This is a genomic window from Polaromonas sp. CG_9.7 (assembly GCF_015752205.1).
In the GTDB taxonomy this organism is placed as follows: domain Bacteria; phylum Pseudomonadota; class Gammaproteobacteria; order Burkholderiales; family Burkholderiaceae_C; genus Polaromonas.
Genome location: NZ_JADOVG010000001.1, coordinates 1 through 432,341, shown reverse-complemented (window position 1 = coordinate 432,341; position 432,341 = coordinate 1). Strand labels below are relative to the sequence as shown.

The window sequence follows — 432,341 nt, the reverse complement described above, 5'->3', positions numbered from 1 at the left end:
TCTGGCGAAGTGACCTCCAGGACTTCGATCCCGGCAGCTTGAAGATGGCGCAGCAGACCAGCGCCATAAGTGCCGGTCGATTCAACCCCCACCCGCAAGACATCGCCCAATGAGCTCATCCATTGCACCATCTGCCGATAGCCTTGCCGCGTGGTGGCGAAACTCTGCGTCCCGAGGACCTGGTCACGCTCATCAACAACAGACGCGACATGAAGGTCCTTGTGGGTATCGACCCCGCCGACCACGCGCCTGCCAGTGTTTGACTTTTCTTCCATGGTTAACCTCCAGGCTTGAACAAGACAAAAAAAAACAGCTTGGCCACGACCGAATGCCTGGGAACAGGACAGTAAGGAGACAAAACCGTCAGGCCCTTCTTGGGTGACACGCATCAGCGAGGCAAAGCCCCGCTGCAAGATGCTCCTGGGCGGCCGACAGGTCCGGGGAAAGACACAGGCGGTCAGTCAGAGTGGGGGTCAAGCCACCCAGGCGCAATTCGCAGCACCAACCCCAGTTGGTCTATCGCTGTGTGAGTCAGACCGCCCAGGAACAACTGGCACTGATATTCTTACTGTCCGAGTGCACCGTCAGCTGGCCCGGAGCGATACTCTGGCGCGTGCAGATACTCCGTCGCGCGCGCCGGTATCGACTTCTACGCGCTTGATCCACTCATTGAGCGTGTGCGGCACGCAGCCAATCTTGGGGGCGATGGATTCAATGGCTGCCCACAAAGAGGGGTACTCCCCTCGATGCTCTTGCACCATCCTCACAGCACGCTCCCTGACTTCAGGTGAAAACTTGTTTGACTTCTTCATGGCTCAATCCTCTCAGAGATTTGAGCCTCCTCAAAACTCGGGGCGGTTCAATCCAGGGGCAAGGTCAAATAGGGGAACAACAACTCCCAAAACCCGATATACCCCCACTTGTTCCCCCGGACGTTCCCCTGCTTTGCTGTGCCTGTCAATGTCTTGCTTTGTACGCCGTTGCAACGTAAGACACTGATTTACCAATGAAAAAGGCCGCTAACTGTATGTCGTTAGCGGCCTCTGTCAGAATTAATGGTCAGTGTGAGAGGACTCGAACCTCCGACCCCTTGCACCCCATGCTAGAAAACTTGATTCCAGCCCCATCCAGCACGTTTTAAATAAACTAAAATTATCTTTATAAATCAATAGCTTGCAGATATTTTACATTTTCACGTAGTCCAACACAGTCCAGCAAGTTACACTGAAAGCCAGCCCTACGGTGTGGCTAAAAGTGTGGCTAAATTTGCAGGGTTTTTGATATGGCGGTGATTACGGTCAAAGAACTACAGGCTCTAGGCGCTGCCGACAACGGTCGGCGGGTCAGCATGGGGAATTCCCTTTACGGCACTGTCAGAGCCGTTTCTGATGGTGTCGTGAGTGTCTATGTCGTGTGGCGCTACAAGGTGGGGGGCAAAGTACGACAAATTCCTGTCGGCACCTGGAAAGACAAGGGTGGTCAATCCCTCCTGGCGCTGCGTGCCAAGCGGAACGAACTCGCTGCCGAACTGAAAAAAGGCTCAGACCCCATCGAGCGTAAAGCCGCCGACAAACTCAAGATCGAAATTGACAAGGTGGAAGCGCACCACCATCAGCTCGACCGGCTGGAAGAAATCGCAGAGAAAAAAGCCAGATTGACCGTCAGGGGCTTGTTTGACCTATGGCGAGGGCTATCCCTTAAACACCGCGTTGACGGCGGGACAGAAGCGCAACGGGCTTTTGAGCGTGATGTGTTTCCACTCATCGGTGATATGGCCGTGGCTGATGTGAAGAAAGCGCACGTTCAACAGATTGTTGATTCCATGATGGCGCGGGACATTGCTCGGATGACAAAACGAGTCCTGTCAGACCTGCGACAAATGTTCGGGTTCGCGCTCGACCGGGATTTTGTAGAGGCAGATCCGACCGCCCGAATCAAGAAAGCCAAGATCGGGCCGGACGGTGAACGCGACCGGGTTCTGAACGAAGCCGAATTAATTGACCTCTTTAAAAAACTGCCCTTGTCAGGGCTGGCAGCAACATCGCAATGCGCCCTCCTCCTTCAAATGGCGACCATTGCCCGCATCGGTGAAACAGTGGCCGCACGGTGGGAGAACGTAGATTTTGAGCGGCGGCTTTGGGTTCTGCCTGATACTAAAAACGGCAAGGCGCATCAAATCTGGCTCAGTGACTTTGCATTGCGTCAGTTTGAAATTCTGCGAGACATTACCGGCGCGACGGCGTGGGTTTTCCCCAACTCCAAGCTGAACGGGCCGCTTGACTCCAAGACCGTCACAAAACAGGTTGCAGACCGTCAGCGCACTGACGGGCCTATGTCGGGCCGCACAAAGCAGATTGACGCGCTACAGCTTGCAGGCGGTCACTGGCGGCCTCACGACCTGCGCCGGACGGGCGTAAGCACAATGGCCGAACTAGGCGCTTTGCCGGACGTTATCGAGAAGTGTCTGAACCACACCGAAGAAAACAAGATGAAGCGGATTTACCAGCGTGCAACCTATGAAGGGCCAATGCGTGACGCGTGGCGGCTCTGGGGAGAACGGCTCGATCTGCTGGCGAACAAGCCTGATAACGTCCGCGTACTGCGAGTAGCTTAAAAACACCATCAACTACAGTTAGGGTCTGCATTGGACAAATACGTGCTATAAAGTCGGCGCCTGGACCAACCGAACTGTATAAAAACCCATACTGGTTTTTTAGTGGTCCAGATGAAAGGCAAGAATGAAACGAGTTATTAACGTCAGGAATTTCGATAATCTGAGTATGGTTGAGCCGTTTGGTAACGGTTCTGTTCGGGAAACGTACAACGCATTGATGACCGGCACCCGTTCTGTGTATGTTGAAAGTAAAAAGTCAACGTTATCAATTACAAATGATTTGCCAGAATGCGGCGGCGGTGAATCATCGGCTGGTGTAACGGATGGTCCTGAAGTGGGAGCAAGTGATGACGATGACGGCGGCGACAGCGACGGCGAACCTGCCAGACGACTCCGAAAGGAATCAAAAAACAGAACCCTAAAAGCTGGCGCTAATTCGCGCAAGCCCCCTCACTCCTTAACGTCGGATGACGCCGGAAACAACATGACCAATTCAAATAGCGGTAAACACCGCATCGTCACCGTATCGGCTGGCGCTCTTTCAATTCTTCCCCAAAATCCAGACATAGCACTGTGGCGTCTGCCCACGGTTTTAGCGCATATCCCCGTCAGTCGGTCGGGATGGTGGCAAGGCGTCAAAACAGGCCGCTACCCTGCTCCAGTGAAGCTCTCGACTCGCTGCGTCGCATGGCGTTCTGCGGATATTCGCGCTCTTATCGCGTCCTTTTGATCGGTCAGCATCATGACCAATATCAAAAACGGCACGACGCCGGGAAAAGTCACGCCCAATAAAAAAGCCGCCGGGGGCATTCAATCCACCACGGCGACCAATTCAGTCTCGCACACTGATTCTACCGGCTCACACCCGGCGCAACTTCACCTCGACCTCGACGTTAGGCACGCAGCTGCTCCACCGACTGCTCGACAACCAGCACGCCGAATCTCGACCAGCGCGACCCTGCCAAACGACAAGCCAGTAACCAAGCTTGAAACCATACTGCTGCAATTCGTGATGGGTCGCAACATGAACAGGTTTGAGGCTGAACATCATCACGACCACTGCCTTCACTCGACAGTTAGCACGCTGCAAAACGATTACGGCATCCTAATCGCCCGCCAAAGCGAAACCGTCTCATGCTTGCGCGGTCGGTCAAAGGTGCGGTGTATGCGTTATTGGCTCGATACTACCCCCCCCAACATCACGGCGGCGCGGGCGCTGCTATCCATGTTGGAGACACGCGCATGAGCCGCCTAAATGCGCTTTTCTTGATGGCCTGGTGCGCTGCTCCGTCAACGTGGTTTAAATCGCTCTGGCGACGTTTAACGGGGTCGGCATGAGCGAAGAACTGTTCTTCGCCGTCAAGACCATCGGCCTTTCAAAACGCATGAAGCGCAAGCCGCAAACGTTGCTTCAGGCTGACAAACACAACCGGCGCGAAACCCAGAAGGAGCGCGGCTCTCGCAGCCACATCGACCCGGCGCGCAGCCATTTAAACCGGCGCATCGCTGGACCCGCGCTGTCGGCCGACGTGGTGGCGCTGGCGCAGGCGCGCATGGCGGGCGCGGGCTACAAACCCTTTCGCCACGACTACACGCAGGCGTATGAGGCGCTGTTCTCCCTGCCTGCCGGAACGAGCATCGACACCGCCGTTTATTTCGCACAGTGCCTGCAATGGGCAATTGCTCAGTTCGGACTCGACAACATCCTGAGCGCCGACGAGCACCACGACGAGGGTGCGCCGCATCTTCACATCCTGGTGCTGCCGATGGCTGGCGTTCGATACCTTGGAACCAAGCTGATTGACCGGGTTCGGCTGGCGGGCCTGCGCGATTCGTTCGCAGAGCTGGCGCTATCGTTCGGACTGAAAGAGCCGACCCGACGATTGCACGGCGCAATGAAGGAGGTGACGGCGCGCATGGTGCTGGCGCACCTTGAATCGACGCAGGACGCGATTTTGAAGAGCGTTATGTGGTTCACAGCCAAGCAGGACATTGAACGCAACCCAGGTCGATATGCGGCTGCGCTGGGTCTGGTGCTGCCTGTAGTGGCCGCACCAGTGAAGAAGGTCAAGACGCTGGCCGAACTGGTCGTAAGCAGGGGCAGGAGTCCACGGTACGAGCGCGCTGAGAAACCTATTGGTTTTGGTGGCGGCTCAGTGGCTGGGCTGGCTGACGACGTTGTGAAACCTATTGGTTTTGGAAACGACCTCGAAAAGATCGAAACCATAGCTCTGATGGTTTCCGCGCCAAAACCGCCTTCACCACCACCAGCTCGACCACCAGCGATTGAACTGCCTGATCCTCAAATGGAGGAGGAGCGTCAAGTGGAGCACGACCTGGACAACGTGAGCGAAGTGGAGCACTTCCTGGACGCGGTGCGGGACCGCGATGACGACCACGACCCGGCGCTGTACGACCCCGACACGGGCGAATTCTTCAAGCGACCACCTGCTGCTCGACGACGCCGGCAAGCGGCTGACGGCTGGGTGAAGTCGGCATTGATGACAAAGACGGCCGGCGCTGCTGCCGCACGACCATGAAAGACACGAACATGCCTCTCCTTCGCAGAACCTGCTCGACCTGCTGCGCGTTCAACCCTGCGCCGGAGGGTGACGACCCGGGCTGTTTGAACCTGACTTCAATCATCGAGCAATACCGCACGCCGAAAGAGTTTCACCGCGAGCCATTGCCGAACGACTACTGCGACAGCCACCAGACGCACGAGGAGGACAGCGCTGAAGATGCCGCCATTGCTGTGTTCTGGATGACGTTGGGCATCGAGCCGCGGCTGGGCCGGAGTGCCGACTAAGCCGGTTTCCACGAATGGTTTCCACGAATGGTTTCCACGATGGTTTCCACGATGGTTGCCAGCCAAACATGACTTTTCAGGGCGGTGGAAACCTGAGGTTGGACGCGAATTAATACAGCAGTACGCACACGCGCGAGGCTGGGCTGATGACGGGGCGGAAAACCTAACAAAACCTAACATTCGGCTGCTCGAAAAACTCACGTTGCAGGCCGGTTAAACAAACGAATTCGTTTTCTGTGAAGGACTGATTGATGGGAACAGGCGGCACACGGTGCGGGGCAGGACGGCCCGGGCAGCGACTGAAAGCAGAGCACACGCTGAAAGTGGATCTCCGGAGCTGGCGCAAGCTCGGCTATCTGGTCAACGGTCATTCATTCGCATGGCAATGGTCACGCGGCGGGGAGGTGACGGGCAATATCGGCGTATCGGTGCGCGCCGATTCCATCCGGCTGGGGTACGCTGCGAACGGCCAGGACGCATCGCAGACCATCCGGACGACCACGACACCCTGCCGCTACGGTGGCGCGAGAACGTGGTTTCAGTGCCCATGCTGCGGTGGGCGCTCCGTGGTGCTGTTCCTGCGCGTCGGGCGCTTTGCCTGCCGCCAGTGTCAGAAGGTCTCCTACTCATCGCAAAGCGGCTCGGCGCATGACCGGGCGCTTACCCGCTACCACCAACTCCACGCGCTGATCGAGGCCGGCAAACCGAAGTGGCAACGCTGGACGACCTTCGAGCGGCTGGAAGATCGTTTCGAGCGCGTCAATGAACAGGTCAACCGCTCGTTGATGACGTTCATTCAACGCTTGCAGGCGGGCCGGTGTTGACCCGGTAGGGGGTGAAAACTTCAGAGCCTGGGCGGAATGGGACACCCCAGTAGAAGCCACGCGCAGAAAATACCTCCCGTTTGAATCAATTCAAAATCCAGCAAAAGCCGATTCGATTCCTCGACAGGGAATTGAATAACGGCCTGCAACCCGCATGGATGCTGGATTTTTACAGATGAGCTTTGAAAAGTACCGCCAAAAGTACCGACAAAAAGAAAAGTGTTCTGTCTACTTGGTGGGCAAAGCAACTTCGGGATCGAGTACCCAAGGACCAGGAACCGGCGTCTCCTCGAATTCCAGTGGCCCCTCTTTTGGATCAAGCACCCCTAGAGCGACGACTTTTCCCTTTTCCAAGGTAAAGAAAAGCTGATATTTCAAATAGCTCAGAGTTCGTCGTGTTTTGTCTTTATTCACCGATACATGATCAGGGGCACCGAACTTATTTTCAATGTCTACTTGAGTTGAGTAGTAAGAAATTCCTTGAAGTGATGGAAGAGACGACATGTTGCCATCCCATGCTAAAGCTGTGACGCTCCTAACTTTTGAGTTTCTGAAGGCGACAACATGAAAAATTTCACCGCTATTACCGTAGAGCCAGTGCTCTCCTCCGTCACCACTTGGCTTGCCTTTGAGAAAAACCAACTCATCGACAGATATTCCCGGCTTAATTCCCCACAATGCTTGCTCGACTTGAGGTCTTTCAGATAGATAACTGAGCGCTGCCAGCCATAAGCCGAATCCAACAATTGGCACCACAACCACCACAACAGTCCATTTTGCAAGTCGCTTCCAATTCCACCGATCTTTTGTTACTGAGTACAGGCCAATTAGCCCAAGAACGAGAAAGCCATAAAAAATTCCTTCACCCGTAGTCATGCTGTCGTCCCTGATTTTTTGAACTCGCTGTACAGGCCAGCATCGCAAGCGGTGTGGCTAAAGGTGTGGCTAAATTTGCATTACACACCGCACAAAACAAAAAGACTTAGCCCCTTTCGAAGCTAAGTCTTTGATTCATATGGTCGGTGTGAAAGGATTCGAACCTTCGACCCCTTGCACCCCATGCAAGTGCGCTACCAGGCTGCGCCACACACCGATTAAGTAAAATTATACCCTTACAAATACTGCCATCAATTGATCGAATCAAGCAGATCGCGAATGCTGATCAACTCGTAACGAATCGAACAAAGGAATCTCTCCGTAACAGTTGAATCTGAAGGCATTGCGTTGTCAATCGGAATATTTTCAGCCTTGGCTGCATTTTGCGATAAGTTGCGAAGAGAACAGTTGTCATTTTTCTGCGCTAGCAACTTCAATGAAAGAGACCCTAAATCCTTGCCAAAATCCTGTCCAGATGCAGTCATCATCATTTCTTGCAGTTTGTTGCGGGCACCAACGATGGTGAATCCCTGCTCATATAACAACTGGCGTATTTGGCGAATCAATTCGACCTCATGAAGTTGGTAGTAACGGCGATTACCGCGTCTTTTCATAGGCCGCAATTGTGTAAATTCCTGCTCCCAATAACGAAGCACATGTGGCTTCACTCCGCACAGCTTACTGACTTCGCTGATCGTAAAATAGCGCTTTTCAGGAATAGGAAGAGAAGAATACTGCAATTAATTCAATGCCCTTCGAAAGATTCCTCGAATCTACCTCAACTTGCACAGCATGGCAAAGTGAATCAGATCACGCAATATTATCTGCAGCAAAAACGGTCTCAATTTCCGTGTCGCCGATAGCTATTTCCTGGATTTGGTCCTTGAGCTTGTGACTGGCGTGAAAGGTCACCACCCGCCTTGATGCAATGGGAATTGCTTCGCCCGTTCGCGGGTTACGCCCCGGCCTGGGCGCCTTGGTGCGTATTTGAAAGTTGCCAAAACCCGATATCTTCACATCATTGCCATCAATCAGACATTCTGAAATAAGTTCAAAAAATGCATCGATCATTTCCTTGGACTCGCGCTTGTTGAGCCCTATCTGCTCAAACAGCAACTCAGCCAGATGCGCTTTGGTCAGCGCTGGTGTCTCCAGGCTTTCAACAGAAAATTCCATGGGCATCTTTCTGGCTATTGTTGGCTTGAAATCGTTTTTATTGAAGACTTAAGCGCGCAGGCGGGCTTGGAACCGGGAATGCAGCATTGCCACAACGTTCTGAACCGCTGCATCAATCGACTCTTCAGTCAAAGTGGCCGCATCGCTTGAAAGGACTAAACGCACTGCCAGACTTTTTTCACCCAGTTGGACATTCAGGTTGGCTTGCTGCGGTCGGTACACATCAAACAAGGTCGCCTTCTTGAGTAAGCCTTGCGTTTCGGCATTATGAATTGCAGACATGAGCCCTTCATGGCTAACACTTTCCTGCACGATCACAGCAATATCCCGCTCGACAGGCTGAAACTTGCTGACAGCCTTGAAAACCGGCACATGACGCCGCAGAACAGCATCGAGTTCCAGTTCAAACAGCAGGGGCGCCTGTGAGAACTCGTAACCTTGTCGCCACTGCGGATGCAGTTCACCAACAAAGCCAATCTTTCTTCCAGCAACAGATACGCTGGCGCACCGTCCCGGATGCATGGCAGGATGGGATGCAGGTGTAAAAACAGGTTGAAGCGGTGCCAGCAAGGCTTCAACATCTCCCTTAACATCGAAAAAATCGACACTTTTATCAGCCTGTCTCCAATGCAGCGCAGCTCGTGGGCCATAGGACAGCCCCGCAACCCGCATGGGCTGGTTAAATCCAGAAACGGTTGTATCTGTATCTTGTCTTTGCGGGTCGCGCAGAAACACCCTGCCCACTTCAAAGACATTGACACGCGAGGCCTTACGGTCCAGGTTGAACTTGAGCACCTGCAGCAACGATCCCAACAGCGACGAGCGCATGACGCTCATGTGGCTGGCAATCGGGTTGAGCAGTTTGATGGGATTGAGATTGCCCGCCAGTTCGTTTTCCCAGCGCGTCTCGACAAAGCTGTAATTGATGGTTTCCTGGTAACCCAGCAAAGCTAGGGCACGTTGTACGGCAAACGGACTGCGTTCAGTTTCAGAACGAAGTCGAGGAGTGATAGGGGCGAGCGGCGGCGTTTGCGGCAACTGCTCATAACCAACAATGCGCACCACCTCTTCAATCAGGTCTTCCTCTATTTGCAGGTCGAAACGATAGCTTGGTGGCGTCACGGTCAACGTGCCATCGCCTGCTTTGACATCCAGTCCCAGGCGCACCAGTGCATCTTGACATTGCGCCTGCGTGAGCGGCATGCCAATGACCTTGGCTGCACGCGCCACGCGCATGGTGACCGGCACAGCCTTGGGAAGGTTGACCTTAAGGTCGTCAACCGGCCCGCAGACCGTCTCTGGCGTTCCGCAAATGTCGAGGATGAGTTTAGTGATGCGTTCTAAATGATCCACGGTTTTTCCGGCGTCGACGCCGCGCTCGAAACGGTGGCCGGCATCGGTGGAGAAGTTGTAGCGGCGTGATCGCCCTGCAATTGCCTTGGGCCACCAAAATGCAGCTTCAACATATACATTTTTCGTGTCATCAGACACTGCAGTGGCATCGCCTCCCATGATGCCAGCCAGCGATTCAACCTGATGGTCATCGGCAATTACGCCAACCCGTTCATCGACCGCGACGGTACTGCCGTTTAGCAGCGTGAGTGTCTCCCCTTGCTTTCCCCAGCGAACATCCAGCCCGCCTTGAATCTTGTCAAGGTCAAAGATATGGCTGGGTCGGCCCAATTCAAACATCACATAATTGGAAATGTCCACCAGCGCCGTCACGCTGCGCTGGCCGCAGCGCGCCAAGCGGTCAATCATCCATGATGGTGTCACCGCTTGCGGATTCACGTTGCGTACTATACGGCCTGAAAAGCGCCCACACAGGTCGGGCGCGCTTACCTTGACAGCCAATGTGTCTTGATTGCCAACCCGGACTGCAGGAAAAGACAGCGTTTTCAAGGCAGCACCCGTCAGTGCTGCAACTTCACGGGCCACCCCGTAGATGCTCAGGCAGTGCGCCAAATTGGGCGTTAGCTTGAGAGTGAACAAGGTGTCATCCAGCTTGAGATGCACTCGGATATCTTGCCCCACTGGCGCATAAGAGGCCAGTTCCAAAAGGCCGCCATGGTCCTCTGAAAGCTTTAGTTCCCGTGCCGAGCACAGCATGCCTTCGCTCTCCACACCTCGCAGTTTGCCAATTTTGATCGGGAAAGGTTTGCCATCTTCGCCAGGAGGCAATTCAGCCCCTACCAGTGCGCAAGGCACCTTGATACCGACTCGTGCATTGGGCGCTCCGCAGACGATGGTGAGCAATTTGTCTTGACCCACATCAACCTGACACACGCGCAGGCGGTCGGCATTGGGATGCTGCATAGCTTCCATGATTTCACCGACCACGATGAGATTGAACGGAGGTGCAAACGGCTTGAGCTCTTCAACTTCAAGTCCTGCCATGGTCAGGGTTTCAGCGAGTTGCTCAGTGCTGATGGGTGGGTTGCAAAATTCGCGTAACCAGGATTCTGGAAATTGCATGGTGTGGCCTTGTTCTTTCGTTTGCTGTTCTTGTTGTTATGACTGGAACTGCGACAGGAAGCGGATGTCGCCATCAAAGAAGAGGCGCAAGTCATTGACGCCGTAGCGCAGCATGGTCAACCTGTCCGGCCCCATGCCAAATGCAAAACCGATGTACTTTTCTGGATCGAGTCCCATGTTGCGCACCACATTTGGGTGCACCTGTCCCGAACCTGCCACTTCTAGCCATTGACCCGACAGCGGCCCCGACTGGAACTGAATGTCAATTTCTGCGCTTGGCTCGGTGAACGGGAAAAAACTGGGGCGAAAGCGGAGCACCAGATCGTTGCTCTCAAAAAAGGTGCGGCAAAAATACGTGAACACATACTTCAAGTCCTTGAAACTCACGTTCTCGCCAATCCACAGCCCTTCGCACTGGTGGAACATCGGCGAATGTGTCGCATCGCTGTCAACGCGGTAAGTACGGCCCGGGGCAATCACACGAATTTCAGGCATGCGGCCACCAGCGTCGATTAACGCCCGGTGTTTTTTGACATGCTGGACGGCATAGCGGATCTGCATTGGGCTGGTATGGGTACGCAGCAAATTAGGCGCATTTTCCGTACCGCCCTCGACATAAAAAGTGTCATGCATCGATCGCGCAGGATGGTCTTCTGGTGTGTTGAGCGCTGTAAAGTTAAACCAGTCGGTTTCAATCTCAGGGCCCTGCGCTACATCAAAACCCATGGAGCCGAAGATGTCTTCAATCCGCTCCAGCGTAAGCGATACAGGGTGCAAGCCGCCCTGCACACGCTGGCAGCCGGGTAGGGTTACATCAAGCGCTTCGGCTTTTAACTGCTTTTCGAGCTCTGCTTTCGCAAGCGCCTGGCGCCGCTCATTCAAAGCGGTTTCGATCGCTTGTTTGGCAAGATTGACGGCAGCACCGCGGGATTTTTTCTCTTCCACCGAAAGCTGCGCCATACCCTTCATGAATTCGGTGATGCGGCCTGATTTACCAAGAAATTGTGCTTTGGCATTTTCCAGATCCGCAGGCGTTGCAGACTGGGAAAAATTGGTTTTGGCAGTAGCGATCAGTTCATTGAGGATATCGGCGTCGTTCATAAGTTCTCTTGTACGGGTGCAGGAAGAAACACATCAGCGTTATTTTTGGTCATATGACCATGACGAAGACGCTACACAAAAGGCCATGAAAAAAGGGCCAGAGCCTTTTCAAGCTCCAGCCCTCTATTTTCCTACGCAAGTAGCTATTTATTTAATAGCGTACTTTCCTGAAAATCAGGCGGCCAGCTTGGCTTTGGCCTGCTCGACGATAGCGCCAAAAGCAGCACTGTCATGGATCGCCATGTCGGACAGAACCTTGCGGTCAATCTCGATGCCGGCTTTTTTCAGGCCATTGGCGAACTGGCTGTAAGTCAGTCCAAATGAACGACTTGCGGCATTAATACGGGCAATCCACAGACGGCGGAAAACACGTTTTTTGTTGCGACGGTCACGGTAGGCGTATTGCCCGGCCTTCATTACCGCTTCTTTAGCGATCCGGAAGACATTACCGCGGCGACCGCGAAAACCTTTTGCAAGGGCTAAAACTTTTTTGTGGCGGGCGCGAGCCGTTACACCACGTTTGACGCGAGGCATATATTACTCCTTGTTCGTCGTTAAATTAAATGCCACGGCCTGGCAGCATCTGTGCCATATGACCCATATTGGTCTCATGAACAGCTACCGAACCACGCAATTGGCGTTTGTTTTTGGTGGTCTTCTTGGTCAGAATGTGACGTTTGAAGGCTTGGCCACGCTTGACGGTACCACCTGGGCGAACGCGGAAACGCTTCTTAGCGCCGCTTTTGGTCTTCATTTTGGGCATGTATATGCTCCTTTTCGTTTGTGCTCGTGAGGCGCTGCGAAACTTTCGCAAACTTGATGGCCCCGAGCCACTTGTAATGGCAAGATTTGACAATTGCCATTGGCGCAACGGCTTTTGTTCCGTCACTTTCGAAAGCCCGGTTAAGACCTAAGCTCACAGGAACATCGTTCAGATGCACCTTTGTTATTTTTAGGAAGCCTTCTTACTGAAACCGGCAACCCTGCTTATCTGTCAGTACTCACGCGACCTCTGCCGATACCTTGGAAGCAACTTTTTTTCGTCCTGGGGCAATCATCATGACCATCTGCCGGCCTTCAAGCTTTGGAAACTGCTCCACCAAAATCAAATCCGCCAATTCGTCACGAATTCGTGCCAGCAAGGCCAAACCCAGTTCTTGGTGCGTAATTTCTCGACCACGAAAGCGCAGCGTAATCTTGCATTTATCGCCATCATCTAGAAAACGCTTGATGTTGCGTATCTTGATGTTGTAGTCGCCGTCATCGGTGCCTGGCCGGAACTTAACTTCCTTGACTTCGATGACTTTTTGTTTGGACTTGGCCTCTGCAGCTTTTTTCTGTTCAGCGTACTTGAATTTTCCGTAATCCATCAACCTACAAACAGGCGGCATGGCAGTAGGAGAAATCTCAACCAAATCCACGTCCGCTTCACCGGCCAGACGCAACGCCTCCATCAGACTCACGACGCCCAAAGGTTCGTTGTCTGGCCCGGAAAGGCGTACTTCAGGGGCCATGATTTCACGGTTCAAGCGGTGCTTGCGTTCTTCACGGTGACGGCGGTCACGAAATTCTGTAGCGATGGTGGGAATCCTTCAATATTTGCTATAAAAGCTATAGCTGCTTACATATACCCATCAAGGGAATTAGACTTTATTCAAAAAATTTATTAGGATCAGGCTTTTTGTGCAATGTCGGAGGCAATTTGTTGGACAAACGCATCGAGGGACATTACGCCAAGGTCTTTATTGCCCCGGGCACGCACTGAAACTGCGCCTACGGCCATTTCCTTGTCACCTATAACTAGGATGTAAGGCTGCTTCTGCAATGAATGTTCACGTATTTTATACGTAATTTTCTCATTACGTAAGTCAAGGTTGACCCTAGTACCATGATTTTGCAGCGTTTTAGCAACGTGTTTTGCATAATCAGCTTGGGAATCGGTAATGGTCAGCACAGAAACTTGCTCTGGCGCCAACCATGTGGGAAGTGCGCCGGCATGTTCTTCGATCAAAATTCCGATGAATCGCTCCAGGCTCCCAACAATCGCCCTGTGCAGCATGACAGGCCGATGGCGCGCACCATCTTCTCCGACATATTCTGCATCCAGCCGCTCGGGCATCGAGAAATCGACCTGGATCGTGCCGCACTGCCACTGCCGGCCAATGGCATCTTTCAGTGTGTATTCGATCTTTGGACCGTAAAACGCACCCTCGCCCGGCGAAACCTCAAACTCGCAGCCTGAGGCGCGCAGACTTTCGATCAGTGCGGCCTCGGCCTTGTCCCAGCTTTCATCGGAGCCAATACGGGCATCGGGCCGCGTTGCAACTTTATAAATAATGTTTTTGAAGCCAAAGTCGGTATAGACCTTTTGCAACAGCGTCGTGTAATCGACGCACTCTTTCAGAATCTGTTCTTCGGTGCAAAAGATGTGGCCGTCGTCCTGAGTGAAGCCGCGCACCCGCATGATGCCGTGCAGGCCACCGGTTGGCTCGTTGCGGTGGCACTGCCCAAATTCACCATAGCGCAATGGCAAATCGCGGTAGCTTTTGATGCCCTGCTTGAATATGAGAATGTGGCCAGGGCAGTTCATTGGCTTGAGAGCGAAATCACGCTTTTCGCTCTCGGTCGTGAACATGTTGTCGCGGTATTTGTCCCAGTGGCCAGTTTTTTCCCACAACGTCTTGTCCAGGAGTTGCGGCCCTTTAACCTCCTGGTAGCCGTTGTCCTGATAGACCTTGCGCATGTATTGCTCTACGCCCTGCCAAACCGTCCAGCCCTTGGGATGCCAGAACACCAAGCCTGGCGAATGGTCGTCAATATGGAACAGATCCAGTTCCTTGCCCAGTTTGCGGTGATCGCGCTTGTCTGCTTCTTCGAGCATCGTCAAATACTGTTGCAACTCGTCTTTGGTGGCCCAAGCCGTGCCATAAATACGTTGCAGCATCTCGTTGCGGTGATCGCCGCGCCAATAGGCACCGGCCACCTTCATGAGCTTGAAAAATTTGAGCTTGCCTGTGCTGGGCACGTGGGGACCGCGGCACAGGTCTTCAAACGCGCCTTCGCTGTAAAGCGACACATCCTGATCGGCCGGGATGCTGGCAATGATTTCGGCCTTGTAATGCTCACCCAGGCTTTTAAAATATTCCACCGCCTCATCGCGCGGCAACACGCGGCGCGTAATCGGCTCGTCAATAGCCGCCAGCGCTGTCATGCGCTTTTCAATCGCCAGCAAATCTTCGGGGGTAAATGGACGCTTGTAGGCAAAATCGTAGTAGAACCCGTTTTCAATTACCGGACCAATGGTGACCTGCGCTTCTGGAAACAAGTCCTTGACGGCATAAGCCAGCAAGTGAGCCGCGCTGTGGCGTATCAGTTCTAGGCCGTCAGCGTCTTTGGCGGTGACGATGGCCAGTGCGCTGTTTTTTTCAATCAGAAAACTGGTGTCGACCAACTTACCGTCAACCTTGCCGCCCAGGGCCGCTTTGGCCAAGCCGGTGCCGATAGACGCAGCCACGTCGGCCACGGTCAGTGCGTGGGCAAAGTCGCGGTGGGAACCATCGGGAAGCGTTATCTGGATCATGGCAAAGGGCAAAAAATGGGAGGGGAAAATGAGATGCAACGGATTTACGGCGATTGCAAATCGTTGCCGGATCGACAACACTGAATGATCGATTCTAACTGGCCGCCCTGATCTTCCGGCAATAACAAACGTCTTGTAAAACTCCGGTAAAGAAGCGCTGGCTGGTTTGCCGTGCGTCGGCCAGCCCACACAAAGGCGCGTTGATCAAAGCGCGCCTCAAGCGCTTTGAGTTGATCAAACCCAGGAAATACATGACGAATTCAAGACCGATTTTTCGTATCGTTGTCGTTTGCGCGATAGCCACACTGACACTGTCGGCGTGCGTGGTGGCGCCGCACCCTCGCACAGTTTACGTCCAGCCAGCGGCAGTGCAGCCCGAGATCGTGGTGGGCGTCGCACCGCCGCCGCCTTATGTCGAAATCATTCCAGTGGTGCCGTTTGCAGGCGCTGTCTGGATAGGTGGCTACTGGGGCTGGTCAGGCGGACGTCACCAATGGGTACCAGGGCGCTACGACTACGCACGGCCCGGTTATCGCTGGCAAGCCCACCAGTGGAGCCCGGGCTTGCACGGCAACTGGTACCTGCGAGGCGGCGGCTGGATTCGATAAACGTTAAAAAAGGCCAGGACGAAAGTCGCTGGCCTTTTTGAAGGGGATGACTTGGAAGCCCCGCTTGGGGTCTTCGTCTCAGACGATCAGTGGAACTGCTCTTCTTCGGTCGAGCCGGTCAGCGCGGTCACACTGGACTTGCCGCCCTGAATCACGGTGGTCACTTCGTCGAAATAGCCGGTGCCGACTTCCTGCTGGTGCGACACAAAAGTGTAGCCGCGGCTGCGGGCTGCGAATTCGGGCTCTTGCACCTTCTCGATATAAGCTGTCATTCCGCGCGCCACGTAGTCCTGCGCCAAGTCGAACATGTTGTACCACATGGAATGGATGCCAGCCAGCGTGATGAACTGGTACTTGTAGCCCATGGCGCCGAGTTCTTTCTGGAACTTGGCAATGGTCGCGTCGTCCAGGTTCTTCTTCCAGTTGAACGAAGGGGAGCAGTTGTAGGCCAGCATCTTGCCGGGGTGCACCGCATGCACGGCATCGGCGAATTTCTTGGCAAACTCGAGGTCGGGCGTACCGGTTTCGCACCACACCAGATCGGCGTAATGAGCGTAGGCCACAGCGCGGGAAATCGCCTGATCCATGCCTTTTTTGGTTTTGTAGAAACCTTCAGCGGTGCGCTCGCCGGTGATGAAGGGCTTGTCGTTTTCATCGTAGTCGCTGGTCAGCAAGTCGGCGGCTTCGGCATCGGTACGGGCAATCACCAAGGTAGGCACGCCGCAAACGTCAGCAGCCATGCGGGCAGCGATCAGCTTCTGACAGGCTTCTGCCGTAGGCACCAGCACTTTTCCGCCCATATGGCCACATTTCTTGACGGAAGCAAGTTGGTCTTCAAAGTGGACGCCGGCCGCACCGGAGTTGATCATGGCTTTCATCAGCTCGAACGCGTTCAGCACGCCACCGAAACCTGCTTCGGCATCGGCCACGATGGGCGCGAAGTTGTCGATGTAGCCGGCGTCGCCTGCGTCAATCCCCTTGGAATGCTGGATTTCGTCGGCACGGCGGAAGGTGTTGTTGATGCGCTCGACCACTTTTGGCACCGAGTCCACTGGGTACAGCGACTGGTCAGGGTACATGGCGGCATAACCGTTGTTGTCGGCGGCAACTTGCCAGCCTGACAAATAAATGGCTTTGACGCCGGCTTTCACCTGTTGCATCGCCTGACCGCCGGTCAGCGCGCCGAGGCAGTTAACGTAAGGCTCGTTGTTCACCAGACCCCAGAGCTTTTCAGCGCCACGGCGAGCCAGCGTATGCTCGATTGGGAATGAGCCGCGAAGGCGAACCACGTCGGCTGCGCTGTAGCCGCGCTTGATGCCTTTCCAGCGTGGATTGGTTGCCCAGTCTTTTTCAAGGGCGGCAATTTGCTGTTCGCGACTGAGTTGTTCGGTAAAGCTTTGTGGCATGGTGAACTCCATTAGTAGAAAAAAATAAGTGGGTTTATTCTAAGTCTTCTACAAGACTTAAACACAATCTTATGTCTTATATAAGACTATATATTTCTTTAAAAATCAACTACTTAGATTTGTATTTCACTATACGAAATTTAGTTCTTCATTGCGCAAATTAATCACAAGCAGCTTTTGCCTTTATTTCGTCTTGTGATAAAAACTTTTGCCTTGTGAAAAAATTAAACTCGGGTTGACGACATCCAAGCTATCAGTTGAGCCACGAATTAGACCTATGACAGGTCTAAACAGTATTTGACTCAATGAATTAGGTCCGGTTGGCAGCGGCAATTTCGCGTTCGCGCTGCCGGGTTTTCCGCGCCACCCAGACGCTGTAGCTGACGATGACCACTGTCACAGTGGCAATCAGCAGTGTCGCGGCCGCATAGATGGTCGGGTTAATGCCGCGTCGCGCATAGCCAAAGATCACTTGCGGCAGCGTGTTGACGCCGGGACCGGATAAAAATTCGGCAATCACCACATCATCGAAAGACAGGGTGAAAGACAGCAGAAAAGCCGCCAGCACGGCCTGGAAGATATTCGGCAGCGTGATGAGGAAAAAAACCTGATGCGGCCGTGCGCCCAGGTTCATGGCAGCTTCTTCAATCGAGCGGTCCATTTCCAGCAGTCTTGACTGGACGACCACCATGGCATACGCCATGCCCAGCAGCGTATGGCCCAGGACAATGGTGAGCATGCCGCGCTGCGGCCATCCCAGAAAATTTTGCGCACCGACCATCAACAGGAGCAGCGACAGGCCAATGACCACTTCCGGCATGACCAGCGGTGCGTTGACCATGCCGGAGAAGGTGGTACGGCCTGGAAAACGGCGATACCGCACCAGGACAAAAGCGCAAAACGTGCCCAGCGTGGCAGAAAGCAGGCCGGACACCAAGGCGATTTTCAGCGAAAGCCAGAAGCCGTCGACGATCTTGGTATCGCGCGTCAATGCCTCATACCAGCGCAGCGAAAACCCGGTGAATTCCGCATCTTGGCGGGTGCTGTTGAACGAAAAGACGACCATGAAAATCAGCGGCAGGTACAAGAACAGGTAAACCAGTGCCAGCCACAGCTTGCCGAAGTGCTTTTCCATCATGCTTTTCATGGCCGGGTTACTTCCCTGGCTCGGCCGCATCGCCGGTGTAATGGTAGTAAATCGCCAATGGCACGACGATCAGACCGATCATGACCACCGCGAGCGCCGTCGCCCGTGGCCAGTTGTTGCCGGTGAACATTTCATCCCAGACCACGCGTCCGATCATGATGTTTTCAGGCCCGCCCAGCAGCGAAGGAATCACGAACTCGCCCACGCATGGAATGAACACCAGCATAAAGCCGGCGACGATGCCAGCCCGAGACAGCGGCACAGTGACCAGCCAGAAGGACTTGAACGGCGAAGCGCCCAGGTCATAAGCCGCTTCCAGCAATCGGAAATCCATCTTCACCAGATTGGCATAAAGGGGCAGCACCATGAAAGGCAGGTAGACGTAGGTCATGCCTACCATCATGGACACATCGGTGTAGAGAAGCTGGAGGGGTTCAGCCGTCAATCCCAGCGCCATGAGCGCCCGGTTGAACACGCCCTGGTCAGCCAGGATGCCTTTCCAGGCATAGACGCGCAGCAGGAACGAGGTCCAGAATGGAAGCATCACCATCATCAACAAAGCAGGCCTCACGCTTGACGGCGATCGCGCAATGAAATAGGCGAACGGGTAGCCGATAACCAGGCACAGCACGGCGGTGCACAGCGCATACCAGAGCGATCGCAAATAAGCCTCGACGTAAAGCGTCTGGAACAGCGCGCCACCTTCGCTGCTGCGAAAAATCGACCCGTAGTTCTCGTACTTGAGCTTGAGCAGGCCGGATTGCGAATCCCACAGAGGCTTGAACGGATTGATGTCGTTGCCCATGTCGACAAAGCTGATGTACAGCAGGATGAGGAAGGGCAGGAAGAAAAAAACGATCAGCCACAGATAAGGCACGCCGATCACGAAGCGTTTGCCGGGCATGGGAAAGCGTGAAGCGGCCATGGCGTTGGTGGGCTCCTTTAATCGCGCAGCACAATGCCGGCGCGGTCGTCCCACCAGAAAAACACCTTGTCTTCCCATGTGATGTTGCTCAGGTCCTGCCGCGAGGTATTGGCTTCGGTGATGCGCACCCGGGAGCCGTCGACTGCCACGACGATGTAGGTGTTGTAAGAGCCAAAGTAGGCAATTTCCTGGACTTTTCCGGTGAAGACATTGCGGTCCACATCGGGGCGCTGCTTGCTGATTTCGATTTTCTCGGGCCGCACGGCAATGGCCAGTGGCATGTTCCATGAGCCGCTCACGCCGTGGCCGACCTGGATTTCACCGATACCGGTGATGGCGGCGCAGCGGTCTGTCTCGTCCACGCTGAGGCGGCCTTCAAACATATTCACATTGCCAATAAAGTCTGCAACAAAGCGGTTGGCCGGATGCTCGTACACCTCTTCGGGCGTGCCCACCTGCAACACCCTGCCCTTGCTCATGACGGCGATGCGGCCCGCCATGGTCATGGCTTCTTCCTGGTCGTGGGTCACCATCACGCAGGTCACGCCGACTTTCTCGATGATGTTGACGAGTTCGAACTGGGTCTGTTCGCGCAGCTTCTTGTCCAGCGCGCCCAGTGGTTCATCAAGCAACAAAAGCTTGGGCCGCTTGGCCAGGCTGCGGGCCAACGCCACCCGCTGCTGCTGGCCACCGGAGAGCTGGTGCGGCTTGCGTTTGGCAAACGCGCCAAGTTGCACCAGATCCAGCATTTCGCCTACCCGCTGCTGAATGTCGGCCTTGGGCAGGCCTTCGCGCTTGAGGCCGAAAGCAACGTTTTCCCAGGTATCGAGGTGCGGAAACAAGGCATACGACTGGAACATCATGTTGATGGGACGGTCATAGGGCTGCAGCCCGGCCACGTCCTCGCCACCCAACAGGATACGGCCCGAGGTGGGCTTCTCAAAGCCCGCCAGCATGCGAAGCAAAGTGGATTTACCGCAGCCTGAACTGCCCAGCAACGCGAAAATCTCGCCACGGTTCACCGACAGCGACACCTCGTCGACCGCCAGCGCCTCGTCAAAGCGCTTGACCAGTTTCTCGGTGACCAGGTAGCCCGCTTTTCCATCGTTTTCTGCCATGCATCCGTTCCTGCGTTTTTTTGTACTTCGGAATCCACAGCCTCATTGATCTGACTGAAAAACTCAATTTCATCATCAAAAAGGCTATTTCCGCAATACCAGCAAACCTAACCAGCTATTGATTCAGTAGCGTGATGCCGCTGGTTGCTTGCCGCACCACCATCAACACTGAAAGCAGGGCCAATGGCATGTCCCAAGTGCTGATGTCAGGCACGGGAAATTGACGTCACCGGCCTTTTTTGACGCTGTTGTAGGCGTTGGCCAGGGCTTCACGGGCTTCGTTGGTGAAACTGCTGGGCGCGATCATCTTGCTGAAGTACGCGGGCTCGACAAAGATGGTCTTGTTGCCTGAAATCTCCGGCTTGATCTGGGCAATCGCTGCCTTGTTGGCGGTGGGATAGTTCATCGTGTTGGTCACCGACGCAGCGTTTTCGGGACGCAGGTAGAAATTGATGAAAGCCTGGGCGTTGTTTGGATGCCTGGCGTCCTTGGTCAGGGCCATCGTGTCGGCGAAAAGCAATGCGCCGGTGCTCGGCAGCAGGGCTTCAATGACGTCCTTCGAGCCGTTTTCCCTGGCGCGGTTGGCGGCGATGTTGATGTCGCCCGACCAGCCGATGACCGCGCACGCTTTGGCGCCGGCCACATCATCGATCATGGTGGCGCTGAACAGGCGCACGTCCTTGCGAACCTTGAACAGCATTTCGGCGGCTGCCTTGAAGTCGGCAGGGTTGTTCGAATAGGCGTCCTTGCCGATGTAGTGCAGCGCCGCCGGAATGATTTCGGTGGGTGAATCCAGGTAGGCAATGCCGCAGGATTTGAGCTTGGCGGTGTATTTGGGGTCAAACACCAGGTCCCAGGCGTTTTCCGGCATGGGCATGCCGGCCAGCGCCTTGTCCACCCTGGTCTTGTTGATGCCCACGGTGGTGAAGCCCCAGGCCCAGGGCACCAGGTACTTGTTGCCTGGATCGGCCTTGGTCAGGGTGTCCATGATGGCCGGCTCCAGATTGGCAAGGTTGGGAATCTTGGCCTTGTCCAGCGGCTGCAGCAGCCCGCCTTCTATCTGCGACTTGGCAAACACGGTACCCGGCACAACGATGTCATAACCGGTGTTGCCAGCCACCAGCTTGGCATGCAGGGCTTCATTGGTTTCAAAGGTGTCGTAATTGACCTTGATGCCGGTTTCCTTTTCAAAGGCGGCTGTCATGCCTTCGGGAATGTAGTCAGGCCAGTTGTAGATATTGAGCACCTTCTCCTCGGCATTGACCGGTAGCGCCGGGGCTGCAGCCACAGCCGCAGGCGCGGGAACAACCGCCACCGGTTCTTCTTTTTTGCCGCAAGCGGCCAGCAAAAGCGCTGAAATGGCGGTCACCAGTACAAGTTTTTTCATGGGGGGGATGGGCTCCGGAGAAAGGTAAACAACGAACAAATTGCCAGTTCAAAAAATGGCCAGAATACACACCGTAGGCAATGCAATATCCGGACCTGCTGGAGCCCGACGAACTGCAGTATTTATTTTATTCAATCCATCTGGCCGGCAGCTTGTAAATCAACCAGGGTGGCGTCCAGGCAACGGCGGATCAGCGTCATCATCTCGTCGATTTGTTCGTGCGTCATCACCAGCGGCGGCGCAATGATCATGCGGTCGCCCACGGCGCGCATGATCAGCCCCAGCCGGAAGCAGTGGCCGCGGCACAGCATGCCCACGCCCAGTTCGGGGTCGAACGCTTCATGCATTGCCTTGTTTTTGCTCAACACCAGACCGCCCATGAAGCCGCACGTCTCGGCCAGCCCCACCAGCGGGTGCTCGCCCAGTTCGGCAAAGCGTTTGGCCAGGTAAGGCCCAATGTCGTCCTTCACGCGCCCGGGCAGGTTTTCCTTTTCCATGACGTCCAGGTTGGCCAGGGCCACGGCACAGGCCACCGGATGGCCGCTGTAGGTGTAGCCGTGGTTGAATTCTCCACCCTGCTCGATCAGCACCTCGGCGACCCGGTTGCCCACCATCACGCCGCCCAGCGGGATGTAGCCGCTGGTCACACCCTTGGCAAACGTCACCAGATCGGGCCGATAGCCGAATTTTTCGTAGGCAAACCAGTGGCCCACGCGGCCGAAAGCGCAGATCACCTCGTCGCTGATCAGCAAAATGCCGTACTTGTCAACAATGCGCTGGATCTCGGGCCAGTAGCTGTCGGGTGGAATGATCACGCCGCGGCACCCTGCACCGGCTCGGCGATGAACGCCGCCACCTTGTCCGCACCCAGCGCCAGGATTTTGTCTTCCAGCCAGCCGGCGGCGCGCAGGCCGAATTCGGCGGGGGTCTCGCCAGGCTGGCCCATCTCGTAAAAGTACGGCTGCCCGATGTGGGTGATGTTGGGAATCGGCAGGTCGCCTTGTGCATGCATGCTGGACATGCCGCCCAGCGAGGCACCGGCCATGGTGCTGCCGTGGTAGCCGTTGATCCGGCCAATAATGATTTTGCGCTCCGGCTGGCCCAGCAGATCCCAGTAACGGCGCACCATGCGCACGTTCGAGTCGTTGCTTTCAGAGCCGCTGCTGGAATAAAACACGTGCTTGAAGCTGCGGCCGCCCACCTCGGGCGCCAGCGCTGAAAGCCGGGCCGCCAGCTGCACGGCGGGCACATTGGTGGTCTGGAAAAAGCTGTTGTAGTAAGGCAGCGTCATCATCTGCCGGTAGGCGGCGGTTGCCAGTTCTTCGCGGCCATAGCCCACATTGACGCACCACAGGCCGCTCATGGCATCGAGTAGCTTGTGGCCATCGGAATCCCAGACGTAGATGTTCTCGGCCCGGGTAATGACCCGCGCGCCGTGCGCCGCCATGTCCTTGAAGTCGGTGAAGGGGTGCAGGAAATGTTCGCGGTCCAGGGACTGGATCAGGGCGGTGTCGACAGGCGTGTTCATGGTGGATACCTCTTGGTTGCGGTGGATCGGTTACGGCTTAGACCAGCAGCAGCAGGTGTTCACGCTCCCATGGCGAGATCACCTTCATGAACTCGGCAAACTCCATTTCCTTGATTTCGGAATACACCGTGACAAAATCTCGGCCCAGCACTTCATGCAGGTCCGACTCGCGGCGCAGCCAGTCCAGCGCCTCGCCCAGGCTGCGCGGCAGCGAATAAGGCGACAGGTAGGCATCGCCCTTCATCTCGGGCTTGGGCTTGATCTTGTTCTTGATGCCCAGATAACCGCAGGCCAGCGTCATGGCCAGGGCGATATACGGATTGGCGTCAGCACCGATCACCCGGTTTTCCACCCGGCGGGCTTGTGGCGTGGAAATCGGCGAGCGAATGCCGACAGTGCGGTTGTCGTGTCCCCAGGCGATGTTGATCGGTGCGGCCGTGTCGCGCGACAGCCGCCGGTAGCTGTTGACATAAGGCGCGACCAGCGCCATAGCCGCCGGAATGTAGCGCTGCAGCCCGCCGATGTAATGAAAGAAAGCCTCCGACTCGCTGCCATCCCGGTTGCTGAATATGTTCTGGCCGGTTTCGCGGTTCAGGATGCTCTGGTGCACATGCATGGCGCTGCCGGGCTCGGTTGCAATCGGCTTGGCCATGAAGGTGGCATACATGTTGTGGCGCAGGGCCGCTTCGCGCACTGTGCGCTTGAACAGGAACACCTCGTCGGCCAGGCCCAGCGGATGGGCATGGAAAAAATTGATCTCCATCTGCCCTGCGCCGACTTCATGAATCAGCGTGTCGACATTGAGCTCCATCTTTTCACAGTAGTCGTAGATGTCCTCGAACAGCGGGTCAAACTCGTTCACCGCGTCGATGCTGTAGGCCTGGCGCGAAGTTTCGGCGCGCCCGCTGCGGCCAACTGGCGGGCGCAGCAGCGTGTTGGGGTCGGTGTTGCGGGCCACCAGGTAAAACTCCAGCTCGGGCGCCACCACCGGCACCAGGCCTTCGGCTTCATACAGTTCGCACACCCGGCGCAGCACGCTTCTGGGCGCAAACGGCACCAGCTTGCCGGCCGGGTCGAAGCAGTCGTGGATCACCTGCGCCGTCGGGCTCGACGCCCACGGAACAATCCGTGCCGTGGACGGGTCGGGCCGCAGGTGCATGTCCTTGTCGGTCGGGCTGATCACATCGTAGTAAGGGCCGCTCTCGGGGAACTCGCCGGTCACGCCCATGGCCACCACCCCCTCGGGCAGGCGCATACCCCGGTCCTCGGTGAATTTTCCGCGCGGCAGGATCTTGCCCCGGGCCACGCCCGTCAGGTCAGGCACCAGGCATTCGACTTCGGTGATCCTGCGTTCATTCAGCCAGTTTTCCAGTTCCGTAAAGGTCGTTGCTTTTGTCATGCTCATGTTCAGACTCATCGCGCGCTCCTGTTTTTCGACGCCTGTCGGTGGATTGGAATAACCTGGGTTCAACTTGAGGGGGCAGCCCTTTCCAGCATGCGGCCGGCATGACGGCGTTCGCAAGCCTGGCCAAAGGCCGCAAAAATGGCTCGGTAGAAAGGATTTTCCTGGCAGTTCCACTCGGGGTGCCATTGCACGGCATAGGCAAACGCGGCAGCCCCCTTGATCTCGAAGGCCTCGACCAATCCGTCGGATGCATGGCCCAGCGCGTGCAATCCGTTGGCCAGCCGGCCAATGCCCTGACCATGCAGCGAATTGACCTGGGCCGTGCCGCCGCCGGCCCACTCTGCAAACGCACAGCCCGGCACAAAACGCACCGCATGTGCAGGTCCGTAGGCCTCTTCAAGGCTGACGCCTTCGGGATCGCGATGGTCGAAGTGCCCTTCCCGCGCATGCACACTTTGTTCCAGAGAGCCGCCCAAGGCCACGTTGATTTCCTGAAAACCACGGCAAATGCCCAGCAGCGGCACACCAGCGGACTGACATGCCCGTACCAGCGCCAGCGTGAGCGCATCGCGCTGCGGGTCGAGCGGCAAGCCGGTGTCCAGCACGTCCTGGTCAAAATGAGAGGGATGAACATTCGACGGCGAACCGGTCAGCATGACGCCGTCGACCAATTCCAAAAGCGCCGGTATCTGTGCCGCATCTGCCAAGGGAAACAGCACAGGCTGGGCACCAGCGCATTGCGTGACGGCACGGGCATATTTCTCTCCCAGTACCAGAAAAGGGAACTGGTGACCTTCCTCACCCAGAAGCCGATGGTCGGCAGGCAACCACACCAGCGGCAGGTGACGGTGCTGCGAAGAAATCAACAGGGTTTGCCGCATGAGTGATGGGTGTTGAGGGAGTTCCAGCCAGTGTAACCAGCCCCACCATGGCGCCGATTAAACGGTGGCGGCGTGCCTGCAAGTGTTTTGCGGTGCGAATTCTGATTCGGGCCAGGAAGGTACGAACTCGCCTGCCCAACAGTCGAACGCACGGTGCAGCAAGTTATGGGTCGACCATGGAGGCGAGAGGCGAGGTGTGAATGGATGGCCCGGCCGGCCGAACGCCTATCAATTCATTTGCAGCCGCCGGCATGCACATGATGACGGTGGATGGAAAAGGCACAGCGCCAACCGAATATGACGCGACGGAAGAGGCGCTTCATCCTGGAAGAAATTCAGGATTGGCAAGCAATTTTTCAAGTCGAAACAGCGCTTCCCGCTATATATACCGACACAAGCTGCTATCTTTTTTAAAAAATTATGGCAGGATTTTTCTGTTGGGCACAAGCCTGTCAGCCACCATGCTTCCTTCTGTCAAGCCATTTGCCTGAAGAATGGTGCCTTGGCTTGTCTACGCAAAGATTGATATATGCCGTATCAATCCAGCATGCCTCCTAACTTAACTTCAGGGTTTTTACCATCAACAAAAACGCTTCACATTGGTCCGTTTGGGGGGTTGCGGCATCAAAAATATCAAATTAACATTTGTTTTGTGAGGATAAGTTATTAACAGCGATATTTGTATGTTATTAGGCCCGGCCTAACAACTGAAAATCAACCAATCAGGACGTTATATATGGCAATTTTAATGGTGCCCAGTTCGCTGCGCCGTTACACCAACCAGCAGAGTCGTATCACCCTTGCTGTCAGTTCCATCGAGGAGGCACTCAAGCGCTTTTCCGAAGATTCAAGCGAGCTTCGCAATCACCTGTTTAGCGGTCAAGTCCTGCGCAAATTCATCGTCGTTTGCAAAAACGGCCAGGACATCAGGCTTCTGGACGGACTGCAGACATTGGTGAGCGATGCCGATGAAGTCCAGATCATTGCGAGCGTTGCCGGAGGATGAACGCGCTACTTCAACCCGACATACTGCCAGAACTCTCCAGCAGCGAACTTCGGCGTTTCAACCGCCAGATCATCCTGCCCGAATTTGGCATCGAAGCGCAGCGACGCCTCAAGGCGGGCAGCGTTCTACTGATTGGCCTGGGCGGCCTGGGCAGCCCGGCTTCGCTTTATTTGGCGGCTGCAGGGGTCGGGCGAATCGGCCTGGTGGACGGCGATGTGGTCGAAGAAACCAATCTTCAGCGCCAGATCGTGCACGGCCAGTCAGCGCTCGGGCGCTTGAAAAATGAAAGTGCCGAAGCACGCTTGCTGGACATCAACCCGAACGTCCAGATCGAACGTCACGATGTGCGGCTGAATATTGACAATGCGCTGGCGCTGATCTCCCAGTACGACGTGATCATTGACGGCTCCGACAATTTTCCGACGCGCTACCTGGTCAACGATGCCTGCGTAAAGCTTGGCAAGCCTGACGTTTATGGCGGCGTATTGCGTTTTGACGGCCAACTCAGCGTGTTCGATGCGCGCACGGGACCGTGCTATCGCTGCATGTTTCCCGAACCACCACCGCAGGAGTTCGCGCCCAATTGCTCAGAGGCTGGCGTGCTGGGTGTGCTGCCCGGTGTGATTGGGTCACTGCAGGCGACCGAGGCGCTCAAGTTGTTGAGCGGCGTCGGCTCGCCCATGATCGGCCGCATGCTGATCTATGACGGACTGGACCTTTCCTTCAACACGGTCCACATCGCCAAGGACCCCGACTGCCCGGTCTGCAGTCGTGCGCCGCAAGACATCGCGCTCAAAGAAACCGTCATGGTTTGCGCTGCGCCGGTTGGCCAGTCCATCTCGTCTGGTGGACTCCAGGCGAGGCTGCAGGCACAGGACGATTTGGTCATCGTCGATGTACGCAATCCGGCCGAATGGCTGCCCGGCCGAATTCCGGGCGCTATCGGATGGCCCAAGCCGGAACTCGAGCGCGCGCTGAATGAATCTGGCGCAAGCCAATTGCCCAGAGACCGCGACATCGTGCTGGTGTGCCAAAGCGGCATGCGGAGCAACAGCGTCATCAAATCGCTGGTCGCGGCAGGTTATGACCCGCTCCGGCTCTACAGCCTTGAACAAGGCATGGCGGCATGGCCGGGGGATGTTCAACTTGTCTGAAACGGTGGCAGCTTCCATACCCACGCGGCATGGGTTGCTGCACAACCGTTTATATGGGGCCCGGCGGATGGCCACACGCATCCGCAACGATTTTTTTGAAAGGATGGTTCTTCATGTCCATTAATGAAGCCCGCCCCGATGTATCCAGCGACGACCTGGTTCGCCAGATCATCACCCTCGCGCCCACCGGCGTCCCCATTACCCCTGCTATTGCAGAACAGCTTCAGGCGGCGACGCAAGCCCTTTTGGCACTGGCCAATGTTGACGGAAAGCTCGAACACAGTCCCATGAAACTGGCGATGGAGCGGACGGTAGACCTGCACCGTGAGTCCGCTGAAAAACGACTCACGGGTCAACGCGTGTTGGTCACCGGCGGCGCCGGCTGTGTCGGCTCGCATTTGATTCCCCTGCTCTTTGAACTCGGTGCAATGGAAATTATCATTGCAGACATTGCCGTCGAAAATGGCAGCATTGCCATGGAAGGCAACAGTGTCGGCTCGCCCACCCGGCAACTGATAAATTGCCAGGTCGACATCCGGGATGCGGCCCTGCTCGACGCGGTGTTCGCCCAGACCAAACCACATGTCGTTTTTCACCTGGCCAGCATCCGCGAGCCCGGCCGTGCCGAGGCGGTGATACGCGAAGCCATCGAAACCAATGTGTTTGGTACGCGCAATGTCATAAACGCCTGTCTTCGCCATGGCGTGGAGGATGCGATTTACTCTTCTACCGGCAAGTGTTTTGCCTATGTCTCCGATCACGTCTACACCGGCAGCAAAAAACTGGCCGAAGCGCAGTGGGCCGCTGTTGCACGCCGCAGCAACTCGACACGGTTTCGCTGCACTCGCTTTACCCATGTCATGGAAAACGGCGTGGTTACGCAGAACATCGTCGACGGCATTGCGAGCGGGCTGGTCGGCCTGCACGGCCCCGACCGTTATTTCAATATTCAGAATCTGCGACAGGCGGGCCATTTGCTGGTCAACGCCCTGGCGCTCGCTGAACAGACACCGGTGGATGGCTTCTGGGCTGCCGTTGATCTGGGCTGGCCTGTGAACACGCTGGAACTGGCCCTTTACCTTATCCAGCAAAGCGGCAAACCGGTGGCCTTGCATTTTCTGGGCGTGCCCAAGGGCTATGACGAGGTGTTCTTCCGTGGCCAGTTCTGCTGGAGCGGTGAAACCGCTTACCACCCGCTGGTCAATGCGCTTGAAGCGCCCAGCGGCTTTGGCGACCGGAGCGGCACCATGATCGGCGCACGCGTGCAACCCTTCAGCGAAGACGCGCTGGCTGTTGAATTGGAAACTCTCAAAATAGCGCTGGACGACCAAACGCTCGACGTTCTGGAAGTCAAGGCGGCACTGAACCAGGCAGTAGGCGGCCTGGCACGGTCCATCTTTGCTGCAACCGACCTGCCACGCCTCATCGATGTGCTCTGGTGGGGTGCAGCCCCGGCGTGGATCGGAACATCAACCAGGGAGGCCGGGCGTTTCGAAGTGGTCATTCAACTGCTGATCGACACCGTTTTGGCCGGGTTGCGCCAGACCAATGGACCGATGTTGATTGCAAACCGGCAAAAGCTGCAAGAGGTACACCAGACCCTTGTGCGTATTCCCGGCCTTGCGGCTCAGTCCAGCAGACTGGAAAGCCTGCTGGAAGATTCGGCTGTGACAGTAGCAACAAATTAGGCAGGCGGCTCAAGCGCCTGCCTACTGCGTGCTTTGCCACGAAACCGAGCCAGCCCATTTGCCAATGAAGGCTGAACGCCCATGGGCAGGCCGGTAAAACAGCGCACATCTTGATGCGATACTTTACGCAAGCCGGCTGTGCGCTGCCGCTATGGATGGCATGACCATTTTTCGCGTCGCAGGCGAACGGCTAAAGGCAAACTCTGCAGCGTTTTGATTCTGTGATCAGATCAATACGATCATGGGCGCGCTACTTACTGGGCAAGAGGCTCTTTATTGCTCCAGCAAAAAAGCCACTTCTTCCAGTATTTTCCTGTTCTCGTCCTGGAGTTTTCAACGTGTCGCACCGCCCCGCTTCCCCGTGGATTGCCTATGCCTGCCTGGCGCTCAGCATGTCACTCGTCGGCAGTTATGTTGCCTTGTCCAAGCCACTGGTGACCGCTTTGCCGGTGTTCTTGCTGGCCTGGCTGCGGTTTGGCATTGGTGGACTGGCAATGGCGCACTGGCTGAAAAAGCCGGCATCCGAAATGCCGATGAGCCCGCAAACCCGCCGGCTGGTGTTCCTGGAGTCCTTCCTGGGTAATTTCCTGTTTTCGATCTGCATGCTGTTCGGCGTGAGCCTGACCAGCGCGGTGGCCGCCGGTGTCATCATGGCAGCGATTCCGGCTACGGTGGCGCTGCTGAGCTGGACTTTTTTGCGCGAGCGGATCAGCGCCCGCGTCTGGGCCGCCGTGGCCTGCGCTGTTCTGGGCATCGCCCTGGTTTCGCTCTCAAAAAGTGAGCTGCCTGTGCAGATGGGTAATGCGCAAGAGGCCGATTTGGCATCAAAAAACGCTTGGCTGGGCAATCTGTTGCTGGTAGGTGCGGTGCTGTGCGAAGCGGCGTATGCGGTGATCGGCAAGAAGCTGACCGGCGTGCTCAGCCCCAAGCGCATCTCGGCGCTGATCAACCTGTGGGGTTTTGCGCTGGTCACGCCTTTCGGGCTGTGGATGGCCTGGGGCTTTGACTTTGCCGCCGTCGCGCCGGCCAGTTGGACGCTGCTGGTGTTTTATGCGCTGGCCGCGAGCGTCTGGACGGTGTGGCTGTGGATGACCGGCCTGAAAACCATTCCCGCCAACGAGGCTGGGGTGTTCACCGTGTTGCTGCCGGTGAGCGCGGCGGCAGTCGGCGTGGGGGTGCTCGGTGAAAGCCTGAACGGCACGCAAGTCGGCGCCTTTGCGATTGCGCTGGTGGGCGTGGTGCTGGCGACGCTGCCCCAGCGCAAGCCACGTGCAGGCACTTTGTTGCCTTAAGGCGGCTTTGGTGCAGCGGCGGCTGCGTTTAATAAGGCATTGAATTCGGGATAGATGGACCCCGGGTCAAGCCCGGGATGACAGGCCATACGACGGGGACAGATAAGCGAATGGACAGGTCACCGAATGGACGACTCACCGCACCTCAGGCGAACAGCGCCTTGTACTGCTCGCGCAAGACATTCTTTTGCACCTTGCCCATGGCGTTGCGCGGCAGTTCGCTAACCAGGAAACATTGTTTGGGCACCTTGAAGTTGGCCATTTTTGACTTCATCTCGGCCATGATCTGCAGACTGTCGGGTGTGGCACCGGGCTTGGCAATCACCACGGCCACGCCGACTTCGCCGAAGTCGGCATGCGGCACGCCGACCACGGCGCTTTCGGCCACGCCAGGCAACTCGTTGATAAAGCCTTCTATCTCGGCGGGATACACGTTGTAGCCGCCGCTGATGATCAGGTCCTTGCTGCGCCCGACGATGGTGATGTAGCCGTCCGTGTCGGTTTTTCCGACATCGCCAGTCTTGAAATAACCGTCAGCAGTGAATTCCTCGGCGGTTTTTTCAGGCATGCGCCAGTAACCTGAAAATACATTCGGGCCCTGGACCTGAATGTTGCCAATGTCGCCCACCGGCAGCGGCTGGCCGTCGTCGCCCTGCACCCGCAGGTGGACGCCCGGCAACGCAAAGCCGACCGTGCCGCCGCGCCGCTCGCCATTTTGGCAAGGGTTGGACGTCAGCATGGCGGTTTCGCTCATGCCGTAGCGCTCCAGGATGGTGTGTCCGGTGCGCGCCTGCCATTCGAGGAAGGTATCCAGCAGCAGCGGTGCCGACCCGGCGATGAACAGGCGCATGTTGCGGCACGCGTCCCGCGTCAAACCGGGCTCGGCGAGCAGGCGCACATATAAGGTCGGCACACCCATGAACACGGTCGCTTCAGGCAGTTTTTCAATCACCTTTTTCGGATCGAATTTGGACAGCCAGATCATCTTGCTGCCGTTGATCAGCGCGCCGTGAATGGCAACGAACAGGCCGTGGACATGAAAAATCGGCAAGGCATGGATCAGCACATCGCCGCCCTCCGCCCGCGTCCGCCAGCCCCAGTAGTCTTTCAGCACGCGCGCGTTGCTCAGCAGATTGCCATGCGACAGCATCGCGCCCTTGCTGCGCCCGGTCGTGCCGCTGGTGTAGAGGATGGCGGCCATGTCGTCCGGCTGCTTGAGCGCCGCTTCATGCCGGTCGCTGCAATGCGCGGCGCGGTCCAGGAGCGAGCCGCTGCGGTCATCGTCCAGCGTGAAGACGTTTTGCGTGCCAGCCTTGAAGGCGATTTTGCTGACCCAGCCAAAATTGGCGCTGCTGCAGACCACCACCGCCGGCTCGGCATTGCCGATGAAATACTCGATTTCGGCGCTCTGGTACGCGGTGTTCAGGGGCAAAAATACAAAGCCGGCCCGCAGCGTGGCCAGGTACAAGACCATCGCCTCGACCGATTTTTCGACCTGCACGGCAATCCGGGCGCCTTCGGGCAGGCTCAGGGATTGCAGCAGATTGGCCATCATGGCGCTGCCGTGGTCCAGGTCGCGCCATGAATACAGCAGGCCATTGCCGGTTTCAATGGCGACTTCGTCCAGGTCGGCGGGAAAGGCGGCTCGCAGCGCGGCAAAGAGGTTGTGGTTGTTCATGGAATGGATGATGTCAGGAGTAGAGGATGCAGCGATTCAGGCGCTGAACGCCGGCGGACGCTTTTCCATGAAAGCGGTAATGCCTTCACGGTGTTCTGGAGAAGCTGCGTAGTCATAAGCGATCGCTATTGTATTTATAGCTGCTTGCGTAGGCAGGATATGCGCCAGCACCCTAAATGATGCTTTATTCAGGCGTGCGGCCTGCGGCGCCAGTTGCCCGATGCGCTGGATGCGCTGCTGTACTGCAGTGTCCAGTGCGTCGGTCGCCAGAACCTCGTTCAAAAAGCCGCGCTGCTTCATCTCGGCCGCGTCCAGAACGGCGGCGGACAGCAGCATCTCGCGCGCCGTCAGCTCGCCCACGGCGCGCATCACCAGCGCCGCCTCGCGCGGCGCCATCGGAAAGCCGAGCTTCGCAATCGGTGCGCCGAACCGCGCGCTGCCGGTTGCCAGCCGGATATCGCAACAGCTGGCAATCTCCACCCCTGCGCCCATGCAATGGCCCTCGATCTGCGCGACGATGGGCACGTCGCAGTCAAGCATGGCCTGCAACCCGCCCCAGACGTCGTTTTCATGAAAGTCGCGCAGGCTGACCGTGTTGAAGCGGAAACCGGCATATTCTGAAATATCGCCGCCCGCGCAAAAGTGTCCGCCTTCGCCGCGAACCAGCACGCAGCGCACGTCGCTTCGCTGCTGGATCACTTCAAAAGCAGTGCGCAGTTCGCGCCACATCAGCCGCGACATGGCGTTGAACTTGCCGGGGTGCGACAGCGTGACCGTGGCCAGGGAAGCAGAAACCTCAAAAAGAACAGCACCGCTCATTGAATCAGTTTCTTCCAGTGAGTATCAGGCGTAAAAGCCAGCCCGCCAGCCAAAGCAGCGGTACCAGCCTGCCCACGCCATAGGCGCAGAGGCGGCCATCCCAGCCCAGCAGGGGCCGTGGAACCGGCATTGCCGGGCCGCAGGCGCAGTGGCCCCCTCGGGGGGCAGCGAACCACACACAGTGGGGAGCGTGGGGCCATGCCTAGTCCAGCTTGGCACCGGAGGCTTTGACCACGGCCGCCCAGCGTTTGACTTCGGCGCTGACAAACGTGCCGAACTGCGCCGGCGTCAGGTTGCCGAACTCGGCGCCGTTGCTGGCCCAGATGGTTTTCAGCTCGTCGGTGGCGGCCACCTTGCGCAAATCCTCGACGATGCGCGCCTGCACATCGGGCGGCGTCCCCTTGGGCGCCCACATTCCATACCACGTGGTGACGGTGTAATCGGGCAGGCCCAGTTCGGCGGCGCACGGCACATCGGGGAAAGCCGGGTTGCGTTTGGCGCCCGAGACCATCAGCGCCTTGATGCGGCCGCCCTTGATGTGGCCCGCCGATGAACCCAGGCCGTCGAACATCATGTCCACATTGCCAGAGATCAGATCCTGCAGCGCCGGGCCCGCGCCCCGGTAGGGAATGTGGGTGATGAAGGTATTGGTTTGCTGCTTGAACAGCTCGCCCGCCAAGTGGTGCGACGTGCCCGCGCCAGCGGAGCCGTAGTTGAACCTGGCCGGCTTGCTGCGCACCTGCGCCAAGAAATCTTTGAAGTCGCCCGGAATGTTCTTCGGATTGACAACCAGGACCTGCGGCACATTGGCCACCAGCGCCAATGGCACAAAATCTTTTTCAATGTCGTAGTCAAGCTTGGGGTACATCGACGGCGCAATCGCATGGTGCACGGCGCCCATGAAAAGCGTGTAGCCGTCGGGCTGCGCGCGCGCTGCAATGCCGGCGCCCAGCGTGCCGCCAGCCCCGCCCCGGTTGTCAATGATGAGCTGCTTGCCGGTCAGCTTGGCAAACTGCGCCGACAGCGGCCGGGCAAAGGCGTCGGTGCCGCCGCCGGCCGGAAACGGCACGATGACGGTAACCGGTTTGACCGGCCAGACCGACTGGGCATGGCTGCCCCAGGACAGCGCGGCCATGCTGGCAGCAGCAGTACGCAAAAGGCTGCGGCGGGTAGCGCCAGGCTCGAAGTTAAATGTCATGCAAGTCTCCTTTTTTAATTTTTTCTCGGGATCGATCAGTTCAAGTCGTCAAATATACAAATCATGGACCTCGGTGGATACCGGGACTTTCCCCTGCGCCAGCATGGCCCGGTGCTTGTCCAGACGCTTGAGGTCGTAAAGGTAGTTCACCATCAATCCGTACGATTGCTTGACGCCTTTGGGCGAAGGATCGGCGGCCCAGTTGAGCCGCTCGACCCGCGCACCGTTGCCCAGGTGGAACCGCGCCACCGGGTCGAGCGGCTGGCCGTTCTTCAGCCCCTGCCCGAGGTAGTGCGACGCGCACTGCAGCAGAAAGTGGCGCACCGGAGACTTTTCCTGCAGGTCTTGGGGATGCTCAATCGCCGCCAGAAAGCGGGCTGGCATGGGCGTGCCGCTGCCCAGCGCCTGTCCCAGCACGGCGCGTTCCTTGTCTGACAGCTTCTCAAGCAGCGCTGCGGCATTTTTGCCCAGCCAGTTCCTCAAGCCCGGAATCGGCGAGAGCGTGGCGAACACCTTGAGCTTGGGAAATTCGTCCTTGAGCGTTTCCACCACGCGCTTGATCAGAGAGTCGCCAAAACTCACGCCGCGCAAGCCGCGCTGGGTGTTGCTGATCGAATAGAAAATGGCGGTGGTCGCCTTGCCCAGGTCGGCCGCTGCCGCCTGCTCATCAAGCAGCGGCATGATGCCTTCGGTCATTTCATCAACCAGCGCAACCTCGACAAAAATCAAGGGCGTGCCGGGAAGGCGCGGATGAAAAAACCCGTAGCAACGGCGGTCGCTGTCCAGCCGGTTCTTCACATCGGCCCAGCTCTTGATGTCATGCACGGCTTCGTACTGGATCAGTTTTTCAATCAGCGATGCCGGCGAATCCCAGCTGATGCGGCGCAGTTCCAGAAAGCCTACGTCGAACCAGGTCGAGAACATGTACTCCATTTCCACATCCAGCGCCATCAGCCGCCCGTCGGCCTTGAGGAAAGGCAGCATTTCGGCACGCAGCTCGACCAGGAACTGAACGCCCTGCGGGTAGACGCTGAAGCGCTGCAGCAGGCGCCGACGCGGCGACACGGTGGCGCGGCGGTAATGCACCTCGGCCACGGCTTCGTCGGGGGTGCCGACGGCGGCGGCAAACCGCGCTTGGGCTTCCCTGGTTTTTTGCGCATCGGCAACAAACATCTCGCTCATCAGCAGCCACAGGTCGCAGCGCTGCGCCAGCGGGGCGGCAGCATGGCCGGCGGCCACTTCCATGGCACGCCGTCCGCCTTCAACCTCACTCACGCGCGGATCGATGATGGCCTGGAGCTCCTCGAAAGCCCGGCGCAGCAGGCGTGGCGAAAGTGCCTCGCCTTCCTGGCGCAGGGTGGCGTCCAGGCGCTCGGCAATGGACCGGGCAAGCGGACATTCCTTGGCAAGAGGTGTTTGCAGGGGTCCACTTTTATCCGGCGGGTCAGCTGCCGGTTTGGACGACGCAGCAGGCAGCAAGCGCGAAACGCGGCCAAGCCAGTTGGTGCTGCTCATGCCAGTTTGCTGTTACGGTTTGCAAACGCATTCACATCACTATCGGCAACGCAGAAAGGCAATGAATTGCAGACAAGACCCATGGCGTGAACTCCTTGTAAGGGTGGAATCCCGGTCCGCCGACACCCAAGAAAGGCAGACTGTCGCATCACTATTAAATAAATAGCGCACCGCGCCCGTGCTATTTGCGCAAATGGCGGTTTGATGCCCAAACCCACAACCAGATACCAGCGCCGATCATGGGAATGCACAGCCACTGGCCCATGCTCATGCCCAGCGCCAGAATGCCCAGAAAATCATCGGGCTCGCGGAAAAATTCGGCGATGAAACGGAACACCCCATAGCCGACCAGAAAGGCACCCGAGACCTGGCCCATTTTGCGCGGGCCTCTGGCGTACAGCCACAACAGCACGAACAGCAGCAGCCCTTCCAGCAAAAACTGATACACCTGCGACGGGTGGCGCGGCAACATCGAGCCGCTGTTTGCAAACACCATGCCCCACGGCAAATCAGGCGAACTGAAGCGGCCCCACAGTTCGCCGTTGATGAAGTTGCCCACGCGCCCGGCCGCCAGGCCCGTGGGCACGCAAGGCGCGATGAAGTCCATCACCTGCAGCCACGGCCGCTGGCGCGTGCGTGCAAACCAGAGCTGCGAGGCCAGCACGCCAAGCATGCCGCCATGAAAGCTCATGCCGCCCTGCCAGACGAAAAAGATTTCCAGAGGATGCGCAAGGTAATAACCCGGCTTGTAGAACAGGCAGTAACCCAGACGCCCGCCAATCACCACGCCCATCACGCCCAGAAAAAGTATGTCCTCGATGTCCCGACGCGACCAGGCGCCCGGCCCGGTGATGGACGCATACGGTTCATGGCGCAAGCGCAGGCTGGCAAGGAAAAAAAACAGGCCAAAAGCGGCCAGGTAGGTCAGGCCGTACCAGTGAATGGCCAGGGGGCCGAGTTGCAACGCAACAGGATTGATTTCGGGATGGATGAGCATGGGGTGCCATTGTGCATGCAAGCCACAGCATTACCAGCGTCGTGCACTTTCAGGCCAAAGGCCCTGCGGCTTGCGTCTGGCTGGCCTGCAACTCAAGTTGTTCGCCAACGGTTGCCAGTATTTCCTCGACCTCGCGCACTTTGGCCGGCTTGACCAGATGGTAGGAAAAACCGGAATTTCTGGAGCGCTGACGGTCTGACTCGCGTCCATAGCCAGTCAGGGCAACCAGCACCATAGCGTTCAGCGCAGCGTGCTGGCGCAACTGCTTTGCCACTTCGTAACCTGTGAGCCCCGGCAGGCCAATGTCGAGCAGCACCACATCGGGGCACATGGCCAGGGCAGTTTGTACGGCGCTGGAGCCGTCATGGGCAACCTCGACTTCATGCCCGGACAGCTTGAGCAGCTTGGCCAGGAACTCCGCCGCATCCACGCTGTCATCGACAACCAGCACCCGGCAACGCCTGCCAACGGACACGGACGGCGTTGCCGAAGGGGGCGGCAAGGACAGCGCCAGTGGCGCCGCGATGACCGGCAAGCGGACGATAAATTCGCTGCCTTGCCCCAGAATGCTCTGTACCTCGACGCTGCCACCGTGCAGTTCGAGCAGTTGCCGGACCAGGCGCAAGCCGATGCCCATGCCGCCTTGCGAGCGGTCAATGGCGCGTTCGGCTTGCGTGAACAACTCAAAGATGTGGGGCAGCAGTTCTGCAGCGATGCCCATGCCGGTATCGCGCACCTTGATGACGGCCAACGCGCCGTGAGCCGCTGATCCGGTATCGCCTTCCTGCACAACACTCAGCCACAGGTGGCCGCCCTCATCGGTGTACTTGGCGGCGTTGTTTAAAAGGTTGACCAACACCTGCTCAAGCCGGGTGGCATCGGCATTGAGCCAGACCGGTTCCGGCGGCAGCGAAAGCGACAGCTGTTGCCGGCGCCTGGCCATCAGTGGTTGGGCTGTTTCCAGCGCCCTTTCGACGATATCGCCCATGCGGACCGGCGCCTTGCGAAGCCGCACATTGCCGCTGGTTATACGGGAAACCTCGAGCAGGTCATCGATCAGGTGCTTCATCTGTCCCACCTGCCGTTCGATGACCTGGCAGGCCTTCTGGTACACCGGGCCTTGATTTTCTTGCCGTCCCAGCAGTTCTACTGCGCTGGTCAGCGGCGCCAGCGGGTTGCGCAGTTCATGGCTGAGCATTGCCAGGAATTCGTCCTTTCGCCGGTGCAGATCGGCCAGGGCCTGCGTTTGCGCCTGCATTTGCCGCTCCAGCCGGGTACGTTCAGTGATGTCGTAAAAGCAGTTGATGGCGCCGATGATTTTCCCTTGGCAGTCCTTGAGCGGCACAATACTGGCAATGACGCTAATGCGCGAGCCATCGGGCCGTTCCATCACAGCTTCGACCTCATCAACCTGCGGCATTACGCCCTTGAGCACTGCAATCATCGGATTCTGTTCTTCGCTCAATAACACGCCGTCAGGACGATACACCTTGGAAACGCCGCAAAAGCGCTCATCCACATCGCTGGGCTGGGGCTTGCGCCCCCACAACTTCACAGCACAGGCATTGAATTCCAGAATCATTCCGGAGGTGTCACACGAATAGGTTGCCACCGGCCCGCGGTCGAACAAGGCGCGGAACCGCTGTTCGCTTTGGCGCAGGGCTTCTGCTGCCTTGGCGCGTTCAGTGATGTTGTTGAAGACGACAGCAACTTTTCGACTGTCAGTGCTGCCCAGCCGTGCGACATACACATCAAACTGGCGATCTAGCGCTTTTGCGTGGTGTTTAAACCTGACCGGCGTGCCTGTCAGGACCACGCAGGCGCATGTTTGCAGCCATCCCGCTTCATGGCCAGATGAAAATTCAGACCAGCATTTTCCGGCAACGTCATGCATACCCGTCTGCAAAGCAAAAGCCGGATTGACTTCCACAAAGCGGCAATCCACCGCTAGCGCCCGATCGTCAAACACGATGTCGATGATGCAAAAACCCTCGTCCATCGAATTGAACAGGTTGCGATAACGCTCTTCGCTTTCGCGCAGAGCGTTTTCAGCCATTTTTTGCATGGTGCAGTCATCGTGCACGATGACAATTCGGGCCTGCCCGGCACTCTGGAATCGCGTGACCCGCATGACAAACCAGCGTTGCTCGGTCGGCGAGTGACAGGCGTATTCCATTTCGTAACGCGTGCGCCGTCCTGCGATGATGTCCTGGATAGCCAGCGCATAAGCCGGGGCATTACCCCCCTGCAGCAATGTCTGCTGGCAATGGCCGAGGTAGTTGACGCCGATTCCAATTCCGACACCCGGAGCCGACCCACCCGGTGGCTGATTTTCATCGGAGAATCTTTGCCAGGATTCGTTGATTTCCAGAATCGTTCCCGATGCATCGAGTACGACAATGTGGCCGGACAAGGCATCGAGTGATGAGCGCAAAAACTGTTGTGATTCGCGCAGGGCTTTTTCCACCTGCTTGCGTTTGGTGATGTCGCGAACAAGGACCGCAATCGTTGTGCCTTCCGGTCCGCCGATTCGGCTGGCATAGCCTTCAAGATAATGGTCCGCTGCTTTCGACTGATTCACAAAGCGCGTTGCCTCGCCTGTTTTAAGGACCTTGGCGCACATCCCGATAAAGTTTACGGTCTGATCCGGGACAATTTCGCTGATCCGACTTCCTGCAGCGCCGGTGATGCCGGTGTGACGCTCAAACGCTGGATTTTCCTCCAGACAGAGGCCATCAACCGGCTGTCGGTTTTCGTCGTAAATCAATTCAATAATGCAAAAGCCTTCGTCCATCGAATTGAACAAGCAGCCATAACGCACCTCACTGGCGTTCTGCAGCTTTTCAGCGCGGCGTCGGCTCGCTTGCTCCCATCGCAGGCAGACCAGCAACTTTATGAGGGCGAAACCGCCCAGCGTGCTGGCCAGAAAAAGAGATTGGGTTGCCTTGCTGCTGTCAGCCTGCCTTGCAATAACGCGGTCTCTCAAGAGTTGTGTTTCCTGCGCCTGCGACCGCGCCACCAGCAGGCTAATCTGGTCCATGGTCTTCTTGCCTGACTGCACCATCGCCGACGCGGTGGCCGCCTGCAAGCCTTGTGTCTCGCGCAGTGAAATAAGCGCTTTGATAGTGGCAAATTCAGATGCGGCCAAGGGTTCGAGCACGGCGAGCCGCTGCTGCTCCACTGGATTGTCTGCGGTCAGGCGACGCAACTCCGCCAATCGCATGGGAAAGGTTTTCAGACTTTCCTGGTACGCCACCAAGTGCTCAGGATTGCCCGTGATGACAAAGCCACGCTGCCCGATTTCTGCGTCCTTGAGGCTGGACAGCAGTTCACCGAGTTCCTGGATCACCGCACGAGAATGTGTTTCCCTGCGTTCCGACTCGGTTGCATTGTGCAGGTTTCGATACGCCAGACTGCCCACGCCCGCCAGGCAGGCAAGGACAAATACCAGCAGGACCTCAACCAGCAAGCGTTTATTGACGCACTGCATGGCTTTGCCAGAAAAGCTTGCAAAAATGCCAGCAATGCCTGGACCGCGCGAAGTCTTGTCCGTTTTGGGACCGGGCGCTGTCATGCCAGCATCCCTACCTTAATAAAAGCGTTCATCATGGCGCAAGATCTTTCAGAGAATGGGACAACTCCCCATCAAGTAACAAAAGTAATTTTTTGTCCTTATCTGGCCCAGATTACACCTTTTATCCTTCGCGCAGCTTGCAAACGTCAATTTGCGGCCAGCCCCAGTCAACCCGGCATTGCGCACTCCGTCTAACGAAACACTGTCAGCTTGGTGCAAATGCCATGAAGCGCTGCAGCGCAGGACTGGCAACTCCAGGACGCCACACCAAACTGGTCTCGCATCCGGGAATACCCTGACCTTTGGCTACTGATACGTTGCGATAAACGACGCCCGGCCGTTGAAACTGCCGCACGCTGTCAGGAACCCAGGCCACACCGATGCCAGCGGACACCAGGTTGACGATGGTCTGCATCTGGATGGCTTCCTGCGCCACGCCCGGCAGATAGCCCGCCGCGTGGTACATCGCAAAAATGGCGTCATGCAGCGAAGGCAGAATCCGACGTGGAAACATCACCAGCGGCTGGTCAAACAAGTTCTTCAGCGTTAGCGTGCCGCTGGTGGCCAGTTCGCTTTGCCCGGACACAGCCAGTACCAGAGATTCCCGGGCAATCAACTGGCAGGCCAGGCCGGGCGGTGAAAATCCTGGCGAATGCAGCATGAAGCCAGCGTCGATTTCACCGCGCCCGATGGCCTCTAACTGGACATCACCCGTCGCCTCAAGCAGTTCAAGCTGAACTTTGGGATGCTGCTCGCGAAAGGCACGAACCCAGCGCGGCAGCACATCAAACCCGACCGTCGAGACAAAAGCCAGCCGCAAGCGCCCTGCTTCGCCGTCAGCGCTGGCGCGTGCAAAAACCGGCAATGCACTGGCGCGGGCCAGCAGGTCGCGCGCTTCGGGCACCAGGGCGGCGCCCGCCGCCGTCAGTTGTACGCTGCGCTTGGTGCGGTCAAACAGCCTGAGACCCAATGCCGTCTCCAGTTGCGCAATGGCTTGGGTGAGTGGCGGCTGGGTCATGTTCAAACGTTGGGCAGCCCGGCTGAAATGAAGTTCTTCGGCCACCGCAATAAACTGACGCCATAGCCGAAGCTCGATTAAATGGGGTGTGCGCACGTCTTTGGATGGTTGTTCTTTCATATGCAAAACATATTAGTCCAGCTTGAAAAATGGATTGGAAAGAATCATTCAACGCACGGATACTTGGCGTTTCGCATTAATCCAGCAACATACCTAGGCCAAACCCATGGAAACCAAAGTCATCGCCATCAACCGCCGCTCGGCCAATATCACCGAAGGCAAGTCCCGTGCGCCCAACCGTTCCATGTACTACGCCATGGGCTACGAGGAAAGTGATTTCAAGAAACCCATGATTGGCGTGGCCAACGGCCACAGCACCATCACGCCGTGCAACAGTGGCCTGCAAAAGCTCGCCGATGCGGCTATTGCCGCAATTGAAGAAGCTGGCGGCAATGCGCAGGTATTCGGCACGCCGACGATTTCTGACGGTATGGCCATGGGCACCGAAGGCATGAAGTATTCGCTGGTAAGCCGAGAGGTCATTTCGGACTGCATCGAAACCTGCGTGCAGGGTCAGTGGATGGATGGCGTACTGGTGGTCGGCGGCTGCGACAAAAACATGCCCGGTGGCCTGATGGGCATGCTGCGCGCCAACGTGCCGGCCATCTATGTCTATGGCGGCACGATTCTGCCGGGCCACTACAAAGGCAAAGACCTGAACATCGTCAGCGTGTTTGAAGCCGTGGGCGAAAACGCCGCTGGCCGCCTGAGCGACGAAGACCTGCTGCAGATCGAGCGCCGCGCCATTCCCGGAACTGGCAGCTGCGGTGGCATGTACACCGCCAACACCATGTCCAGCGCATTCGAGGCCCTGGGCATCTCGCTGCCCTACTCCAGCACCATGGCCAATCCGCATGACGAGAAACTGAACTCGGCCAAGGAGTCGGCCAAGGTGCTGATCGAGGCGGTCAAGAAAGACATCAAGCCACGCGACATCGTGACCCGTAAATCGATCGAAAACGCTGTGGCGGTCATCATGGCCACAGGCGGCTCGACCAATGCGGTGCTGCATTTCCTGGCCATTGCCCATGCGGCCGACGTCGAATGGACGATTGACGACTTCGAGCGCGTGCGCCAGAAAACCCCGGTGCTGTGCAACCTCAAGCCATCGGGCGAATATCTGGCGGTCGACCTGCACCAGGCGGGCGGGATTCCACAGGTGATGAAAATGCTGCTGGTCGCCGGCTTGCTGCATGGCGACTGCATCACCATTTCAGGCCAGACGATTGCCGAAGTGCTGGCTGACGTCCCTGATGCGCCACGCTCAGATCAGGACGTGATCCGCCCTATCAACAAGCCGATGTATGCCCACGGCCACCTGGCGATTTTGAAAGGCAACCTGTCGCCCGAAGGCTGCGTGGCGAAAATTACCGGCCTGAAGAATCCGGTCATGACCGGACCTGCGCGCGTGTTTGAAGATGAGCAGTCGGGCCTGAAGGCGATTCTGGACGGCAAGATCGTGGCCGGCGACGTGATGGTGCTGCGCTACCTTGGCCCCAAGGGCGGCCCGGGCATGCCGGAAATGCTGGCACCGACTGGTGCACTGATTGGCGCCGGCCTCGGCGAAAGCGTCGGCTTGATCACCGACGGACGGTTCTCGGGGGGCACCTGGGGAATGGTGGTTGGCCATGTCGCGCCTGAAGCGGCGGCTGGCGGAAACATCGCATTCATCCGCGAGGGCGATTCAATCACGATTGATGCCAACCAGTTGCTGCTGCAACTCAACATCAGCGACGCTGAACTCGACAGCCGCAAGGTCGGCTGGACGGCACCTGCACCGCGTTACACGCGCGGCGTGCAGGCCAAGTTTGCGTTCAATGCATCAAGCGCCAGCAAAGGAGCCGTGCTGGACGACTATTGATGCATGAGCATTGAATTGCGACATTAAAAGCCTGTGAAATACCCACCTCACGGGCTTTTTACCTTTGTCAAGGCCGCCGCAGTCAGCGTGGGAGCAACAGCTTCAAGACCGTTTTTTGGAGATCAAGCCCATGGCCGCGCGCTGCTTGTCGATGCGTTTTTGCTTGCGGTCATCCATTTTTTTAATTTCCTTGCGCCTGGAGTAGCCCGAGGCATCAGCCCATGCCCACCATGCAGCAGCCAGCGCAAATGGCAACAAAATAAGCCACCAGCTCAAACCGGCCACCGGTTCAGTTTCCAGGTATTTCAGGGCCAGGCCCAAAACGCCGATCAACAAAAAATACATACTGAACTCCTGAAATCGGACAGATTACCTGGAAATTGTGGCCATGGTCCTTGGTCAACTCCCGCCTCTACAATCGCGTTAAATCACTGTAACCGAATCCATCACCCTTTACGAATGAGGCCAACATATGAAACTGAAACGCACTCTTTTGGCAATCGCTTCCATTGCGGCAGGTTTTGCAGTCTGCGCTCCGGCCATGGCTGACCTGCAATTGGCAACGGCCAAAAACTGCATGGCCTGCCACGCCGTTGACAAAAAACTGGTGGGACCATCTTATAAGGATGTGGCGGCCAAATATGCGGGCCAGGCAGACGCCGTCGCGAAACTGGAAGCCAAAGTTCTCAAGGGCGGTGGCGGTGTCTGGGGACCCGTTCCCATGCCAGCCAATTCGCAGGTCACGCCAGCAGAGGCCAAACAATTGGTGGCCTGGATCCTGACGCAAAAGTAATCATCCTGCGTGTGGTTGCCGCAGTGGCAACCCACAAACTCGAAGTCACAAAAAAGCCCGTCAATTGACGGGCTTTTTTGTAGGCAGACCCCATCGGCCCTGCAAAGACTTTACAGGTTCTGCATCAGTTGTTCCAGAATCGCCGGATTTTCAAGCGTCGAGGTGTCCTGTGGGGCTGTTTCGCCCTTGGCCACGCCGCGCAGCAGTCGGCGCATGATCTTGCCGCTGCGTGTCTTGGGCAGGTTGTCGCCAAAGCGGATGTCCTTCGGTTTGGCAATCGGGCCAATCTCTTTGCCCACCCAGTCGCGCAGTTCCTTGGCAATCGCCTTGGCTTCGTCACCTTCAGGACGTGAACGCTTGAGCACCACAAAAGCCACAATCGCTTCACCCGTCAGGTCGTCGGGACGGCCCACCACGGCGGCTTCAGCCACCAGCGGATGCGCCACCAGCGCCGACTCGATTTCCATCGTGCCCATACGATGACCCGACACGTTCAGCACGTCGTCAATGCGGCCGGTGATGCGGAAGTAACCGTTGTCGATATTGCGCACAGCGCCGTCGCCGGCCAGATAAATCTTGCCGCCCATTTCTTCGGGGAAATAGCTTTTCTTGAAACGCTCGGGATCATTCCAGATGGTGCGGATCATGGCTGGCCACGGACGCTTGAACACCAGCATGCCGCCCGAACCATTGGGCAGGTCCTTGCCGGTTTCGTCGACGATGGCGGCCATGATGCCCGGAAGCGGCAGCGTGCAGCTACCGGGAACCAGCGGTGTTGCGCCTGGCAGCGGCGTGATCATGTGGCCGCCGTTTTCGGTTTGCCAGAAGGTGTCGATCACCGGGCAGCGCTCATGGCCGATGTTTTTGTAGTACCACATCCAGGCTTCGGGATTGATCGGCTCGCCGACCGAGCCCAGGATGCGCAGGCTGCTCAGGTCTGACCGGTCCGGATGCACCGCTGCGTCTGCATCGGCGGCCTTGATCAGCGAACGAATGGCGGTGGGTGCGGTGTAGAAAATCGTGACCTTGTGTTTTTCGATCATCTGCCAGAAGCGCCCGGCGTTCGGGTAAGTCGGAACGCCTTCAAACACCACCTGCGTGGCGCCAGCAGCGAGCGGGCCATAAGCGATGTAGGTGTGCCCGGTGATCCAGCCAATATCTGCGGTGCACCAGAACACGTCCGACGGCTGCAGATCGAATGTCCAGTCCATGGTCAGCTTGGCCCACATCAGGTAGCCGCCCGTGCTGTGCTGCACGCCTTTGGGCTTGCCGGTCGAGCCGGACGTGTAAAGCACGAACAACGGATGCTCGGCACCCACGAATTCAGGATCGCAGACAGGGTTGGCCTTGGCCGTGACCTCATGCATCAGGCTGTCGCGGCCGGCCACCATGTTGCAGGCAGTCGGCGTGCGCTGGTAAACGATGACGTTCTTGATCGACTCGCAACCACCCATTGCAATGCCGTCATCGACGATGGCCTTGAGCGGCAACTCCTTGCCACCACGCAGCTGGAAGTTTGCGGTGATGACCGCAACGGCACCGGCGTCCTGAATGCGGTCTTGCAGGCTCTTGGCCGAAAAGCCGCCGAACACCACCGAATGCGTGGCGCCGATGCGGGCGCAGGCCTGCATGGCAACAATGCCTTCAACCGTCATCGGCATGTAGATGACAACGCGGTCGCCCTTTTGAATGCCCATGTCTTTCAACGCGCTGGCGAACTGGCTGACCCTGGCGTGCAGTTCCTTGTAGGTGACGTTGGTCACCTTGCCATCATCGCTCTCGAAAATGATGGCTTTCTTGTTTTCTGTTGGCGTGCCCAGGTGGCGGTCCAGACAGTTGTAGGAGGCATTCAACTCGCCATCGGCAAACCACTTGTAAAACGGGGCATTGGATTCATCCAGCACCTGCGTGAATGGCTTTTTCCAGCTCAGGTTTTCGCGTGCCAACCGGGCCCAGAAGCCTTCGAAGTCATTGGCAGCTTCTGCGCACAGGGCGTTGTAGCCCTCCATGCCGGAAATCCGGGCAGCCTTCACGGTGGCATCACTGGGTGGAAACACGCGGTTTTCAACCAACGTGGACTGGATGGAATTGTCAGGGGTGCTCATTAATCATGTCTCCTTGGGTCATTGAATCGGTCGTACTTTCGGGCCTCGCACTTACAGGCCACTGACGTGCTTCCAGCTTAATCCATGTGATTCGGCAGGTGTTCAGCGCATCCTACAATTCCCACCCTCTAGTAACGGTTTGTCCATGTCTCTACCTACTCCCCCAAAACTCACGCCGCTGCGTCCTTTGCCTAATCTGATCTTCGCCAGCCGCTGGTTGCAGGTGCCGCTGTATTTGGGACTGATCGCAGCCCAGGGCGTCTATGTCTTCCATTTCCTGGTGGAATTGATGCACCTGGTCGAGGCGGTCTTTGGCAGCCAGACAGCATTGCAGGCGCTGATCACGAGCATTGGCTACAAGACCAGCGCACCGGTGACCACGCTGAACGAGACCGTCATCATGCTGGTGGTGCTGGCACTGATTGACGTGGTCATGATTTCCAACCTGCTGATCATGGTGATCGTCGGAGGTTATGAAACCTTTGTCAGCCGCCTGAATCTTGAAGGCCACCGCGACCAGCCAGAGTGGCTCAGCCATGTGAACGCCTCGGTGCTCAAGGTCAAGCTGGCCACCGCCATCATCGGCATCAGCTCGATTCATCTGCTCAAGACATTCATCAATGCCGACAACTACACCGACCGGGTGCTGATTGCACAAACGGTGATCCACATCACGTTCCTGCTCAGCGCCCTGGCAATTGCCGCGACCGACCGGATGATGTCGCACAGCCAGAAACCCTACTGAATCCTTCAAAAGATTTTTCATGACCTTTTTGCTGTTCATAGGCGGCCTGATCGGCTTGGTTCTAGGGGCCGAGCTGCTGGTGCGTGGCGCGTCCAAACTGGCGCTGTCGTTCGGCATCTCGCCGCTGGTGGTGGGCCTGACCATCGTGGCTTTTGGCACGAGTGCGCCTGAAATGGCCGTCTCCACAGCTGCGGTGCTCAATGGCCAGACCGACATTGCCATTGGCAACGTGGTCGGCAGCAACATTTTCAACGTGCTGTTCGTGCTGGGCGTGTCGGCGCTGATCACGCCCTTGATCGTCAACATCCAGCTGATACGCCAGGAAGTGCCGATCATGATTGGCGCGTCGCTGCTGCTGCTGGCATTGGGCCTGGACGGCACGATCAGCCTGATGGATGGGGTACTTCTGTTTTGCCTGGCATTGGCCTACACGGTGTTTTTGATCGTGCAATCGCGCGCCGAAGGCAAGGCTGCGCAAGACCATTACTCGGCTGAAGCCACGCCTGCGCCGTCAGGCGGCTGGGACTCGAAACTTCCGGCTCAACTGCTGCTGATCGTTGCCGGCCTGGGCCTGCTGGTGCTCGGTTCGGACTGGCTGGTCACGGCATCGACCATTTTTGCCAAGGCACTGGGCGTGAGCGACCTGGTAATCGGATTGACCATCGTGGCTGCCGGAACGTCCATGCCCGAAGTGGCCACCTCGGTCATGGCAGCCATCAAGGGTGAGCGCGACATCGCGGTCGGCAACGTGGTCGGCAGTTGCACCTTCAACCTCTTGGGCTGCCTGGGCCTGGCGGGCCTCGTATCGGGCAACGCGGGTCTGGTCATGCCGGCGGCCATCCTCAATTTCGACATATGGGTCATGATTGCCGTTGCACTCGCCTGCCTGCCGATTTTCCTGACCGGGCGCGAGATTGCCCGTTGGGAAGGCGGTGTATTTGTTCTTTACTACGCAGCCTATGTCACCTACCTGATTTTGGCCACCCGGCAGCATGAAACGCTGGGCGTGTTCTCGATGGCGATGATGAGCTTCGTGATTCCGATCACGCTGATCACGCTCATCGTGATGTTGATAAAGCGAAAAAAGACCCCGGACCGTCCGGACTGAACAACGGCCAGTTCCACCTGCAGGCACGTAGCGTTTTGCCGGCGGATCAATTCCACATGCGCTGGCTTGAAAAACCAGCCAACTAGAATGACCGCTCCCTAAAGGACGACCCCCAACCTTGCTACTGCTGATCATCCTCCTGCCGCTGCTGGCTGGCACCCTCCTCACCGGCTGGTCCGGCGCCAAACTCTCTAAGAACCACCGTGGACGCACGGCCTGGCTGGCCGCTGCAGTCACGGCCGCCAGCCTTGCCTTACTCATGGTCCGCGCGCCCGCCGTGATGCGCGGCAAGGTGATCCACGACTTCATCCCCTGGGTGCCGGAAATCGGCCTGAACCTGGGCCTGCGGCTCGACGGCCTGTCACTGATGTTCGCGTTGCTGATCACCGGCATCGGCCTGCTGATCATCGTGTACGCGCATTTTTACCTTGGCAAGGACGATCCGGTCGGCAAGTTCTACAGCACGCTGATGCTGTTCATGGCGGCGATGCTGGGCATTGCCCTGTCGGACAACCTGCTGCTGCTGATCGTGTTCTGGGAACTCACCAGCATTTCGTCGTTCTTGCTGGTCGGCTATTGGCAGCACCGGGCCGACGCGCGCGACGGCGCGCGCATGGCGCTGGCCATCACCGGCGGCGGCGGCCTGGCGATGCTGGGCGGCTTTGTCCTGCTCGGCCAGATCGCCGGCACCTATGAGCTGAGCCAGATGCTGGGCCAGGGCGCGGCCATTCAGGCCGATCCTCTTTATCCCGCCGCGTTGCTGCTGATCCTGCTTGGCTGCTTCACCAAAAGCGCGCAGTTTCCGTTTCACTTCTGGCTGCCGCAGGCGATGGCGGCGCCGACCCCGGTATCGGCCTACCTGCATTCGGCCACCATGGTCAAGGCGGGAATTTTTTTGCTTGCCCGCCTGACGCCGGTGATTGGCGGCACTGACCTGTTTGCCGGGCTGGTCAGCACCACTGGCCTGGTGACGATGGCGTTTGCCGCCTTCATTGCGATTTTCAAGCACGACCTCAAGGGCCTGCTGGCCTATTCGACCATCAGCCACCTGGGGTTGATCACGTTTTTGATCGGCCTGGGCTCGCCGCTGGCGGCGGTGGCGGCGCTGTTCCACATCCTGAACCATGCCAGCTTCAAGGCTTCGCTGTTCATGATTGCCGGCATCATCGACCATGAAACCGGCACGCGCGACATGCGCCTGCTGGGCAACCTGGGGCGCCTCATGCCCTGGACAGCAACGCTGGCAATGGTCACAGCGGCGGCCATGGCGGGCGTGCCGCTGTTCAACGGCTTTGTGTCCAAGGAAATGTTCCTGACCGAGGCCGTGACGTTTGGCCAGGCCGGCGGCTGGCGCTGGCTGGTTCCCGCCCTGGCGACCCTGGCGGCGCTGTTCAGCGTGGCGTATTCGGTGCGGCTGGTGCACGACATTTTCTTCAACGGCCCGGCGCGCGATATGCCCAAGGCCCACCCGCACGAGCCGCCGCTGGGCATGAAGGTACCGGTCATACTGCTGGCGGTGGTCTGCATCGCGGTCGGCATCCTGCCGTCGCTGCTGCTCGGGCCCCTGGTGCTGGTGGCCGCCACGTCCATGCTGGGAACGGCGCCGCCGGCCTTTACCCTGGCGATCTGGCATGGATTCAACTTGCCACTGGTGCTCAGCGTGCTGGCGCTGGCCGGTGGTGCTGCGCTGTATTTCACGCTGGCGCGCGGTGGCCGGCTGCACCGCCTGAATTCCGAAAACTGGTTCGGCCTGCTGACCGGGCTGAAGCTGTTCACGCGGGGAAGCGACCGCCTGTTTGAAAGCGCCGGCCGGCTGACGGGGCTGCTCGAAACCGCGTCGCTGCAGCGCTACATCGCCTGGATGCTGATCGCCACCGTGGTCGTGGCCAGCACGCCCTTGCTGTTTGGCGACGCTCCGGGCACGGGCTCGCGCGTCCTGCTGCCGGTTAACCTGCCTGCCCTGGTGTTGTGGGGACTGGTGCTGATGTGCTGCGGATGGCTGGCGCTGCGCCACCACGACCGCTTCCAGTCGGTGGTGGTGGCCGGGGTGATCGGCCTGGTGACGGCCATGACCTTCGTCGGCTTCTCGGCTCCCGACCTGGCACTGACGCAACTGACGGTCGAGCTGGTCGCCACCGTGCTGCTGCTGATGGGGCTGGCGCTGCTGCCCCAGAAAACGCCGCGCGAATCGAGCGTGTCCCGCCGCTGGCGCGATGGTGTTCTGGCGCTGGCGGGCGGCTCGGGCATCGCCTGGCTGGCCTGGGTGATGTTGACGCGCGACCATGACTCGATTGCCTGGTATTTCTTGAACAACTCGGCCGTGGCCGGTGGCGGCACCAATGTGGTCAACGTCATTTTGGTGGACTTCCGGGGCTACGACACCTTCGGGGAAATCACCGTGCTGGCAATTGCCGCTGTCGGCGTGCTGGCGCTGATGGACGGCATGCGCGCACGCCGCCCGGCGACGGATGGCGGCGGCCTGCCATGGACCTTTGCCACGCAGCCGCTGATGCTGCGCGTGGCCGCGCGCATGCTGCTGCCACTGGCCCTGGTGGTGACGCTCTACATCTTCATGCGCGGCCACAACCAGCCAGGCGGCGGATTCATTGCCGGGCTGATCACTGCCGTGGCGCTGGTGCTGCAGTACATGGCCAGGGGCCAGTCGCGTGCTGAAGCGTTGCTGCGGGCCGATGGCGGCAACCGCTTCGTGCGCTGGATCGGCATCGGGCTGGGCATCGCCGGGCTGACGGGTATCGGCGCCTTCGTGCTGGGCCAGCCTTTTCTGACCAGTGCCCACGGCCACCCTGATGTGCCGCTGCTGGGCCAGTTGCCGCTGGCCACCGCCGCGCTGTTTGACCTGGGGGTTTACATCACCGTGGTCGGCGCGACGCTGCTGACGCTTTCCACCCTGGGCACCGTGTCCCGCGAAACCGGTACGCCAGTGCCGGCACGCCGTTCCAAAGAAGTCACACCATGAGCCTCGAATTCCTGGTTGCCAGCGGCATTGGCGCTGTCACCGCCACCGGCATCTACCTGATCCTGCGCGGGCGCACCTGGCCCGTCGTGCTGGGCATGAGCCTGCTGGGCTATGCGGTGAACGTGTTCATCTTTGCCATGGGCCGCCTCTGGCAGGATGCAGCGCCGATTCTTTCAGCCACCGGGCGCGTGGCCGACCCGCTGCCGCAAGCGCTGGTTCTGACCGCCATCGTCATCGGTTTTGCCACCACCGGCTTTGTGGTGGAACTGGCGCTGCGCAGCCGCCATGAATCGGGCAGCGACCATGTGGACGGGCATGAGCCCGGCCACCGCCCAGGCCCTGCCCGGAACGACGCCGCATGAGTGAACTCCTGAGCCTCTTTTTTCAAACGCATCTGCCGGTGCTGCCGGTGTTGCTGCCAATGTTCACCGCCGTTGCCCTGCTGCTGATGGGCGACAAGGGCGGCGAAGCCAACCACGGCGGACGGCTGCTGCAACGCCGGCGGCTGCTCAGCTTTTCTTCAGTGGCACTGGGGGCTGTACTGGCCTGGCGGCTGATGACCGAAGCCTCCATGGGGTCGCTCAATGTCTATCCCCTGGGCGGCTGGCCCGCGCCGTTTGGCATCGTGCTGGTGGTGGACCGCCTGAGCGCGATGATGCTGGCACTGACCTGGACCATTGCGGTGCCGGTGCTCTGGTATGCCGCTGGCGGCTGGGATGCGCGTGGACGGCACTTTCACACCATGTTCCACTTTTTGCTGATGGGCCTGTCGGGCGCCTTCGTCACCGGTGACCTGTTCAACCTGTTTGTGTTTTTCGAGGTGCTGCTGATCGCGTCGTATGTGCTGCTGGTGCATGGCCAGGGCCGCGAGCGCTTCAAGGCCGGCGTGCATTACGTGGTGCTCAACCTGGTGGCCTCGGCGCTGTTCCTGGTTGGGCTGGCGATCATTTACGGCGTGGCCGGCACGCTCAACATGGCCGACCTGGCATTGCGCGTCGGTCGGCTTGACCCCGAGCAGGCATCACTGTTCAAGGCGGGGGCCATGGTGCTGCTGGTGGTGTTTGGCCTGAAGGCCGCCATCGTGCCGCTTTACATGTGGCTGCCCAACACCTATGCCGCGGCCAGTGCGCCGGTCGCCGCCATGTTTGCCATCATGACCAAGGTCGGTGTGTACAGCATCATCCGGGTGCACGGCGTGATGCTGGGCGACGGCGCGGGACATGCCGCGCTGGCGGCCCAGCCGTGGCTGCTGCCGATGGCGCTGCTGACCATTGCACTGGGCGTGCTCGGCGCGCTCGCCGCGCACAGCCTGGCGCGGCTGGTGGCGTACCTGACCGTGGCCTCGGTGGGTACTGTGCTGGCCGGTGTCGGCCTGTACACGCCGGCCGCCTTGTCTGCGGCGCTTTACTACATGATGCACAGCACGCTGGTGGCAGCGGCGCTGTTCCTGCTGGTCGAACTGGTGGCCACCCAACGCGGCGACACCGGCGACCGGTTGCAACCTGCAGCGCCCGTGGCCCAGCCCATTTTGCTGGGCATGATGACCCTGCTGGGTGCAGCCTCTGTGGCGGGCCTGCCGCCGCTGCCCGGCTTTCTGGGCAAGCTGATGATTCTTGAAAGCTCGGCGCTGACACCTGCCCATGCCTGGGTTTGGAGCGTGGTGCTGGCCACCAGCGTCATGACGATGATCGGGCTGGCACGTGCCGGGTCCATACTTTTCTGGAACGTGCTGCCCGAAGGAAAACACACCATCCGCCCCGGCTCCAGCATGCGCCTGACCCGCGCCACGCTGGCTTTGCTGGCCTTGAGCCTGCTGCTGGCTGTGGCGGCTTCTCCGCTTAAACGCTACACCGATGCCGCAGCGTTGCAACTGGCCGACCGGGCCGCCTATGCGCAAGCGGTGCTGGGCCCCGTGGGGGGTGCCGCGGCCGACACGACCCGGCCTTACCGGGCCGGCGAAGGCGAAGTGGTGTTACCAGCACAGAAAGGAACACCATGAACAAGACACAAAAAGCAGGCTGGTTCGGTCACCCCTGGCTGTCGGCGCTTCTGGGTATCACCTGGCTGCTGCTGCAGCAGACGCTGGCGCCCTTTCACCTGATTTCAGCGGTGCTCATCGGTCTCATCGTGCCGCGACTGTTGCACGGTTTCTTGCACATTTCATCGCCCATGCGCATGTTGCCGGCCGTGCGGCTGCTGGGGGTCGTGCTGTGGGACATCGTGGTGTCCAACATCACAGTGGCGCGGCTGGTGCTGGGGCCAATGGCGCAGTTGCAACCCGCCTGGATCACGGTGCCGCTGGCGCTCAGCCATCCCACCGCCATTTCACTGCTGGCCAGCATCATCACCACCACACCTGGCACGGTGTCGTGCACCATTGACGAGCAGCGCCGCCATATTCTGGTTCACGCATTGGACTGCACCGATCCCGCGCAAATGGTGGCCGACATCCAGGCACGTTACGAGCGTCCACTGCAGATCATCTTTGAATCACGGTTGCAAAAGCCGCAGAACCCACAAGGCGCGCCCAAAGGAGAAAGCCCATGAACGTCAACTTCCTGGCGCTGGCGCTCGACATTGCCACAGGCGCCGTGTCGCTGGCCCTGCTGCTGTGCGCCTGGCGTCTGGCGCGCGGCCCCCACATCATGGACCGCGTGCTGGCCATCGACACGCTGTACATCAACGCCGTGGCGCTGGTGGTTTTGCTGGGCATCCGCCTGGACACGGCACTGCTTTTCGAAGCAGCCCTGATCATGGCCATGCTGGGTTTTGTTTCCACGGTGGCGCTGGCGCGTTACCTGACACGCGGCGACGTCATCGAATGAAGCAAAAGGCATCACCATGAACTTTCACACTGTTGTTGAAGGGCTGGCGGCCGCCCTGCTGCTGGTGGGCTCTTTTTTCCTGCTGGTGGGCGCCATCGGGCTGGCCCGGTTGCCGGATTTTTTCATGCGGCTGCATGCGCCCACCAAAGCCTCCACGCTGGGCATCGGCAGCCTGCTGGTGGCCAGCATGCTGCTGGCCGCCGACCAGGGGCGCGCCGGTTTTGCAGAACTGCTGATCACGCTGTTTGTATTTGTGACCGCCCCTGTGTCGGCCAACATGATGGCGCAGGCGGCGTTGCACCTGCTGGTGCCTGGCAAGGCAGCGCCGCCGAAAGATTCAGTGCCCGAACGCCGGCCTTCATGAACTGAAAAGCGTATGCCGTGCGGGTAGCCAGGCCTGTTTTCCATTTTCTCCTGTCCGAATCGGCTTCGATGGCTGTCCCATTGCCAAAGCAGTCAGATTTTTGAGTATTTTTAGCACTTTGCGCATGCCAGACATGCTTAAAGTGCTATTTTTTTGATAGTTAGAAAAGACGAAAGGTATTGACTGGGATACCGCCAAAACCCTTATTAATGGACTCAAAAGCCATGGCTATTGACTTTTAAATAGCCAATAGCTATAATACGCATCCGCTTTACTACTGGCAAGCATGTAGTCAAATTCCTACAAAAACCAAATGCCAGCACCGTATTCTGGATACTGTCTCGGCAACTGAATCTTTTTTCTTACAGCCAACGTTGTGCATCACACAACGCATGCGCCCTTAAAAGTGTTCTGAACAGGCCTTTTTAATCAAACGCCTTCCATGGCGTGAGCGCCATGAACGCCGACAGGTCACAGCAATGTGACCGCGCCTTTTTTGTAGCCCCTGTGTGCATGCACCCGGGCGTAACGATCAGATCAGGGACACATTTCCGGAGCTTCTTGCCTGGCATTCGTGCTGGCAAGTTGATTATTCCTTTCAACGTAAAAAAGAGAGTTCGCCTGCATGGCCAAACAAATCATCATCGATCATGTGTTCAAGGTTTTCGGCGACAGCCCGCAGGCCGCACTTGATCTCGTCAGCCAGGGCTGCACCAAAGAAGAAATTCTGGCCCAGACAGGCGCCACCATCGGCGTTTTCGACGCCAGCCTGACCATTGAAGCAGGCGAGATTTTCGTCGTCATGGGCCTGTCAGGTTCAGGCAAATCCACGCTGGTGCGCCTGCTCAACCTGCTGATCGAGCCCACATCGGGCCGCATCCTGGTGGATGGCGCCGACATCAGCAAATTGAAAGACAAGGAATTACGTGCCCTGCGCCGCAAGGACATCAGCATGGTGTTCCAGTCGTTTGCGCTGATGCCGCACATGACCGTGCGGGACAACACCGCGCTGGGTCTGGAACTGGCCGGCGTGAGCAGCGCCGAGCGCCACGCCGCAGCCGAGCAGGCCCTTGAACAGGTCGGCCTGGCCGGCTGGGGTGCCAGCTACCCGGACGAGCTTTCAGGCGGCATGCAGCAGCGCGTGGGCCTGGCCCGGGCCATGGCATCGGACCCTTCCATCTTGCTGATGGACGAGGCGTTTTCAGCACTGGACCCGATCATCCGCACTGAAATGCAGTCTGAGTTGCTGCGCCTGCAACAGGTCAAGCGCCGCACCATCGTTTTCATCTCGCATGACCTGGACGAAGCCATGCGCATCGGCGACCGCATTGCCATCATGAAAGATGGCCACGTGGTGCAGGTCGGCACGCCGGACGAGATTTTGCGCAACCCGGCTGACGCCTATGTGCGCAGCTTCACCCACGGGGTCGATGCCGCAGCGGTCTTCAAGGCCGCCGACATTGCCCGAAAGTCCCAGGTCGTGGTCGCCGAACATGCCAGCAGCGGCTCGCGCGCCGCACTCAAGATGCTGGAAGACCGTGACCGTGACTACGCCTATGTGGTCAGCACCAAAGAGCAGTACCTTGGCGTGGTCTCGGCAGAATCACTGCGCAAGGCGCTGCATGGCCATGTCGGGCCGCTGGGCCTGGCGCATGCTTATCTGCCGGATGTGCTGACGATTGCCGCTGACGATTCGGTCAACGGCCTGTATGGCCAGGTGGCGCAGTCCCCTTACCCGGTGCCGGTGACGGACGCCGACGGGAAGTTCCATGGGTCCATCAGCAAAACCACTTTGCTGAAATTCCTTGACCGCGACACCCCTTCCGTACCCGCACAGTGATCATGAAAGAACGCTTATGAACGAAACCAACACCCCCATCATCCTGGCCGCCGCTGACAGTGCAACGCCTGTGATGGCCGCCGCACCGCAGCAGCTCGATCCCTGGGGCATGCCGATACAGTCCACCCCCGCCATCAACAGCGCCAGCACGGCGCCTGCGCAGCTCGACGCCTGGGGCATGCCGATCGAAAGCGCACCGGCCGCTGCCTCTGGAGACGCGTGGCAAACCGCCACGCAACCGACAGAAGCCGTCAGCGGCGGTAGCGACTGGCTCGATGCGCCCGCCATGGACACCGACGTGGTCACCGGTTTTCAGATCCAGCAACTGTGGGACGGCTCGCTGCCCGTCGAGAGCTGGATCAACAGTGGCCTGGCCTGGGTGGTCGACAACTTCCGTCCCTTTTTCCAGACCGTACGTGGGCCGATCGACAGCACCCTGACCAGCGTTGAAGGCCTGCTGCAAAGCGTGCCTTCACTGGCAATGATTGCCTTCATTGGTTTGGTGGCCTGGCAGTTCACCGGCCGCGGGCTGGCGATTGGCGCCGTCGTGTCGCTGCTGCTGGTGGCGATGCTGGGCATCTGGCCCGAAGCCATGGTGACGCTGTCGCTGGTGCTGACCTCGCTGGCATTTTGCCTGGTCGTGGGCCTGCCGCTGGGCATCTTGCTGGCCAGCAGCGACCGCGCCATGCGTTTGATGCGCCCGATACTGGACGCGATGCAGACCACGCCTGCTTTCGTCTACCTGGTGCCGGTGGTGATGCTGTTCGGCATTGGCAACGTTCCTGGCGTGATTGTCACCATCGTCTTTGCGCTGCCGCCGCTGATCCGCCTGACCAACCTGGGCATTCGCCAGGTGCGGCCTGACCTGATCGAGGCCGCACGCGCCTATGGTGCTTCGCCGCTGCAGATGCTGGTGAAAGTCCAGCTGCCACTGGCCATGCCGTCCATCATGGCCGGTGTCAACCAGACGCTGATGCTGTCGCTGTCGATGGTGGTGATCGCCTCGATGATCGCCGTGGGCGGCCTCGGCCAGATGGTCTTGCGCGGCATTGGCCGGCTCGACATGGGCCTGGCCACCGTTGGCGGACTGGGCATTGTGCTGCTGGCCATCACGCTGGACCGCATCACCCAGTCCCTGGGTCAGCCACGCCGCGGTGTTCGCCATTGGTGGCAGACCGGCCCGTCCGGCCTGGTCTGGTCGCTGATGCACCGTGCTGACAAGTCCGAAGTCGCTGCCCAAGCCGGGGCCAAGGCCGACCCGGAATCCCAAACGGTGCAGGCCACGCCCGGCCTGACGCCAGCCGCGCATTGATGCTTCTGGCACCGCTGCACCCTCCGCTGAATTCACTCACTCAAAAGGAAACTTTCAAATGATGACAACCCTCCATTTCACACGCACCCTGCTCGCCACCGGACTTCTGAGCCTCGGTCTGGCCGCCACGACGGCCAGCGCCGCTGACTTGCCCGGCAAAGGCGTCAAGGTTCAACCCATTCAAAGCGCGATTGCCGAAGAAACCTTCCAGACGCTGCTGGTCAGCCGCGGGCTGGAAAAACTGGGTTTTGACGTGCAGCCGATCAAGGAAATCGAAGCGGCCACCGGCCATGTTGCGATTTCCAACGGGGATGCCACCTTTCTGGCCGACCACTGGGACCCGCTGCATGCCGACTTCTACAATAACGGTGGCGGTGACGCCAAGCTGTTTCGTAAGGGCGTGTACTCTAGCAATGCCGCGCAGGGCTACCTGATCGACAAAAAGACCGCTGACAAATACAAGATTACCCGCATCGACCAGCTGAAAGATCCCAAGCTGGCCAAGCTGTTTGACTCCACAGGTGACGGCAAGGCTGACATGACCGGCTGCAATCCCGGCTGGGGCTGCGAAGCCGTGATTGAGCACCAGCTCACCGCCTTCGGCTTGCGCGAGACCGTCTCGCATGCGCAGGGCACCTACTCGGCATTGATGGCAGACACCATCACCCGCTTCGAAAAAGGCCTGCCGGTTCTTTACTACACCTGGACCCCGTACTGGATCAGCGGCGTGCTGCGTCCCGGCAAGGATGTGGTCTGGCTCGAAGTGCCTTACTCGTCGCTGCCTGGCGCGCAATCCAAGCTCGACACCAAGTTGCCCAATGGCAAGAACTACGGCTTCACGCTGAACACCCAGCGCATCGTGGCCAACAAGGCCTTCACCGACCAGAACCCGTCGGCTGCCAAGTTGTTCGAAGTGATGAGGCTGCCCGTCGGCGATATCAACGCCCAGAACCAGCGCATGAAAAATGGCGAGAACTCGCAAAAAGACATTGAGCAGCACACCGATGCATGGATCAAGGGACACCAAAAGACCTTTGACAGCTGGATTGCACAATCCATGGCCGTCGCCAAGAAGTAAGAAAAATCAGACACGCACACTGATTCTCAAAGCACAAGCAGCTATATAAACCATAGCGCTTGTGCGCTGCGCAAATGGGCAGGTTGTGGGCGGTAACTCACGCGACGATGTCACCTTTGCACCCTCCGCTCAGTAAAAAAAGGATTCCCTTGGCAATGACGATCAAAACGCGCAACTTCACCCGACCCTTGCTCGCGGCATGCCTGCTGACGCTGACCTTGGGCGCACATGCCGCCGCCGACTTACCCGGCAAGGGCATCAAGGTGCAGCCACTCAAGAGCTCGCTGGCCGAAGAGACCTTCCAGACACTGCTGGTCAACCGCGCACTGGCAAAGCTTGGCTATGACGTTCAGCCCATCAAGGAGGTGGAGTACGCCACGGCGCATATCGCCATAGCCAACGGTGATGCGACTTTCATGGCCGACCACTGGAATCCACAACAGGACGACTATTTCAAGAACGCCGGCGGTAAAGACAAACTCTCGCGCCAGGGTGTGTACTCAAACAACGCTGCGCAGGGCTATGTGATCGACAAAAAAACTGCAGACGCTTACAAGATCACCAACATCGGGCAACTCAAGGACCCGAAGATTGCCAAGCTGTTTGACACCGACGGCGATGGCAAGGCCGACCTGACAGGCTGCACGCCCGGCTGGGCCTGCGAGAACATCATCGACCACCATATCGACGCCTACAAATTGCGTGACACCGTGTCGCACAAGCAAGGTACCTACGCAGCGCTGATTGCCGACACCATCACGCGCTTCAAACAGGGTGAACCTGTCATCTACTACACGTGGACGCCGTACTGGGTCAGCGCCGTGCTGCGCCCTGGAAAGGACGTGGTGTGGCTCGACGTGCCGTTTTCGTCACTGCCGGGCAAAGGGCCCCAAGTGGACACCAGGCAGCCTTCTGGCAAAAACTACGGCTTTGTCGTGAACACGCAGCACATCGTCGCCAGCAAGGATTTCGTGACCAAAAATCCGGCCGCAGGCAAGCTGTTCGAGATCATGAAGGTGTCGGTCAACGACATCAACGCGCAAAACCTGCGGATGAGCCAGGGCGAGAACACGCTGCAGGACATCGAACGGCATACCGACGGATGGATCAGGTCGCACCAAAAAACCTTTGACAGCTGGATATCCAAAGCCATGGACGCGGCTAAAAAATAAGCCAAATCAGCCTCTGGCGCACATCTATATTGCATAAGCAGCTATTCATTAAATAGCATATATGTCTGTGCGAGTGGTCCCGACTCAGGCAGGGACTGGCACCACCGGGCAGCCTGCCCGCGCTCACCTCACTTCACTTCACTTCAAAAGGAAACCCCCAACAGATGATGATCGACACCTGCCATTTCACCCGAACCCTGGTCGCTTCAAGCCTGCTGGCATTGGGCCTTTCTGCACAAGCCGCTGCCGACCTGCCTGGCAAGGGCGTCAAGGTGCAGCCGCTGCAAAGCTCCACCGCCGAAGAAACCTTCCAGACCCTGCTGGCCAGCCGCGCCATGCAAAAACTGGGCTTTGACGTGCAGCCCATCAAGGAAGTCGACTACCCGGCCGCCCATGTCGCGATTTCCAACGGCGACGCCACCTTCATGGCCACCCATTGGGACCCGCTGCACGCCGACTTCTACAAAAATGCCGGGGGTGACAGCAAGCTGGTGCGTCTGGGCAGCTATGTATCCAACGCCGCGCAGGGCTACCTGATCGACAAAAAGACCGCTGAAAAATACAACATCACCCGCATCGACCAGCTGCAGGACCCCAAGCTGGCCAAGCTGTTTGACACAACCGGCGACGGCAAGGCCAACATGACCGGCTGCAACCCCGGCTGGGGTTGCGAAGCCGTGGTGGAGTACCAGTTCACCGCGTACAAACTGCGCGACACCGTGACGCACATGCAGGGGAACTATGCCGCGCTGATCGCCGACACCCTGGCACGCTACAAAGAGGGCAAACCCGTTCTTTACTACACCTGGACGCCGTACTGGCTGAGCGGCGTACTGCGTCCCGGCAAGGAAGTCACCTGGCTCGAAGTGCCGTTCACGGCGCTGCCCGAGGACCAGGGCACGGTTGACACGAAACTGCCCAACGGCAAGAACTATGGATTTCCGCTGAACACCCACCGCATCGTGGCGACCAAGGCCTTTGTCGAAAAGTACCCTTCGGCCGGCAAACTGTTTGAAGTCATGGTCCTGCCCATCGGCGACGTCAATGCCCAGAACCAGCTGATGAACAGCGGCCAAGGCTCGCAGCAAGACATCGCACGCCATACCGACGGCTGGATCAAGGCACACCAGAAAACCTTCGACGGCTGGATCGCGCAAGCCCTGAAGCTCGCCCAGAAATAGTCGCTGCTGAACCAGTGACATGAAACAAGGCAACCCTGCCTTCACCCCCGCCGTGAATCCGCGGCCTTAAAGCGCCATCCGCTATCGAATAAAAAATAAATAGCAAGTGGCATCGCTTCGGCCTCATCCGGCGGCCTTTCCCCCGCTCCTGACTCAAAGGAAGATTCCGAATGATGAATACCCGCAATTTCACCCGCACCCTGCTGGCTGGCGGCCTGCTCGCCCTGGGCCTGGCGACGCCTGCCGTTGCCGCCGACCTGCCCGGCAAAGGCGTCAAGGTGCAGCCGCTGCAAAGCAATCTGGTCGAGGAAACCTTTCAAACGCTGCTGGTCAGCCGCGCCCTGACAAAGCTCGGTTACGACGTCAGCCCGATCAAGGAAGTCGCCTACCCCACGGCGCACATCGCCGTGGCCAACGGCGACGCCACCTTGATGGCCAACCACTGGAACCCGCACCATGCCGAGTTCTATAAAAACGCCGGTGGCGACGCCAAGCTGTCGCGCAAGGGCGTTTATTCGGCCGGTGCGGCACAGGGCTACATGATCGACAAGAAAACTGCCGACCAGTACAAGATCACCAGCATCGAACAGCTCACGGACCCAAAACTGGCCAAGCTGTTTGACACCACCGGCGATGGCAAGGCCAACCTGGTGGGCCCCAGTGCCGGTTGGGGCGGTGAAGCCGTCGTCGAGCACCAGCTCACCACCTTCAAGCTGCGCAACACCGTCACCTACACGCAGGGCAACTACCCCGCGCTGATCGCCGACACCGTGGCCCGCTTCAAGGCCGGCAAGCCTGTGCTGTACTACGCGTGGACGCCTTACTGGCTGAGCAATGTGCTGCGCCCCGGCCAGGAATCGGTGTGGCTGGAAGTGCCGTTTTCAGCCATGCCCGGCGTACAGGCTGGCATGGACACCAAGCAGGCCAATGGCAAGAACTACGGCTTTCCACTGAACAACGAGTACATCGTGGCCAACAAAGTGTTTGTCGAAAAAAACCCGGCAGCGGCCAAGCTGTTTGAAATCATGGTGCTGCCGATTGGCGACATCAGCTCGCAAAACAGGCGCCTGAATGATGGCGAGAACAGGCAGCAAGACATCGAGCGTCATACCGATGGCTGGATCAAGGGGCACCAGAAAACCTTTGACGGCTGGATCGCTCAAGCCATGGCTGCTGCCAAATAAGCATTAAAAATGCCTTCTGCGCAAGCGGGACGGGCGCTGCCAGCTATTTAAATAATAGCGGCAGCGCTTTTTTCATGACCGCTTCAAATTCTGTTCGGCAGTGCGATCCTTCACTGGCTTTTGGCTACCGGGCACCGCGCATCCCGCAGCCGGTTCAGCCAGGCCGGGCCTGACGCTCTGACAGCGCGGCTTCACGCAGGCACTCCAGATCGGGCTCGAACAGGCCGGCATGCTCGGCCCGCCGGATGGCATCCCGGGACAGCTGGTCAAGCATCGCGTTGAATGCCGTGTGGTTCAGCCGCCTGAGAGAGGCCAGCGCGTGCTGCAGCGCCACGCCCACATCCACCGCCAGCGCGCCATGCCGGGCCAGCGGATCAAACACATCGGTCAACATGCAGGCCTCATGCATATGAGGCGCGGACACATGGTCGAACTCGGGATGGTTTGCCTGTGCAGCTTCGGATTCCATGCAGTTGATTTGCGCCCGCTGTTCATCGACCCAGTAGATCATCGTCCTGACGGCGGTTGCCAGGACTTCAATCGCCGTGCCGGGGTCATTCACCGCAGGCGACAAGGCGCGCGCAGCAATCTCGCCCATCACCCGCAGCCCAAAACGCGGGTCGTGGTCAAAGGTTCTTGACGCACCAATCAACACGGCATCAGCCACCGCCTTGCAATCTTTCTGGTCAAGCACCCGCGTGCTGGTGGCAATCGCCATCGAGGTCTCGACAAAATCCCCTGGCTGGACATGCAGGTGAATCATGGCTCCGGTGCGCTGCGCGCATTCCTGCAAGATATCCATCGATACATGTTGCACAAAACCGGTGGCCGGCGCACGCAGGGTGTGCTCGCCACGGGCGCCTTCGGCTTGTTTCATGCCACCCATGAAAGGCTTTTTCAGGCGTTGCGCCATCGCCTTGGTGGTGGCCGCTTCGACCCGGCTGATGGTTTCGCCCAGACGCCCCAGCACCGACAGATAGTCTAGCCAGCGCAGCAGCACGATCACCACCACCAGCAAGACCAGAAGCGTGAAACCAAACAGCACCAGCCGCCCACCACCGGCATAAATCTGGGCATTGAGTCCGATCAGCGCGATCACGCTGTAGAGAAAAGCCCCGACAAACGTGGCCAGCGCATTCTGGATGGTGCTGTCTTCGATCAACAGCTGGGACGCGCGCGGCGTGGCCGTGCTGGCCACCGCCGAAAACGAGGCCACCATGGTGCTCGCAGAAAAAACTGACACGGTCAGCATGCTGGTGGCCAGAATGTTGAGCAGGCTACTGATGGAGTCAGACCCCAGCTTGAACGCAATGTCTTCGGGAATGAGCGGACCGAGGACCTTTGCCAGCGTTACGGCCAGCAGCGCCAACAGAGAAAACAGAGCGCACCGCACCCAGGTTTTGTGCAGCAGCCGCTGCAGCAGATAGAGAAGCTTTTCCGACATGACGAAAGTGTCGCTTTGAAGGCTATCGACCCACCATGCTGGCCGCATCGACCCAGGCGTCGAATTCCTCTGCCGTGACATGGCTTGATGCAATCGCCGCTTCGCGCAGGCTGACTCCTTCCTTGTGCGCCTTCTTGGCGATGAACGCCGCCTTGTCATAGCCAATGTGCGGGTTCAGCGCGGTCACCAGCATCAGCGAACGGCTCACCAGTTCAGCGATTCGCTCGTGGTTCGGTTCGATGCCCACGGCGCAATGGTCGTTGAAGCTGACCATGCCGTCGGCCAGAAGGCGAACGGATTGCAAAAAGTTGTACGCAATCATGGGCCGGAACACGTTCAACTCAAAATTGCCCGACGCACCACCAAAATTGATCGCCACATCGTTGCCGAACACCTGCGCGGCCAGCATGGTCAGCGCTTCACTCTGCGTCGGGTTGACCTTGCCCGGCATGATGGACGAGCCGGGCTCGTTTTCGGGAATGCTCAATTCGCCAATGCCGCTGCGTGGCCCGCTGGCCAGCCAGCGCACGTCATTGGCAATTTTCATCACGCTGGCCGCCAGGGTTTTCAGCGCGCCGTGGGCATGCACCAGCGCGTCGCACCCCGCCAGCGCCTCGAACTTGTTGGGCGCGGTGACAAACGGCAGCCCCGTCAGCAGCGCCAGCTCGGCCGCAACCTGCTCGGCATAGCCTTTCGGTGCGTTCAGCCCGGTGCCCACGGCGGTGCCGCCCAGCGCCAGTTCATGCAGGTGCGGCAATGCATCGCGCAGATGCTTTTCGCCATGCGCCAGCTGGGCGGCATAGCCCGAAAATTCCTGACCCAGCGTCAGCGGCGTGGCGTCCTGCAAGTGGGTACGGCCGATTTTCACGATGTCGTCGAAGTCCAGCGCTTTTTGCGCCAGCGTGCCGCGCAGTTTTTCCAGCGCCGGCAGCAGCCGGTTGGTGATGCCGATGACCGCCGACACATGCATCGCTGTAGGAAACACATCATTCGACGACTGGCTGCGGTTCACATCGTCATTCGGATGGATGAGCCGTGCATCGCCGCGCTCGCCGCCCAGCAATTCGCTGGCACGGTTGGCCAGCACTTCGTTCATGTTCATGTTGGTTTGCGTGCCCGAACCGGTCTGCCAGACCACCAGCGGGAACTCGTCCGGGTGGCGGCCGGCAATGACTTCATCGGCCGCATTCACGATGGCCCGGGTTTTCTTCTCGTCCTGCAGGCCCAGCGCCTGGTTGACCAGCGCCGAAGACCGCTTGACCTTGGCCAGCGCCCGGATCAACTCGACCGGCTGGCGTTCGCCCGAAATGTCGAAGTTCTGCAGGGAACGCTGGGTCTGCGCGCCCCACAGCCGGTCTGCAGGGACGTCAATGGGGCCAAAGGTGTCGCGCTCGCTGCGCGTGGTGGAGGGTGTACTCATGGTGTAAGGCCTGACCTGTCAAAATGGAGGGTGGTTTCAGCATAGCCGCTAATAAAAGTAAACAAAAGCAACCGCCATCACCGGGCGTTGCGTCACTTCATCGAAAAGCCATGACCACGATCAAACAAGCCGACCTCATCGAATCCGTTGCCGCTGCCCTGCAGTACATCAGCTACTACCACCCGGCCGACTACATTGCTCACCTGGCGCGTGCCTACGAACGCGAACAAAGCCCGGCGGCGAAGGATGCGATTGCCCAGATTCTGACCAACAGCAAGATGAGCGCCACCGGCCACCGCCCGATCTGCCAGGACACCGGCATCGTCAACGTGTTTTTAAAAGTCGGCATGGACGTTCGCTGGGACGGCTTCACCGGAAGCATAGACGACGCCATCAACGAAGGCGTTCGCCAAGGCTACAACCACCCGGACAACACGCTGCGCGCTTCGGTCGTGGCCGATCCGCAGTTTGACCGCAGAAACACCAAGGACAACACGCCGGCGGTGATCTCGACTGAAATCGTTCCCGGCAACATGCTGGAAGTGACCGTTGCGGCCAAGGGCGGCGGCTCCGAGAACAAAAGCAAGATGGCCATGCTCAACCCCGGCGACTCGGTGGTGGACTGGGTGCTCAAGACCGTTCCAACAATGGGTGCCGGCTGGTGCCCGCCCGGCATGCTCGGCATCGGCATTGGCGGCACCGCTGAAAAAGCCGTGCTGATGGCCAAAGAAAGCCTGATGGACGACCTGGACATGTATGAATTGCAAGCCAAGGCCGCCAGCGCCAAGACCGGCGGCGAAGCGCTGACCAAGGTCGAGGCCCTGCGGCTGGAATTGTTCGACAAAGTCAACGCCCTGGGCATTGGTGCGCAGGGCCTGGGCGGCCTGACCACCGTGCTCGACGTGAAAATCAAGATGTACCCGACGCACGCCGCCAGCAAGCCGGTCGCGATGATCCCGAACTGCGCCGCCACGCGCCACGCGCATTTCGTGATGGATGGCAGCGGCCCGGTCTACCTGACGCCACCATCGCTTGACACCTGGCCCGACGTGAACTGGGCGCCTGACTACGTCAAGAGCAAGAAGGTCGATCTGAACACCCTGACCAAGGAAGAAGTCGCCAGTTGGACACCCGGCCAGACGCTGCTGCTCAACGGCAAGATGCTGACCGGCCGCGACGCCGCGCACAAGCGCATTGCCGACATGCTGGCCAAGGGCGAAAAGTTGCCGGTCGATTTCACCAACCGCGTGATTTACTACGTTGGCCCGGTCGATCCGGTCAAGGGCGAAGCGGTCGGCCCGGCCGGCCCGACGACATCGACACGCATGGATGGCTTCACCGAAATGATGCTGGCGCAGACCGGCCTGATCTCGATGGTCGGCAAGGCCGAGCGCGGCCCGGTCGCCATCGAAGCCATCAAGAAGCACAAGAGCGCCTACCTGATGGCTGTCGGCGGCGCCGCTTACCTGGTGTCCAAGGCCATCAAGCATGCCGAAGTCGTCGGTTTTGCCGACCTGGGCATGGAAGCGATCTATGAATTTGACGTGGTCGACATGCCGGTGACCGTGGCGGTGGACTCGGGCGGGACCAGCGCCCATATCACCGGCCCGGCCGAATGGCAGAAAAAGATTGCGATGAACGAGTTCAAGGACATTGCTGTCACCAGCATTTGAACCGCAGCGGGATGCGTGAGGCCGCCATTTCAAACAAAAGTCGCCGATGCGGCTTTGCCAGCCGGCAGGTGGAGCCGCCCCGCTCGGGAGAAGAGAGCTGCTCGCAGTGAATGAACGCGGGGGCCAATCCATCGGTGTGTTTGACAGCGGCATCGGTGGCCTGAGCGTGCTGAGGGCGTTGCGCGCCGAGATGCCGCACGAGGACTTCATTTATATCGCCGACAGCGGCCACGGGCCCTACGGCGAGCGCGACACGGCGCATGTACTCGCGCGTTCACGCGCCATCGTTCATTATTTGGTCAGCCAAAACATCAAGGCGCTGGTGATGGCCTGCAACACGGCCACGGCCGCCGCCATTCATTGGCTGCGCGCCGAGCATCCGGGGATGGAACTGATCGGCGTCGAGCCGGCGCTGAAACCGGCCGTGGCGCTCAGCAACACCAGGCGTATTGGCGTTTTTGCAACCCGCAGCACGCTTTGCAGCGCCAAGTTCCAGGCACTGCTGGCGTCGCATGCCGCGCAAGCCGACTTTGTCATGCAACCCTGCGACGGACTGGCCCACGCCATCGAGCGCAGCGCGCAAACTGGCGACACTTCAGAAACCATAGCACTCTGCGCCCGCTACATAAGCGCAGCAGGGATTTTTGGCACTAAAAATGGCCAGATCGACACGCTGGTGCTGGGTTGCACGCATTACCCACTGGCCAGCGAGCAGTTGCGCGCATTGACAGGCCCCAGCGTGCGTCTGATTGACAACGGCGAAGCAGTCGCCCGGCAGACACGCCGGCGGCTGTCCGCCTGTTTGACGGCAGCGAATGCGCCGCCGGGCCGGGTCAGCCTGTTGACGACCGGCGATCCTCAGCTATTGCAGTCCGCCACCAGGCGCTGGCTGGATCTCTCGACATCTGTCGATTTGCTATTTATTTGATAGCTTCTTGCACATGCCGGATATGCGCAAACAGCCTTTTTCGAACTAAGGCTGAAGCGGCAGCGCTGCATTCGCCACGGGCACTGCCTCGCCCGGCTCCTTCCAGCCGCCTCCCAGCGTCTTGTACAGCGTGACCTGGCTTTGCAGTTGCGCCAGCCGGGTCTGCACCACCGCCTGCTGCGCAGCAAACAACGAGCGCTGCGCGTCCAGCAGGTCGAGCTGGCTGGCAATACCGTTCACGTAACGCAGATTGGACAGCTTGTAGCGAACGCCTTCGGCATTGGCCTGGGCCTGCTGCGCGCGCAACTGCTCGCCCAGCGTGGCGCGGCCGGCAAGCGCATCGGCCACTTCCCGAAACGCCGTCTGGATGGATTTTTCGTACTGCGCCACGGCAATATCACGCTGCACCCTGGACGACTCCAGACCGGCGCGGTTGCGTCCCGCGTCAAAAATTGGCAGGAACAACTGGGGGGCCAGCGTCCAGCCGAAGCTGCCGCTCTTGAACAGGTCGCCCAGGTGCGAACTGGCGCTGCCGGCGCTGGCCGTCAGCGAAATCCGCGGGAAAAATGCGGCCCGCGCCGCACCGATATTGGCGTTGGACGCCAGCAGCAACTGCTCGGCCTGGCGTACGTCGGGACGCCTGGTCAGCAAGTCGGACGGCAGGCCCGCCGGTACGTCCACCATCACCGGCATGTCCGCCAGGCCCTTGCCCGCCGGCAGGGCCACAGCCAGTTCGCCAGTGGCGGGCTGGCCCAGCAGCAGGACCAGCGCGTTCTGGTCAAGCGCGCGCTGACGCGTCAGCTGCGCCAGCGAGACGCGCGCCGCTTCAATCAGCGACTCGGACTGGCGAACGTCGAGTTCCGAGCTGACGCCGTTGTCAAAGCGCAGCTTGCTGAGGCGGAACGAGTCCTCACGTGTGGCCAGCGTCTGCCGGGTGATACTGATGAGTTGTTCATCGGCCAGCAGGCTGAGGTAGGTATTGGCAACCGCCGCGACCAGGCTGATCTGCGCGGACTTGCGACCTTCCTCGGAGGCCAGGTACTGGCCCAGTGCGGCTTCCTTCAGGCTGGCAACGCGGCCGAAAAAGTCGAACTCGTATGACGTCAGCGCCAGGCCGGCGGTGTAGACGCTGGTAATGCCTTGGTTGGCCGCAGGCTGGCGCGAGCCGGTCATGGCGGCGCCCACAGTCGGGAACTGGTCGGCCCGGCGAATCTGGAACTGCGCCCTGGCCTGCTCGATGTTGAGCACCGCGATGCGCAGGTCGCGGTTATTGCGCAGCGACGCGTCGATCAATTGGCGCAACCGGGCGTCGCTGAAAAACTCCTGCCACTCGATGTCGGCAGCTGCCACGTCGTTGCTTGTCGTTGCGGACGCGGCGGTCGTGGCGCTCAGCGCGGGCCAGTCGGTGGCGATGGGTGCCGCCGGACGCTCGTAGGTTGGAATCATCGAGCAGCCGGCCAGCAACACCGCAGCGCTCACGGCCAGGCGCTGGAAAATTTTCGTCTTATTCATGTGCTGGCTTTCCTTCTTGTCCGCCCATGCCTGCCGCCTTGGCATGCTCGTTGTAGATTTGCTGCTGCCGCGCGCTGCCCTTGAAAAAACCGCGCACCACGACAAAGAAAATCGGCACGAAGATCACGGCGAGTGCGGTGCCGGTGATCATGCCGCCAATCACGCCGGTGCCGATGGCCCGCTGGCTGGCCGAACTCGCGCCAGTGGCGATCGCCAGCGGCAGCACACCCAGCATGAAGGCCAGCGAGGTCATGATGATGGGCCGAAAGCGCAGGTGCGCAGCCGTCAGCGCCGCCTCAACCACACCCTTGCCCTGCGCCTGCAGGTCCTTGGCGAACTCAATGATCAAAATCGCGTTCTTCGCCGACAGGCCGATGATGGTGATCAGCCCCACCTGGAAGTACACGTCATTGGCATACCCTCGGAACAAGGTTGCCAGCAGCACACCAACCACACCCAGCGGCACGACCAGAATCACGGCCAGAGGAATCGACCAGCTTTCATAAAGCGCGGCCAGACACAAAAACACCGCCAGAATCGCAAAGCCGTACAGGATCATGGCCTGCGAGCCGGCGAGTTTTTCCTCGCGCGACTGCCCGCTCCATTCAAAGCCGAAGCCCTGTGGCAACCGGGCCGCCATCTTTTCCATCTCGGCCATGGCCGCGCCCGTGCTGTAGCCTGGCGCGGCGGCGCCGCTGATGCGCATCGCCGGATAGCCGTTGTAGCGAACCGTCTGCATGGGACCTTTGGCCCAGTGCGTGCTCGCAAAAGCCGACAGCGGAACCGATTCGCCCTTGCTGTTGCTGGCGTTGATCTTCAGCAGGTCGTCGGGCTGCATGCGGGCCGGCGCATCAGCCTGCACGATGACACGCTGCAAACGGCCCTGGTTAGGGAAGTCGTTCACATAGCTCGAACCCAGCGAGGTGGACAGTGCCGTATTGATGGCGTCAAAGCTCACGCCCAGGGCGTTGGCCTTGTCACGGTCAATGTCGAGCTGCAGCTGTGGCGCATCTTCCAGGCCATCGGGCCGTACCTGCGCGAGCACAGGATTTTTGCCCGCCATGCCGAGCAGCTGGTTGCGTGCTGCCAGCAGTGCCGCGCCACCCGCGCCCGAGCGGTCCTGCAGACGGAAAGTAAATCCGCTGGCAGAACCGAGTTCGGGAATCGGCGGCGGGCTGAGCGGAAACACGGACGCGTCGCGAATACCTGAGAGCGCGCCAAAAGCCCGTCCAGCCAGCGCATCGGCCTGCTGGCTGGCTTCCTTGCGCTCCGACCAGTCCTTGAGTGTCACGAAGGCCAGTCCGGCGTTTTGTCCCTGACCGGAAAAGCTGAAACCCATTACGCCGACCATACTCTCGACCTCGGGCTGCTTCAGCATGAATCCTTCGACCTGTTCCATCACGGCCTGGGTGCGTTCCCGCGTGGCGCCCGGCGGCAGTTGCACGTTGACCAGCAGCGTGCCCTGGTCTTCGGCCGGCAAAAACGATGTCGGCAGGCGCGTGTAGACCAGCGCCACCACGCCGATGATGGCCGCGTAGATGATCAGGTAACGGCCAGCGCGTTTAAGCAAGCGCGCGACCAGGCTTTCGTAGCCCTTGGCGGTGCGTGAAAAACCCCGGTTGAACCAGCCGAAGAACCCGGTTTTCTCATGGTGATGACCGGCTTCGACCGGCTTGAGCAGCGTGGCGCACAGCGCAGGCGTGAGCGACAGTGCCAGGAAGGCTGAAAAACCGATCGACGCGACCATGACGGCGGAAAACTGTCGGTAGATATTGCCCACTGAGCCGGCAAAAAACGCCAACGGCACAAACACCGAGATCAAGACCACCGTCACGCCAATGATGGCGCCCGAGATCTGGCCCATCGCCTTGCGCGTGGCTTCCAGCGGCGGCAAGCCTTCCTCGCTCATGATGCGCTCGACATTTTCGACCACGACAATCGCATCATCGACCACGATGCCGATCACCAGCACCATGCCGAACATCGTCAGCACGTTGATGGAAAAGCCCAGCGCCAGCAGCGTGGCGAAGGTTCCCAGCAAGGCAATCGGCACGACGATGGTCGGGATGATGGTGTAACGCCAGTTCTGCAAGAACAAAAACATCACCAAAAACACCAGCACGACCGCCTCGACCAGCGTGATGGCGACCTGCTTGATCGAGATGCTGACAAAACGCGAGCTGTCGTAGGGAATCGCATAGTTCACGCCCGGTGGGAAAAAGGGCTTGAGCTGCTCCATCTTGGCGCGCACGGCCTTGGCGGCTTCCAGCGCGTTGCCACCCACTGCCAACTGCAGGCCGATGCCGGTGGCAGGCTGGCCGTTCAGCCGCGCCGAGGTGGCATAGGTCTGGGCGCCAAGTTCGATGCGGGCCACGTCCTTCAGGCGCACGGTCGAGCCATTGGTGTTGGCCCGCAGCACGATGTTGCCGAACTGCTCAACATTGGAGAGCTGGCCGTTGACCACAACGGTGGCGGCGATGCCCTGGCCGGCCACATTGGGCAGGTCGCCAATCGTGCCGGAAGCGATCTGGGCATTCTGGGCGCGGATGGCGCTTGTCACATCGGCCGCAGACAGTGCAAAGCCGGTCAGCTTGGCCGGATCGATCCAGACGCGCATGGCGCGCTCGGTGCCGAACAGCTGGGCCTGGCCGATGCCGGTCAGGCGCTGGAGTTCGGGAATCACATTGCGCGAGGCATAGTCGCCCAGTGCCACCGGATCAATTTCCGGGTTCTCGGACGAGAGCATGGTGAACATCAGGAAGTTCGAGCGCGACTTGTCCACCCGCACGCCCTGCTGTGTCACCGCCTGGGGCAGGCGCGGTGCAGCGCGCGACAGGCGGTTTTGCACATCGACCTGGGCCAGGTCGGGATTCGTGCCGGTCTCGAAGGTCAGGGTCAGCGTGCCGCTGCCGTTGGCTTGGGCAACCGACTCCATGTAGATGAGGCCTGGCGAGCCGTTCATCTCGCGCTCAATCACGCTCAGCACACTGTCTTCAAGGATCTTGGCAGAAGCGCCAGGGTAGCCGGCCGTCACCACGATGGAAGGCGGCGCCACCGGCGGATACTGGGAAATCGGCAGTTGCGTGACAGCCACGCTGCCCAGCACCAGAATAAAGAGTGCGATCACCCATGCAAAGATGGGTCGATCAATAAAAAACTTGGCCATGCGGTGTGCTCCTTACTTCGCAGCGTCGGACGCGGCAGAAGCCGAAGGCGCAGCGCCGGCAGCCACCGGCGCCGAGGTGCCAGCGGCAGGCGCCGGAGCAGTGCCTGCCGGCTGCCATGGCACGGCCTTGACCAGCGTTCCGGGCGGCATCATCTGCAACTTCTGGAAGCCATCGACCATCACCTGCTCGCCGGCCTTGAGGCCGTCCAGAACCACCCATTTGGTGTCTTTGGCAGAGCCGATCTTGATCGTTCGCGGGGTCACTTTTCCATCGCTGCCCACCACCATAACCGTGTCGCCCTGCGCCGTGCGCGTGACGGCCTGCTGCGGCAAGGTGATGGCATTGGTGGCCTGAGCCTGCTCCAGCCGTACACGCACGTACAGGCCCGGCAACAGTTGCCCGCGCGGATTGGGCACTTCGGCCCGCAAGGTGATCTGCCCGGTCGTGGGGTCTACCGTCAGGTCTGAAAACAGCAGTTTTCCCGGTTGCGCGTACTCGGTACCATCCTCCAGGACGATACGAATACTGGCGGCATCGGCGCCGTTGGCCCGCTTGAACTGGCCGCTGGCCATCGCCGATCGCAGTTTCAACGCGTCGGAAGCCGACTGTGTGAAATTGACATACATCGGATTGATCTGCTGAATGACGGCCAATTGCGTCGCGTCGCCCTGCCCGACCAGCGCGCCTTCGGTCACCAGCGAACGACCGATACGGCCTGAAATTGGGGCCGTCACCGAGGCGTAGCCCAGCGTGATGTTGGCGGTCTGCACATTGGCCTTGCCCAAGGCCACATCGGCCGCTGCCTGCTTTTGCGAGGCGACGGCGTTGGCGTATTCCTGCTTGCTGATGGCATTGGCTTCGACCAGCGGCTTGTAGCGATCGGCCAAGGCAGTTGCCTGCGCTAGGTTGGCCTCGGCGCGTGCCTGGCCGGCCCGCGCACTGGCGGCCGCAGCAGCATACGGTGCAGCATCGATCGTAAACAACGGCTGGCCTGCCTTCACGTCACTGCCTTCGCGGAACAACCGCTTTTGCAGGATGCCTGCTGCCCGTGCCCGCACCTGAGCGACACGCGAGGCTTCCAGGCGACCGGGCAATTCGGTGACCAGGCCCACATCACCAGGCGTGACCGTCACCACCCCGACCTGAGGCGGTGGCGGACGCGGAGCAGCGCCTGCATCAGGCGCAGTGGCTTTGCCGCAGCCAGCAAGAAACAACGCAAGAACCGCAGCCAGTACAAGCGACTGCTGGCGCCCGAACCTGATGGGCAAAAAAGTAGGGGCGACGCTGGGCTTAGGCATATCTATTCCTCGTATTTTTAGCCAAAAAGGCAGAAAAAGTTTGGGTGTGAATTCGGAAGAAAAAAACAAATCGACTGAAAACCAAAAATCTGATGATAAGAGACTAAGGGTTTACGATGCTATAGTTTACATACGTTTTCGAATGTATGTAAAAACCCGATGAAATCGATTTCAGGAGATGCACATGGTCCGCCGAACCAAAGAGGAAGCGCTTGAAACACGCAACAAACTGCTGGATTCAGCAGAGGTTTTGTTTCAGTCCCAAGGCGTTTCACGCACCACGTTGCAAAATATTGCCCAGCATGCAGGTGTTACCCGGGGAGCCGTCTATTGGCACTTCAAGGACAAGGCAGACCTGTTTGACGCCATGATGGAGCGTGTCACGCTGCCGCTGGAAAGTTATTTCAGCCACGAACACAGCCCGGAGGAAACCAGCAGCGACTCAGGCACCCAGGCCCTCATGCACACGCGAAATGCCATCCTGAAGGCACTCCATCAAATCGTCAACGATCCGCAGACACGCAGCGTCCTCGAGATCGCCACCCAAAAGGTGGAATACATCGAAGGCATCCGGAACATTCGCCTGCGGCACCTGACCGCCTGCAACGGTTTCTTGTGCCGGGTCACCCAAGGCCTGGACACCGCTTCGAGACAGAAAAACCTGACGCTGCCGGTGCCAAGTGTTCTGGCGGCCAGGGGGTTACACGCCTTGATTGATGGATTGATACAAAACTGGCTGCTTGACCCACAAGCGTTTGAATTGACGAAAGCCGGTCAAAGCACAATGGACATTTACTTCAAGGGCCTGGGATTCACGGTCAGCTAGCAAAGCCTTAAACCCTGCAAGAGACCAAAAAAAACGCGCAATCAATAAAGATTGCGCGTCAGATTTGGCGGAAACGGAGAGATTCGAACTCTCGATGAGGCTCTACACCCCATACTCCCTTAGCAGGGGAGCACCTTCGGCCACTCGGTCACGTTTCCAATCGAAGCATTATCGCACGACTTCGGCGCTGATCAAGCTGACAGGCTGATCCAGATCAAAAGCCTTGTGCAGCGCGCGCACGGCAAGTTCCATGTATTTCTCGTCGATCACGACCGATGTCTTGATTTCGCTGGTGGAGATCATCTGGATGTTAATGCCCTCCTCGGCCAGCACGCCAAACATTTTGCTGGCAATGCCGACATGGCTGCGCATGCCGATGCCAACGATGCTGACCTTGCAGATTTTGGCGTCGCCGGTAACTTCTTGCGCGCCCAGTGCGGGTACCACCCTGGATTTGAGAAGGTCCAGGGTTTTGGCAAAGTCGTTGCGGTGCACGGTGAAGCTGAAGTCGGTCTTGCCGTCCTTGCTGATGTTCTGGATGATCACATCGACTTCAATGTTGGCCTCGGCCACGGCTCCCAGGATCTGGTAGGCAATACCCGGGGTGTCGGGCACGCCGAGAACCGAGATTTTGGCTTCGTCGCGGTTGAATGCGATGCCCGATACGATGGCTTGTTCCATGTTTTCGTCTTCCTCAAAACTGATCAATGTGCCTGATTTGGCTTCTTCGTCGATGTCGATATCCCAGTCAGTAAAGCTGGACAGCACGCGCAGCGGCACCTTGTACTTGCCCGCAAACTCGACCGAGCGGATTTGCAGCACCTTGGATCCCATCGAGGCCATTTCCAGCATTTCCTCGAAACTCACAGTTTGCAAGCGGCGCGCCTCGGGCACAACGCGCGGGTCGGTGGTGTACACGCCATCGACATCCGTGTAGATCAGGCACTCATGCGCCTTGAGCGCGGCAGCTATCGCCACGGCCGAGGTGTCGGAGCCCCCCCGTCCCAGCGTAGTGATGTTGCCGCCGGCGTCCATGCCCTGGAAACCGGTGATGATCACCACCTTGCCTGCATCCAGGTCGGCGCGTACTTTTTCGTCGTCGATCGACTCGATGCGCGCCTTGGTATAAGCACTGCTGGTCTTGATGGTGACTTGCCAGCCGGCGTAACTGACCGCCTGCATGCCCTCGGCTTGCAGTGCAATGGCCAACAGCGCGCTCGAAGCTTGCTCTCCCGTGGCGGCCAGAGCGTCGAGTTCGCGGCTGTAGGAATTATCGGATCGGGCAGGCTCCAACTCTTTGGCCAAGCCGAGCAGGCGGTTGGTTTCGCCGCTCATGGCGCTGGGGACCACGACCATCTGGTGGCCGGCGCGCGCCCATTTGGCAACGCGTTTGGCAACATTGCGGATACGCTCGGTCGAGCCCATCGAAGTGCCGCCGTATTTGTGAACGATCAAAGCCATTGCGGTTGGTCAATCAGGAGTTGGTGGTGAATTGATCTCTCCTGCTGGCGACCCATAAAAAGCTTTCAAAAAATCCCGCTTTTTCAGCTCGGCAGCAAAGCTCTCAATTATAGCCAGCGCAATTTTTGATCATGGTTCTGCGTAACTGGCGGTGTAATGCAGTGCGCCTCCCTGCCGCGTCACGTGACCATTGGCCACCTTGAGGTGAATCCGGTGGCCCCGGGTGGTGCAGGCGCTAACTTGATGCAGCAATTGATCCAACTGCGCCGCACTCGGCGTGGCCTGCTGTAGCAGCAGCCAGTGGCGCAGCAGATTGGCCTGGCGTGCCGTGGACAAAGCTTGCAAAGCCGTGATGACAGGCGGATTGCCGGCGGCAGCCAGATCCTGAATGGCGACTTCTATCAACACCGATTGCGCCTGCGCGGCATGGCGCGCACTGCGAGCGAAAGTCGACCGAAACTGCGGAAAAGCTTGCGCCAGTACGGGCAACAAGCGTGCACGGATACGGTTGCGGGTGTAGCGTTCGTCGGTGTTGGTCGGGTCGTCAACAAACTCAACCGGCTGACACATGAGCCACTCGCGCAGGACGGCGGAAGGAATCTGTAGCAGCGGCCGGTAAAACACCATGCCGCCGCGCTCGAATTGCGCCGGCATGGCCGACAAGCCAGGCAAACCAGCTCCTCGGCTAAGCGCCAACAGCAGCGTCTCGACCTGGTCGTCAGCATGCTGACCAAGCAAAACGCCCTTCATACCTTGTGACAATGCTGAAGTAGCCAGCGCGGCATAGCGTGCGCGCCGCGCTGCATCTTCAGGGCTTTCTCCGGCAGCATGCTTGGCATCGACATTCACCACATGTATAGGCACGCGGAATTTTGCACATACGGCAGTGCAGACGCGCACAAACTCATCGGCAGACCTTTGAAGTCCATGGTGAACATGAAAGGCTTCGATCTGGCCAGGCCAGCATTTGGTTGCAGCAATCAGTAACGCGCTCGAGTCCGCCCCCCCGCTGTAGGCCACACCGATGGGCAGGGGTGGATTTAATCCCGCAAGAGCTGCTGCGATAGGTGATGTGCTCACTGAAATTCGATTAATTGATTTCAGGTTGGCTTAATTAAAGGGATAAAAAAATTTAAATCCCCAAAATAGCTGAATTAGCCAGAGCAAATTATTTTCATCAAAGAAAAATTAAATTAGTGGGAATATCCTTGGCAATTTGATCCAGTACAGCACCGTATTTGATACCCAAGCCAATTCGCATTCTCAGAGGATAACTGTCTTCAGCACGAACCCACAAATCAAAAATCCCGACAGAAGTATGACCTGAAAATCGAATCGCATTAATTTCTTTACCCGCAACTTTGACAAGTTCAGCTTTTGGAGAAAGACTGATTTGACGAATTCCTTTTCCGTCACTCACAGCAAGAAAACTGGGTTTGTTAGGAGCCGGCTTACCGAGAAAAGCATAGGGCGCCATTAGTAAGTCACTTGCAGCCACGTTGAAAGGTTCTGTGCCATTGGGTTTACCCCCCTTGCTGAATTCATACCGTTTGGCTGTTAGATTGGTAACAGATGTCAGTTCGTCGCTGCTTCCACGTTTATCCGTATAGCGAACGGTCAATGCGACACCATTAATAAATCGACCGTTGGACTGTCGAATTACTTTTAGATCGGAAAGGACAGTGGTCAACAAGCGTGCCCCTTCAATCTGGGAACGTAATGCATATGTATTTTTATCAATAGTTCCGGTATCTTGGCCAGTGCCAATTCCAACCGAACCCAAAAACCCTGCTGCGCCAACAATCAGTTTGGCTGCGGCATCGGGAGTAGGTGCTCCCGAAACAACTGAAACATTATAAATCCAATTTGTTGAAATAGTCGCAGCACTTACATTTATCAAAACACCTGTCAGCATAAACACTATGATGAGATGCGTCCGTCCAATCATAAAAAATTGGGGGATTTTATGATTGGACATCTATGAAGTTTTCAATACAGGCGCAAGACCTGTCAATTTGTTCAAGCCCATCTCTCCGACACTAGATTGGCGGATCAGCATTTTGATAGACCCACTAAATTGCCACAGCAACGCAAGAAATCCACCCAAAGCCGCAAACAAAACAATTATTTTTAAAGGTGACCTGACAGGCATTACTGGGAGAGTAGGCGAAACAATAAATCGACTTGGCGAAAAAGCACCTGTGACCATTCTTGAGTATTTGTTTTCATACTCCAGCAGCGCAATCAGTTCATAGCCTTTCTGGGCGGTTGGCACACGTGTCTGAATATCCTTAATCAAAGCGAAAGCTAAATCTTTACCCGAATTGGTTTTTTGAGTAATTTTTCCATGCGCTACGAGCATGGATTCTTCGCTAGGAAGCCCTTCAACCTGCCTTTGGGTTTTCGCCAATTTCTCTTTGATATCGAACCGCTCTCTTTCAATTGCTATTATTTGCATTGGTAATGGCATATAACGTTCGCCATTTTTTTCTATGCTAAATATTTGCCTTTCCGATGCAGTAGCAACTATAGGATAACTTGCTGCCAAACGTTTAAGGTCGTTAAGACGATTTTCTAAAAGACTCAGGTTATAGGCTTCAATGTCTCTTTCCAAAAGAGCTGCAGTAAGCAGTAAATTTTTAGCCGCCAAAGTATCCGTAACAAAATTATCAATTTGAATTTTTAGAGAAGCATCAGAGACATAATCAGCCAGAAGATCGACTTTTTCGCGCGCAGTTTCCGGTTCTGACGAGGTGTAGCTGATTTCGTATCCAACAAGATCGGAAAGATTAGAGGGATCTTTCAAACCACTGAGTTCTTTGGCATCCTTCTTACTGAATCTAAAAATCGGAGAAATCCAGTCACCAGAACGTACGATTTGGTTTCGAAGTTCAGTCCCTCCCGAAATAATTTTAGCGTCACCCAAGTAACGATCAAAAACTCCTACGCTACTAACCTGCTCTTGCAGAGTTCTGAATTCAGAAATACTCCTGTCGAACAAAACGACTGAGCGCGACTTGAATGAAAGAAGCACGCCGTAAGAAATACCAGCACCTATCGCTGCAAAAGCCAAAATTGTTATACAAACCAGCGGTGACAGGATCTTATTTTTGATGTAACCAAAACTCATAAATTCTTTCAAATACAAAGTTGAAACAATTTGTATTTTACTTTCATTTAGTTACACTACTTGATCAATTCAGCTTTTGTGTCAATAAAACGCCCATAGCTTTGCAACCGGTCATAGCGACGGTCGAGCAATTCCTTGCCCTTTAAATCGCTGACCTGACGGAAGGCATCGTTCAGGGCGCGCTTGAGGAAAGCCGACATCTGCTTCGGGTCGCGGTGCGCGCCGCCGACCGGCTCGTTGACGATCTTGTCGATGACGCCCAGCGCCTTGAGCCGGTGCGCGGTGATGCCCAGCGCTTCGGCCGCGTCCTGCGCCTTTTCGGACGTTTTCCACAAAATCGACGCGCAGCCTTCGGGGCTGATGACCGAATAGATCGAATACTGCAGCATCACCACCTGGTCGGCCACCGAAATGGCCAGCGCGCCGCCGGAGCCACCCTCGCCGATGATGGTGGTGATGATCGGCACTTCAAGCTGCGCCATTTCGAAGATGTTGCGGCCGATAGCCTCGGACTGGCCGCGCTCCTCGGCTTCGATGCCCGGGTACGCGCCCGGCGTGTCGACAAAGGTGAACACCGGCAGCCTGAATTTTTCAGCCGTCTTCATCAGTCGCAGTGCCTTGCGGTAGCCCTCGGGCTTGCTCATGCCGAAGTTGCGCAAACCGCGCTCCTTGGTGTCGCGGCCTTTTTGATGGCCGAGCACCATGCAGGCATTGCCGTTGAAGCGGGCAAGGCCGCCGACGATGCTCAGGTCGTCGGCAAAATGGCGGTCGCCATGCAGTTCGACAAAATCCGTGAAGATGTCCCGGATGTAGTCCAGGGTGTAAGGCCGCTCGGCATGGCGGGCGATCTTGGTGATCTGCCAGGGCGTCAGGACGCTGTAGATGTCCTTGGTGAGTTGCTGGCTTTTTTTGGCCAGCTGCTCTATTTCATCCGAAATATCGACCGCCGACTCGGTTTGCACATAACGCAATTCTTCGATTTTTCCTTCAAGCTCCGCAATCGGCTGCTCGAAATCGAGAAAGGTCTTTTTTGCCATGGTAATCCTCAGACTTTCAATGCTTGGTCAGGCAGGTTGCGAAGCGCGCGGCACACCGGCCCTCAGGCGCCGGGCACAATTTTCGGGTCCAGCGAACGCCAAATATACCAAGTCGCCACGCTGCAGTACGGCGCCCAGGCGGCGGCGACTTCACGCGCATCGCTGCGGCTGACCGATTCGCCGGAAAAATAGTTGTGGCTGATGCCGTTGATCAGCCCGACATCGTCGAGCGGCAGCACGTTGGGCCGCGTCAAGTAGAACATCAAGAACATCTCGGCCGTCCAGCGGCCAATGCCGCGAATGGCAATCAACTCGGCAATGATGGTTTCATCGTCCATCGCCTGCCAGTCCTGCACATGGACGCGGCCGGCGTCGAAATGGATCGACAGGTCGACCAAGTATTCGACCTTGCGCGCGCTCAGGCCGGCTGCGCGCATGTCGTGAATCTTCAGGCGCAGCACATGCGCGGGTGTCATTTCAGCGGGCAAGGCGGCAAAGCGGTGCCAGACGGTCTGCGCGGCCTTCACCGAAATCTGCTGGCCGACAATGCTGCGCGCCAGCGTGCTGAAGGCGTCGCCGCGCGACTGCAGGCAGGTGTTGCCGAACTGCGGAATCAGGCGTTTCATGACCCGGTCCTTCTTGACCAGGTGCTTGCACGCGTCATGCCAGTACGGCGGCACAACGATGGCCGGTTGGGGCGCGCCGGCCTTGTCTGTCAGTTCAATGGGCACCGAGGTGGCGACCTCTGAATTTACTATGTTTTTCATAGCTTAAAACACTCGTCAGATATGCGGGAACGGCCTAAAAGGCTTGAAAATATTGAATGTTTCACGATGTCACCTCCCAGGTGGTTCCCTGGGACGTGTCCTTCAGCACGATGCCCTGGTCCAGCAGTTCGCTGCGGATGCGGTCGGCAGCCGCGAAGTCGCGGGCTTTCTTGGCATCGGCGCGTTGCATGATCAGCGCCTGGATGCTGGCGTCGTCCAGCGTGGAGCCGGCTTGCAGGTATGCCGCAGGCTGGCCCTGCAGCAGGCCCAGGCAGCCGCCCAGGCTTTTCAGCAGCCCCGCCAGTTCGGCCGAACCGGTCCGGTTCACCTCGCCCGCCAGGTCAAACAGCACGGCCATCGCTTCAGGCGTGCCAAAGTCTTCGTCCATGGCCGCCTTGAAGCGGGCGGCAAACGGCTTGGACCAATCAATCACCACATCGGCCGGAGTGACCAAGCCTAACGCGGTATACAAGCGCTTGAGGGAATTGCGCGCGTCGTCCAGGTGCGCGTCGCTGTAGTTCAGCGCGCTGCGGTAGTGCGCGCGAAGAATGAAAAAGCGAACCGTCTCGGCGTCGTACTTTTCCAGTACCTCGCGAATGGTGAAAAAATTGCCCAGCGACTTGGACATTTTTTCGTTGTCCACGCGCACAAAACCGTTGTGCACCCAGAAGCGCGCCAGCGGCTCGCCGTTGGCGCCTTCGCTCTGGGCAATCTCGTTCTCGTGGTGCGGAAACTGCAAATCAGCCCCGCCGCCGTGGATGTCGAACGTCTCGCCCAGCGTGGCGCAGCTCATGGCCGAGCACTCAATGTGCCAGCCGGGCCGGCCTTTTCCATAGTCATGGCCCAAGGCGGCGCTGTCCCACTTGGCGTCTTCCGGTTCGCTTTCTTTTGCCGATTTCCACAGCACGAAGTCCAGCGGGTCGTCCTTGCCTTCAAGCACCGCCACCCGCTCGCCGGCGCGCAGCTCGTCAAGCGACTTGCCCGACAGCTTGCCATAGCCGGGAAACTTGCGCACCGCATAGTTCATGTCGCCGCCCGAGCCACGGTAGGCCAGCCCTTTTTTCTCAAGGGTGCCGATCATCGCCAGCATTTGCGGCACGTAGTCGGTTGCGCGCGGCTCGAGTGTCGGCGGCTCGATGGCCAGGGCGCCAATGTCCTGGTGCATGGCCTGAATCATCTCGTCGGTCAGGGCGCGAATCGTGATGCCGCGTTCGACGGCGCGCTTGATGATCTTGTCGTCGATGTCGGTGATGTTGCGCACATAGGTGACCTGGTAGCCGCTGACCTTGAGCCAGCGCTGCACCACGTCAAAAGCCATCATCATGCGTGCATGGCCGATGTGGCAAAGATCGTAAATCGTCATGCCGCAAACATACATGCGGACCTGGCCGGGAACAATAGGGGAAAAATCTTCTGCGGCACGCGACAGCGTGTTGTAAATGCGAAGGCTCATGAAAATTGTCTGGATGCGTGGTCTGACGTGAAAATGCCAGAGGAAGGAAAAAGGAAAACCTGAATATCCGGGCGCCACCGGCGGCGATGGCGCTGAAACAGAAGCGAAATTCTTCGGCAAAAACCGGCAAGGAACAACAGGGCAAGGAGGGTGACTATACCCCCTCGGCTAGAATTAAACAGTCTATCGAGCCGGTTCGAATGCCTGTCAGGGTGCTGCCAATGCGGCTGTGGCCGGCTAGCCAGCCAGCCACATTGCGCCTTGGCGCGGTCCCCTGTTTGCCCAAAAACAACGAGAGTCCTATGCCCTTGCGAGCCGTTCTTTTCTGCAAACCCTTGTCATTCGTGCCGGCCAGCCTTTTGCTGCTCGCGCTGTTGGGAGCGCCGGCAGTCCACGCCGACGAGTACACCGATGTCAACCAGTTGATCAGCGCCGGACAGTTCCCGCAGGCTTTGGCCAGCGCCGATCGCTACCTGGCCGCCAAGCCGCGCGATCCGCAGATGCGTTTCCTCAAGGGCGTGATCCAGAGCGGATCTGCCCAGACCGCTGAAGCCATGGAAACCTTTGCCCAGCTCAACCGCGACTTTCCCGAACTGCCTGAGCCTTACAACAACCTGGCCGTGCTGTATGCCGGCCTGGGCCAGTTCAACAAGGCCCGGGAATCGCTGGACATGGCGATTCGGCTGAACCCGCGCTATGCCGTGGCCCATGAAAACATGGGCGACGTGTATGCGCGGCTGGCCAGCCAGTCTTATAGCCGTGCGCTGCAGCTCAATGCCGCGAACGCCGCGCTGCCCCCCAAACTGGCCCTGGTCAACCAGTTGCTGACACCTGCCGTAAAAGCTGCCGCACCTGCCAAGGCGCCTTGAAATCAACACTTAACTTTTGAAAAAGATTCACCCCATGAACATTTCACGCACCCTTTTCACCCGCCGCAGCGCAACGCTCCTGCTGGCCGCTCTTACTCTGAGCGCCGGCGTCGCGCTGGCGGCCGATCCGGCCGCGCCCAAGGTCAAATTTGCCACCAGCGAAGGCGATTTCGTGGTCGAGGTCTATCCCGACAAGGCGCCCAAGACAGTCGAGAATTTTCTCCAGTACGTCAAGGACAAGCACTACGACGGCACGATTTTTCACCGGGTGATCAACAACTTCATGGTGCAGGGCGGCGGCTACGATGGGGCTTACGCCGAAAAGAAAACCCGCGCCCCGGTGGTGCATGAAGGCCGCGAGGCGTTGGCCAAGGGTGGCCCGAAAAATGTCGTCGGCACGCTGGCAATGGCCCGCACAAATGACCCCAATTCCGCCACGTCGCAGTTTTTCATCAACGTGAAAGACAATGACTTCCTGAACCCGGGCACGCAAGCCCCCGGCTACACCGTGTTCGGCAAGGTTATCAGCGGCATGGACGTCGTGGGCAAGATCAAGTCTGTGCCTACCGGCAGCGGCGGCCCCTTCCCGTCGGACGTTCCCAAGACGCCGGTCATGATCAAATCCGCAACCCTCGTCAATTAACCCACTTTTAAAGGAAATTTCATGAGCAATCCAAAAGTCGAACTGCACATTGCCAAATACGGCGTCATCACCCTGGAACTTGACGCTGAAAAAGCACCCAAGTCGGTCGCCAACTTCCTGAACTATGTCAACAAGGGCCATTACGATGGCACCGTGTTCCACCGCGTGATTCCCGGCTTCATGGTCCAGGGCGGCGGCTTTGCGGTCGGCATGACGCAAAAGCCGACCGACGGCGAGATCGAGAACGAAGCCACCAACGGCCTGAAGAACGACATGTACACCGTCGCCATGGCGCGCACCAACGCGCCGCATTCGGCCAGTTCGCAGTTCTTCATCAACGTCGGCAACAACGGCTTTTTGAATCACACCGGCCAGAACGCTTCGGGTTGGGGTTACGCCGTGTTCGGCAAGGTCGTTTCCGGCACCGAGGTGGTGGACCAGATCAAGGCCGTCAAGACCGGTCGCAAGGGTTTTCATGACGACGTGCCAGTTGAAGACGTGATCATCGAAAAAGCCGTCGAGCTAGCTTGACCCGGCAGCCGGACTGAGCCTGACTGAGTCCTCCATGCCCTCGTTTGCGACCGTGCCCCCTTTCAGCGAGCTTGTGGCTCCATCATCGTGGCGCACGGTCGATTTCATTTCCGACCTGCATCTGAACGCCGACGAGCCCACCACCTTCATGGCCTGGCAGGCTTATTTAAGGGACACGCCAGCCGATGCGGTGTTCATACTGGGCGACCTGTTCGAAGTCTGGGTCGGCGACGATGCCGTCAGCGCTGATTTCCAAGACCACCCCGAATCCGGATTTGAAAACCGCTGCGCCAGCGTGCTGACCGAGACAGGCCGCCGGCTGGCACTTTTTTTCATGCATGGCAACCGTGACTTTTTGGTTGGCCCGGCCTTCATGGCGGCTTGCCACGCCCGCCTGCTGGACGACCCGACCGTACTGAGCTTTGCCGGACAGCGCTGGTTGCTGTCGCATGGCGATGCGCTGTGCCTGGATGACACCGATTACATGGCCTTCCGGCAGCAAGTGCGCAGCCCCGGCTGGCAGCAAGCCTTCCTGGCCCGGCCATTGGTTGAGCGCCAGGCCATGGCGCGCCAGATGCGCAGTCAGAGTGAAGCGCGCAAGCGCTCCGGCATGGACTATGGCGACGTGGACTCCAACGCTGCCCGCCAGTGGCTGGAGACAGCGCATGCGCGCACGCTGATTCACGGCCACACCCACAAGCCTGCGTTGCACGACCTGGGCAAGGCGCTGTCGCGCGTGGTGTTGAGCGACTGGGACGCCGGCGCCAGAGTGCCGCGCGCCGAGGTGCTTCGGCTGGACAGCAGCGGCCTGCAGCGCATCGCCCTGCCGGTTGGATGAGACCAGTGCAATGCTGAACTGGCTGAACAGTCTGGCAGGCGCCCTGGGCCTGCCCGGCGCGCGCCCCAAGGAAATTCCCGAAGCACTCTGGCAACGCACGCTGCAGCATTACCCTTTCCTGGCACGGCTTCCCGGTGCCGACCGGCAGTCACTTCGCCTGCTTGTGGGACGGTTCCTGTTGCACAAGGAATTCACCGGCGCACACGACCTGGAAGTGACCGACGACATGGCCGTGGCCATTGCTGCACAGGCCTGTTTGCCGGTGCTGCACCTGGGACTCGACTGGTATGACGATTTCGCTGGCATCGTCGTGCATTCCGGCGCCATGCTGGCGCGGCGCAAGGCCATCGACCCCGCCGGCGTGGTCCACGACTACCGCGAAGCGCTGCTGGGCGAAGCCATGCAGGGCGGTCCGGTCACCCTGAGCTGGCAGGACGTGGCCGCTTCAGGCGATTCGGCCGAGCGCGGCCACAACGTCGTCATCCACGAGTTCATCCACAAGATCGACATGCGGGACGGCGCAGCCGACGGCTGCCCGCCCCTGCCCTCGCGCGCGGCCCACGCCGCCTGGCACGACACGATGCAGGCCGCCTACGAGCGCTTTTGCGAGCAGGTCGCCATGGCCGAGCGCTTTGGCGCGGCGCCGCCCTGGCTCGACGCCTATGGCGCCAGCGCACCGGCGGAATTCTTTGCCGTCGCCTGCGAAGCGTACTTCGTGAACAGCGAACGCTTCACCCAGGACTTTGCTGCCCTGACCGCACTGTTTGACCAATTTTTCAAGAAAAAATAGGCTTTTGCGCAAGCAGATATTGTGTTCATAGCTATAGATTAAATAGCATATTAGATTGGATTGGCACAACCCGACCCGACAGGTCTTGCCAGCCCGTTGGCTCCGTGGATCCGTTCGGCTTGCCCGGTCTGCACGGATTTGTAGGCTTAAGGTTTCTTAAACATTAATCGTGTAGATTCCAGCCACGCCAGCGGGTCATCCGGCAAAACGCCGGCCAAAACAAAAAAATCCATGATCTTTTTCAATCAATTGTTTGGCCGCTTTCTCGAATCTCGGCACACCCGCCACCTGTTTAGCCGCCGGGTCATTCTGGAATCGCTGCCCAGGGAAGGCCGTGCCGCTGCCGTTCCTGACCAGCTGAACCAGCAACTGGTGCAAAGGGCCCGGCAAGACCTGCCCGACATACTGGCGCAACTCAATACCCGCAAGGAAGGCCTGAGCATTGCCGAAGCCGACGCCATACGCGCCCGGGTTGGCCCGAACGAGGTGGAACACGAAAAGCCCATGCCTTGGTGGCTGCACCTGTGGCTGAGCTACAAAAACCCGTTCAACCTGTTGCTGACCGTGCTGGCCGTCGTGTCTTATTTCACAGAAGACATCAAGGCGGCCATCGTGATCGGCAGCATGGTGACGCTCTCGACACTGATCCGCTTCATTCAGGAAAGGCGCTCCAACCACGCTGCCCTGGCGTTGAAAGAGCTGGTCAGCAACACCGCGACCGTGATCCGGCGTGTGGAACAAGCCGCTGACACAAGCCATCCACCCGAAAACGTACCGGGCATGCAGCCCGCCGGCCAGATCGAGTTGCACATCAAGCAACTGGTGCCGGGTGACATCGTGCTGTTGTCGGCCGGCGACATGATTCCGGCCGATAGCCGGGTGATGCTGGCCAAGGACCTGTTTGTCAGCCAGTCGGCCATGACCGGCGAATCGCTGCCGGTCGAAAAATTTCCGGATGCCAAGGGTTCAGTGGACAGCGCGTTGCAGATGGCCAATCTGGTGTTCATGGGCACCAACGTCGTGTCGGGATCGGCCACGGTGGTCATTCTGACCACCGGCAACAGCACTTATTTCGGCACGCTGGCCACCCGCGTCACCGCCAACACTTCCGAAGTCAATGCCTTTCAGGTCGGCGTCAACAAGGTCAGCTGGCTGCTGATCCGATTCGCCTTTGTCATGGTGCCCATCGTGCTGCTGATCAACGGCTTTACCAAGGGCAACTGGACCGAAGCGTTTTTGTTTGCGTTGTCGGTGGCAGTCGGCCTGACGCCTGAAATGCTGCCCATGATCGTCACTTCAACACTGGCCAAAGGCGCGGTGATCCTGTCGCGCAAAAAAGTCATCGTCAAGCGGCTGGATGCCATCCAGAACTTTGGCGCCATGAATGTGCTGTGCACCGACAAGACCGGCACGCTCACGCAGGACAAGATTGCGCTGGCCCGCCACACCGATGTGTTTGGCCACGAATCCGAAGAGGTGCTGGGGTTTGCCTACCTCAACAGCTACTACCAGACCGGCCTGAAAAACCTGCTGGACCGCGCCGTGCTGGAGCATGTCGAGGTGCTCACCGACCTGCAGCTGACCGAAAATTACAAAAAGATCGATGAAATCCCCTTTGATTTCCAGCGCCGCCGCATGTCGGTGGTGGTGTCGGAACGCGAGCATCACCATGAGCTGATCTGCAAGGGTGCGGTGGAAGAAGTCGTCGCCGCCTGCACCCATGTGCGCGACGGCGACCAGACAGTGCGGCTCGACGCCGCCATGCTGGCGCGGGTGCACCATGTCACCCGCGACCTGAACGAAGACGGCCTGCGTGTGGTGGCCGTCGCCATGAAGGAAATTCCGCCCGATCAGGTGGCTTACTCGGTGGCTGACGAGTCAGAATTGACCTTGATTGGCTACATCGCTTTTCTTGACCCGCCCAAGGAATCGACGGCGCCCGCCCTCAAGGCGCTGGCCGAGAACGGTATTACCGTGAAGGTGCTGACCGGCGACAACGAGCTGGTGACGGCCGAAGTCTGCCGTCAGGTTGGCCTGGTGGTCGAAGGCATCGTGCTGGGTCCGCAAATTGACACGATGAACGATCAGGCACTGGCCAAAGCGGTCGAGCAGCACACCATTTTTGCCAAGCTCTCGCCGCTGAACAAGGAGCGCATCGTGCGCAGCCTGCGCAGCAACGGCCACGTCGTCGGCTTCATGGGCGACGGCATCAACGACGCGCCGGCGCTGCGTGCCGCCGACATCGGCATTTCGGTCGATACCGCTGTCGATATTGCCAAGGAAGCGGCCGACATCATCCTGCTCGAACGCAGCCTGATGGTGCTCGAAGAAGGCGTGATCGAAGGCCGCAAGACCTTCAGCAACATGCTGAAATACATCCGCATGACAGCCAGCTCAAACTTTGGCAACGTGTTTTCAGTGCTGATCGCGAGTGTGTTTTTGCCATTTTTGCCGATGCTGCCACTGCAGCTGCTGGTGCAAAACCTGTTGTACGACGTGTCGCAAATCGCCATTCCGTTTGACAACGTCGATGCCGAACTGGTCAGCAAGCCCCTGAAATGGAACCCCGACGATATCCGCCGTTTCATGATTTTTTTCGGGCCGATCAGCTCGATTTTCGACATCACCACGTTTGTGGTGATGTGGTACGTGTTCAAGGCCAATTCACTCGACAACCAGACGCTGTTCCAGTCGGGCTGGTTTGTCGTCGGCCTCCTGACGCAAACACTGATCGTGCACATGATCCGCACGCCGAAAATCCCGTTCATTGAAAGCCGCGCGGCCTGGCCCCTGCTGGTCATGACGCTGCTCATCATGGTGGCGGGTATTTTTCTGCCGATGGGACCGCTGGCCAGCTATTTCAAGCTCGAAGCGCTGCCGATGGCCTACTTTGGCTGGCTGGTGGCGATATTGCTGGGCTACGCGGTGCTGACAACGCTGATGAAACGCTATTACATCCGGCGTTTTGGCTGGCAGTAGACAAAGTCGGAAAATTGGCAACGCGTGCAAAGCCGCGCGGCTTAATCTTCCTTTAAGACGGCGGTTTTACGATCCACATACAAATCTGGCGAAAGCTTCATCGGCTTTTATCAACTCATCCAAGCGCCTGATAACCACTCAAAAAAAGAAACTCGATGCGCGCACCCAGCTCTATTCCAGCGATCAGCAGCAAACCCTATGCACCCCTTGCCATATTGCTTCACTGGACGCTGGCCGTCCTGATCATCGGCATGGTTGCGCTGGGCTGGTACATGCTGGAGATTGAAGACGATCCGGGCAGCGCCTGGTTCTTCAACCTGCACAAATCCATTGGCCTGGTGATTGCCGGGCTGGTGCTTTTACGCCTGGTCTGGCGATTGAGTCATCCACCCCGGCCTTTGCCGGCCAGCGTGCCGTCCTGGCAGGTCAACGCATCACGGGCAACACACGGGCTGCTGTACGCCGCCATGATCGCCATGCCGACCTTCGGCATCATCGGGTCATTGCTGAGCAACAAAGGCATCGTGTTTTTCGGCACTGCCCTGCCCCGCGTGTTGGACGCCAACCACGACCTGGCAGAAACGTTCTTCGAGGCGCATTCGTTGACTGCCTGGATTCTGGTGGTGCTGGTGTCGCTGCATGTGCTGGCAGGGCTCAAGCATTTGGTGATTGACAAAGACGGCGTTTTCCAGCGGATGTGGTTTTCACGGTAGGGCAGGCGCTATGGCCATCGATCCACTTGAAACCCTTTCGTCACAGGAAGCGGATGAATCTGCTTTTTCAAAATTCCGCAAGCTGAACCAGTGCGTCGCCATCACGGTGGCGCTGTTGGCCACATTCATGGGCATCTGCAAGGTCAAGGACGACAACATTGTCCAATCCATGCAGCAGGCCCAGGCCAACAAGATTGACCACTGGAATTTCTACCAGGCGCGCAACATACGCGAAGAAGTTGCCAAGGGAACGTTGCTTCAACTGCGGCTCGCAGCGCCGTCTCAGCCTGCCTCTGAACGCGAAAATTACCAGCAAGCGATCGAGCAGTATGCGCAACTGGCCGCGGATCAGGCCAAAAAGAAAGATGCGCTGAAGGCTCAGGCCGAGCAAGACCAGAGGGACTACGACGCCGCCAACTTCCGGGATGACCAGTTTGACCTGGCCGATGCGCTGCTGGCCATTGCGATTTCATTGCTGGCGGTGACGGCGCTGACCCATTTATGGTGGTTGTACTTCGTGGCGCTGGTGCCCACAGGCTTTGGCGTACTGATGGGACTGTCAGGATTGGCGGGCTGGGGCATTCACCCGGATGCGCTGATCCGGCTGCTGTCGTGACCAGAGTTTTCTTTTCAACCCTGTCACCTTTACCCTTAATTGGCTCTACCGCTTTACTGACATTGGTTTACAGCTATTTTTTAAATAGCAACTTACTCAAGTCTGGGCGCGGTACCGTAAAGCCAGGGGATGTCGAGCAGCTTTTCTCCCAGCAGCTTCATTGAAGCATCGCGTGCCCAGCGCAGCGGACCCTGCGCATGGAATATCTGGCCGTTGCGCAATGACCGGGCCTGCACCCGGGCATTGCGCTCCCAGCGGTTCAGGGCATAGCGCTGCAGCACCGTCGGCACGTCGAAAGCCGGGTCTCGCGCCATAGCCAGTACCGAACCCAGCTCTGCCGCATCTTCAATCGCCATGCCCGCGCCCTGCGCCAGGTAGGGCCGCATCGGGTGCGCTGCATCGCCTAGCAGGGCCACGCGGCCTTGTGCCTGCTGGTACGCGCCAGTCATGGGGGGACGGTCGCTTAGTGGCCAGAGACGCCAGCTGGGTTCGGCCTGGTTGCCGCCATCGGTCACTGCCTGAATCAGGTCCTGCAACAGCTTGGCGGTTTGACCCATGGCTTGCTGCAGGTCGGCCCCGTTGGCATGGTGGTCCCAGCTTTGCAGGTCGCCCGCAATCTGCCCCTGCACGATGACCACCAAGTTCAGCCATTCACCGCTGCGAACCGGGTAATGCACCACATGCAGGCGCGGACCCAGCCAGACGGTGACCTGCTGGCTGCGCAGCCGCTCAGGCAGCCTGGCTTGCGACAGCATGGCGCGGTAAGCCAGGTGACCGGTGACACGCGGTGGCGCATCGTTCAGCATCTGCTGGCGCAGGCGGCTCCAGAGCCCGTCGGCGCCAATCAGCGCATCGCCTTCAACTTCCAGCAATGGCGCAGCTTGCACAGGATGCAGGCCAGGGGTGGCCACCGTTGCAGGCTGCATCTGCAGGATGACATCACGTCCACTGTCGGCATAACCCATCACGGAACTGTTCAGCTTGAGCCACACCTGATCCCGTGCCTGCACGGCCTGCAGAAGCAGCGCATGCAGGTCGGAGCGGTGAAGCGTCAGATAAGGCGCGCCGTATTTTTCCAGCGCCCGCTGGCCCAGCGGCATCGTGCCCAGTTCCTGACATGAAAGGGCGTCACGCACCACAAGGCGCTGGGGAAAGGCCGCCACCCGCTCCAGTGCGTCCTGCAGGCCCCAGCCATGCAGCAGCCTGACCACGTTCGGTCCCAGCTGGACCCCCGCGCCGACTTCGCTGAAGCCCGGAGCGCGCTCGTACAGCCGCACATCCCAACCCGCGCGCGAAGCGGCCAATGCCGCTGCCAGCCCGCCAATACCGCCGCCGGCAATCAAGGCCTGACGCGTCATGCGCGGCACGCTGCGCAGGTCATGACTTCAGCACCAGCCTTGTGTCTGCGCAAAGTATCAGCGCCCACCTTCATTGCGCGAGCAGCTGCCGCAGGACGTAAGGCAGGATGCCTCCATTGCGGTAGTAGTCCACCTCGATCGGCGTGTCAACGCGCAGGATCACCGTGACTTCCTGGTGCGAGCCATCGGCGCGGGTGATGCGCAGCTTGGCTTCGCTTTGCGGCTTCAGTTCAGGGTGCGGAATCACCTCGACGGTTTCAGAACCGACGAGCTTGAGCGACTCCCACGACTCGCCCGGCAAAAACTGCAGCGGCAATACACCCATGCCGACCAGGTTGCTGCGGTGAATGCGCTCGAAACTGCGCGCCACCACCGCCTTGATGCCCAGCAGCTGCGTGCCCTTGGCGGCCCAGTCGCGTGACGAGCCGGTGCCGTATTCCTCGCCGGCAAAAATCACCGTCGGCGTGTTTTCTGCCATGTACTTCATGGCGGCATCGTAGATCGGCATTTTCTCGATCGCGCTGTCCGGCGTGTCGTGCCCTGCGTGGAACAGCGTGACGCCGCCCTCCTCGCGCGAACCGTCCTTGTCGGCCGGAATCATCAAGTTCTTGATGCGCACGTTGGCAAAGGTGCCGCGCATCATCACGTCGTGGTTGCCACGGCGCGAACCGTAGCTGTTGAAGTCGGCCTTTTGCACGCCGTTGGCTTGCAACCACTGTCCGGCGGGCGAGCTGCCCTTGATCGAGCCGGCTGGCGAAATGTGGTCGGTGGTGATCGAGTCTCCAAACAGCGCCATGATGCGCGCACCCTTTACGGAAAACTCATTGTTTTGGCCTGTAGCGCCCGCTCCATCTGCGGAAGGCGCTTTCATTTCCATAGCAAAATCGTTAAAAAACGGTGGCTCTGCAATGTAAGTGCTGTCCGGCCAGGTGTAGGCGTTGCCGGTCACGCCATGAATACCCGCCCAGAGCTCACCGGGCTCGGTCTTGACCTTGGCGTAATTGGCGCGGAAAGCTTCGCCGTTCATGGCGAACTTCATCAGCGCATGAATCTCGTCACTGGACGGCCACACGTCGCGCAGGAACACCTCCTTGCCGTCCGTGCCCTTGCCCAGCGACTCGGTGGTCAGGTCGCGCAATACCGATCCGGCCAGCGCGTAGGCGACGACCAGTGGCGGGCTTGCCAGGAAGTTGGCCTTGATGTTCGGGTGAATGCGTGCCTCGAAATTGCGGTTGCCTGACAGCACGGCAGCGCAGACCAGGTCACTGTCGTTGATGGCCTCGTTCAGCTCGGCCGTCAGGTCGCCCGAGTTGCCGATGCAGGTGGTGCAACCGTAGCCGACCAGGTCAAACCCGAGCTGCTCCAGGTAAGGCATCAGCCCCGTTTCAGTCAGGTACTCGGTCACGATGCGCGAGCCGGGCGCCAGCGAGGTCTTGATATGCGGCTGTACGCGCAGACCCGCCTCGACCGCTTTCTTGGCCAAGAGTCCGGCGGCCAGCAGCACGCTGGGGTTGGACGTGTTGGTGCAGCTGGTGATGGCGGCAATCAGCACGTCGCCATTGCCCACGGTCAGGCCTTTTGAGTCTGCCCGCGCCGCTGGCGTGTCATTGCTGGATGCCTGGCCGCGGTCCCCATGCGCAATCGCCAGTGTCGGACGGTTAGCCTCCATTTCGACCACCGAGCGCTGGGCACCCATGGGCGTGGGTGGCGCACCCGGAAGCGTCTTGGCTCGCTCCGTGTCGGGGGGGCACACCAGGTGACGCGTATTGAGCGTGCTGGCGGGCTGGTTGAAACCATTTTCAGCATTCGACTTGCTGTAAAGCGAGCGGAACTGGTTGGCAACGTTGCCCAGTTCGATGCGGTCCTGCGGCCGTTTCGGGCCGGCCAGGCTGGGCGTGACGTCATCGAGGTTCAGCTTGACGACCTGCGAATAGTCGATGTCACCGGCGGCGGCCACGCCAAACAGGCCTTGCGCCTTGAAGTAAGCCTCGAAAGTTTCGATTTCCTCTTCGGTGCGGCCGGTACCCCGGAAGTAGTCGATGGTCTTTTCATCCACCGGGAAAAAGCCCATGGTGGCGCCGTATTCAGGCGCCATGTTGCCAATGGTGGCGCGGTCAGGCAAGGCCAGAGAGCGCGTGCCTTCGCCAAAGAATTCGACAAACTTGCCGACCACCTTTTCACGGCGCAGGGTTTCGGTCACGCGCAACACCAGGTCGGTGGCGGTCACGCCCTCGCGCAGCTTGCCGGTCAGCTCCATGCCGACCACGTCGGGCGTCAGCAAATACACCGGCTGGCCGAGCATGGCGGCTTCGGCCTCAATGCCGCCCACGCCCCAGCCGACCACGCCAATGCCGTTGATCATGGTGGTGTGGCTGTCGGTGCCAACCAGGGTGTCGGGGTAATACACGTCATCTTTTGTCTTGTGCACGCCGCGCGCCAGGAATTCGAGGTTGACCTGGTGCACGATGCCAAAGCCCGGCGGCACGACGCCAAAGGTGTCAAACGCCTGCATGCCCCATTTCATGAATTCGTAACGTTCGCGGTTGCGCTGGAATTCAAGCCTCATGTTCAGGTCGATGGCGTCCTTGGTACCAAAGTAATCGACCATGATCGAATGGTCGACCACCAGATCGACCGGCACCAGGGGCTCGATGGCTTTCGGGTCCTTGCCCAGCTTGACGGCAACACTGCGCATCGCGGCCAGGTCGGCCAGGAGCGGCACGCCGGTAAAGTCCTGCAGCACCACACGCGAGACGACAAACGGAATTTCTTCACTTCTGTCGGCCTGTGGCTGCCAATTGGCGAGTTGCTCGACATGCTCGGCCGTGACCTTCTTGCCGTCGCAGTTGCGCAGCACCGACTCCAGCACGATGCGCACCGACACCGGCAAACGCTTGACGCTGGGGTAGTGTTCAGCCAGAGCCGGCAGGGAGTGGAACTTTCCCGCCTTCCCAGAAGCAGTCTCAAAGCTCTGCAAGGTGGAGGCAAAGGCATGTGCAGCGTTTGAGGCAGGGATAGCGTGGGTGGGCGTATGGGCCATGGCAGTCTCCTTTGGGGTAAATCATCAAGTCACATTCTGGCAGGCAGCGGGCCAACCTGGAACAAAAATGCCAAACGACCCGTTGCAGCGCAAGCGCTTTAGGGTCGGCGGCTTTGACAGCGGTCAGATGACGTTGAAGTGATCCGAAATACACCAGGCCGCCGGCTTGCCTGGCAAAGTGTTGCCAGGCGCTGTACTGAACCCGTTCGATTGACACGTCAGCGTGATCGCGTAGCCACTAAGCCTCCAAGCTGAAAATATTTTTTAATAGCAGAAAATACACGATAGGCAAGCGCAAAAGCCTGTTCTCGTTGAAAAACAGCCGAATTCGACACAGCGTTGGCAACAGGCTGAAATCCACTGATCTCTTACACCTGGCTTATCGGCAAGTACCGACAGCCAGGCAAGCCAGCGGCTGATTCGTGTTTGGCATTCACTGGCCTAAATTGAATGCGCAACTCAACCACTTCACGGAGATTTCATGAGCACCACGTCAACCACCACGACAACAGAGCATCAAAAACTTTGGGATTTGATCAAGGACATCAAGTTCGGCATGTTCGTCCACCGCCACGCAAACGGCATGATGCACAGCCAGCCGTTGACGACACAAAACAAAAACATGGATGAAGGGAACCGCTTGTACTTCTTCGTTTCCCGCAGCGGCGAAATTGCTGAACATATTGCTCAGGACGACAACGTCAACGTGTCCTATGCCGACACCGGCGAAGACAGCTATGTTTCCGTGTCTGGCAAGGCGCTGATCGTAGAAGACATGGGCAAAAAAGAAACGCTGTGGACGCCGATGGCCAAGGCCTGGTTCCCGGGCGGCCCAACCGATCCAGACGTCGCGCTGCTGGAAGTCCTGATCGGCCATGCCGAATACTGGGATGTGAAGGAAAGCAAGATGGTCCAGCTGGTGCGCATGGCCAAGGCGGCTGTCACCGGCGAGCCACCGAAAAATTTTGGCGAGCACAAAGAGCTCAACCTGTCCTGAACGCTTACTTCACCGAGCCCCTGATTACGTCAACAAACCCGGGGCTCCAATAAATCCGGCAGTCATGCGCAAAAACCAGGCTTGTGCGCTGCATGCTTGAGCTTGAAAATCAAATTTTCCACGTCATACGTCGATTGACCTGATTGATCAGCGCATGAAAGCAAGGCCGTTGGCGGTTTGATTCAGCTGTGCTTTTACTACCTTCGCGTCACAGTTGAGCATGTCGCGAGCGGCGCGCATGTCTGTCCAGCCAAAAAGGCTTTATGTTGCCGAGCCTGGTGGCAAACAACGCAGCGTTCCTGTCCAGGAAGGCAATCAGCTGTTTTCAACGGGCTGATCAGCCAGTCGAAAATCAACATGCGTTGAACGGCTTTTCAGGGCCAAACGGACTGCTGGGGTACCTGCACTTACAATAAAGTACAAACCATCACCTCGCTTACAGACGTAAAAGTGTCGAGCAAGCTGGATTTTTCCATGGGTGATGGACAACACAGACCGCTTGCCCCAGACCGGCAACAAGGTCATCACCCCGACGCTGCGCCTGACGCACGCGCTCAAATCCCCGCAATCCGCTCGGCCAGGAACTGCCGACTCCCGTGACAGGCGCCAGGCGCTGGACGGGTCGCTGACAGCGCCATCGCATCAACAAGAATGCGGCGCCGTTCAAGATTCTCTTTACCTCTCGAGATGGGCCACGGCCATGCCGTGCGGCATCTCACGCATTCCTGAAAGGAAAACCATGCCCACTTATGACCCCGAAGATGTTGTCGCCGCCTTGCGAAAACGTGCCGCCGGGCTCGGCGGCAGATCGATTCGCATGATTGCCGCCGGGGTATTGCTTTTGTTCTTTTTCGCCACGAGCTGGTTCACGGTGCAACCCGAGGAAACCGGGATCGTCCAGCGTTTTGGCGCAGTGGACCGCACGGTCGGTCCCGGACTGCATTTCAAGTTCCCCAGCGGGATCGAGAAAGTCCGGATGGTGCCTACAGCCCGCGTGCTGAAAGAGGAGTTTGGCTTCGTCACGACCGATGCCGGCGGTCCAGGTGGTGCGCGAACCCAGTATGCCGCCAACAACAACCCTTACAAGGAAGTGTCGCTGATGTTGAGCGGCGACCTCAACGTGATCGATGTGCAGTGGATTGTCCAGTACCGGATTGAAGACCCGACCAGCTACCTTTTCGAGGTGCGGGAATCGCGACAGACGATACGGGACACAGCCGAGGCCGTCATGCGGCGGGTGGTTGGCAACCGTTTGGGCAGCGATGTACTGACTGTCGGCCGGGTCGGTATTTCCCTAAAGGTCAAAGAGGAGATGCAAAAAATCCTTACGGCCTATGGCACGGGAGTCCAGCTGGTGACGGTGGAGCTTCAAGATGTGACGCCGCCAGACAGCGTCAAGCCCGCGTTCAACGAAGTCAATGAGGCGCGCCAGGACAAAGAGCGAACCATCAATCAGGCGCAGGAACAAGCCAATCGCGAGATTCCCAAGGCGCGTGGAGAGGCGGTCCAGACGGTCACCGAAGCCGAAGGCTACGCCGTCGAGCGGGTCAACCGCGCCGAGGGCGAAGCAACGCGTTTCAAGGCCATTCTTGCCGATTACAAGAAGTCGCCTGAAGTCACCCGCAGCCGGCTTTATCTGGAAGCCATGGGCAGCATCCTGCCGGACGCGAAAGCCGTGTATATCGTCGATAGCGAGCAGCGTGCCATGCTGCCGCTGATTAGCATGGATGGGGGCCAGTTACCTGTGCCCACAAGCGGCGCAAGCAGGCTGCCAGAAGCCATCAAAGGAGCAAAACTGCCATGAAGAAATCAATCACCATCGGATTGGGGGCCTTGGTTCTGACGGCCATCATCGCCTTCTCGGGAACCTTTTATACCCTGGAAGAGGGCAAGCAGGCAGTGATCGTCCAGTTCGGGCGGCCTGTCGGAAAACCCGTCACCGAAGCCGGGCTGCACATCAAGATCCCCTTCATCCAGGACGTTCGACTTTTTGAAAAGCGCCTGTTGATCTGGGACGGTGCACCCAACCAGATTCCCACCAAAGGGCGAGAGTTCATCTGGATAGACACAACGGCACGCTGGCGCATTGCCGATGCCACGACCTTCCTCGAAAGCGTTGCCACAGAGACAGGCGCTCGCTCCCGCCTGGACGACATCATCGATTCAGTGGTGCGCGATCAGGTGTCGGGCAGCGAACTGGTGGAACTGGTCCGCAGCGCCTCATGGGAAGCGCCCGCTGGACAGGCGGTCGAAGAAGCACCGGCAGAGGTGCAGGAGCAGCTGAAACAGCAGGTCTCGCGTGGACGCGAGGAGATCACACGAACCATCCTGATGGAAGCCCGAAAAATCATGCCGCAGTATGGAATAGAGCTGGTGGATGTGCGCATCAAGCGCCTTGACTATGTGGAAAGCGTGCGTGAAAGAGTCTATTCACGGATGATCTCGGAACGCAAGCGCATTGCCGCGCAGTTCCGCTCGGAAGGTGAAGGTCAGAGCGCCGAGATTCTCGGTACCATGGGCAAAGAACTGAGTGAAATCCGGTCCAGCGCCTATCGCAAGGTCCAGGAAATCCGGGGCAAGGCGGATGCCGAGGCCGCCCGCGTCTATGGCGAGGCCTACAACGCCGATCCCGAGTTTTACGCGTTCTCCCGCACCCTGGAAGCCTACAAGGAAGGGCAAAACAAGAATTCCGTGATGATCATGACCACTGACAGCGACTATTACCGCTACCTGAAGCAGTCCGGAATGCCGGGCAATACCCGGTCGACGCGCTGAGTGTGTGCCTCAGGCGGGGTAGCCTGAACCGGACTTTGTTCTGATGTGCTCGGACCACAGACATAAAAAAGCCCCGTCACCTTCGTGACGGGGCTTTTTTTCGGCTGCCTGGCCCTGAAGGGCTTATGCCGGCACGCCATCCTTCACCGTATCTGCCATGTCGGTGTAGTCCTTGACCCGGTCAAAGTTCAGGTACTGGTACACCTGGGCGCTTGACGCTGTCAATACCTGCATGTCGGCCATGTACTCGGCCCGGGTCGGTATGCGGCCCAGCTTGGAGCAGATAGCGGCCAGTTCGGCGGAACCCAGGTAGACGTTGGAATTTTTGCCCAGACGGTTCGGAAAGTTGCGTGTCGAGGTCGAAAACACGGTAGCGCCCTCCTTCACCTGCGCCTGGTTGCCCATGCACAGCGAGCAGCCGGGCATTTCCATGCGCGCGCCAGCAGAACCCAGCACGCCGTAATGGCCTTCTTCGCTCAGTTGCTTGGCGTCCATCTTGGTCGGTGGCGCCATCCACAGCTTGACAGGAATGTCACGCTTGCCTTCGAGCAGCTTGGACGCGGCGCGGAAATGGCCGATGTTGGTCATGCAGCTGCCAATGAACACTTCGTCGATGACGCTGCCGGCGACATCAGCCAGGGTTTTTACATCGTCCGGATCGTTCGGGCAAGCCACGATGGGCTCGTGGATGTCAGCCAGGTCAATCTCGATAATGGCGGCGTATTCTGCGTCGTCATCGCCCTTGAGCAATTGCGGGTCGGCCAGCCAGGCTTCCATCGCGGTAATGCGGCGCTTGATGGTGCGCACATCCGAATAACCGGTGGCAATCATCCACTTCAGCATGGTGATGTTGCTGGTGATGTACTCAATGATCGGTTCCTTGTTCAGGTGCACCGTGCAGCCGCCGGCAGACCGCTCGGCCGACGCATCGCTCAATTCAAACGCCTGCTCGACCTTCAGGTTTGGCAACCCTTCGATTTCCAGGATGCGGCCCGAGAAAATGTTGACCTTGCCCTGCTTGGCCACGGTCAGCAAGCCGGCCTTGATGGCGTACAGCGGAATGGCGTTGACCAGATCACGAAGCGTGATGCCGGGCTGCATCTCGCCCTTGAAGCGCACCAGCACCGACTCGGGCATGTCCAGCGGCATGACGCCGGTAGCCGCGCCGAAAGCCACGAGGCCGGAGCCGGCCGGAAAGCTGATGCCGATGGGGAAACGCGTGTGGCTGTCGCCGCCGGTGCCGACGGTGTCGGGCAGCAGCATGCGGTTAAGCCAGCTGTGGATAATGCCGTCGCCCGGACGCAGCGGAATGCCGCCCCGGTCGCTCATGAAGTCAGGCAGTTCGTGGTGCATCTTCACATCGACCGGCTTGGGGTAGGCGGCGGTGTGGCAAAACGACTGCATGACCAGGTCAGCCGAGAAACCGAGGCAGGCCAGGTCTTTCAACTCATCGCGGGTCATCGGGCCGGTGGTGTCCTGCGAGCCGACCGAGGTCATCTTGGGTTCGCAATAGGTTCCGGGACGAACGCCCTGGCCTTCCGGCAAGCCGACCGCGCGGCCGACCATCTTTTGCGCCAGCGTGAAGCCACGCTCGGTGGCTTCAGGGTCTTGCGGCAAGCGGAACAGCGTTGACACAGGCAAGCCCAACGCGGCGCGGGCTTTGGCTGTCAGGCCACGACCGACGATCAGCGGAATGCGGCCGCCAGCGCGCACCTCGTCAAACAACACGTCGCTTTTGAGCTTGAATTCGGCGATCACTTCGCCGTTTTTCAGTGCTTTACCTTCGTAGGGGCGCAGTTCGACCACGTCGCCCATGTTCATTTGCGACACATCAAGTTCGATTGGCAATGCGCCCGAGTCTTCCATGGTGTTGTAGAAAATCGGGGCAATCTTGCTGCCCAGGCAGACGCCGCCAAAACGCTTGTTCGGCACAAAGGGAATGTCTTCGCCGGTGAACCACAACACCGAGTTGGTGGCGGACTTGCGCGAAGAACCGGTGCCGACCACGTCGCCCACATAGGCCACGAGATTGCCTTTGGCCTTGAGTTCCTCAATGAACTTGACCGGACCGCGCTTGCCGTCTTCTTCTGGCGTGACGCCGGGACGGGCATTCTTGTGCATGGCCAGTGCATGCAATGGAATGTCGGGGCGGCTCCAGGCGTCGGGTGCGGGCGACAGATCGTCGGTATTGATTTCGCCAGCGACCTTGAACACAGTCAGCTGGATCGATTCAGGCACTTCAGGGCGGCTGGTGAACCATTCGGCATCGGCCCAGCTTTGCAGCACAGCCTTGGCGAAGTGGTTGCCTTTTTCGGCCTTTTCCTGCACGTCATGAAACTGGTCGAACATCAACAAGGTATTTTTCAGGCCGCTGGCCGCTTGCGCTGCAACGCTGTCATCGGCGTCATCAAGCAGCGCAATCATGGGGCTGATGTTGTAGCCACCCAGCATGGTGCCCAGCAGTTGCGTGGCTTTTTCACGCGAAAGCAGTGAAGATTTTTCAGTGCCGTGCGCCACGGCAGCCAGGTAGCTGGCCTTGACCTTGGCGGCGGCATCGACGCCAGCCGGTACGCGGTGGGTGATCAGGTTGAGCAGAAAAACGTCCTCGCCTACGGGCGGGTTCTTCAGCAGTTCTATGACCTCGCCGGTTTGCTGGGCAGTCAAAGGCAACGGTGGAATACCCAAAACAGCACGTTCGGCAACATGGTTGCGGTAGGTTGGCAGAAACTCGGATGACATGGCTACCCTCAGATTGAAGTTATAAGAAATCGTGGCGACGAGAAGAAAAACGCTTTACTGGGCCGGGACCGGATTGGCCACCACTGGAGGCGCATCCAGAATACTGGCGGGCGGATGCAATTTAAGGTTCTGCGCCACGATCATTTGCTCAGGACTGACGCATTCGTCCGCCAGACGAATGCCCTGCTTTTGGCTCATCAGCATCGATTTATTGGCAAGTTGCAGCCAGACAGCGCCGGCATTCTGGTCTTCCAGACGAATGGCACCGGTGGAAGTGGCCACTGGAAACATGCGGTAACTGAAGTTCTTGCCTTGCATGTCGAAGTAACCGGGATTCTTGGCGTCGGCGGTCAGCGTGACCGAAGCGCCCAGTTCGCACGGCATCTTGCCCACTTGCACTCGTTCGGCAATTGCCAGTTCAGTTGGTGTCATGGCGGCCTCGGCAGCCTGGATTCCGGCCGCCACGTTGACGGCAGCACTCTTGAGGCTGGTACGGCTGGCAGAAACCTTCGGCTTCTTTTCAGCCTTCTTTTTAACCGCTGGCTTGTCGGCCTTGGCTGCTGCAGTTTTGCTGGCCGCAGGCTTGGTAGCGCTTGTCTTGCCGGGCGCCGCCTTGTCAGACGTCTTGTCAGTCTCTGCCTGTGCCATAGGCGCAGCGGCCAGAAGGAAAGCAGCAGCCAAAGCGGCGGCGAGGGTGGCGAAGGGTTGGGTTTTCATACGATTCCTCGTCATTGGGTTGGCGCTCATCCAGGAGCATCCGTAAAATAAGTTTGAGCGTCAGGCGGCAGGGTGCGGCCCGTCTGGTGGGCTCGCTCCAGCACCTGCCAAAAATAGCGATAACTCGCCCTGTCATGCAATTTACCATCAAAACTAATGGGAGCCCAATCCACAAGGGCAGCAGCAGCTATTATTTTTGTAGCATTTCCAATTTCATCCTCACTTGGGGCAAAAGCCGCCAAAATGAAGCGTATCTGATTTGGATGAATGCTCCACATTCGGGTGTAGCCCAGTTCACGCGAGGCTCGCCGCGCGGCGAGCGTCATGGCCGTGGCATCGTTGAATTCCGTCACCACGCAATGTGAAGGCACCTTGCCATAAGCATGACAGGCGGAAGCGATTTCAAGTTTGGCGCGCACGACCAGCGGATGGGTGAACTGGCCCTGGCTGTCCATGCCATCGGCAGGAATCGCGCCACCATGGCTGGAGACAAAGTCCATCAGGCCAAAGCTGAGCGACTGGACGCGGGGGTGTGCGGCAATGTCAAAGGCATTGCGAACGGCAAGGGGGGACTCGATCAGCACATGCAGGGGTAAATTCCCGGCCGATGCAGCCAGCAGCGCTTGCTCGGCCTTGATCACGTCATCGATGGATTCCACCTTGGGAACCATGATGTGTGAGAGCTGGTTGCCAAGTTTTCCGGCAATAACGGCCATGTCAGAGTCAAAAGCCGGGTGGCCAACTGCATGCACCCTAACGGCGACGCGGGCCTTGTCGCCAGCCAATGCGGCGAGCGACACCACCATGGCGGCATGGTCGGCTTCACCGCCGACCGGCGCGCCATCTTCACAGTCCAGTGTCACGTCGAACACGCAGGCGCCGAACTCCTCGATCATTTCTGCCTGCAACTGCAAGCTTTTGCGCATCCGCGCTTCCACACCGCTGTAATGGTCGCAAACGGGCAAAAAAGCCGCTGCGGCCTGAGCGCCGAGGAGAACTTCGCGCGGATGTGTCATTGAATAAACTTGGTTCTGGGGACGATGACCAATGGCTCGGGAGTTGGGTGGGCATCGCAACGATATTGACAACGCCCCCCGATTTTCCGGCTGGCTATTACAGAAGGTGTGCGACGCCGGCTTGTTCGCCCTGCAACTCTTCCAGCGTCTTGTTGATGCGTTCCTGGCTGAATGCATCAATTTCCAGGCCCTCAACAATCTTGTATTCACCGTTTTCGCAGGTCACGGGGAAACCGAACATCGTGTCCTTTGGAATACCGTATTGGCCATCGGATGGAATACCCATCGTGACCCACTTGCCATTGGTGCCGAGCGCCCAGTCCCGCATGTGGTCAATGGCGGCGTTGGCAGCCGATGCAGCCGATGAGGAACCGCGCGCTTCAATGATGGCAGCGCCGCGCTTGCCAACGGTCGGCAGGAAGGTATTGGCGTTCCATTCCTGGTCATTGACCATCTGGGCGACGCTTTCACCGTTGATGGTGGCAAATCGGTAGTCGGCGTACATGGTGGGCGAGTGGTTGCCCCAGACCGTCAATTTTTCGATGTCGGCCACGGCCTTGCCGGTCTTGGCAGCGATCTGGCTGGCAGCGCGGTTGTGGTCCAGGCGCAGCATGGCGGTGAAGTTCTTTCGTGGCAGGTCAGGCGCGCTCTTCATGGCGATATAGGCATTGGTGTTGGCGGGGTTGCCAACCACCAGCACACGCACGTCGCGGCTGGCAACGTCATTGAGTGCCTTGCCCTGTGCCGTGAAAATCGCGCCATTGACAGCCAACAGCTCGGCACGCTCCATGCCAGGGCCGCGCGGACGCGAGCCGACCAGCAAGGCGTAATCGGCATCCTTGAAGGCGGTCATCGGGTCGCTGTGGGCAGTCATCTCAACCAGCAGCGGGAACGCGCAATCGTCGATTTCCATCATCACGCCCTTAAGCGCTTTTTGCGGGCCTTCTACTGGCACTTCAAGCAATTGCAAAATCACCGGCTGGTCCTTGCCAAGCATTTCGCCCGAGGCAATGCGAAACAGCAGCGCATAACCGATTTGACCGGCAGCACCGGTAACTGCAACACGTACGGGTTTTTTGCTCATGACTGACAACTCCAAGGAAGGTTAAAAAATGATTGGACAGAAAATGACACAGGGTTTGCGTCGCAAATTCAAGCTTTGCCGGACCATGAGAGCAGCGTCTTTTCTAACAAAATCAACAAACAAGGTCCGTACGATGCACAACCCGGGATTTTACGCTTGAAAATCGCGTCAGGTCAACTTGTCTTATGTCTTATATAAGATATGATCAAGGCATATTTTCATGTCCGGCTCAGGCGCTGCGCCCCATGATCACAGGTCGCTGCGCAAATTTGCTGTATGACAAATACCAATTCTTCAATACCCGATACCTCAATGGCAGCTGCCGAGCAGGAGACCGTCGCGCCTGCGGGACAGACCCCGGCATTCAGCCCGCTGTACCAGCAGATAAAGGTACTGATCCTCAAAGGACTGCAAGCGGCTGAATGGAAGCCTGGCGCACTGATTCCAAGCGAGATGGAACTCGCTGCGCGCTTTCGCGTCAGTCAGGGAACCGTTCGAAAAGCCATTGACGAACTTGCCGCAGAAAACCTGGTGATCCGTCGCCAGGGCAAGGGAACCTTCGTTGCCACCCACGCCGAGCAGCAGGTGCAATACCGTTTCCTTCGGCTGATGCCGGACAACGGTGACACCAGCAGCGAAGGCCCGGCGGAACGCCAGATAGTTGACTGCAAGCGGATTCGGGCCACGGCTGACATCGCCCGCCCTTTGGCACTGCGAACCGGCGACGCCGTGCTTCAGTTGCGCCGGGTGCTGTCATTCCAGGGGACGCCCACGATTGTCGAGGACGTCTGGCTGCCGGGCGGCCCTTTCAAAGGTCTGACTGCCAGCCGCCTGGCGGTCTACGGCGGGCCCATGTATGCGTTATTCGAAACCGAGTTTGGCGTCCATATGGTCCGTGCCGAAGAAAAAATCCGTGCCATCGCAGCCGATACGGTGGCGGCAAGGCTGCTGGATGTGAAGCAGGGCGAACCGCTATTGAGCGTCGAACGCATTGCTTACACCTACAACGACATCCCGATGGAGTTGCGCCGGGGCCTGTACCGAACCGACACCCATCACTATAAAAATGTGCTCAGCTAGCAGCATTGCCCCAAAAAGGCAACGCTTTGCAAATAAATTTGCTGCATTGCAATAGAATTAAAATGATCGACGGACAGTCATGATCCGCTGAGTTACCAACCGGTTACCACCACGAAAGCCCATAAAAATGACAGAGCTGGCATCTACACCACGCCCCAAGCGGCCAGAGTTCCGCAACATCAATGCCTTTACTGACCTGCCAAGCTACCGACTGCCGCTGGCCGGAATTGTTTCGATCCTGCACCGTGTTAGCGGAGCCATTATGTTTCTGCTGATGCCTTTCATCATCTGGATGTTTGATACGTCGATTTCTTCAGACATCTCTTTTGACCGCTTCAAATCCACCTTCAATGCGGGCATGCTTGGTTTGCCAGGCGTGCTCTGGAAACTGGTGGCCCTGGCACTGATCTGGGCTTACCTGCACCATTTCCTGGCGGGTATCCGGCATTTGTGGATGGACAGCAGCCATGAAGCCGTCAGCAAGACTTTTGGCAAGCAATCAGCCGCCTTCACGCTGATCGTCAGCATTGGCCTCACGCTGGTGCTGGGTGCCAAGCTGTTCGGACTCTACTAAAAAGTGCGCGGGCTGGTTGCTGCGCTAGCAGAGCCAGCGTTGCCTCCATTCTGATCAAGGAAAAAAATCATGTCTGTCAATTACGGCTCAAAGCGCATCGTTGTCGGCGCTCATTACGGCACCCGCGACTGGCTGAGCCAACGCATCACTGCGGCTCTCATGGCCATTTTCACCCTGCTGCTGCTGGGGCAAGTCATTTTCAGCAAGGGACCTATGGGCTATGACCAGTGGGCCGGGATCTTTTCCCCCCAATGGATGAAGGTTCTTACCTTTGCGGTCATCATTGCCATGCTTCAGCATGTATGGGTAGGCATGCGCGACATCTGGATGGATTACATCAAACCGGTAGGCCTGCGCTTGCTGCTGCAGGTGTTCACCATCTTCTGGCTGATCGCCTGCGCAGGCTGGGGTATCCAGGTGCTGTGGCGCCTTTGATCCGCAGCCTTTCCCCAAGGTCAACGCTGGCATTTTCCAGCTTCCAAGATTTATAAGAATATGACTGCTACCTCCCAACTTCCCAAGCGTAAATTTGATGTTGTCATTGTCGGTGCCGGCGGCTCCGGCATGCGCGCTTCACTGCAACTGGCACGTGCTGGCTTGAACGTTGCCGTGCTGTCAAAAGTGTTCCCAACCCGTTCGCACACTGTGGCGGCGCAAGGCGGCATTGGCGCCTCGCTGGGCAACATGTCCGAAGACAACTGGCACTACCATTTTTACGACACCGTCAAGGGTGGCGACTGGCTGGGCGACCAGGATGCGATTGAATACATGTGCCGCGAAGCACCGAAGGTTGTCTATGACCTGGAGCACATGGGCATGCCGTTTGACCGCAATCCCGACGGAACGATTTATCAGCGTCCGTTCGGTGGCCACACCGCCAACTACGGCGAAAAGCCGGTTCAGCGCGCCTGCGCTGCCGCCGACCGCACTGGTCACGCCATGCTGCACACGCTATACCAGCAAAATGTCAAGGAAAAAACCAGCTTTTTTGTTGAATGGCTGGCAATGGACCTGATCCGCGATGCCGAGGGTGATGTCGTAGGCGTTACCGCCATCGAGATGGAAACCGGTGACGTGCATATTTTTGAAGCCAAGACCACGCTGCTTGCCACCGGCGGCGCTGGCCGAATTTTTGCAGCTTCCACCAACGCGTTTATCAATACTGGGGACGGTCTGGGCATGGCCGCACGCGCTGGCATTCCACTGGAAGATATGGAATTCTGGCAGTTCCATCCGACAGGCGTGCACGGTGCCGGTGTGCTGCTCACCGAAGGCTGCCGTGGTGAAGGCGCCATTTTGCGCAACAGCAACGGCGAGCGTTTCATGGAACGTTATGCGCCAGCCTACAAGGACTTGGCGCCGCGTGATTACGTGTCTCGCTGCATGGACCAGGAAATCAAGGAAGGCCGAGGTTGCGGCCCCAACAAAGACTACATCAACCTGGACATGACCCACCTGGGCGTAGAGACCATCATGAAGCGTCTGCCTTCGGTGTTCGAGATTGGCCACAACTTTGCCAACGTCGACATCACCAAGGAACCAATTCCGGTCGTGCCGACCATCCATTACCAGATGGGCGGCATCCCGACCAATATCCATGGTCAAGTCGTCACGCAGAACGCCGAGAACAAGAGCGTGGTGGTCAACGGCCTGTACGCTGTTGGCGAGTGCGCTTGCGCAAGCGTACACGGTGCCAATCGCCTGGGAACAAATTCATTGCTCGATTTGCTGGTCTTCGGCCGTGCTGCTGGCAACCACATCGTTGAATTCAACCAGGCCAATGCCGAGCACAAGCCCTTGCCTGCTGATGCTGCAGACAAAACCATGGCCCGCATTGAACGCCTGGACAATGCAACCACTGGCGAATACGCGCAGGACGTCGCCAACGACATCCGTGCAGCCATGCAGCAGCATGCCGGCGTGTTCCGAACCCAGGCCGTCATGGATGAAGGTGTGGCCAAAATTGCGGAACTGCGCAAGCGCGTCAATGCAATCGGCCTGAAAGACAAGTCCAAGATTTTCAATACCGCGCGCATTGAAGCACTGGAAGTCGAGAACCTGATCGAAGCCGCTGAAGCCACCATCATTTCTGCTGCAGCGCGCCACGAAAGCCGCGGCGCCCACTCCGTAGACGACTACGGAGACACACCGGCACATCCGAACGGCCGCAATGACACCGACTGGCACAAACACACTCTTTGGTACAGCGAAGACAACCGCTTGGCGTATAAGCCGGTGCAAATGAAACCCTTGACGGTTGAATCCATACCTTTGACAGTTCGCTCCTTCTAAAAATACAAGCAGGAATTCCCATGACCAAACGTACTTTTCAAATTTACCGCTACGACCCTGATACCGACGCCAAACCTTATATGCAGACCATCGAGGTCGAATTGGACGGCAGCGAGCGCATGCTGCTCGATGCGTTGATGAAGCTCAAGGCGCAGGACCCCACTATTTCCTTTCGCCGCTCCTGTCGCGAAGGTGTTTGCGGCTCTGATGCCATGAACATCAATGGCAAGAACGGCTTGGCCTGCCTGACCAACATGCTCACGCTGAAGGGCACCATCGTGCTCAAGCCGTTGCCTGGCTTGCCGGTAGTGCGCGACCTGTTTGTTGACATGACACAATTCTTCAAGCAGTACAACTCGATCAAGCCTTACCTCATCAATAACAACGTGCCGCCACAGACCGAGCGCCTGCAAAGCCCGGAAGAGCGCGACGAACTCAATGGCCTGTACGAATGTATTTTGTGCGCCAGTTGCTCCACGGCATGCCCCAGCTTTTGGTGGAATCCTGACAAGTTCGTAGGTCCGGCCGGCTTGTTGCAAGCTTATCGTTTCCTGGCCGACAGCCGTGATGAAGCTACCGCTGAACGGCTGGACAACCTTGAAGACCCATACCGCCTGTTCCGCTGCCACACCATCATGAATTGCGTTGATGTTTGCCCCAAAGGCCTTAATCCGGCCAAAGCCATCGGCAAGATCAAGGAAATGATGATTTTGCGCACGGTCTGACATTGAGTTGAATTACAGGCCGATGGAAATGACCGACGATCTGCTCGATGAGCGAAGCTTGAGCAAGCTGCGGTGGCGCTGCCGCCGGGGCCTGCTGGAGAACGACCTGCTGATTGAAAAATTCTTTCAGACTTTCGAAGTCACGCTCAATGTCAGGCAGGCTAAAGGCTTGAATGATCTAATGGATTTGTCTGACAACGACTTGCTTGACCTGTTGCTCAGACGTAAGGAGCCTGAGCAACTTTCAGAGGCACTTGCCAAGGCAAGTGCCTCCACTCCCGAAGCACTTGAAGTTATAAGCATGCTGCGGCCCCCTAACTCCTCCTCTGACAAGAGAGAAAGAAACGAACATGAAGTTAGCTGACAACAAAGCCACCCTGTCCTTCAGCAACGGCAGCCCCAACGTGGACCTGCCGGTTTACCAAGGTACCGTAGGTCCGGACGTTGTGGACATCCGCAAGCTGTATGCCCAGACCGGCATGTTCACCTATGACCCGGGCTTCCTGTCAACGGCTGCTTGCCAGTCGGGCATTACCTATATTGATGGTGACAAGGGTGAATTGTTGTACCGTGGTTACCCCATCGAACAGCTAGCGACCAATTGCGACTATTTGGAAACCTGCCATCTGTTGCTTTACGGCGAACTGCCGGATGCTGCACAGAAAAAGGTTTTTGTCGGCCGCGTGACCAACCACACCATGGTCAACGAGCAGATGCAGTTCTTCCTGCGGGGATTTCGTCGAGACGCACATCCAATGGCCATCATGACCGGCCTGGTTGGCGCGCTGTCTGCGTTCTACCATGACAGCACCGACATCACCAATCCGGAGCACCGCGACATTGCCGCGATTCGCCTGATTGCCAAGATGCCGACACTGGTGTCCATGGCGTACAAGTACACCGTTGGCCAGCCCTACATGTACCCGCGCAACGACCTGAGCTACGCCGGCAATTTCCTGCACATGATGTTTGCCACACCGTGCGAAGAGTACAAGGTCAACCCTGTGCTTGAGCGCGCGCTGGACCGCATCTTCATCCTGCATGCGGACCACGAACAAAACGCATCGACCTCCACGGTTCGCCTGTGCGGATCGTCGGGTACCAACCCGTTCGCGGCCATTGCCGCCGGCGTCGCCTGCCTTTGGGGGCCAGCGCACGGCGGTGCCAACGAAGCAGCGCTGAACATGCTGGGCGACATCCAGAAGAACGGCGGCGTCGAGAATATCGGCGAATTCATCAAACAGGTCAAGGACAAGAACTCTGGCGTCAAGCTCATGGGATTTGGCCACCGCGTCTACAAGAACTATGACCCGCGCGCCAAGCTGATGCAGGAAACCTGCAAGGAAGTGCTGCAGGAAATGGGTCTTGAAAACGATCCGTTGTTCAAGTTGGCCATGGCGTTGGAAAAAATTGCGCTGGAAGACGACTACTTTGTTTCCCGCAAGCTCTACCCCAACGTGGACTTCTACTCGGGTATCGTGCAGCGCGCCATCGGCATTCCCGTGCCGCTGTTCACCGCCGTTTTTGCACTGGCCCGCAATGTCGGCTGGATGGCCCAGTTGAACGAAATGATCGGCGATCCCGAGTACAAGATCGGCCGTCCACGTCAGCTCTTCGTTGGTTCCACGACGCGTGAAGTCAAGCCGATGGCACAGCGTTAATAACGGTTGTTAGTCAGGTTTTAGCAAAAGCCCGCCGAGGGTCACCTCGGCGGGCTTTTTTATAAAAAAATCTCTATTTTGATAGCAGACTATTCTTTACTGGTATGCGGTTACTGCCTGAATCATCATATTTTCAAGCTGTCCGACAGATTTTTAAAAAATCTCAGGTCGATAGGCTCCCCATCTTCAAAAGCGATGACAAAACCAATATCCTTGTAGCAAAATCGATATCCATCGCGATATGCGATGGAACCTATTTCCATGTCCATCAAAAGCTCTGAACGCAATTTTGCCCGCCGCATTGACCTGACCTCGCTTCAGCTCTTTGTTGCCGTGTGTGAGCTGGGCAGCATTGGCAAGGCAGCGGAACGTGAATTCATTGCTGCTTCTGCGGTTAGCAAACGACTGAGCGACCTTGAAGCCCTGCTGAGCACGCCGCTGCTCTACCGCCACACGCGGGGCGTCGACCTGACGCCGGCGGGGGAAAGTTTGTTGCACCATGCGCGCTCGGTGCTGTTCAGCCTGGAAAAAATGCAGGGTGAACTGAGTGAATATGCCGACGGCGTTCGCGGCCATGTGCGAGTCCATGCCAGCATCTCGGCCATCGTGCAATTCCTTCCCGAAGACCTGGGCGATTTCATACGCCATCACGCTGAAATCAAGATCGACCTTGAAGAGCACCTGAGCACGGAAGTAATCCGGGCGGTTCAGGAAGGCGCAGCTGATTTGGGCGTGTGCAATACCGCCAATGGCCTTGGAGCGTTGCAGGCGCGGCCCTACCGCCACGACAAGCTGGTGCTGATCGTTCCCAAGGGGCATGCGCTGCTGGCGCAAAAAGCGCTCCATTTCGAAGCGGCGCTGGACCATGACCAGGTTGGGCTGCATTCGAACAGTTCGATTTACCTGGCGATGCGCCAGGCAGCGGCGGCACTCGGCCGCACCATCAAGCTGCGCATCCATGTCACTGGCCTGGATGCAATGTGCCGCATGATCCACAACGGCTTGGGCGTCGGCGTGATGCCGCAGCGCGCCTTTGAACTGATGCATGGCGTGGGCGAACTGGAGTCCATAACCTTGCTGGACGACTGGGCAAACCGCCGGATCGAACTGGTGGCGCGAGATTTTTCAACCCTGCCGCTAACTGCTCGTTTGTTGGTCGACCACCTTTCGAGCCAAGCGTCCTGCCCCTAAAATCACCAAAAGACCACGAAGGAAAATCCATGGGACGCACACTCTACGACAAAATCTGGGACGAGCACGTCGTTCATACCGAAGAAGACGGCACCTCAATTCTCTACATTGACCGCCACCTGGTCCACGAAGTGACCAGTCCGCAAGCCTTTGAAGGGCTGCGCGAAGCCGGCCGCAAGGTCTGGCGCATCAGTTCCATCGTCGCCACCGCAGACCACAACACGCCGACCACCGGCTGGGAACTCGGCTACGACGGCATCACGGACCTGGTGAGCAAGGAGCAAATCCTCACACTGGACAGCAACATCAAGGAATTTGGCGCCGCGGCCTTTTTTCCCTTCATGTCCCGGCGCCAGGGCATCGTGCATGTCATCGGCCCCGAGAATGGCGCCACCCTGCCCGGCATGACCGTGGTTTGCGGTGACTCGCACACCTCAACTCACGGCGCATTCGGTGCGCTGGCCCACGGCATCGGCACCAGCGAGGTCGAACATGTGATGGCCACGCAAACCCTGCTGGCCAAGAAAGCCAGGAACATGCTGGTGAAGGTCGAAGGCAAGTGCGCGCCTGGCGTGACCGCCAAGGACATCGTGCTGGCCATCATCGGCAAAATCGGTACGGCGGGCGGTACCGGCTACACGATTGAGTTTGCCGGCTCGGCCATCCGCGACCTCAGCATGGAAGGGCGCATGACAGTCTGCAACATGGCGATTGAAGGCGGTGCCCGCGCCGGCCTGGTCGCCGTGGACACCAAAACGATCGAGTATCTCAAGGGCCGGTTGCTGTCCCCGGGCACCGACCCCAAGACCGGCCAGTTCGTCGGCGGCCCTGAATGGGAACTGGCCGCGCGCTACTGGAGCACGCTGCAGTCCGACGCGGACGCCACATTTGATGCCGTTGTCGAACTTGATGCCCGCCAGATCCTGCCTCAGGTGAGCTGGGGCACATCGCCCGAAATGGTGCTCTCGATAGAAGGCCGGGTACCCGACCCGGAAAAGGAAAAGGACGCCAACAAGCGCGGCGCCATCGAACGCGCCCTGGCTTATATGGGTCTGGAGCCTGGCAAGGCGCTGAACGATTTGTACATCGACAAGGTGTTCATCGGCTCATGCACCAACAGCCGCATCGAAGACATGCGCGAAGCCGCCGCCGTGGTGAAAAAAATTGGCCAGAAGGTCGCCAAGAACGTCAAATTGGCGATGGTGGTTCCGGGTTCGGGCCTGGTCAAGGAACAGGCCGAACGCGAAGGCCTGGACAAGATTTTCATCGCCGCCGGCTTTGAGTGGCGCGAACCCGGCTGCTCGATGTGCCTGGCCATGAACGCCGACCGGCTGGAGCCGGGCGAGCGCTGTGCATCCACCAGCAACCGCAACTTTGAAGGCCGACAAGGCGCCGGCGGCCGCACCCACCTGGTCAGCCCTGCCATGGCGGCGGCAGCAGCCGTGCATGGGCATTTTGTCGATATCCGCAAATTTGTCTGACGCTACCCCAAAGGAATACCCAATGAAAAAAATCACCGCAAGACTCCTGATTGCAGCCGCTTTGCTGTCCACCTTTGCACTGTCCGGCTGCAACACGGTTCGTGGCATTGGCCAGGACGTGCAGCGCGCCGGTTCAGCCGTTTCAAATGCGGCCAAATAACAGGCTGAAACACGTATGCAAAAATTCACCTTACACGAAGGCCTTGTGGCGCCGATGGACCGCGAGAACGTCGACACCGACGCCATCATCCCGAAGCAGTTCCTCAAATCGATTAAAAAAACCGGCTTCGGCCCCAATCTGTTTGACGAATGGCGTTACCTGGATGCTGGTTTTCCGGGCCAGGACCCGGACAGCCGCAAGCCCAATCCTGATTTTGTGTTGAACCAGTCGCGCTATGCCGGCGCCTCCATCCTGCTGGCGCGCAAGAACTTTGGCTGCGGATCGTCGCGCGAGCATGCGCCCTGGGCGCTGGACCAGTTTGGCTTTCGCGCCATCATCGCGCCAAGTTACGCCGACATTTTCTTCAACAACAGTTTCAAGAACGGCCTGCTGCCCATCGTGCTGCCCGAAGCACATGTGGCGCAGTTGTTTGACGAAGTGGCCGCTTTTCCCGGCTACCGGCTCACGATTGACCTGGAGCGCCAGGTCATCGTCAAGGCTCAGGGCGAGGAACTGCCTTTCGACGTTCAGGCTTTCCGTAAATATTGCCTGCTCAACGGCTTTGACGACATCAGCCTGACCCTGTTGCAGAGCGACAAGATCAAGGCCTTTGAAGCTGAACGGCTTGCGGCCAAGCCATGGCTGAGTCATACGGTTACCGTTTAAGAAAATAAACAGTGAAATCATGCTATTGCGCAATACTTACGGACGCAAGCAGCTATAAATAAGATAGTAAATAATGAAAATCGCAATTCTTCCTGGTGATGGTATTGGCACCGAAATCGTCGCTGAAGCAGTGAAGGTGCTCAAGGCCCTGGACCTGAAATTTGAAACTGAATCCGCGCTGGTGGGCGGTGCTGCTTTTGACGTTCACGGCCATCCACTGCCCGAAGCCACGCTCCAATTGGCCAAAGATGCAGACGCCATTTTGTTCGGCGCCGTCGGCGACTGGAAATACGACACGCTGGACAGACCCTTGCGTCCCGAGCAAGCCATTCTGGGCCTGCGCAAGAACCTCGGCCTTTTCGCCAACTTTCGCCCCGCCATCTGCTACCCGCAACTCGTCGATGCGTCGAGCCTGAAGCGCGAGCTGGTGTCGGGCCTGGACATCCTCATCATCCGCGAGCTGACCGGCGACATTTATTTTGGCCAGCCGCGTGGCCGGCGCATTGCAACTGATGGCCATTTCCCTGGCGCCGAGGAAGCATTCGACACCATGCGCTATTCGCGTCCGGAAATCGAACGCATCGCGCATGTCGCTTTCCAAGCAGCGCGCAAACGCAAAGCCGCTGGTGGCGAAGGACGCGTTACCAGCGTCGACAAGGCCAATGTATTGGAAACCTTCCAGCTGTGGAAAGACGTCGTCACCGAGATCGGCCTTCAGTACCCCGACGTGGCGCTGGACCACATGTATGTGGACAACGCGGCCATGCAGCTGGTCAAGGCGCCGAAAAAGTTCGACGTGGTGGTGACGGGCAACATGTTCGGCGATATTTTGAGTGACGCCGCCGCCATGCTGACCGGCTCCATCGGCATGCTGCCCTCGGCCAGTCTGAACGATAAAAACCAGGGCTTGTACGAGCCGAGCCACGGCAGCGCACCTGACATTGCAGGCAAAGGCGTGGCCAATCCGCTGGCCACCATTTTGAGCGCCGCCATGATGCTGCGCTTTAGCCTGAACCAGCCAGAAGCCGCCGCACGCATTGAAAAAGCCGTGGACTCCGTTCTTACCCAGGGGCTGCGAACACCGGATATTCACAGCAAAGGCACTACCCAAGTCGGCACCGTGGAAATGGGCGATGCGGTGGTCAAGGCCTTGGGCTGAAGTCTGCTATTTATTTCTGGCCACTTCTGCGCAACTGCGCCGTGTCAGCCAGGGAAAAGGCAGCCTTCGTTACAATAAGAAAATGTGTAAAGGCCTTGTCACCACCAACTTTTCCGCTGCTTTGTCAGCAGGCCATGGTGTGCCGGCTTTTGTACCAACCACCCCAACGACCACCATTAAAGGCTGACAAGCCCGGTTCGTCGTGCCCTCCGGCTCGATGAGCCGGGCCAAAAAGCCGATTTTTTCGTACTTTTTAAGGGCAACCCCATGAAACTCAAAGGCAATCTCACAGGACTCGTTGGCTGGCGCGGCATGGTCGGCTCGGTCCTGATCGACCGGATGCAGGCCGAAGGCGACTTCGAACTGATCGAACCGGTTTTCTTCTCGACTTCAAACGCTGGCGGCCAGGCTCCGGCGCAGGCCAGGAACGAAACCATCTTGCAAGACGCCTTTGATATCGAAGCGCTCAAGAAGTGCGACATCATCCTGAGCACACAAGGCGGCGACTACACCTCGGAAGTGTTCCCAAAACTGCGCGCGGCCGGCTGGACGGGTCACTGGATTGATGCCGCCTCAACGCTGCGCATGAACGATGACGCGGTTATCGTGCTGGACCCGGTCAATCTGCCTGTCATCCATAACGCGCTGGTCAAAGGCGGCAACAACTGGATAGGCGGCAACTGCACTGTCAGCTGCATGCTGATGGGCGTGGGCGCCCTGTACAAGGCCGGCCTGGTTGAATGGATGACCAGCATGACCTACCAGGCGGCTTCCGGCGGCGGCGCGCAGCACATGCGCGAACTGCTGACCCAATACGGCACACTCAACAGCGAAGTCAAGTCCTTGCTGGACGACCCCAAATCGGCCATCCTGGAAATCGACCGCCGCATCCTGGCCAAGCAACAGTCACTCAGCGCCAGCGAAACCGCCAACTTCGGCGTGCCGCTGGGCGGCAGCCTGATTCCCTGGATTGACAAGGACTTGGGCGACGGCATGAGCAAGGAAGAATGGAAAGGCAGTGCCGAAACCAACAAGATTCTGGGCCAGGGTGCCAGCTTCGGCACCGCTGAAACGCCAGTCGACGGTTTTTGCGTGCGCATTGGTGCAATGCGTTGCCACAGCCAGGCATTGACCTTCAAGCTCAGGAAAGACGTTCCGCTGGCCGACATCGAAGCCATGATTGCGACGGACAACGCCTGGGTCAAAGTGATACCCAATACACGGGAGTCATCCATCAAGGACCTGACCCCGGTGGCGGTGACGGGAACCATGCAGATTCCGGTTGGACGCCTGCGCAAACTGGCCATGGGACCGGAATACCTGGGTGCCTTTACAGTTGGCGACCAACTGCTTTGGGGCGCTGCAGAGCCGTTGCGGCGCATGCTGCGGATCCTGATCGAGGCATAAATCCTTTTTTTCAAGACAACTGAGCAACTACAATCATGAAGTGCGGCAGCCGGCTGTATATCGTTGTCTTGTAGCAACAGCATCAAAACGCATATCCATGCTGCATTAAAGTATCAATAATTAACAATTGTTATTATTTGTTAGCATTAGATCTTGCTGTTAAGGTTGTTTTCAAAATTAGCACCGGGGTTTTTGTGCGTACAAGCCTTAAAACTTTTCAATCAGACCGAGCTCCAGAAGCTCAGAACTCCATGAATCATCCTGGTCGCTGGCGCATTGGTGCCATGGCAAGCGCAATTGCATTGCTCGGCTGTCTGGCAAGTCTTGAAGCGCATGCTGTGGCCTTGGGCCGTGTCACGGTTCAATCCGCACTGGGCGAATCCTTGCGCGCAGAAATCGATATCTCTGATCTCAGCGCTGAAGAGGCCTCAAGCCTGCGGGTCGGAGTGGCAGGAGCCGACGTTTTCAGGGCGGCTGGACTGGAATATTCTTCTGCCGCTTCAGGGCTCGATGTCCGGCTGCAAAAACGCGCAGATGGCAGACCGTATCTACGCCTGACCAGCAATCGCGCTATCGGCGAGCCCTTCGTGGACCTGGTTCTTGAAGCCCGTTGGGCTTCCGGACGCGTTACTCGCGACTACACGATGCTGTTTGATCCCCCGAACCTGCGAAACACCAGTGCTCCACTGGTGTCGTCGGCACCGGTGCTGCCACGCGCGCCGGTGGTCGTATCCACTCTTCCTTCCAGGCAGGACACGCCATTTTCAAATGAACGGCCTGCTGCACGCAAGGCGTCGGCAGAGTCCAAACCGCAAGCTGTCAGAACACTTCCTGCCCAGAGCACATCAGGTGCCCGCCAGGTCACGGTCAGGCCTGGAGACAATGCCAGCAAGATTGCGGCTCAGAATAAGCCTGCCAGCGTGTCGCTGGACCAAATGCTGGTGGCCCTGCTCAGAAGAAATCCTGACGCATTCCCTGGCGGCAACATCAACCTGATCAAATCTGGCGCCGTGGTGGATATTCCAGACGAACAGGCAGCCAATGCAGTTTCACCGGGTGAAGCCAGGCAAACCCTTGTTGCCCAGAGTCGGGATTTCAACACCTTCCGCCGCAAGCTCGCCAGCGGCGTGCCGACAACCCAGCTTGACAGCACAGGCCGTCAGGCTGACGGAAAAGTCCAGGCCAGGGTCGAAGATCGCGCCCAGGCCAATGCCTCGCCCGACCGGCTGACGCTTTCAAAAGGTGCGGTTCAGGGCTTACAGTCCAACGAACAAATCGCCAGGGATGCAGCAAGCCGAACTGCAGATCAGCTAAAAAATAACACCTCTTCGAATCCACAACCCGTCATTGCCGGAGCAGGCAGCGCGGCGCCGGGACTCTCGGCTTCAAGCGCCAGCGACTCTCCTTCTTCTTCTGGTGCAATTGCCATCTCAGCAGCGCCAGCGCTAAATGCCTCCAGCGCCACAGTACCCGCAACTGACGCTTCGGCCCTGGCCCTGTCCGAGGCGCTGGCCCCAGAGTCGATGCCATCTGCAAGCGCACCTGTACCTCTCGAACCTGATACCGTCGGCCAGCAGCCTTCACTGACAGCCCCTCCCGTCGCACAGCCTGAGCCGGGTTTGACCACCTGGATCATGGACAACTCATTGCTACTGGGCGGCGGCGTACTGCTGGCATTGCTGGCGGGCTTGGGATTTGCACGCCACCGGAAAAATGCACGACCCAGCCTTGAGGACAGCTCATTTCTGGACAGCCGCCAGCAGCCTGATTCCTTCTTTGGCGCCAGTGGTGGAGAGCGTGTCGATACCAATGCAAGCCGTGCCCCAAAGTCTTCTTCGATCTCTTACTCACCCAGCCAGCTGGATACATCGGGCGATGTGGACCCAGTGGCTGAAGCCGATGTCTACATGGCCTATGGCCGCGACCAACAGGCGGAAGAAATCCTCAGGGAAGCGTTGCAGACCCACCCGGAGCGTTTGGCGGTTCACAGCAAGCTGCTTGAAATCTATGCCAAACGGCGCGATCATAAAGCCTTCGAAAATGCGGCACTGCCAGCATTCAAGCTTACGGGTGGTCAAGGCGAAGAGTGGTCTCATATCAGCCAGCTGGGCCGGGAACTGGAGCCAAGCAATTCCATGTACCAGTCTGGCGCCAGCTTTTCGCCCAGCTTGCCCGGAAGACGCAACTCTGGTTTGATGCCTTTGAGCAACACCCTTCCGCAGGCTCTGGCGGGATTGGCCCCGGTTGTCAAAAAGCCGCAGGCCTTCGATTTGGACCTGGATCTGGATTTTTCGGCAGGCGCAGCATCTACTGAATTGATGCCACCAGCGCCAATGGCAGCAGGTGCCCTCGCCTATTCAGAATCAAAAGTCGAACCGACACCCGACATTGCCATTCCGTCGGCTTTTCTGGATCTGGATTTGAATCTGGACAGTATCGCAGCCACTGCGCCAGCGACAGAACCTCTGCACATTTCAGTAGAACTGCCTGCTTCGGGGAACGACCTGACAGCCAATGGCCTGGACTTCACGACTGAGCCATTTAAACCGAAAGCAACCATTGCACCGATGACGCCTGTGGTGCACAGCGGCATGCTGGAGTTTGACCTGGATTCGCTTTCGCTGGACCTAGGCCCGGCCACCAAGCCTCCTGCAGCGGTCATGACCGACCTGGAAAAAGATCCCCTTGAAATCAAGTTTCTGTTGGCCGAGGAATTCCGTATTCTGGGCGATTCAGAAGGTGCCAGGTTACTGGCTGACGAGGTCGTGGCCCGAGCCAAAGGTCCTTTGAAGTTCAAGGCTCAAGCATTTCTCAATACTTTGCCGTGAACAACGCTTGAAGTACCCGCATTCAACAACGGGACAACGCCGGTGAGGATTGCCCTGGGTATCAGCTACAGCGGCAGCGCTTACGAAGGCTGGCAGAGCCAGCTGTCCGGCAGGACGGTTCAGGACCAGCTGGAAAAGGCCTTGAGCCGGTTTGCCGTTCAACCGGTTCGCGTGATGTGCGCCGGGCGCACCGATGCCGGCGTTCATGCACTGATGCAGGTTGCGCACTTCGACACTGCACTGCAGCGCGAAACCGCCTCCTGGGTGCGCGGCACCAATGCTTTTTTGCCCCGCGACATTGCGGTGCAGTGGGCGCAGCCAGTGCCCGATGAATTTCACTCGCGTGCCAGCGCCATTGCACGCCGATACGCCTACGTCGTGCTGGAGTCGCCGGTGCGCCCCAGCGTGGAAGCCGGGCGCGTCGGCTGGGTCTATCGTCCGCTTGATGGCGACGCCATGCGGCAAGCCGCCCTGCACTTGATGGGCGAGCACGACTTCAGTTCGTTCCGGGCTGCGCAATGCCAGGCAAAGTCCCCTGTCAAGACCATGAACCGCATCGAGATTTCGCAGCGCGCTGGGGCCGGGTCGCGGTATTGGCGCTTCGAGTTTGAGGCCAATGCTTTTCTGCACCATATGATCCGCAACATCATGGGCTGCCTGCTGGCTGTTGGCCAGGGCAGCCAACCGCCGGAGTGGCTGGCTGGCGTGGTGGCCGCCCGCCGGCGTGATGCCGCCGCCCCCACCTTTTCACCCGACGGTCTTTATTTTCTGGGTCCGGTGTATGAGGAGCGCCATGGCTTGCCGTCGCGCACGGCCGCTTATGATTGGCTGCCATGACCACTTATTTTCCCTCATCAAGCCGTACCCGTATCAAGATCTGCGGCCTGACCCGCGAGGAAGACGTCGATGCCGCCGTAGCTGCGGGCGCTGACGCCATCGGCTTGGTCATGTACGCACACAGCGCCCGCCATGTCACCCTGGAGCGCGCCGCAGAACTGGCCAGTCGACTGCCACCGTTTGTCACGCCAGTGCTGTTGTTTGTAAATGAAGAAACTACAAAAATAATAGCTGCGTGCGCCCGTATTCCGTGCGCTATAGTTCAATTTCATGGTGACGAGACGCCCGAAGAATGCCTGAGGGCCGGCAGACCCTTTTTGCGCGCTGCCCGCATCCCGCTGGACGAAAACCCCAACGCGGGCATCCTGCGCTTTGATCTTTTAAAATATGTTCAAGATTATTCATCAGCCCAAGCCATCTTGCTCGACGCCCATGTCGAAGGATACGGCGGCGGCGGAAAAACATTCAATTGGTCACTTCTTCCTCAAAGCGTCAACGCTCACCTCGTTTTGTCTGGTGGGTTGACGCCTGCAAACGTGACCGATGGCATTTTGCAAGTCAGGCCACGCTGTACCACGCTGGCCGTTGACGTGAGTTCAGGCGTCGAGGTGTCCAAGGGCATCAAGAGCTTTGAGAAAATTATCCAGTTTGTTGCAGCCGTTCGCGCTGCAGACGAACAATTCAAAAACCTTGCGGGACAGTCCAGGCGGCATGCGCATAGCGAATGAGCTGGCTGGTTCCCAACTGATCAAAGAGAATCATGTACGACTACCATCAACCTGACCTTGCCGGTCACTTCGGCCTGTATGGCGGCAGTTTCGTTTCCGAAACGTTGACGCATGCCATCAATGAGCTGAAAGCGGCCTACGCCAAATACCAGCACGACCCGGAATTTCTGGCCGAATTCAATTATGAGCTGAAACATTTCGTCGGTCGCCCATCCCCCATTTACCATGCTGCGCGCATGAGCCGCGAACAGGGCGGCGCGCAGATTTACCTCAAGCGTGAAGACCTGAACCACACTGGCGCGCACAAGATCAACAACACCATTGGCCAGGCGATGCTGGCGCGGCGCATGGGCAAGCCACGCATCATTGCCGAAACCGGCGCCGGCCAGCATGGCGTGGCCACCGCCACCATCTGCGCGCGCTACGGCCTGGAATGCGTGGTTTATATGGGCAGCGAGGATGTCAAGCGTCAAAGCCCCAACGTCTACCGCATGCACCTGCTGGGCGCCACGGTCGTACCCGTCGAAAGTGGCAGCAAGACGTTGAAGGATGCGCTGAACGAAGCCATGCGCGACTGGGTGGCGAATGTGGACAACACCTTCTACATCATCGGCACCGTGGCCGGCCCGCATCCCTACCCGATGATGGTGCGCGATTTCCAGAGCGTTATCGGCACCGAATGCCTGAGCCAGATGCCCGAAATGACCGGCGGCAAACAACCTGATGCCGTGGTGGCCTGCGTTGGCGGCGGCAGCAATGCCATGGGGATTTTCTACCCCTACATTTCGCATGAAACCACACGCCTGATTGGCGTGGAAGCCGCCGGCGAAGGCATGGACAGCGGCAAGCATTCGGCGTCGCTGCAACGCGGCATCCCCGGTGTGCTGCATGGCAACCGCACCTATGTGCTGCAGAACGAAGATGGCCAGGTTACCGAAACACACAGCATCAGCGCCGGCCTGGACTACCCCGGCGTCGGACCCGAGCATGCGTTCCTGAAAGACATTGGACGCGCTGAATATGTCGGCATCACCGACACCGAAGCGCTGGCCGCTTTTCACTACCTGTGCCGCACCGAAGGCATCATTCCGGCGCTCGAATCGGCCCATGCCATTGCCTACGCGATGAAACTGGCCAAAACCATGCGCAGCGACCAGAGCATTCTTGTCAACCTGTCAGGGCGGGGCGACAAGGATGTCGGCACCGTGGCCGACCTGTCGGGGGCAAACTTCTACTGCCGCCCTTCCTGCCACGGCCAAAGCATCAAGGGTGCCTCGCAAGTCGTGAAATTCAAGTCATGAGCCGCATCAAACCCACCCTCGACACACTGCTGTCCCAAGGCCGCAAAGCGCTGATTCCCTACGTCACGGCAGGTTTCCCCTACGCCGACGTCACGCCCGAACTGATGCACGCCATGGTGGCGGGTGGCGCCGACGTGATTGAACTGGGCGTGCCCTTTTCCGATCCCAGCGCCGACGGCCCGGTGATCCAGAAGGCCGGCGAAAAGGCCCTGGCCCAAGGGGTCGGCCTGCTCCAGGTGCTGGACATGGTCCGCGCCTTTCGCCGCCAGGACAACACGACGCCCGTGGTGTTGATGGGCTACGCGAATCCGGTCGAGCGCTATGACATCCGTCACGGCACAGGCACCACCGAAAGCGCCTTTATCCGGGACGCAGCCAAAGCCGGCGTGGACGGGATGCTGATCGTCGACTATCCGCCCGAGGAATGCGTGGAGTTTGCCGCGCGATTGAAGGCGCATGGCATGGACCTGATCTTTCTGCTGGCGCCTACCAGCACTGACGCGCGCATGGCGCAGGTCGCCAAGGTCGCCAGCGGCTATGTGTACTACGTTTCGCTCAAGGGCGTGACGGGGGCCGGAACGCTTGATGTGGAAGCGGTCGAAGCCATGCTGCCACGCATTCGCCAGCATGTCAGCGTGCCCGTGGGTGTGGGTTTTGGCATTCGCGACGCGGCAACCGCCAAGGCGATTGGCAAGGTGGCCGATGCCGTGGTCATTGGCAGCAAGATCATCCAGCTGATCGAAAATGAGCCGCGCGACCGGGTGGCTGCGGTGGCGCAAGATTTCCTGAACGAAATCCGCTTGGCGCTGGACTGAATTGCCTGGGGCCTTCCACCGCATAATGGCATTCGCCACCCTGCTCCGGGCGCTCGCCACGCCTTCTTTGTTTACTGTTTGAAAATGCTTGCGACTGCCGTATGCCTAAAAAAGCAGCGCCAGCCGCAAGCCTACAAGGACTGACACCATGTCTTGGCTCGAAAAACTCCTCCCGCCCAAAATCAGCCCCACCAACCCGACTGAACGCCGCAGCGTGCCCGAAGGCCTGTGGATCAAATGCCCCAGCTGCGAATCCGTGCTGTACAAGACCGACCTGGAAAAAAACCAGAACGTCTGCCCGCAGTGCAGCCACCACCACCGCATCGGCGCACGCGAGCGGCTTGATGCCTTTCTGGACGCCGAAGGCCGTTACGAAATCGGCCAGGAAGTGTTGCCGGTCGATGCGTTGAAGTTCAAGGACAGCCGCAAGTACCCCGAGCGGCTCAAGGAAGCGATGGAAAACACCGGCGAAACCGATGCGCTGGTGGTGATGGGCGGCGCGCTGCACAGCATTGGTGTGGTCGTGGCGTGTTTTGAATTTGATTTCATGGGCGGCAGCATGGGCAGCGTTGTCGGCGAGCGCTTCGTGCGCGGCGTGCACACCGCCATCGAGCAAAAAGTACCCTTCATCTGCTTCACCGCCACCGGCGGCGCGCGCATGCAGGAAGGCCTGCTGAGCCTGATGCAGATGGCCAAGACCAATGCATCGCTGACGCGCCTGGCCAAGAAAGGCCTGCCCTATGTCAGTGTGCTGACCGACCCAACCATGGGCGGCGTGAGTGCGGGCTTTGCCTTTCTCGGCGACATCGTGATTGCCGAGCCCAAGGCGCTGATCGGTTTTGCCGGACCACGGGTCATCGAATCGACCGTGCGCGTCACCCTGCCCGAAGGTTTTCAGCGGGCCGAGTTTTTGCAGACCAAAGGCGCGGTTGACTTCATTTGCGACCGCCGGGAATTGCGCAAGACCGTGGCGAGTTCACTGGCCATGCTGCTCAAGCAGCCGGCCGACGCGGTGAGCTGAGGCTGCACCGGGATAATACATTTTTCAGAAAAAAATCATGGTTGAACTCTGTTCCTCCTGAGAATGTTGTGACAAACCCCAGGCGCCCGATTCGCTTGAGGCGCACATCTCTTCATTTGAGTGCACCTTTCGCGTGGCCTGTGCCGAGCGCGTGCTGCAGGGCCAATGCCCGAATTGCAGCGGTGAAATGCAACCTCGGCCAAGGCGCCCGGCTGACAGGCTTGAAAAATATCCGGCATCAAGACTTCGCATTTACCGACCCCGGGATACGAGCAGCGTCACGAGCCACGCCACCTGAGAAAAATACAAGCCAAAAAGGCCTTATCCGCTGGTATTACGGGCATTTTATGCTATCGTTTTTATATACTGGTACACCTGTTTTGGCGGTGCCGGACTTGCGCCTGCCTTGTTCCAGCCGTTCTGCCTTCCCCACGGCAGCCCTGAAAAACGGCGTTCCAGCCAGCCGTGGTTACCCCAATCAACATGATCAGGCAAGCAAAATCAAAACGGGCATGGGATGATGTAGTCTGTCGCCATTCAACGCACGCCACCATGCCCGAAGCCTTGACCCTAACCTCCCTTCCGCTATTCCCGCTGGGCACTGTGCTCTACCCCGGCGGCCTGCTGCCGCTGCAGATTTTCGAAGTCCGCTACCTCGACATGATTGGCAAATGTCACAAGACCGGGGCGCCGTTTGGCGTGGTCTCGTTGACGCAAGGCTCGGAAGTGCGAAAGCCTGCCAATGCCAGCGTCAAAAATGCGGCGCCCAGCGGTGACGGTTTTGCCAATGAAGCCTTCCACACGGTCGGCACGCTGGCCAAGATCATTGAATACTCGGTCCCGCAAGCAGGACTGATGGTGGTGCAATGCCAGGGAATTCACCGTTTCAGCATCACCCGACGCGAAAAGCTCAAGCATGGCCTGTGGATTGCCGATGTGGTTCGCATGGAAGACGACCTGCCGGTCAAGATTCCGCACGATCTGCAAAAGGCTGCCGATGCGCTGGGCAAACTGATCAAAGGGCTGCTGAATGGCGATACCCCTGTTGAAACAATGCCCCTGCTGGCCCCCTACCAACTCGACGACTGCAGCTGGGTGGCCAACCGCTGGTGCGAATTGTTGCCACTTCCCCCCGCTGTCAAGCAGCAACTGATGGAACTGGACAACCCGCTGCTCAGGCTGGAACTGGTTTGCGACATCCTGGAACGCAACGGCATTTCACGCTGATTTGCCGCTGGCGCAGCGCAGGATTGCGCACAAAGAAGGCTCAAGGCCCAAGGCGCGCCAAAAAGCGTTCTTAAAAAACTAAAATCAACGATTCGGCGTTTTCTGCCGCTCTTTGAGCAGCAGCACGACGCCCCAGGTTTTCAGTTTTTTTCTTTCCCCGGAACACCGATCTATGTCCAGCCACCCGACTCCTCCCGCCACCGTCAGCACGGCCCCGGCCCACCACGACGAAAACCAGCTCATGGTCGAGCGCCGGGAAAAGCTCGCCGCCCTGCGCCAGCACCAGGCCGACGGCCGGGGCGTGGCTTTTCCCAACGACATCAAGCCGGAACACCGTGCCGAAGCGCTGTTTGCACAGTACAGCCATCTGAGCAATGAAGAACTCGAACCCATGGGGGTCAAGGTGACGGTGGCCGGCCGCATGATGCTCAAGCGCGTGATGGGCAAGGCCAGCTTTGCAACATTGCAGGACGCGTCGTTTGGCCCCACGGGCGGCCGCATCCAGCTCTACATCAACAATGCCGGCGTCGGCGAGGACGTGCATGCCGCATTCAAGCACTGGGACCTGGGCGACATCGTGTCGGCTGCCGGCACACTGTTTCGAACCAAGACGGGTGAATTGTCGATTCATGCCAACAGCATCCGGCTGGTCACCAAGAGCCTGCGGCCGTTGCCCGACAAATTCCATGGCATGGCCGACCAGGAAGTGAAGTACCGCCAACGTTATGTAGACCTGATCATGGACGAGGCCGCGCGCAAGCGTTTCATGGCGCGCAGCAAGGCGGTCAGCGGCATTCGCGACTTCATGGTGTCGCATGACTTTCTGGAAGTCGAAACGCCGATGCTGCACCCGATTCCGGGCGGCGCAAACGCCAAGCCGTTCAAGACGCACCACAACGCGCTGGACCAGGAAATGTTCCTGCGCATCGCGCCCGAGCTGTATTTGAAGCGTCTGATCGTCGGCGGTTTCGAGCGCGTGTTCGAGATCAACCGCAGTTACCGCAACGAAGGCATCAGCGTTCGCCACAACCCCGAGTTCACCATGATGGAGTTCTACGCGGCCTGGTGGAACTACACCGACCTGATGGCCTTCACCGAAGACCTGATCCGCGACATTGCGCAGAAGGTCTGTGGTTCGCTGCAACTGAGCTATGCCGACAAGCCGGTGGACCTGAGCCAGCCGTTTGAGCGCCTGACGATTCGCGAAGCCATCCTCAAGCACACCGACGCGGGCGACAACGTGGACAACGCCGAATGGCTGACCCACGCGCTGAAAAAGCTTGGCTTGAGTGAAGCCAAGAACCGCCTGGCTGGCCGCTCGCTGGCCAGCCTGCAGGTGCTGTATTTCGAGGAAACGGTGGAGGACAAGCTCTGGCAGCCGACCTTCATAATGGAGCATCCGACCGAAATCTCGCCACTGGCGCGGGCCAATGACGAGCGCCCGGAAGTCACTGAGCGTTTCGAGCTGTACATCACGGGCCGCGAGTTCGGCAATGGCTTCAGCGAGCTGAACGACGCCGAGGAACAGGCCGCGCGCTTCAATGCACAGGTCGATGCCAAGGACAGCGGCGACGACGAAGCCATGTTCTACGACCACGACTTCATCCGCGCGCTGGAATACGGCATGCCGCCAGCCGGTGGCTGCGGCATCGGCATCGACCGGCTGATGATGCTGCTGACCGACAGCCCGAGCATTCGCGACGTGATTTTGTTCCCGGCGCTGCGCCGCGAGGCTTAAGCACTGGCGTGGCTTCGCTCTCGTCAACGAAAAGCGTTTGCGCTTGGCGCTGCCGACTGAGTTGCAATGTCTCATCATAAAAAAAAGGCTTAACGCCCGAATCCGGGAGTTAAGCCAATCCAAATGGTTGGCCACGCATTGGCATGCGTGGCGGTAACCGCACAAGCAATTAATTCATGCGTTGTTCAATGGGCGGCCAGCGTTGCTTGCGCTGCGCCTGCCTTCATGGCTTTTGCCGATTTGTCGGAAAAAGCTATCCAATAACTGGACGTAGCCGCATATTGCACTCGTGGAGCGATGATGCCTAAAGTCGGTCTCAAGCTTGGGAAGAAGGGGATATTCACGTTATCCCACGACATGTTGACCTGAACTGAAGCCACGCCCATTCCAAAAAATTCAATAGTCGATGGTTGCGAACTGAATTCCCAGAAATTACGGTAGGTCGATTTACAGGCGGTATTGGCCGGCGTGTCATAGCGGCATGCAACTTCATTCACAAATGAGGTGTTGAACCATTTGACCCCCACTCCAGCCTCCAAAATAGTGTTCAGGAACCCCCCAACCAAGGCTGGTTTCTTGAAACTGGCTTTGTTGATTTCATTGATCACCGCCTGCATGACCAGAGGTTCTTGGCCAAGTTGGCTAATATTGACATCAACATGCAAAGGCGTGACACCGTCGGGCATGAAATAGAATTCCGATGCAAGAGAGTTACCCAGGACAACCGGCTGCAAATTGGCAGGACGGGTTTGCGCCAAACTATTGGGCCTGAGCCAGTCACTGAAGCTTGGGCCGCTGCTTGCCAACCCAGCGCTCCGTCCACCGGCCAATTGTGTTTCTGCTACAGTCATTGGCAACACTCTATTGCGGCTCATGAGCTGCAGGGTACGTGACCCAAGCCCCACTACACCGCCTTGAATACCGGCATCGGCTATTACATTGAACGAAATCGAATCAAGACGCAGGCGGTCTCCGGTACCTGCCGCCCGATAGCTGAACGCAAAGTGAAATTCCACACCTCCGCTCACCGAAGGCAAGACAGGATTCCAGGCTCTACTGGCTGCCCATAGTTCCTTGTCAACCTCAATCGTGGCGACAAAATTGAACACGCCATCGGCTTTGTTGGTTCGGAAGTCGCTGAAGCTGTGATTGACGTCTGGGCCGCCCGTGGCAACATTGGCTTTATGTCCCACAGCTGGGAAGCTGATTCGAAAGTTTCCGTTTGAAGGCAAATAGGGTAACTTCGCCACCCCCGGTGGCAGAGCCCAAGGCAAACGCAGTTGCACTCCCATCTGACCGCTCAGGTAGCCATCTGTTTCCAGCAAACTGCGGCCGCGTATGGGGTGCTGGGGCACGCTATCTACGCCTCGCAGCATGGCCTCCAGCGGGGCTTGCGATGCTGACAATACCGCATTTGCAAACGCGTCCCTGCTGCTGAAAGGAACCATGTCATTGAGCAATCGCTGGGCATGCGTGATTAGATGCGGTGCCCCGGCCTGCAAATACTTGATGGACAGATCCCCCTGGGTTTCGGCCGTGAAGTCGTAAAACTTCAGAGTGCGCGAACCCACATCCGGTGTGCTTGTAATATTTTGTATGACGGCATTGCGTTCAGCTGTGGTTAATGCAGATTGACTTAAATCGCGCAGGGTTCTTGCACTTTCCTGTTGGGCGTACTTGGCCGCCAGAATGTAGTTTTCGGTGAGCGACAAAGCGCTAAAGGCGGTAGAACGGTCAGAGTAGGTTGCGCAGGCGACACGGGCCGGGCGAGTCTCGTCCACGTCATACGGATAGGAGCTGGACAGCACGCGTCCTAAGGTTACGGTACTCACCGTGTTGTTTAGTGATTTTTTGATGTTGATACCCAAACTCTCTAAGTTCGGTGCGGTCAACGTCGTTGTTGGCAATGGCTTGTTGGGATTGTCAAACACGTCAACGACTGACTTGGGCGTCAGGGGATTGAGCTTGACATGGCTTGCCGCCCACTGTTTGATTATGTTGCCGCCGACTGCGTCCGTGATGCGGTAGTGCTGCTGCCGGTCGTTAGGGTCACATGCAATTGCGCCAGACTGACGTGAAAGACACATACCGTTAGTATTGTTTTGTACCAGGTAGACCTCGTCGAACTGCCGGGCGCCCCAGCCCAAACGATCTAAGGTGAAGGGTGTTGCAATGGCTTCATTTATAAAAGTTCGAAGATAACCTTGACCGTCCGAATAGCCGAACTGGTTTTCTGAAAATTTGCAATTCAAGGCGCCTTGCGTGACCTTGGCGCCATGGTCCCAAGTCTGGTATTGATTTGCAGCATTGCAGGACCCAAAGTATATGGAAGTGCCGTTGCCGTCCAGGCATTTACTGTACAAGGTATGGCGCAACAAACGGCCGTCGGCTGCCCATTGCTGCTGTGGACTGGTAGCCGAACAGGAACCCATGTAGATGTCGGTGCCATTGCCACTCAGACACATACCCGACTGGACATGCACCAGTAGATTACCCTGACGCCGCCACTGTTCAGAAGATTTAAAGGGCTCACATGCAGACATATAAAGACGGGTACCGATGTTCTCGATACATTTACCGCTCTGGTCATGGGCAAGAAGTCCATTAGGCGGCGTTTGGGCCTGGGCTCTGCCCACGCTGCCCAGAAGAAGAAAAACTACGAGCAGTAATAATTGTTGGGTCCACGGGGTAAGCCATTGACGTTGCCTAAGGCTCTGCGGATGGTTCATGGTTGTCTCTTTCGAAGACTAAATTTCAGGGAAATACCGCTACGGCACAGCGCCGGCACTTGTGCATCGATTTCTGATGTCTTGCAGGCAAGACTCAACCTATGCAACTGGAAGAGGCAACTTTTTTAGCCATGCCTGCAGATGACCTGAGTGATGTGATGGCGTCAATCAAAAAGTTGCAACTATTCACAATTATCATCAATTTATTAAAAATATTTACTTATGGTTACTACTAGTGTTCATGCCATTGCCGCATGACGGCATACACCGCTCCTTAATTGACAATGGGCAAGTTGTTGGCGCGGTGTTTTTCCAGCTCTAGCGGTATTTTGTTAAAGCCGAAGGCAGAGTTCATTCCTGTGGCCAGCGTTCAAGCCGTCGAGCAGCGCGGCGAGTCCGGCCGGGGGCGTGTCGGCAAATGCGCTCCAGTAGCTCGCCAGCAATTAGCCCGGGGACAGCCAAGCGCCCAGCAGGCGCGGCCAGCACACGGCAGTGCATTGCGACTGCCGGTTTTTTTCCCTGCCTCGGCCGGTGCTGAAGACTCACTGGCGCGGGCCTGGCTGGCATCGTTGCACCAGCAAAAGGCCACCGCGCAGCACACCAACGTCCAGTGAGGGCGGATCGCCCGGTCGCTTCGAACCATGAAGTCGGCGCAGCCGAGCTCGTCGTTCATTTGCTTGTAGCTTTGCTCCACCCAGTTGCGCAAGCCGTATATGCGCACGACCTCGTCCAGCGTCGCCTGCTCGCGCGACAAGTTGGTGATGAGGTGCCAAGTGGCAAGGACCTGCAGCGCACGCCGGTCGGTCGTGGCGCACACTGCGCGCACCTGCCTGTCAGGGCCATGACCGAACAGCGCGAGCATCCGCGATGTGATTTTTTTTCGGCTCTGCGCCGCGAAGCTAACGCGAAATCACCCTGACCTTCCGTCACCGCACTCAAAGCGCATGGCAACTATTGACTACTGAATTGATAGCTGCTTGCGCACACCAGATTTACGGAAATGGCCTATTTCATGCAAAAAATCGCTTAGGGCAGGACGTTTTTCTTGCGCTTGGGTGCGGCCGTCGCACGTTCCACCGGCAGGCGCAGATCGTCCAGATAGTCGCGTGCAATGTCAACGCTGCATTCGACACCCAGCATGGGGTAGCGCTGGGCCAGCCATTGGGCCGCGCACAGCCTGCCCAAGTCGCGCAAGGCATGGATCAGGCCGGCATCGATTGACGCATTGGTCGAGGCGCTGTAGGCGTCCAGCACTTCACCACCGTCGATGCGGTGCATCAGCACATCCTTGTATTGCGACGCTTCGAGCTTGCCTTCGGCCAGCAAGCGTTTGACGAAATCGATGGCGCGCATTTCGGCGACCAGCCCCGCATTGAAGGTGATTTCATTGACCCGGTCGGCAATCTCGCCTGGCTGGGTCGGCAGCTTGTCGCGCCGGATCGGGTTGATCTGGACCAGCATGATGTCCCGGCTCTGGCATTCGTAGAGCAGCGGGTGCAGCGCCGGGTTGCCGGTATAGCCGCCATCCCAGAAATGGTCGCCTTCAATCTCGACCGCCTGAAACACCATCGGCAGGCAGGCCGACGCCATGACCGCGTCAGCCGTCAGGCGCTTGCCTGAAAACACCTCGGCCTTGCCGGTGCTGACGCGCGTGGCCACCACGAACACCTTCGGCGTTGCCGGGAACGGGTGCGCAGCCAGCCGCTCGAAATCAACCTGGGACGCCAAAAAATCCTTCAGCGGGTTGATGTCAAACGGATTGCTCTGGTAAGGCGACACGCTGCCAGACCAGTAGCGGGTCAGTTCATCGGTCCAGCGCGAGGCCGACCAGATGCCGCCGCCCAGCTGGCCGAGCAGGATGTTGAACGGCGCACGCTGCCACAGAGAAAGTGACTTTGACAGCGAAGACGACACGGCGCTCAAGTCAATAATGCCGTTCCAGAACGTCGCCAGTGCCTTCCGGGCCACTTCATAGCGCGCGAGCCGGGACTGGTCCGGGGCGCTAACCAGCCCATGCGCCAGCACCACGGCATTCATGGCTCCTGCGCTGGTGCCGCTGATGCCTTCGATGTCAATGCGGCCGTCTTCCAGCAGTGCGTCGAGCACGCCCCAGGTGAAGGCGCCGTGCGAGCCACCGCCTTGCAACGCCAGATTGACCAGGCGATGGCCGCTGTCAGGAAGGGGGAGTACTGCATTATTGGAATTTTTCATCTTCGAAGGGTAACAAACCGCAAGTACCGCCGTTTACAGACCATGCCGCGCGGGCGCTGCCTGGAATCGCCTGCGCTTCGCCATTCAATGGCTTTGCGGTTTGCGCTACCATCCGGCAGCATTGCAGAACTGCCATTTTTTGAATAAAAATGGCCTTTTTCGCTTTACCCACCTGCAATTTTTGCTACAAAAAATAATACTAACTTCAATGAAATACCTTGCAGGCTACCCGGAGAGCCTTCAGACGCAGGTTCAGCAATTGCTGGCCAAAGGCAGCCTGGGCGAAACGCTGCTGGCCAAATACCGTCATACCCACGCGGTACGCACCGACAAGGCCTTGTATGACTATGTCATGGTGCTGAAAAATGAGTTTTTGCGCAATTCGGAGCCATTGAACAAGGTGATGTTCGACAGCAAGCTGCAAATCATCACCCACGCGCTGGGCACGCACACGACGATTTCGCGGGTGCAGGGCAACAAGCTCAAGTCCAAGCGTGAAATTCGGGTAGCGTCGCTATTCAAGGAAGTGCCGGAGGAGTTTTTACGGATGATTGCGGTGCATGAACTGGCGCACATCAAGGAAAAAGCGCACGACAAGGCGTTTTATAAACTCTGCACCTACATGGAGCCGCACTACCACCAGTACGAGTTTGACCTGCGCGTGTACCTGACGCACATTGACGCGGCGGGCAAGCTGGAGTGGTCGGGCGCGTAACTTGAAGTGGCCACTCCGGCAGATGTCAGGGAATTAGGCCCAGAGCATGCATGTAGGCCGGATGCACCATGAGTTCATCCCATTCCAGCGCGGGCGCCTGCGGCAGCAGCGCCTCACGGCGCAATTCGCTGGCTTCCAGCGCTTCCCAACGGCCTTTCAGCAGCGCTTCGGCCATGCCATCGAGCAATTCATCGACCGGCTTGCCATCGCCCACCGACTGGTTGCACAGCAAAACCATGTCGCAGCCGGCGTTCAGCGCGGCAATGGCTGCCTCGGTGTAGCTCACTTCCACGCCGTCGATCAGCCGCGCACCGGCCATGCTCAGGTCGTCGCTGAAAATCGCGCCGCCAAAACCGAGCTGGCTGCGCAAAATGAAGTTCAGCCATTTGCTGGAAAAACCGGCCGGCCGCGCATCGACCTTGGGGTAGATCACATGCGCCGGCATCACGCTGGACAGCGTGGTGTTGAGCCATTCATACGGCGCGGCGTCGTCTTTCAGGATGGCATTGAGCGTACGCGTGTCCACCGGAATGTCGGTGTGCGAGTCAGCCTTGACGAAGCCGTGGCCGGGAAAATGTTTGCCGCAATTGGCCATGCCGCTTTGCAGCAGGCCGTGCATCAGACTCTTGGCCAGCAGACTGACGACGCGCGGGTCGCGGCCGAAGGCACGGTCACCGATGACGCCGCTTTCGCCATGGTCGAGGTCCAGCACCGGTGTGAAGCTGAAATCGACGCCGCAGGCGCGCAGTTCGGCGCCCAGCACATAGCCACAGGCAGTAGCGGCATTGGTGGCGGCCAGCTGGTCCCTGACCCACTGCGCACCCAAGGCACGCATGGGTGGCAGGTGCGTCAGGCCGTCGGTGCGAAAGCGCTGCACCCGGCCGCCTTCGTGGTCCACGCAGATCAGCAGGTCGTCGCGCAAAGCCTTGATCTCCGCGCACAGCTTGCCGAGCTGCTGGCGGTCTTTCCAGTTGCGGGCGAACAGGATGATGCCGCCGGTCAGCGGATGCCGGAGGCGGCGGCGGTCGTCCTTGCTCAGTTTGAGACCGGCGATGTCGATGATGAGAGGGGCGTGCGGGGTCATGGGAATATTTTCAGGAGTACTATTAAATTCATAGCTGCTTGTGCAGGAATGGCATGCGCAATGGTTACTTTTTCTCTACAACACAAAAACTTGCGGCATAGTCGGTTTCATCGGTCACGGTGATATGCGCCGTCAGTTCGCGCGCGTCAAACCAGTCCTTGAGTGCGCCATGCAGCACGATTTCGGGCTTGCCGCTGTTCATCTTGGCGATTTCGCAATGCCGCCAGGTCATGGGCATGCGCATGCCCAGGCCAATCGCCTTGCTGAAGGCTTCCTTGGCAGAAAAGCGGGTGGCAAGGTAGCTGACACCCCGGTCGGGCCAGCGGGCGCTGCGCTCTGTCCATGTCGCCAGTTCGCCGTCGCTCAGGATTCTCTGGGCAAAGCGTTCGCCATGGCGCGCCAGGCTGGCGTGGATGCGGCGGATGTCGCAGATGTCGGTGCCGATGCCGTAGATCATCAAGCCAGGGCGGCGGGCGCGAACGCCTCGTTGATGCAGCGCAGGTAATCCTTGACCGTGGCGTCGTAACCGAGTTCGAGCGCATCGGCTACCAGCGCATGGCCGATGGAAACTTCGCGCACGTTGGGAACGGCGCGCAAGAAATCAGCCAAGTTGTCACGGTTCAGGTCGTGTCCGGCGTTCACTCCCAAATTAATAGCTGCCGCTGCCCGCGCGGTCTGCGCAAACTGGTCCAAGGCCTTGTTTTTTTCAGGGCCAGACCAGTGGCTTGCATAGCTTTCGGTGTACAGCTCGACCCGGTCGGCGCCAATGCCTTTGGCAGCAGCCATGGCCTCGGGAACCGGGTCCATGAACAGGCTGACCCGAACGCCGCGCGCATGGGCATATTCGATGTGTGGCTGCAGACGTTCGGCATCCTGCGGAAAACTCCAGCCGTGGTCGCTGGTGAACTGGTCTTCGCTGTCAGGCACAAAAGTGCACTGGTGCAGCGGCAAGCCCCGGGCCGACAGGTCGCGCACAAAATGCATCAAGTTTTGCAGCGGATTGCCCTCGATGTTGAACTCGCAGTGCGGCCAGTCCTTCATCAGCGCGGCAATTTCATACACATCGTCGGCGCGTATGTGGCGCTCGTCGGGCCGGGGATGCACCGTGATGCCGCTGGCACCCGCCTTCAGGCACAACTCGGCAGCGCGCAACACGCTGGGAATGTCCAGATGCCGGGTATTTCGAAGCAGCGCCACCTTGTTGACGTTGACCGACAGCACGGTTTTCAAAGTGCCGGGGGGATGGGGCAGGTGCGAACGATGGTCGGAGTGGAATAAGGCGATCATGGCGACATCAATCGAATAAATCGTTAAAGGGCTTGCAGGTCCATCATCATCTGCCGGGTTTTCAAAACCCTGACACCACAATGGTAGTGCAGCAAGGCACGCAGCTGTATTTTGAGTTCATTGGCGGCCGGCACACAGGCCCGCAGCGTGTCGGTAAACAGCGCTTTTTCACCCAGCGACTGCTGCAGCGCCTGCCAGTGTTCGCCGCTCAGGCTGAAGCGGTCATCGTCATGGACGGGCCGCAGACCGGCCTCGGCAACCAGCACATAACGCTGCTGCGCAGCCAGCGGCGCCAGGGTTGCGGTTTCGGCATCCAGCCGGGGCAGCAAGCCAATCCCCTGCAACAGGCGCAACTCGAAAGCACGCAGCGCCAGCTGAAGCGTTTCGGTATTCTGGCTGGCAAGCAGCTGGACCGTGGCGGCATAGGCATCAAACAGCAGTGGATGCGGGTCGTCCCGGGCCAGCAGGCGCATCAGTAACTCGTTCAGGTAATAACCCGAAAGCAGCGCATCGCCACTTGGCATGACATGGCCACCCTGCCATTCAGCACTCTTGAGGTTGCGGATTTCCGCATCGCCGCCAAATGCGACATGCAGCGGCTGCATGGGCAGCAAAATCGGCCGGAAACTGGAACTGGGTTTCTTGGCACCGCGCGCCACCAGCGCCACCCGGCCGTAGTGACGGGTGAACACATCCAGGATCAGGCTGGACTCGCTCCAGTCGTAACGGTGCAGCACATAGGCGGGTTCATTGTTGATGCGTTGGGCAGCCAAGGTGGAGGTGTCAGGTCAAGCGATCACGTAGAAGTGGCAAGCAGGGTCTGCATTTTCCCAAGCAGGGGCCGCGGGACCGGCTTCGCCGGACCGCAGGCGCAGCAGCCCCCTCGGGGGGACAGGAAGCCACACGCAGTGGGCGACCGTCGGGTGCATCTTCCCAAGCAAGGGCCGCGGAACCGGCTCTGCCGGGCCGCAGGCGCAGCGGCCCCCTCGGGGGGCAGGAAGCCACACGAAGCGGGGAGCGTGGGGGTGCATCTTCCCAAGCAGGGGCCGCGGAACCGGCTTCGCCGGACCGCAGGCGCAGCGGCCCCCTCGGGGGGCAGCGAACCACGCGAAGCGGGGAGCGTGGGGGTGCATCTTCCCAAGCAGGGGCCGCGGGACCGGCTTCGCCGGACCGCAGGCGCAGCGGCCCCCTCGGGGGGCAGCGAACCACGCGAAGCGGGGAGCGTGGGGGCTCTATCACTCATACCCGAAGGTCTTGACGCGTGCCTCGTCATCCGCCCAGCCGGATCGGACCTTGACCCAGATCTCCAAAAACACCTTGCCGCCGGTCAGGGCTTCGAGTTCATGCCGTGCCTCAGTGCCGATGCGCTTGAGCTTCTCGCCCTTCTCCCCAATGATCATGCCCTTGTGGCCGTCGCGCTCGACGACGATGGTCGCGGCAATCTTGCGCAGATTGCCCTCTTCCTCATATTGGTCAATGATGACGGTCGAGGTGTAGGGCAGCTCGTCGCCGGTCAGGCGAAACAGCTTTTCCCGGATGATCTCGGCAGCCATGAAGCGGTCGCTGCGATCGGTCAGTTCATCCGCGCCATACATCCACGGCTGCACCGGCAGGTATTTTTCACAAATCCCGAACAGGCGCTCGACGTCCTTGGCATTGTTGGCCGACATCGGCACGAATTCGGCAAAGTTATGCCGTTCCTGCATGGCGCGCAGCCAAGGCGCAATTTCAGCGCGGCGGTGAATCAGGTCAAACTTGTTGGCCAGCAAAATGGCCGGTGTTTTTTCTGGCAGCAGCGCCAGCACCTTGGCATCGGCCAGGTTGAACTGGCCGGCTTCCACCACGAAAACAATCAGGTCCACGTCATTGACGGCGCCAACCACCGTACGGTTCAGCGAACGGTTCAGCGCATTGCCATGCCGTGTCTGAAAACCCGGTGTATCGACAAACACAAACTGCGTCGCGGCGCGCGTGCGCATGCCGGTGATGCGGTGGCGCGTGGTCTGCGCTTTGCGCGAGGTGATGCTGACCTTCTGGCCGACCAGCGCATTGAGCAAGGTGGATTTGCCGACGTTAGGCTTGCCGACGATGGCAATCAGGCCGCAACGCTGCTCGCCCACGGGCGGCAGGCTCTGCGCACCATTGTCCGCCGGTACAGCCGCGCCGCGCGAAGCTGTTGCCTGGGCAAGCATGGCGTCGATGGCGTCCTGGCTCTGGGCAGGCTCGGGCGCTGCAGGAGATGCTGCCGTTTGATCGCCTTGGGGCAAGTCGGCAGGTGGGGTGGATTCTTTTTTTTCGGTACTCATAATCAATTCAATCGTGTTGGGTGACCAGCCAGAGGCGGCATTGGCAAAAAAATGCTCAGGCGGGCAGTGTCTTGACGTAGACCAGCATGGCACTGGCAGCGGCCTGTTCACCAGCGCGCCGTGAAATGCCGGTACCGCGTTCGGCGCGGCTGAATTCGGCGATTTCGCATTCCACTTCAAAAGTCTGCTGGTGCGCCGCCCCCAGGGTGCCAACTACCCTGTAGGCGGGAAGTCGCATTTTGCGCCCCTGAAGCCACTCCTGCAATTCGGTTTTCGGGTCCTTGCCAATGGCTTTCATTTGCGGGTTCACCTGCACATCCTTGAACAGGCGGCGCACCAGTTGGTCGGCCTTGTCGTAACCGGCATCCAGATAGACCGCACCGATCACGGCTTCAAGCGCATCGGCCAGCATGGACGGCCGGTTCTTGCCACCGGAACGGGCCTCGCCTTCGCCCAGCCGCAGCAAATCGGGCAAGCCCAGCACCACAGCCAGATGGTGCAATGTGTCCTGCTTGACCAGATTGGCCCGAACGCGTGAGAGATCGCCTTCGGGCAGTTCGCTCAATTGCTCGTACAGAAATCCGGCCACAGCCAGATTGAGGACGGAATCGCCCAGGAATTCGACACGTTCGTTGTGATCCGAAGAAAAGCTGCGGTGTGTCAGCGCCTGGGCAAGCAGCCTGGGATTGGCGAATTCGTGCTGCAGGCGCTTTTGCAGCGCCTGCAGGGCAGGACTGGGGGGAGAAGCGGTACGCACCACCTTATTTGGATCGTCCGCTGTACTTCAGCAGCAGATAAGCAGGTCCGGCCAAATGAATTTCACGCGTGTAGGCAAAAGCCACCACCGTCTTGTCGCCCTCTTTCGTCACGTCCAGGTCCTTGCCGGAAATAGAGTGGATGTCGTCGATCTGCCCGGCCTTGTCAAAGATCGCCCTGACTTCAGGCACTGTGCTGCCCGATGTGGCCTTGTTCGCCGCCTTGGTGATGGCCTGGAATTCAATCAGTGTTGGAAGCACCTGCGCGCCCAAAATGAAGACGCAGGCTGCAATGACGCCGAAAAACAGCAGGCCGATGAAGGAAATACCACGTTGCTTGTGTTTCATTGAGACGGATTCCAGAGAAAGTTCATGAAGAAAGGCTTTTTAAGCTATTGACGCGTCAGCAGTTTCACACTCAATCAAAGGAACCGATGCGCTTGAGATTGCCAAAGTTCATCCAGACGAAAAATGCCTTGCCGACAATATTCTGCTCGGGAACAAAGCCCCAGTAGCGCGAATCCAGCGAATTGTCGCGGTTGTCGCCCATCATGAAATAGTGCCCTTCGGGCACCTTGCACACCACGCCTTCGGTGCTGTAACGGCAATTGTCCCGGTAGGGAAAATTATCGGCGCCAGCGATGAAGGAGGGGCGGTCGTCGTCATTGAGAAGCCGGTATTTCCGCTCGCCATTGGTTTCCTCGAACTGCTTGGCATAACGCATCGAATCGACATCGAAAAAATCAGGGAGAGCCACTTTGGGCAGCGGCTTGCCATTGATGGTGAGCTTCTTGTTCAGGTAGGCCACCTCGTCGCCAGGAATGCCGACCACGCGCTTGATGTAGTCCAGGCTGGGCTTGGGCGGGTAACGAAATACCATGACGTCGCCACGCTCGGGACTGTGGTTGTCCAGTATCTTGCGGTTGATCACCGGCAAGCGCACTCCGTAATGAAACTTGTTCACCAGAATCAGGTCGTTGACCAGCAGCGTCGGGATCATCGAACCCGACGGTATCTTGAACGGCTCGAACAAAAAAGAACGAAGCAGGAAAACGATGATGATCACCGGGAACAAACCGGCGGTCCAGTCCAGCCACCAGGGCTGCATGATCAGCCGGCTTCTGGCCTCCTGGGTGTTGTCATCCACCTGGTTAATGCCCATTTTGGCCAGTTCGGCCTGGCGCAGGACGGCATTTGCATCCAGCGCAGCGACGGCCTTGCGCCGCTGTGGCAGGAAATAAAGCCGCTCGGCCACCCAGTAAATGCCGGTCACTACAGCGGCCAGGAACAGCAGGGCAGAAAAGTTGCCTTCGACCATGCCAAAGTACCAGGCGGCGCCATAGCCGACAAATGCTGCCAACACCAGGGCGGTGATGGAACTCATCGCGCCGCGCATCAGTCTTCCACCTGCAAGATAGCCAGGAATGCCTCTTGAGGCACTTCCACCGAACCGATTTGTTTCATACGCTTCTTGCCTGCCTTTTGCTTCTCGAGAAGCTTTTTCTTGCGGGAAATGTCACCGCCGTAGCACTTGGCGATCACGTTCTTGCGCAAGGCCTTGATGGTCTCGCGGGCAATGATGTTGGCGCCGATGGCTGCCTGGATTGCCACATCGAACTGTTGGCGTGAAATGATCTCGCGCATCTTGGCGACCACGGCCCTGCCCCGGTACGCTGACTGGCTGCGGTGAACGATGATCGACAACGCATCGACCTTCTCGCTGTTGAGCAGGATATCGACCTTCACCACGTCGGAGGCGCGGAACTCCTTGAACTCGTAGTCCATCGACGCATAGCCGCGCGACACCGATTTGAGCTTGTCGAAAAAGTCGAGCACGATTTCACCCAGCGGCATTTCGTAGGTCAGCATGACCTGCTTGCCGTGGTAGGCCATGTTCAGCTGCACGCCGCGTTTCTGGTTGGCGAGCGTCATGACGGCACCGACATAGTCTTGCGGCATGTAGAGGTGAACCGTGACGATGGGTTCACGAATCTCGTTAACGCGTCCGCCATCGGGAATTTTCGACGGATTTTCGACCCGGATGATTTCGCCATCGGACTTGAGCACTTCATAGACGACGCTGGGTGCGGTGGTGATCAGGTCCTGGTCGAACTCGCGCTCCAGCCGCTCCTGGACGATTTCCATGTGCAGCAGGCCCAGAAAGCCGCAGCGAAAGCCAAAACCCAGCGCTTCACTGACTTCGGGCTCGTAATGCAGCGAAGCGTCGTTGAGCTTGAGCTTTTCCAGCGCATCGCGCAGCGACTCGTATTCACTGGCTTCCGACGGGTACAGACCGGCAAACACCTGCGGCTGGATTTCCTTGAAACCCGGAAGCGCCTGGGTCGCGGTGAAGGCGGCGCCGCCGCTGCCGCCTTTGATCAGCGTCACGGTGTCGCCGACACGCGCAGCCTGCAATTCCTTGATGCCAGCAATCACGAAGCCCACTTCGCCAGCTTCCAGCGACTGGCGCGGTTCAGTGTGTGGCGTGAACACGCCAAGCTGCTCGGCGTTGTAGGTGGCTTCGCTGGCCATCAGTTTGATGCGGTCGCCCTTGGCCAGGCGGCCATCGACGACCCGCACCAGCATGACCACGCCGACGTAGGCGTCATACCAGCTGTCGATGATCATTGCGCGCAAGGCGGCGTCAGGGTTTCCCTTCGGAGGCGGAATCAGGGCGACCACGGCTTCGAGGATCTCGTCAATACCCATGCCTGTCTTGGCGCTGCACGGAATCGCGTCGGTGGCATCGATGCCAATGACTTCCTCGATTTCCTGCTTGGCGTTGTCAGGATCTGCTTGCGGCAGGTCCATCTTGTTAAGTACCGGCACCACTGTTACGCCCAGGTCCAGCGCGGTGTAGCAGTTGGCAACGGTCTGCGCTTCGACACCTTGGCTGGCATCAACCACCAACAGCGCCCCTTCGCAGGCTGACAGCGAACGGCTGACTTCATAGGAAAAGTCGACATGGCCCGGCGTGTCGATCAAATTGAGGTTGTAGATCTGGCCGTCAACCGCCTTGTACTTGAGCGAAGCAGTCTGCGCCTTGATCGTGATGCCACGCTCTTTTTCAATGTCCATCGAATCGAGCACCTGAGCACTCATCTCGCGGTCCTGCAGGCCACCGCAGCGCTGGATCAGCCGGTCTGCCAGCGTGGACTTGCCATGATCAATGTGCGCAATGATCGAAAAATTTCGGATGTGATTCATCAACAAAAACGCCTAATTACTTGAAAATATTGCAGAAAAACAAACAGACCACACCCACGAGCATAAAAAAAGGCGCGTCTTGCAATGACGCGCCCTGAACCAACCCTCTATGGCAACTGCGAAAGTTGGAGCTTCATTGTAGGCAAAAAGCCGGGAGCGACCCGTTTCAGCATCTGCCGTTGCTGACCTTGCCAGGCTACACGTTATGTTTGAACCTTTTCAACTGGCCAGAAAACTGTGCAACCGCCGGTATGGAAAACTGCTGAAATGCTGCTGCATTGTAACGAGCCTCATTGCCAAACCGGTCTTGAGGCTGTGCAGCAAGTATTCAGCGCGCCGGCCGGATGATCACAAATTGCGCCAGTTCACCGCGACGAACAAGCATGGTGATGTTTTTGGTCTTGTCAATTTTCGACAGCGCCGCCTCAAAACCCTTGACGCCAGTCACTTCAGCATTGGCAATTGAAACGATCACGTCGCCTTCGCGCAGTCCAGCGCGCGCTGCTGCGCCATCGGCCACATCGATCTTGACGCCGCCCTTCACATTGAGGTCCTTTTTCTGCGCTTCAGTGATCTCGCTGACCGAAAGACCTACAGCCTGTGCAGGGCCAGCCACGGGCGGCTTGGACTCTGACTTCGCAGCAGCGCGCACCGGCTTGTCGGCGTCCACCTCGGCAATCGTGACGGACAGATCCTTGCTGGCGCCACGCCGAAACACAGTGACCGTCACCTGGGTACCGGGTTTAATGCTGCCCACCATGCGCGGCAGGTCGCTGGCCTTGTCAATCGACTTGCCCTCAAACTTCGTGATGATGTCACCTGCTTCAATGCCTGCTTTTTCAGCAGGCGCGCCGCTTTCGACACCGCGCACCAAAGCGCCCTGCACCTTGCCAAGTCCAATGGCTTCGGCCACGTCCTTGGTGACCTGGTCGATCTGCACGCCGATCCGGCCGCGCGTCACCTTGCCATTGATGCGGAGTTGCTCAGATACGCGCGTTGCCTCATCAATGGGGATTGAAAACGAGATACCCTGAAAGCCACCCGAACGTGAATAGATTTGGCTGTTGATGCCAACGACTTCGCCGCGCATGTTGATCAGCGGACCGCCCGAATTACCGGGATTGATGGCCACGTCGGTCTGGATGAAAGGCAGGTAGTCGCCTGTATCGCGCTGCTTGGCGCTGACAATGCCCGCCGTCACGGTGTTTTCAAGCCCGAATGGCGAACCGATGGCCATCACCCATTCGCCCACGCGCAAGCGGCTGATGTCGCCAATCTTGACGGCTGGCAAGCCGGTGGCTTCGATCTTGACCACGGCAACGTCGGTGCGCTTGTCGGCACCAATGATCTTTGCCTTGAATTCGCGCTTGTCGGTCAGGGTGACCAGCACCTCGTCCGCTCCGTCGACCACATGCGCATTGGTCATGACATAGCCATCAGCCGTCAGGATAAATCCGGAACCGACCCCACGCGGCTGGTTTTCATCCGGCTGACCCGGCTGACCCGGCTCAGCGCGTGGTCCGCGCGGCATATTGGGGGGCACGGGAATGCCGAAACGCTTGAAGAACTCCAGCATCTGCTCGTCAATGCCACTCGTGGTAGCCGACGCCTTGGCTCGTTCAAGGGTGCGAATGTTTACCACAGACGGCCCCACCTCGTCGACCAGGTCAGTGAAGTCCGGCAATGTCCGGGTTTGTGCCCATACCGGCGTCAGCGGCAGCACAGAGCTTGTCGCAGCCAGGGCCATCAGGCATGCAGCCAAGTAAGGGCGCAACGGTTTAAGATTCAATTCACGCATTTTCAGCCTTGTTATCAATAGAGATTTATCACGCAAACCAGCTAATCAGCAAATTTTCAAAACAAACAGTTCGATGGCAATTTGCAAGACCAGAACGAGCAACTAGGCCACAAGAAACCGATGATTTTTCGACCACGGCGCCAGGTTCTTACTTTTTACGCTCCAGCGCGCTGACAAACAGTTGCAGCGTCGGGACAGGAACCTCACCCACCAGAGTGATCCAATGGGTATCAAGCTGTCGCGTCAGCGTCTGGGTAGCGCCCAACGAAAGCGTGGACTCGCGCACATGTCGCCGCGGATCGAATGGCTCCACAAAAATCGACACCGACGCCAGACCATCTGAAAAAATCCATTGCAGCGGGCCATCACCGGTAGCGCCCTTTGCTCCATTGTCCGTGCTCGAAGCCGGCCTTTGGTAACAGCTCATGGGATTGAAACCGGCCACAGGCGTCTTCAGTCCCCAGCCTTCGGCGGCGGCCGTTGTCTTGACCAACTCGGGCTTGTCAAGACGGTAGCCCTGCACCTTGCCCATCATCTGGATGAGTTGGCTCATACTTACAGGTGCGTCTAGCTGAAGCTCGGAAAATGCCGCTTGTTCAATCACTTTGCCGTCGGTATCGAGCGTTTGGAGCTTAACGATCAAGCCATTTTTTCGCTCACTCCAGACGCGGTAGCCGAACCGCAGCCGATCCTTGGGAATCAGCGTGATGATGTCGGCGTCAACGCCCGCCACCCGTTCCAGACCTTCCTGCCGAAACCTGTAGAAGTCGGCAATGCGGCTGTCGGCCGACTGGAACAATTGGGGAAACAAGCCTAGCGACTCCCTTTTTTCAGTGCGCACCACTTTGTGGTCTGGCATGAAGGTTGTCATCTGGTCGTTATGCCGAAAGATGGAACGCGGCGCACCGGTCAGTGTTTCGATTCGCTCTACCTGCTGCGTCCCTTCGCAGACATGCCATATTTTGGCACTGGACATGTTGCCACCCGCCGACACCACAAAGGTTCCCACATAGGTGCGATTGATGGAGGCTTGGTGCATTCGCATCAGCCAGTCGTTCAAGCTGCGCACTTCTTCAGCCGATGCCGTGGGCTGCACGGCAACCGGCAGAACTTGCGCAGCTACATAATTCATAGCAAACAGTCCATACAGGACAAGCGGAAGAAGCCTAAAATACTTAAAAATCATGGATTTCAGGAAGTTTTCTGGCACTTAACGGGCGCTGGTGGCCTGTGCGTTGCGTGACGTTTCGAAAGTGGCATTGCGCAAGAATCCTGAAGACTCCTGCAAGGCCGAAGCCGTTCCGAACTGCCGATGCGCTGCGAGCAACTCTTCCAGACGGGCATCTCGCACCACAGGCCCTTGCGGCGACGTGACCACGATTTGCGCAGCGGAAGACTGTGCCAGTTGCTGCCCGGACACTTGCGGCGCCAACAGCCCGGACGCATTCCATGCAATGGCAGAAACAGCGGCCAGTGACGCCACACCTGCCACCAGTTTCCAGCGGAAACTGCCGTCGTTCGAGGCCGGACCACGGTGATGAAGAATGTCGGCAGAAGCTGGCAACCCTGCAAATGGAATCACCACAGGGGCAACAGTCTCCTGCGCAATTCGTGCGGTGAGCCGGCTGGCAAACCCGGTTTCGCCACCCACCATCAGGGAAGGCGCATGCGGATTGGCCGGCGAACGCAGGAAGTCACCAATCAGGTGATAAGTATTCCAGCAGTCAAGCGAAGCATCATCTTGGCCACATGCCTCAAGCGCGGCGGAAAAATCCTGCTCGTCCAACTGGCCATCCGCCATTGCAGAAAGAAGTTCGGGGGTATTCATGCGTGATTTCATGATATTTTATGGGCAGCGGGTCTGCCGGTTCTGTTCACTGACTGCCTGGGCTGGCGAATGACTATGCAACGACAACGAACTCACCAACGTTTGCCGGTCTGGTTTTCCAGCAAGGGTTTGACCTTTGCAGAAATCGCCTCGCGGGCTCTGAAAATTCGTGACCGTACCGTGCCAATCGGACAATTCATGGCTTCGGATATCTCCTCATAACTCAAACCTTCGATTTCCCGCAAGGTAATCGCTTCGCGCAATTCATCCGGCAAATCCTGCATCGCCTGGTTGATGATGTGGGCAATTTCCTTGCTGGCCAGCACCGTTTCAGGGGTCTCAGGACTGGTTAGTTCGTTTTCGACGCGGGAAGTTTCATCGTCATCGTCGGATTTATAGGCATTTTCAGAAACAGTCGGATTTCGCTTCAGGTCCATCAGGGCTTTCTTGGCCGTATTGACGGCGATCCGGTAAAGCCAGGTGTAGAACTGCGCCTCTCCCCTGAATTGTCCCAATGCGCGATAAGCCCGTATGAAGGTTTCTTGTGCAATGTCTTCCACCAGGTCCACATCGCGGACCATGCGCCCGATCAGGCGCTGAATACGCCGCTGGTATTTGATGACCAGCAGTTCAAATGCCTTCTGGTCGCCCGCGACTGTGCGCTCGACCAGCAGCGCATCACTGTCAGCGGGCTTATCGACGGCAAGCGGGAGAAGGTCATCGCTCATCGCTTGACCTGAGAAACATGATGGAATTGCATAGTTTTCGATGGCGCCACAGCCGCTGGCGGCGAGCCGGAAGGTTCGGCAGGCACAAAATCGTGCTTAGGCAGGGAAATATGCGACCTGTGCGGGGAATACACGGCACGGCGTAAATCCAGCCAACGCTCGGGCATGGCGTTTTGCTCAACCCAAAGCCATAAACTGGCGCCAGCCTGATTTTCCAGCCGCAACAAAAGCCGCTGCTGAAAATCAGCCACTATCGACAGCGCGTGCTCGCTCTCGCCAGTTTGATAACCAGGACTTTCCCAGCGCCAGACATGGCCGTCCCACGCCAGTAGGCCGCCCGGAAGGTTTTTCCAGGTAATTCGTGCCGCAATACCTGCAAGCAGCACCGAAAATCCCGCCAACAGCAAGCGCCAGTCAAACTGCCGCATGACGTTCCACCACAGCAACACTGACAAAAGGCCAGAAACCCAGAACACCAGCAACACGCCGCGCAGAAAAGAAGACCGCCCAAGCGGATAGACCACTGGCGGGGCGTTGTGGCGGTTCAAGGCAGTTCGTGCTGAAGCCGGTGCTGCCGAAGAAAGTCCTGTTGCTCTCAGACGCGCTTGAATACCAGGGTGCCGTTGGTTCCACCAAAGCCAAAGTTGTTTTTGACAGCAATGTCGATGGTGGCGTCACGCGCGGTGTTGGCGCAGAAGTCCAAATCGCACTCAGGGTCCTGGTTGAATAAATTGATGGTTGGCGGAATTTTCTGGTGATGCAGCGCAAGCACAGTGAACACCGATTCGATGCCGCCAGCGCCTCCGAGCAAATGGCCCGTCATGGACTTGGTCGAACTGACCACCAGCTTGTCCTTGGCATGGGCACCAAAGGCGGCCTTGATGGCGTTGGTTTCGTTCAGATCGCCCAGCGGCGTGGACGTGCCATGCGCATTGAGGTACTGAACCTGGTCCGCATTGACGCCTGCATTTTTCAGGGCCATGGCCATGGAACGGCGCGGGCCGTCGATGTCGGGAGCCGTCATGTGATAGGCATCGGCACTCATGCCAAAACCCAGCACTTCAGCGTAAATCTTGGCGCCACGCGCCTTGGCGTGTTCGTATTCTTCGAGCACGACCACGCCACTGCCTTCACCCAGCACGAAGCCATCACGGTCCCTGTCCCAGGGGCGAGACGCTGTTTTCGGGTCGTCATTGCGGGTCGACAGCGCCCGGGCCGCTGCAAAGCCGCCCACGCCGAGCGCCGAAACCGTGGCTTCAGCCCCGCCAGCAATCATCACATCGCAGTCGCCATACTCGATCATGCGCGCCGACAACCCAATGGCATGCAATCCCGTCGTGCATGCTGTCACGACAGCGATGTTGGGGCCCTTGAAACCGAACTTGATTGACACGTGTCCGGAGATCATGTTGATGATGGTGGCCGGTACAAAGAAAGGTGAAATACGGCGCGGGCCGCGTTCCACCAGTTCGCCATGCATGCGCTCGATCAGCGGCAATCCGCCAATGCCCGAGCCGATGTTGCAGCCGATACGGGTTGCCAGATCGTCGTCCAAGGCGTCGCCGGTTGGCAAACCACTGTCGGCTACCGCTTGACAGGCTGCAGCCAAGCCCAGATGGATGAAACGGTCCATGTGCCGGGCTTCTTTCTCGGGGATGTAATCCGCGATATTGAATCCCTTGACTTCGCCTGCGAATTTGCAGGCTAGGTTGCTCGCATCAAAATGGGTGATCAGGTCAATACCGGGTGTTCCGGCAAGCACGTTGGCCCAGGAATCAGCAACGGTATTTCCTACCGGGCTGACACAACCCAGACCTGTGACGACGACACGACGACGGCTCATTCAGTAATCCTGGAAAAAAACCTGAAAGACCAAAACTGGCTTTTCAGGTGGATGGCGGCAAAGGCGTAAATGCCTTAGGCCTTGTGATGGGTGTTGGCGTAGTCGATCGCGTTCTGGACGGTGGTGATTTTCTCGGCGTCTTCGTCGGGAATTTCAATGCCAAACTCGTCTTCGAGTGCCATGACCAGCTCTACGGTGTCAAGGGAATCAGCGCCCAGGTCAGCCACAAAGGACTTTTCGCTGGTAACTTGACCTTCTTCAACGCCAAGTTGTTCGGCAATGATTTTCTTAACACGTGCTTCGATATCGCTCATAAATCCCTCTGAGGGTTGTAAATTAATCCGTGATTTTACCGCGTTGGGAGTGTCTTCCCAAGCACCGCGCCGGACGGATAGGAACCGGCTTCGATTTCCTGTGTTTTTAACACTGTCAGGCACAGGCCTGACAGGTCGGCTTGCCCATGTTGCAGTTCAAACTCTGTTGCTTTTACATATACATTCCGCCGTTGACATGAAGTTCTTGCCCCGTAATGTAGGCAGCCTGCGGACTGGCCAGAAAAGCCACAGCATGCGCAATATCCTGAGGCTTGCCGAGGTGGCCAAGCGGAATTTGTCCGAGCAGTGATTTTTGTTGTTCCTCAGGCAAGCGGGCCGTCATGTCAGTTTCGATAAAGCCTGGCGCCACGCAATTGACGGTGATGCTTCGCGAACCCAGTTCACGCGCGAGCGCACGCGTCATGCCCGCCACGCCTGCCTTGGCAGCAGCGTAATTGGCCTGCCCTGCATTTCCCGAAGCGCCCACTACCGAAGTGATGCTGATGATGCGGCCGTAGCGCTGCTTCATCATGCAACGCATCACGGCCCGGCTCATGCGAAAAACCGCCTTCAAGTTGGTGTCAAGCACCGCGTCCCAGTCGTCATCTTTCAGGCGCATGGCAAGCATGTCGCGGGTGATACCGGCATTGTTGACCAGCACGTGCAAGCCGCCCAGTTCTGTGACGATACGGTTAACCAATGCTTCGGCAGCAGCGCCGTCGTTCACATCGAGAACCTGTCCGGAGCAGCCCGGATAGGCCGTCAGCGTACGGCTGATTTTGGCGGCACCTTCGTCGGTGGTGGCAGTGCCGATGACCTTCAAACCCCTTTTTGCGAGTTCCAGCGCAATGGCTGCGCCAATGCCGCGCGAGGCGCCCGTCACCAGCGCCGTCTGTCCTTCAAATATTATTTCGCTCATTCCAGCAGCTCCTTCACCGCAACCAGCGAGGCAGGATCGAACAAAGGCACCCCGATCAATTCGGGATCAACGCGTTTTGAGAGACCCGCCAGAACCTTGCCCGGCCCACACTCAACCAGTGTTGCCAGGCCTTTTGCCTTGATGGCTTGCACGCATTCGACCCAGCGCACCGGACCAAAGGCCTGGCGGTAAAGCGCATCACGGATGCGGTCAGGATCGGTTTCGACAGCGACATCCACATTGTTGATGACGGGAAATCGCGGATTTGCAAACTCGATGCGCGCAAGCTGCTCCTTGAGCCTGTCAGCGGCCGGCTTCATCAGGCTGGAGTGAAACGGCGCTGACACAGGCAAGGGCAACGCCCGTTTGGCACCACTTGCCTTGAGGATTTCACAGGCCTTGTCCACCGCCGCCTTGCTGCCGGCAATCACGGTTTGCATTGGGTCGTTAAAATTGACGGCTTCCACGATTTCAGCCGTATTGGCGCCAAATGTCCGCACAGCTTCAGCGCAACCATCAATGACTCTGGTGGCATCCATGCCCAGGATGGCAGCCATAGCGCCCATGCCGACAGGCACGGCGTCCTGCATCGCTTGCGCCCTGAAGCGGACAAGCGGCACAGCCTGCGTCAGGCTTAGCACGCCGGATGCAACCAGTGCCGAGTATTCGCCAAGCGAGTGGCCGGCAACTGCAGTCGGCGCCACACCGATTTCCGCCATCCACACCCGGTAAGCCGCCACACCAGCGACCAGCATGACCGGCTGGGTATTGGTGGTCAGTGCCAGCGCTTCCTTGGGGCCGCTCTTGATAAGCTGGCCGATATCTTCAGTCAGCGCGTCAGAGGCTTCAGCCAGGGCCTGGACCACAACCGGGTGGTCGCCCCAGGCGTCCAGCATCCCAACCGCCTGGGAGCCCTGGCCAGGAAAAACAAAAGCAAATGATTTCAAATGATGACTCCGGTTATCAATCGCATGGTGAGAATTGCGCTCATTGTAGAAAGGTGTATAGCCTGCAGAACAGGTTGTTTTTACAGTGCATCAAGGCAGCGAAGGCACGGCAGCCAAGACGCGAAGCCTGTACCAGTGCAACACCCCCCTCAGGCCAGTTTTGATGCAATGAATCATGGCCATAATCGCCAGCCAAGGGTCCATCAGGTAGTCCCAAAGATTGTTTGACTCCATCCATCCTGCGACCCAGGCGAGCAGTGCCAGGCCGACCAGCCCCGGCAGCAGCCGCAAGCCGGCCACCCAGCAGGCAAGCGACAGCATCAGCAAAATGCCCAGCATGCCAAATGAGCCCCATCCTGGCCGATAGGCATCCCAGTCACCCCATCCCAAGGCGGCTGGATACAGCACGGCCGCAGCCACGGCAAGGGCCCCATATACAGCCATCTTTTCAGACTCAGCCACGGCAGGCCAGTCAAACAGGCGCCGGCATAGGCTCAAACAGGCAAGTGCTACCAGCGTTGTACTCAGATCGGAACTGACACCCCTGACATAAGCTAGCAGCGGCAACTGTGCGGCGCCAAAAGGAAGCCACAACAACAAAAAACAGGCGATCAGGGCCCATTTGACCCACTGGGTCACACCGGTGCGGCTTGCCAGCAGGCGCAGGCCGGCTGCGCACAGCACCAGGTCAATGCCCAGCAGGGCCACCAGATCAGTGAGCGGCGGAATCAGCATGGTGGCTCATGTCAGGTTGAAGATTTTGCCGGGGATCGAGCCGGACATGCTTGATGCGGCTGCGGTGCCAGGTGTAAACCAGATGCAGATAGCCATCCCGGCTTTGCAGCAGGTAGGGGTAAGAAAACTCCTGCAGACAGGTGGTTGCAGCACACAGCTGGCGTTTGGCGCTGGCAATATCCGCCTGGGTTTGGTCCTGGCTGGCACCTTGCTTGCGGAGTTCATCGCCCAGCAGGCGTTCGTAGTCGCTGACCGACAAAGGCGTTTCAGGCGCAGGGGATGATTCCACGACCCACGGCACCGCCCCCTCGAACGAGCCTGCTGCATTGGCCTGCAGCAGCGCCAGCATTTCACGATTTTTCGGTTTCGGGTTCAGGGCAAGCCACTGCTGGCCTGAAGCAGTCACGACACCGGCGAGCGCTGAATCGGGGTTCGGCCAGGGGGTTGCATGGGTTGCCGACCAGGTTTTTCCTGCATCAACTGTTTCGGATGCCATCACGGCGGTGCTCTTGCCAGAGCGCATGTAAATTTGTGCCTCGCGGGCACTGCTCACCAGCACCACGGGCTGCAGGCTGGTCTGGCTGCCTGGAACACGCGTTTTGTCGAGCATGCGCCCCTGGGGACTGATGCGCAGTATTTCAGCGAACTTGGTCACGAACTCGTGGTACACCGGCAAGCCGATCTGCCCATTCTGGTAAAAAATCGGTGCGCCCTTGGCAAGCGTGCTGATGTTGAGGAAAGGCGAAGTCACCAATCTTGCAGGAAGGCTCCAGGACAGGCCGTCGTCAGTGGAGCGAAGCCAGGTGATGGAACTGCCCGCCCAGCCACCCAGCGAGACATTGACCATCCACAGCATGAGCGAGTCGTCAGGCATTCGGGCAATCACCGGATTGCCAATTTTTTTGACATACCGCCACAAGCCCTGCTGCAGGTGCTGGCGGTCCAGGAGCGTTGTCTCCTCACCCCACTGCTGATATGCCGCGTCCATCACGGCGGTCTTGATGACCACATCCCTCGCCCCTTCCCTCGAACCTGAAAACCAGACAGCGCGCAAACGGCCGTCACGCAGTTCGACCAGCGACGCGGCATGCACAGCCCGCCCCGGTGAAGAAGATACAAAGCGAGCATTAAACCCGAAACGGCCATCTGGCGAAGCTTGACGGACAGGCGCGACCACTGCGGGAGCGGCAGTCTGCACCGACGGCAAAACCTTTGTTGCAGACAGTTCCTGCCGGGGCATTAGCAGAAAATCATCTGCGGGCACGCGGTAGGCAATTTTCCAGCCGGCAAGAAGAAAAATAACTGTCAACGCCAGCGCCGCCAGCAAATTCATGCGGAGAGCAAAATGTGATCGGCTAAAGTTCAAACAGCCCCCTGCCAGAAAGGCAAGCGCCCTTGGACGCAGCGCAGCAAAAAACCATTTCAGTACTTGAGAAGCACGGCACCCCAAGTGAAACCGCCGCCGACGCCTTCCAGCATGACGACGTCCCCCTTTTTGACCTTGCCGCTGCGGACCGCCTCGTCCAATGCCAGTGGGATAGAAGCTGCCGAGGTGTTACCGTGCTGGTCCACCGTGACGATCAGTTTTTCCAACGGGAGTTTCAGTTTTTTGGCCGTGCTGTGCATGATGCGCAGGTTGGCCTGGTGGGGAATCAGCCAGTCAATATCGGCTTCGGTGAGTTCCGCCTTGGCAAGGGTGGCGCGGGCAGCACTTTCAAGCACCCCGACAGCCAGCTTGAAAACCGCCTTGCCGTCCATGGTGAGGAGCGGGCTGCCGATCACCTGGCCACCCGAAACATGGCCGGGAACGCACAGGATGCCAACATACTTTCCATCGGCATGCAGATCGCTGGCCAGAATTCCCGGAGTTTGCGAGGCTTCCAGCACCACCGCTCCGGCACCGTCGCCAAAAAGCACGCAGGTCGTGCGGTCGGAAAAATCGAGGAGGCGCGAAAACACTTCGGCACCGACCACCAGGGCCTTGCTCGCCGCGCCGCTCTTGATCATGGCGTCGGCCACACTCAAGGCGTAAACAAAACCACTACAGACCGCCTGCATGTCAAAAGCCGGGCAACCGGCTATTCCCAGCTTGTGCTGCAGGATGCAGGCAACCGAAGGAAACACCATGTCCGGCGTCGAGGTCGCGACGATGATCAGGTCGATGTCGGCAGCTTGCAGTCCGGCGGCGTCGATGGCGCGCCTGGACGCCTCAAGCGCGAGGTCGCTGCAGGTCACATCAGGCGCGGCAAAGTGACGCGCACTGATACCGGTTCGTTCGACAATCCATTCGTCAGAGGTTTCGACGCCCCTGGCGGCCAGGTCGGCGACCAGTTGGGCATTGGTCAAACGATTCGGCGGCAGAAAGCTGCCGGTGCCGGTGATGCGTGAATAGCGGGTCATTGGATTAATGTGCCGGGGTTGAAACAGGGAATTCGACAGGCAGGCCGGAAGCTGCCTGTGCGTCGTCGGTGGACTCCGCCCCTCGGGCGGCTACCAGCAGGGGCGCTGCATGGGCAATGCGTTCGCGCACCCTTTCCAGCAAGTTGTTCCGGGCTGCATCATAAGCCCTGCCCAAGGCCTGCTCGAATGCAAAAGCGTCCGCCGAGCCATGGCTTTTGAAGACCAGGCCGCGCAGGCCGAGCAGGGCCGCACCGTTGTAGCGCCTGTGGTCAAAGCGCTTTTTAAAGGCAGACAACACCGGATAGGCCACCAGCGCGGCCATCTTGGTCAGCAAGTTGCGGGAAAATTCAGCCTTGATGTAGTCGCCGATCATGTGGGCCAGGCCTTCGCTGCTTTTCAACGCCACATTGCCGACAAAACCGTCACACACGACCAGATCGGTCGTACCCTTGAAAATGTCGTTACCTTCAACATTTCCATAAAAATTGATGTCTCCCGAATCGGAAGCGGCCCGCAGCAGACGGCCGGCCTTTTTGATCATGTCGCCGCCCTTGATGGCTTCCTCACCGATGTTGAGCAGGCCCACCGTTGGCGAGGGAATGTCGGAAATAGCCGCGACCAGCGCCGAACCCATCACCGCAAACTGCAGCAAATGCTCTTCGGTGCAGTCCACATTGGCGCCCAAATCAAGCATCGTGGTGGCCTTGCCGGCTGCATTGGGCAACTGGGACGCAATGGCGGGGCGGTCAATGCCTTCAAGTGTTTTAAGCACATATCGGGCAATTGCCATCAGCGCGCCAGTATTGCCGCCCGAGACGGCGACCTGCGCGCGCCCCTCCTTGACCTGGTTGATGGCCACGCGCATCGAGGAATTCTTCTTGCGGCGCAGGGCAACTTCAATCGAATCGTCCATCGTGACGACTTCGCTGGCGGCAACGATCTCGCATCGGCTCTGGGTCAGCAACTCGGCATGCAGGGGATGGGCGGCAAGCACCGCAGGCTGGCCCACCAACAACAGTTCGGCGTCCGGGTGTGCCCGCAAAAAGGCCAGACTGGCCGCAAGGGTGACATCGGGACCGATATCGCCTCCCATGGCGTCGACAGCAATCCTGATCATGCGCGGCCCGGCCTCCTGAAGAATGAAAATTTAGGCAAAAGAAAGGCCCGCAGGATGAGTGCGGGCCATTGCTTGGAACGTGAAATTACGCTTCAGCTTTTGTTTTCAGCACCTTGCGGCCACGGTAAAAACCGGTGGGGCTGATGTGGTGACGCAGGTGGATTTCACCAGTGGTGGGCTCCACGGCGATGCCTGGCACATTCAGTGCGTTGTGCGAGCGGTGCATACCGCGCTTGGAAGGGGACTTTTTGTTTTGCTGGACAGCCATGATTCGCTCCTGCTAGGGGTGATAGTGTTGGTAAATTTCGCACCAAATTTCGAAGTCTGGTGAACTGCATTGCCCTGTTCAAGCTACAGAATCCAGCATCACTACCTTGGTACGCGAAGCCTTGGATTATAGCCCGATACGGCAGGGCCTCCAGTTTTGGTGACTCTGACCGTCACAGGACTGCCCTGAAAGCCTTGCGCGGCATCCCCCGAAAAAATGCAAATGGCTACTGGTTTTTCTTTTTCAGCTGGGCCAGGACTGCAAAGGGATTGGGCTTTTCGCCTGAGAAAGCTTCTTCGCCGTTCTCGCTTAGCTTGTTTCCCCCGCCAGTTCCACCAGCCAGCGCATCCTCGCCGACCTGCATGACCGGTGTCACAGGACATTCCTCGTGCATCGGCACCAGCGGCAGCGCCATCAGGAGTTCATCCTCCAGCACCGCCAGCAGGTCGAAATGCGGCTCCATGACCAGCAGGTCCTCCTCGGACTCGTCATCCTCGGCCATGGCGATCTCTTCAGTGGCCACAAAGCGGTACCACTGGTTAACCTCCAGCGGCGTGGCCACTGTGCCCATGCAGCGCTGGCAAGTCAGCGGAACCGATGTGTTGGCCCCCAGATGCAGCCAGACATCTTCTTCTGCGGCCGAACCGGGGCGCAACTCGGCGCGGGCTTCCCACTTGAGCATCAAATCAGGCGCCAGCGCTTGTGCCTCCTGCGCAAGGCGCTCCATATTTTGTAGCGGAATGGTTTCGATGAGCGGAACGCCTTCGCGGGCAAAGGCTTGCATGTTCAGCCGGGTGGCGTGATGAGATTTGGACATGCGTGCAGTGTAAGAGAATCAGTGCATGAATCCTGCGACCCTTCCTTCACCTGCCACCCCCGAAAAACCCGGTCTGCCCGCAACCCGCCCTGCGGCAGGTCGGCCACTGGTGCTGGGCTCCACTTCGCCTTACCGGCGCGAGTTGCTCCAGCGCCTGCAAATCCCCTTCGAGGTGGCCGCGCCAGAGGTGGACGAAGCACCGCTGCCGCAAGAAGCGCCCGATGTTCTGGCCGCACGCCTGGCGCTCGCCAAGGCGTATGCCGTGGCCAAAAACTTTCCTCAAGCGGTCGTGATCGGTTCCGATCAGGTGGCGGACCTGAACGGGCTCGCGCTGGGCAAGCCGGGCAACCATGAACGGGCGGTCGTTCAGTTGCGCCAGATGCGCGGCCAGACCGTTATTTTTCAAACAGCGGTCGCGGTGGTGTGTCTGGAAAGCGGTTTCGAGCAAACCGCGCTGGCAGCCGTCCGGGTGAAGTTTCGCGATTTGAACGATGAAGAAATTGAAAATTACCTGCGTGCCGAGCAGCCCTACGATTGTGCCGGCAGTGCCAAAAGCGAGGGACTGGGCATTGCGCTGCTTGAATCGATTGACAGCGACGACCCGACCGCACTGATCGGCCTGCCGCTGATTCGCACCTGCAAGATGATCCAGGCTGGCGGCATCGTGCTGCTGGCAAACCGAAAGGCCGCCCCATGAGCATCGCCAAAGGCAAACTCTACCTGGTGCCGGCACCGCTGGATTTCGGCTGCGACGAGCAGGCACCGCTGCACGACGTGATGCCCCCGGGCACGCTGGAAATTGCCGCCCGGCTGTGCTGCTGGATTTGCGAGAATGCCAAAAGCACGCGGGCCTACCTCAAGCGCATCAACGAATTGCACCCTTTGTCCTCGCCGGTCCAAGCGCTGCACATACAAGAGCTGCCGCGCGAAGTCCACAAGAAAGGCGACCATACCGGCCACTTTGATGCCCGCCCACTGCTGCTTGCCGCCATGGAGGGCCGCGATGTGGGCCTAGTCAGCGAAGCCGGCATGCCGGCGATTGCCGACCCGGGCTCCTCTGTGGTGCGTGCTGCGCACGATCTGGGTATTCTGGTGGTGCCGCTGACGGGCCCGATGTCTCTGGTACTGGCGCTGGCGTCAAGTGGGCTGAACGGACAGAACTTTGCGTTCGTTGGTTACCTTCCGCAAGACCCTTCCGGCCGCGCCCAGCGCATCCGCGAACTCGAATCGCTGGCCCTGAAAACGGGCCAGACGCAGATTTTCATTGAAACGCCTTACCGCAATGCCGCCTTGCTGCAGAGCCTGCTGCAAACCCTGCAGGGCAACACCCGGCTCGCCCTGAGTTGCGGCATCACGCTGGCCAGCGGTGCATCGCGAAGTGCGCTGGCCAGCCACTGGAAACGCGACAAGCCATTGCTGCCGCTCGATTTACCGACTGTTTTCTGCATTGGCCGTTGATCCATCTGCGCATTGAAAAGACGCAAAAAAACCCGCGACTTGCACGGGCTTTTTTGCTCGGCCTGTTTAACGGAGCGCAGGAATGGCTTGGAAGGCCTTCATTGCACCCTCGCCCATGGCAGCACCAAACTTCTTGGCCAGGCGCTCGGCCACGTTGTCGCGGCGTGTGTAATCAATGATTTCCTCCACCTTGACGACCTCGCGGGCGACATAGTCGAGATTGCCAAGTTGATCTGCCAGGCCGAGTTCCACCGCCTGCTGGCCGCTCCAGAAAAGCCCGGAGAACATCTCGGGCGTTTCCTTCAGACGGCTGCCGCGCCCTTTCTTGACCACCGCAATGAACTGCTGGTGAATCTGGTCCAGCATGCTCTGGGCGAAGGCTCGCTGCTTGTCGCTTTGCGCGCTGAAAGGGTCGAGAAACCCCTTGTTCTCACCGGCTGTCAACAAACGGCGCTCCACCCCAAGCTTGTCCATCAGGCCGGTAAAGCCAAAGCCGTCCATCAGCACGCCGATGCTGCCGACGATGCTGGCCTTGTCGACAAAAATCTGGTCGGCGGACACGGCAATGTAATAAGCAGCCGATGCACAGCTTTCCTCCACTACGGCATAGACCGGCTTCTTGTGCTTGGCCTTCAGGCGCAAGATTTCGTCATTCATCATGCCGGCCTGCACCGGGCTGCCGCCGGGAGAATTGATCAAGAGCACGATCGCCTTGGAACCTTCGTCCTCAAATGCCGTGCGCAAGGCAGCGTTGACAAACTCGGCGCTGGCGTCGGCACCCTGGGCAATTTCACCCTTGATCTCGATCACGGCGGTGTGTGGCACGCTGGCGTCGATGGCCGGGGTGCCGCGCTGCAGCGCCATCCAGAGCAATACGACAAAAAACAGCAGCCAGGACAGACGCACAAAAGTTTTCCATCGGCGCGTGGACTTTTGCTCATTGAGCGTGGCAAAGACCAGCTTTTCCAGCGTTCCGCGTTCCCAGCCGGGAACGCTGGACGCATCCGCTGGAGAGGACTTTCCTTTCGATGCGGCGTTCTCTTTCGCCTGCAGGGCAGTGGGTTGCAACGGGTCGGGCGAGAATCCCGGCTCCCGGGACGCATCATAGGAGGGGTCGGAATTACCGGGTCGGTTGGAATCGTTCATGGGGCTAGTTTAGAGAAGTATTTAAAACGGCAAGGGCTTGAGGTTGTAGGCAGCGTGCCAATAAACCACACCGGCCTGCTCGGAAAGCATGACCTTGACCAGTCCTCCACGGCACGGACCGCCAGCACACTGCCCGGTATCAGGCCGATAGGCCGCACCGTGGCTGGCGCACAGCAGCCATTGGCCGCTGTCGTCGAACACCCGGTTGGGCAGCCAGTCCAGTTCCATTGCCACGTGGGTGCAGCGGTTCAGGTAGGCCTGCGGCAGGCCCTGAAAACGGATGGCGAACGCGCGGCAGGTCTGACCGGCGTAGACGACGTCAAAGCCCACGGCCAGCCCGCCCTCTGCCAACTCGCGGCTGTTGCAAAGCGGCAGCGCCTCGTCCATGGCGTCAAGCTGCCATCAGCCGTTAGCCAGCAGCCATTGGTGCAGGCCCTGCACCGAATGCGCCACATGCAGCGGGTTCAGAACGGTAAACGTAGACGGCTCATGCGCGCCATAACTCACGCCGACGCTGGCGCAGCCGGCGTTCAGCGCCATCTGCAGGTCGTGCGTGGTGTCGCCGATCATCAATATCCTGCTGGCTGGCAGGTCAAACTGCGCCATCAGTTCATGCAGCATCAGTGGATCGGGCTTGCCGGCGGTTTCGTCGGCGGTGCGCGAGCCGTCAAAAACGCCTTTGAGCTCAACGCTTTGCAGGGTTTCGTCAAGCCCGCGCCGTGACTTACCGGTCGCCACCGCCAGCAAATGACCACGGGCCTTGAGCGCGTCCAGCAATGGCAAGACGTCTTCAAACAGGCTCAGGTCATTGAAATGGCTGGCGTAATGGTGACGGTAGCGCGCGCCGAGCTCCGGGTATTTGTCGGGCGAAACGTCGGGTGCGGCATGGGCCAACGCCTCCATCAGGCCCAGGCCGATGACATAGGCGGCGGCTTCCGGGGTCGGCTGCCTGCCGCCCACATCGCAAACGGCTGCCTGGATGCAGCGCACGATGATCTGGGTGGAGTCGTAAAGCGTTCCGTCCCAGTCGAAAGCAATCAGGTCAAAATTTCGAGTATGCATGCGCCGGATTGTCGCTGGACGGCATGACCGATGCGTGAGATAACGCGGAATTTTTCACGAATCGCCGGGTTCCGCAGAAGCCTCGGCGGTTCGGTAGGGCAGAAACTGCTGCAATTCTGCCGGCAAGGCCGCCTGCAACTGCACCGCCTTGCGTGTCTTGGGGTGGTTGAACTTCAGGCTCCAGGCATGCAGAAACATGCGTTTCAGCGAAGGCGAGCCAAAACTGTTTTTTTGCAACGTTTTGTTCAAATCAAAATCGCCGTACTTGTCGTCGCCGGCAATCGGATGGCCCTCGCCGGCCAGATGCACGCGGATCTGGTGCGTGCGTCCGGTCTTGATGGTGACTTCAAGCAGGCTGAACGGCGTGTCCGGCACCAGCGGATTGGCAGCAATCTGGCTTTTCACCTTCACCAGCGTGACGGATCGCATGGCATCCGGATGGTCGTTGGCAACGATCTTGACGCGCCGCTCGCCGTTGGGCAACAGGTATTTGTGCAGCGACTTGTCGATCACGCGCAGCTTGGCGGGCCAGTTGCCACTGACCAGCGCCAGGTAAACCTTGTCGGTTTCGCGCTCGCGAAACTGCTCTTGCAGCAGTTTTAAAGCCATGCGGCGCTTGGCGATCAGCAAAATGCCGCTGGTTTCGCGGTCCAGCCGGTGCACCAGTTCCAGAAAATCGGCCTCGGGCCGGGCCATGCGCAGCTGCTCGATGATGCCGAAGCTCACGCCGCTGCCGCCATGCACGGCCACGCCGGCCGGCTTGTCGATGGCCAGCAAGAAGTCGTCCTCGAACAGGATCGGAAACTCGGCAGCGGGCGCGTAGCCGCCGACGGTCGAGCTGGCGCCGTGGCGCGCCACCTCTAGCATCACGCTTTGCATGACCTGGGCTTTTTGCTCGGCCCGCTCCGAAGTGCGCACCGGCGGCAGGCGCACGATGTCGCCGGTCTCAACGCGGGTGTCGGCATGCGCCCTGCCCTTGTTGACGCGCACTTCACCACTGCGGATGATGCGGTAAACATGGGTCTTGGGCACGCCCTTGAGCTGGCGGATCAGGAAATTGTCGAGCCGCTGGCCGGCGTAGTCCTCGTCCACCGTGACCAGCGTGGCTTGCGGCACGGTGGCTTGCGCCACAAGGGTTGGAGTCGATGGCATGGCCTGGAGAATTGGCGGAGCCACTGCAGGAACGGGGCGAAATGGCGCTTTTGTCGGACGTTTTGCCTTGCCAGAAGCTGCCCCTATAATGTGTTTCACTAGCGATACGCTGTAAGTAGTTGATTTGTCTGGAGTTTAGTCCACACCAATCCAAAGCCCCTGAAAAGGTCTGCAAACAGCCTCGCTGGAAGGTCGATGCCACTGGTGGCAATGGCCCACTAGCGACGCGTGCCAGGCACCTCGCGACACGGGAATTGCCATGCAGACGAGTCGATGCTTTGCGAATAAAACCACGGAATATCAAGGGATGCAGCTTCAGGTCAAGAGCTTGGGGCTGCGTCCGGATCCAGCTGAGATCAAGTCTTTTAACGGGTCACCCTCTGATGACAACACGGGTCAGTCTGATGTTTAGTTGCCTGCCGCGCCACCTGGCCCTGCTTCATGGCATAAATCAGCCTGTAGCCCTTGCACAGCGGGCGCAAAAAGCTATTAATTTTATAGCAAATCCTGTCAAATACCTGCTCACTCCATCCACGCGCCTACGCCCAGACTGACACGGGCCGACCGACAACCGGTCGGCCCGTTTGCTGTCAAAAGCTCTCCGGCAATTCCCCACGTTTGCATTGCGTTGCTCCCGGCGTCGTTCAGCCATTTTTGGGCTTTAGAACGAAGAAAAGTTAGGAACACTCATGAAACGCATGCTGGTCAATGCCACCCAGTCCGAAGAACGCCGCCTGGCGATTGTTGACGGACAAAAACTCCTCGACTACGAGATCGAAATCGAAGGGCGCGAACAGCGCAAGGGCAACATCTACAAGGCCGTGGTCACCCGCGTCGAGCCATCGCTCGAGGCCTGCTTCGTCGATTACGGCGAAGACCGCCACGGCTTTTTGCCATTCAAGGAAATCTCCAAGCAGTATTTTGCGCAAGGCGTGTCGGTCAGCCAGGCGCGCATCAGCGACGTGATCCGCGAAGGCCAGGAACTGCTGGTCCAGGTAGAAAAAGAAGAGCGTGGCAACAAGGGCGCGGCGCTCACCACCTTTGTCTCGCTGGCTGGCCGCTATGTGGTCTTGATGCCGAACAACCCGCGCGGCGGCGGCGTGTCGCGCCGCATTGAAGGCGAAGACCGGGCCGAGCTCAAAGAAAACATGGACAAGCTGGAATACCCGGCCGGCGCCAGCATCATTGCGCGCACCGCCGGCATCGGCCGCAGCGCGCCCGAACTGCAATGGGACTTGAACTACCTGCTCAAGCTCTGGACCGCCATCGACGGTGCCGGCAAGGGCGGCAAAGGCGCCTTCCTGATCTACCAGGAATCGAGCCTGGTGATTCGCGCCATCCGCGACTATTTCAACAGCGATATTGGCGACATCTTGTTCGACACCGACGATGTGTACGAACAAGCCCGTCAGTTCATGGCGCATGTGATGCCCGAGCATGAGCACCGCGTCAAGCGCTACCGCGACGACGCACCGCTGTTCTCGCGCTTCCAGATCGAGCACCAGATCGAATCGGCCTATGCCCGCACCGTGCAACTGCCCTCGGGCGGCGCCATCGTCATCGACCACACCGAAGCGCTCGTATCTGTTGACGTCAACTCGGCCCGTGCCATCAAGGGCGGCGACATTGAGGAAACCGCAACGCGCACCAACCTGGAAGCCGCCGACGAGGTGGCGCGCCAGATGCGCCTGCGCGACCTGGGCGGCCTGATCGTCATCGACTTCATCGACATGGAAGAGTCGCGCAACCGCCGCGATGTCGAAAACCGCCTGCGCGATGCGCTGCGCCAGGACCGTGCCCGCGTGCAATTCGGCACGATCAGCAAGTTTGGCCTGATGGAAATGAGCCGTCAGCGCCTGCGCCCGGCGCTGAGCGAAGGCGCATCGATTCCCTGCCCGCGTTGCGGCGGCTCCGGCCATATCCGTGACACGGAAAGCTCGGCGCTGCAGATTTTGCGCATCATCCAGGAAGAGTCGCTGAAAGACAGCACGGCTTCGGTGCTGTGCCAGGTACCGGTCGATGTAGCGTCTTTTCTGCTGAACGAAAAACGCTCGGAGATCAGCAAGATCGAGATGAAGCAGCGCATCAACGTGCTGCTGGTGCCGAACAAGACGCTGGAAACGCCCAACTACAAGCTGGAGCGCCTGAAGCACGACGACCCGCGCCTGGACAACATCGAGGCCAGCTACAAGATGGCCGACGAAGCCGACGACGCCACACCCGTGACGCGCCGCAGCCAGGAAAAGCACAACAAGCAGGAACCGATCATCAAGGGCGTGCTGCCCGATGCACCAGCCCCGATGGCTCCCCCCAGGCCGGTGGCAGTCGCCCCCGTGGCTGCCAAGGCGCCGCCTGCGATGCCGGTTCATGTGCCGGCAGCTGCGATTGCCGAAAAGGGCTTGTTCGGCTGGATCAAGAACCTGTTCGGCATGGCCGAAACACCCGAGCCAGCACCCGCGCCGGTTCTCCGGGAAGTGAAAAGGGATGCGCCGCAAGAAAGTGCATCGCGCGAAGGCCGGTCTGGCGAAGCACGCGGCGAACAGCGCTCCGAGCGCGGTGGTCGCGCGGAACGTGGCGGTCGCCCTGAAGGCAGCCGGAATGACGGTGGCCGTGGTGACGGCGGCCGGAACGATGGCCGGCGCAGTGGTGGCCGCGGACGTCCTGACGGCGCTGCGCCTGAAGGTCGCGGCGAAGCACGTCCGGACAGCCGTGGCAGCGAGCAGCGCCGTGAACGCAACCCGGAAGGCCGCACCGAGGGTGGCCATCCCGAGCGCCAGGAACGACAAGACCGCCAAGAACGTCCAGCCGGTGAATTCCGTGCAGAAAACCGAAGCGAAGGCCGTGGCGACAGCGAATCCCAGCCGCGCAATGAAGCGCAGGGCCAGGCCCGCGAAAGTCGTGGCGGTGAGCGCGGCCGCACCCGTGAAGGCCGTGCCGAGCGACCAGAACGCAATGAGCGGCCCGAACGCGGCGAGCGCATTCCGCGCGATGCCGTGGAGCAGGACCTGGCACTGGCCAACCAGGCGGCCATGGCTGCAGCCATGGGTGGCGACGTCGCGGCACCTCGCCAGGAACGGTCGGCCGAGGAAAACGGACGTGACGGCGAGCGCCGCCCTGTCAACGGGCGCGATGAAGCGCGCACTGAAGGCAACAGCGAGCAGCCACCGGTCGAAGGTCGCCGTGAACGCAATCCACGGAGCGGTGAACGGGGAGGCGAACGCTCCGGCCGTCGCAATGAGCAGCGGGACGAGCGCAACGACGGCTCTGCCGCACCAGCTGCAATCGCGCAAGCGGACAGTTTCGATGCGGCACATCCGGCGGTCGCGTCCGGCCAGCCCGGTGTGAGCGAAGCAGGCAGTGCACCGGCACCGCTGTCATCATCGACCGACGTTCAGGCGCGTCCCGAAGGCCAGGAAGAAAGCCAGGAGCGACAGCCACGCGAACGCAAGAGCCGTGACCGCTATGGCCGCGAACGTCGTGAGCGGAGTGACCGGGGCGATCCAGCCGTGCAAGGTGGGGAAACAGTAGCCAAGGCCAGCGCATTTGAGCCAAATCCGCCTTATACACAGGATGGACTAGCGTCTGCAGCGCCTGAATTGGCAGCACCGCAAGCCCTTCCAGTGGCTGCGCTCGAAGAAGCGCCTGTTGCCAATGTGTCGCCAGCGTCAGCGGCCACCGCGCTACCTGTCTCGGCCCCGGTACATGCACCGGCACGGGCAGCGGCAGCGGAGCGCATGCCCGCAGCGTCAGCGTCAGCGCCAGTTGCAGCACCTCAAGCCAAAGCCGGCAGCCTGCCGAAGGTTCAGTCTTATGACCTGCCTTTGCAGGACCTGGCCCAAGTGGCCGAGGGTTCGGGACTGCAGTGGGTCAACTCCGATGCCACCAAGATTGCCGAGGCGCAGGCCGCCATCGCCGCCGAAGTCAAGCCTATCGTGGTGAAGCGTGAGCGCCCTGCCCCGGTGGTGCAGGAGCAAGCGCCTTTGGTGCTGGTCGAGACCAAGCGCGACTTGGGCAGCATGCCCCTGCCGTTCGAGAAATCGGCCGACTGACCTGACCTGGCCGGCCGTCTGGATTCCTGAAACGGGACACCAGGCAAAGCCGAACCGTCAAGGCCGCATCCCATGGGATGCGGCTTTTTTTTTGGCTGTTGAAGCGGCCGGCTTCAGGTGCATGGGGCGTTCATCCGCTCTTGTGGATTTTCGAAGATCTCACGTTCAAAGCGCACTCTGATTGCCGGCTGTGCAGCAAAATCCAGCCAGCGCCAAACGCGATGTGCAGATAAGCGGAATCGGCTTGCTCGGCGATTGGTTTTATGTATTAAAAAGGCAGTTTGCGCAAGCTGTACATAAACTATTTGCTATTGATTAAGTAGCAAATTAATGTTTTTTCAGGTTGTGATCGCCAGACAAATGGCTTCTTCAGCAGCGGCACCATAAAGTATTACCCTGTAGGCGAGGCAACAAAAAAAAAGCAGGGAAACACCCGTCAGGGCTGTGCGGCGCGCTTGTAGGCTTCGGTGGCAGCGGCATCGTCCTGGCGCTGCTCGGCCAGCACCGCCAGGGCGCGCCAGGCGTTGCGGTGCAGCAGCCGGTCTTGCAGGGCCGGCGCAGCCTGGCTCAAAAGCTGCCGCGCTTTTCCCCAGAGTTGCCGGCTCAGGCAGGCCATGCCGGCCAGATACAGCAAATTGGCATCGTGTGGCCGGCTTACCTGAGCCGCCTCAATGCGCGCCAGCCATTCGGCGTCGAGCGTGTCCATGCCGCTTTCCAGCACCGTGATCAGCTTGATGCGCAGGTTGTCACCCAATTCGGAACGGGGTTCCAGCATGCCTTCCCACACCGGCACGAGCCAGGAACGGGCCAATGCTGCATCGCCATGCATGCTCATCAGCCGGGCTGCCGCATGCACGCTCACCTCGGGCAGGGCGCGTTCGCTGTCGTCCAGCCCTGTCCAGGCTTGCTGCAATTGCACCGGATCATGGGCTTCGTCGAGCAATTCCAGCGCCAGACCACGCAGGATGCTTTGCGCTGCAGCCGGCGAGAATGCACGATGCTTGGCCAGCAGGCGCGCGGTTTCCAGCGCTGCCAGGGTTTGCCGTCCGTAACGGGCGGCGCGCAGCTTCATGCGCAGGGCCAGCGTACGGCGAGACGCACCCTGCGGCAGTTGGCCGAGCCAGTCAAGCGTAGCGCCGGCGTCATGGTCTTCAAGCGACCAGCGGGCGGCGCGAAACAGCACGCCTTCGCGCACTTCCTGGGCATGGCGGGCAGATGAGTTTTGCAGGGCAAGCGCCAGATGCTGGTTGCGCAGCGCCTTGTTTTGCAACGCCTGCGCGCTTTCGGCCACCAGCAGGTGTGACAGCGAGCGCAACTGACTGGCCAGACTGTCGCTGTGGCCGATGGAATGCCCGGTCGTTTCAGTGGTCACGCCCAGGCTTTTTTCCTGTGCCAGCGCATTCTGGGCCGACTTGCTCGAGCGGATGAAGCGCCCGGCCATCAGGTGCGCCAGGGCGTCCATCAGCGCGCCATACATGGCGCGCTCTTTTTGCTGCGCGCGCCAGCGCCGCGCCTCGACCGGCAATGAAAACAGCGCCGACAGTGCGCGGGAAGCCAGGTACAGCAGCATGAACAGCCCGACCAGCAGCAGCACTGTCAGGTTGAAAGACACATCGATCCGGTGCGGCGGCCAGAACACCGTAACGACGGCCTGGTTGTTGCCGGCAAACAGGGCGACCGCGACGGCGATGCCGAACAGGGCGATGAACCAGAGAGCGGCGCGCATGGTGTGGTCTGACCTGGCCTGTGTGTGACGCTTAACGGCCGGCGGCCGCAGTGGCGAGCGCGGCCAGGGTTTCGTCGAGCCGGGGCAGATCCGTGTTCTTGAGCTGGCCCTGCACCTGCACCAGCAACTGGCGGGCAGCCTGGGTCTTGCGCGCTGAAGGGTCAAAATATTTGCCCAGCCAGTTGCCGGCATTGATCAGGTCGGCGCGCGCGGCATCAGTTTGACGCGATAGCAGCGCCAGGCGCGCATTGAGCAGCCGCAGCTTGAGGTTTTCGCGCAGAAAAAAGGCCTGCTCTGGCGCCAGCAGGGCGGCTTCGGGCTGGTCGATGCGGCTCACCCGCAGCAGCTGGCTGGCTTCCAGCCACAGGCTGCCCGCCACCCGGCTCGACCAGGCACGCAGCGCGAGCGTGTCAACACCTGGCAGCCAGGACGTCTTGCCGGCATCCGGGGGATCGCCTATGGGCTTGGCCGCCACGACTTCGACCGGACGCGGAATGCTGTTGTTGGCCACTTCGTTGACAACCGGCAGTTCGTCCACCAGCCGGGCCAATTCGTCCAGCTTGAGCATGAGCGCCGGTACATCGGCAATGTTGGCGCTCTTGACGCGCTCGATGTCACGGGTAACGGCGCGCTGCAGCGGATTGAGGCGCGGCTGCGCAGCGCGTGTCAGTCGGGTTTCGGCCGATTTCAGCGCGGCCAGCAAAGGCTCGGCGCTGCCGGTCAGCAAGGCGCGCTGCTGGGCCAGGCGCAGGTCGGATTCGACATCGACGACCAGATTCTCGTCACGCGAGCGCGACAGGCTCTGCATCAGTTCTTCGATCTGACTGCGCTGCAGACTGACTTCGCTCAGCCGGGTTTCCAGCAGGGCCAGGCGCACCGCCTGCGCTTTGGTACTGTCCTGTGCATCCTGCGCCAGAGTGCGTGCTTCGATGGACTGCGCGCTGGTGTCGGTCGTGCGCCGCGCAAGTTCCTCCTGGATGGAGCCCAGCTTTTGCCACAGTGATGCACTGCCCAGCAGGCCGGCGGCTGCCAGGGCCGCAACGCCCAACGCCCAGCTGCGCGGCACCAGCCACGCATCCAGCGCCGGGGCGGCGGAAGGCACGCCACGCTCCGGCACCGGCTCTCCGGCAGGTGGCGGGTGGTTCAACGGGGGCAAGGCTGGAGGACTGTCACTCATGGATGCAGCAATTCTATCGAGCCAAGCGTCTGCCGGATGTCCTGAAGCGCCGGGCGTGACTCCACAACAACACCCCAACCAGCGGCACGCACGGCCTGGGCGATGCGGGGATGGGTGGCTATGGCGCGGGCACGGCACCAGTCCATACCTTGCAAACCGGCCAGCTGGAGCAGATGACCGACGGCTTCGGAGCTGCTGAACAGCCAGACCGAGCCATCGGCGCTGGCCTGGCGCACACGCACAATCTGTGCATCGGTCAGCACTGGTGCACGGCGCTGGTACACGCCGACAAAATCGACACTGGCGCCGGCATCCTGCCACTGGCGGGAAATCCAGTCGCGCCCGGAACTCGCGCCTTCTGCGCCAGCGCTCTGGCCGCGAACGATCAGCACTTTGCGGCCCTTCCAGTCGCGCGTGCCGATGGTTTGCCACAGCGACTCGGAATCGAACTGGCGCGCATCGGCTGCCGGCGCATCGATTTGCGCTGCAGGCACGCCAGCAGCCCGCAGCGCGGCCACGGTGCCAGGGCCGGGCGCCATGAAACGCATGTAGGGAGGGATTGCCAAAGAATCGCCATCTGCTACGTTATTAATAGCTGCTTGCGCTTGTGCAGCATGCGCAAAGTGCCTTTTTTGCTTGAAAAAATGATTGACGGCATGGCCGCTGACGAACATGCAGGCGGCGTAATCGCTGAGTGCCTGCCAAGCGTGGTCTAGCGCTTGCGCATGCGTGGCGCCTGTAAGAGCTGCAATGTCAATCAGCGCCAAGGCCTCGGCGGGAATGCCTTCCTGCGCCAGTTGCTGCACCCACAAGCCGGCGTCGGGTTCGGGCCGGGTGACGATGATGCGGGCAGTTGTCATGCAGTGATGCCGCTCAGGCTGGCAGTGGCGTGTTGCCGGCCCAGACCGCTCCACCAGCGCGAAGTTGCGATGCAACGGCTTCACCGAGCGCCTCGGCTTCGGCAAAGGTCTGCACGACAGCGCTTTGCCGGGCATGCACCAGCGGCGCGGGTGCGGGTTGATGGGAACCCGACAGTGCATCAGCCGTGGCTGGCTCGCCCCAGGCGGCGTCGAGGCGCAGCGCACCGTCGCTGCCGGCGGTGACAAAAGCGGCCAGCGGCATCGAGCAACTGCCGCCCATGGAACGCGAAACGGTTCGTTCGGCCGTGACCGCCAGCCAGGTCGGCTGGTGCGCCAGTGTGGCAAGAGCATTGATCAGATCGGCCCGGTCGGCCCGCACTTCAATGCCCAGTGCGCCCTGCCCTGCTGCGGGCAGCATGTCGTCGGGAACAAAGGTGTGGCGAATGCGCGATTCCAGCTTCAGCCGCTTGAGGCCGGCGGCGGCCAGCACGATGCCGTCGTACTGGCCTTCGTCGAGCTTGCGCAGCCGGGTGTCCAGGTTGCCGCGCAGTGGCTGGATGACAAGGTCGGGCCGAAGTGACTTGAGCAGCACCAGCCGGCGCAGGCTCGACGTTCCGACGACGGCGCCGTGCGGCAGTTCGGCCAGCGAGGCAAAGTGGTTGGAGACAAACGCATCGTGCGGGTCTTCGCGCGCCAGGACACAGGCCAGCGTGAAGCCGTCAGGCAGGTCCATGGGCACGTCCTTCAGCGAATGCACCGCCAGGTCAGCCCGGCCTTCGGCCAGCGCGACTTCCAGCTCTTTCACAAACAAGCCCTTGCCGCCGATCTTGCTGAGCGAGCGGTCAAGGATCTGGTCGCCCAAAGTGGTCATGCCCAGCAGTTCGACCTGCCAGCCCAGGCGCGATTTCAGCAGCGCCTTGACATGCTCGGCCTGCCACAAGGCGAGGCGGCTTTCGCGCGTGGCAATGACCACTTTGAGCGGTTTTTGGGGAGTTTGAAGCGCTGCTGCCACTGGTAACCTGTTGGTAATCTATAGAGGGAGTGAATGCTAGCATGGGCGGTTTTCTCCTCATTTCATTCGCCACCAGACGCAAAGGGCCAGAATGCCAACTCCCGCACGCACAAAAAAGATCAAGCCCGAAAGCCCTGCCGCCGTGGCTGAAACCGTCAAGCCTGCAACGCCGTCTGCACGCGCCAGGAACAACGAGCGCCCGCTGGTCGAGGACATCCGCCTGCTGGGACGTATTCTGGGCGATGTGATCCGCGACCAGGAAGGCGTGGCGGCGTATGAGCTGATCGAGCAGGTGCGCACATTGTCAGTGGCCTTCCGGCGCGATGCCGACCAAGACGCCGACAAGGCGCTCAAGACCCTCCTGAAAGACCTGAGCGGTGACCAGACTGTCAGCGTGATTCGCGCATTTACCTACTTCAGCCACCTGGCCAACCTGGCCGAAGACCGCCACCATATCCGCCGCCGCGCCATCCACGAGCGCGCCGGCGACACGCAGGAAGGCAGCATCGACGTGGCGCTGGCACGGCTGCGCTGGGCCGGCATTGCCCCCAAGACCATTTCGGACACGCTGGCGCGCAGCTTTGTCTCGCCGGTGCTGACCGCCCACCCGACCGAGGTGCAGCGCAAGAGCATCCTGGATGCCGAGCGCGGCATTGCCCAGTTGCTGACGGCGCGCGACAGCATCAAGGCCATGGCGCTGGCCGTCAGCAGCGCCAAGGATGCGCTCACGCCGCGCGAGCTTGACGCCAACGAGGCGCAGCTGCGCGCCCGCGTCATGCAGCTGTGGCAAACCCGCCTGCTGCGCATGTCCAAGCTGACCGTGGCCGACGAAATCGAGAATGCGCTGAGCTACTACGAAGCGACGTTTCTGCGCGAGATTCCGAAGATCTACGCCAGCCTGGAGCGCGAACTGGGCATGCAGCCGGTGCACAGCTTTTTGCGCATGGGCCAGTGGATTGGCGGCGACCGCGACGGCAACCCGAACGTCAATGCCGACACACTGAACTATGCCCTGCGCCGCCAGGCCGACGTGGCGCTGCGCCACTACCTGACCGAGGTGCATCTGCTGGGCGGCGAGCTGTCGATGTCGGCCATTCTGGTGGAGTGCAGCGCTGAAATGCAGCAACTGGCCCAAAGTTCGCCCGACACCAGCGAGCACCGCCAGGACGAACCCTACCGGCGCGCGCTGACCGGCGTTTATGCCCGGCTGGCGGCCACACTGAAAGCGCTGACGGGCGGCGAAGCAGCGCGCCATGCGGTGGCGCCGCAGAATGCCTATGCCACGGCCGAAGAGTTTTTGGCCGACCTGCGAACGCTGCAGGCCTCGCTGGTCAGCCACCATGGCCAGGCACTGACGGCGCAGCGCCTGCATCCGCTGATCCGCGCCGTTGAGGTGTTCGGCTTTCACCTGGCCACGGTTGATTTGCGCCAAAGCTCTGACAAGCATGAAGAAGTGGTTGCCGAACTGCTGGCCGTGGCGCGCATCGATGCCGGTTATGCCAGCCTGAATGAAGCGGCCAAGCGCACGCTGCTGCTGAAAATGCTCAACGACGCCCGGCCACTGCGCGTGCTGGGCCATGTTTACTCGGAACTGGCCCGCGTCGAACTGGCGATTTTCGAAGCCGCCCTGAGCGCGCGCGCCCGGTTTGGCAAGGAAGCGATTCGCCACTACATCATCAGCCACGCCGAAACGGCCAGCGACCTGCTCGAAGTGCTGCTGCTGCAAAAGGAAGTCGGCCTGATGCACGGCGTGCTGGAGAATGCGCAGGACAAGCCCGGGTCGCGCTGCGACCTGATCGTGGTGCCGCTGTTCGAAACCATCGAAGACCTGCGCAATGCCGCGCCCATCATGCGCGAGTTCTATGCGCTGCCGGGCGTCGCCGCATTGCTGCAACGCAGCGGCTCCGAGCAGGACATCATGCTCGGCTACAGCGACAGCAATAAGGACGGCGGCATCTTCACCAGCAACTGGGAGCTGTACCGGGCCGAAATCGCGCTGGTCGAGCTGTTCGACCAGCTGGCCGTTTCACACGGCATCACGCTGCGCATGTTTCATGGCCGGGGTGGAACCGTTGGCCGGGGCGGTGGCCCCAGCTACGAAGCCATCCTGGCGCAGCCACCCGGCACCGTGCGCGGCCAGATTCGCCTGACCGAACAAGGCGAGGTCATCGGTTCGAAATACGCCAACCCGGAAATCGGCCGGCGCAACCTGGAAACGCTGGTCGCCGCGACGCTGGAGGCTACCTTGCTGCAACCGACCAAGCCGGCGACGCAGGCCTTTTTGCAGGCCGCCGACGAGTTGTCACTGGCCAGCATGGCCGCTTACCGGGCGCTGGTGTATGAAACCCCCGGGTTCACCGAATACTTTTTCAGCGCCACGCCAATCCGCGAGATTGCCGAGCTCAATATCGGCTCGCGGCCGGCGTCACGCAAGCCGTCCCAGCAGATCGAGGACCTGCGGGCGATTCCCTGGGGTTTCAGCTGGGGCCAGTGCCGGCTGACCCTGCCCGGCTGGTATGGCTTTGGCAGCGCCATCGAACAGTTCCTGGACCAGGGTGGCACGCCGGAAAGCCGAAAAGAGGCGCTGGCGCTGCTGAAAAAAATGTACCGCCAGTGGCCTTTCTTTCGCACCTTGTTGAGCAACATGGACATGGTGCTGGCCAAGAGCGACCTGGCGCTGGCCTCGCGTTATGCCGATCTGGTGGGCGACGCAAAACTACGCAAAAAGATATTTTCCGCCATCGACGGCGAATGGCACCGCACCGCCCAGGCGCTGACGCTGATCACCGGCGACCGGCAGCGGCTGGCCGGCAACGCGGCGCTGCAGCGCTCCATCCGTCACCGCTTTCCGTATATCGATCCGCTGCACCATTTGCAGGTCGAACTGGTACGCCGCTACCGCGCCGGCCAGACCGACCAGCGGGTCCAGACCGGAATTCATATTTCCATCAACGGCATTGCCGCTGGTTTGCGAAATACAGGCTGACAAGCAGTATCGGCCCGGTCCTACATGCCTAACAGTTGTCGTTGATGGCATTGCAAAGTGCCACGTCCTAGCATTTGAGTTATGCCGAATTTCGCGTTTTCACCGCGTCTAGAGCTATAACTTTCGAGAGGACCTGACCCATGAACGCTACACACGCACGATCAGCACACCGTATTTCATTGAGCAATGAGTTAGTGTCCAGCGATTTCATGGCGCTTGCCTCGCACATGACGGACTGCCAGCGCTCAAGGGGCCGATTTTTTATCTTGCGCACCCGGCTTGAAAGTCTGCACGCCCTGACGGCATCCCGGCTTGTGACAACCGGCGCCGCCTTGACACTGTGCAGCCTGGCGGTGGTGGCACTGGGTTTGCTGACGATGGCTTGAGCAGGTGAATCCTGCCGTTCTGGACCGGCTCACAACGCTCAGCCCCAACGCCATAAAACGCCTGCTGTCGCAGGAAGGATCTGCTGAACCCCCTATTCGGGCGGAACTGTTCGGTATTCAACGTTTTGAAGAGCACGGCTGCAGCTTGGCGCAAGCGCAGATTGTCGAAACCGACGCGCAGTCGCTGCGCCACTCTCCCTTCTTCCCCCGCGTGGAGGGAAATCTGGCGGCACTTCGCGCTGCCTACGACTATGTCGCGCTGACCTCGCACAGCGGCCACTACGCCACACCAGCGGCTGAATGGCTGCTGGATAACTTTCCGTTGATCGAAGCGCAACTGCAGCAAATCCGCGAAGGCGTACCGCGCCGCTTCTACGCGAGGCTGCCCAAACTGGCCGCACTGCCGCTGCGTGGTTTGCCGCGTGTGTACGGCATTGCCTGGGCTTACGTGGCGCACACCGACAGCGTGTTGAATCCGGAAGTCTTTACTGCCTTCCTGAATGCCTACCAAACCTGCAGCGAATTGCGCCTGAGCGAACTGTGGGCCCTGCCAACGACGCTGCGCGTCGTGCTGCTGGAAAACCTGCGCCGCATGGCGGACGACATCGCGCGCAGCAAACTGGCGCGCGAAGTTGCCCATGCGGTCTGGGATAGCGGACAAGCGCTGGACGAGGCAGACCTCGACACCGTCAACGATTTGATGCGCCAGCGCGGCGTTCAGCGCAGCTACCAGACGCAGCTGTGGCAACGCCTGCCCACCGAAATTTCAGGTGATTCGTCCGCCGTGGTGCGCTGGATCGAGAAGAACTGCCCTGACGGCCATGCGCTGATGCTGGAAAGCCAGAGCGCCCAGGTGGCGTCCAACCTGACCGTTGGCAACATCATCACCACCCTGCGCGTGATTGGCCAGATTGACTGGGTCGAGCTGATCGAGCCGGTCAGCCGGTCCCTGCAGGTGCTGCAGCAACTGCCTGGCTTTGCAGGCGAAAGCGAAAGCACACGCCAGCAAATCACCCGGGCCATGGAACAACTGGCACGCGACAGCTTCAAGACCGAGCATGCGGTGGCCCAGGCGGTGGTGGAGGCGGCCCTGTCGGTGCCGGGCAGTCTGGAGGCGGATGCCGCCGAACGAACGGCAGGCTTCTGGCTGATGGGCGATGGCCGTGCCCGGCTTGAAGCCGACCTGGACATGCCGGTGCAACGCGCCCGGCAACGCCTGAACTGGCGTCGGTGGCGGCTGAGCCTGTACATCGGCTGCATCACACTGGCAACGGCGGTGATGGTGCTGCTGGCCACGTACCAAGCCGACTGGCACCGCTGGCAGACACTGGTGGCGCTGCTGCTGCTGGCCAGTCCGGCTTTCGAGGCTGCCTCGGCTTTTGTGCACCGCCTGATTGCCGAGTCGCTGAAGGTCCAGCCGCTGCCACGCCTGGGTTTTGCGTCCGGCATTCCGCCTGAACACCGGGTGCTGGTGGTGATTCCAACGCTGCTTACCTCCACACAGGCAAACGAGGAACTGCTGAACCAGTTGGAGTTTCACTGGCTGGCCAATCGGGAAAACCAGGCCCAGTATGGATTGCTCACCGACTGGGTCGATGCGTCCGAAACCACCCTGCCTGGCGACGCCGCGCTGCTGCAGGACGCTCTTGAGCGGCTGGAAACGCTGAACGCGCGCTACCCGGCAGTGGCAGGCAGCGCGCCGCGCTTTTTGCTGATTCATCGGCCGCGCAGCTGGTGCGAAACCCAGCAGCAATGGCTTGGCTGGGAACGCAAGCGTGGCAAGCTTGAGCAGCTGATGCGCCTGTTGGCCACCGGCAGCATGGAAGGTTTCCTGCCGCTGACAGCCCCTTTGCGACTGGCCGATGGCATCCGCTACGTGGTCACGCTGGACAGCGACACCGGCCTGCCACCCGGTGCGCTGCGAGAACTGGTTGCCATTGCCGCCCATCCGCTGAATGCGCCGCGAGTGGATGCCCGCCTGCGCAGGGTGGTCAGCGGCTATGGCATCTTGCAGCCCCGCGTGGTCATGCCATTGCCTGGACGATCTGAGGACACCGCCTACCACCGGCTGTTTGCCGGCCAGGGCGGCATAGACCCCTACAGCAGCGGCGTTTCCGATGTTTACCAAGACCTGTTCGGCACCGGGAGCTTCAGCGGAAAAGGACTGCTGCATGTCAAGGCGCTGCATGCTGTGCTGGACCATCGCCTTCCCGATGAAGCGGTGCTCAGCCACGACCTGCTCGAAGGCAGCATTGCGCGTTGCGGCTTTGTCAGTGATGTGATGCTGGTCGAGCATGCGCCGCACCATGCGGGCGTGGCCGCATCACGCCAGCACCGCTGGACGCGCGGCGACTGGCAACTGCTTCCCCTGCTGTGGCACGCCCGGCGGTACGGAATCGACGCCCTGAGCGTCTGGAAAATGCTCGACAACCTGCGCCGTTCGCTGGTGTTCCCGACCTCATTCGCACTGCTTGCCTGGGTCATCTTCACCGATGCATTGCCTCTGGGCACCGTATTCCTGGCGGTCATAGCCGCGCTGTTGGCGGGGCCGCTGCTGGGCGCGCTGGCAGGCCTGGTGCCGACGCACGCCGGGATTGCCTGGCGCCACTTTTTCAAGCGCGGGGGGATCGAGTTGCGCCTTACCTTGGGCAGCGCGGCCTGGCAGTTCAGCCAGATACCGGCGCAATCGGTCATGCTGCTGGATGCGGTGCTGCGTTCTGTCTGGCGCATGTGTGTCAGCCACCGCCGGCTGATGGAATGGACCACTGCGGCGCAAGCGCAATCGGCGTCGCGCAAAGAGTTTTTTGTATTCGTGCACCAGCATGCCGCAGCGTCGCTGCTGTGCGCTGGTCTAGCCATGGCCGCCCCCTGGGCGGCGCACCCATGGGTTGGCATCGTGCTGTTTTTGTTTTGGGGCGCCTCGCCGATCGCGTCATGGTGGGCCAGCCAGCCACGCCCGGCCAGCACCGAGCATGCGCTGTCTGCCGGAGACAAGCGTTACCTGATGGTGCTGGCGCGCGACACCTGGCGGTTTTTTGAGCGTTGCGTCGGGCCTGAAGACAACCACCTGCCGCCCGATAATCTGCAAATGGTGCCCGACCCCACAGTGGCCCACCGTACTTCGCCGACCAACATCGGCCTGTACCTGCTGGCCGTCTGCTGCGCCCGCGAATTCGGCTGGATCACGACCCATGAGGTCATCCTGCGCCTGCAGGCATCGCTGGACAGCATCGACAAGCTTGCCAAGCACAACGGCCACCTGTTCAACTGGTACGACACGCAAACGCTGCGAGTCCTGATGCCGGCTTATGTGTCGTCCGTCGACAGCGGAAACCTGGCCGGCATGCTGCTGGCCGTGGGCCAAGCCTGCCAGCAGTTCGCACAGCAAGACAAACAACAGGGCACCGACAGCGGGCAAGTGCAGGCACAAGCCCAGTCACATGCAGCCCTGCACAGCCTGGCCAGTCGCTGCGCCAGCCTTTACGAGGCCATGAATTTCAAGGGCCTGTATGACCCCAAGCGCCGGCTGTTCCACATCGGCCTTCGGGTTGACGAACAGGCGCTGGACAGCAGCTACTACGACTTGCTGGCGTCCGAGTCGCGGCTCGCCAGTTTTCTGGCGATTGCCAAGGGCGACGTACCCAAGCGCCATTGGAGCGCGCTGGGCCGGCCTTTCCTGTCGGTTAGAGGTACGCCCGGGCTGGCTTCATGGTCGGGCTCGATGTTTGAATACCTGATGCCGTCGCTGTTGATGCATGAGCCCGATGAGGGACTGCTGCAGACCATGGCGCGTTCGGCGATTGCCGCACAGCGCGAATTCGGCCAGCAGCAGTTTCTGCCCTGGGGGGTGTCGGAATCGGCCTATTTTGCCCAGGACCATTCACTCGCCTACCAATATTCACCTTTTGGCGTTCCGCGCCTGGCGATGCGGCGCACGCCGCTGACCGATCGCGTGGTGGCGCCTTATGCCACCTTGCTGGCAACCTTGTTTGAGCCGGCCGCGTCAGCGGAAAATTTGCGGCGGCTCGAAGCATTGGGCGCGCGCGGTGAACTCGGAATGTTCGAGGCGCTCGACTTCACCGCCTCGCACCAGCCCGAAAGGGAGGCCTTCAGCATTGTCCAGACCTTCATGGCGCACCACCAGGGCATGTCGCTGGTGGCGCTTTGCAACGTGCTCTGTCTGGATGCGCCCCGGCGCTGGTTTTGTGCCGAGCCGCAGGTGGCAGCGCATCAATCCCTGCTGCATGAACGCACGCCGCGCCAGATCACTGAAACCGCCAGCCCGCGCCAGCCGCCTGCGACCAACACACCCAGCAGCGCGCCGGTGTTTCACTCGCGTGACGTCAACCCGGTGCAAATCGGCTGGAAACCGACCCACCTGCTGTCCAACGGGCGCTACAACGTGGCGCTGCGCGCCAGCGGCGCAGGTGTCAGCCGCTGGCAGGGCCGCAACATCAGCCGCTGGCGCGACGACCTGCTGCGTGACAGCCATGGCTGCTTTTTCTACCTGAACCTTGGAAATAACGAAGGCACCGGTTCCCTGACGGCTGCACCGGCGCCCCTGCCAGGCTGGCGCTACCAGGCACGGTTCATGGCCGACCGGGTGCAGTTCGACGCGCATGGCAAGGGACTGAGCACCGGGATCAGCGTGGTGGTCAGCCCTGAGGACGACACCGAACTGCGCACCGTGCAGCTGCACAACACGGGCCGTACCGAGCGCATCGTCGAGTTGGTGTCGTGCTTCGAGGCGGTGCTGGCAGACCCCCGTGCCGACGAAGCCCACCCAGCGTTTTCCAACCTGTTTGTGCAAACCCGCTGGGAGCCGAAATGGCGTGCCCTGCTGCTCAAGCGCATGCCGCGCTTGCATGGCGACCCACAAATGGCGGTAGCGCATTTCCTGGCCGAGGCTGATGCCGAGTTGCTGTCGGTCGATTGCATCGCTGACCGCAAGGTTTTTGCCGGGCGCCATCAGCCACCGCACCAGCCTGCGCTGGGGGACCAGCCCATGGATGCCGACGGCAACCCGATCAATGGTCTGGACCCGGTGGCCAGCCTGCGCCTGACCTTGCGTCTGGCGCCGGGTGCCGTGGCCCGCCTGACCTTTGCCACGGCGGCGGCACAAACTGAAGACGAACTGATCGAGCGCATTGACAAGTATCTGCAGCCAATGCACATCGTGCGCGCCACCCAGATGGCGGCCACGCTGGCGCAGGTCCGGCTGCGCGACTTGACCCTGACCCCCGAGGAACACCTGGCGGTTCAGGACCTGACCACCGCTTTGATGTACAGCACACCACGGATAAATGCCGTGGCCGGGCCGTTGGACCAGCGTCAGCTGTGGCGCTTTGGTATATCGGGTGACAAACCCATTGTGCTGGTGCGCATTCAGGCCAGCAGCGGATTGCCGCTGGTGAATGCTTTGCTGCGCGCGCAGCCCTGGTGGACGTTTGGCGGCCTCGCGGTTGATCTGGTGGTGCTGAACAGCGAGCCCAATTCCTACCTCATGGTCCTGCAGCGCGACATTCTGGCCATGCGCGACCGTCTGACGCAGCGTGTGCAGGACAGTTTTGCCAAAGGGTCCGAGCGATTGTCAAGCTTTCACCTGTTGCGCGAGCCTGAAACCTCGACCGCCGAAAAAACCGCATTGGCTGGCATGGCGCGGGTGGTTCTCACCGCAGACGGCCGGGCGCTGGAAACGCAAGTGGCTGCCTTGCGCACTGGCGTCTGGCCAGCGGAGCAGGCTGATCTGTCTGGCGGCACGCTGCTTTCCAACCCGTCAGAGATCGATCCTGTCAATGGCCTGCCGGCGCTGGCATCGGTGCCACAAGGGATCGGCCAGTTCGACCCGGCCAACGGCGAATTCTGGTTCGACCTGCAGGGCGGCCAGTCACTGCCACGCCCCTGGGTGAATGTCATCGCCAATCCGGACTTTGGCTTTCAAGTATCGGAAACCGGCAGTGGCATGACGTGGGCCGGCAACAGCCGCATGCATCAGCTCACGCCCTGGTCGAACGACCCGGTCGGCGACCCGGCATTCGAGCACTGGTTGCTGCAGGACATGGACAGCGGACAGGTTTTCCCGCTGGCGCCCTCAGTGATTGCGGGCAGTGACAGCCGCTGGCGCGTGCGCCATGGCCAGGGTTATTCTGTGTTTCAGGGCAAGCAGGACGGGTTGCAGGTGGAAACCACCTTCTTTGCCGACATGCAGGCCGCCGTGAAAGTCGTCCAGGTCAAGGTGCGACTGGATGGTGGCCTGCGCAGGCGCCTGCGTGCAATCGCGATGGTCGAATGGCAAATGGGCGACACACGCAGCCGCCGCCGCACACTGCAAACCTGGAAATCGCCCGAGCAGGCGGCGGTGATGGCCCGTCAGCAGGAAACCCGGGACGGCTATGGCGGCAGCACAGCGTTTCTGGTCATGGCGGGCGCCTTTGGCAACGTGCAATGGACCTGCGACAGGGGCGAATTTTTTGACGCGCTGGGCCGACTGTTGCTACCCACCCATTTGGCCGGACAAAGTGGAACGGGTTACGACCCTTGCGCCTGCCTGGCTAGCGAGTTTTCGCTGGCTGGCCAGGAAGAACGGGTCATCAGCTTCATCCTCGGCCATGCCGTCGATGGGCCTGAAGCAGAGCGGATGGCCGGCGGCTGGACGCCGCAGGCTTGCATCGACGCTCTGGCTGGCGTGAAGGCTGCCTGGTCCGGCCTGTTGGGCAAGGTGCAGGTCAAGACGCCTGACGCGCGCTTCGATGCGCTCATCAACCACTGGCTGCTTTACCAGACCGTGGTCTGCCGTCTCTGGTCCAAGGCTGGCTTCTACCAGGCGGGCGGCGCATCGGGCTTTCGCGACCAGCTGCAGGATTCGATGGCGCTGGCGCTGGCTGATCCGGCAAGGCTGCGCGCGCAGATCGTGCTCAGTGCGTCACGCCAGTTTCCCGAAGGCGACGTGCAGCACTGGTGGCACGCGCCCGGCGGCGAAGGTGTGCGCACCCATTTTTCGGACGACCTGCTCTGGCTGCCTTATGCCTGCAGTCACTACCTGCAAGCCACCGGCGACGCCAGTCTGCTGGACGAAAGCGTGGCCTTCATCGATGGCGCGCCGATTCCCGACGGCGCGGAAGACGCCTATTACGCGCCGCAAACCAGCGAACAGTCCGCCAGCGTCTATGAGCATTGCGCCCGCACCATCGACCGCAGCCTGGCCGTGGGCGCGCATGGCCTGCCGTTGATGGGCACCGGCGACTGGAACGACGGCATGAACCGCGTCGGCCATGAGGGACGCGGCCAGTCGGTCTGGCTGGGCTGGTTTTTATGCAGTGTGGTCGAAGGCTTCGCGCCGGTTGCGCAAAAGCGCGGCGACGATGCGCGCGCCCAGCGCTGGCTGGAGGCGCGCACCGGCTGGATCACCGCGCTGCACGACGCCGGCTGGGACGGCGCCTGGTTCCGCCGCGCCTTTTTTGACAACGGCGCGCCGCTCGGCGCCAACGCCAATGACGAATGCCGCATCGACCTGATTGCGCAAGCCTGGGCCGTGCTGTCCGGCGCCTCCACGCCAGCCTTTACCCGTTCGGCCATGCTGGCGCTCAACAACCAGTTGATCGATGAAAAAGCCGGCTTACTGCGCCTGCTCGACCCTCCGTTCCGGGACTCGGCCAACAATCCCGGCTACATCCAGGCCTATCCGCCCGGTGTGCGTGAAAACGGCGGGCAGTATTCGCATGCCGGCGTCTGGGCGTTGATGGCGCAAGCGTTGAGTGGCGACGCGGAAGGCGCCTGGCGCAGCTTCGAGGACCTGAGCCCGGCCCACCGCAGCGCGCATCCCGAGCGCGGTGCGGCCTATGGTCTGGAGCCTTACGTGGTAGCCGGCGATGTCTACAGCGCCGAGCCGTATGTGGGCCGGGGCGGCTGGAGCTGGTACACCGGCTCGGCCGCCTGGCTGTACCGGGCCGGGCTTGAAACGCTGCTCGGCCTGGCGGTGCAGCCGGGCAGACTGTCGCTGTCGCCGCGCCTTCCCTCGCATTGGCCGGAAGTCGAGCTGCGTCTGCAACTGCAAGGCCGTGACATCACCGTGCACTGGTTACGCGAACCGGCAGGCGTCGCGCCGCTGGTGGCGGACAGGCAATTGGCATGGGGCGAATGGACCCGGCTGGACACGCTGCCCGCAAAGTCCGTGTTGCTGGTGCGCGGCAGCGTGGCGCCGGCATTGCCTGATTGCTATCAATAAAATAGCTGATTATGCCCGCTCAACCTGCGCAGAAGGCATATTTCATGCATAAATTACTAACATACCAAGCGCCTGGGCACCCGGGTGCGCCTTGGCCGTGCTGAAGCGACCATCGCGGCAGCCCCGCCGTTGCGTGCCTTTGCCGCTCAGCGTGCCTTTTTGTCCCGATGGGTGCGCTGGATCGCCGCCACGTCGATGATCAGCGCCACATTGCCGTCGCCCAGAATGGTGGCGGCAGAAATGCCCGGCACCTTGCGGTAGTTGGTTTCCAGATTTTTCACCACCACCTGGTGCTGGCCCACGAGTTGGTCCACCAGCAGCGCAAAACGGTTGCCTTCGGCCTGCACGATCACGACGATGGCCTGAGTCGGGTTGTGCACCGCATTGGCCACATCAAAAAGCTTGTGCAATTCCACCAGCGCCAGGTATTCGCCCCGCACATGCATGACCTGCTCGTCGGCGGTGATGGCATGCAGATCCTTGGCCAGCGGCTGCAGGGATTCAATCACGTAGTTCAGCGGCAGGATGTAAATTTCGTCGCCCACCTTGACCGACATGCCGTTCAGGATGGCCAGCGTCAGCGGCAGCACGATCCTGATCGTCGTGCCCTGGCCCTGGCGCGAGAAAATTTCGACATGACCGCCCATTTCATGGATGTTGCGCTTGACCACATCCATGCCGACGCCCCGGCCCGAAATATCGGTGACCACTTCCGCAGTCGAAAAACCAGGCGCCATAATCAGTTGCCAGGCCTCCTCATCACTGGCGTCGTCGCTGATAGCAATGCCCTGCTGCCGGGCTTTGGCCATGATTTTTTCCCGCACCAGGCCGCCGCCATCGTCACGGACTTCGATCACGATGCTGCCGCCCTGGTGCTGGGCCGACAGCGTCAGCTTGCCAGCCGGGTCCTTGCCGGCCAGTGCGCGCTGCTGCGGCGTCTCAATGCCGTGGTCCAGGCTGTTGCGCACCAGGTGCGTGAGCGGATCGACGATGCGCTCGATCAGGCTCTTGTCCAGTTCGGTTTCCTTGCCCACCGTCACCAGGTTCACCTGTTTGCCCAGCTTGGCCGACAGGTCGCGAATCAGGCGCGGAAAGCGGCTGAACACATAGTCCATCGGCATCATGCGGATAGACATCACCGATTCCTGCAGGTCGCGCGCGTTGCGCTCCAGTTGGCCCAAACCGCTCAGCAAGCGCTCATGCAGCACCGGGTCCAGCGTTAACGCGGTTTGCGTCAGCATCGACTGGGTGATCACCAGCTCGCCCACCAGGTTGATGATCTGGTCCACTTTCTCAACATCGACCCGGATCGAGTTGGACTCTTTGGCCTGAGCGGTTGCGGCTATCGCGGCGGGAGCGGCAGGCATCCCCTCGAACGGCGGCGCGGGCGGGGCAACGATCTCGACAACCTCGACAACCTCTACAACCTCTACAACCTCTACAACCTCTACAACCTCGACAGCCGTCACAACCAGGTGCTCGACCTCCAGCGCCGCCAGCGGCGGGCCAGGCAACTCGTTGGTGATTTCGATCTGGTCGGTTTCCACGATGAAACAGCTCACCGCCACCAGGTCATCGGTATCGCAAGCCGTTTCCAGCCAGAGCGTCAGGCTGTTGGCGTCCCGGGTTTGCGCCAGCACCGTGCCCAGGTTGGCCAGTTCTTCAGCCAGCAGTTTCTGGTCGTTTTCGGAAACCTGGGTAAAGCGCACTTTCAGCGTCGGCACCGCGACTGCGCCAGGCTTCGGCACGGGCAGCGCCGCCGCGACTGCCACCGTTTTTGCCACCGCTGGCGAAGCAGCAGCGGGGGCTACGGTCGCACCGTCATGACCCTCCAGCGCCAGTTGTTGCAGTACGGCGCAGATTTGAGCGACTGTTTGCGGATCAGGTACCTGGCCGTCACGATACGCACTTAATTGTTGTTGCAACATGTCTTTGGTTTCCAAAAAGCTATCCATCATCTTTGTGCTTAACTTCAGTTCGCCATGGCGGGTGCGGTCGAGCAAATTTTCAAGCAAATGCGTGGTGTCGGTCAGCGCCACAAATCCAAACGTAGCCGCCCCGCCCTTGATGGAATGCGCAGCGCGAAAGATTGCGTTCAGGTCTTCGCTGTCAGGCGTTTGCAGATCCAGGCGCAAAAGGCGTTGCTCCATCTCATTGAGCAACTCATCGGCTTCTTCAAAAAAGGCCTGGTAAAACTGGGTGATATCCATCGCGTATTCGTTTCTTCTTTAAAGGCGGCAATCAGCTGCGCTGGTCAGGGCGGGCAGTTGACAGGCTCACAGCGGCCTGCCCGGCAGCGCCCGGCTTGATGCTCACACTGGCGCCAGTGGCAGAATTTGCTTTTTCTATCAGCATCTGGGCGCGATGGTTGAGTACCACGATGCTGATGCGGCGATTGACGGGCGCCAAAGGGTCGCTCTGGTTCAGGTGCATGCTTGACGCCACGCCCATGACGCGCAGCACCTTGATTTCCTGCAAACCACCCGCCACCAATTCCCGGCGCGAGGCATTGGCCCGGTCCGCCGACAGCTCCCAATTGCTGTAGGACTTGTCGCCCTGCGCGTAAGTCGTGGCATCGGTATGGCCGGACAGCGTGATCTTGTTGGGCTGCGCGTTGACGACTGGAGCGATCTCGCGCAGGATGGTGCGCATGTAGGGCGCCACCTGCGCACTGGACCGGTCAAACATCGGCCGGTTGCTGCTGTCCACAATCTGGATGCGCAAGCCCTCGGGTGTGATGTCGATCAGCAGCTGGGGCCGAAACTCCCTGAGCAGCGGGCTCGCCTCGATCATTTTGTCAAGCTGCGACTTCATCTGGTCCAGGCGGTTGACATCCTGGGCCTCGTCGTCGCTTTCCGGCATCTTGACTTTCTCCTTGATCGCCGCAGGATCGCCGCCGCCCGGAATGACGCTGGGGCTGTTGTTGATGGCCGGTCCGCCTGAAATCGCCTCGGTCAGCGGCCTTTTGAAATGCTCGGCAATACCGGTCAACTGATTGGGCGAGGAAGATGACAGCAGCCACATCACCAGAAAGAAAGCGAACATGGCCGTCATGAAGTCGGCAAAGGCAATCTTCCAGGCGCCGCCATGGTGGCGCGCCGCCATCACCGGGCGCTTGATGATGATGATGGGGCGTCGGGCGCCGTTCATGGCCATTCAATCCTGCGCGTTTGCGCGGCCCTTGACATCACGCACATGCCCGTCCAGTTCGCTAAAAGACGGCCGGTGCGTCGAAGTCAGCACCTTGCGGCCGAATTCCACGGCCAGCTGCGGCGCATAACCGTTCAGGCTGGCCAGCAGCGTGATCCGGATGCACTGGTAGACCTTCAGGGATTCGGCCACCTTGTGCTCGACCAGGGTCGCCAGCGGCATCACAAAACCATAAGCCAGCAAGATGCCCAGAAAAGTCCCCACCATCGCGTGCGCAATCAGCTGGCCCATCTGCGCGGGCGGCAGGTCGGCAGACGCCAGCGCATGCACCACCCCCAGCACGGCCGCCACAATGCCCAGCGCCGGCAGCGCATCGCCAACACGGGTCAGGCTGTGCGCCGGTATTTCGCCCTCATGCTTGTAGGTTTCCAGCTCCTGCTCCATCAACTCTCCGATTTCGTGCGGATCGGTGTTGCCGCTGACCATCAGGCGCAGGTAATCGGTCATGAACTCCAGCACACGGGCATCTGCCAGAATCACCGGATATGGCGCAAAAATGGGGCTGTTGTGCGGATCGTCAACGTCCGACTCCAGCGACATCAAGCCGTCCTTGCGACCTTTGGACAGCAGCATGTACAGCAAGGCGAGCAGCTCCATGAAAAGAGCCTTGTCGTGCTTTTTAGAATTTTTAAGCAGTTTGGGCAACACTTTGAGGGTCGAGCGTATGGTCTTGCCGTCGTTGCCCGCAATGAACGCACCCACGGCCGCGCCGACGATGATCAGCACTTCCAGCGGCTGGTACAGCACGCCGAAATGACCGCCCATCAAGCCGTAGCCGCCAAATACGGACGCCAGCACCACCCCGTAACCCAAGATCACCAGCACGACGCGCTCCCCTTTAAATCTTCTTCAGGATTCATCACCAACAGCCTCGCGGCTCGTCAGGAACGAGCGCCATTCATCACATCCGCCAGCCACTTCGACGGTGATGTCGATAGCTCAGACGCCTTGGCTGTCGCCGGCTTCTCGGCCAAAATGCGTGGCGTCTTGCCTGTCTTGCCTGCACGCGAGGGCGGCCGGCACAACACACACACATAGTTGTTTTGCGGCTCGTGCGCATGGGCGACAAACAGGCCAGTGCATCGGGTGCATGTGCTCAGCTGCAGCATGTCGCTGTCAAAAAACCGCACCAGCGTCCAGGCACGCGTGAAGTCCAGCACGGGATCACTGCCCTGCTGCCGGACCTGCTCCAGGTACAGCCGGTAGCTTTTAATGACGGCGGGAATCCGGCCGCAATCGCCATGAGTGACCATGAACCGGTAGATGTTGTAGAACATCGACGAATGAATGTTCGACAGCCAGGTCATGAACCAGTCGGTGGAAAACGGCAGCAAGCCCTTCGGCGGCGACACGCCCTTGATTTCCTTGTACAGCTTGATCAGGCGATCACGGCTCAGGCTGGTTTCGGCTTCCAGGAACTGCAGGCGGGCGCCAAGCTTGATCAAATCAATTGCAAGGTGGATTTCGCGGGCTTCACGAACGACGCTTTTAACAGCCATGGTGACTCGCGCTGCAAAAGTAGTTAGCCCATACAGGGGATAAATTGCCTGCGATATGTAACATTATTGTAATGCGTCGATCCGCTGGCCAGACAGAAGAATGGCGGCATGGGCCTGCTGCAAAGCCAGGTTTTTTCCGTCCTGCGTCAATGCCGACAGCACCGGATGATCGTCAAACCGCAAGCGGCACAAAAACAGGCTGGACGCCGCCAGTTTCACAATTTGCGATAGCGACAGGTTGCCCAGCAAATCCGCTACTTCCCGGCTCAATCCCAGACGAAACATGGCCGTCGGCACATCTTCCCGAACCAGCCGCTGCGCCAGCAGCAAGTAAGTCAAATTCAAGTCACCGATCTCGTTGGTGTTAGTCGTTTCAGCCATAGGTGCTCCCGTTTTCTTGTTCTTCTGACCACTTTTTTGAAGATCAGAAGAGTCTGTAAAAATCATTAGATATGTCAAAAAATTGTTATTTTGATAAAATCAAATATATACAATTTACAACTCATCTCATACATTCTAGATAGTTTTACAAAATTGAAACAAAAAAACACAGATTTTGTTTTTTATTTTTTTCTTGTTTCTTTTTTGAGTTGTTTACATAAAAAAAATTGAGCTGTATCAATTTGATGATGCAAAACTCACTTTTTTGATTTTTGCGCGTCCAGCCGGTACAGCCAAGCCAGCACTTCCGCAACGGCCAGGTACAGCTGGGGCGGAATCTGCTCATCAAGATTGACCTGCATCAGCAACTTGACCAGATCGGGCGAGGCATGCACGTAAAGCCCGCTTTCTCGCGCGCGCTGAACAATCGAGTCGGCAACAGCCCCGTAGCCTTTGGCCACCACAATGGGCGCCCTGTCCTTCTTCGCGTAGGAAAGCGCGATGGCGCTGGGCCGGTCAGGCAGGCCCGTCGCGTCAGGTGACGCGTCGGCGGTGTTAGGCGGCATCACCATTTTTCGCTGCAGGATGCGGCGACAGCGTCCCGATCTGCAGCCCCGTCAGTTGCAATCCCAGCGCTTGCAGCCGCTCGGGCAGTTCTGCGCGGGATTCAGCCAGCATGCTACGCGTGGTGTTCTCGCTGGCGGCCATGTGGACCTGCAACGCATTGCCCACCAAGCTGATACGCACTTCAACCTCCCTGAGCGAATTTAGCGTCAAGGCCACACGCGTGCTCCAGGTGCGCGGCGCGGCTTCGTCATCCGCTGCCGGCTGGCGCGCTTCTTCCTGAATTTCCCAATCCATGGGCACGCCCGGCCAGGCTTCACCGCCCCAGCGAAACACCGGTGCCGCCAGTAGCTCAAGCTGCTGGCGCACCAGCGCCACCGCATCGGGGTGAATGCCCGCCAGCCCCGCCGCGTTGCTGCGTGCCGCGTCCGTTGCAGCGGTGCCGCCTTGTTTTGCACCAGGATCCTGACCTTCGGCGTCCTGAGGCGCCACGTTGCCACCAGGCAACAGCCTGCGCTCACCTTGTGGCAACGTCTGGGCTGAATCCGCCGGGCCTGCCGCTGGCAGCGCCAGCGCTGCTTTCAACGAAGGGTCCAGCCGGGCTTGCGGCTCCTGCGCCAGCTCGGCCAGCGCGCGCGTTCCTGCGGCAAACTGCGCCAGGTGCGATTCGTAAAACAGGCCCGAGTTGCCGACGGTGCGGGCCAGCGACGCGGCCAGACCGGTAAGTGACGACGACACCGGCAGCAGCGCCTCGGTCCCGATGACTTTGGCCGCAGCGCCTGCCCGGCCTTCCAGAATTGCACTCAGCGCACGCGCCGCGGCGCTCAAGGTCACCCCGCTGCCCAAGCCTGAAGCCGCACCGGCATGGCCGCGCTGATCACTTTTTAAAAGCCCGACGCCCAGTTGCAGTTCCACGGCAGCGCGCGACGGCAAGCGTACGTCATTGATGACTTCTTCCACCGGTGCGACCGCCTCCGGCCCCGCAACCTGCACCTCCGACTTGAGCGGCACCAGGTCCACCCGCTGGGCCAGCCGCGTGGCCAGCAGCGTGTCAAGCAGGGGCGTCAAGCCGCTCATTGGCGAATATCAGACGCCTGGCCATAGGCTTTTTTAAGGATTTCCTGTTGCTCCAGGCTTTTCACCGCGGCCCCCAGGTGCGCCAGTTGCGGCATCACCAGGCTGGAAACTTCGCCTTGGCTGGACGTGATGCGGCTCAGCAGCTGGTACTTGCGCGCCACCTGCTCTTCATGAAGCAGTTCCAGCGGCTCGATCACTTTGAGCCGGTCCACCAGGTCGCTGTACACCGCTTCCTGCGCCGGCAACTCGCCCCACTGGCCGGCACGCACCAGCGTCAGCATGCGCTCGGTCAGGGTGTCGATCTGCTCGTAGCAATGCATCACTTCACTTTGAGAACTCATGAATCAGGCTCCTGCTGAAAAACGGGGGGTGGTTTGGCCAGCCAGTGCCTGCGGCATCGGCTGTGCTTTTTGGGGATCGATCTCGCGCCATGCCGAGCTGATGTTGTCCAGCAGCCGGTCCGCCTCGTCCAGCAGCGCCGGGTCGTTGCGCAAGTTGGCATACAGCAGGCGCTGGGCGATGTAGTCGTACAACGCCGACAGGTTGCCGACAAGTTCCGCGCCCGCCTTATCGCTGGTATCGGTATCCAGGCTGGCTTTCAGGCCGTTGTCCACAATGTTGATGGCCTTGGAAATCGCCTTGCCTTTGGCCGCAATTTCGTTGTTGGCCATATGGTGGCGCGCCATGGCAATGGCAGTTTTCGCGCCATCGAACAGCATGGTGATCAGCTGGTGAGGCGACGCGCTCATGGCGGACGACTGCAGGCCAATCTGGGCGTAGCTGCTGGCGCCGGTACTGGCGGCTGCTGTGCGTGTGTACATGGAATAGCCTTACTTTTTATTGCTGTTATTGATCGCATCGAATTGCTGGGTCAGATAAGCGCTGGTCTGGTTCATGCGGCTCATCATCACGTCAAGCTGGGTGAACTGGTCCTTGTAGCGCGCCACCGTCGCCTCGACCCGATCCGACGTTGCCGTGTATTGCTTTGCCAGCGAATCCAGGGAACTGCTGATGCCCTTGCTGGCCGCCGTCAGCACCCCGCCCGTGGTGTCGGTGTAGCCGGTGATCAGACTCGACAGGCTGTTGCCGTAGCCGCCCACGCCGGCCGTGCCGGAAAACAAAGTCGCCACGCCGCCCAGGTTGCCGTCCAGTGCCGCCTTCAGCTTGACCGAGTCCAGCGCCAGCGTGCCGTCTTTTTCAAACGCAACGCCGATGTTCGACAGCATCGTCAGGCCGCTGCCGAATTCCGCTTGCGGGCTGGTCAGCGCCGATCGCATGCCCACCTGGATGTTGCGCAACGTCGAATCGCCCAGCAACACGGCGCCCGACTTGCTGGCGGGGTCAAAAGCGGTCAATTTCTTGGCAACGCTTTGCAGGGTGTTGTAGGCATTGACAAAATTGGCAATCGCGTTGCCTGCGCTGTCGGTGTCTTTTTGCACCGACAAGGTGGTAAGCCCCAGCTTGGCCACGGTCATGGTGACATCCTGCACCGCTCCCACCACGCTGTTGGTGGCGCTGGTGATGGCAATGCCGTTCACGGTCAGTTCGGTGTTTTGCGCGGCGACGGTTTGCTGCAGATTTCGCGCAGCGGCCGGGTCATTGGTCAGCAGCTTCGACAAAGCAGAATATGCGGGAGCAGGATCTGGAGGATCGACAGGAACAGGGTCGCCGGAGACGCTGATACGCATGCTCGACGCTTCGCCTGTTTGCGTGGAGGTCAATACCAGCCGGTTTGGCTTGTCGCTGCCGTCGTTGACGATGGAAGCCGTCACCCCCAGCGTGGTTTTGGCATTGATCGCCTTGGCAATGTCGGCCAGCGAGCTGTGCGCAGGATCAATGTCGATCGACTGCGTGCGCGTAGCATCTGGATCCTTGGTGAAAACCGCCCCCGACGTCGTGCCGAACTCGAACTGCACCGTGATCGGCGTCGTGCCATCGCCAATATTGGTGCTGGTGTCCGCCTGACCGACGGTTGCCAGCGACTGCGCTTGCGCCAGCTGCGTCACGTTCAGCGCATAAGTACCGCTCTGAGCCGTGGAGGCTGCCGTGGCCGTCAGCACCTCAGAGGCTGTAGAGCTGGCCTTGACGCCCTGGAACAGCTCCGGCTTGGCCAGCGCCGCCGCGGCTGTCTGCAGCGAACCGAGCGCACTGTTGAGCTGGCCGTAGGCCGTCAGCTTGGTGGTGTAGCTGGCTTGCTGCCGCTGAATCGCCGCCAGCGGTAGTTGCTCGGCCGTCTTCAAGCCGGCCAGCAGGGAATTCAAATCAAGGCCAGAGCCAATGCCGAGAGAAGAAACGGTGGCCATATCAAATCCTGTTCTTTCTGTTTTGGAGGACCGCGTCAACCCTGTAGGTCGGCTTAGCCGAAGGCGTAACCCGACCTACGACGGCCAGCGCAAAATCACACCGATTGCGCAAACAACAACCCTTTCAGGTTATCCATTGCCTTGGACATGCGCACCACCTCCTCGGTCGGAATCTGGCGGATCAGCTTGCCGCTGTCCTGGTCCACGACCTTGACGATCAACTCGCTGTAATCGGAATCAATTTCGAACTGCACGCTGATGGAGAAACCGGCCAGCACCTTGTTGATGTCTTCCAGCGACTGCTGCAGTTGCCTGGCGCCGGGTTTGTCCACCTCGCTCGCCCCGGCAGGTGCAACCGCCCTGGACGCGGGCGGCTCAAAAACCTCGCGCGGCAGGCCGGCGGCCTGCGCAGCAGGCGCTGTTTTCTGGCTGGGCGGCAAGCCGTCGGCTGCACGCATCGAGGGTATTGAAATCGGCATGTTTACTTTCCTGTCAAAAGCGCTGTCCGCTCCCGCCTGAACAATTCACCAAGCGGGAGCGGGCAGCGCAATCGGGTGGTTTGACCCGATTGGCTGACCTTTTTTTTCAAGCGGCGGCCCGCAGACCGCCGCTCACGACTGCCGGTGATTAACGCAACAGCGACATCACGCCTTCAGTTGACTGGTTGGACTTGGCCAGCACCGAGGTGCCAGCCTGCTGCAGGAGCTGCGCGCGTGTCATGTTCGACACTTCAGTCGCGTAGTCGGCATCTTCAATGCGCGAACGCGAAGAAGACAGGTTCACGATGGTCGTGCCGAGGTTGGCGATCACCGAGTCAAAACGGTTTTGCACCGCACCCAGCGAGCCGCGCAGGTCGTCGACTTTCTTCAGAGCTGCATCAAGTGCTTTCAGGGGGTCAGCAGTGGCCAAGCTGGTCGTGCTCGCTGCAAGCGTGAGGGCTCCAGCGGTAGTCTTGTAAATCTGAGCACCAGTATTGTCCGTCACCTTGCCGTTGGCTTGGGCGTAGTAAGTGGTTGTGACCTTTGTGCTGGCATCGTTGCTCAACGTGCCGCTGGCGTCTGCATAGACAGCTCCGTTGCCATTGGTCACCGCACCGCCAGAAGCTACCGTGTAAGTGGTGTTGCCGCCGCTCGCATTAACAGTGGCTGTGTAACCCCCCGACGTAGCAGTGGCCAAAGCACTGGAAGTGATTTTGGCGTCAACAACGTCAAATACGCCACCAGTTGTTTTGTCAGCAGTCAAAACCGTGCCACCGACTGCGATCGAACCGCCGGTACCTGATGTGATGGTACTCATTGAAGCGGCCAAGCTCGTCACAGTAGCGGCGGCAGCACCGCCTGCCTGGGTTTTGGACAGGTTACCGACTGAATCAAGATAAAGCACAGCGCCATCATCCGCTGCGGTGATGGCCCCAGTGGTGCCGATTTTGATGTTTTGCGAGGCATTGGTGCCAATGGTGACAGTCGCGGATGCACTGCCAGTTGTAGGTGTCAGGTATGTAATGACATTAGCATTAGTAGCATCGGCAACATTGAAGGAGAACGAGCTGCTGGCCGCGTTGTACTTGTAGGTATTGCTGTCAGCTGCCTTGCCAAGACCGTTAGTCGTACCGGTGTAGTTGACCGTATCGTTGGTAGCCAGCTTGGAAAACACATTGGCCGACGTGGCTGCCGTGTTAGCCGTTGTCACGTCTTTGCTGTAGGTGTACGAACCGTTGGTGTTAGCAGTAGCGGCCTTAGTAAAGCCGGCAAGGTCGGCAGCGGCAGCGGCAGCATTGGCGACTGCCGTTTTTCCGTCCACATTGAAACCGGTCAAACCCAGCGTTGTCGAACTGATTTCCGTCAGGCCGATCTTGATGGTTTCTCCGTCGTATGCGCCGACCTGCACGCTCAGTTCCTTGGCGCTGGACGACAGCACCTTGACGCCGTTGAAGTCGGTTTGCGCAGAAGTGCGGTCGATTTCAGCCATGCGCTGGGTTATCTCGGCCTGCATCGACGCTTTGTCCGCATCGGAGTTGCTGCCGTTGGCGGACTGCACCGTCAGTTCGCGGATGCGCTGCAGGTTGGTGTTGACTTCGTTCAATGCGCCTTCGGTGGTTTGCGCCATCGAGATGCCGTCATTGGCGTTGCGCGAGGCTTGCGTCAAGCCTTTGATGCTGGCGGTGAAGCGGTTGGCGATGGCCTGGCCGGCGGCATCGTCCTTGGCGCTGTTGATGCGCATGCCGGACGACAGGCGCTCGATCGCCGTGTTCATGGCACCCTGTGATTTGGTCAGGTTGTTTTGCGTGACGAGCGAGAGGATATTGGTATTGATGACTGACATGAAGGGCTCCTGATTACAAAGGTTGTGAGTTCCGGCGAACCCGCCGTCACGCTGGCCTTGCCTGCACATGCAGTTTGCAAGCCACCGTTATTCAAGTTATCGGCCAGCGTCTGGAAAACCTTTAGGGCTGCGCGCAAATAATTTTTCACTGCTTGAAAACCAGACCACTGCCTCCCCCTCAATGCACGGCCACAAGCGTAGCGGGGATGTCGGGCTACGCCTTCGGCCAACCAGAAATACGTATCAAATATGGGCTTTGCGCAATAGCTACGGGCGCTAAAAGCTATTAATTGCATAGCGTTTTGTAGATCGGGTTAGCGCAGCGTAAGCCGACGTCGGCGCATTGGGGTGCGTGCGTTTTGGAGCGCGTGATCACGCCGCCATGTTCATGACTTCCTTGTACGCATCGACCACCTTGTTGCGCACCTGCAGGGCGGTCTGAAAGCCAATGCCGGCTTTTGCCATATCGACCATCACGTCATTCAGCGCTACGCCGGGCTTGCCCAGTTCAAACGCTTCGGCCTGGCGGGACGCGCTCTGCTGGGTGTTGCTGATGCGATCCAGCGACTTTTTCAGTTCGCCGGCAAAGCCGCCGGCGCCCGCTTCGCTGCTGGCCGCAACGGAGCTGCCCATGGAAGGGGCCAGCGCGCGCATTTGTTGCAGGACGGATTCAATAGACGAAATGGACATGGTTTTGTGGGTGGGCAGCACGCACGCCCATGGCTGATGAAGACCTGAAGCGTAGCAGCCGATGGCCGCGCCGCATCGCGCCAAAAGATGCCAAAAGCCCCGGCTATTCAGGCGATCAAGTACGGCGCTGCACTCTGACAATCCGTCACAAGGCAGGGGGTGCCTTGGCCGCACCGGACGGGCCAGCCCCTTTCCCCTTCTCCTTACCACTTGTTGTATGCCATCAGTCGTTTCACCGGGCTACCCGCCCGGCTCACATTGGAGTTGCCATCGCGCCGTCAGCGCGCGGCAACCGCTCGCTGAGGCATTGGCCAGGTGAGCGCATGAGTACCGCCGCGGTGGGCACGGGCGCAGCCGCGTCCAGCACCCTTCCTTTTCTGGAGCAGTTGCGCGCCAATCCGCGCCTGCCGCTGATCATTGGCGCTTCTTTCGCCCTGGCGGTGATTGCCGCGATGTGGATGTGGAGCCGCCAGCCTGACTACGGCGTGCTGTACACCAACCTGTCAGACCGTGACGGCGGTGCCATCATCGCGTCGCTGCAGCAGATGAACATTCCGTACAAGTTTGCCGGCGGCGGCGGCGCCTTGCTGGTGGAGGCCAGCAAGGCGCCGGAAGCACGACTGAAGCTCGCTGCGCAGGGGCTGCCCAAAGGCGGTACGGTTGGCTTTGAGTTGATGGACAACCAGAAGTTCGGCACCAGCCAGTTTGCCGAGCAGATCAATTACCAGCGTGCGCTGGAAGGCGAACTGGCGCGGTCGATCAACTCCATTTCAGCCGTCGAGTCGGCGCGCGTGCACCTGGCGCTGCCCAAGCCGTCGCTGTTCGTGCGTGACCAGAAAAAGCCCAGCGCCTCGGTGGTGTTGTCGCTGCACCGCGGGCGCAGCATTGACGAAGGCCAGATCAGCGCCATCGTGCATTTGATTTCCAGCAGCGTGCCGGAACTGTCAGCCAAAAGCATCACCGTGGTGGACCAAGGCGGCAACCTGCTGTCGGCGGCCAATAGCGGTACGCGCGGCCTGGACGTGAGCCAGCTCAAATACACGCAGGAGATCGAGCAGGGCTACATCCGGCGCATTGAAGCGATATTGCAGCCCCTGATGGGCGCGACCAATGTGCATGCGCAGGTGGCGGCAGAAATTGATTTTTCGGTGGTGGAGAACACCAACGAAACCTACCGGCCGAACCAGGCACCGGGCAGCGCGGCTATCCGCAGCGAGCAGTCGAGCGAGTCCAGCCAGCCGGGCATGGGTGCGGCTGGCGGTGTGCCGGGCGCCTTGAGCAACCAGCCACCGGTCAACCCGGTGGCGCCCATCGTCACCACGCCGGCGGGCCAGGCTATGCCAGCCACGCCAGCCACGCCAGGCGCACTGGTTGCTCCGGCCGCACCGGCCAGCGCGGCTCCACCCGCGGCAAGCACGGGCACGGCGCGCAAGGACGGCACCATCAACTACGAACTGGACCGCTCGATACGCCATGTGCAGCAAGGCGCCGGCAGCGTCAAGCGACTGTCGGCAGCCGTGGTGGTCAACTTCCGGAGCGTCGCGGACAGCAAAGGCAAGCGCACGGCGCAGGCGCTGACGGCCCTCGAACTCGAACAGGTCAACAACCTGGTCAAGGAAGCGATGGGTTTTAGTACCGAGCGCGGCGATTCGCTGAACGTGGTCAACAGTGCGTTTGCCTCCGACACCATTGAGGTGGTCGAGTTACCGCTATGGAAACAGCCCGAAAACATTGAGCTGGCCAAAAACGGGGGCAACTACCTGATGCTCGCCCTGCTAGCGCTGTTTGTGTGGTTTTCCGTACTGCGGCCATTGCTGCGCCATTTTTTGAAACCCGCACAAGTTTCGCTGCCGGCGCCAGGCAAGGAAGCGTCCGTGGCGCAGGCCGACCCGGAGCAGACGCGGCTGAAGGTAGAGGCGCAGGCGCAGGGCCAGGAACGGCAAGAACAGCGCCACCTGGAAAACACGAAGTACGCGCAAGACATGGCCCAGAAGGATCCCCAGATCGCGGCGGCACTGATGAAGCACTGGATGGAGAATGATGATGAATAAGGGCATCAGAAAAAGCGCCATTTTTTTGATGTCGCTCGGCGAAGAAGGCGCCGGCAGCGTCTTGAAGCTGTTACCGCAAAGCACTGTTCAGTCGCTGGGTGTCGCCATGGCCGCACTGACGCAGGTCAAGCATGAAGAGGTGAGCGAGGTGCTGGAAGAGTTCCGCACCGAAACCGAGCAGTACTCGGCACTGCACCTGAACACCAGCAGCTATTTGCGAAGCGTGCTGAACAAGGCGCTGGGCAGCGACCGCGCCGCCGTCGTGCTCGAAAAAATCTTCAAGACCAGCGAATCAGCCAACGGAATCGAACGGCTCAACCAGCTGGAGGCCGTCGAAGTGGTGGAGCTCATTCGAGACGAGCATCCGCAGATCATTGCCACGCTGCTGATTCACATGGACCGCAGCAAGGCCGCGGCGGTGCTGGAAAAGCTGCCTGAACGGGTGCGTCACGATGCCGTGCTGCGCGTGGCGACTTTCGGGGGCGTGCAGCCAGCCGCGCTGCAGGAACTGACTGAGGTGCTGTCCGATATCTTGTCGGGTGAAGGCGTCAAGCGCAGCAGCCTGGGCGGCATCCGGGCGGCGGCTGAAATTGTCAACCTGATGAGCAGCCTGCAGGAATCCAGCGTGATCAAGCATGTGCGCCAATACGACGAAGTGCTGGCGCAAAAAATGATCGACGAAATGTTCCTGTTCGAAAATCTGCTCGAAATCGAGGACCGCGGCATCCAGTTGCTGCTCAAGGAGATCGATTCGGAGTCGCTGATCATTGCACTCAAAGGTGCGCCGCAAGTACTGCGCGAAAAGTTCCTGAAAAACATGTCCACCCGTGCCGCCGAATCGCTGCGCGAAGACATTGAAATGCGCGGCCAGGTGCGCGTGTCGCAGGTCGAGACGGCGCAAAAGGCCATCCTGCAGGTCGTGCGCCGCCTGTCGGATTCCGGCGAGATTGTAATGGGCACCCCAGGCGGCGATGCGTATGTCTAGCCGGCCGCAGCAGACCGCCTGGCAACGTTGGGAAATGACCTCGTTCGCACAAGACATGCAGTCCGGCGCCGCGCAAGCCGCACCGGAGCCTGAACTGCAGCCGTTAGAGCCGGCCTTGCTGATCGACGAGGCCGAGCTGGCCCGCCTGCGGCTCGAAGCACAAAAAACCGGTGAAGCCGAAGGCCACAAACAGGGTTACGCGCGTGGGTTGGCAGAAGGACATGCGGCCGGGCTGGCGGCCGGATTGGCCGCTACCCAGGCCCAGGCCGGGCAACTGCAGGCGCTGACGCTGGCCTTGCCGGCGGCCCTGCGCCTGGCCGAGAGCAGCGTGGCCGATGACCTGCTGGCGCTGGCGCTGGACGTTGCCCGCCAGGTGCTGGGCCAGGCACTCACGGCAGAGCCGCAGGCGATTTTGGCCGTGGTGCATGAGTTGCTGCAGGCCGAGCCGGCATTGTCCGGCGCGCCGCAACTGCTGCTGCACCCCGACGATGCGGCGCTGGTGAAAGAGCTTTTGGCGGACGACTTGAACGCGGCCGGCTGGCGCCTGCGGGCCGATGCCCAGATCACGCGCGGTGGCTGCCGTGTGACGGCCAGCAGTGGTGAGCGGGATGCGACGGTGCAGGCGCGCTGGGAACGGGTGGCCGCAGCACTGGCGAGAAGCGAGACACCGGCCAGCTTGGCGCCTGATTCAGCATGACGGAGCACCCTGCCACGGCCGCCGAAAATCCGCATGTCGCAGCCTGGCAGGCGGCGCTGGGCGAGGCCCGCGCCGCCGTCAGCCTGAGCGTTCCGGTTCGCACTTACGGGCGGCTGACGCGCGCCGTCGGCCTGGTGCTGGAAGCGGTGGGGCTGCGCCTGCCGGTGGGCAGCGACTGCCTGATCGAGCTGCCGCCCGGCTATCCGCAAAAAACCGCCGAAGCCGAGGTGGTCGGCTTTGCGGGCGACAAAATCCTGTTAATGCCGCTGAGCGCGGTCGATGGCTTGCTGCCGGGCGCGCGCGTGTATGCGCTGGAGTCGCCAGCCTGCGCCGGCGCTGCCGGGCCGCGCACCAAACGGCTGCCGGTCGGCGAAGGCATGCTGGGCCGGGTGGTCGACGCCTCGGGCCGGCCGCTCGACGGCCTGGGGCCGCTCGATTTCGAACTGGAAGTGCCGCTGTCGCGGGCGCCGGTCAATCCGCTGACGCGCGCGCCCATCAAGGACGTGCTGGACACGGGCGTGCGCGCCATCAACGCCATGCTGACCGTGGGGCGAGGCCAGCGCATGGGCTTGTTTGCCGGCTCTGGCGTGGGGAAAAGCGTGCTCCTGGGCATGATGGCGCGCTACACCAGCGCCGACGTGATCGTGGTCGGCCTGATTGGCGAGCGCGGCCGCGAAGTCAAGGACTTCATCGACAACACGCTGGGCAAGGAAGGCATGGCCAGGGCCGTGCTGGTGGCCGCGCCGGCCGACAACTCGCCGCTGCTGCGGCTGCAGGGCGCTGCATACGCCACCTGCCTGGCCGAGTACTTTCGGGACCGGGGCAAAAGCGTGCTGCTGATCATGGACTCGCTGACGCGTTACGCCATGGCCCAGCGCGAGATTGCGCTGGCCGTAGGCGAGCCGCCGGCCACCAAGGGCTACCCGCCGTCGGTGTTCGCCAAGCTACCGGCGCTGGTCGAGCGCGCGGGCAACGGCGAGATCAATGCCGAGGGCCAGGGCGGCTCGATCACCGCGTTCTACACGGTGCTGACCGAAGGCGACGACCAGCAGGACCCGATTGCCGATTCGGCCCGCGCCATTCTGGACGGCCATGTGGTGCTGTCGCGCAGCCTGGCCGAGTCGGGCCACTACCCGGCGATTGACATTGAAGCGTCAATCAGCCGCGCCATGACGGCCTTGATCGAGCCGTCGCAGTTTGAATCGGTGCGCAGTGTCAAGCAGATGCTGTCGCGCTACCAGCGCAACCGCGACCTGATCAGCGTCGGGGCTTACGCGCCCGGCCACGACGCGCAACTGGACAAGGCCATTGCGTTGTACCCAAAGATCGAAGCTTTTTTGCAGCAGACGATGGACGAGCAAGCCGACTACGCCGCATCGATCAGCCAGCTGCATGGCATTTTCAACGCCCGCTAGCCCACTGAAAAACCGCAAGGACACCCATGGCTGAAAAACTACCGCTTGCCACGCTGATCGAACTGGCCCAGACCAAAACCGACCAGGCCAGCCGCCGGTTGGGCCAGCTGCAAAATGCCCATACCAGCGCAGCCGCCAAGCTGGACATGCTGCTGCAGTACCGGCAGGAGTACCTGGAGCAGTTCAACGGGCAGATGCAGGGCGGCATGCCCTCGGCGCAGGTGCGCAACTTCCAGAATTTCATTGGCACGCTCGATGGCGCCATCGAGCAGCAGCGCGCCCTGACGCTGCAGGCCGATACCCGGCTGGGACTGGGGCGCAGCGACTGGCAGCACAACAAGCGGCGCCTGACGTCTTTTGACACGCTGGCTGACCGGGTGCGCCAGCAGGAAATGTTGGTCGCCGGCAAGAAGGAACAACGCGAAAGCGACGAGCGCTCTGCCCGGCAGTTTTACCTGCGCACCACCGCCCTGGCGGACTGAACCACAAGATTGACCGGAGCCTGCCATGTCCATCACTCTCCCGGCCAGCATCGGGCCAGCCCCATCGGCCAGCCCCGGCGGCAAGGCATCAGCGCGCGCCGACGGCCAGGCGCAGAACCAGCCGGGCAGTTTTGGCGAGGCCCTGGCACGTTCCCAGCCGCCTGCTGCAGAGAAATCTGCCGCGAAGGCGGCCACGCCCATGCCCGCACGCCGCCAGGCTGACCCGGAAAAGACCGAGCCGCAGGAGATGGTCAATCCCATGCAGGCGTTGCTGACGCCATTTGAACGCCGATTGGCTGCTGAAGCGCTGCCGGCCGTATCTGCCTCATCCGGCGACAATGTTGTGGGGCGAACCGATGCCGCAATAAATGACCCGCTGGCAGAAACACCTCTGGCAGAAGGCGCAGCGGCCGAGGCACCCGAAGTGGCTGCCGACGCCGATGCGCAGGCTGCGCTGGCCGATCTCCTGACGGCAGCTGGTCCCAAGAGCGCAATACAAACGCCCGTAAAAGCCGGGGCTGCGGCCATCCAAGATGGAACGGCATCTGCGTCGCCCACGCGCGCCCTTGCTGCTCAAGCCGGGGCAGCCAGCGAAGACCTGTCAGGCCTGTCCGCTAAGCAAGGCGACGAAGACTCGGCTGCAGGCCAATCCGGCGATGCACGCGCTGATCTTTCGCTATTTGCAGCAGATGCTACGGCGGGCACCAGCGGCGCATTGCTGTTGCAGCCTGCGGGCGCTGCATTTCAAACACCAGCCGGCGCTTCAGCATTGAGCACGCCGGCGCCCGTTGCCACGGCATTGCTGGCGCCGCCAGTGGGCAGCAGTGAATGGACCAAGGCGCTTGGCCAGCAGGTGATCCACATGGGCACGGCAGATCACCAGATCGCCGAACTGCAGCTCAATCCCCCCGGGCTGGGCCCGTTGAAGGTCACGCTGAGCATCAACGACCAGCAGATGCAGGCCATGTTTGTTTCGGCCCATTCGTCGGTTCGGGCGGCGGTAGAGGCTGCCTTGCCGCAATTGCGGGCGCAGCTGGCCGAGAGCGGCATCAGTCTGGGCAATACGTCGGTGGGCGCCGAAAGCCAGCCGCAAACGGCATTTGCCAACGGTCAGAACGGCCAGAATGGCCAGTCGCCACGCGGAAGCTACCGTATGGCCGAAACCGACCCGCTCTTGCCTGGCCGGCCCGTCACGGCGCAGGTCCGCAGCATCAGCACGCGCATTGACACCTACGCCTGAGCGGACAGAGCCGGACAAATTCATGGCGGGCAGCAAACGCCGGAGTTGAAGCGCTTTCCCCCGTTTTATCAAGCCATGAGTTCAGGCCAATCCGGCCAACAATCGGTTTTCATTCTCACGCACTAAAGTTATGGCCAACAGCATCGAAGACGGCAATCCTCCAGGCAGAAGCAAACTGCGCATCGTGTTGCTGTCTTGCCTGCTTGTACTGGGACTGGCAGGCGCAGCCGGTGGCGCCTACTATTACCTGAACAAGACACCCTCCAAGACGACGGCCGTCTTGAAGGTCGAGGACCCGATTTTTGTTCCCCTGGAGCCGTTCACTGTTAACTTGCAACCCGGCGGCCGCAGCCGCTTCTTGCATGTGGCCGTCACGCTGAAAATGACAGATGGCAAATCCCAGACCCAGATAGCCCAGTATTTGCCGGAGGTGCGCAGCCGGGTTCTCAGCACGCTGTCCAACCGCGAGGCCGATTCCCTGACCACACCGGAGGGCAAGGGCAGGCTGAGCGGTGAAATCTTGAGTGCACTGAGCCAGCCTTTTGCGCCCAACCTGCCGCAACAAAAGATTGCAGGTGTGATGTTCACCTCTTTTATGCTGCAGTAACGGCAGTCTGAAAAAACTTGTCAATGGACAATAAACACGAACTGTCTCAGGACGAGGTGGATGCACTGCTGCAGGGGATCACAGGCGACGTCGATGAGACCGCTCAATCACCAAAGCCGGTATCTGCGCAGCGGCCAGAGCCCAAGCAGGCGCTGAACTACAGCCTTGGCACGGACGAGCGCATTGTGCGCAGCCGGATGACGACGCTGGAGGTCATCAACGAGCGCTTTGCGCGGGACCTGCGCTCCTCGTTGCTGGTCTACATGCGCCGCAGTGCCGACATTTCGGTGGGAAACGTGCAGATCCAGAAGTACAGCGACTTCGTGAGGAATTTGCCGGTGCCGGCCAACATCAACATGGTGCAGATGAAGCCGTTGCGCGGGGCGGCGCTGTTTGTGTTCGAGCCCAAACTGGTGTTTTTGGTGGTGGAAAATTTGTTTGGCAGCGACGGGCGTTTTCAAATCCGGGTGGAAGGCCGCGACTTCACGCCGACAGAGCAACGCATCATCAAGCGCCTGCTGGGCCTGACGCTGGACAGCTACGGCAAGGCCTGGCAGCCCGTCTATCCGCTCGATTTCGAATACCTGCGTTCAGAGCTGCAGATCAAGCGCGTCAACATCGTGGCACCCAATGAAGTGGTGGTTTCAACCACGTTTCGGATCGAGTTTGGCCAGATCGGCGGATCGCTGACCATTTGCATCCCCTACTCGATGATTCAGCCGATACGCGACCTGCTGGCGAACCCGCTGCTGGCTGAAGTGGAAGTGGACACCCGCTGGATAGCGCAACTGTCGCAGCAAGTGACCAGCGCCGATGTGGAACTGGTGGCGCAGTTCCTGACCATCGATTCGAGCATTGGCGAATTGCTGAAACTCAAAGTTGGTGATGTGCTGCCGGTCGAGATTCCGACATCGATTACCGCCAAGGTCAATGGCGTTCCAGTCATGGAATGCAGCTATGGCACCTCCAACAATTGCTACGCCCTTCGGGTACAGAAAATGATTACCCACCAAACCAGTGATTCAAGCACCGAAAGCAACCATGAGTGACGGCAACAAGCAAGATGCAGCCAAAGACGCGGCTGACGACTGGGCCGAAGCAATGGCCGAGCAAGCAATCACCACCGAACCCGCGGCGGCGCGTGCGTCCGCAGCGGCATCGGTGCCGGCGGGCGAACGGGTCTTTGCGCCGCTTCAAGCCGGCAAGGTGGCTGACATTGCGATGAGTGACATTGCCCGCGTGCTGGACGTGCCGGTGCAATTGACAGCCCAGTTGGGGCGCACGCGCATCACCATCAAGAACCTGCTGCAGCTTTCGCACGGCTCCATCGTGGAACTTGACGGTCTGGCCGGCGAGCCGATGGATGTCTTCATCAACGGCTACCTGATTGCACAGGGCGAAGTGGTGGTGGTCAATGACAAGTTCGGCATTCGCCTGACGGACATCATCACGCCGTCCGAGCGCATCCAGAAACTGAACCGATGAAGCTGCCGCGCCTTGCCCGAATGGCCGCTTCGCTGCTTGCCGGCCTGAGCGGTACAGCGGGCGCGATGCTGCCGACCGTGCCGACGCCAGCCGCCGAGCCTGTCCGCTCCTTTGCGGCGGCCGGCCTGGTACAGGCGGGCTTGGGCCTGGCCGTGGTAATCGGGCTGATTTTTTTGTTGGCCTGGGTGGTTCGGCGCTTTGGCCTGCAGCCATCGGGCAATGGCCAACTGCTGAAGGTGGTGTCCAGCGTCATGGTCGGCCAGCGCGAACGGGTGGTGGTGGTGGAGATAGGCGACGCATGGCTGGTGCTGGGTGTCGCCAGCGGCCAGGTTCGTGCACTGCACACGATGCCGGCTGAAAAACGGCCTGATGCGCAGGTCCCGTCGATCAACGGCTTGGGGGGAGAAAGCGCTTTTTCTCAAAAACTGCTGGATTCCATGTCCAGGCTGACCAAGCTGAAACGCGGCTGATGGCGATGGCTTCATCGGTCCGCTCGCCGGGGCGCCTGGCATGGCCACTTTTGCTGCTCGTGCTGGCTGCGATGTGGCTGTTGCCGTCCTTGGCGTCGGCCCAGGGCTTGCCAGGCATCACCAGCACAACGGGGCCGGGCGGCGCCCAGACCTGGTCGCTCAGCGTGCAGATGCTGGTCATGATCACGTCATTGTCCTTTTTGCCGGCGCTGCTGCTGTCAATGACCAGCTTCACCCGCATCCTGATTGTGCTGGGGCTGCTGCGCACGGCCATCGGCACCCAGTCATCGCCGCCCAACCAGATTCTGGTCGGGCTCTCGCTATTCCTGACCTTTTTTGTGATGTCACCGGTGTTCGACAAGCTCCACAGCGAAGCGTACAAGCCGTTTTCCGAAAACGCCATCAGCGCGGAAGTGGCGCTGGAGCGCGGGGTCGAGCCTTTCAAGCAGTTCATGCTCAAGCAGACCCGGGAAGCCGACCTGGCGCTGTTCGCCCGGCTGGGCAAAGTGGGCAGCATGGAGGGGCCGGAGCAGGTTCCGCTGCGGATATTGCTACCGGCCTTTGTGATCAGCGAACTCAAGACCGCATTCCAGATCGGTTTCACCATCTTCATTCCCTTCCTGATCATCGACCTAGTGGTGGCCAGCGTCCTGATGTCACTGGGCATGATGATGGTGCCGCCGGCCTCGATTGCGCTGCCGTTCAAGCTGATGCTTTTCGTTATGGTGGACGGCTGGCAACTGCTGGTCGGGGCTCTGGCGCAGAGCTTTTACACCTGAGCCGGTCAGATTAACCCCACCGAGGATGCACTGAAATGACCCCCGAGTCCGTCATGACCATGGGCTATGAAGCCATGAAGCTCACGCTGCTGCTGGGCGCACCCTTGCTGTTGACGGCGCTGGTGGTCGGTTTGCTGATCAGCCTTTTCCAGGCGGCCACGCAGATCAATGAAATGACGCTGTCCTTCATTCCCAAGCTGCTGGCGGTTTTTGCCGTCCTGGTGATTGCCGGCCCCTGGATGCTGGGGATCGTGCTGGATTACATGCGCAACCTGTTTTCCTCGATTCCGCAACTGGTGGGCTGATGCCACCGGTTTTTTCGGTCACCTCGGACCAGCTGAACGTCTGGTTGGTGGCCTTCTTCTGGCCGTTTGTGCGCATGCTGTCGCTCATCAGCACCGCACCTATTTTCAGTGAAAAGGTCGTTCCGCGCTCCGTCAAGGTCGGTCTGGCCGTGTTGCTGGCCATCGCCATCGCCCCTACCCTTGGGCCGCTGCCCGCTGTCCCGCTGGTGTCTGGTGCTGGCTTGTGGATCGTTGTTCAGCAAGTCCTGATTGGCGCGGCCATGGGGTTTTCGATGAAGCTGGTGTTTGCCATGGTGCAGGCAGCAGGCGACTACATCGGCCTGCAGATGGGTTTGTCGTTCGCCTCGTTCTTTGACCCCATGAGCGGAGGCAACACAATGGTGCTGGCGCGCTTGCTCAATGTGATGGCGATGCTGATTTTTCTGGCGGTTGACGGGCATCTGGCGCTGATCGCAACGCTGGCGGAGAGCTTTGTCACCCTGCCAATTGCGGACGCACCGCTGGCCGCCGGTGGCTGGTTTTTACTGGCGTCGGCCGGCAGCCAGATATTCCTGGGCGGCCTGATTCTGGCGCTGCCGCTGATTGCCACGCTGCTGACGCTGAACCTGGCCATGGGCATCCTGAACCGGGCGTCTCCCCAGTTCAGCATTTTTGCGGTGGGCTTTCCCCTCACGCTGCTGGCGGGCATTGCCATGCTGCAGGTGCTGATGGAATACCTCGGGCCTTTTCTCGAACCCAGGTTTGCAGCAGGCTTCGTGTCAACCCTGGAAATATTGCAGGGATTAAGGCCTTAGCGCATGCTGCGCGGGCAAAAACTGCTATTATTTCAATAGCGTTATCAGCATCAGCCAATGCAGCTTGTGTTATTTCAGGTAGTTGAACAATGCGATTTGCTGGACCTTGACAAAGGTCTGCTGGCTCGCCTGCAGCGCGGTTTGCCGCTGGTAGAACTCGGAAATAGCGCTGGCGTAATCCAGGTCCTGCAGATTGGACAGAGAACTCTTGTCATTGAGCGTACGGCTGTCGCCGGTCGCCCTTAGGGCGTCGAGTTCCTGCAGGCGCGAGCCGACTGAGGCGCGCACGGTCAGCACGTTGTCGTGCGCGTTGGTAACCTTGCGGTTGGCCGTGCCGAGCGCATTGAGCACTTTGGCCTGCGCGGCCGGGCCGCCGTTGTCCACCGGCGTTTTCAGGGCCTTGATGGCGTCGTTGATAGCGCTGAAGACATCGGTGCCGGCATTTTTTGCCGGGGCGACCTTGAAGGTATCGCCCGCAGCAGGCGCACCGCTGATGCTGATCTGCAAACCGCCGAACGTGATCGGGCTACCTTCCTTAAAGACCTCGGCAGAGGGGAGTGTTGCCTGCCCTGGAACCGTATCGACCGTGAACATCACAGGATCGGCGACTGTACCCGTGCCGGAAAACTTGATTTCAAAATCTTTACCGTAATTCCCGTTGCTTACATCGACAACCGACGTCGAATTGAACACGCCGCTGCCGACGTTGCCGAGGCTGTTCGGATTTACGGTGTCAACACGGGCCGAGGTAACGTAGCCCGCGCCGCTTTGCACCGACTGGAAAATACTGCGCCCGTCATCCGCGCCGGCCATCTGCCGCGACGCATCGACCTGCGTCAGGCGCTGACCCTGGTCGCCGGTATACGTGATCGCGCCATCGGCCTGACGCACGAAGGGCGCGGAACCGCTCTTGAAACCGGAAAACAAGAACTGGCCGTTGCCGTCGTCGGTATTGGCCAGGCCCTGCAACTGGTCCAGATTGCTTTGCAGGGAGGTGGCGATGTTGGCGCGATCGGTGTCGTTCAGTGTGCCGCCAGCCTGGATCAGCAAACCCTTGACGTTTTGCAGCACGGAGGTGGTGCTTTGCAGAACGCTTTCTTCCTGCGTCAGGGTTTGCGTGGCCTGTGTGCGGCTGGCCGCATACTGGGAATTCATGGCGATGGACTGCGCGAGGGCCATGGCCCGGGTCGTCCCCAGCGGGTCGTCCGAAGGGGCGAGTAGCTTGCTGTTGGCACCCATTTGCTGCTGTACCCGCAAGAGATTGCTCTGCAGCGAACCCATGGCGGTTCGGCTCTGCTCGTAAAAAGACTGGGTGCTGATTCGCATCATGAACTCCTTGGCGCTGGGCGCGGGTTTAGCGGCTGATGCCCAGCACCGTATCAAACAGGGTTGACGCGGTCTGGATCACCTTGGCATTGGCCTGGTACATCTGCTGGAACATCAGCAGGTTGGCCGTTTCTTCATCCTGGTTGACGCCCGACACCGACTGCTGGGCCGAGCGGATTTGCGTGGTCACGCTGGCCTGTGCCGTATTGGCTATCTGTACCTGGCGGGCCTTGTTGCCCACCGTGCTGACCAGTTGCCTGTAGGCGTCGCTGACGCTGGCCGTGCCGTCGTCCAGCGTTTTCTTGTTTTGCAGCGCGCCCAGCAGCAAGGCATTGCCGCCATCGGACACGCCGCCGGTGTTTTTTGCGATGGTGAAGGTGTCGTTGTTGGCGGGGGTGCCGCTGATGGTGACCGTGATGCCGTTAAAGCGGATAGGCTCTCCTGGCTTGTAGATCACCGGCCCCCCTGGCAGGCCGGAAAGCTCATTGGTTGCGCTGTCGTACGTGAGTGTCACGCCGGTAGAAGCAAGTTCCGCCGGCGAGCCATAAGGCGCCTCAACCGTCCCGGCAGTGATTGCACCACTGCCCTGATTGCCTGCCTTATTGCCGGTGATGATGGGCGAAGCCGCTGCCACCTTGGCTGGATCCGAAATCCGGACCGTCAGGTCGCGCGCGCCGGTGCGGGTGGGCTGGAGCAGGAACGAATCACCTGCCACCGCGGTGCCGCCCAGCGTCAGTGTCACACCGTCGTAGGCTCCGGTGGTCGAATCAGGTTTGACAACGGTGTTGTCTGACAGCCGCGTCACCGTGAAGGAAGAGGCACCCGTGACGTTCACACGGTAATCACTGGTGGTCAATTGACTGATGTCAGAAAACCTTGGTACCAAGGTGCCGCCGCCCGTATTCTTGCCATTCGGAATCACGCCCGGAGTGGCCTGCGAGAAAAAGTCCGTTCCCATGGCGCCATTGAGATCCATCCCCAGTTTCTGCTGGGCATTGAACGTGTCCGCCAGTGAAAGGGCCATGCGGCCCAGGGTATTTTGCGCAGGGGCCAGCGTTTCGCTGCGAAACTGCAGCAACCCGCCAAGCGAGCCGCCTGAGAGCATGCTGTCCTGCATTTCCACGGTCTTGCCAGCGGCATTCACGGTGGCAACGGCAATGCGCCCCGGATCACCGGCGGATCTGACCGCTGCCAGTCGGGTCGCCTGGTCGCCCAGCACGAGCGCCTGCCCGTTGCCCATGTAGACGTTGAATTGACCACCATCCTGGACCATGACCTTGGTGCCCACCAGTTGGCCCAGATCACTGATCAGCTGGTCGCGCTGGTCCAGCAGGTCATTGGGTGCCTGGCCGCCGCTTGTAGTGCTGATCAGGGCGACTTGCTTGTTGAGACTCGCGATTTGCTGGGTGTAGGTGTTGATCTGATCGACGTTGCCGGACACCTGGTCGTTGACATTGGCATTGAGCCCCGTCAGGTACTGGTCCATGGACCTGAACTGGTTGGCCAGGGCCTGGCTGGAACTGATCAGTTGCTGCCGCGCCGATGGGTCGGCCGGGTTGTTGGCCACCGCCTGCACATGGGAGAACAGGGTCTGCAGTTGCGGCGCCAAGCCGGCCGTCTGATTGGCCAGCAGGTTGTCGATCTGGCTGATCTGCGTGGAATAAGTGGTCAACGACTGGCTGGCCGACTGGGCCTGATTGAGTTGCGAGGTCAGGAACTGGTCGTAACTGCGGCTGACGTCCACCACCTTGGCGCCATTTCCGAAGAAACCCACGCCCGGGTTGTTAGCGCCACCCGCAGAGGCAATCTGCGCTGTCTGGCGGTTGTAGCCCGGGGTATTGACGTTGGCAGTGTTGTGACCCGTCGTCACCAGTGCCGCCTGCGCTGCGTTCAAGCCGCTAAGCCCGGTATAAAACATGCTGTTTGACATAAAACCTGATCCTCTGGAGCAACGACCTGTATCCCGGCAGATTTTTCAGGGCGCCGTACTGGGTTAACGACACGCGCAACAAAAACCTGAAGGGAAACCTTTCGTTTTTTTGCAACGATTGATTGTCAAGGCAAGGACTGACAATCCACGCCTTAAAACTCTTCCCACTCATTCGCACCTGCAGACGCTGCGGCATTTAAGGGCTTGGGCGCCAAAGGTGCAATGTCCCGCTTGGCTTTGGGTGCGGCGATGGTGCGTTTGGCAGCCGGTGGCTGCTGGGGCGCGGGACGCTGGTAGCTCGCCGCCGTGCGCCTGGACGGAGTCTCGTCATGTTGCTGGCGGTCATCGAGCTGGAACACGCTGACCACCTGGCTCAAGCCGGCCGCCTGCTCCTGCAGCGACTGCGCGGCTGCGGCTGCTTCTTCGACCAATGCCGCGTTTTGCTGCGTCACCTGGTCCATCTGCGTGATCGCCTGGTTGATCTGCTCTATGCCCTGCGTCTGCTCCTGGCTGGCCGCCGTGATCTCGGCCATGATGTCCGTCACGCGTTTGACGCTGTCCACGATCTCGTCCATCGTCCGGCCCGCTTCGGCCACCTGCTTGCTGCCTTCCTCGACCTTGTCCACCGAGTCGCCAATCAGGGTCTTGATCTCCTTGGCTGCAGCAGCCGAGCGCTGGGCCAGGTTTCTGACCTCGGCCGCCACCACGGCAAAGCCCCTGCCCTGCTCGCCCGCCCGGGCCGCCTCGACAGCCGCATTCAGGGCCAGGATGTTGGTCTGAAAGGCGATGCCGTCGATCACGCCGATGATGTCCACGATCTTGCGCGAAGAGGTGTTGATCGCTCCCATGGTCTGCACCACCTGGGACACGACATGGCCGCCCTTGACGGCGACGCCCGAGGCCGAGGCCGCCAGCTGGTTGGCCTGGCGCGCGTTGTCGGCGTTTTGCTTGACGGTGCTCGTCAGCTCCTCCATTGAGGCGGCGGTTTCTTCGAGCGAGCTGGCCTGCTGCTCGGTGCGGCTGGACAGGTCCAGGTTGCCGGCGGCGATCTGGCTGGAGGCCGTCGCGATGGTGTCGGTGCCCTGCCTTACGTCGCTCACCACATGGGCCAGGCTGTCGCGCATGGACTCTACGGCTCGGGTAATCACCCCCATTTCATCGCGACGATTCGACACCAGTCGCTGGGACAGGTTGCCCTGGCCAATGGCCTCCACCTGCTGGCTTAAAAGCCCTAACGGCCGCAATGCACGGCGAATGGCGATGCTCAGGGCAATCGCCATGATCACTGCAGCCAGCACCAGAACACCCCCCAGCCAGGTCATTTGACGATACAGGTCTGCCAGCGCCTCGGCAGCCGGAACTTCAGCGACCACCAGCCAACCCGTCGATTCACTCTTGGCTACAGAAGCGTAAAACGGTCCGACACGCAAGGGGTCAAGGACTGCCGGCGCGTTATCGATCCAGCGGTTGTCGTCGCTCTGCAGACGCGTGACCCATTCAGCGGACTGGATCGGGAGGACCTGGGAAAGTTTCTTGCCCGCAGCCGTTGGATGAAAAACCAGAGAGGCCTCAGCGGGCGCGCCGTTTGGATTGACGATATAGAGGCCCCCCGTGCTGAAAACCTTGGTCTGGCTCACCGCAGCGCTTAAAGTTGCCTCTTGAGCCGATATGTCCAGGCCGATGTAGAGCACCGCCACAATTTGATCAGCCGAATCGCGCACTGGCACGTACACGGTCATGAAGGGACGCCCGAACAGCATGGCGCGTCCAACAAACTTCTTCCCGCTACGCAGCACGGCGTAAGCAGCACTTTTACGGTCAAGCAGGGTTCCCACGGCGCGTTCGCCATTCTCCTTTTTTACCGAGGTCGCAATTCGGCGAAAATCTTCGCCTTGCACCACAAACACGGTGGCATTACCGCCGGGAAAAGTACTGGCAAAACCATCCACTTCGGTGGTGTTGTCGTTGATCATCACGCCGTAATTTGACAATGACCCTTGCGCCGCGTCATCAAGCGTCAGAACCACTCCAAACTGACGTCTAAATACACCAAACGCGTTTTCCGCTGTCAAGCGCATGGACTGGTCGAATACATCCACGGACCGGGCGATGCTTTCCGCCTTGGCTGTTGCGTATTGAGAGGCGCTGCGCTGTTGCTGCGAGGACACCATTGCGTAAAAGAAGACAAGGATCAGAACAGTGGCCAAAAATATGGCAACGGCTGCCCGGACAGTCAGGGTCCGCGCCAAGGAGACGAACGCTGGAGCTGCAGTTTTTTCACGCATAAGAAACCTCTTTTGATAATCCAGCCAAGCCTCTTGCGGTCACGTGGTGGACCGGCTCTGTGCCTTGTGCCTCATCGAGACTGAACAGGCTGACCACCTGGCTCAAGCTGGCCGCCTGTTCCTGCAGCGAATGCGCTGCCGCGGCTGCTTCTTCGACCAATGCGGCGTTTTGCTGCGTCACCTGGTCCATCTGCGTGATCGCCTGGTTGATCTGCTCTATGCCCTGCGTCTGCTCATGGCTGGCCGCCGCAATCTCGGCCATGATGTCGGTCACGCGTTTGACGCTGTCCACAATTTCTTCCATCGTCCGGCCGGCATCGGCCACCTGACGGCTGCCCTCCTCAACTTTTTCCACCGAGTCGCCAATCAGCGTCTTGATCTCTTTAGCCGCCGCCGCGCTTCGTTGCGCCAGGCTCCTGACTTCAGCGGCCACTACCGCAAAGCCCCGGCCCTGCTCACCCGCTCTGGCCGCCTCGACCGCCGCATTCAGGGCCAGGATGTTGGTCTGAAATGCGATGCCGTCGATCACGCCGATGATGTCCACGATCTTTCGCGAGGAAGTGTTGATGGCCCCCATCGTGCCGACCACCTGCGCCACCACCACGCCGCCGCGCACGGCCACGCTCGACGCCGAGGCCGCCAGCTGGTTGGCCTGACGCGCGTTGTCGGCGTTTTGCTTGACGGTGGAAGTGAGTTCTTCCATTGAGGCGGCAGTCTCTTCCAGTGACGACGCCTGCTGCTCGGTGCGGCTGGACAGGTCCTGGTTGCCGGCGGCAATCTGGCCGGACGCCGTGGCTATCGTGTCAGTGCCCTGGCGGACCTGGCTGACGATACCGATCAGGCTGGACTGCATGGCCGAGAGAGAAGTCAGCAGTTGGGCGACTTCATCTTTTCCCTTGACCAAGATGGACTGCGTCAGGTCCCCTTGTGCAACCGCATTGGAAGCGGCCATGGCTTGGGCTAGTGAACGCGTGATGCCTCGGATCAGGAACAGGCCAAAAACCAAGGCAAACACAACCCCAGCCACGATAGCACTGATAGCCACATTGCGAATAGTTTGATACTGCGAAATGGCGCCATCGTATTGAGCTTTAGCGCCCTCAAGCTGCAGCTTGATCAGCGCGTTCAAAGCCGCCTTAACGGGAATATAAAGCGGGCCGACCTTTTCGTTCATGATCTGTTTGGCATCTTCCAGGTCATTCGCGCGCAGTGCGTCTGCGGCAGGCTTGACGCCTTCGCGCACAAATTTGGCGCGCGCATCGGAAAATTTTCCGGCGATTTCTCGCTCCTCTGGTATCAAATAACTTGCCATATAGGCCTCCCATATTTTGCCGATGACCAAGATATTGGCGTCGATCTGGGCGGTTTTTTTAGCAATGTCCTCGGGTGTGGGTGTGATGTAGCTGGACGCAAGAAACACCTGGTTTGCCAGAGAAAGGCTGTCGATCTCACCAAGCTGGCTGATCGGCACCGTGCGTTCTGCATACACTGTTTTCAGCGCGTCGTTGGACTGGTTGATGCCAAACAGGCCAATGCTGCCAATACCAATCAGCAAGATCGACAAAATGCCTATCAGTATCATCAGTCGGGTGGATATTTTGAAAGAGTTCATAGTAGTTTTGGTTGATGCGGTAGAAGCCTGCGCTTTGGTTATTGCCGAGGGTCCAAAAGCGTTGGGGTAAATTTTGTTACTTTTCTGTGATAACTATCGCGTTGACAGCACCGGCGCAGCAAGGGCCTTTTTTTCGCTTCGCGGCTTCCTAGGCGTAAGGTAGCGGTCCGCCGCACCGACCAGAGAATGCTTAGCTTGGCTGTCCAGCCGGAAGACGCTGACCACCTGGCTCAAGCCGGCCGCCTGCTCCTGCAGCGACTGCGCGGCTGCGGCTGCTTCCTCGACCAATGCCGCGTTTTGCTGCGTCACCTGGTCCATCTGCGTGATCGCCTGGTTGATCTGCTCTATGCCCTGCGTCTGCTCCTGGCTGGCCGCCGTGATCTCGGCCATGATGTCCGTCACGCGTTTGACGCTGTCCACGATCTCGTCCATCGTCCGGCCCGCTTCGGCCACCTGCTTGCTGCCTTCCTCGACCTTGTCCACCGAGTCGCCAATCAGGGTCTTGATCTCCTTGGCTGCAGCAGCGCTGCGCTGGGCCAGGTTTCTGACCTCGGCCGCCACCACGGCAAAGCCCCGCCCCTGCTCGCCCGCCCGGGCCGCCTCGACGGCCGCATTCAGGGCCAGGATGTTGGTCTGAAAGGCGATGCCGTCGATCACGCCGATGATGTCCACGATCTTCCTGGACGAGGTGTTGATGGCGCCCATGGTGTCCACCACCTGCGAGACCACCGCGCCGCCGCGCACGGCCACGCTCGACGCTGACACGGCCAGCTGGTTGGCCTGACGCGCGTTGTCGGCGTTTTGCTTGACGGTGCTCGTCAGCTCCTCCATTGAGGCGGCGGTTTCTTCGAGCGAGCTTGCCTGCTCTTCCGTGCGGCTGGACAGGTCCAGGTTGCCGGCGGCGATCTGGCTGGAGGCCGTCGCGATGGTGTCGGTGCCGATACGGACCTGGCCGACGATGCCCGTCAGGCTGGTATTCATGTCCTTCAAGGCCTGGAGCAACTGCCCAGTCTCGTCTTGGGTCCTCACTTCGATGTCGCTGGTCAGGTCGCCGGCGGCCACTTTCTGGGCCACCAGCACGGCCTGCTTCAAGGGGTTTGTGATCGAGCGGGTAATCCAGAAGGCAAAAGCGCTTCCCAGCAGCACAGCGAGCAGGCCCAGACCGATCATCAGAGTGCTTGTCGAGGCGACGCGCTGCTCGACATCAGCGCCGCTGACTTCGACTATCTTTCTCTGCAGCGCAACGATGCGAGTCACGTTGTCTTGCACTGCATCGAGCGCTGGCAGAGTCTCGTTGTTCAGGACCTGGATGGCCTCTGCCTTGTTGAATTGGGCCAGCATCTTGATGGACTTGTCCATGGACTGGAGATAACGAGCGCGTTTTTCCTTGAAGTCGGCGAGCAGAGACTTTCCCTCGTCCGTGGTCATCAGCGTTTCAAGGACTTGCACAGCATCATTGATGGTTTTTGCGTTGCTCTTGATCCGTTCATTGATCGTGTTGGTCTGCGCTGCATCCTGCGCAAAGAACAGCTCCATGGTGCGGCGCGCATTTGCGCGGATGGTGGCGTTGATGGTGTTGGCAGCCTCGGCCTTGACCCAGTCTTTCTTGACCATGTCAGCGTTGCTGTCGCCAATGCTGTTCAGGTTTGACAGCACAACCACGATCAGGGACGCCATCATCAGCAGCACCAGCGCAAAGCCCGAACTCAGCCGGGTGCCAATTTTCAGATTTCCGATATTCATTTTCTTCTTCGTTGATTCAGTTCTTTTTCGGTTTCTACACGGGAAAGTCAGGCCACCATTTTTTCAATCAAGCCCATCTCATCGCTGGACATGAGTTTTTCGAGATCGACCAGAATCACCATGCGATCGTCCAACGTTCCCAGACCGATCAGGTAGGCGGTATCGAGCACCGAACCCATCGCTGGCGCTGGCTTGATCTGCCCGGGCGTCAAGGTGATCACGTCCGAAACGCTGTCCACCACCATGCCCATGACCCGGCTGCCGATGTTGAGAATGATCACCACCGTGAACTGGTCATACGATGGCGTTCCCAGATTGAACTTGATGCGCATGTCGACGATGGGAACAATGATGCCGCGCAGGTTCACCACACCCTTGATGTGCACGGGTGCATTGGCAATGCGCGTGACCGTGTCATAGCCGCGCAATTCCTGCACTTTCTGGATGTCGATGCCGTACTCTTCCTGGCCCAGCGTGAAGGACAAAAACTCCAGCGCCTTGGGCGCCGCAGCACTGCGAGGCTCTGCAGCGGCGTTAAGAGACGGGGGATGGCTGGTGGTTGCGTGCATGAAAATTCCTTGAGCTGAGGGTGGTGAGGCGCCTGGCCAGGCACGCGCAAGTTTTGGGAACCGAAAAGCTGTGCTGGCAGTGGATAGCTGTCTTTGTTTATCGGCTGAATAATCGAAAAATGAAGGCCAGCCCGTCTTCCCAGCCGTTCATTGCGCTTTTATTTGCGCTTTTATTTGCGTTTTTTTGCCCCTGTTTTGTATGACACTAACTAGACCATCTGTTCCATGAGGCGAACCAGCTTTACGCCGTACTGCGGATCGGTGGCGTAGCCTGCACGTTGCAGCCCATGCGCAGCTTCGGCCGGATCCTTCGTGGCCAGCACGTCGGCGTAACGTGGGTTGCTGGTCAGGAAGCGGGCATAGTCGGTAAACGATTCTTCATAGGAGCTGTACGCACGAAATTTGGCCTGGATTTTCTGGGCCACGCCGTTGACGTATTCGGTCGTGGTGGTTTCAACCACCGGGCCTTTCCAGCTTTTGTCGGCCTTGATGCCAAACACGTTGTAGCTCGTCCGGCCGTCGTCGGCGCGAATCTCGCGTTTCCCCCAGCCTGATTCCAGCGCGGCCTGCGCCATGATGAGTTGCGCCGGTACGCCGCTGGCCTGGCTGGCCCGCTGCGCAGCGGGCAGCATGCGTGAAACGAATTGCTCGACATGCGCTTGCGGCAGGACGCTGCGGCTCATCGTGGCCTGAGCGGTGGCGGTCTCGTAAAACGAAAGGTCTGGCGCGCGCTTGAGCGGCGGCATCGGCTGGGCAAAACGCTGTGAATCCGTGGCCAGCGGCATGCCCAGCGGCTGGGCTCCGGGCATCTCACCCCTTGGGCCGTCGGCTGGCGCCAGTTGGACGGCATCGCTGCCCAAGGCGCGGTTGAGCTGCGCGAACATGGCCTCGGCAAGGCCCAGCCCCCGGCCTGAAAGGTGCTGCGACAGTTGCTGGTCCAGCATCGAGGTGTAGGTCTTTTCCTGCGAGCTGCTGAACAGCCCGTCTGCGGGCGTCGCTTCGCGCATGCTTTTGAGCATCATCTGCATGAACATCACTTCAAACTGTTTTGAAGCCTGCTTCATGCCTTCCTGCGGCGAGGTGCGGACAGTACGCCGCAAGGCGTCAACCCCCTGCACGTCCAGCGACAGGCGCTGATCCAGCACACCCGGGCCGGAAGCATTTGGGCCATTGAGGCTGGAAAGTCCGGCACTGGTCATGAAAGCACCTTAAATAATTTCAAGCTCGGCGCGCAAGGCGCCCGCCGCTTTCATGGCCTGCAGAATCGACACTAGGTCCTGCGGGTTGGCGCCCAGTGTGTTGAGTCCCCTGATGACATCTGCCAGCGAAGCCCCGCCGCGCACGACCTGCAGCGCGCCGCCGGCCTGACTGATCTCGATCTGCGACTTTTGCGTCGCAATGGTGGCACCGCCTGACAGCAGGTTGGGCTGGCTGATGACGGGTTCAGTATTGATTACCACCGATAAATTACCGTGTGCCACGGCGCAATCGTTAAGCCTGACGTTTTGGTTCATCACCACCGAGCCGGTTCGGGCGTTGATGACAACTTTGGCGACGGCTTGGGCCGGCGCTACGTCAAGATTCTGGATGCGCGCCAGGAAACCGACGCGCTCTTCGGGTCGGGCGGGCGCCGTGACCTGGATCACCCGGGCGTCCAGCGCGGTGGCAGTACCGGGGCCAAAACTGCGGTTGATCGCTTCCATGGCCGTTTGCGCAGTGCCAAAATCGCTGGTGTGAAGTTCCAGCATCAGGGTGCCGTCGCCGCCGAGCGGAGACTCGACGGCGCGCTCGACGATCGCGCCGGCCGGAATCCGGCCAGAACTGAGCTGGTTGATCTTGACCGAGCTGCCGCCGGCTGAAGCGCCGGCCCCGCCAATCACCATATTGCCCTGGGCCAGGGCATACACCTGGCCATCAGCGCCTTTCAAGGGCGTCATCAGCAAGGTGCCGCCGCGCAGGCTTTTGGCATTGCCCAATGACGATACGGTAATGTCGATGTTCTGTCCGGGCCGCACGAAAGGCGGCAGGGTTGCCGTTACCATCACGGCCGCCACATTTTTCAGCTGCATGTTGGTGCCGGCCGGCACCGTCACGCCAAGCTGGCCCAGCATGTTGTTCAGGCTTTGGGTGGTGAATGGCGTCTGCATGGTCTGGTCGCCGCTGCCATCGAGGCCCACCATCAAGCCATAGCCAATCAGCGGGTTGTCGCGCACGCCCTGAATGCTGGCCAGGTCCTTCAGCCGCTCCGCCTGTGAAGGCAGGGCGATCAGGAGACTGGCAAGAAAACACAGTTTCATGGCGACTGCCAAGACCGGCTTGCTGGTGAGAACGTCACGCGAAATAGTTTGATGCATGGTCAGAAAGGCAGCACGTTGAGGAAGGCACGCTGCAGCCAGCCCATGGTCTGCGCTTCGTCGATATACCCTTTGGCGCTGTATTCAATCCGGGCGTCTGCCACCTGGGTGGAAGGCACGGTGTTGCTGGCGCTGACGGTGCGCGGATTCACCACGCCGGAAAACCGGATGAACTCGGTGCCCTGGTTGATCAGCATCTGCTTTTCACCGCTGACCAGCAGGTTGCCGTTTACCAGGACATCCACCACCGTGACGGTGATGACGCCGTTGAAGGTGTTTCTGGAATTGGCACCGCCCTTGGCACTCATGGTGTTCTTGCCGCTGGCCTCTGCGTCCAGGTCGCTTGAAATCAATCCCCCGATCAGCTTTGGAATCAGACCGAGCACAGAACTGGCACTGCCGCTGCGGCTGGCGTCTGCAGCGGAGTTCTTGCTGGCATTGATGTTTTCACTCACCACAATGGTCAGGATGTCACCGATATAACGGGGCCGCCGGTCTTCGAACAGGGCCTGCGTGCCAAAGCCTGTGCGGTAGATCGACCCATTCGCTGGTCCTGCGGGGCGAACCTGGAGGTCGGCACGGGCGCTCATGGGCTGCTGCACCAGCGGCTCGCGCGGTATTTGGGCGCAGCCGCCCAATAGCAGGCTGACCGCCATTGCCCACCCCATAAGCCGGCAGTTTGCGAACAAGTGGTACATCACAGCTGCGACAGCCGTGCCAGCATTTCGTCTGAAGTCTTGACGACCTTGCTGTTGATTTCATAGGCGCGCTGCGTCTGGATCATGTTGACGAGTTCTTCCACGACGTTGACGTTGGATGATTCGACATAGCCCTGGTTGAGCGTTCCCGCGCCATTCTGGCCGGGGGATGTCTGGTTCGCGCCGCCGGAAGCGTCGGTTTCAACGTACAGGTTTTCACCATTGCTTTGCAGACCGGCGGAATTGAGAAAAGTCGCCAACTGGATCTGGCCGACCTGCACGCTGGCCGCGCTGCCCGCCTGAACCACCGACACCGTGCCATCGCGGCCTATGGTCATGCTGGTGATGTTTTGCGGCAGCGTGATGGCTGGCTGCACCGGGTAACCACTGGCGGTCACAAGCTGGCCATTCTGGTCGGTCTGAAAGGAACCATCCCGGGTGTAGGCGGCTGTGCCATCGGGCATCAGCACCTGGAAAAAACCGTTGCCGTTGATCAGCACATCTTTCGGGTTTTCGGTTTTGGTCGAATTGCCTTGCGTATGAATGCGCTCGGTGGCCACCACGCGCACACCAGTGCCCAGTTGCAGGCCCGAAGGCATGCGGGTCTGGTCTGACGTCTGGCCGCCGCTCTGGCGAAGGTTCTGGTACATCAGGTCTTCGAACACGGCGCGGCTGCGCTTGAAGCCCGTGGTGCCGACGTTGGCCAGGTTGTTGGCGACCACATCGAGCTGGGTCTGCTGGGCATCAAGACCGGTCTTGGCAATGGAGAGAGAACGAATCATGGGAGAAATCCTGCGAGTTGGCCGAGGCCTGGTTCATGTCAGAAAAAGAAATCGAGCGCAAACTAGCTGCTGGACAGCAGCTTGTTGGCCTGCTGATCGTTGCTTTCAGCCGTCTGCAGCGTCTTCATCTGCATTTCAAAGCGGCGCGCGTTGGCAATCATCTCCACCATGACTTCGACCGGATTGACGTTGCTGCCTTCCAGCGCGCCAGTCAGCAGCCGCACGGCAGGATCGGCCTGGGCGGGGGCTGCGCCGGCTTGCATCCGGAAAAGCCCGTCGTCGCCGCGCACCAGGTCGCCAGCGGGTGGATTGACGAGTTTCAGGCGCCCTACTTCAGCCGCGCCAGTCAGCGGGTCGCCTGGGCCGATGGCGCTGACGACGCCTTCGCTGGTTACGACCAAGGCCGACCCGGGCGGCACCACCAGCGGCCCGGCTTCGCCTGCGATGGGCCGGGAATCCATGGTCATCAACTGGCCCTGGGCGCCAACCTGCAAGTTGCCGACGCGGGTGTAGGCTTCGCTGCCGTCTGGCATCTGCACTGTCAGCCAGCCCTCGCCGCGCACGGCCACATCCAGCGCTCGGCCGGTCTGGGTCATGGGACCGCTGCGCATGTCGGCACCAGGCGTCGAAGCCACCACCATGGCGCGCGTGGCGGCTTCCTGGCCGACCACCGGCACAGCCCGAAAGCTGTTGATCTGGGCACGGAAACCGGGCGTCGAGACATTCGCCATGTTGTTGGCGACCGACGCCTGCTGCTCCATCGCCTGCTTGGCACCGCTCATGCCGACGTAGATCATCCGGTCCATACTTTTGTCCTGGGTTCGCTGGTTTTGTTGATGCCACGGCCTGCTGTGTCAGCGGGCCACAAGCGCATTAGCGTATGTTCATCAGGGTCTGTACCACCTGATCCTGGGTCTTGACGGTCTGGGCATTGGCCTGGTACGTGCGCTGGGCAATGATCAGATTGACCAGCTCGGAGGTCAGGTCGACGTTGGACGCTTCCAGCGACCCCGAAGCCAACGCGCCCAGCTTGGTGCCAGCGCCAGGGTTGCCGGTCAGTGCCTGGCCCGATGCAGCGGTTTCAGTCCAGACGTTGTCGCCCTTCGATTGCAGGCCCGCCGGGTTCACAAACGAGGACAGCACAATCTGCCCCAGCGTTTTGACCTGTTCATTGGAATACTTTCCGGTCACGGTGCCGTCCTTGCCAATGGAAAACCCGGCCAGGGTGCCCGAGGCATATCCATCCTGATCAAGCTGTTTGACATCGCTTGCACTTCCGTACTGAGTGGTGCCGGTGACCGCAAAGGCCAGCGTCATGGGCGCGGAGCCGTTGGCGAAGTTGATGCCCTCCAGCGCCATTTTTCCATCTGCCGGCGAGAGCAGCGTGCCGCTCGTATCAAAAGTCAGCTGGCCCATCTTGATGCCAACGGTCTCGAGTGCAGCCAGCGCATAAGCCGCTGTGGTCCTGGCGGTCGCCGCATCCTTGGCGTCATTGGCAGCCGTCTCCTTTTCGGCTGTGGTGGCGGCAGGCAGGGCAGCAGCAGCAGCACTGACAGCAGCTTTGTCGTTAGCCGCCGTTGCCGCGGCAGACGCTGCACCAGAAGCCGCAGTGGCCGCAGCTGTCGATGCCGCCAGCGTTGCCGCTGGTCCCTTGACCGCAACGCCGTCAGCGGTTGCAAACAAAGCCCATGGACTCGAAGTGCTGGGCGCGATGGGGTTGGTCTTGACAAAGAAAGTCGCCAGTTCGTGGGGGTTTCCCAGCGAGTCATAGACCTTGACCGAATTGGAGTAGTTATAGGTCGCTGCATTGTTGGCGTCAAAAGCCACCGTGGGAATGGCGCCACGCGCGTCCAGATTGAACTGGGCTGCTATGTCCCCGGTAGCTTTCGGAAGCATGGCGGTGCTCGGCAATCGCAGCGCCTCCAGCCCTACGCCCATGGCGCCTGCGGCATCCACCTGATGGCCCGTCAACTGCAAGCCAGCTGCATTGACAATGAAGCCGTCCCTGTCCTTGTTGAATTGCCCGTTGCGTGAATACGCAATCTCGCCGCCCGGACTCGTCATCCGGAAAAATCCGTCGCCTTCGACAATCGCCACATCCAGCGACCGTGCACTGGTTTGCACCGCGCCGGCGTTGAAATTCTGCGACACGCTGGCCACTTTGGCGCCCAAACCTATCTGCGAGCCCGTGAAGACATCGGAAAACTGCACACTCCCGGACTTGAAACCCATCGTGCCTGCATTGGCAATGTTGTTGCCGATGACATCGAGATTGCTGGCAGAAGCGTTCAGGCCGCTCAGTCCTTGTGAAAAACTCATGGTATTTACTTCTTTGAAATTGAAATACAAATAGAAATAGAACTTTTAAATGCAGGCTGCCAGGACATGGCCCACTCAGAGAATCAGGCGCACGTCACCGAGGCGGGCCTGACGGCCTAACCCAAGATCGAGAGAAACGCCCGTGGCGCCCTGCGATACGCTGGAAACACTGGCATAGGCCAGAGCCGTCACCGGCACATTGGTGTCGCCGCTGCGGGCCACTCCATTGACCATGTACCTACCGTCAGCCACTGGCGCGCCGGTGTCACTCAATCCGTCCCACGACAGCGTTTTGACGCCTTGCGGCAACGCGCCCAGATCGAAACTGCGAACGGTGTCGCCGGCTGCGTTGGTGATGGTGACCTTCACCGAATCGGCAGATTGAGGCACCTCAAAGGCGAATGGCACGTCGGCTCCGCTTTTGGGCGTCAGCTCGCTGCCAGGGACCAGCACTGTGCGGCCAATCAGCGAAGCCGATTGCAGCACCTGGCTGGAGCCGCTTTGCGCCAGCAGCGACTGAAAGGCACTGTTGAGTTTTTCGATGCCGCTGACCGTGCTCATTTGCGCCAGCTGCGAAGTCAGCTGGGCGTTGTCCAGCGGATTGAGCGGGTCCTGGTTGTTCAGCTGCGTGACCAGCAGCTTGAGAAAGCGTTGCTCGCTGTCGGCGCTTGTCGCCGTGGTGGAGGTCAGCGCGCCGGGCGCACCGATGCTGTCGGACGAGGTGAGTGCAGACACGGCCATGAAGAAGTTCCCGGGTAAATGATTAGAGGTCGGCCGTCTTCGGCCTTACTGGCCAATCGTCAGTGTTTTCAGCATCAGGGTTTTGGCGGTGTTGAGCACCTCGACGTTGGCCTGGTAGGAGCGCGAAGCCGAGATCATGTTGACCATTTCCTCGACCACATTGACGTTGGGCATGGTGACGTAACCCTCGGCATTGGCCAGCGGGTTCCTGGGGTCATGGACCATGCGCATGGGCGACGGATCTTCAATCACGCGGGCCACCCGCACACCACCGATACCCTGGCCACTGGCAGAGTCCAGCTCGAACACCACCTGACGCGCACGGTAGGGCTGGCCATCCGGGCCGGCAACGCTGTCGGCATTGGCCAGATTGCTGGCCGTGGTGCTCATGCGCTGGGACTGCGCCGTCATGGCGGAACCGGCAATTTGAAAAATTCCCACGGAGCTGTTGGAGTACGGCATGGAATGACTTCGTTTCTACGTTACTGGACCGCTGCCAGCAGCGACTTGATCTTGGAACTCAATATCGTCAGGTTCGCCTCGTAGCGCATGGCGTTGTCGGCAAAATTGACGCGTTCGACATCCATCTCGACGGTGTTGCCGTCAAGACTGGACTGGTTAGGCGTGCGGTACAGCAAACCTGCATCGCTGCCGGCTGCGGCCTCACCGGACAGATGGCGAGAAGACGTGGTGGCCATGGAGGTTGTCACGGATTGGCGGCCGCGCTCCACGGCCTGCGACAGCGTGGCGCTGAAATCAAAGTCACGCGCTTTGTAGTTGGGCGTGTCTGCGTGGGCAATATTGGCCGACAACACTTCCTGCCGCCGGCCCCGCAGGTTGAGTGCTTCCTGATGAAAACGCAGCGCGGAGTCCAGCTTGTCTATCATTACTATCCCATCGTGTGAAGTCAGCGGCCGGGTGGTCCACAGGTCCTTGATTGAAAATAATTGTAGGTAGCTGCCTTTTAGCCAATCACTCGAACAGATGGGTTTTAGAGGCCCAGTTCAGTATTCCCCATGGTGGTTGGAAGCCCTGAAAAATGGGGGGAACTGCCGCCAATCGAACAAACAGCATCCGTATCGCAACCCAGTTCACCCCTTGGGCCTGTGCTGGTTTCTCTAAAATAAAGATCAGATGCCGACTGCACCGCGGCTGGCGATGGCATAAACAATTGATCTGCCGCCATTGCTTTTCAACAAGGATTCCATGACGAAACCCCTGCATGAATCACTGTCCCGGCCGTTTGCTGAAGTGATTGCAATGTTGCTGGTCCTGACAACGATCGCACCGTCCGCGCACAGCGCAGCACCGCTGCCTTTGTCGGGCTATGCGCGCCCGGTGATTGAGCAGTTTCTAAACGCTCAAACAACCGGCCTGCCCGGCAGGGTTCAGGTCAGCATTGCCACACCCCTGTCGGGCAATCTGCCGCCTTGTGACGCACTCGAAGCCTTTTTACCTCCTGGCGCACGCTTGTGGGGACGTGTTTCGGTCGGGCTACGCTGCCATGCGGGCCGGCCCTGGACTCGCTACGTCCAGGCGTATGTCGCAGTAACGGGGCCCTACCAGATCGCCACACGACAAATTGAAGCTGGGCAAGCCTTGCTGCCAGCGGATACTTCCACCCGGGAAGCAGACCTGACCACCCTGCCCGCTGGCGTGATTGTGGATTCGACCCAGTTGGGCGGCATGGTGGCACTGAACCGCATCGCTTCAGGCGCGCCGATCCGGCGCGAACAACTGCGCGGCATTCCCGTTGTGAAACAGGGGCAAACGATCAAGCTGGTCACCCGGGGACCTGGATTTGTGATCAGCACCGAAGGCAAGGCCATGACCGGCGCCGCCGCCGGCGCGGTGATTCAGGTCAAAATCCAGGGCGGACAACGCATCAGCGGCATCGTGCTCCCCGACGGGACCGTTGAACGCGACAACTGACAGGCCTGAAATTTTTCTGCCATCTGCCTAAAGTTTCAGAAAAAACTGCCGTTATGCGAATAAGTGCCTAAGAGAACCTCATGAAAATCAATCAAAACGTCACCTTCTTGAACAACGGGACCCCTGCTCCCGCAGTGGCGTCCACCAAGAGTAGCGCTCCCGCCAACGCATCGGCAACACCATCGCCGGCTGTCAGCAACCATGCCAGGCTGACCTCCGACTTTGACGCTGCCCGCGTGGCCGAGATCCGCGAAAGCATCCGTGCCGGCCGCTACCAGGTTGATACGGCCAAAATCGCCGACGGCCTGCTCTCCACCGTGCGTGACTTGCTTGACAGGAAAACATCATGAGCAGCCTGCTGCTACAGCACCTGACGCAGGAGCACACCGCCGTGGCGGAATTTCTCGACCTGCTCACGCGTGAAGCCGACGCCATGACCCAAGGCCATTTCACCGCCCTGCAGGAACTGGCTGAACGTAAATCAAAACTGGCCGACAGCGTTGCCCTGCTCGGTCGCCAGCGGGAAAACGAGCAAATGAGGCTGGGCTATAAAGCGGATCTCAGCGGTGCCGAGGCGGCGGCTGCCGCTGGCGGGCAAAGCCTGACCCAGGCGTGGAAGCAATTGCGGGAATGCGCAGCCCAGGCCCACGCGCTCAATCACGCCAATGGCGTCATGATTCACGCCCATCTCGATTTCACCCGACAAGCCATCAGTTTTCTGAAGGCCAGCGGCAAACCCCTGTATGGCCCGGATGGCGCACATGAAGCCGGCGCTGCAAGCGGCAACCGCCTGGCGGTCGGCTGAGCTTTTAAACAATCGACGCTGTTCAGGCGGCGCCATGGATGGCAGATTTTGAACCCCGATCTGCGGCTCAAGTCCTTGGCAGATGTCGGCTTGCGCTACGCGGAGCCGGCCTGCGCCGGACTGGTTGCTCACACGGCGCCAAGTCCTTATAAAATATAAGATAAATAAGGCTTTAGCGCAATACCTACGGGCTCTATTAGCTATTAATTTAATAGCTAAAAACTTTTCTGGCTCTCCGTCTTCTGGAAGCAGGGCATGACCAGGCAGTGTGGGCGCTAAGGCAATTCAGCCAACAGCCCGCGCAGGCGACTGATCGCCTGGCTGTGCAACTGGCAAACGCGCGACTGGCTGACTTCCATGATGGCTCCGATCTCCCGCAGGTTGAGTTCCTCGTCGTAGTACAGGCTCAGCAGCAGGCGCTCGCGCTCGGGCATGGCGCCAATGGCGTCGATCAGGCTTTGCCGCAAACCGTTTTTCAGCAACTGGGCCAGCGGGTCGCCGGTTTCACCGGCATCGTCGTGCCGGCTGCTGCATTGCTGGTCAATGAAGGTGTTTTCCTGGCTGTTGCGGTCAAAGTCTTCGTAATACAGCAGCTGACAACCCTGGATTTCCTGCAGCAAGCTCTGGTAGGCGGGCAAAGGCAGTTGCAGTTCCGCGGCAATCTCGCCCTCGGTGGGAGGCCTGCCGCGCTTTTGCTCCTGGGACTGAATGGCCTTGGCCACGCCGCGCGAAGACTGACGCAAGCCGCGCGACGCCCAGTCGTTGGCGCGCAACTCGTCCAGCATGGCGCCGCGTATGCGCTGGCTGGCATAGGTTTCAAACTTCGCGCCCTGGTCGTCCTGGTAGCGGCTGGCCGCATCGAGCAAACCGATCATGCCGGCCTGGATCAGGTCATCGAGATCGACGCTGGCCGGGAGCTTGGCCATCAGCTGCAATGCCAGGCGGCGCACCAAAGGCGCATGCTGCGTCAGCAACGCGGCTGAACCGGATTGGTCCATTTTTCCCTGGGAGGTGTACATGAAGGATGCGTCCTGCTTTCTTGACAATCTGGCGATGATTCCGGACAAGTGCTTCAGTGCATGCCGGCCACGGCTGGGGCTTCAGGGCGCGTGATCCGGCCAGGCAGCAGCGAAGGCGTCCGGCTGGGGGTTGGCGAGCGTGGCCACTGCAGCAAATCGGCGGCAATGCGGCAAAAGTCCCGAGCCGCACTACTGGTGCTGAAGGCCTGAACCACCGTCAGGTTCAGGCGACTGGCCTGGGCCAGCAGCGGATCGGCCCTGACGAAGCCTGCCGTTTGCAGGTCCAATCCGAGATAGCGGCTGCCTGTCGTGGCCAGGTTGGCCAGCATGCGCTGGGCTTGGGCCGGGTCATCGGCCTCGTTGACCAGCACCCGTAAATGCTGAAACGCATGCGCATAGTGAAGCTTTTTGATGCGCAGATAGGCTTGCGTGATGGCTTGGGCATTGGCCTGAAACACGACCAGAATATGGTCGGTACTCGCGGCCAGCGTGGACAACGCACCGTCCGGGTCCAGCACGGCATTCACCAGAACCAGCCGCCCGTCGCGCGCAAGCGGCATGGCCTGCGGCCCGACGCATTCGTCCAGTAGCAGCACGTCCTGGCCTTGCTGCATCAGGGCTGCAGCCAGATTCTGCGTCACGCTGCAGACTCCGGCGCTGGCCGGACTGTCGATCACCGCCACGCGTTGTGCGGTGTTGCCGCCCATCAGCCGGCGCAGCCCATCGGCCTGGTCAAGCACTATTTTCTCCATGCTGTACGTCTCGTTTTTGCACCGGCTCCGGGTACACCGCGAGCGACTCGGCAGTCTCATCACTCTCCAGTGCATCCAGCAGCACATAGAGTTTTCCCAGGCCTTCAAACAGCACCGGGCCTGGCACCGGCTGGTCTGCGTGAACTGGCTGTCCGGTCAATTGAGACACAGCCCTGCGCGCCGTTGCAGCCCATGTGTGTGGGGCCTGCTGCAGGCGAAACACCGTGGTGCTGGCCTGCGCCGCAACCCGCAGGATGTCGAGACGGACCGGTTCAGCCGAAGCAAGACTGTCTGCGAACTGCAAAAGGCTTTGCTCAAGGAGTTTGAAATATGGCTCGACCGCAGAACGCCAGACCGCCCACTGCATGATTTGCGGTGCTTTTGCCTGAATACTGATACTGGTCAGCAGATAGCTGTGAGCCAACAGCTTGCCGCTGGCCGCATCCACAACTCGCCTGACCACGCAGCGTTGCAAAGAAGCCTCGGCGATAGCACCGGTATGCTCGCCTTGGGCATCAGGGCACAGGCTGACCAGCATTTCAGCAATCGACAGCAATCCCGTCTTGCCGCGAAACGAGACCGGCTGCGGCAGGCTGAATTCCAGCCCTGAAACGAGTTCTTGCAAGGTTGCCGAAAGGCCGTCTTCGGCAAGCTCCACCTGAAGGCTGGCCGGAACAGAGGCCACCCAGCGAAGGCCGGCAGCTTGCCAGACCTGAATCTGGTCGAGCGATGCCATGCCGGAAAACAGATGAATCACCGGCTTGTTGTCGAAATGGTGCGGATCCAGAGCGTCAGGCGGCACTTTATCCGCGTTGGCGGCGCCCGCCAATAACACCGATAACGCCGCAGCAAAAGGCTGGCCGGTGCGGTCAGACAACAAGGCGGTGACATGGATGCGGGAGTCGCCCTTGTCATCGGCGGGCAGCGTGATGTCGCGGCTGCTGGCCAGTACGTAATCGCCGCAATGGCGCTTGCTGTCGGCATGCGCCTGCCGCACCAGCGTAGCGGCGATGACACCCGCTTGCACCGGGTCGCCCGAGAGCTGGCGCCAGAGGGCACGGCTTTGCTCAAAGCCGATGTCGCCCGTCGCCAGAGCCGCCGCATTGGAGGTCAGTTCCTGGGCGTTGTGGGCCAGTGTGCTGATCAGTTGCCGGCACTGCGCGCGCAGGCGCTGACTGACCGCTTCAGCGGCAGCCACTTTCTCTTCGTTGCGCAAGGCGGCGGGTTGCTCATCCAGATCGGCCTCGCCAGGCACAAAAAGGGAACTCTGGCTCTTGGCCTCAAACACGCTGTCAATCAGCAGCTTGCGATTGCCGAGCAGAAGGTTTTCCGGCACTTTCTGGCCGCTGGAGACATAGTGAATGGTCAACTGGTGACGAATCACGATGTCAACCAGCACCCCCGGATGCGTGGCTTCATCGACTTTGGTCAGAATGCAGCCCGCCAGGTCGGTGCCGCTGGCCGCTTGACCGCCATGGCGATACGCCTTGACCACTTCATTGAGCGTGTCGCCATGGCTGGAAGCATTAAGCAGCAGCAGACGCTTGACCGGACGGCTGGCACCGCACAGCATGGCAATCTGGTCGGACACGGCGCGGTCGCGCTGGCTCATGCCGACGGTGTCGATCAGCACCATGTGCTTGTCCTGCAGACTGGCAAGCACCGCTTCCAGGTCGCCAGCGTCCTTGACGGCGTGAACCGCCACGCCCAGGATCTGGCCGTAGATGCGAAGCTGCTCGTAGGCACCGATGCGGTAGCTGTCGGTGGTGATCAGCGCCAGTTTTTCGGCCCCGAATCGCATCACGCAACGCGCTGCCAGCTTGGCCGTGGTGGTGGTCTTGCCGACGCCGGTCGGCCCCATCAGGGCATACACGCCGCCTTCATTCATCAGGGCGTCTTCGTCTTCCAGCACTGGCATCTGACCTGCCATGGCCGACTTGATGTACGCCAGGCCACCGGCATGGTCCAGCCCGGTTGGCAAATCAGTCAGCAGGTCTTTGGCCAGGCGGGCACTGAAGCCGGCACCCAGCAAGGTGCGCAGCAGTTGCCCGCGCAGCGGATCGCGCTTTTGCGCCTCGTTCCACGTCAGGCCCGCAAGCTGCTCTTCAATCATGCCGCGCATGGAATGGATTTCGCGCAGGACGCTGCTGTCACCGCCGTCAACCGGGGCGGCAGGCGCCGGCACAAGCATGAGCGGTGACGGGGCAGCAAGGGCCAGGGACGCAACGGACGGAATTCTGCCTGCCGCAGGCGCTTGCAGCGAAGCCACGATTTCCACGCCCCCAGCGGTCACGCGACTCGACACCACGAACGCGTCCGGCCCCAGCTGTTCGCGCAGCAGCCGCAAGGCCTTCAGCGTGGAGCTTGCAACGACGGTGCAGGTGGTCATGCCGGTTTCGCTGCCAGTGGTCAAGACTTGCCTCCAATCGTGGCGGTGACCCGGATGGTGCGGGTATCAGGAATTTCGGCATGTGACAGGACCTTGAGCTGCGGCAGGCTACGGCGCAAAAAGCGCGCCAGCAAGACCCGCAGCGGGTGCTGCACCACCAGCACGGCCGGTAGTCCCAGTTGTGTTTGGCGTGCCATGGCCGACTGGGTTTCACGCAGCAGGTTGTCGGCCAGCCCCGGCTCCAGGCCGTTGCTGTTGCTCAGGGCCTGCAGCAGCACGCGGTCCAGCGAACTGTCCAGGCCGATGACCTCCAGTTGCTCGTTGCCCGGGTAAATATCCTGGATGATGGCGCGCCCCAGAGCCAGCCGGATCAGCGAGGTCAGCTCCGTCGTGTCCGCCACCGCCGGCGCCTGTTCGGCCAGCACATCCAGAATGGTGCGCATGTCCCGGATCGGCACACTCTCGTCCAGCAGGTTTTGCAGCACCTTTTGCACACTGGTCAGGGACAGCGCCTTGGGCACCAGGTCCTGCACCAGCAGCGGCGACTCCTTGCCGATGCGGTCGAGCAACTGCTGCACTTCCTGGCGTCCAAGCAGTTCGGCCGCATGCGCATGAATCAGGTGGTTCAGGTGCGTGGCCACCACGGTACTGGCGTCCACCACCGTATAGCCATAGATCTGCGCCTGCTCGCGCAGGCTGGCGTCGATCCAGATGGCAGGCAGGCCAAAGGCCGGGTCCTTGGTCTGCGTGCCGGGCAAGGTCGCGCTGACCTGCCCCGGATTGATCGCCATCCACTGGCCGGGCGTGGCTTCGCCACGGCCAATCTCTACACCCTTGAGCCTGACAACATAGGCATTGGGCTTGATTTCAAGGTTGTCGCGGATATGCACCACTGGCACCAGAAAACCGATGTCCTGCGCAAACTTTTTGCGAATGCTCTTGATACGGCCCAGCAATTCGCCGTTTTGCGCCATGTCCACCAGGGAAATCAGGCGGTAGCCGACTTCCAGCCCGAGCGGATCGACCAGCGCCACGTCGTCCCAGCTGGCCTCCTGCGATTCCGTCGCGGCGGGCGCGGGGGCTGGCAGCGCGGCGGTTGCGGCGGTGCTGACGGCCTGGCGCTGCATCACGCGCCGGCCCATCCATACCAGGCCGCCGGCAATAAGCAAAAAGGCCAGGTTCGGCATGCCCGGAATCAGACCCATCATGCCAATGACGCCGGCTGTCAAAAACAGCACCTGAGGATTGGCAAACAACTGCCCGGTCAGCTGGCCACCGACGTCCTCGTCGGTGGTGACGCGCGAGACGATCACGCCGGCAGCCGTCGAAATCACCAGTGCCGGAATCTGCGCGACCAGGCCGTCGCCAATGGCCAGCAGGGTGTATGTCGTACCCGCTTCGGCAAAGCTCATGTCGTGCTGGGCCACGCCGACGACCAGGCCGCCAATGATGTTGATCACCAGGATCAACAGGCCCGCCACGGCATCGCCGCGCACGAACTTGCTGGCACCGTCCATCGAGCCGTAGAAATCGGCCTCCTGCGACACCTCGGCACGGCGTTTGCGCGCCACGTCTTCGCCGATCAGGCCGGCATTGAGGTCGGCATCAATCGCCATTTGCTTTCCCGGCATGGCGTCAAGCGTGAAGCGCGCACCGACCTCGGCAATCCGGCCCGCGCCCTTGGTGATGACCATGAAGTTGATCACCACCAAAATGATGAACACCATCACGCCCACGGCAAAGTTCCCGCCCACCAGAAAGTGGCCGAAGGCCTCAATCACCTTTCCAGCCGCGTCCGGGCCGGTATGGCCTTGCATCAGCACGACGCGGGTGGACGCAACATTGAGCGACAGCCGCAGCAGCGTGGTGAACAGCAGCACCGCCGGAAAGGCAGCAAAGTCCAGCGCCTTCATGGTGTACATGCTGACCAGCAGCACCATGATGGACAGCGCGATGTTGAAGGTAAACAGCAGGTCCAGCAAAAACGGCGGCAGCGGCAGCACCATCATGCTCAGGATCAGAATGACCAGGACCGGACCGACCAGGCCCTTGCCATTGTCGGCGCCCATCAACATGCGAGGCAGCCGCTTCAAGCTGTCGAGTGCGTTCATGCCGGGCTTTCCGCAGAATCCAGGGATTCAGGCACCGGCAGGTTCTTTGGCCGGGGCGGCAAGGCGCCGCCTTCCGTCGTCTGGCGTTGCAGTTGGTAAGCCCAGGCCAGCACTTCAGCCACAGCGGCATACAAATCAGCCGGAATTTCGGCGCCCAGCGCGGTGTGGCGGTACAGCGCCCGCGTCAGCGGTGGCGCTTCCAGCACCGGGATGTTGTGCTCCTGTGCCAGCGCGCGGATGCGCAGGGCCACCAGGTCGGTGCCTTTGGCAATGACGCGCGGCGCCCGCATGTCCTTGTCGCTGTACTTCAGGGCGACAGCAAAATGGGTCGGGTTGGTCACGATGATGTCGGCCTTGGGCACTTCGGCCATCATGCGGCGCTTGGCCATTTGCTGCTGTTGCCGGCGTATCTGCGCCTTGACCTGCGGATCGCCATCACTTTCCTTTTGCTCCTGGCGCAAGTCCTCGCGCGACATGCGGAGTTTTTTCTGGTGGCTCCAGAGCTGGTAGGGCACATCAATCGCGGCCACCAGCAGCAAGGATCCGATGATCAGGGCGCAGCTGCTGGCCACCAGCCGCAGCGTGTGCGCAAGCGCCTCATGCACCGGCTCGCTCATCAGCGCCATGATGGTCTGAAGATTACCGGAGATCACCCACCAGGCGATGCCGCCGATCAGCAGGGACTTGACGATGGTCTTGACCAGTTCGGCCAGCGTTTCGGTCGAAAACATCCGGCCAATGCCGGCGATCGGATTCAGTTTGGAAAACTTGGGGCTAAGCGACTTGCCCGAGAGCAGCCAGCCGCCCAGCAGCATGGGCGCCACCAGCGCCGCCAACAACATCGCGGCCAGCAGCGGAACCAGTGCCTGAAGCACGTGAAATACGGTGTCTTCGGCCTGTACCAGCATCTGCGAAGCATCGAATGCGGAAGCGCGTTCAAACTGCATGCCATTGCGCAGCGCGCTGCCCAGATGACTGGCCATCAGGTCGCCGGTAGCCCACAGGCAGCCCAGCCCGGTGCTCAACATGACAAAAGTGACCAGCTCGCGTGACCGGGCGACCTGGCCTTCCTCGTGTGCCTTCTCCAACCGCCGGGGTGAGGCAGGTTCGGTTTTTTCGAGATCACTTTCTTCCGCCATCAATGCTCCGAAGCTTCAGACGCAAAGTTGTCCGACTCCGGCAATTATTAAGGCGTGCAAGCTGAACCGATCGGCCAAACAAGCCGGCGATAAAGCTGCTGCTTGAGCAATCGGGCAAACCGCCGGCTTAAAACCCGAGGCTGGCCAGCAAGTCGTCAACCTGCGCCTGATCACCGACTGCATCGGGCTGCTGGGGCTTGATTTCAGGGCCATGCAGAAGGTTGGTGTTCGACTCCGGCCGTTTTTCAAGCGGCTTATTGTCAATCAGCAACTGCAGCAGCTGTGTATCCATGTCATTGATCACATTCATCATCTTCTTGATGACCTGGCCTGTCAGGTCCTGAAAGTCCTGCGCCATCATGATTTCCATCAACTGCGCGTTGGTGGCGCTGACCTGCTGCGGCACAGCCCGCAGGTAAGCCCGGTTGTCAAGCACCAGTTCACGCGCTTCGTCCAGGTCCACCGGGCTTTCAAACCAGGCATCCCAACGCTGGGTCAGGTCCTTGGCCTGCCGGGCCAGGTCATCCTGAATCGGCTGGGCCACATCGATGGCATTGAGTGCCCTTTCAGCGGCGCGCTCTGTCATTTGTGCGATGTAGCCCAGACGGTCACGCGCATCGGGAATGGCGTCTGCCACCTTGGCAATGCCCTTGTCCAGGCCCAGTTCCCGGATGCTTTCCCGCATTTGACGCGTTAGCTGACCAATGCGGTGCAGCAACTGTTCGGCTGAATCTGGAACAGTTGCAATAGAAGGATTCTCCTGCGCCATTTCAAGCACTCTCTTTCGCAATTTTTTCAAATATCTTGGTGATCTTTTCTTCCAGCGTGACCGCAGTAAAAGGTTTCACCACATAGCCGTTGGCGCCCGACTGGGCCGCGGCAATGATGTTTTCCTTTTTCGCTTCAGCCGTGACCATCAGCACCGGCAATTTGGCCATCGAGGGATCCGCCCGAATGGCCTGCAGCATGGCCAGGCCATCCATGTTGGGCATGTTCCAGTCGGACACCACGAATCCGTAATTGCCGGCCCTGAGCTTTTCAAGGCCGACAGCGCCGTCTTCCGCCTCATCGACATTGACAAACTCAAGCTCTTTGAGCAGGTTGCGAATGATCCGGCGCATGGTCGGAAAATCGTCCACGACCAGGATCTTTATGCTTTTATCTACCACTTTCGCTCCAAAAATTTAAACATCACGACAGGCTGGCTGCAGAAAATTTTTTCGCACCCAAGCCGATTCCCATCACTTTCCTAGACCCGATTGGCCTGCTGGCCGAAAGACCGCAGGTGGACCATAAGGCGCTGGCTCATGTCCTGCAGAGGCACGACCTCCTGGGCCGCCCCCAAGGCAATCGCTTCACGCGGCATGCCAAAAACCACACAACTGGCTTCGTCCTGAGCCAGCGTGTAGGCCCCGGCCTGGCGCATCCGCAGCAGGCCTTCGGCCCCGTCGCGCCCCATGCCGGTCAGAATCACGCCCACGGCATTTTTCCCCGCATGCCTTGCAGCCGAATCAAACAGCACATCAACCGACGGCCGATGCCGGTTGACCGGCGGTTCAAGGTCCACCTTCGCGACGTAATTGGCGCCGCTGCGGGTCAGCGACAAATGGAATCCGCCGGGCGCGATATAGGCATGGCCTGGCAAAATTCGTTCCCCCTGCACGGCTTCCGAGACAGCGATGCGGCACAAGCCGTTCAGTCGTTCTGCAAACGAATGGGTAAACCCGGCCGGCATGTGCTGCGCAATCAGGATGCCGGGGCAATCCGGCGGCAGGGGCTGCAGCACCTCCCGGATGGCTTCGGTGCCGCCGGTGGAAGCGCCAATGATGATGAGCTTTTCGGTGCTCAGCAAGGGGCTGCGCAGCAGCGGCACATCGGCAGCAGTGCCCGCTCCGCCGACCGCAGCCGCGCGCCTTGCAGGCAGCAGCCTGGCGGCGGCGGCGGTGCGGATTTTGCCGGTGATCAGTTCGGTGTAGGACAGCAGTCCATCGCGAATGCCCAGGCGCGGCTTGGTGACGAAGTCGATTGCGCCCAGTTCCAGGGCGCGCAGCGCCGCCTCGGAACCGCGCTCCGTCAGCGACGACACCATGACCACCGGCATCGGGCGCAGGCGCATCAGCCTTTCCAGGAATTCCAGCCCGTCCATGCGCGGCATTTCCACGTCCAGCGTCATGACATCCGGGTTGTGCTGCTTGACCAGGTCGCGGGCAATCAGCGGGTCAGAGGCAGTGGCCACCACCTCCATGTCGGGCTGGCTGTTGATGATCTCGGTCATCAAATTGCGGATCAATGCCGAATCGTCCACGCACAGCACCCTGATTTTCTTGTCCGTCATGGCGTCCAGCCTGTTGTGTTGTCGAATGTGCGCATTGGCTTGGATGCCAGCCTGTCGCCCCGGCACGTTGACTGCTGATTCAGCAACACGCTGGCAAGGGCCTGCTCCTCGCGCTGCACCAGCAGGGCATCGTCCTGCAGTCGCAGTTTTCGCACCGTCACCCGGCCTGACAATGGGAAAAAGTTGATGCGGCGCGGCAGCTTTCCGCGCAAGTCCTGCGCGGCGATGCGGATGCGCTCGGCCATCAGGTAGCGAAGCACGAAGTCGGCATTGCGCTCGCCAATGTTGAGCAGCGTCATGCTGGCCAGTACGGCGCCGCCGCCAAACACCTTGGCTTCCAGGCGCTCGCGCCGGGCGCCGGCCCGGATCACTTCACCAAGCAGCACCTGCATCGCATGCACGCCATAACGCATGGCGGCGGCCGCATCGAAAACCAGCGGGTCCGCCGCGTCGGGCAACATGAAGTGGTTCATGCCGCCGATGCCCGAGACACTGTCGCGCAGGCAGGCCGACACGCACGAACCGAGCACCGTCGTCAGCACCATGTCGTCGGCCGTGACGTAGTACTCGCCTGGCAGCAGCTTGACCGCCGCCAGGCCGAATTCACGGTCGAAATAATGCCGGCTCGCCAGCGGCTCTGCTTCCGCCGTGATCATGCGGCGCCCCTCGGCCCGCTGCCGGCCAGGCCATAGACGGTCTGTCCGCGCAGCCGCAACGCATGCTGGGCAAAAGTGAAGTTCTCTGAATGCCCGGCAAACAGCAAGGCCTGGGGTTTCATCAGGGGGACAAATCGCTGCAGGATTTTTTCCTGCGTCGGCTTGTCAAAATAGATCATCACGTTGCGGCAGAAAATGGCGTCGAACAACCCCTTGAGCGGCCATTTCGGATCGAGCAGGTTGAGCTTCGAAAACTTCACCATGGCCGCCACTTCCGGCCGTATCCGCACCTTGCCGGCATGCACGCCAGACCCTTTAAGAAAAAACCGCTTCAGGCGCTCGGGTGACAGCTTGCCGGCCTGCTCCATTGTGAAAATGCCTTCCACCGCCTTGGCCAGCACCTGCGTGTCGATGTCCGTGGCCACCACGCTGCAGGCGCTGGCGCGACTTCCAAGCGTTTCGATCAGCGTCATGGCAATTGAATAAGGCTCTTCGCCGGTCGATGCAGCCGAGCACCAGACCGTGACTGGCTGCTGGCACTGGCGGACATGCTCGGCAAGCAGCGGGAAATGGTGCGCCTCGCGAAAAAATGCGGTCAGGTTGGTGGTGAGCGCATTGGTGAACAGCTCCCACTCCTGGCGGTGCGGGTCGGCCTCCAGGAAACCCAGGTAGGCCGAGAACTCGCGCATCCCCAGCTCGCGCAGGCGCCGCGACAGCCGGCTGTACACCATCTGCCGCTTTTGCCCGCTCAGGGAAATGCCGGCGCGCTGGTGGATCAGCAGGCGAATCCGGGCAAAGTCCGTGTCGGTCAACAAAAAGTCGGGGCCTGCCGGAGAAAGCGCAGCAGTGTGGGGGGGTGAATACATTGCAGGCTTGTGGGGTCAAGGGCTCAATAAGCATTGCAAATTGGAGTCAGGCAATGAACAGGGACCAATGTACCCAGCAACGCTCGCCGGCGATGCCCCGAAAAGCATGCCAAACAGCACCTTCCTCTGCGCATGGAGCCGCGATCAGGCTTTCACCCAGCCGGGCCAGGCGGTCAAAGGTTGAGGTCCTGCGCCCACACTATGGCCGACCCATGTGCCTTGTTCACCTGCGAAGCCGTCATGAACAAAGCATCGGCAAGCGCAGGCGCCGAGCCGCTTTCGTCCTCGCAGGCTTCTGCCAGCGCCAGCAAAGGGCCGTAGATGTCACCACGGTGAAGCAAGGCCTGGACAATCGCGCCGGGCATGGACACCTGCTGCATCAGCTGGGGCATCGGTATTCCCAGCAACTGGTCCAGCAATGAAAAAAGCCCCACGACAAACAGGTTTCCCGCTTCGCTTGCAGGCAGCAGGCCCTTGCCCAGCAGCTCGACGAATCGCCCCCGCACAATCGCCGTCTGCAGCAGCACCGGCGAAAACCCTGCTGTGCTGGTGGATGCCAGCAGCAGTGCCAGCCAGCGGTACAACGGCAGATAGCCGAGCATCGTGATGGCGTGCCGCAGCGATTCGATTTCCATCTGAAGGCCAAAGCCTGCGCTATTGATGTAGCGAAGCAGCTGGTAGGAAAGTATTGCGTCGCGCTGGAGAACCTTTTCCATTTCGCGGATGTCGGCGTATTCCTGGACCATCTTTATCAACTGCAGGATAAGTACCGTCTGCGGTCCCATGTGGGAAATTCGCGGCAGGTTGCGCGGCAATACACACAGATTTCCAAAAAACCCCGCCAAGCCAAGCGCTGCGCAGGCGTCGAACGCGTCCCAGTCCGCCATCTTGCTGACAAGCAGTTCCAGCGCAGGCTGGGCAAGCGCTGCCAGGCTGGCAATTCTCGCCAGGTCAGGATTCGCCAGATCGGCCACGACATACGTCATCAGCGAAAGCAGGCCGTCTCTTTCATCAAACAGCGTCACGTCCGGATGGCACAGCGCCAGTCCAAAGCCCTGCGCATGCAGCGATATCGCCAGCTCGATGCCTTCCGGGCAGGCCAGCTCGGCCTGCTTGAACATCAGGACCGTCTCAGCCGGATTGAGTGGCTGCAGGTCATCGGCAGACAAGGCCGCCACCTGGATTTCTATGAAAAACAGGCCAGAGCCGGCCCGGCGGGGAAACTGCGCCGCCAGCGCCAGCAGCTGCTTTGTCTGGTCTGGCCGCGCCTGGCCCGCGCTGGCGTCAGCGTCCTGCCATGACAGCTGGTAGCCCCGGACACACTGGGCCGCATCGGTCAGGGGCGCTCGGAAAAGATAGTTGTCAGGGTTCATGGGCTGAGGTTCGTGAGTATCCGGGATTGAACGATCAATTGTTCAGCTGCTACCCATCGGGTGGCGTTCCAGCCTCTAGACGATTCGGACGCAGGGCGTGAAGAGAACGGCTTCGAGCGTCAGGCTTCAATGCAAAAAGACAGCAGCGCTCAGGATGGGAAGGTTGCATTGCACCATTGTGCCGCAGGCCCCATGGGCGGGAGGCGGTGAACAGGCGCTTGATCAGTCCTTTGTTTCAAGGATTCAAACGGACCGGGCGCAAGCGGGATGATCGCGCCCTGCCCTTGCCCATAGGTTTCAGGAGCCCAGGAATTCGCCAATGGGTTTGAGGTCTTCCACCCGGTCGCATACCGACTTGACGATCATCAGGATCGGGATTCCGAGCAACAGGCCCCACACGCCCCAGAGCCAGCCCCAGGCCAGCAGTCCCATGAATACAGCGACCGGGCTGAGCCGGCTGGCACGGCTGGTCAGCCAGGGCGTGAGCAGATTGCCCACCAGCGTGTGGATCACGATCGAAGTGCCGCCCACTGCCATCGCCATGTTGATCGAGCCGAACTGCAGGAAAGCGACCAGAGCCGAGGCGGCCGCGGTGACCAGCGAGCCGATGTAGGGCACCAGGTTGAGCACGCACGCGACCACACCCCAGACAGCGGCATTGTCCAGCCCCAGGGTCAACAGCGCGCCTGCAGTCAGCACGCCGACCAGCAGGCTGGTCAGCAACTGCACCTGCAGGTAGCGCTGGATCTGCCCGGCAATCTCGTGTAGCGCCTGCAACGTGATTTTTTTCTTGCTCAGGCTGGGCCCGGCGAGCTTGACCAGCTTGCGCCGAAAAGTGTCGCCTGAAAGCATCAAAAAATAGGTCAAGAACACCACCACCGCGATTTGTCCGATCAGGGCCAGCAGGCCGATGGTGCCGGTCCACAGGTAGTCCTTGATGTTAAAGCGTGGCGCCTCGATCACCACCCGGGTTGCGCCCCGGTTGGGACCGGTGACGGCGGCACTTTCCCGGGTGGCCTGCTCGATCTGGGCGGCCGCTTTCTGCACCGTTTCCAGCGGGCTGTTCGATTTTCCGCTGTCCGACCTGAGCGCACGCCCGAGCTTTTGCGCCGCCGCCGGCAAGGCTTCGATCAGCTGCGTGGCTTCAAGCCGCAGCAGGTAAGCGCCAGAGCCCATGGCCCCCAAAATTCCCAGCAACAGCACGGCCGAGCTCAGCCAGCGCGGCACGCGCCTGTTTTCCATCCAGTTGATCAGCGGCGAAAAGGCGTAGCTGAAGAGCACGCTGAGCATGATCGGGATCAACACGACCCTCGCCCACTGGAGCACAAAAAGACCAGCCAGGATCACCAGGAGCACCAGCGACATATTTCGCACATCGACGGGCATTTGCAAAACAAATCGTTCTGGCTCGGGAAATTCCGTGAGATGGGGTTCAGCGACGACTGGCTCGTCTGCCATGGTTTCTTCGGCCATTTGTCATCCTCGTTAGGGTTGAGTGCTTGCGCCCGGCAATCTGTCAGACAGAGCAGGATGGGCGGGCGAGTTGAAGTATTGCACCCGAAAACCTGCAAATACACCATAGGACGCCTTCCGAAAACTGCGGTATCCGCAGGCGTAACCGGCTGTCAGCTGCTGCTGCAATCCGACCGGGAAGCAGCCTCTTTCTGCGGCTTAAAGGCACCCACAGAATCAGTCGGCAATGGCGTCCCTGACGGCGCCAAGCTGGCGGCGCGACACGGTGAGTAATTCATCCAGACCGTTGAGCCGCACAGCCCAGCCCTCGCCTTCTTCGGGATCAAAATGCTTTTCCAAAGCGCGCACAGCGCGTCTGGCAATCAGCGCATTGCGATGAATCCGCATGAACCGGCTGCCATAACGCGCTTCCAGTTCGCTGAGCGAGCCATCCAGTATGTAGCTGCGCCCGAGGGTACGCACGGTGATGTACTTCAGCTCGGCCTTGAAATAAAGCACCTCCGACAGCGGCACGCGCTCGGTCCGGCCCCGGTCCTGAATGATCAGGCTTTCTTCAGCCTTTTCGGGCTCTTGCGCTTGCCTGGCTTGCACAAGGCGCTCTATTTTTTGTAGCGACTGCTGCAGACGCTCCAGCCGCACCGGCTTGGTCAGGTAGTCCACCGCGTCCAGCTCGAAGGCCTGTACCGCATGCTCGGCATGCGCGGTGACAAAGACCACGGCCGGCGGCTGGGGCAAGGCGGCCAGCAGGCCGGCAAGCCCCATGCCGTCCATCCCCGGCATACGGATGTCAAGCAGCACGGCATCGAACGGCTGGCGCTGCAGCGCGCTCATGGCCTGCACCGCGTCGGCGGCCTCGGCGGCCACCACGGCGCAAGGCGCAGTGCAGTCGCCCAGCAAGGTGCGCAGGCGCGATCTGGCCAGTGCCTCGTCATCGACCAGCAGGATATTCAAAGCCCTCACAGCGGCACTTCCAGCCTGACCTGAAACAGGCCGTCCTTGAACGCGGTCTTGAACTGCGCCTGCACATCGTGCAGCAAAAACAGGCGCTCGCGCACATTCGCCAGCGCCAGGCCGTGTCCCGGCTGACTGCCGCTGCCAGGTACCGAGTTGGTTACTTTGATAACCACGGCACCGCCGCGACTGCGTGTGGAAATTATCAGTTGCGCGCCGCTGGCGCTGGGCTCCACGCCATGCCGCACGGCGTTTTCCACCAGGGGCTGCAGCAGCAAAGGCGGCAGTCGGGCCGCGTTGGCGCCGGGGTCGAGGTTCCATTGCACGCGCAGCCTGCTGCCAAAGCGGACCTGCTCAATGTCAAGGTAACGCTGCGCCAGTGCGATTTCATGTGCCAGCGTGACCGACTCCGCCGGGTCGGCCAGCGCGCTGCGAAACAGCTCGCTCAAGTCTTCCAGCACCGCTTCGGCCCTGGCCGGCTCGGCACGCACCAGCGCAATCGCGCTGTTCAGCGTATTGAACAAAAAATGTGGCCGGATGCGCGACTGCAATTCGGCCAGCCGGGCCGCCGTGGCCGCAGGGGTTCTGGCCTTGGCACGCCAGAACAGCCCTGCCAGCACCATGGCCGACAGCAGCGTGCCGGCAACCCCGCTGGCCCACCATGGCGCCATGGGCAGCATGCCCATCATCCACAGCAGTCCGCAGGCATAAATCCCTGCGACCGCACCCAGGCCGGTGCCGGCCAGCCACTGCCCAGGAACTTGTAAACGGTTGAGTCGGCCTTTGAAAACGCACACCGCGATCAGCCAGGCCAGCGTGGCGGGCAATACACCGCCGGTCAGCAGCGAAAACCACAGCAGCCAGTCCAGTGGGTTGGAGGTGACAAACATTGCGCCCACACCGGCGAATGCCTGCACCAAAAGGACGACCCGCAGCACGACACCCACATGGCAGGCGTCAAACAGGCTGGCGCGTGGCGTAAAAGGCGAGTCAGCCTGCAGCGAATCGGACCGTGCCAAACCGCCATGCAGCGTGGAATCGTCAAAGTTCTGTAGGGGGGTGGTCGGTGTCATCGAAAGAAAGCAGGGGTTGTGGTTCTTCAGTCCGGGGTGATTTTCAGGCCTTCAGGCACATAGATAAAATTGACACGATGAGTATTGCACTGGCCAGGGCCTTACGGCTGCTGCACTGAACACTATTTAAGCGTCCCCAGCCAATTGCTCCCACACCGTGCTCGTTTCAATCCGCCCGAGCCTGCCCATCCAAGAAAGCCCGCATGAATCAATTCGACAAAAAATCCCAAGCCTGGTCAGCCCTGTTTTCAGAACCCATGAGCGATCTGGTCAAGCGCTACACCTCCAGCGTATTTTTTGACAAGCGGCTGTGGCAAGCCGACATCGCCGGCTCGCTGGCGCATGCCGACATGCTGGCCGCACAAGGCATCATCGCCCCGGCCGACCACACAGCGATCCAGAACGGCATGGCGCAGATCACCGCCGAGATCGAATCCGGCGCGTTTGAATGGAAGCTGGACCTGGAAGACGTTCACCTGAACATCGAGGCGCGCCTGACCCAGCTGGTCGGCGACCCAGGCAAGCGCCTGCACACCGGTCGTTCGCGCAACGACCAGGTCGCCACCGACGTGCGCCTGTGGCTGCGCGGCGAGATCGACCTGATCGGCGGCTTGCTGGTGGACCTGCAAAAGGCACTGGTCGAGATTGCCGACAAAAACGTCGAAGTCATTTTGCCCGGTTTCACGCACCTGCAAGTCGCCCAGCCGGTCAGCTTTGGCCACCATATGCTGGCTTATGTCGAAATGTTCAGCCGCGACGCCGAACGCATGGGTGAAGTGCGCCGCCGCGTGAACCGCCTGCCGCTGGGCGCTGCTGCACTGGCAGGCACCAGCTACCCGCTGGACCGCGAACGCGTCGCCACCACGCTGGGCATGGTCGATGAACAAGGCCAGCCGCAGGTCTGCCAGAACAGTCTGGACGCCGTGAGCGACCGCGACTTTGCGATTGAGTTCACGGCAGCCGCTTCTCTGGCGATGGTGCACATCAGCCGCTTCAGCGAAGAGCTGATTCTCTGGATGAGCCAGAACTTCAGCTTCATTCACATTGCCGACCGCTTCACCACTGGCTCGTCGATCATGCCGCAGAAGAAAAACCCCGACGTGCCCGAACTGGCGCGTGGCAAGACCGGCCGGGTCGTTGGTCACCTGATGGGCCTGATCACCCTGATGAAGGGCCAGCCCCTGGCCTACAACAAAGACAACCAGGAAGACAAGGAGCCGCTGTTTGACACGGTGGACACGCTCAAAGACACGCTGCGCATCTTTGCCGAGATGGTTGGCGGCATCACCGTCAAGCCCGAAGCGATGGAACGCGCCGCCCTGCGCGGCTACGCCACCGCCACCGACCTGGCCGACTACCTGACGAAAAAGGGCCTGCCGTTTCGCGACGCCCACGAAACCGTCGCCCATGCCGTCAAGGCTGCGACGGCGCACCAGGTCGACCTGTCAGAACTGCCGCTGGCCGTGCTGCAAGAGTTCAACCCGTCGATTGAAAAAGACGTGTATGACGTGCTCAGCCTGCGCGGTTCGTTGAACGCAAGGAACATTTTGGGTGGCACGGCGCCAGAGCAGGTACGCGCGCAGATTGCGCGGCACCGGGCGCGGCTGGGTTAAGAGCGCGCATTACTGGAATCAGCAATGGGTCGTTGCTGGTGTTTTACGCCGGACAGGTGCAACCGCCTCACATAAAGGGAACGGCATGAGAGTAGGAATTATTGGCTTTGGAAAAACAGGACGTGCAGTTGCCTCGGTGTTGCTGGAGTCGCATCAGACGGTGCTGCAATGGGTGGTGCGCCGCTCCCGGCGTCTGGAGCACCGTTCGGTGCCCGAATTTCTGGGCATCGAATCCACAGAAACGCAGCCCGGCCTGATTTATTCCAAGGACGAGTATTCCATCGACGAGATTCTGGACCTGTATCCGGTGGATGTCATCGTTGATTTTTCATCAGAAGACGGCCTGAATTACTACGGTGATTCCGCCGCCAAACGGGGCATCACAATCGTCAGCGCCGTGTCGCAATACCCGCAGGAACAGTTGCAAAAACTCAAGCAACTGGCGCAGCAAACCGTTGTCATGCATTCACCCAACATCACGCTGGGGATTAATTTCATGATGATTGCGGCCAAAATTCTGAAGAATATCGCCCCGTACACCGACATTGAAATCATTGAAGAGCATTTCAAGGGTAAACCCGAAATTTCAGGCACCGCAAAAATTCTTGCCCACGAACTCGGCTTGCCCGAAGAAAACATCAAGACCGTGCGTGCTGGCGGCATTGTCGGCGTCCATGAAATCCTGTTTGGGTTTCCCTACCAAACCGTGCGCCTGAAGCACGAGTCGATTACCCGCGAGGCCTTTGGCAATGGCATCTTGTTCGCCATTCAAAACCTTCAGGAAAAACCCAGAGGCTTCTACACCATGGAAAATTTGCTGCTTCCGTATTTCAAGCTGCAAGACAGCGTGGAAGACATCATCAACACCGACCACAAGCTTTTGGACCAGGTTTGAGTTTTGTCAGCACTGCCCCATGAGCCCACCTGCCACCCCCGACGCACGCTACTTCGTCGTTCGCGGCCGGCTGTGGCGGGCCACCAATCCCGCCCTGCCCGAAGCGGTGCGCAGCGCACTGGTGCAACAACTCATGAACGCCCGGCGCGCGGTGAAAACGGCGCTTGGCACCCAGGATGCCAACGAGCTTGCACAAGCCCGGGCCGAAGTCGATGCCGCAAAAATCGCGCTGGGCGAGCGCGGCACGGTCTGGTGGACGGATGGCGCCACGGATTTCAACCGGCATCTGGCCAAAAATACGCCCTATGCCGGGTGGTATCAAAGCCTGGACGATTCCAAAAACAAGAATCAGCGCCCATGAATCTGCCGTGCCCCGACGGGTTCAAAGCTTTGTTAAAACCTGAGTGGTAGCGCGGCTTCTTGCCGGCGTGAACCCGAATCAACAACCGCGAGCAGCTGCGGATCGTGGCGGGATCGCTTTTCGGTATTCTCCTGACCGGGCTGCTGTGCTTTTATTTTGGTTCCGATTCCGTGGCGCAGAAGCTTCCCTGGCTGGTCGCACCGCTGGGGGCCAGCGCCGTACTGGTGTTTGCTGTGCCTGCCGGACCGATGTCGCAGCCTGGCCGGTGGTGGGTGGCAACACCGTGTCGGTGCTGGTGGGCATTTCCGGCGTGCACGGCATGCACCCGCTGGGCTCTCCCGAGTTGGCCGCTGCACTGGCCGTGGCCACGGCCAGTGGCATGATGCTGGCGATGCGCTGCCTGCATCCGCCCGGCGGTGCCAGGGCGCTGATGATGGTGCTGGGGAGAATCGGTGATCCGGCGTTTGCGCTGTACCCGGTATTGCTGAACTGCCTGTTGCTGGTGCTGGCCGGCATTGGCTACACCAATGCCACGCGCCGGCCCTATACGCACCGCCAGCTGAAACCTGCCGCAGCGCCCACGTCTCAGACTGGCCAGATCATGACGCGCAACGTGCAGGTGGCGAGTATGGAGCGTTACCTCGTGGAACTGCCGCCGCTGTTTGGCAGCACAGGCCATCACCACCTTCCCATCATTGGCGAGGGTGAGCGCCTGGTCGGCATGATTACCCAATCCGACCTGGTACCAGCGCTGGGAAAGGCTGCCGACCCTGCCGCATAAGCCGGCCGGGCGCACCCAGGCCACAACGCTGGTCTTTTTTACGCTCGGCCCGAGCATTGCCATCAAGCAAGATTTTCCACCGTGTCAAGGCATTGCTCTTGCTCTTGTTCCTGGCTCTGTTTAAACAATCTGGGATCGGCGGCAAGCTCATGCACGGATGCTCCGCCATGCTGATGAGGGTCAACATCGACACTGAATGACTGCTGCCTCCAGGCTGATGTCTGATCGGCGGCCTGAAACCATTCAAAAGCCATGCGTTCATGGATCATTCAGGGTTCTAGTGGACATTCGGCAAACCAAAGCTGTTGCTAAATTAATGGCAACCCGCTATTCGATGAAGACAATCGCCTATGCGTAATGCAATGCTCAAATTACATTTGTACACAATAAAATGCAGCAACAAGACTGTTTTTTTAGCTGGATTTCAATAGATTTTTGTTTGAAATATCACAGTCTGATACATTGATTGAACAATAGCCAGCGCGTATTTTGTAACTTGTTTCTCTCCCCAACCCACCCGTTTTAGTCACAACGCAAATAGCCAGGAATGACCATGTTTTTAAACCCGAATCGCCGGTTATGTCTGCTGGGCACCGCGGCCTTTTTACTCTCAGGCCAATCCCATGCGCTGGACACGCCCAAAGGAAAGGTTGTTTTGTCCCTCAGCGGCAATATCGGGCAAAAAAATCCCGGTGACCCGACTGACTTCGACATGGAGATGCTGACGGCGTTGCCCCAGCACAGTTTCACAACGCTGACCCCCTGGTACCCAGAGAAGAAAAAATTTACCGGGCCCTTGCTGCGCGACGTGCTGGCGGCCGTTGGCGCCAAGGGTGAAACCATCAAGGCCATATCGTTGAACAATTACAAGGTTGAGGTCCCGGTCGCCGATACACAGCAGTTCCCGGTGATTCTGGCGCGCCTGATGGATGACAAGCCCATGGCAATACGAGACAAGGGGCCGCTGTTCATCGTTTACCCGTATGACACCGACACAGCGCTTCACACGACACTCTATTACAAACGCTCCGCCTGGCAAGTTCGCTCTATAGAAGTGCAGTGAACACACCGGCCCGGCATTCCTTGTGGCGTTCCGTGTCATCGGGCCGCTGGACACTGGCGGTGACGACCGTACTGGTGGCGGTGTTTGTGGCGGTCGGCTGGATACAGATACGTCAGAGCCAGCGCATCGACAGCACGATTGCCTACAACGAAGAAAATGTTTCGTGGATTTTTTTCCAGCTTGAATACGAGTATCTGACGCTTCGCGACAGCCTGCGCCAGGCAAAGCGCTACCCCGAAGGCATCGATTCCCAAGCGCTTCGCGAGGGCTATGAAATTTTCGTCAGCCGCGTCTTGCTGGTGCAGTCCATGCAGCTCGCCAGCCCGGACGTGCCACTGCCAGACCGTCCGCACACTTCGGAACTGATCACGCAATTCATCGGTCACGCCGATCCTTTCCTTTCAGAAAATTCGCCGTCTGACCTGAGTACGGATGTGATCGCCAAACTGTCGAGTCAGATAGAGTCGCTTGGAACACCCATTCACGACCTGTCCTTGCTCACCATCGAGATGGTCGGAAATAATGTTCGCACCCGCAATGCTGCAGCGCGTGAGCAGGTTCACATCAGCATTGCGCTGAACATTTTTCAGGGCCTGCTGACGCTGGCCTTTGCGGTCATGCTGATTCGCCAGGTTCGATCACTTGAAAAGCGCAGCCATGAACTGGGGCGGGCGAAAGACGAAATTCTTTTGCTCAACAGCGAATTGGAAGACCGGGTACACCAGCGCACTCTCCAGCTTGAAGCCGCAAACCAGGCGCTGGAGGCGTTCTCCTATTCGGTGTCACACGACCTTCGAGCACCTTTGAAAACGATTGACGGATTCAGCCATTTGCTGGAGCGGGCGGTTGCCGACAAGGCGGGCGAAAAAGGAAAGCATTACATGGACCGGATCCGCTCCGGCGTGCGGCATATGGGTGAACTGATCGATGGCCTGCTTGCACTGGCCCAGTTGTCGCGCGATACGCTGCAATTTAGCGAAGTTGATATGAGCACCATGGCCAGGCGCATCGCGCAGGAGTGCCAGGAACACGAGCCGCATCGACAGGCGCAAATATGCATTCAGGACGCGATGGTGGCCACGGGTGACCGGCGCCTTTTGGGGGTGGTGATGCAAAACTTGCTGAACAATGCCTGGAAATTCACGTCCAAGCATGAGCTGACCCACATTGAGGTCGGCAGCACGGCAAGCGCAGACAACGAAACCGTTTATTTCGTCAAGGACAACGGCGCCGGCTTTGACATGGCTTATGCCGAGAAACTTTTTGGCACCTTTGAGCGACTGCACTCACCTTCGGATTTTGCAGGAACCGGCATTGGCCTGGCCACCGTGAAACGAGTCATTGACCGACACGGCGGCCGTGTCTGGGCTGAAGGCAAGGTAAATGACGGTGCCATGTTCTGTTTCACGCTGGCTGATGCCAGAGCCATCACACCCGGTCAAGTTTTGCGCTAGGGTTTTGGCACCATGGCAGTGGTGTCAGCCGCGCAGCAGCACCGTAAATGGCTTGCCCTGGATCGGCAGAGGCGGGAGGTAAAGAATGAGCCCATCAAATGGGCGAGACTCTGTTTTTTTCAATTCTTGACCAAGCCACCCAGCCCTGGCATTCCCCGTACACTGCCTGCCCCGCCTCCCGCAAAGCCACACCCATGTCCCCAGAGTCCCCGCATGTCTGCGTCAAACAGTTCCGGCAGGTTTTGCTCTGGCCCTTGCGCTTGATGCCAGTGCGCGGCTCAGAAGGCCGGCACGCCAAACCGTGGCAACTGCTGGCGGACATGGCCGAGGCGTCACCCTGGCGCGAGGTGGTTGATGAATACAGCGATGGCAGCGGCAGGTTCTGTGAGCGGCATTACAACGAATTCGTCAGTTTTTTGCCCTATGTACAGCGGTTTTTGTACGGCGAGGGACACAGCCCGAGTGGCACGGGGGCCACGGCAGGCTCGCCGATGCGGGTGTTTCGCCGCAGCGATGTCAAGGGGCTGCGCGCTGTCACGCATCCGGGCGCAGCGCCCGTCATGCTCGACATCGCCCATGTCGACCTGTACTTTTTTCTTGACCTGGACCTGGTGTTGCTCAATGTCGAAGTCAGCGGCAGTGACCTGACGCTGCCACAGGCGCAAGACCTGCTGTACCGCTTTGGCCGTGCCTACCCGGCCAGCTGGGACACTGCCGGCCATGCGCAGCATTGCTTGCTCAGCGCCGAATGGCTGGGCCACCAAGGCCAGGTGCTGGCGCAGTCGGACGCCAGCCAGCGCGAGGTGTTCATGGCGCATGTCAGCCAGCATCGCGCGCCGCGCGTCGCCGCGCACTGGGCCTGGTTGCTCGAACCAATGGTGGGCGACCATTCCGGCAAGGCCGGGAGCCTGCGCTACCGGATGATCGAGTACTACCGGATGCCGCAGCTGGCCTTTCTGGCGGTGGACCGTCCGCGCGACGTGAGCCGCAACGACTTCATCCGCCTGGCGCTGGTGCTCGGACCGGCTGACGTCGGGTCCGACACCCGCACGCCCTATGCCGAAGCGCAGCCGGGCGACTTTGAAAAGCGCTTTTGCTACGACCGTTTCTGGGGCGAAGGCGGCGCTGCGCCCCACACGCGCTATTTGTGCAGCGGGCATTCGCTTCTAGTGCTGGGCGATGCGAACAGCGCGTTTTTCGTCTGCCCCGAACGCGGCGTGCTGGCGCAGTTCCGGCACCAGCATTTTTTGCTGTTTTTGATTGCGCATTTTCAAAAGGCGGCGCTTTTGATGTTCTCGGACCGGCTGGCCGAGGCGCTGAAGAACCTGGATATTGCCGACGCTGCCAGCGTTCGCGCCTTCAAACGCACAATACGCAACAGCTTCGCCAGCTTCTTGCGCTTCACCCACCGCTACTGGTTCCATGACATTTCCGAGCAGGGCCAGGTGCGCGCGCTGTTTCGCCTGTGCGCCGGCCATCTGGAAGTCGATTCGCTGTACCTTGAGGTCAAAGAGCGGATTGGCGAGATGAACAACTACCTGGACGCCGACAGCCTGCGACGCCAGGCCAATACGGTCGTACGCCTGACGGTGGTGACCATCTTTGGCCTGATCGGCACGGTGACGACGGGTTTCCTGGGGATGAACCTGCTGGCCGAGGCCGATGCGCCACTGAGCCGCAAGCTGTGGATATTTGCCATCGTTTTTGTACTGACGCTGGTGCTGACGTTCTACACCATGGGCAAGTCCAAGCGACTGTCCGATTTTCTGGATGTGCTGTCCGACGAACGGGCCACGACCTGGCAAAAATTCAGCGCGCTGGGACTAGTGTGGCGGCGCAACGCGGACTGAAGGCGGTGTCATTTCGTCACTGCTCAGCGCATGGTTGAAACGTGATCTTTCTTACTCTGTCGTTGCGGGCTTGACCCGCAATCCACAGCACCCCAATCCAGCCGCAGCCAGTCAGCAGTGGGATTTCGCCGCATGTTTGACTGTGCACAGATGGATTGCGGGTCGGGCCCGCCATGACAAAAGATAAGGGGCGATTCGAGTCGAGGGCGCTGAATACTTGCGAAATTTCAAGCTTTTTTGGCCTTTAGCGCACGTGCAGCTTATGCTTTTTGCTATCAAAAAAGAAGTGCTCAAGCAGTGATGGAGAACCTCGCTGCAGCCAGGCCGGAGGTCCGCACGTTTTGGTTTTAAGTTCCGACTAAGCTGCATCCATCAGACTTTGCCACTTCAAGGAAAACCCCATGCGCTTACTGCTGGTTGAAGACGACGCCATGATTGGCGAGGCGGTGCTGCAGGTGCTGCGTGCAGAGCACTACGCCGTGGACTGGGTACGCGATGGCGCCATGGCCGACGCGGCATTGAAGAGCGAGCAATACGACCTGGTGCTGCTCGACCTGGGTCTGCCCAAACGCGACGGCCTGGACGTGCTGCGCGCCCTGCGCCAGCGGCGTGAGGCCGTGCCGGTGCTGGTCGCCACGGCGCGCGACGGCGTGGCCGAGCGTATCGCCGGGCTGGACGCGGGCGCCGACGACTACGTGCTCAAGCCTTACGACATTGACGAGTTGCTGGCGCGCATCCGCGCCCTGCTGCGTCGCAGCGCCGGCCGGGGCGAGCCGTTGTTTGCGCACAAGGGCGTCAGCCTGAACCCGGCGACGCGCGAAGCCCTGCTGCACGGCCAGCCGGTGTCGCTGTCAGCGCGCGAATGGGCGGTGCTGGAAGCGCTGATCGCCCGGCCCGGCGCGGTGCTGTCGCGCGCCCAGCTGGAAGAAAAGCTGTTCAGCTGGAAGGACGACATCAGCAGCAATGCGGTCGAGGTCTATGTCCACGGCGTGCGCAAGAAGCTTGGCAACGACTTCATCCAGAACGTTCGCGGCCTGGGCTATGTGGTGCCCAAGGAATGAAAGCGGCGCATGACGGCCGCAGCGCCGGGCCGCCCCCGGCAAGTCCAGCCCCCTCGGGGGGCCATGCAGCACGCGAAGCGCCAAGCGTGGGGGCGCATTCCCTCAAGCGGCGCCTGTTGTGGTTCGTGCTGGTGGCGATCTTGCTGGCGGCGGTGCTGCAGGCGGTCACGGCTTACCGGGGGGCCTTGCGCCAGGCCGACGCGCTGTTCGACGACCATTTGCAGCAGATGGCGCGCTCGCTGCGCGGCGGCATTCCGCTGGGGCTGCCGCAAGCCGGGGCCGAAGAAGATTCGGGCTACGACCTGTTTGTGCAGATCTGGGGCCAGGACGGCACGCAGATTTTCCGATCTACCGGCTCGGCCTTGCCGCCGCGCGCCGTGCTGGGTTTTTCGGATGTCGAGGCGCACGGAAACCGATACCGCGTCTACACCTTGCAAACGCCCTTGCAGACCGTGCAGATCGCGCAGGACCTGAGCGCGCGCACCGCCCGGGCACGCGCGCTGGCGCTGCGCGCGGTGCTGCCGTTTGCCTGGCTCACGCCGCTGTTGATGCTGGCGGTCTGGTGGATCATCAAGCGTTCGCTGGCACCCATCGAACGCACGCGCCAGGTCGTCGCCAGCCGCGCCGCCGATGATTTTTCACCCTTGCAGGATGCGGGCCTGCCCGACGAAGTCCGGCCGCTGGTTGATGAGCTCAACCTGCTGTTTGGCCGGGTGCGGCGTGCCTTCGAGGCGCAGAAAAATTTTGTCGCCGATGCCGCGCATGAGCTGCGCTCGCCGTTGACGGCGCTCAAGCTGCAGGCGCAGACCCTGCGCCGCGTGGACGATGACCCTGCTGCACGCGAAGCCGCCGTGACGCGTCTGAACCTCGGGTTGGACCGGGCCATCCGGGGCGTCGAGCAGCTGCTGCTATTGGCCCGCGAGGAAGCCGGCCCGGCCACGGCCAGCGGCCAGCCAGTGGATCTGCAGCAGGTGGTGCAACTGGCCGTGGCCGACACCCTGCCGCAGGCGCGGCTCGGGCACATCGACCTGGGGCTGGCCGAAGACGCATCTGCGCAAGCCGTGCCGCCCGTCATCGGCCAGACGGAGGCGCTGCGCATCCTGCTGCGCAACCTGCTGGAAAACGCCGTCAAGTACACGCCGCCAGGCGGCCAGGTCGATGTGTCGCTGGCGCTGGTGGACGGCAGCCCGGTGCTGACGGTCGAAGACAGCGGACCGGGCATTGCGCCAGACCTGCGCCCGCGCGTGTTCGACCGCTTTTTTCGCGCCAGCGACACGGCGCAGCAAACCGGCAGCGGCCTGGGGCTGGCCATCGTCAAGGCGATTGCCGACCGGCACGGCGCTGTGCTGGCACTGGGCGAATCGCCCCGCCTGGGCGGCCTGAAGGTAGAGGTTCGGTTTGCGCCCGCCGCAGCTCGCCACGCGGACCAACTTTAAGTTTCGTCTAAGCCTGCGTCCTGATACTTGTCTGCATCGGCACCAACGCGTGCCTTACCCGACAGGAGCTTTTTCATGACATCAACCGTTTCAAGCAATACCCGCCTGGTTGCCGCGCTGCTGGCTGCAGGTGCCATTGGCGGTGCCGGGGTCGGCGCGTTCAACGCCATGCACACAACGGCTGCGGCCGCCATCTCGCCGCCCGCCTTTGTCGCCGCAGTTCCTGGGGCCACCCCCGTGGCCCTGCCCGACTTTTCGCAGATCACCGAGCGCTATGGCCCGTCGGTGGTGAACATCAGCGTCACCGGCACCACCAAGGTGTCGAACGATTCGCCATTGGCGCAGGACGGCGGCGACGACGCGCAGGACGACCCGCTCAACGGCCCACTGGGCGAATTGTTCCGCCGCTTCCAGCAGGGCCAGGGACACCCGGGCGCAGGACGGGGCGGACCCGGCGCGCAGCAGGAAATGCCGACGCGCGGCCAGGGATCGGGCTTTATCGTCAGCGACGACGGCATCATCCTGACCAATGCCCATGTGGTGCGCGGCGCCAAGGAAGTCACCGTCAAGCTGACCGACCGGCGCGAGTTCCGCGCCAAGGTGCTGGGCGCTGACGCCAAGACCGACATTGCCGTGCTGAAGATCGCGGCCACCAACCTGCCGGTCGCCAAGCTGGGCAAGACCAGCGAGCTGAAAGTCGGCGAATGGGTGCTGGCCATTGGCTCGCCCTTTGGTTTTGAAAACACCGTGACCGCCGGCGTCGTCAGCGCCAAGGGCCGCTCGCTGCCTGACGACAGCGCCGTGCCGTTCATCCAGACCGATGTCGCCATCAACCCCGGCAACTCGGGTGGCCCACTGTTCAACGCACGCGGCGAAGTGGTCGGCATCAACTCGCAAATCTACACCCGCAGCGGCGGCTACCAGGGCGTGTCATTTGCCATCCCGATCGACATCGCGAACAAGATCAAGAACCAGATCGTCACCACCGGCAAGGTCGAGCATGCCAAGCTGGGCGTGTCGGTGCAAGAGGTGAACCAGGCGTTTGCCGATTCCTTCAAGCTCGACAAGCCAGAAGGTGCGCTGGTATCGTCGGTCGAAAAAGGCAGCCCGGCCGACAAGGCGGGACTGATGTCGGGCGACGTGATCCGCCAGGTCAACGGCCAGCCCATCGTGTCGTCGGGCGACTTGCCGGCGGTGATTGGCCTTGCCGCGCCGGGCGACAGCGTCAAGCTCGATGTCTGGCGTCAGGGTGCGCCAAAGGAACTGACCGCACGGCTGGCCAACGCCGATGACAAGGCCGCGCAGGTCGCCAGCAAGAAGGAAACGGCGGGCCAGGGAAAACTGGGCCTGGCGCTGCGTCCGCTGCAGCCTGACGAGCAGCAGCAAGCCGGCACCGACAGCGGACTGGTGGTGCAGCAAGCCAGCGGCCCTGCAGCCCAGGCCGGCGTTCAGGCGGGTGATGTGTTGTTGTCAATCAACGGCATCCCAGTGAAGAACATCGAGCAGGTACGCGCCACCGTGGCGAAATCGCAAAAATCAGTCGCGCTGCTGATCTTGCGCGGCGACACGCGGATTTTCGTGCCGATTGATTTGGGCTGATCAAAATCAGCAAGGGAAACAAAAAAGGCGAACTATGGTTCGCTTTTTTTCGAGAAAACCAGAACGCTCCAAGAACGGATGAGTCGCCTGAAGTGACTGTACTTATTCATCATCACGTGATGCTGTTTTTTGATACCGTAAATTGATTGAAACGCAAGTACCAGCGCACTCAGGAACTGATCTTTTCTCGGCCTGTCTGTGCCAATGCCCGCTGGACAGACATCGAAGCGGTACTGAGGAAGCTGGGTACAGAGTTTGAAGAACGCGAAGGCTCGCGCGTTGAGGTCTTTTTATTCGGCTTGGTACGTGTTTTTCATCGGCCCCTCCCTTCACCGCCTACGGACAAGGGCGCGGCTGCAGCAATTTGCAAATGGCGTGAATGGTGGTGCCGACTTCTATGCCGATGATGTGCAAGGACTCAAGCATGAAGGGGAAATTTCTCTGCGCGTGTTCCTGCCAGCAGCGTGGACTGGAACCGCGCAAGCAATTTTCAGGAAAATTTTCCCTGCTGGTTGATCCTGCCAACGATGCTGTCACCTTTGACTTACAGCGAACCTTACCCTCTGAATTTAACGGTTGTTGGAATGTTGGCGCAGGTTTGGCTTACGGCTATCGTGCGCAACCTTTCTCACTCCAGCGTTTGCTTTCCTGCATTTTCTTTTTCCATCTTTCTTCAATGGAAAATTCAATAAAGTTCATACTTCATCGGGCCGGACCGATAAATTTCGTGGAAAACAAATTTTTCCAACTCACTTAAACGATTGGCACAGTCTTGTACCGGTGACGCCTTTCCGGATCAGCTTTACGCTGGCAAAGCTGGATCAAAGACAAGTCGCCCGCTATTGAACTTCAACAGATTAAATAATTTGTGACGGCTGGAATAAACCGCAGGGTGCTTGCGTCTACCTTGATGTCAGGCGCATTCAGAGCCTGAACACCCTGTTCAATTTTTACTGTCAACCGGAGCATCCCATGAAATTTACCCAATTTATTGCCGCTTTGGCCCTCGGCGGCGCCTTCCTGACCTCTGCCATTGCTGCCGATGCGCCGGCCAAGATGAGCGGCGGCGCCCTGGTCGCGGCCAACGGCATGACGCTCTACACCTTTGACAACGACAAGGCGGGCAGCGGCAAGAGCGTGTGCAACGGCCCGTGCGCCGGTCTGTGGCCGCCCCTGCTGGCAACGCCGGCCGATCAGCCTGCGGGCGACTACAGCGCCGTCACGCGCGATGACGGTGCCACCCAGCTGGCCTATAAAGGCAAGCCACTTTACTTCTACAAAGCCGACCAGAAGGCGGGCGACCGCACGGGTGACAACTTCAAGGATGTCTGGCACATCGTGAAGGAGTGAAGGCCCGGCTTCCCGTCGGCAACGCGGCACCACGCTCCAGTCCCTAAAGCCCAGGCGTGCGAACCGATCACGACGACAACAACGAGAAGGCAAGCGGCCAGCAGCTGCTGACCTGGGTGCCGCGCCTGCGCCGTTATGCCCGGGCGCTGGCCAGCAACCGGGATGATGCCGATGACCTGGTGCAGGACACGCTGGAGCGGGCCTGCGCCAAGTCCAGCCTGTGGCTTGGCGTGACCGACATGCGTGCATGGCTGTTCAGCATCATGCACAACGTGCATGTGGACGGTATCCGCAGGCCCGGGCTGGCGACCGTGGCGCTGGACGATGAAACACCCGAGGCGCCGGTCGCGCCAACACAGGACGACCGCCTGGCAGTGCTCGACCTGCAGGCGGCGCTTGAGCAGCTTCCCGCCGAGCAGCGCGAAATCATGCTGCTGGTCGCGCTCGAAGACATGAGCTATGCCGAAGTCGCGGCCACCCTGGGCATTCCCATCGGATCGGTCATGTCCCGGCTGTCGCGCGGGCGCGAGCGGCTACGCTCGTTGTTGACGGGCCACGTTCAACCCGTTCGCCTGAAAGTTGTCAAATGAGCCGCTCCCCGAACACGCCCTTATGAATTCCGTCACGCCCCCATCACCACCGGCCGCGCCGGTGACCGAAGCCGAACTGCAGGCGTTTGTCGACCGCCAGCTCACGCCCGAGCGCCAGCGCGAGATCGAGGCTTACCTGGCCAAGCGGCCCGAGGAGGCGCTGCGCGTGGAGGCCTACCTGGCGCACAAGCGTGAGTTGCGTGCGCTGTTCGATCCGGTGTTGGACGAGCCACTGCCGCACCGGCTGAGGCAGGCCGCCAGGCCGCGGACACCTTGGTATGCGCAGCGCCTGGCGGCAGGCATTGCCATTGCGGTGGTCAGTGGCGCCGCAGGCTGGGCACTGCGCGGCATCGGTGCCGAACCCGGCGCACAAACGCTGGCGCGGCGCACCCCCAGCGCCATCACCCTGGCTTCGGCCACCGGCTTTGCCCAGCGCGCCGCCGTCGCGCATGCGGTGTACAGCCCGGATGCGCGCCGTCCCGTGGAAGTGGGCGCAGACCATGAAGACCAGCTGGTGGCCTGGTTGTCCAAGCGCATGGGCGCGCCCATGAAGCCGCCCCATCTGCAGGACCTGGGGTATGCCCTGGACGGCGGGCGGCTGTTGCCTGGCGGACAAGGTCCGGTCGCGCAGTTCATGTACCACGACAGCGCCGGGGCCAAGCTGACGCTGTATGTGTCCCGCGAAGTGGCTGCGCCTGACGCTGCTGCGCCGTCAGGTAGCCACCAGGAAACGGCGTTCAGGTTTGCCAGGGAAGGCCCGGTGAATGTCTTTTACTGGGTCAACGGTCCTTTTGGCTACGCCATCTCCGCCGATGCCGACAAGACCGAGCTGGCTCGGGTGTCAAGCGAGGTGTACCGACAGCTTGGCAGCGCACGCTGAGGGCGTTCGGACTCCGTTTAAAAAACTCTCAACATTCTGGACAACCCCATGCCCTGCAGACCGTCCACCGCGTTCGTGCGCTGCTTGCCATTTTCAATCGACCACACTATTTACTTGAAAGCTGACCAATGAATGCAAAACTGAACGACACGCGGCGCGACTTTCTGAAAGCCGCTGTCGCCTTGCCTGCAGCGACCGCTGCCGCAGCTGTAACGCCGTGGGCCATGGCCCAGGATTCCACCGCCGCGCCTGCCGCGCTCGCGATACCCACCGCCGGACCGGATATTTCGCCCGTGGACCGGGTCTTCATCACCAATGAAGACTCCAACACCATCAGCGTGATCAACCCGATGAGCAACACGGTCGACACGACGATCAACCTCACCAGCTTCGACGAAGACGCGCGCCCGCCCTTTCGCTTTGTCACCGGCGGCGTCATGCCGACCCATGCGGCGATGATCCACAAGCCGCTCTACCATGGCTGCGTGGACGCGCATGGCGCCGTGCCCAACCCGGACGGCACGCTGCTTGCCACCTCCGGGCGCGGCAGCAGCAACATCTACCTGATCGATGCGGCGAACCGCCGCGTCATTGGCAATGCCATCAATCCACAAGCCGGCCCGACGACCAGCCCGGATCGCCTGTCCAGCGGCATCTTGCTCGGCCGGGAGCCGCATGAGCCGACGTTCACGCGCAACGGCAAGGAGTTGTGGGTCACCTTGCGCGGTGAAGACCGCATCGCCATTGTTGACGTGAGCCAAGCCATGCGCCAGTTGACGGGTCAGGGGCCCATGCCTTCGCAGGCGGTGCGCGCTTACCTGCCGACCTTGAACGGGCCGGCCCAGGTGTGGTTCTCCAAAGACGGCCTGCTGGCCTTCGTGGTCAGCCAAAAGGCTGCGCAGCTCGAGATCATGCAGGTCAATCCGGACGCCAATGGCCATTCGCGGCCGAAACGTCTTCGCCTGGTGGACCTGGGCGCGCAGGACAAGCCGGCCTTCACGCCGTTTCAAAAGCTCTCGCCCGACGGCACCCAGATGTGGCTGTCGCACAAGCTGGCCGATGCGGTGTCGATTGTTTCGGTGAAAGACCCCGGCACCGTGCTGGCGACGCTCTCGTTAGGCGAGATGGCCCGGCCCAACCACCTTGAATTTGTTGACAACGCTGGCGGCCAGGTGACTTACATGAGCCTGGCCCGGGTCGATGACGGCGGGCCCAACGGCGCGGCGTCCAGCCGCCTGGCCATCATTGACCGCTCGGTGCCGCTGGCCCAGCAAAAGGTCGTGGGCATGGTGTACACCGGCGGGCGCGAAGCGCACGGCCTGTGGACCAATCCGGCCAACAACCTGCTTTACGTGGCGCATGAGCAGGACGAGCTGCCCGGCACGCCCCATGCAGGCCAGGTGGTGTGTTCGGCCTTCGACGTTTCAAGGCCGCTGGAGCCCAAGCTCATCACCCAGATTACGCTCGGCGCCCTGAAACTGCCGTCGGGCGAACTGCGCAACAAGAAAAGCATCAACCTGGTCTATGTGCGTCCTGGAACCAAGGGGCAGACCGCATGACGGACCATGGCGCGCATGGGCACGTCAAAGCGCGGCCGGGCACTGCCAGCGCCTTTGAATCGGACATGGATGCAGGTATGGCCCGCATGATGGACGACATGCACGGCCCGGGCTACACCGGTCAGCCCGATACCGATTTTTTGGCCATGATGATTCCCCACCACCAGGGCGCTGTGGAAATGGCGCGGCTGGTACTGATCCATGGGCGCGACCCGATGGTGCGCCAGCTTGCCCAAGACATCATTGCCAGCCAGACGGTGGAGATGGTCGCCATGAAAGGCCGAATGGCGGTGCTGAAAAAAGGACCGGACCCGCAGCCCGGCGGCTACCCCGCCCTGGGCGCCGTTCGGGGCGGCGCCTGATGGGATAAAAACCAAAAGCGCTCAAGCGGGTTGCCGTAACGTGCCCCACTTTGTAGGGGTGGTCGGTGTCGCAGGCCATTTTTTGACCCAAAGCAAACATGCTTTGTTGCCAGGACTGCCGACATCGGTGCTTGGCGTGCAGGCGTCAGGAAAAGCATAATGGCCACTGGCGCACTACAACCAGGATGGAACACTTTTTACTGAGCCTGAAGATGGAGCGGGTCTGGCAACGCGACGACGCCAATCCACGGCAAAGCCATTCATGACATGGCTGACTACATCGTCAACTTCTTCAACCCGGTGCGGCTGAACACCAAACCGGGGTACTTGTCACGCCAATGCTTTCGCGCCTAAATCGGCAACTCAACCCACCTGTTGACCTCTCCGCAATAACTTGACCACTGCAGCGAAACGCCGAATGCACGGATTGAAGCAAAGACGACGAAATAGCCATTGACCGACACGCACAGGCCGGCGCAAGGCGTACTATGCCCCGCTAACCCGACTGGCTTAGACCTTGCGCACCCGGTTTGATCAGGGTGCACAAGGCCGTCAGATGCCGGGCTGCCTTTGAGCCAATCCCAGGAGATCACCGCATGCAAGACCCTTCTCCCACCCCTTCCATGGCTTCCATAGCTTCCAGCCCTCCCGTCCCCATAGAGCCTGAAACAGGTCCCGGTATCAAGCCCCCTTCTCCCACGCCGGAGCGCGCACCGCTGACCACGCTGGTGCCGCAGGTCGTCATTCCGGCACTGCTGGTGCTGGGCGCCCTGCTGGTGTTTTGCGGCATGTTTCCGGAGCTTGCCAACCAGGTTTTTTCAGGCGCGCAAAGTTGGGTGGTGGGCCACTTTGACTGGTTTTACACCAGTGCGGTCACGGTGTTTCTGGTGTTTTTGCTGATGGTGGCAGCCAGCCGCTTTGGTGACATCCGGCTCGGCCCGGATGACTCCCTGCCCGAATTCAATTTCCTGTCGTGGACCGCCATGCTGTTTGCCGCCGGCATGGGTATTGGCCTGATGTATTTTGGCGTGGGCGAGCCGCTGCAGCACTTTCTCAAGCCGCCAACGCAAATCGGCGGCACACCGGCGGCGGCCAAGGAAGCACTGCAGGTGACGTTTTTCCACTGGGGCTTTCACGCCTGGGCGATTTACGGCACCATGGGGCTGGTGCTGGCCTACTTCGGCTTTCGCTACAACCTGCCGCTGACGCTGCGCTCGGGCCTCTACCCGCTGCTCAAGGAACGCATCAACGGCCCGATCGGCCACTGCGTCGATGCCTTTGCGCTGGTCGGCACCATTGCCGGCATTGCCACCACGCTGGGCTACGGCGCATTGCAGTTGGCGGCCGGGTTGAACAAGGTCGGCGGCTGGGACACCTCGACCAACGCCTTTCGCATCGGCATCATCGTCGTCGTGGTGTTGCTGGCCGGCCTGTCGGCGGTCAGCGGGCTGGACAAGGGTGTGCGCCGCCTGAGCGAGTTCAACTTGTCGCTGTCGTTCTTGCTGCTGGGCTTTGTCATCATTGCCGGACCGACGGTGTATTTATTTCAGGCACTGAGTGAAAACATTGGCGGCTACCTGTCGAACCTGGTCAGCATGTCGCTGCGCACCTTTGTTTATGAACCGACACGTGACGAAGGCTGGTTTGGCGGCTGGACCATCCTGTACTGGGCCTGGTGGATTTCCTGGTCGCCGTTTGTCGGTATGTTCATTGCGCGCATTTCGCGCGGCCGCACGATTCGCCAGTTCATCCTTGGCGTGCTCCTGGTGCCAACGGCTTTCAATCTGCTGTGGATGACGGCGTTTGGCAACGGCGCCATCTGGATCGACACCAACGTGGCCGCTGGGGCGCTGGCGCAGACCGTGGGCAACGTCGATGCATTGCTGTTCCGGTTTTTTGACTTTTTGCCGCTGACCGTGACGGTGTCGTGGCTGGCTATCTTGCTGATTGGGGTGTTCTTTGTCACCTCGGCCGACTCCGGCGCTTATGTCGTCGATGCCATTGCCTCTCGCGGCAACCCGCGCTCGCCGGTTTGGCAGCGCTTGTTCTGGGCGGGCGTGCTGGGCGTGACCGCCGCCGTGCTGCTGCTGGCCGGTGGGCTGGGCGCTCTGCAGGCCATGACGCTAGTGGCCGCACTGCCAGTGGCCGTGATCATGCTGGCCCTCTGCTATGGACTTTGGCGCGGCCTGCAGGCGGACGTGGCACATTCGACGCAAGACCTGTCGCCTGCCACCAATTTCTGGAGCGGCCAGCACTGGCGCAAGCGGCTGGAGCAGATCGTGCACCAGTCCACCCGCAAGGACGTGCTGCAGTTCATGCAGACAGGCGTGCTGCAGGCCATGCGCGACGTGGTGCGCGAGCTGAACCAGCGCGGCGTGGCCGCCAGCGTGCACGAGGACGACCTGGGCGAAGGCGTGCTGCGCCTGACGATTCCCGACCCGACGCTGCGGGACTTTGTCTATGGCGTCAAGGCCGTCAGCCGTGCGGTGCCGGTGTTCATCGTGCGCGAAGCGGCACGCGATAGCGAGCGTGACCAGGTATTCGAGCCGATGACCTTCTTCGAAGACGGCCGCCAGGGCTACGACATCCAGTACCTGCGGCCTGAGGAAATCATCGTCGACATCCTGCGCCACTACGAACGCTACCGCACGGTCAGCATCAACCAGCAGACACAGTTGCTGAATCGCGCGCCGGGCCACACCGAGCCGCTGCTGTGACCGCCGCGCCCGCCTGAGGCTTGCCTGGCGCCAAGCACTGCCAGCGCGTGCATACCGATGCCAGCGTGCGGCGCGGGCAGTGGGTCGCCCAGGCCGACATCTCGCCGGCCTTGCGCAGGGCGCTGGTGCCGAGTGAAGACAAGCGGTTTTACGAATACAGCGGCGTGGACTGGCAGGCGGTGTCCAGTGCAGGGTGGGCCAACCTGTGGGACACGAAAACGCCGGGCGCGTCCACGCTGAACATGCAGCTGGCAAGGACCAGATTCTGGAGGCTTACCTGAAGCTGGTGCCGTTTCGCGGCGAGCTGGTCGGCATCGGCTCACTCAGCCGCACGCTGTTCGGCAAGGCGGCGAACGGGCTAAAAGTGCGCGGCGCCGGTTTGCGCCGAGCCAGGGCATCAGCGCCTTCCAAAAGAAGGAACTGACCTATGCGCCTGCAGCGCTGCAACGCTGTGCCAACTGCGGCGCTGTTGAAATAAATTTACCAGGCAAAAAAATTATTCACTCGCCAGAAACGCGCAAACCGCTAGCATCAGTTGCTTCAGGAGACAACCCATGACCGTGATCACCAACATCGAAGACCTGCGCGTGCTGGCGCAAAAACGCGTTCCCCGCATGTTCTACGACTACGCCGACTCAGGCTCGTGGACCGAAGGCACCTACCGCGCCAATGAGACTGATTTTCAGAAGATCAAGCTGCGCCAGCGCGTCGCGGTGAACATGGAAAACCGCTCGACAGCGACAAAAATGGTTGGCATCGACGTGAAGATGCCGGTGGCGATTGCGCCTGTCGGCCTGACCGGCATGCAGCATGCCGACGGCGAGATCAAGGCGGCCCGGGCGGCTGAAAAGTTCGGCATTCCCTTCATCCTCTCGACCATGAGCATCTGCTCGATCGAGGACATCGCCGCCCACACGCAGCGCCCTTTCTGGTTCCAGCTCTACATGATGCGCGACCGCGAGGCCATGGCCGCGATGATCGAGCGCACCCGCAAGGCCGGCTGCAACGCGCTGGTGCTGACGCTGGACCTGCAGGTCATCGGCCAGCGCCACAAGGATTTGAAAAATGGCCTGACGGCGCCGCCAAAACCGACGCTGGCCAACATCATCAACCTGATGACCAAGCCGCGCTGGTGCCTGGGCATGGCGGGCACGCGCCGCCGCACTTTTGGCAACCTGGTCGGCCACGTCAAGGGCGTGAGCGACATGAATTCGCTGTCCGCCTGGACCAACGAACAGTTCGACCCGCGCCTGTCGTGGGCCGACATCGCCTGGGTCAAGGAAAAATGGGGCGGAAAGCTGATCCTCAAAGGCATTCAGGATGTCGAAGACGCCCGGCTGGCGGTGCAAAGCGGTGCCGACGCCATTGTCGTCAGCAACCATGGTGGCCGCCAGCTTGACGGCGCACCGTCAAGCATTTCAGCGCTGCCGGAGATCGTCGAGGCCGTTGGTTCGGAGATTGAGGTGTGGATGGACGGCGGCATCCGTTCCGGCCAGGACGTGCTCAAGGCCTGGGCGCTGGGCGCGCGCGGCACGCTGATTGGCCGCGCCATGGTGTACGGCCTGGGCGCCATGGGCGAGGCCGGCGTGACCAAGGCGCTGCAGATCATCCACAAGGAACTCGACATCACCATGGCCTTTTGCGGCCACACCGACATCAACACAGTGGACAAGAGCATCTTGCTGCCCGGCACATACGATTTCAGGAATTCCTGATTGCAGCCTGGCAAGGCTGCGTCCTTTTTACAGCTTAGCCTTTCAGGAAGTCGAGCAGATCGCGCGTCACGCGGTCTTTTTCAGTCACCAGCAGGCCATGCGGCGCGCCGTCATATTCCAGCAGGGTTGAGCCGGCAATGCCCTTGGCTGCGGCCCGGCCGGCAGCGTCAATCGGCACCGTGTTGTCGCCAGTGCCGTGGATGATCAGCGTCGGCACCTTAAACGCCGCCAGGTCCGGGCGGAAGTCGGTGGTGGCGAAGGCGGCCGCGCAGGCCAGCGTGGCTTTCAGGCTCGCCTGCATGGCCACTTGGCGCGACCAGTCGATGACTTCGTCGCTGACCGGGCTGGACAACATGCCGACGCCATAAAAATCTTCAAAAAACGTGCCGAAGAACTCGGCGCGGTCTTCCTTCATGCCAGCGGTCATCTTGTCGAACACCGACATGGGCGTGCCCTTGGGGTTGTCGTCGGTTTTCAGCATGAAGGGCACGACCGACGACACCAGCACCGCCTTGGCCACTGACTTGCCGCCATGGCGCGACATGTAGCGCGCCACCTCGCCGCCGCCCATCGAAAAGCCGGCCAGCACCGCATCATGCGCGCCGGTCTGCTCGATCACGGCGGCCAGGTCGTCGGCCAGTGTGTCGTAGTCGTAGCCGCTCCAGGGCTGCGATGAACGGCCGAAACCCCGGCGGTCGTAGGCGATGGCGCGGTAGCCGGCGTCGGCCAGCGCCATGGCATGGTCGTCCCAGCTGTCGGCCGACAGCGGCCAGCCATGCAGCAAGATGACCGGCTGGCCGCTGCCCCAGTCCTTGACGTACAACTCGGTCTTGTCGGCGGTGGTGACGGTGTTCATGGCGACGCGCTCCTTGAAATGGGTTGAAATATCCATTCTGCAAACATGCGCCTGTCGGTGGTGTCGGTGAAAGCGGCCGCTGGCTGTCAGTCTGCGTCGTCAGGAATCCAGGCACACATGCAGCGCTGGCCGATGGGACAGGCGCGTACCCGGCAAGCGCGCTGGCATGTCAGGGCTGCCTCCCCTCAGTCAAGCGACAGGTGGCGTTCGCGGATCAGCTTGTGCCAGAACTTCTTTTCACTCGCGATGAAACTGGCCAGCTGCGGTCCGTCGGACGGCGTCACGTCCAGGCCAAACTCTTCCAGCCGGGTCTTGACTTCAGGCACCAGGATGGCTTTTTGCATCTCGGCCGACAGCAGCGCTGCAATGTCGGGCGGCGTGCCTTTGGGAACAAACAGTCCCTGCCAGGCGACAGCCGCGAAATCCGGCACGCCGGACTCGGCCAGCGTCGGCACGTTGGGCAATGCGGCAATCCGCTGGGGCGACAGCACCGCCAGCGCGCGCACCTTGCCGGCGCGGATCTGCGCCAGGCCGCCGGCGGTGTCGACAATCATCATAGGCAGTTGCCCGCCCATCACGTCCTGGATCGCCATGGCCGTGCCCCGGTAGGGCACATGCACGATGTAGCTGCCGGTGCGCTCCTTGATCAGTTCCATCGCCAGGTGGTGCGGGCTGCCCGCGCCGGGCGAGGCATAGCTGTACATGCCCGGCGAGCGCTTGACCGCCGCCAGCCACTGGCGCGCGCTGGTGAACGGGCTGTCGGGATTGACCACCAGGATCAGCGGAAACCCCGCCATGTAGCCCAGCGGCGTGAAGTCGTCGGGGCTGTAGGGCAGCTTCTTGTACAGCGCGGTGTTCAGCACCATGGCGCCGTTGTCGCCCGTCACCAGGGTGTAGCCGTCGGCGGTCGCCTTGGACGCCGCGTCGGTGCCGATGATGCCGGCCGCGCCGGGGCGGTTGTCGATGATGATGGACTGGCCGAGTTGCTTGCCCATCTGCACCGACAGATGGCGCGCCAGAAAATCCTGGCCACCGCCAGCCGGATAGGCAACGATCCAGCGGATCGTCTTGGCGGGCCAGGCTTTTTGCGCCAGTGCCTGCGGGCTGGCCAGGGCCAGTGCGGCGGCCGCACCCAGGGTGGTGTGGAGCATGGAACGGCGGGACAAAGCAACAGGAATGGTCACGAAAATACCTCTTGGGAAGTTCAACAATGGGGCGCACTGCCCGGGCCAACAAGCGCCGGCACACCGCGCAATTTGCGTGCCGTGATTGTGGCCCGCGCACACCCGATGGAACCGACAACGCCTGCCGCGCGGGATTTTTTAGAGCCGGTTTTTTATATTAAAACCAGCCTTGGCGCAGGCTGGTCATGCCAAAGCAGCTATTAAATAAATAGCATTTGACAAAAACAAGCTATCCGTCGACAGGGCCGGTTATTTTCCTTCCCGAAGAAATTTCCCTTTGGCGGCAAGGTGATGCCAACGCCTGAAAAGAGAAAATCCTGCAGTACACGCCTACTGGGTAGCGCAGGCGCATTGTGGCGGCAAGCCATGCCCGAAGCGCGGCACAATCCTGTCTGTGACCTCCGAGCCAGCCCCAAACGCCCTGCCCCGGCGCATTGCCCACCTCGACATGGATGCTTTTTTTGCATCGGTCGAGTTGCTGCGCTATCCGCAGCTCAAGGGCCTGCCGGTGGTGATCGGGGGCGGGCGGCGCACGGTCGATCAAGCGCTGATGGCCCAGCATGGCGAGCGGGCGCTGCGCTTTATTCCGGTGGCTGAATTCCCCTTGCTCAAGGACTACGTGGGCCGGGGCGTCATCACCACCGCCACCTACCCGGCGCGGCAGTTTGGCGTGGGTTCGGCCATGGGCATGATGAAGGCCGCCCGGCTGTGTCCGCAGGCCATCGTGCTGCCGGTCGATTTCGACGAGATTCGCCGCTTTTCGCGCCTCTTTAAAAGCACGATTGCCGAGATCGCGCCGCTGATGCAGGACCGGGGCATCGACGAGGTGTACATCGACTTCACCGACGTGCCCGGCGGTCAGCGGGAGGGGGGACGGGCGCTGGCCCGGCTGATCCAGCGGGCGATCTTTGAAAAAACCGGCCTCACCTGCTCCATCGGCGTGGCGCCGAACAAGCTGCTGGCCAAGATGGCCAGCGAGTTCGACAAGCCCAACGGCATTTCGATTGTCCAGGCGGCCGATGTGCAAAGCCGCATCTGGCCGCTCAACGTGCGCAAGATCAATGGCATTGGTCCCAAGTCGGGTGAAAAATTGACGCGCCTGGGCATCCAGACCATCGGCGAGCTGGCTGCGCAGGACCGGCAGTTTTTGATGGGCCAGTTTGGCAAGGCCAGCGGCGCCTGGATGATTGAAGCGGCCTGGGGCCGCGACGACAGCCCGGTGGTCACCGAGAGCGAGCCGGTCAGCATGAGCCGTGAAACCACTTTCGCGCGCGATTTGCATGCGGTACGGGACAAAGCCGAACTCGGCGCGATTTTTACCCGGCTGTGCGAGCAGCTGGCGGCCGACCTGCAGCGCAAGGGCTATGTCGCCAAGACCATCGGCATCAAGCTGCGCTATGAAGACTTCCGGATTGCCACGCGCGACCAGACGGTACCGGCGTACACCGACGACGCCCGGACCATTCGCCAGATCGCCGGCCAGTGCCTCAAGCGCGTACCGCTCGACCAGCGGCTGCGACTGCTGGGCGTTCGGGCCAGCGCGCTGGCCAAGGCGGGTCTAGTGCCTTTTGATAATGAAAACAGTGCTTTTGCGCAGACTGCGCAGGCACAGGCAGCTATTGAAAAAATAGCAAACTACCAACTTTTCTAATGGGAAGAGTGCGCCATGCGCGGCAAAATGCAGCAAGCTGGCGGCGATGCGGTAAAAGGGACGCACTGGTCGGGCAAGCCCTGGAAATCAGAATGTCAGGCCGTGTGGCGCACCAAGCTGCATCCATTTTTTTGCCCACGCAATCAGACGATGCAGGCCTACGCTGCCGATGCAAAGATGATATTTAAGATTGGCGGCTGGCCGTCAAACGCATGCACTGGACCTTGGCGCGCGCTGGTTTAGGGGTGAGAGCCAGTACGCCGACCCACAATGCCTGGTTGCGCTTTAATCAAAAAAAGACGCTTCTTCCGCTCGCACAAATTGCCACCTCAGCTAACGGACACACAGCAAGCCATCGGCTTTTTTCAAACCTTTCAAAAATTTTTTTATTGATTGACAATCCCGAAATCATGTCAAGCCAAGATGACCCTGCTGCTGCCTGCAGCGTTGAACACCGCGCTGATCGCGGCATTGATCCGCAGGCTGCCCGCCGCCGCTTTCCTTGGCGCCGCCTGGTGGGCCTGGCTATTTTCCTGGGCGGCGCCGCAGTGCTGGTGTCCGGAATTTTTCGCATGCTTCCGCTGGACGATCCGCGCATGCGAGGCGCGCTGATCGGCGGCGGCATGGCGGCGCTGGCAACCGCACTGGGCACGCTGCCGGTGCTGCTGTCGCACCAGTTTTCTCAGCGCACCTATGACACGCTGCTGGGCTTTGGCGCCGGCGTGATGCTGGCGGCCAGTTCGTTTTCGCTGATCATTCCTGCGCTGGCCAGCGCCCGTTTGCAAGGCGCCAGTGCCTGGGGGGCCGGCGGCATCGTCGGGGCGGGCATCATGGCCGGCGCGCTGTTTTTGATGCTGGTGGACCGCCTGGTGCCGCATGAGCATTTCATCAAGGGGCGCGAAGGCCGGGAGGCACGCGCCCTGAAGCGCGTGTGGCTGTTCGTGTTGGCCATCGGCCTGCACAATCTGCCAGAAGGCCTGGCCATCGGCGTGGCTTTTGCCGGCACCGACCCGGTGGCCGCGCTGGCGCTGGCCACCGGCATTTCCATACAGGACGTGCCGGAAGGCATGGTGGTGGCACTGGCACTGCGCGGCGTCGGCTATGGCCGCTGGCACTCGGCGGGCATCGGCATGCTGTCGGGACTGGTCGAGCCGGTGGCGGCGGTGCTGGGCGTGGCGGTGATCAGCTTGTCAGCCAGCCTGCTGCCCTGGGGACTGGCCGCCGCTGCAGGCGCCATGCTGTATGTCATCAGCCACGAGATCATTCCCGAGTCGCACCGGGAGGGCCATGAAACCTTTGCAACAGGCGGCTTGATGGTCGGCTTCGTGATCATGATGCTGCTGGATACCGCGCTGTCCTGAAGCACTGCCACAGCAGAAAAAGAAAATCCCCGGAACACCAGGCTTTGCTGGAAATGCCACCGGGAAAATTATTGGTGTGTCAGATCATGTCATGTTGAAAGACCGCTTCACTTGCGGTCGGTGCGGGCGCGGTGTTTCTTCTTGGCAGCGCCTTTGCCGCGGGTGGTACCGGTGCCGGCCTTGCTGGCGCTGTTATTGGCCATGCTGGCCCCTGAGCGCGAGCCAGATCCGGAACCCGTAGCGGCTGCGCCAGCCGTGCCCTGCGTTGCGGTTGCGCCTGAAGTGCCAGCAGCGCCGGAAGTCCCGGCGGCACCCGGCGCGGCACCCATGCCAGCAGCCCCGCCAATGCCTGTCGCGCCGGTGCCGGTGGTGCTGCCAGGGGTAGTGCTGGTAGCCGCAGCACCGGTTTGTGCCTGGGCCAGCCCGATGCTGCCAACCAGTGCGGCCACTGCCAGGGCGGTGGCCACGGTGTTGAATAGCTTCATGATGAGTCTCCTTGAAAGTCCAGCTTCTTGATGAAGCCGCCAGATGAATGAACCAAGCCGACAGATTTGTCAACTGTGTTCAATCTAGGGCCTGACCAATGCTTGCGGATCGGTCAGTGGCTGATATGGTTGTAGGAAAACCAATCGCCTTGGCTGCAACGCGTGGCGTGGGCAAGGCGATGGCGTTGTTCAGCCCTGCACTGCTTACGGCGACGGGCTGGACCCCACTGCCTTCAGGGCTGGCAGGGCGTCGGCCGCCAGTTGCCCGTTCAGTGCGTCGGCTTGGGCAGCCGCATTCCTGCCGGCCACGAAGGCATGGTCCGAGTTGTAGTATTCCCATTCACTGTAGCGGCCCGCCAGGATGATGTTGGACCGGGCCACCCAGTTGCGGATGGTTTCGACATGCGCGGCGCGGTCATGGTCATAGACCACATAGGCGTACGGCATGTCCACCTGGTTGGCGGCCAGCACGGCGTCGTCCTCGGTGAACATGCCGACCGCGATGCACTCGCGGATGCAGCGGTCGATGAGATCCTGACCGTCGCACGGCAATGGCTTGTATTCCGAATAGGTGATCTCGCAGGTCAGGCCGAAGCCGCCGGGCGCGTTGCAATGCGGGCTGGCGTTGCCCTGCACAAAGATGCGGTGGAACACCGTCTGTTCAGGGTAGTAAATCCAGTGCTTGTCGGTCAGGTTCTCCCGGCCAATGCCCAGGTTGACGCAGCGCACCGACACATGGCGCAGTCCCCTGGCTGCCGCCTGCACCGAAGGCGGCGCCTCGTCGCCCATGGCCGCAACCAGATGCGGCAGCGCCAGCGTGCTGATCAGGGTGTCGTAACGGTAGGCGCGGCCATCTTTCAGCGTCACCGTGCGGCGCGAAGGCGACACGGCGAGCACATCGGCCTGCATTTCCACATCGCCTTCAAGCAGCGGCAAGAAGCCGTCCATCAGCGCCTGAAAGCCGCCGCGCAGCGGGTAGCCAAAGCGCGCGTTCGGACCCATCGGCTTGGTCACCGGCTTCAGGGCGCCGTCGATCATTTCCTCAAGATCAGGCATCGGCACACGGCCGCCCAGCCACGAGGTTTCCATTTCACTGAGCGGCACGGCCCAGAGCTTCTTGTTGTACGGAATGGCAAAGTGCTTGGCCACGCCGGCGCCCCAGACCTTGTAGATGAATTCCTCGAAATTCTTCGGCGCTGCCGCAACTGCATGGCCTTTGGAGATCACGCCGGCAACCGGGCTGCCACTGCCCGCATGGGAAATCGTGGCAGTGGCTGCCGAAGGCGCTGAAATGGCCGTGCCGGGAAGCTCTTTTTTCAGCGGGCCGAATCGCGCTTCGATCGCGCCGATCAGGCATTCCTTGAGCACTTCGGGCGGCAGGCCGTACAGCGCGCCCTGGAACGGGTAGCGCGTGAACACCTCCTTGCTGTAAATCCAGGCTTCGCGGTTTTGCCAGTGAACGTTGTCACCGAGCAGCGTCTTGTACAGGTCCAGCACATAGGCATCGTTGGAAAACATGATGTGGCCGGCATAGTCAAAGGTAAAGCCGTTGTCCACGATCGAGCGGCACCAGCCGCCCACGGTACCGGCTTTTTCCAGCAGCAGGCTGCCTTCGCCCAGATGGTAGGACGCCGCCAGGCCGGTGGGGCCGGCGCCAATCACCACGGTGGAATAGTACCGCGCTTCGTCCTCGCCCTCCTCCTGCGCTGTGCCATTGAGCATGCGTCCCAAGGGCTGGCCGTCAAAACCCGGATCGCTTGTCACTGTAAAACCGGAATGGGCAGCCTCCTGCGCAGACACAGTCTGGCGCGGTGCCAGCGCGTCGATCTGGACACGGATGGCGTCGGCGGTGGCATCCCATGACGTGGCGGCCACGATGCTGCGCACCTGTTCGGCGCGGCTGGCCGATTCGGCCTCTGGTTCAGCCAGCAGCGCCTCGCAGGCGTGAATGAATTCCAGCGCCGTGTCGGCAATCGCCACCACATGGCCGTAAGGCTCGGCCACATCGCGAATGCGGGTGCTGACCGACGGCCTGCCAGCGGCCATGTATTCCAATGTCTTGGTCGGGCTGATGAAACGCGTGGCGTCGTTCAGCGCGAACGGCAACAGGCAGACCTCCCATCCGGCCATGAACTGCGGCAGGACTTCATAGCTTTGCTGGCCGAGCCAGTGGATGTTGCTGCGCTGCGGCAGCTTGTCTGGGTTGATCTTGACCACCGGCCCGACCATGACAATCTGCCACTCGGGATGCATGTCGGCCATGGCGGCAATCAGGTCCAGGTCGATGCGCTCGTCGATCACGCCGCAATATCCCAGGCGCGGATGCGCCAGGCCCGCCTGCTTCGGATGGTCAGGCAAGCCGTTTTTGACAGCCGATGCGAAATGCGCGGCATCGACGCTGCTGGAAAAACAATGCACGTTGTCATGCCGCGCGCGCTTGGAACGGTACAGGCTCGGGCCACCCGTCAGCACCAGGTCGGCCATCTGGTAAAGCGCGTTTTCACGCTGGATCAACTGCCGCGGCGCGTTCATGAAGGCCGACAACTCGTCCATGCAGTCGTAGATCACCGCGCCTGGCTGCAGCTCGGCGGCCAGCGGCAATGCCATCGGGGTGTAGAACCAGATCAGGTAATCGTCGATTTCCTCGTCGCGCAGGTAGTCGGCCAACTGGCTTTGCAGCGCCGGCAGGTGGTCGTCATGAAAACCCGGAATGCTGCTGGTCACGTGCGGGCGCAGCACCTCGATATTGGCAGCGGGCGACAGCCGCTCCAGAAAATCACGGCCATTGGGAACCGGTTCTTCCATGAAGACGATACGGTAATGCTGCGCCAGGCGTGAGAGCAGGTGCTGTGGCCGTTGGTAGACAAAGTTCCAGCGCAGGTGTGAAAAAACAATAATGGTCTGCATGTCGCGTCCTCGATAGTTGATAAATTGGCTGGTGCTGGAAACGTCCGCTTGAGGCTGAGGACCGCCGGGCAAATGGCGCTGCCAGCGCCGCAGTTGCTCGGCATAGGGTTCGCACAACATACGGGTTGACAGGGCTGGGTCGTCCCCCGGCAATGGCGGCTGCACATCCCACAGCCCGCTGCGGTGCCAGTGTGAAAAGTCGTCCCAGCCGTGCCGGTCAATCGCCGGGTACAGGCAGATGCCCTCAATCGGCAAGCCGCGCGCCCGGGACACGCTGACTTCCCGCGCCACGTCGTCAAGCCACTGGCCGCGGCCGTCACCGACATGGCTGGTTTCGGCCAGCAGCATCGGCGCGCGGTAGCGCTGCCAGACCGAATCGAGCAGTTCGCTGAGCGGCTTGCGACGCGGGTCGCGCAGGTGCCAGTGCAGGGGATCGTCGGCCTGTCCCTGGCCGGTCCACTGGTTGTCGTGGTAATAGTTGATGCCGACGATGTCGAGGTGCCGGGGCGAGCCGCCCAGTTGCGGCTCGGTGCGACCAGACAGCATGTCCCAGGCTTCAAAGGCGCCGTCACTTTGCCGGCGCGCCGCTTCCAGCACTTCAGGAGGCGAATCACCGGGTGCCGTGACATGAATCAACGGGTCGCCGTGCATGAAACGCGCCTGCGGGTCCACGCTGCCAATCGCATTGCAGGCCTGCAGCGCGGCACGCACCAGCTGGATTTTCACCGCCTGCCCGTCACCCGAAAAAAGCGTGCGCCGGGCATGCTGCATCAGTCCGGTCGATGACAGCGCCCAGGACAAAAAGGAAATCTCGTTGACCGGCTGGTAGAAATGCCGGCCGCTGGACACACTGCACAGGGTGCGAGCCACCCTTTCGCTAAAGGCCGAAAAACGCGCGGCAAACGACGGCGACAGCAGGTCAATGTCGGCAGGCCAGCCATAGTGCATCAAAGTCCAGATCACCTCGATGCCATGCTGCTGCGCCAGTTCGGCATGCCGGCGCAAGCGCGTAAAACCGGCATCCCCCTGCTGCTCGGTGATGCGCCAGCCAATGCTTTCACGCATCGTGCGAATGCCGAATCGGGCCAGCAAGGCATAGTCGGCGTCGAGCTGTTGCCAGTGGTGGTTGGCCTGGTTCATCGACAGGGGCACGCCCGCAATGTTCAGATGGTCAGCGCCTTCGTAACCGGCCATCCAGAAGGAACGAAACAGGCCTGCAGGGGTTGACGGCACGGGGCTGGTGGCGGTGTTGGACAAAGAGGCATCTGTCATGTCAACCTGTGGTGGGTATCAGCGTAAAACAGGAAGACCCTGTCAATTGGGAAAGCTTTCGAGGCAGCAGCTCTGGCGAGCCATGGCACATCAATGTAGATCTCGGACCGCAATGGCAGCACAGACCTAAAATCTCGATGCATGCCTTGCATGTCAGCCAGAAATACGCAGTCTCGTCATCATTGTTCAGTGTGCGCAGACGGCTGGCTGTAGGAAAAGCCAAGTGCGCAAGGTGCGTCCTGCACCGCGACCCGGTTCGGCTCAATGCCATGCGCTGGCAGCAAATTCTGACGTTTCGAGCGGCTTAGCCCTACAAGTGCACGACCGAATCAACCTGGCTGCAGGTGGCCGACGTCGGCACACTGCAGCGTTTGCCCAAGCTGCTGCCGCTGGCAGTGGTGAAAGAGCTGGCCTGTACCGGCCGCAAGATGGGTGCAGCCAAGGCGCTGGGCCATGGCCTGGGCAATGAGGTGCTCGACACGCCCCAAGCCCTGCTGGCCGGTGCGCTGCAATGTGCCAAAGAGATTGCCGCCAAGCCGCCCGTCGCCCTCTGGGGCACCAAGCAGGCGGTGCATTACGCCCGCGACCATTCGGTGGACAACGCGCTTAATCAGATGGGCTGGCTGCAAGGGGCGATCTGGAGCCACCAGCAGGTGCACCAAGCGGTGACGGCGGTGACGGCGATGAAGGAAAAGCGCGCCGGCAACTTTCCGGACCTCGCCGTCCTTCAATATTTCAATGAAATAGGCCTGTAGCGCATATTTAGCGGGCGCAAGCAGCTATTGATTCAATAGCTGCTTGCATCAATCAACCGACCCGCTGCCAGAACCACCAGCTGGCCAGCAGCACCAGCAGCACCGATCCGCCGCGCACCACCACATTGGCGTACCACGACCGGCCCACCAGTGCCTGCGACACCAGCACCCAGCCCAGCACGGCCATCAGCTGGCCGGCCTCGACGCCCAGGTTGAACCCGGCCAGCGCCCAGGGCAGCAGCCCGCCGGGCGCGGCGGCTTCGAGCAGCAGGCCGGCAAAACCAAAGCCGTGGACCATGCCAAACAGCAATGCCAGCACGTCAAAGCGGACCCATTTCACCGGTCGCAGGTTGAGCAGTGCGGTCACCACAATCGACAGCGCGATCGCCGGCTCCACCCACAGCGGCGAAGCCTGCGTCAAGCCAAACGTCGCCAGTATCAGGGTGATCGAATGGCCCACCGTGAAAGCCGTCACGGTGCGTAGCAACGTCATCCAGGTGGCACGGCTGGCATAGGCAGCAGCCCCGATTTCAGGATGCCCGCGCAGCAGTGCGGCGGAGGGGCTTCGCCGCAAACTCAGTTGCAGCGGCAGTACCAGCGCCAGCAGGAAAGCCAGGTGGTCGTAACCCTGCAGCAAATGGTGAACGCCCAAGCTGAAATAGTCGCGCAGCGCCGACCAGCGGTTGGAAGCGCCGGCGCTTTGTGCCTGCGCACCCGTGCCTGCCATGGCGGCATCGGTCACGCCGGGACTCAGCAACAGGCTGCCCTGCTGCGGCGACATGGTGCTGAGCAGGTCCTTGCCGCCAATGCGGCCGGCCACCAGAAGGCGATGGGTCGAATCCTGATCCTTCAGCAGCAAGTAACTGAAACGCAGGTCTTGGCCGACCGGGCAGCGGGCGGTTGCTGTAGCGCGCAGATAAACCCCGTCGCTGCGGCGTTCCAGGCCGTCGGTTTGCCAATCGAGGCGGCAGGCACCCGGCGCGCCAGCGGGCACGTCAAGCCGGGCCTGCTGGTTGAACAAAGCCAGCGCTTGTGGCGTGGCGGCCTTGACTTCGCCCCAGGTCACGCGGCCGTCAGCGTTCCCATCCATCGGCACGACCAGGTCCAGGTCCCGAATCGCCACCGCCAGCACAAACCTCAGGTCGCGCAGCGTTCCAGCGCTTTCGGCACCTGTGGCGTCAGATTGCTGCACCTCAAGGTAAGCATCACTGCCCTTGTGCGCCTGTGCGGGACTCCAGGCCAGACCCATCGCCAACACCAGCAACCAGCCGGTTTGCATCAGGGGGCGAAGCAGCGCCCGCATCATTTCGCAGCCTTGGCCGTGGCGGCGATGGCCGCCAGCCGCACATCATGCAAACCGGCCGCCTGAATGGCGCTGCCAATTTCTGCCATCGCTTGCTGGTCATTGGCCTGCCTGGCGCTTTGCAGCGCGACCCACCAGTCCAGCGGCTCGCGCTGCAGCTGAAGATTGCGCCTGGCCAATGGCAGCGCACTGGCTGCATCGCCATCCAGCCACAAAGCGGCCAGCGCCAGTTCGCGCCCATGCAGCGTCGTGTCGTCGCCGCGCCGCGCCAGCTCGTCCATGCGCGACTGCAGCACTTGGCGCCCGGCCGTCCAGCGTGCATCCCCCAGACGCTTCCAGGCGGTGGCCTGGCGAAGCACGACGGCATCGGTTTCTGGCAACGGCGTGAGCAGCTTGAGCGCCTGGGCCGTCTTGCCGGTGCGCAGCAGCAGATCGCTGTAGGCGATGGCGGTGTAAAGGTCGTGTTCGGCTGCCAGGCTGCGGGTGTAGGCGTCGGCGGCTGCTACATCCCGCCCCGCGCGTTCGTCGCTTTCCGCTTGCAGTGACAACAACCAGCTGCGCTGGCTGGCGTTGGCTGCCCGGTCAATCAATGCCTGAAAATCCTGCCCCGCCTTCGGGTTCTGGCCCTGCAGCGATCTGGTTTCCAGGCGGCAGGCCTGGGCGTACAGCGCCTGACCGGCGCGTTCCACCGCATCGCAGGCGGCCAGCGACTCGGCGTAACGGGACGACAGGCGTTCCAGCGACGCCAGGTTCAGCCAGCCCTGCGCATGGCCGGGCGTGCGCGCCAGTGCTGCCGTGAGCACCTTTCGCGACGCTGCAAATTCGTGTCGGCCCTGCTGCACCGTGGCCTGCAAAACAGCCAGATCGGCGGGTGCGTCAGGCCGGTCCCACCACGGGGCCAAAATAGCCTGGGCGCGGCCCCAATACCGGGTGTCGCCGGTTTGCCGGGCCACGCCAATGTCTTCCCGGGCCTGCGCCGCAGCCGCTGCCGGATCACTGGCCGGCACGCTGGTTGCCGACGCTGTGGTTGTTTGCGCCGGGCGGTTGCGGGTTATGGCCGGCAGGACTTCCAGAACTTCATCGTCCCGTGCGGGCTGCACGGCAGTCGCCGCCACGGCATTGAGCTGTACCGCCAGCAGCAGACCTGCCAGCGCTATCAGTTTGGAAAAACGGTGCATCTTGAGTGCTTTCATCGGAGCGGCCATCAGGTGCGGCACGTCGGCCTACAAGCCGGGGCGCTGCCATCAACCTGAAAAATTACGAAAAAATGGCCCGGCAATCGAGGTATCTCGACTGCCGGGCCACGTCACCCCTTGCGGTTACTGCACGGGTGCCGGATCGGCGTTGTTGTCAACCGCCAGTGTCAGCGGGTTGATGTCGACCGGCACGGTATTCTCGCCATTGCTGGCGATCAGGTTCTGGATGAACCCCACCACGTCGGTGATGGTCTGGGCAACCGGTCCGGGCGGCTGAGCACCGGCGTCATAGCCACCCCCACTGCCACCGCAGCCGGCGAGCAGCGCGGCAGACAGTGCAGCGCCCGCCATCAGTTTTAAATTCAGCTTCAACATGATGTTTCCTTTTCAGTTGCGGTGTTTACTTGGCACCTGGCAGCGGAGTGTTCAGGTAAGGGAATACCTGCTGGAAGTCGGTTGCGCTGGCACGCACGCCGTCCACAAAGGCCACGCCGCCGGCGGGTGCATCAGCAGGCTTGCAGCCCACCTTTAACGCGTCGTTATTGCCCGTCAGCACGCACAGCGCACCCATGGCCACACGCAGCGACACGTCGACCACGTCGTCACCCAGACGGCGACCGTTCGGGAAACCTGCGTTATCGCCTGCCGCCACACCCAGGGAGTTCTGCGAAGCGGCCGGAGTGGCCGCGATGCCGGTGTTCAGGCGCAGCATCTCGGTCAGCGGACCACCCACGCCCAGGCCAGTGATGTTGGCTGGACGGTTAACCGTAGGCAAGCCGGTCAGGAAAGCGGTCATCAGGTCGGTACGCGGGAAGTTGGTCGGTGCCTTGGCACCAAACAGGCTTTCGATCAGCGCCGGCAGCGTCGGGTTGGTCACGTAATCCGCAAAGTTCGCAGCGTCGTTGAGCGGCTTGCTGCCGTTGAACTTGTCCTTGTCCTTCAGGCCGATCACCACCTCGTTGACCAGCGGCATGCCCAGACGCGACACCTGTGTCCAGGCGCCTCCGGCTTTTTCGCTCGCTTGCAGACCGGACATCGTCGCACCGTTCAGCAGACGACCCTGGCGCAGGCTGGCCGTGGTCCAGCCGCCGATGACTTTTTCGTTGCCTTGCGTCAGGCAACTGGCCGGAATTTCAAGCGCCAGCGAGGTGACGTTCTTGTCTGCCATCTCGCCGAACTTGCCGCCAGCCGAAGCATTGGCCTCGTTGGTGATGAAGGAGGCTGGTGCGTTCACCAGGTCGAAAATCACGCCCAGGTTGACCGAGAAGGCTTCCTTGCGCTGGCCGACGAACACCTTGCCGGGCAATGCGCAGCCAGGAATGTTGATGGTCTGGATGTAGGAGTTGGCATACCCTTCGTAGCTGTTGTTGGGGAAGGTCTTGGTGCCGATGTAGTCGATCGGCTTGCCAAAGGTGGTGCCACCGCCGGCGGTCTTGACAGACTCGCGGCTGCCACTGCGGCGGTCACCACGCACCACGTCCAGCGTGAAGCTTTCGGTGTAGCTCAGCGGCGCGTTGGGTGAATTGGTCACAGCACCGGCCTGGCGCAGGGGAATGGCAACATTCTTGCCGCCGATAGGCAGCGTGATGCCGTTGCCGTTGTTGGCCAGTTCGTTCTTGAACTTGAACTGGAACGTCAGGTCTTCCTTGCCATCGCCATTGTTGTCGACGTGGATTTCATACAGCGCATTCGAATCGAGTGAAAAATAGTTGGGGCCGCCGTAAGCGTCTTGCAGCGGCAGGTAGTTGGCGATCAGCGTCACGTTGCTGGCCTTGCCTGCCTCGTAGCTGTTGAACATGTAGAAATCGGTGCCATCGACCTTTGGAGCGGTGGTGATAAACGGCGCTTCGCGGTGGCTTGACGCCATGGCGCTACCGGCAGCAACCAATAACAGGCACGCCTGAGCAATGTGCCCAATTTTCATTTTCATGGTGATTCTCCTATTTGAGTACGCTACAGCGGTTGCTGCAGTGATGAGTTGTACTCGCGCAGTTGCAGCTTGGATTCAAATAAAGCCGACGAAAGCGTTTCGTCCTACAAAACTGTTCGCATCAGCGCAATTGAGACGGGCCGCTCGCGTCACCATGTGGTGCGAAAAACACGGTATCCAGTGCTGTCAGGTTTTGGCAGCAACGCGTGCAAAGCGACCCGATTGGACGGGCACAAACCGTAAAAACTGGCCCGGACAACCCACCCATCGATGAATGCCGCACACACCAGAAAAAGCAGGCCATGCGAAACCGACAGGAAAAAAACGATTTTATTGACAGCAGTTACTGCCGGGCCGTACGCACATTCGGCGGCATCGCCTGGGGATGGCTGGTGCGAAACGGGTTGATGTCGAGCCCGCCGCGCCGGGTATAGCGCGCATACACCGTCAGCTTCACAGGCTTGCAGCGCGTCCACACGTCCATGAAGATGCGCTCGACGCATTGTTCATGGAATTCGTTGTGGTTGCGAAAGCTCACGATGTACTGCAGCAGCCCTTCCTGGTTGATCTGCGGGCCGCTGTAGCTGATGCGCACGCTGCCCCAGTCGGGCTGGCCGGTCACCAGGCAGTTGCTTTTGAGCAAATTGCTGGTCAGCACCTCGGTCACTGGTGGCTCGTCAAACACAGCGGTCAGCAGCTCGGGGGCGGGTGTGTAACGGCTGCATTCCACGTCCAGCCGGTCCAAACTCAGGCCGTCAAGTTCATGCACCGGTTCCCGGTCAAACAGCTCGGGCAGCAGCAGCCGCACGCCCACTGTTGCGGCATGGGGCGCGCCGCGCCAGGCGGCTTCGCTGATGTCGGCGCGCAGCCGCGCCTGTACGGCGGCGGCGTCGGCAAACCGGGTGTTGTTCAAACTGTTCAGGTAGAGCTTGAAGGACTTGCTCTCGACAATATTCGGCGTCTCGCAGGGCACGGTGAAATGCGCCAGCGCCAGCTGCGGCTTGCCGCGCAGGTTCAGCCAGCTCAGCTCGAACGCAGTCCACAGGTCGGCGCCGAAAAACGGCGGCGCGGCGCCTACGCCAATTTCTTCGCGCTTGGCCAGGCGCGGAATCGGAAACAGCAGCGACGCGTCGTACTGGTCCACATAGGCAGACGATTTACCCAGTTCGGAATGTTCAGGAAGGTTCATGTTGGAATGCAGGGGTTGTCGGGTTGGCCGCAACAAGGTGCGGAATCAGCAAGGCCAGCAGGCGCTCGACCACGCCGGGCGGCAGGTCATGGCCCATGCCGTCGATGCCGGCCAGGTGCGCACCCGGAATGCGGCGGGCGGTGTCTTCGGCGCAGGCGAACGGCACCAGCGGGTCGGCCTTGCCGTGGACCACCAGCGTCGGAATATTTATCAGTCTGGCAAGTTCATCGGCGCGGCTGCGATCGGCCAGCACGGCGACCATTTGCCGCAAGATGCCGTCCGGGTGCAGGCTGCGCCGGGCCGCCGTGCCCACAAGGGCTCGCCACTCGGCGTCGCTCATTGGAAAGCCGGGGCTGGCAATCGCCTTGAAGACACGCACCGAATGGTCGATGGCCGCGTCCAGTCCTTTGCCCGCAGGCCGGCTCATCAGCACGCGGGTGACCTCTGGGGAAGGCCCGGGCAGGCCCCGTGCGCTGCTCGAACTCATGACGCTGGCAAGACTCAACACGCGTGCGGGCACCAAGAGCGCCAGGCGCTGGGCAACCATGCCGCCCATGCTCGCGCCGACCACATGCGCCCGGTCGATGCCCAGCGCATCGAGCACGCCGAGCGCGTCCTGCGCCATGTCGAGCAGACTGTAGGGCGGCCTGATACGCCAGCCCAGCCGGTATTTCAGGCCGGCCCACAGCACGCCGGGCTTGCCCAGCGCATCCAGATGCTGGCTCAGCCCGGCGTCGCGGTTGTCAAAACGCACCACCCGGTAGCCCGCGTCAAGCAAGGCCTGCACCAAGGCTGGTGGCCAGGCAATCAATTGCATGCCCAGGCCCATGATGAGCAGCACGACCGGACGCGGCCGGCCCTGTGCATCGAAAGCCGTGCCGCTGTCCTCGACTTCAAGGTCAATGCCATTTGCTCTTATTTTCATAGCTTCTTGTACATATGGGTATTGCGCTTAATGGTTATTTGATCACTTTTATTGTGACGCCAGCGATGTTATTCCCGCTCTTCTGTCATCCTCTCTCTCTTCTGTCATCCCGGGCTTGACCCGGGATCCATGCATTTCTCTGTGCGCAGTCACCGAACATGGGGCCATGGATTGCGGATCAAGTCCGCAATGACAAAGAAAAATACGTCATCCCAGCCCGTGCTCTGTCGTCCCTGCCCTTGTCTCATCCCTGCCTCTTGTGTCATCCCCGCCTCTTGTGTCATCCCCGCGCTCTTTTGTCATCCCCTCTCTTCTGTCATCCCGGGCTTGACCCGGGATCCATGCATTTCTCTGTGCACAGTCACCGAACATGGGGCCATGGATTGCGGATCAAGTCCGCAATGACAAAGAAAAATACGTCATCCCCGCCCATGCTCCGTCGTCCCCGCCCTTGTCTCATCCCTGCCTCTTGTCTCATCCCTGCCTCTTGTCTCATCCCTGCCTCTTGTCTCATCCCCGCGCACTTTTGTCATCCCCTCTCTTCTGTCATCCCGGGCTTGACCCGGGATCCATGACCTCTCCCCAGCGGGGCCATGAATTGCAGACCAAATCCGCAATGACAAAGAAAAAAACAGATCATCTCGATTTCCGGCTGGATCTGAAATGAAAAGCTTTGTCATTCAGCACCCACTCAAGCACCCTGCCCGCGCCTGAACACCAGCCGGTCCACAGCCGACGCGCCAGCGTCAAAGCCATAGCCGTCCACTGCAAAACCCTTGAGCTTTTCCACCGTGGCGAGCTTGTTTTCAATAGCGTAGCGCACCATCAAACCACGAGCGCGCTTGGCCATGAAACTGATGATCTTGTAACGGTCGCCGCGCCATTCCTCGAACACGCAGGTCACGACGCGCGCCTTCAGCACTTTGCGGCTGACCGCCTTGAAATACTCCTCGCTGGCCAGATTCACGATCACCGGCGACAGCTCGGCAGCCGCGCGTTCATTCAGGTAGTCGGCAATCTGCGTGCCCCAGAACTGGTACAGGTTCTTGCCCTGCGCGGTCACCAGCGCAGTGCCCATTTCCAGCCGGTAAGGCTGCATCCAGTCCAAAGGCCGCAGCACACCGTACAAACCGCTCAAAATGCACAGGTGCTGCTGTGCCCATTCCAGTTGCGTTTCGCCCAGGGTTTTGGCGTCCAGCCCGTTATACACATCGCCATTGAAGGCGAGCGCCGCCTGCTTCGAGTTGCTGGCGGTGAACTTGGGCGACCATGCTTCGTAGCGCGCCGCATTCAGCCCGGACAGCGCATCCGAGAGCTTCATCAAGGTGGCGATTTCCTGCGGCGACTTGGCGCGCATGACGCTGATCAACTCGGTCGCCTGGCGGGTGAACAGCGGCTGGCTGTGCGGCACATGGCCAGAGGGCGTGTCGTAATCGAGGGCTTTGGCGGGGGACAGTAAAAACAGCATGGGCGAGAATCCTTTGCGCAGGATTATCGGGTAACCGACAGCCCCAGCCATGCGGGGAAATGCAGGGCTTGCTCAAGCAAATTGAACGGCAAGGCGGCAACGGCAGCGGCGTGCAGCCTTTGTCAATTGCTCTGTTTGATGGATTCCCCGGACACCCTGCGCCGACTGCGCAGCGCCCATCCCCGCGTCAAGGCGCAAGGCCCGCCTCGAAGCATCGTGCTGCATTTGCCTGCCTATAAAAAGTCGCACAGCGCCAAGCCGCCAGAAACCCGATTTTCCTGTTTTTGGCGTTCTCTCAATGGAAAATTTCATGGGGGTTTTTCACATCGTTGCCCGATGAAAGGGCCAAAGTCCAGGTGCCGATGTTTGACCTTGGGTACTTTCCTGCTGGTCAGTGCCTTGAGAACTGGTTAGGCTGACGGCCGACCTGCCTTTTCAACCAAAGCCCGCATGACCTCACCCCCTTCGCGCGACGACGCCAGCCAGCCGCCTGCAGCCCTTGGGCCCCCAGCCCCGCCTTTGCGCGACGATCTGCCGGTCATGGCCACGCCGTATGTGCCGCCGCCCCCGGTCGGGCCACAAGCCATCATGCAACCGCTTGGCCAGGGCGCGCCCTTTGCCTGGCTGGCCGCCGGATGGCGCGATCTGAAAGCACACCCTGGCATCGGCCTGTTTTACGGCCTGTGCTTCTGGCTCATGGCGGTTACGCTCGGCGCCGTGTTTCGCGCCAAGCCTGAATACACACTGACGATTGCCTCGGGCTGCCTGCTGGTCGGCCCCTTTTTGGCGCTGGGGCTGTATGAAGTCAGCCGCCGCCGCGAGCAGGGCCTCACGCCCGAACTCGGCGCATCGCTGACCTGCTGGGACAGCCATATTCGCAGCATGGGCATGCTGATTCTGGTGCTGATCGTGCTGGAGCTGCTGTGGGGCCGGGCGTCGCTGGTGGTGTTCGCGGTGTTTTTCAACACCGGCATGCCGTCGACCAGCGGTGTGCTGAATGCCGTGTTCAACCCCGACAACCGGGAATTTGTCGCCGTTTACCTGGTGGTGGGCGGAATGTTTGCGGCGCTGGTGTTTTCGACTGCCGTGGTGTCGATCCCGATGATCCTGGACCGCGACACTGACGCGATTTCAGCCGCCATCACCAGCATCCGGGTGGTGTTTTCCAGTCCTGGCGTGATGCTGCTGTGGGGGCTGGTCATCACCACACTGATCGCCATGGCGCTGCTGCCCTGGGGAGCGGGCCTGGTGGTGATTGGTCCGCTGCTTGGGCATGCAAGTTGGCATGCTTACCGGGGAACAGTGCGCTGGCAGGAAGCCGAGGCAGTGGCCAGCGACACGCTCCAAGCCTGAAACAGGCTACAGAAAAATGGCCGGTGAACGCCGGCAGTTCAGGGGTTTTTGACTTCCACCTGTATCTCGTTTCGCCGCCACATGGGCAGGGTCCACGGCGGGTCATAGCGCGCCAGCTGCGGCGCACCGACGGGCTGCAGCTGGCGCGACCGCATCCAGGTCGTCAGTTCATCGGTTTTTTGCTGCACGCTGGACGCCGTGTTCAGACCCGAATAAGCCAGCACGGCAAAGGTACGGGTGGGCAGCTCGCGCAAACTGACCGCCAGGTTGACGGGTTTGGGCAGCGTCTGCAGCGAATACTGGCTTGGCATCACAAACTGAATGCGCCACTGGGTGGCAGTCGCCATGGAAGCATCAGCGGCGACGGGTTCTGCCGTGACCGGGGCCGTCATGGCAATTTTTTCTGACCGGACCACCGGCACCAGCGTGACAGGCGCGGTCATGGCAATTTTTTCGGAGGCGTTGTCAGTGCCAGTGGCCGCCAGGGTGTTGTTGCCGAAGATGTAGTCGGCAATCAGCCTGAAGCCCTTGCCAGATGCCGCGTCCATGTCGCCATCGACCCGCGTTTCGGCCACGATGACCGGCGCATACCGACGGACTTCGTAGCTGCCGTCCTGCGTCAGGATGTCAAACTTCGGTTCTTCAACGGCCATCGCCATGCTCCCTGCAGTGATTCCGGCCATGAGTATGGCGGCAAATCGCATGGGGGCACGCCACGTCGCCAGGTTCAAGGTGAAGTCGGCGACGTTCATACCCAGCCCTGTTTCCAGATTTCGTCGTTTTGCAATTCACGCCAGAGAACGCGCTGCGTGGCGCGCGAAAAAACCGCCTCGATTTCCACCCACTGCGCGTTGTCGCCTGCCACCGGCGGTTCAATCACCTTGGTGACCAGAAAATGCTTGTCCTTTTGCATCGGCTGCACCGCCGTCCATTTGGACAGCAGGAGTTTTTTGACATTCAGGGGGTTCATGCGCGAGGCGGATGCACAGTTGTCCGGGGTTCCGCCGATGTTTCATCATCTGCGGCGTCAGGTGCTGCCTCGACTGAGGGCACGCTGGACAAGCTGGGTGCGCACATTTTCTCTCCGTCCCAGCGCTGGCCGCACCAGCACAGGCCTTCTGCATTGATCATGCAAGTGCCGGTTCCGCAGCAGCGGGTGTCGTCATTTCTCATGGGTTTTTTGCCTTTCGTGGGTGGGCTTTACGCCTTGGGCAGCGTCACGCCGACCTGGCCCTGGTATTTGCCACCCCGGTCCTTGTAGCTGACTTCGCAGACATCGTCCTTGTCGCTTTCAAAAAACAGCACCTGCGCGCAGCCTTCTCCGGCATAGATCCGGGCGGGCAATGGCGTGGTGTTGGAAAACTCCAGCGTCACGTAGCCTTCCCATTCGGGCTCAAAGGGCGTGACATTGACGATGATGCCGCAGCGCGCATAGGTGCTTTTGCCCAGACAGATGGTCAGCACATTGCGCGGGATGCGGAAATATTCGAGCGTGCGGGCCAGCGCAAAGCTGTTCGGCGGAATGATGCAGCTGTCGCCGTGCATGTCGACAAAGCTTTTTTCGTCGAAGTTCTTCGGGTCCACCACGGTGCTGTGGATGTTGGTGAAGACCTTGAACTCGGGTGCGCAGCGAATGTCGTAGCCATAGCTTGACGTGCCGTAGCTGATGATCTTGTGGCCATCGCGTTCGCGCACCTGTTTCGGCTCGAAAGGCTCGATCATGCCGGTGGTTTCAGCCATGTGGCGAATCCATTTGTCGCTCTTGATGCTCATTGTGAAGGTTCCTTGCGTTGCCGGTGATTGTAGGCATCGTCGGCTGAAAAAGCTGGCGTCTGGATGCGGTGTGGCGGCATGCCGGTTCGCTGACAGATTGCTATTATTTCAATAGCTTACTGCGCTTGTGCAATATGCGCAAAAGGCTCATTTGACCATTAATTTGCAAGCTTCACCGGACCAGCACTGCCGGACTGCGAAATCACGGTCTTTTCAATCACCCCGTCGTCGCGAGCACGATCATGGAAAACAGCAAACCGGGCAGACTGCCTGCACCGCCTGCCGGCTCCTGGCACTGCCCGGGCGACTGCAGGGCCGGGAAACAGGAGGCGATGAGCGCAAGGCTTCATCGCCTCGGCATTGCCCGACTACAGGGGCCGGGTCATGCGGCAGCCATCGCCCATCGAAACACGCCAGACCCGCACCGAAGTCAGTGACGGCAGCGCGGGCAGCAGCTTGCTGAAGATGAACTGGCACAGGTTTTCCAGCGTCGGCGGCCCCAGGCCCGCCACTTCGTCGAGCAGGTGGTGGTCAAGCTGCTCGCGCACCATTGCCAGCTCGTGCCGAACCACCCCCAGGTCGATCAACATGCCGGTGGCCGGATCGGGCTGGCCGGTCAAAAACACCTCGGCGTTGTAGGTATGGCCGTGGATACGCTTGCTGCTGGCGCTTTCAATCGCGCGTTCCAGCGTGTGTGCGGCGTCGAAATAGAAGGACTGGCTGATCTCGCACGATTTAGGAATACTGTTCATCGGATGCCTGTTATTTTGTGGGTCTGAATACTGAGCCGCCAAACGGGCCGGTCCAGGCAAATCTGGATGCAGGTCTGGGTGTTGCGCAGCCGCTGGAGATTATCCATCGGCTGCAGATAGCGGTAGGCAAAATTTGCCGCTTCCAGTTCGGCCCAGTCGAGGTCCGGCTGCGGCCAGACAACCTTCAGTTCGTGGCCTTCGCGCTGAATCCACGGCGCGCCGGCCTTGGGGCTGACGCAGATCCAGTCAATGCCGGGCGGCGCGGCAATCGTGCCGTTGGTTTCCACTGCGATCTCGAAACCGCGCGCATGCAGCGCCGCGATCAGCGCGGCATCAACCTGCAGCAATGGCTCGCCACCGGTCATGACGACGAAACGGTGCGCGCTGTCGCCGGCCGGCCACTGGGCTTGAATCTGGTCAGCCAGTGCGTCGGCGTTCCTGAACTTGCCGCCCAGCGTGCCGTCAGTGCCGACAAAGTCGGTGTCGCAAAACCGGCAGACGGCCGTAGCGCGGTCCTGCTCGCGGCCCGACCACAGGTTGCAACCGGCAAAACGGCAAAAAACGGCGGGCCGGCCTGCGTTGCTGCCCTCGCCCTGCAAGGTGTAGAAAATTTCCTTGATCTGGTAGCTCATGATGGTTCTGGGTGCCGGTTAGTTCAACTTGCCCTGAACGCCCTGCACCAGGAAATTCATGTTCAAAATCTGCGCGTCATTCAGCGTTTTGCCGGCGGCCAGCACTTCATGGCCCTGGTTGTCCAGCAGCGCCGCACGCGCCTTGAAAGGATGCAGCCGGCCAGCGGCAATGTCGCGTTGACGGGCCAGCACTTCGTCGGCCACCTTTTGGGACACCTTGGGGCCGAAACTGTCGACGCGGATCATGCCTTCCTTCACGCCGCCCCACAGCGCAGCGCTTTCCCAGCTGCCGCTCAGCACGGCCTGGGCACGGCGCGTGTAGTAGTCGCCCCACTGGTGTGTGACGGCCAGCACCTGCGCGTCAGGCGCGACCTGGCGCATGTCGGAATGGTAGGCAATTGCCAGCTTGCCGCGCTCTTGCGCCGCACGCATCACAGCGGTCGAGCCGGTATGAAACGCCATCACCTCGACACCCTGGTTGAACAGCGTCATGGCCGCTTCGCGTTCGCGCGGCGGGTCAAACCAGGCGCCCAGCCACACCACCTTGACGGTGGCCTTCGGATTGACCGAACGCATTCCCAGCGTGAAGGCATTGATGCCCTGGATCACCTCGGGAATCGCAAAACCCGCCACATAACCGGCGCTCGTGGCCAGCCGGCCGGCGGCAATACCGGCCAGGTAGCGGCCTTCGTAATAGCGCGCATTGGCCACCGCCACGTTGGGCGCGGTCGTGTAGCCGGTGATGGATTCGAACTTCACATCGGGAAAATCTTTGGCGACCTTGAGCGTGGGCTCCATGTAGCCAAAGCTGGGGGTAAATATCAGTTGGTTGCCCTGGCGGGCCAGGTCGCGGATCACGCGTTCGGCGTCGGCGCCCTCTGGGACGTTTTCAACAAAGGTGGTCTTGACCTGATCGCCCAGCGCAACCTCGACGGCCTTGCGTGCTTCGTCGTGCTGGTGCACCCAGCCGGCGTCGGTGACCGGCGTGACATAGACGAACCCGATTTTCAGCGGCTTGGGTGGCGTGGGTGCTTGTGAAAAAACAGGCGAAACAAAACAGGCAGCCACGAGCGTGGCAACGAGGTTTTTATACATGGTAGTCCTCTACATGGCCCCGGAAAAATGAAAACACCAGCGCGCCGGGACGGCACGCTGGTGAAGATGCGATTTTAGCGTGTTACTTCAAGGACCGGATAAACGCGCACCATCCAGGCGTACAGGACCGCCCCAATCAGCAAGGCACTGGCAGCAATCTCCAGCGACAGGGTGAAGCCTTCGCCGGTGGTGGTGCTGTTCCTGAGCAGCAACGCCACGAGCGGGGGGCCGGCAATCTGGCCGACACCATAGGCCGCCGTCAGCAGGCCGGTGAAACTCGATGCCGTGGCCGGGCGCAGGCGCCGCACTTCCTGCAGCGCAAAAAAGGTGATGGCGGTGAAGGGGATGCCCAGTAACAGGCTGCCGATGACGAAACCGGCCAGGCTCGGACTCCACAGGCTGGCAGCAATGCCCAGCGCCTGCAGCACATAGCAAACAGCCAGTCGCACGCGCAGGTCGCCGCCGTGCGGCAGGCGCGTGGCCAGCAACGCACCCAGCATGACACCCAGGCCGAAGATTGGCCAGAACAGGTCCAGCCAGGCCGATCCGGGCAGTGCGGCACGGGCAATCACCGGCAAAAAGGTGGCGGTGATGATGTAGCCAAAACCGGCCAGCCCATAAGCCAGCGTCAGTGCGGCCATTTCACCCGGACCATGACTTGCCGCCGCAGCGTGCGGCAGGTCGGCCGCCTGGACCCCCCGCGTGGCCAGCGCCATCAGGCGCTCGTCGCCACCGCGCAAAATCTTCCATACCGCGGCGGACAATGCAAATGCGAGTACCCCCAGAATCACCCAACCGCTGGCCGCCGTCCAGTGCAAGGCCACCATGCCGCTGGCCAGCAGGCCACTGACGACAATGCCCGCGCCAGGGCCGGCGTAGATGATGCCGCCCATGCTGGGTACGCCCAGCCGGGACAGGCGCGACAGGCACCAGCCGGAGGTATAGACGAACACCACCGCGCTGGTCATGCCAGCGGCAAAGCGCAGCACCGGCCAGAGCGCTGGAAAAGGCCATGCCATGGCCAGCGTCAGCGCACCGGTTGTCAGCAGGCCGACGCGCACGAGGGACGAAAAGGCCAGCGCCGGCAGCCAGCGCAAGCGTGCCCAGAGCCAGGGCTGCAACGTGCAGAAAATGGCGCCCAGCATGTAGCCCAGGTAATTGGCACTGGCCAGCCAGCTGGCGCCCGGCAGGTCAACTACACCATCGCTGAGCATCATCGGCAGGATGGGCGTGAAGGCAAACCGGCCGATGCCCATGGCAACTGCCAGCGACACCAGACCGGCCAAGGCAATGGGCCACGCGCCCGACGACGCTGCAAAAATTGGTTTTTTTGTCTCGGATGTCATGTCAGGAGTCTGAATTATTCGTTTGCGCTTGTTAAGCAAGCCCAGGACCCTACAAGCTGCGCGCAGGCCAGAAGCGGTTGCTTGTTACCGGTCAGGCCAGGGTCATTCTGAACGGCGCGCCGCCCATATCTGGCGTATCTGATCGGACAATTTCATCGGGTCGAAAGGTTTTGAAATCACCTCCAGCGCCCCCATGGCCTTGTAAAGCGCCACCTCGGCGGCCTGCACCTTGGCGGTCATGAAGATCACCGGCGTCTGCGCCGTGGCAGGCAGCAGGCGCAAGGCCTGCAAGGTGCTCGGCCCGTCCATGCCGGGCATCATCACATCGAGCAGCAGCAGGTCAGCCATGGCGTCAGGGGCCTTGCTCAGCGCCTCCTGGCCAGAAGCGCAGGCCACGACGGTAAATTTCCCCACGACCTCCAGCGCCATCTTGGCCACCAGACGAATGTCAGGCTGGTCTTCAACGTAAAGGATGCGACAAAGCGGTGAAGACATGGTCAATCTTGATTCTTGGGATAAATGAGCCCCGCATTCCCGGAATTTTCGGGGATCAGGAGGGCGCGCTGTATGGCATTGAGTAATTCGGTGTTGGACGTGTTGGACTTGACCAGCACGGCTTCAACCTGACTGCCTTGTGCAGGGTTTTTATCGCTGGCCGAAAACACGATTACCGGCGGCCTGAGGTTGAGCATGTCAATTTCTCTGAACAGGCTCCAGCCCGAATCCTCACCCAGCGCTAGATCCAGCAGAATCAGGTCAAAGGAGCTCTCGCGCAGCCGGACACGGGCCTCATTGAGCGTGGCCGAAAACTCAAGCACGGCAAGTTCCTGCACCACGGCGGCAACGACCCTCTGGATATCGGGATCGTCTTCCACATGCAAAATGCACGGCTTTTTGCGCCTGGAGCCCACCACAGCCCGGCGCACGCTCTGCACCAGCCGGCTTTCATCGATAGGTTTTTCAAGCCAGTCTGACACTGTGAGCAGCTTTTGATTGAATTGCAGGCGCCCTTCCTCCACCATAGCCAAGATCACCACGACTGGCAGGTGGCATGTGCGTTCATCGGCGCGTAAAGCGTTAATGAAGGAAGCGCCGCCTTTGTGCGTCAAGTCCACGGTCAGAGCCACGAAGCCGCCACGCAAGACGCGTTCCAGCGCCTGCGGCACGTCGTGCACCATTTCCGGGTTGAAACCCGCTTTTTCAAGCATTATGCTGATCAAACGCGCAACGTCCGGATTGCCCTCGCAAATCAGGATGCGTGGCCGCGCAGCGACAGGCTGAACATCGGCAGACGGCAGTTGCGCCTGCGGCCCCCGACTGCGCCATTCGGGAAGCTCGAAGAAAAACGTGGAACCTAAGCCCGTCGTGCTGACAAAGCCGATCTGACCACCCATCTTGTGGACCAAGGCCTGTGAAATATTGAGCCCCAGGCCGGTGCCGCCTTTTTCCCGGCTGTCGGACGCATCGGCTTGGGAGAACTTCTGGAAAATCCGGTCGCGAAAATCATCGGAAATGCCATGGCCACAGTCAACCACCTCCACGCGAACAACCTGCGCAACCTGCAGCACGTTCACCGTCACCGTGCCGTCAGGCGGTGAAAACTTCACCGCGTTGGACAACAGGTTGGTCACGACCTGCACCAGCCGGTCGCTGTCCACGCTTGCCTGCAGCGAAGCATCGGGCGCTTGCAGCACCAGCTTCACGCCATGCTGTTCGGCAAAGCCTTCATTCGCGGCCATGGCCTGCTGCACCAGTTGCGCCATATTGACGACTTTGAGTTCCAGCCGCATCTTGCCGGACTCGATTTTTTCGCTGTCCAGAATGTCGTTGATCAGGCGGATCAGGCGCTCGCAGTTTTTGTTCGCAATGTCCACCAGTGTTTTCACGGTATCGGGCAGTTCGCCCGCTACGCCGCCCAGCACCAGCCCCAGCGAACCCCGGATCGAGGTCAGTGGCGTGCGCAGTTCGTGGCTGACGGTCGAGATGAATTCGGTTTTCATGCGGTTGATTCGCTTGAGCTCGGTGATGTCTGCGCCCAGCGCGTAAAAACCGATGACCTGGTCTTGCTCCAGTCCTTCGCCATAACGCGGGAAATAGTGCATGGCGTAATCCCGGGAGTCGCCCTGCGGTGTGGTTTGAATGCGCTCATAGCGCACGGCATTGCCATGCAGCACATCTTCAACCTTGGCCTGCACGCGCTCGTAAGCCGATTGGCCAAGGACTTCAGCCATGGTGCGGCCAATGATCTGCTCGGATTTGAGGCCAAAAACCTCTTCATAAGCTTTATTGTGAAAGATGAATCGCTGCGCGCTGTCCACAGAGGCAATCAAGGCCGGAACCGCGTCGGTGATCTGGCGCAATTTTATTTCGCTTGCCCGCAGCGCCTTGGTGATCCGCTTGCTGTCGGTGATGTCGCGAAGCATTGCCGTGAACAGGCGACGGCCGCCAACCTGCACGTCGCCAAACGATACGCTGACCAGAATTTCGCGGCCGTCCTTGTGCACACTGCGCACTTCACGGTCAGCTATCCTGAAGGCCTCCGGGGAGGCGTTCAGCATCGCAGTAAACGCCTTGTAGTCGCGGCGCAGGTGCTCTGGCAGCAGATCGGAAACATCGCGGCCGATGAGTTCGTTTTTTTCATAGCCAAAAAGTTGCAGCGCTGCCGTATTGGCCTCCAGAACAATGTCATCCGCGCCCGTGGTGATCACGCCCTCGGCCATGCCCTCGGTCACGATCCGGCTCATGGCTTCGCTGTCGCGAAGCTGGGCCTCCCCCCGTTTGCGCTCTTCCTCGTAGTGCTTGACCATGTAGATAACCCAGGCGAGCATGGCGAGCAACAGCAGCCCTGCGGCAATGATGAATCGCTGGGCCCACTGGGCCCTGCGCTGGGCCATGGCTTGGGAGTTTTGCCACTCCAGGTTTTCCCGGTTTCGTGCGGCGTCCAGCAAATCGTCAGTACGCTGCCTGAGTTGCCGGCTGAGGTTGCTGATGAGAATGGCGGCGGCAGCTTCCTGTCCGCTGCTCTGCCGCACGGTAATTGACTGCAACGCCAGAGCCGTGCGCTGAGCCACCAGTTCGTCGAGGGCAGCTTGTTCGGGCAAGCGCGTTTTGCGCAGCCGGCCGATCGCGTCCTGTATGCCATCGCGCGCCTGGTCAATTTTCTGCCGATCTATTGGGTCGCCCGTCAGGAGGTACTGGCGGGTCGAAGTTTCGGCTGTCTTGATGCTGGAGGCTACCCGCTCCAGCAAGACCAGTGCCTCTTCGGTCTGGTCTCCGGTGCGTGCAGTTTCGATCAGCCGGTTGATCGTGACATATGAGGCCCCACCCAAGGTCGCCATCAAGACGATGGCGACACCAAGTGCCAGCTTGATTTTAAAAAGAAAAGCAGTAGAAGACATGACGGTCTCGTTAGGCATGGGGTCGAACTCTCTGAGTTCCGATTTCGCCAGGCAAGCTGCGCTGAAGCAATTCAATCGCCTGGCTTATTTGGGACTGTGTTCCTACAGTCAAGGCGCAGGCAGTGTCCAGCAGCGTAGTGATAGTCCGTTCCAGGTCACGCGCGGCGTTGCCGACTCCGGCAAAGCCGAAGGTGGCGCCGGACCCGGCCAGGCTGTGTGCGCAGCGCTCCAAGGTCGTCAGCGCTTCTACTGCACTGTCGCCGTTCAGCACTTGGTGCCAGAGCAACTCGATTTGCGCCAGTCGCTGGGGCAGTGCTGCGCGGTAATCAGCGCGCTGCAGCTCCACAAAGGCGGGAAAGGACGGATCGGTGATGCTCACGAAGCTGCAAATGACATGTTATTCCCCGAAATAAAGCTGACCCATCGTTGATCTTAAAATGAAATTATTAATGTCCAGCAAAAATTTAGTGGAATTGATACCAATCCTTTAAAAATACAGACTTCAATCGCCCCGGGTTTGAACTGACCCCCAGAAGTTGGACAAACCTCAAAGGGGTTTATGAGGAAGTACAAAACGGAGTTCAAGCTTCAGGTGCTGTCCCATCAGGACCGCAAACAACTTTCGAGCCGCCAGGTCGCGGCGGTCCATGACATCCGTAATCCCAACCAAGTCGTGGCCTGCAGACGCAATCTCGACCAATGCGACGTGGAGGCTCTCAACAGGCGCCCCAACATGAAACTAAAAAGACACTGCCCGGCGCCATCCGATACGATCGCTACCGATTCGGCGCAGGCCCTGCGCGAAGAGAACGAGGACTGCGCGCGGAGGTGGCGTACCTAAAAAAATTACAAGCCTTGATCCGGTCCAAGAGATCAGCTGCGCCAACAAAGCGCGCCTGATTACCGGGTTGAGGCATCACCATAAATTGGCCGATCTACTGCAGGCGGCAGGCTTGGCGCGCAGCACCTTCCATTACCAGTGCCAAGTGGCCCAGCGAGCCGACAAGCTCGGCGCCATGGAGCCCAGGATCCGCTCCGTCTATGACGAGCACAAGGGCCGCTACGGGTACAGACGAATCACGGCAGCGCTGTGCAGTTCAATGGCAGAACCCGTCAACCACAAGTTCGTGCAGCGTCTGATGCGGAAGATGCGACTGCGCGCGTTGATCCGTGCGAAAAAGCGTTCCTGACATGCCCCTGGCATTAACGATGCGCACGTGCCCAATGTTCTGCAGTGCGATTTCTGCGCGACTGCGCCAAACCAGAAGTGGGTGACCGATGTCACGGAGTTCAATGTGAACGGCCATGAGCTGTATTTGTCGGCCTGCATGGACTTTTACAGCGGCGAGATCAGCGCGCACCGCATGGCCAAGCGTCCCGTTTTCGAGCTGGTCTCCGGCATGCTGGAGGCGGCACTTTCGCGGTTGGGAGACACCAGTGCACTGACCGTGCACTCAGACCAAGGGTGGCATTACAAAATGCAGCCGTACCGGGCGATGCTTGCGCATCGCGGGGTGACACAAAGCATGAGCCGCAAAGGAAATTGCTTTGACAACGCGGTGATCGAAAGCTTCTTCGGCACCCTCAAAGCCGAATTTTTGCACCTTGCAGCGCTTGACAGCATTGAGATGCTCGAAGCAGGCGTGCATGATTGCATCCACTACTACAACCACGAGCGCATCAAGCTCAGGTTAAACGGACTCAGCCTGGTGGGATACCGGCTGAGAAACGCCGCCTGATTGGCGCATAGCAACCGTCCAGCTTCTCGGGGTCAGTTCAAACCCGGGGCGGTATAAGCAGCTTGCTGCACGGGCAGGAGAGAGATGTCTTCGCCGATGCAGGCTACCAGGGTCTCCACAAACGCCCGGATGCCAAGCACGATGTCACTTTGCATGTAGCGATGCGCCCGGCCAAGCGCAGAGCGCTGGACAAAGTAAACAAGCCCATTGATGCCTTGATTGACAAGGCCGAGCGCTGTTTGCGCTATCGAACCTGTGGATGGTGCGCCATCAATTACTGGCTGCGCAGAAATATGTGCGCCTGCAAACCGCAGAAGGGATTCAAAACGGCTGCAAACGCGGTGTAAAACGCACTCACAAGACCGACATCTCACGCCAACCGCGTCGAAATATGCACAATCGCATCTGGTCAGCGTTTTGCGCGCTGATTCCCGTTTGAAATCGAGTTGTTCAGAACATCCTTAAGCAAGCCCAGGACCCTACAAGCTGCGCGCAGGCCAGAAGCGGTTGCTTGTTACCGGTCAGGCCAGGGTCATTCTGAAGGGCGCGCCGCCCATATCTGGCGTATCTGATCGGACAATTTCATCGGGTCGAAAGGCTTTGAAATCACCTCCAGCGCCCCCATCGCCTTGTAAAGCGCCACCTCGGCGGCCTGCACCTTGGCGGTCATGAAGATCACCGGCGTCTGCGCCGTGGCAGGCAGCAGGCGCAAGGCCTGCAAGGTGCTCGGCCCGTCCATGCCGGGCATCATCACATCGAGCAGCAGCAGGTCAGCCATGGCGTCAGGGGCCTTGCTCAGCGCCTCCTGGCCAGAAGCGCAGGCCACGACGGTAAATTTCCCCACGACCTCCAGCGCCATCTTGGCCACCAGACGAATGTCAGGCTGGTCTTCAACATAAAGAATGCGGCAAAGCGGTAAGGACATGGTCAATCTTGATTCTTGGGGTAAATGCGCTCCGGCTTGCCAGAATTCCCGTAATGTTCAGGAATCAGGAGTGCGCGCTCAATCGCATGGAGCAATTCGGTGTTGGAGGTGTTGGACTTGACAAGGACCGCTTCAACCTGACTGCCTTGTTCCGGGTTTTTATCGCTGGCCGAAAACACGATTACCGGCGGCCTGGGCTTGAGTTTGTCGATGTCATCGAAGAGGCTCCAGCCCGAATCCTCCCCCAGCGCAAGGTCCAGCAGGATCAGGTCAAAGGAATTCTCGCGCAGACGGGCACGGGCTTCACCGAGCGTGGCCGAAAATTCGAACTCCGCGCTGTCCCGAACGATGGCGGCCACGATGCTCTGGATATCGGGATCGTCTTCCACATGCAGGATGCGCGGCTTGGGCCCCTTTGAACCAGCCACCGCACGGCATACGCTCTGCACCAGCCGGCTTTCGTCAATGGGTTTTTCAAGCCAGTCCGACACAGTCAGCAGTTTTTGATTGAATTGCAGGCACCCTTCCCCCGCCATGGCAGAGATCGCCACAACGGGCAGATGGCGTGTGCGTTCATCGCTGTGCAAGGCATTGATGAAGGAGGCACTGCCCGTGAGGTTCAGGTCCACGGTGATAGCCACAAAATTACCGCCCAGAACGCGGTCCTGGGCTTGTGGCGTGTCATGCACCATTTCCGAGCCAAACCCCGCTTTTTCCAGCATCATGCTGATCAGCAGTGCCACATCCGGATCGCTCTCGCAAATCAGGATGCGTGGCTGCCTGAGGGCGGAGGGGGCATCGGAAAAAAGCAGTTGCACTGCCGGTTCTGGAGTTTGCCATTCGGGAAGCTCGAAGAAAAACGTGGAACCCGCGCCAACCTCGCTACTAAAGCCGATCTGCCCACCCATTTTGTGGATGAGGGCCTGTGAAATATTGAGACCCAGGCCGGTGCCGCCTTTTTCCCGGCTGTCGGACGCATCGGCTTGCGAGAACTTCTGGAAAATCCGGTCGCGAAAATCATCGGGAATGCCGGTGCCGCAGTCAACCACCTCCACGCGGACACCCTGCGCAACCCGCAGCACGTTCACGGTCACCGTGCCATCAGGCGGTGAAAACTTCACCGCGTTGGACAACAGGTTGGTCAGGACCTGCACCAGCCGGTCGCTGTCCACGCTTGCCTGCAGCGAAGCATCGGGCGCTTGCAGCACCAGCTTTACGTCGTGCTGCTTGGCGAAGCCTTCATGGGCGAGCATGGCCTGCTGCGCCAGTTGCGCCATGTTGACGACGGTCAACTCCAGGCGCATCTTGCCGGACTCGATTTTTTCGCTGTCCAGGATGTCGTTGATCAGGCGGATCAGGCGCTCGCAGTTGTTGTTCGCAATTTCCACCAGGTTTTTGGCGGCTTCGGGCAATTCACCGGCGATCCCGGCGGCAATCAGCCCGAGTGAGCCGCGAATCGAGGTCAGCGGGGAACGCAATTCGTGGCTGACGGTTGAAATGAATTCGGTTTTCATGCGGTCAATCCGCTTGAGCTCTGTGATGTCGGCGCCCAGGGAAAAAAACCCGATGACATGGGTGGCGTCCGCGCCCTCGCCATAGCGCGGGAAATACTGCATGTCGTAAATCCTGTTCTCGCCTTTGCCGGTAATGTACGTTCGCTCGTAACGAACATGGCACCCACGCAGCACCTCCTCGGCCTTGTCATGGACAGGTCCATAGGCTTGCGGGCTGACCAGTTCGGCAATCGTTCGGCCATGAATCTGCTCAAAATCCATGTTCAAGAGCTCTTCATAGGCTTTGTTGTGAAAGATGAAGCGCTGGTCCCGGTCCCGGTAGGCAATCAGCGCAGGCACCGTGTCGGTAATCTGGCGCAACCGCGATTCGCTCTCTTTGGCTGCTTTGACGGCCTCGCCCAGTTCCTTGTTCGCCAGTTGATCCGATACAACCGCCGCCAGATCGCGCAATGCGTCGGCATCGTCCGAAGTAAATTGACGCGGGTTCTGGTCAATCAGGCACAGGGTGCCGACCCGGTAGCCTTTCGGCCCGTGCAAAGGTGTGCCGGCATAAAACCGGAAACCCAGGGGGCCCGTCACCAGCGGGTTGTCCGAAAAACGCGCATCAAGTTCGGCGTCTTCCACAACCAAAGGCGCATCGCTCAGAATCGCGTGGGCGCAAAACGAGATGTTCCGGGGCGCTTGCAGTACATCGAATCCCTGCCGTGACTTGAACCATAGCCGGTCATGGTCGATCAGCGACACCAGGGCGATGTTCACACCGAACAGACGCTGGGCAATGCGTGTGAGACGGTCGAAGCGTTCCTCGGGCAGCGTGTCGAGTACACATAAACCATGCAGTTCCGTGACACGGGCAAGCTCTTCTGGTGGTTTTTCAGATTCGATCATGGTTTTTTTAAACGTCTTGTTGGGGAACGCACAAATGCGGAAACGGCGTTCAGGCCTTTATCCAACTTTCGAGCGTGTCAGCAAAAATTTTCGAAATATGCATTCAGCCGGTCGAGATGACGCTCTTTGGCTCATGGCTTCGCTGTGGCGAAGCTGGGCCTCCACCTGTTTACGCTCTTCCTCGTAGTGCTTGACTATGTAGATAACCGCTCCAGCAAGACCAGTGCCTCTTCGGTCTGGTCTCCGATGCGTGCAGTTTCGATCAGCCGGTTGATCGTGACATATGAGGCCACACCCAAGGTCGCCATCAAGACGATGGCGACACCAAGTGCCAGCTTGATTTTAAAAAGAAAAGCAGTAGAAGACATGACGGTCTCGTTAGGCATGGGGTCGAACTTTCTGAGTTCCGATTTCGCCAGGCAAGCTGCGCTGAAGCAATTCAATCGCCTGGCTTATTTGGGACTGTGTTCCTACAGTCAAGGCGCAGGCAGTGTCCAGCAGCGTAGTGATAGTCCGTTCCAGGTCACGCGCGGCGTTGCCGACTCCGGCAAAGCCGAAGGTGGCGCCGGACCCGGCCAGGCTGTGTGCGCAGCGCTCCAAGGTCGTCAGCGCTTCTACTGCACTGTCGCCGTTCAGCACTTGGTGCCAGAGCAACTCAATTTGCGCCAGTCGCTGGGGCAGTGCTGCGCGGTAATCAGCGCGCTGCAGCTCCACAAAGGCGGGAAAGGACGGATCGGTGATGCTCACGAAGCTGCGAATGACATGTTATTCCCCGAAATAAAGCTGACCCATCGTTGATCTTAAAATGAAATTATTAATGTCCAGCAAAAATTTAGTGGAATTGATACCAATCCTTTAAAAATACAGACTCGCCAACAATGCCAGCAATTATGCAAAACCATGAAAGTTATGCACTTACCGAAAAAGGTCAAAAGGAACTGCGCGACAACGCCACGACGTTGTTGCCTGCCCAAATCGAACTGCTGGTCAGGATCGACGGCGCGCTGACTTTTGCGGAAATCAAGGCAGGCATGCCTGAGATTTCCAGTGAGGCCTTCACAGCGACCTTCAAGGAACTCCTGGACCAGTGCTTGCTGGCGGTGGCAGAGGTCGATCCCTTCGCCGCACAATTCCAGGGCAATATGGACAAGCTGGCCTTGTTCGGGGCCGAAGCCGAAGCCGATTCGGGTGCCCGTTCGCTCAGGAGAAGCGGCTACTATGTAGGCATTGCCCGCAAGCGTGGCCCCGCCCGAACGCTGGCACTTGGCGAGGTGCTGACAGCCATCGTGGTGGAGGACGAGCCAATGCTCGCCAAATTCATCCAGAGTTATTTGTCATTTGAAGGCTTTCAGGTCCGGCTGGCTGGCAACCGGGTAGAAGTCATTGCCGAGTTCCGCAAGCCCCCCGTGCCCGATCTGATACTTCTGGACGTGATGCTGCCCGATGCCGATGGCTTTGACATATTGCTCAGGCTGCGTCAGCACCCTGCGCTGAAAAACGTTCCCGTCATCATGCTCACTGGAAAGTCAACGCGCCAAGCCGTAATCAAAGGTTTGGCTGGGGGAGCGGACGGCTACATAACCAAACCTTTCGAAGCCGACGCCCTGATGCGCGCGGTCAGGACAGTAATCGGATTGCCACAAGAACCTGCTTTAGCCCGCATACCCCAAGATCCTTGGGTCAACCGGGATGCTAAACCCTGACGCTGGCAGCTTTACGCGGCATCTGCCAGCCCATCAGCCCAGACTGTTGAGCCGATGTCAAAAAGCTTCTAAAAACGCACTCAGCCGGTCGGAGTGCCGGCGCTTTTCCGCATCTTCCAGGAAGCTTGCTTCAAAACTGTTACTTGCGAGCATGTAGGCATGCTGACTGGTGAGTTCGCCAGCGGCAAAGGTCTGCGTGAAGTTTTCGTTGATATAACCGCCAAAATAGGCCGGATCGTCGGAATTGACGGTGGCCGCCAGCCCGGCGTCGAGCAGCTGGCGCAGGTTGTGGCTCGCCAGGTCGGGGAACACGCAAAGCTTGAGGTTGGACAGCGGGCAGACGGTCAGCGCGATGCGGTCTTGGGCCAGGCGCTGCATCAGCGCCGCGTCCTTGCTCGACTGCACGCCATGGTCGATGCGCTCGACTTTCAGCACATCGAGCGCCGTCCAGACATAGGCCGGCGGTCCTTCCTCGCCGGCATGCGCCACCAGGTGAAAGCCCAGTTCGCGGCAGCGCGCGAACACGCGGGCAAACTTTTCTGGCGGATTGCCGACTTCGCCGGAATCCAGGCCGATGCCGATAATCTTGTCACGGTAAGGCAGCGCCTGCTCCAGCGTTTCAAAGGCCTCTTTTTCACTCAAATGGCGCAGGAAACACATGATGAGCAAGGCGCTGACGCCGAATTCGGCCTGCGCATCGACGCAGGCGCGGTGCAGGCCGTTGATCACGGTTTCCATGCTGACACCGCGCGCCGTGTGCGTTTGCGGGTCGAAAAACAACTCGGTATGCACCACGTTGTCTTCGGCTGCCCTGGCGAAATAGGCCATCGCCATGTCATGGAAATCCTGCTCGGTGATCAGCACGCTGGCGCCGGCGTAATAGATGTCCAGAAAGCTCTGCAGGTTGGTGAAGGCATAGGCGCTGCGCAGTTCTTCCACGCTGGCATAGGGAAGCGCTACGGCGTTGCGCTGGGCCAGCGCAAAAATCAATTCAGGCTCCAGCGAGCCTTCGATGTGGATGTGCAGTTCGGCCTTGGGCATTTGCCTGAGCAGCTCGCTCAAGCGGTCGGCGGCTACGGGTTTGACAAGCTTCATGGCAACTCCAAAAAAAGAAAAAGCTGCCCGAGGGCAGCCAGCAAGTATCTCTTTTTTTTACCGCCGCCCCTTTTGAGAGGGGCGCCGGCCCGGCATCAACCGCCCGGAACTTTGCCTTCAACGCCCTTGACGTAGGTCTTCAGGCCACCCAGGAACTTGTCGTCGGCGACCACATCCTTGGCCAGCAACTCCTTACCGGTGTTGTCCATGATCGGGCCTTTCCAGATGGCAAAGCTGCCATCCTTCAAGCCAGCCTTGACTTCGTCGATGCGCTTTTTCGTGTCGTCGGGCACATCGGCAGCGATGGACACCAGGTCAATCGCGCCTTCCTTCACGCCCCACCAGGCCGACGTGCCGCCGGTCCACTTGCCGTCAAGCGCCTCGCCCACGGACTTGATGTAGTAAGGCGCCCAGTTGATCACGGCCGAGGCCAGATGGGCTTTCGGGCCGTAGGCGGTCATGTCGGAATCCCAGCCAAAGGCACGCTTGCCCATCTTTTCGGCGGTCTGCAGCACGGCCGAGGAGTCGGTGTTCTGGAACAGCACGTCGGCGCCGCCGTTGATCAGCGCCGTAGCGGCTTCGGTTTCTTTCGGCGGGTTGAACCATTCGTTGACCCAGACCACCTTGGTCTTGATGGCCGGGTTGACCGACTGCGCGCCCAGCGTGAAGCTGTTGATGTTGCGCACGACCTCGGGAATCGGCACCGAGCCGACCACGCCCAGCGTGCCGGTCTTGCTCATCTTGCCGGCGATCACACCGGCCAGGTAAGCACCTTCGTAGGTGCGGCTGTCGTAGGTGCGCAGGTTGGGGGCGGTTTTGTAGCCGGTGGCATGCTCGAACTTGACATCCTTCAGATCGGCGGCGACCTTGAGCATCGGCTCCATGTAGCCGAAGGTGGTGCCGAAGATCAGCTGTGCGCCCTGCCCGGCCATGTCGCGGATGACGCGTTCGGCGTCGGCCGACTCGGGAACTTTTTCGACAAAACTGGTGACGACCTTGTCGCCGAATTCCTTTTCAACCGCCTTGCGTGCATTGTCATGGGCGAAGCTCCAGCCGCCGTCGCCCACCGGGCCGACATAGGCAAACGCAACTTTCAGGGGTTCGGCCTTGGCCGGGGTAGCGGCCACCGGTACAGGCGCAGGTACGGGCGCTGCCGCCTCTTTTTTGCCGCAACCCATCAGGGCGGCGGCGGCCACTGCCGAGAGGGCCGCCAGCTTGAGCAGGGAACGTTTTTGCAGGTCTGTCATGTCATGTCGCTTTCATTCAAGGGTCAAAAAAAATCGATCGAGCCAAAGCTGGGAAAGCGCCATTATCGGGCGCGAAAATCTCACGCGCCGGGGTGGAAAGGCTTGCCAATGGAGGTCGGCATGTTGATGCGTATCCACAGCGGATTGCGTGAAATCAGCACCAGCACCACGATGGTCGCCAGGTAAGGCAGCATCGACAGGAACTGGGGCGGGACATCCACGCCCAGCCCCTGCAAATGGAACTGCAGCATGGTCACGCCGCCGAACAGGTAAGCACCAAGCAAGACCCGCGCCGGTCGCCAGGTGGCGAAGGTGGTCAGGGCCAGCGCAATCCAGCCCTTGCCGGCAATCAGGCCCTCGACCCACAATGGCGTGTAGACCACCGACACATAGGCGCCCGCCAGCCCGCACAGCGCGCCGCCCGCCACCACGGCGGCCAGGCGGATGCGCCGCACCGGGTAGCCCAGCGCATGCGCCGACTCCGGGCTTTCGCCGACCGAGCGCAGCACCAGGCCAGTGCGTGTGCGGTACAAAAACCAGATCAGCCCGGCCGTGATGGCCATGGCGATGTACACCATCGGATGCTGGCGAAACAGCGCCATGCCGATGAAAGGAATGTCGGCCAGGTAGGGAATCGGGTACGTCGCCTGTTCGGGCAGCTTTTCCTGCACGTAGTTGATGCCGGCAAATGCCGAAAAACCGCCGCCAAACAGTGTCAGCGCCAGCCCGGTGGCGTACTGGTTGGTGTTCAGCCAGATCACCAGCCCGCCGAAAATGGCCGCCAGAAAAGCCCCGGCGGCCATGCCGGCGGCAAACCCCAGCCAGGTGTTGCCAGTGTGCACCACCGTGGCAAAGCCGGCGATGGCGGCGCACAGCATCATGCCCTCGGCACCGAGGTTGACGATGCCGGCTTTTTCGTTGATCAAAAGGCCGAGCGAAGCTATCGCCAGCACGGTGCCGGCGCTCAAAGCCGAGGCCAGCAGCAAGGCGGTGGAATCCATCAGCGGGCTCCTTGGGCGGAAAGGGGAAGCGGCCGGGACAAGCGAAGGCGATAGGCAATCAAGGTGTCGCAGGCCAGCAGGTTGAACAGCAGCAGGCCCTGGAACACACCCGTGATTGACTTGGGCAGCCCCAAACGCGACTGCGCGAGTTCACCGCCGATGTAGAACATGCTCATCAGCAACGCCGAAAACACCACGCCAACCGGATGCAGCCGGCCGACAAACGCCACGATGATGGCGGCAAAACCGTAGCCCGCCGGCACGTAAGGCGTGAGCTGGCCAATCGGCCCGGCCACTTCCAGCGCACCGGCCAGCCCGGCCGCGCCGCCCGAGATCAGCAGCGCCACCCACAGCGCGCGGCGCGACGAAAACCCGGCGTAGCGCGCCGCCGCGGGCGCCAGGCCGCTGACTTCCTGTGCAAAGCCGGCGTAGGTGCGGTAGAGGTAAAGCCACAAGGCGCCCACGCCGACCAGCGCCAGCACGATGCCGATGGTCACGCGCGAGCCGGCCATCAGCCGGGGAATCTGCGTGACCGCGTCAAACGTCCGGGTCTGTGGAAAGTTGTAGCCGTTCGGGTCTTTCCACGGGCCGAACACCATGTAGTTCAGAGTCAAGCCGGCCACGTAGACCAGCATCAGGCTGACCAGGATTTCATTGGCATTGAAGCGGTCGCGCAAAAAGGCGGTGATGCCGGCCCAGGCCATGCCGCCCAGCACACCCGCCAGCAAGAGGGCCGGAATGATCCATGGTCCGGTGGTCTTGTCGGCCAGCAGCGCGACGCCGCCCGCCGCCAGCGCGCCCATCACGAACTGCCCTTCGGCGCCAATGTTCCAGACGTTCGAGCGAAAGCACACCGCCAGCCCGAGCGCGATGATGAGCAGCGGCGTGGCCTTGACCAGCAGCTCGCCAATCGCATACGGCGACCTGACGGGTTCCCAGAAAAACACCTGCAGGCCCTTGACCGGGTCCTTGCCCAGCGCCAGAAACAGAGCGATGCCGATGGCCACGGTCAGCAGCAGCGCCAGAACCGGCGAGGCGTAGCTCCAGAACGACGACGGCTGGGGCCGGATTTCAAGCAGCATGCTGCGCTCCCTCCAGTGAAGCGGCTGCGGGCGCCCACAGGCCGCTCATCCACAGCCCGACCTTTTCCACCGTGGCGTCAGCGCGCGGCAGCGAAGGCGAGAGCTGGCCCTTGGCCATGACGTACAGCCGGTCGCAGATTTCAAACAGTTCGTCCAGCTCTTCACTGACCACCAGCACGGCGCAACCGGCACCCGCCAGCTTGAGCAGCTCGCCGCGAATCTGCGAGGCAGCGCCGACATCGACGCCCCAGGTCGGCTGCGACACGATCAGCAGCGCCGGACCGGCATCCATTTCACGGCCCATGATGAATTTTTGCAGGTTGCCGCCCGACAGCGACTTGGCCGCCGCCTGCGGTCCGCCGCACTTGACCTTGTAACGCGCAATGATCTGCCGGGCCTGCGCCTGCAGCACGCCGCCGCTCAGCCAGCCGCCCGCCCCCACGGCTTCCTTGCGGGTCAGCAACAGGTTGCGCGCCAGCGACAGCGAAGGGACCGCACCGCGGCCCAGCCGCTCTTCGGGCACGAAATGCAGGCCCAGCCGACGCCGCCGCGCCGGGCTCATCTTGCCGGCGCCCTGGCCCTTGACGGTGATGGCTCCGGCGTCTGCCCGCGTGTCTTCGCCCGACAAGGCGTAGAGCAATTCCTTCTGCCCGTTGCCCGACACGCCGGCGATGCCGACCACTTCGCCGGCCCGCACCTGCAGCGCGACCTGACACAAATCCACGCCGAACTGGTCGTCCTTTGCCAGATCAAGCTGCTTTACCTCCAGCACGATGGCGCCGGTTTTCACGGCACGCTGCTCCAGCGCCGGCGGCTCGGCGCCAATCATCAGGCGGCTCAGCGACGCGTTCGATTCTTCGCGCGGATCGCACTCGCCGGACACCTTGCCGCCGCGCAACACGGTGCAGGCGGTGCACAGCGCACGGATTTCGTGCAGCTTGTGGCTGATGTACAAAATGCTGCAACCTTCGGCGGCCAGCGTGCGCAGGGTGACGAACAGGTTTTCAACCGCCTGCGGCGTGAGCACCGACGTGGGTTCGTCCAGGATCAGGAGCTTCGGATTCGTCAGCAGCGCACGCACAATCTCGACGCGCTGGCGCTCGCCGACGCTCAGCGTGTGCACCGGCCGCGTCGGGTCCAGTTGCAAGCCGTAAGCCTGGGTGGTTTCCAGGATGCGCTGCGACACCCCAGCCAGGCTCAAATGCTTGCCCAGCCCCAGCCAGACGTTTTCAGCCACGGTGAGCGTGTCGAACAAACTGAAATGCTGGAACACCATGCTGATGCCCAGCGCCCGTGCTTCCTGCGGATTGCGCACCAATACCGTCTGCCCGTCGATGGCCATGCTGCCAGCGTCGGGCTTAACCGAACCGTAGATGATCTTCATCAGCGTGGACTTGCCGGCGCCGTTTTCGCCCAGCACGGCGTGGATCTGGCCGGGCAGGACGCTGAGCGCAATATCGCTGTTGGCGACCACGCCGGGGTAGCTTTTGCTGATGCCGGCCAGCTGCAGCCGGGGCGGTGCACCGGTGGCGCTTTCAGTCAAGGTTGATAGAGCAGTCATGGGGTTGTCGGGGTAATCTGGGTTAGCCGGATATGCTTAAATGTCTTTTTTTGAGCTTTTCAGGCTCTTGGCGCATACAGGACGGGCGCAGGCAGCTATTATTTTAAGAGCACATCAGTTGCCGTTAAATTTCATTAACCGGTGCAGCACCATGGTTGCCTGGCATTCATGCACCCAGCCTGTCAGCATGGCTTTTTGCAAATTTGATGCCAATACGAAAAGGCACGAATTCCAGCGTGCCGAATGCCCATGCCTGTCCCTCCCGGCGGGTGATGTGAAGCGGTTCAGGCAGCGCATGGCCCCTTTGTTATAACCTGATCCGCATGAATCTCACCTCTTCTCCCGTTCAGCATTCCGTCAAAACCATCCGCTTCACCTGAAGGGGCGAAGGGGTCAATCCCGGCAATGTACCACCCACACGCGCGCAGCTGGAGCGGCTGCGTGAGGACTTGAGGCTCACCGGCAAAAAAGAGGGCGGCGGCGAAGGCAATTACGGCGCCTGCACGGTGGCTCTTGGTCAGACCCAAGGACAGCGCGTTGGGCTTTCGGGGCAGCAACAGTTGCATCCGGTGCAGGAAGATTTTTCGGGCGAGCTGTACCGCTGCACCGGCTACCGGCCGATTCTGGACGCTGCGCAGCACATGGCCCGCCTGTCGCCAGTCTTCTTCGAGGTCACCGATTCGCTATTTAAAGTAGAGCAGCTTTCGACCGCCAGTCATGCACCAGAGCCGACTTTTTCGTATACGCTGCCACAAACGCTGGCAGATGCTTATGCCGCGCCGGGCAATCAACGGCAGTTGGGTGCCAAATCCATAGGCCACTGGTGCGCTGAAAAAATTTTTCCAGAATAAAACACGTATGAACGAATTTGACCTGTCTTCCCTGAACCTGATCGACGCCTTGCTGGCGCTCATCGTAATTGTCGGTTTATGGGGTGGATGGGGCCGGGGCTTCCTGAGGGCCGCGCTGCAGTTGTTCACGCTCGCGGCCAGCCTGGTGCTGGCCTTCGTCGGCTATCCCTACCCTCAGGCGTGGCTGCAGGCCGGGGCGCCGGCGCTGGGCGTGTGGACGGCGCCGCTGAGTTTTCTGGCGACCTACATCCTGGCGCACCTGGTCATTGGCAGAGTAGCTGGTGCTCTGGCGGGCATGTTTGCGCGCACCGTGCACGCGCACGGCATCAACCGGACGCTGGGGCTGGCGCCGGGAGCGGTCAACGGCTTGATCAACGCCATGCTGGTGTCGCTGCTGTTGCTCACGCTGCCGCTGTCCGACGGGCTGAGCAAGCTGGCCCGAGAAAGCGCGCTGGCCGGCCAGTTGTCAGTGCCGGCGCAATGGCTGGAAGCCCGGCTGGCACCCATCTTCCATCCGGCATTGCAACGCAGCCTGCAGGCGATGACCGTGCCTGCAGAGCCGCATTCAACCCTCAAACTTCCTTTTCAGGTGAAGGCTCCGAAGGTTCGGCCCGACCTGGAAGCGCGCATGCTCGACATGGTCAACGCAGAGCGCACCGCCCAGGGGCTGCGGCCGCTGCAGGCGGACCCGGCGCTGGCCGAGGTGGCACGCGCGCACAGCCGCGACATGTTGGCGCGCAGCTATTTCTCGCACACCAACCCCGAGGCTCAAGAGGCTTTCGACCGCATGCGACAGGCCGGCATCACCTATCGGATCGCCGGTGAAAACCTGGCGCTGGCGCAAACCCTGCCCATGGCGCACCAGGGTCTGATGAACTCGCCCGGCCACCGGGCCAACATCCTGCTGCCCCGCTATGGCCGAGTTGGCATCGGCGTGCTCGATGGCGGCAGATACGGGCTGATGGTCACGCAGAATTTTCGCAACTGAGCGCGAACCCGGCTCCGCTTCGTCATCTTCTCCAAACAGGGAAACCTTTGGGGCACATTCTTTGCGCAACACCCAATGCACACGTATGGATTGAGTTCTGCACTCGACAGCGCAGGGTGAACGAAAAAAAGGAATTCAGCATGCGAGCCGCTTTAGCGCTTTAGCGCTTTACCGCTTTACCGGCTTGACGGCCATCGCCAAAGAAGAAGCCCGGCATTTGCCAGCCAAGGGAAATCCCAGTGTTTGCCAAAGAACACGCGCCCTAGAATTGGCCACCACGACGTGCCCGGCAGCACGGGGCGTGAAATTCATGGCCCCAGCACTGCCGGTCCATTTCCAAGCCCTTCACCGAGACTATCGATGCTACGCAAACTATTTTCATTCCTGCTGATGGCATGCGCTTTGAGCGCGGCGCTGGCGCAGACCTACCCGGCCAAGCCGATTCGCATGATCGTTCCCTTTCCGCCCGGCGGCGGCACCGACATCCTGTCGCGGCTGGTGGCCAACAAGCTGACCGAAGTGAGCAAGTGGACGGTGATTCCCGACAACCGGGGTGGGGCTGGCGGCACTATCGGGATTGCCGAAGCCGCGCGGGCCGCCCCCACCGGCTACGAGATGGTGATGGGCCAGAAAGACAACATGGTGGTGGCGCCGTGGCTGTACAAAAGCCTGAGCTACGACCCGACCAAGGACCTGGTGGCCGTGGCCCATGTGGCCTACACGCCGGTGGTGATCGTCACCGGCATCAACTCCCGCTTCAAGACGCTGGCCGATGTGGTGGCAGCCGCCAAGGCCGCTCCCGACCAGATCACCTATGGCTCGCCCGGCAACGGCACGACCATTCACCTGGCGGGCGAAATCTTCAACACGGCGGCCGGCATCAAGCTGCGCCACATTCCCTACAAGGGTTCCAACCCCGCCATGATGGACGTGCTGGCCGGCAATGTGGACCTGATGGTGTCGTCGCTGCCATCGGCCATGGGCCAGATCAAGGCCGGCAAGCTGCGTGCCCTGGCGGTGACATCGGCCAAGCGAAGCACGTCGCTGACCGAGGTGCCCACGGTGGCCGAACTGGGCTTCAAGGACTTTGATGTGAGCACCTGGTATGGCCTGTTCATGCCGGCAGGCACACCGAAGGAAATCGTCGCGACCGTCAACGCCGAGGTCAACAAGCTGCTGGCCACGCCCGACATCAAAAGCGCCATCAATGCCCAGGGCGCCGAGACGCAGACCATGACGCCCGAGCAGTTTTCCACCCTGCTCAAGACCGACTACCAGAAATGGAAGGGCATCGTGCAGGCCTCCGGCGCAACCATCGAATAAGCCTCTGGCCATATTTTGCCCAAGGGACGGCAGGGCTGTCCCTTTTTCACGTGCGGGTCAAAGTGACAAGACCGAATCCTGCAAGGACAGCTTAAAAACCCAAGCCGATGCCCACGCCGCTGCCCCAGCTTCCCAGACCAATGCCCAAGCCGACGCGGGGCACGCGGCGCGGCACCACTTCAACCGGAACGCCATTGGCGTCCTGCGTCACGACCGGGTAAGCGGCATTGGCATTGGGGTTGGCGTTGACATTAGAACCGGGTGGCGCTGCGGCGCATCCGGCCATTGAGGCGATCAAGGCGGCGGTTAACCAGGGTTTCATTGCGGGGCTCCTGCAGTTGATACCCAAAATGGTAGGGGCCCCGACCGGTGCCTATCGGGCGTCGCCGAAAAGCCATCCTGCCATGCTGGATTTTGGCTGTTGCGCACGGGCGCTGCCAGGCGTGGTTGCACTCTGGCGTGACGCGCTTGAACAGCAAGTCAACATGTCCCCCCACGCCTGAGGGTGAAGGGAGAAGTCGCGCCGATAATGCTGCCCCAATTGGGTGCCAGGGCACATGAGGACAAGGCGTTTTGGCAAGCAGATCAAGGACCGGCACGCCATGCACAATTGACAATACCAGCCATCGCGCAGCCGTATTACAAAATCAAAATCGCCCGGAAATCGTTGACGTTGGTATAAGTCGGTCCGCTGACGACCAGATCACCCAACGGGTTGAAGTAGCCATAGGCATCATTGCGGTCGAGGAACTGGTCCAGCTTCATTCCGGCGGCCAGTGCGCGCACCAGCGTGTCGGGCGCGACGCAAGCGCCGGCATTGACTTCAACGCCGTCAATGCCGTCGGTGTCGGCCGCCAGCGCATACACGCCCGGCTGGCCCTGCAGGCCCAGCGCCAGTCCCATGCAGAACTCACCGGCCCGGCCACCGCGCCCGCGAGGTGTGCCGGGCGCCTGCTTGCGGATGGTGACGGTGGTTTCACCGCCGCTCAGAATCACGCACGGCTTTTGAAACGGCTGGTTTTTCAGGGCCACGGCGCGGGCCAGCGCCGCATGCACCTTGCCGACTTCGCGCGACTCGCCTTCCATTTCATCGCTCAGGATGTAAGCCATCAGTCCGGCGGCGCGGGCGGCGTCGGCGGCCGCTTGCAGGCTTTGCTGGGGCGTGGCAATCAGGTGGACTTCATGGCCGTCAAATACTGGATCGCCAGGTTTTGGCGTCTCCAGCGCGCCCTGCTCCAGCAGGCGCATGATGTCGCCGGGCACCTCAATGGCGTAGCGCTGGAGAATGGCGACGGCCTCGGCGCAGCTGGTAGCGTCGGGCACGGTCGGGCCGCTGGCGATGATCGACGGGTCGTCACCCGGCACGTCACTGATGGTCAGCGTGACGACTCTGGCCGGCGCGCAGGCAGCCGCCAGCCGTCCGCCCTTGATGCGCGACAGGTGCTTGCGCACGCAGTTCATTTCGCTGATGTTGGCGCCGCTGTTGAGCAGCGCCTTGTTGACAGCCTGTTTTTCTTCCAGGCTCAGACCCTCGGCCGGCAAGGCCAGCAGCGACGAGCCGCCGCCCGAGATCAGGCACAGCACCAGGTCGTTTTTACTCAAACCTTGAACCATCGCCAGGATGCGCCCGGCTGCCGCCTGTCCGGCTTCATCCGGCACCGGATGGGAGGCCTCGACGACTTCGATGCGCTGCGCCAGGCCTTCGGGGCGCGGCGGCACATGGTCGTAGCGCGTCACGACCAGGCCTTCGAGCGGCGCATCCGCCGGCCAATGCGCTTCAACCGCCTGCGCCATCGCCCCGCCGGCCTTGCCCGCGCCAATCACGATGGTGCGGCCGCCGCTCTCGGACGTGGGCGGCTCAGGCAAAAACCGGGCTGTGTTGGCCAGCGGCAGGGCACGCGTGACGGCGACCTGGAACAGGTGGTCGAGAAACCGGCGCGGCTGCGCCTGCACGTCGGAAAGGGAATGAAACGAGGGTGTGGTCATGAAATGGTTGCCTCCAGAGCGGATTGTGCAACGCAGCCTACCCCTAAAATTGTCGTTTCTCTTTGAACCTTCTGAAAGCGTGGCGCATGAATGCTTATCTTGCCCTGGGCATTGCCATTGTTGCCGAGGTGGTCGCCACCACGGCCCTGAAAGCCAGCGACAGCTTCACGCACGGCCTGACTTCGGCGCTGGCCGTGGCTGGTTACGCCGTCGCCTTCTACTTCCTGAGCATCACCCTGCGGTCCATGCCGACCGGCATTGCCTACGCCATCTGGGCGGGGTTGGGCATCGTGCTGATCACGATTGCCAGCTTCGTGATTTACCGCCAGACCATCGACCTGCCTGGCCTGCTGGGCATGGGGCTGATCATTGCGGGCGTTGTGGTGCTCAATGTGTTTTCAAAGTCGGCGGTGCATTGATGCCGGAAAACCGGCAGGGCCGGAATACCGAATACATGTATTTTTCATGACCAAATAGTGACTTTGCGCACGTTCTTATTGCACAGCCAGCTATTGATTAGATAGCAGACAGTCTTCACACCCTGCCCGGCGACACGCTTGGCGTATGCAACAACTTCGCCGCTACCTGTACCGCCATCACTTCGGGTGCCTTGCCCATGACGCACAAATCGCCCATCGGACAGCCAACCTGCGCCCGTTCATCCTGCTTGTCGCCACGCGCTTGCAGCCGGCGGGCGGGTCAGCCCTGCAAAAAAGTGTTCGGCACAATGGACGAAATGGCTGAAAATCCATGAACAAACCGTCTTGAAATGAAACCCCTGCAGATGAAACCCCGTGCTTTCGGCGGCCGGCACAGGCTTGGTGCGCTTCAGTCCTTGTGGCCGGATGCCTGGTTGCCCGGTCGATGCCGCCACTGTTCATGGTGCACCCGGACGGCTCAGGGCCCGTACAAATCACCTTAACAAAATTTGCCTATGTCTGAATCCAAACTCCGCCGATTCTGGCTGCTCCGTTGGCTGACAGGCGCTGCCGCGCTGGTGGCCAGCGCGTGCAAGATGGCGCCTTTGCCTGCCCCCGTTTCTGAACCGGTCCAGCCGCCCGGTGTTGTCGGGCCCGTGCCTGGCAACCGGGGCTCAGCCCGCAATTCCTCGGCGGCATCGCCCCGCGCCTACCGGGAAGACGGCGCCACCCACCTGTACGGGCTGAATGCCGACCGCATCTACAAGGGCCGGATGCCGCCGTTGCTGTACGCCGTGGGCGTGATCAATGTCGAAATCGACCGGGTCGGCCGCGTGACCCGGCTGGACTGGCTGCGGGCGCCGCGCCATGCGCCTGAAGTGATGGCCGACATCGAACGCACCATCCGGCAGGCCTCGCCGTTTCCGGCGCCGGTGCGGCTGGGCAAGGTGGTCTATACCGACACCTGGCTTTGGCACAAAAGCGGCAAGTTCCAGCTTGACACGCTGACCGAAGGGCAGGACTGAACGCCCCCACGGTCGCTCACTTCGTGTAGCTCCCTGCCCCCCGAGGGGGCCGCTGCGCCTGCGGCCCGGCGAAGCCGGTTCCGCGGCCCCTGCTGGCGGGGAAAGTGTCACCCCCCCCCCCGCTACCCACTGCGTGTGGTTCGCTGCCCCCCGAGGGGGCGCTGCGCCTGCGGCCTGGCAAAGCCAGTTCCGCGGCCCCTGCTGGGTGGGAGGTGTCGCACCGACGCTTGTTGAAAGGATGCTGTTGCAGTCTTTCCTTTGCCCGCAGATGCGCGGGCTATTCGATCTTCAGGTTCTGCGTCTTCACGACATTGCGCCAGGCGCGGTAATCGGCTTCGATGAAGTGGCCGAGCAGCGCGGGTGAGCCGGGTGCGGCTTCGACGGCATCGGCCTTGAAGCGGGCCAGCACCTCCGGCAGCGCCACAACCTTGTTGAGGGCCGCATTCAGGCTGTTGACGATGGCGGGCGGGGTGCCGGCCGGGGCCATGAGCGCAAAGTAATTCACCACGTCGATGCCTGGCAAGCCGGCCTCGGCCATGCTGGGCACGTCGGGAAGCGCACTGGAACGTTTGGCGCTGGTCACCGCCAGCGGCTTGATGCTGCCGTTTTTTATGAACGGCAGAAGGGCCGGAATGGTGCCGGTGACCAGCTGGATCTGCCCGCCGATCATGTCCATCGTCGCCGGCGCCACACCCCGGTAGGGAATGTGCGTGATGAAAGTGCCGGTGCGCGCCTTGAGCAGTTCGAGCACCAGGTGGTTCACGCCGCCAGCGCCCGCCGAGCCGTAATTGAGCACGCCGGGCTGCCGCCTGGCCAGCGCGATCAGTTCCTGCATGCTGCTGGCCGGCAGCGCGGTGTTGGCGGCCCAGACCAGCGGCCCGGTGGCAATCATGCCGACCGGCATGAACTGGCGCAGCGGGTCGTAGTGCGCGCCGGGCACCGACGCGGCCACGGTGGTGAAGGGCGATGCGGCCAGCAGCAGCGTGTAGCCGTCGGCCGGCGCCTGCGCGACGTATTGCGTGCCGATGGCGCCTGAGGCGCCGGCGCGGTTGTCAACGACAAAGGTCGCATTCATGACCTCGCCGAGCTTTTGCGCCACCAGCCGGGCCATCGCATCGGTGCCCGCGCCGGGGGCAAAAGGCACGACGATGCGGACGGCGCGTTCGGGGTACACCGCCAACGGCGTGGACACGCCTTGCGCTAGCGCGGCCGGCATCCACAGGCCCACCACGGCGGCGGCTGACAGCGTCAGCGCCTGGCGACGGCGCGGGATGGCTTTTGAATCGACAGGCATGGTTGCGCGAAAAAGTGGGGAATAGCCAGATTGTCGCCTCGGACGATGACAACGGCATGACGGGTCAGCGCACGCTGCAGCCGTCCCGCTTGCGCTGCAAAAAAATCTCTTGGAGCCGTCGCCATGCAACCGTCCTGCAAGAGACCTTGCGCATTTGCAGTACCCTTTGCTTTTTCAGCACGTGTTCAACAAAAAGTCAGGAGACACCATGGATAAAGCCCTTTCCTCCGCCGAAATGGCGCTGCGCGAAGCCGCACGCGACTACCACCGCCTGCCCACACGCGGCAAGATTTCGGTCAATCCCACCAAGCCCCTGTCCAACCAGCGCGACCTGTCGCTGGCCTATTCGCCCGGCGTGGCCTATCCCTGCCTGGACATCCAGGCGGACCCGTCGCTGGCGCACGACTTCACCTCGCGTGGCAACCTGGTCGGCGTGATCACCAATGGCACCGCCGTATTGGGCCTGGGAAACATTGGCCCGCTGGCCGCCAAGCCGGTGATGGAAGGCAAGGGCTGCCTGTTCAAGAAGTTTGCCGGTATCGACGTGTTCGACATCGAACTGGCCGAAAACGACCCCGACAAGCTGGTCGAGATCATTGCCGCCATGGAGCCGACGCTGGGCGGCATCAACCTCGAAGACATCAAGGCGCCCGAATGCTTCTACATCGAGAAAAAGCTGCGCGAGCGCATGAACATCCCGGTGTTTCACGATGACCAGCACGGCACCGCCATCATCTCGTCGGCTGCGCTGCTCAACGGGCTGGAGCTGGTGGGCAAGGAAATCGGCAACGTGCGCATCGCCGTCTCCGGCGCGGGCGCCGCCGCCCTCGCCTGCCTGGACGTGATGGTCGGGCTGGGCGTGCGGATCGAGAACATCTATGTCTGCGACTCCAAGGGCGTGATCTACGAAGGCCGGCCCGGCGGATTTGACGAATCCAAAGCTCGTTATGCGCAGCTAGGGGCCGAGCGCAGCATGGCCGATGCGGTCAACGGCGCCGACGTGTTTTTGGGCTGCTCGGCGGCCGGCGTCCTGACGCAGGACATGGTCAAGACCATGGCCAGCAAGCCCATCATTCTGGCGCTCGCCAACCCGGAGCCTGAAATCCGGCCCGAACTGGCCAAGGCCGTGCGGCCCGACTGCATCATCGCCACCGGCCGCTCGGACTACCCGAACCAGGTCAACAACGTACTGTGCTTTCCCTACATCTTTCGCGGCGCGCTCGACTGCGGCGCGACCAAGATCACCGAAGCCATGAAGCTGGCCTGCGTGCGCGAAATCGCCAACCTGGCCAAGGCCGACATCAGCGAGGAAGTGGCCCGGGCCTATGCTGGCCAGGAACTGACCTTTGGCCCCGACTACCTGATCCCGACGCCGTTCGACTCGCGGCTGATCTTGCGCATCGCCCCGGCGGTGGCCAAGGCCGCCGAGGCTTCTGGCGTGGCCACGCGACCGATTCAGGACATGGAAGCCTATCGCCAGAGCCTGAGCCGCTTTGTGTATTCCACCGGCATGCTGATGCGCCCGGTGTTCGGCGCCGCCCGCGCATCGTCAGCCAAGCGCGTGGCGTTTGCAGAGGGCGAGGACGAGCGCGTGCTGCGCGCTGCCCAGCTGGCGCTGGACGACGGCATCGCCACGCCGATCCTGATCGGCCGTCCGGCCGTGATCGAGACACGCATTCTGAAAGCCGGCCTGCGGATGCGCCTGGGCAAGGACGTGGAATGCGTCAACCCCGAGGACGATTCGCGCTTTCGCCAGTATTGGGAAGCCTACCACCGGCTGCTCGGCCGCGAGGGTGTCAGCCCCGAAGCCGCCAAGGCCGCCGTGCGCCGCTCGACCACCAGCATTGGCGCGCTGATGGTTCATCTGGGCGACGCCGACGCCATGCTGTGCGGCATGCACGGCCGCTTCGACGTGCACCTGGACCACATCCGCGACATCATCGGCCTGAAAGAAGGCGCGCCCGGCTTTGCCACGGTCAATGCGCTGATGCTGCCCAAGCACACGCTGTTCATCGCCGACACTTTCGTCAACGAAGACCCGAGCGCCGAGCAGCTCGCCAGCATTGCGCTGATGGCTGCCGATGAAGTGCGCCGCTTCGGGCTGCCGCCCAAAGTGGCGTTCTTGTCGCATTCCAACTACGGCTCGTCCAAGCGCTCTTCTGCCCTGAAAATGCGGCGCGCCCGCGAGCTGTTTGCCAAAATGGCGCCAGATGTGGAATGCGACGGCGAAATGCACGGCGACGCCGCCCTGTCCGAGACGATTCGCCGAAATGCGCTGATGGACACCACGCTGACCGGCGAAGCCAATATCCTGGTCTGCCCCAACCTGGATGCCGCCAACATCCTGTTCAACGTGCTGAAGGTCACCGGCGGTGAAGGCGTGACAGTCGGCCCCATCCTGCTGGGCGCCGCCGCCACGGTGCATGTCATGACGCCCTCGGCCACCGTGCGACGCATCCTGAACATGACGGCGCTGGCAGTGGCCAACGCGGGCGCGGGGCGCTGAGAGTCTGACCTGCGCCTTCCCCTATGGGGGAAGGTTGCCATGGGTCGTACTCGATTCTTGCGTCACGCTGAACCTGATTGGTCAAAGTCAAGGTTTGACAGTGTTTTGAGGGTCTTGCGCAGGTTCCGCTTGCGTAAGTCGCTATTGATTTTGTAGTGCCTGGACCGGCTCCATTCAACGACGAAGAGGGTTTGGAAATTCGGCCCTCGTTTGCATGGCCCTGAATACAAAATTATCTGCACTGTTCAACTCAGCATCCACGCTGTCGAGCAAATAGCCGTTCCATCACCTTTGCGGCACCGTCCGGTATCGTTTGACAAGCTGTGCTTGCTTTGCTAAGACCCTGACGCGCTGCCTTGCCATGTCCGAAAAACCGGTCAAGCGTACTAAAAATTGATGGCGACTTCCCCGCACACATGCAATCCAGTGCATTTTCTGGCAGGCTGGAACTGGGAAAGAATACAGGCGCCCAAGCAAAAAGCCCAAGTGAAGGATCACTTGGGCTTTTGATTGGAGGAGAGGGTGGGATTCGAACCCACGGTACCTTACGGTACGCCTGATTTCGAGTCAGGTACATTCGGCCACTCTGCCACCTCTCCAGTGTGTGGTGAGGGCAATTCTAGCAGGCTGAATGGCCGTTTCTGGCTTGCTTCAGGCCGCATGCGCCGAAAGAGTCGCCATGCCGCCCATGTAGGGCTGAAGCACTGCGGGAATATCGACGCCGCCGTCTTCGCGCTGGTAGTTTTCCAGCACCGCCACCAGCGTGCGGCCGACGGCAAGTCCGGAGCCATTCAGGGTGTGCACAAACTCGTTCTTGCCCTGCGCGTTCTTGAACCGGGCCTGCAGGCGGCGCGCCTGGAAGGCTTCGCAGTTGGACACCGAACTGATCTCCCGATACGTGCTCTGCGCGGGCAGCCAGACTTCCAGGTCGTAGGTTTTGGTGGCGCCAAACCCCATGTCGCCAGTGCACAGCAACATGACGCGGTACGGCAGGCCGAGCTTTTGCAGGATGGCCTCGGCATGGCCGGTCATGGCTTCGAGCGCTTCGTAGCTTTTTTCGGGATGAACGATCTGCACCATCTCGACCTTGTCAAACTGGTGCTGGCGGATCATGCCGCGCGTGTCACGACCGTAGCTGCCGGCCTCGGAGCGAAAACACGGCGTGTGGGCAGTGAACATCAGCGGCAATTGCGCTTCCTGGATGATTTCGTCGCGCACCAGATTGGTCAGCGGCACCTCGGCCGTCGGGATCAGGTACAGCGCGGCATTTTCGGCCTGGCCTTCCTGGCCGCCTTTTTTGGCCGCAAACAGGTCTTCCTCAAACTTGGGCAACTGGCCGGTGGCGCGCAGCGAATCGCTGTTGACGATGTAGGGAACATAGCATTCGGTGTAGCCGTGTTCGGCCGTCTGCACGTCGAGCATGAACTGCGACAGGGCGCGGTGCAACCGGGCCAGCGGGCCTTTCATGACGGTGAAGCGCGAACCGGTCAGCTTGGTGCCCAATTCGAAGTCCAGCCCCAGCGGCTGGCCGACATCGACATGGTCTTTGGGCTCAAAACTCAAGGCGGCCGGCTCGCCGCCCAGGCCTTCGAACGGGCTCCACTTGCGCACCTCGACATTGCCTGCCTCGCCGAGGCCCAGCGGGACGCTGTCGTGCGGCAGGTTGGGAACGGCCAGCAACAGCGCCTGCATCTCGATCTGGATCTGTTCAAGCCGGGCGGCAGAGGTTTCGAGCTCGGCCTTGGAGGCAACGACCATGGCCATCACGCCGCTGGCGTCCTCGCCCTTGGACTTGAGCTGGCCAATCTGTCGGGACAAGGTTCCGCGCTGGCCTTGCAGATCTTCGGTCCTGATCTGAACCGCCTTGCGTTCGGCCTCCAGCGTCTGGAAGGCCTCGACATCAAGGAAGGCTTGCGGATGCTTGCGGGTTTCCAGGCGGGCAATGGCCGAGGGCAGGTCTTTACGGAGCAGGTTGATGTCTAGCATGGGGTCGATTGTATTTTGTGCCTCAAGGGCCAGGAATGGGGTGGCCGCTTCAGTTCAGGCTGGCCGGATCGACGTTGGCGCCGCAAATGACCAGGCAGACGGTTTCGTCCGCACGCGGCACATAGCGCCGGCTGTGCAGCGCGGCCAGCGGCAAGGCGGCGGCAGGCTCGACGGCCAGCTTGAGTTCTTTCCACAGCCACAACTGCGCTGCCCGAATGGATTCATCGGTGAGCAGCAGCGCATCGCGCACCTGCGCCTGTGTGATGTCCCAGGCCAGGCTGCCGATACGCCTTGCACCCAGCGAATCGGCCGCAATGCCGCTGACCTCGACATCCACCGGCCGACCGGCCTCACGCGCCCGGAACAAAGCGGGGGCGCGCTCGGGCTCCAGCGCCACCACGCGGCTGTGCTGCCCGAACCAGCTGGCCACGCCGCCAATCAGGCCGCCGCCGCCCACGCTGACCAGCACCGAGTCCGGCAGGCCGCCCTGCCGTTCTATTTCCAGTGCCAAGGTGCCAGCACCCGCCAGCACTTCGGGCTGATCGTAGGCATGCGTCAGCAATGCGCCGGTTTCCTGCTGGCGCGCCAGGCAGGCTTGCAGCGCATCGGCATAGGCGGCGCCGCCGACCACCACGCGGGCGCCCAATGCGGCCAACCGGGCACGCTTGGCCGCGCTGGAGATGTCGGGAACAAACACTTCGCACGGCACGCCCAGTTCACGGGCCGCCGCCGCCGTGGCAATGCCCGCGTTGCCGCCCGATGCCACGATCACGCCGCTGGGCGGAATCGGGTTGGACAGCAGGCGGTTGAGCATGCCGCGCGCCTTGAAGCTGCCGCCGGTCTGCAGGTGCTCCAGCTTGAGCCAGACTTCGGCGCAGTCCACGCCCAGCGCCCGGCCAGGCAGCTTCCACAGCGGAGTTTGATGAATAAAGTGGCTGTAGCGCTCGTCGAACTTACGTTTACAGCTCTCTATTTGATAGCAATCAATGGCCATCGGCACTCAGCTCAACTGGTGGAGCTGGCTGCCGCCGAGTTCCAGCTGATGGCCCTGCGCGTCGAGCTTGAGTCCCTTGGGAAGCGGAAACTTGATGGTTTCCTCCACCCCGTCCATCTTGCGAATCGACACCGCGCCCAGTGCCTTGATGCGGTCAATCACCTGTTTGACCAAAATTTCGGGTGCCGACGCGCCCGCCGTCAGGCCAACGCGGCTTTTGCCGTCAAACCAGGTTTCCTGCAGTTCGCTGGCGTCATCGACCATGTAGGCCTCGGTGCCCAGCTTGGCGGCCAGTTCGCGCAGGCGGTTGCTGTTCGAGCTGGTCGGGCTGCCCACCACGATCAGGATATCAACCTGCGGGCTGAGCAGCTTGACAGCGTCCTGCCGGTTCTGCGTGGCGTAGCAAATGTCCTGCTGCTTGGGCTTGCGCACCTGCGGAAACCGCGCCACGATGGCTGCGCTGATTTCGGCGGCGTCGTCCACGCTCAGCGTGGTCTGCGTGACCACCGCCAGGCGCTCGGTCTGCAGCGGCGAGATGCGCGCCACGTCAGCCACGTCCTCGACCAGATGAATGCCGCTGTCGAGCTGGCCCATGGTGCCTTCGACCTCGGGGTGGCCCTTGTGGCCGATCATGATGAACTCGTAGCCTTCCTTGTTGAGCTTGGCGACCTCGACATGCACCTTGGTCACCAAGGGACAGGTGGCGTCGAAAATCTGGAAACCGCGCGCCCTGGCCTCTTCCTGCACGGCCCGGCTGACACCGTGGGCGCTGAACACCAGCGTGGCGCCGGGTGGCACATCGGACAGCTCTTCAATGAAAATCGCGCCCTTGACCTTCAGGTCGTTCACCACGTAGGTGTTGTGCACGATCTCATGGCGAACGTAGATCGGTGCGCCAAACTTGGTCAGTGCCCGCTCGACGATCTCGATCGCGCGGTCCACCCCGGCGCAAAAACCGCGCGGCTCGGCCAGCAGGATTTCTTCGAGCTGCGGGGCGGGTGTCGGTGCCGGTTCATGCTGGGGCGCAGCAAGGTTCTCCCGTGACGGAACAGCAGGCGAAGCGACAGGTATCTGGATATTTTTCACAGCACGCCGATCACGTGGACTTCAAACTCCACCGGCTGGCCAGCCAGCGGGTGGTTGAAGTCAAACTGCACGGCATTGCCGTCTTCCTTGATCTGCTGCACGGCGCCGGCGTACTGGCCCATGCCGTCAGGCGTGGGGAACTGCACGACGTCGCCCACGCTGTAGCGTTCATCCGGGTCACCCAACTCGTTTAGCAGCTTGCGCGCCACCCATTGCACCAGTTCGGGGTTGCGCTCGCCGAATGCCTCGCCGGCGGCCAGTTGCATCGTGGTGCGCGTTCCTTCTGGCAGGCCGAGCAGGCGCTGCTCGATGGCGGGCGACAACTCGCCATTGCCCAGGCTGAGCGTGGCCGGCTTGCCCTCGAAGGTGTTGATGATGCTCGCGCCGCCCGGTGCCGCCATTCGGTAATGCAGCGTCAGGAAGGAGCCTGGCTCGACCACGAGGGGCGTGGTGGACACAGTTGGGGGTTGCAAAGTGGACATAAGACTTTCGCGCCAGCCAGGGTCGGCCAGCAACAGGGACTGAACTGGCCCTATTGTAGAAAGCCCGGCTTGCGCGGGTTGGCCAGCAGGCCTTTTCATGCTTTTTCAACAGGGTTCACGGCCATGGATCGCCCTGCCCTGCGGCATACTCCACTTACTTTTGCTTGCACTTCTTCCTAAACGGCCTTATTCATGCTTCTTAAAGATCTGCCCGCAGACGCCCGTCCGCGCGAAAAACTGCTGGCGCGCGGCCCTGCGGCACTCAGCGATGCCGAATTGCTGGCGCTGCTGCTGCGCACCGGCCTGCCGGGCAAGAATGCGCTGCAGATGGGCCAGGAGTTGCTCGACAACTTTGGCGGTGTGGCCGGGCTGCTGCACACCGGACCCGAGGCGCTCAAATGCATCAAGGGACTGGGGCCGGCCAAGCGTGCCGAGATCGTCGCCGTGCTGGAACTGGCGCGGCGCGCACTGGCCGCAGAGCTGAAGGAAAAAGCGTTGTTCAGCACACCGCAGGCAGTGCGCGACTACCTTCAACTGCAGCTGGGCAGCCGTCCACACGAGATTTTTGCGGTGATGTTTTTAAACAGCCAGAACCGGTTGATTGCCCTGGAGGAAATGTTTCGCGGCACCCTGACGCAAACCAGCGTGTATCCGCGCGAGGTGGTGATCCGTGCGCTGGCGCTGAATGCCGCCAGCGTGGTGCTGGCGCACAACCATCCCAGCGGTGCGGCCGAGCCTTCGCGCGCGGACCAGATGCTGACCCATACCCTGAAAACCGCGCTGGCGCTGGTGGATGTCCGGGTGCTCGACCATTTTGTGGTGACGGCTTCGCAATCGGTCTCGATGGCCGAGCGGGGACTGCTTTAGGATGGGGCCTTTTGGCATCCATGCCCTTCCATTTCCACCGCCATCATGTTTGCGCCCTCCTTCCCACGCCAAAAAAGCCTGCTGATCCGGGACTTCAAAGATTTGCTGCCTGTGCGCCGCGAACTGGAACAGCGCGCCCAGCAGGAAGCACAACGCCAGGCCGAGGTCCGCGCTGCCGCAGCGCGGGTGCGCGCTGAACAAGAGCTGTTTTCACGCGCTGTCGGGCGCGTCATGGCGCTGGCTCCGCGACACCAGCCGGGTCTCAAGGCCAGCCTGGAACGGGCGCGACCGGCGCCAGTAGCCGAGCAGCGCCAGCGCGACGAGCTAGCGGTGATGCAGGAAGCGCTTTCCGACGGGTTTGACGTGGAAAGCCTGCTCGACACCGACGAAGCCCTGAGCTTTCGGCGCCCCGGCATCGGTGTCGATGTGGTGCGCAAGCTGCGCCGGGGCAACTGGAGCATCCAGCGCCAGCTCGACCTGCACGGTTTTCGGCGCGAGGATGCGCGCAATGCGCTCGGCGCCTTCATTCGCGACGCCAACAAAGCCGGCCTGCGCTGCGTTCGCGTGGTGCACGGCAAGGGCCTGGGCTCACCCGGCAAGACGCCGGTGCTCAAGGGCCGGGTGCAAAGCTGGCTGGTGCAGAAAAAGGAAGTGCTGGCCTTTGTGCAGGCGCGGCCGGCGCATGGCGGCGCCGGGGCACTGGTGGTCCTGCTGGCGCCGTGGTGAAAGGGCCAGCGCCTGAAACCGGTAATGCTATTGATTCAATAGCTATAAACGCCCATTCTTAAAGCGTAAAAGCCACTTTTAATACTTAATTTATCGCTCTTGCAAAGCGTGGCTGACTGCAGGCCGACAGTGTGCGCCGGTGCTAACGCAGACGGCATATTGACAATTCTTCCGGGCGGCTTCAGTATGCTTTGGTGGGCGCTTCCTGTGCGGTTTTGTATTTCTGCACGGGATGTCCCTGATGCCGGTGCAAGCCTGGCTGCAGGGAGAAACCATGGGTTCTGCGGACCGCCCAGACGCCGTTGAACCGGGTGGGTGAGACACAGCACCGAAAGGAGTCATCATGTCACGCCAATACATCGATTGCCGGGAATTTCCCAGCGCCATGAACTGCAGCGTCGCGCTGTCAGCGGACAGCGACAAGGAGCTGCTTGAGGCCGCCGTGCAGCATGCCGTCGCCGTGCATGGGCACAACGACTCGCCAGAGCTGCGCAAGCAGCTGGCCTCAATGTTCAAGCAGGGCACGCCGCCGCTGGCGGTGGCGCAGGCCGGCATGGCCAGCGCCTGATCAACACATTGGTGTCAAGCAGGAACCGCCGCCTTCACTCGCCGCGGTTGCGCATCCAGTCGGCGGTCTGGAAAAACGAGGCATTGAGCCGTGCACGCAGGGCGTCGTCCACGCCGGTTTCCTGCATTGCCTGGTCCATGCAGGCCAGCCACTGGTCGCGCTCCTTGATGCCAATGCTGCCGCCGCCGGTCTGCTGCGGCATGTGGCGCTGGCGCAGGCGCGGATGGCCGAAGCGTTCGGTGTAGTGTTGGGGGCCGCCCATCCAGCCGCACAGGAACCAGAACAGGCGCTCTCGGGCATTGTCCAGGGTGCTGCCGTGCGCTGCACGCAAGGCGGTGTAGGCCGGCTCCAGATCCATGAGGTCGTAGAAACGCTCGACCAGCGCCTTGACGCATTCCTCGCCACCGATCCAGGCAAAAGGGGTTTCGTGGAGTGGAGTTTCGGCGGGTTTGTCATCAGTGTTCATAGCGAGGATTTTATGAACCCGCCAGCCGCCCTTGCCGCGAAGTCGCGAATCCGGGGATACGCGACAGCCAGCGCGGCCGGATTCCCGCTTGTGCGGCAGTGCCAAGGCCACGCAGCTGGGTTTTACTGGGCCTTGCGCAGCGTTTCCACCACCGGGGTCTTCAGAACGGCGCGCAGTCCCCACCAGCCGGCGGCCAGCGCCAGGGCCGCGCCGGCCAGGCTGCCAAACACCGGCACAGTCCACGAACCGGTCCAGTTGAAGTCGAACACATAGCGCGCCAGGCCCCAGCCGACCACCAGCGCCACCATCGACGCCAGGAAACCGGCCAGCAAACCGACACCGGCCAACTCGGCGCGCTGCACCTGCCGCAGCAGTGACGCCCGGGCGCCCACGGCGCGCATGATGGCGAATTCTCGGGCGCGTTCCTCGCGGGTGGCGGTGATGGCGGCAAACAGCACCACCAGTCCCGCCGCCAGTGTGAAGCCGAACAGAAACTCGACCGCCCGGATCACCTGGTCGAGCACCCGCTGCACCTGCGCCAGCGTGCTGCTCATGTCCACATTGGTGATGTTGGGAAAGGCACGCACCAGCGTGTTGTCAAAGCTTTGCGGCCGGGGCTGCCCGCTGGCCACCGGGTCGGCGGGTTCGGGTGCGCGAAAAGCGCTGATGAAGGTCACCGGCACGTCGGCGGCAAGTTGTGCCACCGGGTACATGACGAAAAAGTTCACATGCATCGAGCCCCAGTCCACCTTGCGCAGGCTGGTGATCCTGGCTTCGTTGGTCTGGCCGGCAATGTCGAAACGCAGGCTGTCGCCAAGCTTCAGGCCCAGCGTTTCGGCCAGACCTTCCTCGACGCTGATGGCGCCTGCTTCATTGGGTGTCCAGCGGCCGGCAACCACCTGGTTGTGGGCCGGCTTTTCGGCGCTGTTGGACAGGTTGAACTCGCGGTCCACCAGTCGCCTGGCGCGGTCGTCCTCGTAATTCCCGGGCGTGATGTCCTTGCCGTTGATGGCCACCAGCCGGCCGCGAATCATCGGGTACCAGTCAAACTTGGTCACGCCGCCGTCCTTGAGCGCCTGCTGAAAGGCGTCGCCCTGGTCGGGCTGCACATTGATGACAAAACGGTTGGGCGCATCCGCCGGCGTCGCCTGGCGCCAGCTGCTGATGAGGTCGGTGCGCAGCAGCACCAGCAGCATCAGCGCCAGCAGGCCGATGGCCAGGGCGCTGGTCTGCACCACTGCATAGACCGGCCGGGCCGACAACTGGCGCGTGGCCAGCACCAGCCAGCGCGGCGCGGTGGCTTCATTGACGCTAGCGCGCAGCAGCCTGACGGCGGCGTAGCTGGCAGCGGCAAACACCAGAACGGCGCCGGCAAAGCCGCCAACGGCGATCAGGCCGAGCTTCAAGTCGCTGCTGGCAGCCATCAGCAAGGCTGCAAAGCCCAGAATGCCCACGCCCAGCACCAGCATCGACACCGGCTTAAGGTTGCCGACATCGCGGCGAATTACCCGCAGTGGCGGCACCTGGGCCAGTTGCAGCACTGGCGGCAGCCCGAACGCCAGCAAAAGCGTCAAGCCCATGCCCATGCCAAACGCCGCCGGCCAGAAGGTCGCAGCCGGCAAGGTAGCGCTGACCAGCCCGGCCAGCAACAACACAAACACGTAATGCACGGCAAAACCGAGTGCCACGCCCAGCGCGCTGGCCACCAGGCCGGCAAGCACAAATTCAAATGTGTAGGCCAGTGCAATGGTCCGCTGCGGCTGACCCAGCACGCGCAGCATGGCGCAGTCGTCCAGGTGCTTGGCGGCAAAGCTGCGCGCAACGATGGCGACGGCCACGGCGCTGAGCAGCGCGGCCAGCAGCGCCACCAGGTTCAGGAATTTTTCGGCCCGCTCCAGCGTCTGCTGCATCTGCGGGCTGCCGCTCTCCAGGGATTCGAGCCGCGCGCCGCGCAGCGCTGTTTCAGCGCCCGGCTTGTTCAGCTCGTCGGTGGCCCAAGTGACATAGGACTTGACGGCTTGCGCGTCATTGCTTGCCACGGCAAAGCGGTAATTGGTGCGGCTGGCTGGCTGGATCAGGCCAGTGGCAGCGACGTCAAGCTGGTTGACCATGACGCGCGGTGAAAAGCTGATGAAGCCGGAACCCCGGTCAGGTTCCTGCACGATCACGCGGGTGACGGTGAATCGGGCATCGCCCATCAGCAGCGGCTGGCCGAGCTTCAGCCCCAGCGCATCGAGCAGCGCTGCATCGACCCAGGCGGTGCCGGGTGCGGGAATGTCACGCGTCGGCTGCGCCGTGGTTTCATCAAGGCTGGTGGCTACCCTCATGTTGCCGCGCAGCGGGTAAGTTTCGGGAACAGCCTTGAAAGCCACCAGCTTGCTGGCGCCACCGTCCTCTTCCCGGGCGCGGGCCATGGTCGGAAAAGTGACGGTGGAAATGGCGTTCAGGCCCAGTGACCGGGCTTTTTCAATGAAAAGCGCCGGAATCGGGCCATCGCTGCGCACCACGGCATCGCCGCCGAGCAACTGCAGGGCGTCCCGCTGCAGCCCGCCATTGAGCCGGTCGGCAAAAAACCCGACAGCCGTAAGAGACGCCACAGCCAGCGTGACCGCCACCATCAGCAGTCGCAACTCGCCCGCCCGCAGATCGCGCAGCAGGGTTTTCCAGCCGAGCTTGAGAAAAAGAGTGTTCATGGCGTGACCTTAGCGCAGAACCGGTAAGGGGTACGCAATTAAGGGTTGATGTGCGGGGATAAGCAGTCTCGCGGCCAAGCTGGCCTTGCCAAGGTTTTCAGGTTATTTTTACAAGCCAAAAATGTAGTTTGCGCATATTGCGCTTGTGCTGACAGCTATCAAAAAAGAATCTTGTCTGCGCTGGCAACACGACTCACCCCGCACCGGCTGAAACAGAAGCTGCAACCAGCAAGCCAGGCTCCAGTCGAAGCCGCTCGGCATGGGTATAGCAAAGAAACCGTTTGTTGGTGGCACGGCCAATTGCGCACAAGCCGACCAATTGCGCCACCTGGTGGCCCATTTGCGTGATGCCGCTGCGCGAGACCACCACCGGCACGCCCATCTGCGCCGACTTGATGACCATCTCGCTGGTCAGCCGGCCGGTGGTGTAGAAGACCAGCCCTGAAGCAGTTGAAGCCGCGGCATCCGATACAGCATGCGCAGCTGAGTCATCCGCCTCTGCACCAGCAAGGGCCGCTGATCCGGCTTTGCCGGGCTGCAGGCGCAGCGCCCCTTCGGCGGGGTCCGATACAGCAAGCGCGGGGGAGTTCTGCGTCTCTGCACCAGCAAGGGCCGCGGAACCGGCTTTGCCGGGCCGCAGGCGCAGCGCCCCCTCGGCGGGGTCCGATACAGCAAGCGCGGGGGAGTTCTGCGTCTCTGCACCTGCAAGGGCCGCGGAACCGGCTTTGCCGGGCTGCAGGCGCAGCGCCCCTTCGGCGGAGTCCGATACGGCAAGTGCGGGGGAGTTCTGCGTCTCTGCACCTGCAAGGGCCGCGGAACCGGCTTTGCCGGGCTGCAGGCGCAGCGCCCCCTCGGGGGGCAGCGAACCACACGGAGTGGGGAGCGTGGGGGCTTCATTCATCCACATCCAGCCGGCGATGGTGTCGATGGCGTTGTGCCGCCCGACATCTTCGACAAACAGCAGCATGTCGGATTCGCCGGAAGCAGTTGAAAACAACGCGCAGGCATGAACCGAGCCGGCTGACTTGTAGGTGGTTTCCTTGAGCCGGATGGTGTTAACCAAACTGTAGAGCTGGCTTTGCGTGATGGCTGCCTCTTCGGGCAGTGCGATCTGGTCCACCTCGTCCATCAGGCCACCAAACACGCTGCCTTGCCCGCACCCGGTAGTAACCACCCGGTGTGCGGTTTTTTCCTCGATGTCCTCGATGCCGTGGCGCGTTTTGACGGCGGCGGCACCCACATCCCAATCAACCGTGATCGACTCGATGTCGGCGACGTCCCGCACCAGGCGCTGGTTGCGCAGGTAGCCCAGCACCAGCAGTTCGGGGTTCGCCCCCAGCGTCATCAACGTGACCAGTTCGCGCTTGTCAACATACACCGTCAGCGCACGCTCGGCAGGAATCGAGACTTTTTGCTGTTCGCCAAATTCGTTGACCGCATCAATCTCGCTGGTCAGCGGTGCCCGGGCTTTCGTCAGATAGGGAAGTGTCATGGAAAAAAGAGTACCGTAAAAAAAGGCCGGCACCTTGCGGTCCGGCCTTTCAGAAAAAGAAATAGCAAAAATCAGGGCTTTCTGGCCGGATTCATAACGGCATCAGGCACCGTGCTGCTGGGCGGGCTGGCAGCCGTGGTGGCTGGTGAATGGGCGCCTGACGCCTCAATGGGTTTGGCCGCATTAGCAGGTGCAGCGACGTAACTGCCCGGATTGGCACAAGGCGGAGTGGCCGTCGCCGGCTTGGTTTCTTTGCCAGCAGTCTGAGCAGAAGCCATATACATGGCGGCTACCCGGTCCTGCGCCTGACACAGCTGGTAAGCATCGACTTTTGAAGTCCATGCTGCCTTGCCGGCAGCTTCATCGGACTTGGCCTTGGCCTCGGCCGAAAGTGCCGGCAGTTTCGCCATTGCCAGCGTACAGACACCGAGCATCAGGCTGGTAATGAGGTATTTTTTCATGGAAATCCTTGGCTCTTGTCTTTATGCCTGAACCGCCGGTATGGCAGGGGGCACGGGTTGGCTGCGCTGGGCAGGAATGCGGCCCGCCTTGACCTCGTCATACCAGTATTCGTGGTGGTCTTTGGCCCAGGCTTCGTCCACATAACCGGTTCTCATTGCTTTGTAGGCATCCTGCATGCCGATGGTGCCCAAATAAATATGCCCCATGAACATGGCCATCATGAAAACTGTGGCCACGGCATGGACCATGTGCGCAATCTGCATGGTTCCCCGCTCATAAACCATGCCAGGCACAATTTTGTCCAGCACGAAGCCGGAGGACACCACGATCAAGCCCAGGAAGAACACGCCGCCCCAGAAAACAACTTTTTCACCCGCGTTGAAGCGGTTGGATGCAGGCTCGTTGCCTGAAAACAGGCCGCCACCTTTTCGCAACCAGTTCAAGTCGCCCTTTTGCGGCCAGTTGTCGCGCAAAAATGTAAAAAATACAATCACCAGCGACACGGCAAAAAGTGGACCGGCAAAGTTATGCATGTTTTTCAGAACATAGGTCAGCCAGCCATACAGCGTGCCCCCCATGACCGGCAACATGAAGAACTTGCCAAATGCCATCACCAGGCCCGAGATGGCCAGAATCGAGAAAGCTATCGCATTGGACCAGTGCGCTGCGCGTTCAAAAGGTGTAAAACGCTCAATCTTTTTTCCGTTGTCAGGCGTATGGTTCTTGATTGAACCCTTGCTGAAATAAAAGAGCGCAATGGCAAGCACCACGATCACCAGCAGCGCGCCGCCATAAGGAATCAGCCAGTTGTTGCGTACCTGGCGCCACGCGTCGCCCGCATTGGTCAGGCGTGAACCAGGATATTGCACGAAGGGCTGAATCAGGTTGCCAGCCTCCGGTGCCTGACTTTTGGGCAGGCTGCTGTGTCCCGTGACACCCGCACCGACCTGGCGCCACATGGGGGCATTGTTGCCGGGCTGGACCTTGGCGCGCTCGCCATTGGTCTGGCTGGCATAACCCGGAAGTTCATTGGCGTCAGGCTTGACTTCGAAAATGTTCTGGCTCTGGACACCTCCCATGGCAGGCGGTGCGCTGGGCGCAGCCTGGGTGGTGGCAGGCGCTTGCGCCTCCATGGCGGGCACAGAACCGACAGGCGCCGGGGCCTGCGCAGCAACCGGTCCTGCCAAACCAATTGCTATTAAAAATATAGCTAATTGCGCATGCTTCATAAGGCCTCCGGTCAGTTTATCTTGGAGTACTCGTTCTGGGTGTTCTGCATGCGGGTTTTCAGCCCCTGCTCCCAGCTGTTTTTGTCACCCGCGTTCCAGCCCGGGGTTACAAACGAGTTTTTCGCGCCTTGAAACGCGGCAACGTGGCCTTTGTTACCGCCCAGGGTCTGCGGTTTTTCGCCGCAGGCAGACAAGCCCGCCAAGGCGACCAAAACCGGAATCAGCAAGACAAGCCTTGTCATGATTTCGCTCCTGCTGGCGGCTGGCCCGCCTGCTTGGAGCCGTAAGCCGTGCCCCAGCCCCAGACTTCGGCGCCCTTGCCGCGCTGCACGACGCGGTTGCGGAAAATATCCGCCACCACATCGCCATCGCCCGCAAGCAATGCCTTGGTCGAGCACATTTCGGCGCAGGCAGGCAACTTGCCTTCCGCCAGCCGGTTGCGGCCGTATTTTTCAAACTCCGCCTGGCTGCCGTTGACCTCGGGGCCACCGGCACAAAAAGTGCATTTGTCCATCTTGCCGCGCACACCGAAGGTGCCGGTGGAAGGAAACTGCGGCGCACCAAACGGGCAGGCATAAGAGCAGTAGCCACAGCCAATGCAGATGTCCTTGTCGTGCAGCACCACACCTTCGTCGGTGCGGTAAAAGCAGTTGACCGGACACACCGCCATGCAGGGGGCGTCGCTGCAGTGCATGCAGGCCACCGAGATGGATTTTTCTCCGGGAACGCCATCATTGAGTGTCACCACGCGGCGACGGTTTACGCCCCAAGGGACTTCGTTTTCGTTTTTGCAAGCGGTGACGCAGCCGTTGCATTCAATGCAGCGTTCCGCGTCACAGACAAATTTCATGCGTGCCATTTTTATTCTTCCTTATGCTCGTTCGACATTACAAACCGTCGTTTTCGTTTCCTGCATCATCGTCACGCTGTCGTAGCCGTAAGTGGTGCCGGTGTTGATGGCTTCACCACGAACAACGGGGTGCGCACCTTCCGGGTAATACGCCAGCATGTCGGCGCCCTGCCAGCGACCTGAAAAATGGAAAGGCATGAACACGGTGTCGGGACCGACACGTTCGGTCACCATCGCCTGCACATTGAGACGCGCGCCGGTCGGCGTGCTGACCCAGGCGCGCTCGCCGTTGCGGATGCCTTTTTCGGCGGCCACCTTGGGGTTGATCTCGATGAACATTTCCTGCTGCAACTCGGCCAGCCACGGATTGGACCGGGTTTCCTCGCCGCCGCCTTCGTATTCGACCAGCCGGCCGGACGTCATGATCAGCGGAAATTTCTCATGCACCTTGTCGGCGATGTTCTTGTCCTGCAATGTTTTGTACAGTGTTGGCAGGCGCCAAAAAGTCTTCTTATCATCATGCGTCGGATATTTAGCCGCCAAGTCAGGCCGAGTGCCATAAAGCGGTTCCCGATGCTGCGGAATCGCATCAGGAAAGTTCCATACCACGGCGCGCGCCTTGGCATTACCGAACGGATAGCAGCCGTGGTTTTTCATGACCACACGGATGATGCCGCCGGATGAATCGGTCTTCCAGTTCTTGCCCTCGGCAGCGGCTTTTTCAGGTTCGCTCAATTCGCCCCACCAGCCGAGCTTTTTCACCAGGATGTGGTCGAACTCCGGATAACCCGTGGTGATGTCAGCCCCCAGCGAATGCGAGCCGTCTTCAGCCAGCAAGGTCTTGCCTTCACGCTCGACGCCAAAGTTGGCGCGGAAGTTTCCGCCGCCGTCCATGACGTGCTTGGAAGTGTCGTACAGGTTGGGTGAGCCGGGGTGCTTCAGCTCCGGCGTGCCCCAGCACGGCCATGGCAGGCCAAAATAGTCGCCTGTCGTGTCGTAACCGGTCAGCTTGTCCTTGCCGCCTTTGGATTTAAGGGTCTTGACATCAAACAGGTGCATGTTGCGCATGTGCGCCTTCAGGCGCTCCGGACTCTGGCCGGTGTAGCCGATGGTCCAGCAGGTCTTGTTGATTTCGCGCAGGATGTCCTCGGGCACGGGCTCGTCCATGCCCTTGACCTTTTGCATTTTGTAGTTCTTGGACAACTCCTTGCCAAAGCCCAGGCGGTCGGCGAACTGCTGCATGATCATGTGGTCGCTACGGCTTTCCCACAGCGGCTCAATCACTTTTTCACGCCATTGCAGCGAACGGTTCGATGCAGTCACTGAGCCGCTGGTTTCAAACTGCGTGGCCGCCGGCAGCAGGTACACCGCGCGGTTCGGGTTCAAATCTTCGGCCTTGCCGGGCATGGCGGCCATGGCAGCGGTGGCTGACGGGTACGGGTCCACCACGACCAGCAAATCGAGCTTGTCCATGGCCCGTTTCATTTCCAGTCCCCGGGTCTGGGAGTTGGGGGCATGACCCCAATAGAAGACGCCGCGCAGGTTGGAATCCTGGTCAATGTATTCGTTTTTCTCCAGCACACCGTCAATCCAGCGCGACACGGTGATGCCGGGCTTGCCCATCATGGCAGGCGAGGCGTAGCGGCTCTTGATCCAGTCAAAGTCAACGCCCCAGGTCTTGGCAAAATGTTTCCACGAGCCTTCGGCCAAGCCGTAGTAGCCCGGCAGCGAGTCAGGATTGGGGCCGACATCGGTAGCGCCCTGCACGTTGTCGTGGCCCCGGAAAATGTTGGTGCCGCCGCCGCTTTTACCTACGTTGCCCAGGGCCAGCTGCAGGATGCAAGACGCGCGAACGATGGCATTGCCAGTGGTGTGCTGGGTCTGCCCCATGCACCAGACAATGGTTGAGGGCCGGTTCATCGCCATCATCTGTGCCGCTTTGAACACTTGCGCTTCCGGCACGCCGCAGGCTTCCTCGACCTTGTCAGGCGTCCATTTGGCCAGCACTTCTTCCTTGATTTTCTCCATGCCGTAAACACGGTCGTTGATGTACTTGGTATCTTCCCAGCCGTTCTTGAATATGTGGTGCAGCATGCCGAACACAAACGGAATGTCAGAGCCGGAGCGAATGCGGATGTATTCGTCAGCCTTGGCGGCAGTGCGCGTGAAACGTGGGTCCACCACGATCATCTTGCAACCCTTTTCCTTGGAATGCAGCATGTGCAGCATGCTGACCGGATGGGCCTCGGCGGCGTTCGAGCCGATGTACAACGCGCACTTGCTGTTTTGCATGTCGTTGTACGAATTGGTCATGGCGCCGTAGCCCCAGGTGTTGGCAACACCCGCCACCGTGGTCGAGTGGCAGATGCGGGCCTGGTGGTCGCAGTTGTTGCTGCCCCAGAAACTCATCCACTTGCGCAGCAAATACGACTGCTCGTTGTTGTGCTTGGACGAACCGATCACATACACCGAATCCGGGCCGCTTTCTTTGCGCAAGGCCAGCATGCGCTCGGTGATTTCATTCAGCGCCGTGTCCCAGCTGATACGCTCGTACTTGCCATTGACCAGCTTCATCGGATAGCGCAGGCGGTACTCGCCATGGCCATGCTCGCGCAGTGCAGCACCTTTGGCGCAGTGCGCACCCAGGTTGATGGGCGAATCAAATACCGGTTCCTGACGTACCCAGACGCCGTTTTCGACTACTGCATCGACTGCGCAGCCGACTGAGCAATGCGAGCAAATCGTGCGTTTCACCTCTATTTTTGAGGTACCCGTGGCTTCACCAGATGCAGCGGCATTGGCTTTTTTGACCAGTGTCAGCTGCGTTGCTGCCAAACCGACGCCAACCCCCAAACCTGAACGCCGCAGGAAAGCGCGCCGATCCATGGTGGGCAGGGCGTGGGACAGACCACGTGTAAGGCTTTGCACAAAGCGCGGAGAACCTGCGCGGTGCGCTGTCGAACCCAAGGTACTGGAAGATTTTTTCGTGAGCAGCATGAAGCTCTCCGTGAGAATTAAAGAAGAAATATCCGGGAAGAGAGATCAGACGAGATCAGACGCGCGCCGTCTTGTAATAGCGCTCGACATGCTCCGAGACGCTATAGCCACCGCCTTTTTCAGGTGCGGGCTTGGGAACCGCAACGGTAACTTCAGCGAGCTGCACTCGCGGCAGCGCCATCACGGCAGCAGCGGCTGCGCCGGTGGCTGCGGCACCGAAGAAGAAACCCCGGCGGGAGGGTTTGGGCTGGCTTTCTTGCATTTTTGCTTCCTGAAATTTTGGCGGTATATATGTAGCAATTTTCATAACTTTACGTCAGAGACAAGCGCACCACAATGGGTCACGGAGATAATGTCCAAAAACCAAGGGGAAACCATAGCGAATCAAAGATTTACATGTGCGCACCATGCTGGATATGGCTGTCACTCCGTGGCGGCGATCACGGGCTGAAAATAAAAGGTCTCAGTCCAGCATGTCAAAACCCTGCGTTTCAACGCTGACAAAGGATTGCGCAAAGCCGCAGAGTGCACGGTAGAAACGCGCCTTCGGATGCCGCATGACCGCCTCGCACATCATGGGGAACCAGGGCTGCACATGGCGGGTGAAAAATGTCCGCTGGCGCGTGAGATTGGCCACTTCGACATCGTCGCCGGCAATCAGGTAACGCATGACTTCGCACAGGTAGGCAGCATGGTCTTCTGTCTCTGACATGGCGCCGTCGCGCGCCAGGCCAAGGTCCGCCAGGTCGGTGCGCAGCGCTGCCAGCGGTTTTTCATTCAGAAAGCCGCTGAGGTAGTGGGAGCCGAAAAGATAGACCTCGGGTTTGCCCACGCCGCCGAACAAGGCGTCGTATTCACGGCGGATTTCGTCCAGCGACTGTTCACGCGCAGCAGCAACCAGCTCGCCCCAGGGGCTTTCCAGCAGCGCGCCAGCGGCCGGGGCCTGGGTCACGGCCACGCGCAGCCTGTCGTGCAAGTCGGCTGAAGGCGCCGCATAAAGCAATGCGGCGAGCAGGCCGTAGACCTCGGCACGCGCGGTTTCTTCGTCGAGGGTGGAGGCGGTGAGTTGGGCTTGCATGGATCGTTGCCAGTGGTTAGCGAATGTCGGAAATCTTGACTTCGTTGTCGGCCGAATAGATGTCGATCACCCGGCAGTCGCTGCACATCTTCAGGCGATCAGCCGCCGCACCCTGGAACATGGCATGGCCGGCCAGTTTGCCCAGCATGGATTCGATTGCCTTGAGCGTACCGAAAGGCTTGCTGCAGCGGATGCAGGCATAGGGCTGCATCTCGTTGATCACCACGGCTTCCCTGCGCTGGGGCGTGAGCCTGAGCTGGGGCACCAGCGTCAGCGCGTTTTCAGGACAGGTCGTGACACACAGACCGCATTGCACGCAGTTTTTTTCAATGAACCGGAGCTGCGGGCGTTCGGCGTTGTCCTGCAGGGCGCTGGCCGGGCAGGCGCTGACACAGCTCAGGCACAGCGTGCAGGCATCCTTATTGATGGCCAGCGCACCCAGCGGCGATGCGGCCGGCAACGCAATCGCTTCGGTTTTGAGCGGCTTGACTGGTGTGATTGAGGTAGCCGACATAACCGGCGCCTGCGCCATCAAATGGTCGAGCGCCAGCTCCAGCGTGGCGCGCTTGTCGGCCTGCACGGCAAAGCCGGCGGGCTGGGCAACGCCCTGCGCAGGCGCGGGCTGCAACTGCAGATCAAGCGCCGCCAGATCGCGCGCATCTTTTGCCTCCAGCAAACGGAAATGCTCACCTGAAAAACCGAGTCCGGTGAGGATGGCCTGCGCCACGTCCATCTGCTCGCGCACGGCTTCACGGTACTGCGGCGCTTCTTCGCCAGTCATCAGCACCCACACCTGCGACGCGCCATACGCCACGCTGGAGAGCCACAGCTCCAGGCCGGTTGAAGCGGTGTGAAACAGGCCCAGTGGCATCACGCGCGCCGGCACACCACGAATCGCCGGGTCGAGCCGGGCCCTGCGGCCCAAGTCGCCGAGCAGACGCGTGCCGGCTTCCTGGCTGTGCAACAGCAGCGCGGCATGCTTTCCGCCGGATTTGGCGTAGGTGGTCAGCAAGGTCTTGATTTTTGTACCCTGCTCGGCAGGGCGCGGGTAGGCATAAGAAATGGCGCCGGTCGGGCAGACCGTGGTGCAGGCGCCGCAGCCAACGCACAGATTGGGATTGACCTTGATCTGCTGGCGACTTTTTTCACTGCTGATGGCAGAGGCCGAACACACGTCAATGCAGGCATTGCAGCCCACGGTGTTGTTGCGGCTGTGGGCGCACAGCTTTTGCTTGTAGTTGAAAAACTTGGGCTTTTCAAACTCGCCCACCAGCGAACGCAGTTGCAGCAGCATACGGCTGTCCTGGCCATCCCAGCGGAAATAGCCTTGCGGCAGCGCATGCTGGGTAAAGGCGGGTGTGGCGCGCAGGTCGAGCACCAGGTCGAATTTTTCGCTCAGTGCTTCGGGCTCGCGGCTGAAATCGATGGCGCCGGCGACGCCGCAAACCTTCACGCAGGCCCGGTGCGACTGGCACAGGCTCATGTCGATCTGGTAGTCAAAGCCAATGGCGCCTTCCGGGCAGGCCGACAGGCAAGCGTTGCAGCGGGTGCACAGGTCCAGGTCAATCGGGTTGTTGCGCGTCCAGTTCAACTCGAAAGCGCCCAGCCAGCCGGTCAGTTGCTTGATTTGCCCGGCCAGCACCGGATAGCGCCGTTCCTGCAGACCGCCGCCCTGGCCTGCGCCCAGACTGAACAGTGTGACGTCAAGCGCATCCGAGACCAGTTCGGCAGCGCGCTCGGCGGCATCGAGCGGGCCAATGATAAGCAGGCGACCGGCGCTTTTGTAGGTCACCGTGGGCACCGGTTCGGCATCGGGCAGATGGGCCAGCGCCAACAAGGCGGCAATCTTCGGGCTGGCCTGAATGGCGTCCTTGCTCCAGCCGCCGGTTTCCCGGATATTGACGAACTTGATAACGGACGTGGCGCCTTCGGTTTGCTGGGCGAGTTCGGCAAACAGCCGGGTTTCCTGGGTGCAGGCGACGATGACGTCGTCGCCGGACTGGATGGCTTTCTGGAATGCGCCCGCTTCGCGCCGGCACAGCGTCGAATGCAGCGTCAGGTTTTCATCAAGTGCCGTGCCCAGCGCGCGGGGCTGAAGGGGCATGGTCTGGTTGCAGTCGCAAATGAGAGTTGGCATGGTCGTCGGGTTGGCTGGCGCCGTGATCCTCGAAAGGCTCGGGCTGGCTGGGGAGTTCAGCGATTGGGGTTGTCGGACTGAGAATGTCTTGTGAATTTCCAGGCTGCCTCGACATCTCAAGGTCGTTTTCAACCAATTCAACCGATTTCGTTGAATTTACAGGAGATTGCACTGCAGCGGCTTCTGGATCACTCTCATTATTTTCATCATCTTCGTTAAAAATTTTCAACAGCTTGGCGCCGACCATCTGGCGCAGCATGGATTCCGGAATCGGGTCGGCAATGGAATAGTCGCTGATATAGATGTCGAGGCCGTCCATCACGTTGTAGTGCGGGTCGGTGAAGAGTTTTTTCATGGCGGCGTTGCGCACGTCGGCACCGACATTTTGGGCCATGAAGGGCTTGAAGTCGGAATCCTGGGTAAGGGCTTTCACGTCGTCCAGCGAGAGCAGTTTTTCCGGCGATTCTGCCGGCGGCGTCGAAGGCGCAGAGGCCTGGGCCGAGTCGGCTACAAGCGCGGCGGGTGAGGCGGCGGTGGCAATTACTGGCGCGGCTTTTACCGGTGCGGCAGGCTCGGCCAGTGGCTTGCCCTGCAGCACGTCGGTCTTGCGCCGCGACCAGCGGCCAAGGAATCCGGTGGGCTCTTCAGCCACGACCGCCTCCGCCTCCGCCAAACTTCTTTTCGGTGCTCACGCGGGCCGGGCTGCCAAAGCGGTCGACCAGCGGCTGAAAACTTTGCGGACGCTGGCGGCGCTTGGCTTCAAGCACATGGTGTTCATCAACAAAATGCTGTATCCACTGCACCACGTCGGGCGGTGCGGGCACCTGCTCGACGGTTTCCTGCGCATCGAGCCAGCGGCCGGCGTCGTGGTAGCTCACGGTGACGATTTGCGGTACGGCAACAGGCTCTTCGGCCAGCGCAGCTACTTCTTCCATGCGCCAGACGACCCAGAAGCACGGCTGCGGCGTGGTGACATTGAGGTAGTAGCCTTCTGCATCGCCCCGGTGCAACTCCACCCGGAAGCCGGGATGCAGCCAGCGTTCCTCGCGCTCGTCCTTCAGCAACAGGCGCGGTTGCGTCCCAAAACTGGTCTCATGCGGCACCACATCGGCCAGCGTCCAGCGCCACGGCTGCCACACGTTGTCGATGCGCTCGCGGCGCATCACCACGGCCACATCCATGCACGGTCTGCGAAGGGCGTCATCGGTGTCGGGGGATTGCATCAGGAAATCGGACATGGCCGAAGTGTACGGCGCGCCTGATGCCCGCTGGAATCAAAGTCTTTTTCCGACAGACGTCTGCGGTAGGATGCCACTACAGCTCGCCTGCAATCTGCGAACGGTTTGAGGCGACCGGCTGGTACACACGCTGGCAGGCATCGCGTGCTGCAATTTTGGCTGGAGATTCAATGGTCCATCAGGCATATTCACGAAGGGGATGGGGTCAGTGGCTGGGCAGCATGACGCTGCTGGCTTTTGCCGGTTGCGCCACACAACCCGACCGCAGCCCGCGATCCCTGGACGCTTCACGTACCGGGAGCGATATTGCGCTGTTTGCGCTGTCGCTGCTGGACAGGTCCTATGTGTACGGTGGCCGCGGCCCGGCAACCGGGTTTGATTGCTCAGGACTGGTGTCGCACGTTTATCTTGAGGCCGCCGGCATCGCACTGCGGGGAAGCGCAGCGTCGATGGCCAAAGTCGCACGCCCGGTGAATACGGCCGACCTGATGGCTGGCGACCTGGTGTTTTTCAACACCCTGGGCTATTCGTTTTCGCATGTTGGCATTTATGTGGGCGACGGGCGCTTCGTGCATGCCAGCAACCCGCGAACCGGCGTGAGGACGGACAGGCTGGACAGCAAATACTATGCAACCCGGTTTGAAGGCGCGAAAACAGTATTGAGCTAAGCGTGAGCGTTGAGTGCGCGTGTCGTTTTTTCAGCGCGCCTGCAGCGCCCCCGACCCACCGCCCGGCTTGTTAGCGGCCATTCCCAAACACTCCATCATGAGCGATGCAAGCCCGATTTTTAAAAAACACCGGGTCTGCATACATCCCAATCCCGCTTTCATACACTATAAAATTAATAGCTACTCACGCATACAGGACGTGCGCAATAGCCATTTATCATACATAAGCAGTTACTACTCAGCGCACTCGAAGGGCTTCGCACTTTCTTTTGTCATTACGGACGGAGCCTGCCCGGGACTCGATCCGGGCAGGCTCCGTCCATGACCTCTCTGGGAGAAGTCATGGGTAAGCAAGCCGGGCAATACACCTCGAATCCAGCGCCATCATTGTGGCAAATGGTGTGCCTGAGCAGGTTGCCAGTGTTGGGGCAGCAGCTGTGCAATAAGCCCGTCTGTAAGGGTGCGCTCTGTTACTCGATGACTCGCCGCTTCGCCTCACGCCGAATACCGTCATCAAAGAAAAGCAATTTCAGCAGTTTAGTAATACTTGACTGTGTGGGCAGTCCCTGTAAGCCAGGTAAAGCCCACGATAAAGAGTCGAATAGAGGCCCCGGTTCAACTTTTAGCATGCATATGGGGCCCAGAAGTAAGTGCTGATGGTGGGGTTGTAGCCCGGATTTGCAAACTTGGCAATGTAGAGCTTGCTGTTGTACGACACGACACTGCCGGCAGCATATTGCTGTCCCTGCACCCAGTTTGAAAAGGTGCATGTCGGTGGCGGTGGGGGTGGCGGTGGCGGTGCTTCAGAGCAGGAATATACCGCCCAGAAGTAAGTGCTGATGGTGGGGTCGTAGCCCGGGTTTGCAAACTTGGCAATGTAGAGCTTGCTGTTGTACGACACGACACTGCCGGCAGCATATTGTTGTCCCTGCACCCAGTTTGAGAAGGTGCATGTCGGTGGCGGTGGCGGTGCTTCAGAGCAGAAATATACCGCCCAGAAGTAAGTGCTGATGGTGGGGTCGTAGCCCGGGTTTGCAAACTTGGCGATGTAGAGCTTGCTGTTGTACGACACGATACTGCCGGCAGCATATTGTTTTCCCTGTACCCAGTTTGAAAAGGTACATGTCGCTGGCGGTGATGAGGAGGTTGTCGTGAACGACAAGGCATTCGATGTGCTTGTGTCAGGATTCACCACCGTAATTTGCGCAGTTCCGGCGGCTGCAATATCTCCCGCCGCAATCGCTGCCGAAAGCTGGCCGGAGTTGACAAATGTCGTTGTCCGGCTTGAGCCGTTCCAGCGCACCACGGAGGCGGTTACAAAATTTGAACCCTTCACTGTCAGCGAAAAACTCGGTCCCCCTGCTGTTGCCGTGGCCGGCGCCAGAGACGATACAGCAGACAGCAGGCTACTGGACTGCGGAGTCAGTTGGATCACTCTGGCTGTGGATGGCACGCCATTCTTCAAAAGGAAGACCATGTAATGGCCTGCGGGAACGGTCAGGCTGTTCGGTGCAACGATATTAATACCGCCAGCTGCCTGCGTGATGCTGGTCGAGCTAAAGAAACCTTGATGCATATTGTTTGTATGGGTGACCGAGGGCAGTGCAATCCAGCTCACAGCGTCGATGCCCGCCGCGTCAGGCGTGCCGACGAAAAGACTTTGCCCTTTGTTAACGCTGGCAGGCGCTGATGAAATGACAGGCCTCGCTCCCGCAAAAAGATAGGGCGGCGAAAATATTTCGGTTTGCGTGAGCCCATTGCCTCCGGCAACCAACACGCGGGCATCGGGCAGCAGCAGTGCAGTTGAGTGGTAAATCCTGGCAAGTCTGCCAGCCGCCATGAGGCGCCAGGACTCCGTGACAGGATTCCACAGCTCTGCTTCAAGCACCGGCATGCCCGGACTGCCATTGTTAAACCCTGGTCCGCGCGTGCCGCCGGTTGTCAGCACGGTGCCATCGGGCAGCATGGTTGCATTCATGGATCTTCGAGCCACGCTCATCGAGCCCACGGCACGCCAACTTGGCGTGGCTGCGTTCAGGTCGATGACTTCAGCGGTATTCGTGGGCGGATCGCTCCCGCCTACTGTGAGGATTTTTCCTGGCGCATACATCACGGCGCTGCCGTAATCCCGCACTGCATTGAACGTTCGATTGGCAACGAACGACCATGCCCCCGTGCCGGCAGTGTTCAGATATCGGGTTGCAACTTCGGGGCCTGCATTAAAAACAGAGCCATTAGGCGCAACAAACATGTACGGATAGATAGGCAGGCTCAATTGCGCGGCGGTGAGGTCGCGCCAGGTTCCGGTGGCGGCCTGCCACACTTGCGGCAAGGGATTGGTGCCGTTGGGCGTGTCCACGGCACCCGAGACCACCAGCACGTCCCCGTTGGGAAGCCCGGTCACGGTGGGATACCACCTGCCGAGGTTCATCCGCGCCTGCCGCGTCCAGCTGTTGTTGACAGGGTTGTAAATTGCGGCATCGGGCAGCCCAACCCAGTTGTCAATGTGGCCTCCTGCGACGAACAGCCGTCCGTCCGGCAAGAACGTATGCGCGCTGCAAAACGGATCGAAACCAATCCGGCTCAGGGCTGTCACGCTGCCCGACACGGGGTCCCAGAGCCTTGGGTCATCTCCACTTACGCCGTCCCCTGGCCAAAGCATGACGGTCAAATTGGGAAGCATGTGGATGTGCGTGGGGAAATAGGGGAAATCGGGCCCGTTTTGCCATTGACCGCTCGTTTGAGGGGTTTGCGCCCAAAGCCAGGGCGATCCAAGTGTGCACATTGCCAAGGCAAACCGTAGCAGCCACTGAACCATCAGGTAGACAGGATTTTTCATGATTGCTCTCACCTCAATGGATGCAAAACAAAAATGCGCCGGGCAGCATGGTGGTCCACATGCTCATGGGACTCCTGGGGCGCGCCAGTTTGCCCGTCATGCCCCATCACCACGATGTCCCCTCTCTTGTTGATGCTCAGTGCATCGGTCATCACCAGCCCAGGGATGGTCACCAGCGAATTGAGGTCCAGCATGCCGGTTGCCGCAGTCCAGACAAAAGCGCGATCGCCTTCGGTGCTGCTTGATGTGCCCACCACCTCGCCCCGGTTGTTGACATCGCGGGCTCGGCTGTCACTGCCGCCATTGAGCGTCCCAAGGTCCCGAATGCCGACGCCGCCTGGCTGCCACAGCACTGCCCGCGAACGGTTAGGAAATTCACCAGCGCCAATTGCCACGCCGGCGATGGCGCCGTTTTCAGTGATGCTGACAGCCTCGCTGTTGACAAAGCCAGGCAGTGTGCCCAGGCTGATGATGCCGCCCTTGCGCGGCCAGGCCACAGCCGTCTTCACTTCATTGCCGGATACACCCACGATGTCGCCCCTGTCGTTGAGGTCAAGGGCCCGTGTTGTCAGTGCGCCAATACTTTGGAGCAACTGGACCTCGCCGCGCCGGGTCCACCACACCGCGCGAATTCCAACATCCCCACTGGCATAGCCGGCAGCCTCGCCCAGTTCGTTGATCGCATAGGCTATGCCGCCGTTGGTGCCCGGTGGCAGCGTGAGTTTCTGTACCCCGCCCCTGCGCACCGCTCGGAAAGGATGAAGCGCCTCACTGGTGTTCAAGGCCCCGACAATCTCGCTCTGGTCATTGATGCCATAGGCAACGCTGTTGCCAGCGCCCTGCTCGCCAGCAACGTCCTCGACGGCGTTGTTTGCCATGAAAATCAGCGCTGACGAAGCTTTGCGTTTGTCCTTTTGGAAGCCGCCAGCCACCTCGTTGGTGGAATTCATTCCACGGATTACGGTGGTGGCGCCCGGATTGTCAAGCCTGGCGTACTCAATGGCAGTATAGGCAGGGCGCGTTTGCGCTTGCAACGATGGCAGATACAGCAGGGGGCCCACAGCTGTCACCAAGAGCAACGCCCAATGGAAGACATACAAGCCAAAAAAATGCTCCGAATGCTTATTTCTGCACTCAGTCTGTCTTGACTTAACCATGGCAAGCCTTTCAGCAGACGGTTGTTACCATCTTAAAATTTGTAATTGCAGCTTATTTCCTGTTTCGCATTGATTCACTGCTTCAACACCTGCACCCCTCGCAGCGACGCAATGCACTTGGAAAGTTTCATAACATCACAAGCAATTTTTTCCTTAAATACAGTTATGTATTAACAAGCAAAAAAAATTTCTGTACAAGCTGTACCTAACAAAAACCAAGCGTTCTTATATTTAGAAACATCCCCACGCTTCATAACCGTCGGTGACGTTACCCCGGAGTCAGACAGGTTTGACACCAGTTCAAGTTGTACTGATTTCACGCGGCTGGACGGCGCTGCCCCGGTTTTTGCATTTGGTGTTGCTGACGCCTGGCCTCCTCGAACCCAGCCCCCTCTTACTGGAGCGCAGCACAACCGAGAGTCTTTCTTGGGTCGGGTCCTTATCCACGACCATCGCGCCGCCGCTTGACGTCTTGTGAAGCTCCTGCGGCGTTTGATTTTTCAGGGACGTGTGTGGGCGCTGCCATGAAACATAAATGCCATAACGCTTTTTCCTCCTCGCTGTACAGAATCACGCCACGCCTTTGCGGGACCCTGCACCTGAGTCAAAACCACCTTTTAGCCGCCGTCTGCTCATAGCCTGCCAACTTGGCCACTGCGCCCCCGCGCCTGATGGCCACGGCGCAATACTTGAACTCCGGAATCTTGCCGAACGGGTCAAGCGCGGCGTTCGTCATCAGGTTCGCCGCTGCTTCGTAGTAGGCAAACGGGATGAACACCGCGCCGGACGGCGTGCCGTCGTCGCGGCGCACGTGGATGGCCACTTCGCCCCGGCGTGACAGCACGGTGATGACTTCGCCCGCCTGCACGCCGAGCTTCAACAAATCTGCGCCGCACAACGAAGCTGTTGCCATCGGCTCGATGGCGTCAAGTACGCTGGCGCGGCGCGTCATGCTGCCGGTGTGCCAGTGCTCAAGCTGGCGGCCGGTGATGAGCACAAACGGGTAATCGGCATCGGGCCGTTCGTTGGCCGGAATGATGTCAGCGGGCACCAGTTGCACGCGGCCGTCTTCGGTGTCGAAGCGGTCGATGAACACGGTGGGCGCACCGGGGTCATCGGCGTTCAGGCAGGGGTAGGTCACGCTGGATTCACGCTGCAGGCGCTCCCAGGTGATGCCGGCGATGGCGCTGTGCATGGCTTGGCGCATTTCTTCGTACACCGCTGCAACGCCGTGGTGCCCACCCTCGTACTGCCAGACCAGCCCCATGCCGGCGGCCATCTGCTGGACGATCCACAGGTCGGCCCGGGCATCGCCGGGCGGCTCAATCGCCTGCTGGCCGAGCTGCACCATGCGGTCGGTGTTGGTCACCGTGCCGGTTTTCTCGGGCCAGGCGGTGGCGGGCAGCACCACGTCGGCCAGCCAGGCGGTTTCGGTCATGAAGATGTCCTGCACCACCAGGTGCTCCAGGCTGGCCAGCGCGTGGCGCGCATGGTTCAGGTCGGGATCGCTCATGGCCGGGTTTTCACCCATGATGTACATGCCGCGCACCTTGTGCGGGTCGGCGTCGGGCGCCAGGATCTTGTGCATGATCTCGACCACGGTGTAGCCGGGCTGGTCATCGAGCGTCATACCCCAAAAATCTTCAAACCATGCATGCGCAGCCGGGCTGCTCACGCGCTGGTAGTTCGGGTACATCATCGGAATCAGCCCGGCGTCGCTGGCGCCCTGCACATTGTTCTGGCCGCGCAGCGGATGCAGGCCCGAGCCGGGCTTGCCGATCTGGCCGGTGACGGCGCAAAGCGCGATCAGGCAGCGCGCGTTGTCGGTGCCGTGGACATGCTGGCTGATGCCCATGCCCCACAGGATCATCGCGCCCCTGGCGCGGGCGAATTCACGCGCGACCTCGCGCAGCGTGGCCGCTGGAATGCCGCAGATCGGCGCCATCGCCTCGGGGCTGTAGCCCTGCACATTGGCACGCAGCGCTTCGTAATTGCTGGCGCGTTCCTCGATGAACGCCATGTCGGTCAGCCCCTCGTCGATCACCGTGTAGATCAGCGCATTGAGCATCGCCACGTCGGTGTCGGCCTTGAACTGCAGCGTGCGCCAGGCGTGGCGGCCAATGTCGGTGACGCGCGGGTCGGCCAGCACGATCTTTGTGCCCTTTTGGGCGGCGTTCTTCATCCAGGTCGCCGCCACCGGGTGATTGCCTGTCGGGTTCGAGCCAATGATGAAAATCAGCCCGGCGTTTTCCACGTCATGCACCTGGTTGCTGACCGCTGCGGAACCCACGCCTTCCAGCAGCGCCGCCACGCTCGACGCATGGCACAGCCGGGTGCAATGGTCCACGTTGTTGCTGCCAAAGCCGGTGCGCACCAGCTTCTGGAACAGGTAGGCTTCCTCGTTGCTGCCCTTGGCCGAGCCGAAGCCGGCAAGCGACTTCTTGCCCTTTGTGTCGCGCAGGGTTTTAAGCGCGCCGGTGGACAGCGCCAGCGCTTCGTCCCACGTCGCTTCACGGAAGACCTCGGACCAGTCAGCGGTGTCACGGTTGAGCGTTTGCAGCGCTGCAGGGTCTTTGGCGACACCGGTCTTGCGGATCAGCGGCACCGTCAGGCGCTGCGGGCTGTGCGCGTAGTCAAAGCCGAAGCGGCCCTTCACGCACAAGCGGCTGTGGTTCGCCGGGCCGTCGCGGCCTTCGACGCTGGTGATCTGGTTGTCTTTCACGTGGTAGGTCAGCAGGCAGCCGACGCCGCAGAACGGGCAGACCGAATCGACCTTTTTGTCGACGATTTGCGAGCCGACCTGCGTCTTGGGCATGAGCGCGCCGGTCGGGCAGGCCTGCACGCATTCGCCGCAGGCCACGCAGCTGCTGTCGCCCATCGGGTCGTCCAGGTCGAACACGATGGCGCTGTGCGCGCTGCGCAGGGCAAAGCCAATCACGTCGTTGACCTGTTCCTCGCGGCAGGCACGCACGCAGCGGTTGCACTGGATGCAGGCGTCGAGGTTCACGGCCATGGCGGGGTGCGACAGGTCGGCCCGGGGTTGCTCGCGGCGCAGCGCCTTGAGCTCGGGGCGGACCGTGACACCCATTCGCGAAGCCCATTCGCTGAGTTCACCGTGCTGCAGCGACTCATCCGTTTCAATCCACTTGTAGCCCGCATCCGGCATGTCCGACAGCAGCATTTCCAGCACCATCTTCTGGCTTTTCACGGCGCGATCGCTGCGGGCCTGTACCTCCATGCCCGCCGTCACACTGCGGCAGCAACTCGGCGCCAGCGTGCGCTCGCCGGCAATTTCGACCACGCAGGCGCGGCAGTTGCCGTCGGGGCGCAGGCCGTCCTGGTAGCAAAGTCGCGGAATATTCACGCCGTGGCGTTCGGCGGCCTTGAGGATGGTTTCGCCCGGGAAAGCGTGAAGGGTTTCATGGTCGAGTGTGAAGGCGATGGTGGGCAGCGCAACTTCATCGGCTTGGGCGCGTGCATTCATTCAGGCCACCTCATGAGAAAAGTATTTTTGAACGCAGCGCACCGGGTTGGGCGCGGCCTGACCCAGGCCGCAAATCGACGCATCGGTCATCACGCTGTTCAAATCTTCCAGCGTGGCGTGGTCCCACAGCGGCGCTTGCATCAGCTTGGCGGCCTTTGCCGTGCCGACGCGGCACGGCGTGCACTGGCCGCAACTTTCGCTGGCAAAAAACCGCATCATGTTCAGCGCCGCGTCACGCGCCTTGTCGTGCTGGCCGAGCACGATGACAGCGGCCGAGCCGATGAAGCCGCCGTGCGGCTGCAGGGTGTCGAAGTCCAGCGGCACATGCGCATGGCTGGCCGGAAAAATCCCGCCCGAGGCGCCGCCCGGCAAGTAGGCATAAAACTGATGGCCGTCCGCCATGCCGCCGCAGTATTCGTCGATCAACTCCTGCGCGGTGATGCCGGCCGGCGCCAGCTTGACGCCGGGTTGTTTTACCCGTCCGCTGACGCTGAAACTGCGCAGTCCCTTGCGGCCGTTGCGGCCAAAGCTGCTGAACCAGTCGGCACCCTTCTCGGCAATGTCGCGCACCCAGTACAGCGTTTCAAAGTTGTGCTCCAGCGTGGGCCGGCCAAACAGGCCCACTTCGGCAATATAGGGCGGGCGCATGCGGGGTTCGCCGCGCTTGCCCTCGACGCTCTCCAACATGGCGGACTCTTCGCCGCAGATGTAGGCGCCCGCACCCCGGCGCAACTCGATCAGCGGCAAGGGAAATGGCGGGTCGGCCTGCAGCTTGGCGATTTCGGCCTGCAGCAGCGCGCGGCAGTCGTGGTATTCGTCGCGCAAATAGATGTAGCAGGCGGCAATGCCCACCACCTGCGCGGCGATCAGCATGCCTTCGAGAAAGCGGTGCGGGTCGCGTTCCAGGTAAGTTCGGTCCTTGAAGGTGCCGGGCTCGCCCTCGTCGATGTTCACCGCCATCAGGCGCGGCGCGCTGTAGCCCTGCACGATGCGCCACTTGCGTCCGGCCGGAAAACCCGCGCCGCCCAGGCCGCGCAGGCCGGAGTTTTCCATGGCGTGCAGCACGCGCTCAGCGTCCTCTTCCCCGTTCGCCAGCCTTGCTGCCAGCGCATAGCCGCCGTGAGCGCGGTAGGTGGCGTAGTCGGTCGTGCCAGGCAGTTCGGGAATGCTTTTTTCCACCCAGTCAGCCACTACGAAATTGATAGCTGCTTGTGACCGTTGATATTGCGCCAGAGGCATTTTTGATGCATGAATTACGGCTTCAAGCGTGGCAAACGGCACCGGCGTCTGGTGCACCACCGCCACCGGTGCCTGCTCGCAGCGCCCGATGCACGGCGCGGCCAGCACGCGCACGTCCTGCGCGGCCAGCAGCGCCGGCAGTCCCGCCAGCAACGCTTGCGCGCCGGCCATCTCGCAGCTCAGCCCGTCGCACACGCGCACAGTCAAGCCAGGCGCCTGTCCATCGCCGCTGACGTCGCCCTTGACGACTTCGAAGTGGTGGTAGAACGTTGCCACCTCGTAGACCTCGGCCATCGAGAGTTTCATTTCCCTGGCCAGAGCCACCAGGTGCCGGTCGTGCAGGCAGCGGTAGGCGTCGTTGAGCAAATGCAGGTATTCGATCAGCAGGTCGCGGCGGTGGCCTTCGGTCGGGCGCGGCCCCACCAGCGCGCGAACTTCTTCCAGCGAAGCGTCATCAGCCTGCCGGCCCTTGAGCTGGCTCTTGCGGCGGATGCGCTCGCGCAACTGGTCAACCGTGGCGAGGGGAATGGCCTGGACGGCGGTTTTTTGGCTGGAAAGGTTCATGCGCCACTGTGGCGGTCAATGGCCACCACGTCAAATCGAATTTTTTTTCTGGGGCAATTCAATCGGCCAATGATCGGCCGGCTGAAAAGCTGGCGAACCCTGTCATGGACCCGTGTGCCAAGCAGGCTTGAACAGTGGAACAGCAACGCCGCGCGGGGGCAGGCAAAAACGAATCTCAGTTCGCGCCGCTCAAGCGCCAGTCGGCAGCCTCAATAGGCAAAAAGGCCTCAATCGCGGCGCTGGCGATCACGTGGGTGGTTTGCTGCTCGGGGTCATGCACGTCCAGTCCGCCGAAAACCGCCGTGACTTCAGCCCGCCCGCGCGGCAGTTCGGCGGCAACGACGGCCAGGTCCACCTTGTCCGGTTGCTGCACGCCGATGGTGACCTGCACGCGCATGTCGCGGTGGTCATAACCGAGCGACCTGAACAGCACGATGGACGAGTGGTGCAGCGCGTCATGCACTGCACGGCAGGCCGCCTTGGTGTAGTCGCCGCCATACAGGTCGTTGCCCGTGCCCATTTCGAGAATGATGCGTTTTTCAGCCATTTGCCGGCTCCATGTCAAAGGAAACGAGGATGGCCGCATGGGCCATGACACTGATGCTGTCGCCACCCGGCTTGGGGATGTCGAGCCCGCCCTTGACCACGGTGATGCTCGGCTGGCCGTAGGGGAAAACCTTCAGCAGCGCGTCAATGTCCACCGCGTCCGGCTGCTGCACCCCGATCTCGACGTCGATGATCATTGCCTCGCGGGGGAAACCAAAGGCTTCGGCCACATTCAGCGAGTTGTGCCACAGCGCATCGCGAATGGCCCGCGCCGCCGCTTCGGTGTAATCGAGGCTGCGAATCGACGTGCCCATGCCGAACTGGCTCACCACTCTTTTTTTCGCCATGTTTCATGCTCCTTTCAGTAAAAACGGGCTGTCGGCATGGCCTGGATACTGGCCTTTGTGCCAATCGGGATGGGCTGGAATTTTGTGAGTGCCCCGCTGTGGATGACTATGGCGTGGCTGTTTTTGCTGCATTGCCCAGCGCCCGGCTGTGCCGCCTGGTGTCTGGCTGCCACTGCGCTTGAAGCGGTCAAAGGCAGTTCTGGCAGTTTGGATCAAGCGGCGTCGCGCATGCGCGACACATAGTCAACATCGCGCGTGTCGACCACGGAAATACGGAATTCGGCGGGCTTGCGGTCAAAGGTGTAGGCCACGCGTTCGATGCGCAGCACCGGCATGCCGGCAGGCAGGCCGAGCAATCGGGCACTTTCAAGGCTGAGCAGCTCGGCGCGCACCCGTTCGTCGGCCTCAACGATCGTGATGCCAAAGGCAGACTGGTAAAGCCCGTAAATGGTGGAGTTGCGTGTGTTGAAAAGGTCTTGGGTCAAGCCGGGAAACATGGTCGTGGCGATGACGACATGGTCATGAATGACGGGCCGGCCCTTGAGCAGCAGCACGTTGTCAATGCAAAACACCGACTGCGTGCCATGCAGGCCCAGTGCCTGCGCTTCTTCCCGCGTGGCGCGGGACCGGGTGAACGACTGCAGGCGCACCTCCGGAAATTCGCTGACGCCGTCACGTCCGGCGATCTTGAAAAAATGAAACAAGAAGCGCTCGCGGTCCAGCTTGCCGACAAAGGTGCCGCGTCCCTGCTGGCGCACCAGCACATGCTCGGCCACCAGCTCATCCACGGCACGCCGCACGGTGCCGATGGACACTTCAAAACGCCGGGCAAGCTCGGTTTCATTGGGCAGCGCCACACCGGGCGCGGCAGCACCGGACTGAATATCTGCAATCAACTGCCGCTTGACTTGACGGTAAAGCATGGTCAAGGCTTGCCGCTGGAAGCCATTGCGAATTTGCCACTCAGCGGGGCGCCAGTGGCGACCCTGGCAAGGCGACACCCCCCCGGGCAGGTGCTCATGAAGTCCAAAGAGCGGAAGGCTCTGGGCTGGCTGCTTTTTTGTTCACGATAAGGCCTTGTTCACGGGTTGATTGCTACTCAAGCCAGCACTTTGTGCGTCCGGGGAGGACAACAAATCCTGAAGACGGTGCTGGCACAGGGCGATTGTAAAAGCCCTGGTTTCGCGTTCAGCGCAAGGCCTTGATGGCGTCGAGCGTCGCCTGGGACACGTCAATGCCTGAAGCATCGGCCCGGGCCATCAGGTCGAACCGGCGTTGCCCGGGAAGCCGCACGCCCTCGTCCACCAGCATGGCCGCCAGCAGGGCTTCAATCCGCTCGCCGTACACCGCCGTGCCGCCCAGCGCGCCCGGATCAATCACGATGAAGGCCTGGCCCAGCCGGGGCTGGTTGCCTTCATCGACGAAAAAGGTGTCGGCTTCGGCGCCAAAATGCGCGCCGGTCAGCGTGGTCACCAACAGCTCGACCATCAGCGCCAGCATCGCCCCCTTCACGCCGCCCATCGGCAGCATCGAGCCTTCCAGGCCTTTTTTCGGGTCGGTGGTCGGGTTGCCGTCTGCGTCCAGTGCCCAGCCCAGTGGAATGGCTTCGCCTTTTTTGGCCGCCACCATCAGTTTGCCGCGCGCCACCTCGGACAGCGACAGGTCGATGCTGACCGGGTGCCTGCCTTCGCGTGGAAAGATGGCGGCGATCGGGTTGGTGCCGAAAATCGGCCGCTTGCCGCCCGCCGCCGGCATGGCCGCAGGCGAATTGCCGCAGGCAATGCCCACCATGCCGGCACTGGCGACGGCGTCCAGGTGGTACGACGCCATGCCGAAATGGTGGCTGTTGGTGACAGCGGCAATGGCAATGCCGGTTTGCGCCGCGCGTGCAATCGCTTCGTCGATGGCCAGGCGGCAGGCCGGAAAGGCAAAACCGTTACAAGCATCGACCAGCACGGCGCTGGCACGCTGGTTCCTGATCGCCGGCACGGCATCGCCGAGCACGCGCCCCGCCTTGAGGTGGGCCACATACATGGTGACGCGTGACAGGCCATGCGACGGCAGGCCGCTGGCTTCGGCTGCCACCAGGGCAAGTGCCGTGGCACTGGCCTGGGCGGGCGATGCGCCGGCGTGGGTCAATGCGTCCTGGACCAGGGTGTTGAGTTCTTCGTACGAGTGCAGCATGGGGGTCAGGCTTTCAGGGCGCGGGCCACGGCGGCCGCAATCAGGGTGGAGACGCGCACATTGGATTCGGCGGTGACACCGGCCACATGCGGCGTGAGGATGGCATTCGGGCAGCCCTCCCAGGCAGAGCCGGCACCCAGCGGCTCGGACTCGAACACGTCAAACGCTGCGCCGCCAAGGCGGCTCTCGCGCAAGGCCGCCGCCACCGCCCGCTCGTCGGCAATGCCGCCCCGGGAGGTATTGATCACGATGGCGCCGGGCTTCATGCCTGCAATGCGTTCGGCCGACAGCATGTTGGCCGTGCCGGGTGTCAATGGCACATGCAGGCTGACGACATCGGCCTGGCTTAAAAGGTCTTCGAAGGAGGCGCATTGCACACCGCTTTCGGCCCAGACCGGGTTGTCGGCTGCCAGCATCGGGTCGTGCGCCATGACGGTCATGCCCAGACCTTGCGCCAGTTTGGCGGTGAGCCTGCCGATGCCGCCAAAGCCCACGAGCCCCAGGCAGGTACCGGAGATTTCACGCCCATTGGACAAAGCCGGTCGCGGCCATGTGCCGCTGGCCACGGCCGCGCTGGACAGGTAAACGCCGCGCAGCAGCACCATGGCAGTGCCAATCACATACTCGGCAACAGCCAGGGCGTTGGCGCCGGTGGCAGGGATCACCTGCATGCCGCGTGCTTCGCAGGCGCTCACGTCGATGTTGTCCAGGCCCACGCCCAGGCGGCCGATCACCTTGCAACGCGCCAGCGCGGCCAGCAATTCGCCGCGCACCTGGGTGCGATTGCGCACGATGAGCGCGTCGGCGGTCTGCGCCAGTTGCAGCAAGCGCGGCATGTCGTCGACCAGTGTGGGGTCAAACACCACATCGTGCTGGGCTTGCAACTGCGCGACTGCGCTTTCGTCCATGAATTCAGAGATCACTATTTGCATGTTGGGTTCTTGAGCCTGGTTGAATAAAAAAAATCGTCTCGTGCCAGAGGCGCTGCATTCAAGGCAGGGGCACCTGCAGCACGTGTTTGAACAGGGCGTACAGCAGGACGATCACCGTCGCGGCGGACAAGCTATAGCCCATCGCGGTGCGCAGTGTCCAGCGGTCGTGGTGGGCAATCAGCAGCAACGCGGCCATCGCCGCTACACCTGCAGGCAAAAAACCCAGGGGGCCAAGCGCGAAGCCCCAGGCCAGCATGACGAGGGCCACCAGCGCGCGGCGAAGGGACGATCCGTCGACCGCTGCGCCACGCCGGGTACGCTTGAGCACCACCAGCACGATATAGACGATGCCCAGAATGACCAGCAGCGCGCCCACGGTGCGCGGGAACACGGCGCCCAGGTCAGAGTAGTCGCGCGAAGCCCAGATGGCGCCAGCGCCGACCAGCACCATCAGGGCACTGCCGATGGCGCCTGGAATGTCGGGACGTTGTTCAGCCATTGTTGGCCTCCGTGAGGCGCGCCCGCCGCGCCGCCCACAGGGGCCACAGCAATCCAAGCACGATAAAGAAAATAATGGCCAGCGAAATCGGCCGCGCAAAGAATTCGGCCATCACGCTGCCACGCGCGCCACCGATCAGGTAGCCCTGCACATAACCGCGCTCGGCAATGGAGCCCAGAATCAGGCCGAGCACGATGGGCGAGGCGCTGAAACCCAAGCGGCTCACACCCCAGGCCAGCACGCCGAGCACCACCATCTGCTGCACTTCGTGCACGTTGTTGTGCACCGCATAGCTGCCCAGCACGGTCATCAGCGCCACCGAGGGCACCAGCACCGCCTTGGGAATGGCCAGGATGGAGCGGAACGCGAAGCGCCCGACCAGCAAGCCCACCGGCAGCATGATGAGGGTGGCCAGGATCAACCCCCATATGAAGGTGTAGACGATCGGCGCCTGTTCGGTGAACAGGGTGGGGCCGGTCCGGATGCCCTGCACCAAGAGCGCACCCAGAATGATCGCGTCCGGTGGTGTGCCGGGAATGCCGAGCACCAGTGTCGGGATGAAGCCGCCACCTACAGTGGCGTTGTTGGCAGACTCGGTCGCCACGAGGCCGTCGGGCTCACCTTTGCCGAAGTTTTCGCTTCGGGGGGATGAGCGTTTCGCTTCCGAATACGACACCAGCGAGGCGATGGAGCCGCCCGCGCCCGGCAGAATGCCGACCACAGTGCCGATGATGGAACTGCGCACCAGGTTGAACTTGGAGCGCTTGATGATGCCGACGGCTTCCTTCAGCCTGAAACTGGCGACCTGCGAGCCGGTCTTCAGGTGCGCCACCGGTGTGGCTACCAGATCGATCAGCACCGGTATGCAGTACAGCCCGATCAGCGCCGACACCACGTCGATGCCGCCCAGCAGGGATTTGAACTCGCCCACGTAACGGATGTCGCCGCCGACCTCGGCCACACCGACCATTGACAGCAGCAGCCCGAGGCCGCCGCCAATCAAGCCCTTGATGGTGCTGCCTTCGCCGAGCGAGGCGATCAGCGTGAGGCCGAACAACCCCAGCCAGAAATACTCGACAGGCCCGAACTTCAGGGCCACGGTGGCCATGGGCGGCGCCATCACCAGCAAAAAGGCAGCCCCCACCAGGCCCCCGGCGACCGAAGACAGGCAGGCCAGCGTCAGGGCCAGGTCGCCATCGCCGTTGCGTGCCATCGGGTAACCGTCGAATGTGGTGGCAATCGATGACGGCGTGCCCGGCGTGTTGAGCAGCACCGCAGCGTAGGCACCGCCATAGATCGCGCCGGTGTAGATCGCCCCGAGTGCAATCAGCGCGGCGGCCGGCGCCATGGTGAATGTGAACGGCACCAGCACGGCCACCGCCATGGTGGCGGTCAGGCCCGGCAAGGCGCCGATGACGGTGCCGGCAAAGACGCCGCCCAATGCCAGCAACAGATTGAGCGGCGTCAGCGCCGCCAGCAAGTAGTCAAGACTGCCCATGGAACTCCTCTACGGACTGGTTCAGGAAACAAAAATAAACCGGCATCCAGGGGTGCGGCGCAGGGTTCATCCGGCGCCGGGCCTGGCGGTGTTACTTTTTGACGATGCCCATTTCCTTGGCCAGTGCCCCATAGCGGCCCTTCACCTCGGTCATGAATGCACCCATCTGGGCCGGACCGACGTTGAGCATGGCAAAACCGCTTTCTTCCATCTTGCGGATGAATTCCGGGTCGGCATTGACCTTGGCCAGATCGGCCGCAAGCTTGTTCTGGATGTCGACCGGTGTGGACTTGGGTACCGCTACGCCGCGGTACGCACCACCGACCAGATTGAACCCCTCCTCCTTGAAGGTCGGACAGTCCGGCAACTGGGGATGGCGTTGCTCCATCGCCACCGCCAGGCAGCGGACCTGGTTGCCGAGCGACATCTGCACCGAGGTGTAGCCCCAGCTGCCGCTGACCTGCTTGCCCAGCAGCGCGGTGTTGGAGGCGCCTGTGCCGCCAAACGGGATGTAGGTGGTCTTGATGCCCGCCATCTTGTCGAACTGGCGCTGCGCCAGATGGTTGGCCGAGTTCGTGCCCGAGCCCGACAGCGTGGTCGCGCCCGGCGACTTCTTCGCCGCCTGAATGTAATCCTTCAGGTTCTTGATGGGGCTGTCGGCGGGCACCAGCAAAGCGTCGGGCGTGAAATGAAACCAGAACACCGTGGTGAGGTCATCGGTCTTGTAGCCAACGTCTTTTTCCAGCGGCTGCAGCACGATGTGCGGCAGGTTGGTGCCCATCACCGTGTAGCCATCGGCCGTCATGCCGTTGAGCTGGGACCAGGCGGCGGCACCGCCGGCGCCTGCCTTGTACTGGATCGCCAGGCCCTGGCCGGTTAATTTCTTGAACACCGACTCCTGAAGCCGGGCGGAGATGTCGGATTCGCCGCCTGGTCCGTAGGGGATGATGTAGTTGATGGTCTTGTCCGGATAACCGGCGGCGAAAGTCAGCGGTGCCGCGAGGGCAACGGCGACGGTGATCAGTGTGGTGCGAAAGCGGTATGCCATGGCTTGTCTCCAGGTAGATATGAACGCCGGCCCAACCAGTGGGTCAGGCCTGCGGTGGTTCACCTGCGCACCCGGATCTTGTGTCCGCTTGCGCGCAGGAGGGATGGCCCGAAGCTATGTCACGCGCTCTCGAACAGTCGGGTCATGACGAATTCACGGTGTCCCAGCGCTTCGGCCGAGGTGAAGCGGCCATTGACGGTCTGCATCATCATGTCGAGCAGCGCGTCGCCGGCATCGTCCATGGTCAGTTCGCGCTGCAGCAGGCCCGAGCAGTCCACGTCGATGTGTTCGCTCATCAGGCGCACGGTGCGCGGGTTGGCGCAGATCTTGATGACCGGCACGATGGCATTGCCGATGACGTTGCCCTGGCCGGTGGGGAACAGGTGCACGGCAAAACCCGAAGCCGCGCACAGCGTGACCATTTCAGCAGCGGCAGACGACGAGTCCATGAACCACAGGCCCGGCTTGTCAGGGGTCTCGGCCTTGTCGAGCACGCCGTCGACCATGCATTTCTTGCCGATTTTCTGGATGTTGCCCAGCGCTTTTTCCTCGATGGTCGTCAGGCCGCCGGCAATGTTGCCCTTGGTTGGCTGCGAGTCCGACAGGTCGGTCGTGGCGTGGCGCTTGATCATGGCCTGGTAGTCGTCGAACATCTTCATGAAGTCGGTGCGGACCTTGTCGGTGCGGCAGCGCGCGGCCACCAGGTGTTCGCCCCCGGTCAGCTCGGAGGTTTCGCCGAACACCAGCGTGGTGCCCAGGTCGTACAGCTTGTCAAAGGCATTGCCCACCGTCGGGTTGGCGCCGCAGCCCGACGTCGTGTCGGATTCACCGCACTTGGTCGACACCCACAGGTCGGCAATCGGGCATTCGACGCGAAACTTGCTCGTGGCGTGCTGGATCATCTTCTTGGCAGCCTGCGAAGCGCGCATGATGGTTTCATGGTCGCCATGGCCCTCAATGCCAAAGCCAACCACCGGTTTGCCCGTGGCGGCAATGCCGTCCACCACCTTTTTGGTCCAGCTGTCCTCGATGCCGATCACCACCACGGCGGCGACGTTCGGGTTGGAACCGGCGCCAATCAGCGTGCGGAAATGCAGTTCGAGGTCGGCGCCGAATTGCAGGCGGCCATAGGGATGCGGAATCGCCATGGTGCCCTTGACCGCATGGGCAACGGCTTCGGCTGCAGCGTTGGACAGGTCGTCCAGCGGCAGGATGATGACGTGGTTGCGCACGCCGACGCGGCCGTTTTCGCGGCGGTAGCCCCAGAAAGTCGTGTTTTTGTCGATGATGGACATGAGAGAAAGCCTTGGATGGAATTGAATGGGCGGACGGGTGGCAGCTGATTTACCAGCGCTTGGTCTTGATGTTGTGCACGTGGGCGTGGTCGCCGACCGCGATCGCCGCCACAACCTTGCCGATATCGGTGCCGTACTTGATGACGGTGTCGCCTTCGGCCATGCTTTTGACCGCCACCTTATGGCCAATCGGGATGGCCGCATTGGCCTTGATGGTGATGGTGCGGTCATCGTCCAGGATCAGGGCCGTCATGTCCTGACCGGCCTGAATACCTTCAACGACAACGACAGCCACGCTGTCTTTTTCTTCGTGCAATACGCAATGGATCACTGAAATTCTCCTTGAATGAATAAGCAATCGAGGGACCGGGGCCCCTGAATTTGAAAGTCGCGGCAGCATTGATCTGCCATACAAATATAAATCATCTATATGACTTGAAGAACAGGGTTTCCCCTCATGCGGGTTGTAAAAATGTTTTTTTGCGCTTTCTTGCCTCGGCCTTCACTGAAGAATGCCCTTCCTGGCATTGGTCAGCGCGATGTCCTGCGGCAGCGTGACGAAGATGACGCCAGACGTGACCACGCACTGGATTAACGCCAACTGCTGGAGGTTCAGTGCTTAACGGGCGACTGGCGCAACAGCTCGGGGCGGCTGCAAAGGCGAAGCGGAACGGCCAGAAGGTCATCCCCTTGTTCGTGCCTGCCCATGCGCGCACCAGGGCCGCCACAGCAGGTGGGTGCGTCTGGTGGCGGAGTCGGCCCCGCCGGGCAATTCGGGGATTGCTTTTTCCGGTACGACCAGCTGCTACAAAATTAGTAGCTGCTCGCGCCCGTCAGTATTGGGCCAGAGCTATATTTGATGAATAAATCACGAATTCAAACGCAGCCTGCAGCGGCGGCGTCTGGCGCACCGCCGCTGCAGGCTGGCTACGGAATCAGCCGCTCGGCCCGCAGCTGGGCAAACAGGTCGAAAAATGACTCGTCCGTGGCCTGGTAGGCCGCGAAGCCGAGCTTTCGGCTCCGCGCCATGTCGGTCATCACCTCCAGCGGGCGGCCCAAATCCAGGTCGGTGTGCCAGGGGGACGCCAGGCGGTCCAGCGCCGCCTCGGCCAGGCCGTGGCGTTGCGCCATCTCGCGCCACAGCGCATGGTCGTTGGCCATGATGGCTTCGAGCGGCTGAACGCTGCCGGTGAAGCCCGCCGCCGGCACGCCGAACCATTCGGCCAGCCTGCCCCACAGCCAGCTCCAGCGGAACAGGTCGCCATTGGCGATGTTGAAGGCCTCGTTGCGCGCGGCGTCCGTGTCGGCCGCCCAGACCAGTTGTTTGGCCAGCATCCGCGCGTCGGTGACGTCCGACAGCCCGTTCCATTGCGCTGCCGAACCCGGGAACTGGAACGCCCGCCCGGTTTCCTTGCAGATCGACGCATAGACGGCCAGCGTGGTGCCCAGGTTCATCGCATTGCCGACCGCCCGGCCGATCACGGTATGCGGGCGATGAATGCTCCAGGTAAAACGGTCGCGCCAGGCCGCTGCATAGACCTCGTCTTCCTGCGCGTAATAAAAATTCTCGACCGGCAGGCGCGGCTGGCTTTCACGCAAGGGCGTGTCCGGCAGCGTGCCGGACGTCGCATACGCATCGAACGGGCCCAGGTAATGCTTCAGGCCCGTGACCAGCGCCACATGGCGCAAGGTTTTGCGGGGCCCCAGCGCCGTCAGGAGGTTGCGCACCATGGCGGCATTGACCTTGATGTTCTCGGCCTCTGTCGCGCGGCGCATCCAGGTCGTGATGAACACATGGGTCGGCGCCACGTCTTGCAGCGCGGCCGCCAGGCTGGCGGGGTCGAGCAGGTCCGCCGCCACCGGGCGCAAGCCCGCCACGTCGTGTTTCGGCTGCCGTGCAAGCCCGTAAGTGAGCCATCCGTTGGCGATCAGTTCGCGTGCGACGCTGCTGCCGCCGATGCCGCTGGCACCCACCACCAAAGCGGTTCTTTGCATGATTTTTCTCCGTTAGAGTTGCCCCGGTACAGGGTTTTTACGGATACCAGTCTAATGGGATGGCACTTTTTGCAGCCTCCACGGCAGCCAAGCCCCCACCAAGTCACCTGAAAACTCAGTTCCCCGGCGCATCGCCGCGCCCAAACGCAGCGCCCGCAAGGCATTCGACAATGTAAAGGCTGACTGGCGCCAAGGCTTTGACGGCTGTAAAGGCGAAGCTGAACGGCTAGACGGTCATCCAGTTGTTCGTGCCTGCCCATTCGCGCAGCAGGGCCGCGACAGTAGCCGGATCAGCCATGTACAGATCGCACGCGCTGTTCGGGTTGAACCGGCTGAAAATAGCCTTCATCTCATCGTTCCAGGTCAACAGCGCCATGGACCATTTCGGGTATTCACGCTGTGCAATCGGCTCGTGGACCAGCATTTTGACTTCGCTATGACGCGAATCTTTTTCAATTTTCTGATACAGCGCGTCAACGATTGCGGCGTCGCCTTCCAGAAACTGCAGGTAAACGCTGTCCAGAAAACACATGGCGCCGCTGACGCCCCGTAGAGGATTGTTCTTTCGGGAAACAGCCAGAATTTCCTTGAGTTCCAGCGGCAGGGGAGAACTGGCGCGACTGACATAAATGGTCCGGATGAGCATGAAACAGTCCTTAGGGAAAAATGGCACTTGATATCAAATACCAAAGCAAAAATCCAGCGACAGGACCCATTCGAGGCCGATTGTCGATTTGACAGCTCGACTTTACCCTTGCGCTTTGCCCTTGAACTTGGTACGTAGTGGATAACCCTTAAAGTCCAGCTTGTCTGCTCATCATGCTCGAAAACGGTGACCCCATTTTGACAATTTCAGGTCCGCTCACAGACGGACCTGCAGGAACGCGATGAAAAAAGCAGCGTCCTTCATGGACCTGCAACTTTTCAATGCATGCGGCTCAGGTATTTTTGGAAATCGTGATGCTCGGGAACTTGGCCGAGAAGTCCTTCGCCTTGGCGGCCACAGTAATCGCCACCTTGCGCGCCACGGCCTTGTAAATGCCGGCCACGTCGCCGTCGGGGTCGGCCACCACGGTGGGCATGCCGCTGTCGGCCTGCAGGCGGATCTTGATGTCCAGCGGCAGCGCGCCGAGGTAGTCCATGTTGTAGTCGGCAGCCATCTTCTTGCCGCCGCCTTCGCCAAAGATATGTTCGGCATGGCCGCACTGGCTGCAGATGTGCACCGCCATGTTCTCGACAATGCCCAGGATCGGCACGCCGACCTTTTCGAACATCTTGATGCCCTTCTTGGCATCTAACAGCGCAATGTCTTGCGGCGTGGTGACGATGACCGCGCCGGTCATGGGCACGCGCTGGCTCAGCGTGAGCTGGATGTCGCCGGTGCCGGGCGGCATGTCAACGATCAGGTAGTCCAGGTCTTTCCAGTTGGTCTGGCGCAGCAATTGCTCCAGCGCCTGCGTCGCCATGGGGCCGCGCCAGATCATGGCTTCATCCTGTGCGACCAGGAAACCGATGGACATGACCTGCAGGCCGTAGTTTTCCATCGGCTCCATGTTCTTGCCATCCACGCTTTCAGGCCGGCCCTCGATGCCCATCATCATCGGCACGCTCGGGCCGTAGATGTCGGCATCCAGCAGGCCGACGGCCGCGCCTTCGGCAGCCAGCGCCAGCGCCAGGTTCACGGCGGTGGTGCTTTTGCCGACGCCGCCCTTGCCCGACGCCACGGCAATGATGTTCTTCACATTCGGCAGCAGTTGCACGCCGCGCTGCACGCTGTGGCTGGCAATTTTCACGGTGACATTGACCGACACATTGCCGACGCCGGCGACACCCTTGACGGCGGCAATCAGGCTTTTGCGCAGGCCGGCGATCTGGCTTTTGGCCGGGTAGCCAAGTTCGACATCGAACGCCACATCGTCGCCGCTGACCTGCAGGTTTCTCAGCGCCTTGGTGGTGACAAAATCTTTGCCGGTGTTGGGGTCGAGCACGGTTTGCAGTGCGTTCAGAATTGCCTGTTGTTCTACAGCCATCGGGAAAATCTCCATGTAATTCGGACAAGGCAGGCTGCTGCTTTTTTCAGGAAAGCCTGCGGGTTGCGGGGGGTTGACACGGAGTCTAACGCCGCCGCGCTGGCCAATATTCGCTAGGGGCATGCAAATTGCTATTTATTTTATAGCTGTACTCGAAGGCACAGCAGGCGCAATAGCCCTTTTTGGCTTGTAAAACACCAAACCCCGGCGGTGCGGATGGCACCCAAGCCGGAGCCGCCCCTTAAAATCGAAAATCAGCCCTCCACCGTCAAAAGCACATCCTATGTCCCAGCGCCGCCTGTTTGTTACCACCGCCCTGCCCTACGCCAACGGCAATTTCCACATCGGCCACATCATGGAATACATCCAGGCCGACATCTGGGTACGTTTCCAGCGCATGCAGGGCCATGCGGTCAACTTCGTCGGCGCCGACGACGCCCACGGCGCACCCATCATGATTGCCGCCGAAAAGGCCGGGAAGACGCCGCAGCAGTTCGTGGCCGACATCGCCGCCGGCCGCAAGCCTTATCTGGACGGCTTTCACATTGCCTTTGACAACTGGAGCTCGACCGATTCGCCGGAAAACCATGAACTGGCCCGGCAGATCTACCGCGACCTGCGTGACAACGCGCAGGGCTCGCTGATCGAGACCAAGACCATCGAGCAGTTCTTTGACCCGGAAAAGAACATGTTCCTGCCCGACCGCTTCATCAAGGGCGAATGCCCGAAGTGCCACAGCAAGGACCAGTACGGCGACAACTGCGAGGTTTGCGGCGCGGTGTATGCGCCGACCGACCTCATCAAGCCGTATTCGGCGCTGTCGGGCGCGGTGCCGATGCTCAAAAGCTCGGAGCATTTTTTCTTCAAGCTGTCGGACCCGCGATGCGTGGACTTTCTGGAAGGCTGGACGCAGGACGGCAAGCTGCAGCCTGAAGTCGCCAACAAGGTCAAGGAATGGTTCACCGTTCGCACCAATGCCGACGGCACGCAGAGCGAAGGCCTGGGCGACTGGGACATCAGCCGCGACGCACCGTACTTTGGCATCGAGATTCCGGACGCGCCGGGCAAATACTTTTATGTCTGGCTGGACGCGCCGATTGGCTACCTGGCGTCGCTGAAAGATTTGCTGACGAAGCGCGGCGAGAGCTACGACGATTACATGGCCGACCCGCGCCTGGAGCAGTACCACTTCATCGGCAAGGACATCGTCACCTTCCACACGCTGTTCTGGCCGGCGATGCTGAAGTTCAGCGGCCGCAAGACGCCCGACAACATCTTCGTCCACGGCTTCCTGACGGTGAACAATGGCGAAAAAATGAGCAAGAGCCGGGGCACCGGCCTGGACCCGCTGAAGTACCTGAGCCTGGGCATGAACCCGGAATGGCTGCGCTATTACCTGGCCGCCAAGCTCAATGCCAAGAATGAAGACATCGACTTCAATGCCGACGACTTCATGGCGCGGGTGAACAGCGACCTGGTGGGCAAGTTCATCAACATTGCCAGCCGCGCGGCGGGGTTCATCAGCAAGCGCTTTGCCGGCCGGCTGGGCGACGTCTCTGGCGACGGCGCCGCCCTGCTGGACGGCCTGCGCGCCCAGTCCGGCGCCATCGAATTACTGTACGAAGCCCGCGAATACGCCAAGGCACAGCGCGAAGTCATGCTGCTGGCCGACCTGGTCAACGCCTATGTGGACCAGAACAAGCCGTGGGAACTGGCCAAGAAGGAAGGCATGGAGGCGCGGCTGATCGATGTCTGCACCGTCTGCATCGAGGCCTTCCGGCTGCTGACGCTCTTCCTCAAGCCCGTGCTGCCCGCGCTGGCCGCGCAGGTCGAAGTCTTTTTGGGCATCGCGCCGCTGACCTTTGCCGACGCCGCCACCCGCCTCGGCAAGGGCCACACCATCGGCGACTACAAGCACCTGATGCAGCGCGTCGATGTCAAGCAGCTTGAGGCACTGTTTGAGCCTCCAGCGCAGGACACACCGGCATTGGAAGCTATTGAAAACATAGCTCCAGGCGGCGAGGCCATTGCCCCTGCCATCACCATCGACGACTTTGCGAAAGTGGACTTGCGCATCGCAAAAATTGTCAATTGCGAAGCGGTGGAAGGCTCGGTCAAGCTGCTGCGCCTGACGCTGGACGCGGGCGAAGGCCGGATGCGCAATGTCTTCAGCGGCATTGCGTCGAGCTACAAGCCTGAAGACCTGATCGGCAAGCACACGGTGCTGGTTGCCAACCTTGCCCCGCGCAAGATGAAGTTCGGCATCAGCGAAGGCATGGTGCTGGCCGCCAGCCATGCCGACGAAAAAGCCCAGCCCGGCATCTACGTGCTGGAGCCGCTGCCGGGCGCAGCGCCGGGCATGCGGATTCATTGAGCCGCCAGCCCCACGCTTCACGCACCACCCTGCCAGCCGAATCCAAACGGAAGTCGTCCATGACTGCTTTGTCGTCCTTTCTTGCCCGTCTGGGTACCTGCGCATTGATCAGCCTGCCGGCATTTGCCTTGCCGGGCTGCGCGGTGGTCGCCGTCGTTGACACCGTGGCCTCGGTGGCAGTGGGCACGGTCGGGCTGGCAGCCAGCGCCGTCATTGGCACGGCGCGCATTGCCGGCTCAGCCATCGGCGCCACCGCCGATGCGGTGCTGTCCGGCCCGGCCAAATAGGGTTGCGCGAGCGTGTGCTGCGGGTCCTGTGAAGTATTGATTTGGATGGCACGAGTTGCAAAATGTCCCGCCTGGGCAAATGAAGCTGGGGGCACCAGGTTCAGAAAACGCCATATTGCCTTGCAGGCGTCGTCCTGGTCAGCAGCTCAGCCCGTCGCACCAGCAGCAGCGATCAGGAGCTTCGCGCTCACGTCACCGGCACTGCCATCCTGCACGGCAGTGATGCGGCCCGTCTGCACCCGCTCCCGCGCAATGCCCTGCTGCACCAGGTAGTCGGCAATGGTCTGCGCACGCTGGGCTGCGAGCCTTTGCGTGGCGCTTTCGTCCAGCGCCCGGGTGGCCGTGATTTTTTCAAACATCGCCTCGTAGCGCTTGCGGCTGGCGTCGTTAGCGCCTGAGAAATCGCTGTCGAGCTGACGCACAGCATCCGCGCCTGTCTGCGCCCCGAACATCTGCTCCAGCACGCGCCGTGTCGCCGGGTCGTCATAGGCGATTGGACCGGGGTCTTGGTTCGCTTCCAGTTTGCGGCCAAGGGTTTTGGCAAGCTCGCGCGTGGCCTGCTCGCGCTGCAAGGCAAGCGCATCGGTTTGGGGATCATACGGCGCGCTCACCACGAGTTGCAGGCGCGGGCGTTCCTGCAAAGCGCGGGTCAGGGCATCGAGTTTTTCCCGCTGCTCAGGCCGCAGGGCGGCACTGCCGGGCGTAAAGTCGATGGCTTCGAGCGATTCGGCATTGCCGCCAAACAGACGGCCGAGTGCCCGGAAAGGCGCAGTCACGAGGCGTTGCAGCACATTGCCCAGCGCCTGCCTGACAGCGCTGCCAACGTTGAAACTCGGGTTGTCCAGGTTGCCGCGCACCGGTACGGACAAACGGATCTCGCCTTTGGCATCAGTGAGGAGCGCCACGGCAAGGTCGAGCGGCACGCTGATGGCGCTCGGCGCATTGACGCGCTCGCCCAGCGTGAAGTCCGCCAGACGGATCGAGTTTTCGCCCTGGAGCTCGCCACCGGCCACCTTGTATTGCAGGTCAAGCCACAATTTCCCGGACTCCACCTTGCGGCCCGCAAAAGTGGCCGTGTACGGAGAAAGCGGCGGCACCAGGACATTGTTGAACAGCACATGCAGGTCAGTGAACTGTGCCGGCGCGAAGGGCGTGATGCTGCCATTGACGCTGGCGGATCCATAGGGCTCGATCGTGCCGCTGGCCTGGATGTCGGCTCGGCGCGACTTGTCGTTCGAGATGCCGATCACCGTGCCGTCCAGCGCCTTGACCGTGGTGGAAAAAGGCAACACCAGACTGAGGTCGGCGTAGTCCACCTCGCCGCCTTGCAGCCGCACCCGCTCGACGCGCAGATCCCAAGGCGGGTTGGCGGCCGCCTTCGGCTGCATGTCTGCGGGTCCGGACTGCGGGCGCGCTGGCGGGTCACGCCTGAACACCTTCGCCAGGTTCACACTGCGGTCCTTGGCAATCTCGATCTTCGCGCCCGGTGCGTTCACCGTCACCTCCTGCACCGTGAAACGGCGCGAAGCCAGGTCAAAGGCGACGCTTTCGGCATCGAGTTGCTTCCATGACAAGAAACGTTGATCCGATCCTGCTTCGTTGACCAGCAGGTTGGCTATGCCCACACGCCCCTGCGCTTGCAGCACAGCCGGCGCTCCGCCCTGGTAGCGCAAGCCGGAGGAAGCCGAAACAGCACCCGAACGGATGTCGAGCGCGGCAAACTTCGCCAGCAGCGGCTGCAGCGGCGCCAGCGCAAGCCCGGTCACTTCGACTTGCGCCTGCACATTGGCGGCGCCAGGAGCAACCTTGCCGCTGGCACGCGCTGTTCCGCCCGATGCCAGGGACATGGTCGCGTCGAACGTGGCCGCACGGTCGCTGGCAACGTTTTTTGCGCTGGCCTGCAGCGTGACGCCCACAGCCAGCGGTGGTGTGAAACTGCGGTCGGCCAGCTTTACCTCCAGGGATTCGAGCCTGACCAGGCCCAGGTCGTACTGCCAGCTGGCCGCGCCTGAAGGAGAAGGCGAGGCCGATGCGGGCGCCACGGACGGAGAATTCAAACCCTCACCCATTGGGGTAGCCGGTGCCGGCAGCCCGGGCAATGCAAGCCGGCCATCGGCATGCCGCACGAGGCTTGCCGCACCGCCCTTCAAGACCAGTTCGCTGGCGCCGACGCGCTGGGCGGCCAGGTCCAGACGCCCTCCTGCCAGGGATGCGAATGCCAGGGCAAACGACGGCTGGCCAATGCCGGACGGGGCCAGTTCGAGTTGTTGGAGCTGCGCATTCAAGTCCTCCAGCGCAAGCTGCGGGGTGCTTGCGCCCAGCATGAGACGCAAACGGGCATGGCCGTCGATGGCCCCAGCCCGCAGCACCAGCGGCGTGGGGCGGCTGCGGTCGGTCATCTGCGCGCCGATACGGTTGAGCCGCAGGCTGTCCACCTGGAACGTCCAGGACGCGCCTGCAGCCTTTGCATCACCTGAAGAATTCCCGGCACCGCCAAGGGACTGTGCAGCCGCCGGTTGCAGCGCCTGGGGGCCGATACCGCCCTGCCTGGAGTGGTTCAGAGTTTTTATCAATGCGCCAGCCTGCGCACTGGCATGGGTCCACAGGCTGGGCGCGGCAACCGCCGTGCGGCTGCCAACACCGCCGGCGCCGGGCGGGCCGGTCTGCGCGCTCGACACGTCCTGAGACCGCACCAGCGACACCTGCCCGTCGTCCAGGCTGAGTTGCCGGGCCGTCAGCCGCTGGTCCTGCAGGTTGAACTGGCCCTGCTCCAGGCGGGCCGAGGCCAGGGTCAGCCCGGCCTGCAGCGCACCGGGCGTCTGCAACGTCGTCTGCTGCAGCCGGGCATCGATGCCACTGGCCTGCACCCGGGTCGCCGCGCCGCCGGCCAGCGAAAGCTGCAGCGAGCCAGACAGCTCGCCAATGTCCAGGGCCAGGAGAGACTTGCGGCGGTCGCGGTAATGCACACCGACCTGGTCGATGCGCAGCGCCGCCACTTCCAATGTCCAGTCCGGTACGGCCGGCTCAGTTTGTTGGGCCTGCCCGGCGGGTTCAACCTGGCGGGCAGGCGATGGCACGCCCAGCGCCCAGTTCATGCGGCCGTCAGGTGCCAGGGCCACGGTGGTTTCGCCGCCGTCGAACGCAAGCGTCTGCAGCGCGGCCGTGCGACGCGCAAAGTCCAGGCTGCCGCCGCCAGCGGTGATCCGCTTGATGGCCAGCAGCCGGCCGTCCTCACCGGCGCGGGCCATCAGCACGTCGCTCAGGTCCAAGGCCATGTCCTGCAATTGCAAAGACTGGCCGGCGCCGTAGGCATAACGGGCCGACAGGTCGGCGCGGGCATGCACTTCGGACAGGCCAAGTTGCCCGTGCAGAAACGGCCACAGCGCGCCCGCCTGCAGCCCGCGCAACTGCACATCGCCGGTTGTTTGCAGCGCCGGCTGCAATACGGCTTCGCCGCGCCAGTCCAGCGCACCCTCGTCCGGCAGTGTGGCTTTCACGCTGTAAGTGGCGCGCTGATTGGCCATGTTGGACAGTCCGGTCGCCTGCAGGCTGAGTGGCGCGATGGTCGCGCTGACCGGCTGGTCGCCGGTGAGGTCGGTAAAGACCAGACGGGCCTGCGACACGTCAAGCTGGTGCAGGACCGCCGCCTGCGCACCCTCGCCGGGTTTGCCGTCATGGCCGGCAAGGCGCTGCGCGAGTTCGGCCAGGTTCAGGCGGCCATCGGGTTCACGCACCAGATGCACCTGCAAGCCCTGGAGCGCCAGCGTGTCCAGCGTCCAGGTGCGGCGAAACAAGCCGGCCCAGGCCATGTCGGTGGACAACTGGTCAAAAGCGACCACCGGGCTGTCATGCGGGCCCTCAATGCGAACGTCGCGCATAGAAAGGGTCAGCAAAAAGGGGTTGACGCGCACAGTGCCTACCGAGACGCTTTGCCCCAGCCGTTGCTGCAGCCAGGGGGCAAGCCGGTGTTCGATCAGCCAGGGCATCAACAGGAATCCGGCTGCCGCATACAGCAGCACCAGCGCTGCCAGCACAAGGGCGGCCTGCTTCAGGCGACGGATTCGCATCACGACCGGTCCTTGTGTGGGGTCAGGTAGACACTTTCCCCTGTCTGGTCAGGACCACTTGACGTGCCACGCCTGTCCAGACGCTCACGACGAACCGCAGAAAGGAAAAAAAAGCTCGACTGAATGCGCATGCACTCAGTCTGGGGCCTGCTGCGGTTAGAGGTGTAAGTGCTTTCAGTTCGGAACTGTAGGACAACCAAGACCTTGTGAACCGTTGATCCGAATGATTCAGCATGTCGGCAGTCCCGGCGATAAAAAGGGCTGCCAAAACCGGCTAACAAGCCGGAGAGAAGTTGACCGACCGGGGCCGATAAACGCCTGCGTGAAGCGCAGGAATGTATTGCAAGTGCATGGCAAATGCTCACGCGCCCGTCGGCCGACCGGCGTCACGCTTTTACTGAAAAAATATGCGCCAACATCTCCATTTGATAACCGCTGTTGCACTGGCAGGCTGCGCTGCCAGCAGCCAGGCCAAGCCTCACGGTATCCGCCAGAGCGACATTCTTTCAGGCAGTTCCACTGTTGCCAGTGGCTGCATCGACCCTGCCACGGCGAAGCCTCAATGACAGGGTGCATGCAGAGCCTGGCTGGCGTGGGGCGCGACATCAGCCTGCGCGAGGTGGTTGAAAACGGCCGGGTGTTGCATGTGGTTTGACAACTGGCAGGGCATTGCCCGGGTGGTGGTGGTGATCGGCCTGTCGGCGTATGCGGCGCTGATCGCGCTGCTGCTTGCAGGCATCGGCCTGCCGTTTCCAACGCAACAGATCTTCTTTCGCGACCACACCGACATGGTTTGCAGGCCGGCGCCTACATACAAGACAGGCGATAACGCAAACAGTGAACGGGCAGATGTTGTTCAACCCCGGCCCACCGTCCGCCTGTCCGTATCCACGCTGACCATCCAACAAGGAGTACACCCCATGAATGAGGAATTTGCAGAATGCATGGAGCTTTGCAGTGACTGCGCCAACCAGTGCAACCAGTGCGCAGCCGCATGCCTTCAGGAAGACGATGTGAAGATGATGGCCCGGTGCATTGCGCTGGACATGGACTGCGCAGCTGCCTGCGCTTTCGCTGCGGCAGCCATGGCCCGCGGCAGCGAGCATGCCGCCGCCATTTGCGCGCTGTGCGCCGAGATCTGCCAGGCTTGCGGCGAGGAATGCCAGCAGCACGACATGGACCACTGCCAGCAATGCGCCGCCATTTGCCTTGCATGCGCGGACGAATGCCGCAGCATGGCCGCTGCGGCCTGAATGTACTGAAGCAGGTGCTGCTGGCCCAACGCACAAGCAGCTGTGGCACTTTTGCCATCGGCGCTGCCAGTCATGCGGCACTGTCATTGACCTTCTGAGCAGTTGCAGCCTTCGGCGATTGGGCTGCGTTTAGACCGGTGTGCATTGTCCATCCACCTGGCCTTTGCGCTTGATGAGTGCCGCCCGGTTTGTTCCTTAAAGCAAGGGTTTGAAATTTGTTTGTCTCCTGCGCTTTGGATGCGCCGGTTAAAGCGGGTGCAAGCGCACAATCTTTTCCCATGCACCTGCCCATTCAATTCGCCCGGTTTCGTCCGCGCCTGCTTTCGTCGTTGGCCGGCTACAACCGCGAACGCTTCTTCAAGGATGCAGGCGCCGGCCTGACGGTTGGCATCGTGGCGCTGCCGCTGGCCATGGCGTTTGCGATTGCCTCGGGCCTAAAGCCCGAAGCGGGCATCTGGACGGCGATCATTGCCGGCGCCATCATTGCCTCGCTGGGCGGCCCGGCGGGGGCGTTTATCGTCATCGTTTACGGCATCATCGAGCGCTATGGCCTGGCCAATTTGCTGATCTCCACCACCTGCGCCGGGGTGCTGCTGTTTTTACTGGGTTTCTTCAAACTCGGCACGCTGGTGCGCTATGTGCCGGTCAGTATCGTGGTGGGGTTTACCAACGGCATCGCGGTGCTGATTGCGCTGTCGCAGGTCAAGGACCTGCTGGGACTGAACATTGCCAAAATGCCGGCGGATTTTTTCTCGCAGATCAAGGCGATTGCCCTGAACATCGGCACGCTGAACCTGTACGCGCTGGGCCTGGGGCTGGCCTGCCTGCTCGGCCTGCTGGTCTGGCCGCGACTGTTTGACACCCAGACGCGCTATGCCCACGCCTTCACCAACCGGCTGATCCGGCTCATCCAGGCTGGCGAAGGCCTGCAGCTCAAGCGCGCCACCCGACTGGCTTCGCGCCTGCCGGGGCCGATCGTGGCGCTGCTCACGCTGACGGCGCTGGCTTATGTGTCGAGCCTGCCGGTGGAAACCATCGGCAGCCGCTTTGGCGGGATTCCGAGCGCCCTGCCGATCTTTGAATTTCCTGATTTCTCATGGTCGACGGTGCGGCTGCTGGTGGCCCCGACCCTCACGATTGCACTGCTGGGCGCGGTCGAGTCGCTGCTCTGCGCGCGCGTGGCCGACCAGATTTCGGGCCTGCCGCGCCACGACCCGAACCAGGAACTGATGGCGCAGGGCGTGGCCAATTTTGTCGTGCCGTTTTTTGGCGGCATGCCGGCCACCGGCACGATTGCCCGCACCGTGACCAATGTGCGGGCCGGCGCCACCTCGCCCATCTCGGGGCTGGTGCATTCGCTGACGCTGGTCGCCGTGGTGCTGGTGGCCGCCCCACTGGCCGTGCATGTGCCGCTGCCGGTGCTCGCCGGCATCTTGCTGTACGTCGCCTGGAACATGGGCGAATGGCGCGAGTTCGCCGAGTTAAAACGCGCCAGCAGCCACTACCGGCTGATCATGCTGGGCACGTTCTTTTTGACGGTGGTGTTTGACCTGACGGTGGCGCTGCAGGTCGGCCTGCTGCTGGCCTGCGTGCTGTTCGTGCGGCGCATGAGTTCGCTGTTCCAGGTGGTGGCGTTGACGAACAGCGGCGAGGAAGCCTGCTTCCGGCTGCACGGCTCGCTGTTTTTTGGCGCCGTGGCCAAGATCGACCCGATTTTGAACGTCGTCGAAAGCGCCCCGCAGGGCATGACGATCCGGCTTGATTTGCAGTCGCTGCAGTCACTCGACGCTTCGGGCCTGGATGTGCTGGAGCAACTGCAAAAAGCCATCGCCTCGCGTGGCGGCCGGCTGGTTCTGGCCGGCCTGAATGCCCAGCCCCGGGAAGTGATGGAACGCTCGGGCTTTTTGGCGCAGGTTGAAACGCTATAAAAATAATAGCTTACTGTGCTTTCTGCCATTGCGCAAACGGCTTTTTTTCTTTAAAAACCTGAACTGTTTAACGCCACCGCCTCACCCCATCTCCTAATCCCTATCCTTTGTCATTGCGGGCCTGACCCGCAATCCATCCGTGCGCGGTCAACCGTTCGGGGATACCCAACCGCTGCCTGGCTGCGGTTGGGTTGGGTGCTGTGGATTGCGGGGCGAGCCCGCAATGACAGAGTAAAGACAAAAGGCGTTTCAAATGCCATTTCCAACAACTCGTTAAAGGGTTGGCAAAAAACAGCGTCCAGTCGCCTACCGGCTCTTCGGATAGACGCTTTCCTCATCTGCCGACTGCGTGCGGACCACGCGCAGGTTTGCGTCAAACACTGCGGTAAAAATCATCAGGGTGCTGGGCGGATTCAGGTAGCGCCAGTCGTAATGCGTTTCGCGCTTCAGCGCAAAGGGCGTGACCTTCATCGGCTTGCCCAGCATCTTGCGCACCGTCTCCATCGGCATGCCGGGCAGCACGCGGGCAAAATTTTGCGGTGTGAGCACCTGGCGCAGCCCGGTCATCCGGCCATCGGGGCCAATGGTGATCATGTAATTGACCTGGCCCGCAGGCTGGCGGTTGTATTCGAGGGTGCGGGCACCCGGCTCGGCCGCCACGCCCGGCATGGGCAGCGACGCCATGTCGCTTGCTTCCCAGACTTTCTCGGGAACGCCAAAACGGGCCCACACATCAGTTTCGGTGGAAACACCTTCCTCCAGCTCCTTGATGCGTTCCTGGTCGCAGCCGGCCAGGCCCAGAATGATCGACAGCAAGCCCATGAACAACACCGCCTTTTTGGTAGCCGTCGGCAAAACCGCAGAGAAACACACAGTTTCCGCCACGGCGGGCTGACGAATGAATGATGGCATGGCAGACCCCGGTAAAATCCACCCACTATACGTTTTAGGCGGTCCAGACCCATGTCTCTTTTTCAACGCACCCACTACACCTCTGAAATCACCTCGTTCATCGACGGGCTGAAAGCGAAGAAGCCGACCCTCGAAGCCGAGCAGCGCGCCGGCCGCGCCATCTGGTGGGACAAGAACCTGAACCTGGCCGACCAGGCGGACTACGGCGAGGCGCGCGTGGCGCAGCAGGCCTATGTCTATGGCACCAGCGCGCACCCGAACGGCGACTGATTCCCGTATTTCGCATGGCGCCTTCAGCCGGCAGCCTACCGGCTGAAGCCAGCCTGTTTTCCATGGCGGCCAGCCCATGAACCGATTCCCCCCGCTGCTGCCCTGATGCTACCCATCCCCTCCTTGGCTATTCCCGTGCAGGAACCGCGCACCCCTGGCGACGCGCCCCTGCCCACAGCGGTCAACCCTGAACCGCCGGGACTGATCGACCCGGTCGCGCTGGCGCGGCTGTATGGCGAACCGATGTTCGCCATGCCCAAGGACCTGTACATTCCGCCCGATGCGCTGAAGGTCTTTCTCGAAGCCTTTGAAGGCCCGCTGGACCTGCTGCTGTACCTGATCCGCAAGCAGAATTTCAATATTCTCGACATTCCGATGGCGGCGGTGACGCGGCAGTACCTGGCCTATGTCGATGAAATCCGCGCCACCAACCTGGAGCTGGCGGCCGAATACCTCTTGATGGCCGCGATGCTGATCGAGATCAAGTCGCGCATGCTGCTGCCGCCGCGCAAGGCCGCCGAAGGCCCGGAGGCCGACGACCCGCGCGCCGAGCTGGTGCGGCGCCTGCTGGAATACGAGCGCATCAAGCTCGCCGCGCACCGGTTGAACACCCTGCCGCAACGCGGCCGCGATTTTGCCGTGGCGCAGGTGCATGTGGAGCAATCCACCGAGCCGCGCCTGCCCGACGTGACGCTGGTCGATTTGCAGGAAGCGTGGCAGGGCATCGTCAAACGCGCCAAACTGGTCCAGCACCATGTCATCAGCCGCGAAGAACTCTCGGTGCGCGAGCACATGAGCATCGTGCTGCGCCGGCTGCAGGGCCGCAAGTTCCTGGAGTTCGAGGAACTGTTCGATGCTTCGCGCGGCATGCCGGTGCTGGTCGTCACCTTCATCGCGCTGCTGGAGCTGGCCAAGGAATGCCTGCTGGAAATCACCCAGGCCGAATCCTTTGCGCCGATCTATGTCCGGCTGGCCTACACGCCCGCGTGATGCTTAACCCCACCCTCAACGTCTTCAACCCGGCTCTGCAATGACACATGATTTTGATGTTTTGATCGTCGGCAGCGGCTTGGCCGGCTTGAGCGCCGCGCTGCATCTGGCGCCCACGCACCGGGTGGCCGTGATCACCAAGCGCAGCGTCAGCGACGGCGCCAGCGGCTGGGCGCAGGGCGGCATTGCCGCCGTGCTGGCCGACGGCGACAGCTTCGACGCGCATGTGCAGGACACGCTGGTGGCCGGCGCCGGCCTGTGCGACCTGGCCGCCACGCGCTTTGTGGTCGAAAACGCGCCCGGTGCGATTGCCTGGCTGCGCGCGCTGGGCGTGCCGTTTTCGCTGGAAGACGGCGAATTGCACCTGACGCGCGAAGGCGGTCACGGCGCGCGGCGCATTGCCCATGTCACCGACGCCACCGGCGCGGCCGTGCAGCGCACGCTGATCGACGTGGTGCGGCAAACGCCGGGCGTCACGCTGTTCGAGCAGCACACGCTGGTCGATGTGATCACCGCGCGCAAGCTCGGCTTGCCGGGTGCGCAGCGCTGCCTGGGCCTGTACGCGCTGGACGACGCCACCGACGAAGTGCTGACCTTTCGTGCGCCGCAAACCATCCTGGCCACTGGCGGCGCCGGTAAGGTCTACCTCTACACCACCAACCCCGACACTGCCACCGGCGACGGCATCGCGGCCGCCTGGCGCGCCGGCTGCCGGGTGGGCAACATGGAGTTCATCCAGTTCCACCCGACCTGCCTGTACCACCCGCATGCCAAGTCGTACCTGATCAGCGAAGCCGTGCGCGGCGAAGGCGGACAGTTAAAACTGCCCGATGGCACGCGTTTCATGCTGGACCACGACGCGCGCGCCGAACTGGCGCCGCGCGACGTGGTGGCACGGGCCATCGACTTCGAGATGAAAAAACGCGGCCTGGACTGCGTGCTGCTCGACATCTCGCACCAGAGCCCGGCGTTTTTGCATGAGCACTTCCCCAACATTCTGGCGAAATGTGCCGAGCTGGGCATCGACATCACGACCCAGCCGATTCCCGTGGTGCCGGCCGCGCACTACACCTGCGGCGGCGTGCTGACCGATTTGGCCGGCCGCACCGACCTGCCAGGCCTGTTCGCCGTGGGCGAGACGGCCTGCACCGGCCTGCACGGCGCCAACCGGCTGGCGAGCAATTCACTGCTCGAATGCATGGTGTTTGCGCAGGCTGCCGCCCAGGCGATTGGTGCCGCACCCGCCGCGCCAGCGGCCAAGGTGCCGCGCTGGGACGACAGCCGCGTGACGGACGCCGACGAATGCGTGGTGATCTCGCACAACTGGGACGAGCTGCGCCGCTTCATGTGGGACTATGTCGGCATCGTTCGAACCAACAAGCGGCTGGAGCGCGCGGCGCACCGCATCACGCTGCTGCAGGCCGAGATCCAGGAGTTCTATGCCAATTTCCATGTGACGCGTGACCTGCTGGAGTTGCGCAACCTGGTGCAGGTGGCCGACCTGATCGTGCGCTCGGCGCAGCTGCGGCGCGAAAGCCGGGGCCTGCATTTCAGCCGCGACTACCCCGACATGGCGGCGCCGGCGGCGGCCACCATTCTGGTGCCGCCCGTGGCCTGATCCTGTCTGGGGGGGGTCTTGCTTGACGGAGCACGCGATTGCGTTTTCAGTCTTGGGGCTTTGGGGCTTTGGGGCTTTGGGGCTTTGGGGCTTTGGGGCTTTGGGTGGGTTCTTCTGTGGATTGAGGGGTGAGCGCCTTCCCGGCGGGGGTAACTTTCTTTTCTGGCAAAAAAGAAAGTCACCAAAGAAAGTTGCCTGTGAAAGCGGGAGCGGGTTGGAGCTGAACGCTCCGACGGGCCAACGCTTCGCTAGGCCCTGGGCATGTAGGATGTGGCCTGGAGGGCATTCGCCGTCACTGGCTGGTGCTACCTTTCCCTCGCCAACAGCTTCACGCTCTGCTTGATCTGCATTGCTTGCGCGGCGCGGGTTGCTGTCTGCTGCCAGCCACGCCATTTTTTCTTCCTTGTCCGCTGGATCTGGTCAGCAGGCCAGCCGCTGTTGTACAACGATGGGCCTTTTGCCTGTCCGCTGTTAGCCCCATGACATGCCTTGACTGAGTAAAAAAGCAAGAAACTGCCAGCAGTGTTTGAAGTGCAAAGAAACGATCAGGCAGAGCGTGAAGCTGTTGGCGAACGAGCGGTAGCACCAGCCAGAGACCGCCCTGGCCGCCTGCCCGTAGCTCCAGGTGCCCAGGGCCTAGCGAAGCGTTGGCCCGTCGGAGCGTTCAGCTCCAACCCGCTCCCGCTTCCCAAGGCAACTTTCTTTGGTGACTTTCTTTTTTGCCAGAAAAGAAAGTTACCCCCGCCGGGAAGGCGCTCACCCCTCAATCCACAGAAGAACCCACCCAAAGCCAAAGGAAAAAACAGCGCTCAAACCGGAATCGCCAGCAGTTACTTTTATTAAAAAAATAGGGCTTATCCGCACATCCTTATTGCATTTTCAGCTATTTTTTTAATAGCAAACGAGCCAGCCTACCGAATCCGCAGCCACCGGTCCAACGACAGCGTTCCAGCGCCACGCCCGACCAGGTAAAGCAGCAAACCGGCCCAGGACAGGTGCGTTGCCCAGGCGTCGGGATAGACAAACACCTGGATCACCAGCGTCATGCCCAGCAGCGCCAGGGCGGACAGGCGGGTAAACAGGCCCAGCACCAGCAGCAAGGGGAACAGGTGTTCGGCCCAGGCTGCCAAATTCGCGGCGATTTCGAACGGCACCAGCGGCACCTGGTACTCGTACTGGAACAGTGAATAGGCGCTGTCGTTGACCGTCAGCCAGCCATCCACCTTGGTGCGGCCGGACAGGAAAAAGATGGCGGCGATGGCAATCCGGTTCACCAGCGCCAGAGCATCGTGCGGCACCAGGCGGGTAAGCCCGCCGGCCAGGCTGTGCCAGAGGCCACGCAGCCCGGTGGGTTCGGGACGGGTGACGGCGGTCGTCGTGGACAAAACGGGGTTCATGTCAGCTCCTGATGGTTCGGGGTGGGATATGTCCGGGCGCTGCAAAAAGCACCCGCCTGCAGCAACGCGGTCATCAGTTGCTCCAGGTCGCAGTCGGCCTGCCGGGCCAGCGCTGCATCCGCTGCCAGTGCCAGCGGACGTCCGGCGGCACAGGCATCCAGAAATGCGCAGCCGCCCGCGTCCAGCGCGGTCCAGACAACGTCGCCCTCCGGCCGGGTCAGCAGCGCGCCCTCGCCGATCCAGTCCAGCGCATCGTCACTGTCCATGCCTTGCGGGACGTCCTGCCGGTTGCGCTGCCAGAGGGTATAGATGGGCTGGTCTTCAAACCAGGCCCAGCGCGCAGCCGGGTGTGGTTGAAGCACCAGTTCGCCCAAGCCTTCCGGCGGCGCATCCGCCAGCGCGGAGGGCGCCAGTGCCGGGGCATCTGCCGCCACATGCGCTTCGGTCCAGAAACGGTCGAGCCGGGCCACGCCGGCCAGGTAGGGCAAGTCTGCCGCCGGTGCAAAGCCTGCCAGGAAACCGGGGAAATCCGCGCCATACACCAGCAGCCGGGTATCGACAGGCGGTTGTGCGCGCGCATGCAGGGCGGCAGCGGCGCGGAACCAGTCCTCGCCCACCAGCCGCAACACCGCCGGGTAGTTGGCTTGCAGCGCATCGATGCAGCCCCTGACAACGGTGTTGCGGTACACCGCAAAGCCGGGCTGGTCCGTCAGGTCGCGCAAGTGGTCGGGCACTGCATCGGGCAATGTCCATAGCGCCTCGGCAAAGCGGTCCTGGAAACTTGACAGTTCGGTGCTCATGGCACCAACGCCTCTTTTTCGTGCGGCTGGCCCTGCAGCAGCGCCTGCGCCTGCCGGCGTTCGGCCAGCAGTTCGGCGAAAGGCGGCAACTGGTCATCACGCTCGATCAGCGTCGGGCGCGGGCCGATGCGCGCAATCAGGCGCTCATACAGCGCCCATACCTTGGGCGAAACCGGCGCATCGTGCGAATCCACCAGCAGCGCCTGGCCCAGCACGGGGTCGGGCGTGTGGCCCGCCAAGTGGATTTCCATCACCTCGTCGCCGGGAAAAGCGTCGATATAGGCCTCGGCGCAAGTCCCCAGATTGCTGGCGCTGAGGTACACATTGTTCACGTCGAGCAGCAGGCCGCAGCCGCTGCGGCGCGCGAGTTCCTGCAAAAAATCAACCTCGTCCCAGGCATGGCCTTCGATGCGCAGGTAGTGGGACGGGTTTTCAATGGCGATGCGCCGCCCCAGCGCATCCTGGGTGCGGGCAATGTTGCCGGCCACGCGCAGCAAGGCCGCCTGCGTGCGGGCAAAAGGAAGCAGGTCGGGCAGGTAACTGCCGCGCCAGGCCGACCAGGCCAGGTGCTCGGACACCAGCGCCGGCTCGATGCGGTCCGCCAGTGCGGCCAGCCACGCCAGGTGGGCCGCGTCAGGCGGTGCATCGGCCGCCAGCGAGAGCGACACGCCATGCAGCGACAGCGGATGCCGGGACCGGATGGCGTCGAGCCAGGCCAGCCTCGGGCCACCGGCCACCGCATAGTTTTCCGGATGCACCTCGAACCACAGCCCGGCGTCATCGCAGGTCAGGGCCTCGTCGAAATGCGCGGGCTTCAGGCTCAGGCCGGCGCTTGGTCGGGCGGCATTCACGGGGTGCGTCCTGACGACGCTCAGGCCTTGATGGCGTTGAGCGAGCCCATGCCCTTGGGCGTCTTGATGGTGGTGCAGGTACCGGCAGGCACCTGCTTCCAGGCATTGCCCTGGTAGTCCACTTTCGACGTGCCGGCGCAGGTGGTGCCGGGTCCGGCGGCGCAGTCGTTCTTGCCGGCCAGGGAAACGCCGAAACATTTTTCCATGGCTGGCTTGGCGTCCATGGGCTTGTTCTGGGCAATGGCGGCACCCGAGGCGAGCGCGGCAAGGGCCAGGGTGCTGAGTGCGATGGAACGGATGATCATGAGAGTAGCTCCGGTTGATGACAAAGGGTTGAACAGGCAGGCAGCGCGGGTGGCGCGGGTCTGCGGACCTGGCGGAAGGACTCCGCTACAGTCTGCCCAGTAGTTCGGCGCAACCCGGCCGCTGGTTACACACCAGCGAATCTTTTTTTAAACTATTTTTTTATCGACGCTGTAACCCAAAGCCTGCATGGACCGAATACAAGAAAGAGACCGCCGGTTCACCGACACCGAAATCCGGTTACGCGGCCTGATGCTGCAAGGCCTGGAAGGCGATGCAGCGGCCTACCACCAGTTCCTGAAAGCATTGAGCGCACACCTGCGGGCTTATTTCCGGAAGCGGCTGTTCCAGCGAACCGATGAAGTGGAAGATATCGTGCAAGACACCCTGATCGCGGTGCACAACCAGCGACACACCTACCGAACCGACCAGCCCCTGACCGCCTGGGTGCATGCAATTGCACGCTACAAGCTGATCGACCTGCTGCGCGCCCGGGCCTCGGGCGAGTCGCTGAACGTTCCGCTGGACGACGAGCTGGAACTGTTTGCCGCGTCCGACACCGAAGCCAGGGAGGCAAAAAGAGACCTCGACGCGCTGCTGGCCGGGCTGCCCGACCGCCAGCGCCTGCCTATCGTGCATGTCAAGATCGAAGGCCTGTCCGTGGTCGAGGCGGCACAGCTGACCGGCATGTCGGAGTCGGCCATCAAGATCGGCGTGCACCGGGGCCTGAAGGCGCTGGCCGCCAAAATCAGGGGAATTGCATGAAAACCGATGAACTTGTCAGCCTCCTGTCGGCCGGGGTCGCGCCGGTGCCGGCCAACAGCGTCGGCCGGCGCTTTGCGCTGGCCATGGGCTGGGGCCTGCCAGGCGCGATGCTGCTGCTGGTCATGGTCCTGGGCATTCGCCCTGGCCTGGCCGAAGAGGCCGGCACGCTGATGTTCTGGCTCAAGCCGGGCTTTGCGGCCGCGCTGGCGCTGGCCGGGCTGGTCGCCGCCGAGCGGCTGGCCCGCCCCGGCATGCGGCTGGGACGGGTGAATGCCGCGCTGGCCCTGCCGGTGGTGCTGCTGTGGCTGATCGCTGCGCTGGCGCTGGTCAATGCAGCGCCGCCGCAGCGCGCCGGGCTGATTCTGGGCGAGACATGGAAAAGCTGCCCCTTCAACATCGCGCTGCTCTCGCTGCCGCTGTTCGCGTCCACGCTGTGGGCGCTCAAGGGCCTGGCGCCGACACGCCTGGCGCTGGCCGGGGCCAGTGCTGGCCTGCTGTCCGGAGCGCTGGGCGCGCTGGTGTATTCGCTGCACTGCCCGGAATCGGCCGCGCCCTTTCTGGCGGTCTGGTACGTTCTGGGCATTGCGATTCCGACGCTGGCCGGCGCGCTGCTGGGGCCGCGCGTGCTGCGCTGGTAAGCGCGGTTGCGCAGAAGCTGGCAGTCAGGTCAAGCGCTGCCTTATAAGCCAAATCTGCCTTCAGCGCTTTCCTCAGTTGCATCTACAGCTCTGCTTTTTATAGCAAAACAAGCTTGCCGTTTCAATCCAGCCGGATATTGCTGGCACGAATCACCTTGGCCCATTTTTCGCGCTCGGCTTTGGCATAGGCATCCATTTGCGCCGGCGTGCTGGGTATTGCTTCCAGCCCCAGCGTCTGGAAGCGCGCCTTGACCTCGGTAGAGTCCAGCGCCGCCAGCAAGGCCTTGCTTAGCGCGTTCACAGCTTCGGGCGGCGTGGCGGCAGGCACCACCAACCCTTGCCAGGCATAGGCTTCAAAGCCCTTCAAGCCCTGTTCGGCCAGCGTCGGCAGGGTGCTGAAGGTGGCAATGCGCTTTGGGCTGGCAACGCCAATGGCCACCAGCCGGCCGGACTGGATGTGCTGGTAGCCGCTGGCGGTGTCGACGAACATCATCGGCACCTGGCCGCCAATCACGTCCTGCACTGCCGGAGCCGCACCCCGGTAGCCCACATGCACCATCTTGAGCCCGCTGCGTTCGCGGAACAATTCGGTCGCCAGGTGGTGCGGACTGCCGGCGCCCGGCGTGGCGAAGTTCACGCCATCGGGCTGCTTTTTAGCCCAAACCATGAACTCGGTCAGGTTCTTGGCCGGCACACCCGGGTTGACCACCAGGATCAGCGGGAAGCGGGCCATCAGGCCGACCGGCGTGAAGTCTTTTTCGACGTTGTAGCTGAGCTTTGAATACAGCGCCGGGTTGGCCGCCATGGTGGCCGTGTCGCCGGTCAGCATGACATAGCCGTCGGGCCTGGCCTTGGCGGCATAGTCGGCGCCAATGTTGGTGGCCGCGCCGGGCTTGTTGTTGATGATGATGGGCTGGCCCAGCGTCCGGCTCATGGGCAGCGACAAAATTCGGGCCACCACGTCCGAGCCGCCGCCTGCCGGGTAGGGAACCACCCATTCGATGGATTTTTCCGGATACGCTGCAACTGCTGCCAGCGGCAAGGCCAGCAGGGCGACGCTGATCCAGCGGCGCAGGGTGCGGGGGTAGTGCATGAAAACTCCAGTGATGTCAGGTCATTCAGATCAGGAAAATCTGCACCGTTTCAGCGAAGGAATGCATCACCGGGCAGACAAGGCAGGCCGATGATAGAAAAATATGGTTGCGCTCACAACTGGGGTATGTACTCACCCTGAAGCCGGTTTCACTGGGGAATAAGCCCATGTCGCGCCTCTCCCATTTCACTTATCAGCGCCTGTATCGCCCTCAACCGCCGTTCGCGCATGGGCAACCAGCCGGTCGAGCAAATTGTCGAGTTGCCCGCGCTCTGCGGCATTCAGGCATGAAACGATTTCTTCATTGCGCCGGCCGATGACGCGCATCAGGCGCTCGCACACCACCTCGCCCGCCGTTGTCAGGGTCAGCAATACGCCACGCCCGTCGGTGATGCTGGCCTGTTTCAACACCAGGCCCTGGTCGACCAGCGACTGGGCGGCGCGGCTGGCCTGGCCCTTGTCCAGGTTGGCCCGATAGGCCAGGTGCTTGATCGACAGCGGCGTGAAACTCCCAATGGCCGACAGACAGCGCCCTTCGCTCAAGGCAATGCCCGCATCGCTCAGGTAAGCGCTTTGGGTGAGCCGGTCGGTGAGCTTGGACAGCGTGTGCAGCCGGTGGGTGAACATGCGTTCGAGAGAAATCGAATCAGGTGGGGAGGACATCGCAGCGCCAGACGTTCAGAAAAAATGGTCAACGAATCACTATACGTGAGGCCAGCCGCCGCTGCCTGACGGGGGCATCAAGCCACGCCAGCGTCCGAAAAACCTGAGTCAAACAACAGGGTAATTACCGAGGTCGATATTGTTAAAGCCTTCAATAATGGTTGTATACGCAACCAGTTAGCATCATCAGCGCACCCAAACCTCCATGCACCAACCCGCCACCCAAGCCCGCCCGTCGATTTATTACCACTACCAGGTGTTCAAAGCGTGGCTGCCCTCGGCGCATGCAGCGCAGAGCCGCCAACAGGTGGTGATTGCCGGCGCCGGCCCGGCCGGCATGGTGACGGCGCTGGAACTGGCCCGTCTGGGCGTGGCCAGCGTGGTATTGACGCCAGAATTGCAGGTCTCGCAGGGCAGCCGCGCCATCGTGTTCACCCGCCGCTCCATGGAAATCCTGCAGCAGGTGGGCGTGGCCGGCCGCATGAGCGAAAACGGCCTGCCCTGGCGCTTCGGCAACTCCTACTACCGGGGTCAGCGCGTGTTCCGCATGGAAGCGCCGCACGACGCGGACGACCGTTTCTTTCCAATGCTCAACATCCAGCAGCAGTACCTGGAGGAATACCTGATCGACGCCTGCCAGGCCAGCCCGCTGATTGACCTGCGCTGGGGCAACAAGGTCGTCGGCGTGGCGCAGGCGCCCGGCCTGGCCCGCGTGAGCATCGATACGCCCGAAGGCCCCTACACCTTGGAAACCGACTGGCTGGTGGCCGCCGACGGGGGCCGGTCCGACATTCGCGCGGCCCTGAAGCTGCAGATGGAAGGCTCGTCGTATGAGGGCCTGTTCGTCATCGCCGACATCCGTATCGACCTGCCGCTGCCCACCGAGCGCCTGGCTTATTTCGACCCCGAATGGAACCCCGGCAACACCATCCTGATGCACCGCGAGCCGCACGGCATCTGGCGCGTGGACTACCAGCTGCCACCCGGCGAAACGCCCGAGCAGGCGCTCAGACCGGCGTCGCTCAAGAGACGCATCGATGCGCAGCTGGCCATGATCGGCCACGCCGGCACGCCGTGGGAAATGGACTGGAATTCAGTCTATTCAGCCCGTACGCTGACATTGCCAGATTATGTTCAGGGCCGCGTGGTCTTCACCGGCGACGCGGCGCACCTGCTGCCGATCTTCGGCGTGCGCGGCGCGAACACGGCGTTTCAAGACGCGCAATCGTTAGGCTGGCACCTGGCCTTTGTCGTGCGCGGTCTGGCAAGCGACAAGCTGCTGGCCAGCCACAGCGCCGAGCGCGTCGGCGCGGCGCGCGAGATCATCGACGAAGCGGGCAAGAGCACGCGCTTCATGGCGCCGCCGAGCCGGGGCTTTCGGCTGCTGCGCGATGCGGTGCTGTCGCTGTCGCTGACAGAGGCATTCGTGCGGCCGCTTTATCACTGGCGCACCTCGCGTCCGCACGCGTACAGCGGCTCAATGCTGAACAGCCGGGGCGACGACAACGCTTTGTTCAGTTCGGGACCAGCCCACGGCGCGCCGCCGCAAAACATTCGCCTGGCGCCCGACGACTTTTTGCTCGACCACCTGGGCGGCGGCTTTGAGCTGCTGTACTTCACGCAGGAAGCGGCGATTCCCGAAGCTTTGCGGCAGGTGATCGCGGCCACCCGCGCCCGGGGTGTGCCTCTCAGGGTGACAGCCGTGGGCGCCACGCAGCCCGTGGACGGCGCCGACCTGACGCTGGCAGACGCCGACGGCCACTTCCGCCAGCGCTACGGCGTGCAGGCCAGTGGCGCCGCCTTCCTGCTGCGGCCCGACCAGCATGTCTGCGCGCGCTGGCTGACGCTGGACGCCACGCGCCTGCAAGCCGCCTTTAACATCGCCCTGCCCCAGTGAACCGGATTGCCTCCATGACTGCCCACAAAAATACCCTGCCCCTTGCCGGTCTGGAAACCGTGTACGACGCCCTGGCGAGCGCCATTGACCAGGCCGGTCCTGGCAAGACCGAACTGTTTTTGGTAAAACTGGCCTTGCTCAATGCCAACGCACTGGCCGATGCCCGGCTGTTTGAAACCCATGTTCAGGCCGCGCTTCGCGACCTGTGACACTTGTGCAAGCCTGTCACCCCCTGACAACCCAACGTTTGAGGTCATCATGAACATCCAGAAAATCCACCACGTCGCCTACCGCTGCAAGGACGCCAAGCAAACCGTCGAGTGGTACGGCAAGTACCTGGACATGAAATTCATCCTGGCGATTGCCGAGAACGAAGTGCCCTCGACCAAGGCGCCCGAACCGTACATGCATGTTTTTCTCGATGCCGGCAATGGCAATGTGCTGGCTTTTTTCGAGCTGCCGACCCAGCCGCCCATGGGCCGCGACCCCAACACCCCCGAGTGGACGCAGCACCTGGCGCTGCAGGTTGAATCGATGGACGCCCTGATGGACGCCAAGGCCCGGCTGGAGGCCGGCGGCATTGACGTGCTGGGCCCGACGGACCACACCATTTTCAAGTCCATTTACTTCTTTGACCCGAGCGGCCACCGGCTGGAGTTGTGCGCCAACACCGGCACGCCGAAAATGGCGAAGATGCTCGACGAGGCCAAGTGGGACATGCTCAACGAATGGGCCGTGACCAAGAAAGCGCCCCAGCATGCGCGCTGGATGCATGACGGCAGCATGGCCGGACAATAAAGCCCATGACAACCCTGACGCCACTCGACGAAACCCACGACACGGCGCTGCGCAGCTGGCTCGCGTCCGCCCACCAGGCGGGCACCGACTTTCCGATCCAGAACCTGCCGTTCGCGGTCTTTCGCCGCCAGGGCACGCTTGAGGCCTTTCGCGGCGGCGTGGCCATCGGCGACCAGATCCTGGACCTGGCGGCACTGGCAGCAACTGGGGTGTTCAGCGGCGAGGCGGCCATGGCGGCGCAGGCGGGCGCGCAGGACACGCTCAATGCCCTGATGGCATTGGGCGCTGACGCCTGGCATGCCCTGCGCCTGGCGCTGTCACGCGCCTTGCGAGAGGGCGCAGCCGAACAGGCCGTGCTGGCCGCTTGCCTGGTGCCGCAGTCCAAAGCCGAATACGGCCTGCCGGCACGCATCGGCGACTACACCGATTTTTATACCTCGGTACACCACGCCACCAACATTGGCCGTCAGTTTCGCCCCGACAACCCGCTGCTGCCGAACTACAAATGGGTGCCCATTGGCTACCATGGCCGGGCTTCGAGCATTGGTGTGTCCGGCCAAAGCTTTCACCGCCCCGTGGGCCAGACGCTGCCGCCCGGCGCCACGCAACCGGTGTTCGGCGCAAGCAAGAAGCTGGACATCGAACTCGAACTGGGCATTTTTATCGGCTCTGGCAATGCGCTCGGCGAGCCGGTTTCCATCATGCAGGCCGAAGCCCATGTGTTCGGCCTCTGCCTGCTGAACGACTGGTCGGCGCGTGACCTGCAGGCCTGGGAATACCAGCCGCTCGGGCCTTTCCTGTCGAAGAACTTCGCCACCACGATTTCCCCGTGGATCGTGACGCTCGAAGCGCTGGCGCCTTACCGCACCGCCTTCGTGCGCCCTGAAGCAGACCCGCAGCCCCTGCCCTACCTGGACTCCGAGGCGAACCGCCAGCAAGGCGCGCTCGACATCCAGCTGCAGGTCGGCCTGCTGACACCCAGGATGCGCGAAGCCGGCCAGACTAACGCCACGATTTGCCGCACCAGCTACCGCCATGCCTACTGGACCGTGGCGCAGCTGGTGACGCACCACACGGTCAACGGCTGCAACCTGCAGCCCGGCGATCTGTTCGGCAGCGGCACGCTGTCGGGCCCGACGCTCGACCAGGCCGGTGCGCTGATCGAGCTGACCACCGGCGGCAAGCACCCGCTGCTGCTCCCCAATGGCGAAAGCCGCAGCTACCTGGAAGACGGTGACGCCGTGGTGATTCACGGCTGGTGCGAAAAAGCCGGCGCCGCACGCATCGGCTTTGGCGAATGCCGGGGAACCGTGCTGCCGGCGCGCAGCTGAAAGGCGACAGGATGCGGACTGCATTCCCTGCCCCGGACTTGATCCTGGTCCCGATGACAGAGGTTATGTTTTGTGCGGCAACCTGAAAAGTGACCTGCGTAGTCTCTCTTTTATTAATTAAATAAGGCTAAAGCGCACGTCCAGCCTCTACCTATAGCTCTCTTTTTGATAGTGAATAAGTTGCGCCACGCACAAACCTGCCCATGACACCCACCCCCCGCAAACGCCTGGCCTGCGCCATTTGCCTGCGCCCGCAAAGCGCCTGCATCTGCCGCTGGGCCACGCCTGTCGAGCATCCGGTCGAGGTGCTGATCCTGCAGCATCCGCTGGAAGTGGACAACCCCAAGGGCACTGCGCGGCTGCTGCACCTGAGCCTGCCGGGCAGCCGGCTGGTGACGGGCGAGGTGTTCGATGACCTGCCCGCCCTGCTGGCCGATCCGCCAGGCACCGGAGGCGCCCCGGGCAGCGCGAAGCTCAACCTGCTGCTTTACCCGGAAACGCCGCAACACCAGACGCCAGGCATTACGCCCAGGCAGCTTGCCCCGGGCGACCTGGACGATCCTGCCCGACTGCGGCTGGTCGTACTGGACGGCACCTGGCGCAAGAGCCTCAAGATGCTGTACGCCAACCCGCTGCTGCAGCAACTGCCGCGCCTGGCATTGCAGGACGTCGGGGCGTCGCATTACCTGATCCGCAAGGCGCACCGGCCCGAACAGCTTTCAACACTGGAGGCGACCTGCGCAGCACTCGCCCAGTTGCACGCGAACGCCGGACGGCTCCAGCCCTTGCTCGCTGCTTTCGATGGCTTTGTCGCCCAGCAGATGGATTTGCGTCGGCTGCGCGGCGCCGGCAGCCCGCGCATGCCGAATTTTTGAAGCAATCGGGCATTTCACCTCACCCTGAGGTGTTTTTTGCTATTTTTTCAATAGCAAGTTTCGCCGGTTTGCAATGGCTTTAATGTGGCATCCAGGGTCAAATTTCGCCCTTGCCAAGACTGCCGTTGGCAACTGCCGCATCACACGGCTGACGCCAGGTGTAAGTTACCTGCTTTTTTCGAAACAACCTTGATTGCGTATCACCTGGGCGATGAACATCCACGGTTTGATGTCAAACGATTGCCATCGGCTTTCCGACGTGAATTCAAGCAGCGGATGAGAATCTTCCTCCCCGGAAATGGTTGTTTTTGAAATTGTCAATAGTCCATTTATGAGACCTGATTAGTCCGTTCATGAGATTGACGACTTTTACTGTTTTCGCAAACACTTAAGCCAATCAACAAATCTTCACGAATTAGGCAAAAACGTAATGCACCGACCCGCAATTTCAGGCATCAGATTGAACGGATTTGTTAATGCAACGACATGCCTGGCAGACCTACGGACCGCTCTTTGAATCCCCAAAAGCCGTCAACAAACACTAAAAAATGAAACCCAATATTGTTTTTCTGGTGATGTCTGCAGTTGGCAAGCCAGAAACGCTTGACCAACTGGCGCATTCACTGGCACCCCATACGGTGCTGGTTCACCATGATTTTTCCCAGACGCCGGACTTTGTGCTGACCGCACCGAACGTCCGGTTTGTCCCGGATCCCAAGCGCACGGGTTGGGCTTTCTTCGGGTTTGTAGACGGGATTTTCCACTCCATGAAGTACGCACTGGCCAACCTGGAGTTTGACTATCTTCAGTTGCTCAGCCCGAGTTGCCTGCCCATCAAATCCATTGAAGCTTTCGAGACACACATCTCGGGCCGCGAGGAAGCCCATTTTGACTGCATTGACCTGTTTGCCGACCAGGACGCACTGATGTCGGTTGGCTACAGAGCCCTGACGCCTGAAAAATCGTTACGCCACCGGATCGTGCGGCGACTGGGCAATGCCTACTTTGACGCGGCAAGTGGCCGACGCGACGAGGCCGGTATCTGGCTGCACAGTGGCGGCAAGAAAAGCATTCTGGCGCTGGTGGCGCTGGGCTTGTTCAAGGCGCTCAGCCGGCCATCGATCGGGCAGCATATTTTCAACGAGAAATTCCGGCCTTATTACGGCTCGACCTGGTTCGGTGCCAGTCGCCACGTCGTGGCCGCCATGCTGGAAAAATTCCTGCATCCCGGCGTTCGCGACTATTTCAGCCGGCTGTGCATTGCCGACGAGTTCCTGATTCCCACCTTGCTGATGCATGTCGCACCCGCCAAGGGTCCGATGAACCATTACATCCAGCGATTCGACCATGCGCACCCGGGAAGAATCGACGAACAGGCCATGGAGCAACTCAAGGCCACGCCCGCTTTTTTTGCCCGCAAGTTCCCCGACGATCCGGCCGCGCCGATTCGTGTGCGGGTGCTGGCTGAACTGGTAGGCAGCGAATTGCCTTTTCAGAGTCTCGAAAAGGCAGCCGAAATACCGCAGGACATCAGCGCTTTGACGCCACCTGGCACGACAGCATCTGTCAGCCAGTCAGCAGACGGCAATTTTCTGGCCGGAATGTTTGGCCAGGGCAAGGTTGCGCACTAGGGGCAAGCCGCCCCGTGCGCTTACAACAACATTAACAAAAGGGAAATTAAAATGCAGGCATTGATTCTGGCCGGTGGACTGGGAACGCGCATCAGCGAGGAAAGCGCCGTTCGCCCCAAGCCCATGGTCGAGATTGGCGGCAGGCCGATCATCTGGCACATCATGAAGATGTACATGGCGCACGGCGTAAGCGACTTCGTGATCTGCTGCGGCTACAAAGGCCACCTGATCAAGCAGTTTTTCCGTGACTACGCCATGGACGGGGCCGACATCACCTTTGACATGCGCGACAGCACCACGACCATGCTTCGCACCTCGACCGAGCCGTGGAAGGTCACGCTGGTCGATACCGGACTGGACACGATGACCGGCGGGCGCATCCGGCGCGCGGCACGTTACCTGAACGACGGGCCGTTCTGCTGCACGTACGGCGACGGCGTCAGCGATGTGGACATCACCAAGCTGATCGCCTTCCACCGTGAGCAAAATGTGCTGGCAACAGTGACGGCAGTGCAGCCGCCAGGCCGCTTCGGCGCCTTCAACCTGCATGCCGACAACGCGCTGGTGCCGAGTTTCAAGGAAAAGCCGGGCGGCGACGGTGCCTGGATCAACGGCGGCTTTTTTGTGCTCGACCGAACAGTGGTCGAACTGATCGAAGGCGACGACACCATCTGGGAACGCGGTCCCATGGAGCACCTGGCCGCCCACCACCAGATGGCCGCCTTTCGCCACGAAGGCTTCTGGCAGCCGATGGACACGCTGCGCGACAAGCAGACGCTCGAATCCCTGTGGGCTGCGGACAAGGCACCCTGGAAATCCTGGTGAGTGCGGACTTCCGATTTTTTATACCCCTGTTTTTCAAGGCAACCCATGATTTTCACTAAAACCGCGCTGTCTGGCGCGACCCTCGTCGACATGGAGCGGCGCGAAGATGCGCGCGGCTATTTCGGCCGCACTTATTGCGAACGCGAGTTCGAGGCCAATGGCCTGCCGACCCGCATGGTGCAGACCAACATGTCGCTGACACGCCGGGCGGGCACCCTGCGCGGCATGCACTACCAGATGGCGCCGAATGCCGAGGACAAGCTGGTGCGCTGCGTGCAGGGCGCGATCTGGGACGCGATTGTCGATATTCGCCCCGAGTCGCCCACCTACTGCCAGTGGATCGGCGTGGAACTGAGTGAAGCCAATGGCCGCATGCTGCTGGTGCCCAAGGGCTTTGCCCATGGTTTTGTCACGCTGACAGACGATGCGGCCGTCACCTACCAGGTGTCGGCCTTCTACACGCCGCAGTCCGAACGCGGCGCCCGGCATAACGACCCGGCGTTCGGCATCGCCTGGCCGGTGCCGGTGATCGACATGTCCGACAAGGACCGCAGTTGGCCCGCCTTCGTGGCCGAAGGAGTGGCGGCATGATCATTGTTGACACCGCCCTGGCGCAAAGGGCACGCGAAGGACGGCCGATCCGCGTCGGATTGATCGGCGCCGGATTCATGGCACGCGGCGTGGCGCTGCAGATTGCCCTGTCGGTGCCCGGCATGCGCGTGGCCGCCATTGCCAACCGCACGCTCGAAGGTGCCCGGCGCGCCTACCGCGAGGCCGATGTTTCAGGCGTTTGCGTCGTCGAGACGGTCACCCAGCTGGAACGCGCCATCGAGTCCGGCGTGCCGGCCATCACCGAAGACGCCATGCTGCTGTGCCGCGCCGCTGGCATCGACGCGATCATCGAAGTCACCGGCACCATCGAGCATGCTGCGCATGTGACCCTCGAAGCCATTGCCCACCGCAAGCATGTCGTGCTGATGAATGCCGAGATCGACGGGACCATCGGCCCCATCCTGAAAACCTATGCCGACCGCGCCGGCGTGGTGCTGACCACCGCCGACGGCGACCAGCCGGGCGTGATGATGAATTTGTACCGCTTTGTCAAAGGCATTGGCGTCAAGCCGGTGATGTGCGGCAACATCAAGGGGCTGCACGACCCCTACCGCAACCCGACCACACAGGAAGGCTTTGCCCGGCAGTGGGGCCAGAATCCGGCCATGGTCACGTCGTTCGCCGACGGCACCAAGATCTCGTTCGAGAACGCCATCGTCGCCAACGGCACCGGCATGCGGGTCGGCCAGCGCGGCATGTACGGCCCCACCGTCGCCCCCGGCACGCCCATTCAGGAGGTCGCCGAGCGCTACCCGCTCGAAGCCATGATTGAAGGCCCGGGCATCGTTGACTATGTTGTCGGTGCCATGCCCGGCCCTGGCGTGTTCGTGCTGGGCACGCACGACCATCCGCAGCAAAAGCATTATTTGTCGCTCTACAAGCTGGGCAACGGACCGCTCTACTGCTTCTACACGCCCTACCACCTGTGCCATTTCGAGGTGCCCAACACCGTCGCGCGGGCCGTGCTCTTCCAGGACGCCGCGCTGTCCCCGCTGGGCGCACCCTGCGTCGAAGTGCTGGCCACGGCCAAGATCGACCTGAAGGCGGGTGAGTCCATTGACGGCCTGGGCGGCTACATGACGTACGGCCTGGCTGAAAACGCCGACACCGCCCGGTCGCAAAACCTGCTGCCCATCGGCCTGGCCGAAGGCTGCACCCTGAAGCGCGATGTGCCCAAGGACGCACTGCTCACGTTTGACGATGTCGAACTGCCGCAGAACCGGCTGTGCGACCAGCTCTGGCGTGAACAGATGGCGCGCTTCTTCCCCGAATACTCAGAAACCTCCTCAGGAGAAAACAAATGAAACTGCTCGTCACTGGCGTCGAAGGCTATATCGGCTGCCTGCTCGCCCCTTTTCTTCAGGCTCGCGGCCATGAAATCGTCGGCCTGGACACTGGCTACTACCGGGACGGCTGGCTGTTCAGTGACAGCCAGCTGGTGCCGGGTTTCCCGCGCACCGTCAACCGCGACATCCGCAACATCCAGGCCGAAGACCTCGAGGGCATTGACGCGGTCGTGCACCTGGCCGAACTGTCCAATGATCCGCTGGGCGAAAACGTTCCGGAACTCACCTTCCAGATCAACCACCAGGCCTCGGTGCGGCTGGCCGAACTCGCCAAGGCGGCGGGTGCCAAGCGCTTTGTCTACACCTCGTCCTGCAGCGTCTATGGCGTGTCCACCGGCGACGAGCCCATGACCGAGCTGTCGCCGACCAATCCGCAGACGGCCTATGCGAAATGCAAGACACTGGTCGAGCGCGACGTGATGGCGCTGGCCTCGCCGGATTTTTCGCCGACCTTCCTGCGCAACGCGACCGCTTACGGCGCCTCGCCACGGATGCGCTTTGACATCGTGCTGAACAACCTCTGCGGCATAGCCGCGACCACCGGCAAGATCGTCATGACCAGCGACGGCACGCCGTGGCGTCCCCTGGTGCATGTGCTCGACATCTGCCAGGCCGTGGCCAGCGCGCTGGAAGCGCCGCAGGATGCAATCCACAACGAGATCTTCAACGTCGGCCATGACGAGGACAACTACCAGGTCCGTGAAATCGCCCAGATCGTCGCTGACGTCTATCCAGGCTGCGAGTTGAGCTTTGGCCAGGCAGGCGGCGACAACCGCAGCTACCGCGTCAGCTTTGCCAAGATCCATGAAAAGCTGCACGGTTTTCAGTGCGCCTGGGACGCACGCAAGGGCGCGCAGCAACTGCATGATATTTACGAGCGCATCGGCATCGACGCTGCCACATTCAGTGCGCGGCCCTTCACCCGGCTCAAGCAGCTCAAGTACCTGAGCGCGACGGGACAGATTGACGACCGGTTTTTCTGGAAGTATTGAAAACTTCAGGTGCTGGCCGAATTTCCGGCCAGCACCTGAAATGCACTCCACCAGCCTGTTCGGTTACTTGAACAGGCTGTTTGTTTTTAACGGACACCCAGCCTTCAAAACCAACTCTCAAGCCCTGCATTTGCTAAAAATTCCTTGATAAAGACATGCAAAACAGTACGTTCGGGCTATCGGCATGCGCTATTACCCACGCTTTTGAAGCGTACAGTTACACCATGCAAATACGCGGCAACAAATCCTCCACCACGGCAGCCCTGTGTCGCGGCCGCGAGTTACCACGCGGCTATTTTTGCTCAGTGACGCCGCCTTAGGTTGTTACCCCTTGCGTCACGCGCCTTGCGTTTCTCACGGAACGCCTTGCCACTGCGTGACTTGAGACATTTCATTACCCCCCCTGCTGATCTCTGAATTTTTTCGGTCTGCCTTTGCGCGTTCGTTTTTCGCGAACGACTGGCCTACCTAACTTCATCAATTGCTGCGCGGTCAACCCAGCGCCGTTTCCCCAAGGAGACTGCAGTGCTTTTCAACTCTGCCATTTTTATTGCCGGATTCCTGCCCCTGGTGCTACTGGGATTTTTTTTGCTGGCAGGCATGGGCCAGCAGCGACTGGCGGGCGTCTGGCTGACGATTGCATCGCTGGTGTTTTATGGCTGGTGGAACCCGGGCTATGTGCCGCTGCTGGTGGGCAGCATGGCCTTCAATTACCTGCTGGGCGGCTACCTGCTCAAGCGCCCGTCCCGGGTTGCGCTGGTGCTGGGAGTCATGGCCAATCTTTTATTGCTTGGCTATTACAAGTACACCGGTTTTCTGGTGCGCACGCTTGACCAGGCCACTGGCCTGGGCTGGTCGATGAACGAGATTGTGCTGCCGCTGGCCATTTCGTTTTTCACCTTCCAGCAGATCGCCTACCTGGTCGATGCCCACGACGGCGCGGTCGTGGAACACGATTTCCTGAGCTATAGCCTGTTCATGACCTTTTTTCCACAGCTGATCGCAGGCCCCATCACGCATCACCGCGAAATGCTCGACCAGTTCCGCGATCCTGCCCATTTCCGGCCCCGGCTGGACAACATCGCCTTGGGCTCCACGCTGTTTTTGCTGGGACTGTTCAAGAAGGTCATCCTGGCCGACCCGCTGGGGGAGACTGCGTCCCCGGTCTTTGCCGCCGCTGCCGGTGGCATGGCGCTTTCGATGCATGACGCCTGGGCCGGTGCGCTGAGCTATACCCTGCAGATCTATTTCGATTTTTCCGGCTACACCGACATGGCCATCGGACTGGGCCTGCTGTTTGGCATCAGCCTGCCGGCCAACTTCGACAGCCCCTTCAAGGCGCGCAACGTGATCGAATTCTGGTCGCGCTGGCACATGACGCTGACGCGCTTTCTGACCGCCTATATCTACAACCCCATTGTGCTGCGGGTCACCCGTGCCCGGATGGCGGCGGGCAAGCCGCCGCCGCGCCGGGGCAAGATGACAGGGGGTACCTTTTTTGCGCTGGTCGCCTACCCAACCTCGCTGACGATGTTCATCTCGGGCGTCTGGCACGGTGCCGGCTGGCAGTTCGTGGTGTTCGGGCTGCTGCACGGTTTTTACCTCGTGGTGGCCCATGGCTGGCGGGCATTCAAGGCGACACGCGGCTGGAAGCTCGACAGCGAAGTTGCCTGGCACCGGGCCAGCGCTGTACTGCTGACTTTTTTATGCGTGGTCGTCGCCATGGTGTTTTTTCGTGCGGCCGACGTGCCCGCTGCACTGTCCGTGCTGGCTGGGATGACCGGCTTGAGCAACACGGTGCCGGTGGTCGATGCCTTCATCGCGCCCATGGTGAACCTCACGCTGCTGCAATCGCTCGGCCAGATCGCGCGCTCCGATTTCACGCCTATCGCGTTGCTGATGGTGTTTGTCTGGAGTTTGCCGAACACCCAGCAATGGATGCGCCACTACCGCACCGCACTCAACTGGCGGCCGCGCGAACACTGGCTGGAAAAGTCGCTGTCCGTCATCACTTGGCGCCCTGCGCCTGCCATCGGCATTGCTGTCGGCGTGCTCGGCTTCTTTGCGCTGGCCCGCGCATTTTCGGCCGCGCCTACCGAGTTTCTTTATTTCCAATTCTGACCTTCCTTCAGACCTTCACCCGGAGCAATTTTCAGTGGACTCACTTTTCTGGCTTGTGCAACATCCCGACCTCGGCGCAGCCATCAGCCAAGCGCGACAAGAGGCAGACCCGGCGGTGCGCCTGGCGCTGGCGGCCCGTCTGGCCGGATTCCAGCGCGACTTCACCCTGACGGGCCGCCTGGACCGCCTGGCCGCCGAAGGGCTTGCCAGCTTGGCTGAGGAAAAAACCCAGCACCCCAGCGGCTTCACGCTGCTGCGCATGGCGATCCTGGCATCGCACACCGTAGACCACCTGCTGCCGGCCATCCGCGTGGCCGGGCTGCAGCGCCGGCTGGCCCTCTCGACCTGGCTGGCGCCCTACGGACAGTACCGGCAGGCGCTGCTGGCAGGCAATGCCGAACTGGCCGACTTTGCGCCGCAGGTGGTGGTGCTGGCGCTGGACGCCCGCGACGCACCGCTGCAGTTGCCGCTGAACGCCTCCGAGGCCGAAGTCGCCGCCGCCGTCGAAGCCCGTGTCGACGAATTGCGGCTGTTGTGGCGCCAGGCGCGCGAGCGCCATGCCGCCCAGGTGGTGCAGCAGACCCTGGTGCCCGCCGACCCGCCGGTCTTCGGGTCTTTTGAAGGGCTGGTTCCGGCCGCGCCGCATGCGGTGATTGAGCGGCTCAACGCCGGCATTCGCGCCGCAGCGCGGCAGGACGGCGTATTGCTGCTCGACCTCGCCTGGACAGCGGCGCAGGGCGGTCACGGGCAGGGCATCGCCGACCCGGTCCGCTGGCACCAGGCCAAGCAGCTGGTCAGCCCGACCTTAGCGCCGGTCTACGGCGACCTGCTGGCGCGCATTGCCGCTGCCGTGGCTGGCCTGTCGCGCAAATGCCTGGTGCTCGACCTGGACAACACGCTGTGGGGCGGCGTGATCGGTGATGACGGCCTGGACGGCATCCGCCTGGGCCAGGGAAACCCGACCGGCGAGGCGTATCTGGCCTTTCAGCGCTACGCCGGCCTGCTGGCGCAGCGCGGCATCATTTTGGCGGTGTGCAGCAAGAACGACGCGGCCGTGGCCGAGGCAGGATTTGCTCATCCGGAAATGGCGCTCCGGCGCGCCGACATTGCAGCCTTTGTCGCCAACTGGGACGACAAGGCAGGCAACCTGCGCCGTATCGCTGGCATGCTCGACATCGGTCTGGACAGCTTGGTGTTTGTCGACGATAACCCAGCTGAGCGGGACATCGTCAGGCGCGAGCTGCCCGAAGTCGCTGTGCCGGAACTGCCCGAGGACGTGTCCGGCTACCCCTCCTGCCTTGCTGCAGCCGGCTATTTCGAGCCCGTGTCCTTCACGCTGGACGACGCCGCGCGTGGACGCAGCTATGCGCTGAACGCCGAACGCAAAGCGGCGCTGGGCGAGTCCACCGACATCGCCGGCTATCTGCGCGGCCTGGACATGACGCTGACCGCCGCACCGGTCGGCAAGGCCGAACTGCCGCGCGTGACGCAGCTGATCAACAAGACCAACCAGTTCAACCTGACCACGCGCCGTTACACCGAAGCCGAGGTAGCACAACTCGCCGGCGACCCGCAAGCGGTGGCGCTGGCGCTGCGCCTGTCAGACAAGTTTGGCGACAACGGCCTGATCAGCGTGCTGCTGGCGCGGCCCGATGCGGGCTTGCTGCCTGACGAGCTGCTAATTGACACCTGGCTCATGAGCTGCCGCGTGCTCGGCCGGCAGGTTGAGGAAGCTGTGCTGGGCGTGTTGGCGGCTGCGGCAGCGCAGCGTGGCAAAAAGGCGCTGATCGGCCAATACCGCGCCACGCCGCGCAACGGCATGGTCGCCGGGCATTACCAACGGCTGGGTTTTGTGGCGCGGCCGGCACCGCAAGGCACTGATCCGGGCTCGACCTTCTGGCAGTATGCGCTGACATCGAACCTTCCTTCCACACACTTTATCAAGGTGAACAACACATGACCGAAACAGAAATCCTGCACACGTTGAACCAAGTCTTCAGGGATGTGTTCGACAACGATGACATTGCACTGACCACCAAAACCACGGCCGAAGACATTGAAGGCTGGGACAGCCAGGCGCACGTCAACCTGATCGTCGCGGCCGAAGTGCGCTTTGGCATCCGCTTTCGAACTGCGGAGCTGGAGTCACTGCACGATGTAGGTCAGTTTGCCCAGCTGATCCAGACCAAGCTGGCGGGACGCTGACCGCCATGGCCCAAATCGCGAAAAAATTCAACACGAACAGGCCTGACGCGTCAACAGACACCAACGCCGGCAACGCAGCCGCTGCGCCGGCATTCGCCTTCAGGCGTTACCTGGCTTTTGTTCTGCTCGGCGTGTCTGGCGCACTGGCGGCGTTTTACGGCGCGCTGCTTATGCTCCAGTCCACTGACAACCTGCCGCCGCCGGCCTTTGCCAACTCGCTTTGCATCGATGAGAAGCTCTCTTTCATGCGCGAGCAACCGGCAGGGTCGCCGAATCTGCTGGTTATCGGCTCCTCGGTCGCGTGGCGCCATTTTGATGGTGCAACCGTGGCCAGCCAGTCAAAAGGCGTCCTCAAGCCGCTCAACGGCGCTTTTTGCGGCCTGCATGTCAACCAGTCGGCATTCACCGCCAACTGGTTGCTCGACCGCCTGCCGTCCATCCGGCAAGTGGTGCTGATCGCGGCGCCGCAAGATTTTTCTGAATGCAGCATTAACCGACAGGCAATTTTCAACCGGCAGGATGCAGACGACTACGTCTATGGCGGTGCCTCGCCATGGCCCTACTACCTGCGGTATTTTTCGCCGGTATCGCTGATGGGCAACGCACGTCGGGTCAAGGCCCGGCGCGCCAACCTCGTTGAGCTTGATCCGCTGGTTTTCACCGCCTATGGCGATGGTCCGCTCAAGACCGCAGACAGCCTGCTTGGAATGGGCTATGGGCAGTCCAAGCCGCTGGACCCCACGTGTTTTCAGGCACTGGAATCCCTGGCGCAACGCCTGCAAAAGGAAGGACGGCCATTCACCGTGGTGTCCTCGCCCCTTCATCCTGACTGGAAGACCACGGAAGACGCCAGCGGCGAGTTTATCAACGACTTCGACGCCAGGCTCGTCCAATCGTTGAAGGCTACCTCTGCCCGCTTCTGGGACGCTGACTCGGAATTGAAAACCTCGAACGCGGCGTTCACAGACGCCCTTCATCTGCGCTGGTCAGCGGCGCAGGACTTTTCTATAGCGCTGGCAAAACAGCTTTTACCTGCCCATTCTTCCCAATAAGCCTTGACGCTTTTTGCGCGGCTGGCCGGCGATCAGGCAAGTTCGGCTGACAGCCAGCCGCGCAGGCTGTTGACAAAAGCCCAAGCCTTTACACACGGCAGGTCGTCCAGCCGAACCACCGACTCAACCATCTGGCCCGCCTGCAGTGCCAGCGCCCGGCCCACGCCGGGCAGCAGCCCGCAGGCCAGCGGCGGCGTGACCCAGCGGTCATCCATCAACATCGCCAGGTTGCCGCGCGTGCATTCGGTGATTTCGCGCTGTTCATTCCACAGCACGGTGTCAAAAACATCAGGCACGGTGGGCGTGAAGGCGTTGTAATGGGCGCGCCGCGTGGTCTTGAAGCGCACAAATTCACTCTGCGCGTCGATGAGCGGACTGGCAGCGAGTTGCAGACGGACGCGGGCGGGTGAGGAGTCCATGGCAAAGGCTTCGGCATGGGCCTGGCCTCGGGCATTGAGTAGCAAGCGCACGCGCCACAGGCCTTGCGGATGCGCTTGCGCCAACGCGTCCAGGCAACGCTGCACGATGGCCGCATTCCACAAATAGCCGAAGTGCGCTGCGGCGCCGGCCATCCGCGCCAGATGCGCGGCGGCATGGCGCAGCTGGCCGTTTTCAAGCGCCAAGGTTTCCAGCAGGTCGAAACTCTGGCTGGCGCGCTCCAGAAATTTGCGCTTGTCGCGCCACTCCTGCCATTCGGCGTCAGGCAGCGCGCTGGAGGTAATGCCGCTGCCAATGCCGCAGCGCAGCCCGTCGCCCCGGACGATGACGGTGCGGATCGGCACGTTGAACGTGGCCCGGATGCCCTGCCCCGGCTCAGCTGGCCGCACGACGCCGATGGCGCCGCAGTACACGCCGCGCGGCCCGGCTTCCAGCGCGCGGATCATCTGCATGGCGCGCACCTTGGGCGCGCCAGTGACCGAGCCGCAGGGAAACAGCGCGCCGAACACGTCGGCCAGCGTGGTGCCGGCGCGGGTTGTGGCCTGCACGTCTGACGTCATCTGCCACACGCTGGGCAATCCTTCGGTGTGAAACAGTCGCGGCACCCGCACGCTGAAAGGCTGGGCGATGCGCGAGATGTCGTTGCGCAGCAGGTCCACGATCATGACGTTTTCGGCGCGCTCCTTGGGCGATGCACGCAGGGCGTCGGCCTGGGCGGCGTCAGCTTCTGGCGTGGCGCCGCGCGCGGCCGTGCCTTTCATGGGCCGGGCCAGGATGCTGCCGTTTTGCCAGTCAAAAAACAGTTCGGGTGACACCGACAGCAGTTGCTCATCGCCGGTGTCGATGAAGGCCGCGTAGCCACCGGGTTGGGCGCGCTGCAGGGCGGCGAACAGGGCCGGCGCCGCGCCTGCTTCGGGTTCGCCAGCCCACCCGCCCAAGTGCGGCGCGGTCAGGTTCACCTGGTACAGCTCGCCGGCGGCAATGGCTTGCTGAATGTGCGCCACGGCCGCGTCAAACGCCGGGCGCGGGCAGGTGTCACGCCATTCAACGCGGGCGGCTGCGGCGTTGTCGCCTTCAGGCCAGGGCAAGGGCAAGGGCGCATCATGCACGGCAAACCAGGCCAGCGGGCCGTCGGCGGGATGCGCGGCAAGCGCAGTGTCAAAAGCCGGGGCGGCTTCGTAGCGAACATAGCCGATGCACCAGCGTCCCTGCCCGGCGGCGGCCTGCACCGCATCGAGCACGGCGCGCACTTCGTGCAGTTCATGCGCCACCAGCACGGCGCGCGGCGCTCCAAAGGCATGGCGCAGGCGCGGCGCGGCGCTGTCGTGCGGGTCAGTGAAGTCGATGCGTGCGGAAATATGAGTCAAATTTACCTTTTCCGCACGTCAGGCGGTCATAATCAGCTATCAAAAAAGGAGCATTTAAGGCGAAGGCACCGCTAGTCCTCACCCTTGCTCTCTCCCAGAGGGAGAGGGCGTAAAGCGGATGCCCTCAAGCCGCGCCGATGTTCGGCACCAGCCCGGTAGTGGGCTGGCCGGTTTTGAGCGCGGCCGTGAAGGCCAGCATGCGGTCAATCGGCAGGCGGGCGCGCAGGCCGAGCGCCGGGTCGATGTGGACTTCGTTCGCGCCGCTTTCCAGCACCTGCGCCAGCCCGGCCAGAGAGTTCATCGCCATCCACGGGCAGTGCGCGCAGCTTTTGCAGGTAGCGCTGTTGCCGGCTGTGGGCGCTTCGATGAAGACCTTGCCGGGGTTCAGCGAGCGCAGCTTGTGCATCATGCCGTTGTCGGTGGCGACGATGAATTCGGGCGCGTCCATTTCGCGCGCCGCTTTCAAAATGGCCGAGGTCGAGCCGACCGCGTCGGCCAGCGCCACCACATCGAGCGGCGATTCTGGATGCACCAGCACCTTGGCCAGCGGGTGCGCCTGCATCAACGCCTGCAGCTCGAAGGCCTTGAACTCGTCATGCACGATGCACGCGCCGTTCCACATCACCATGTCGGCGCCGGTCTCGCGCTGGATGTAGCCGCCCAGGTGCCGGTCGGGCGCCCAGAGGATTTTCTGGCCGCTTTCCTTGAGGGCGCGAACAATGTCCAGCGCGCAGCTCGACGTGACGACCCAGTCGGCCCGCGCCTTGACGGCTGCGCTGGTGTTGGCATACACCACCACCGCGCGGTCAGGGTGCGCGTCGCAAAAGGCGCTGAATTCGTCAATCGGGCAGCCCAGGTCGAGCGAGCAGGTGGCGTCCAGGTCGGGCATCAGCACGCGCTTTTCGGGCGACAAAATCCTGGCGGTTTCGCCCATGAAGCGAACGCCCGACACCACCAGCGTCTGCGCCGCATGGTCGCGCCCGAAGCGCGCCATTTCCAGCGAATCGCTGACCAGCCCCCCGGTTTCCTCGGCCAGGTCCTGCAGGTCGGGGTGCACATAGAAGTGCGACACCATGACGGCGTTTTTGGCTTCCAGCAGGCTGCGGATACGGTCTTTCAGCGCCGCCCGCTCGGCCTGCGTTGGCTCGACCGGCACGCGCGCCCAGGCATGGCGGGTCGTGCAAAGGGCTGATTCGGGCAGTGGCTGCTCGTAGCCGACATGGATGCGGGAAATGACGGAAGTATTCATCGCTCGCCCCCTTGCAGCGCATCCATGCGCATTGAAAAATCAACCGCCTGCACGTCCTTGGTCAAGGTGCCAATCGAAATACGGTCAACACCGGTTTCTGCCAGCGCGCGCAGGCCCGTCAGCGTGACGCCGCCCGAAATTTCCAGAATCGCCCGGCCAGCGTTCAGACGCACGGCTTCCTGAAGCGTGGCGATGTCCATGTTGTCGAGCAGCACCATGCGCGCGCCGGCGTCCAGCGCCTGGCCCAGCTGGTCCAGGTTTTCCACCTCGATCTCGACAAAATCAGCCTGCGCGGCGATCAGCCCGGCCTGCTGCATCACCTGCGCAATGCCGCCGGCTGCCGCAATATGGTTTTCCTTGATCAGCACAGCGTCATACAGACCAATCCGGTGGTTGGTGCCGCCGCCAGCCAGCACCGCGTATTTTTGCGCCAGTCGCAGCCCGGGCAGCGTCTTGCGGGTATCGACAATGCTGGCTTGGGTGCCCGCCACCTGGGCGACATACGTCGCGGTCTTGGTGGCGACTGCGCTTAAAAGCTGCAAAAAATTCAGCGCCGTGCGCTCGGCCGACAGCAGCGCGCGCGCCTGGCCGTGCATTTCCACCACCACCTGGTTGGGCGCGCAGTGTTCGCCGTCGCGCACCTGCCAGACGATGCGGGCCTGCGGGTCCAGCTGCCGGATGGCGGCCTCGAACCAGGCCGTGCCGCACAGCACCGCGCTTTCTCGCGCCAGCACCCGGGCATGCGCCTGGCGGGCCGGATCGATCAGCGCGGCCGTCAAGTCGCCACTGCCAATGTCTTCTGCCAGCGCGCGCGCCACATCGGCCACCGCCAGCGTGGCTACCGAATCCGCATTGAAATCAAAGGACTTTGTCATAAGCAACCGGGTAAAAAAGGCAACTGAAAGTGCACTTATATAATTAATAATCAAAAATCTATTGACCACCAGTCCAAATGTTACCGCTCTTGAAGGGCGCTCTGGGGACGGTGGATTGCCAACACCCTGGGCCCGCTGGCTTTACTCCTCTTTCCATCATGTTCAGAACCCTGCTCAAATCCAAAATCCACCGCGCCGCCGTGACCCACTGCGAGCTCAATTACGAGGGTTCCTGCGCCATCGACGAAGACCTGCTGGACGCTGCCAACCTGGGCGAAAATGAACAGGTACACATCTGGAACATCAACAACGGCGAGCGTTTCATCACCTACGCGATCCGTGCCGAACGCGGCAGCCGCATCATTTCGGTCAACGGCTCGGCAGCGCGCCGCGCGTGCGTGGGCGACCTGGTCATCATTGCCGCCTTTGCGCAGGTTGAAGAACAGGAAGTCGCCGGGTTCAGCCCCAAGCTGGTGTTCGTCAACCCGGACAACCGCATCAAGGAAGAACGCTCGACCATTGCGGTCCAGATGGCTTGATTCAGCCGCTTACCGTAGAGTTTTCGATGGACAACGCCTTGATGATCCAGCGCAGCCTGCGCCATGTGTGGCACCCGTGCACGCAAATGAAGCTGCACGAAACGCAGCCGCTGGTGCCGATTGCCCGGGCCGAAGGTGTCTGGCTGTATGACCTGGAAGGCCGGCGCTACCTGGACGGCATCAGTTCCTGGTGGGTCAACCTGTTTGGCCACAGCCATCCGCACATCAAGGCTGCCCTGGTAGACCAGCTGGACCGGCTCGACCATGTCATGCTGGCCGGTTTCACGCACACGCCGGTGGTCGAACTGTCAGAGCGGCTGGGCGCGCTGACCGGACTGGGCCATGCCTTTTACGGCAGCGACGGCGCCAGCGCCACCGAAATCGCCCTGAAGATGAGCGCGCATTACTGGCGCAACACCGGCCGGCCCGAAAAATGCAGGTTTATCGGCCTGGCGGGCGGCTACCACGGCGAAACCGTGGGCGCACTGGCGGTGACCGATATCGCGATATTCCGCGAAGCCTATGCGCCGCTGGTGCGGCTGGCCGCCACCGTGCCCAGCCCCGATGCGCGCGCCGCCCTGTCCGGCGAAACGCCTGCTGACGCAGCCCGGCGCGCGGCGGCAGGTCTGAAGGACTGGCTGGAACAGCACCATGCCCAGACCGCCGCGCTGATCCTGGAGCCGATGGTGCAGTGCGCCGCCGGCATGGCGATGTATGACGCGGCCTACCTGCGCGAAGCGCGCGCCCTGTGCGACCGCTACGAGGTGCACCTGATTGCCGACGAAATTGCCACCGGCTTTGGCCGCACCGGCACGATGTTCGCGCACCAGCAGGCCGGCATCCGGCCCGACTTCATCTGCCTGTCCAAAGGGCTGACCGGCGGCACGCTGCCCCTGTCGGCCGTGCTGACCACCGACACGGTGTACGACGCGTTTTACGACGACGACGTGGCCCGGGGGTTTCTGCATTCGCACTCCTACACCGGCAACCCGCTGGCCTGCCGCGCCGCGCTGGCGACGCTCGAATTGTTTGACCAGACCGACGTGCTGGCCAAAAACGCCGATCTGGCCTTGAAACTGGACCAGGCTTTCGCACCGCTGACGCACCATCCATCGGTCAGGAATGCACGCCGGCTGGGCATGATCTGGGCCTGGGACATTGACGAAGGCTTTGACGGCGCCCCCCCGCAGCCCGGGTTTGCCACCCGCTACGCACAGCAGGCCATGGCGCAAGGCGTGGTGTTGCGCCCCATAGGCAACACGATTTACGCCATGCCGCCTTATGTGCTGGATGCGCAAACCACGGCGCATCTGGCGAACGCCGCACTGGCCGCATTGCAGGCCACGCTGGCCGAAAAAGGCGATGCGCTTTGAAAACGCTGTCGCTGTTCGTCACTGGCACCGACACCGGCGTGGGCAAAACGCGGGTCAGCGCTGCCCTGCTGCAAGCCTTGTCAGCCCACCATTCACGCGTCGTGGGCATGAAGCCGGTGGCGGCCGGCACCGAACTCATCAACGGCGTGATGAGCAATGAAGACGTGGTCGCCCTGCGTGCCGCGTCCACCTGCGCCGTGCCGCCCGAACTCGACAACCCGGTGCTGCTGCCAGACCCGGTGTCGCCGCACATCGCGGCTGCGCGCGCAGGCGTAAAAATTGATATCGCCCACCTGGTGGCCTGTCACCGCGCATTGGAGACGTTGGCCGACGCCGTGGTGGTCGAAGGCGCGGGCGGTTTTCTGGTGCCGCTGTCAGACCTTGAGACCGGCGCCGACCTGGCGCAGGCGCTGGCCTTGCCGGTGGTGCTGGTGGTCGGCCTGCGGCTGGGCTGCCTGAACCACGCGCTATTGACGCTGGAGGCCATCCAGGCGCGCGGCTTGACGCTGGCCGGCTGGGTCGCCAACCACGTCGATCCAGCCATGCTGGCGCAGCAGGACAACCTCGCTTTCCTGCGGCAAAAGATCCAGGCGCCGCTGCTGGCAACCATTCCTTACCAGCGCGTGCCCGACCCGGACGCGCTGAGATTCAACCTTCCCCTGGAATGGCAATGACCAATTCGTGGCTTGACGAATTTCCGGCCCGCGTGGCCGAACTGGACCAAAACCACCTGCGCCGCCAGCGCCGAGTGGTCACGCCTGAAAGCGGAGCCCGCCTGAAGGTGAACGGACAAAGCATGCTGGCTTTTTGCAGCAACGACTACCTCGGCCTGGCCACGCACCCAGCACTGGTGCAGGCGGCCTGCGACGCCGCCCAGGCTTATGGCGTGGGTTCCGGCGGCTCGCCGCTGGTCAGCGGCCACAGCGCGGCCAATGCGGCGCTGGAGCAGGAACTGGCCGCCTTCGTGGGCCTGGAGCGGGCGTTGTATTTTTATGCCGGTTATGCCACCAACACCGGCATCATTCCGGCGCTGGTCGCAAGCGGCGACGCAATTTTTTCGGATGCGCTGAACCATGCCTGCCTGATTGACGGCGCCCGTCTGTCGCGCGCGCAGATTCACCCCTATGCGCATGCCGACCTGGCCGCGCTGGCGCGTGAACTGGCGCAAAGCAGCGCCCGGCGCAAGCTGGTCATCAGCGATGCGGTGTTCAGCATGGATGGCGACAGTGCCGACATCACCGGCCTGCTGGCGCTGTGCGAACGCCACGACGCCCTGCTGCTGCTCGACGATGCCCACGGTTTCGGCGTGCTGGGCCCGCAAGGCCGGGGCAGCCTGGCCGCCGCCGGACTCATCGGGCCGAAGGCTTCGCGCCGCGTGCTCTACATGGCGACGCTGGGCAAGGCCGCCGGTGTGGCGGGCGCCTTCGTGGCAGGGCATGACGCGCTGGTTGAATGGCTGCTGCAAAAAACCCGCAGCTATATTTTTGCCACCGCTGCCCCGGCGCTTCTGGCCAGCGCCTTGCGCACCAGCCTCCAGCTGATCGAGCGCGAAGACTGGCGGCGCAGCCATCTGCAACAGCTGATCACGCGCCTGCGCAGCGGCTTGAGTGCCGGGCTGCAGGGCAGTGGCTGGAAGCTGTCCGACTCCCAAACCGCCATCCAGCCGCTGCTGATTGGCCGCAATGACGAGGCACTGGCGGTGATGGACGGCCTGCGCCTGCGCGGCATCTGGGTGCCAGCAATTCGCCCGCCCACCGTGCCCGAGGGAACGGCCCGTCTGCGCATTGCCCTGTCGGCAGCCCATACCGAAACCGATGTGGACCAGCTGCTTGAAGCCCTGACCACGCTGGCCAAACCGTTGCGCTGAAGCCGTCCCCGACCCGGACTCAGCCAAGTTCCAAAATCCATTTTTCACAAAAAAACAGACGCTTGACACTTTCGCAGCAAAAACCATCACTTTGCACCGCCACAGTGCAGCCGCAGCGCCAGCGCTGAAAACCGGCGCCGAACGCTGGCGTGTTGACGCCACCGGAGAACTGTTTAACCGGCTCTTCCCCGGTCAAGGCCTTTTTTTGAAACCATTTTTTTTACTGTCGTCCATGCCCAGAATCTCGCTTGAAACCGACCTCGACCGCGCTGCGGCAGGCTGCCGGGTCATGATGGCCGCCTTGCCCCGGCAAAAGAGCGCAAGCCCTCAGTGCGCTTGCCAGCGGCCTGCTGCGCTGTCAACATGACCACTGCTTTTGATCTTGACTGACCTGCACCATGCTTGACATTGCCGCCGCCTGCCTCGTCATCACCGCCCTGCTGTCCTGGCTGAACCAGCGCTTCGTCAAGCTGCCCACCACCATCGGCGTGATGGTGATTGCGCTGGTGCTCTCGCTGTCCATTGCCGGCCTGGACGCGCTGGACTGGGTGCGGGTGCTGCGGCGCTATGAGGAATCGCTGATCCGCTCAATCGACTTTTCAGAAGTGCTGATGCAGGGCATGCTGTCGCTGCTGCTGTTTGCCGGCGCAATGCATGTCGACCTGAGCCAGCTCAAGGCCCATCGCTGGCCGGTGGCCATCCTGGCGCTGGTCGGTACGCTGATCTCCACCGGGCTGGTGGGTGGCGGCGTGTGGCTGGCAATGCCCTGGCTCGGACTGCCGCTGAGCCTGACGCACTGCCTGCTGTTTGGTGCGCTGATCTCGCCCACCGACCCGATTGCCGTCATGGGCATCCTGAAGTCAGCCGGCGCACCCAAGAACCTGGAACTGGTGATTGCCGGCGAATCCCTGTTCAACGACGGCGTGGGCGTGGTCGTTTTTGCGCTGCTGCTGCAAATGCTGGTCAGCGGCAGCACGCCCACGGCAGGCGAAGCGGGCATGCTGCTGCTGCGCGAGGCAGGTGGCGGCATGGTCTTTGGACTGGTGCTGGGTTATGTGACCTACCGTTTGCTCAAGAGTGTGGACGATTACCAGGTCGAAGTGTTGCTGACGCTGGCGGCCGTCATGGGCGGCTACGCGCTGGCCAGCCACCTGCATGTCTCCGGCCCGCTGGCGATGGTCGCCGCCGGACTCGTTGTGGGCAACCAGGGCCGCGCCCTGGCCATGTCGGACACCACGCGCCGCTATGTCGACATGTTCTGGGAGTTGATTGACGGCATCCTGAACGCCGTGCTGTTTGTGCTGATCGGCATGGAAGTGCTGCTGTTCAGCCTGTCCACCTCGCTGCTGTTGGGCGGCGCGGTGGCTATCGTGGTGACGCTTGTGGCGCGGCTGCTGACGGCCGGACTGACGGCAGGCATGTTTGGAAAGCGTTTTGGCCTGCCGCGGGGTTCCTGGAAAGTGCTGACCTGGGGCGGCCTGCGCGGCGGCATTTCGGTGGCACTGGCGCTGTCGCTGCCCGCCGGGCCCGAACGCTACACCGTGCTGGCGCTAACATACTGCGTGGTCGTGTTCTCGATTCTGGTACAGGGTTTGAGCATTGCCCGTGTGGTGCGCAGCACCCTGCGCAGTGCACCTTGAGCCCTCATGACGATTGCCCCCGACACGGACGCCTGTTGCTGAATTACGCGCGGATGAAAGAATTTGCATCACCTGCAGGACGACACCGGCCAAAGCTGGCGGCGCATCGCCCTGTTGACCGCCCAGGCCGCAATCGAGGTGACTCGCTGCGGCCGCCTTGAGCAGCCTTGGCCAAACCATCTCACCCCCGGCACGGAATAAATCCCGCAACCCATTTTTTCAAGAAAGAAAACCATTCATGAACACCACCGCAGCACAAACCATCACCCTGCACCGCCCCAATCCGGCGGCAGCGCCCACCCCGAAAACCGGCCCCGAACGCTGGAGCGTTGACGCCATCGAGGCGCTGTTCAACCTGCCGTTCCCCGAGTTGATGCACCAGGCGCAAACCGTGCACCGCGCGCATTTCGACCCGACGCAGGTTGAATTTGCCACGCTGCTGTCGGTCAAGACCGGCGGCTGCGCCGAAGATTGCGGCTACTGCCCACAAGCCGCCCGTTACGACACCGGCGTCGAAGCCAGCAAGCTGATGGAGCCCGCTGAAGTGCTGGCCGCCGCCAAACTCGCGCAAGCCGCTGGCGCCACGCGCTTTTGCATGGGTGCCGCCTGGCGTTCGCCCAAAGAGCGCGACATTGAAAAAGTCGCCGAACTGATCCGCACTGTCAAGGCACTGGGGCTGGAAACCTGCGCCACGCTGGGCATGCTCGAAGACGGCCAGGCGCAAACATTGCAAGACGCGGGGCTCGACTACTACAACCACAACCTGGACAGTGCGCCCGATTTCTATGGCGACATCATCACCACGCGCAACTACCAGGACCGGCTCGACACGCTCGCCCGCGTGCGCAGCGCCGGCGTTAAGGTCTGCTGCGGCGGCATTGTCGGCATGGGCGAAACCCGCCGCCAGCGTGCCGGCCTGGTGGCCGAACTGGCCAACCTCACGCCTTACCCGGAATCGGTGCCCATCAACAACCTGGTGAAAATCGAAGGCACGCCGCTGGCCGATCAGGCCGACCTGGATCCGTTCGAATTTGTGCGCACCATTGCCGTCGCGCGCATCACCATGCCCACCGCACGGGTGCGCCTGTCGGCTGGCCGCCAGCAAATGGGTGACGCGGTGCAGGCGCTGTGTTTCCTGGCCGGCGCCAACTCGATTTTTTACGGCGACAAGCTGCTGGTCACCGGCAACCCCGACACCGACGCCGATGTCACGCTGCTTGAGCGGCTGGGCATGCGCCGTTCGGCGCCGCAAGCGGCTTGAGCTGATCTACCCGGGGGCCTTCTGGCACGGCCAGAGGCCCGAGTTCACCAGCCGCCAGCGGATTAAACTTCCGCTCATTCAGGAGAGCGCCCATGACCCCCGCCAATGCAGCCACGGCAACGTCCACAGTCCCCGCAGCCACGCCTTACGGCACGCTGCCACCGGCGTCCAGCCCTTCGGCGCGCAAGCCCATGAGCCTGCCGCGCCTGCGCGAAATGCACGCCCACGGCGACAAGATCACCATGCTCACCGCTTACGACGCCACCTTTGCCGCCGTGGCGGACGCCGCCGGCGTCGAATGCATCCTGGTCGGCGACTCGCTCGGCATGGTGTGCCAGGGGTTGTCGAGCACCGTCGGCGTGACGCTGGAAACCATGCGCCACCACACCGAATGCGTGGCCAACGGCCTGCGCCGCGCGCAAGGCGTGGCCTGGCTGATTGGCGACCTGCCCTTTGGCAGCTACCACGAATCAAAAGAGCAGGCGCTGCGCAGCGCGGTGGTGCTCATGCAGGCCGGCGCGCACATGGTCAAGTTGGAGGGCGGCGGCTGGACCACGGAAACGGTGCGTTTTCTGGTCGAACGCGGCATACCGGTCTGCGCCCACCTGGGCCTGACGCCGCAAACCGTGCATGCGCTGGGCGGCTACCGCGTCCAGGGCAAGACCGAGGAATCAGCCACGCAGCTGCGCCGCGAAGCCGGCGCGTTGCAGGACGCGGGCGCGTCGATGCTGGTGCTGGAAATGGTGCCGGCGGCGCTGTCACTGGAGGTCACGCAACTGTTGACGCACTGCCCGACCATCGGCATTGGCGCGGGCAACGGCACGTCGGGCCAGGTGCTGGTGCTGCACGACATGCTGGGCATGAACCTGGGCAAGATGGCCAAGTTCGTGCGCAACTTCATGGACGGCGACAGCAACAAAAGCGCCAGCGTGCGCGGCGCCATGGAAGCCTATGTGCAGGCCGTGAAAGACGGCAGCTTTCCGGACAATGCCGTTCACGCCTGGTAGCCGCCCGGTTTTTTACGCGCCTCCAGCCTGCTAAATTCAGACCCGCCACCCCAGGCCTTTTCCAGGGAATAAAAAAATGCACATCGTCCACACCATCGCGGATTTGCGCGCGCAACTCAGCAACTTCAGACGCCCTGCCTTTGTGCCCACCATGGGCAACTTGCATGCCGGCCATATCGCGCTGGTCAAAGAAGCCAGGCCGCTGGGCGATGTCACCGTGTCCAGCATTTTTGTCAACCGCCTGCAGTTCGCGCCGCATGAAGACTTTGACAGCTACCCGCGCACGCTTGATGCGGACGCCCAGCGGCTTGAAGCAGCGGGCTGCGACGTGCTGTTTGCCCCGCGTGAAAAAGACCTGTACCCCGAACCGCAAACTTTCAAGGTGCATCCGGCCACCGATTTGAGCGACATGCTGGAAGGCCATTTCAGGCCCGGCTTTTTCATTGGCGTGAGCACCGTGGTGATGAAGCTGTTTTCCTGTGTTTTTGCCGGCATGCCGGGCGGCGTCGCGGCCTTTGGCAAGAAGGACTACCAGCAGGTCATGGTGGTGCGCCGAATGGTCCAGCAGTTTGCCCTGCCCATCGAGATTCTGGCCGGCGAAACGCAGCGTGCCGACGACGGGCTGGCCCTGTCGTCGCGCAACAGCTACCTCACGCCCGAGCAGCGGCAAGAAGCGGTGCATCTTTCGCAAGCCTTGCGCGTATTGGGCGAAGCTGCGCGAGCGGCGCCCGGCGTGCCCGACCTGGCCGCACTGGAGGCCCAGGCCCTGCAGGCGCTGGCGCGGCGCGGCTGGAAGCCCGACTACCTCACGGTACGCCGCCGCGCCGACCTGATGCTCCCGCAAGGCCCGCTGGGCAATGTGCCGCTGGTCGTGCTGGGCGCGGCCAAGCTGGGCAACACCCGGCTGATCGACAACCTGGAAATTTGAACCGAAACATAGCCGGACCTGCAGCAGCACGGAAATGTACTCACTCCTTTTTGTATAGCAGCTTGTAAAAGCTGGCCGTGCGCAAGAGATCTTTTTTAAAAAATTTTTTCCGGTACGGGCATGGCACATCTGCGCCGTCCATCGGTGCCTGCGCACTGCCATCTGAGCGTGATGTATAAACCGGTCAAAGGCAATCCTGCCGCTTACAAGGAGCTTCACCATGGCCATTGCACACGCCGCCCCCGGACAACTGGTTGACGTTCAGCCGCTGGGCAACCAGTTGTCTGAATCACGCAATGTCGCGCTGTTCAAGACCGATGAGCTGGAAGTCATTCGCCTGGTCATGCCGGCGGGAAAAACCATGCCGTCACACTGGGTCAAGGGCGAAGTCACGATTCACTGCCTGGAAGGAGAGATCGGCCTGACGGCGGGCGGACAAACCCGGCAGATGAAGGCCGGCCAGCTGGTCTGGCTCCAAGGCGGTGTGGACCATGCGCTGACGGCGGTGCTCGACTCGTCGCTGCTGCTGACCATCGTGCTTCGAAAATAATAATAAAAAACGCCTTCCCCGCAACAGGGACGGGCGCTTTCAGCTATCAATCCAATAGCAAATCAAGTTCAGTTGTCGGCTCGCGCTCCATCAGCAGCGCAACCGCCTCGGCTGCTTGGAGCCGGCCATCGAGCAAATCCACCACGCTTTGCGCAATCGGCATTTCCACACCCAGGCTGGCAGCGCGCTGCACCACAGTGCGGGCGCAGTAAACGCCTTCGGCCACATGGCCTAGCGACGTCAACACTTCACCCAGGGATTTGCCCTGCGCCAGCAAAAGGCCCACCTTGCGGTTGCGGCTCAAGTCGCCGGTGGCCGTCAGGACCAGGTCGCCCAGACCCGACAAACCGGTAAAGGTCTCGGGACGCGCACCGAGCGCCACGCCCAGGCGCATCATTTCAGCAAGTCCACGGGTAATGAGGGCGGCTCTGGCGTTAAAGCCCAGTTGCAGGCCATCGCACAGCCCGGCTGCAATCGCCATGACGTTCTTGACGGCCCCGCCAACCTCGACACCGATCAGGTCGTCGCTGGCATACACCCGCAGGCTGGGGCTGTGAAAGGCGGCCACCAGCGCATCACGCACTTCGGCGTGTTCACTGGCAGCAACCAGCGCCGTTGGCTGCTCACGTGCCACCTCCAGCGCGAAACTCGGGCCGCTGAGCACGCCCGCTCTCAAATCAGGCGCCACCTGTGCGCGGACCTCATGCACCATCAGGCCAAAAGGCGTTGAAGGAGACGCTGGCGCCGACGCCGACGCCGACGCCGACGCCGACGCCGCAGATTCTGTCAAAACCGGCGCTTCAAGGCCCTTGCTGAGCCAAGCCACCGGCACTTGCGCATGCCTGAGTTGCAGCAGCATGCTGCGCGCGGCTGCCACTGGCCCGGCCAGGATGATCAGGTCTTGCCCTTTGACCACCTCGGCCAGCGACATGCCATTGCCGCCTTGCAAGCGCAGGCTGGACGGCAGGGCAATGTCGGGAAGGTAATGGGTATTGATCCGCTCGGCCTGCAAGGCCTGGAGCTGAACCGGATTGCGCGCCCACAGAGTGACTTCATGCCTGAGCACTCCGGCATCGGCAGCACCTGCAGCGTTGACGGCCAGCGCCGTGCCCCACGCACCTGCGCCCAATACGACAATTTTCATGCCGGCCGGGGCGCGTGGCCCAGGTTCACACGCTGCGCCATCAGACGATGATTTGTGGAGCTTCAGCCGAGGCCATCACGGCTTCGGCCTGCTGCTGCTCGTACATCGCCTGGAAATTGATTTCCGCCAGGTGCACCGGCGGGAAGCCGCCGCGCTGGATGATGTCCGCCACGTTGCCGCGCAGGTAGGGGTAGACGATTTGCGGGCAGGCAATGCCCATCAATGCACCCATCTGTTCGTTGGGCACATTGCGAATTTCAAAAATGCCGGCCTGCTTGGCTTCGACCATAAACACGGTCTTGTCCTCGATCTTGGTGTGCACGGTGGCCGTCACGGTGATTTCAAACAGGCCGTCAGCCACTGGCTTGGCATCGACACCGAGCTGGATCTCGACAGCAGGTTGCTCTTGGTTGAGCAGGATTTCTGGCGAATTTGGCTGCTCCAGCGACATGTCCTTGAGGTAAACGCGCTGGATCTGGAATACGGGGTCAAGATTTTCTTCGGCCATTGAGATCTTTCGTGAGGGTGTTTAAAAAACGTTGGGATGCGCAAGCCCCTGCGCTGTTCGCGCGGGACAGGGCTTGGGCAAAGGCCATTCGAGGTGGATTATCTCAGGGACTTGGCCCTGTTAAAAACGCCAGCCGGGGTTTCAGGCGGCGTCTGCCAGCAGCGACTCCAAGCCGCCACGGTCGTCCAAAGCCATCAAATCGTCGCAGCCACCGACATGCGTGGAACCAATGAAAATTTGCGGCACGGTGCGCCGGCCTGTGATCTGCATCATTTGCTGGCGTTCGCCCGGCACCAGGTCAACCCGGATTTCATCGAGCACGGCGACGCCGCGCTCCTTGAGCAATTGTTTGGCCTGGATGCAGTACGGGCAGGAGCCGGTGGTGTAAATCTTGACGGTTTGCATGGTTTTCCTGTGGTGCGGCGTCGCGGCAGGCGCGGCGTCCGATGGGTGTGATCAATGCCAGCGCCGAGCGACGACAGCGCTCAAGCAGGCAAGAAAAAGACGCTTTATCAGGCTTTCTCTAAGGGTAGGTTAGCGTCTTTCCAGGCTTTGAGCCCGCCGCCCAAAGATTGGGCTTGGTCGTAACCGAGCTTTTTGGCGGTGGCCACGGCCCGGCTGGAGCGTGCACCAGTCGCGCAAACAAGGATCAAGGGCAAGGCCTTGTTCTTGACGACCGAGGGCAACTTGGCTTCCAGGTCGGCCAGGGGGATGTTCTTGGCGCCGGTCACATGGCCGGCGGCAAATTCGGCAGGCTCACAAATGTCCACCACCACGGCCTTTTCACGGTTGATGAGCTGCACTGCCCCGCTGGCGTTGAGTGCGCCAGCATTCATGCTGCCCGCAATCAGTGGCCAGACCAGCATGCCGCCCGAGGCAATGGCTATCGAAATCAGCATCCAGTTATCAATCAGAAATTTCACGTAAACCCTTTGTATGTTTTTCACTTGAAGGCTGATTTTAGAATGGGGGCACAAGTTCGCCCCAAAGCCGGCTTTTAAATTTCACCTTTGTGCTTTTCATTTCTTCCAAAACATCACTGCCATGTACAAACTCGTGCTCATCCGCCACGGCGAATCAACCTGGAACCTGGACAACCGATTCACCGGCTGGACCGATGTCGACCTGACCGAAACCGGCATCGCCCAAGCCAAGAATGCCGGCCAACTGCTAAAGGCCGAAGGTTACGACTTCGACATCGCCTACACCAGCGTGCTCAAGCGCGCCACGCGCACGCTTTGGCATGTGCTGGATGAAATGGACCAGACCTGGCTGCCCGTGGTGCACAGCTGGCGTTTGAACGAGCGGCATTACGGCGACTTGCAGGGCTTGAACAAGTCCGAAACGGCCAAGAAGTTTGGTGACGAGCAGGTGCTGGTCTGGCGCCGCAGCTACGACACGCCACCGCCGCCGCTGGCAGCCAGCGACGCCCGCAGCGAGCACGGCGACCGGCGTTACGCCAAGCTGCTGCCAGGCCAGGTGCCACTGACTGAATGCCTCAAGGACACGGTCGAACGCGTGCTTCCTTTCTGGAACGAAGCCATGGCGCCTGCCATCAAGGCAGGCAAGCGCCTGGTGGTGGCCGCACACGGCAACTCGATTCGTGCACTGGTGAAATACCTCGACAACATTTCCGACAGTGAGATCGTGGGCCTGAATATTCCCAACGGCATACCGCTGGTTTATGAGCTGGACGAGAACCTCAAGCCACTGCGCAGCTACTATTTGGGCGACAGCGAAGCAGTCGCCAAAGCTGCAGCGGCCGTTGCCGCGCAAGGCAAGGCCGCCTCAGTCTAGAACGCCGCTGGACAAGCCGAACAATGGACGGGGGGTTGGGCAGGAAACCATGGTTCCCAAATGCCCCTTGCCAGACCCATGACGCCTGTTGTCTGCAATGATGCGGCATTGCACCTCGTAAAAGGCGCGTCTTTCCGTACATTTGGTTGTTATTGTCCTGCCGCTTATGGAACTGCAGCTAGACATATGTATCCAAGGTGTATATTGCTTCTCACAAAAAAGGAGCGTGGACTCCTTCAACAGGCTTAGGAAAATCTAATGGGTCAGAAGCTAAAAATTGCCGGATGGATTTCAATCGGTGTGGTGGCAGGCGCCCTCACCACAGTGCAGCTGCAGGCGGTTGCGCGAGCGGGCATGGCGCCCTTGCCACTCGAAGAACTGCAGCAACTCGCGGCTGTCTTTGGCATGGTCAAGACTGACTATGTCGAGCCCGTGGATGAAAAGAAACTGATCACCGATGCCATCTCGGGCATGGTCGCCAGCCTTGATCCGCATTCGGTGTATTTCGACAAGAAATCCTACAAGGAATTTCGCGAAGGCACGTCAGGGCGTTTCGTTGGCGTTGGCATCGAAATCACCCAGGAGGATGGACTGGTCAAGGTGGTGTCACCGATTGAAGGCTCCCCTGCCGACCGCGCCGGACTCAAACCGAATGACCTGATTACCCGCATTGATGACACCGCCGTCAAGGGACTGAGCCTGAACGATGCCGTGAAAAAAATGCGGGGCGAGCCGCAAACCAAGGTCATGCTGACGATTTTTCGCAAAGACGAAAGTCGCACGTTCCCGGTCAGTATCACGCGTGAAGAAATTCGCACACAGTCGGTTCGCAGCAAGGTGGTTGAGCCAGGCTATGCCTGGATTCGCCTGAGCCAGTTCCAGGACCGGACAGTGGACGACTTTGTTACCAAAATTGAACAGATTTACAAAGAGGAGCCCAAGTTGAAGGGCATGGTGCTCGACCTGCGCAATGACCCGGGCGGTCTTCTGGACGCGGCCGTGGCCATATCGGCAGCATTTTTGCCTGACAACGTGACCGTGGTTACCACCAACGGCCAGCTGGCCGAAAGCAAGTCGGTCTACAAGGCCTCGCCAGAGTTCTACCAGCGGCGTAGCGGAGTCGATCCGCTCAAACGCCTGCCCGCGGCCCTCAAGACCGTGCCGCTCGTGGTGCTGGTGAATGAGGGTTCCGCCTCGGCCAGCGAAATTGTGGCGGGTGCCCTTCAGGACTACAAGCGTGCCACCATCATGGGCACCCAGACCTTTGGCAAGGGCTCGGTGCAGACGGTACGGCCTCTGGGCCCTGACACCGGCATCAAGCTGACCACGGCACGCTATTACACGCCCAGCGGCAAATCAATCCAGGCGCGCGGCATCGTGCCAGACGTGCTGATCGATGAAACGGCAGAAGGCAGTCCTTTTGCAGCACTGCGCACCCGTGAAGCCGACCTGGAAAAACACCTCAACAGTGGCCAGGGTGCAGAAGTCAAGGACCCGGGCCGTGAAAAAGCCCGTGAGGAAGCGCTCAAACGCCTTGAGGAAGAAGCCAAGAAAACGCCTGAGCAGCGTCGCCTCCCCGAACTGGGCAGCGACAAGGACTTCCCGTTGGCCCAGGCCATCAACCAGCTTAAGGGACGTCCAGTGCTCGTCAGCAAGACAGCGGTCGTCGAACCTAAAAACGAGAAAAAAGACAACTAGGCAACCGGTTCGTCCAGTCCAGGCAAAGCCCGTCCCTTTCCGGACGGGCTTTGCTTTTCCGCTCCCGAACGTCATGCCATCCAGCGGCTTTTTTTGAAATTTCCAGCATCATGAATGACGATCAGCTGCTCCGCTACTCGCGCCATATTTTGCTCGACGAGATAGACATCGAAGGGCAACAAAAACTTCTCGACGCGCACGTGCTGGTCATTGGCGCGGGGGGATTGGGCTCGCCGGTCGCGCTTTATCTTGGCAGCGCTGGTGTCGGCCGTATCACGATGGTTGACGATGACCGTGTCGATGTCACCAACCTTCAACGTCAGATTGCCCACACGGTGTCGCGAATCGGCGAGTTCAAAGCGTTGTCGGTGGTGCAGGCCGTCGCTGCCGTGAACCCGGATGTCGAAGTTGTCCCGGTGATGCAAAGAGCGGACGACGCCCTGCTAGACCACTTGGTCCCTCAAGCAGATTTGGTACTTGATTGCACCGACAACTTCAAAACCCGACACACTATTAATCGTGCCTGCGTCAGGCACCACAAGCCGCTGGTTTCAGGCGCGGCCATCCGGTTCGACGGTCAAATCTCGGTCTATGACGCCAGGTTTCCTGACTCTCCATGCTATGCATGCATTTTTCCTGAATCAGACCTGCCCGAAGAAATCAGTTGCGCCACCATGGGCGTGTTTGCACCGCTCGTCGGTATCGTGGGCGCGATGCAAGCCGCCGAGGCCTTGAAGTTGCTGTGTGGCATCGGGCAGGCGTTGACGGGCCGGCTTTTAATGCTTGATGGCAAAAGCATGGAGTGGCACCAGATGATGCTGGGGCGCAATGAAGAATGCGCAGTCTGCGGAAATGCAGACAAAAGAATTTGACGGGTTAGTGCGCGTCAGCATTCACTGACAAACTAATTTTTACATCAAATAAGCCGTTACCGCTTTCTGGACATGCGCTACAAGCTATCAATTAAATAGCAATTTTCTATGGGTGCAATTGACTTTCAAACGGTGTGACCATTTAATGAAAACCGCTTGTCAGGCTGCACCCTATCCTTACTTTTTGCCACTTGCTGCTGCGGGCTGCGCAGCTTTGGACAGAACCGCGGCACAGTCGGCGTCTTCTCCCGGTCCGGTTTCCACCGTCGCCGCCAGCGCCAGCAAAGGGTTGATGGCCGCCAGAACCAGCGCAATGCCAACCCTTCCTGCAAGTGCAGAGGCTTCTGGTCCTGCTGTCGTTTTGGCAAATGTACCGCCGATCCGCAGCGGCGAACGCAGGCTCAGAATACTCACATCCTTGGGTTGTGGTTTGAACAAAAGATCAAGCGTTTCGTTAGCCAAACTGATTTTGCCCTGCCCCGTAATGAGGGTGTCGCTGGTGTCGAGCACGATGGCGCGGCTGGTCATCAAACCCTGTTTCACATCAAAAGCCGCTGCCGCACAGCGCAACTGCACGGTTTCGTCGCCACGCACCAAAAACTTGATCACTTCACCACCGTCGAGGCCCATAAACTCCAGCAAGATATTGCTGATCTCGCCCTTTCCCATAAGAATTGCCACGTCACCTGATGCAGACCCCAGCATTTGCGCCACTGAATTGCCTCGGCCAGTCAAGTTGAATTGCCCGCTGAACTTGCCAAAACCTGTCTTGGTGTTTTCCACGGTAGGAAAAAGCTGGTTCAGTTGCAAAGCCCGCACATCCAGCCGGGTAGTGATGGCCGCTGGCGCAACGGTCGAGTCGATTTGAATGGTGCCTGCCACTGACCCTCCGGCAACGCCAAGCGAAACGGGATCCAGTTGCAGAACTCCGGCATTCAGCTTGACGTGAACAGAGCCTTTATCAAGCGGCAATTCCTTGACATGCCGGATATCGGCGGCAGAGTAGGTGACGTCCGCATTCATGGCATTAAGTTTGGTCGCATCCAGTGGGGTACGAGGCAATACTTTGCCTGAGGCGACTCCGGCTGGCTCGGGTTTTTTGTTTGCAGCAGACAGCGCTGCTTTGCTGACTGTTGAAGTGCTGGCGGACTTTGCTTTTGCGGTTGAAAGATCAGAAGGCATCATGCCGATGACCGGCGCCAGATCTGCAAAATCCATGATTTTTGATTGCACCTTGCCTGTCAGCTTTGGCACCGCTGAAGACTGGTCAAAACTCAAGGCACCACTCAGGTCAGATTTCCCCAGCAGCCCCTCAATCTGGCTAACCGCCCATATCTTCTCTTTCTTGTCCAGCTTTCCACTCAATTTGTAGGGTGGCGTGGCAGGCAGGACGACACCAAGCAGACCGAAAAGATCATCAAGATTTTCACCTTGAAGGTTAAAAGTTGCATCGATGCCCGCCAAGGTTGACAGATCATCAAGCGAGCCCTTGGCTTGAAGACGAGTTTTTCCGGCAACAACGTTGACTTCTACAGGAAAGGGAGCCCTGTAATCCTTGCTAAACTGCAAAGCACCACCCGTGCGTCCATTGGCAGCGAATACACCATTGTTCCATCGTCCCGTTGCCTTGAAGCTCAGAGGCAAGTCGTTACCGGATTCAGAAGCCAACGAAAATCGGATATTAAGATCAGCGCCTTGAGCTTTCGCAAGGTAACTGACACTGCCCTGATCCACAATAAAGGAGCCAATTTGCGGTGCAGTCCCTTTCTCCGATGTGTCGTGCGAAAAGGCCCACGTTCTTTGGCCATCGGGCTGACTCTGCAAGCCAATCCGGGGTTGCGTCAGCCTGATGTTTGGCAACACAACTTTTCCCCTCAGGAGGGGCAGCAGTTTGATGTCAAATTCTGCAGCATCTGCCTTGAGAAGGTAAGGGTCATTGGCCCATTCTGGATTTGCAATTTCGATCCCTTCTGCGCTCACCCTGGTCGTAAAACCCAGATTTACCGACAGATGGCGGGTAATCTCAAAACGCCTGCCAAGCTGATCCGAAACATAACGGTTGACGGGTCCGCGGAGAAGATCCCACGGAAACAGGGATAGCACCAGCACCCCAATGATCAAAAAGATGACTATGCCAGCCATCCAGTAACGAAGGTGTAGAGATTTGATAAAGTGGTTTTTCATGCGTTGGCAACGGATGCAGTCATCTTTCAGATTCAACCAGCAATGACCGAAAATTCAAAAGATCGGTCACACAACTGAGGCGAAGATACCCGAAATACAACGCGACTATCGTTGCGCTGCATAGTTTTTCGAAGTCGGCGAATGCAATGAAAAACTGTGGGTATGAGCCTACACAATCATCACGCTCAAGCGTCGAAAATACCTTACAGGTACAAACAAAAGCGACTGGCACAATCGTGCGTAAAATCAAAGATACATTAGGAAACAAGACGCGTCGGCATTACCGGCTCTTGCTGGCCGCATTGGAGGACTTTTTGCAACTCACAGCGAAGTCCTCCTTCCGTTAACTGGATATGAGCCGTGAGATTGAAAACATACATCGTAGAAGACAACCCTACCATTCGTGAAAACCTGATTGGTACGCTGGAGGAACTTGCATGTGTGATCGCAGTGGGAACGGCTGAAACCGAAAACGATGGCAAAGCCTGGTTGAATGCCAATCGGGAAGATTGGGACCTGGCAATTGTCGATTTGTTTTTGAAGCAAGGCAGCGGTTTGGGTATTCTGGCAGCATGCAAAGACCGTCTTTCTTCCCAAAAAGTGGTGGTTCTCAGCAATTACGCCACAACAGATATCCGCCAGAGATGCGCTCAGTTGGGTGTTGACGCAGTCTTTGACAAATCCAACGAAATTGACGCACTCGTGGACTACTGCTTGCAACAAAACAAGGATCTCGATGCCAAAAACTGAGCATCCTCAGATGAGCTTGTGAACTCCCAGGGTTGTTTTCTTCTCCCCTGAAAGAGTTCTCACCGCAAAAAGCGGTTGACTATTCAGCACACCCACATTGTGACAACCATCAATTGACGTCTCGACGAATCAATCGATCAGCTTGTTTTTGAGGGCGTAGTAGGTTAAGTCGCTGTTGGATGCCAGACTCATTTTTTCCATCACTCGGGTACGGTAGGTGCTCACCGTTTTGACGCTAAGTGAAAGAGCCTTGGCGATATCCCCTGCCGTTTCGCCTTTGGCAAGCTTAAGGAAAACCTGAAATTCTCTTTCCGACAGTTGCTCGTGCGCTGCGACGTCTTTTGGACGGTTCAATTGTTGTGCAAGCAATTCCGCCACTGCGGCGGTAATGTAGCGCTTGCCCAGAGAAATCACACGAATGGCATCGACAATTTCTGAGGGATCGCATTCCTTGTTGAGGTAACCACTGGCGCCTTGACGAATCAGGTTGACGGCGTAATGCTCTTCCGGATAGCCGCTTAAGATCAGAATTCCGACGTCAGGTGCTTTTGCACGAATCATCGCCAATGCATCAATTCCGCTCTGGCCTGGCATGGACAGGTCCATGACGAGTATGTCCAGTTCAACATTGCGAACCAAATCAATTGCTTCACGCCCACTTGCCGCCTCGCCGACAACACGCAAGTCCACCTGATCCGAAAAAAACTGCTTCAGTCCCGACCGCACAATGGCATGGTCATCCACAATTCCAATTTTTATCATGTCACTATCTTTCTATAAAACCTGCGCTGTCCGGAAAATTTGCCAAAAAACAGCCACGAGGCAAAAACGACTGTCTTGATTATCACTGCTCATTATTGACGAGTTATTCACAGCAGTACCGAACAGGAGTTAGTCTTGAAAAAATTTTCTGCGTTGAAAACCGCCATCAGCTTGCCTCTTGCCATTCTGGCGGCCGCATTCATGATTTTCATCAACGAAACGAGTTTTCAGCAATCAACCCAGGCTGTCAGCAACATGGAGAAAGCTCAACAGACACGCACGGCCATTACCGGTTTGGTGCGGCAAGTTCTGGATGCTGAAACCGGGCAGCGCGGGTATTTGTTGACAGGCGACGCCCGCTACCTGGAGCCTTACAGTGTTGCAGTAGGTGATATTACTAAGAACCTGGACGAATTGCAGCAGATTTTTGTTTCGCAACCAGCGCTGATAGACGAGTTTGACACCTTGTCGCGTCACGTGTCACGCAAGATGGCCGAAATGGACCTGAGTGTGCGCATGCGCAAGGAGGGCAATGACGATGGCTGGAAGTTTGTGTTGACCACCGACGTAGGCAAGGAAGAAATGGAAGCCATCCGAAATCAATCTAACAAGTTGCACGCCAGCAGCATTCAGCAGATGGAACAGGGCCAGGCACAAGTCAGGAAAGCGCTGCAGCTTTCGCGCATAGGCATTGCGACGACTGCACTTGTCGGATTGCTTGCTTTCTACATGTACCTCATGCAAAACAAGGCACTGCTGGCTTCGGGTCAACGCGAGCAAAAAATGCTGGAGCGTGAAAGGGACTTGCTGGAAAAACAGGTCAGGGAGCGAACGGCAAGTCTTGCCGAACTGGCAACCCATCTGCAAAACGTGCGCGAAGACGAGCGTGGACATCTGGCGCGAGAACTTCACGATGAACTTGGCGCGCTCCTGACGGCCGCCAAACTTGATGTCGCACGACTGAAATCACGGCTTGCTGACAATCTGCCAGAAGCCTTGGAGCGGCTTGAACATCTAACCAGCACACTCAACACGGGCATCGCGTTGAAAAGACGCATTGTTGAAGACCTTCGGCCATCTTCACTTTCCCATCTGGGTCTGGTGGCATCGCTTGAAATTCTGGCGCGGGAGTTTGAGGAAAGATCAGGACTGTTGATCACCACAGACTTGGAAGCCGTTGAACTCGGCGGCTCAGCCCAATTGACCGTTTACCGATTGGTCCAGGAATCCTTGACCAATATTGCCAAATATGCCGATGCCATCCAAGTTGAAATCAGCATGCACAACTTTGACAGTTTCATCACGGTCGATGTGAAGGACAACGGCAAAGGCTTCAAACTGGAAAGTATCGGCCCAGGCAGTCACGGACTAGCCGGTATGCGTCACCGAGTAGAAGCTGCAGGTGGAAAGCTCACGGTAGCCAGCGCTGAAAACAAAGGCACTCAAGTGGGTGCGGTTTTACCAAAATCTCATTGAGCTACTGAAAAAGCAAGTCCAGCGCAAAATTCTTGAAACAGTCTCGAGTTACAAATCATCGTCCTTTTCCTACAGGGCATTACCCTAGACCCTGACAGGGGTTTAGGCCCCAAGCCGATGGAACAAAAATGACTTCAAGAAGAAGCTATAGGGAACCATAAAGAAGCACTTTTCATGTGCCAAGCCGATATGAAGGGAAATCAAATGTTGCACTATTCCGTTGTTTTTTTAGTGATTGCATTAATCGCTGCAGTGTTCGGTTTTGGCGGAATTGCGGCAGGGGCTGTGGAAATTGCCAAAATTCTTTTCTTTCTGTTCGCTATCATGGCGATTGTCAGCTTTGTCATAAGCCTGATCAAGAAAAACTAGCGCAAAGGCAGATCGGCTACAAAGCCCTGACCTTTTATCTTCTAATTCATCACTTACTCATCAAGGAAAAAAGACATGAACACTAACAGCCCTTCCAACATAGCGCGCGATGCAGTTCCTTCAATGCAAAAAACTTCAGAGGACATGATGAACTCAGCAGGTAAAGCTATCGAATCTACGCGCGAGCATGCGAACCAAGCGCTTGACAAGGCAGAAAACAAAGTTCGTGAACTTCGCGGCAGTGTTGACCCCATGGTTGAAATGCTAGCCGCCAAGGCTCAAAAAATGGCTCGCCAGAGTTTGGATGTAGCCTCTGAAGCCAAAGAACGTGCTGAAAAATCACTCAGGCATGCAGCAGATGCCACCACCCGTTACGTTTCGGAACAACCCATGCAATCGGTTCTGATTGCTGCAGCGGTTGGCGCTGCAGTAGCACTGCTGGTTTCAACATCTCGCCAGCGCAATCAAAACCGCTATTAAATCTTTTGCCCACTACGCCTGTTTTTAACTGACGCACCACCTATCCTCACATATGCTGCATCCTCTTTTTTCGACGATTGTGCAAAGACCTGATCTGGTCGTAGATCATCTTTCTGCGTACGGATCGCTGTTTCACAAGGAAGCAACCAGCGCAGGCTCTGATCTGGTGAAGCGAGCAGTGGCGGGCATAGTGGCTATTTTGGCTTTCGTTATTTTTCTTTTACTCTTTGGAACGGCGTTGATGCTGGGGTTTGTGCAAAACCAGTTCCACTGGGTTCTGGTGGCTGTACCTGCTGTTGCTCTGATACTTGCCGTCATTGGTGCCTTAATTGCTTCCAAGCCTTTCAAAAGTGAGCGTTTTCCTGAGTTGAAAGCCCAAATTGACAGCGATGCCCAAGCATTGCGCACAGCGTCCTGAATTACATTACCAAAAGAATACGGTATGGCCTCTCTTCCTATCGAACTTACGCCTCAAGAACGTTTGGCTATCAGTCGAAAGGCTATCGTCAGGCATATGAACCGTCACCATCCAGCTGCGGATCAGAGGCTTGAAAAAGACGCTAACCATGTCGATGGGAATGCCACTGAAATAGTTTCATCTGAACGCAATATGTTCAGCAAACTAAAGTTTGCAGCTCGAATGTGGTGGCACCGCCATCCAGCCAGCTCGGCAGTCGAACTTGCAAGTCCTCTTTTGAGGGAATATGCAAGTGCCCATCCCTTCAAACTGATTGGTATTTCTGCTGCTACAGGTGTCGCACTGGTGATCGCCAGGCCATGGCGCATGATGTCCGCAAGTGCTCTTCTGGTAGCAGCGGTCAAATCTTCGGGTTTGTCAAACACGCTGTTAACCATGCTGACTTCTTTTACTCGCACATCTGATACTACCGATACAACATTATGAATAACATGACTAACTCCACCAATGAATTGAGCCTTGATGAATCGGCACTCGATGCCGTTCGATCAAGTCTTGATCAGGGCGCTGTAACTCCTGCATATGGACCGCATCGCGAAGCCATCGTCAAGCTCCTCAATGATGCCTTGGCAACTGAACTGGTATGTGTACTGCGTTACAAGCGGCATCACTTTATGGCAAGCGGCCTTACTTCGCCTCACATTGCTGCAGAGTTTATGGTGCATGCCACCGAAGAATCAGCACACGCCGACCGCATTGCCCAGCGCATCGTGCAGCTGGGCGGTGAACCAGACTTTTCACCCTCTACCCTTCTCCAGCGCAGCCATGCAGATTACGACGAATCTAACGATTTGAAAACCATGGTGAAGGTTAATCTGATCGCAGAGCGGATTGCAGTGGAAGCCTATCGCCAGATGATTTCATTGCTGGCGGACAAAGATCCCACGACACGAAGAATGCTTGAAGACATACTGGCAGAGGAAGAAGAGCATGCAGACGAGCTCAAGGACTGGCTTGATATTTAAATTTTCAGGCGCTGGTCGATAGGCGTGGTGCCGTTAATCGACAGGCATTTAAACTTTGCACCAACCTAAATAAATCAAATCGAAGAGGAAACCCTATGAAATACGTTCGCGCAATTGCATTTGCAGCCTTGGCTGGTATCACCATTATTGGCAGTGGCTGCGCTGTTGGTCGGGGTCAGCAGACCGCAGGTTCTTATGTTGACGACGCAGCCATCACCACTTCCGTCAAGGCAAAGTTTGCTGAAGACAAGACCGTTTCCGCAACTTCCATCAGCGTTGAAACACTGAACGGCACGGTTCAACTCTCCGGATTTGCTAAGTCTACTGCTGAAAAAATGCAGGCTGAGAGTATTGCCCGTGGCGTAAGCAACGTCAGGAGCGTTCGCAACGACATTGTCGTACGTCCTTAATCGATTTACGCTGCTCTTAATAGCAGCGCTAAATAAGCAGGCAAGAGAAGATCTCCGTGCCTGCTTTTTTATTTCTTAAATATTTAAAACTATCGCATCAATTCTTTTGGACTGCTGGTTCCGGAAAATTTTCCATGTCTTATGGTTATTCAGTGGCAGGTACGCGATCAATTAACTTTGACAGTCAATTGATTGTCAACCGACTGAACGCCATTGAAAGTTTTGGCAATTGCAGATGCCCTTTCACGTACTGCGTCGCTAGGCACTTGGCCTTTCAACACCACAGCGCCATCTTTTGTGTCGACATTGATCCTGAAAAGTTTGATTTCGGCGTCTTTTAGCAATTCGGCTGAAATGGCAGTGCTAATGACCATGTCATCCATTTTATTAATGGCAGTATTGGCTACCTCTTTGGTAGAAGATTTGGCATTTTCTGTAGCCTTTTTTAGTGCATCGCCTGCATTGGCAAAGGCCGCTTCTGTTTTGGCTTTCATGTCGCCGCTTGATTGCTCGCCTTGCACTCCTAGCTCTTCTGCAACTTTTTCCGTTTTGCTAATTACTGCGTCAAGTTTTTGGCCAGGCGTTCGAGTGTCAGCGGGCTTGTTACAACCACTTAAAGCTATTGCAATGACTAGTGACATAACAGCGGATATCCATATTTTCATCCAAGAAATAATAGGCAAAGTATTGAGAAAATGCATTTTTTTCACGATACATCCTTTTTATCGAGCAAAAATTTCAGAAAGAACAATAGCCAAATTGACGTTGCATGCCTGCCAACCGCCTGTATACATGTCGCTGATTATTTTTTTGCAAAATGCAAAATACAAAAAACAAAAAACAAGTATTCAAGTTTTATGAAAATTGTCCAGTACTATAAACCCATTTCATATTAATGGGAAGTTCCAACGCATTCAGGATATATAGCCATTATCGATTGCCAATTAACTTAATGAAATCATTTTCGCCAACCTATAACTATATTCAAGCCGTCACAATCCATCCTTCCAGCGTATCCATATCAGCAGGCAAACCATACAAAGGTGCTCCTTGCCGTGCTGCCCATGCAGCTTGCATCAGACACAACACAGCATCCAGGTTGTCGCCACTTCCATCATCGACCAAAGCATCACGTTGCGCATGGCTGACCTTCAAACGCAGACCCAGTCGGGTTTGCCCATGCTCCAATGCAGTGATCAGATCTTTGCGTGCAATCAGCCGTTCCGGCGTCTGCTTGATCCTGTCATCACTTTTATAAGACCGATGTCCCAATGCCTCGCGAGCGAGCAAACCCGGATAGCCTTCCAGCGCTATACGTCCGATGTCGCCGGGATGAAGGCCGGGGATGTGAACGCTTGCAGCAACAAGCCGTGGAGTGCCGGCGTGAAGCATGAAAGCCACCGGTGGGTTAACCCACTTCATGGATGGGCTCGCGCCAGAAGGCAAGTCAGTAGCACGATGGGCAAATTTTTTCCCGATGGGACGTGCATCGCAAAATGCTGCAAACGTGTTGCGAATCTCAAGTCGGCTCAGACTGGCATAGTGATTTATCGACTCGAGCCACTGGGTAGGCCAGCCCATATGCATCACCAGTTCGCGAGGCAAACCGAACGGGAAATCAAACGCGCCAAGCCAGTGGCGGTCTTGGCATAACCAATTATCGAACTCTTGAAGCGAATCGAGACGCTCAAGACCCGATAGAAGAACACGACCGTTCGAAGCGGTTCCTGAAGCCATCACAATCGGTTTGCGTTTGCTGGGGCTGGATGAAAAATCGCAACCCACCAATAATTCGGGAATCAAGTTTGACTTACTCATCCTGTCATTAAGCCGCTGAACATATTTGACTCAGGATTAACGCGCACTGCCTGACAAACTATTTTTCAGGCACGACCAATGATGGAAGCGGTAGCCATCAGTTCTTCAAGCAGAGCCATCGACACCTTGCCAGATGCAGCATAGGGATCAAGTTCGGCCCTCTCGGAATATTTCAACAAGATGGAATGGTTTAACTTGAGCAAGTTGACCGTTCCCATGGTCCATCCGCCAAAACGGCGTTCCGAAATTTCCTGAAAATCTAGAAGCACCACATCTTTATGACGCGGGTCTTTCAAGATATGCCCGTACAGTTCACTCACAGCCGTCCGTCCGCCTTCAATAGCCTGCAAGAAAATCCCGCCACCATAGCAAAGGATTCCAGTAATCCCGAGTGCAGGGTTGTATAGGCGGGAGTGTGAGAGGATGCTGGAAACGGCTTCATCGCCCATATCCACCGCGCGACTCGCATAAAGTAAACGAACCAGCATGGGTTAACCTTTTCTGGGAATAAGTGCGAGGAATTCGCGACGCAAGGTCGAGTCTTTGAGGAACACGCCACGCATAACCGAGTTGATCATTTTACTGTCCATGTCCTTAACGCCGCGCCAAGCCATGCAGTAATGGCTTGCCTCCATAACGATGGCCAAGCCGTCAGGCTGGGTTTTTTCCATGATCAGGTCAGCCAATTGCACCACCGCTTCTTCCTGAATCTGCGGACGGCCCATCACCCATTCGGCCAGGCGTGCGTATTTGGACAAGCCAATAACATTGGTATGTTCGTTTGGCATGACACCAATCCATATCTTGCCGATCACCGGGCAAAAATGGTGGGAACAGGCACTGCGGACCGTAATGGGCCCAACGATCATCAACTCGTTAAGATGCTCGGCATTGGGAAACTCGGTAATGCTCGGCGCCGCTACATAGCGCCCGTTGAAGACTTCGTTCAGGTACATCTTGGCAACCCGGCGTGCGGTGTTGCCCGTGTTGTGGTCACCCACAGTGTCGATCACCAGACTGTCAAGAACGCCCTGCATCTTGACTTCCACCTCATCGAGCAGGCCGGCCAATTCGCCAGGCTCAATGAATCCGGAAATGTTGTCGTTGGCGTGGAAACGTTTCTTCGCCTGAACCAGGCGTTCGCGTATCTTGACGGAAACTGGCGTTCCCTCGTCTGTCACATCCTGAAGATTAGTAGTAATTTTCATAAGCATGCCGGATATTACCAGCCCTCTTTAAACATGGCCTGAATTTAGAAAAATAAGGTCTTGACGATCAAGCGCTTTACTGTAAAGCGAAGTTAGCTATGAATTAAATAGCAAATTGGATTTCAATGATGACTTTACGTTATTTGTTTTTTATTTCAATAGCGCTGCCCGGTCAGTGTCAAGGCCAAACGCATCAGTGCATAAGCTATCCATCCCTGAATACGTTGGCCCAAGGGTCGCCGTCTATAAACCGCAGGGTCTATGCGCACCCCGTGGTGCGTGACCGCCTCGTGCAGGCAAGCGCTGAGTTCGGCGGCAAAGACACGGTCCTCAATCACTATATTGGCTTCTCGGGCCAGCAAAAGGCTTAGGGGGTCAAGGTTTGACGAGCCGACGGTGGCCCAGTGCCCGTCGACTACCGCCACTTTGGCATGCAAAAAACTGGTGGAGTATTCATGAATCTCGACACCCGCGGCCAACAAGGCTCCATATACCGGCCGGGCGGCATGGTACTGCATGAAGTATTCATATTTACCCTGCAGCAGCAAGGTCACGTGCACACCGCGTCTTGCAGCCTTCATCAGCGCCCGGCGTAACTTGCCGCCAGGTAAAAAATAAGCATTGGCAATGATGATTTCCCGACGTGCCTGGCCAATGGACTTTCGATAGGCCATTTCAATGCTGTGGCGGTTGCGCAGATTGTCGCGCAGGACCAGCGCTGCCTTGGGACGTGAACTGCCACCCATATTGGGAAAACGCAAATTCCCAGGACGCGCAAGCAGCTTTGCATTTGTGCGTCCACCATAACCTGCGGCCTTGAATTTCTCCCAGGCTTCGTTTAAATGTCTTTGTCGCGCGCTGTAGCCAGCTTGCACACGCCACCATAAAAGGGCCATGGCATCAGTCGCTTCAACCGCCAGGGGGCCCGTCAGGATCACGGCAAAATCAAACCGTGGCGCCTGCAGTTCGCCGTGATTAGGATCATAAAAATCGTCCAGCACGTTAATGCCGCCGCAAAAAACAATCCGCTCATCCACCACGCACAGCTTGCGGTGCAGCCTGCGCCAGCGTTCGGGCAACAAAAATCCCAGACTTGACCCTACAGGAGAGTATCTACACCATTGAACGCCTGAACTGGAAAATTTTCGCAGCCAGTCATCCGGCAATGGTCCACTACCGACCGCATCAACCAGAACCTGAACCGTTACACCGCGTTTGGCCGCCCGCACGAGGGCATCGGCCACAACGGCGCCAGCCCCATGAAAATCAAAAATATAGGTTTCAAGCTGTATCCATTTCACGGCACCGTCGAAGGCCTGAACAAGTGCCGGAAACAATGCCTGACCACCTTGAAGCAATTGAAATGTTTCGGATTGGATCGAAGTCGCCATCAGTGTATGAAAAAAGTTTCGGGAAAAACTTCATGTCCCTGGGAGAACGGAAAATCAATTGACATTGCGGTATTGGAAGCGAGAAACATGAGGGTTGTCTGCAACGTTAACGCCGTGAAAATTCGTGGATGCTGCCGCACCTGATCAATCGATTGAATCCCTGAATCTCGGCAACATCAAGATGGCCTCGGCATTGGAGGGAGAAAAGCATTGTTCCGCAGCATTGCGATGCGCCAGCCATTGCGAAGCTGTATGTTCGCGGGGACTGAGTCTGACTGTACAGCTTTGAGGCAGGTGCAAACCAAAGACATGCTCGGTATTGCGCGTGATGCCGGGTGCATAACGATGGCGCCAAGCGGGATAAATGTCGTACACATTTGAAAGGCCCCAGTTTCGAATTTGGGATGGCGCGGCAATAATACCGGTTTCTTCTTCGACCTCACGCAGCGCTGTTTCCAGCAACGGCTCGTCTGGCGTGTCTTTTGAGCCGGTCACGCTCTGCCAGAAACCCGGATGGTCAGCACGTTCGATCAAAAGCACATCAAGTCGAGACGTGAAAATGATGACCAGAACCGACTCTGGAATTTTGAATGAGGAAATTTTTGAATCCATGATCGATTATTGCGGCTTGGCAGAGGCTTGCCTGGCTTGCTACTGGTCAAGGATTAACAGAATTGAATCGGCAGGTTCAACAATTCACGGTAAATCAGATCGCCAGCATATTGTGCTGGCAGCGACTGTTGCTGCTGGGGCTTGTTTACTGAATTGCAGGTGCCAGTATGGAACACTGCACAAAAAACATATTGATCGCCAGTCAGGCTTTGAGCATCAAAAACAAAAAAGCCCGCTATTTTTAAATAGCAGGCTTTCCATATTTGGCGTGGTGGGGCGTCACGGACTTGAACCGTGGACCAAAGGATTATGAGTCCAGCTTAATAGGTATTTGCCCACGTTGATTACAGTAGATACAATCTATAAAAATCAACGACTTAGATGAAAAAACTGGACAAGCAAACCGTCTGAACGTTGATTGATATTCGCTTAAATAGCCCATTTCGGGCGGTACAGCGCAGGTATGAAACAACGTAGGGGGTAAGCAATGGCAAGACCAAGAAAAGACGCACCGATTGATTTAAGCGTGACACACGAACTAAGCGTGGGATTAATCGAACGCCTCACCTGCCCGGCTGGCGTTCCGAAAGCTTTTCTGCGCGATAAGGATGTAACCGGGCTACGGGTGCGAGTTACCGCCAATGGCGCAAAGTCGTTCGTTTATGAGGCCAAGTTAAAGGGCAAGGCTATCAGCCGCACACTTGGGGGGTTTCCTTTGATGCCGATAGATGAGGCCAAAGGCGAGGCCCGCAAACTTGCAAAGACTGTCAAAACCGACAAGCAGGACCCCCGCGAACTAGAGCGCCAACAAGTCGCTGCCATAGCTGCCAGCGTTGCCGCCGCTTTTGTCAAGGATGAAGCCGACAAGCTGCAAGCCTCCGCTAATTCCCTGACCACGGGCGAAGTGTGGGCCGTGTACCTGGCCGAACGCCGCCAACATTGGGGAGTTTTGCACCATGCCGACCACATCCGTTTGAGCAAGGCCGGGGGCGAAGTCGCCAAGCGCGGAACCCGTGGCCGGGGCATGACTATTGCCGGGCCGCTTTACCCCTTGATGGGGCTGCCTTTGCGTGGCCTTAACGCGCCCACAATCGAGGCATGGGCTGCCAGTGAAGCCAAGACACGCCCCAGCGCCGCCCGGCTTGCATGGCGACAATTGAAAGTGTTTCTGGGCTGGTGTTCAGAACAGTCCGCCTACGCCGACTTGCTACCCGCAAAGAACCCAGCCAAGACAACCAGAAGCCGCGAAGCATTGGGCAAGGCTGGCGTTAAACAGGATGCCCTAATGCGGGAGCAATTGACGGTCTGGTTTGAAGCTGTGCAACGTATCGGCAACCTGGTGACAGCCGCATACCTGCAAACACTGCTACTCACTGGTGCAAGGCCGGGTGAAGTACTGGGGCTGCGCTGGGAGGACGTGAATACCAAGTGGAAGGGTTTGACCATCCGGGACAAGGTGGAAGGCGAGCGGGTCATTCCTCTGACGCCTTATGTATCGCACTTACTGGCCGCCCTGCCCCGCCGCAATGAGTTTGTTTTTTCTGGCACTGCTGGTGCCATGAGTAAGCCGCACAAGCCCCATTCAATCGCCTGCGCCGTGGCCGGAATTGATGACCTGACCCTGCACGGGTTGCGCCGTTCATTCAAGAGCCTGACAGAGTGGCTTGAGGTGCCTGCTGGCGTGGTGGCGCAAGTCATGGGACACAAGCCAAGTGCGACCGCTGAAAAGCATTACACCGTGCGCCCGCTCGACCTGCTGCGCGTTCACCACGAAAAGATTGAAGCGTGGATTCTGGAGCAAGCAGGAATTGGGTTTGATGCCAAGGCCACGACCGTTACTTTGCGCATCGTAAACGCGTAATTAGCAACCAAATTCTTCATAATGAGAAGGTCGGGTGTTCGATTCATCTCTCCGGCACCAATATAGACAAGGGTTAATTGCTATGAAAATAGTAGTGAGCCCTTTTTCTTTGTTGGATATGTAATGGCGGATGTAAGGCAGATTTTTAACTCCAGTATCAAATTTGCCATACCGAATACCTAAAATCGCTGGATTAAATCCTGGTGCCGTAACCTGCAGGCTATCAGCAATGCCGTCCCTCCAGGGCGCCATGCAACCGTGCTCAATCGTGGATGCTGTCATACCACCGCCAAACTGCTCGGATTCCTCAAATTGTCCTTCTTGCAATTACCTGCGGGTTCACCCATACCTAACCTGGGGCCGGGCAGGTCTGGCAGCAACTGCGGAAGCGGCATCTGGCAAACCGCTGTCACTTCGCCTACAAGCAGATCGTCAATGTCTGCTGCGATATCTGTGTATGACTTTGCACTAATTCCTATTGCCATCCTTGTTCGTGCTCGCCGTTGGGAAAAGGCTTCCTTCAATATCAGTAATGTCACGAAGCGGAATTGGTATAAGATGTTAACGGGGGTCAGGCTTCAAGCTGTGCTTGCACGGCGAATCTGATAACAAACGGGGAACTACTGAAGCCAAAGCTTGGGTAGGAAACTGTTGAAGCGCAAGCTTCTGGTCCGCAAGGGCGTCTACTTATACTTTCTCTATTCCTGACCCCCTCCTAATATATGAGTCAGAAATTCGACGACATTTGGTTCACGTATAAGGCGAGAATCGCTGCTGAACTCAGATTGAAAAATAATGATATTCACTCACAAGTATTGTTAGTTTGGTATGCAATAGCCGCTTTAGTAATCGCAATCGTCGGACTAAAGTATAAAGATTTTTTAGGTCCTGATACTGATCTTTATACTGCTACTCTTTCAATTGTGCTTTTGATTATTTCAATGCTAATTACTGCAAGGGATTATAGAGGGCGCGCTATTTCTATGCGAACCAATCATATTGCACTTAAATTGTTATATGACGAACTAAATATTGGCAATATAACTCCCCAAGAAAAACCTAAAATTTATTCAAAACTACTTTCCGAATGTGAGAATCACTCTTCTTATGATGATAGATATTTTAGAATATTCAGCCCAACATCGAGAATCCCTTCATATTACGAAAAAATTGTAGAATTTATTGAAATTTCAATTCGATGGTTGTGTATTTTCATATTATATTTTTTGCCAATTTTGATTGTAATACTGAATTTTCATAAAATAAAATTTTGATGTTAATTAGACCGGCCGAAAAATTCAGACAGGATTTTAAGAAGAAATCCATTGAACTTTCTTACAACACAAAGGTATTAGGTACGAAATCAATTGGAATTGACAAGGTAAATTCGCATAATTTTGAGCTCCGCCTGGATACAGAGTGCGAACTTATTTACCAGAAAGTATCAAACGGTCAATATAAGTTCACAAAATTCAAAGAAAAACTTATATCAAAGGGTGCTGGTAAAACCCCAAGGCAACTTTCTATACCAACAATTAGAGACCGATTGACCTTAAGAATTCTCTGTGACTATATTTTTACTGTATTCCCTGCTGCCAAACCAGAGCTACCGCAAAGAAAAATTACACTACTTCGGAACAGCATCGACAGCGGAAAATTTACACATTTTGTGAAGATAGACCTTCAGGATTTCTATCCATCGATTGATCATAGTTTGCTAATTAGCAAACTCAGGCGAAAAATTAGAATTCCTGAGTTTAAAAAACTAATTGAATCAGCAATTACTAACCCAACTGTTTCTGAAGCAAATACTAGGCACGGAAGAATTCAGACCAAAGGTGTTGCACAAGGACTTTCCATTTCAAACGTTTTGGCAGAAGTCTTTATGTTGGATATTGATAATGGCCTTAATTCGATTGCGCCAGTTTGCATTCGATACGTTGACGATATTCTTTTGTTGACTAATGGTGATCCATCAGCAGTGCTTCAGGAAGCTTTAAAACTATTAAAAAAGCAAAAACTGAACCCTCATGCGCCGGGTACGCCTGATTCCAAAACAATAACTGGCCGGTTGAGCGATGGACTAAATTTTCTAGGCTATCAACTTAGTCCAAACCAAGTTTCCGTAAAGCCCAGCAATATCCTCGGTTTTGAGAGTTCAATTGTGACGGTTTTTTCTGAGTATATGCACAGACTTAAAAAGTGTAAAACTCAGACCAACAAGGACACAGCCTTAGCACGTTTTCGTTGGGCGCTAAATTTGAAATTAACCGGCTGCATTTACAAAAATCAACGCTTTGGTTGGGTCTTCTATTATTCTCAAATCAATGATCTTGGTATATTGAGACGAATTGACAATACAGTTGAGAAGCTTTTAAATCGCTTTAAAATAACAACCCCTCCTTTTCCAAAAAGAATGCTAAAAGCTTTTTTTGAATCTAAAAGGAAAGATAAATTAACTCATCGATATATCGTAAATTACGACAATCTCACCTTACCCAAGATGACCAAGTTACTTAAAGAGATTGGAGTTAACGTTGCTGGATTGAATGCTGTCGAAGTATCTAAGCGATTCCACAATCTTATTAGGCATGCAACAAGAAATTTGGAGAAGGATGTTTCTAGCGTTTCTTAGTTTGTAAGTTGAGGAGTGTTTTTCTCATAAATAAGACAAAATATTAAATTTCTGACTTTGGCATTTATGCTAACCCTTCCTAGCATTTTCGCTCGAATGCTTTCCAAGAGGGTCAATGACCAATTTAAAGTCAGTTTTACTTCACTGTGCCCAATTAATTCTCTTGACCGACTTCAGGGTTTGGTAGATTTAAGCTCTACGAACACTATCGCCGCATAAAGTATCTTGTTTAAAGTGGTCATTGCCAGCAATGGAAGTCAGAGTTACCCAGAACGGTGACGATTTCCAATACATGCGGTTTGAAGCTCTGTTCTGGCTCCCCCATGGCGTATTCTTTTTGCCTGCTTACTCCTCTAAAAGTCCCTCCGTCTTTTTCATTCTCAGGCTTGTCCGTACAGTTATTGACACAAGTCCAAGGCCGCGAAGCGGCGGGAGAATTCGGATTCGCGCTCCGGCTGGCGGTTTGCCACACGTGGCGCTCTGATTCCACGACCCAATGTACGAACCTTGTTGCCTGGCCGCCCATATGCGTCATGTGCGCCGGTACATACTGTTCAACACTGACGGTTTCCACACCTATCGGCCGCAGGGCCGCTTTTTCACCATAGCGATTCATGCCGTCCGGCTGAGTCTTGGAAACCTTGATGCGTGCATTACGGCCACAGTAAACGCCGCCTTGGGCCTTGGTGTAGTGCGCCCAGCTAACCGAACTGACGGTACCGGCTTCCTGGTCGGTGGTCTTGTTTACGGCGTGGTGTGCGTCGATCAGGTGCTGGGGCGCTCCGCTTGGGAGTTCCTTGACCCGGCGCAACTCGCGCCACGGCCCGACAGGTGCGCCGCCAATTTGCTGAAACTGGCGAATGCGCCAGGTTGTCGCCCAGGTTTCCACCCGCTGAGAAGCCGTCGCGCCGTCATTGCCGTAGAGGTCGGTATCGAGCTTGTAGCCGTCGATGTTTTTTGCCACGTACTTGGCGATATAGCCCGCAGCCGTACCCTTGCCCGCATCAATGAGTTTGAAGTCCACCCGATGCTTCAAGGCGCCCGGCTCGTCCGGTGAATCCCGCAGCGCATATTCCCAGACCGTGGCCTGCAAGTCGGCCAGATGCTCAGGCGGGGCAAATACCAGCAGGTGCCAATGCGGCGTGCCATCGTGGTTCGGTTCGGCAATCCTGAAGCCGTATGGCCGGATGCCCTGGCGGGCTAGCCTAGAACGTATGAGGCTCCAGACCTTGGTAAGGTACTTTTGCGCCTGACCGGGTAGGGTGCCGTCATAACGTTTGTTTTCAAAAACGCGGTTGTCTGCGCCCTTGACCGTAGCCCATTTGTGCATCCGGCTGGGGCAGGTCATCGTGAAGAACAGCCCGGCGTGGCCCTCCGCCTGGGCGATGCGTTCAAAGCCGCTGATACGGGTCATGAGTTCTGCGCGGCAGATGCCCTTGTTTGCCGGGCCTTTGGCGGCGAGTTCGGCAAGTGTGTATTCCTGGCCTATCTCGTTGGTCATGATGGTGTTTTCCATCATTTCCGTGTTTCGCTCGTTCTGCTGTGCGCGCCGGTAAACGGATTCATTGGATACATAGCAGTCCCTGGCTCGGTTCACATAGCCCAGGACGATGGACGCGCCTTCCACGTTCTTGGCATGCACGTCGCGCAGCTTGCGCCGCCACCAGAGCGGGTCCGCCATCCTGGCGACAGCCGGTCCATCCTTCACGCCCCTTTTTTTTTCCTCGTCCCAGGCTTGGGGCGGCTCAATTTCTTGACCCTCTGCGAGGCTGTTCATTGCCGCGCGTAGAGCTTCAGTTTTTTTGTCACCAGGCACGGCAAAGGTGATGACTTCGCCCGGCTGCTTGATGACCGAATATTCACCCGCGATATGGCCGCTCGGCAATGCGATGTTGCTTTTCAGTTGTGCACTCAGCACGCTTGCCATGTCCAGGCAGCGCTTTGCCAGTTGGTCAGCCGCGTTGCAAATATCCATGTCGGATGCGTCGAGCGGCAGGCGTGCGCCCCCCAGGCGATCGGACCATACTTTTAAATTCGTGCTGGCGAAGTATTCGGGATGGTGGCCAATGGCGGCGTCGAAATTGCGACCGCCTGGTACTTCGGAACGCCAGCGGTTCACCAGCTTTTTTTTCCAGCGTGTGGGCAAGGTGCACACTTGGCGTTCAATCCAGTTTTGCGTTCTCAGGTCCGGCTGGTAGGCCCCCGCTTGGTTCCATCCGTCTTCTGACTGGGTGGGGGTCATAAGCAGGCTGGCGCGGTGGCGCGGCTCGTATCGATGCCCATGAAGCCAGGCAAGGCCCATAGGCCGACCCGCTGAATGGGGCGCTTCATACTACCGACTGAACTTGAAGAATTCGGCGAAGTTCGGAGACCGGCCAAGCCAGGCGGCCGTTAACGCGGATCGGCCGTAACGGGCCGTTTTCACGCATGGCCCAAAGTCGCAACGTCTGCTGGGCGCGATTCAGGTGATAGGCCGCCTCATGCGTAGGCAGGTTGGCGCGGGTTTCGCGCTCAAGGGGAGTGGTTTGAGGGGTGAGGGTCGCCATGTATTTGTTCATGGCTTCTCATTATTAGAATCCGCGCTCGGCGGGCAAACTCGGGTGAGTATCGGGATACTTCCGGGTCAAAATCGGGTGATTCAGTCGCCCATCAAGTGAATTTTCCGGGGCAAGGACGCCATTGAAGCAGCTGGTGGCGCCACTGATTCAACAATCTTTCCGTTCTGTCTTGCCCATGCCAGGGCCTCCTCTTCACACCACTGTCCATAAACCGAAGCTTTCGCTGCTTTTGAAAAGCCGTTCTCGTTGGCGTGCCCCAAGTCGCTCTCAATCGTCATCCAAACACGCTCATATTTTTTCACCAGCGCTGACTTCTTCAGAGTTGACTTTGACGGCGCAGTAGGTGCCCGATCTTGTTGGGGCATAGCCTGTGACTCAGCGCTTGCCGTCCTTGCCGTGATAGCTGCCTCTCCGGCGTTGGCAGGCCAGGCTGTGTCGGTTTTCTCCGGCGATGGTGGCGCAAGCAGTTGAATAAGCTGTGGCGGAACTTCAGTTGCATGGCTGTTTTGGGCCCATGCGATTGCATCCGTTGGGCGGAGCTTTGTCGTGCGGGTCATTGCCTGCGCCCGGAGTGCCAGATTTCGCAGGCGCTGGTACGTCAGGAGAAACCCAGAAGCGGGTTTTGGTTTCTCGAACAACATAAAACCAGACTTAGCCTCAAGCTCGCGCTTGACCGCCGCCCACGTAACGACGGTGGGTGCCTTCCCCAGCAGGAGCGCAACCGCTTCATCGAAGGTCCAATATTCCGCCTTGAGCCAGTAATCGAAGTCTGCGCTGGCGGATGGCTGGTTGTAGAACAAGGCCGCTTCAATTCCGGCCGACTTGGCGGCATGCTTTTCTTTCTTCGCGGCCGCTGCGGCTTCCCTTTGCGCCTGTTCCTTGGCGCGATACCTTTGAAGGATTGGCAACAACTCAGATTCGGGCCGCAAAAGTAGCTTTTCTCTCTCGGTCTGCACTTTTGCCAAGTATTTTTCAGCAGTGGGATTGGGAATATTGGTAGGCGGACGCGACAGCGTCATTACCGTTTCCATAAACGGCAAAGAGGTAAAGAGATAAGGCAAAAGCGCCTCGACTGTCGGATTGACAGCGCTTGGTCGTGACGCTGACGGCAATGAACTGTTATTTTGGTTATCAGACACCGGTGAACATCCTTTGATGGGCTCGGCCAAACTAAAGCGCAGGGAGGGCTGTGCGCGATTTTAGTGTTGATCGGCATACGTGTCGCTCGATCTACACGGGTGCGCATTTGCGGGGGTGGCCGTACGTACGTACGCATGGGAAATCCTTCGTACGTACGTACGGGGAATTGAAGTGAGCCGAACGTACGAGAGTCGTCCAGCGGAGAAAAATGCGCCTTTGGATAGGGGCATCTGGCTCGGTGTCTGAAAGAGTGTCGGCGCCGATTGAATATTGACCCACCCTGCCGATCCAATAGTGACCCAGGGCGGGTCGCTGGTGTTGGAACCAGCAACTGTGGATAAGTGTA

The 432,341-nt window shown here is 60.2% G+C and carries 387 protein-coding genes, 3 tRNA genes and 6 pseudogenes; 173 read left to right on the top strand and 223 right to left on the bottom strand.

The genetic code is table 11. From position 1 onward, the window contains the following. Window positions 1-275: transposase (locus IWX87_RS01985; protein WP_196861810.1), on the bottom strand; the 275-nt coding region annotated here is incomplete at its 3' end. A gap of 318 nt (window positions 276-593) precedes the next feature. After that, window positions 594-812: pseudogene (locus tag IWX87_RS01980) on the bottom strand (transposase); the annotation flags it as partial. A gap of 470 nt (window positions 813-1,282) precedes the next feature. Between IWX87_RS01980 and IWX87_RS01975 the strand changes: the two are divergent. The 6 genes from IWX87_RS01975 (at window position 1,283) to IWX87_RS01950 (ending at window position 6,247) form a co-directional block, all read left to right on the top strand. Then, entirely contained in the window at window positions 1,283-2,614 is a 1,332-nt protein-coding gene (locus IWX87_RS01975) for a site-specific integrase (RefSeq protein ID WP_196861809.1), read from the top strand. A gap of 124 nt (window positions 2,615-2,738) precedes the next feature. After that, window positions 2,739-3,344 (top strand): AlpA family transcriptional regulator, encoded by a 606-nt coding sequence (locus IWX87_RS19510; RefSeq protein ID WP_231374359.1) that lies wholly within the window; start codon window positions 2,739-2,741, stop codon window positions 3,342-3,344. A 12-nt stretch (window positions 3,345-3,356) separates the two neighbouring features. Continuing rightward, on the top strand, window positions 3,357-3,860 hold the full coding sequence (locus tag IWX87_RS01965; RefSeq protein WP_196861808.1) for a hypothetical protein: 504 nt from the start codon (window positions 3,357-3,359) through the stop codon (window positions 3,858-3,860). Window positions 3,861-3,948: 88 nt separating this feature from the next. After that, entirely contained in the window at window positions 3,949-5,154 is a 1,206-nt protein-coding gene (locus IWX87_RS01960; protein ID WP_196861807.1) for a plasmid recombination protein, read from the top strand. 11 nt (window positions 5,155-5,165) lie between these two features. After that, entirely contained in the window at window positions 5,166-5,423 is a 258-nt protein-coding gene (locus tag IWX87_RS01955; protein ID WP_196861806.1) for a hypothetical protein, read from the top strand. A 323-nt stretch (window positions 5,424-5,746) separates the two neighbouring features. Continuing rightward, window positions 5,747-6,247, top strand: coding sequence for a hypothetical protein (locus IWX87_RS01950; protein ID WP_196861805.1), 501 nt, complete (start codon window positions 5,747-5,749; stop codon window positions 6,245-6,247). A gap of 228 nt (window positions 6,248-6,475) precedes the next feature. On the opposite strand, the gene IWX87_RS01945 is transcribed toward IWX87_RS01950, so the two are convergent. From IWX87_RS01945 to thrS, 10 genes are all read right to left on the bottom strand, one after another. Continuing rightward, window positions 6,476-7,123 (bottom strand): hypothetical protein, encoded by a 648-nt coding sequence (locus IWX87_RS01945; RefSeq protein ID WP_196861804.1) that lies wholly within the window; start codon window positions 7,121-7,123, stop codon window positions 6,476-6,478. A gap of 140 nt (window positions 7,124-7,263) precedes the next feature. Beyond that, a tRNA-Pro gene (locus tag IWX87_RS01940) sits at window positions 7,264-7,340 on the bottom strand. 34 nt (window positions 7,341-7,374) lie between these two features. Further along, window positions 7,375-7,863, bottom strand: coding sequence for a MerR family transcriptional regulator (locus tag IWX87_RS01935; RefSeq protein ID WP_196861803.1), 489 nt, complete (start codon window positions 7,861-7,863; stop codon window positions 7,375-7,377). Between the two features lie 70 nt (window positions 7,864-7,933). Continuing rightward, window positions 7,934-8,299 (bottom strand): integration host factor subunit alpha, encoded by a 366-nt coding sequence (locus IWX87_RS01930; protein ID WP_196861802.1) that lies wholly within the window; start codon window positions 8,297-8,299, stop codon window positions 7,934-7,936. Between the two features lie 48 nt (window positions 8,300-8,347). Further along, on the bottom strand, window positions 8,348-10,774 hold the full coding sequence (gene pheT, locus IWX87_RS01925) for a phenylalanine--tRNA ligase subunit beta (RefSeq protein WP_196861801.1): 2,427 nt from the start codon (window positions 10,772-10,774) through the stop codon (window positions 8,348-8,350). A gap of 36 nt (window positions 10,775-10,810) precedes the next feature. After that, the gene (gene pheS, locus IWX87_RS01920; RefSeq protein WP_196861800.1) at window positions 10,811-11,875 is read right to left on the bottom strand and encodes a phenylalanine--tRNA ligase subunit alpha; all 1,065 of its coding nucleotides are present in this window, start codon (window positions 11,873-11,875) and stop codon (window positions 10,811-10,813) included. A 174-nt stretch (window positions 11,876-12,049) separates the two neighbouring features. After that, window positions 12,050-12,409, bottom strand: a complete 360-nt coding sequence (rplT, locus tag IWX87_RS01915) for a 50S ribosomal protein L20 (protein WP_196861799.1) — start codon at window positions 12,407-12,409, stop codon at window positions 12,050-12,052. Between the two features lie 25 nt (window positions 12,410-12,434). Then, entirely contained in the window at window positions 12,435-12,638 is a 204-nt protein-coding gene (rpmI, locus tag IWX87_RS01910; RefSeq protein ID WP_011802230.1) for a 50S ribosomal protein L35, read from the bottom strand. Window positions 12,639-12,876: 238 nt separating this feature from the next. After that, complete coding sequence (infC, locus tag IWX87_RS01905; RefSeq protein ID WP_196861844.1) at window positions 12,877-13,464, bottom strand: translation initiation factor IF-3; 588 nt, start codon at window positions 13,462-13,464, stop codon at window positions 12,877-12,879. Window positions 13,465-13,547: 83 nt separating this feature from the next. Further along, complete coding sequence (gene thrS / locus IWX87_RS01900; RefSeq protein ID WP_196861798.1) at window positions 13,548-15,455, bottom strand: threonine--tRNA ligase; 1,908 nt, start codon at window positions 15,453-15,455, stop codon at window positions 13,548-13,550. A 251-nt stretch (window positions 15,456-15,706) separates the two neighbouring features. Between thrS and IWX87_RS01895 the strand changes: the two genes are divergently transcribed. Then, complete coding sequence (locus tag IWX87_RS01895; RefSeq protein WP_196861797.1) at window positions 15,707-16,063, top strand: hypothetical protein; 357 nt, start codon at window positions 15,707-15,709, stop codon at window positions 16,061-16,063. Window positions 16,064-16,149: 86 nt separating this feature from the next. Here the strand turns inward: IWX87_RS01895 and aceA are convergent, their stop codons facing one another. The 8 genes and pseudogenes from aceA to IWX87_RS01855 all read right to left on the bottom strand — a co-directional run bounded on the left by aceA (window position 16,150) and on the right by IWX87_RS01855 (window position 25,860). Next, window positions 16,150-17,469: an isocitrate lyase gene (aceA, locus tag IWX87_RS01890; RefSeq protein ID WP_196861796.1), complete on the bottom strand. Its 1,320-nt coding sequence runs from the start codon at window positions 17,467-17,469 to the stop codon at window positions 16,150-16,152. A 310-nt stretch (window positions 17,470-17,779) separates the two neighbouring features. Continuing rightward, window positions 17,780-18,616, bottom strand: coding sequence for an ABC transporter permease (locus IWX87_RS01885; protein ID WP_196861795.1), 837 nt, complete (start codon window positions 18,614-18,616; stop codon window positions 17,780-17,782). A gap of 7 nt (window positions 18,617-18,623) precedes the next feature. After that, window positions 18,624-19,541 (bottom strand): ABC transporter permease, encoded by a 918-nt coding sequence (locus IWX87_RS01880; RefSeq protein WP_196861794.1) that lies wholly within the window; start codon window positions 19,539-19,541, stop codon window positions 18,624-18,626. A gap of 17 nt (window positions 19,542-19,558) precedes the next feature. After that, the gene (locus IWX87_RS01875) at window positions 19,559-20,659 is read right to left on the bottom strand and encodes an ABC transporter ATP-binding protein (protein WP_196861793.1); all 1,101 of its coding nucleotides are present in this window, start codon (window positions 20,657-20,659) and stop codon (window positions 19,559-19,561) included. A gap of 226 nt (window positions 20,660-20,885) precedes the next feature. After that, window positions 20,886-22,046: an extracellular solute-binding protein gene (locus tag IWX87_RS01870; RefSeq protein WP_196861792.1), complete on the bottom strand. Its 1,161-nt coding sequence runs from the start codon at window positions 22,044-22,046 to the stop codon at window positions 20,886-20,888. Between the two features lie 131 nt (window positions 22,047-22,177). Then, a pseudogene (locus IWX87_RS01865) lies at window positions 22,178-23,574 on the bottom strand (aspartate aminotransferase family protein). Window positions 23,575-23,611: 37 nt separating this feature from the next. Beyond that, window positions 23,612-24,979 carry a glutamine synthetase family protein gene (locus tag IWX87_RS01860; protein WP_231374349.1) on the bottom strand — a complete coding sequence of 456 codons (1,368 nt, stop codon included), beginning with the start codon at window positions 24,977-24,979 and terminating at the stop codon, window positions 23,612-23,614. A 62-nt stretch (window positions 24,980-25,041) separates the two neighbouring features. Then, entirely contained in the window at window positions 25,042-25,860 is an 819-nt protein-coding gene (locus IWX87_RS01855) for a gamma-glutamyl-gamma-aminobutyrate hydrolase family protein (protein ID WP_196861790.1), read from the bottom strand. Between the two features lie 200 nt (window positions 25,861-26,060). Here IWX87_RS01855 and IWX87_RS01850 point away from each other — a divergent pair, with 200 nt between their 5' ends. From IWX87_RS01850 to IWX87_RS01830, 5 genes are all read left to right on the top strand, one after another. After that, the gene (locus tag IWX87_RS01850) at window positions 26,061-26,351 is read left to right on the top strand and encodes a hypothetical protein (protein ID WP_196861789.1); all 291 of its coding nucleotides are present in this window, start codon (window positions 26,061-26,063) and stop codon (window positions 26,349-26,351) included. A gap of 245 nt (window positions 26,352-26,596) precedes the next feature. Continuing rightward, window positions 26,597-26,866: a MoaD/ThiS family protein gene (locus IWX87_RS01845; protein WP_196861788.1), complete on the top strand. Its 270-nt coding sequence runs from the start codon at window positions 26,597-26,599 to the stop codon at window positions 26,864-26,866. Further along, window positions 26,863-28,020, top strand: coding sequence for a molybdopterin-synthase adenylyltransferase MoeB (moeB, locus tag IWX87_RS01840; protein WP_196861787.1), 1,158 nt, complete (start codon window positions 26,863-26,865; stop codon window positions 28,018-28,020). The genes IWX87_RS01845 and moeB overlap by 4 nt, the downstream gene beginning before the upstream one ends. A gap of 113 nt (window positions 28,021-28,133) precedes the next feature. After that, a complete protein-coding gene (locus IWX87_RS01835) occupies window positions 28,134-29,708 on the top strand; it encodes a polysaccharide biosynthesis protein (RefSeq protein ID WP_196861786.1) in 1,575 nt (524 codons plus the stop codon). A gap of 392 nt (window positions 29,709-30,100) precedes the next feature. Then, a complete protein-coding gene (locus IWX87_RS01830) occupies window positions 30,101-31,000 on the top strand; it encodes a DMT family transporter (protein ID WP_231374537.1) in 900 nt (299 codons plus the stop codon). Between the two features lie 145 nt (window positions 31,001-31,145). Here IWX87_RS01830 and IWX87_RS01825 read toward each other — a convergent pair whose 3' ends face one another. The 7 genes from IWX87_RS01825 to IWX87_RS01795 form a co-directional block, all read right to left on the bottom strand. Then, window positions 31,146-32,678, bottom strand: a complete 1,533-nt coding sequence (locus IWX87_RS01825; protein WP_196861784.1) for a malonyl-CoA synthase — start codon at window positions 32,676-32,678, stop codon at window positions 31,146-31,148. Between the two features lie 36 nt (window positions 32,679-32,714). Beyond that, window positions 32,715-33,497: an enoyl-CoA hydratase/isomerase family protein gene (locus IWX87_RS01820; protein ID WP_196861783.1), complete on the bottom strand. Its 783-nt coding sequence runs from the start codon at window positions 33,495-33,497 to the stop codon at window positions 32,715-32,717. Between the two features lie 202 nt (window positions 33,498-33,699). Then, entirely contained in the window at window positions 33,700-34,695 is a 996-nt protein-coding gene (locus tag IWX87_RS01815; protein WP_196861782.1) for a tripartite tricarboxylate transporter substrate binding protein, read from the bottom strand. 48 nt (window positions 34,696-34,743) lie between these two features. Beyond that, complete coding sequence (locus tag IWX87_RS01810; RefSeq protein ID WP_196861781.1) at window positions 34,744-36,210, bottom strand: malonyl-CoA decarboxylase; 1,467 nt, start codon at window positions 36,208-36,210, stop codon at window positions 34,744-34,746. 181 nt (window positions 36,211-36,391) lie between these two features. Beyond that, window positions 36,392-37,207 carry a prolipoprotein diacylglyceryl transferase gene (gene lgt, locus IWX87_RS01805; protein WP_196861780.1) on the bottom strand — a complete coding sequence of 272 codons (816 nt, stop codon included), beginning with the start codon at window positions 37,205-37,207 and terminating at the stop codon, window positions 36,392-36,394. A 49-nt stretch (window positions 37,208-37,256) separates the two neighbouring features. Further along, window positions 37,257-40,697, bottom strand: coding sequence for a CHASE3 domain-containing protein (locus IWX87_RS01800; protein WP_196861779.1), 3,441 nt, complete (start codon window positions 40,695-40,697; stop codon window positions 37,257-37,259). Window positions 40,698-40,986: 289 nt separating this feature from the next. Next, window positions 40,987-41,919, bottom strand: coding sequence for a LysR family transcriptional regulator (locus tag IWX87_RS01795; RefSeq protein ID WP_196861778.1), 933 nt, complete (start codon window positions 41,917-41,919; stop codon window positions 40,987-40,989). A 106-nt stretch (window positions 41,920-42,025) separates the two neighbouring features. Here IWX87_RS01795 and ilvD point away from each other — a divergent pair, with 106 nt between their 5' ends. Continuing rightward, on the top strand, window positions 42,026-43,720 hold the full coding sequence (gene ilvD / locus IWX87_RS01790; protein ID WP_196861777.1) for a dihydroxy-acid dehydratase: 1,695 nt from the start codon (window positions 42,026-42,028) through the stop codon (window positions 43,718-43,720). Window positions 43,721-43,822: 102 nt separating this feature from the next. Here the strand turns inward: ilvD and IWX87_RS01785 are convergent, their stop codons facing one another. Continuing rightward, complete coding sequence (locus tag IWX87_RS01785; protein WP_196861776.1) at window positions 43,823-44,065, bottom strand: TIGR04438 family Trp-rich protein; 243 nt, start codon at window positions 44,063-44,065, stop codon at window positions 43,823-43,825. Between the two features lie 127 nt (window positions 44,066-44,192). Between IWX87_RS01785 and IWX87_RS01780 the strand changes: the two genes are divergently transcribed. Next, complete coding sequence (locus IWX87_RS01780) at window positions 44,193-44,513, top strand: c-type cytochrome (RefSeq protein WP_370583722.1); 321 nt, start codon at window positions 44,193-44,195, stop codon at window positions 44,511-44,513. A gap of 110 nt (window positions 44,514-44,623) precedes the next feature. Here IWX87_RS01780 and acs read toward each other — a convergent pair whose 3' ends face one another. Continuing rightward, window positions 44,624-46,618: an acetate--CoA ligase gene (gene acs / locus IWX87_RS01775; protein ID WP_196861775.1), complete on the bottom strand. Its 1,995-nt coding sequence runs from the start codon at window positions 46,616-46,618 to the stop codon at window positions 44,624-44,626. 145 nt (window positions 46,619-46,763) lie between these two features. Here acs and IWX87_RS01770 point away from each other — a divergent pair, with 145 nt between their 5' ends. From IWX87_RS01770 to proX (IWX87_RS01705), 14 genes are all read left to right on the top strand, one after another. Further along, entirely contained in the window at window positions 46,764-47,363 is a 600-nt protein-coding gene (locus IWX87_RS01770) for a YqhA family protein (RefSeq protein WP_196861774.1), read from the top strand. Window positions 47,364-47,382: 19 nt separating this feature from the next. Continuing rightward, window positions 47,383-48,471, top strand: a complete 1,089-nt coding sequence (locus IWX87_RS01765) for a calcium/sodium antiporter (protein ID WP_196861773.1) — start codon at window positions 47,383-47,385, stop codon at window positions 48,469-48,471. A gap of 118 nt (window positions 48,472-48,589) precedes the next feature. Next, window positions 48,590-51,448, top strand: a complete 2,859-nt coding sequence (locus IWX87_RS01760; RefSeq protein ID WP_196861772.1) for a monovalent cation/H+ antiporter subunit A — start codon at window positions 48,590-48,592, stop codon at window positions 51,446-51,448. After that, window positions 51,445-51,810 (top strand): Na+/H+ antiporter subunit C, encoded by a 366-nt coding sequence (locus IWX87_RS01755; RefSeq protein WP_196861771.1) that lies wholly within the window; start codon window positions 51,445-51,447, stop codon window positions 51,808-51,810. The genes IWX87_RS01760 and IWX87_RS01755 overlap by 4 nt, the downstream gene beginning before the upstream one ends. Then, a complete protein-coding gene (locus IWX87_RS01750) occupies window positions 51,807-53,447 on the top strand; it encodes a monovalent cation/H+ antiporter subunit D (RefSeq protein WP_196861770.1) in 1,641 nt (546 codons plus the stop codon). Before IWX87_RS01755 ends, IWX87_RS01750 begins: the two co-directional genes overlap by 4 nt. Continuing rightward, the gene (locus tag IWX87_RS01745; RefSeq protein WP_196861769.1) at window positions 53,444-53,995 is read left to right on the top strand and encodes a Na+/H+ antiporter subunit E; all 552 of its coding nucleotides are present in this window, start codon (window positions 53,444-53,446) and stop codon (window positions 53,993-53,995) included. Before IWX87_RS01750 ends, IWX87_RS01745 begins: the two co-directional genes overlap by 4 nt. Next, a complete protein-coding gene (locus IWX87_RS01740; protein WP_196861768.1) occupies window positions 53,992-54,273 on the top strand; it encodes a K+/H+ antiporter subunit F in 282 nt (93 codons plus the stop codon). The genes IWX87_RS01745 and IWX87_RS01740 overlap by 4 nt, the downstream gene beginning before the upstream one ends. A 16-nt stretch (window positions 54,274-54,289) precedes the next feature. Beyond that, window positions 54,290-54,637 (top strand): Na+/H+ antiporter subunit G, encoded by a 348-nt coding sequence (locus IWX87_RS01735; protein ID WP_196861767.1) that lies wholly within the window; start codon window positions 54,290-54,292, stop codon window positions 54,635-54,637. A 625-nt stretch (window positions 54,638-55,262) separates the two neighbouring features. Beyond that, the gene (proV, locus tag IWX87_RS01730; RefSeq protein ID WP_196861766.1) at window positions 55,263-56,477 is read left to right on the top strand and encodes a glycine betaine/L-proline ABC transporter ATP-binding protein ProV; all 1,215 of its coding nucleotides are present in this window, start codon (window positions 55,263-55,265) and stop codon (window positions 56,475-56,477) included. 109 nt (window positions 56,478-56,586) lie between these two features. Continuing rightward, window positions 56,587-57,789, top strand: coding sequence for a glycine betaine/L-proline ABC transporter permease ProW (gene proW / locus IWX87_RS01725; RefSeq protein WP_255532091.1), 1,203 nt, complete (start codon window positions 56,587-56,589; stop codon window positions 57,787-57,789). 61 nt (window positions 57,790-57,850) lie between these two features. Then, window positions 57,851-58,867: a glycine betaine/L-proline ABC transporter substrate-binding protein ProX gene (gene proX, locus IWX87_RS01720; RefSeq protein WP_370583728.1), complete on the top strand. Its 1,017-nt coding sequence runs from the start codon at window positions 57,851-57,853 to the stop codon at window positions 58,865-58,867. 155 nt (window positions 58,868-59,022) lie between these two features. Further along, window positions 59,023-60,039, top strand: coding sequence for a glycine betaine/L-proline ABC transporter substrate-binding protein ProX (gene proX, locus IWX87_RS01715; protein ID WP_196861764.1), 1,017 nt, complete (start codon window positions 59,023-59,025; stop codon window positions 60,037-60,039). Between the two features lie 164 nt (window positions 60,040-60,203). Then, the gene (gene proX / locus IWX87_RS01710) at window positions 60,204-61,220 is read left to right on the top strand and encodes a glycine betaine/L-proline ABC transporter substrate-binding protein ProX (protein WP_196861763.1); all 1,017 of its coding nucleotides are present in this window, start codon (window positions 60,204-60,206) and stop codon (window positions 61,218-61,220) included. 173 nt (window positions 61,221-61,393) lie between these two features. Further along, on the top strand, window positions 61,394-62,404 hold the full coding sequence (proX, locus tag IWX87_RS01705) for a glycine betaine/L-proline ABC transporter substrate-binding protein ProX (protein ID WP_370583727.1): 1,011 nt from the start codon (window positions 61,394-61,396) through the stop codon (window positions 62,402-62,404). A 154-nt stretch (window positions 62,405-62,558) separates the two neighbouring features. On the opposite strand, the gene IWX87_RS01700 is transcribed toward proX (IWX87_RS01705), so the two are convergent. Next, window positions 62,559-63,848, bottom strand: a complete 1,290-nt coding sequence (locus IWX87_RS01700; protein ID WP_196861761.1) for a DUF2254 domain-containing protein — start codon at window positions 63,846-63,848, stop codon at window positions 62,559-62,561. 22 nt (window positions 63,849-63,870) lie between these two features. Next, window positions 63,871-65,268, bottom strand: coding sequence for a class II fumarate hydratase (gene fumC, locus IWX87_RS01695; protein WP_196861760.1), 1,398 nt, complete (start codon window positions 65,266-65,268; stop codon window positions 63,871-63,873). Window positions 65,269-65,378: 110 nt separating this feature from the next. On the opposite strand from fumC, the gene IWX87_RS01690 reads away from it, so the two are divergent. Further along, window positions 65,379-66,941, top strand: coding sequence for a fumarate hydratase (locus IWX87_RS01690; RefSeq protein WP_196861759.1), 1,563 nt, complete (start codon window positions 65,379-65,381; stop codon window positions 66,939-66,941). A gap of 106 nt (window positions 66,942-67,047) precedes the next feature. Continuing rightward, window positions 67,048-67,869: a glutamate racemase gene (gene murI, locus IWX87_RS01685; RefSeq protein ID WP_280757423.1), complete on the top strand. Its 822-nt coding sequence runs from the start codon at window positions 67,048-67,050 to the stop codon at window positions 67,867-67,869. Window positions 67,870-67,914: 45 nt separating this feature from the next. Here the strand turns inward: murI and IWX87_RS01680 are convergent, their stop codons facing one another. Genes IWX87_RS01680 through IWX87_RS01670 form a run of 3 tightly spaced genes read right to left on the bottom strand, consistent with a single transcriptional unit; the run spans window position 67,915 to window position 73,846 of the window. Then, window positions 67,915-69,381, bottom strand: coding sequence for an efflux transporter outer membrane subunit (locus tag IWX87_RS01680; protein WP_196861757.1), 1,467 nt, complete (start codon window positions 69,379-69,381; stop codon window positions 67,915-67,917). Beyond that, window positions 69,374-72,547, bottom strand: a complete 3,174-nt coding sequence (locus tag IWX87_RS01675; RefSeq protein WP_196861756.1) for an efflux RND transporter permease subunit — start codon at window positions 72,545-72,547, stop codon at window positions 69,374-69,376. Before IWX87_RS01675 ends, IWX87_RS01680 begins: the two co-directional genes overlap by 8 nt. 12 nt (window positions 72,548-72,559) lie before the next feature. Continuing rightward, complete coding sequence (locus tag IWX87_RS01670; RefSeq protein ID WP_196861755.1) at window positions 72,560-73,846, bottom strand: efflux RND transporter periplasmic adaptor subunit; 1,287 nt, start codon at window positions 73,844-73,846, stop codon at window positions 72,560-72,562. Between the two features lie 184 nt (window positions 73,847-74,030). On the opposite strand from IWX87_RS01670, the gene IWX87_RS01665 reads away from it, so the two are divergent. Beyond that, window positions 74,031-74,672 (top strand): TetR family transcriptional regulator, encoded by a 642-nt coding sequence (locus tag IWX87_RS01665; RefSeq protein WP_196861754.1) that lies wholly within the window; start codon window positions 74,031-74,033, stop codon window positions 74,670-74,672. Window positions 74,673-74,737: 65 nt separating this feature from the next. On the opposite strand, the gene IWX87_RS01660 is transcribed toward IWX87_RS01665, so the two are convergent. The 8 genes from IWX87_RS01660 to cysS all read right to left on the bottom strand — a co-directional run bounded on the left by IWX87_RS01660 (window position 74,738) and on the right by cysS (window position 82,520). Next, a tRNA-Ser gene (locus IWX87_RS01660) sits at window positions 74,738-74,830 on the bottom strand. 10 nt (window positions 74,831-74,840) lie between these two features. Beyond that, window positions 74,841-76,133: an aspartate kinase gene (locus IWX87_RS01655; RefSeq protein WP_196861753.1), complete on the bottom strand. Its 1,293-nt coding sequence runs from the start codon at window positions 76,131-76,133 to the stop codon at window positions 74,841-74,843. Between the two features lie 129 nt (window positions 76,134-76,262). Further along, window positions 76,263-77,219 (bottom strand): tRNA lysidine(34) synthetase TilS, encoded by a 957-nt coding sequence (tilS, locus tag IWX87_RS01650; RefSeq protein WP_370583726.1) that lies wholly within the window; start codon window positions 77,217-77,219, stop codon window positions 76,263-76,265. Between the two features lie 91 nt (window positions 77,220-77,310). Next, window positions 77,311-78,111: a hypothetical protein gene (locus tag IWX87_RS01645; RefSeq protein WP_196861751.1), complete on the bottom strand. Its 801-nt coding sequence runs from the start codon at window positions 78,109-78,111 to the stop codon at window positions 77,311-77,313. Beyond that, window positions 78,112-79,263 carry a hypothetical protein gene (locus IWX87_RS01640; protein WP_196861750.1) on the bottom strand — a complete coding sequence of 384 codons (1,152 nt, stop codon included), beginning with the start codon at window positions 79,261-79,263 and terminating at the stop codon, window positions 78,112-78,114. Window positions 79,264-79,319: 56 nt separating this feature from the next. Beyond that, window positions 79,320-80,300 carry an acetyl-CoA carboxylase carboxyltransferase subunit alpha gene (locus IWX87_RS01635; protein ID WP_196861749.1) on the bottom strand — a complete coding sequence of 327 codons (981 nt, stop codon included), beginning with the start codon at window positions 80,298-80,300 and terminating at the stop codon, window positions 79,320-79,322. Between the two features lie 62 nt (window positions 80,301-80,362). After that, complete coding sequence (locus tag IWX87_RS01630; RefSeq protein WP_196861748.1) at window positions 80,363-81,067, bottom strand: DNA-3-methyladenine glycosylase; 705 nt, start codon at window positions 81,065-81,067, stop codon at window positions 80,363-80,365. A 61-nt stretch (window positions 81,068-81,128) separates the two neighbouring features. Then, window positions 81,129-82,520 (bottom strand): cysteine--tRNA ligase, encoded by a 1,392-nt coding sequence (gene cysS / locus IWX87_RS01625; protein ID WP_196861747.1) that lies wholly within the window; start codon window positions 82,518-82,520, stop codon window positions 81,129-81,131. A gap of 302 nt (window positions 82,521-82,822) precedes the next feature. Here cysS and IWX87_RS01620 point away from each other — a divergent pair, with 302 nt between their 5' ends. From IWX87_RS01620 to IWX87_RS01585, 8 genes are all read left to right on the top strand, one after another. Continuing rightward, the gene (locus tag IWX87_RS01620; RefSeq protein ID WP_196861746.1) at window positions 82,823-83,389 is read left to right on the top strand and encodes a tetratricopeptide repeat protein; all 567 of its coding nucleotides are present in this window, start codon (window positions 82,823-82,825) and stop codon (window positions 83,387-83,389) included. A gap of 34 nt (window positions 83,390-83,423) precedes the next feature. Further along, window positions 83,424-84,032, top strand: a complete 609-nt coding sequence (locus tag IWX87_RS01615) for a peptidylprolyl isomerase (RefSeq protein ID WP_196861745.1) — start codon at window positions 83,424-83,426, stop codon at window positions 84,030-84,032. Between the two features lie 21 nt (window positions 84,033-84,053). Continuing rightward, window positions 84,054-84,563, top strand: coding sequence for a peptidylprolyl isomerase (locus tag IWX87_RS01610; protein WP_196861744.1), 510 nt, complete (start codon window positions 84,054-84,056; stop codon window positions 84,561-84,563). 34 nt (window positions 84,564-84,597) lie between these two features. Continuing rightward, window positions 84,598-85,401: a UDP-2,3-diacylglucosamine diphosphatase gene (locus IWX87_RS01605; protein ID WP_196861743.1), complete on the top strand. Its 804-nt coding sequence runs from the start codon at window positions 84,598-84,600 to the stop codon at window positions 85,399-85,401. A 10-nt stretch (window positions 85,402-85,411) separates the two neighbouring features. Then, a complete protein-coding gene (locus IWX87_RS01600; RefSeq protein ID WP_196861742.1) occupies window positions 85,412-86,191 on the top strand; it encodes a zinc-dependent peptidase in 780 nt (259 codons plus the stop codon). 231 nt (window positions 86,192-86,422) lie between these two features. Then, complete coding sequence (gene mgtA, locus IWX87_RS01595) at window positions 86,423-89,170, top strand: magnesium-translocating P-type ATPase (RefSeq protein WP_196861741.1); 2,748 nt, start codon at window positions 86,423-86,425, stop codon at window positions 89,168-89,170. Between the two features lie 155 nt (window positions 89,171-89,325). Next, on the top strand, window positions 89,326-89,883 hold the full coding sequence (locus tag IWX87_RS01590) for a cytochrome b (RefSeq protein WP_196861740.1): 558 nt from the start codon (window positions 89,326-89,328) through the stop codon (window positions 89,881-89,883). 10 nt (window positions 89,884-89,893) lie between these two features. Then, the gene (locus IWX87_RS01585; protein WP_196861739.1) at window positions 89,894-90,499 is read left to right on the top strand and encodes a DUF4337 domain-containing protein; all 606 of its coding nucleotides are present in this window, start codon (window positions 89,894-89,896) and stop codon (window positions 90,497-90,499) included. 92 nt (window positions 90,500-90,591) lie between these two features. Here IWX87_RS01585 and IWX87_RS01580 read toward each other — a convergent pair whose 3' ends face one another. After that, complete coding sequence (locus IWX87_RS01580) at window positions 90,592-91,857, bottom strand: FAD-dependent monooxygenase (protein ID WP_196861738.1); 1,266 nt, start codon at window positions 91,855-91,857, stop codon at window positions 90,592-90,594. 70 nt (window positions 91,858-91,927) lie between these two features. After that, window positions 91,928-94,897: an aconitate hydratase gene (locus IWX87_RS01575; protein WP_196861737.1), complete on the bottom strand. Its 2,970-nt coding sequence runs from the start codon at window positions 94,895-94,897 to the stop codon at window positions 91,928-91,930. 481 nt (window positions 94,898-95,378) lie between these two features. On the opposite strand from IWX87_RS01575, the gene IWX87_RS01570 reads away from it, so the two are divergent. From IWX87_RS01570 to hflC, 3 genes are all read left to right on the top strand, one after another. Then, on the top strand, window positions 95,379-95,894 hold the full coding sequence (locus tag IWX87_RS01570; RefSeq protein ID WP_196861736.1) for a pyridoxamine 5'-phosphate oxidase family protein: 516 nt from the start codon (window positions 95,379-95,381) through the stop codon (window positions 95,892-95,894). Window positions 95,895-96,375: 481 nt separating this feature from the next. After that, window positions 96,376-97,698, top strand: coding sequence for an FtsH protease activity modulator HflK (gene hflK, locus IWX87_RS01565; RefSeq protein ID WP_231374340.1), 1,323 nt, complete (start codon window positions 96,376-96,378; stop codon window positions 97,696-97,698). Continuing rightward, a complete protein-coding gene (hflC, locus tag IWX87_RS01560; protein ID WP_196861735.1) occupies window positions 97,695-98,669 on the top strand; it encodes a protease modulator HflC in 975 nt (324 codons plus the stop codon). Before hflK ends, hflC begins: the two co-directional genes overlap by 4 nt. Window positions 98,670-98,792: 123 nt before the next feature. Here hflC and IWX87_RS01555 read toward each other — a convergent pair whose 3' ends face one another. The 4 genes from IWX87_RS01555 to IWX87_RS01540 all read right to left on the bottom strand — a co-directional run bounded on the left by IWX87_RS01555 (window position 98,793) and on the right by IWX87_RS01540 (window position 104,225). Further along, window positions 98,793-101,408: a bifunctional aconitate hydratase 2/2-methylisocitrate dehydratase gene (locus IWX87_RS01555; protein ID WP_196861734.1), complete on the bottom strand. Its 2,616-nt coding sequence runs from the start codon at window positions 101,406-101,408 to the stop codon at window positions 98,793-98,795. Between the two features lie 54 nt (window positions 101,409-101,462). Next, window positions 101,463-102,125, bottom strand: coding sequence for a hypothetical protein (locus tag IWX87_RS01550; protein WP_196861733.1), 663 nt, complete (start codon window positions 102,123-102,125; stop codon window positions 101,463-101,465). A 26-nt stretch (window positions 102,126-102,151) separates the two neighbouring features. After that, complete coding sequence (locus tag IWX87_RS01545; protein WP_196861732.1) at window positions 102,152-103,141, bottom strand: CoA ester lyase; 990 nt, start codon at window positions 103,139-103,141, stop codon at window positions 102,152-102,154. A gap of 97 nt (window positions 103,142-103,238) precedes the next feature. After that, window positions 103,239-104,225, bottom strand: coding sequence for a malate dehydrogenase (locus tag IWX87_RS01540; RefSeq protein WP_196861731.1), 987 nt, complete (start codon window positions 104,223-104,225; stop codon window positions 103,239-103,241). 312 nt (window positions 104,226-104,537) lie between these two features. Between IWX87_RS01540 and IWX87_RS01535 the strand changes: the two genes are divergently transcribed. The 22 genes from IWX87_RS01535 to lysS all read left to right on the top strand — a co-directional run bounded on the left by IWX87_RS01535 (window position 104,538) and on the right by lysS (window position 127,116). Continuing rightward, the gene (locus tag IWX87_RS01535; protein WP_231374331.1) at window positions 104,538-105,305 is read left to right on the top strand and encodes a GntR family transcriptional regulator; all 768 of its coding nucleotides are present in this window, start codon (window positions 104,538-104,540) and stop codon (window positions 105,303-105,305) included. A gap of 127 nt (window positions 105,306-105,432) precedes the next feature. Then, window positions 105,433-105,879: a succinate dehydrogenase, cytochrome b556 subunit gene (sdhC, locus tag IWX87_RS01530; protein WP_196861729.1), complete on the top strand. Its 447-nt coding sequence runs from the start codon at window positions 105,433-105,435 to the stop codon at window positions 105,877-105,879. Between the two features lie 69 nt (window positions 105,880-105,948). Further along, window positions 105,949-106,314, top strand: a complete 366-nt coding sequence (sdhD, locus tag IWX87_RS01525) for a succinate dehydrogenase, hydrophobic membrane anchor protein (RefSeq protein ID WP_196861728.1) — start codon at window positions 105,949-105,951, stop codon at window positions 106,312-106,314. Window positions 106,315-106,374: 60 nt separating this feature from the next. After that, window positions 106,375-108,171 carry a succinate dehydrogenase flavoprotein subunit gene (gene sdhA, locus IWX87_RS01520; protein WP_196861727.1) on the top strand — a complete coding sequence of 599 codons (1,797 nt, stop codon included), beginning with the start codon at window positions 106,375-106,377 and terminating at the stop codon, window positions 108,169-108,171. A gap of 20 nt (window positions 108,172-108,191) precedes the next feature. Then, complete coding sequence (locus IWX87_RS01515) at window positions 108,192-108,896, top strand: succinate dehydrogenase iron-sulfur subunit (RefSeq protein WP_196861726.1); 705 nt, start codon at window positions 108,192-108,194, stop codon at window positions 108,894-108,896. Between the two features lie 22 nt (window positions 108,897-108,918). Next, entirely contained in the window at window positions 108,919-109,260 is a 342-nt protein-coding gene (locus IWX87_RS01510) for a succinate dehydrogenase assembly factor 2 (RefSeq protein ID WP_196861725.1), read from the top strand. Beyond that, window positions 109,247-110,557, top strand: coding sequence for a citrate synthase (gltA, locus tag IWX87_RS01505; RefSeq protein WP_196861724.1), 1,311 nt, complete (start codon window positions 109,247-109,249; stop codon window positions 110,555-110,557). Before IWX87_RS01510 ends, gltA begins: the two co-directional genes overlap by 14 nt. Before the next feature lie 267 nt (window positions 110,558-110,824). Beyond that, a complete protein-coding gene (locus IWX87_RS01500) occupies window positions 110,825-111,748 on the top strand; it encodes a LysR family transcriptional regulator (protein WP_196861840.1) in 924 nt (307 codons plus the stop codon). 29 nt (window positions 111,749-111,777) lie between these two features. Beyond that, window positions 111,778-113,229 carry a 3-isopropylmalate dehydratase large subunit gene (gene leuC, locus IWX87_RS01495; protein ID WP_196861723.1) on the top strand — a complete coding sequence of 484 codons (1,452 nt, stop codon included), beginning with the start codon at window positions 111,778-111,780 and terminating at the stop codon, window positions 113,227-113,229. A 22-nt stretch (window positions 113,230-113,251) separates the two neighbouring features. After that, entirely contained in the window at window positions 113,252-113,389 is a 138-nt protein-coding gene (locus tag IWX87_RS01490; RefSeq protein ID WP_196861722.1) for an entericidin A/B family lipoprotein, read from the top strand. A 15-nt stretch (window positions 113,390-113,404) separates the two neighbouring features. After that, entirely contained in the window at window positions 113,405-114,055 is a 651-nt protein-coding gene (gene leuD / locus IWX87_RS01485; RefSeq protein WP_196861721.1) for a 3-isopropylmalate dehydratase small subunit, read from the top strand. A gap of 73 nt (window positions 114,056-114,128) precedes the next feature. After that, complete coding sequence (gene leuB / locus IWX87_RS01480; protein ID WP_196861720.1) at window positions 114,129-115,214, top strand: 3-isopropylmalate dehydrogenase; 1,086 nt, start codon at window positions 114,129-114,131, stop codon at window positions 115,212-115,214. Window positions 115,215-115,481: 267 nt separating this feature from the next. Next, complete coding sequence (gene asd, locus IWX87_RS01475; protein ID WP_196861719.1) at window positions 115,482-116,621, top strand: aspartate-semialdehyde dehydrogenase; 1,140 nt, start codon at window positions 115,482-115,484, stop codon at window positions 116,619-116,621. A 251-nt stretch (window positions 116,622-116,872) separates the two neighbouring features. Beyond that, complete coding sequence (locus IWX87_RS01470) at window positions 116,873-119,449, top strand: FimV/HubP family polar landmark protein (protein WP_196861718.1); 2,577 nt, start codon at window positions 116,873-116,875, stop codon at window positions 119,447-119,449. 42 nt (window positions 119,450-119,491) lie between these two features. Continuing rightward, window positions 119,492-120,286, top strand: coding sequence for a tRNA pseudouridine(38-40) synthase TruA (truA, locus tag IWX87_RS01465; protein WP_196861717.1), 795 nt, complete (start codon window positions 119,492-119,494; stop codon window positions 120,284-120,286). After that, window positions 120,283-121,014 carry a phosphoribosylanthranilate isomerase gene (locus tag IWX87_RS01460; RefSeq protein ID WP_196861716.1) on the top strand — a complete coding sequence of 244 codons (732 nt, stop codon included), beginning with the start codon at window positions 120,283-120,285 and terminating at the stop codon, window positions 121,012-121,014. Before truA ends, IWX87_RS01460 begins: the two co-directional genes overlap by 4 nt. Before the next feature lie 32 nt (window positions 121,015-121,046). Further along, on the top strand, window positions 121,047-122,315 hold the full coding sequence (trpB, locus tag IWX87_RS01455) for a tryptophan synthase subunit beta (protein ID WP_196861715.1): 1,269 nt from the start codon (window positions 121,047-121,049) through the stop codon (window positions 122,313-122,315). After that, window positions 122,312-123,130, top strand: a complete 819-nt coding sequence (gene trpA, locus IWX87_RS01450) for a tryptophan synthase subunit alpha (protein WP_196861714.1) — start codon at window positions 122,312-122,314, stop codon at window positions 123,128-123,130. The genes trpB and trpA overlap by 4 nt, the downstream gene beginning before the upstream one ends. A 148-nt stretch (window positions 123,131-123,278) precedes the next feature. Beyond that, window positions 123,279-124,151 (top strand): acetyl-CoA carboxylase, carboxyltransferase subunit beta, encoded by an 873-nt coding sequence (gene accD / locus IWX87_RS01445; RefSeq protein WP_196861713.1) that lies wholly within the window; start codon window positions 123,279-123,281, stop codon window positions 124,149-124,151. Window positions 124,152-124,333: 182 nt separating this feature from the next. Further along, window positions 124,334-124,672, top strand: a complete 339-nt coding sequence (locus IWX87_RS01435; RefSeq protein ID WP_196861846.1) for a hypothetical protein — start codon at window positions 124,334-124,336, stop codon at window positions 124,670-124,672. Window positions 124,673-124,703: 31 nt separating this feature from the next. Next, complete coding sequence (locus tag IWX87_RS01430) at window positions 124,704-125,378, top strand: LON peptidase substrate-binding domain-containing protein (RefSeq protein WP_196861712.1); 675 nt, start codon at window positions 124,704-124,706, stop codon at window positions 125,376-125,378. Window positions 125,379-125,550: 172 nt separating this feature from the next. Beyond that, window positions 125,551-127,116, top strand: a complete 1,566-nt coding sequence (gene lysS, locus IWX87_RS01425) for a lysine--tRNA ligase (RefSeq protein ID WP_196861711.1) — start codon at window positions 125,551-125,553, stop codon at window positions 127,114-127,116. Between the two features lie 185 nt (window positions 127,117-127,301). Here the strand turns inward: lysS and IWX87_RS01420 are convergent, their stop codons facing one another. From IWX87_RS01420 to IWX87_RS01405, 4 genes are all read right to left on the bottom strand, one after another. Beyond that, window positions 127,302-129,845 (bottom strand): ricin-type beta-trefoil lectin domain protein, encoded by a 2,544-nt coding sequence (locus IWX87_RS01420; protein ID WP_196861710.1) that lies wholly within the window; start codon window positions 129,843-129,845, stop codon window positions 127,302-127,304. A 370-nt stretch (window positions 129,846-130,215) separates the two neighbouring features. Next, entirely contained in the window at window positions 130,216-130,707 is a 492-nt protein-coding gene (locus IWX87_RS01415; protein ID WP_196861709.1) for a transposase, read from the bottom strand. A gap of 164 nt (window positions 130,708-130,871) precedes the next feature. Then, window positions 130,872-132,056 (bottom strand): patatin-like phospholipase family protein, encoded by a 1,185-nt coding sequence (locus tag IWX87_RS01410; protein ID WP_196861708.1) that lies wholly within the window; start codon window positions 132,054-132,056, stop codon window positions 130,872-130,874. Beyond that, window positions 132,040-132,228 (bottom strand): hypothetical protein, encoded by a 189-nt coding sequence (locus IWX87_RS01405; RefSeq protein ID WP_196861707.1) that lies wholly within the window; start codon window positions 132,226-132,228, stop codon window positions 132,040-132,042. Before IWX87_RS01405 ends, IWX87_RS01410 begins: the two co-directional genes overlap by 17 nt. A gap of 36 nt (window positions 132,229-132,264) precedes the next feature. On the opposite strand from IWX87_RS01405, the gene IWX87_RS01400 reads away from it, so the two are divergent. Then, complete coding sequence (locus IWX87_RS01400) at window positions 132,265-132,771, top strand: YgjP-like metallopeptidase domain-containing protein (protein WP_196861706.1); 507 nt, start codon at window positions 132,265-132,267, stop codon at window positions 132,769-132,771. 25 nt (window positions 132,772-132,796) lie between these two features. On the opposite strand, the gene nagZ is transcribed toward IWX87_RS01400, so the two are convergent. The 24 genes from nagZ to IWX87_RS01280 form a co-directional block, all read right to left on the bottom strand. Beyond that, entirely contained in the window at window positions 132,797-133,855 is a 1,059-nt protein-coding gene (gene nagZ, locus IWX87_RS01395; protein WP_196861705.1) for a beta-N-acetylhexosaminidase, read from the bottom strand. Between the two features lie 64 nt (window positions 133,856-133,919). Then, on the bottom strand, window positions 133,920-134,312 hold the full coding sequence (gene acpS / locus IWX87_RS01390; RefSeq protein ID WP_196861704.1) for a holo-ACP synthase: 393 nt from the start codon (window positions 134,310-134,312) through the stop codon (window positions 133,920-133,922). Next, a complete protein-coding gene (locus IWX87_RS01385) occupies window positions 134,312-135,142 on the bottom strand; it encodes a pyridoxine 5'-phosphate synthase (protein WP_196861703.1) in 831 nt (276 codons plus the stop codon). Before IWX87_RS01385 ends, acpS begins: the two co-directional genes overlap by 1 nt. A gap of 23 nt (window positions 135,143-135,165) precedes the next feature. After that, entirely contained in the window at window positions 135,166-135,915 is a 750-nt protein-coding gene (gene recO / locus IWX87_RS01380; RefSeq protein ID WP_196861702.1) for a DNA repair protein RecO, read from the bottom strand. Between the two features lie 462 nt (window positions 135,916-136,377). After that, window positions 136,378-137,334, bottom strand: coding sequence for a GTPase Era (gene era, locus IWX87_RS01375; RefSeq protein WP_196861839.1), 957 nt, complete (start codon window positions 137,332-137,334; stop codon window positions 136,378-136,380). Window positions 137,335-137,503: 169 nt separating this feature from the next. Then, complete coding sequence (rnc, locus tag IWX87_RS01370; protein ID WP_196861701.1) at window positions 137,504-138,205, bottom strand: ribonuclease III; 702 nt, start codon at window positions 138,203-138,205, stop codon at window positions 137,504-137,506. Window positions 138,206-138,209: 4 nt separating this feature from the next. Beyond that, the gene (locus IWX87_RS01365) at window positions 138,210-138,551 is read right to left on the bottom strand and encodes a DUF4845 domain-containing protein (protein ID WP_196861700.1); all 342 of its coding nucleotides are present in this window, start codon (window positions 138,549-138,551) and stop codon (window positions 138,210-138,212) included. Between the two features lie 70 nt (window positions 138,552-138,621). Beyond that, window positions 138,622-139,587 carry a signal peptidase I gene (gene lepB, locus IWX87_RS01360; protein ID WP_231374322.1) on the bottom strand — a complete coding sequence of 322 codons (966 nt, stop codon included), beginning with the start codon at window positions 139,585-139,587 and terminating at the stop codon, window positions 138,622-138,624. Window positions 139,588-139,598: 11 nt separating this feature from the next. Beyond that, complete coding sequence (gene lepA / locus IWX87_RS01355) at window positions 139,599-141,410, bottom strand: translation elongation factor 4 (RefSeq protein WP_196861698.1); 1,812 nt, start codon at window positions 141,408-141,410, stop codon at window positions 139,599-139,601. A 328-nt stretch (window positions 141,411-141,738) separates the two neighbouring features. After that, the gene (locus tag IWX87_RS01350) at window positions 141,739-143,208 is read right to left on the bottom strand and encodes a DegQ family serine endoprotease (RefSeq protein WP_196861697.1); all 1,470 of its coding nucleotides are present in this window, start codon (window positions 143,206-143,208) and stop codon (window positions 141,739-141,741) included. A gap of 148 nt (window positions 143,209-143,356) precedes the next feature. Continuing rightward, entirely contained in the window at window positions 143,357-144,340 is a 984-nt protein-coding gene (locus IWX87_RS01345) for a MucB/RseB C-terminal domain-containing protein (RefSeq protein WP_231374314.1), read from the bottom strand. Between the two features lie 78 nt (window positions 144,341-144,418). Continuing rightward, entirely contained in the window at window positions 144,419-145,036 is a 618-nt protein-coding gene (locus IWX87_RS01340) for a sigma-E factor negative regulatory protein (protein WP_231374300.1), read from the bottom strand. Window positions 145,037-145,128: 92 nt separating this feature from the next. Then, window positions 145,129-145,764, bottom strand: coding sequence for an RNA polymerase sigma factor RpoE (gene rpoE / locus IWX87_RS01335; protein ID WP_196861694.1), 636 nt, complete (start codon window positions 145,762-145,764; stop codon window positions 145,129-145,131). Continuing rightward, window positions 145,761-146,312: a hypothetical protein gene (locus IWX87_RS01330; protein WP_196861693.1), complete on the bottom strand. Its 552-nt coding sequence runs from the start codon at window positions 146,310-146,312 to the stop codon at window positions 145,761-145,763. The genes rpoE and IWX87_RS01330 overlap by 4 nt, the downstream gene beginning before the upstream one ends. A gap of 47 nt (window positions 146,313-146,359) precedes the next feature. Then, complete coding sequence (fabF, locus tag IWX87_RS01325) at window positions 146,360-147,607, bottom strand: beta-ketoacyl-ACP synthase II (protein ID WP_196861692.1); 1,248 nt, start codon at window positions 147,605-147,607, stop codon at window positions 146,360-146,362. Window positions 147,608-147,681: 74 nt separating this feature from the next. Continuing rightward, window positions 147,682-147,921: an acyl carrier protein gene (gene acpP, locus IWX87_RS01320; RefSeq protein WP_011802442.1), complete on the bottom strand. Its 240-nt coding sequence runs from the start codon at window positions 147,919-147,921 to the stop codon at window positions 147,682-147,684. A gap of 172 nt (window positions 147,922-148,093) precedes the next feature. After that, window positions 148,094-148,840 (bottom strand): 3-oxoacyl-ACP reductase FabG, encoded by a 747-nt coding sequence (gene fabG, locus IWX87_RS01315; RefSeq protein WP_196861691.1) that lies wholly within the window; start codon window positions 148,838-148,840, stop codon window positions 148,094-148,096. Continuing rightward, the gene (fabD, locus tag IWX87_RS01310; RefSeq protein ID WP_196861690.1) at window positions 148,837-149,787 is read right to left on the bottom strand and encodes an ACP S-malonyltransferase; all 951 of its coding nucleotides are present in this window, start codon (window positions 149,785-149,787) and stop codon (window positions 148,837-148,839) included. Before fabD ends, fabG begins: the two co-directional genes overlap by 4 nt. A 90-nt stretch (window positions 149,788-149,877) precedes the next feature. Next, complete coding sequence (locus tag IWX87_RS01305; RefSeq protein ID WP_196861689.1) at window positions 149,878-150,522, bottom strand: hypothetical protein; 645 nt, start codon at window positions 150,520-150,522, stop codon at window positions 149,878-149,880. Further along, window positions 150,500-151,855: an exo-alpha-sialidase gene (locus IWX87_RS01300; protein WP_231374298.1), complete on the bottom strand. Its 1,356-nt coding sequence runs from the start codon at window positions 151,853-151,855 to the stop codon at window positions 150,500-150,502. The genes IWX87_RS01305 and IWX87_RS01300 overlap by 23 nt, the downstream gene beginning before the upstream one ends. Before the next feature lie 89 nt (window positions 151,856-151,944). After that, window positions 151,945-152,922, bottom strand: coding sequence for a beta-ketoacyl-ACP synthase III (locus IWX87_RS01295; RefSeq protein ID WP_196861688.1), 978 nt, complete (start codon window positions 152,920-152,922; stop codon window positions 151,945-151,947). Between the two features lie 4 nt (window positions 152,923-152,926). Continuing rightward, window positions 152,927-154,039, bottom strand: coding sequence for a phosphate acyltransferase PlsX (plsX, locus tag IWX87_RS01290; RefSeq protein WP_196861687.1), 1,113 nt, complete (start codon window positions 154,037-154,039; stop codon window positions 152,927-152,929). Between the two features lie 85 nt (window positions 154,040-154,124). Beyond that, window positions 154,125-154,307, bottom strand: a complete 183-nt coding sequence (gene rpmF / locus IWX87_RS01285; protein ID WP_029525548.1) for a 50S ribosomal protein L32 — start codon at window positions 154,305-154,307, stop codon at window positions 154,125-154,127. 226 nt (window positions 154,308-154,533) lie between these two features. Then, a complete protein-coding gene (locus IWX87_RS01280) occupies window positions 154,534-155,124 on the bottom strand; it encodes a DUF177 domain-containing protein (RefSeq protein ID WP_196861686.1) in 591 nt (196 codons plus the stop codon). Between the two features lie 25 nt (window positions 155,125-155,149). On the opposite strand from IWX87_RS01280, the gene IWX87_RS01275 reads away from it, so the two are divergent. Both IWX87_RS01275 and IWX87_RS01270 read left to right on the top strand, forming a co-directional pair. After that, window positions 155,150-155,821, top strand: coding sequence for a Maf family nucleotide pyrophosphatase (locus tag IWX87_RS01275; RefSeq protein ID WP_196861685.1), 672 nt, complete (start codon window positions 155,150-155,152; stop codon window positions 155,819-155,821). After that, on the top strand, window positions 155,818-156,582 hold the full coding sequence (locus tag IWX87_RS01270; protein WP_196861684.1) for an SAM-dependent methyltransferase: 765 nt from the start codon (window positions 155,818-155,820) through the stop codon (window positions 156,580-156,582). Before IWX87_RS01275 ends, IWX87_RS01270 begins: the two co-directional genes overlap by 4 nt. Window positions 156,583-156,648: 66 nt before the next feature. On the opposite strand, the gene IWX87_RS01265 is transcribed toward IWX87_RS01270, so the two are convergent. Genes IWX87_RS01265 through IWX87_RS01250 form a run of 4 tightly spaced genes read right to left on the bottom strand, consistent with a single transcriptional unit; the run spans window position 156,649 to window position 160,041 of the window. Further along, window positions 156,649-157,728 carry a S49 family peptidase gene (locus tag IWX87_RS01265; RefSeq protein WP_196861683.1) on the bottom strand — a complete coding sequence of 360 codons (1,080 nt, stop codon included), beginning with the start codon at window positions 157,726-157,728 and terminating at the stop codon, window positions 156,649-156,651. Window positions 157,729-157,749: 21 nt separating this feature from the next. Continuing rightward, the gene (locus tag IWX87_RS01260) at window positions 157,750-158,115 is read right to left on the bottom strand and encodes a Rieske 2Fe-2S domain-containing protein (RefSeq protein WP_196861682.1); all 366 of its coding nucleotides are present in this window, start codon (window positions 158,113-158,115) and stop codon (window positions 157,750-157,752) included. Between the two features lie 15 nt (window positions 158,116-158,130). Then, window positions 158,131-158,790: an HAD family hydrolase gene (locus IWX87_RS01255; protein ID WP_196861681.1), complete on the bottom strand. Its 660-nt coding sequence runs from the start codon at window positions 158,788-158,790 to the stop codon at window positions 158,131-158,133. A gap of 54 nt (window positions 158,791-158,844) precedes the next feature. Continuing rightward, window positions 158,845-160,041: an RluA family pseudouridine synthase gene (locus IWX87_RS01250; protein ID WP_370583716.1), complete on the bottom strand. Its 1,197-nt coding sequence runs from the start codon at window positions 160,039-160,041 to the stop codon at window positions 158,845-158,847. A 590-nt stretch (window positions 160,042-160,631) separates the two neighbouring features. Between IWX87_RS01250 and IWX87_RS01245 the strand changes: the two genes are divergently transcribed. Continuing rightward, entirely contained in the window at window positions 160,632-163,991 is a 3,360-nt protein-coding gene (locus IWX87_RS01245) for an Rne/Rng family ribonuclease (protein ID WP_196861679.1), read from the top strand. Between the two features lie 436 nt (window positions 163,992-164,427). Here IWX87_RS01245 and IWX87_RS01240 read toward each other — a convergent pair whose 3' ends face one another. The 4 genes from IWX87_RS01240 to hemC are packed head-to-tail and all read right to left on the bottom strand — an operon-like array spanning window position 164,428 to window position 168,766. Beyond that, window positions 164,428-165,717 carry a heme biosynthesis HemY N-terminal domain-containing protein gene (locus IWX87_RS01240; protein WP_196861678.1) on the bottom strand — a complete coding sequence of 430 codons (1,290 nt, stop codon included), beginning with the start codon at window positions 165,715-165,717 and terminating at the stop codon, window positions 164,428-164,430. Between the two features lie 31 nt (window positions 165,718-165,748). Then, window positions 165,749-166,894 carry a uroporphyrinogen-III C-methyltransferase gene (locus IWX87_RS01235; protein ID WP_196861677.1) on the bottom strand — a complete coding sequence of 382 codons (1,146 nt, stop codon included), beginning with the start codon at window positions 166,892-166,894 and terminating at the stop codon, window positions 165,749-165,751. Next, the gene (locus IWX87_RS01230; RefSeq protein ID WP_196861676.1) at window positions 166,891-167,754 is read right to left on the bottom strand and encodes a uroporphyrinogen-III synthase; all 864 of its coding nucleotides are present in this window, start codon (window positions 167,752-167,754) and stop codon (window positions 166,891-166,893) included. Before IWX87_RS01230 ends, IWX87_RS01235 begins: the two co-directional genes overlap by 4 nt. A gap of 13 nt (window positions 167,755-167,767) precedes the next feature. Then, entirely contained in the window at window positions 167,768-168,766 is a 999-nt protein-coding gene (gene hemC, locus IWX87_RS01225; protein WP_196861675.1) for a hydroxymethylbilane synthase, read from the bottom strand. 91 nt (window positions 168,767-168,857) lie between these two features. Here hemC and ppc point away from each other — a divergent pair, with 91 nt between their 5' ends. The 3 genes from ppc (at window position 168,858) to IWX87_RS01210 (ending at window position 180,362) form a co-directional block, all read left to right on the top strand. After that, window positions 168,858-171,752, top strand: a complete 2,895-nt coding sequence (ppc, locus tag IWX87_RS01220; RefSeq protein ID WP_231374296.1) for a phosphoenolpyruvate carboxylase — start codon at window positions 168,858-168,860, stop codon at window positions 171,750-171,752. Window positions 171,753-171,892: 140 nt separating this feature from the next. Continuing rightward, window positions 171,893-172,138, top strand: a complete 246-nt coding sequence (locus tag IWX87_RS01215) for a hypothetical protein (RefSeq protein WP_196861674.1) — start codon at window positions 171,893-171,895, stop codon at window positions 172,136-172,138. Between the two features lie 4 nt (window positions 172,139-172,142). Beyond that, entirely contained in the window at window positions 172,143-180,362 is an 8,220-nt protein-coding gene (locus IWX87_RS01210; protein WP_196861673.1) for a GH36-type glycosyl hydrolase domain-containing protein, read from the top strand. 146 nt (window positions 180,363-180,508) lie between these two features. Here IWX87_RS01210 and cheA read toward each other — a convergent pair whose 3' ends face one another. From cheA to fliE, 13 genes are all read right to left on the bottom strand, one after another. Next, window positions 180,509-182,572, bottom strand: coding sequence for a chemotaxis protein CheA (gene cheA / locus IWX87_RS01205; protein WP_196861672.1), 2,064 nt, complete (start codon window positions 182,570-182,572; stop codon window positions 180,509-180,511). A gap of 31 nt (window positions 182,573-182,603) precedes the next feature. Further along, on the bottom strand, window positions 182,604-183,512 hold the full coding sequence (motB, locus tag IWX87_RS01200; protein WP_196861671.1) for a flagellar motor protein MotB: 909 nt from the start codon (window positions 183,510-183,512) through the stop codon (window positions 182,604-182,606). A gap of 6 nt (window positions 183,513-183,518) precedes the next feature. Further along, a complete protein-coding gene (gene motA, locus IWX87_RS01195; protein ID WP_196861670.1) occupies window positions 183,519-184,397 on the bottom strand; it encodes a flagellar motor stator protein MotA in 879 nt (292 codons plus the stop codon). A 56-nt stretch (window positions 184,398-184,453) separates the two neighbouring features. Continuing rightward, window positions 184,454-185,071 (bottom strand): flagellar transcriptional regulator FlhC, encoded by a 618-nt coding sequence (flhC, locus tag IWX87_RS01190; RefSeq protein WP_196861669.1) that lies wholly within the window; start codon window positions 185,069-185,071, stop codon window positions 184,454-184,456. Window positions 185,072-185,134: 63 nt separating this feature from the next. Next, complete coding sequence (flhD, locus tag IWX87_RS01185) at window positions 185,135-185,452, bottom strand: flagellar transcriptional regulator FlhD (protein WP_196861668.1); 318 nt, start codon at window positions 185,450-185,452, stop codon at window positions 185,135-185,137. Between the two features lie 257 nt (window positions 185,453-185,709). Continuing rightward, window positions 185,710-186,024, bottom strand: coding sequence for an EscU/YscU/HrcU family type III secretion system export apparatus switch protein (locus IWX87_RS01180; RefSeq protein ID WP_196861667.1), 315 nt, complete (start codon window positions 186,022-186,024; stop codon window positions 185,710-185,712). Beyond that, window positions 186,008-187,084 carry a flagellar hook-length control protein FliK gene (locus tag IWX87_RS01175; RefSeq protein WP_196861666.1) on the bottom strand — a complete coding sequence of 359 codons (1,077 nt, stop codon included), beginning with the start codon at window positions 187,082-187,084 and terminating at the stop codon, window positions 186,008-186,010. Before IWX87_RS01175 ends, IWX87_RS01180 begins: the two co-directional genes overlap by 17 nt. A gap of 5 nt (window positions 187,085-187,089) precedes the next feature. After that, window positions 187,090-187,434 (bottom strand): flagellar protein FliT, encoded by a 345-nt coding sequence (locus tag IWX87_RS01170; RefSeq protein WP_196861665.1) that lies wholly within the window; start codon window positions 187,432-187,434, stop codon window positions 187,090-187,092. Window positions 187,435-187,437: 3 nt separating this feature from the next. Beyond that, window positions 187,438-187,914 carry a flagellar export chaperone FliS gene (gene fliS, locus IWX87_RS01165; RefSeq protein ID WP_196861664.1) on the bottom strand — a complete coding sequence of 159 codons (477 nt, stop codon included), beginning with the start codon at window positions 187,912-187,914 and terminating at the stop codon, window positions 187,438-187,440. Window positions 187,915-187,923: 9 nt separating this feature from the next. Further along, a complete protein-coding gene (gene fliD / locus IWX87_RS01160; RefSeq protein ID WP_196861663.1) occupies window positions 187,924-189,396 on the bottom strand; it encodes a flagellar filament capping protein FliD in 1,473 nt (490 codons plus the stop codon). Between the two features lie 95 nt (window positions 189,397-189,491). Continuing rightward, complete coding sequence (locus IWX87_RS01155) at window positions 189,492-189,875, bottom strand: flagellar protein FlaG (RefSeq protein WP_196861662.1); 384 nt, start codon at window positions 189,873-189,875, stop codon at window positions 189,492-189,494. Between the two features lie 148 nt (window positions 189,876-190,023). After that, window positions 190,024-191,718 carry a flagellin gene (locus IWX87_RS01150; protein WP_196861661.1) on the bottom strand — a complete coding sequence of 565 codons (1,695 nt, stop codon included), beginning with the start codon at window positions 191,716-191,718 and terminating at the stop codon, window positions 190,024-190,026. Window positions 191,719-192,090: 372 nt separating this feature from the next. Further along, window positions 192,091-192,408, bottom strand: coding sequence for a flagellar hook-basal body complex protein FliE (gene fliE / locus IWX87_RS01145; RefSeq protein WP_196861660.1), 318 nt, complete (start codon window positions 192,406-192,408; stop codon window positions 192,091-192,093). Between the two features lie 323 nt (window positions 192,409-192,731). Between fliE and fliF the strand changes: the two genes are divergently transcribed. The 13 genes from fliF (at window position 192,732) to fliR (ending at window position 203,718) form a co-directional block, all read left to right on the top strand. Further along, window positions 192,732-194,459 (top strand): flagellar basal-body MS-ring/collar protein FliF, encoded by a 1,728-nt coding sequence (gene fliF / locus IWX87_RS01140; RefSeq protein WP_196861659.1) that lies wholly within the window; start codon window positions 192,732-192,734, stop codon window positions 194,457-194,459. Beyond that, a complete protein-coding gene (gene fliG, locus IWX87_RS01135) occupies window positions 194,449-195,444 on the top strand; it encodes a flagellar motor switch protein FliG (protein WP_196861836.1) in 996 nt (331 codons plus the stop codon). Before fliF ends, fliG begins: the two co-directional genes overlap by 11 nt. Next, window positions 195,437-196,141 carry a flagellar assembly protein FliH gene (gene fliH, locus IWX87_RS01130; RefSeq protein WP_231374284.1) on the top strand — a complete coding sequence of 235 codons (705 nt, stop codon included), beginning with the start codon at window positions 195,437-195,439 and terminating at the stop codon, window positions 196,139-196,141. The genes fliG and fliH overlap by 8 nt, the downstream gene beginning before the upstream one ends. Continuing rightward, entirely contained in the window at window positions 196,138-197,556 is a 1,419-nt protein-coding gene (gene fliI / locus IWX87_RS01125) for a flagellar protein export ATPase FliI (protein ID WP_196861657.1), read from the top strand. The genes fliH and fliI overlap by 4 nt, the downstream gene beginning before the upstream one ends. 26 nt (window positions 197,557-197,582) lie before the next feature. Next, window positions 197,583-198,038: a flagellar export protein FliJ gene (gene fliJ, locus IWX87_RS01120; protein ID WP_196861656.1), complete on the top strand. Its 456-nt coding sequence runs from the start codon at window positions 197,583-197,585 to the stop codon at window positions 198,036-198,038. Between the two features lie 25 nt (window positions 198,039-198,063). Next, window positions 198,064-199,278, top strand: a complete 1,215-nt coding sequence (locus IWX87_RS01115) for a flagellar hook-length control protein FliK (protein WP_196861655.1) — start codon at window positions 198,064-198,066, stop codon at window positions 199,276-199,278. 130 nt (window positions 199,279-199,408) lie between these two features. Beyond that, a complete protein-coding gene (gene fliL, locus IWX87_RS01110; RefSeq protein ID WP_196861654.1) occupies window positions 199,409-199,885 on the top strand; it encodes a flagellar basal body-associated protein FliL in 477 nt (158 codons plus the stop codon). A 23-nt stretch (window positions 199,886-199,908) separates the two neighbouring features. Beyond that, complete coding sequence (gene fliM / locus IWX87_RS01105; protein WP_196861653.1) at window positions 199,909-200,934, top strand: flagellar motor switch protein FliM; 1,026 nt, start codon at window positions 199,909-199,911, stop codon at window positions 200,932-200,934. After that, entirely contained in the window at window positions 200,927-201,370 is a 444-nt protein-coding gene (fliN, locus tag IWX87_RS01100; protein WP_196861652.1) for a flagellar motor switch protein FliN, read from the top strand. Before fliM ends, fliN begins: the two co-directional genes overlap by 8 nt. Continuing rightward, complete coding sequence (fliO, locus tag IWX87_RS01095) at window positions 201,367-201,840, top strand: flagellar biosynthetic protein FliO (RefSeq protein ID WP_196861651.1); 474 nt, start codon at window positions 201,367-201,369, stop codon at window positions 201,838-201,840. Before fliN ends, fliO begins: the two co-directional genes overlap by 4 nt. A 5-nt stretch (window positions 201,841-201,845) precedes the next feature. Beyond that, the gene (fliP, locus tag IWX87_RS01090; protein ID WP_196861650.1) at window positions 201,846-202,619 is read left to right on the top strand and encodes a flagellar type III secretion system pore protein FliP; all 774 of its coding nucleotides are present in this window, start codon (window positions 201,846-201,848) and stop codon (window positions 202,617-202,619) included. Window positions 202,620-202,654: 35 nt separating this feature from the next. After that, window positions 202,655-202,924, top strand: a complete 270-nt coding sequence (gene fliQ / locus IWX87_RS01085) for a flagellar biosynthesis protein FliQ (RefSeq protein ID WP_196861649.1) — start codon at window positions 202,655-202,657, stop codon at window positions 202,922-202,924. Further along, window positions 202,924-203,718: a flagellar biosynthetic protein FliR gene (gene fliR / locus IWX87_RS01080; protein ID WP_196861648.1), complete on the top strand. Its 795-nt coding sequence runs from the start codon at window positions 202,924-202,926 to the stop codon at window positions 203,716-203,718. The genes fliQ and fliR overlap by 1 nt, the downstream gene beginning before the upstream one ends. 69 nt (window positions 203,719-203,787) lie before the next feature. Here the strand turns inward: fliR and flgL are convergent, their stop codons facing one another. From flgL to flgB, 15 genes are all read right to left on the bottom strand, one after another. Then, window positions 203,788-205,044 (bottom strand): flagellar hook-associated protein FlgL, encoded by a 1,257-nt coding sequence (gene flgL, locus IWX87_RS01075; protein ID WP_196861647.1) that lies wholly within the window; start codon window positions 205,042-205,044, stop codon window positions 203,788-203,790. A gap of 28 nt (window positions 205,045-205,072) precedes the next feature. Beyond that, window positions 205,073-206,974 (bottom strand): flagellar hook-associated protein FlgK, encoded by a 1,902-nt coding sequence (gene flgK, locus IWX87_RS01070; RefSeq protein WP_196861646.1) that lies wholly within the window; start codon window positions 206,972-206,974, stop codon window positions 205,073-205,075. Window positions 206,975-207,126: 152 nt separating this feature from the next. After that, window positions 207,127-209,259: a methyl-accepting chemotaxis protein gene (locus tag IWX87_RS01065; RefSeq protein ID WP_231374282.1), complete on the bottom strand. Its 2,133-nt coding sequence runs from the start codon at window positions 209,257-209,259 to the stop codon at window positions 207,127-207,129. Continuing rightward, window positions 209,252-210,871 carry a methyl-accepting chemotaxis protein gene (locus IWX87_RS19930; protein ID WP_196861645.1) on the bottom strand — a complete coding sequence of 540 codons (1,620 nt, stop codon included), beginning with the start codon at window positions 210,869-210,871 and terminating at the stop codon, window positions 209,252-209,254. The genes IWX87_RS01065 and IWX87_RS19930 overlap by 8 nt, the downstream gene beginning before the upstream one ends. 93 nt (window positions 210,872-210,964) lie before the next feature. Beyond that, on the bottom strand, window positions 210,965-212,614 hold the full coding sequence (locus IWX87_RS01055; protein ID WP_196861644.1) for a methyl-accepting chemotaxis protein: 1,650 nt from the start codon (window positions 212,612-212,614) through the stop codon (window positions 210,965-210,967). 47 nt (window positions 212,615-212,661) lie between these two features. Continuing rightward, window positions 212,662-213,183: a chemotaxis protein CheW gene (locus IWX87_RS01050; protein ID WP_196861643.1), complete on the bottom strand. Its 522-nt coding sequence runs from the start codon at window positions 213,181-213,183 to the stop codon at window positions 212,662-212,664. Between the two features lie 209 nt (window positions 213,184-213,392). Then, window positions 213,393-214,382: a flagellar assembly peptidoglycan hydrolase FlgJ gene (gene flgJ, locus IWX87_RS01045; protein ID WP_196861642.1), complete on the bottom strand. Its 990-nt coding sequence runs from the start codon at window positions 214,380-214,382 to the stop codon at window positions 213,393-213,395. 9 nt (window positions 214,383-214,391) lie between these two features. Beyond that, window positions 214,392-215,537: a flagellar basal body P-ring protein FlgI gene (locus IWX87_RS01040; protein ID WP_370583714.1), complete on the bottom strand. Its 1,146-nt coding sequence runs from the start codon at window positions 215,535-215,537 to the stop codon at window positions 214,392-214,394. A gap of 2 nt (window positions 215,538-215,539) precedes the next feature. Continuing rightward, window positions 215,540-216,205 carry a flagellar basal body L-ring protein FlgH gene (locus tag IWX87_RS01035; RefSeq protein ID WP_231374281.1) on the bottom strand — a complete coding sequence of 222 codons (666 nt, stop codon included), beginning with the start codon at window positions 216,203-216,205 and terminating at the stop codon, window positions 215,540-215,542. 29 nt (window positions 216,206-216,234) lie between these two features. Then, on the bottom strand, window positions 216,235-217,017 hold the full coding sequence (gene flgG, locus IWX87_RS01030) for a flagellar basal-body rod protein FlgG (RefSeq protein WP_196861640.1): 783 nt from the start codon (window positions 217,015-217,017) through the stop codon (window positions 216,235-216,237). A gap of 62 nt (window positions 217,018-217,079) precedes the next feature. Then, the gene (locus IWX87_RS01025) at window positions 217,080-217,823 is read right to left on the bottom strand and encodes a flagellar basal body rod protein FlgF (RefSeq protein ID WP_196861639.1); all 744 of its coding nucleotides are present in this window, start codon (window positions 217,821-217,823) and stop codon (window positions 217,080-217,082) included. A 67-nt stretch (window positions 217,824-217,890) separates the two neighbouring features. Continuing rightward, window positions 217,891-219,336 (bottom strand): flagellar hook protein FlgE, encoded by a 1,446-nt coding sequence (locus IWX87_RS01020; protein WP_196861638.1) that lies wholly within the window; start codon window positions 219,334-219,336, stop codon window positions 217,891-217,893. Window positions 219,337-219,411: 75 nt separating this feature from the next. Then, window positions 219,412-220,077, bottom strand: a complete 666-nt coding sequence (locus IWX87_RS01015; protein WP_196861637.1) for a flagellar hook assembly protein FlgD — start codon at window positions 220,075-220,077, stop codon at window positions 219,412-219,414. Window positions 220,078-220,122: 45 nt separating this feature from the next. Further along, window positions 220,123-220,539, bottom strand: a complete 417-nt coding sequence (gene flgC, locus IWX87_RS01010; protein ID WP_196861636.1) for a flagellar basal body rod protein FlgC — start codon at window positions 220,537-220,539, stop codon at window positions 220,123-220,125. A gap of 20 nt (window positions 220,540-220,559) precedes the next feature. After that, window positions 220,560-220,964 (bottom strand): flagellar basal body rod protein FlgB, encoded by a 405-nt coding sequence (gene flgB / locus IWX87_RS01005; RefSeq protein ID WP_196861635.1) that lies wholly within the window; start codon window positions 220,962-220,964, stop codon window positions 220,560-220,562. 319 nt (window positions 220,965-221,283) lie between these two features. On the opposite strand from flgB, the gene flgA reads away from it, so the two are divergent. The 3 genes from flgA to IWX87_RS00990 all read left to right on the top strand — a co-directional run bounded on the left by flgA (window position 221,284) and on the right by IWX87_RS00990 (window position 222,814). Continuing rightward, the gene (flgA, locus tag IWX87_RS01000) at window positions 221,284-222,009 is read left to right on the top strand and encodes a flagellar basal body P-ring formation chaperone FlgA (RefSeq protein WP_196861634.1); all 726 of its coding nucleotides are present in this window, start codon (window positions 221,284-221,286) and stop codon (window positions 222,007-222,009) included. 80 nt (window positions 222,010-222,089) lie between these two features. After that, window positions 222,090-222,359, top strand: a complete 270-nt coding sequence (flgM, locus tag IWX87_RS00995; RefSeq protein WP_196861633.1) for a flagellar biosynthesis anti-sigma factor FlgM — start codon at window positions 222,090-222,092, stop codon at window positions 222,357-222,359. After that, complete coding sequence (locus IWX87_RS00990; protein ID WP_196861632.1) at window positions 222,356-222,814, top strand: flagella synthesis protein FlgN; 459 nt, start codon at window positions 222,356-222,358, stop codon at window positions 222,812-222,814. Before flgM ends, IWX87_RS00990 begins: the two co-directional genes overlap by 4 nt. 275 nt (window positions 222,815-223,089) lie before the next feature. Here the strand turns inward: IWX87_RS00990 and IWX87_RS00985 are convergent, their stop codons facing one another. The 14 genes from IWX87_RS00985 to IWX87_RS00920 form a co-directional block, all read right to left on the bottom strand. Next, window positions 223,090-223,833 (bottom strand): RNA polymerase sigma factor FliA, encoded by a 744-nt coding sequence (locus tag IWX87_RS00985; RefSeq protein ID WP_196861631.1) that lies wholly within the window; start codon window positions 223,831-223,833, stop codon window positions 223,090-223,092. A gap of 53 nt (window positions 223,834-223,886) precedes the next feature. Beyond that, complete coding sequence (locus IWX87_RS00980) at window positions 223,887-224,585, bottom strand: hypothetical protein (RefSeq protein ID WP_196861630.1); 699 nt, start codon at window positions 224,583-224,585, stop codon at window positions 223,887-223,889. After that, window positions 224,566-226,998, bottom strand: a complete 2,433-nt coding sequence (flhF, locus tag IWX87_RS00975) for a flagellar biosynthesis protein FlhF (RefSeq protein ID WP_231374280.1) — start codon at window positions 226,996-226,998, stop codon at window positions 224,566-224,568. The genes IWX87_RS00980 and flhF overlap by 20 nt, the downstream gene beginning before the upstream one ends. Then, on the bottom strand, window positions 226,995-229,085 hold the full coding sequence (gene flhA, locus IWX87_RS00970; RefSeq protein WP_196861629.1) for a flagellar biosynthesis protein FlhA: 2,091 nt from the start codon (window positions 229,083-229,085) through the stop codon (window positions 226,995-226,997). The genes flhF and flhA overlap by 4 nt, the downstream gene beginning before the upstream one ends. Continuing rightward, window positions 229,082-230,224 (bottom strand): flagellar biosynthesis protein FlhB, encoded by a 1,143-nt coding sequence (gene flhB, locus IWX87_RS00965; protein WP_196861628.1) that lies wholly within the window; start codon window positions 230,222-230,224, stop codon window positions 229,082-229,084. Before flhB ends, flhA begins: the two co-directional genes overlap by 4 nt. Before the next feature lie 127 nt (window positions 230,225-230,351). After that, on the bottom strand, window positions 230,352-230,993 hold the full coding sequence (gene cheZ / locus IWX87_RS00960; RefSeq protein WP_196861627.1) for a protein phosphatase CheZ: 642 nt from the start codon (window positions 230,991-230,993) through the stop codon (window positions 230,352-230,354). Between the two features lies 1 nt (window position 230,994). After that, the gene (gene cheY / locus IWX87_RS00955; protein ID WP_196861626.1) at window positions 230,995-231,393 is read right to left on the bottom strand and encodes a chemotaxis response regulator CheY; all 399 of its coding nucleotides are present in this window, start codon (window positions 231,391-231,393) and stop codon (window positions 230,995-230,997) included. 80 nt (window positions 231,394-231,473) lie between these two features. Continuing rightward, a complete protein-coding gene (locus IWX87_RS00950; protein ID WP_196861625.1) occupies window positions 231,474-232,559 on the bottom strand; it encodes a chemotaxis response regulator protein-glutamate methylesterase in 1,086 nt (361 codons plus the stop codon). Beyond that, window positions 232,556-233,215 carry a chemoreceptor glutamine deamidase CheD gene (gene cheD / locus IWX87_RS00945; RefSeq protein ID WP_196861624.1) on the bottom strand — a complete coding sequence of 220 codons (660 nt, stop codon included), beginning with the start codon at window positions 233,213-233,215 and terminating at the stop codon, window positions 232,556-232,558. Before cheD ends, IWX87_RS00950 begins: the two co-directional genes overlap by 4 nt. Continuing rightward, a complete protein-coding gene (locus tag IWX87_RS00940) occupies window positions 233,212-234,081 on the bottom strand; it encodes a CheR family methyltransferase (RefSeq protein WP_196861623.1) in 870 nt (289 codons plus the stop codon). Before IWX87_RS00940 ends, cheD begins: the two co-directional genes overlap by 4 nt. Before the next feature lie 173 nt (window positions 234,082-234,254). Continuing rightward, complete coding sequence (locus IWX87_RS00935; RefSeq protein WP_196861622.1) at window positions 234,255-235,454, bottom strand: EAL and HDOD domain-containing protein; 1,200 nt, start codon at window positions 235,452-235,454, stop codon at window positions 234,255-234,257. Between the two features lie 297 nt (window positions 235,455-235,751). Next, a complete protein-coding gene (locus IWX87_RS00930; RefSeq protein ID WP_196861621.1) occupies window positions 235,752-236,927 on the bottom strand; it encodes an AI-2E family transporter in 1,176 nt (391 codons plus the stop codon). A 216-nt stretch (window positions 236,928-237,143) separates the two neighbouring features. After that, complete coding sequence (locus tag IWX87_RS00925) at window positions 237,144-237,878, bottom strand: LytTR family DNA-binding domain-containing protein (RefSeq protein WP_196861832.1); 735 nt, start codon at window positions 237,876-237,878, stop codon at window positions 237,144-237,146. 5 nt (window positions 237,879-237,883) lie between these two features. Then, the gene (locus tag IWX87_RS00920; RefSeq protein ID WP_196861620.1) at window positions 237,884-238,951 is read right to left on the bottom strand and encodes a sensor histidine kinase; all 1,068 of its coding nucleotides are present in this window, start codon (window positions 238,949-238,951) and stop codon (window positions 237,884-237,886) included. A 203-nt stretch (window positions 238,952-239,154) separates the two neighbouring features. On the opposite strand from IWX87_RS00920, the gene argH reads away from it, so the two are divergent. The 4 genes from argH (at window position 239,155) to IWX87_RS00900 (ending at window position 242,601) form a co-directional block, all read left to right on the top strand. Continuing rightward, window positions 239,155-240,564, top strand: a complete 1,410-nt coding sequence (argH, locus tag IWX87_RS00915) for an argininosuccinate lyase (protein WP_196861619.1) — start codon at window positions 239,155-239,157, stop codon at window positions 240,562-240,564. Window positions 240,565-240,649: 85 nt separating this feature from the next. Next, window positions 240,650-241,459 (top strand): 4-hydroxy-tetrahydrodipicolinate reductase, encoded by an 810-nt coding sequence (locus tag IWX87_RS00910; protein WP_196861618.1) that lies wholly within the window; start codon window positions 240,650-240,652, stop codon window positions 241,457-241,459. Window positions 241,460-241,478: 19 nt separating this feature from the next. Continuing rightward, the gene (locus tag IWX87_RS00905) at window positions 241,479-241,820 is read left to right on the top strand and encodes a hypothetical protein (RefSeq protein WP_196861617.1); all 342 of its coding nucleotides are present in this window, start codon (window positions 241,479-241,481) and stop codon (window positions 241,818-241,820) included. 268 nt (window positions 241,821-242,088) lie between these two features. Beyond that, entirely contained in the window at window positions 242,089-242,601 is a 513-nt protein-coding gene (locus IWX87_RS00900; RefSeq protein WP_348535220.1) for an HPP family protein, read from the top strand. Between the two features lie 62 nt (window positions 242,602-242,663). On the opposite strand, the gene IWX87_RS00895 is transcribed toward IWX87_RS00900, so the two are convergent. Then, window positions 242,664-242,870, bottom strand: a complete 207-nt coding sequence (locus IWX87_RS00895) for a hypothetical protein (protein WP_196861616.1) — start codon at window positions 242,868-242,870, stop codon at window positions 242,664-242,666. Window positions 242,871-243,154: 284 nt separating this feature from the next. Between IWX87_RS00895 and IWX87_RS00890 the strand changes: the two genes are divergently transcribed. From IWX87_RS00890 to IWX87_RS00815, 16 genes and pseudogenes are all read left to right on the top strand, one after another. Further along, window positions 243,155-243,664, top strand: a complete 510-nt coding sequence (locus IWX87_RS00890) for a hypothetical protein (protein ID WP_196861615.1) — start codon at window positions 243,155-243,157, stop codon at window positions 243,662-243,664. After that, window positions 243,661-245,118: an ATP-binding protein gene (locus tag IWX87_RS19980; protein WP_370583709.1), complete on the top strand. Its 1,458-nt coding sequence runs from the start codon at window positions 243,661-243,663 to the stop codon at window positions 245,116-245,118. Before IWX87_RS00890 ends, IWX87_RS19980 begins: the two co-directional genes overlap by 4 nt. Window positions 245,119-245,312: 194 nt before the next feature. Continuing rightward, on the top strand, window positions 245,313-246,968 hold the full coding sequence (locus IWX87_RS00880) for a hypothetical protein (RefSeq protein ID WP_196861614.1): 1,656 nt from the start codon (window positions 245,313-245,315) through the stop codon (window positions 246,966-246,968). 401 nt (window positions 246,969-247,369) lie between these two features. Next, a complete protein-coding gene (locus IWX87_RS00875) occupies window positions 247,370-248,029 on the top strand; it encodes a response regulator (protein ID WP_196861613.1) in 660 nt (219 codons plus the stop codon). A gap of 86 nt (window positions 248,030-248,115) precedes the next feature. Next, window positions 248,116-249,465 carry an ATP-binding protein gene (locus IWX87_RS00870; protein WP_370583708.1) on the top strand — a complete coding sequence of 450 codons (1,350 nt, stop codon included), beginning with the start codon at window positions 248,116-248,118 and terminating at the stop codon, window positions 249,463-249,465. Between the two features lie 75 nt (window positions 249,466-249,540). Next, the gene (locus tag IWX87_RS00865; RefSeq protein WP_196861611.1) at window positions 249,541-251,064 is read left to right on the top strand and encodes a Do family serine endopeptidase; all 1,524 of its coding nucleotides are present in this window, start codon (window positions 249,541-249,543) and stop codon (window positions 251,062-251,064) included. 146 nt (window positions 251,065-251,210) lie between these two features. Further along, window positions 251,211-251,471, top strand: a complete 261-nt coding sequence (locus IWX87_RS00860; RefSeq protein WP_196861610.1) for a type II toxin-antitoxin system HicA family toxin — start codon at window positions 251,211-251,213, stop codon at window positions 251,469-251,471. Next, window positions 251,444-251,821, top strand: a complete 378-nt coding sequence (locus tag IWX87_RS00855) for a hypothetical protein (protein WP_231376500.1) — start codon at window positions 251,444-251,446, stop codon at window positions 251,819-251,821. Before IWX87_RS00860 ends, IWX87_RS00855 begins: the two co-directional genes overlap by 28 nt. Window positions 251,822-252,036: 215 nt before the next feature. After that, window positions 252,037-252,414, top strand: coding sequence for a hypothetical protein (locus IWX87_RS00850; RefSeq protein WP_196861608.1), 378 nt, complete (start codon window positions 252,037-252,039; stop codon window positions 252,412-252,414). Window positions 252,415-252,470: 56 nt separating this feature from the next. After that, the gene (locus IWX87_RS00845; protein WP_196861607.1) at window positions 252,471-253,004 is read left to right on the top strand and encodes an RNA polymerase sigma factor; all 534 of its coding nucleotides are present in this window, start codon (window positions 252,471-252,473) and stop codon (window positions 253,002-253,004) included. A gap of 22 nt (window positions 253,005-253,026) precedes the next feature. Continuing rightward, window positions 253,027-253,884 (top strand): anti-sigma factor, encoded by an 858-nt coding sequence (locus tag IWX87_RS00840; RefSeq protein WP_196861606.1) that lies wholly within the window; start codon window positions 253,027-253,029, stop codon window positions 253,882-253,884. 128 nt (window positions 253,885-254,012) lie between these two features. Continuing rightward, complete coding sequence (locus IWX87_RS00835) at window positions 254,013-255,443, top strand: YncE family protein (protein WP_196861605.1); 1,431 nt, start codon at window positions 254,013-254,015, stop codon at window positions 255,441-255,443. Beyond that, window positions 255,440-255,805, top strand: a complete 366-nt coding sequence (locus tag IWX87_RS00830; RefSeq protein WP_196861604.1) for a DUF305 domain-containing protein — start codon at window positions 255,440-255,442, stop codon at window positions 255,803-255,805. Before IWX87_RS00835 ends, IWX87_RS00830 begins: the two co-directional genes overlap by 4 nt. A gap of 596 nt (window positions 255,806-256,401) precedes the next feature. Further along, window positions 256,402-258,522 carry a BCCT family transporter gene (locus IWX87_RS00825; protein WP_255532069.1) on the top strand — a complete coding sequence of 707 codons (2,121 nt, stop codon included), beginning with the start codon at window positions 256,402-256,404 and terminating at the stop codon, window positions 258,520-258,522. A 41-nt stretch (window positions 258,523-258,563) separates the two neighbouring features. Continuing rightward, a pseudogene (locus tag IWX87_RS00820) lies at window positions 258,564-258,937 on the top strand (biosynthetic peptidoglycan transglycosylase); the annotation flags it as partial. Between the two features lie 139 nt (window positions 258,938-259,076). Next, complete coding sequence (locus tag IWX87_RS00815) at window positions 259,077-260,237, top strand: alpha-hydroxy acid oxidase (RefSeq protein ID WP_196861603.1); 1,161 nt, start codon at window positions 259,077-259,079, stop codon at window positions 260,235-260,237. A 34-nt stretch (window positions 260,238-260,271) separates the two neighbouring features. Here the strand turns inward: IWX87_RS00815 and IWX87_RS00810 are convergent, their stop codons facing one another. Both IWX87_RS00810 and IWX87_RS00805 read right to left on the bottom strand, forming a co-directional pair. Further along, window positions 260,272-261,093 (bottom strand): alpha/beta fold hydrolase, encoded by an 822-nt coding sequence (locus IWX87_RS00810; RefSeq protein WP_196861829.1) that lies wholly within the window; start codon window positions 261,091-261,093, stop codon window positions 260,272-260,274. 185 nt (window positions 261,094-261,278) lie between these two features. After that, window positions 261,279-262,277: a tripartite tricarboxylate transporter substrate binding protein gene (locus IWX87_RS00805; RefSeq protein WP_280757368.1), complete on the bottom strand. Its 999-nt coding sequence runs from the start codon at window positions 262,275-262,277 to the stop codon at window positions 261,279-261,281. 448 nt (window positions 262,278-262,725) lie between these two features. Here IWX87_RS00805 and IWX87_RS00800 point away from each other — a divergent pair, with 448 nt between their 5' ends. The 3 genes from IWX87_RS00800 to IWX87_RS00790 all read left to right on the top strand — a co-directional run bounded on the left by IWX87_RS00800 (window position 262,726) and on the right by IWX87_RS00790 (window position 265,289). Beyond that, window positions 262,726-263,928, top strand: a complete 1,203-nt coding sequence (locus IWX87_RS00800; RefSeq protein WP_196861827.1) for a DNA polymerase IV — start codon at window positions 262,726-262,728, stop codon at window positions 263,926-263,928. 15 nt (window positions 263,929-263,943) lie between these two features. Further along, window positions 263,944-264,171, top strand: coding sequence for a hypothetical protein (locus tag IWX87_RS00795; RefSeq protein WP_196861602.1), 228 nt, complete (start codon window positions 263,944-263,946; stop codon window positions 264,169-264,171). Window positions 264,172-264,338: 167 nt separating this feature from the next. Then, window positions 264,339-265,289 (top strand): ZIP family metal transporter, encoded by a 951-nt coding sequence (locus IWX87_RS00790; RefSeq protein WP_231374279.1) that lies wholly within the window; start codon window positions 264,339-264,341, stop codon window positions 265,287-265,289. A gap of 107 nt (window positions 265,290-265,396) precedes the next feature. Here the strand turns inward: IWX87_RS00790 and IWX87_RS00785 are convergent, their stop codons facing one another. Further along, the gene (locus tag IWX87_RS00785) at window positions 265,397-265,774 is read right to left on the bottom strand and encodes a hypothetical protein (protein ID WP_196861601.1); all 378 of its coding nucleotides are present in this window, start codon (window positions 265,772-265,774) and stop codon (window positions 265,397-265,399) included. A gap of 204 nt (window positions 265,775-265,978) precedes the next feature. Further along, window positions 265,979-269,953: an NAD(P)-binding protein gene (locus IWX87_RS00780; RefSeq protein WP_231374278.1), complete on the bottom strand. Its 3,975-nt coding sequence runs from the start codon at window positions 269,951-269,953 to the stop codon at window positions 265,979-265,981. Window positions 269,954-270,270: 317 nt separating this feature from the next. On the opposite strand from IWX87_RS00780, the pseudogene IWX87_RS00775 reads away from it, so the two are divergent. Next, window positions 270,271-270,708 (top strand): annotated as a pseudogene (locus IWX87_RS00775) (enoyl-CoA hydratase-related protein); the annotation flags it as partial. A gap of 52 nt (window positions 270,709-270,760) precedes the next feature. Here the strand turns inward: IWX87_RS00775 and IWX87_RS00770 are convergent. The 7 genes from IWX87_RS00770 to yaaA form a co-directional block, all read right to left on the bottom strand. After that, a complete protein-coding gene (locus IWX87_RS00770) occupies window positions 270,761-272,011 on the bottom strand; it encodes a HupE/UreJ family protein (protein WP_196861600.1) in 1,251 nt (416 codons plus the stop codon). Next, entirely contained in the window at window positions 272,011-273,204 is a 1,194-nt protein-coding gene (locus tag IWX87_RS00765) for a hypothetical protein (RefSeq protein WP_196861599.1), read from the bottom strand. Before IWX87_RS00765 ends, IWX87_RS00770 begins: the two co-directional genes overlap by 1 nt. A gap of 126 nt (window positions 273,205-273,330) precedes the next feature. Continuing rightward, a complete protein-coding gene (locus IWX87_RS00760; RefSeq protein ID WP_196861598.1) occupies window positions 273,331-273,582 on the bottom strand; it encodes a hypothetical protein in 252 nt (83 codons plus the stop codon). Window positions 273,583-273,607: 25 nt separating this feature from the next. Beyond that, window positions 273,608-275,137 (bottom strand): DUF4331 domain-containing protein, encoded by a 1,530-nt coding sequence (locus IWX87_RS00755; protein ID WP_196861597.1) that lies wholly within the window; start codon window positions 275,135-275,137, stop codon window positions 273,608-273,610. 343 nt (window positions 275,138-275,480) lie between these two features. Further along, entirely contained in the window at window positions 275,481-276,326 is an 846-nt protein-coding gene (gene queF, locus IWX87_RS00750) for an NADPH-dependent 7-cyano-7-deazaguanine reductase QueF (RefSeq protein WP_196861596.1), read from the bottom strand. Further along, complete coding sequence (locus IWX87_RS00745) at window positions 276,313-277,251, bottom strand: alpha/beta fold hydrolase (RefSeq protein ID WP_196861595.1); 939 nt, start codon at window positions 277,249-277,251, stop codon at window positions 276,313-276,315. Before IWX87_RS00745 ends, queF begins: the two co-directional genes overlap by 14 nt. A gap of 691 nt (window positions 277,252-277,942) precedes the next feature. Further along, window positions 277,943-278,719: a peroxide stress protein YaaA gene (gene yaaA / locus IWX87_RS00740; RefSeq protein WP_196861594.1), complete on the bottom strand. Its 777-nt coding sequence runs from the start codon at window positions 278,717-278,719 to the stop codon at window positions 277,943-277,945. Window positions 278,720-279,307: 588 nt separating this feature from the next. On the opposite strand from yaaA, the gene IWX87_RS00735 reads away from it, so the two are divergent. Further along, window positions 279,308-280,072, top strand: coding sequence for a DUF2189 domain-containing protein (locus IWX87_RS00735; protein ID WP_231374433.1), 765 nt, complete (start codon window positions 279,308-279,310; stop codon window positions 280,070-280,072). A gap of 38 nt (window positions 280,073-280,110) precedes the next feature. Here IWX87_RS00735 and IWX87_RS00730 read toward each other — a convergent pair whose 3' ends face one another. The 10 genes from IWX87_RS00730 to IWX87_RS00685 all read right to left on the bottom strand — a co-directional run bounded on the left by IWX87_RS00730 (window position 280,111) and on the right by IWX87_RS00685 (window position 289,447). Continuing rightward, window positions 280,111-280,824 (bottom strand): heme-binding protein, encoded by a 714-nt coding sequence (locus tag IWX87_RS00730; RefSeq protein WP_231374277.1) that lies wholly within the window; start codon window positions 280,822-280,824, stop codon window positions 280,111-280,113. Further along, on the bottom strand, window positions 280,821-281,042 hold the full coding sequence (locus tag IWX87_RS00725) for a TIGR02450 family Trp-rich protein (protein WP_196861592.1): 222 nt from the start codon (window positions 281,040-281,042) through the stop codon (window positions 280,821-280,823). Before IWX87_RS00725 ends, IWX87_RS00730 begins: the two co-directional genes overlap by 4 nt. A 230-nt stretch (window positions 281,043-281,272) precedes the next feature. After that, complete coding sequence (gene dcd / locus IWX87_RS00720; protein WP_029523828.1) at window positions 281,273-281,845, bottom strand: dCTP deaminase; 573 nt, start codon at window positions 281,843-281,845, stop codon at window positions 281,273-281,275. Window positions 281,846-282,213: 368 nt separating this feature from the next. After that, window positions 282,214-282,597: a 6-carboxytetrahydropterin synthase gene (locus tag IWX87_RS00715; RefSeq protein ID WP_196861591.1), complete on the bottom strand. Its 384-nt coding sequence runs from the start codon at window positions 282,595-282,597 to the stop codon at window positions 282,214-282,216. Continuing rightward, the gene (gene queE, locus IWX87_RS00710) at window positions 282,594-283,229 is read right to left on the bottom strand and encodes a 7-carboxy-7-deazaguanine synthase (protein ID WP_196861590.1); all 636 of its coding nucleotides are present in this window, start codon (window positions 283,227-283,229) and stop codon (window positions 282,594-282,596) included. Before queE ends, IWX87_RS00715 begins: the two co-directional genes overlap by 4 nt. Before the next feature lie 18 nt (window positions 283,230-283,247). Beyond that, complete coding sequence (locus IWX87_RS00705; protein WP_196861589.1) at window positions 283,248-284,324, bottom strand: BMP family ABC transporter substrate-binding protein; 1,077 nt, start codon at window positions 284,322-284,324, stop codon at window positions 283,248-283,250. A 74-nt stretch (window positions 284,325-284,398) separates the two neighbouring features. Beyond that, window positions 284,399-285,670, bottom strand: a complete 1,272-nt coding sequence (locus tag IWX87_RS00700; protein WP_196861588.1) for a YbfB/YjiJ family MFS transporter — start codon at window positions 285,668-285,670, stop codon at window positions 284,399-284,401. A gap of 102 nt (window positions 285,671-285,772) precedes the next feature. Next, entirely contained in the window at window positions 285,773-286,165 is a 393-nt protein-coding gene (locus IWX87_RS00695) for a response regulator (protein ID WP_196861587.1), read from the bottom strand. A gap of 2 nt (window positions 286,166-286,167) precedes the next feature. After that, window positions 286,168-289,086 carry a PAS domain S-box protein gene (locus IWX87_RS00690; RefSeq protein ID WP_231374276.1) on the bottom strand — a complete coding sequence of 973 codons (2,919 nt, stop codon included), beginning with the start codon at window positions 289,084-289,086 and terminating at the stop codon, window positions 286,168-286,170. Next, a complete protein-coding gene (locus IWX87_RS00685) occupies window positions 289,079-289,447 on the bottom strand; it encodes an Hpt domain-containing protein (RefSeq protein ID WP_196861586.1) in 369 nt (122 codons plus the stop codon). The genes IWX87_RS00690 and IWX87_RS00685 overlap by 8 nt, the downstream gene beginning before the upstream one ends. Window positions 289,448-289,994: 547 nt before the next feature. Here IWX87_RS00685 and IWX87_RS00680 point away from each other — a divergent pair. From IWX87_RS00680 to IWX87_RS19975, 3 genes and pseudogenes are all read left to right on the top strand, one after another. Further along, on the top strand, window positions 289,995-290,258 hold the full coding sequence (locus tag IWX87_RS00680) for an IS3 family transposase (protein WP_196861585.1): 264 nt from the start codon (window positions 289,995-289,997) through the stop codon (window positions 290,256-290,258). A gap of 27 nt (window positions 290,259-290,285) precedes the next feature. Further along, on the top strand, window positions 290,286-290,807 hold the full coding sequence (locus IWX87_RS00675) for an IS3 family transposase (RefSeq protein ID WP_196861584.1): 522 nt from the start codon (window positions 290,286-290,288) through the stop codon (window positions 290,805-290,807). A 26-nt stretch (window positions 290,808-290,833) separates the two neighbouring features. After that, window positions 290,834-291,246 (top strand): annotated as a pseudogene (locus IWX87_RS19975) (hypothetical protein); the annotation flags it as partial. A 93-nt stretch (window positions 291,247-291,339) separates the two neighbouring features. On the opposite strand, the gene IWX87_RS00665 reads toward IWX87_RS19975, so the two are convergent. The 4 genes from IWX87_RS00665 to IWX87_RS00650 all read right to left on the bottom strand — a co-directional run bounded on the left by IWX87_RS00665 (window position 291,340) and on the right by IWX87_RS00650 (window position 294,881). Further along, window positions 291,340-291,732 (bottom strand): response regulator, encoded by a 393-nt coding sequence (locus IWX87_RS00665; RefSeq protein ID WP_196861583.1) that lies wholly within the window; start codon window positions 291,730-291,732, stop codon window positions 291,340-291,342. A 2-nt stretch (window positions 291,733-291,734) separates the two neighbouring features. Beyond that, window positions 291,735-294,134 carry an ATP-binding protein gene (locus IWX87_RS00660; protein WP_196861582.1) on the bottom strand — a complete coding sequence of 800 codons (2,400 nt, stop codon included), beginning with the start codon at window positions 294,132-294,134 and terminating at the stop codon, window positions 291,735-291,737. A 194-nt stretch (window positions 294,135-294,328) separates the two neighbouring features. Further along, window positions 294,329-294,520: a hypothetical protein gene (locus IWX87_RS00655; RefSeq protein WP_196861581.1), complete on the bottom strand. Its 192-nt coding sequence runs from the start codon at window positions 294,518-294,520 to the stop codon at window positions 294,329-294,331. Beyond that, complete coding sequence (locus IWX87_RS00650) at window positions 294,513-294,881, bottom strand: Hpt domain-containing protein (RefSeq protein ID WP_196861580.1); 369 nt, start codon at window positions 294,879-294,881, stop codon at window positions 294,513-294,515. Before IWX87_RS00650 ends, IWX87_RS00655 begins: the two co-directional genes overlap by 8 nt. A 143-nt stretch (window positions 294,882-295,024) precedes the next feature. Between IWX87_RS00650 and IWX87_RS00645 the strand changes: the two genes are divergently transcribed. After that, window positions 295,025-295,837 (top strand): response regulator transcription factor, encoded by an 813-nt coding sequence (locus IWX87_RS00645; protein ID WP_196861579.1) that lies wholly within the window; start codon window positions 295,025-295,027, stop codon window positions 295,835-295,837. A 57-nt stretch (window positions 295,838-295,894) separates the two neighbouring features. Here the strand turns inward: IWX87_RS00645 and IWX87_RS00640 are convergent, their stop codons facing one another. The 5 genes from IWX87_RS00640 to IWX87_RS00620 all read right to left on the bottom strand — a co-directional run bounded on the left by IWX87_RS00640 (window position 295,895) and on the right by IWX87_RS00620 (window position 301,823). Next, window positions 295,895-296,932 carry an adenosine deaminase gene (locus IWX87_RS00640; protein ID WP_196861578.1) on the bottom strand — a complete coding sequence of 346 codons (1,038 nt, stop codon included), beginning with the start codon at window positions 296,930-296,932 and terminating at the stop codon, window positions 295,895-295,897. A 95-nt stretch (window positions 296,933-297,027) separates the two neighbouring features. Continuing rightward, entirely contained in the window at window positions 297,028-298,179 is a 1,152-nt protein-coding gene (locus IWX87_RS00635; RefSeq protein ID WP_196861577.1) for a BMP family ABC transporter substrate-binding protein, read from the bottom strand. An 80-nt stretch (window positions 298,180-298,259) separates the two neighbouring features. After that, window positions 298,260-299,180, bottom strand: coding sequence for an ABC transporter permease (locus tag IWX87_RS00630; protein WP_196861576.1), 921 nt, complete (start codon window positions 299,178-299,180; stop codon window positions 298,260-298,262). Continuing rightward, window positions 299,180-300,262, bottom strand: a complete 1,083-nt coding sequence (locus IWX87_RS00625; protein WP_196861575.1) for an ABC transporter permease — start codon at window positions 300,260-300,262, stop codon at window positions 299,180-299,182. The genes IWX87_RS00630 and IWX87_RS00625 overlap by 1 nt, the downstream gene beginning before the upstream one ends. Further along, the gene (locus IWX87_RS00620) at window positions 300,252-301,823 is read right to left on the bottom strand and encodes an ABC transporter ATP-binding protein (protein WP_196861574.1); all 1,572 of its coding nucleotides are present in this window, start codon (window positions 301,821-301,823) and stop codon (window positions 300,252-300,254) included. Before IWX87_RS00620 ends, IWX87_RS00625 begins: the two co-directional genes overlap by 11 nt. Before the next feature lie 449 nt (window positions 301,824-302,272). On the opposite strand from IWX87_RS00620, the gene IWX87_RS00615 reads away from it, so the two are divergent. The 3 genes from IWX87_RS00615 to IWX87_RS00605 all read left to right on the top strand — a co-directional run bounded on the left by IWX87_RS00615 (window position 302,273) and on the right by IWX87_RS00605 (window position 304,985). After that, window positions 302,273-302,674, top strand: a complete 402-nt coding sequence (locus IWX87_RS00615) for a hypothetical protein (RefSeq protein WP_196861573.1) — start codon at window positions 302,273-302,275, stop codon at window positions 302,672-302,674. A 7-nt stretch (window positions 302,675-302,681) separates the two neighbouring features. Continuing rightward, window positions 302,682-303,662, top strand: a complete 981-nt coding sequence (locus IWX87_RS00610; RefSeq protein ID WP_196861572.1) for a CvpA family protein — start codon at window positions 302,682-302,684, stop codon at window positions 303,660-303,662. Window positions 303,663-304,022: 360 nt separating this feature from the next. Next, window positions 304,023-304,985: a tripartite tricarboxylate transporter substrate binding protein gene (locus IWX87_RS00605; protein WP_196861571.1), complete on the top strand. Its 963-nt coding sequence runs from the start codon at window positions 304,023-304,025 to the stop codon at window positions 304,983-304,985. A 91-nt stretch (window positions 304,986-305,076) separates the two neighbouring features. Here IWX87_RS00605 and IWX87_RS00600 read toward each other — a convergent pair whose 3' ends face one another. Next, entirely contained in the window at window positions 305,077-305,307 is a 231-nt protein-coding gene (locus tag IWX87_RS00600; RefSeq protein WP_196861570.1) for a hypothetical protein, read from the bottom strand. Between the two features lie 317 nt (window positions 305,308-305,624). Further along, on the bottom strand, window positions 305,625-306,971 hold the full coding sequence (locus IWX87_RS00595; RefSeq protein WP_196861569.1) for a glycerate kinase: 1,347 nt from the start codon (window positions 306,969-306,971) through the stop codon (window positions 305,625-305,627). A gap of 86 nt (window positions 306,972-307,057) precedes the next feature. Between IWX87_RS00595 and IWX87_RS00590 the strand changes: the two genes are divergently transcribed. Beyond that, window positions 307,058-307,390 carry a multidrug efflux SMR transporter gene (locus tag IWX87_RS00590; RefSeq protein ID WP_196861568.1) on the top strand — a complete coding sequence of 111 codons (333 nt, stop codon included), beginning with the start codon at window positions 307,058-307,060 and terminating at the stop codon, window positions 307,388-307,390. Between the two features lie 515 nt (window positions 307,391-307,905). Next, on the top strand, window positions 307,906-308,415 hold the full coding sequence (locus tag IWX87_RS00585) for a hypothetical protein (RefSeq protein WP_196861567.1): 510 nt from the start codon (window positions 307,906-307,908) through the stop codon (window positions 308,413-308,415). A 277-nt stretch (window positions 308,416-308,692) separates the two neighbouring features. Here IWX87_RS00585 and IWX87_RS00580 read toward each other — a convergent pair whose 3' ends face one another. Further along, window positions 308,693-309,709: a tripartite tricarboxylate transporter substrate binding protein gene (locus tag IWX87_RS00580; RefSeq protein WP_196861566.1), complete on the bottom strand. Its 1,017-nt coding sequence runs from the start codon at window positions 309,707-309,709 to the stop codon at window positions 308,693-308,695. Window positions 309,710-309,917: 208 nt separating this feature from the next. Between IWX87_RS00580 and IWX87_RS00575 the strand changes: the two genes are divergently transcribed. Continuing rightward, the gene (locus IWX87_RS00575) at window positions 309,918-312,215 is read left to right on the top strand and encodes an NADP-dependent malic enzyme (protein ID WP_196861565.1); all 2,298 of its coding nucleotides are present in this window, start codon (window positions 309,918-309,920) and stop codon (window positions 312,213-312,215) included. A gap of 511 nt (window positions 312,216-312,726) precedes the next feature. Here IWX87_RS00575 and IWX87_RS00570 read toward each other — a convergent pair. From IWX87_RS00570 to IWX87_RS00550, 5 genes are all read right to left on the bottom strand, one after another. Continuing rightward, a tRNA-Ser gene (locus IWX87_RS00570) sits at window positions 312,727-312,814 on the bottom strand. Between the two features lie 52 nt (window positions 312,815-312,866). Then, the gene (gene serS, locus IWX87_RS00565) at window positions 312,867-314,201 is read right to left on the bottom strand and encodes a serine--tRNA ligase (protein WP_196861564.1); all 1,335 of its coding nucleotides are present in this window, start codon (window positions 314,199-314,201) and stop codon (window positions 312,867-312,869) included. A gap of 49 nt (window positions 314,202-314,250) precedes the next feature. Then, window positions 314,251-315,195, bottom strand: a complete 945-nt coding sequence (locus tag IWX87_RS00560) for a threonine/serine dehydratase (protein WP_196861563.1) — start codon at window positions 315,193-315,195, stop codon at window positions 314,251-314,253. A gap of 6 nt (window positions 315,196-315,201) precedes the next feature. Next, window positions 315,202-316,173: a 4-hydroxy-3-methylbut-2-enyl diphosphate reductase gene (gene ispH / locus IWX87_RS00555; RefSeq protein WP_196861821.1), complete on the bottom strand. Its 972-nt coding sequence runs from the start codon at window positions 316,171-316,173 to the stop codon at window positions 315,202-315,204. A gap of 104 nt (window positions 316,174-316,277) precedes the next feature. After that, the gene (locus IWX87_RS00550) at window positions 316,278-316,763 is read right to left on the bottom strand and encodes a peptidylprolyl isomerase (RefSeq protein ID WP_196861562.1); all 486 of its coding nucleotides are present in this window, start codon (window positions 316,761-316,763) and stop codon (window positions 316,278-316,280) included. A 192-nt stretch (window positions 316,764-316,955) separates the two neighbouring features. Between IWX87_RS00550 and radC the strand changes: the two genes are divergently transcribed. The 3 genes from radC (at window position 316,956) to IWX87_RS00535 (ending at window position 318,924) form a co-directional block, all read left to right on the top strand. Then, window positions 316,956-317,630 (top strand): DNA repair protein RadC, encoded by a 675-nt coding sequence (gene radC / locus IWX87_RS00545; protein ID WP_196861561.1) that lies wholly within the window; start codon window positions 316,956-316,958, stop codon window positions 317,628-317,630. A 45-nt stretch (window positions 317,631-317,675) separates the two neighbouring features. Then, entirely contained in the window at window positions 317,676-318,356 is a 681-nt protein-coding gene (locus IWX87_RS00540; protein WP_196861560.1) for a Smr/MutS family protein, read from the top strand. A gap of 343 nt (window positions 318,357-318,699) precedes the next feature. Then, window positions 318,700-318,924, top strand: a complete 225-nt coding sequence (locus tag IWX87_RS00535; protein ID WP_196861559.1) for a DUF1059 domain-containing protein — start codon at window positions 318,700-318,702, stop codon at window positions 318,922-318,924. A 34-nt stretch (window positions 318,925-318,958) separates the two neighbouring features. Here the strand turns inward: IWX87_RS00535 and IWX87_RS00530 are convergent, their stop codons facing one another. The 14 genes and pseudogenes from IWX87_RS00530 to IWX87_RS00465 form a co-directional block, all read right to left on the bottom strand. Then, window positions 318,959-319,390, bottom strand: coding sequence for a group II truncated hemoglobin (locus IWX87_RS00530; protein WP_196861558.1), 432 nt, complete (start codon window positions 319,388-319,390; stop codon window positions 318,959-318,961). A gap of 122 nt (window positions 319,391-319,512) precedes the next feature. After that, the gene (locus IWX87_RS00525) at window positions 319,513-322,083 is read right to left on the bottom strand and encodes an ABC transporter permease (RefSeq protein ID WP_196861557.1); all 2,571 of its coding nucleotides are present in this window, start codon (window positions 322,081-322,083) and stop codon (window positions 319,513-319,515) included. Between the two features lie 193 nt (window positions 322,084-322,276). Further along, window positions 322,277-322,984, bottom strand: a complete 708-nt coding sequence (locus IWX87_RS19970; protein ID WP_370583725.1) for a formate dehydrogenase accessory sulfurtransferase FdhD — start codon at window positions 322,982-322,984, stop codon at window positions 322,277-322,279. Continuing rightward, window positions 322,976-323,575, bottom strand: a pseudogene (locus tag IWX87_RS00515) (formate dehydrogenase accessory sulfurtransferase FdhD); the annotation flags it as partial. The gene IWX87_RS19970 and the pseudogene IWX87_RS00515, both read right to left, overlap by 9 nt. 71 nt (window positions 323,576-323,646) lie before the next feature. Continuing rightward, entirely contained in the window at window positions 323,647-324,036 is a 390-nt protein-coding gene (locus tag IWX87_RS00510) for a hypothetical protein (protein WP_196861556.1), read from the bottom strand. 21 nt (window positions 324,037-324,057) lie between these two features. Continuing rightward, a complete protein-coding gene (locus IWX87_RS00505) occupies window positions 324,058-325,266 on the bottom strand; it encodes a formate dehydrogenase subunit gamma (protein ID WP_196861555.1) in 1,209 nt (402 codons plus the stop codon). Between the two features lie 11 nt (window positions 325,267-325,277). Next, entirely contained in the window at window positions 325,278-325,493 is a 216-nt protein-coding gene (locus IWX87_RS00500; protein WP_370583705.1) for a hypothetical protein, read from the bottom strand. Window positions 325,494-325,504: 11 nt separating this feature from the next. After that, window positions 325,505-326,125, bottom strand: coding sequence for a formate dehydrogenase FDH3 subunit beta (fdh3B, locus tag IWX87_RS00495; protein WP_029525759.1), 621 nt, complete (start codon window positions 326,123-326,125; stop codon window positions 325,505-325,507). A gap of 12 nt (window positions 326,126-326,137) precedes the next feature. Continuing rightward, entirely contained in the window at window positions 326,138-329,113 is a 2,976-nt protein-coding gene (locus tag IWX87_RS00490) for a formate dehydrogenase subunit alpha (protein WP_196861553.1), read from the bottom strand. A gap of 55 nt (window positions 329,114-329,168) precedes the next feature. Next, entirely contained in the window at window positions 329,169-329,375 is a 207-nt protein-coding gene (locus IWX87_RS00485; RefSeq protein ID WP_196861552.1) for a formate dehydrogenase, read from the bottom strand. A 201-nt stretch (window positions 329,376-329,576) separates the two neighbouring features. After that, window positions 329,577-330,191 (bottom strand): molecular chaperone, encoded by a 615-nt coding sequence (locus tag IWX87_RS00480; RefSeq protein WP_196861551.1) that lies wholly within the window; start codon window positions 330,189-330,191, stop codon window positions 329,577-329,579. A 16-nt stretch (window positions 330,192-330,207) separates the two neighbouring features. Next, on the bottom strand, window positions 330,208-332,295 hold the full coding sequence (locus tag IWX87_RS00475) for a 4Fe-4S binding protein (RefSeq protein WP_196861550.1): 2,088 nt from the start codon (window positions 332,293-332,295) through the stop codon (window positions 330,208-330,210). After that, window positions 332,258-332,980, bottom strand: a complete 723-nt coding sequence (locus IWX87_RS00470; protein WP_196861549.1) for a DUF3306 domain-containing protein — start codon at window positions 332,978-332,980, stop codon at window positions 332,258-332,260. The genes IWX87_RS00475 and IWX87_RS00470 overlap by 38 nt, the downstream gene beginning before the upstream one ends. Further along, complete coding sequence (locus IWX87_RS00465) at window positions 332,973-333,566, bottom strand: DUF3305 domain-containing protein (protein WP_231374275.1); 594 nt, start codon at window positions 333,564-333,566, stop codon at window positions 332,973-332,975. The genes IWX87_RS00470 and IWX87_RS00465 overlap by 8 nt, the downstream gene beginning before the upstream one ends. A 170-nt stretch (window positions 333,567-333,736) precedes the next feature. Between IWX87_RS00465 and IWX87_RS00460 the strand changes: the two genes are divergently transcribed. After that, on the top strand, window positions 333,737-334,234 hold the full coding sequence (locus tag IWX87_RS00460; RefSeq protein ID WP_196861548.1) for a C40 family peptidase: 498 nt from the start codon (window positions 333,737-333,739) through the stop codon (window positions 334,232-334,234). A 622-nt stretch (window positions 334,235-334,856) separates the two neighbouring features. On the opposite strand, the gene IWX87_RS00455 is transcribed toward IWX87_RS00460, so the two are convergent. From IWX87_RS00455 to apbC, 17 genes are all read right to left on the bottom strand, one after another. Further along, window positions 334,857-337,052, bottom strand: a complete 2,196-nt coding sequence (locus tag IWX87_RS00455; RefSeq protein WP_196868278.1) for a galactose oxidase-like domain-containing protein — start codon at window positions 337,050-337,052, stop codon at window positions 334,857-334,859. Window positions 337,053-337,081: 29 nt separating this feature from the next. Continuing rightward, window positions 337,082-337,951, bottom strand: a complete 870-nt coding sequence (locus tag IWX87_RS00450) for a DUF3466 family protein (protein ID WP_231376497.1) — start codon at window positions 337,949-337,951, stop codon at window positions 337,082-337,084. Window positions 337,952-338,834: 883 nt separating this feature from the next. Then, the gene (gene fdhF, locus IWX87_RS00445) at window positions 338,835-341,714 is read right to left on the bottom strand and encodes a formate dehydrogenase subunit alpha (RefSeq protein WP_196861545.1); all 2,880 of its coding nucleotides are present in this window, start codon (window positions 341,712-341,714) and stop codon (window positions 338,835-338,837) included. After that, window positions 341,715-343,517 carry an NADH-ubiquinone oxidoreductase-F iron-sulfur binding region domain-containing protein gene (locus IWX87_RS00440; RefSeq protein WP_196861544.1) on the bottom strand — a complete coding sequence of 601 codons (1,803 nt, stop codon included), beginning with the start codon at window positions 343,515-343,517 and terminating at the stop codon, window positions 341,715-341,717. Between the two features lie 175 nt (window positions 343,518-343,692). Then, the gene (locus IWX87_RS00435; protein WP_196861543.1) at window positions 343,693-344,064 is read right to left on the bottom strand and encodes a Lin0512 family protein; all 372 of its coding nucleotides are present in this window, start codon (window positions 344,062-344,064) and stop codon (window positions 343,693-343,695) included. Then, the gene (locus IWX87_RS00430) at window positions 344,057-344,410 is read right to left on the bottom strand and encodes a Lin0512 family protein (RefSeq protein WP_196861542.1); all 354 of its coding nucleotides are present in this window, start codon (window positions 344,408-344,410) and stop codon (window positions 344,057-344,059) included. Before IWX87_RS00430 ends, IWX87_RS00435 begins: the two co-directional genes overlap by 8 nt. 212 nt (window positions 344,411-344,622) lie before the next feature. Further along, on the bottom strand, window positions 344,623-345,333 hold the full coding sequence (locus IWX87_RS00425) for a GntR family transcriptional regulator (RefSeq protein WP_196861541.1): 711 nt from the start codon (window positions 345,331-345,333) through the stop codon (window positions 344,623-344,625). Window positions 345,334-345,598: 265 nt separating this feature from the next. Continuing rightward, window positions 345,599-346,594 carry an Ldh family oxidoreductase gene (locus tag IWX87_RS00420; RefSeq protein WP_196861540.1) on the bottom strand — a complete coding sequence of 332 codons (996 nt, stop codon included), beginning with the start codon at window positions 346,592-346,594 and terminating at the stop codon, window positions 345,599-345,601. A 5-nt stretch (window positions 346,595-346,599) separates the two neighbouring features. After that, window positions 346,600-347,526 carry a hydroxyacid dehydrogenase gene (locus tag IWX87_RS00415; RefSeq protein ID WP_196861539.1) on the bottom strand — a complete coding sequence of 309 codons (927 nt, stop codon included), beginning with the start codon at window positions 347,524-347,526 and terminating at the stop codon, window positions 346,600-346,602. A 58-nt stretch (window positions 347,527-347,584) separates the two neighbouring features. Then, a complete protein-coding gene (locus IWX87_RS00410) occupies window positions 347,585-348,025 on the bottom strand; it encodes a tripartite tricarboxylate transporter TctB family protein (protein WP_196861538.1) in 441 nt (146 codons plus the stop codon). Beyond that, the gene (locus tag IWX87_RS00405) at window positions 348,018-349,523 is read right to left on the bottom strand and encodes a tripartite tricarboxylate transporter permease (RefSeq protein ID WP_196861537.1); all 1,506 of its coding nucleotides are present in this window, start codon (window positions 349,521-349,523) and stop codon (window positions 348,018-348,020) included. The genes IWX87_RS00410 and IWX87_RS00405 overlap by 8 nt, the downstream gene beginning before the upstream one ends. A 91-nt stretch (window positions 349,524-349,614) precedes the next feature. Then, window positions 349,615-350,571, bottom strand: coding sequence for a tripartite tricarboxylate transporter substrate binding protein (locus tag IWX87_RS00400; protein WP_196861536.1), 957 nt, complete (start codon window positions 350,569-350,571; stop codon window positions 349,615-349,617). Between the two features lie 119 nt (window positions 350,572-350,690). Continuing rightward, on the bottom strand, window positions 350,691-351,866 hold the full coding sequence (locus tag IWX87_RS00395) for a UxaA family hydrolase (protein WP_196861535.1): 1,176 nt from the start codon (window positions 351,864-351,866) through the stop codon (window positions 350,691-350,693). 49 nt (window positions 351,867-351,915) lie between these two features. Then, window positions 351,916-352,197, bottom strand: coding sequence for a UxaA family hydrolase (locus tag IWX87_RS00390; RefSeq protein ID WP_196861534.1), 282 nt, complete (start codon window positions 352,195-352,197; stop codon window positions 351,916-351,918). A 596-nt stretch (window positions 352,198-352,793) separates the two neighbouring features. After that, entirely contained in the window at window positions 352,794-353,861 is a 1,068-nt protein-coding gene (locus IWX87_RS00385; protein WP_196861533.1) for an SDR family oxidoreductase, read from the bottom strand. A gap of 226 nt (window positions 353,862-354,087) precedes the next feature. After that, window positions 354,088-354,507 carry a BLUF domain-containing protein gene (locus IWX87_RS00380; protein WP_196861532.1) on the bottom strand — a complete coding sequence of 140 codons (420 nt, stop codon included), beginning with the start codon at window positions 354,505-354,507 and terminating at the stop codon, window positions 354,088-354,090. Between the two features lie 292 nt (window positions 354,508-354,799). Further along, window positions 354,800-355,891: an iron-sulfur cluster carrier protein ApbC gene (gene apbC / locus IWX87_RS00375; RefSeq protein ID WP_196861531.1), complete on the bottom strand. Its 1,092-nt coding sequence runs from the start codon at window positions 355,889-355,891 to the stop codon at window positions 354,800-354,802. A gap of 283 nt (window positions 355,892-356,174) precedes the next feature. Here apbC and metG point away from each other — a divergent pair, with 283 nt between their 5' ends. After that, window positions 356,175-358,265, top strand: a complete 2,091-nt coding sequence (gene metG, locus IWX87_RS00370; RefSeq protein ID WP_196861530.1) for a methionine--tRNA ligase — start codon at window positions 356,175-356,177, stop codon at window positions 358,263-358,265. Window positions 358,266-358,324: 59 nt separating this feature from the next. Continuing rightward, entirely contained in the window at window positions 358,325-358,552 is a 228-nt protein-coding gene (locus IWX87_RS00365) for a hypothetical protein (RefSeq protein WP_196861529.1), read from the top strand. Window positions 358,553-358,698: 146 nt separating this feature from the next. On the opposite strand, the gene IWX87_RS00360 is transcribed toward IWX87_RS00365, so the two are convergent. Then, window positions 358,699-362,619: a DUF748 domain-containing protein gene (locus tag IWX87_RS00360; protein ID WP_196861528.1), complete on the bottom strand. Its 3,921-nt coding sequence runs from the start codon at window positions 362,617-362,619 to the stop codon at window positions 358,699-358,701. 644 nt (window positions 362,620-363,263) lie between these two features. On the opposite strand from IWX87_RS00360, the gene IWX87_RS19965 reads away from it, so the two are divergent. Both IWX87_RS19965 and IWX87_RS00350 read left to right on the top strand, forming a co-directional pair. After that, window positions 363,264-363,872, top strand: a complete 609-nt coding sequence (locus IWX87_RS19965; protein ID WP_370583702.1) for a four-helix bundle copper-binding protein — start codon at window positions 363,264-363,266, stop codon at window positions 363,870-363,872. A gap of 278 nt (window positions 363,873-364,150) precedes the next feature. Next, a complete protein-coding gene (locus tag IWX87_RS00350; protein ID WP_196861527.1) occupies window positions 364,151-365,800 on the top strand; it encodes a SulP family inorganic anion transporter in 1,650 nt (549 codons plus the stop codon). A 306-nt stretch (window positions 365,801-366,106) separates the two neighbouring features. Here the strand turns inward: IWX87_RS00350 and IWX87_RS00345 are convergent, their stop codons facing one another. Further along, the gene (locus IWX87_RS00345) at window positions 366,107-366,622 is read right to left on the bottom strand and encodes an outer membrane protein assembly factor BamE (RefSeq protein WP_196861818.1); all 516 of its coding nucleotides are present in this window, start codon (window positions 366,620-366,622) and stop codon (window positions 366,107-366,109) included. 141 nt (window positions 366,623-366,763) lie between these two features. Here IWX87_RS00345 and IWX87_RS00340 point away from each other — a divergent pair, with 141 nt between their 5' ends. The 3 genes from IWX87_RS00340 (at window position 366,764) to nadB (ending at window position 369,590) form a co-directional block, all read left to right on the top strand. After that, a complete protein-coding gene (locus IWX87_RS00340) occupies window positions 366,764-366,982 on the top strand; it encodes a DUF3460 family protein (RefSeq protein WP_196861526.1) in 219 nt (72 codons plus the stop codon). 105 nt (window positions 366,983-367,087) lie between these two features. Then, window positions 367,088-367,972 (top strand): ScpA family protein, encoded by an 885-nt coding sequence (locus tag IWX87_RS00335; protein ID WP_231376495.1) that lies wholly within the window; start codon window positions 367,088-367,090, stop codon window positions 367,970-367,972. Window positions 367,973-368,012: 40 nt separating this feature from the next. Further along, window positions 368,013-369,590 carry an L-aspartate oxidase gene (nadB, locus tag IWX87_RS00330; RefSeq protein ID WP_196861525.1) on the top strand — a complete coding sequence of 526 codons (1,578 nt, stop codon included), beginning with the start codon at window positions 368,013-368,015 and terminating at the stop codon, window positions 369,588-369,590. A 911-nt stretch (window positions 369,591-370,501) separates the two neighbouring features. Here nadB and IWX87_RS00325 read toward each other — a convergent pair. From IWX87_RS00325 to IWX87_RS00310, 4 genes are read right to left on the bottom strand one after another with little or no spacing between them, the layout of a single operon-like run. Next, window positions 370,502-370,987, bottom strand: coding sequence for a DoxX family protein (locus tag IWX87_RS00325; RefSeq protein WP_196861524.1), 486 nt, complete (start codon window positions 370,985-370,987; stop codon window positions 370,502-370,504). Then, window positions 370,984-371,787: a DNA-binding domain-containing protein gene (locus tag IWX87_RS00320; protein WP_196861523.1), complete on the bottom strand. Its 804-nt coding sequence runs from the start codon at window positions 371,785-371,787 to the stop codon at window positions 370,984-370,986. The genes IWX87_RS00325 and IWX87_RS00320 overlap by 4 nt, the downstream gene beginning before the upstream one ends. After that, window positions 371,784-372,638, bottom strand: coding sequence for a DUF692 domain-containing protein (locus IWX87_RS00315; protein ID WP_196861522.1), 855 nt, complete (start codon window positions 372,636-372,638; stop codon window positions 371,784-371,786). The genes IWX87_RS00320 and IWX87_RS00315 overlap by 4 nt, the downstream gene beginning before the upstream one ends. Before the next feature lie 20 nt (window positions 372,639-372,658). Continuing rightward, window positions 372,659-372,943, bottom strand: coding sequence for a DUF2282 domain-containing protein (locus tag IWX87_RS00310; protein WP_196861521.1), 285 nt, complete (start codon window positions 372,941-372,943; stop codon window positions 372,659-372,661). A gap of 187 nt (window positions 372,944-373,130) precedes the next feature. On the opposite strand from IWX87_RS00310, the gene IWX87_RS00305 reads away from it, so the two are divergent. Both IWX87_RS00305 and IWX87_RS00300 read left to right on the top strand, forming a co-directional pair. Then, complete coding sequence (locus IWX87_RS00305; protein WP_196861520.1) at window positions 373,131-373,706, top strand: sigma-70 family RNA polymerase sigma factor; 576 nt, start codon at window positions 373,131-373,133, stop codon at window positions 373,704-373,706. Next, window positions 373,703-374,344, top strand: a complete 642-nt coding sequence (locus IWX87_RS00300; protein WP_196861519.1) for a DUF1109 domain-containing protein — start codon at window positions 373,703-373,705, stop codon at window positions 374,342-374,344. Before IWX87_RS00305 ends, IWX87_RS00300 begins: the two co-directional genes overlap by 4 nt. 121 nt (window positions 374,345-374,465) lie before the next feature. Here IWX87_RS00300 and IWX87_RS00295 read toward each other — a convergent pair whose 3' ends face one another. After that, the gene (locus IWX87_RS00295; RefSeq protein WP_196861518.1) at window positions 374,466-375,437 is read right to left on the bottom strand and encodes a tripartite tricarboxylate transporter substrate binding protein; all 972 of its coding nucleotides are present in this window, start codon (window positions 375,435-375,437) and stop codon (window positions 374,466-374,468) included. 186 nt (window positions 375,438-375,623) lie between these two features. Beyond that, window positions 375,624-376,100 (bottom strand): MarR family winged helix-turn-helix transcriptional regulator, encoded by a 477-nt coding sequence (locus IWX87_RS00290; protein WP_196861517.1) that lies wholly within the window; start codon window positions 376,098-376,100, stop codon window positions 375,624-375,626. Window positions 376,101-376,305: 205 nt separating this feature from the next. Here IWX87_RS00290 and IWX87_RS00285 point away from each other — a divergent pair, with 205 nt between their 5' ends. From IWX87_RS00285 to IWX87_RS00220, 14 genes are all read left to right on the top strand, one after another. Beyond that, window positions 376,306-377,997, top strand: a complete 1,692-nt coding sequence (locus IWX87_RS00285; protein ID WP_196861516.1) for an FAD-dependent monooxygenase — start codon at window positions 376,306-376,308, stop codon at window positions 377,995-377,997. Between the two features lie 14 nt (window positions 377,998-378,011). Next, window positions 378,012-378,206 (top strand): DUF2783 domain-containing protein, encoded by a 195-nt coding sequence (locus tag IWX87_RS00280; RefSeq protein WP_196861515.1) that lies wholly within the window; start codon window positions 378,012-378,014, stop codon window positions 378,204-378,206. Window positions 378,207-378,255: 49 nt separating this feature from the next. After that, entirely contained in the window at window positions 378,256-378,795 is a 540-nt protein-coding gene (locus IWX87_RS00275; RefSeq protein ID WP_196861514.1) for a VOC family protein, read from the top strand. Between the two features lie 5 nt (window positions 378,796-378,800). Continuing rightward, window positions 378,801-380,126: a fumarylacetoacetase gene (fahA, locus tag IWX87_RS00270; protein ID WP_196861513.1), complete on the top strand. Its 1,326-nt coding sequence runs from the start codon at window positions 378,801-378,803 to the stop codon at window positions 380,124-380,126. Between the two features lie 203 nt (window positions 380,127-380,329). Further along, window positions 380,330-381,001, top strand: coding sequence for a tRNA-uridine aminocarboxypropyltransferase (locus IWX87_RS00265; RefSeq protein WP_196861512.1), 672 nt, complete (start codon window positions 380,330-380,332; stop codon window positions 380,999-381,001). A 548-nt stretch (window positions 381,002-381,549) separates the two neighbouring features. Continuing rightward, complete coding sequence (locus tag IWX87_RS00260) at window positions 381,550-382,632, top strand: beta-1,6-N-acetylglucosaminyltransferase (RefSeq protein ID WP_196861511.1); 1,083 nt, start codon at window positions 381,550-381,552, stop codon at window positions 382,630-382,632. Between the two features lie 51 nt (window positions 382,633-382,683). Beyond that, entirely contained in the window at window positions 382,684-383,457 is a 774-nt protein-coding gene (rfbF, locus tag IWX87_RS00255) for a glucose-1-phosphate cytidylyltransferase (RefSeq protein ID WP_196861510.1), read from the top strand. 45 nt (window positions 383,458-383,502) lie between these two features. Beyond that, the gene (gene rfbC, locus IWX87_RS00250) at window positions 383,503-384,048 is read left to right on the top strand and encodes a dTDP-4-dehydrorhamnose 3,5-epimerase (RefSeq protein WP_196861509.1); all 546 of its coding nucleotides are present in this window, start codon (window positions 383,503-383,505) and stop codon (window positions 384,046-384,048) included. Then, the gene (locus IWX87_RS00245) at window positions 384,045-385,373 is read left to right on the top strand and encodes an NAD(P)H-dependent oxidoreductase (protein WP_196861508.1); all 1,329 of its coding nucleotides are present in this window, start codon (window positions 384,045-384,047) and stop codon (window positions 385,371-385,373) included. Before rfbC ends, IWX87_RS00245 begins: the two co-directional genes overlap by 4 nt. Then, on the top strand, window positions 385,370-386,407 hold the full coding sequence (locus IWX87_RS00240; protein WP_196861507.1) for an NAD(P)-dependent oxidoreductase: 1,038 nt from the start codon (window positions 385,370-385,372) through the stop codon (window positions 386,405-386,407). Before IWX87_RS00245 ends, IWX87_RS00240 begins: the two co-directional genes overlap by 4 nt. A gap of 525 nt (window positions 386,408-386,932) precedes the next feature. Next, on the top strand, window positions 386,933-388,528 hold the full coding sequence (locus tag IWX87_RS00235) for an MBOAT family protein (protein WP_196861506.1): 1,596 nt from the start codon (window positions 386,933-386,935) through the stop codon (window positions 388,526-388,528). Between the two features lie 34 nt (window positions 388,529-388,562). After that, window positions 388,563-390,488: an HAD-IIIC family phosphatase gene (locus IWX87_RS00230; RefSeq protein WP_196861505.1), complete on the top strand. Its 1,926-nt coding sequence runs from the start codon at window positions 388,563-388,565 to the stop codon at window positions 390,486-390,488. Next, a complete protein-coding gene (locus IWX87_RS00225) occupies window positions 390,485-390,733 on the top strand; it encodes an acyl carrier protein (protein WP_196861504.1) in 249 nt (82 codons plus the stop codon). The genes IWX87_RS00230 and IWX87_RS00225 overlap by 4 nt, the downstream gene beginning before the upstream one ends. A 5-nt stretch (window positions 390,734-390,738) precedes the next feature. Then, window positions 390,739-391,785 (top strand): hypothetical protein, encoded by a 1,047-nt coding sequence (locus IWX87_RS00220; protein WP_196861503.1) that lies wholly within the window; start codon window positions 390,739-390,741, stop codon window positions 391,783-391,785. A 32-nt stretch (window positions 391,786-391,817) separates the two neighbouring features. On the opposite strand, the gene IWX87_RS00215 is transcribed toward IWX87_RS00220, so the two are convergent. The 3 genes from IWX87_RS00215 to nadC form a co-directional block, all read right to left on the bottom strand. Then, window positions 391,818-393,590, bottom strand: a complete 1,773-nt coding sequence (locus IWX87_RS00215) for a chorismate-binding protein (RefSeq protein WP_196861502.1) — start codon at window positions 393,588-393,590, stop codon at window positions 391,818-391,820. A 124-nt stretch (window positions 393,591-393,714) separates the two neighbouring features. Further along, on the bottom strand, window positions 393,715-394,839 hold the full coding sequence (nadA, locus tag IWX87_RS00210; RefSeq protein ID WP_196861501.1) for a quinolinate synthase NadA: 1,125 nt from the start codon (window positions 394,837-394,839) through the stop codon (window positions 393,715-393,717). Then, window positions 394,836-395,714: a carboxylating nicotinate-nucleotide diphosphorylase gene (gene nadC / locus IWX87_RS00205; RefSeq protein WP_196861500.1), complete on the bottom strand. Its 879-nt coding sequence runs from the start codon at window positions 395,712-395,714 to the stop codon at window positions 394,836-394,838. The genes nadA and nadC overlap by 4 nt, the downstream gene beginning before the upstream one ends. A 158-nt stretch (window positions 395,715-395,872) precedes the next feature. Here nadC and panD point away from each other — a divergent pair, with 158 nt between their 5' ends. The 9 genes from panD (at window position 395,873) to IWX87_RS00160 (ending at window position 404,879) form a co-directional block, all read left to right on the top strand. Continuing rightward, the gene (gene panD, locus IWX87_RS00200; protein WP_196861499.1) at window positions 395,873-396,253 is read left to right on the top strand and encodes an aspartate 1-decarboxylase; all 381 of its coding nucleotides are present in this window, start codon (window positions 395,873-395,875) and stop codon (window positions 396,251-396,253) included. A 26-nt stretch (window positions 396,254-396,279) separates the two neighbouring features. After that, window positions 396,280-397,626 carry an adenosylmethionine--8-amino-7-oxononanoate transaminase gene (gene bioA, locus IWX87_RS00195; protein ID WP_231374367.1) on the top strand — a complete coding sequence of 449 codons (1,347 nt, stop codon included), beginning with the start codon at window positions 396,280-396,282 and terminating at the stop codon, window positions 397,624-397,626. Further along, entirely contained in the window at window positions 397,623-398,300 is a 678-nt protein-coding gene (gene bioD / locus IWX87_RS00190) for a dethiobiotin synthase (RefSeq protein WP_231374272.1), read from the top strand. Before bioA ends, bioD begins: the two co-directional genes overlap by 4 nt. Then, complete coding sequence (bioF, locus tag IWX87_RS00185; RefSeq protein WP_196861498.1) at window positions 398,297-399,493, top strand: 8-amino-7-oxononanoate synthase; 1,197 nt, start codon at window positions 398,297-398,299, stop codon at window positions 399,491-399,493. Before bioD ends, bioF begins: the two co-directional genes overlap by 4 nt. A gap of 398 nt (window positions 399,494-399,891) precedes the next feature. After that, complete coding sequence (locus tag IWX87_RS00180; protein ID WP_196861497.1) at window positions 399,892-401,133, top strand: sodium:proton antiporter; 1,242 nt, start codon at window positions 399,892-399,894, stop codon at window positions 401,131-401,133. A gap of 238 nt (window positions 401,134-401,371) precedes the next feature. Continuing rightward, the gene (gene bioB / locus IWX87_RS00175; RefSeq protein WP_231374271.1) at window positions 401,372-402,394 is read left to right on the top strand and encodes a biotin synthase BioB; all 1,023 of its coding nucleotides are present in this window, start codon (window positions 401,372-401,374) and stop codon (window positions 402,392-402,394) included. A 92-nt stretch (window positions 402,395-402,486) separates the two neighbouring features. Then, window positions 402,487-403,401, top strand: a complete 915-nt coding sequence (gene panB / locus IWX87_RS00170) for a 3-methyl-2-oxobutanoate hydroxymethyltransferase (RefSeq protein ID WP_196861496.1) — start codon at window positions 402,487-402,489, stop codon at window positions 403,399-403,401. A 76-nt stretch (window positions 403,402-403,477) separates the two neighbouring features. Further along, the gene (panC, locus tag IWX87_RS00165) at window positions 403,478-404,329 is read left to right on the top strand and encodes a pantoate--beta-alanine ligase (RefSeq protein WP_196861495.1); all 852 of its coding nucleotides are present in this window, start codon (window positions 403,478-403,480) and stop codon (window positions 404,327-404,329) included. 220 nt (window positions 404,330-404,549) lie between these two features. Then, entirely contained in the window at window positions 404,550-404,879 is a 330-nt protein-coding gene (locus IWX87_RS00160; RefSeq protein WP_196861494.1) for a cupin domain-containing protein, read from the top strand. Window positions 404,880-404,925: 46 nt separating this feature from the next. Here IWX87_RS00160 and IWX87_RS00155 read toward each other — a convergent pair whose 3' ends face one another. The 4 genes from IWX87_RS00155 to IWX87_RS00140 all read right to left on the bottom strand — a co-directional run bounded on the left by IWX87_RS00155 (window position 404,926) and on the right by IWX87_RS00140 (window position 407,454). Next, a complete protein-coding gene (locus tag IWX87_RS00155; RefSeq protein WP_196861493.1) occupies window positions 404,926-406,023 on the bottom strand; it encodes an NAD(P)H-dependent glycerol-3-phosphate dehydrogenase in 1,098 nt (365 codons plus the stop codon). Window positions 406,024-406,063: 40 nt separating this feature from the next. Continuing rightward, entirely contained in the window at window positions 406,064-406,531 is a 468-nt protein-coding gene (secB, locus tag IWX87_RS00150) for a protein-export chaperone SecB (protein WP_196861492.1), read from the bottom strand. A gap of 141 nt (window positions 406,532-406,672) precedes the next feature. Next, the gene (grxC, locus tag IWX87_RS00145) at window positions 406,673-406,936 is read right to left on the bottom strand and encodes a glutaredoxin 3 (protein ID WP_196861491.1); all 264 of its coding nucleotides are present in this window, start codon (window positions 406,934-406,936) and stop codon (window positions 406,673-406,675) included. Between the two features lie 107 nt (window positions 406,937-407,043). Then, complete coding sequence (locus IWX87_RS00140) at window positions 407,044-407,454, bottom strand: rhodanese-like domain-containing protein (protein WP_196861490.1); 411 nt, start codon at window positions 407,452-407,454, stop codon at window positions 407,044-407,046. Between the two features lie 121 nt (window positions 407,455-407,575). On the opposite strand from IWX87_RS00140, the gene gpmA reads away from it, so the two are divergent. The 3 genes from gpmA (at window position 407,576) to IWX87_RS00125 (ending at window position 410,898) form a co-directional block, all read left to right on the top strand. Continuing rightward, entirely contained in the window at window positions 407,576-408,328 is a 753-nt protein-coding gene (gpmA, locus tag IWX87_RS00135) for a 2,3-diphosphoglycerate-dependent phosphoglycerate mutase (protein WP_196861489.1), read from the top strand. A gap of 258 nt (window positions 408,329-408,586) precedes the next feature. Then, window positions 408,587-410,026, top strand: a complete 1,440-nt coding sequence (locus tag IWX87_RS00130; RefSeq protein ID WP_196861488.1) for a S41 family peptidase — start codon at window positions 408,587-408,589, stop codon at window positions 410,024-410,026. 110 nt (window positions 410,027-410,136) lie between these two features. Continuing rightward, window positions 410,137-410,898 (top strand): HesA/MoeB/ThiF family protein, encoded by a 762-nt coding sequence (locus IWX87_RS00125; protein ID WP_196861487.1) that lies wholly within the window; start codon window positions 410,137-410,139, stop codon window positions 410,896-410,898. 177 nt (window positions 410,899-411,075) lie between these two features. Here the strand turns inward: IWX87_RS00125 and IWX87_RS00120 are convergent, their stop codons facing one another. After that, the gene (locus tag IWX87_RS00120) at window positions 411,076-413,082 is read right to left on the bottom strand and encodes an AsmA family protein (RefSeq protein ID WP_196861486.1); all 2,007 of its coding nucleotides are present in this window, start codon (window positions 413,080-413,082) and stop codon (window positions 411,076-411,078) included. 360 nt (window positions 413,083-413,442) lie between these two features. Between IWX87_RS00120 and IWX87_RS00115 the strand changes: the two genes are divergently transcribed. Further along, entirely contained in the window at window positions 413,443-413,832 is a 390-nt protein-coding gene (locus IWX87_RS00115; RefSeq protein WP_196861485.1) for a response regulator, read from the top strand. A 129-nt stretch (window positions 413,833-413,961) separates the two neighbouring features. Here IWX87_RS00115 and IWX87_RS00110 read toward each other — a convergent pair whose 3' ends face one another. Further along, a complete protein-coding gene (locus tag IWX87_RS00110) occupies window positions 413,962-414,594 on the bottom strand; it encodes a response regulator transcription factor (protein WP_011800333.1) in 633 nt (210 codons plus the stop codon). Window positions 414,595-414,729: 135 nt separating this feature from the next. Here IWX87_RS00110 and IWX87_RS00105 point away from each other — a divergent pair, with 135 nt between their 5' ends. The 7 genes from IWX87_RS00105 (at window position 414,730) to IWX87_RS00075 (ending at window position 418,772) form a co-directional block, all read left to right on the top strand. Continuing rightward, window positions 414,730-416,070 carry a CHASE3 domain-containing protein gene (locus IWX87_RS00105; RefSeq protein WP_196861484.1) on the top strand — a complete coding sequence of 447 codons (1,341 nt, stop codon included), beginning with the start codon at window positions 414,730-414,732 and terminating at the stop codon, window positions 416,068-416,070. Between the two features lie 204 nt (window positions 416,071-416,274). Beyond that, window positions 416,275-416,439, top strand: a complete 165-nt coding sequence (locus IWX87_RS00100) for a DUF1328 domain-containing protein (RefSeq protein WP_196861813.1) — start codon at window positions 416,275-416,277, stop codon at window positions 416,437-416,439. A 75-nt stretch (window positions 416,440-416,514) separates the two neighbouring features. Then, window positions 416,515-416,919 carry a DUF883 family protein gene (locus tag IWX87_RS00095; protein ID WP_196861483.1) on the top strand — a complete coding sequence of 135 codons (405 nt, stop codon included), beginning with the start codon at window positions 416,515-416,517 and terminating at the stop codon, window positions 416,917-416,919. Window positions 416,920-416,971: 52 nt separating this feature from the next. Beyond that, a complete protein-coding gene (locus IWX87_RS00090) occupies window positions 416,972-417,337 on the top strand; it encodes a phage holin family protein (RefSeq protein WP_196861482.1) in 366 nt (121 codons plus the stop codon). 24 nt (window positions 417,338-417,361) lie between these two features. Further along, window positions 417,362-417,823 (top strand): hypothetical protein, encoded by a 462-nt coding sequence (locus IWX87_RS00085; RefSeq protein ID WP_196861481.1) that lies wholly within the window; start codon window positions 417,362-417,364, stop codon window positions 417,821-417,823. Beyond that, window positions 417,820-418,362, top strand: coding sequence for a ferritin-like domain-containing protein (locus IWX87_RS00080; RefSeq protein WP_196861480.1), 543 nt, complete (start codon window positions 417,820-417,822; stop codon window positions 418,360-418,362). Before IWX87_RS00085 ends, IWX87_RS00080 begins: the two co-directional genes overlap by 4 nt. Window positions 418,363-418,457: 95 nt before the next feature. After that, entirely contained in the window at window positions 418,458-418,772 is a 315-nt protein-coding gene (locus IWX87_RS00075; RefSeq protein WP_196861479.1) for a BON domain-containing protein, read from the top strand. Window positions 418,773-418,939: 167 nt separating this feature from the next. Here the strand turns inward: IWX87_RS00075 and IWX87_RS00070 are convergent, their stop codons facing one another. The 6 genes from IWX87_RS00070 to nudB all read right to left on the bottom strand — a co-directional run bounded on the left by IWX87_RS00070 (window position 418,940) and on the right by nudB (window position 423,801). Continuing rightward, window positions 418,940-419,473: a BON domain-containing protein gene (locus IWX87_RS00070; protein ID WP_231374361.1), complete on the bottom strand. Its 534-nt coding sequence runs from the start codon at window positions 419,471-419,473 to the stop codon at window positions 418,940-418,942. Window positions 419,474-419,756: 283 nt separating this feature from the next. Next, the gene (locus IWX87_RS00065; RefSeq protein ID WP_196861478.1) at window positions 419,757-420,590 is read right to left on the bottom strand and encodes a DUF429 domain-containing protein; all 834 of its coding nucleotides are present in this window, start codon (window positions 420,588-420,590) and stop codon (window positions 419,757-419,759) included. 65 nt (window positions 420,591-420,655) lie between these two features. Then, complete coding sequence (locus tag IWX87_RS00060; RefSeq protein WP_196861477.1) at window positions 420,656-421,078, bottom strand: BLUF domain-containing protein; 423 nt, start codon at window positions 421,076-421,078, stop codon at window positions 420,656-420,658. Between the two features lie 3 nt (window positions 421,079-421,081). Beyond that, the gene (gene folE, locus IWX87_RS00055) at window positions 421,082-421,804 is read right to left on the bottom strand and encodes a GTP cyclohydrolase I (RefSeq protein WP_196861476.1); all 723 of its coding nucleotides are present in this window, start codon (window positions 421,802-421,804) and stop codon (window positions 421,082-421,084) included. Window positions 421,805-421,953: 149 nt separating this feature from the next. Then, window positions 421,954-423,189, bottom strand: coding sequence for a cardiolipin synthase ClsB (clsB, locus tag IWX87_RS00050; protein ID WP_196861475.1), 1,236 nt, complete (start codon window positions 423,187-423,189; stop codon window positions 421,954-421,956). Window positions 423,190-423,333: 144 nt separating this feature from the next. After that, a complete protein-coding gene (nudB, locus tag IWX87_RS00045) occupies window positions 423,334-423,801 on the bottom strand; it encodes a dihydroneopterin triphosphate diphosphatase (RefSeq protein WP_196861474.1) in 468 nt (155 codons plus the stop codon). Here nudB and IWX87_RS00040 point away from each other — a divergent pair. Together IWX87_RS00040 and IWX87_RS00035 are read left to right on the top strand one after the other, a co-directional pair. Then, a complete protein-coding gene (locus tag IWX87_RS00040) occupies window positions 423,800-424,114 on the top strand; it encodes a hypothetical protein (protein WP_196861473.1) in 315 nt (104 codons plus the stop codon). The two genes, nudB and IWX87_RS00040, sit on opposite strands and share 2 nt — an antisense overlap. A 174-nt stretch (window positions 424,115-424,288) precedes the next feature. Beyond that, window positions 424,289-425,662 (top strand): integrase family protein, encoded by a 1,374-nt coding sequence (locus IWX87_RS00035; protein ID WP_196861472.1) that lies wholly within the window; start codon window positions 424,289-424,291, stop codon window positions 425,660-425,662. On the opposite strand, the gene IWX87_RS00030 is transcribed toward IWX87_RS00035, so the two are convergent. Continuing rightward, a complete protein-coding gene (locus tag IWX87_RS00030; protein WP_196861471.1) occupies window positions 425,663-425,989 on the bottom strand; it encodes a hypothetical protein in 327 nt (108 codons plus the stop codon). It lies immediately after the preceding gene. Between the two features lie 395 nt (window positions 425,990-426,384). On the opposite strand from IWX87_RS00030, the gene IWX87_RS00025 reads away from it, so the two are divergent. Both IWX87_RS00025 and IWX87_RS00020 read left to right on the top strand, forming a co-directional pair. Next, window positions 426,385-426,936 carry an SLATT domain-containing protein gene (locus tag IWX87_RS00025; protein WP_196861470.1) on the top strand — a complete coding sequence of 184 codons (552 nt, stop codon included), beginning with the start codon at window positions 426,385-426,387 and terminating at the stop codon, window positions 426,934-426,936. Next, a complete protein-coding gene (locus tag IWX87_RS00020) occupies window positions 426,936-428,297 on the top strand; it encodes a reverse transcriptase domain-containing protein (protein ID WP_196861469.1) in 1,362 nt (453 codons plus the stop codon). The genes IWX87_RS00025 and IWX87_RS00020 overlap by 1 nt, the downstream gene beginning before the upstream one ends. A gap of 238 nt (window positions 428,298-428,535) precedes the next feature. On the opposite strand, the gene IWX87_RS00015 is transcribed toward IWX87_RS00020, so the two are convergent. The 3 genes from IWX87_RS00015 to IWX87_RS00005 all read right to left on the bottom strand — a co-directional run bounded on the left by IWX87_RS00015 (window position 428,536) and on the right by IWX87_RS00005 (window position 431,994). Next, window positions 428,536-430,539 carry a replication endonuclease gene (locus IWX87_RS00015; protein ID WP_196861468.1) on the bottom strand — a complete coding sequence of 668 codons (2,004 nt, stop codon included), beginning with the start codon at window positions 430,537-430,539 and terminating at the stop codon, window positions 428,536-428,538. An 85-nt stretch (window positions 430,540-430,624) separates the two neighbouring features. Beyond that, window positions 430,625-430,855, bottom strand: a complete 231-nt coding sequence (locus IWX87_RS00010; RefSeq protein ID WP_231374268.1) for a DNA-binding protein — start codon at window positions 430,853-430,855, stop codon at window positions 430,625-430,627. 80 nt (window positions 430,856-430,935) lie between these two features. Next, window positions 430,936-431,994 (bottom strand): hypothetical protein, encoded by a 1,059-nt coding sequence (locus tag IWX87_RS00005; protein ID WP_196861467.1) that lies wholly within the window; start codon window positions 431,992-431,994, stop codon window positions 430,936-430,938. Window positions 431,995-432,341 lie beyond the last annotated feature (347 nt).

Coding starts and splice junctions, on each gene's coding strand:
- IWX87_RS01975 (WP_196861809.1), top strand. CDS start 1,283: ATGGCGGTGATTACGGTCAAAGAACTACAGGCTCTAGGCGCTGCCGAC.
- IWX87_RS19510 (WP_231374359.1), top strand. CDS start 2,739: ATGAAACGAGTTATTAACGTCAGGAATTTCGATAATCTGAGTATGGTT.
- IWX87_RS01965 (WP_196861808.1), top strand. CDS start 3,357: ATGACCAATATCAAAAACGGCACGACGCCGGGAAAAGTCACGCCCAAT.
- IWX87_RS01960 (WP_196861807.1), top strand. CDS start 3,949: ATGAGCGAAGAACTGTTCTTCGCCGTCAAGACCATCGGCCTTTCAAAA.
- IWX87_RS01955 (WP_196861806.1), top strand. CDS start 5,166: ATGCCTCTCCTTCGCAGAACCTGCTCGACCTGCTGCGCGTTCAACCCT.
- IWX87_RS01945 (WP_196861804.1), bottom strand. CDS start 7,123: ATGACTACGGGTGAAGGAATTTTTTATGGCTTTCTCGTTCTTGGGCTA.
- IWX87_RS01930 (WP_196861802.1), bottom strand. CDS start 8,299: ATGGAATTTTCTGTTGAAAGCCTGGAGACACCAGCGCTGACCAAAGCG.
- pheT (WP_196861801.1), bottom strand. CDS start 10,774: ATGCAATTTCCAGAATCCTGGTTACGCGAATTTTGCAACCCACCCATC.
- pheS (WP_196861800.1), bottom strand. CDS start 11,875: ATGAACGACGCCGATATCCTCAATGAACTGATCGCTACTGCCAAAACC.
- rplT (WP_196861799.1), bottom strand. CDS start 12,409: ATGCCTCGCGTCAAACGTGGTGTAACGGCTCGCGCCCGCCACAAAAAA.
- rpmI (WP_011802230.1), bottom strand. CDS start 12,638: ATGCCCAAAATGAAGACCAAAAGCGGCGCTAAGAAGCGTTTCCGCGTT.
- thrS (WP_196861798.1), bottom strand. CDS start 15,455: ATGATCCAGATAACGCTTCCCGATGGTTCCCACCGCGACTTTGCCCAC.
- IWX87_RS01895 (WP_196861797.1), top strand. CDS start 15,707: ATGACGAATTCAAGACCGATTTTTCGTATCGTTGTCGTTTGCGCGATA.
- aceA (WP_196861796.1), bottom strand. CDS start 17,469: ATGCCACAAAGCTTTACCGAACAACTCAGTCGCGAACAGCAAATTGCC.
- IWX87_RS01885 (WP_196861795.1), bottom strand. CDS start 18,616: ATGAAAAGCATGATGGAAAAGCACTTCGGCAAGCTGTGGCTGGCACTG.
- IWX87_RS01880 (WP_196861794.1), bottom strand. CDS start 19,541: ATGGCCGCTTCACGCTTTCCCATGCCCGGCAAACGCTTCGTGATCGGC.
- IWX87_RS01875 (WP_196861793.1), bottom strand. CDS start 20,659: ATGGCAGAAAACGATGGAAAAGCGGGCTACCTGGTCACCGAGAAACTG.
- IWX87_RS01870 (WP_196861792.1), bottom strand. CDS start 22,046: ATGAAAAAACTTGTACTGGTGACCGCCATTTCAGCGCTTTTGCTGGCC.
- IWX87_RS01860 (WP_231374349.1), bottom strand. CDS start 24,979: ATGAGCATGACAAAAGCAACGACCTTTACGGAACTGGAAAACTGGCTG.
- IWX87_RS01855 (WP_196861790.1), bottom strand. CDS start 25,860: ATGCGGCAAACCCTGTTGATTTCTTCGCAGCACCGTCACCTGCCGCTG.
- IWX87_RS01850 (WP_196861789.1), top strand. CDS start 26,061: ATGGATGGCCCGGCCGGCCGAACGCCTATCAATTCATTTGCAGCCGCC.
- IWX87_RS01845 (WP_196861788.1), top strand. CDS start 26,597: ATGGCAATTTTAATGGTGCCCAGTTCGCTGCGCCGTTACACCAACCAG.
- moeB (WP_196861787.1), top strand. CDS start 26,863: ATGAACGCGCTACTTCAACCCGACATACTGCCAGAACTCTCCAGCAGC.
- IWX87_RS01835 (WP_196861786.1), top strand. CDS start 28,134: ATGTCCATTAATGAAGCCCGCCCCGATGTATCCAGCGACGACCTGGTT.
- IWX87_RS01830 (WP_231374537.1), top strand. CDS start 30,101: ATGTCACTCGTCGGCAGTTATGTTGCCTTGTCCAAGCCACTGGTGACC.
- IWX87_RS01825 (WP_196861784.1), bottom strand. CDS start 32,678: ATGAACAACCACAACCTCTTTGCCGCGCTGCGAGCCGCCTTTCCCGCC.
- IWX87_RS01820 (WP_196861783.1), bottom strand. CDS start 33,497: ATGAGCGGTGCTGTTCTTTTTGAGGTTTCTGCTTCCCTGGCCACGGTC.
- IWX87_RS01815 (WP_196861782.1), bottom strand. CDS start 34,695: ATGACATTTAACTTCGAGCCTGGCGCTACCCGCCGCAGCCTTTTGCGT.
- IWX87_RS01810 (WP_196861781.1), bottom strand. CDS start 36,210: ATGAGCAGCACCAACTGGCTTGGCCGCGTTTCGCGCTTGCTGCCTGCT.
- lgt (WP_196861780.1), bottom strand. CDS start 37,207: ATGCTCATCCATCCCGAAATCAATCCTGTTGCGTTGCAACTCGGCCCC.
- IWX87_RS01800 (WP_196861779.1), bottom strand. CDS start 40,697: ATGCAGTGCGTCAATAAACGCTTGCTGGTTGAGGTCCTGCTGGTATTT.
- IWX87_RS01795 (WP_196861778.1), bottom strand. CDS start 41,919: ATGAAAGAACAACCATCCAAAGACGTGCGCACACCCCATTTAATCGAG.
- ilvD (WP_196861777.1), top strand. CDS start 42,026: ATGGAAACCAAAGTCATCGCCATCAACCGCCGCTCGGCCAATATCACC.
- IWX87_RS01785 (WP_196861776.1), bottom strand. CDS start 44,065: ATGTATTTTTTGTTGATCGGCGTTTTGGGCCTGGCCCTGAAATACCTG.
- IWX87_RS01780 (WP_370583722.1), top strand. CDS start 44,193: ATGAAACTGAAACGCACTCTTTTGGCAATCGCTTCCATTGCGGCAGGT.
- acs (WP_196861775.1), bottom strand. CDS start 46,618: ATGAGCACCCCTGACAATTCCATCCAGTCCACGTTGGTTGAAAACCGC.
- IWX87_RS01770 (WP_196861774.1), top strand. CDS start 46,764: ATGTCTCTACCTACTCCCCCAAAACTCACGCCGCTGCGTCCTTTGCCT.
- IWX87_RS01765 (WP_196861773.1), top strand. CDS start 47,383: ATGACCTTTTTGCTGTTCATAGGCGGCCTGATCGGCTTGGTTCTAGGG.
- IWX87_RS01755 (WP_196861771.1), top strand. CDS start 51,445: ATGAGCCTCGAATTCCTGGTTGCCAGCGGCATTGGCGCTGTCACCGCC.
- IWX87_RS01750 (WP_196861770.1), top strand. CDS start 51,807: ATGAGTGAACTCCTGAGCCTCTTTTTTCAAACGCATCTGCCGGTGCTG.
- IWX87_RS01745 (WP_196861769.1), top strand. CDS start 53,444: ATGAACAAGACACAAAAAGCAGGCTGGTTCGGTCACCCCTGGCTGTCG.
- IWX87_RS01740 (WP_196861768.1), top strand. CDS start 53,992: ATGAACGTCAACTTCCTGGCGCTGGCGCTCGACATTGCCACAGGCGCC.
- IWX87_RS01735 (WP_196861767.1), top strand. CDS start 54,290: ATGAACTTTCACACTGTTGTTGAAGGGCTGGCGGCCGCCCTGCTGCTG.
- proV (WP_196861766.1), top strand. CDS start 55,263: ATGGCCAAACAAATCATCATCGATCATGTGTTCAAGGTTTTCGGCGAC.
- proW (WP_255532091.1), top strand. CDS start 56,587: ATGCCGATACAGTCCACCCCCGCCATCAACAGCGCCAGCACGGCGCCT.
- proX (WP_370583728.1), top strand. CDS start 57,851: ATGACAACCCTCCATTTCACACGCACCCTGCTCGCCACCGGACTTCTG.
- proX (WP_196861764.1), top strand. CDS start 59,023: ATGACGATCAAAACGCGCAACTTCACCCGACCCTTGCTCGCGGCATGC.
- proX (WP_196861763.1), top strand. CDS start 60,204: ATGATGATCGACACCTGCCATTTCACCCGAACCCTGGTCGCTTCAAGC.
- proX (WP_370583727.1), top strand. CDS start 61,394: ATGAATACCCGCAATTTCACCCGCACCCTGCTGGCTGGCGGCCTGCTC.
- IWX87_RS01700 (WP_196861761.1), bottom strand. CDS start 63,848: ATGTCGGAAAAGCTTCTCTATCTGCTGCAGCGGCTGCTGCACAAAACC.
- fumC (WP_196861760.1), bottom strand. CDS start 65,268: ATGAGTACACCCTCCACCACGCGCAGCGAGCGCGACACCTTTGGCCCC.
- IWX87_RS01690 (WP_196861759.1), top strand. CDS start 65,379: ATGACCACGATCAAACAAGCCGACCTCATCGAATCCGTTGCCGCTGCC.
- IWX87_RS01680 (WP_196861757.1), bottom strand. CDS start 69,381: ATGAATAAGACGAAAATTTTCCAGCGCCTGGCCGTGAGCGCTGCGGTG.
- IWX87_RS01675 (WP_196861756.1), bottom strand. CDS start 72,547: ATGGCCAAGTTTTTTATTGATCGACCCATCTTTGCATGGGTGATCGCA.
- IWX87_RS01670 (WP_196861755.1), bottom strand. CDS start 73,846: ATGCCTAAGCCCAGCGTCGCCCCTACTTTTTTGCCCATCAGGTTCGGG.
- IWX87_RS01665 (WP_196861754.1), top strand. CDS start 74,031: ATGGTCCGCCGAACCAAAGAGGAAGCGCTTGAAACACGCAACAAACTG.
- IWX87_RS01655 (WP_196861753.1), bottom strand. CDS start 76,133: ATGGCTTTGATCGTTCACAAATACGGCGGCACTTCGATGGGCTCGACC.
- IWX87_RS01645 (WP_196861751.1), bottom strand. CDS start 78,111: ATGTCCAATCATAAAATCCCCCAATTTTTTATGATTGGACGGACGCAT.
- IWX87_RS01640 (WP_196861750.1), bottom strand. CDS start 79,263: ATGAGTTTTGGTTACATCAAAAATAAGATCCTGTCACCGCTGGTTTGT.
- IWX87_RS01635 (WP_196861749.1), bottom strand. CDS start 80,300: ATGGCAAAAAAGACCTTTCTCGATTTCGAGCAGCCGATTGCGGAGCTT.
- IWX87_RS01630 (WP_196861748.1), bottom strand. CDS start 81,067: ATGAAAAACATAGTAAATTCAGAGGTCGCCACCTCGGTGCCCATTGAA.
- cysS (WP_196861747.1), bottom strand. CDS start 82,520: ATGAGCCTTCGCATTTACAACACGCTGTCGCGTGCCGCAGAAGATTTT.
- IWX87_RS01620 (WP_196861746.1), top strand. CDS start 82,823: ATGCCCTTGCGAGCCGTTCTTTTCTGCAAACCCTTGTCATTCGTGCCG.
- IWX87_RS01615 (WP_196861745.1), top strand. CDS start 83,424: ATGAACATTTCACGCACCCTTTTCACCCGCCGCAGCGCAACGCTCCTG.
- IWX87_RS01610 (WP_196861744.1), top strand. CDS start 84,054: ATGAGCAATCCAAAAGTCGAACTGCACATTGCCAAATACGGCGTCATC.
- IWX87_RS01605 (WP_196861743.1), top strand. CDS start 84,598: ATGCCCTCGTTTGCGACCGTGCCCCCTTTCAGCGAGCTTGTGGCTCCA.
- IWX87_RS01600 (WP_196861742.1), top strand. CDS start 85,412: ATGCTGAACTGGCTGAACAGTCTGGCAGGCGCCCTGGGCCTGCCCGGC.
- mgtA (WP_196861741.1), top strand. CDS start 86,423: ATGATCTTTTTCAATCAATTGTTTGGCCGCTTTCTCGAATCTCGGCAC.
- IWX87_RS01590 (WP_196861740.1), top strand. CDS start 89,326: ATGCGCGCACCCAGCTCTATTCCAGCGATCAGCAGCAAACCCTATGCA.
- IWX87_RS01585 (WP_196861739.1), top strand. CDS start 89,894: ATGGCCATCGATCCACTTGAAACCCTTTCGTCACAGGAAGCGGATGAA.
- IWX87_RS01580 (WP_196861738.1), bottom strand. CDS start 91,857: ATGACGCGTCAGGCCTTGATTGCCGGCGGCGGTATTGGCGGGCTGGCA.
- IWX87_RS01575 (WP_196861737.1), bottom strand. CDS start 94,897: ATGGCCCATACGCCCACCCACGCTATCCCTGCCTCAAACGCTGCACAT.
- IWX87_RS01570 (WP_196861736.1), top strand. CDS start 95,379: ATGAGCACCACGTCAACCACCACGACAACAGAGCATCAAAAACTTTGG.
- hflK (WP_231374340.1), top strand. CDS start 96,376: ATGGACAACACAGACCGCTTGCCCCAGACCGGCAACAAGGTCATCACC.
- hflC (WP_196861735.1), top strand. CDS start 97,695: ATGAAGAAATCAATCACCATCGGATTGGGGGCCTTGGTTCTGACGGCC.
- IWX87_RS01555 (WP_196861734.1), bottom strand. CDS start 101,408: ATGTCATCCGAGTTTCTGCCAACCTACCGCAACCATGTTGCCGAACGT.
- IWX87_RS01550 (WP_196861733.1), bottom strand. CDS start 102,125: ATGAAAACCCAACCCTTCGCCACCCTCGCCGCCGCTTTGGCTGCTGCT.
- IWX87_RS01545 (WP_196861732.1), bottom strand. CDS start 103,141: ATGACACATCCGCGCGAAGTTCTCCTCGGCGCTCAGGCCGCAGCGGCT.
- IWX87_RS01540 (WP_196861731.1), bottom strand. CDS start 104,225: ATGAGCAAAAAACCCGTACGTGTTGCAGTTACCGGTGCTGCCGGTCAA.
- IWX87_RS01535 (WP_231374331.1), top strand. CDS start 104,538: ATGGCAGCTGCCGAGCAGGAGACCGTCGCGCCTGCGGGACAGACCCCG.
- sdhC (WP_196861729.1), top strand. CDS start 105,433: ATGACAGAGCTGGCATCTACACCACGCCCCAAGCGGCCAGAGTTCCGC.
- sdhD (WP_196861728.1), top strand. CDS start 105,949: ATGTCTGTCAATTACGGCTCAAAGCGCATCGTTGTCGGCGCTCATTAC.
- sdhA (WP_196861727.1), top strand. CDS start 106,375: ATGACTGCTACCTCCCAACTTCCCAAGCGTAAATTTGATGTTGTCATT.
- IWX87_RS01515 (WP_196861726.1), top strand. CDS start 108,192: ATGACCAAACGTACTTTTCAAATTTACCGCTACGACCCTGATACCGAC.
- IWX87_RS01510 (WP_196861725.1), top strand. CDS start 108,919: ATGGAAATGACCGACGATCTGCTCGATGAGCGAAGCTTGAGCAAGCTG.
- gltA (WP_196861724.1), top strand. CDS start 109,247: ATGAAGTTAGCTGACAACAAAGCCACCCTGTCCTTCAGCAACGGCAGC.
- leuC (WP_196861723.1), top strand. CDS start 111,778: ATGGGACGCACACTCTACGACAAAATCTGGGACGAGCACGTCGTTCAT.
- IWX87_RS01490 (WP_196861722.1), top strand. CDS start 113,252: ATGAAAAAAATCACCGCAAGACTCCTGATTGCAGCCGCTTTGCTGTCC.
- leuD (WP_196861721.1), top strand. CDS start 113,405: ATGCAAAAATTCACCTTACACGAAGGCCTTGTGGCGCCGATGGACCGC.
- leuB (WP_196861720.1), top strand. CDS start 114,129: ATGAAAATCGCAATTCTTCCTGGTGATGGTATTGGCACCGAAATCGTC.
- asd (WP_196861719.1), top strand. CDS start 115,482: ATGAAACTCAAAGGCAATCTCACAGGACTCGTTGGCTGGCGCGGCATG.
- IWX87_RS01470 (WP_196861718.1), top strand. CDS start 116,873: ATGAATCATCCTGGTCGCTGGCGCATTGGTGCCATGGCAAGCGCAATT.
- IWX87_RS01460 (WP_196861716.1), top strand. CDS start 120,283: ATGACCACTTATTTTCCCTCATCAAGCCGTACCCGTATCAAGATCTGC.
- trpB (WP_196861715.1), top strand. CDS start 121,047: ATGTACGACTACCATCAACCTGACCTTGCCGGTCACTTCGGCCTGTAT.
- trpA (WP_196861714.1), top strand. CDS start 122,312: ATGAGCCGCATCAAACCCACCCTCGACACACTGCTGTCCCAAGGCCGC.
- accD (WP_196861713.1), top strand. CDS start 123,279: ATGTCTTGGCTCGAAAAACTCCTCCCGCCCAAAATCAGCCCCACCAAC.
- IWX87_RS01430 (WP_196861712.1), top strand. CDS start 124,704: ATGCCCGAAGCCTTGACCCTAACCTCCCTTCCGCTATTCCCGCTGGGC.
- lysS (WP_196861711.1), top strand. CDS start 125,551: ATGTCCAGCCACCCGACTCCTCCCGCCACCGTCAGCACGGCCCCGGCC.
- IWX87_RS01420 (WP_196861710.1), bottom strand. CDS start 129,845: ATGAACCATCCGCAGAGCCTTAGGCAACGTCAATGGCTTACCCCGTGG.
- IWX87_RS01415 (WP_196861709.1), bottom strand. CDS start 130,707: ATGCTCGCGCTGTTCGGTCATGGCCCTGACAGGCAGGTGCGCGCAGTG.
- IWX87_RS01410 (WP_196861708.1), bottom strand. CDS start 132,056: ATGAAAAATTCCAATAATGCAGTACTCCCCCTTCCTGACAGCGGCCAT.
- IWX87_RS01400 (WP_196861706.1), top strand. CDS start 132,265: ATGAAATACCTTGCAGGCTACCCGGAGAGCCTTCAGACGCAGGTTCAG.
- nagZ (WP_196861705.1), bottom strand. CDS start 133,855: ATGACCCCGCACGCCCCTCTCATCATCGACATCGCCGGTCTCAAACTG.
- acpS (WP_196861704.1), bottom strand. CDS start 134,312: ATGATCTACGGCATCGGCACCGACATCTGCGACATCCGCCGCATCCAC.
- IWX87_RS01385 (WP_196861703.1), bottom strand. CDS start 135,142: ATGATCGCCTTATTCCACTCCGACCATCGTTCGCACCTGCCCCATCCC.
- era (WP_196861839.1), bottom strand. CDS start 137,334: ATGCTTGCCCAGGCAACAGCTTCGCGCGGCGCGGCTGTACCGGCGGAC.
- IWX87_RS01365 (WP_196861700.1), bottom strand. CDS start 138,551: ATGAAACACAAGCAACGTGGTATTTCCTTCATCGGCCTGCTGTTTTTC.
- lepB (WP_231374322.1), bottom strand. CDS start 139,587: ATGAGTTCCATCACCGCCCTGGTGTTGGCAGCATTTGTCGGCTATGGC.
- lepA (WP_196861698.1), bottom strand. CDS start 141,410: ATGAATCACATCCGAAATTTTTCGATCATTGCGCACATTGATCATGGC.
- IWX87_RS01350 (WP_196861697.1), bottom strand. CDS start 143,208: ATGCGTGAATTGAATCTTAAACCGTTGCGCCCTTACTTGGCTGCATGC.
- IWX87_RS01345 (WP_231374314.1), bottom strand. CDS start 144,340: ATGAATTATGTAGCTGCGCAAGTTCTGCCGGTTGCCGTGCAGCCCACG.
- IWX87_RS01340 (WP_231374300.1), bottom strand. CDS start 145,036: ATGAATACCCCCGAACTTCTTTCTGCAATGGCGGATGGCCAGTTGGAC.
- rpoE (WP_196861694.1), bottom strand. CDS start 145,764: ATGAGCGATGACCTTCTCCCGCTTGCCGTCGATAAGCCCGCTGACAGT.
- fabF (WP_196861692.1), bottom strand. CDS start 147,607: ATGAGCCGTCGTCGTGTCGTCGTCACAGGTCTGGGTTGTGTCAGCCCG.
- acpP (WP_011802442.1), bottom strand. CDS start 147,921: ATGAGCGATATCGAAGCACGTGTTAAGAAAATCATTGCCGAACAACTT.
- fabG (WP_196861691.1), bottom strand. CDS start 148,840: ATGAGCGAAATAATATTTGAAGGACAGACGGCGCTGGTGACGGGCGCC.
- IWX87_RS01305 (WP_196861689.1), bottom strand. CDS start 150,522: ATGCTGATTCCGCCGCTCACTGATCTGGTGGCCCTGCTGGGCATTGAC.
- IWX87_RS01300 (WP_231374298.1), bottom strand. CDS start 151,855: ATGAATTTGCTGGCGGCGCTGGCGTTGACAGTTATTTTTCTTCTTGCC.
- IWX87_RS01295 (WP_196861688.1), bottom strand. CDS start 152,922: ATGACCCGCTATTCACGCATCACCGGCACCGGCAGCTTTCTGCCGCCG.
- plsX (WP_196861687.1), bottom strand. CDS start 154,039: ATGATCAGGATTGCTGTCGACGCCATGGGAGGCGATATCGGTCCCGAT.
- rpmF (WP_029525548.1), bottom strand. CDS start 154,307: ATGGCTGTCCAGCAAAACAAAAAGTCCCCTTCCAAGCGCGGTATGCAC.
- IWX87_RS01280 (WP_196861686.1), bottom strand. CDS start 155,124: ATGTCCAAATCTCATCACGCCACCCGGCTGAACATGCAAGCCTTTGCC.
- IWX87_RS01275 (WP_196861685.1), top strand. CDS start 155,150: ATGAATCCTGCGACCCTTCCTTCACCTGCCACCCCCGAAAAACCCGGT.
- IWX87_RS01270 (WP_196861684.1), top strand. CDS start 155,818: ATGAGCATCGCCAAAGGCAAACTCTACCTGGTGCCGGCACCGCTGGAT.
- IWX87_RS01265 (WP_196861683.1), bottom strand. CDS start 157,728: ATGAACGATTCCAACCGACCCGGTAATTCCGACCCCTCCTATGATGCG.
- IWX87_RS01260 (WP_196861682.1), bottom strand. CDS start 158,115: ATGGACGAGGCGCTGCCGCTTTGCAACAGCCGCGAGTTGGCAGAGGGC.
- IWX87_RS01255 (WP_196861681.1), bottom strand. CDS start 158,790: ATGCATACTCGAAATTTTGACCTGATTGCTTTCGACTGGGACGGAACG.
- IWX87_RS01245 (WP_196861679.1), top strand. CDS start 160,632: ATGAAACGCATGCTGGTCAATGCCACCCAGTCCGAAGAACGCCGCCTG.
- IWX87_RS01240 (WP_196861678.1), bottom strand. CDS start 165,717: ATGCGCGCCGCTCTCTGGTTCATCGCCCTGTTCGGCATCGCCGTCGCG.
- IWX87_RS01235 (WP_196861677.1), bottom strand. CDS start 166,894: ATGAGTGACAGTCCTCCAGCCTTGCCCCCGTTGAACCACCCGCCACCT.
- IWX87_RS01230 (WP_196861676.1), bottom strand. CDS start 167,754: ATGACAACTGCCCGCATCATCGTCACCCGGCCCGAACCCGACGCCGGC.
- ppc (WP_231374296.1), top strand. CDS start 168,858: ATGCCAACTCCCGCACGCACAAAAAAGATCAAGCCCGAAAGCCCTGCC.
- IWX87_RS01215 (WP_196861674.1), top strand. CDS start 171,893: ATGAACGCTACACACGCACGATCAGCACACCGTATTTCATTGAGCAAT.
- cheA (WP_196861672.1), bottom strand. CDS start 182,572: ATGGATATCACCCAGTTTTACCAGGCCTTTTTTGAAGAAGCCGATGAG.
- motB (WP_196861671.1), bottom strand. CDS start 183,512: ATGAACGGCGCCCGACGCCCCATCATCATCATCAAGCGCCCGGTGATG.
- flhC (WP_196861669.1), bottom strand. CDS start 185,071: ATGGCTGTTAAAAGCGTCGTTCGTGAAGCCCGCGAAATCCACCTTGCA.
- flhD (WP_196861668.1), bottom strand. CDS start 185,452: ATGGCTGAAACGACTAACACCAACGAGATCGGTGACTTGAATTTGACT.
- IWX87_RS01180 (WP_196861667.1), bottom strand. CDS start 186,024: ATGGTGATGCCGCCTAACACCGCCGACGCGTCACCTGACGCGACGGGC.
- IWX87_RS01170 (WP_196861665.1), bottom strand. CDS start 187,434: ATGAGTTCTCAAAGTGAAGTGATGCATTGCTACGAGCAGATCGACACC.
- fliS (WP_196861664.1), bottom strand. CDS start 187,914: ATGTACACACGCACAGCAGCCGCCAGTACCGGCGCCAGCAGCTACGCC.
- fliD (WP_196861663.1), bottom strand. CDS start 189,396: ATGGCCACCGTTTCTTCTCTCGGCATTGGCTCTGGCCTTGATTTGAAT.
- IWX87_RS01155 (WP_196861662.1), bottom strand. CDS start 189,875: ATGCCGATTTCAATACCCTCGATGCGTGCAGCCGACGGCTTGCCGCCC.
- IWX87_RS01150 (WP_196861661.1), bottom strand. CDS start 191,718: ATGTCAGTCATCAATACCAATATCCTCTCGCTCGTCACGCAAAACAAC.
- fliE (WP_196861660.1), bottom strand. CDS start 192,408: ATGTCCATTTCGTCTATTGAATCCGTCCTGCAACAAATGCGCGCGCTG.
- fliF (WP_196861659.1), top strand. CDS start 192,732: ATGAGTACCGCCGCGGTGGGCACGGGCGCAGCCGCGTCCAGCACCCTT.
- fliG (WP_196861836.1), top strand. CDS start 194,449: ATGATGAATAAGGGCATCAGAAAAAGCGCCATTTTTTTGATGTCGCTC.
- fliH (WP_231374284.1), top strand. CDS start 195,437: ATGTCTAGCCGGCCGCAGCAGACCGCCTGGCAACGTTGGGAAATGACC.
- fliI (WP_196861657.1), top strand. CDS start 196,138: ATGACGGAGCACCCTGCCACGGCCGCCGAAAATCCGCATGTCGCAGCC.
- fliJ (WP_196861656.1), top strand. CDS start 197,583: ATGGCTGAAAAACTACCGCTTGCCACGCTGATCGAACTGGCCCAGACC.
- IWX87_RS01115 (WP_196861655.1), top strand. CDS start 198,064: ATGTCCATCACTCTCCCGGCCAGCATCGGGCCAGCCCCATCGGCCAGC.
- fliL (WP_196861654.1), top strand. CDS start 199,409: ATGGCCAACAGCATCGAAGACGGCAATCCTCCAGGCAGAAGCAAACTG.
- fliM (WP_196861653.1), top strand. CDS start 199,909: ATGGACAATAAACACGAACTGTCTCAGGACGAGGTGGATGCACTGCTG.
- fliN (WP_196861652.1), top strand. CDS start 200,927: ATGAGTGACGGCAACAAGCAAGATGCAGCCAAAGACGCGGCTGACGAC.
- fliO (WP_196861651.1), top strand. CDS start 201,367: ATGAAGCTGCCGCGCCTTGCCCGAATGGCCGCTTCGCTGCTTGCCGGC.
- fliP (WP_196861650.1), top strand. CDS start 201,846: ATGGCTTCATCGGTCCGCTCGCCGGGGCGCCTGGCATGGCCACTTTTG.
- fliQ (WP_196861649.1), top strand. CDS start 202,655: ATGACCCCCGAGTCCGTCATGACCATGGGCTATGAAGCCATGAAGCTC.
- fliR (WP_196861648.1), top strand. CDS start 202,924: ATGCCACCGGTTTTTTCGGTCACCTCGGACCAGCTGAACGTCTGGTTG.
- flgL (WP_196861647.1), bottom strand. CDS start 205,044: ATGCGAATCAGCACCCAGTCTTTTTACGAGCAGAGCCGAACCGCCATG.
- flgK (WP_196861646.1), bottom strand. CDS start 206,974: ATGTCAAACAGCATGTTTTATACCGGGCTTAGCGGCTTGAACGCAGCG.
- IWX87_RS01065 (WP_231374282.1), bottom strand. CDS start 209,259: ATGCGTGAAAAAACTGCAGCTCCAGCGTTCGTCTCCTTGGCGCGGACC.
- IWX87_RS19930 (WP_196861645.1), bottom strand. CDS start 210,871: ATGAACTCTTTCAAAATATCCACCCGACTGATGATACTGATAGGCATT.
- IWX87_RS01055 (WP_196861644.1), bottom strand. CDS start 212,614: ATGAATATCGGAAATCTGAAAATTGGCACCCGGCTGAGTTCGGGCTTT.
- IWX87_RS01050 (WP_196861643.1), bottom strand. CDS start 213,183: ATGCACGCAACCACCAGCCATCCCCCGTCTCTTAACGCCGCTGCAGAG.
- flgJ (WP_196861642.1), bottom strand. CDS start 214,382: ATGACCAGTGCCGGACTTTCCAGCCTCAATGGCCCAAATGCTTCCGGC.
- IWX87_RS01040 (WP_370583714.1), bottom strand. CDS start 215,537: ATGCATCAAACTATTTCGCGTGACGTTCTCACCAGCAAGCCGGTCTTG.
- IWX87_RS01035 (WP_231374281.1), bottom strand. CDS start 216,205: ATGGGGTGGGCAATGGCGGTCAGCCTGCTATTGGGCGGCTGCGCCCAA.
- flgG (WP_196861640.1), bottom strand. CDS start 217,017: ATGATTCGTTCTCTCTCCATTGCCAAGACCGGTCTTGATGCCCAGCAG.
- IWX87_RS01025 (WP_196861639.1), bottom strand. CDS start 217,823: ATGGACCGGATGATCTACGTCGGCATGAGCGGTGCCAAGCAGGCGATG.
- IWX87_RS01020 (WP_196861638.1), bottom strand. CDS start 219,336: ATGAGTTTTTCACAAGGACTGAGCGGCCTGAACGCTTCTGCCAGCAAT.
- IWX87_RS01015 (WP_196861637.1), bottom strand. CDS start 220,077: ATGGCCGTGTCTGCACTCACCTCGTCCGACAGCATCGGTGCGCCCGGC.
- flgC (WP_196861636.1), bottom strand. CDS start 220,539: ATGCCGTACTCCAACAGCTCCGTGGGAATTTTTCAAATTGCCGGTTCC.
- flgB (WP_196861635.1), bottom strand. CDS start 220,964: ATGATAGACAAGCTGGACTCCGCGCTGCGTTTTCATCAGGAAGCACTC.
- flgA (WP_196861634.1), top strand. CDS start 221,284: ATGACGAAACCCCTGCATGAATCACTGTCCCGGCCGTTTGCTGAAGTG.
- flgM (WP_196861633.1), top strand. CDS start 222,090: ATGAAAATCAATCAAAACGTCACCTTCTTGAACAACGGGACCCCTGCT.
- IWX87_RS00990 (WP_196861632.1), top strand. CDS start 222,356: ATGAGCAGCCTGCTGCTACAGCACCTGACGCAGGAGCACACCGCCGTG.
- IWX87_RS00985 (WP_196861631.1), bottom strand. CDS start 223,833: ATGTACACCTCCCAGGGAAAAATGGACCAATCCGGTTCAGCCGCGTTG.
- IWX87_RS00980 (WP_196861630.1), bottom strand. CDS start 224,585: ATGGAGAAAATAGTGCTTGACCAGGCCGATGGGCTGCGCCGGCTGATG.
- flhA (WP_196861629.1), bottom strand. CDS start 229,085: ATGAACGCACTCGACAGCTTGAAGCGGCTGCCTCGCATGTTGATGGGC.
- flhB (WP_196861628.1), bottom strand. CDS start 230,224: ATGGCGGAAGAAAGTGATCTCGAAAAAACCGAACCTGCCTCACCCCGG.
- cheZ (WP_196861627.1), bottom strand. CDS start 230,993: ATGGCGCAGGAGAATCCTTCTATTGCAACTGTTCCAGATTCAGCCGAA.
- IWX87_RS00950 (WP_196861625.1), bottom strand. CDS start 232,559: ATGACGGACAAGAAAATCAGGGTGCTGTGCGTGGACGATTCGGCATTG.
- cheD (WP_196861624.1), bottom strand. CDS start 233,215: ATGATCACGGCGGAAGCAGAGCCGCTGGCGAGCCGGCATTATTTCGAC.
- IWX87_RS00940 (WP_196861623.1), bottom strand. CDS start 234,081: ATGTATTCACCCCCCCACACTGCTGCGCTTTCTCCGGCAGGCCCCGAC.
- IWX87_RS00935 (WP_196861622.1), bottom strand. CDS start 235,454: ATGAACCCTGACAACTATCTTTTCCGAGCGCCCCTGACCGATGCGGCC.
- IWX87_RS00930 (WP_196861621.1), bottom strand. CDS start 236,927: ATGGCCGAAGAAACCATGGCAGACGAGCCAGTCGTCGCTGAACCCCAT.
- IWX87_RS00920 (WP_196861620.1), bottom strand. CDS start 238,951: ATGACACCGACCACCCCCCTACAGAACTTTGACGATTCCACGCTGCAT.
- argH (WP_196861619.1), top strand. CDS start 239,155: ATGAATCAATTCGACAAAAAATCCCAAGCCTGGTCAGCCCTGTTTTCA.
- IWX87_RS00910 (WP_196861618.1), top strand. CDS start 240,650: ATGAGAGTAGGAATTATTGGCTTTGGAAAAACAGGACGTGCAGTTGCC.
- IWX87_RS00905 (WP_196861617.1), top strand. CDS start 241,479: ATGAGCCCACCTGCCACCCCCGACGCACGCTACTTCGTCGTTCGCGGC.
- IWX87_RS00895 (WP_196861616.1), bottom strand. CDS start 242,870: ATGATCCATGAACGCATGGCTTTTGAATGGTTTCAGGCCGCCGATCAG.
- IWX87_RS00890 (WP_196861615.1), top strand. CDS start 243,155: ATGTTTTTAAACCCGAATCGCCGGTTATGTCTGCTGGGCACCGCGGCC.
- IWX87_RS00880 (WP_196861614.1), top strand. CDS start 245,313: ATGTCCCCAGAGTCCCCGCATGTCTGCGTCAAACAGTTCCGGCAGGTT.
- IWX87_RS00875 (WP_196861613.1), top strand. CDS start 247,370: ATGCGCTTACTGCTGGTTGAAGACGACGCCATGATTGGCGAGGCGGTG.
- IWX87_RS00865 (WP_196861611.1), top strand. CDS start 249,541: ATGACATCAACCGTTTCAAGCAATACCCGCCTGGTTGCCGCGCTGCTG.
- IWX87_RS00855 (WP_231376500.1), top strand. CDS start 251,444: ATGGTGGTGCCGACTTCTATGCCGATGATGTGCAAGGACTCAAGCATG.
- IWX87_RS00850 (WP_196861608.1), top strand. CDS start 252,037: ATGAAATTTACCCAATTTATTGCCGCTTTGGCCCTCGGCGGCGCCTTC.
- IWX87_RS00840 (WP_196861606.1), top strand. CDS start 253,027: ATGAATTCCGTCACGCCCCCATCACCACCGGCCGCGCCGGTGACCGAA.
- IWX87_RS00835 (WP_196861605.1), top strand. CDS start 254,013: ATGAATGCAAAACTGAACGACACGCGGCGCGACTTTCTGAAAGCCGCT.
- IWX87_RS00830 (WP_196861604.1), top strand. CDS start 255,440: ATGACGGACCATGGCGCGCATGGGCACGTCAAAGCGCGGCCGGGCACT.
- IWX87_RS00825 (WP_255532069.1), top strand. CDS start 256,402: ATGCAAGACCCTTCTCCCACCCCTTCCATGGCTTCCATAGCTTCCAGC.
- IWX87_RS00815 (WP_196861603.1), top strand. CDS start 259,077: ATGACCGTGATCACCAACATCGAAGACCTGCGCGTGCTGGCGCAAAAA.
- IWX87_RS00810 (WP_196861829.1), bottom strand. CDS start 261,093: ATGAACACCGTCACCACCGCCGACAAGACCGAGTTGTACGTCAAGGAC.
- IWX87_RS00800 (WP_196861827.1), top strand. CDS start 262,726: ATGGATGCTTTTTTTGCATCGGTCGAGTTGCTGCGCTATCCGCAGCTC.
- IWX87_RS00795 (WP_196861602.1), top strand. CDS start 263,944: ATGCGCGGCAAAATGCAGCAAGCTGGCGGCGATGCGGTAAAAGGGACG.
- IWX87_RS00790 (WP_231374279.1), top strand. CDS start 264,339: ATGTCAAGCCAAGATGACCCTGCTGCTGCCTGCAGCGTTGAACACCGC.
- IWX87_RS00785 (WP_196861601.1), bottom strand. CDS start 265,774: ATGAAGCTATTCAACACCGTGGCCACCGCCCTGGCAGTGGCCGCACTG.
- IWX87_RS00780 (WP_231374278.1), bottom strand. CDS start 269,953: ATGACAGATGCCTCTTTGTCCAACACCGCCACCAGCCCCGTGCCGTCA.
- IWX87_RS00770 (WP_196861600.1), bottom strand. CDS start 272,011: ATGCGGGCGCTGCTTCGCCCCCTGATGCAAACCGGCTGGTTGCTGGTG.
- IWX87_RS00765 (WP_196861599.1), bottom strand. CDS start 273,204: ATGAAAGCACTCAAGATGCACCGTTTTTCCAAACTGATAGCGCTGGCA.
- IWX87_RS00760 (WP_196861598.1), bottom strand. CDS start 273,582: ATGTTGAAGCTGAATTTAAAACTGATGGCGGGCGCTGCACTGTCTGCC.
- IWX87_RS00755 (WP_196861597.1), bottom strand. CDS start 275,137: ATGAAAATGAAAATTGGGCACATTGCTCAGGCGTGCCTGTTATTGGTT.
- queF (WP_196861596.1), bottom strand. CDS start 276,326: ATGAACCTTCCTGAACATTCCGAACTGGGTAAATCGTCTGCCTATGTG.
- IWX87_RS00745 (WP_196861595.1), bottom strand. CDS start 277,251: ATGAAAATAAGAGCAAATGGCATTGACCTTGAAGTCGAGGACAGCGGC.
- yaaA (WP_196861594.1), bottom strand. CDS start 278,719: ATGCTGTTTTTACTGTCCCCCGCCAAAGCCCTCGATTACGACACGCCC.
- IWX87_RS00735 (WP_231374433.1), top strand. CDS start 279,308: ATGCAACCGCTTGGCCAGGGCGCGCCCTTTGCCTGGCTGGCCGCCGGA.
- IWX87_RS00730 (WP_231374277.1), bottom strand. CDS start 280,824: ATGAACGTCGCCGACTTCACCTTGAACCTGGCGACGTGGCGTGCCCCC.
- IWX87_RS00725 (WP_196861592.1), bottom strand. CDS start 281,042: ATGAACCCCCTGAATGTCAAAAAACTCCTGCTGTCCAAATGGACGGCG.
- dcd (WP_029523828.1), bottom strand. CDS start 281,845: ATGAGCATCAAGAGCGACAAATGGATTCGCCACATGGCTGAAACCACC.
- IWX87_RS00715 (WP_196861591.1), bottom strand. CDS start 282,597: ATGAACAGTATTCCTAAATCGTGCGAGATCAGCCAGTCCTTCTATTTC.
- queE (WP_196861590.1), bottom strand. CDS start 283,229: ATGAGCTACCAGATCAAGGAAATTTTCTACACCTTGCAGGGCGAGGGC.
- IWX87_RS00705 (WP_196861589.1), bottom strand. CDS start 284,324: ATGTATAAAAACCTCGTTGCCACGCTCGTGGCTGCCTGTTTTGTTTCG.
- IWX87_RS00700 (WP_196861588.1), bottom strand. CDS start 285,670: ATGACATCCGAGACAAAAAAACCAATTTTTGCAGCGTCGTCGGGCGCG.
- IWX87_RS00695 (WP_196861587.1), bottom strand. CDS start 286,165: ATGTCTTCACCGCTTTGTCGCATCCTTTACGTTGAAGACCAGCCTGAC.
- IWX87_RS00690 (WP_231374276.1), bottom strand. CDS start 289,086: ATGCCTAACGAGACCGTCATGTCTTCTACTGCTTTTCTTTTTAAAATC.
- IWX87_RS00665 (WP_196861583.1), bottom strand. CDS start 291,732: ATGTCCTTACCGCTTTGCCGCATTCTTTATGTTGAAGACCAGCCTGAC.
- IWX87_RS00660 (WP_196861582.1), bottom strand. CDS start 294,134: ATGATCGAATCTGAAAAACCACCAGAAGAGCTTGCCCGTGTCACGGAA.
- IWX87_RS00655 (WP_196861581.1), bottom strand. CDS start 294,520: ATGCCTAACGAGACCGTCATGTCTTCTACTGCTTTTCTTTTTAAAATC.
- IWX87_RS00645 (WP_196861579.1), top strand. CDS start 295,025: ATGCAAAACCATGAAAGTTATGCACTTACCGAAAAAGGTCAAAAGGAA.
- IWX87_RS00640 (WP_196861578.1), bottom strand. CDS start 296,932: ATGAAGCTTGTCAAACCCGTAGCCGCCGACCGCTTGAGCGAGCTGCTC.
- IWX87_RS00635 (WP_196861577.1), bottom strand. CDS start 298,179: ATGACAGACCTGCAAAAACGTTCCCTGCTCAAGCTGGCGGCCCTCTCG.
- IWX87_RS00630 (WP_196861576.1), bottom strand. CDS start 299,180: ATGGATTCCACCGCCTTGCTGCTGGCCTCGGCTTTGAGCGCCGGCACC.
- IWX87_RS00625 (WP_196861575.1), bottom strand. CDS start 300,262: ATGCTGCTTGAAATCCGGCCCCAGCCGTCGTCGTTCTGGAGCTACGCC.
- IWX87_RS00620 (WP_196861574.1), bottom strand. CDS start 301,823: ATGACTGCTCTATCAACCTTGACTGAAAGCGCCACCGGTGCACCGCCC.
- IWX87_RS00610 (WP_196861572.1), top strand. CDS start 302,682: ATGAACGAATTTGACCTGTCTTCCCTGAACCTGATCGACGCCTTGCTG.
- IWX87_RS00605 (WP_196861571.1), top strand. CDS start 304,023: ATGCTACGCAAACTATTTTCATTCCTGCTGATGGCATGCGCTTTGAGC.
- IWX87_RS00600 (WP_196861570.1), bottom strand. CDS start 305,307: ATGAAACCCTGGTTAACCGCCGCCTTGATCGCCTCAATGGCCGGATGC.
- IWX87_RS00595 (WP_196861569.1), bottom strand. CDS start 306,971: ATGACCACACCCTCGTTTCATTCCCTTTCCGACGTGCAGGCGCAGCCG.
- IWX87_RS00590 (WP_196861568.1), top strand. CDS start 307,058: ATGAATGCTTATCTTGCCCTGGGCATTGCCATTGTTGCCGAGGTGGTC.
- IWX87_RS00585 (WP_196861567.1), top strand. CDS start 307,906: ATGTCTGAATCCAAACTCCGCCGATTCTGGCTGCTCCGTTGGCTGACA.
- IWX87_RS00580 (WP_196861566.1), bottom strand. CDS start 309,709: ATGCCTGTCGATTCAAAAGCCATCCCGCGCCGTCGCCAGGCGCTGACG.
- IWX87_RS00575 (WP_196861565.1), top strand. CDS start 309,918: ATGGATAAAGCCCTTTCCTCCGCCGAAATGGCGCTGCGCGAAGCCGCA.
- serS (WP_196861564.1), bottom strand. CDS start 314,201: ATGCTAGACATCAACCTGCTCCGTAAAGACCTGCCCTCGGCCATTGCC.
- IWX87_RS00560 (WP_196861563.1), bottom strand. CDS start 315,195: ATGGCCATTGATTGCTATCAAATAGAGAGCTGTAAACGTAAGTTCGAC.
- IWX87_RS00550 (WP_196861562.1), bottom strand. CDS start 316,763: ATGTCCACTTTGCAACCCCCAACTGTGTCCACCACGCCCCTCGTGGTC.
- radC (WP_196861561.1), top strand. CDS start 316,956: ATGCTTCTTAAAGATCTGCCCGCAGACGCCCGTCCGCGCGAAAAACTG.
- IWX87_RS00540 (WP_196861560.1), top strand. CDS start 317,676: ATGTTTGCGCCCTCCTTCCCACGCCAAAAAAGCCTGCTGATCCGGGAC.
- IWX87_RS00535 (WP_196861559.1), top strand. CDS start 318,700: ATGTCACGCCAATACATCGATTGCCGGGAATTTCCCAGCGCCATGAAC.
- IWX87_RS00530 (WP_196861558.1), bottom strand. CDS start 319,390: ATGAACACTGATGACAAACCCGCCGAAACTCCACTCCACGAAACCCCT.
- IWX87_RS00525 (WP_196861557.1), bottom strand. CDS start 322,083: ATGAACACTCTTTTTCTCAAGCTCGGCTGGAAAACCCTGCTGCGCGAT.
- IWX87_RS19970 (WP_370583725.1), bottom strand. CDS start 322,984: ATGAATGAAGCCCCCACGCTCCCCACTCCGTGTGGTTCGCTGCCCCCC.
- IWX87_RS00510 (WP_196861556.1), bottom strand. CDS start 324,036: ATGAAAAAATACCTCATTACCAGCCTGATGCTCGGTGTCTGTACGCTG.
- IWX87_RS00505 (WP_196861555.1), bottom strand. CDS start 325,266: ATGAAGCATGCGCAATTAGCTATATTTTTAATAGCAATTGGTTTGGCA.
- fdh3B (WP_029525759.1), bottom strand. CDS start 326,125: ATGGCACGCATGAAATTTGTCTGTGACGCGGAACGCTGCATTGAATGC.
- IWX87_RS00490 (WP_196861553.1), bottom strand. CDS start 329,113: ATGCTGCTCACGAAAAAATCTTCCAGTACCTTGGGTTCGACAGCGCAC.
- IWX87_RS00485 (WP_196861552.1), bottom strand. CDS start 329,375: ATGCAAGAAAGCCAGCCCAAACCCTCCCGCCGGGGTTTCTTCTTCGGT.
- IWX87_RS00480 (WP_196861551.1), bottom strand. CDS start 330,191: ATGCAAGCCCAACTCACCGCCTCCACCCTCGACGAAGAAACCGCGCGT.
- IWX87_RS00475 (WP_196861550.1), bottom strand. CDS start 332,295: ATGCCCCTTCAGCCCCGCGCGCTGGGCACGGCACTTGATGAAAACCTG.
- IWX87_RS00465 (WP_231374275.1), bottom strand. CDS start 333,566: ATGTCCGATTTCCTGATGCAATCCCCCGACACCGATGACGCCCTTCGC.
- IWX87_RS00460 (WP_196861548.1), top strand. CDS start 333,737: ATGGTCCATCAGGCATATTCACGAAGGGGATGGGGTCAGTGGCTGGGC.
- IWX87_RS00455 (WP_196868278.1), bottom strand. CDS start 337,052: ATGGTTCAGTGGCTGCTACGGTTTGCCTTGGCAATGTGCACACTTGGA.
- IWX87_RS00450 (WP_231376497.1), bottom strand. CDS start 337,951: ATGGCAAACAACGCCGTCGAGGACGTTGCTGGCGAGCAGGGCGCTGGC.
- fdhF (WP_196861545.1), bottom strand. CDS start 341,714: ATGAATGCACGCGCCCAAGCCGATGAAGTTGCGCTGCCCACCATCGCC.
- IWX87_RS00440 (WP_196861544.1), bottom strand. CDS start 343,517: ATGAACCTTTCCAGCCAAAAAACCGCCGTCCAGGCCATTCCCCTCGCC.
- IWX87_RS00435 (WP_196861543.1), bottom strand. CDS start 344,064: ATGGCTGAAAAACGCATCATTCTCGAAATGGGCACGGGCAACGACCTG.
- IWX87_RS00430 (WP_196861542.1), bottom strand. CDS start 344,410: ATGGCGAAAAAAAGAGTGGTGAGCCAGTTCGGCATGGGCACGTCGATT.
- IWX87_RS00425 (WP_196861541.1), bottom strand. CDS start 345,333: ATGCTTTACCGTCAAGTCAAGCGGCAGTTGATTGCAGATATTCAGTCC.
- IWX87_RS00420 (WP_196861540.1), bottom strand. CDS start 346,594: ATGCTGCACTCGTACGAAGAACTCAACACCCTGGTCCAGGACGCATTG.
- IWX87_RS00415 (WP_196861539.1), bottom strand. CDS start 347,526: ATGCAAATAGTGATCTCTGAATTCATGGACGAAAGCGCAGTCGCGCAG.
- IWX87_RS00410 (WP_196861538.1), bottom strand. CDS start 348,025: ATGGCTGAACAACGTCCCGACATTCCAGGCGCCATCGGCAGTGCCCTG.
- IWX87_RS00405 (WP_196861537.1), bottom strand. CDS start 349,523: ATGGGCAGTCTTGACTACTTGCTGGCGGCGCTGACGCCGCTCAATCTG.
- IWX87_RS00400 (WP_196861536.1), bottom strand. CDS start 350,571: ATGGCATACCGCTTTCGCACCACACTGATCACCGTCGCCGTTGCCCTC.
- IWX87_RS00395 (WP_196861535.1), bottom strand. CDS start 351,866: ATGTCCATCATCGACAAAAACACGACTTTCTGGGGCTACCGCCGCGAA.
- IWX87_RS00385 (WP_196861533.1), bottom strand. CDS start 353,861: ATGCAAAGAACCGCTTTGGTGGTGGGTGCCAGCGGCATCGGCGGCAGC.
- IWX87_RS00380 (WP_196861532.1), bottom strand. CDS start 354,507: ATGCTCATCCGGACCATTTATGTCAGTCGCGCCAGTTCTCCCCTGCCG.
- apbC (WP_196861531.1), bottom strand. CDS start 355,891: ATGGCTGTAGAACAACAGGCAATTCTGAACGCACTGCAAACCGTGCTC.
- metG (WP_196861530.1), top strand. CDS start 356,175: ATGTCCCAGCGCCGCCTGTTTGTTACCACCGCCCTGCCCTACGCCAAC.
- IWX87_RS00365 (WP_196861529.1), top strand. CDS start 358,325: ATGACTGCTTTGTCGTCCTTTCTTGCCCGTCTGGGTACCTGCGCATTG.
- IWX87_RS00360 (WP_196861528.1), bottom strand. CDS start 362,619: ATGCGAATCCGTCGCCTGAAGCAGGCCGCCCTTGTGCTGGCAGCGCTG.
- IWX87_RS19965 (WP_370583702.1), top strand. CDS start 363,264: ATGTGGTTTGACAACTGGCAGGGCATTGCCCGGGTGGTGGTGGTGATC.
- IWX87_RS00350 (WP_196861527.1), top strand. CDS start 364,151: ATGCACCTGCCCATTCAATTCGCCCGGTTTCGTCCGCGCCTGCTTTCG.
- IWX87_RS00345 (WP_196861818.1), bottom strand. CDS start 366,622: ATGGGCTTGCTGTCGATCATTCTGGGCCTGGCCGGCTGCGACCAGGAA.
- IWX87_RS00340 (WP_196861526.1), top strand. CDS start 366,764: ATGTCTCTTTTTCAACGCACCCACTACACCTCTGAAATCACCTCGTTC.
- IWX87_RS00335 (WP_231376495.1), top strand. CDS start 367,088: ATGCTACCCATCCCCTCCTTGGCTATTCCCGTGCAGGAACCGCGCACC.
- nadB (WP_196861525.1), top strand. CDS start 368,013: ATGACACATGATTTTGATGTTTTGATCGTCGGCAGCGGCTTGGCCGGC.
- IWX87_RS00325 (WP_196861524.1), bottom strand. CDS start 370,987: ATGAACCCCGTTTTGTCCACGACGACCGCCGTCACCCGTCCCGAACCC.
- IWX87_RS00320 (WP_196861523.1), bottom strand. CDS start 371,787: ATGAGCACCGAACTGTCAAGTTTCCAGGACCGCTTTGCCGAGGCGCTA.
- IWX87_RS00310 (WP_196861521.1), bottom strand. CDS start 372,943: ATGATCATCCGTTCCATCGCACTCAGCACCCTGGCCCTTGCCGCGCTC.
- IWX87_RS00305 (WP_196861520.1), top strand. CDS start 373,131: ATGGACCGAATACAAGAAAGAGACCGCCGGTTCACCGACACCGAAATC.
- IWX87_RS00300 (WP_196861519.1), top strand. CDS start 373,703: ATGAAAACCGATGAACTTGTCAGCCTCCTGTCGGCCGGGGTCGCGCCG.
- IWX87_RS00295 (WP_196861518.1), bottom strand. CDS start 375,437: ATGCACTACCCCCGCACCCTGCGCCGCTGGATCAGCGTCGCCCTGCTG.
- IWX87_RS00290 (WP_196861517.1), bottom strand. CDS start 376,100: ATGTCCTCCCCACCTGATTCGATTTCTCTCGAACGCATGTTCACCCAC.
- IWX87_RS00285 (WP_196861516.1), top strand. CDS start 376,306: ATGCACCAACCCGCCACCCAAGCCCGCCCGTCGATTTATTACCACTAC.
- IWX87_RS00280 (WP_196861515.1), top strand. CDS start 378,012: ATGACTGCCCACAAAAATACCCTGCCCCTTGCCGGTCTGGAAACCGTG.
- IWX87_RS00275 (WP_196861514.1), top strand. CDS start 378,256: ATGAACATCCAGAAAATCCACCACGTCGCCTACCGCTGCAAGGACGCC.
- fahA (WP_196861513.1), top strand. CDS start 378,801: ATGACAACCCTGACGCCACTCGACGAAACCCACGACACGGCGCTGCGC.
- IWX87_RS00265 (WP_196861512.1), top strand. CDS start 380,330: ATGACACCCACCCCCCGCAAACGCCTGGCCTGCGCCATTTGCCTGCGC.
- IWX87_RS00260 (WP_196861511.1), top strand. CDS start 381,550: ATGAAACCCAATATTGTTTTTCTGGTGATGTCTGCAGTTGGCAAGCCA.
- rfbF (WP_196861510.1), top strand. CDS start 382,684: ATGCAGGCATTGATTCTGGCCGGTGGACTGGGAACGCGCATCAGCGAG.
- rfbC (WP_196861509.1), top strand. CDS start 383,503: ATGATTTTCACTAAAACCGCGCTGTCTGGCGCGACCCTCGTCGACATG.
- IWX87_RS00245 (WP_196861508.1), top strand. CDS start 384,045: ATGATCATTGTTGACACCGCCCTGGCGCAAAGGGCACGCGAAGGACGG.
- IWX87_RS00240 (WP_196861507.1), top strand. CDS start 385,370: ATGAAACTGCTCGTCACTGGCGTCGAAGGCTATATCGGCTGCCTGCTC.
- IWX87_RS00225 (WP_196861504.1), top strand. CDS start 390,485: ATGACCGAAACAGAAATCCTGCACACGTTGAACCAAGTCTTCAGGGAT.
- IWX87_RS00220 (WP_196861503.1), top strand. CDS start 390,739: ATGGCCCAAATCGCGAAAAAATTCAACACGAACAGGCCTGACGCGTCA.
- nadA (WP_196861501.1), bottom strand. CDS start 394,839: ATGAATACTTCCGTCATTTCCCGCATCCATGTCGGCTACGAGCAGCCA.
- nadC (WP_196861500.1), bottom strand. CDS start 395,714: ATGACAAAGTCCTTTGATTTCAATGCGGATTCGGTAGCCACGCTGGCG.
- panD (WP_196861499.1), top strand. CDS start 395,873: ATGTTCAGAACCCTGCTCAAATCCAAAATCCACCGCGCCGCCGTGACC.
- bioA (WP_231374367.1), top strand. CDS start 396,280: ATGGACAACGCCTTGATGATCCAGCGCAGCCTGCGCCATGTGTGGCAC.
- bioF (WP_196861498.1), top strand. CDS start 398,297: ATGACCAATTCGTGGCTTGACGAATTTCCGGCCCGCGTGGCCGAACTG.
- IWX87_RS00180 (WP_196861497.1), top strand. CDS start 399,892: ATGCTTGACATTGCCGCCGCCTGCCTCGTCATCACCGCCCTGCTGTCC.
- bioB (WP_231374271.1), top strand. CDS start 401,372: ATGAACACCACCGCAGCACAAACCATCACCCTGCACCGCCCCAATCCG.
- panB (WP_196861496.1), top strand. CDS start 402,487: ATGACCCCCGCCAATGCAGCCACGGCAACGTCCACAGTCCCCGCAGCC.
- panC (WP_196861495.1), top strand. CDS start 403,478: ATGCACATCGTCCACACCATCGCGGATTTGCGCGCGCAACTCAGCAAC.
- IWX87_RS00160 (WP_196861494.1), top strand. CDS start 404,550: ATGGCCATTGCACACGCCGCCCCCGGACAACTGGTTGACGTTCAGCCG.
- IWX87_RS00155 (WP_196861493.1), bottom strand. CDS start 406,023: ATGAAAATTGTCGTATTGGGCGCAGGTGCGTGGGGCACGGCGCTGGCC.
- secB (WP_196861492.1), bottom strand. CDS start 406,531: ATGGCCGAAGAAAATCTTGACCCCGTATTCCAGATCCAGCGCGTTTAC.
- grxC (WP_196861491.1), bottom strand. CDS start 406,936: ATGCAAACCGTCAAGATTTACACCACCGGCTCCTGCCCGTACTGCATC.
- gpmA (WP_196861489.1), top strand. CDS start 407,576: ATGTACAAACTCGTGCTCATCCGCCACGGCGAATCAACCTGGAACCTG.
- IWX87_RS00130 (WP_196861488.1), top strand. CDS start 408,587: ATGGGTCAGAAGCTAAAAATTGCCGGATGGATTTCAATCGGTGTGGTG.
- IWX87_RS00125 (WP_196861487.1), top strand. CDS start 410,137: ATGAATGACGATCAGCTGCTCCGCTACTCGCGCCATATTTTGCTCGAC.
- IWX87_RS00120 (WP_196861486.1), bottom strand. CDS start 413,082: ATGAAAAACCACTTTATCAAATCTCTACACCTTCGTTACTGGATGGCT.
- IWX87_RS00110 (WP_011800333.1), bottom strand. CDS start 414,594: ATGATAAAAATTGGAATTGTGGATGACCATGCCATTGTGCGGTCGGGA.
- IWX87_RS00100 (WP_196861813.1), top strand. CDS start 416,275: ATGTTGCACTATTCCGTTGTTTTTTTAGTGATTGCATTAATCGCTGCA.
- IWX87_RS00095 (WP_196861483.1), top strand. CDS start 416,515: ATGAACACTAACAGCCCTTCCAACATAGCGCGCGATGCAGTTCCTTCA.
- IWX87_RS00090 (WP_196861482.1), top strand. CDS start 416,972: ATGCTGCATCCTCTTTTTTCGACGATTGTGCAAAGACCTGATCTGGTC.
- IWX87_RS00085 (WP_196861481.1), top strand. CDS start 417,362: ATGGCCTCTCTTCCTATCGAACTTACGCCTCAAGAACGTTTGGCTATC.
- IWX87_RS00080 (WP_196861480.1), top strand. CDS start 417,820: ATGAATAACATGACTAACTCCACCAATGAATTGAGCCTTGATGAATCG.
- IWX87_RS00075 (WP_196861479.1), top strand. CDS start 418,458: ATGAAATACGTTCGCGCAATTGCATTTGCAGCCTTGGCTGGTATCACC.
- IWX87_RS00070 (WP_231374361.1), bottom strand. CDS start 419,473: ATGCATTTTCTCAATACTTTGCCTATTATTTCTTGGATGAAAATATGG.
- IWX87_RS00065 (WP_196861478.1), bottom strand. CDS start 420,590: ATGAGTAAGTCAAACTTGATTCCCGAATTATTGGTGGGTTGCGATTTT.
- IWX87_RS00060 (WP_196861477.1), bottom strand. CDS start 421,078: ATGCTGGTTCGTTTACTTTATGCGAGTCGCGCGGTGGATATGGGCGAT.
- folE (WP_196861476.1), bottom strand. CDS start 421,804: ATGCTTATGAAAATTACTACTAATCTTCAGGATGTGACAGACGAGGGA.
- clsB (WP_196861475.1), bottom strand. CDS start 423,189: ATGGCGACTTCGATCCAATCCGAAACATTTCAATTGCTTCAAGGTGGT.
- IWX87_RS00040 (WP_196861473.1), top strand. CDS start 423,800: ATGATCGATTATTGCGGCTTGGCAGAGGCTTGCCTGGCTTGCTACTGG.
- nudB (WP_196861474.1), bottom strand. CDS start 423,801: ATGGATTCAAAAATTTCCTCATTCAAAATTCCAGAGTCGGTTCTGGTC.
- IWX87_RS00035 (WP_196861472.1), top strand. CDS start 424,289: ATGGCAAGACCAAGAAAAGACGCACCGATTGATTTAAGCGTGACACAC.
- IWX87_RS00025 (WP_196861470.1), top strand. CDS start 426,385: ATGAGTCAGAAATTCGACGACATTTGGTTCACGTATAAGGCGAGAATC.
- IWX87_RS00020 (WP_196861469.1), top strand. CDS start 426,936: ATGTTAATTAGACCGGCCGAAAAATTCAGACAGGATTTTAAGAAGAAA.
- IWX87_RS00015 (WP_196861468.1), bottom strand. CDS start 430,539: ATGACCCCCACCCAGTCAGAAGACGGATGGAACCAAGCGGGGGCCTAC.
- IWX87_RS00010 (WP_231374268.1), bottom strand. CDS start 430,855: ATGAACAAATACATGGCGACCCTCACCCCTCAAACCACTCCCCTTGAG.